Source organism: Chromobacterium sp. HL1 (assembly GCF_057418835.1).
Window position 1 is genome coordinate 1,851,153 of sequence record NZ_CP162399.1, and the last position, 455,145, is coordinate 2,306,297.

General features: G+C 65.5%; 389 protein-coding genes, 4 tRNA genes, 4 pseudogenes and 3 riboswitches (2 of these 400 running past the window's edge). Of the genes and pseudogenes, 222 read left to right on the forward strand and 175 right to left on the reverse strand.

The window, feature by feature from the left end; genetic code table 11:
- On the reverse strand, positions 1–1,581 hold the 5' portion of the coding sequence (gene glnE / locus AB1Z25_RS08490; RefSeq protein ID WP_486637020.1) for a bifunctional [glutamate--ammonia ligase]-adenylyl-L-tyrosine phosphorylase/[glutamate--ammonia-ligase] adenylyltransferase. The gene continues 1,110 nt to the left of window position 1, outside the view; the window shows 1,581 of its 2,691 coding nt (coding positions 1–1,581); the start codon lies at positions 1,579–1,581; its stop codon lies beyond the left edge, outside the window.
- 57 nt (positions 1,582–1,638) lie between these two features.
- Here glnE and AB1Z25_RS08495 point away from each other — a divergent pair, with 57 nt between their 5' ends.
- The 6 genes from AB1Z25_RS08495 to AB1Z25_RS08520 all read left to right on the forward strand — a co-directional run bounded on the left by AB1Z25_RS08495 (position 1,639) and on the right by AB1Z25_RS08520 (position 10,332).
- Entirely contained in the window at positions 1,639–5,511 is a 3,873-nt protein-coding gene (locus AB1Z25_RS08495; RefSeq protein ID WP_486637021.1) for a YhdP family protein, read from the forward strand.
- Complete coding sequence (locus AB1Z25_RS08500; protein ID WP_107798765.1) at positions 5,508–6,317, forward strand: carbon-nitrogen hydrolase family protein; 810 nt, start codon at positions 5,508–5,510, stop codon at positions 6,315–6,317. The genes AB1Z25_RS08495 and AB1Z25_RS08500 overlap by 4 nt, the downstream gene beginning before the upstream one ends.
- Positions 6,318–6,331: 14 nt before the next feature.
- The gene (tldD, locus tag AB1Z25_RS08505) at positions 6,332–7,774 is read left to right on the forward strand and encodes a metalloprotease TldD (RefSeq protein WP_107798766.1); all 1,443 of its coding nucleotides are present in this window, start codon (positions 6,332–6,334) and stop codon (positions 7,772–7,774) included.
- 327 nt (positions 7,775–8,101) lie between these two features.
- Positions 8,102–8,626 carry an ester cyclase gene (locus AB1Z25_RS08510; RefSeq protein ID WP_081544511.1) on the forward strand — a complete coding sequence of 175 codons (525 nt, stop codon included), beginning with the start codon at positions 8,102–8,104 and terminating at the stop codon, positions 8,624–8,626.
- On the forward strand, positions 8,623–9,330 hold the full coding sequence (locus tag AB1Z25_RS08515) for an SDR family oxidoreductase (RefSeq protein ID WP_486637022.1): 708 nt from the start codon (positions 8,623–8,625) through the stop codon (positions 9,328–9,330). The genes AB1Z25_RS08510 and AB1Z25_RS08515 overlap by 4 nt, the downstream gene beginning before the upstream one ends.
- 30 nt (positions 9,331–9,360) lie before the next feature.
- On the forward strand, positions 9,361–10,332 hold the full coding sequence (locus AB1Z25_RS08520) for a polysaccharide deacetylase family protein (protein WP_253314931.1): 972 nt from the start codon (positions 9,361–9,363) through the stop codon (positions 10,330–10,332).
- Between the two features lie 207 nt (positions 10,333–10,539).
- Here the strand turns inward: AB1Z25_RS08520 and AB1Z25_RS08525 are convergent, their stop codons facing one another.
- The 6 genes from AB1Z25_RS08525 to AB1Z25_RS08550 all read right to left on the reverse strand — a co-directional run bounded on the left by AB1Z25_RS08525 (position 10,540) and on the right by AB1Z25_RS08550 (position 19,323).
- Positions 10,540–11,472: a LysR family transcriptional regulator gene (locus AB1Z25_RS08525; protein ID WP_233246659.1), complete on the reverse strand. Its 933-nt coding sequence runs from the start codon at positions 11,470–11,472 to the stop codon at positions 10,540–10,542.
- A gap of 41 nt (positions 11,473–11,513) precedes the next feature.
- Positions 11,514–13,301: an aminopeptidase P family protein gene (locus tag AB1Z25_RS08530; protein ID WP_486637344.1), complete on the reverse strand. Its 1,788-nt coding sequence runs from the start codon at positions 13,299–13,301 to the stop codon at positions 11,514–11,516.
- 151 nt (positions 13,302–13,452) lie between these two features.
- Entirely contained in the window at positions 13,453–14,835 is a 1,383-nt protein-coding gene (locus tag AB1Z25_RS08535; RefSeq protein ID WP_486637023.1) for an APC family permease, read from the reverse strand.
- Positions 14,836–14,956: 121 nt separating this feature from the next.
- Entirely contained in the window at positions 14,957–16,330 is a 1,374-nt protein-coding gene (locus AB1Z25_RS08540; RefSeq protein WP_486637024.1) for an aminotransferase class III-fold pyridoxal phosphate-dependent enzyme, read from the reverse strand.
- Between the two features lie 64 nt (positions 16,331–16,394).
- Complete coding sequence (locus AB1Z25_RS08545) at positions 16,395–17,903, reverse strand: aldehyde dehydrogenase (protein WP_486637025.1); 1,509 nt, start codon at positions 17,901–17,903, stop codon at positions 16,395–16,397.
- Positions 17,893–19,323 carry an amidase family protein gene (locus AB1Z25_RS08550; RefSeq protein ID WP_486637026.1) on the reverse strand — a complete coding sequence of 477 codons (1,431 nt, stop codon included), beginning with the start codon at positions 19,321–19,323 and terminating at the stop codon, positions 17,893–17,895. The genes AB1Z25_RS08545 and AB1Z25_RS08550 overlap by 11 nt, the downstream gene beginning before the upstream one ends.
- Before the next feature lie 303 nt (positions 19,324–19,626).
- Here AB1Z25_RS08550 and AB1Z25_RS08555 point away from each other — a divergent pair, with 303 nt between their 5' ends.
- From AB1Z25_RS08555 to AB1Z25_RS08565, 3 genes are all read left to right on the forward strand, one after another.
- Positions 19,627–20,583, forward strand: coding sequence for a LysR family transcriptional regulator (locus AB1Z25_RS08555; protein WP_235088985.1), 957 nt, complete (start codon positions 19,627–19,629; stop codon positions 20,581–20,583).
- A 7-nt stretch (positions 20,584–20,590) separates the two neighbouring features.
- Positions 20,591–20,857, forward strand: coding sequence for a hypothetical protein (locus AB1Z25_RS08560; protein WP_235088982.1), 267 nt, complete (start codon positions 20,591–20,593; stop codon positions 20,855–20,857).
- Between the two features lie 299 nt (positions 20,858–21,156).
- Positions 21,157–21,522 (forward strand): DOPA 4,5-dioxygenase family protein, encoded by a 366-nt coding sequence (locus AB1Z25_RS08565; protein WP_486637027.1) that lies wholly within the window; start codon positions 21,157–21,159, stop codon positions 21,520–21,522.
- Between the two features lie 72 nt (positions 21,523–21,594).
- Here the strand turns inward: AB1Z25_RS08565 and AB1Z25_RS08570 are convergent, their stop codons facing one another.
- Positions 21,595–22,773: an acetyl-CoA C-acetyltransferase gene (locus AB1Z25_RS08570; RefSeq protein ID WP_235088980.1), complete on the reverse strand. Its 1,179-nt coding sequence runs from the start codon at positions 22,771–22,773 to the stop codon at positions 21,595–21,597.
- Positions 22,774–22,930: 157 nt separating this feature from the next.
- The gene (locus AB1Z25_RS08575) at positions 22,931–24,631 is read right to left on the reverse strand and encodes a PHA/PHB synthase family protein (RefSeq protein WP_486637345.1); all 1,701 of its coding nucleotides are present in this window, start codon (positions 24,629–24,631) and stop codon (positions 22,931–22,933) included.
- A 343-nt stretch (positions 24,632–24,974) separates the two neighbouring features.
- On the opposite strand from AB1Z25_RS08575, the gene AB1Z25_RS08580 reads away from it, so the two are divergent.
- From AB1Z25_RS08580 to AB1Z25_RS08590, 3 genes are all read left to right on the forward strand, one after another.
- A complete protein-coding gene (locus tag AB1Z25_RS08580) occupies positions 24,975–25,631 on the forward strand; it encodes a fumarylacetoacetate hydrolase family protein (protein ID WP_486637028.1) in 657 nt (218 codons plus the stop codon).
- Positions 25,631–26,032 carry an RNA-binding S4 domain-containing protein gene (locus AB1Z25_RS08585; protein WP_486637029.1) on the forward strand — a complete coding sequence of 134 codons (402 nt, stop codon included), beginning with the start codon at positions 25,631–25,633 and terminating at the stop codon, positions 26,030–26,032. The genes AB1Z25_RS08580 and AB1Z25_RS08585 overlap by 1 nt, the downstream gene beginning before the upstream one ends.
- 68 nt (positions 26,033–26,100) lie before the next feature.
- Entirely contained in the window at positions 26,101–27,273 is a 1,173-nt protein-coding gene (locus AB1Z25_RS08590) for an MFS transporter (RefSeq protein ID WP_486637030.1), read from the forward strand.
- Here AB1Z25_RS08590 and AB1Z25_RS08595 read toward each other — a convergent pair.
- From AB1Z25_RS08595 to AB1Z25_RS08605, 3 genes are all read right to left on the reverse strand, one after another.
- On the reverse strand, positions 27,261–27,791 hold the full coding sequence (locus AB1Z25_RS08595) for a GNAT family N-acetyltransferase (RefSeq protein ID WP_486637031.1): 531 nt from the start codon (positions 27,789–27,791) through the stop codon (positions 27,261–27,263). The genes AB1Z25_RS08590 and AB1Z25_RS08595 overlap by 13 nt on opposite strands.
- Positions 27,792–27,876: 85 nt before the next feature.
- Positions 27,877–29,277, reverse strand: coding sequence for an L-serine ammonia-lyase (locus AB1Z25_RS08600; RefSeq protein WP_107799428.1), 1,401 nt, complete (start codon positions 29,275–29,277; stop codon positions 27,877–27,879).
- A 477-nt stretch (positions 29,278–29,754) separates the two neighbouring features.
- Positions 29,755–30,399 carry an NAD(P)-dependent oxidoreductase gene (locus tag AB1Z25_RS08605; protein ID WP_486637032.1) on the reverse strand — a complete coding sequence of 215 codons (645 nt, stop codon included), beginning with the start codon at positions 30,397–30,399 and terminating at the stop codon, positions 29,755–29,757.
- Positions 30,400–30,513: 114 nt separating this feature from the next.
- On the opposite strand from AB1Z25_RS08605, the gene AB1Z25_RS08610 reads away from it, so the two are divergent.
- Positions 30,514–31,398, forward strand: a complete 885-nt coding sequence (locus tag AB1Z25_RS08610; RefSeq protein ID WP_048412147.1) for a LysR family transcriptional regulator — start codon at positions 30,514–30,516, stop codon at positions 31,396–31,398.
- Positions 31,399–31,450: 52 nt separating this feature from the next.
- Here the strand turns inward: AB1Z25_RS08610 and AB1Z25_RS08615 are convergent, their stop codons facing one another.
- From AB1Z25_RS08615 to dinG, 3 genes and pseudogenes are all read right to left on the reverse strand, one after another.
- On the reverse strand, positions 31,451–32,620 hold the full coding sequence (locus AB1Z25_RS08615; protein ID WP_107799426.1) for a porin: 1,170 nt from the start codon (positions 32,618–32,620) through the stop codon (positions 31,451–31,453).
- A 210-nt stretch (positions 32,621–32,830) separates the two neighbouring features.
- Positions 32,831–33,115, reverse strand: a pseudogene (locus tag AB1Z25_RS08620) (DUF3579 domain-containing protein); the annotation flags it as partial.
- 126 nt (positions 33,116–33,241) lie between these two features.
- Positions 33,242–35,368, reverse strand: coding sequence for an ATP-dependent DNA helicase DinG (gene dinG / locus AB1Z25_RS08625; RefSeq protein ID WP_235088972.1), 2,127 nt, complete (start codon positions 35,366–35,368; stop codon positions 33,242–33,244).
- A gap of 215 nt (positions 35,369–35,583) precedes the next feature.
- Here dinG and AB1Z25_RS08630 point away from each other — a divergent pair, with 215 nt between their 5' ends.
- From AB1Z25_RS08630 to AB1Z25_RS08650, 5 genes are all read left to right on the forward strand, one after another.
- Positions 35,584–37,542, forward strand: coding sequence for an aminotransferase class I/II-fold pyridoxal phosphate-dependent enzyme (locus tag AB1Z25_RS08630; RefSeq protein WP_107799424.1), 1,959 nt, complete (start codon positions 35,584–35,586; stop codon positions 37,540–37,542).
- 192 nt (positions 37,543–37,734) lie between these two features.
- Entirely contained in the window at positions 37,735–38,658 is a 924-nt protein-coding gene (argF, locus tag AB1Z25_RS08635; RefSeq protein ID WP_107799423.1) for an ornithine carbamoyltransferase, read from the forward strand.
- Between the two features lie 97 nt (positions 38,659–38,755).
- Complete coding sequence (locus AB1Z25_RS08640) at positions 38,756–39,982, forward strand: argininosuccinate synthase (RefSeq protein ID WP_474456347.1); 1,227 nt, start codon at positions 38,756–38,758, stop codon at positions 39,980–39,982.
- A 57-nt stretch (positions 39,983–40,039) separates the two neighbouring features.
- The gene (locus AB1Z25_RS08645) at positions 40,040–40,924 is read left to right on the forward strand and encodes a DMT family transporter (protein WP_227103550.1); all 885 of its coding nucleotides are present in this window, start codon (positions 40,040–40,042) and stop codon (positions 40,922–40,924) included.
- A gap of 114 nt (positions 40,925–41,038) precedes the next feature.
- The gene (locus AB1Z25_RS08650) at positions 41,039–41,242 is read left to right on the forward strand and encodes a DUF2788 domain-containing protein (RefSeq protein WP_019099892.1); all 204 of its coding nucleotides are present in this window, start codon (positions 41,039–41,041) and stop codon (positions 41,240–41,242) included.
- 75 nt (positions 41,243–41,317) lie between these two features.
- On the opposite strand, the gene AB1Z25_RS08655 is transcribed toward AB1Z25_RS08650, so the two are convergent.
- From AB1Z25_RS08655 to AB1Z25_RS08680, 6 genes are all read right to left on the reverse strand, one after another.
- A complete protein-coding gene (locus tag AB1Z25_RS08655; RefSeq protein WP_486637033.1) occupies positions 41,318–41,956 on the reverse strand; it encodes a LysE family translocator in 639 nt (212 codons plus the stop codon).
- Between the two features lie 99 nt (positions 41,957–42,055).
- The gene (locus AB1Z25_RS08660) at positions 42,056–43,594 is read right to left on the reverse strand and encodes an amino acid permease (protein ID WP_486637034.1); all 1,539 of its coding nucleotides are present in this window, start codon (positions 43,592–43,594) and stop codon (positions 42,056–42,058) included.
- 145 nt (positions 43,595–43,739) lie between these two features.
- Positions 43,740–44,450 carry a gamma-glutamyl-gamma-aminobutyrate hydrolase family protein gene (locus tag AB1Z25_RS08665; RefSeq protein WP_107799420.1) on the reverse strand — a complete coding sequence of 237 codons (711 nt, stop codon included), beginning with the start codon at positions 44,448–44,450 and terminating at the stop codon, positions 43,740–43,742.
- Positions 44,450–45,610 (reverse strand): iron-containing alcohol dehydrogenase, encoded by a 1,161-nt coding sequence (locus AB1Z25_RS08670; protein WP_486637035.1) that lies wholly within the window; start codon positions 45,608–45,610, stop codon positions 44,450–44,452. Before AB1Z25_RS08670 ends, AB1Z25_RS08665 begins: the two co-directional genes overlap by 1 nt.
- A gap of 4 nt (positions 45,611–45,614) precedes the next feature.
- Positions 45,615–47,000 carry an aldehyde dehydrogenase family protein gene (locus tag AB1Z25_RS08675; protein ID WP_486637036.1) on the reverse strand — a complete coding sequence of 462 codons (1,386 nt, stop codon included), beginning with the start codon at positions 46,998–47,000 and terminating at the stop codon, positions 45,615–45,617.
- On the reverse strand, positions 47,001–48,338 hold the full coding sequence (locus AB1Z25_RS08680; RefSeq protein WP_486637037.1) for a glutamine synthetase family protein: 1,338 nt from the start codon (positions 48,336–48,338) through the stop codon (positions 47,001–47,003). It abuts the gene before it with no gap.
- Positions 48,339–48,670: 332 nt separating this feature from the next.
- Between AB1Z25_RS08680 and AB1Z25_RS08685 the strand changes: the two genes are divergently transcribed.
- Together AB1Z25_RS08685 and AB1Z25_RS08690 are read left to right on the forward strand one after the other, a co-directional pair.
- Positions 48,671–49,552, forward strand: coding sequence for a MurR/RpiR family transcriptional regulator (locus AB1Z25_RS08685; protein WP_158274281.1), 882 nt, complete (start codon positions 48,671–48,673; stop codon positions 49,550–49,552).
- 55 nt (positions 49,553–49,607) lie between these two features.
- The gene (locus tag AB1Z25_RS08690; protein WP_019099884.1) at positions 49,608–50,108 is read left to right on the forward strand and encodes a YajQ family cyclic di-GMP-binding protein; all 501 of its coding nucleotides are present in this window, start codon (positions 49,608–49,610) and stop codon (positions 50,106–50,108) included.
- A gap of 76 nt (positions 50,109–50,184) precedes the next feature.
- Here the strand turns inward: AB1Z25_RS08690 and dapA are convergent, their stop codons facing one another.
- Positions 50,185–51,087: a 4-hydroxy-tetrahydrodipicolinate synthase gene (gene dapA / locus AB1Z25_RS08695; protein WP_486637038.1), complete on the reverse strand. Its 903-nt coding sequence runs from the start codon at positions 51,085–51,087 to the stop codon at positions 50,185–50,187.
- A gap of 82 nt (positions 51,088–51,169) precedes the next feature.
- Positions 51,170–51,814, reverse strand: a complete 645-nt coding sequence (locus tag AB1Z25_RS08700) for a TetR family transcriptional regulator (RefSeq protein ID WP_486637039.1) — start codon at positions 51,812–51,814, stop codon at positions 51,170–51,172.
- Between the two features lie 57 nt (positions 51,815–51,871).
- Between AB1Z25_RS08700 and AB1Z25_RS08705 the strand changes: the two genes are divergently transcribed.
- Positions 51,872–53,518 carry an acyl-CoA dehydrogenase family protein gene (locus tag AB1Z25_RS08705; protein ID WP_486637040.1) on the forward strand — a complete coding sequence of 549 codons (1,647 nt, stop codon included), beginning with the start codon at positions 51,872–51,874 and terminating at the stop codon, positions 53,516–53,518.
- 7 nt (positions 53,519–53,525) lie between these two features.
- Here the strand turns inward: AB1Z25_RS08705 and prpF are convergent, their stop codons facing one another.
- From prpF to prpB, 6 genes are all read right to left on the reverse strand, one after another.
- On the reverse strand, positions 53,526–54,716 hold the full coding sequence (prpF, locus tag AB1Z25_RS08710) for a 2-methylaconitate cis-trans isomerase PrpF (protein WP_486637041.1): 1,191 nt from the start codon (positions 54,714–54,716) through the stop codon (positions 53,526–53,528).
- A gap of 52 nt (positions 54,717–54,768) precedes the next feature.
- Complete coding sequence (locus AB1Z25_RS08715) at positions 54,769–55,107, reverse strand: endonuclease domain-containing protein (RefSeq protein ID WP_474456356.1); 339 nt, start codon at positions 55,105–55,107, stop codon at positions 54,769–54,771.
- 262 nt (positions 55,108–55,369) lie between these two features.
- Positions 55,370–57,976 carry a Fe/S-dependent 2-methylisocitrate dehydratase AcnD gene (acnD, locus tag AB1Z25_RS08720; RefSeq protein WP_486637346.1) on the reverse strand — a complete coding sequence of 869 codons (2,607 nt, stop codon included), beginning with the start codon at positions 57,974–57,976 and terminating at the stop codon, positions 55,370–55,372.
- A 55-nt stretch (positions 57,977–58,031) separates the two neighbouring features.
- Positions 58,032–59,180 (reverse strand): bifunctional 2-methylcitrate synthase/citrate synthase, encoded by a 1,149-nt coding sequence (gene prpC, locus AB1Z25_RS08725; RefSeq protein ID WP_253314898.1) that lies wholly within the window; start codon positions 59,178–59,180, stop codon positions 58,032–58,034.
- A gap of 32 nt (positions 59,181–59,212) precedes the next feature.
- Positions 59,213–59,539 carry a cupin domain-containing protein gene (locus AB1Z25_RS08730; protein WP_486637042.1) on the reverse strand — a complete coding sequence of 109 codons (327 nt, stop codon included), beginning with the start codon at positions 59,537–59,539 and terminating at the stop codon, positions 59,213–59,215.
- Positions 59,529–60,416, reverse strand: a complete 888-nt coding sequence (gene prpB / locus AB1Z25_RS08735; protein ID WP_486637043.1) for a methylisocitrate lyase — start codon at positions 60,414–60,416, stop codon at positions 59,529–59,531. Before prpB ends, AB1Z25_RS08730 begins: the two co-directional genes overlap by 11 nt.
- A gap of 293 nt (positions 60,417–60,709) precedes the next feature.
- Between prpB and rpoE the strand changes: the two genes are divergently transcribed.
- From rpoE to nagZ, 17 genes are all read left to right on the forward strand, one after another.
- On the forward strand, positions 60,710–61,309 hold the full coding sequence (gene rpoE / locus AB1Z25_RS08740; RefSeq protein ID WP_043641588.1) for an RNA polymerase sigma factor RpoE: 600 nt from the start codon (positions 60,710–60,712) through the stop codon (positions 61,307–61,309).
- A gap of 2 nt (positions 61,310–61,311) precedes the next feature.
- Positions 61,312–61,836, forward strand: a complete 525-nt coding sequence (locus AB1Z25_RS08745) for a sigma-E factor negative regulatory protein (protein ID WP_107799407.1) — start codon at positions 61,312–61,314, stop codon at positions 61,834–61,836.
- On the forward strand, positions 61,837–62,796 hold the full coding sequence (locus AB1Z25_RS08750; RefSeq protein ID WP_107799406.1) for a MucB/RseB C-terminal domain-containing protein: 960 nt from the start codon (positions 61,837–61,839) through the stop codon (positions 62,794–62,796).
- Positions 62,793–63,044 carry a hypothetical protein gene (locus tag AB1Z25_RS08755; RefSeq protein ID WP_486637044.1) on the forward strand — a complete coding sequence of 84 codons (252 nt, stop codon included), beginning with the start codon at positions 62,793–62,795 and terminating at the stop codon, positions 63,042–63,044. The genes AB1Z25_RS08750 and AB1Z25_RS08755 overlap by 4 nt, the downstream gene beginning before the upstream one ends.
- A complete protein-coding gene (locus tag AB1Z25_RS08760; RefSeq protein WP_486637045.1) occupies positions 63,026–64,444 on the forward strand; it encodes a DegQ family serine endoprotease in 1,419 nt (472 codons plus the stop codon). The genes AB1Z25_RS08755 and AB1Z25_RS08760 overlap by 19 nt, the downstream gene beginning before the upstream one ends.
- A complete protein-coding gene (locus AB1Z25_RS08765; RefSeq protein WP_107799404.1) occupies positions 64,441–64,680 on the forward strand; it encodes a glutaredoxin family protein in 240 nt (79 codons plus the stop codon). The genes AB1Z25_RS08760 and AB1Z25_RS08765 overlap by 4 nt, the downstream gene beginning before the upstream one ends.
- 173 nt (positions 64,681–64,853) lie before the next feature.
- Positions 64,854–66,647 carry a translation elongation factor 4 gene (gene lepA / locus AB1Z25_RS08770; protein ID WP_107799403.1) on the forward strand — a complete coding sequence of 598 codons (1,794 nt, stop codon included), beginning with the start codon at positions 64,854–64,856 and terminating at the stop codon, positions 66,645–66,647.
- Positions 66,648–67,616, forward strand: a complete 969-nt coding sequence (gene lepB / locus AB1Z25_RS08775; RefSeq protein ID WP_199225869.1) for a signal peptidase I — start codon at positions 66,648–66,650, stop codon at positions 67,614–67,616.
- 31 nt (positions 67,617–67,647) lie between these two features.
- Entirely contained in the window at positions 67,648–68,010 is a 363-nt protein-coding gene (locus AB1Z25_RS08780; RefSeq protein WP_486637046.1) for a DUF4845 domain-containing protein, read from the forward strand.
- Positions 68,007–68,726, forward strand: a complete 720-nt coding sequence (gene rnc / locus AB1Z25_RS08785) for a ribonuclease III (RefSeq protein ID WP_370445214.1) — start codon at positions 68,007–68,009, stop codon at positions 68,724–68,726. Before AB1Z25_RS08780 ends, rnc begins: the two co-directional genes overlap by 4 nt.
- On the forward strand, positions 68,723–69,613 hold the full coding sequence (gene era / locus AB1Z25_RS08790) for a GTPase Era (protein WP_048410780.1): 891 nt from the start codon (positions 68,723–68,725) through the stop codon (positions 69,611–69,613). Before rnc ends, era begins: the two co-directional genes overlap by 4 nt.
- Before the next feature lie 7 nt (positions 69,614–69,620).
- A complete protein-coding gene (locus tag AB1Z25_RS08795) occupies positions 69,621–69,944 on the forward strand; it encodes an antibiotic biosynthesis monooxygenase family protein (protein ID WP_486637047.1) in 324 nt (107 codons plus the stop codon).
- On the forward strand, positions 69,941–70,669 hold the full coding sequence (recO, locus tag AB1Z25_RS08800; RefSeq protein WP_486637048.1) for a DNA repair protein RecO: 729 nt from the start codon (positions 69,941–69,943) through the stop codon (positions 70,667–70,669). Before AB1Z25_RS08795 ends, recO begins: the two co-directional genes overlap by 4 nt.
- Positions 70,670–70,691: 22 nt before the next feature.
- Positions 70,692–71,417 carry a pyridoxine 5'-phosphate synthase gene (gene pdxJ / locus AB1Z25_RS08805; RefSeq protein ID WP_107799399.1) on the forward strand — a complete coding sequence of 242 codons (726 nt, stop codon included), beginning with the start codon at positions 70,692–70,694 and terminating at the stop codon, positions 71,415–71,417.
- Between the two features lie 5 nt (positions 71,418–71,422).
- Positions 71,423–71,986, forward strand: a complete 564-nt coding sequence (locus AB1Z25_RS08810; RefSeq protein WP_486637049.1) for a metal-dependent hydrolase — start codon at positions 71,423–71,425, stop codon at positions 71,984–71,986.
- On the forward strand, positions 71,983–72,372 hold the full coding sequence (acpS, locus tag AB1Z25_RS08815) for a holo-ACP synthase (protein ID WP_486637050.1): 390 nt from the start codon (positions 71,983–71,985) through the stop codon (positions 72,370–72,372). The genes AB1Z25_RS08810 and acpS overlap by 4 nt, the downstream gene beginning before the upstream one ends.
- A 161-nt stretch (positions 72,373–72,533) precedes the next feature.
- Complete coding sequence (gene nagZ / locus AB1Z25_RS08820) at positions 72,534–73,622, forward strand: beta-N-acetylhexosaminidase (protein WP_486637051.1); 1,089 nt, start codon at positions 72,534–72,536, stop codon at positions 73,620–73,622.
- A gap of 314 nt (positions 73,623–73,936) precedes the next feature.
- Here nagZ and AB1Z25_RS08825 read toward each other — a convergent pair whose 3' ends face one another.
- From AB1Z25_RS08825 to AB1Z25_RS08845, 5 genes are all read right to left on the reverse strand, one after another.
- On the reverse strand, positions 73,937–74,092 hold the full coding sequence (locus AB1Z25_RS08825) for a hypothetical protein (protein ID WP_167604380.1): 156 nt from the start codon (positions 74,090–74,092) through the stop codon (positions 73,937–73,939).
- Between the two features lie 17 nt (positions 74,093–74,109).
- Positions 74,110–74,688, reverse strand: coding sequence for a LexA family protein (locus AB1Z25_RS08830; protein ID WP_107799396.1), 579 nt, complete (start codon positions 74,686–74,688; stop codon positions 74,110–74,112).
- A 137-nt stretch (positions 74,689–74,825) separates the two neighbouring features.
- The gene (locus tag AB1Z25_RS08835) at positions 74,826–75,380 is read right to left on the reverse strand and encodes a thymidine kinase (RefSeq protein WP_227107985.1); all 555 of its coding nucleotides are present in this window, start codon (positions 75,378–75,380) and stop codon (positions 74,826–74,828) included.
- 167 nt (positions 75,381–75,547) lie between these two features.
- On the reverse strand, positions 75,548–76,396 hold the full coding sequence (locus AB1Z25_RS08840; RefSeq protein ID WP_486637052.1) for a 23S rRNA (adenine(2030)-N(6))-methyltransferase RlmJ: 849 nt from the start codon (positions 76,394–76,396) through the stop codon (positions 75,548–75,550).
- Positions 76,397–76,417: 21 nt separating this feature from the next.
- Positions 76,418–77,185 (reverse strand): tRNA pseudouridine(65) synthase TruC, encoded by a 768-nt coding sequence (locus AB1Z25_RS08845; RefSeq protein WP_486637053.1) that lies wholly within the window; start codon positions 77,183–77,185, stop codon positions 76,418–76,420.
- Positions 77,186–77,677: 492 nt separating this feature from the next.
- Here AB1Z25_RS08845 and AB1Z25_RS08850 point away from each other — a divergent pair, with 492 nt between their 5' ends.
- From AB1Z25_RS08850 to AB1Z25_RS08880, 7 genes are all read left to right on the forward strand, one after another.
- Positions 77,678–78,661, forward strand: coding sequence for a BMP family lipoprotein (locus tag AB1Z25_RS08850; protein ID WP_107799392.1), 984 nt, complete (start codon positions 77,678–77,680; stop codon positions 78,659–78,661).
- Between the two features lie 118 nt (positions 78,662–78,779).
- Positions 78,780–80,309, forward strand: a complete 1,530-nt coding sequence (locus AB1Z25_RS08855; RefSeq protein WP_486637054.1) for an ABC transporter ATP-binding protein — start codon at positions 78,780–78,782, stop codon at positions 80,307–80,309.
- Positions 80,306–81,412 (forward strand): ABC transporter permease, encoded by a 1,107-nt coding sequence (locus AB1Z25_RS08860; RefSeq protein WP_233246676.1) that lies wholly within the window; start codon positions 80,306–80,308, stop codon positions 81,410–81,412. Before AB1Z25_RS08855 ends, AB1Z25_RS08860 begins: the two co-directional genes overlap by 4 nt.
- Positions 81,412–82,377, forward strand: a complete 966-nt coding sequence (locus AB1Z25_RS08865) for an ABC transporter permease (RefSeq protein ID WP_107799390.1) — start codon at positions 81,412–81,414, stop codon at positions 82,375–82,377. The genes AB1Z25_RS08860 and AB1Z25_RS08865 overlap by 1 nt, the downstream gene beginning before the upstream one ends.
- Positions 82,378–82,637: 260 nt before the next feature.
- The gene (locus AB1Z25_RS08870; RefSeq protein ID WP_107799389.1) at positions 82,638–83,201 is read left to right on the forward strand and encodes a cytochrome b; all 564 of its coding nucleotides are present in this window, start codon (positions 82,638–82,640) and stop codon (positions 83,199–83,201) included.
- On the forward strand, positions 83,198–83,755 hold the full coding sequence (locus tag AB1Z25_RS08875; protein ID WP_227107992.1) for a YceI family protein: 558 nt from the start codon (positions 83,198–83,200) through the stop codon (positions 83,753–83,755). Before AB1Z25_RS08870 ends, AB1Z25_RS08875 begins: the two co-directional genes overlap by 4 nt.
- A gap of 32 nt (positions 83,756–83,787) precedes the next feature.
- Positions 83,788–84,369, forward strand: a complete 582-nt coding sequence (locus AB1Z25_RS08880; RefSeq protein ID WP_233246675.1) for a YceI family protein — start codon at positions 83,788–83,790, stop codon at positions 84,367–84,369.
- Between the two features lie 90 nt (positions 84,370–84,459).
- Here the strand turns inward: AB1Z25_RS08880 and AB1Z25_RS08885 are convergent, their stop codons facing one another.
- The 5 genes from AB1Z25_RS08885 to AB1Z25_RS08905 form a co-directional block, all read right to left on the reverse strand.
- Entirely contained in the window at positions 84,460–85,029 is a 570-nt protein-coding gene (locus AB1Z25_RS08885; protein ID WP_107799387.1) for a hypothetical protein, read from the reverse strand.
- Positions 85,026–85,679, reverse strand: coding sequence for a DUF484 family protein (locus tag AB1Z25_RS08890; protein WP_235088928.1), 654 nt, complete (start codon positions 85,677–85,679; stop codon positions 85,026–85,028). The genes AB1Z25_RS08885 and AB1Z25_RS08890 overlap by 4 nt, the downstream gene beginning before the upstream one ends.
- A gap of 67 nt (positions 85,680–85,746) precedes the next feature.
- Positions 85,747–86,577, reverse strand: a complete 831-nt coding sequence (dapF, locus tag AB1Z25_RS08895; RefSeq protein WP_486637055.1) for a diaminopimelate epimerase — start codon at positions 86,575–86,577, stop codon at positions 85,747–85,749.
- A gap of 145 nt (positions 86,578–86,722) precedes the next feature.
- Positions 86,723–87,154, reverse strand: coding sequence for a hypothetical protein (locus AB1Z25_RS08900; RefSeq protein ID WP_486637056.1), 432 nt, complete (start codon positions 87,152–87,154; stop codon positions 86,723–86,725).
- A gap of 62 nt (positions 87,155–87,216) precedes the next feature.
- Positions 87,217–87,870 (reverse strand): hypothetical protein, encoded by a 654-nt coding sequence (locus AB1Z25_RS08905; protein ID WP_107799383.1) that lies wholly within the window; start codon positions 87,868–87,870, stop codon positions 87,217–87,219.
- A gap of 312 nt (positions 87,871–88,182) precedes the next feature.
- On the opposite strand from AB1Z25_RS08905, the gene AB1Z25_RS08910 reads away from it, so the two are divergent.
- The 3 genes from AB1Z25_RS08910 (at position 88,183) to AB1Z25_RS08920 (ending at position 103,789) form a co-directional block, all read left to right on the forward strand.
- Positions 88,183–89,043 (forward strand): methionyl-tRNA formyltransferase, encoded by an 861-nt coding sequence (locus AB1Z25_RS08910; RefSeq protein ID WP_107799382.1) that lies wholly within the window; start codon positions 88,183–88,185, stop codon positions 89,041–89,043.
- Positions 89,044–89,150: 107 nt separating this feature from the next.
- Positions 89,151–103,316 (forward strand): LysM peptidoglycan-binding domain-containing protein, encoded by a 14,166-nt coding sequence (locus AB1Z25_RS08915; RefSeq protein ID WP_486637057.1) that lies wholly within the window; start codon positions 89,151–89,153, stop codon positions 103,314–103,316.
- Positions 103,316–103,789, forward strand: a complete 474-nt coding sequence (locus AB1Z25_RS08920) for a hypothetical protein (protein ID WP_486637058.1) — start codon at positions 103,316–103,318, stop codon at positions 103,787–103,789. Before AB1Z25_RS08915 ends, AB1Z25_RS08920 begins: the two co-directional genes overlap by 1 nt.
- Positions 103,790–104,029: 240 nt before the next feature.
- Here AB1Z25_RS08920 and blaCRH read toward each other — a convergent pair whose 3' ends face one another.
- The gene (gene blaCRH, locus AB1Z25_RS08925) at positions 104,030–104,902 is read right to left on the reverse strand and encodes a CRH family carbapenem-hydrolyzing class A beta-lactamase (protein ID WP_486637059.1); all 873 of its coding nucleotides are present in this window, start codon (positions 104,900–104,902) and stop codon (positions 104,030–104,032) included.
- Positions 104,903–105,175: 273 nt separating this feature from the next.
- Here blaCRH and AB1Z25_RS08930 point away from each other — a divergent pair, with 273 nt between their 5' ends.
- The 3 genes from AB1Z25_RS08930 (at position 105,176) to AB1Z25_RS08940 (ending at position 107,368) form a co-directional block, all read left to right on the forward strand.
- On the forward strand, positions 105,176–105,586 hold the full coding sequence (locus tag AB1Z25_RS08930) for a CesT family type III secretion system chaperone (RefSeq protein WP_081544576.1): 411 nt from the start codon (positions 105,176–105,178) through the stop codon (positions 105,584–105,586).
- 54 nt (positions 105,587–105,640) lie between these two features.
- Positions 105,641–106,612 carry a protein kinase family protein gene (locus tag AB1Z25_RS08935; protein ID WP_253315606.1) on the forward strand — a complete coding sequence of 324 codons (972 nt, stop codon included), beginning with the start codon at positions 105,641–105,643 and terminating at the stop codon, positions 106,610–106,612.
- A 507-nt stretch (positions 106,613–107,119) separates the two neighbouring features.
- Complete coding sequence (locus AB1Z25_RS08940) at positions 107,120–107,368, forward strand: hypothetical protein (protein ID WP_486637060.1); 249 nt, start codon at positions 107,120–107,122, stop codon at positions 107,366–107,368.
- A gap of 66 nt (positions 107,369–107,434) precedes the next feature.
- On the opposite strand, the gene AB1Z25_RS08945 is transcribed toward AB1Z25_RS08940, so the two are convergent.
- The 7 genes from AB1Z25_RS08945 to AB1Z25_RS08975 all read right to left on the reverse strand — a co-directional run bounded on the left by AB1Z25_RS08945 (position 107,435) and on the right by AB1Z25_RS08975 (position 120,773).
- Positions 107,435–108,826, reverse strand: coding sequence for an efflux transporter outer membrane subunit (locus AB1Z25_RS08945; RefSeq protein ID WP_486637061.1), 1,392 nt, complete (start codon positions 108,824–108,826; stop codon positions 107,435–107,437).
- A 5-nt stretch (positions 108,827–108,831) separates the two neighbouring features.
- Positions 108,832–111,930 (reverse strand): multidrug efflux RND transporter permease subunit, encoded by a 3,099-nt coding sequence (locus AB1Z25_RS08950; RefSeq protein ID WP_486637062.1) that lies wholly within the window; start codon positions 111,928–111,930, stop codon positions 108,832–108,834.
- 160 nt (positions 111,931–112,090) lie between these two features.
- Positions 112,091–115,177, reverse strand: coding sequence for an MdtB/MuxB family multidrug efflux RND transporter permease subunit (locus AB1Z25_RS08955; RefSeq protein WP_227108026.1), 3,087 nt, complete (start codon positions 115,175–115,177; stop codon positions 112,091–112,093).
- A 15-nt stretch (positions 115,178–115,192) separates the two neighbouring features.
- On the reverse strand, positions 115,193–116,446 hold the full coding sequence (locus AB1Z25_RS08960) for an MdtA/MuxA family multidrug efflux RND transporter periplasmic adaptor subunit (RefSeq protein ID WP_486637063.1): 1,254 nt from the start codon (positions 116,444–116,446) through the stop codon (positions 115,193–115,195).
- Between the two features lie 116 nt (positions 116,447–116,562).
- A complete protein-coding gene (locus tag AB1Z25_RS08965; RefSeq protein WP_486637064.1) occupies positions 116,563–117,816 on the reverse strand; it encodes a glycosyltransferase in 1,254 nt (417 codons plus the stop codon).
- 204 nt (positions 117,817–118,020) lie between these two features.
- Entirely contained in the window at positions 118,021–119,757 is a 1,737-nt protein-coding gene (locus AB1Z25_RS08970; RefSeq protein WP_486637065.1) for an isocyanide synthase family protein, read from the reverse strand.
- A gap of 35 nt (positions 119,758–119,792) precedes the next feature.
- A complete protein-coding gene (locus AB1Z25_RS08975; protein WP_107799372.1) occupies positions 119,793–120,773 on the reverse strand; it encodes an isocyanide synthase family protein in 981 nt (326 codons plus the stop codon).
- Between AB1Z25_RS08975 and AB1Z25_RS08980 the strand changes: the two genes are divergently transcribed.
- From AB1Z25_RS08980 to AB1Z25_RS09015, 8 genes are all read left to right on the forward strand, one after another.
- Positions 120,772–121,011 (forward strand): hypothetical protein, encoded by a 240-nt coding sequence (locus AB1Z25_RS08980; protein WP_146176642.1) that lies wholly within the window; start codon positions 120,772–120,774, stop codon positions 121,009–121,011. The genes AB1Z25_RS08975 and AB1Z25_RS08980 overlap by 2 nt on opposite strands.
- 701 nt (positions 121,012–121,712) lie before the next feature.
- Complete coding sequence (locus tag AB1Z25_RS08985; RefSeq protein WP_107799371.1) at positions 121,713–123,239, forward strand: amino acid permease; 1,527 nt, start codon at positions 121,713–121,715, stop codon at positions 123,237–123,239.
- A gap of 267 nt (positions 123,240–123,506) precedes the next feature.
- Positions 123,507–124,208, forward strand: coding sequence for a MarC family protein (locus AB1Z25_RS08990; RefSeq protein WP_107801780.1), 702 nt, complete (start codon positions 123,507–123,509; stop codon positions 124,206–124,208).
- A 99-nt stretch (positions 124,209–124,307) separates the two neighbouring features.
- The gene (gene yiaY / locus AB1Z25_RS08995; protein WP_486637066.1) at positions 124,308–125,438 is read left to right on the forward strand and encodes an L-threonine dehydrogenase; all 1,131 of its coding nucleotides are present in this window, start codon (positions 124,308–124,310) and stop codon (positions 125,436–125,438) included.
- 270 nt (positions 125,439–125,708) lie between these two features.
- Complete coding sequence (locus AB1Z25_RS09000; protein ID WP_107799369.1) at positions 125,709–126,128, forward strand: DUF488 domain-containing protein; 420 nt, start codon at positions 125,709–125,711, stop codon at positions 126,126–126,128.
- Positions 126,129–126,132: 4 nt separating this feature from the next.
- Positions 126,133–126,561: a MarR family transcriptional regulator gene (locus tag AB1Z25_RS09005; RefSeq protein WP_107799368.1), complete on the forward strand. Its 429-nt coding sequence runs from the start codon at positions 126,133–126,135 to the stop codon at positions 126,559–126,561.
- A 72-nt stretch (positions 126,562–126,633) separates the two neighbouring features.
- The gene (locus tag AB1Z25_RS09010; RefSeq protein WP_107799367.1) at positions 126,634–127,284 is read left to right on the forward strand and encodes a response regulator; all 651 of its coding nucleotides are present in this window, start codon (positions 126,634–126,636) and stop codon (positions 127,282–127,284) included.
- The gene (locus tag AB1Z25_RS09015; protein WP_227108034.1) at positions 127,281–128,666 is read left to right on the forward strand and encodes an ATP-binding protein; all 1,386 of its coding nucleotides are present in this window, start codon (positions 127,281–127,283) and stop codon (positions 128,664–128,666) included. Before AB1Z25_RS09010 ends, AB1Z25_RS09015 begins: the two co-directional genes overlap by 4 nt.
- A gap of 33 nt (positions 128,667–128,699) precedes the next feature.
- Here AB1Z25_RS09015 and AB1Z25_RS09020 read toward each other — a convergent pair whose 3' ends face one another.
- From AB1Z25_RS09020 to AB1Z25_RS09035, 4 genes and pseudogenes are all read right to left on the reverse strand, one after another.
- Complete coding sequence (locus tag AB1Z25_RS09020; RefSeq protein WP_486637067.1) at positions 128,700–130,100, reverse strand: efflux transporter outer membrane subunit; 1,401 nt, start codon at positions 130,098–130,100, stop codon at positions 128,700–128,702.
- Complete coding sequence (locus AB1Z25_RS09025) at positions 130,097–131,017, reverse strand: HlyD family secretion protein (protein ID WP_227108037.1); 921 nt, start codon at positions 131,015–131,017, stop codon at positions 130,097–130,099. Before AB1Z25_RS09025 ends, AB1Z25_RS09020 begins: the two co-directional genes overlap by 4 nt.
- Positions 131,014–131,646: pseudogene (locus AB1Z25_RS09030) on the reverse strand (ABC transporter ATP-binding protein); the annotation flags it as partial. The pseudogene AB1Z25_RS09030 and the gene AB1Z25_RS09025, both read right to left, overlap by 4 nt.
- A 97-nt stretch (positions 131,647–131,743) precedes the next feature.
- Positions 131,744–132,871, reverse strand: a complete 1,128-nt coding sequence (locus tag AB1Z25_RS09035; RefSeq protein WP_107799362.1) for an ABC transporter permease — start codon at positions 132,869–132,871, stop codon at positions 131,744–131,746.
- Between the two features lie 715 nt (positions 132,872–133,586).
- Here AB1Z25_RS09035 and AB1Z25_RS09040 point away from each other — a divergent pair.
- The 11 genes from AB1Z25_RS09040 (at position 133,587) to AB1Z25_RS09090 (ending at position 157,770) form a co-directional block, all read left to right on the forward strand.
- Positions 133,587–140,306, forward strand: a complete 6,720-nt coding sequence (locus AB1Z25_RS09040; protein WP_486637068.1) for an SDR family NAD(P)-dependent oxidoreductase — start codon at positions 133,587–133,589, stop codon at positions 140,304–140,306.
- A 241-nt stretch (positions 140,307–140,547) separates the two neighbouring features.
- Entirely contained in the window at positions 140,548–144,894 is a 4,347-nt protein-coding gene (locus AB1Z25_RS09045) for a hotdog fold thioesterase (protein WP_486637069.1), read from the forward strand.
- On the forward strand, positions 144,895–147,987 hold the full coding sequence (locus AB1Z25_RS09050) for a PfaD family polyunsaturated fatty acid/polyketide biosynthesis protein (protein WP_486637070.1): 3,093 nt from the start codon (positions 144,895–144,897) through the stop codon (positions 147,985–147,987).
- Positions 147,984–148,748, forward strand: a complete 765-nt coding sequence (locus AB1Z25_RS09055) for an SDR family NAD(P)-dependent oxidoreductase (RefSeq protein ID WP_227108043.1) — start codon at positions 147,984–147,986, stop codon at positions 148,746–148,748. Before AB1Z25_RS09050 ends, AB1Z25_RS09055 begins: the two co-directional genes overlap by 4 nt.
- Before the next feature lie 156 nt (positions 148,749–148,904).
- A complete protein-coding gene (locus AB1Z25_RS09060) occupies positions 148,905–150,161 on the forward strand; it encodes an SDR family oxidoreductase (protein WP_107799357.1) in 1,257 nt (418 codons plus the stop codon).
- Positions 150,162–150,372: 211 nt separating this feature from the next.
- Positions 150,373–151,005, forward strand: a complete 633-nt coding sequence (locus tag AB1Z25_RS09065; protein WP_107799356.1) for a hypothetical protein — start codon at positions 150,373–150,375, stop codon at positions 151,003–151,005.
- A complete protein-coding gene (locus AB1Z25_RS09070) occupies positions 150,987–151,766 on the forward strand; it encodes an amidohydrolase (RefSeq protein ID WP_486637071.1) in 780 nt (259 codons plus the stop codon). Before AB1Z25_RS09065 ends, AB1Z25_RS09070 begins: the two co-directional genes overlap by 19 nt.
- Before the next feature lie 94 nt (positions 151,767–151,860).
- On the forward strand, positions 151,861–152,808 hold the full coding sequence (locus AB1Z25_RS09075) for an ABC transporter ATP-binding protein (protein WP_107799354.1): 948 nt from the start codon (positions 151,861–151,863) through the stop codon (positions 152,806–152,808).
- Positions 152,801–153,910, forward strand: coding sequence for an ABC transporter permease (locus AB1Z25_RS09080; RefSeq protein WP_107799353.1), 1,110 nt, complete (start codon positions 152,801–152,803; stop codon positions 153,908–153,910). Before AB1Z25_RS09075 ends, AB1Z25_RS09080 begins: the two co-directional genes overlap by 8 nt.
- Positions 153,911–154,312: 402 nt before the next feature.
- A complete protein-coding gene (locus AB1Z25_RS09085; protein ID WP_486637072.1) occupies positions 154,313–156,478 on the forward strand; it encodes a penicillin acylase family protein in 2,166 nt (721 codons plus the stop codon).
- Positions 156,479–156,588: 110 nt separating this feature from the next.
- A riboswitch (yybP-ykoY riboswitch) is annotated at positions 156,589–156,733 on the forward strand.
- Positions 156,734–156,789: 56 nt separating this feature from the next.
- Positions 156,790–157,770, forward strand: coding sequence for a sodium:calcium antiporter (locus tag AB1Z25_RS09090; RefSeq protein WP_107799351.1), 981 nt, complete (start codon positions 156,790–156,792; stop codon positions 157,768–157,770).
- Between the two features lie 199 nt (positions 157,771–157,969).
- Here AB1Z25_RS09090 and AB1Z25_RS09095 read toward each other — a convergent pair whose 3' ends face one another.
- Positions 157,970–158,293: a DUF3761 domain-containing protein gene (locus AB1Z25_RS09095; RefSeq protein ID WP_227108053.1), complete on the reverse strand. Its 324-nt coding sequence runs from the start codon at positions 158,291–158,293 to the stop codon at positions 157,970–157,972.
- A gap of 216 nt (positions 158,294–158,509) precedes the next feature.
- Here AB1Z25_RS09095 and blaCHA point away from each other — a divergent pair, with 216 nt between their 5' ends.
- Positions 158,510–159,397 carry a CHA family extended-spectrum class A beta-lactamase gene (gene blaCHA, locus AB1Z25_RS09100; protein WP_107799349.1) on the forward strand — a complete coding sequence of 296 codons (888 nt, stop codon included), beginning with the start codon at positions 158,510–158,512 and terminating at the stop codon, positions 159,395–159,397.
- Between the two features lie 118 nt (positions 159,398–159,515).
- Here blaCHA and astE read toward each other — a convergent pair whose 3' ends face one another.
- The gene (astE, locus tag AB1Z25_RS09105; RefSeq protein ID WP_486637073.1) at positions 159,516–160,514 is read right to left on the reverse strand and encodes a succinylglutamate desuccinylase; all 999 of its coding nucleotides are present in this window, start codon (positions 160,512–160,514) and stop codon (positions 159,516–159,518) included.
- Between the two features lie 655 nt (positions 160,515–161,169).
- Here astE and speA point away from each other — a divergent pair.
- From speA to AB1Z25_RS09120, 3 genes are all read left to right on the forward strand, one after another.
- Positions 161,170–163,050, forward strand: a complete 1,881-nt coding sequence (speA, locus tag AB1Z25_RS09110) for an arginine decarboxylase (RefSeq protein ID WP_107799347.1) — start codon at positions 161,170–161,172, stop codon at positions 163,048–163,050.
- Positions 163,051–163,313: 263 nt separating this feature from the next.
- Positions 163,314–163,769 (forward strand): RICIN domain-containing protein, encoded by a 456-nt coding sequence (locus tag AB1Z25_RS09115; RefSeq protein ID WP_081554645.1) that lies wholly within the window; start codon positions 163,314–163,316, stop codon positions 163,767–163,769.
- Between the two features lie 219 nt (positions 163,770–163,988).
- On the forward strand, positions 163,989–164,423 hold the full coding sequence (locus AB1Z25_RS09120) for a hypothetical protein (RefSeq protein WP_107799345.1): 435 nt from the start codon (positions 163,989–163,991) through the stop codon (positions 164,421–164,423).
- 44 nt (positions 164,424–164,467) lie between these two features.
- Here AB1Z25_RS09120 and AB1Z25_RS09125 read toward each other — a convergent pair whose 3' ends face one another.
- Complete coding sequence (locus tag AB1Z25_RS09125) at positions 164,468–165,328, reverse strand: LysR family transcriptional regulator (RefSeq protein WP_107799344.1); 861 nt, start codon at positions 165,326–165,328, stop codon at positions 164,468–164,470.
- A gap of 136 nt (positions 165,329–165,464) precedes the next feature.
- On the opposite strand from AB1Z25_RS09125, the gene AB1Z25_RS09130 reads away from it, so the two are divergent.
- The 3 genes from AB1Z25_RS09130 to AB1Z25_RS09140 all read left to right on the forward strand — a co-directional run bounded on the left by AB1Z25_RS09130 (position 165,465) and on the right by AB1Z25_RS09140 (position 166,942).
- Complete coding sequence (locus AB1Z25_RS09130) at positions 165,465–165,914, forward strand: multidrug/biocide efflux PACE transporter (RefSeq protein WP_107799343.1); 450 nt, start codon at positions 165,465–165,467, stop codon at positions 165,912–165,914.
- A gap of 242 nt (positions 165,915–166,156) precedes the next feature.
- The gene (locus AB1Z25_RS09135; RefSeq protein ID WP_107799342.1) at positions 166,157–166,609 is read left to right on the forward strand and encodes a multidrug/biocide efflux PACE transporter; all 453 of its coding nucleotides are present in this window, start codon (positions 166,157–166,159) and stop codon (positions 166,607–166,609) included.
- Positions 166,610–166,942: a DMT family transporter gene (locus AB1Z25_RS09140; protein ID WP_081544619.1), complete on the forward strand. Its 333-nt coding sequence runs from the start codon at positions 166,610–166,612 to the stop codon at positions 166,940–166,942.
- A 96-nt stretch (positions 166,943–167,038) separates the two neighbouring features.
- On the opposite strand, the gene AB1Z25_RS09145 is transcribed toward AB1Z25_RS09140, so the two are convergent.
- From AB1Z25_RS09145 to AB1Z25_RS09155, 3 genes are all read right to left on the reverse strand, one after another.
- A complete protein-coding gene (locus tag AB1Z25_RS09145) occupies positions 167,039–168,874 on the reverse strand; it encodes an amidohydrolase (RefSeq protein ID WP_486637074.1) in 1,836 nt (611 codons plus the stop codon).
- 138 nt (positions 168,875–169,012) lie between these two features.
- A complete protein-coding gene (locus tag AB1Z25_RS09150; protein WP_107799340.1) occupies positions 169,013–170,899 on the reverse strand; it encodes an amidohydrolase in 1,887 nt (628 codons plus the stop codon).
- A 179-nt stretch (positions 170,900–171,078) separates the two neighbouring features.
- Positions 171,079–172,305: a diguanylate cyclase gene (locus tag AB1Z25_RS09155; RefSeq protein ID WP_107801778.1), complete on the reverse strand. Its 1,227-nt coding sequence runs from the start codon at positions 172,303–172,305 to the stop codon at positions 171,079–171,081.
- Positions 172,306–172,422: 117 nt separating this feature from the next.
- Here AB1Z25_RS09155 and AB1Z25_RS09160 point away from each other — a divergent pair, with 117 nt between their 5' ends.
- From AB1Z25_RS09160 to AB1Z25_RS09175, 4 genes are all read left to right on the forward strand, one after another.
- Positions 172,423–175,254, forward strand: coding sequence for a valine--tRNA ligase (locus tag AB1Z25_RS09160; RefSeq protein WP_486637075.1), 2,832 nt, complete (start codon positions 172,423–172,425; stop codon positions 175,252–175,254).
- Positions 175,255–175,435: 181 nt separating this feature from the next.
- On the forward strand, positions 175,436–176,356 hold the full coding sequence (locus AB1Z25_RS09165) for a hypothetical protein (RefSeq protein ID WP_486637076.1): 921 nt from the start codon (positions 175,436–175,438) through the stop codon (positions 176,354–176,356).
- A gap of 99 nt (positions 176,357–176,455) precedes the next feature.
- The gene (locus AB1Z25_RS09170) at positions 176,456–177,556 is read left to right on the forward strand and encodes a hypothetical protein (protein ID WP_486637077.1); all 1,101 of its coding nucleotides are present in this window, start codon (positions 176,456–176,458) and stop codon (positions 177,554–177,556) included.
- A 327-nt stretch (positions 177,557–177,883) separates the two neighbouring features.
- On the forward strand, positions 177,884–178,396 hold the full coding sequence (locus AB1Z25_RS09175; RefSeq protein ID WP_486637078.1) for a hypothetical protein: 513 nt from the start codon (positions 177,884–177,886) through the stop codon (positions 178,394–178,396).
- 211 nt (positions 178,397–178,607) lie between these two features.
- On the opposite strand, the gene AB1Z25_RS09180 is transcribed toward AB1Z25_RS09175, so the two are convergent.
- Positions 178,608–179,720, reverse strand: a complete 1,113-nt coding sequence (locus AB1Z25_RS09180; protein ID WP_486637079.1) for a polyamine ABC transporter substrate-binding protein — start codon at positions 179,718–179,720, stop codon at positions 178,608–178,610.
- Positions 179,721–179,735: 15 nt separating this feature from the next.
- On the reverse strand, positions 179,736–181,034 hold the full coding sequence (locus tag AB1Z25_RS09185; RefSeq protein WP_486637080.1) for an NAD(P)/FAD-dependent oxidoreductase: 1,299 nt from the start codon (positions 181,032–181,034) through the stop codon (positions 179,736–179,738).
- A gap of 106 nt (positions 181,035–181,140) precedes the next feature.
- Here AB1Z25_RS09185 and AB1Z25_RS09190 point away from each other — a divergent pair, with 106 nt between their 5' ends.
- A complete protein-coding gene (locus tag AB1Z25_RS09190) occupies positions 181,141–182,028 on the forward strand; it encodes a LysR family transcriptional regulator (protein WP_486637081.1) in 888 nt (295 codons plus the stop codon).
- Positions 182,029–182,262: 234 nt separating this feature from the next.
- Here AB1Z25_RS09190 and AB1Z25_RS09195 read toward each other — a convergent pair whose 3' ends face one another.
- Positions 182,263–183,336, reverse strand: coding sequence for an alkene reductase (locus AB1Z25_RS09195; protein WP_486637082.1), 1,074 nt, complete (start codon positions 183,334–183,336; stop codon positions 182,263–182,265).
- A 102-nt stretch (positions 183,337–183,438) separates the two neighbouring features.
- Here AB1Z25_RS09195 and AB1Z25_RS09200 point away from each other — a divergent pair, with 102 nt between their 5' ends.
- Complete coding sequence (locus AB1Z25_RS09200; protein WP_486637083.1) at positions 183,439–184,308, forward strand: LysR family transcriptional regulator; 870 nt, start codon at positions 183,439–183,441, stop codon at positions 184,306–184,308.
- Here AB1Z25_RS09200 and AB1Z25_RS09205 read toward each other — a convergent pair.
- On the reverse strand, positions 184,277–184,801 hold the full coding sequence (locus AB1Z25_RS09205) for a hypothetical protein (protein ID WP_486637084.1): 525 nt from the start codon (positions 184,799–184,801) through the stop codon (positions 184,277–184,279). The genes AB1Z25_RS09200 and AB1Z25_RS09205 overlap by 32 nt on opposite strands.
- Complete coding sequence (locus AB1Z25_RS09210; RefSeq protein WP_235088857.1) at positions 184,798–185,274, reverse strand: MarR family winged helix-turn-helix transcriptional regulator; 477 nt, start codon at positions 185,272–185,274, stop codon at positions 184,798–184,800. The genes AB1Z25_RS09205 and AB1Z25_RS09210 overlap by 4 nt, the downstream gene beginning before the upstream one ends.
- A gap of 262 nt (positions 185,275–185,536) precedes the next feature.
- On the opposite strand from AB1Z25_RS09210, the gene AB1Z25_RS09215 reads away from it, so the two are divergent.
- On the forward strand, positions 185,537–186,211 hold the full coding sequence (locus tag AB1Z25_RS09215; protein WP_486637085.1) for a hypothetical protein: 675 nt from the start codon (positions 185,537–185,539) through the stop codon (positions 186,209–186,211).
- A gap of 447 nt (positions 186,212–186,658) precedes the next feature.
- A complete protein-coding gene (locus AB1Z25_RS09220; protein ID WP_107801776.1) occupies positions 186,659–186,934 on the forward strand; it encodes a hypothetical protein in 276 nt (91 codons plus the stop codon).
- A gap of 4 nt (positions 186,935–186,938) precedes the next feature.
- On the opposite strand, the gene AB1Z25_RS09225 is transcribed toward AB1Z25_RS09220, so the two are convergent.
- Positions 186,939–187,844, reverse strand: coding sequence for a LysR substrate-binding domain-containing protein (locus AB1Z25_RS09225; protein WP_486637086.1), 906 nt, complete (start codon positions 187,842–187,844; stop codon positions 186,939–186,941).
- Positions 187,845–187,964: 120 nt separating this feature from the next.
- Between AB1Z25_RS09225 and AB1Z25_RS09230 the strand changes: the two genes are divergently transcribed.
- On the forward strand, positions 187,965–188,891 hold the full coding sequence (locus AB1Z25_RS09230; protein WP_486637087.1) for a DMT family transporter: 927 nt from the start codon (positions 187,965–187,967) through the stop codon (positions 188,889–188,891).
- A gap of 18 nt (positions 188,892–188,909) precedes the next feature.
- Here the strand turns inward: AB1Z25_RS09230 and AB1Z25_RS09235 are convergent, their stop codons facing one another.
- Complete coding sequence (locus AB1Z25_RS09235) at positions 188,910–189,458, reverse strand: disulfide bond formation protein B (RefSeq protein ID WP_107799321.1); 549 nt, start codon at positions 189,456–189,458, stop codon at positions 188,910–188,912.
- A gap of 10 nt (positions 189,459–189,468) precedes the next feature.
- Entirely contained in the window at positions 189,469–189,624 is a 156-nt protein-coding gene (locus tag AB1Z25_RS09240; protein WP_158274275.1) for a DUF5993 family protein, read from the reverse strand.
- A gap of 266 nt (positions 189,625–189,890) precedes the next feature.
- On the opposite strand from AB1Z25_RS09240, the gene AB1Z25_RS09245 reads away from it, so the two are divergent.
- The 15 genes from AB1Z25_RS09245 to AB1Z25_RS09315 all read left to right on the forward strand — a co-directional run bounded on the left by AB1Z25_RS09245 (position 189,891) and on the right by AB1Z25_RS09315 (position 205,438).
- On the forward strand, positions 189,891–193,232 hold the full coding sequence (locus tag AB1Z25_RS09245; RefSeq protein WP_486637088.1) for an ATP-binding protein: 3,342 nt from the start codon (positions 189,891–189,893) through the stop codon (positions 193,230–193,232).
- Entirely contained in the window at positions 193,208–194,122 is a 915-nt protein-coding gene (locus AB1Z25_RS09250; protein ID WP_486637089.1) for a response regulator, read from the forward strand. Before AB1Z25_RS09245 ends, AB1Z25_RS09250 begins: the two co-directional genes overlap by 25 nt.
- 130 nt (positions 194,123–194,252) lie before the next feature.
- Positions 194,253–195,518, forward strand: a complete 1,266-nt coding sequence (gene urtA, locus AB1Z25_RS09255) for an urea ABC transporter substrate-binding protein (RefSeq protein WP_486637090.1) — start codon at positions 194,253–194,255, stop codon at positions 195,516–195,518.
- Between the two features lie 18 nt (positions 195,519–195,536).
- The gene (gene urtB / locus AB1Z25_RS09260; protein ID WP_486637091.1) at positions 195,537–197,117 is read left to right on the forward strand and encodes an urea ABC transporter permease subunit UrtB; all 1,581 of its coding nucleotides are present in this window, start codon (positions 195,537–195,539) and stop codon (positions 197,115–197,117) included.
- Positions 197,118–197,125: 8 nt separating this feature from the next.
- On the forward strand, positions 197,126–198,226 hold the full coding sequence (gene urtC, locus AB1Z25_RS09265) for an urea ABC transporter permease subunit UrtC (protein ID WP_486637092.1): 1,101 nt from the start codon (positions 197,126–197,128) through the stop codon (positions 198,224–198,226).
- 37 nt (positions 198,227–198,263) lie between these two features.
- Positions 198,264–199,097 carry an urea ABC transporter ATP-binding protein UrtD gene (gene urtD / locus AB1Z25_RS09270; RefSeq protein WP_486637093.1) on the forward strand — a complete coding sequence of 278 codons (834 nt, stop codon included), beginning with the start codon at positions 198,264–198,266 and terminating at the stop codon, positions 199,095–199,097.
- A gap of 1 nt (position 199,098) precedes the next feature.
- Positions 199,099–199,797, forward strand: a complete 699-nt coding sequence (urtE, locus tag AB1Z25_RS09275; RefSeq protein WP_486637094.1) for an urea ABC transporter ATP-binding subunit UrtE — start codon at positions 199,099–199,101, stop codon at positions 199,795–199,797.
- A 3-nt stretch (positions 199,798–199,800) separates the two neighbouring features.
- Complete coding sequence (locus tag AB1Z25_RS09280; protein ID WP_486637095.1) at positions 199,801–200,643, forward strand: urease accessory protein UreD; 843 nt, start codon at positions 199,801–199,803, stop codon at positions 200,641–200,643.
- Positions 200,644–200,671: 28 nt separating this feature from the next.
- Entirely contained in the window at positions 200,672–200,974 is a 303-nt protein-coding gene (ureA, locus tag AB1Z25_RS09285) for an urease subunit gamma (RefSeq protein WP_107799313.1), read from the forward strand.
- Between the two features lie 10 nt (positions 200,975–200,984).
- Positions 200,985–201,290: an urease subunit beta gene (locus AB1Z25_RS09290; protein ID WP_486637096.1), complete on the forward strand. Its 306-nt coding sequence runs from the start codon at positions 200,985–200,987 to the stop codon at positions 201,288–201,290.
- On the forward strand, positions 201,287–202,987 hold the full coding sequence (gene ureC, locus AB1Z25_RS09295; protein ID WP_107799311.1) for an urease subunit alpha: 1,701 nt from the start codon (positions 201,287–201,289) through the stop codon (positions 202,985–202,987). Before AB1Z25_RS09290 ends, ureC begins: the two co-directional genes overlap by 4 nt.
- Positions 202,988–202,996: 9 nt before the next feature.
- Positions 202,997–203,491, forward strand: a complete 495-nt coding sequence (gene ureE / locus AB1Z25_RS09300; RefSeq protein ID WP_486637097.1) for an urease accessory protein UreE — start codon at positions 202,997–202,999, stop codon at positions 203,489–203,491.
- Positions 203,488–204,168, forward strand: coding sequence for an urease accessory protein UreF (locus AB1Z25_RS09305; protein ID WP_486637098.1), 681 nt, complete (start codon positions 203,488–203,490; stop codon positions 204,166–204,168). The genes ureE and AB1Z25_RS09305 overlap by 4 nt, the downstream gene beginning before the upstream one ends.
- A 30-nt stretch (positions 204,169–204,198) precedes the next feature.
- Positions 204,199–204,864 carry an urease accessory protein UreG gene (gene ureG / locus AB1Z25_RS09310; protein WP_227108112.1) on the forward strand — a complete coding sequence of 222 codons (666 nt, stop codon included), beginning with the start codon at positions 204,199–204,201 and terminating at the stop codon, positions 204,862–204,864.
- Positions 204,848–205,438, forward strand: coding sequence for a HupE/UreJ family protein (locus AB1Z25_RS09315; protein WP_486637099.1), 591 nt, complete (start codon positions 204,848–204,850; stop codon positions 205,436–205,438). Before ureG ends, AB1Z25_RS09315 begins: the two co-directional genes overlap by 17 nt.
- A gap of 143 nt (positions 205,439–205,581) precedes the next feature.
- On the opposite strand, the gene AB1Z25_RS09320 is transcribed toward AB1Z25_RS09315, so the two are convergent.
- The 4 genes from AB1Z25_RS09320 to AB1Z25_RS09335 form a co-directional block, all read right to left on the reverse strand.
- Positions 205,582–205,824, reverse strand: a complete 243-nt coding sequence (locus AB1Z25_RS09320; RefSeq protein WP_235088847.1) for a hypothetical protein — start codon at positions 205,822–205,824, stop codon at positions 205,582–205,584.
- An 8-nt stretch (positions 205,825–205,832) separates the two neighbouring features.
- On the reverse strand, positions 205,833–206,105 hold the full coding sequence (locus tag AB1Z25_RS09325; protein ID WP_107799305.1) for a hypothetical protein: 273 nt from the start codon (positions 206,103–206,105) through the stop codon (positions 205,833–205,835).
- A gap of 120 nt (positions 206,106–206,225) precedes the next feature.
- On the reverse strand, positions 206,226–206,672 hold the full coding sequence (locus AB1Z25_RS09330) for a hypothetical protein (protein ID WP_107799304.1): 447 nt from the start codon (positions 206,670–206,672) through the stop codon (positions 206,226–206,228).
- 166 nt (positions 206,673–206,838) lie between these two features.
- The gene (locus tag AB1Z25_RS09335) at positions 206,839–207,363 is read right to left on the reverse strand and encodes a P-loop nucleotide/nucleoside kinase family protein (RefSeq protein WP_107799303.1); all 525 of its coding nucleotides are present in this window, start codon (positions 207,361–207,363) and stop codon (positions 206,839–206,841) included.
- A 227-nt stretch (positions 207,364–207,590) separates the two neighbouring features.
- Here AB1Z25_RS09335 and AB1Z25_RS09340 point away from each other — a divergent pair, with 227 nt between their 5' ends.
- Positions 207,591–208,280 carry an SOS response-associated peptidase gene (locus AB1Z25_RS09340; protein WP_107799302.1) on the forward strand — a complete coding sequence of 230 codons (690 nt, stop codon included), beginning with the start codon at positions 207,591–207,593 and terminating at the stop codon, positions 208,278–208,280.
- Between the two features lie 194 nt (positions 208,281–208,474).
- On the opposite strand, the gene fumC is transcribed toward AB1Z25_RS09340, so the two are convergent.
- Positions 208,475–209,854: a class II fumarate hydratase gene (fumC, locus tag AB1Z25_RS09345; RefSeq protein ID WP_486637100.1), complete on the reverse strand. Its 1,380-nt coding sequence runs from the start codon at positions 209,852–209,854 to the stop codon at positions 208,475–208,477.
- 323 nt (positions 209,855–210,177) lie between these two features.
- Here fumC and acnA point away from each other — a divergent pair, with 323 nt between their 5' ends.
- Positions 210,178–212,850, forward strand: coding sequence for an aconitate hydratase AcnA (acnA, locus tag AB1Z25_RS09350; protein ID WP_235088844.1), 2,673 nt, complete (start codon positions 210,178–210,180; stop codon positions 212,848–212,850).
- Between the two features lie 77 nt (positions 212,851–212,927).
- Here the strand turns inward: acnA and AB1Z25_RS09355 are convergent, their stop codons facing one another.
- Positions 212,928–214,016: a polyamine ABC transporter substrate-binding protein gene (locus tag AB1Z25_RS09355; protein ID WP_107799299.1), complete on the reverse strand. Its 1,089-nt coding sequence runs from the start codon at positions 214,014–214,016 to the stop codon at positions 212,928–212,930.
- A gap of 378 nt (positions 214,017–214,394) precedes the next feature.
- Here AB1Z25_RS09355 and AB1Z25_RS09360 point away from each other — a divergent pair, with 378 nt between their 5' ends.
- Complete coding sequence (locus tag AB1Z25_RS09360) at positions 214,395–215,945, forward strand: APC family permease (protein WP_107799298.1); 1,551 nt, start codon at positions 214,395–214,397, stop codon at positions 215,943–215,945.
- 114 nt (positions 215,946–216,059) lie between these two features.
- Here AB1Z25_RS09360 and AB1Z25_RS09365 read toward each other — a convergent pair whose 3' ends face one another.
- The 9 genes from AB1Z25_RS09365 to AB1Z25_RS09405 all read right to left on the reverse strand — a co-directional run bounded on the left by AB1Z25_RS09365 (position 216,060) and on the right by AB1Z25_RS09405 (position 222,454).
- Entirely contained in the window at positions 216,060–217,691 is a 1,632-nt protein-coding gene (locus AB1Z25_RS09365) for a methyl-accepting chemotaxis protein (RefSeq protein ID WP_227108124.1), read from the reverse strand.
- 255 nt (positions 217,692–217,946) lie between these two features.
- Positions 217,947–218,729, reverse strand: a complete 783-nt coding sequence (locus AB1Z25_RS09370) for a peptidylprolyl isomerase (protein WP_107799296.1) — start codon at positions 218,727–218,729, stop codon at positions 217,947–217,949.
- 26 nt (positions 218,730–218,755) lie between these two features.
- The gene (locus AB1Z25_RS09375) at positions 218,756–219,544 is read right to left on the reverse strand and encodes a peptidylprolyl isomerase (protein ID WP_107799295.1); all 789 of its coding nucleotides are present in this window, start codon (positions 219,542–219,544) and stop codon (positions 218,756–218,758) included.
- Positions 219,545–219,573: 29 nt separating this feature from the next.
- On the reverse strand, positions 219,574–219,840 hold the full coding sequence (locus tag AB1Z25_RS09380) for a BolA family protein (RefSeq protein ID WP_081544784.1): 267 nt from the start codon (positions 219,838–219,840) through the stop codon (positions 219,574–219,576).
- A complete protein-coding gene (locus tag AB1Z25_RS09385) occupies positions 219,837–220,139 on the reverse strand; it encodes a YciI family protein (RefSeq protein WP_227108128.1) in 303 nt (100 codons plus the stop codon). The genes AB1Z25_RS09380 and AB1Z25_RS09385 overlap by 4 nt, the downstream gene beginning before the upstream one ends.
- Entirely contained in the window at positions 220,139–220,672 is a 534-nt protein-coding gene (locus tag AB1Z25_RS09390) for a septation protein A (RefSeq protein WP_107799293.1), read from the reverse strand. Before AB1Z25_RS09390 ends, AB1Z25_RS09385 begins: the two co-directional genes overlap by 1 nt.
- A 115-nt stretch (positions 220,673–220,787) precedes the next feature.
- Positions 220,788–221,738 (reverse strand): SPFH domain-containing protein, encoded by a 951-nt coding sequence (locus AB1Z25_RS09395; protein WP_107799292.1) that lies wholly within the window; start codon positions 221,736–221,738, stop codon positions 220,788–220,790.
- Positions 221,739–221,743: 5 nt separating this feature from the next.
- Positions 221,744–222,178 carry an NfeD family protein gene (locus tag AB1Z25_RS09400; protein WP_107799291.1) on the reverse strand — a complete coding sequence of 145 codons (435 nt, stop codon included), beginning with the start codon at positions 222,176–222,178 and terminating at the stop codon, positions 221,744–221,746.
- Between the two features lie 147 nt (positions 222,179–222,325).
- A complete protein-coding gene (locus AB1Z25_RS09405) occupies positions 222,326–222,454 on the reverse strand; it encodes a hypothetical protein (protein WP_255411645.1) in 129 nt (42 codons plus the stop codon).
- A gap of 116 nt (positions 222,455–222,570) precedes the next feature.
- Between AB1Z25_RS09405 and AB1Z25_RS09410 the strand changes: the two genes are divergently transcribed.
- Entirely contained in the window at positions 222,571–223,158 is a 588-nt protein-coding gene (locus tag AB1Z25_RS09410; protein WP_227108130.1) for an IMPACT family protein, read from the forward strand.
- Positions 223,159–223,216: 58 nt separating this feature from the next.
- A complete protein-coding gene (locus tag AB1Z25_RS09415) occupies positions 223,217–224,146 on the forward strand; it encodes a DHH family phosphoesterase (protein ID WP_107799289.1) in 930 nt (309 codons plus the stop codon).
- A gap of 85 nt (positions 224,147–224,231) precedes the next feature.
- Here the strand turns inward: AB1Z25_RS09415 and AB1Z25_RS09420 are convergent, their stop codons facing one another.
- On the reverse strand, positions 224,232–224,894 hold the full coding sequence (locus AB1Z25_RS09420; RefSeq protein WP_107799288.1) for an HAD family hydrolase: 663 nt from the start codon (positions 224,892–224,894) through the stop codon (positions 224,232–224,234).
- A 103-nt stretch (positions 224,895–224,997) separates the two neighbouring features.
- Between AB1Z25_RS09420 and AB1Z25_RS09425 the strand changes: the two genes are divergently transcribed.
- The gene (locus AB1Z25_RS09425) at positions 224,998–225,645 is read left to right on the forward strand and encodes a ParA family protein (RefSeq protein WP_227108134.1); all 648 of its coding nucleotides are present in this window, start codon (positions 224,998–225,000) and stop codon (positions 225,643–225,645) included.
- A 187-nt stretch (positions 225,646–225,832) separates the two neighbouring features.
- Positions 225,833–226,783 carry a GMP reductase gene (locus AB1Z25_RS09430; protein ID WP_227108136.1) on the forward strand — a complete coding sequence of 317 codons (951 nt, stop codon included), beginning with the start codon at positions 225,833–225,835 and terminating at the stop codon, positions 226,781–226,783.
- A gap of 15 nt (positions 226,784–226,798) precedes the next feature.
- Here AB1Z25_RS09430 and AB1Z25_RS09435 read toward each other — a convergent pair whose 3' ends face one another.
- The gene (locus AB1Z25_RS09435) at positions 226,799–227,287 is read right to left on the reverse strand and encodes a MaoC family dehydratase (RefSeq protein WP_486637101.1); all 489 of its coding nucleotides are present in this window, start codon (positions 227,285–227,287) and stop codon (positions 226,799–226,801) included.
- A 97-nt stretch (positions 227,288–227,384) separates the two neighbouring features.
- On the opposite strand from AB1Z25_RS09435, the gene AB1Z25_RS09440 reads away from it, so the two are divergent.
- From AB1Z25_RS09440 to AB1Z25_RS09460, 5 genes are all read left to right on the forward strand, one after another.
- Complete coding sequence (locus AB1Z25_RS09440; RefSeq protein ID WP_253314656.1) at positions 227,385–228,137, forward strand: copper homeostasis protein CutC; 753 nt, start codon at positions 227,385–227,387, stop codon at positions 228,135–228,137.
- Positions 228,138–228,314: 177 nt separating this feature from the next.
- Positions 228,315–228,836, forward strand: coding sequence for a cupin domain-containing protein (locus AB1Z25_RS09445; protein ID WP_253314655.1), 522 nt, complete (start codon positions 228,315–228,317; stop codon positions 228,834–228,836).
- A gap of 64 nt (positions 228,837–228,900) precedes the next feature.
- Positions 228,901–229,704 (forward strand): type 2 periplasmic-binding domain-containing protein, encoded by an 804-nt coding sequence (locus AB1Z25_RS09450; protein ID WP_227108141.1) that lies wholly within the window; start codon positions 228,901–228,903, stop codon positions 229,702–229,704.
- Positions 229,705–229,790: 86 nt separating this feature from the next.
- Entirely contained in the window at positions 229,791–230,468 is a 678-nt protein-coding gene (locus AB1Z25_RS09455; RefSeq protein WP_486637102.1) for a hypothetical protein, read from the forward strand.
- Between the two features lie 75 nt (positions 230,469–230,543).
- Entirely contained in the window at positions 230,544–231,320 is a 777-nt protein-coding gene (locus tag AB1Z25_RS09460) for a transporter substrate-binding domain-containing protein (protein WP_486637103.1), read from the forward strand.
- A 7-nt stretch (positions 231,321–231,327) separates the two neighbouring features.
- Here the strand turns inward: AB1Z25_RS09460 and AB1Z25_RS09465 are convergent, their stop codons facing one another.
- Positions 231,328–232,119: a helix-turn-helix transcriptional regulator gene (locus tag AB1Z25_RS09465; RefSeq protein ID WP_107799279.1), complete on the reverse strand. Its 792-nt coding sequence runs from the start codon at positions 232,117–232,119 to the stop codon at positions 231,328–231,330.
- A gap of 114 nt (positions 232,120–232,233) precedes the next feature.
- Here AB1Z25_RS09465 and AB1Z25_RS09470 point away from each other — a divergent pair, with 114 nt between their 5' ends.
- From AB1Z25_RS09470 to AB1Z25_RS09485, 4 genes are all read left to right on the forward strand, one after another.
- Positions 232,234–233,604: an APC family permease gene (locus AB1Z25_RS09470; protein WP_107799278.1), complete on the forward strand. Its 1,371-nt coding sequence runs from the start codon at positions 232,234–232,236 to the stop codon at positions 233,602–233,604.
- Positions 233,605–233,606: 2 nt separating this feature from the next.
- Positions 233,607–234,728, forward strand: a complete 1,122-nt coding sequence (locus AB1Z25_RS09475) for a DmpA family aminopeptidase (RefSeq protein ID WP_107799277.1) — start codon at positions 233,607–233,609, stop codon at positions 234,726–234,728.
- A gap of 102 nt (positions 234,729–234,830) precedes the next feature.
- Positions 234,831–235,790 carry a GGDEF domain-containing protein gene (locus AB1Z25_RS09480; protein WP_107799276.1) on the forward strand — a complete coding sequence of 320 codons (960 nt, stop codon included), beginning with the start codon at positions 234,831–234,833 and terminating at the stop codon, positions 235,788–235,790.
- Between the two features lie 149 nt (positions 235,791–235,939).
- Positions 235,940–237,649, forward strand: coding sequence for a cation:proton antiporter domain-containing protein (locus tag AB1Z25_RS09485; protein ID WP_486637104.1), 1,710 nt, complete (start codon positions 235,940–235,942; stop codon positions 237,647–237,649).
- Here AB1Z25_RS09485 and AB1Z25_RS09490 read toward each other — a convergent pair.
- Positions 237,618–238,058 (reverse strand): hypothetical protein, encoded by a 441-nt coding sequence (locus AB1Z25_RS09490; RefSeq protein WP_486637105.1) that lies wholly within the window; start codon positions 238,056–238,058, stop codon positions 237,618–237,620. The genes AB1Z25_RS09485 and AB1Z25_RS09490 overlap by 32 nt on opposite strands.
- A gap of 328 nt (positions 238,059–238,386) precedes the next feature.
- On the opposite strand from AB1Z25_RS09490, the gene AB1Z25_RS09495 reads away from it, so the two are divergent.
- Both AB1Z25_RS09495 and AB1Z25_RS09500 read left to right on the forward strand, forming a co-directional pair.
- Positions 238,387–238,641, forward strand: a complete 255-nt coding sequence (locus AB1Z25_RS09495) for a hypothetical protein (protein WP_227108147.1) — start codon at positions 238,387–238,389, stop codon at positions 238,639–238,641.
- 314 nt (positions 238,642–238,955) lie between these two features.
- Positions 238,956–239,558: an EcsC family protein gene (locus AB1Z25_RS09500; protein ID WP_486637106.1), complete on the forward strand. Its 603-nt coding sequence runs from the start codon at positions 238,956–238,958 to the stop codon at positions 239,556–239,558.
- A 317-nt stretch (positions 239,559–239,875) separates the two neighbouring features.
- Here the strand turns inward: AB1Z25_RS09500 and AB1Z25_RS09505 are convergent.
- From AB1Z25_RS09505 to AB1Z25_RS09550, 10 genes are all read right to left on the reverse strand, one after another.
- A tRNA-Ser gene (locus AB1Z25_RS09505) sits at positions 239,876–239,965 on the reverse strand.
- Positions 239,966–240,011: 46 nt separating this feature from the next.
- Entirely contained in the window at positions 240,012–241,682 is a 1,671-nt protein-coding gene (gene recN / locus AB1Z25_RS09510) for a DNA repair protein RecN (protein WP_486637107.1), read from the reverse strand.
- Between the two features lie 19 nt (positions 241,683–241,701).
- A complete protein-coding gene (locus tag AB1Z25_RS09515; protein WP_107799251.1) occupies positions 241,702–242,577 on the reverse strand; it encodes an NAD kinase in 876 nt (291 codons plus the stop codon).
- Positions 242,578–242,586: 9 nt separating this feature from the next.
- A complete protein-coding gene (locus tag AB1Z25_RS09520) occupies positions 242,587–243,255 on the reverse strand; it encodes a response regulator transcription factor (RefSeq protein ID WP_019103053.1) in 669 nt (222 codons plus the stop codon).
- A gap of 21 nt (positions 243,256–243,276) precedes the next feature.
- Complete coding sequence (locus AB1Z25_RS09525; RefSeq protein ID WP_227108154.1) at positions 243,277–245,553, reverse strand: ATP-binding protein; 2,277 nt, start codon at positions 245,551–245,553, stop codon at positions 243,277–243,279.
- 127 nt (positions 245,554–245,680) lie between these two features.
- The gene (msrA, locus tag AB1Z25_RS09530) at positions 245,681–246,205 is read right to left on the reverse strand and encodes a peptide-methionine (S)-S-oxide reductase MsrA (protein ID WP_107799249.1); all 525 of its coding nucleotides are present in this window, start codon (positions 246,203–246,205) and stop codon (positions 245,681–245,683) included.
- Entirely contained in the window at positions 246,202–247,155 is a 954-nt protein-coding gene (locus tag AB1Z25_RS09535) for a histone deacetylase family protein (RefSeq protein WP_486637108.1), read from the reverse strand. The genes msrA and AB1Z25_RS09535 overlap by 4 nt, the downstream gene beginning before the upstream one ends.
- Before the next feature lie 8 nt (positions 247,156–247,163).
- A complete protein-coding gene (locus tag AB1Z25_RS09540) occupies positions 247,164–247,379 on the reverse strand; it encodes a DUF1653 domain-containing protein (RefSeq protein WP_043593565.1) in 216 nt (71 codons plus the stop codon).
- A gap of 15 nt (positions 247,380–247,394) precedes the next feature.
- Positions 247,395–248,339, reverse strand: coding sequence for a nucleoside hydrolase (locus AB1Z25_RS09545; protein ID WP_107799247.1), 945 nt, complete (start codon positions 248,337–248,339; stop codon positions 247,395–247,397).
- An 87-nt stretch (positions 248,340–248,426) separates the two neighbouring features.
- Entirely contained in the window at positions 248,427–248,873 is a 447-nt protein-coding gene (locus AB1Z25_RS09550) for a GNAT family N-acetyltransferase (protein ID WP_486637109.1), read from the reverse strand.
- A 58-nt stretch (positions 248,874–248,931) separates the two neighbouring features.
- Here AB1Z25_RS09550 and AB1Z25_RS09555 point away from each other — a divergent pair, with 58 nt between their 5' ends.
- Positions 248,932–249,879 (forward strand): tRNA dihydrouridine synthase, encoded by a 948-nt coding sequence (locus AB1Z25_RS09555; protein WP_486637110.1) that lies wholly within the window; start codon positions 248,932–248,934, stop codon positions 249,877–249,879.
- A gap of 270 nt (positions 249,880–250,149) precedes the next feature.
- Complete coding sequence (locus tag AB1Z25_RS09560; protein ID WP_107799244.1) at positions 250,150–251,685, forward strand: mechanosensitive ion channel family protein; 1,536 nt, start codon at positions 250,150–250,152, stop codon at positions 251,683–251,685.
- A 177-nt stretch (positions 251,686–251,862) separates the two neighbouring features.
- Here AB1Z25_RS09560 and mmsB read toward each other — a convergent pair whose 3' ends face one another.
- The 6 genes from mmsB to AB1Z25_RS09590 all read right to left on the reverse strand — a co-directional run bounded on the left by mmsB (position 251,863) and on the right by AB1Z25_RS09590 (position 258,370).
- Positions 251,863–252,753 (reverse strand): 3-hydroxyisobutyrate dehydrogenase, encoded by an 891-nt coding sequence (gene mmsB, locus AB1Z25_RS09565; protein WP_107799243.1) that lies wholly within the window; start codon positions 252,751–252,753, stop codon positions 251,863–251,865.
- 18 nt (positions 252,754–252,771) lie between these two features.
- Entirely contained in the window at positions 252,772–253,890 is a 1,119-nt protein-coding gene (locus AB1Z25_RS09570; protein WP_107799242.1) for an enoyl-CoA hydratase/isomerase family protein, read from the reverse strand.
- Between the two features lie 24 nt (positions 253,891–253,914).
- Positions 253,915–254,697 carry an enoyl-CoA hydratase gene (locus tag AB1Z25_RS09575; RefSeq protein ID WP_107799241.1) on the reverse strand — a complete coding sequence of 261 codons (783 nt, stop codon included), beginning with the start codon at positions 254,695–254,697 and terminating at the stop codon, positions 253,915–253,917.
- Positions 254,698–254,793: 96 nt separating this feature from the next.
- Complete coding sequence (locus AB1Z25_RS09580; protein WP_107799240.1) at positions 254,794–255,954, reverse strand: acyl-CoA dehydrogenase family protein; 1,161 nt, start codon at positions 255,952–255,954, stop codon at positions 254,794–254,796.
- 13 nt (positions 255,955–255,967) lie between these two features.
- Positions 255,968–257,470 carry a CoA-acylating methylmalonate-semialdehyde dehydrogenase gene (locus tag AB1Z25_RS09585; RefSeq protein WP_486637111.1) on the reverse strand — a complete coding sequence of 501 codons (1,503 nt, stop codon included), beginning with the start codon at positions 257,468–257,470 and terminating at the stop codon, positions 255,968–255,970.
- 51 nt (positions 257,471–257,521) lie between these two features.
- Positions 257,522–258,370 (reverse strand): 3-hydroxybutyryl-CoA dehydrogenase, encoded by an 849-nt coding sequence (locus tag AB1Z25_RS09590; protein WP_166450735.1) that lies wholly within the window; start codon positions 258,368–258,370, stop codon positions 257,522–257,524.
- Positions 258,371–258,506: 136 nt separating this feature from the next.
- Here AB1Z25_RS09590 and AB1Z25_RS09595 point away from each other — a divergent pair, with 136 nt between their 5' ends.
- Positions 258,507–258,908, forward strand: coding sequence for a MerR family transcriptional regulator (locus AB1Z25_RS09595; RefSeq protein WP_019101375.1), 402 nt, complete (start codon positions 258,507–258,509; stop codon positions 258,906–258,908).
- Between the two features lie 10 nt (positions 258,909–258,918).
- Entirely contained in the window at positions 258,919–260,103 is a 1,185-nt protein-coding gene (locus AB1Z25_RS09600; protein WP_486637112.1) for an acetyl-CoA C-acyltransferase, read from the forward strand.
- A 31-nt stretch (positions 260,104–260,134) separates the two neighbouring features.
- On the opposite strand, the gene AB1Z25_RS09605 is transcribed toward AB1Z25_RS09600, so the two are convergent.
- Positions 260,135–261,364, reverse strand: a complete 1,230-nt coding sequence (locus AB1Z25_RS09605) for an amidohydrolase family protein (protein ID WP_486637113.1) — start codon at positions 261,362–261,364, stop codon at positions 260,135–260,137.
- Positions 261,365–261,516: 152 nt separating this feature from the next.
- Between AB1Z25_RS09605 and AB1Z25_RS09610 the strand changes: the two genes are divergently transcribed.
- Positions 261,517–263,052, forward strand: a complete 1,536-nt coding sequence (locus AB1Z25_RS09610; protein ID WP_486637114.1) for a thioredoxin family protein — start codon at positions 261,517–261,519, stop codon at positions 263,050–263,052.
- A 1-nt stretch (position 263,053) separates the two neighbouring features.
- On the opposite strand, the gene AB1Z25_RS09615 is transcribed toward AB1Z25_RS09610, so the two are convergent.
- Complete coding sequence (locus AB1Z25_RS09615; protein ID WP_235088809.1) at positions 263,054–264,235, reverse strand: GGDEF domain-containing protein; 1,182 nt, start codon at positions 264,233–264,235, stop codon at positions 263,054–263,056.
- Positions 264,236–264,402: 167 nt separating this feature from the next.
- Here AB1Z25_RS09615 and arfB point away from each other — a divergent pair, with 167 nt between their 5' ends.
- From arfB to AB1Z25_RS09635, 4 genes are all read left to right on the forward strand, one after another.
- Positions 264,403–264,810 carry an alternative ribosome rescue aminoacyl-tRNA hydrolase ArfB gene (arfB, locus tag AB1Z25_RS09620; RefSeq protein WP_081544746.1) on the forward strand — a complete coding sequence of 136 codons (408 nt, stop codon included), beginning with the start codon at positions 264,403–264,405 and terminating at the stop codon, positions 264,808–264,810.
- A gap of 82 nt (positions 264,811–264,892) precedes the next feature.
- The gene (locus tag AB1Z25_RS09625) at positions 264,893–266,515 is read left to right on the forward strand and encodes a methyl-accepting chemotaxis protein (RefSeq protein WP_107799233.1); all 1,623 of its coding nucleotides are present in this window, start codon (positions 264,893–264,895) and stop codon (positions 266,513–266,515) included.
- A gap of 77 nt (positions 266,516–266,592) precedes the next feature.
- A complete protein-coding gene (locus AB1Z25_RS09630; RefSeq protein ID WP_019101381.1) occupies positions 266,593–266,799 on the forward strand; it encodes a hypothetical protein in 207 nt (68 codons plus the stop codon).
- Positions 266,796–267,407, forward strand: a complete 612-nt coding sequence (locus tag AB1Z25_RS09635) for a 3'-5' exonuclease (RefSeq protein WP_227108178.1) — start codon at positions 266,796–266,798, stop codon at positions 267,405–267,407. The genes AB1Z25_RS09630 and AB1Z25_RS09635 overlap by 4 nt, the downstream gene beginning before the upstream one ends.
- A 35-nt stretch (positions 267,408–267,442) precedes the next feature.
- On the opposite strand, the gene AB1Z25_RS09640 is transcribed toward AB1Z25_RS09635, so the two are convergent.
- Positions 267,443–268,375: a LysR family transcriptional regulator gene (locus AB1Z25_RS09640; RefSeq protein ID WP_486637115.1), complete on the reverse strand. Its 933-nt coding sequence runs from the start codon at positions 268,373–268,375 to the stop codon at positions 267,443–267,445.
- Between the two features lie 119 nt (positions 268,376–268,494).
- Here AB1Z25_RS09640 and AB1Z25_RS09645 point away from each other — a divergent pair, with 119 nt between their 5' ends.
- Positions 268,495–269,304: a phytanoyl-CoA dioxygenase family protein gene (locus tag AB1Z25_RS09645; RefSeq protein WP_486637116.1), complete on the forward strand. Its 810-nt coding sequence runs from the start codon at positions 268,495–268,497 to the stop codon at positions 269,302–269,304.
- Positions 269,305–269,310: 6 nt separating this feature from the next.
- Here AB1Z25_RS09645 and AB1Z25_RS09650 read toward each other — a convergent pair whose 3' ends face one another.
- The 5 genes from AB1Z25_RS09650 to rpe form a co-directional block, all read right to left on the reverse strand.
- A complete protein-coding gene (locus AB1Z25_RS09650; protein WP_107799229.1) occupies positions 269,311–269,730 on the reverse strand; it encodes a GNAT family N-acetyltransferase in 420 nt (139 codons plus the stop codon).
- A gap of 101 nt (positions 269,731–269,831) precedes the next feature.
- Positions 269,832–271,295, reverse strand: a complete 1,464-nt coding sequence (gene trpE / locus AB1Z25_RS09655) for an anthranilate synthase component I (protein ID WP_486637117.1) — start codon at positions 271,293–271,295, stop codon at positions 269,832–269,834.
- Between the two features lie 138 nt (positions 271,296–271,433).
- Positions 271,434–272,102, reverse strand: coding sequence for a phosphoglycolate phosphatase (locus AB1Z25_RS09660; protein WP_227108188.1), 669 nt, complete (start codon positions 272,100–272,102; stop codon positions 271,434–271,436).
- An 81-nt stretch (positions 272,103–272,183) separates the two neighbouring features.
- Complete coding sequence (locus AB1Z25_RS09665; RefSeq protein WP_486637118.1) at positions 272,184–272,939, reverse strand: SDR family oxidoreductase; 756 nt, start codon at positions 272,937–272,939, stop codon at positions 272,184–272,186.
- Positions 272,940–272,968: 29 nt separating this feature from the next.
- Positions 272,969–273,652, reverse strand: coding sequence for a ribulose-phosphate 3-epimerase (gene rpe, locus AB1Z25_RS09670; protein ID WP_227108191.1), 684 nt, complete (start codon positions 273,650–273,652; stop codon positions 272,969–272,971).
- Between the two features lie 107 nt (positions 273,653–273,759).
- Here rpe and apaG point away from each other — a divergent pair, with 107 nt between their 5' ends.
- Together apaG and AB1Z25_RS09680 are read left to right on the forward strand one after the other, a co-directional pair.
- Entirely contained in the window at positions 273,760–274,140 is a 381-nt protein-coding gene (apaG, locus tag AB1Z25_RS09675; protein WP_019101389.1) for a Co2+/Mg2+ efflux protein ApaG, read from the forward strand.
- A gap of 337 nt (positions 274,141–274,477) precedes the next feature.
- Complete coding sequence (locus AB1Z25_RS09680) at positions 274,478–276,271, forward strand: ABCB family ABC transporter ATP-binding protein/permease (RefSeq protein ID WP_486637119.1); 1,794 nt, start codon at positions 274,478–274,480, stop codon at positions 276,269–276,271.
- A gap of 49 nt (positions 276,272–276,320) precedes the next feature.
- Here AB1Z25_RS09680 and AB1Z25_RS09685 read toward each other — a convergent pair whose 3' ends face one another.
- The 6 genes from AB1Z25_RS09685 to AB1Z25_RS09710 all read right to left on the reverse strand — a co-directional run bounded on the left by AB1Z25_RS09685 (position 276,321) and on the right by AB1Z25_RS09710 (position 281,311).
- Positions 276,321–276,716 carry a hypothetical protein gene (locus AB1Z25_RS09685; RefSeq protein ID WP_253314633.1) on the reverse strand — a complete coding sequence of 132 codons (396 nt, stop codon included), beginning with the start codon at positions 276,714–276,716 and terminating at the stop codon, positions 276,321–276,323.
- 69 nt (positions 276,717–276,785) lie between these two features.
- Positions 276,786–277,511 (reverse strand): metallophosphoesterase, encoded by a 726-nt coding sequence (locus AB1Z25_RS09690; RefSeq protein WP_158274272.1) that lies wholly within the window; start codon positions 277,509–277,511, stop codon positions 276,786–276,788.
- Positions 277,512–277,642: 131 nt separating this feature from the next.
- Positions 277,643–278,308 (reverse strand): HD domain-containing protein, encoded by a 666-nt coding sequence (locus AB1Z25_RS09695; RefSeq protein ID WP_486637120.1) that lies wholly within the window; start codon positions 278,306–278,308, stop codon positions 277,643–277,645.
- A 74-nt stretch (positions 278,309–278,382) separates the two neighbouring features.
- The gene (locus AB1Z25_RS09700) at positions 278,383–279,309 is read right to left on the reverse strand and encodes a pseudouridine-5'-phosphate glycosidase (protein WP_235088799.1); all 927 of its coding nucleotides are present in this window, start codon (positions 279,307–279,309) and stop codon (positions 278,383–278,385) included.
- A 26-nt stretch (positions 279,310–279,335) separates the two neighbouring features.
- Positions 279,336–280,418, reverse strand: coding sequence for a PfkB family carbohydrate kinase (locus tag AB1Z25_RS09705; RefSeq protein ID WP_486637121.1), 1,083 nt, complete (start codon positions 280,416–280,418; stop codon positions 279,336–279,338).
- 59 nt (positions 280,419–280,477) lie between these two features.
- Positions 280,478–281,311, reverse strand: coding sequence for a GNAT family N-acetyltransferase (locus AB1Z25_RS09710; RefSeq protein ID WP_486637122.1), 834 nt, complete (start codon positions 281,309–281,311; stop codon positions 280,478–280,480).
- Between the two features lie 169 nt (positions 281,312–281,480).
- Here AB1Z25_RS09710 and AB1Z25_RS09715 point away from each other — a divergent pair, with 169 nt between their 5' ends.
- Positions 281,481–281,669, forward strand: coding sequence for a putative motility protein (locus AB1Z25_RS09715; RefSeq protein ID WP_048411033.1), 189 nt, complete (start codon positions 281,481–281,483; stop codon positions 281,667–281,669).
- Between the two features lie 143 nt (positions 281,670–281,812).
- On the opposite strand, the gene AB1Z25_RS09720 is transcribed toward AB1Z25_RS09715, so the two are convergent.
- From AB1Z25_RS09720 to trxB, 5 genes are all read right to left on the reverse strand, one after another.
- Positions 281,813–282,640 carry an alpha/beta hydrolase gene (locus AB1Z25_RS09720; RefSeq protein ID WP_486637123.1) on the reverse strand — a complete coding sequence of 276 codons (828 nt, stop codon included), beginning with the start codon at positions 282,638–282,640 and terminating at the stop codon, positions 281,813–281,815.
- The gene (locus tag AB1Z25_RS09725) at positions 282,640–284,043 is read right to left on the reverse strand and encodes a PhoH family protein (RefSeq protein WP_107799216.1); all 1,404 of its coding nucleotides are present in this window, start codon (positions 284,041–284,043) and stop codon (positions 282,640–282,642) included. Before AB1Z25_RS09725 ends, AB1Z25_RS09720 begins: the two co-directional genes overlap by 1 nt.
- A gap of 59 nt (positions 284,044–284,102) precedes the next feature.
- The gene (locus AB1Z25_RS09730; RefSeq protein ID WP_048414751.1) at positions 284,103–284,555 is read right to left on the reverse strand and encodes a peroxiredoxin; all 453 of its coding nucleotides are present in this window, start codon (positions 284,553–284,555) and stop codon (positions 284,103–284,105) included.
- A gap of 99 nt (positions 284,556–284,654) precedes the next feature.
- Complete coding sequence (locus AB1Z25_RS09735; RefSeq protein WP_227108205.1) at positions 284,655–285,278, reverse strand: Smr/MutS family protein; 624 nt, start codon at positions 285,276–285,278, stop codon at positions 284,655–284,657.
- A 4-nt stretch (positions 285,279–285,282) separates the two neighbouring features.
- Positions 285,283–286,239: a thioredoxin-disulfide reductase gene (trxB, locus tag AB1Z25_RS09740; protein WP_235088794.1), complete on the reverse strand. Its 957-nt coding sequence runs from the start codon at positions 286,237–286,239 to the stop codon at positions 285,283–285,285.
- A gap of 583 nt (positions 286,240–286,822) precedes the next feature.
- Here trxB and tig point away from each other — a divergent pair.
- The 11 genes from tig to AB1Z25_RS09795 all read left to right on the forward strand — a co-directional run bounded on the left by tig (position 286,823) and on the right by AB1Z25_RS09795 (position 297,864).
- Entirely contained in the window at positions 286,823–288,130 is a 1,308-nt protein-coding gene (gene tig / locus AB1Z25_RS09745) for a trigger factor (RefSeq protein ID WP_107799213.1), read from the forward strand.
- 18 nt (positions 288,131–288,148) lie between these two features.
- A complete protein-coding gene (gene clpP / locus AB1Z25_RS09750) occupies positions 288,149–288,781 on the forward strand; it encodes an ATP-dependent Clp endopeptidase proteolytic subunit ClpP (protein ID WP_107799212.1) in 633 nt (210 codons plus the stop codon).
- A 19-nt stretch (positions 288,782–288,800) separates the two neighbouring features.
- The gene (gene clpX, locus AB1Z25_RS09755) at positions 288,801–290,075 is read left to right on the forward strand and encodes an ATP-dependent Clp protease ATP-binding subunit ClpX (RefSeq protein ID WP_107799211.1); all 1,275 of its coding nucleotides are present in this window, start codon (positions 288,801–288,803) and stop codon (positions 290,073–290,075) included.
- Positions 290,076–290,219: 144 nt separating this feature from the next.
- Positions 290,220–292,637 (forward strand): endopeptidase La, encoded by a 2,418-nt coding sequence (gene lon, locus AB1Z25_RS09760; RefSeq protein ID WP_107799210.1) that lies wholly within the window; start codon positions 290,220–290,222, stop codon positions 292,635–292,637.
- Positions 292,638–292,691: 54 nt separating this feature from the next.
- Positions 292,692–293,081, forward strand: coding sequence for an HU family DNA-binding protein (locus AB1Z25_RS09765; RefSeq protein ID WP_474456863.1), 390 nt, complete (start codon positions 292,692–292,694; stop codon positions 293,079–293,081).
- Positions 293,082–293,125: 44 nt separating this feature from the next.
- Positions 293,126–293,201 (forward strand) — tRNA-Val (locus tag AB1Z25_RS09770).
- Between the two features lie 6 nt (positions 293,202–293,207).
- Positions 293,208–293,284: transfer RNA gene (locus tag AB1Z25_RS09775), tRNA-Asp, on the forward strand.
- Positions 293,285–293,356: 72 nt separating this feature from the next.
- Positions 293,357–295,192 (forward strand): SurA N-terminal domain-containing protein, encoded by a 1,836-nt coding sequence (locus AB1Z25_RS09780; protein WP_107799209.1) that lies wholly within the window; start codon positions 293,357–293,359, stop codon positions 295,190–295,192.
- A 371-nt stretch (positions 295,193–295,563) separates the two neighbouring features.
- Entirely contained in the window at positions 295,564–296,301 is a 738-nt protein-coding gene (locus AB1Z25_RS09785; RefSeq protein WP_486637124.1) for a methionine ABC transporter ATP-binding protein, read from the forward strand.
- A complete protein-coding gene (locus AB1Z25_RS09790) occupies positions 296,301–296,987 on the forward strand; it encodes a methionine ABC transporter permease (RefSeq protein WP_107799207.1) in 687 nt (228 codons plus the stop codon). Before AB1Z25_RS09785 ends, AB1Z25_RS09790 begins: the two co-directional genes overlap by 1 nt.
- Positions 296,988–297,054: 67 nt before the next feature.
- On the forward strand, positions 297,055–297,864 hold the full coding sequence (locus tag AB1Z25_RS09795; RefSeq protein WP_107799206.1) for a MetQ/NlpA family ABC transporter substrate-binding protein: 810 nt from the start codon (positions 297,055–297,057) through the stop codon (positions 297,862–297,864).
- 372 nt (positions 297,865–298,236) lie between these two features.
- On the opposite strand, the gene AB1Z25_RS09800 is transcribed toward AB1Z25_RS09795, so the two are convergent.
- Positions 298,237–298,512 carry a metal/formaldehyde-sensitive transcriptional repressor gene (locus AB1Z25_RS09800; RefSeq protein ID WP_486637125.1) on the reverse strand — a complete coding sequence of 92 codons (276 nt, stop codon included), beginning with the start codon at positions 298,510–298,512 and terminating at the stop codon, positions 298,237–298,239.
- A 125-nt stretch (positions 298,513–298,637) separates the two neighbouring features.
- Here AB1Z25_RS09800 and AB1Z25_RS09805 point away from each other — a divergent pair, with 125 nt between their 5' ends.
- Positions 298,638–299,780 carry a HoxN/HupN/NixA family nickel/cobalt transporter gene (locus AB1Z25_RS09805; protein WP_486637126.1) on the forward strand — a complete coding sequence of 381 codons (1,143 nt, stop codon included), beginning with the start codon at positions 298,638–298,640 and terminating at the stop codon, positions 299,778–299,780.
- Here the strand turns inward: AB1Z25_RS09805 and AB1Z25_RS09810 are convergent.
- The 4 genes from AB1Z25_RS09810 to AB1Z25_RS09825 all read right to left on the reverse strand — a co-directional run bounded on the left by AB1Z25_RS09810 (position 299,777) and on the right by AB1Z25_RS09825 (position 307,167).
- On the reverse strand, positions 299,777–302,236 hold the full coding sequence (locus tag AB1Z25_RS09810; RefSeq protein ID WP_486637127.1) for a S9 family peptidase: 2,460 nt from the start codon (positions 302,234–302,236) through the stop codon (positions 299,777–299,779). The two genes, AB1Z25_RS09805 and AB1Z25_RS09810, sit on opposite strands and share 4 nt — an antisense overlap.
- A gap of 102 nt (positions 302,237–302,338) precedes the next feature.
- Positions 302,339–303,334, reverse strand: a complete 996-nt coding sequence (locus AB1Z25_RS09815) for an LD-carboxypeptidase (protein ID WP_486637128.1) — start codon at positions 303,332–303,334, stop codon at positions 302,339–302,341.
- Positions 303,335–303,543: 209 nt separating this feature from the next.
- Positions 303,544–304,902: a flagellar filament capping protein FliD gene (gene fliD / locus AB1Z25_RS09820; protein WP_107799201.1), complete on the reverse strand. Its 1,359-nt coding sequence runs from the start codon at positions 304,900–304,902 to the stop codon at positions 303,544–303,546.
- A 216-nt stretch (positions 304,903–305,118) separates the two neighbouring features.
- Positions 305,119–307,167 (reverse strand): site-specific recombinase, encoded by a 2,049-nt coding sequence (locus tag AB1Z25_RS09825; RefSeq protein ID WP_486637129.1) that lies wholly within the window; start codon positions 307,165–307,167, stop codon positions 305,119–305,121.
- Between the two features lie 223 nt (positions 307,168–307,390).
- On the opposite strand from AB1Z25_RS09825, the gene AB1Z25_RS09830 reads away from it, so the two are divergent.
- Genes AB1Z25_RS09830 through AB1Z25_RS09840 form a run of 3 tightly spaced genes read left to right on the forward strand, consistent with a single transcriptional unit; the run spans position 307,391 to position 309,338 of the window.
- Complete coding sequence (locus tag AB1Z25_RS09830; RefSeq protein WP_107799199.1) at positions 307,391–307,975, forward strand: TetR/AcrR family transcriptional regulator; 585 nt, start codon at positions 307,391–307,393, stop codon at positions 307,973–307,975.
- 56 nt (positions 307,976–308,031) lie between these two features.
- A complete protein-coding gene (locus tag AB1Z25_RS09835) occupies positions 308,032–308,526 on the forward strand; it encodes a DUF4442 domain-containing protein (RefSeq protein WP_227108215.1) in 495 nt (164 codons plus the stop codon).
- Positions 308,523–309,338, forward strand: a complete 816-nt coding sequence (locus tag AB1Z25_RS09840; protein ID WP_199225860.1) for a crotonase/enoyl-CoA hydratase family protein — start codon at positions 308,523–308,525, stop codon at positions 309,336–309,338. Before AB1Z25_RS09835 ends, AB1Z25_RS09840 begins: the two co-directional genes overlap by 4 nt.
- Before the next feature lie 148 nt (positions 309,339–309,486).
- On the opposite strand, the gene AB1Z25_RS09845 is transcribed toward AB1Z25_RS09840, so the two are convergent.
- From AB1Z25_RS09845 to AB1Z25_RS09865, 5 genes are all read right to left on the reverse strand, one after another.
- Positions 309,487–310,710, reverse strand: a complete 1,224-nt coding sequence (locus AB1Z25_RS09845) for a branched-chain amino acid ABC transporter substrate-binding protein (RefSeq protein WP_486637130.1) — start codon at positions 310,708–310,710, stop codon at positions 309,487–309,489.
- A gap of 279 nt (positions 310,711–310,989) precedes the next feature.
- Entirely contained in the window at positions 310,990–312,078 is a 1,089-nt protein-coding gene (gene hemH, locus AB1Z25_RS09850) for a ferrochelatase (protein ID WP_486637131.1), read from the reverse strand.
- 59 nt (positions 312,079–312,137) lie between these two features.
- Entirely contained in the window at positions 312,138–314,435 is a 2,298-nt protein-coding gene (locus AB1Z25_RS09855) for a DNA translocase FtsK (RefSeq protein ID WP_235088788.1), read from the reverse strand.
- Positions 314,436–314,551: 116 nt separating this feature from the next.
- Positions 314,552–315,649 carry an anhydro-N-acetylmuramic acid kinase gene (locus tag AB1Z25_RS09860; RefSeq protein WP_107799196.1) on the reverse strand — a complete coding sequence of 366 codons (1,098 nt, stop codon included), beginning with the start codon at positions 315,647–315,649 and terminating at the stop codon, positions 314,552–314,554.
- Positions 315,649–316,983 (reverse strand): M23 family metallopeptidase, encoded by a 1,335-nt coding sequence (locus AB1Z25_RS09865; protein WP_107799195.1) that lies wholly within the window; start codon positions 316,981–316,983, stop codon positions 315,649–315,651. The genes AB1Z25_RS09860 and AB1Z25_RS09865 overlap by 1 nt, the downstream gene beginning before the upstream one ends.
- Positions 316,984–317,223: 240 nt before the next feature.
- Between AB1Z25_RS09865 and AB1Z25_RS09870 the strand changes: the two genes are divergently transcribed.
- The 9 genes from AB1Z25_RS09870 (at position 317,224) to AB1Z25_RS09910 (ending at position 327,496) form a co-directional block, all read left to right on the forward strand.
- A complete protein-coding gene (locus AB1Z25_RS09870; protein ID WP_486637132.1) occupies positions 317,224–318,231 on the forward strand; it encodes a hypothetical protein in 1,008 nt (335 codons plus the stop codon).
- A 6-nt stretch (positions 318,232–318,237) separates the two neighbouring features.
- Positions 318,238–319,926: a single-stranded-DNA-specific exonuclease RecJ gene (recJ, locus tag AB1Z25_RS09875; RefSeq protein ID WP_486637133.1), complete on the forward strand. Its 1,689-nt coding sequence runs from the start codon at positions 318,238–318,240 to the stop codon at positions 319,924–319,926.
- Positions 319,923–320,510 carry an AAA family ATPase gene (locus AB1Z25_RS09880; protein ID WP_486637134.1) on the forward strand — a complete coding sequence of 196 codons (588 nt, stop codon included), beginning with the start codon at positions 319,923–319,925 and terminating at the stop codon, positions 320,508–320,510. The genes recJ and AB1Z25_RS09880 overlap by 4 nt, the downstream gene beginning before the upstream one ends.
- Complete coding sequence (locus tag AB1Z25_RS09885) at positions 320,507–322,072, forward strand: DNA recombination protein RmuC (protein WP_486637135.1); 1,566 nt, start codon at positions 320,507–320,509, stop codon at positions 322,070–322,072. Before AB1Z25_RS09880 ends, AB1Z25_RS09885 begins: the two co-directional genes overlap by 4 nt.
- A 134-nt stretch (positions 322,073–322,206) precedes the next feature.
- Positions 322,207–324,918, forward strand: coding sequence for a DNA gyrase subunit A (gene gyrA, locus AB1Z25_RS09890; protein ID WP_486637136.1), 2,712 nt, complete (start codon positions 322,207–322,209; stop codon positions 324,916–324,918).
- Positions 324,915–325,382: a PaaI family thioesterase gene (locus AB1Z25_RS09895; protein WP_107799189.1), complete on the forward strand. Its 468-nt coding sequence runs from the start codon at positions 324,915–324,917 to the stop codon at positions 325,380–325,382. The genes gyrA and AB1Z25_RS09895 overlap by 4 nt, the downstream gene beginning before the upstream one ends.
- A gap of 8 nt (positions 325,383–325,390) precedes the next feature.
- Positions 325,391–325,819: a PaaI family thioesterase gene (locus AB1Z25_RS09900; RefSeq protein ID WP_371926199.1), complete on the forward strand. Its 429-nt coding sequence runs from the start codon at positions 325,391–325,393 to the stop codon at positions 325,817–325,819.
- A gap of 107 nt (positions 325,820–325,926) precedes the next feature.
- Positions 325,927–327,015 (forward strand): 3-phosphoserine/phosphohydroxythreonine transaminase, encoded by a 1,089-nt coding sequence (serC, locus tag AB1Z25_RS09905; RefSeq protein ID WP_107801767.1) that lies wholly within the window; start codon positions 325,927–325,929, stop codon positions 327,013–327,015.
- Between the two features lie 136 nt (positions 327,016–327,151).
- Entirely contained in the window at positions 327,152–327,496 is a 345-nt protein-coding gene (locus AB1Z25_RS09910) for an MliC family protein (RefSeq protein ID WP_486637137.1), read from the forward strand.
- 38 nt (positions 327,497–327,534) lie between these two features.
- Here the strand turns inward: AB1Z25_RS09910 and AB1Z25_RS09915 are convergent, their stop codons facing one another.
- From AB1Z25_RS09915 to AB1Z25_RS09950, 8 genes are all read right to left on the reverse strand, one after another.
- Positions 327,535–329,139 carry an EAL domain-containing protein gene (locus AB1Z25_RS09915; RefSeq protein ID WP_486637138.1) on the reverse strand — a complete coding sequence of 535 codons (1,605 nt, stop codon included), beginning with the start codon at positions 329,137–329,139 and terminating at the stop codon, positions 327,535–327,537.
- Between the two features lie 33 nt (positions 329,140–329,172).
- Positions 329,173–329,697 (reverse strand): DUF2165 family protein, encoded by a 525-nt coding sequence (locus AB1Z25_RS09920; protein ID WP_107799185.1) that lies wholly within the window; start codon positions 329,695–329,697, stop codon positions 329,173–329,175.
- 122 nt (positions 329,698–329,819) lie between these two features.
- Positions 329,820–332,576 carry a magnesium-translocating P-type ATPase gene (gene mgtA / locus AB1Z25_RS09925; RefSeq protein ID WP_107799184.1) on the reverse strand — a complete coding sequence of 919 codons (2,757 nt, stop codon included), beginning with the start codon at positions 332,574–332,576 and terminating at the stop codon, positions 329,820–329,822.
- Positions 332,577–332,818: 242 nt separating this feature from the next.
- Complete coding sequence (locus AB1Z25_RS09930) at positions 332,819–333,178, reverse strand: hypothetical protein (RefSeq protein WP_107799183.1); 360 nt, start codon at positions 333,176–333,178, stop codon at positions 332,819–332,821.
- Positions 333,179–333,409: 231 nt separating this feature from the next.
- Complete coding sequence (locus tag AB1Z25_RS09935; RefSeq protein WP_107799182.1) at positions 333,410–333,775, reverse strand: hypothetical protein; 366 nt, start codon at positions 333,773–333,775, stop codon at positions 333,410–333,412.
- Between the two features lie 293 nt (positions 333,776–334,068).
- Positions 334,069–334,440, reverse strand: coding sequence for a hypothetical protein (locus AB1Z25_RS09940; RefSeq protein WP_048414716.1), 372 nt, complete (start codon positions 334,438–334,440; stop codon positions 334,069–334,071).
- 664 nt (positions 334,441–335,104) lie between these two features.
- Positions 335,105–335,779 carry a glutathione S-transferase family protein gene (locus AB1Z25_RS09945; RefSeq protein ID WP_235088771.1) on the reverse strand — a complete coding sequence of 225 codons (675 nt, stop codon included), beginning with the start codon at positions 335,777–335,779 and terminating at the stop codon, positions 335,105–335,107.
- 30 nt (positions 335,780–335,809) lie between these two features.
- A complete protein-coding gene (locus AB1Z25_RS09950; RefSeq protein WP_486637139.1) occupies positions 335,810–336,283 on the reverse strand; it encodes an Lrp/AsnC family transcriptional regulator in 474 nt (157 codons plus the stop codon).
- Between the two features lie 136 nt (positions 336,284–336,419).
- Between AB1Z25_RS09950 and AB1Z25_RS09955 the strand changes: the two genes are divergently transcribed.
- The gene (locus tag AB1Z25_RS09955) at positions 336,420–337,460 is read left to right on the forward strand and encodes a histone deacetylase family protein (RefSeq protein ID WP_486637140.1); all 1,041 of its coding nucleotides are present in this window, start codon (positions 336,420–336,422) and stop codon (positions 337,458–337,460) included.
- Positions 337,461–337,591: 131 nt separating this feature from the next.
- A complete protein-coding gene (locus tag AB1Z25_RS09960) occupies positions 337,592–337,786 on the forward strand; it encodes a hypothetical protein (RefSeq protein WP_107799178.1) in 195 nt (64 codons plus the stop codon).
- Positions 337,787–338,016: 230 nt separating this feature from the next.
- Here the strand turns inward: AB1Z25_RS09960 and AB1Z25_RS09965 are convergent, their stop codons facing one another.
- On the reverse strand, positions 338,017–339,123 hold the full coding sequence (locus tag AB1Z25_RS09965; RefSeq protein WP_235088768.1) for an acyl-CoA dehydrogenase family protein: 1,107 nt from the start codon (positions 339,121–339,123) through the stop codon (positions 338,017–338,019).
- A 209-nt stretch (positions 339,124–339,332) separates the two neighbouring features.
- On the opposite strand from AB1Z25_RS09965, the gene AB1Z25_RS09970 reads away from it, so the two are divergent.
- The 3 genes from AB1Z25_RS09970 (at position 339,333) to sbcC (ending at position 344,522) form a co-directional block, all read left to right on the forward strand.
- Positions 339,333–339,806, forward strand: coding sequence for a hypothetical protein (locus AB1Z25_RS09970; RefSeq protein ID WP_227108260.1), 474 nt, complete (start codon positions 339,333–339,335; stop codon positions 339,804–339,806).
- A gap of 73 nt (positions 339,807–339,879) precedes the next feature.
- Positions 339,880–341,100: an exonuclease subunit SbcD gene (sbcD, locus tag AB1Z25_RS09975; protein ID WP_486637141.1), complete on the forward strand. Its 1,221-nt coding sequence runs from the start codon at positions 339,880–339,882 to the stop codon at positions 341,098–341,100.
- Complete coding sequence (gene sbcC, locus AB1Z25_RS09980) at positions 341,097–344,522, forward strand: exonuclease subunit SbcC (RefSeq protein ID WP_486637142.1); 3,426 nt, start codon at positions 341,097–341,099, stop codon at positions 344,520–344,522. The genes sbcD and sbcC overlap by 4 nt, the downstream gene beginning before the upstream one ends.
- Positions 344,523–344,663: 141 nt before the next feature.
- Here sbcC and AB1Z25_RS09985 read toward each other — a convergent pair whose 3' ends face one another.
- Positions 344,664–345,143: a GNAT family N-acetyltransferase gene (locus AB1Z25_RS09985; protein ID WP_107799173.1), complete on the reverse strand. Its 480-nt coding sequence runs from the start codon at positions 345,141–345,143 to the stop codon at positions 344,664–344,666.
- 86 nt (positions 345,144–345,229) lie between these two features.
- On the opposite strand from AB1Z25_RS09985, the gene AB1Z25_RS09990 reads away from it, so the two are divergent.
- Positions 345,230–346,165, forward strand: a complete 936-nt coding sequence (locus AB1Z25_RS09990; RefSeq protein WP_107799172.1) for a LysR family transcriptional regulator — start codon at positions 345,230–345,232, stop codon at positions 346,163–346,165.
- A 153-nt stretch (positions 346,166–346,318) separates the two neighbouring features.
- Here the strand turns inward: AB1Z25_RS09990 and AB1Z25_RS09995 are convergent, their stop codons facing one another.
- Positions 346,319–346,987, reverse strand: a complete 669-nt coding sequence (locus AB1Z25_RS09995; RefSeq protein ID WP_253314243.1) for a class I SAM-dependent methyltransferase — start codon at positions 346,985–346,987, stop codon at positions 346,319–346,321.
- 144 nt (positions 346,988–347,131) lie between these two features.
- Here AB1Z25_RS09995 and AB1Z25_RS10000 point away from each other — a divergent pair, with 144 nt between their 5' ends.
- Complete coding sequence (locus AB1Z25_RS10000; protein ID WP_107799170.1) at positions 347,132–347,797, forward strand: O-methyltransferase; 666 nt, start codon at positions 347,132–347,134, stop codon at positions 347,795–347,797.
- A 182-nt stretch (positions 347,798–347,979) separates the two neighbouring features.
- Here the strand turns inward: AB1Z25_RS10000 and AB1Z25_RS10005 are convergent, their stop codons facing one another.
- The gene (locus tag AB1Z25_RS10005; protein ID WP_486637143.1) at positions 347,980–349,533 is read right to left on the reverse strand and encodes an MFS transporter; all 1,554 of its coding nucleotides are present in this window, start codon (positions 349,531–349,533) and stop codon (positions 347,980–347,982) included.
- Between the two features lie 158 nt (positions 349,534–349,691).
- Between AB1Z25_RS10005 and AB1Z25_RS10010 the strand changes: the two genes are divergently transcribed.
- Positions 349,692–350,597 carry a LysR family transcriptional regulator gene (locus tag AB1Z25_RS10010; protein WP_107799169.1) on the forward strand — a complete coding sequence of 302 codons (906 nt, stop codon included), beginning with the start codon at positions 349,692–349,694 and terminating at the stop codon, positions 350,595–350,597.
- Positions 350,598–350,604: 7 nt separating this feature from the next.
- On the opposite strand, the gene AB1Z25_RS10015 is transcribed toward AB1Z25_RS10010, so the two are convergent.
- Positions 350,605–351,624: a transporter gene (locus AB1Z25_RS10015; protein ID WP_107799168.1), complete on the reverse strand. Its 1,020-nt coding sequence runs from the start codon at positions 351,622–351,624 to the stop codon at positions 350,605–350,607.
- Positions 351,625–351,999: 375 nt separating this feature from the next.
- On the opposite strand from AB1Z25_RS10015, the gene yedE reads away from it, so the two are divergent.
- The 3 genes from yedE (at position 352,000) to AB1Z25_RS10030 (ending at position 355,121) form a co-directional block, all read left to right on the forward strand.
- Positions 352,000–353,211, forward strand: a complete 1,212-nt coding sequence (gene yedE, locus AB1Z25_RS10020; RefSeq protein ID WP_227108292.1) for a selenium metabolism membrane protein YedE/FdhT — start codon at positions 352,000–352,002, stop codon at positions 353,209–353,211.
- A complete protein-coding gene (gene yedF / locus AB1Z25_RS10025) occupies positions 353,208–353,447 on the forward strand; it encodes a sulfurtransferase-like selenium metabolism protein YedF (protein ID WP_019100738.1) in 240 nt (79 codons plus the stop codon). Before yedE ends, yedF begins: the two co-directional genes overlap by 4 nt.
- A gap of 138 nt (positions 353,448–353,585) precedes the next feature.
- A complete protein-coding gene (locus AB1Z25_RS10030) occupies positions 353,586–355,121 on the forward strand; it encodes a DUF3472 domain-containing protein (protein ID WP_486637144.1) in 1,536 nt (511 codons plus the stop codon).
- Between the two features lie 164 nt (positions 355,122–355,285).
- On the opposite strand, the gene AB1Z25_RS10035 is transcribed toward AB1Z25_RS10030, so the two are convergent.
- Positions 355,286–356,326, reverse strand: coding sequence for a patatin-like phospholipase family protein (locus AB1Z25_RS10035; RefSeq protein WP_486637145.1), 1,041 nt, complete (start codon positions 356,324–356,326; stop codon positions 355,286–355,288).
- 73 nt (positions 356,327–356,399) lie between these two features.
- Positions 356,400–358,652 (reverse strand): penicillin-binding protein 1C, encoded by a 2,253-nt coding sequence (gene pbpC / locus AB1Z25_RS10040; protein WP_486637146.1) that lies wholly within the window; start codon positions 358,650–358,652, stop codon positions 356,400–356,402.
- Positions 358,653–358,899: 247 nt separating this feature from the next.
- Here pbpC and AB1Z25_RS10045 point away from each other — a divergent pair, with 247 nt between their 5' ends.
- Both AB1Z25_RS10045 and AB1Z25_RS10050 read left to right on the forward strand, forming a co-directional pair.
- Entirely contained in the window at positions 358,900–359,427 is a 528-nt protein-coding gene (locus tag AB1Z25_RS10045; protein WP_486637147.1) for an inclusion body family protein, read from the forward strand.
- A 78-nt stretch (positions 359,428–359,505) separates the two neighbouring features.
- On the forward strand, positions 359,506–360,042 hold the full coding sequence (locus tag AB1Z25_RS10050) for a hypothetical protein (RefSeq protein WP_486637148.1): 537 nt from the start codon (positions 359,506–359,508) through the stop codon (positions 360,040–360,042).
- Positions 360,043–360,161: 119 nt separating this feature from the next.
- Here AB1Z25_RS10050 and AB1Z25_RS10055 read toward each other — a convergent pair whose 3' ends face one another.
- From AB1Z25_RS10055 to AB1Z25_RS10070, 4 genes are all read right to left on the reverse strand, one after another.
- Positions 360,162–365,843: an alpha-2-macroglobulin family protein gene (locus tag AB1Z25_RS10055; RefSeq protein WP_486637149.1), complete on the reverse strand. Its 5,682-nt coding sequence runs from the start codon at positions 365,841–365,843 to the stop codon at positions 360,162–360,164.
- Positions 365,844–366,054: 211 nt separating this feature from the next.
- Positions 366,055–366,921, reverse strand: a complete 867-nt coding sequence (locus AB1Z25_RS10060) for a YopJ/AvrA family T3SS effector serine/threonine acetyltransferase (protein ID WP_486637150.1) — start codon at positions 366,919–366,921, stop codon at positions 366,055–366,057.
- A gap of 214 nt (positions 366,922–367,135) precedes the next feature.
- Entirely contained in the window at positions 367,136–368,128 is a 993-nt protein-coding gene (locus tag AB1Z25_RS10065; protein ID WP_486637151.1) for a DUF2860 family protein, read from the reverse strand.
- A 304-nt stretch (positions 368,129–368,432) separates the two neighbouring features.
- Entirely contained in the window at positions 368,433–368,855 is a 423-nt protein-coding gene (locus tag AB1Z25_RS10070; RefSeq protein ID WP_486637152.1) for a hypothetical protein, read from the reverse strand.
- Positions 368,856–369,223: 368 nt separating this feature from the next.
- Between AB1Z25_RS10070 and AB1Z25_RS10075 the strand changes: the two genes are divergently transcribed.
- A complete protein-coding gene (locus AB1Z25_RS10075; RefSeq protein WP_486637153.1) occupies positions 369,224–369,862 on the forward strand; it encodes a hypothetical protein in 639 nt (212 codons plus the stop codon).
- A 407-nt stretch (positions 369,863–370,269) separates the two neighbouring features.
- Here AB1Z25_RS10075 and AB1Z25_RS10080 read toward each other — a convergent pair whose 3' ends face one another.
- Positions 370,270–371,082: a hypothetical protein gene (locus AB1Z25_RS10080; RefSeq protein ID WP_486637154.1), complete on the reverse strand. Its 813-nt coding sequence runs from the start codon at positions 371,080–371,082 to the stop codon at positions 370,270–370,272.
- Position 371,083: 1 nt separating this feature from the next.
- On the reverse strand, positions 371,084–372,766 hold the full coding sequence (locus tag AB1Z25_RS10085) for an ABC1 kinase family protein (protein ID WP_486637155.1): 1,683 nt from the start codon (positions 372,764–372,766) through the stop codon (positions 371,084–371,086).
- Between the two features lie 229 nt (positions 372,767–372,995).
- Here AB1Z25_RS10085 and AB1Z25_RS10090 point away from each other — a divergent pair, with 229 nt between their 5' ends.
- The 12 genes from AB1Z25_RS10090 (at position 372,996) to AB1Z25_RS10145 (ending at position 384,767) form a co-directional block, all read left to right on the forward strand.
- Positions 372,996–373,775, forward strand: a complete 780-nt coding sequence (locus AB1Z25_RS10090) for a C40 family peptidase (protein WP_107798973.1) — start codon at positions 372,996–372,998, stop codon at positions 373,773–373,775.
- 74 nt (positions 373,776–373,849) lie between these two features.
- Positions 373,850–374,071: a hypothetical protein gene (locus AB1Z25_RS10095; protein ID WP_048415208.1), complete on the forward strand. Its 222-nt coding sequence runs from the start codon at positions 373,850–373,852 to the stop codon at positions 374,069–374,071.
- 72 nt (positions 374,072–374,143) lie between these two features.
- Positions 374,144–375,388 carry a lipoprotein-releasing ABC transporter permease subunit gene (locus tag AB1Z25_RS10100; protein ID WP_107798974.1) on the forward strand — a complete coding sequence of 415 codons (1,245 nt, stop codon included), beginning with the start codon at positions 374,144–374,146 and terminating at the stop codon, positions 375,386–375,388.
- Positions 375,381–376,091, forward strand: coding sequence for a lipoprotein-releasing ABC transporter ATP-binding protein LolD (gene lolD, locus AB1Z25_RS10105; protein WP_486637156.1), 711 nt, complete (start codon positions 375,381–375,383; stop codon positions 376,089–376,091). The genes AB1Z25_RS10100 and lolD overlap by 8 nt, the downstream gene beginning before the upstream one ends.
- 137 nt (positions 376,092–376,228) lie before the next feature.
- Positions 376,229–377,515, forward strand: a complete 1,287-nt coding sequence (locus AB1Z25_RS10110; RefSeq protein WP_474456547.1) for a mechanosensitive ion channel family protein — start codon at positions 376,229–376,231, stop codon at positions 377,513–377,515.
- A gap of 18 nt (positions 377,516–377,533) precedes the next feature.
- Positions 377,534–378,157 (forward strand): response regulator transcription factor, encoded by a 624-nt coding sequence (locus AB1Z25_RS10115; RefSeq protein ID WP_019100757.1) that lies wholly within the window; start codon positions 377,534–377,536, stop codon positions 378,155–378,157.
- On the forward strand, positions 378,157–378,621 hold the full coding sequence (gene nudB / locus AB1Z25_RS10120; protein WP_107798976.1) for a dihydroneopterin triphosphate diphosphatase: 465 nt from the start codon (positions 378,157–378,159) through the stop codon (positions 378,619–378,621). Before AB1Z25_RS10115 ends, nudB begins: the two co-directional genes overlap by 1 nt.
- Positions 378,618–379,298, forward strand: coding sequence for a two-component system response regulator CreB (creB, locus tag AB1Z25_RS10125; RefSeq protein WP_107798977.1), 681 nt, complete (start codon positions 378,618–378,620; stop codon positions 379,296–379,298). Before nudB ends, creB begins: the two co-directional genes overlap by 4 nt.
- A gap of 1 nt (position 379,299) precedes the next feature.
- On the forward strand, positions 379,300–380,718 hold the full coding sequence (gene creC, locus AB1Z25_RS10130; RefSeq protein WP_486637157.1) for a two-component system sensor histidine kinase CreC: 1,419 nt from the start codon (positions 379,300–379,302) through the stop codon (positions 380,716–380,718).
- A 115-nt stretch (positions 380,719–380,833) separates the two neighbouring features.
- A complete protein-coding gene (gene creD / locus AB1Z25_RS10135; RefSeq protein ID WP_107798979.1) occupies positions 380,834–382,189 on the forward strand; it encodes a cell envelope integrity protein CreD in 1,356 nt (451 codons plus the stop codon).
- A 189-nt stretch (positions 382,190–382,378) separates the two neighbouring features.
- The gene (locus AB1Z25_RS10140) at positions 382,379–382,555 is read left to right on the forward strand and encodes a hypothetical protein (RefSeq protein ID WP_158274261.1); all 177 of its coding nucleotides are present in this window, start codon (positions 382,379–382,381) and stop codon (positions 382,553–382,555) included.
- A 16-nt stretch (positions 382,556–382,571) separates the two neighbouring features.
- A complete protein-coding gene (locus AB1Z25_RS10145) occupies positions 382,572–384,767 on the forward strand; it encodes a phosphocholine-specific phospholipase C (protein WP_235088709.1) in 2,196 nt (731 codons plus the stop codon).
- A 51-nt stretch (positions 384,768–384,818) separates the two neighbouring features.
- Here AB1Z25_RS10145 and AB1Z25_RS10150 read toward each other — a convergent pair whose 3' ends face one another.
- The 6 genes and pseudogenes from AB1Z25_RS10150 to AB1Z25_RS10175 form a co-directional block, all read right to left on the reverse strand.
- Positions 384,819–385,481 (reverse strand): class I SAM-dependent methyltransferase, encoded by a 663-nt coding sequence (locus tag AB1Z25_RS10150; protein ID WP_486637158.1) that lies wholly within the window; start codon positions 385,479–385,481, stop codon positions 384,819–384,821.
- A 187-nt stretch (positions 385,482–385,668) separates the two neighbouring features.
- Positions 385,669–387,189 (reverse strand): acetaldehyde dehydrogenase ExaC, encoded by a 1,521-nt coding sequence (gene exaC, locus AB1Z25_RS10155; protein ID WP_107798982.1) that lies wholly within the window; start codon positions 387,187–387,189, stop codon positions 385,669–385,671.
- Positions 387,190–387,430: 241 nt separating this feature from the next.
- Positions 387,431–388,039 (reverse strand): 3'-5' exonuclease, encoded by a 609-nt coding sequence (locus AB1Z25_RS10160; RefSeq protein WP_227108331.1) that lies wholly within the window; start codon positions 388,037–388,039, stop codon positions 387,431–387,433.
- Positions 388,039–389,844, reverse strand: a complete 1,806-nt coding sequence (locus AB1Z25_RS10165; RefSeq protein ID WP_486637159.1) for a putative nucleotidyltransferase substrate binding domain-containing protein — start codon at positions 389,842–389,844, stop codon at positions 388,039–388,041. The genes AB1Z25_RS10160 and AB1Z25_RS10165 overlap by 1 nt, the downstream gene beginning before the upstream one ends.
- Positions 389,845–389,939: 95 nt before the next feature.
- A pseudogene (locus AB1Z25_RS10170) lies at positions 389,940–390,692 on the reverse strand (class II glutamine amidotransferase); the annotation flags it as partial.
- A 142-nt stretch (positions 390,693–390,834) separates the two neighbouring features.
- Positions 390,835–391,725 carry a DMT family transporter gene (locus AB1Z25_RS10175; protein ID WP_107798985.1) on the reverse strand — a complete coding sequence of 297 codons (891 nt, stop codon included), beginning with the start codon at positions 391,723–391,725 and terminating at the stop codon, positions 390,835–390,837.
- A 137-nt stretch (positions 391,726–391,862) separates the two neighbouring features.
- On the opposite strand from AB1Z25_RS10175, the gene AB1Z25_RS10180 reads away from it, so the two are divergent.
- The 3 genes from AB1Z25_RS10180 (at position 391,863) to AB1Z25_RS10190 (ending at position 395,367) form a co-directional block, all read left to right on the forward strand.
- Positions 391,863–392,663 carry an AraC family transcriptional regulator gene (locus tag AB1Z25_RS10180; RefSeq protein WP_486637160.1) on the forward strand — a complete coding sequence of 267 codons (801 nt, stop codon included), beginning with the start codon at positions 391,863–391,865 and terminating at the stop codon, positions 392,661–392,663.
- A 79-nt stretch (positions 392,664–392,742) separates the two neighbouring features.
- Positions 392,743–393,984, forward strand: coding sequence for a GNAT family N-acetyltransferase (locus AB1Z25_RS10185; protein WP_486637161.1), 1,242 nt, complete (start codon positions 392,743–392,745; stop codon positions 393,982–393,984).
- Between the two features lie 66 nt (positions 393,985–394,050).
- Complete coding sequence (locus tag AB1Z25_RS10190; protein WP_486637162.1) at positions 394,051–395,367, forward strand: MFS transporter; 1,317 nt, start codon at positions 394,051–394,053, stop codon at positions 395,365–395,367.
- Between the two features lie 84 nt (positions 395,368–395,451).
- Here the strand turns inward: AB1Z25_RS10190 and hrpA are convergent, their stop codons facing one another.
- Both hrpA and AB1Z25_RS10200 read right to left on the reverse strand, forming a co-directional pair.
- On the reverse strand, positions 395,452–399,387 hold the full coding sequence (gene hrpA / locus AB1Z25_RS10195) for an ATP-dependent RNA helicase HrpA (protein ID WP_107798989.1): 3,936 nt from the start codon (positions 399,385–399,387) through the stop codon (positions 395,452–395,454).
- 97 nt (positions 399,388–399,484) lie between these two features.
- Positions 399,485–399,850 carry a YfeK family protein gene (locus tag AB1Z25_RS10200; protein ID WP_107798990.1) on the reverse strand — a complete coding sequence of 122 codons (366 nt, stop codon included), beginning with the start codon at positions 399,848–399,850 and terminating at the stop codon, positions 399,485–399,487.
- An 83-nt stretch (positions 399,851–399,933) separates the two neighbouring features.
- A riboswitch (FMN riboswitch) is annotated at positions 399,934–400,096 on the forward strand.
- A gap of 235 nt (positions 400,097–400,331) precedes the next feature.
- Between AB1Z25_RS10200 and AB1Z25_RS10205 the strand changes: the two genes are divergently transcribed.
- Together AB1Z25_RS10205 and AB1Z25_RS10210 are read left to right on the forward strand one after the other, a co-directional pair.
- Positions 400,332–401,069: a class I SAM-dependent methyltransferase gene (locus tag AB1Z25_RS10205; protein WP_486637163.1), complete on the forward strand. Its 738-nt coding sequence runs from the start codon at positions 400,332–400,334 to the stop codon at positions 401,067–401,069.
- A gap of 193 nt (positions 401,070–401,262) precedes the next feature.
- Positions 401,263–402,018 carry an N-formylglutamate amidohydrolase gene (locus AB1Z25_RS10210; protein WP_253314270.1) on the forward strand — a complete coding sequence of 252 codons (756 nt, stop codon included), beginning with the start codon at positions 401,263–401,265 and terminating at the stop codon, positions 402,016–402,018.
- A 24-nt stretch (positions 402,019–402,042) separates the two neighbouring features.
- Here AB1Z25_RS10210 and AB1Z25_RS10215 read toward each other — a convergent pair whose 3' ends face one another.
- Complete coding sequence (locus tag AB1Z25_RS10215) at positions 402,043–403,254, reverse strand: SpoIIE family protein phosphatase (protein ID WP_235088698.1); 1,212 nt, start codon at positions 403,252–403,254, stop codon at positions 402,043–402,045.
- 200 nt (positions 403,255–403,454) lie between these two features.
- Here AB1Z25_RS10215 and AB1Z25_RS10220 point away from each other — a divergent pair, with 200 nt between their 5' ends.
- The 3 genes from AB1Z25_RS10220 (at position 403,455) to AB1Z25_RS10230 (ending at position 404,957) form a co-directional block, all read left to right on the forward strand.
- The gene (locus AB1Z25_RS10220) at positions 403,455–404,000 is read left to right on the forward strand and encodes a hypothetical protein (protein WP_486637164.1); all 546 of its coding nucleotides are present in this window, start codon (positions 403,455–403,457) and stop codon (positions 403,998–404,000) included.
- 45 nt (positions 404,001–404,045) lie between these two features.
- Positions 404,046–404,121, forward strand: a tRNA-Thr gene (locus AB1Z25_RS10225).
- A 296-nt stretch (positions 404,122–404,417) separates the two neighbouring features.
- The gene (locus AB1Z25_RS10230; protein WP_486637165.1) at positions 404,418–404,957 is read left to right on the forward strand and encodes a hypothetical protein; all 540 of its coding nucleotides are present in this window, start codon (positions 404,418–404,420) and stop codon (positions 404,955–404,957) included.
- Positions 404,958–405,165: 208 nt separating this feature from the next.
- On the opposite strand, the gene AB1Z25_RS10235 is transcribed toward AB1Z25_RS10230, so the two are convergent.
- From AB1Z25_RS10235 to AB1Z25_RS10270, 8 genes are all read right to left on the reverse strand, one after another.
- On the reverse strand, positions 405,166–405,750 hold the full coding sequence (locus tag AB1Z25_RS10235; protein ID WP_227108348.1) for an HvfX family Cu-binding RiPP maturation protein: 585 nt from the start codon (positions 405,748–405,750) through the stop codon (positions 405,166–405,168).
- Positions 405,751–405,761: 11 nt separating this feature from the next.
- A complete protein-coding gene (locus AB1Z25_RS10240; protein WP_486637166.1) occupies positions 405,762–406,433 on the reverse strand; it encodes an HvfC/BufC family peptide modification chaperone in 672 nt (223 codons plus the stop codon).
- 19 nt (positions 406,434–406,452) lie between these two features.
- Positions 406,453–407,292, reverse strand: coding sequence for an MbnB/TglH/ChrH family RiPP precursor modification enzyme (locus tag AB1Z25_RS10245; RefSeq protein ID WP_486637167.1), 840 nt, complete (start codon positions 407,290–407,292; stop codon positions 406,453–406,455).
- Positions 407,280–407,582: a hypothetical protein gene (locus tag AB1Z25_RS10250; protein ID WP_107800000.1), complete on the reverse strand. Its 303-nt coding sequence runs from the start codon at positions 407,580–407,582 to the stop codon at positions 407,280–407,282. The genes AB1Z25_RS10245 and AB1Z25_RS10250 overlap by 13 nt, the downstream gene beginning before the upstream one ends.
- A gap of 27 nt (positions 407,583–407,609) precedes the next feature.
- Positions 407,610–408,524 carry an MBL fold metallo-hydrolase gene (locus AB1Z25_RS10255; protein WP_486637168.1) on the reverse strand — a complete coding sequence of 305 codons (915 nt, stop codon included), beginning with the start codon at positions 408,522–408,524 and terminating at the stop codon, positions 407,610–407,612.
- Positions 408,525–408,914: 390 nt separating this feature from the next.
- Positions 408,915–409,718, reverse strand: coding sequence for an NAD(+) diphosphatase (gene nudC, locus AB1Z25_RS10260; protein ID WP_227108358.1), 804 nt, complete (start codon positions 409,716–409,718; stop codon positions 408,915–408,917).
- A gap of 26 nt (positions 409,719–409,744) precedes the next feature.
- Positions 409,745–410,878 (reverse strand): YbdK family carboxylate-amine ligase, encoded by a 1,134-nt coding sequence (locus AB1Z25_RS10265; RefSeq protein ID WP_107800002.1) that lies wholly within the window; start codon positions 410,876–410,878, stop codon positions 409,745–409,747.
- Positions 410,879–410,882: 4 nt separating this feature from the next.
- Positions 410,883–412,079 (reverse strand): cation:proton antiporter, encoded by a 1,197-nt coding sequence (locus AB1Z25_RS10270; RefSeq protein ID WP_227108360.1) that lies wholly within the window; start codon positions 412,077–412,079, stop codon positions 410,883–410,885.
- 162 nt (positions 412,080–412,241) lie between these two features.
- Between AB1Z25_RS10270 and AB1Z25_RS10275 the strand changes: the two genes are divergently transcribed.
- Positions 412,242–413,042, forward strand: coding sequence for a M90 family metallopeptidase (locus tag AB1Z25_RS10275; RefSeq protein WP_486637169.1), 801 nt, complete (start codon positions 412,242–412,244; stop codon positions 413,040–413,042).
- Here AB1Z25_RS10275 and hpaR read toward each other — a convergent pair whose 3' ends face one another.
- Positions 413,043–413,492: a homoprotocatechuate degradation operon regulator HpaR gene (hpaR, locus tag AB1Z25_RS10280; protein WP_227108364.1), complete on the reverse strand. Its 450-nt coding sequence runs from the start codon at positions 413,490–413,492 to the stop codon at positions 413,043–413,045.
- Positions 413,493–413,819: 327 nt separating this feature from the next.
- On the opposite strand from hpaR, the gene AB1Z25_RS10285 reads away from it, so the two are divergent.
- Positions 413,820–414,128 (forward strand): hypothetical protein, encoded by a 309-nt coding sequence (locus AB1Z25_RS10285; protein WP_107800004.1) that lies wholly within the window; start codon positions 413,820–413,822, stop codon positions 414,126–414,128.
- A 74-nt stretch (positions 414,129–414,202) separates the two neighbouring features.
- Positions 414,203–414,898 carry a DUF1906 domain-containing protein gene (locus tag AB1Z25_RS10290; protein WP_486637170.1) on the forward strand — a complete coding sequence of 232 codons (696 nt, stop codon included), beginning with the start codon at positions 414,203–414,205 and terminating at the stop codon, positions 414,896–414,898.
- 130 nt (positions 414,899–415,028) lie between these two features.
- Here the strand turns inward: AB1Z25_RS10290 and AB1Z25_RS10295 are convergent, their stop codons facing one another.
- Positions 415,029–416,498: a cobyric acid synthase gene (locus AB1Z25_RS10295; protein WP_486637171.1), complete on the reverse strand. Its 1,470-nt coding sequence runs from the start codon at positions 416,496–416,498 to the stop codon at positions 415,029–415,031.
- Positions 416,499–416,643: 145 nt separating this feature from the next.
- On the opposite strand from AB1Z25_RS10295, the gene cbiB reads away from it, so the two are divergent.
- The 20 genes and pseudogenes from cbiB to AB1Z25_RS10395 all read left to right on the forward strand — a co-directional run bounded on the left by cbiB (position 416,644) and on the right by AB1Z25_RS10395 (position 440,396).
- Positions 416,644–417,570: an adenosylcobinamide-phosphate synthase CbiB gene (gene cbiB / locus AB1Z25_RS10300; protein WP_486637172.1), complete on the forward strand. Its 927-nt coding sequence runs from the start codon at positions 416,644–416,646 to the stop codon at positions 417,568–417,570.
- Positions 417,563–418,549 carry a threonine-phosphate decarboxylase CobD gene (gene cobD / locus AB1Z25_RS10305; protein WP_486637173.1) on the forward strand — a complete coding sequence of 329 codons (987 nt, stop codon included), beginning with the start codon at positions 417,563–417,565 and terminating at the stop codon, positions 418,547–418,549. The genes cbiB and cobD overlap by 8 nt, the downstream gene beginning before the upstream one ends.
- A 107-nt stretch (positions 418,550–418,656) precedes the next feature.
- Positions 418,657–418,838, forward strand: a riboswitch (cobalamin riboswitch).
- A gap of 108 nt (positions 418,839–418,946) precedes the next feature.
- A complete protein-coding gene (locus tag AB1Z25_RS10310; protein ID WP_486637174.1) occupies positions 418,947–419,993 on the forward strand; it encodes a HoxN/HupN/NixA family nickel/cobalt transporter in 1,047 nt (348 codons plus the stop codon).
- Positions 419,990–420,319, forward strand: a complete 330-nt coding sequence (locus AB1Z25_RS10315; RefSeq protein ID WP_107800024.1) for a (2Fe-2S) ferredoxin domain-containing protein — start codon at positions 419,990–419,992, stop codon at positions 420,317–420,319. Before AB1Z25_RS10310 ends, AB1Z25_RS10315 begins: the two co-directional genes overlap by 4 nt.
- Positions 420,316–424,452 (forward strand): cobaltochelatase subunit CobN, encoded by a 4,137-nt coding sequence (locus AB1Z25_RS10320; protein WP_486637175.1) that lies wholly within the window; start codon positions 420,316–420,318, stop codon positions 424,450–424,452. The genes AB1Z25_RS10315 and AB1Z25_RS10320 overlap by 4 nt, the downstream gene beginning before the upstream one ends.
- A 165-nt stretch (positions 424,453–424,617) precedes the next feature.
- Positions 424,618–426,525, forward strand: a complete 1,908-nt coding sequence (locus tag AB1Z25_RS10325; protein WP_486637176.1) for a putative cobaltochelatase — start codon at positions 424,618–424,620, stop codon at positions 426,523–426,525.
- A 1-nt stretch (position 426,526) separates the two neighbouring features.
- The gene (cobA, locus tag AB1Z25_RS10330; RefSeq protein WP_486637177.1) at positions 426,527–427,288 is read left to right on the forward strand and encodes a uroporphyrinogen-III C-methyltransferase; all 762 of its coding nucleotides are present in this window, start codon (positions 426,527–426,529) and stop codon (positions 427,286–427,288) included.
- A complete protein-coding gene (locus tag AB1Z25_RS10335; protein ID WP_107800028.1) occupies positions 427,285–427,986 on the forward strand; it encodes a cobalt-precorrin-7 (C(5))-methyltransferase in 702 nt (233 codons plus the stop codon). The genes cobA and AB1Z25_RS10335 overlap by 4 nt, the downstream gene beginning before the upstream one ends.
- The gene (locus AB1Z25_RS10340) at positions 427,983–429,542 is read left to right on the forward strand and encodes a precorrin-8X methylmutase (protein WP_486637178.1); all 1,560 of its coding nucleotides are present in this window, start codon (positions 427,983–427,985) and stop codon (positions 429,540–429,542) included. Before AB1Z25_RS10335 ends, AB1Z25_RS10340 begins: the two co-directional genes overlap by 4 nt.
- A gap of 5 nt (positions 429,543–429,547) precedes the next feature.
- Entirely contained in the window at positions 429,548–430,672 is a 1,125-nt protein-coding gene (gene cbiD, locus AB1Z25_RS10345; protein ID WP_486637179.1) for a cobalt-precorrin-5B (C(1))-methyltransferase CbiD, read from the forward strand.
- On the forward strand, positions 430,669–431,397 hold the full coding sequence (cobI, locus tag AB1Z25_RS10350; RefSeq protein ID WP_486637180.1) for a precorrin-2 C(20)-methyltransferase: 729 nt from the start codon (positions 430,669–430,671) through the stop codon (positions 431,395–431,397). The genes cbiD and cobI overlap by 4 nt, the downstream gene beginning before the upstream one ends.
- Entirely contained in the window at positions 431,394–432,197 is an 804-nt protein-coding gene (gene cobM, locus AB1Z25_RS10355; RefSeq protein WP_486637181.1) for a precorrin-4 C(11)-methyltransferase, read from the forward strand. The genes cobI and cobM overlap by 4 nt, the downstream gene beginning before the upstream one ends.
- Entirely contained in the window at positions 432,194–432,940 is a 747-nt protein-coding gene (locus AB1Z25_RS10360; RefSeq protein ID WP_486637182.1) for a cobalamin biosynthesis protein, read from the forward strand. The genes cobM and AB1Z25_RS10360 overlap by 4 nt, the downstream gene beginning before the upstream one ends.
- Before the next feature lie 105 nt (positions 432,941–433,045).
- Positions 433,046–434,590, forward strand: coding sequence for a precorrin-3B C(17)-methyltransferase (cobJ, locus tag AB1Z25_RS10365; protein WP_486637183.1), 1,545 nt, complete (start codon positions 433,046–433,048; stop codon positions 434,588–434,590).
- Positions 434,587–435,693 carry a CobW family GTP-binding protein gene (locus tag AB1Z25_RS10370; RefSeq protein ID WP_486637184.1) on the forward strand — a complete coding sequence of 369 codons (1,107 nt, stop codon included), beginning with the start codon at positions 434,587–434,589 and terminating at the stop codon, positions 435,691–435,693. The genes cobJ and AB1Z25_RS10370 overlap by 4 nt, the downstream gene beginning before the upstream one ends.
- 3 nt (positions 435,694–435,696) lie before the next feature.
- Positions 435,697–436,230: pseudogene (locus tag AB1Z25_RS10375) on the forward strand (ABC transporter ATP-binding protein); the annotation flags it as partial.
- Between the two features lie 254 nt (positions 436,231–436,484).
- Positions 436,485–437,453 carry an ABC transporter substrate-binding protein gene (locus tag AB1Z25_RS10380; RefSeq protein WP_486637185.1) on the forward strand — a complete coding sequence of 323 codons (969 nt, stop codon included), beginning with the start codon at positions 436,485–436,487 and terminating at the stop codon, positions 437,451–437,453.
- The gene (locus AB1Z25_RS10385) at positions 437,450–438,472 is read left to right on the forward strand and encodes a FecCD family ABC transporter permease (RefSeq protein ID WP_486637186.1); all 1,023 of its coding nucleotides are present in this window, start codon (positions 437,450–437,452) and stop codon (positions 438,470–438,472) included. Before AB1Z25_RS10380 ends, AB1Z25_RS10385 begins: the two co-directional genes overlap by 4 nt.
- Positions 438,473–438,501: 29 nt before the next feature.
- Positions 438,502–439,104 (forward strand): cob(I)yrinic acid a,c-diamide adenosyltransferase, encoded by a 603-nt coding sequence (gene cobO / locus AB1Z25_RS10390; protein WP_107800035.1) that lies wholly within the window; start codon positions 438,502–438,504, stop codon positions 439,102–439,104.
- Positions 439,104–440,396, forward strand: coding sequence for a cobyrinic acid a,c-diamide synthase CobB (locus tag AB1Z25_RS10395; protein ID WP_486637187.1), 1,293 nt, complete (start codon positions 439,104–439,106; stop codon positions 440,394–440,396). Before cobO ends, AB1Z25_RS10395 begins: the two co-directional genes overlap by 1 nt.
- Before the next feature lie 37 nt (positions 440,397–440,433).
- Here AB1Z25_RS10395 and AB1Z25_RS10400 read toward each other — a convergent pair whose 3' ends face one another.
- The 4 genes from AB1Z25_RS10400 to AB1Z25_RS10415 form a co-directional block, all read right to left on the reverse strand.
- The gene (locus tag AB1Z25_RS10400; RefSeq protein ID WP_486637188.1) at positions 440,434–442,194 is read right to left on the reverse strand and encodes a putative bifunctional diguanylate cyclase/phosphodiesterase; all 1,761 of its coding nucleotides are present in this window, start codon (positions 442,192–442,194) and stop codon (positions 440,434–440,436) included.
- Positions 442,195–442,199: 5 nt separating this feature from the next.
- The gene (locus tag AB1Z25_RS10405; protein ID WP_233246716.1) at positions 442,200–442,646 is read right to left on the reverse strand and encodes a response regulator; all 447 of its coding nucleotides are present in this window, start codon (positions 442,644–442,646) and stop codon (positions 442,200–442,202) included.
- Positions 442,643–444,115 (reverse strand): sensor histidine kinase, encoded by a 1,473-nt coding sequence (locus tag AB1Z25_RS10410; RefSeq protein WP_486637189.1) that lies wholly within the window; start codon positions 444,113–444,115, stop codon positions 442,643–442,645. The genes AB1Z25_RS10405 and AB1Z25_RS10410 overlap by 4 nt, the downstream gene beginning before the upstream one ends.
- A 104-nt stretch (positions 444,116–444,219) precedes the next feature.
- On the reverse strand, positions 444,220–445,029 hold the full coding sequence (locus AB1Z25_RS10415) for an IclR family transcriptional regulator domain-containing protein (protein WP_486637190.1): 810 nt from the start codon (positions 445,027–445,029) through the stop codon (positions 444,220–444,222).
- Between the two features lie 170 nt (positions 445,030–445,199).
- On the opposite strand from AB1Z25_RS10415, the gene AB1Z25_RS10420 reads away from it, so the two are divergent.
- From AB1Z25_RS10420 to pcaD, 5 genes are all read left to right on the forward strand, one after another.
- The gene (locus AB1Z25_RS10420) at positions 445,200–445,892 is read left to right on the forward strand and encodes a 3-oxoacid CoA-transferase subunit A (protein WP_486637191.1); all 693 of its coding nucleotides are present in this window, start codon (positions 445,200–445,202) and stop codon (positions 445,890–445,892) included.
- A complete protein-coding gene (locus AB1Z25_RS10425; RefSeq protein ID WP_253314345.1) occupies positions 445,885–446,544 on the forward strand; it encodes a 3-oxoacid CoA-transferase subunit B in 660 nt (219 codons plus the stop codon). The genes AB1Z25_RS10420 and AB1Z25_RS10425 overlap by 8 nt, the downstream gene beginning before the upstream one ends.
- Positions 446,541–447,743, forward strand: a complete 1,203-nt coding sequence (gene pcaF, locus AB1Z25_RS10430; protein WP_486637192.1) for a 3-oxoadipyl-CoA thiolase — start codon at positions 446,541–446,543, stop codon at positions 447,741–447,743. Before AB1Z25_RS10425 ends, pcaF begins: the two co-directional genes overlap by 4 nt.
- A 207-nt stretch (positions 447,744–447,950) precedes the next feature.
- Positions 447,951–449,291 carry an MFS transporter gene (locus AB1Z25_RS10435; RefSeq protein ID WP_486637193.1) on the forward strand — a complete coding sequence of 447 codons (1,341 nt, stop codon included), beginning with the start codon at positions 447,951–447,953 and terminating at the stop codon, positions 449,289–449,291.
- A gap of 14 nt (positions 449,292–449,305) precedes the next feature.
- Positions 449,306–450,088 (forward strand): 3-oxoadipate enol-lactonase, encoded by a 783-nt coding sequence (pcaD, locus tag AB1Z25_RS10440; protein ID WP_486637194.1) that lies wholly within the window; start codon positions 449,306–449,308, stop codon positions 450,086–450,088.
- A gap of 13 nt (positions 450,089–450,101) precedes the next feature.
- Here the strand turns inward: pcaD and AB1Z25_RS10445 are convergent, their stop codons facing one another.
- A complete protein-coding gene (locus AB1Z25_RS10445) occupies positions 450,102–450,701 on the reverse strand; it encodes a TetR/AcrR family transcriptional regulator (RefSeq protein ID WP_107800045.1) in 600 nt (199 codons plus the stop codon).
- A 136-nt stretch (positions 450,702–450,837) separates the two neighbouring features.
- Between AB1Z25_RS10445 and AB1Z25_RS10450 the strand changes: the two genes are divergently transcribed.
- Positions 450,838–452,034 (forward strand): MFS transporter, encoded by a 1,197-nt coding sequence (locus AB1Z25_RS10450; protein WP_486637195.1) that lies wholly within the window; start codon positions 450,838–450,840, stop codon positions 452,032–452,034.
- Between the two features lie 60 nt (positions 452,035–452,094).
- Here the strand turns inward: AB1Z25_RS10450 and AB1Z25_RS10455 are convergent, their stop codons facing one another.
- The gene (locus AB1Z25_RS10455; RefSeq protein ID WP_227108446.1) at positions 452,095–452,997 is read right to left on the reverse strand and encodes a LysR family transcriptional regulator; all 903 of its coding nucleotides are present in this window, start codon (positions 452,995–452,997) and stop codon (positions 452,095–452,097) included.
- Between the two features lie 93 nt (positions 452,998–453,090).
- Here AB1Z25_RS10455 and AB1Z25_RS10460 point away from each other — a divergent pair, with 93 nt between their 5' ends.
- From AB1Z25_RS10460 to catA, 3 genes are all read left to right on the forward strand, one after another.
- A complete protein-coding gene (locus AB1Z25_RS10460; protein ID WP_486637196.1) occupies positions 453,091–454,242 on the forward strand; it encodes a muconate/chloromuconate family cycloisomerase in 1,152 nt (383 codons plus the stop codon).
- A 25-nt stretch (positions 454,243–454,267) separates the two neighbouring features.
- Positions 454,268–454,558 (forward strand): muconolactone Delta-isomerase, encoded by a 291-nt coding sequence (gene catC / locus AB1Z25_RS10465; protein WP_486637197.1) that lies wholly within the window; start codon positions 454,268–454,270, stop codon positions 454,556–454,558.
- 78 nt (positions 454,559–454,636) lie between these two features.
- On the forward strand, positions 454,637–455,145 hold the 5' portion of the coding sequence (gene catA, locus AB1Z25_RS10470) for a catechol 1,2-dioxygenase (RefSeq protein ID WP_486637198.1). It continues 403 nt past the right edge of the window; only the first 509 of its 912 coding nucleotides appear in the window; the start codon lies at positions 454,637–454,639; the stop codon falls past the right edge of the window.

The window sequence follows — 455,145 nt, forward strand, 5'->3', positions numbered from 1 at the left end:
GAGCGAGGCCAGCCGTTGCAGGGTCTGCGGGTATTCGGTCAGCAGCGCCAGGTAGGAGGCGCGGCGGCTGATCGCTTCCATCAAGGCGATGATGCGGGTCAGCGTGGCGTCGGCGTTGTCGAAACGGGAGGCGACTTCGATCAGCGCCGGCATCAATTGATCGAACTGCTTGCGGCCGTTCAGCGGCATCTGCTGGTAGCGCTGCCCCTGGGCCAGGCTTTGCAGCTGGCGCGCCACTTGTTCCGGCTCGGCGAAGCCCAGCTGGCGCAGCCTCTCCACTGGCAATTCCTCGGCGATGTCGTTCCAGAGTTCGGTGAGCGGATGATCGGCGGCGCCCTCGGTGGGCAGGATGAACACTTGCTCGAAGTGGCGGGTGACTTTGCGGCGCTGCTGGTTGAGCCGGTTCATGAACTGCTCCCAGTCGGTGCAGCCCATGGCGGCGGCGATGCGGGCGCGGTTGTCCGCGGCGGCGGGCAGGGTCTGGGTTTGTTGATCGTCCAGATATTGCAGCCGGTGTTCCAGATTGCGCAGGAAGGCGTAGGCTTCCTGCAGCTCGGCGACGGCGGCGGGTTCCAGCAGCCGCAGTTCGCCCAGCCGGCGCAAGGTTTCGCGGGTGCCGCGCAGTTGCAGGCTGCGGTCGCGGCCGCCGCGTATCAGCTGGAAGACCTGGGCGATGAATTCCACTTCGCGGATGCCGCCGGGGCCCAGCTTGATGTTGTCGGCCATGTCGCGGCGGGCCACTTCGCGGCGGATCTGCGCGTGAAGTTCGCGCATCGCGCCGTAGGCGCTGTAGTCCAGGTATTTGCGGTAGACGAAGGGGCGCGCCGTGTCGGCCAGCGCCGCCGCGTCGCCGCTGAGCGGCCTGGCCTTGATCCAGGCGTAGCGCTCCCATTCCCGGCCCTGGCTCAGCAGATAGTTTTCCAAGGCGGCGAAGCTCATCGCCAGCGGGCCGGAGTCGCCGTAGGGCCGCAGCCGCATGTCGACGCGGAACACCTGGCCGTCGGCGGTGACGTCGTTGAGCAGGGCGATCAGCTTCTTGCCCACCTGGGTGAAGTATTCGTGGTTGCTGATGGCGCGGCCGCCATGGGCGGCGCCGTCGGTGTCGCCGCTTTCCGGGTAGACGAAGATCAGGTCGATGTCGGAACTGACGTTGAGCTCGCCGCCGCCCAGCTTGCCCATGCCGATGACGATCAATTGCTGGACCTCGCCGCTGTCCTCGCCTATCGGCTGGCCGTAGTGGGCGAGGCCGGCGCGGGCGCAGGCCAGCGCCCGTTCGACGGCGAAATCGGCCAGCGCGCTGACGGTGGACACCACCTCGTCCAGATCCGCCAGGCCGTTGAGGTCGCGGCAGATCAGCCGCGCCACCACCGCCTGGCGCAGCCGCCGCAGCGCCGGCGCCAGCCCTTCGGCGTCGCTCAGCGCCCGCCAGTCGGCGAAGGCTTCCATCTCCGCCGCGTCGAAAGGCCGGCCTAGCCTGGCTTGCAGCCGCTCCAATTCTTCGGGGCGGGCGGTCAGCAGACGCTGCAGATAGTGAGAGAACTCGCGGCTGCGGGCAATGGCAGCGGCCGTGTTTGCTGGCATAATAGGCCTCTACGGCATGTCAATTCTTGATGGCCACATTGTAACGGTTTGCCGCATTTGGAAAAGCTCTTCTCCGTTCTGTCCCATATCCATGTGATCAAGGTCCTGAAACGGACCTGTGCGCTGTTGGGAATGGCCGCCGCCGCCGCCTTGACGCTGCTGCTGGCGGCCTTTTGCGCGTTCACTTTCTGGGTGCTGCCCAATCTGAACCAGTTTCGCCAGCCGCTGGAGCGTTATCTGAGCCAGTCGCTGGGGCGGCCGGTGCAGGTGGCGGCCTTGTCCGGCGAATGGCTGACCGTGGGGCCGCGTTTCGAGCTGGGCGGCGTCACCATCGCCAATCCGCAGGACGGCAAGGCGCTGACCTTGCGCCAGGTGTCGCTGGAGCCGTCGTGGCGTTCCTTGCTGGCGCTGGAACCGCGGCTGGCCAGCGTGGTGGTCAAGGGCCCGACGGTGGAGCTGCTGCGCTCGCGCCAGGGCGTGATCTATCTGAACGGCTTCGATCTGAGTTCCGGCTCCGCCGACAGCGGCCTGGGCAATTGGCTGCTGCGCCAGCCCAGCCTGGAGATCAGCGACGCGCGGCTGAGCTGGCAGGACGAATTGCTGGGCCTGCCGCGGCTGGATCTGAGCCAGGGCCAGCTCAAGCTGAGCGCCGGCCTGTTCGGCCACGGCCTGAAGCTGTCCGGCCAGCCGGCGGCGTCCTTGGGCAAGGGCTTCGATCTGACGGCGTCCTGGCGCGGCGACGACATCGCCGCCTGGCAGCAGTGGTCGGGCTCGCTCAAGGTGGCGCTGGACGGCGCCAAGGTGGGGTCGTGGACGCGTTATCTGCAACAACTGGGCATGCTGCGCAGCGGCGAGGGCAGCGGCACGGTGGAGATGTCCTTCTCCGACGGCGCCATCGACGCCTTGAAAGCCAGCGTCAACGTCCACGACGCCGCCTACACGCCGCCGGATTCCCACGAACTGGTGCTGCCGCGGCTGCAGGGCGAGTTGCAGCTGACGCGCCAGCTCAGCGGCAGCTATAAGGTCAAGGCCAGCCGGCTGAGCCTGGCCAGCGCCAGCGGCCTGGCTTTCGACAATTCCAATATCGACGGCGAGTGGCGTTACGGCGAGCAAGGCTTCGGCCAACTGACGCTGGACAATGTGGACCTCAGCCACCTGACCCCCTTCATCCACGCGCTGGGCGCCGACCGCAACCCGCTGTTCGCGCGTTTTTCCCCCAGCGGCGCGCTGCGCGACCTGACCGTCAGCTGGAAGGGCGCGTTGGAAGCGCCCAAGGCCTTCAAACTCAAATCCCGTTTTGAAAAGCTGGCCTGGCAGCCGTTCGGGGAGCTGCCCGGCGTGTCCGGCGTCAGCGGCGCGATCAGCTTCGACGAAAAAGGCGGCCGTCTGCAGCTGGACACCGGCAAGTCCCAGGTCAGCTATCCATCGGTTTTTGTCGCGCCGCTGAATTTCGACAAGCTGACCGCCGACGTGGGCTGGCGGCGGGAAGGGCAGGCGGTGGTCTTGGACTTCCGCCAGGCCGCCTTCTCCAACGCCGATTTGTCCGGCAGCCTGCAAGGCAGTTATCGGCATCAGGGCGACGGGGCCGGCGTAGCCGATCTGCGCGCCAGCATCGCCGGAGTGCCGGCGGCCAGGGTGGCGGAGTATCTGCCGCACGAGGTGGGCGAGCACACTTTGCGCTGGCTGCGCCAGGCCTTGCAGGGCGGGCAGCTGCGCCAGGCGACGATGAAGCTGCGCGGCGATCTGGAGCAGTTCCCCTTTGCCGGCGGCAAGGGCGGCGAGTTTCTGGTGGAGGCCGAGGTGGAGCGCGCGCGTCTCAGCTATCAGTCCGGCTGGCCGCGCATCGACGACATCGACGCTCAATTGCTGTTCCGCAACGAACGGATGGAGGTGAACGCGCGCCGCGCCGTCACCGTGGGCGTGCCGCTGAGCGGCGTCAAGGCGGTGATAGACAATCTGGGCGCCGACGTGCCCATGCTGACGGTGGAGGGCCGCGCGGCCGACCGTCTGCAGCGCATGCTGGCCTTCACCACGCAAAGTCCGGTGGACGGCTGGCTGGACGGTTTCACCGGCCAGATCGAGGCCGGCGGCGACGCCAGCCTGGACTTGAAACTGGGGATACCGCTGGCCGGCGAACAGGGCGTGACGGTGCGCGGCGACATCCGCTTCGCCGACAACGCGCTGCGCTTCAAATCCCTGCCGATTCCGCCGCTGAGCAAGGCGCGCGGCCGGCTGACCTTTACCGAACGCGGCGTGGACAGCCCGGGCCTGCAGTTCGTCGGCTTCGGCGGTCCGTTCCAGTTGAAGGCCAACACCGGCGCAGACAAGCGCATGCGTTTCGAACTGGCGGGCCAGGCCGATTCGCGTCAAGTGCTGAAGCAGTATCTGCCGGCGCTGGCGGAGCAGGTGTCGGGCAAGTCCGGCTACCGCGCGCAGTTCGTCGTCAAGCAGGGCTTGGAAAGCCTGGCGGTGAGTTCGGACTTGCAGGGCACCGCCTTCGATTTGCCGCCGCCGCTGGCCAAGAGCGCCGGCGCGGCCTTGCCGCTGCAACTGCAGCTGCGGCCGCAGCAGATGCGCGGCGTCCAGACCCAGCGGCTGGACTTCAGTCTGGACGGCATGATAGCCGGCCGCCTGCGTTTGAACGAACACGGCGATTTGCAGGCCGGCGCGCTGGGCGTGGGCCGCGCGCCGGGCGAGCCGGCGGCGTCCGGCCTGGCGGTGCGGGTGGCGCAGCCCAAGGTGGTGCTGGACGATTGGCTGAAACTGGCCGACGGCGCCGCGCAGTCCAGCGGCGGCGGAGAGCCTGCGGCCCTGCCGGCCTTGCAGCTGGAACTGGAAACGCCGGAACTGGTGTTGCCGGGCCTGAGCCTGCACAAGGTCAACGCCCGCTTGGGCAACCGCGAGTTGTCCAAGGCCTGGACCGTACAGCTGCGCTCCAACGAGATGAGCGGCGACGCCAGCTATCGGCCGGAAGGCAACGGTCTGCTGCAGGCCAACCTCAGCCGTCTGGCCTTGAGCCTGCCGGCGGAGAAGAAGGAGGGCGCGGCGGAGGCCAAGGCCGCGGCCGGCGGCGAAGCCTCGGTGCTGAACCGCAGGTTGCCGGAGATGAAGGTGCGCGTCGGCGAGCTGGTGTTGCAGGGGCGCTCGGTGGGCCGGCTGGAGCTGGAGGCGCGCCGCGACGGCAGCGTCTGGCAGATGGCGCCCTTGCGGCTGACCACCAACGACGGCACGCTGAAGGCCACGGTGCGTTCGGACGCGCGCGGCGCCGGCAATGTCGACGCCCGCTTCGAATTGCTCGTCGGCGACGCCGGCAAGCTGCTGACGCGGCTGGGTCAGGGCGAGATTTTCCGCAACGGCCAGGGCACGCTCAACGGCCGCTTGAATTGGCCCGGCGGCCTGGGCGATCTGGATTTGGCCAAGGTATCCGGCGAATTGGCGCTAGACTTCAAGGACGGACGCTTCGCCAAGGTGGACCCGGGCGTGGTCAAGCTCCTGGGCGCGCTCAGCCTGCAATCGCTGCCGCGCCGCATTCGTTTGGACTTCACCGACGTGTTCAGCGACGGCTTCGCCTTCGACAGCCTGAAGGGCGAAGCGCAGGCGCGCAACGGCCTGTTCACTTCGCCCAAGGTGGAGATGAAGGGGCCGGGCGCGGACGTGACGATTTCCGGAGAACTGGACCTGGGCAAGGAAAGCCAGGCCTTGAAAGTGCACGTGGTGCCGCGGCTGGCGGAAAGCGTGGCGCTGGCGGCGGGGGCGGCCCTGCTCAATCCGGTGGTGGGCATCGCCACGCTGGCGGCGCAGAAAGTGCTGCGCGATCCGGTGGGCCGCATCCTGTCGGTGGATTACGAAGTGAGCGGCTCCTTGCGCGACCCCAAGGTGGTGCGCACGGCGATCGGTCCGATACAGCAGAACAAAGGGGGGAAACCATGAAGCAAAAATTCCTGGCGGCGGCGGTGCAGATGGTGTCCGGCTCCGACGTGACGGCCAATTTGCAGCGCGCCGCGCATTGGGTGGCGGAAGCCGCCGGCAAGGGCGCGCGGCTGGTGGTCTTGCCCGAGTATTTTTGCCTGATGGGGCGGCAGGAAACCGATAAGGTGGCCGTGTGCGAAGCCTACGGCGACGGCCCCATCCAGAGCGCGCTGGCGCGGATGGCGCAGGAGAACGGCGTGTGGCTGGCGGCCGGCACCGTGCCCTTGCGCAGCCCGGAGCCGCAGCGGGTGTTGAACACCACCTTGCTGTTCGACCCGGACGGCGAGGTGCGCGCCCGCTACGACAAAATCCATCTGTTCGGCTTCTCCGGCCTGGGCGAGACTTATTGCGAATCCAACACCATCCGTCCGGGCGAACAGCCGGTCAAGGCGGATCTGGGCTTCGCCGAGATGGCCTTCGGCATCTGCTACGATCTGCGTTTCCCTGAACTGTTCCGCCAGTTGTCGCCCTATGATCTGATGATTTTGCCGGCGGCCTTCACCGCCACCACCGGCGAGGCGCATTGGGAGCCCTTGCTGCGCGCGCGCGCTATCGAGAACCAGAGCTATGTGCTGGCCTCGGCGCAGGGCGGAGAACACGACAACGGCCGCAAGACCCACGGGCATTCGATGATCATCGATCCCTGGGGCCGCGTGCTGGCCGAAATAGACAAGGGCGAGGGCGTGATCCTCGCCGAAATCGACCCGACATTGATCCAGTCGGTGCGCACCCGCCTGCCGGCGCTGGCGCACCGCGTACTCGCGTGAAAGAACCCGACACTATGCAAGATGCTTTCTCCGCGGCAGACAGCCTGCTGCTCAAGCCTTACGGTCTGGACGAGGCGGCTTTGGAAGCCACGCTGGCGCGCATGCGCCACCACGCCATCGACTACGCCGATCTCTATTTTCAATACACCCGCAGCGAGGCCTGGAGCCTGGAAGAGGGCATCGTCAAGTCCGGCAGCTTCAGCATTGACCAAGGCGTGGGCGTGCGCGCGGTGGCCGGCGACAAGACCGCCTTCGCCTATTCCGACGCCATCAGCCTGGAGGCGCTGAGCCGCTCCGCCGACGCGGTGCGCGCCATCGGCCAGGCGGGCGGGGACGGTTCCGCCGGCGCGCAGACTCGGCGCGCGCCCAAGCCGCTGTACCCGGCGCTGGACCCCTGCCACAGCCTGGAGGCGGCGGCTAAGGTGGCCTTGCTGGAAAAAGTGGAGCGGATGGCGCGGGCGCAGGACCCGCGGGTGATCCAGGTGATGGCCGGCATGGCCAGCGAATACGACGTGGTCTACGTGGCGCGCCACGACGGCGTGCGCGCCGCCGACGTGCGGCCGCTGGTGCGGCTGTCGGTGATGGTGATCGCCGAGCAGAACGGCCGCCGCGAGCAGGGCTCCAGCGGCGGCGGCGGCCGCTTCGACCTGGCCTACTTCGACGACGAGGTGCTGGAGCGCTACGCGCGCCAGGCGGTGCATCAGGCGCTGACCAATCTAGATTCGCGGCCGGCGCCGGCCGGCCAGATGACCGTGGTGCTGGGGCCGGGCTGGCCCGGCGTGCTCTTGCACGAGGCGATAGGCCATGGCCTGGAAGGCGATTTCAACCGCAAGGGCACTTCGGCCTTTTCCGGCAAGATCGGCCAGCGGGTGGCGGCGCCGGGCGTCACGGTGGTGGACGACGGGGTGATGGAAGAGCGCCGCGGCTCGCTGGCGATAGACGACGAGGGCAATCCCACTCAGCGCACCGTGCTGATCGAGGACGGCGTGCTCAAGGGCTATATGCAGGACGCGATGAATTCGCGCCTGATGCAGGTGGGCGCCACCGGCAACGGCCGCCGCGAGTCCTACGCCCACATCCCGATGCCGCGGATGACCAATACCTATATGCTGGCCGGCCAGCACGATCCGCAGGAAATCATCGCCTCGGTCAAGGACGGCCTGTACGCGGTCAATTTCGGCGGCGGCCAGGTGGACATCACCAGCGGCAAGTTCGTATTCTCCGCGTCGGAAGCCTGGCGCATCGAAAACGGCAAGCTCAGCTATCCGGTCAAGGGCGCCACCCTGATAGGCAACGGGCCGGACGTGCTCAACTACGTCAGCATGATAGGCAATGATTTGCAGCTGGATCAGGGCGTCGGCGTCTGCGGCAAGGAGGGCCAGAGCGTGCCGGTGGGCGTGGGCCAGCCTACGCTGCGCATAGACGGAGGGCTGACCGTGGGCGGCACCGGCGGCTAAGAACCTGTTCAAAGTCTGCTGCGCTGCGGCGATACGGCGTTGAAAACGAGCTCAAAATGCTCATGTACCACGTGTACATTCCGCTTTTTCACTCGTTTTCGCCTTGTCTCGCTTTTGCTCGCGAGACTTTGAACAGGCTCAAAGAACCTGTGTAAACAGGTTCTTTGAGAAAGGCGAAGCGCTGACGCTTCGCTTTTTTTACGCCTATTTTCAAATTGAACAAGCAGATCATCCAAATTTAAAGCCAATTATCAAATCCCTTCGGCGGCGACACAATGCGCTGGTCCGGTGTCGCCGTGTTGGCGACGCCGCAATCGGGAGACGATGATGAAAGCTTTGACCTTGGCGCTGGGCTTCGGCCTGGCCTTGACCGCGGCCTTCGCCGGCGCGGCGGAAAACCTGCCGCAACCGGCGCGGGTGTGGGCGGACCGTCCGGCCGGCAGCACGGCGGCGGTGAAGCTGGCCGCGCTGCGCTACGCGGCGTTCTGGAACAGCGGCGATCCGCGCTACGCCGAACTGGCCTTGGACCCCGACTTCATCGACCGCACCCTGCCCGCCGGCCGCCAGCAGGGCGTGGCCGGGCCCTTGCAGGCCTCGCGCCAGTTCCGCGCCGCGGTGCCGGATTTGAAGGTGGACGTCACCGACATGGTGCTGGCCGGCGACCGCGTCGCGCTGCGCCTGCATTTCCAGGGCCATTTCAGCGGCCGCTTCGGCGACGTGCAAGGCCAGGGCCAGCCGGTGGAGTTCCAGGCCTTCGACCTGTACCGCGTCAAGAACGGCCGCATCGCCGAGAACTGGCATCTGGAAGACAATCTGACCCTGATGCAGCAACTGGGCGTGGTGAAGCCATGAGCGCGGGGGATTTTTCTTTCCACGGCCAGACCGTGGCGGTGCTGGGCGGCGGCTCCGGCATCGGCCGGGCGGTGGCGGACGCGGCCGCGGCGGCCGGCGCGCGGGTCTATGTGCTGGGACGCAGCGCCCAATCCGAGGCGGATCGCGAAGGCATCCAGACGGACATGACGGACAGCCGGGCATTGGCCCGGGCCTTCGCCGACATCGGCCGCATCGATCATCTGGTGCTGACCGCCGGCGCCCGGGTCGGCGCGCCGGCCTTGGCCGAGTTGAGCGAGGAGGCCTTGCGGCAGACTTTCGACGTCAAGCTGTTCGGCAGCCTGCTGGCGGTGCGCGAGGCCTTGCCCTATCTGACGGAGCGGGCGTCGGTGACCTTCACCTCCGGCCTGCTGGCGCGCAAGTACTCCAGCGGCGGCCTGCTGAAAAGCACGGTCAACGCCGCGCTGGAGGCGGCGGCCAAGAATCTGGCCAAGGAACTGGCGCCGCGCCGCGTCAACGTGGTCAGCCCCGGCGTGGTGGACACCGAGCTATGGGGCGAGGCCGGCTCGGCCGCGCGCCAGGCGACGCTGGCGCGCATCGGCCAGGGCCTGCCCGTCGGCCGCGTCGGCCAGCCGCGGGAATTGGCGCAAGCCTATCTGCTGGCGATGGCCAACGGCTTCATCAGCGGCGCGGTGCTGGATGTGGAGGGCGGGGCCTTGTTGTAGGCCGCGCCGAAGCGAACAAGAGGACTCGAGATGTCCGATACCCTACCCATTAATCGTCGCCAGTTCCTGGCCGGCGCGGCCGCGGGCGGCACCGCGCTGATGCTGGCGCACGGCGCGGCGCTGGCGGCGACAGGAGCAAGCAAAATGACGGCAATTTCAACAAGCGGCGGCGCCTTCTGGCCGAACGGCGCCCGCCTGGCGATTTCGATTTCCATGCAGTTCGAGGCCGGCGCGCAGCCGGAGCGCGGCGCCAGCGGGCCGTTTCCGCCACTGGACCCCAAGTACGCGGATCTGCCGATGCAAAGCTGGTACGACTACGGCGTGAAGGAGGGCATTCCGCGGCTGCTGGACTTGTGGGACCGCACCGGGGTCAAGGTGACTTCGCACATGGTGGGGCAGGCGGTGGACCGCAGCCCGCGGCTGGCGCGCGAGATCGTGGCGCGCGGCCACGAGGCGGCGGCGCACGGCCAAACCTGGGAGCCGCAATACCCGATGACGCCGGAGCAGGAACTGGCGGCCTACAGCGCCAATATCGCCAGCATCGAGCGCGCCACCGGCACGCGGCCGGTGGGCTTCAACGCCTTCTGGCTGCGCGGCACGCCCAATACCCTGAGCATTCTGCAGCAACTGGGCTTTCTCTATCACATCGACAACGTCAGCCGCGACGAGCCGTTCACGGTGGCGGTCAAGGGCAAGCCGTTCGTGGTGGTGCCTTATACCTTGCGCAACAACGACATCGTGCGTTTCGATTCGCCGGCGCTGAGCAATGAGGCTTATCTGTCGGATCTGAAGGCTGAATTCGACGTGCTCTACGCCGAGGCGGGTTCGCGGCGGCGGATGATGTCGATCAGCACCCACGACCGCATTTCCGGCTCGCCGGCGCGGGTCAAGGCGCTGGAGCAGTTCATCCGCTATGCGCAAAGCCATGCCGGCGTCGCCTTCATGCGCAAGGACGAGATCGCGCGCTACGCCTTGCAGGCGGACAAGGTGCCGGCGGACTGAGAGCCTTGGGTCTTGAGTCGCGTTCCACAACCGCGGGACGGCCATTGGCCGCGCCGCGGTTTTCTTAGAGCCTGTTTACGATCTCGCGAGCTAAGGCGAGACAAGGCGAAAACGGCTGAAGAAGCGGAATGTACATGTTGTACATGAGCATTCTGAAACCGTTTTCAACGCCGTATCGCCGACGCGCAGCAGATCGTAAACAGGTTCTTACAATTGGGCGCCGGCCTCCGGCAGCAGGGCGGTGGCCGGCAGCGTCGACAACCGCTCGCGCAGGAAATCGATCAGCCGACGAATGCGCAGCGGCTGGCCGCGCTGGCCGGGGTAGAGCAGGTGCAGCGGCGCGCTGTCGGTGAAGTATTCGTCCAGCACCGTGAGCAGGCGGCCCTGGCGCAGATCGTCGGCGATGTCCAGCAGCGATTTGTAGGCGAAGCCCTGGCCTTGCAGCGCCCAGCGGCGGATCACCTCGCCGTCGTTGCTCTGCTGCGCGCGCTCCAGCCGCAGCGCGCGGCGCTGGCCGTGCTCGCGGTAAGGCCATTCGTGCATCGGGCCGTCGCCGGTGACCAGGGTCAGCGTCGGCAGCTCGGCCAGCTGCCGCGGATGGCTGGGCATGCCGGTGCGCGCCAGCAGCGCCGGCGCGGCGCAAACCACGCGGCGGCTGGCGGCCAGTTCGCGCGCGATCAGGCCGCTGTCCGCCGGCTGGCCGTAGCGGATGGCGATGTCGATGTCCTCGCCGATCAAATCGGCCGGGGTGTCGTCCAGCTGCAAGGCGAAATGCACTGCAGGGTGCAGGCGACGGAATTCATCCAGGCAGTCCAGTAAGGCGTGGCGGCCCAGATCCGACGGCGCCGACAGCCGGATCAGGCCGCTGAGTTCGCGCTGCTCGCGCTGCAGCCGGTCCTGGCCTTGCTGCAGGGTGTCCAGCGCGCGCTGGCAGTGGTCGCGGAACACTTCGCCGGCCTCGGTCAGCCGCAGCTGGCGGGTGGTGCGCTGGAACAGCCTGCTGTCCAGCGCCGCTTCCAGCCGCTGGATGCAGGCGCTGGCGGCGGCGGGGGACAGGCCTTGCTTGCGGCCGGCGGCGGAGAAGCTGCCCAGTTGGGCGGCGTCGAGGAAGAGGCGTAGGTCGTTGAGTCGATCGAGCATGAGCGTGGCCCGGGCACGGCAGCGCCCGGGCGGGGAGGGGTTTAAATGGTTTCGGTATTGGCCAGCAGCCATTCGCGCGCCGCGCCGTCCACCAGCGGCAGCAAGCGCGCGCGCACTTCCTCGTGGTACTGGTTCAGCCAGTCCACCTCGGCGCGGGACAACAGGTTGAAGTCCAGGCAGCGGGTGTCGATGGGGCACAGGGTCAGGGTTTCGAAGCGCAGGAAGTCGCCGAATTCGTTCTGCGACGAGGCCACGTTCAGCACCAGGTTCTCGATGCGCACGCCCCAGCGGCCCGGGCGGTAGACGCCGGGCTCGATCGAGGTGACCATGCCTTCCTGCATCGCCATATTGGCGTCCGGCACCGCGCGGGAAATGCTTTGCGGGCCTTCGTGCACATTGAGGAAATAGCCGACGCCGTGGCCGGTGCCGTGGCCGAAGTCGATGTCCTGCTGCCACAGCGGCGCGCGCGCCAGCGCGTCCAGCATCGGCGACAGGGTGCCGCGCGGGAAATGGGCCATGGACAGGCCGATGGTGCCTTTCAGCACCAGGGTGAAGTCGCGTTTCTGCTCGGCGGACGGCGCGCCGACCGCCACCACGCGGGTGATGTCGGTGGTGCCGCCCAGGTATTGGCCGCCGGAGTCTATCAGCAGCAGGCCGTCGCCCTTGATCTCGCTGTGGGCGGCGGCGGTGGCATGGTAGTGCGGCAGCGCGCCGTTGGCGTTGAAGCCGGCGATGGTGCCGAAGCTGGGCGACACGAAGCCGGGCCGGCGCGCGCGCGCGGCGGTGATTTCCTCGTCTATGGTCAGCTCGGTGACGCGGCTGCGGTTGACCTCGCCTTCGAACCAGGCGAAGAACTCGCACAGCGCCGCGCCGTCCTGTTCCATCGCGCGGCGGATGTGGGCGGCTTCCTCCTCCGTCTTGCAGGACTTGAACAGGGTGCTGGGATTGATCGCCTCGATCACGCGGGCGGCCGGATTGACCGCCTGGCGCAGGCCCAGGGTCACGCGGCGCGGGTCCAGCAGCAGGCTGGCGCCGGCCGGCAAGGCGGCGAGCGCCGGCTTGGCCTGGGCGTAAGGCCGCACTTCGACGCCGTCGGCCGCCAGTTGGGCGCGCAGCTCGGCGGAAACCTTGCCTTCACCGACGAAGAGGGTGGCCTGCTGACGGCTCAGCAGCGCGTGGCTGATGAAGACCGGATTGTAGTTGACGTCGCTGCCGCGCAGATTGAAGCTCCAGGCGATGTCGTCCAGCGTGGACAGGAAGTGCCAGTCGGCGCCGGCCTCGTCCATGGCGGCGCGCAAGCGCGCCAGCTTGCCGGCGCGGCTTTGCGGCGCGAAGGCCGATTCATGTTGATAGACCGGCGCGTCCGGCAGCGGCGGGCGCTGCGGGTCGATGGCGTCTATCAGGTCCAGATCGGTGCGCAGCCGGGCGCCGGCCTGCTCCAGCGCGGCCTGCAGCGCCTTGGCCGCGGCCAGGCCCAGCGAGTCGCCGTCCACCGCCAGGGTCTGGCCGGCGCTCAGGGTCTTGGCGATCCAGCCGAGGTGGTCGGCGCTGGCGGCGCTGACGATCTTGACCAGCTGGATGCCGCTGCCGGCCAATTCGGCTTCCGCTTGCACCCAGTAACGGCTGTCGGCCCAGACGCCGGCGAAGTCGCGGGTGACGATCAGCGTGCCCATGGAACCGGTGAAGCCGGACAGCCATTGGCGGGCCTGCCAGCGCGCCGGCAGGTATTCCGACAGATGCGGGTCCGAGGAGGGCACCAGACAGGCGTCGACGCCGGCGTTCTTCATGGCGGCGCGCAAGGAGGCGATGCGTTGCGGAATGGTGTCCAATTGCGGGGTTGCGAGGGTGTTCATGCCGGCTCCGGGGGATGTATGCCATGCATTCTGTGGCTAATGAAACCGGGGCGCAAGAGTATGAGCATAGCTGATGATTGCCATGTCATTTTGGGTGGAGGCGCGGGCGCGGGACGCCCGCCCCCGTTCAAGACCCGCTGTCGTCGAATTGAACCGTGGGCACGGCTTTGCGCAGGCCGCGCGTCAGGCACAGCAAATACGCGATGCCCGCGGCGAGCCAGGCCAGGCCGATTTGCAGGGTGAGCGCCGATAGGCTGGTCCATAGCCATAGCGTCAGGGCAAATCCAATCGCCGCCGGCAAGCCATAACGCAGCCAGGCGCTGAACGGATGCGGCTTGCCGTCCAGCAGATAGGTTTTGATCACCGCCAGATTCACCACCGAGAACGCCACCAGCGCGCCGAAACTGATCAGGGAGGCCAGGGTGGCCAAATCCATCACCAGCGCCAGCAGGGAACAAAGGGATACCACCAGTATCGACCAGATCGGGGTGTTGAAGCGTTGCGACAGACTGGCGAAGACCCGGTGCGGCAAGACACGATCCCTGCCCATGCTGTACAGAATGCGCGAGACCGAGGCTTGGGAGGCCAGCGCCGATCCAAAAGCCCCGGCCACATAGCTGGCGGTGAAAAAACTGACGAAATAGGGGCCGGCGATGCGCTGCATCACCTCATTGGCGGCGGAGTCCGCATGCTGGAACCGGCTGCCGGGGAAAGCCAGCTGGCTGATGGCCGCCAGCAGGATGAACAGCAGTCCCGCTGCTATCGTCGTGATGATGATGGCCCGCGGGATGTCGCGGTGCGGTTCCCGCGCCTCTTCCGCCAAAGTGGACACCGCGTCAAAGCCCAGAAAGGACAAACACAGAATGGCCGCGCCGGCCAGCACCGGAGCCATGCCGATGGCGCTGCCGTCCCCCTGCCACGGGGCCAGCAGATCCACTCTGCTCTGAGTCATGATCTGCCGGGCGGCCAGCGCGACAAACACCAGAACAAAGACGAGCTGCGCGGCCACCAGCACATTGCCGAAACGCGACACCGATTGAATACCCAGCACATTAAACACCGTGACCAGCGCGATCATGGTCACGATAAAGCCCCAGGCCGGCACTTGAGGAAAGCTTTGATGCAGGTAGATGCCGATCACCAGATAATTGATCATCGGTAAAAACAGGTAATCGAGCAATAAAGACCAGCCGGCCAGAAAGCCCGCCATCGGACCAAAGCTTTTACGGGCGTAAGAATAGGCCGAGCCTGCAACCGGGTAACGGCCGACCATGCGGCTGTAAGACAGCGCGGTGAAAAAAATGGACAGCAAGGTGAGCAGATAAGCCAAAGCGGTGCGGCCGCCGGTGACTTGAGTGACCACGCCATAGGTGGTGAATACGGTCAAGGGCACCATATAGACCAGGCCAAACAAGGTCAGCGCCGGCAGCGATAAGACTCGGCGCAGCGATCCGGCGTAGGGCAGGGGCTGCGCGGGCGCCGTCATGGGGAAAGGGGGGGATCCTGGCATCATGATGCTCCTCTATTGTCGGCCAGCGCTTTGGCGCCTGTCCAAAGTCCGCTGCGCGTCGTTAACCGTCTCTTGGGACCGGCTATTGTCGTCGATTCAAGCCGCTTGCTATTCATGGCGCTTACCGTAGCAAGGCTTTCTCCGCGGCCTCGATGGCTTGCTCGAAAGTGTCCGCGATGAGATCGGCCTGCTCCAGGCTCAGCGTCAACGGCGGCGAAATGATGAAGGTGTCCGCCAGATTGCGTATCAACACCCCGTGTTGACGGCAGTAGTCGGAGATATAGGCGCCGAAGCCCAGATCCAGATCAAAAGGCTGTTTGCCGGCGGGGTCGGCCACCAGCTCCACGCCTATCATCAGGCCCAGGCCGCGGACATCGCCCATATGGGGATGCGTGCTCTTTATCCTTGTCAGGCGCTGCAATAAATGACCGCCCACCTTGGCCGCGTTTGCCGTCAGCTTGTCCCTTTCGATGATTTCCAGATTGGCCAGCGCCGCCGCGCAGGCCTGCGGATGGCCGGCATAGGTGTTGCCGTGATAGAAGGCGGTTGGGCTGAATTGGCGGGCGTCGCTGGAGTGAAACGCCGACTCCACCCGCTGGTTGATCAAAGTCGCGCCCAGCGGGATGTAGCCGCTGTTAATCCCTTTGGCGAATACCATGATGTCCGGTTTCACTCCCCAATGCCGGCTGCCGAACAGCTTGCCAATGCGGCCGAAACCGGTGACCACTTCGTCCGCGATCAGGAGCACGCGATGGCGGTCGCACACCTCGCGCACCAAGGGCCAGTAATTGGCGGGCGGGACGATGACGCCGCCGGCGCCTTGCACCGGTTCGGCAATGAAGGCCGCCACGCTGCCGGGGCCCTGATGCAGGATTTCCCGCTCCAGCAATTGCGCGCATAAGCGGCCTAGGGTGTCTGAATCGTCGGTGTAGGGGTTGCGGTATAGATGGGGGGTGTCCACTTGGCTGAAGCCCGCCAGCAAGGGCTCGTAAGCCTGGCGATAAGCGGTGCTGCCGTTCGCCGACAAGGCTCCCAGGGTGACGCCGTGGTAAGCCTGCTTCAGCGAGATGATTTTATGGCGCTCCGGCTCGCCGCTTTGCCGCCAGTACTGGCGGGCGAGTTTAAACGCCGCCTCATTGGCTTCCGAGCCGCCGGAGGAGAAAAAGGCGGCGCTCATGCCTTCCGGCTCCGTCATCCGGCATAAGCGTTCGGCCAGCGCCTGGGCCGGCTGCGTGGTGGTGCCGCCAAAAATCGAATAAAAACCCAGCTGGTTCAATTGTTGGGTGATCGCCTCCTTGATTTCCGGATGGTCGTGCCCGACGTTCACATTCCACAAGCCGCCTTGCCCGTCAAGATAGCGTTTCCCGGTTTGATCGAAGACATGGCAACCCGAAGCGCGATCGATCCGCAGCGGCGGATGCGCGGCAATATGGCTGGCATTGGCGAAGGGGTACAAGAGATGGCCGGTGGGATGGCGATTGGCCGTGCTGCTCATGATGTTCTCTCCTCGGTTTTACGATGCGGCGCCGGTTGGTTTCGATGGCCGGCGTTCTGCTGTTCTACCGCTCCTGGTTCAGCGTCATCCACACCCCCTTGGTCTGGGTGTAGGCCAGCAACGCGTCAAAGCATTTGTCGCGGCCATTGCCGGACTCTTTCCAGCCGCCGAACGGCAGCTGCATATCGCCGTCCATATAGCTGTTGACGTAGACCATGCCGGCTTCGACCTCGCGCGCGAAGCGATGCGCGTGGTTGAGGTTTTGGGTCCAGATGCCCGCCGCCAGGCCAAAGCGGCTGTCATTGGCGATGGCCTGGTCCAAGCCGGATACCGGCAGCACGCAGGCCACCGGGCCAAAGATCTCTTCCCGCGCGATGCGCATGCCGTTGTCCACGCCGGCGAACACCGTGGGGTTGACGTAGGCGCCGTGTTCCAGGTGGCGCGGGGCGTCGCCGCCCAACAGGCATTGCGCGCCGGCTTGCCGGCCCAGCGCGATGTAATCCAGCACGCGCCGCTGCTGGCCGCGGCTCACCAGCGGGCCCATGCTGGTGGCCGGGTCCAGCGGGTCTCCCGGGAGGTGATGGCTGCGCGCGGCGCTTAGGAAGGCGTCGAGGAAATCGGGAAGAATGCTTTGCTCCACCAACAGGCGGGAGCCGGCGCAGCATACCTGGCCTTGATTGCCGAATACGCCCATGGCGGCCCAGCGCGCGGCGGCTTCCAGGTCCTGGACATCGGCCAGAATCACATGGGGGGACTTGCCGCCGCACTCCAAGGACAGTTGCTTCATATTGGACTGGCCCGCGTAGCCCAGCATCAGCTTGCCCACTTCCACCGAACCGGTGAAGGCGATCTTGTCGACATCCCGATGCAAGGCCAGCGGCCGGCCGCAGCCAGGCCCATCGCCGGTCAGCACATTGAATACCCCGGGCGGGCCGCCGGCCTCGACGAAGAGCTTGGCCAGCCATAAAGCGCTGAGCGGAGATTCCTCCGCCGGCTTGAGCACCACCGAGTTGCCGGCCGCCAGCGCGGGCGCGATCTTCCAGCAACTCATCAGCAGGGGGTAATTCCAGGGCACCACGCAGGCCACCACGCCCAAGGGCTGACGCAGCACAAAGCTATGGATGTGGTGGGCGGTTGCGCCCACCGTGCCCTGCACCTTGTCGATGGATTCCGCGGTAAAGCGCAGGCATTGCACGCTCAGGGGCAGGTCCACCGTCAGCATCTCGCTGATCGGCTTGCCCATGTCCAGGCAGTCCAGCAAGGCGAAGGTGCGCTGATGTTGTTCGATCAAATCGGCGAGTCGATTGAGCACGGCCATACGCTCCCGCGGTGGCCGTCTGGACCAGGCGCCGGATTGAAACGCGCGCCGCGCGGAATTGACGGCGAGATCCACATCCTGGCCATCGGCGCTGGGCAGCTCGGCCAGGATTTGGTCATTGCTGGGATTGACGCTGGCGAAGCGCCGGCCGGAACGGGCCTGGCGAAAGTCCCCGTCAATGAACAGTCCCAGTTCCAAGGGCGGCTCCTTGGCCAGGGCGCGCCAGTCGGCGGCGGATAGGGGTTCAGCGCTCATCGTCGGCTCCTGAGTCTAATAGATGGGGAAAGGCGCCCAGCGCTTCAAACTGGCCGGCCAGCGACAGCAATTGCCGGTCCGCCCCGCGCGCGCCGATGAATTGCAGCCCAAGCGGTCTGCCGTCCGGAGTCAGGCCGCAGGGGACGACGCAGGCGGGATGCTGGCTCAGATTGAGCGGGAAGCTGAAGCCCGCCCATTCCGTCCAGGCCGCGCCATCGCCGGCCGGCTGTCGCGAGTCGATGGGGAAGGCCGCCAAGGGAGTGGCCGGCGCCAGCAGCAGATCGAACCGGTTCATCGTCTGGTCCATGAAGGCGCCAAACTCGGCGCGCCGGGTCTGAGCCGCGACCAAGTCCGCCGCGCTCAGGGCCAGGCCGCGTTCGGCTATCTCGACAAAGCCCGGGTCCAGTTGTCCGCGCAGGGCCGGCGCCACCCTGGACAGCCGGTTGGCCGCGCCGCTGAACCAGTGCTTTTGGAAAACATCGAGCAGATCGATATCGGGGAGCTCGAATGGCTGGATCTCCACCCCCAAGGAGCGCAGCAGACTCAAGGCCCGTTCCATGACCGCGGCCACTTCCGGCCGCAGCTGGCCGCAGGCCGGGGTGGACCAGTACGCCACCCTGGCCCGGCTGAGCGCCAAGGGCGGGAAGGCGGGCGGGTTGCCGATGGGCTGATGCCAGTCGCGCAGGTCGCGGCCGCTCATCGCGTCCAGCATGGCGCTGACGTCGCCGACGCAGCGCGCGATCGGACCAAGATGCGCCAGGGTGCCGAAGGCGCTGCCGGGATAGGCGGGCACCCGGCCAAAGCTCGGCTTGTGTCCGACCAGGCCGCAGAAGGCCGCCGGGATGCGAATGGAGCCGCCGCCGTCCGTTCCCAGGTGCAATACGCCCGCGCCGGCGGCGGCCGCCACGGCCGCGCCGCCGGAAGAGCCGCCCGGCGTCAGCTCAGGCCGCCAAGGATTGCGCGTAATCCCATGCAGCGGATTATCGGTGACGGCTTTCCAGCCGAATTCCGGCGTTGTCGTCATGCCTAGCAAGACGGCGCCGGCGGCGCGCAAGCGAGCCACCGACGGCGCGTCGCTGTCGCAAACCGCCGCGCTGCTGCTGTGGCTGCCATAGCGCACGCTCCAGCCTTGCACCTGGACGATGTCCTTGATCGTGACCGGCACGCCATCGATGGGCGACAAGGGACGGCCCCGCCGCCAACGCTCATCGGCCGCGGCGGCGGCGGCGAGCGCGCCGGCGCGGTCGATGGAAGCGAAGGCGTTGTATCGGTCTTGGACCGCCGAGGCCCTGGCCAGCGCCGCGTCCGCGACTTCAAGCGGAGAAAGGCTTGCCGCGGCGTAGCGGGCGGTCATGGTTTGCACGTTCAGCCGGCAGAGCGGGGACGCGTCCGCCAGCGGATTTGTAGAAATAGATGACATACTCAGCTCCAAGGTAAGGAGCGGCGTGGCCGCAATGGCATGACTGGGCGGTGGTGTTGCCTGGCGATGATGGTAAGCAAACGGGGCGGCGCGGAAAAACGCATTTTTCGCGGCAAGTTGCGCTGTTTTTATGTGTAAGAGCCTGTTCAAAGTCTTGCGAGCGAGAGCGAGACAAAGCGTTGCGGCTGAAGAAGCGGAATGGTCATACGGTGCATGAGCATTCTGAAGCTGTTTTCAAGGCCGTATCGCTGAAGCGCGGCGGACTTTTAACAAGCTGCTCAATGCCGGCGAGGGGGCGGGGCCATGAATATTTCGATTAGACAAATCCGTTATGTCTATGAGGTGGCGTTGACGGGCAGCATCGCGGCGGCGGCGGAGTCGATACCGATTTCCAAATCCGCCTTGTTGAGCGCCATCATTCATGTGGAACACCAAATCGGATTTCGGATTTTTGAACGCCGCCCGGCGCGAGGCGTAAAAATCACCCCGGCGGGCAAGCAATTCATGCTGGCGGCGCAGGATATGTTGGAGGCGAAGTCGACGTTTAATCGCAGCATCGCCAATCTGACGCGGCCGGGCGCCGTGCAATTGCGGATTGGCTGTTTTGAGCCGTTTGGCGCTTTATTCATGCCGGATGTGCTGAAGCGCTATATACAGGGCCAGGGCGAAGTCGACATCCAACTGCGGGAAGGAGATCAGTCGCAATTGCGCGGCTGGCTGGCGGCCGACGAGGTGGATTTGATCGTGACCTACGATATCGGCTTTCACTTGGACGAGGAGGTCAGCCGTATCTGCAAAGTGCCCTGTCATGCCTTGCTGTCGAGACAAGACCCGCTGGCGGAACAAGAGTCGGTTTCCTTGGCTGATTTAGCGCTGCGGCCGCTGGTATTGTTGGATTTGCCGCAGACGGCGGCGTATTTGCTGGCCTTGTTCGCCATATCGCCTTGTCAGCCTCATGTGCGCTTCAGGACGCGCTCTTATGAAACCGTGCGCGCGGCGGTTTCCGCGGGATTCGGCTGTTCCATCCTGAATATGTGCCCGTCCGGCAGCGCCACTCGGGACGGACCGGCGTTGATACGAAGACCGTTCGCCGATTTCAGTCCCGCGCCCACGCTGATCGTGCAGGATAAACATGGTCGGGAAAAACCCGCTTTCATCCAGGATTTTATTAGCGCGACGCAGCAGCATTTTCGCCAACTGGGGCCGGAGGGTTTCGCCGTGGCGATCCCGGCCTTGGCGGCGACTTTGTTTCAGGTGTAAGTATTGATTGAACCATTTAAAAGGCGATTGGAACCGCCGCTCTGGTCTTGACGCCCGGATGGGTATTTTATCGCCATGGCAAGCCCGGATGAGGTCTATACTGGAGCCGGCATTGGCACCGCCGATGCACGCCAAGGAGCTGATCATGAGTAAATCAAGACACAGCAGCAAGGAAGCCAAAAAACAGCCGTTGATGACGCCCAAGGAGAAGCGGGCGGCCAAACATCAGAAGAAGCATGGGCCGGACGGGGCGCCCATCATTGTCCCTCACTAAGGCGAGCGCCGCGGCGATGCGGCTGCCTTGATGTGCTGAGCGCCTCGCTGGTTTTGATCCGTGCGCTGTTTCCCTTCACGGTCCATCCGACCGTCTACGCCGGCCAGCGGGCCGGCCAATCGCCCAAACCTCCTGCCTTTGCGGCCAGGAGGTTTTTGTTTGGCGCGGATTGCTTGCGGATCAAGGGCTGGCGCGCGCCGTCAAAATATGCTTGTTGATTTTTTTCGGCGGAGACGATAGCTTTACCGGCTTTATTCGGGGCCGGCCGCCGCGAACGCGGCGGGGGCGGGGGACAGGCGATGCAAGAGGCCATCGAGGCGACGGGCTATCACGCCCATGTGTATTTCGACGCGGCGCAGCAAGCCGCGGCGCGGCGGCTGCGCGAGGCGGTGGCGCAGCGCTTCGCCGTGGAATTGGGGCGCTGGCGAGAGCAGGCTTACGGGCCGCATCCGGTGGGCGCGTATCAGATCGCCTTCGCGCCGGCCTTGTTCGGCCAGATCGTGCCGTGGCTGATGCTGAACCGGGAAGGGCTGAGCGTGCTGCTGCATCCGCTGACCGGCGACGATGTCGAGGACCACAGCGACTTCGCCATGTGGCTGGGCGCGCCGCTGGAGTTGAACATGGACTTTCTGCGCCAGCACGGCGACAACGGGCGCTCGGGCTAGCCGCGGAGGGCGCGGCCAAAACAAAACCCACCGGCCGGAGCCGGTGGGTTTTGTGATTGACGGGTACCGGTTTTAGCGCCGTTCCACCGCCAGCGCCACGCCCATGCCGCCGCCTATGCACAGCGTGGCCAGGCCCTTCTTGGCGTCGCGGCGCTGCATTTCATGCAGCAGGGTGACCAGCACGCGGCAGCCGGAAGCGCCGATCGGGTGGCCCAGCGCGATGGCGCCGCCGTTGACGTTGACCTTGTCCGGGCCCCAGCCCAGTTCGCGCGCCACGCCCAGCGCCTGGGCGGCGAAGGCTTCGTTGGCTTCCACCAGATCCAGCTCCTCCACGGTCCAGCCGGCCTTGTCCAGCGCCTTGCGGGTGGCGGCCACCGGGCCTATGCCCATGATTTCCGGCGCGCAGCCGGTCAGCGCATAGCCCTTGATCGCGGCCAGCGGCTTCAGGCCCAGCTGGTCCGCCTTCTGGGCCGACATCAGCAGCACCGCGGCGGCGCCGTCATTGATGCCGGAAGCGTTGCCGGCGGTGACGGTGCCTTCCTTCTTGAAGGCGGCGCGCAGCTTGGCCAGGCCTTCGGCGCTGGCGTCGTGCTTGATGAACTCGTCGCTGTCGAAGGCCAGCGGATCGCCCTTGCGCTGCGGCACCAGCACTGGGGTGATTTCGTCCTTGAACTTGCCGGCTTTCTGAGCGGCGGCGGCGCGTTGCTGCGAGGCCAGCGCCAGCGCGTCCTGCTCTTCGCGGCCGATGCCGTACTTTTCCGCCACGTTTTCAGCGGTGATGCCCATGTGGTAGGCGTTGTAGGCGTCGGTCAGGCCGTCGTTGACCATGGTGTCGATCAGCTGGGCGTTGCCCATGCGGAAGCCGTCGCGCGAGCCGGGCAGGATGTGCGGCGACAGGGACATGCTTTCCTGGCCGCCGGCGATGACGATGTCGGCGTCGCCGTTGGCGATGGCCTGGGCGCCCAGGTGCACGGCGCGCAGGCCGGAGCCGCAGACCACGTTGAGGGTGGTGGCCGGGGTGGTGACCGGCAGGCCGGCCTTGATCAGCGCCTGGCGCGCCGGGTTCTGGCCGCTGCCGGCGGTCAGCACCTGGCCGAGAATGACTTCACTGACGTCTTCCGGTTTCAGGCCGGTTTTGGCCAGCAGGGATTTGATGACGGTGGCGCCCAGTTCCGGGGCCGGGATCTTGGCCAGCGCGCCGCCGAAACTGCCGATGGCGGTGCGGGTTGCTGCGACAATCACGACTTCCATGTTTTTCTCCGTCTCTCTCTTCAATGTGACCGCGAAGGTCGGTGTGTCGGCCAGCGCGCCGGCGGCGGGGCGGAGAGGCCGCTAAAGCGTTGCGAAGCGGCTTTCAACGCCCATGTCTATCCATCCCGCCGACGCGCAGCAGATCGTAAACAGGTTCTTATTGCAGGCTGGCCACCACGCTGGGCATGGCCTTGGCCAGCACATAGCTGCCCGGCGCCGCTTGCAGCGGCGGGAAGTCTTTGCTGCCCAGGCTCTTGGGCGCGGCGACTTTCTTGCCGGATTGAGGGGCCAGCCAGGCGTCCCAGTCCTTCCACCAGCTGCCGGGGCGGCTTTCCGCGGTTTCCAGCCAGGCGTCCGCGTGCTGGGGCAGCTTGTCGTTGACCCAGTAGTTGCGCTTGTCCTTGGTCACCGGATTGATCGAACCGGCGATATGGCCGGAGGCGCCCAGCACGAAGCGCCGCGACGGCGCGCCGGTCAGGTAGTGGATGCCGGAGTAGGCGGAGCTCCACAACACGATGTGATCTTCGCGCGCGGCGAAGATGTAGACAGGGATGTCGATCTTGGAAACGTCGATGGGCACGCCGCACAGGGTGATGGAACCCGGCTTGGTCAGCGCGTTGTTCATGTAGAACTGGCGCAGCATGAAGGTGTGCATCGGCAGCGGCAGGTCCACCGCGTCGTTGTTCCAGTAGAGCAGGTCGAACGGCGCCGGCGTCTTGCCCAGCAGGTAGTTGTTGACCACGTAGTTCCATACCAGATCATTGGCGCGCAGGCTGGCGAAGGTGCGGCCTATCTCCTTGCCGCTGATGATGCCGCCGGCGGCGATCTTGGCTTCGCGGCTGGCCACCAGGTTCTCGTCGATGAAGTAGGAGATCTCGCCCGGCTCGGCGTGATCTATCAGCGAGGTCATGAAGGTGGTGGAGTCGAAGTACTTGAGCCCGCGCGCCTGCAGCACGCACTGGGTGGTGGTCAGGATCACGCCGCCGACACAGAAGCCCAGCGCGTTCATGCTGTCCTGCTTGCTGATCTTGCGCACGGTTTCCGCCGCGGCGATCACGCCTTTCTCGATATAGCTTTCCCAGGTGAAGTGCTTCATCTCCGGTTCCGCCGAGCGCCAGCTGATCAGGAATACGCGGTAACCCTGGGCGACGAAGTGACGGACCATGGAGTTGTCCGGCTGCAAGTCCATCAAGTAGTACTTGTTGATGCAGGGCGGCACGATCAGCAGCGGTTTTTCATAGACCTGGCCGGTGGTGGGGGTGTACTGGATCAGTTCGATCAAGTCGTTGCGGAACACCACTTCGCCGGGAGTGACCACGATGTTCTTGCCGATCTCGAACTGGCTCTCGTCCGACATCGAGATATGGCCCTTCTGGAAGTCTTCCAGCATGTTCTTCATGCCGTCGACCAGGCTTTCGCCCTTGGTCTCTATCGCCCGTTTCATCACATCCGGGTTGGTCAGCATGAAGTTGCTGGGGGAGACCGCGTCCAGGTATTGGCGGGTGGCGAAGGCCAGCTTGTCCTTGGCTTCCTCCTCCAGCTGGGCGTTGTCGACCAGCTCGGTCATCCATTTGCTGGTGAGCAGATAGCCTTGCTTGAGGAAGTGGTAGAACGGGTGTTCGTCCCATTCCGGCGAGGCGAAGCGGCGGTCGCCCTTTTTCGCCGAGGCGTCGCCATTGGCGGCGGGCGCCTGGCCCAGGAATTGCGACCACAGATTCATCTGCTGCTGATACAAGCTGCTTTGCCAGGCGAACAGCTGGCCGGCGTTGCTGAGCATGGCGCCCCAGGCATTGGCCAGCGGCAGTTCAGCATTTCCAGGTTGCGGCGGCAGCGGCAGGTTGTTGACGAACTGCTGCATCCATTGTTGGTTGGCCTCGGATAGGCTGGCGAAGAAACTATCCAGCGGGTTTGTACTTTCTTGGGTCAAAGCTGTCTCCTGAAACGTGCCGAAGCGTTATCGAAGCTTTCCTGCATTGGACCGTGTAACAAAATGTGCGGTCGCAAGGTACGCCATGACTGTAACAGGGTTGCATGACATTTTCACCGGGAGGAGGACGATAAGGCGCGTCGAAAGCCGCATCTTGTTGCCGCGGTGCACAATCTGCCTAGCTGTCCTTTTGGCCTGGCATGCCGAGGGGGTGGAATTTATGGGATAATCGCGGAGATTCGATTGGGGTTGAACAGAACGGGAAAGGATAGTCATGCCGGCATTCAAGGCGCGCTTGGGCGATCAGGAAATCGCGGTGGGCAATGTCTTCTGCATCGGGCGCAATTACGCCGCGCACGCGGCGGAGTTGAGCAACCCGTTGGAGGACGAGCCGCTGGTGTTCCTGAAACCGACGTCGGCGCTGGCCGGCGAGGGCGAGCCGCTGCGGCTGCCCGATTATTCCAGCGACGTTCACCATGAGTGCGAACTGGTGCTGCTGATAGGCAAGGATGGCCGCGATATCGCGGAAGCGGAAGCGCTAGGCCATGTGGCCGGCTACGGCATCGGCCTAGACATGACGGCGCGCGATGTGCAATCGGCGGCCAAGAGCAAGGGCCATCCGTGGACCAAGGCCAAGGGTTTCCCCACCGCCGCCAGCCTGTCGCGCTTGGTTCCCGCGGAACGGGTGGCCGATCCGCAGCGGCTGCGCTTCGAATTACGCGTCAACGGTGAGCTGCGCCAGCAGGGCGACACCGGCCTGATGCTGTTTCCGGTGGCCGCCATCATCGCCTATCTGTCGCGGACCTATGGCCTGCAGGCCGGCGATCTGATTTATACCGGCACGCCGGAGGGCGTGGCGGCGGTGCGTTCCGGCGACCGGCTCAGCCTGAGGCTGGAGGGCCTGGCCGCCGCCGAATGGAGCGTGCTCTGATGGCGGCCTCAGGCGAGGACGACGGCAAGGTCCGTCTCGACAAATGGTTGTGGGCCGCCCGTTTCTTCAAGACCCGGCAGCTGGCGCACGAGGCGCTGGAGCTGGGGCGGGTGCAGGTCAACGGCGACCGGGTCAAGGCGTCGCGGGTGGTCAAGGAGGGCGACCAGCTGGTGATGCGCATCCATCAGCTGGAATACCGCGTCGAGGTGCTGGCGCTGAGCACCCAGCGCCGGCCGGCGCAGGAGGCGCGGCTGCTTTACCGCGAGGACGAGGCTTCTCAGCGCGCGCGCGAAGAGCAGGTGCTGCTATTGAAGGCGGAGCGCGCCAGTTTTCCGCATGGAGACGGCCGTCCCACCAAGAAGGCGCGGCGGGATATCGGCAAGTTCAAAGGGCAGTTCTGAGCGCGCGCTTGCCGCGCGCCGTTTTACGTTTTCAACCAGGAGCCCGTTTAAGGGCCGAGCTTCAGATCATGTCGTCTTCCGTGTCACCCGCCGTATCCCTGCTGCCGTTCAGCCTGTTCTATTTCAGTTATTTCGCCTTCCAGGGCCTGTTCAGTCCGTTCTGGGGGCTCTATCTGCAATCGCTGTCCTTCTCCGCCTGGCAGATCTCGGTGCTGATGGCCTTGTCCACGCTGGCGCGCATCGTGGCGCCCGGCTTCTGGGGCTGGCTGGCGGACCGGCGCGGCCGCCGGCGCGCCATCATCCTGACGACTTCGCTGCTGTCGGCGGCGGCCTTCCTGCTGGTGGGGATGGACCGAGCCTTCTGGTGGGTGTTCGTCAGCCTGGCGGTGTCCCACTTCTTCTGGGCGGCGGCGCTGCCGCTGGTGGAGGCCAGCACCGCCCACCTGACGCGCGCGCAGCCGGGGCGTTACAGCCGGGTACGGGTCTGGGGCTCGATAGGCTTCGTCTGTCTGGCGATGAGCGGCGGCCTGCTGCTGGACGGCATCGGCATAGGCAATCTGCCCTGGGCGCTGTGCGCGCTGCTGGCCCTGGTGGCCGTGGCGGCCTGGCGGGTGCCGGAAGTGGCCGCCGAGCGCAAGAGCGGACCGTCGGCGCCGATAGCAGCCACGCTGCGGCGGCCGGAGGTGATGGCGCTGTTCGGCTGCTGCTTCCTGATGGCCTTCGCCCACGGCCCTTACTACACCTTTTTCTCCATCGGCCTGAAGCAGGCGGGTTATGAGCAAGGCGCGATCGGCATGCTGTGGGGGCTGGGCGTGGTCAGCGAGGTGGCGGTATTCCTGTTGATGCCCAAGATCATGGCGCGCGCGCGTTTGGAAACGCTGATGCTGGCGTCGCTATTGGCGGCGGCGCTGCGTTTCGCCTTGATCGCCGCCGCGGCCGAGCTGGCCTGGGTGGCGATAGGCGCGCAGCTGCTGCACGCGCTGACTTTCGGCCTGCACCACGCCGCCTCGGTGGGCTTGATCCACCGCATGTTCGACCCACATCACCACGGCCGCGCCCAGGGTCTGTACATCATCGCCTCGTTTGGGGTTGGCGGCAGCGCCGGCGGCCTGATCGGCGGGCTGGTGTGGCCGCACGGCGGCATGGCGACGACGTTCGCGATGTCGACGGCCGCCGCCGCGCTGGGCGTGTTGCTGTGCCGGCGCTGGCTGCGGCCGGCGGCGCCTGCTCAGGCGGGCTGATCTTTCAACAGGGCCGGCGGCACGAAGTAACAGCTGTCGCCGTCGATGCCGGGCAGTTCGATACGGCCCTGATAAAGCAGGCCGATTTTCTCCAGCACGCGGATGGACGCCAGGTTGTGCGGCGCGGTGATGCCCACCACCACCGCGTGGCCCAGTTGCTCGCGGCCGTGTTCTATGGCGGCCAGCGCGGCTTCGCTGGCGTAGCCGCAGCCCCAGTATTGCTCCAGGAAGGCGTAGCCGATGTCCGGGTAGTCCAGGCCGTCACGCTTGACCAGGCCGCAGATGCCGACCGGGGCGCCGTCGTCCAGCCGTTCCACCAGCAAGAGGCCGTGGCCGTGCTTGCGATAGCTGGCCTGTGGGCCTTCCTCGATATAGCGCAGCGCGCCGAGCAGATCGTGGGCGTCCTTGTCGCCGATATTGGCGATGAAGGCCGGCTCGTTCAGCAGCTTGAGCATGAAGGGGGCGTCGCTGGCGTGCAGCGGACGCAGTTGCAGTCTGGCGGTGGCGATGTGATGCATGGCTGGTTCGGATTTCGCGGGATGAGGTCGTAAAAAAAGCCGACGGCGCAAGCGCCATCGGCTTTGATGCTAACAGGCCTGCGGCTCAGCACTCAACAATATTCACCGGCACTTCGATGACATTGATGGCCAGGCCGCCGCGCGCGGTTTCCTTGTACTTGGTGCTCATGTCCATGCCGGTGTCGCGCATGGTCTTGATCACCCGGTCCAGCGACACGAAGTGCTGGCCGTCGCCGCGCAGCGCCATGCGCGCCGCGTTGATGGCCTTGACCGAGGCCATGGCGTTGCGTTCGATGCAGGGCACTTGCACCAGACCGCCCACCGGATCGCAGGTCAGGCCCAGATTGTGCTCCATGCCGATCTCGGCGGCGTTTTCCACCTGTTCCGGGGTGCCGCCCAGCACTTCGGCCAAGGCGCCCGCGGCCATCGAGCAGGCCGAGCCCACTTCGCCCTGGCAGCCCACTTCGGCGCCGGAGATGGAGGCGTTGAGCTTGAACAGCACGCCGATGGCGCCGGCGGTGAGCAGGAAGCGCACAATGCCGTCGTCGCTGGCGCCGGGCACGAAGCGGGCGTAATAGTGCATCACCGCTGGGATGATGCCGGCCGCGCCGTTGGTGGGCGCGGTGACCACGCGGCCGCCGCCGGCGTTTTCCTCGTTCACCGCCAGCGCGTACAGATTGACCCAGTCCATCACCGTCAGCGGGTCGCGCAGCGCCGCCTCGGGCGAGGCCAGCAGCTTGCGGTGCATGTCGGCGGCGCGGCGCTTCACCTTCATGCCGCCGGGCAGGATGCCTTCGCGCTCGCAGCCGCGCTTGACGCAGTCCTGCATCACTTGCCAGATCTTCAGCAGCTCGGCGCGCACTTGTTCCTCGCTGCGCCAGGCCAGCTCGTTCTCCAGCATGATCTGGCTGATGGATTTGCCGTGGCGCTGACACAGCGCCAGCAATTCCGCCGCGCTCTTGAACGGGTGCTTGAGCTCGGTGACGCCCGGCGGCACGAAGCCGGCGTCGATGGCGGCCTCGTCGACCACGAAGCCGCCGCCCACCGAGTAATAAGCGCGCTTGGACAGGCTGGCGCCGGCGGCGTCGAAGGCTTCGAAAATCATGCCGTTGGGGTGGTAGGGCAGGGTTTTTTTCTTGTGCAGAATCAGGTGTTCGCCTTCGACGAAGGGCACGGTCTGCTTGCCCAGCAGGGCGACGGACTTGTCGGCGCGGATGGCGGCCAGCATGCCGTCCACCGCGTCGGTGTCCACCAGGTCGGGCTGTTCGCCCTGCAGGCCCAGCAAGACCGCGACGTCGGTGCCGTGGCCCTTGCCGGTGGCGCCCAGCGAGCCGAACATTTCGGCGCGCACGCTGGCGGTCTGAGCCAGCAACTCGTCTTTTTCCAGCCGGGCGATGAATTGGCGCGCGGCGCGCATCGGTCCAACCGTGTGGGAGCTGGACGGGCCGATGCCTATCTTGAACAAATCAAAAACACTGATGGCCATAATGCTTCTCTTTAAGGGCTGTGTCCCGCTAAGCGGGTTGTTGTCCGGACGGCCTGGGCCGTCCTTATTATTGTCGTTGTCATGGTTTCGCACGGCTTTGGCGCGAGGGCCGGCCTGCGCCTCGCCATCTTGCGGCAGCCGGGCAATCTAGACAAGCCGGCGACGGCTGTCAATTTAGAATTATAGAGTCAGGACTAAGTTGCGTCGGGGATTCGACGAGTTGAAACCGCTTCGCATTCGGACGGCATGAACCGGGCGGGCGGAAGGCCCTTGGGGCAGGCCGGAGAGGGGAATGGGGCGTGAAAAAGCCCGGGCGAGCCGGGCTTGGAGCTTAGAACCTGTTTACGATCTGCTGCGCGTCGTGAGACGTGACACGGTGAGTACCCTTTCGAAATGCTCATGCACCACGCGTACATTCCGCGTTCTCAGCCGCTTTCGCCTTGTCTCGCCCTAGCTCGCGAGATCGTAAACACGCTCTTAGACTGCGGCGGCGGTGAAGCGGCGGCGCAGATGTTGCGGTTTTTCCAGTTCGTCGACGATGGCCACGGCCAGGTCTTCCACGCTGATATCGGCCGGCTTGTCGCCGTTGAACAGCAGCTGATCGCCACCCAGGCGGTATTTGCCGCTGCGCTCGCCCGGGTGGAGGAAGGCTGGCGGCGAGACGAAGGTCCAGTCCAGCGTGCTTTCCTCGCGCAGGCGGCGCAGCGCTTCGCGCACGCCCAGCGCGCCTTCTTTCCATTCCGCCGGGAATTCAGGCGTGTCGACCAGTTGCACACCGGGGGCCACTTCCAGGCTGCCGGCGCCGCCCACTTCCAGGAAGCGCTTGACGCCGGCCTGCTTGACGCCGGCGACGATGGCATCGTGGCCCTTGACGGCCAGCGCCTGGATGTCGGCCTTGTCCCAGCCGGGGTTGAAAGCGCTGACCACGGCGTCGTGGCCGGCCACGGCGGCGGCGATCTGGCCGGCCTGGTAGGCGTCGGCGGCCACGCCGCTCAGCTGCGGGTGTTGCGGCAGCTTGGACAGAGTGGTGACGATGGCGCTGACTTGATGTTTGCGGGCCAGCAGTTCTTGCAAGACGGCCGAGCCGACAAAGCCGCTGGCGCCGATCAGAGCGATTTTCATGGGGATTCCTTTTCGCGATAAACGTGATGAAGTTTGATGGCGTTCAGAATAGCAGCTTGATTATAGAGCGATAATCCGGCAAAAATAAGATTGATAGTTTAGATGGACTTAATAATGGATGCGTTGAGACGGATGGCGGTCTTCGCCATGGTGGTGGACAAGGGCTCGATGAACGGCGCGGCGCGCGAACTGGGCATGACGCCGTCGGCGGTCAGCCAGCACATCAGCAAGCTGGAGCAGCAGCACGGCGTCAGCCTGTTGCACCGGACTACCCGCAAGCTGACGCTGACCGAGGCCGGCAGCCTGTTCTATCAGGGCTGCGCCGATATGCTGGCCGCGGCGCAGCTGGCCGAGCAGCGCTTGCTGGAGCTGCGCGACGCGCCGGTGGGCGAGCTGCGCATCGCCGCGCCCACCGGTTTTGCCGGCGCCTTGTTGAGCGAGGCGCTGACGCCGCTGCTGAGCGCGCACTCGGGCCTGAAGCTGCGTTTGTTCTTCCATGATGAAATGATAGATCTGGTGGACAACCGCATCGATCTGGCTTTGCGCGCCGGCGTGCTGAAGGACTCCAGCCTGGTGGCGCGCCACCTCGCGGACTGGCCCAATGTGCTGTGCGCGTCGCCGGCTTATCTCGCGCGTCAGCCGGCGATTACGCGGCCGGAGCAATTGTCCGCGCTGCAGTGGGTGGCTTTGTCTGACCGCAAGCTGGGTTGGCTGGCCTTCGAGCACGCTGACGGCAGCCGCTTCACCGCCGAACCGGACGCGCGCCTGGTCAGCAACAATATCGTCGCCGCGCGCCAGTTCGTGCTGGCCGGCATGGGGGTGGCGGTGCAGCCGGAGCCGGAGATTCGTCAGGAACTGGCCGACGGCCGCTTATTGCGAGTATTGCCGGAGTGGAGCTTGCCGCCGCTGGCGATTTACGCGGTGACGCCGCGCCGCGACATTCAGCCGGCCAAAGTGCGTTACGCGATCGAGGCCTTGCGCGCCAGCCTGAGCAAATGAAAAACGCCGCCGGCAGGGCCGGCGGCGTGATTGGAACGGCAGTCGTTCAGGATCAGAAGGCGATCTTGAAGCCTACGCCGAAGGCTTGCGGGTCGTTGCCGGCGGTCAACGAAGCGTTGCTGGCACCCAGATTGCTATCGTATACCGGGTTGTTGGCGAAGTTGGCCTTGGCCTTGGCGTTGTTGCTGATCTTGGTGTAGTAAGCCAGCACTTGAGTGGTTTTGGACAGGTTGTAAGTGCCGCCCAGAGTCCATTGCTTGGCCTTGAAGTCGTCGCCGTTAACGCCGGCGGAGGTGTTCTTCAGCGTGCCCAGCTGGCCGTAGGACAGCTTGACCGAAGCCGCGCCGAAGTCCTGACCCAGAGCGATCAGCCAGTCGTCTTGCTTAACTTGGCCGCCGCCTACCTGGTCGTAGGTGCCCCACTCGTAGTTGCCGCCGACGAAGGTGCCGGTGTCGAACTTATAGCTGGCGGCCAGGCCGTAGAAGGTGACGTTCTTGCCGGAGTTCAGCGACAGTACCGCCGGGCTGGAGTTGTTGTACGAGTTGCTGTTGGCGATAACGGCCGTATCGTACTGGCGATCCCAGGCGGCGGCCAGGTTCAGGCCTTGCCAGGTGTAGCCCAGGCCCAGGGAGATGCGTTTGGAGTCGTTGCCGGATACGCGGCTCTCGTCCACGCCCCAGGACGCGCCCAGCTTGAAGCCGGCCCAGCTCGGGGAGAAGTAGTGTACGGAGTTGGCCATACGCGCTTCGCCGCGGCTGTTGACCGAGCTGCTGCCGAAGTTGTCGGCGGTGGTGTTGACCATCAGGTCGGTGCCCAGCGCGCTGTTGCTGCTGCCGGTGAACATCTTGTAGGCGGAGTCGTGTTGGCCCAGCAGCACGCGGCCGAAATCGCCGTTGTCGAGGCCGATGAAGGTGTTGCGGGTGGCGAAGGTCGCGCTCTGACCTTTGTCGTTGGTGCCGCCTTGTTCGAAGTTGCGCAGGCTGTTTTCCACCTGCCAGATCGCCTTGGTGCCGCCGCCGATGTCTTCAAAGCCCTTGAAGCCGATGCGGGAGTTGTGGTCGACGATGCGGGTGCGGCTGCTGTATTCGCTGCCGCCGGAACCGGTGGCTTTGCTCGATTCGATGCCGCCGCTGAGGAAACCGTAGATGGTTACGTCAGCGTGGGCGACAACGGGCAAGGCGAACATTGCGGCAAGCAGGGCTGCCAGATTTTTCTTTTGCATCTTGAATGCTCCAAGTCAGTTTTTGCTTTACTAAAGTCAGGTGCCGAAGCTGGCGGACCTGCAATATCTATAGTAGATAAGTGCGGTATCGCCACAACACATGTCTTAGTTTAGCCACAAAATATGACGTGGGTGTTGCAATGTTGTTGCATCAAGACAATTCGGACAGGGGTAGTGTTGCAATTACGCCAAGAATTGATTGGGGTAGACCTCGTCCAGCAGGGTGCGGCAATCGACGATGCGCAGATCGTTGTCCTTGGCGAAGTCCATCAGAAAGCAAAACACCTGCGGGCTGATTTTCTCCAGTTTCTTGTCCACCGCCACGCAGCGCACGCCGTCCAGCATCATCGGGCGGACATGGGCGTGGTAGTGCAGTTTCTGATCGTCGAAGGAGGCTAGGATGCCGGCCAGGCGTTCGGCCCAGTCGCTGGGGCGGAAGGTGCGCCCCTCGGAAGTGATGCCCTGGATGACTATTTCGTATGGATTGCAGATCATGGCGGTGGACCGGAGTGTTTGCTTTTGGTTTAGCCTGTTTTTTATCGTCTGCTAAGCGATTTGCGCTTGGCGTTTTATGTTCAGGCGTTTTGTTTGTTGCTGAATATTTAGCATTTTACCCGAAAATCAGATGCGCTTGAATGGCGGCAGCGAGGCGAGCAGCCGCTTGCCGTAGCTTTGTTTTTGCAAGCGGTTGTCCAGAATGGTGACGCGGCCGTAGTCGCGTTCGGTGCGGATCAGCCGGCCCACGGCCTGCACCAGCTTGATCGAAGCTTCCGGCACCGTGATCTCGATGAAGGGATTGCCGCCGCGTTTCTCTATCCAGCGCGACAGGGTTTTGCCCACTGGATCGTCCGGCATTGCGAACGGCAGTTTGGCAATAATCACGTGCACGCAGCTTTCGCCAGGCAGGTCCAGGCCTTCGGAGAAGGAATCCAGGCCGAAGATCACGCTGGGTTCGCTCTGTTTCAGCCGCTGATGGTGCTGTTCTATCAGCAGGCTCTTGGGGATTTCGCCCTGAATCAGCAGCCGCTCGCGCAGCGCGGCCGGCAGGCCGGCGGCGACCTCCTGCATTTGTTTGCGGGAGGAGAACAGCACCAGGGTGCCGACCGGTTCTTGCACATCGATCAGCTTGGGCAGCCATTCCACGATTTCGCGGGTATGGCCGCCGGCGTCCTTGGGGCTGGCCAGCATCGGCGGCAGATACAGCTCGCCCTGCTCGTCGAAATTGAAAGGGGAATCCAGCGCCACGCAGCTGACTTCCGGCATCCACTTCAGGCCGGTCTGCGACAGCAGCAGGTCGAATTCGCCCAGCGAGCGCAGCGTGGCCGAGGTCAGGATGGCGCCGGCGGCGCGGCGCCACAGCGTGGCGGCCAGGCTGGCGGCGGCGCTGACCGGCGAGGCGGAGAACAGGTAATCGCCCTTGCCCTCGGCGCGGCGGGTGATCCATTTGGCGATGGGCGGGCTGGCGGGCTCGGTTTCTTTTTCAAACAACTCCCACACCGCCAGCAGTTGCTCGGCGCGCGCGGTCAGAAAGCCCAGATCGGAGGCGGTCTTGTCGACTTGCGCCGCTTCGCCGCCCTTATCCTTGCGCGCCTCGCCCAGCGCGTCGGTCAGCAGGCTCAGCTGTTTGAACAGCGAGCGGGCCGAGGTGGCCATATTGGCGGTGGGGCCCTGGAAGCGTTCCGGCAGCACGCCGTCCTCTATCAGCCAGGTGGGCTCCAGATTGTCGCTGGAGGCGGCCAGCGCGTCTTCGCCTTCCAGCAGCCACAGCCACTCGGTCAGCGTTTCGGAGCAGGCGCTGGCGGCTTCTATCGCCTGGCTGACGATGTCCACCTTGTCGGTCAGCGCCTCCACGCGGATGGCGGCGGCGGCCACTTTGTCCAGCCAGGACATGGCCTGAGCCAGCGAATGTTCGGCGGAAAACTGGTTAACCGCCTTTTTGGCCAGGTGGTGCGCCTCGTCGATACAGTAGTAACTTTCTTCCGGCGCCGGCAGGATGACGCCGCCGCCCATGGACACGTCGGCCAGCATCAGGTCGTGGTTGGCCACCACCACGTCCACGTTTTCCAGCACGTCGCGCGCCAGATAGAACGGGCATTCCGGCCGGTTGGGACAGGCGGCTTTCAAACAGCCGTGGCGGTCGTTGGTGACGCGCGACCACAGTCCGTCCTCTATCACGCTTTCCCAGGCGTCGCGGTCGCCGTTCCAGCGGCGGTAATAGAAGGCGTCGGCCAGCTGGCGCAGGGTTTCGATTTCGCCGGCTTCCGGCTTGCGGTCCCATAGCGCCAGCGTCGGGTCCAGGTCCAGCAACTGGCCTTGGGCGTTCTCGGCGGTCAGCGCGTAAATGCGCTGCGGACACAGATAGCGGCCGCGGCCCTTGGCCAGGGCGAAGGTCAGCGGCAGGCCGCTGTTTTCGACGACGAAGGGCAGGTCGCGGTTGACCAGTTGCTCTTGCAGGGCGACGGTGGCGCTGGTGACCACCAGTTTCTTGGCGCGGGATTTGGCCATCACGCCGCCGGCCAGCAGGTAGGCCAGGCTTTTGCCGACCCCGGTGGGGCCTTCGATCACGGCGATGCTTTCGCCGGCGCGCTCCGGCCAGTCGTCGCCTTCCTTGTCCTTGCTGCGCGACAGCGCGTTGGCGATCTCCGCCAGCATGCGGCGTTGCGCGGCGCGCGGGCGGAAGCCCGGCAAGTTGTCGGCTATGGTCCGGTAATGGTCGCGAATCGCGTCTTTTTCAGCAGGGGTCAGCATGGCGGCGATTGTACCGCAAGGGGGCGGCCTTGTCTGGCCGCGCCAAGCCGGGCGTCGAATATGGGGAAATCCTGATGTGCGACTGCAAAATGACGGCGATGCGCGGATGTGGATAGGATAGGCAAATATAAAAACAAGCGAAATTGCGCGAGCGACTTAGGCAGACAAATCCATCAATAACAGCGCAAAGCAATATCAACAGGAGAAACCCGATCATGACACCCGTTAGCCGAGTGCTGGTGGTCAGCGACGACGCCAAATGGCAGGCCGATGTGCTGGCCGGACTGGGCGCCGCCGCGGTCCGGCTGGAAAACCCCTACGGCCTGACTTTCGTCGGCGTCGCGCGCAGTCAGGACGCGCTGGATCAGATCGCCCGAGACGGCGACGTCCAGGTGGTGCTGGTGGACAAGCAGTTGCAGGAGAAGGGCGTCAGTCAGGCGGCGGCGCAGCTGGCCAACCGCATCAGCGCCTTCCGTCCGGAAATTTCGCTGTATGTCTTATTGTTCGACGACGACGAGCGCGCGCTGGTGGAAGACCTGGCCAGCCACGCGGTGGACGGCTATTTCTACCGCGACGAGCTGGATTTCCACGGCTGGTTCCGCATTTTGTCGGCGGAGCTGGCGGAAAAGTCCGCGACGCCGTTCTACGACAAGCTCAAGCAGTACGTGCGCATGGCCAAGGATTCCTGGCATACGCCGGGCCATTCCGGCGGCGATTCCTTGAAAGGCAGTCCCTGGGTCGGCGATTTTCACGACTTCGTCGGCGAGAGCATGCTGCGCGCCGACCTGTCGGTGTCGGTGCCGATGCTGGATTCGCTGCTGCACCCCACCGGGGTGATAGAGGAGGCGCAGATGCTGGCGGCCAAGGCCTTCGGCGCCAAGCGCACCTACTTCGCCACCAACGGCACCTCCACCTCCAACAAGGTGATCTTCCAGACCTTGCTGGCGCCCGGCGACAAGCTGCTGCTGGACCGCAATTGTCACAAATCGGTGCATCACGGCGTGATTCTGTCCGGCGCGCTGCCGGTGTATCTGGATTCCTCGATCAACAAGCAGTTCGGCATTTTCGGACCGGTGCCCAAGGAAACCATCTTCGCCGCGATCGACGCCAACCCCGACGCGCGGGTGCTGATCCTGACCTCCTGCACCTACGACGGGCTGCGTTACGATCTGAAGCCCATCATCGAGGCCGCGCACGAGCAGGGCATCAAGGTCATCGTCGACGAGGCCTGGTACGGCTTCGCCCGTTTCCACCCGGCGTTCCGGCCGACGGCGCTGGAGTCCGGCGCTGACTACGTGACCCAGAGCACGCACAAGGTGCTGTCGGCGTTCTCCCAGGCCAGCATGATCCACGTCAACGACCCCGGCTTCGACGCGCATCTGTTCCGCGAGAACTTCAATATGCACGCGTCGACCAGCCCGCAGTACAACCTGATCGCCAGCCTGGACGTGGCGCGCAAACAGGCGGTGATGGAGGGCTACCGGCTGCTGGACCGCACGCTGAAGCTGGCGCAGGAGTTGCGCGACAAGATCAACTCCACCGGCGCTTTCCGGGTGCTGGAACTGTCGGACCTATTGCCGGAGGAGGTGAGGGAGGACGGCATCCAGCTGGACCCGACCAAGCTGACCGTGGACATCACCCAGTCCGGCTTCACCGCGGACGAATTGCAGCAGGCGCTGTTCGAGCGCTACAACATCCAGGTGGAGAAATCCACGTTCAGCACCATCACCCTGCTGCTGACCCTGGGCACCACCCGCAGCAAGGTGTCGCGGCTTTATGACGCCATGCTGAGGTTGGCCAAGGAAAAGCGTCCGCCGCGACCGCTGGGAAGGATGCCGGAGATTCCGCGTTTCTCCCGTCTGGCCAGCTTGCCGCGCGACGCTTTTTACGAGGCCGGCGAGCGCTTGCCGCTGCTGGACGACGACGGCCGCCCCAACGCAGCCCTGGTCGGACGGGTCTGCTGCGACCAGATCGTGCCGTATCCGCCCGGCATTCCGGTGCTGGTGCCCGGCCAGGTGATAGACGACACCATTCTCGCGTATTTGGCGCGGCTGCAAAAAACCCAGAAATCCATAGAAATGCACGGCTTGGCCGAGGATGGCGGCGAGTTTTTGCTGCGAGTGCTCAAAGAAGGGGAGCTGGCGCAACTGCCTGGACGCGCCTTGTTCAAATGAATGCTTGTCAGACAGGCTGATTTCCGATAAATATAAGTCTTGTCGCAATTATGTAAATCATGCGCTTTGCGTAGGCATGCTTGCGACGCCTGTGAATGACTTGAGACCAGCGTGTAGTAATGTGCCATCGCGCATGAAGGACACTGAAACGGTGTCGAACGCGCGGTGGCTTTTTTTTTGAAATGGAGCACCATGACGTCCCCTAGGCATTACTTGCAATTCAGCGACCTGACCCACGAGGAATACCGCCATCTCTTCGAGCGCAGCAAGGTCCTGAAACGACGACGTAGCGACGGCCAGCTGTACCAGCCGCTCGTCGGCAAGGTGATGTCCATGGTGTTCGAGAAGAACTCCACCCGCACCCGCGTTTCTTTCGAAGCGGGCATGGCGCAACTGGGCGGCCACGCGATGTTCCTGGACTCGCAAAGCTCGCAGATGGGCCGCGGCGAGCCCATCGAGGACACCGCCCGCGTGCTGTCCCGGATGAGCGACATCATCATGATCCGCACCTATGAGCAGGCGCTGGTGCAGCGGCTGGCCGCGCATTCCAAGGTGCCGGTGATCAATGGCCTGACCAACGAATACCACCCGTGCCAGATTCTGGCGGACATCTTCACCTATATCGAGCAGCGCGGCTCGATCAAGGGCAAGACCGTGGCCTGGATAGGCGACGGCAACAATGTCTGCCGCACCTGGCTGCAGGCGGCTCGCATCCTGGGCTTCAAGCTCAAGGTGGCGACGCCGGTGGGCTTCGAGCTCAAGGCCTTGGACGGCCAGCATTACGGCCCCGAGCACTTCGAACCCAGCCACAGCGCCAGCCATGCGGCGACCGGCGCGGACCTGGTGACCACCGATGTGTTCACCAGCATGGGTTTCGAGGCGGAGAAGGAAGCGCGGCTGGAAGCTTTCCGCGACTACCAAGTGACGCCGGAGCTGATGAAGCTGGCCAAGCCGGACGCCTTGTTCATGCACTGTTTGCCGGCGCACCGGGGCGAGGAAGTGGCCGCCGCGGTGATAGACGGGCCGCAGAGCGTGGTCTGGGACGAGGCGGAAAACCGCATGCACGTGCAGAAGGCGCTGATCGAGTTCCTGCTGCTGGGCCAGCGCTACGACTGAACTGACGACGCGGGCGAGCCCGCCGTTTACGCGATTCGGCAAGGCCGCGCCAGGCGCGGGCCGGATCCGGCAATCAATGGATTTGAAAGAATACAAAATGTCTGACATCAAGAAAGTGGTACTGGCTTATTCCGGCGGTCTGGATACTTCGGTAATTCTCAAGTGGCTGCAGGATACCTATCAATGCGAGGTGGTGACCTTCACCGCCGACATCGGCCAGGGCGAAGAAGTGGAACCGGCGCGCAAGAAGGCGGTGTCGCTGGGCATCAAGCCGGAAAACATCTTCATTGACGATCTGCGCGAGGAATTTGTCCGCGACTTCGTGTTTCCGATGTTCCGCGCCAACGCCGTTTATGAAGGCGAGTACCTGCTGGGCACCTCGATCGCGCGGCCGTTGATCGCCAAGCGCCAGATCGAGATCGCCAATCAGGTGGGCGCCGACGCGGTGTCTCACGGCGCCACTGGCAAGGGCAACGATCAGGTGCGCTTCGAGCTGGGCTATTACGCGCTGAAGCCGGACGTCAAGGTGATCGCGCCGTGGAGGGAATGGGATCTGCTGTCGCGGGAAAAACTGCTGAACTACGCGGAAACCCACGGCATCGACATCAGCAAGAAGAAGAACGGCGGCAGCCCGTATTCGATGGACGCCAACCTGCTGCACATCTCCTATGAAGGCACGGTGCTGGAAGACCCGGCGGCGGAGCCGGAAGAGGATATGTGGTTGTGGACGGTGAGCCCGGAGAACGCGCCGGATCAGGCCGAATACCTCGAGCTGAGCTATGAGAAGGGCGACATCACCGCGATCAACGGCGTGGCGATGAGCCCGGCCCAGGTGCTGACCGAGCTGAACCGCCTGGGCGGCAAGCACGGCATCGGCCGGCTGGACATCGTGGAAAACCGCTATGTGGGCATGAAGTCCCGCGGCTGCTACGAAACCCCGGGCGGCTCCATCATGTTGAAGGCGCACCGCGCGATCGAATCCATCACCCTGGATCGCGAAGTGGCCCACCTGAAGGACGAACTGATGCCCAAGTACGCCAAGCTGGTCTACACCGGCTACTGGTGGAGCCCGGAGCGTCTGATGCTGCAAGGCATGATCGACGCCTCCCAGGCCACGGTCAACGGTTGGGTGCGGCTGAAACTGTACAAGGGCAATGTGATCGTGGTGGGCCGCGAATCCAAGACCGACTCGCTGTTCGACCCCGCCATCGCCACCTTCGATGAAGACGGCGGCGCCTACAATCACGCCGACGCGGCCGGTTTCATCCGCCTGAACGCGTTGCGGATGCGGATTGCCGGCAACGCCAAACAGAAACGCGGCTAACGCGCCGCGTTGGACCCCAAAAGCCCCCGCAGGGGGCTTTTTTTAATGACGCAAAATATGGAAACCAATCATCGATCCAATGCCTGGATCCCCTGGGCCTTCGTGCTGCTGTGGAGCACCGGCTTCATCGGCGCCAAGCTGGGCCTGCCTTTCATCGGCCCGTTCACCTTTTTGGCGATACGGATGGGTCTGACCCTGCTGTGCTTCGGCGCGCTGATCGCCTGCTTCCGGCCCGCCTGGCCGGGCCTGGCGGCGGCCAAGCACCAATGGGCTTGCGGCGCGATGCTGCACGGCCTTTATCTGGGCGCCAGCTTCGCCGGCATCAAGCTGGCGGTGCCGGCCGGCATCACCGCGCTGATCGTCGGCCTGCAGCCGATACTGACTGCGATACTGAGCTGGCTGATGGGCGAGCAGCGGCTGAGCCGCATGCAATGGCTGGGCCTGGCGATAGGTTTTGGCGGCGCGCTGCTGGTGGTGCTGGGCGGCAAGGGCTTGCAGTTAGGCGCCAATCCCGGCCTGTGGCTGACCGCGCTGGCCTTGTGCGCGATCACCGCCGGCACCTTGTACCAGAAACGCTTCGGCCAGGGCGTGCATCCGCTGACCGGCGCCTTCCATCAATACCTGGCGGCCTTTCTGATTACCGGCGCGCTGGCGCTGGGGCTGGAGCGCGGCGAGGCCATCCACTGGAACGCGCAACTGGCGCTGGCCCTGGGCTGGAGCGTGCTGGCGCTGTCGGTGCTCGCCATCCTGCTGCTGATGCGCATGCTGAAAGACGGCGATGTCAGCAAGGTGGCCAGCTATTTCTATCTGACGCCGGGCCTGGCCGCGGTGCAGGCCTGGTGGCTGTTCGACGAGCAATTGAGCCTGCTGGCGGTGGGCGGCATGCTGTTGGCCGCGCTGGGCGTCGCCCTGGTGTTGCAGAGGTTGCGCTGGCGCCGATAGGCGCGCGCGGGCATTGAGCCGGAGGGCGATGGCGAGTATCTTATTACGGCCAGGCGGGGCGCATCGCTAAGACCCCGCCGGTCCGTGATCTGCTGTGGACGCAAAGGATAACAAGTGTCGGAAGAACAATTCACCAATATTTCCATGATCGTGTGCCTGGGCGGCCTGATCATTTTCATGGGCTTCATCATCTGGGACCTGGGCAAGAAGGCTCAGGCCGGCAAGATGGGCATGTTCATCTTGTTCCTGGTGCTGGGTTTCGGCGTGTCCGGTTTCCTGTTCAAGAATGTGCTGGTGGAGTTCCTGATCCAGAAATGAAGGCTCGCGAGACAGCGAACGGCCGGCAAGCTTGCTTGCCGGCTTTTTTATGGCCCCTGGAAAACGCGCTAGCCGCTAGTGACCGCGGTCCAGTATCAGCTTCAAGCCCAGCGCGATGAACACGCTGCCGGCGATGCGGTCCAGCCACTGGCTGGCGCGGCGGCTCTTGGACAGCCATTGGCCGATGGTGCCGGAGAAATAGCCGAGGCAGCCGAAGATCAGCGCGCCTTGCAGCGTGAAGATCAGGCCGAGCACGGCGATCTGCAGCCCGGCCGGACCCTGGGCCGGGTTGACGAATTGCGGCAGGAAGGCGAGGAAGAACAGCACCACCTTGGGGTTGATCGCATTGGCGATCAGGCCTTTGCGGAAGGTGGCGGCCAGCGGCGCGGCGTCCCGCCCGGCGGCGCCGGCCTGGAAGCTGGCGCCGGGGCTGCGCAGCGCCTGCCAGCCCAGATAGATCAGATAGCCGCCGCCGGCGAACTTCAGCAGCGTGAAGGCCAGCGGGGAGGCGGCGATCAGCGCGCTGACGCCGAGCGCGGCCAGCACCGTGTGGTTCAGGCAGCCCAAGGCGCAGCCCAGGCCGAAGGCCATGCCCTGGCGGCGGCCGCGGGCGATGCCCTGGCTCAGCACCATCAGATTGTCCGGGCCGGGCGACAGGGTGATCAGCATCGCGGCGGCGGTGAAGGCGAGCAATTGTTCCGGGGTGACGAGCATGGGCTTCTCTGGCGGTGGTTCGTGTCCGGATGATTCCGCATTTGCCGCCGGGAGACAAGCGCTTTGTCCGGCCGCGCCGGTCTCCCTTGGACTGCGCGTTCAGCCTGCCTCGTCCAGCGCGCTTTCGATTTCGCGGATATGCGCTTGATGGCCCTGGATGCGCTGGCCGGTGGGCGGTCCCTTGAATTGCTTGCGCACGCCCAGCGCGAACCAGAACAAGGCCAGCACCAGCAGCAGCGCGACGGTCAGGTACAAGACCTTCTCATTCGGCGGCTGGATGCCGACGAAGACCAGCACCGCGCCGCCCAGGGTGGCCAGCGCGGCGATGGGCTTGGACGCCCGGCCCAGATCGAACGGCCCCTTGTGGGTCCAGCTGCGGCCCTCGGCGAACAGGCCGGCGGCGGACGGCAGGATGTAGGAAATGTACAGGAACACCGCGGCGCCGGTGGACAGCACCAGGAAGGCGTCGCCGTACAAGGTGGCGGCGATGGCGAGCGCGGCGCTGACCCAGATCGCCGGGCCCGGAGTGCGGTGTTGCGGATGCACCTGGCGCAGCCAGCGCGAGGCCGGCAGGCCGCCGTCGCGGGCGAAGGCGTACATCATGCGCGAGGTGGAGGTCAGGCAGGCCAGGCCGCACAGATAGTTGACCAGAAAGATGCCTATGCCCAGCGCCGCCTTCAAGGCCGGCGGCAGCGCGCTCAGCAGCAGATCGAAAAAGCCCATGCCGGCCTTGACCCCGGCGCCCAGGTCCGGCAGCACCAGCACGAAGGCGCAGATCATCAGATAGCCGAACACGCCGGACCACAGCACCGAGCGCAAGATGCCCTTGGGCACATTGCGCGCCGCTTCGCGGGTCTCCTCCGAGGTGTGGGCGGAGGCGTCGTAGCCGGTCAGGGTATAGACGGTGAGCAGCAGGCCGGCCAGGAACACCATCACCGTATTGTCCATCCGCGGCCAGGTGCCGCCGTCGGCGCCGCTGTAATTGTGGAAGGTCCACAGGCGGGAGAAGTCCAGCGGTCCAGGCGCGTAGATCAGCAGCGACACCACCAGGGCCAGGGTGACGACGAAGATCAGATAGCCGGACAGATCGGTCAGCCGGGTGGTGAGCTTGATGCCCAGATGGTTGAGCCAGGCCTGGCTCAGCGCCACCACGGCGAGGAACAAGGTCTGATGGCCCCAGCCCAGCTGTTCCGGATTCAGGCCCAGCAGCGGTGCGACCAGGGTTTTGAAGAAGGGGTCGTAAACGCCGAAATTGACCGCGGCGGTGACGAAGATCAGTCCCAGCAGATTGATCCAGGCGGTGGTCCAGCCCAGGCCCTTGCCGCCCAGAATGGACGCCCAGTGGTAAAGCCCGCCGGCGGTGGGGTAGGCGGAGGCGATCTGGGCCATGGCCACGGCGACGATGGCGGCGAACAGCGCGCCCACCGGCCAGCCTATGCCGATGGCCGCGCCGCCGCCGGCGCTGAGTCCGGCCGGGAAGGCGGTGATGCCGCCGGCCAGCACGCAGATGATGGAAAAGGAGATGGCGAAGTTGGAAAAGCCGCTCATGCGTCGGGACAACTCCTGAGCGTAACCCATGCTGTGCAACAGTTTCTCGTCCTCGCCGACGGGCGCGGACTCATGCCGAACTGGTTCCATGATGTTCCTCTCTCATTGTGCATGTCTGTGGTTTTCCGCCTAGGCGCGCGTACGCGCCGGCGCCCGAACGGCGGCGGAGGCCGGCCGGGCCCTGGCCCGGTGATCCGGGCTTCGTGTCTATTTCAGAAGCGAGGCGCGGCGGCGCTCAGCCGGGCGGCGGCGTTCCGCTCATGGTGACCAGCGCGTCGAACAGCCTTTGCTGGCCGCTGTCGCGCTCGGCGGAGAGCTCGGGGTGCCATTGCACCGCGATCAACTGGGGAAAGTCGGCGATTTCTATCGCCTCGATCACGCCGTCCGGCGCCCAGGCCACCGGCACCACGCCGTGGCCGGGGCGGTCTATCGCCTGGTGGTGCCAGGACTGGGTGAGGACTTCGGTGCCGATCAGGCCCGCCAGGCAGGAATCGGCGGCGACGCGCACCGGGTGCGGCGTCGGCACGCGCGGCGGCGCGCGATGGGGCACTGCCTCGCCCACCACGTCCGGCAGGTGCAGGTGCAGGCTGCCGCCCAGCACGGTGTTGAGGATTTGCAGGCCGCGGCAGATCGCCAGCGTCGGCAGCTTGCGTTGCAGCAGCGCGCGCGCCAGCGCGATTTCGGTGGCGTCGCGCTCCGGGCTGAGGTTGTAAATGGTCGGGTGGCCGTCGCGGTCGAAGCGGGCCGGATCGATGTCGCCGCCGCCGATCAGCACCACGCCGTCCAGCTTGTCCAGCCAGCCGTCCACCATCTCCGGGCCCAGCGCCGGCAATTGCACCGGCGCGCCGCCGGCGCGCACCACCGCCGCCACGTATTCCAGCGGCGTGTGGTAGCCGTGCTCGGGCGTGGCCGGGTAGGTGGTCAGGCCGATCAGCGGGCGCCTCATCACAGCCTGCCTTGCTGCGCGGCGAGGAAGATCGCGCGGTAGTCGTCGGCGGACAGGGGCAAGGGGTTGCCGCCGTCGCTGGGGTCGGCCTTGGCCATGCGGCCGATGTCGGCGGCGGCGTCCGCGCCGATGCCGATCTCCGCCAGGGTGTGCGGAATGCCCAGGCCGGCGCGCAATTGCAGCACCCAGGCCAGGAAACCGTCGAAGCCGGCGTCGGCCAGGCCCAGGTAGCGGGCGGCGGCGCTCAGCCGTTCGGCTATCGCCGGCCGGTTGCGCACCAGCACATAGGGCAGCAGCACGGCGTTGGCCAGGCCGTGGTGGGTGTCGAACACCGCGCCGATGGGATGCGCCAGCGCGTGCACGCCGCCCAGGCCTTTCTGGAAGGCGGTGGCGCCCATGATGGAACAGGACAGCATCTGGGCGCGGGCTTCCAGATTGCCGCCGTCGGCGTGGGCCGCCGGCAGCCAGTCGTGCGCCAGCCGCATGCCTTCCAGCGCCACGCCCTGGGCGATGGGGTGGTAGAACGGGGAGCAGAAGGCTTCCAGATTGTGCACCAGCGCGTCGACGCCGGTGGCGGCGGTCAGCGCCGGCGGCAGGCCGACGGTCAGTTCCGGGTCCGCCAGCACCAGCTTGGGCAGCATGGCCGGATGGAAGATGATGACCTTGCGATGCGCGGCCTCGTCGATGATCAGGGACGCTCGGCCCACCTCGGAGCCGGTGCCGGCGGTGGTGGGCACCGCCAGCGTGGGCGCGACGCCGGCGGGATCGACGCGCAGCCAGTTGTCGCCCACGTCCTCGAAGTCCCACAGCGGGCGCTTTTGTCCGGACATCAAAGCGATGGCCTTGCCTACATCCAGCGCGCTGCCGCCGCCGACGGCGACCACCCCGTCGTGGCGGCCGTCGCGGAAGGCGGCGACCCCGGCGTCGACGTCGCGGCCCACCGGATTGGGGCGCATATCGCTGAACAAGGCCGTCTCCAGGCCGGCGTCGCTCAGCAAGCTCCGCAGCCGGGCCAGCATCGGCAGCCTGGCCAGGCCGGGGTCGGTGACCAGCAGCGGGCGGCGCATGCCCAGTTCGCGGCACAGCGCCGGCAGCTCCACGGCGCGGCCGGCGCCGAAGCGGATGCTGGTCGGATAATTCCAGTTGCCTTGCAGTTGCATCGCCTTACCCCTTGAGATGGAAGGATTTGACCCGGGTCAGCTGCTGATAGCCCAACACGGACAAGGACACGCCGCGGCCGGTGTCCTTGACCCCGGTCCAGGCCAGCGCCGGGTCCAGGTAGTCGCAGCGGTTCATGAACACGGTGCCGGTCTCCAGTTGCTGGCCCAGGCGGACGGCGGCGTCGCGGTCCGCGGTCCAGATCGAGGCAGTCAGGCCGTAGGCGCTGTCGTTCATCAGCCGCAGCGCCTCCTCGTCGGAGTCCACGGCCATGATGCCGATGACCGGGCCGAAGCTCTCCTCGCGCATCACGCTCATGGCGTGGTCCACGTCCACCAGCACTTGCGGCGCCAGATAGGCGCTGCCCGGCGCGTCGGCGGCGAAATGGCCGGCCGGAATCAGCGCGCGTGCGCCGGCGGCCAGCGCCGCCTGGATCTGGCCGCGCACGAAGTCGGCGGCGCCGGCGCGCACCATGGGCCCCAGATTGGTGTCCGGGTCCAGCGGATGGCCGAAGCGATAGGTCCGGGTCAGCTCGACGAAGCCGTCGACGAAGTCGCGGTAGCGCTGGCGCTGCACATAGATGCGTTCGATGCCGCAGCAGGACTGGCCGGAATTGAAGAAAGCGCCGTCCACCAGGTTTTCTATCGCCGCCGGCAGATCGGCGTCGGCGCGCACATAGGCGGGGTCCTTGCCGCCCAACTCCAGGCCGACGCCGATGAAGCGCTCGGCGGCCGCCCTTTGCACCGCGCGGCCGCCGCTGACCGAGCCGGTGAAGGCGACGAAGTCGATCTCCGGCGCGGCCGTCAGTTTCAAGGTGGCGGCATGGTCCAGCTCCAGGGTCTGGAACACGCCGATGGGCAGGCCGGCGGCGGCGCAGGCCTGGCGGAACAGATCGGCGATCAGCGGGGTTTGCGAGGAATGCTTGAGCAGCACGCAGTTGCCGGCGGCCAGCGCCGGCGCGATGGTGTTGATGGCGGTGAGGAAGGGGTAGTTCCACGGCGCCAGCACCAGCACCGTGCCCAGCGGTTCGCGGCGCAGCCAGCGCTCGAAGCCGGGCTTGGGCGCGGGGTGGAGGTCGGCCAGCGCCTCTTCGGCGATGTCCAGCATATGGCGCGCGCGCTCGGCCAGGCCGCCGATCTCGCCGGGGGACTGACGAATGGGCCGGCCTATCTGGCGGGTGACGGCGTCGGCGCAGTCGCTCTTGTGGGCGATCAGCCAGTCCACCGTCCGGCCGATCAAAGCCTTGCGTTCGGCCAGCGGCGTGGCGCGCCAGCCGGCCTGGGCGGCGCGGGCGGCGTCCAGCGCGGCCTGGGTCTGGACCGGGCTGGTGTAGCCGCGCTGCAGCAGGGTGGAACCGTCCAGCGGGGTGATGACGGAGTAGTTTTCGCTCATTTAGATGATCTCGAAGTAGCGTTTCAATTCCCAGTCGGTGACATGGCGCTGGAACTCGCGTTCTTCCCATTCGCGGGTGGCGGCGAAGTGATCGACGAAGTCGTCGCCGAACCAGTCGCGGGCGGCGGCGGAGCCGCGCAGCGCCTGAGCGGCCTCCCACAAGGTGCGGTGAAGTTTCAAATGGGGCGGCGCGTCCAGCAGATAGCCGTTGGCGCTGACCGGTTCTTCCGGCTCGATCCGGTGTTCGATGCCGTAGAGGCCGGCGGCCAGGCCGCTGGCCAGCGCCAGATAGGGGTTGCTGTCGGCGCCGGGCAGGCGGTATTCGACGCGTTGCGATTTGGCGCTGCCGGGAATCGCGCGGATGGCCACGGTGCGGTTGTCCACGCCCCATAGCGAGCTGGTGGGCGCCCAATAGCCGGGCACCAGCCGGCGGAAGCTGTTGACCGTGGGCGCGGCCAGGCTCATGAATTCCGGCATCAGCCGCTGGATGCCGCCGATGAAGTGGCGCATCGCGTCGCTGATCGCGTGTTCGCGGCCCGGCTGGTGGAAGGCGCTGTCGCCGCCGTCGCGGCGGCGCAGCGAGATATGGATGTGGCCGCCCTGGCCGGATTGCTCCTGGTGCCACTTGGCCATATAGCAGAGCATGCGGCCCTGTTTCTCCGCCAGCACCTTGGAGAAGGTCTTGAAACAGACGGCGTTGTCGGCGGCGCGCAAGGCGTTGTCCACGCACAGCGCGGCTTCCAGCGCGCCGGGTCCGGTTTCCTCGTGCAGGCCTTCGATCGGCATCTGCATCCGCTCGCACAGGTCCAGCAGCGCGCGGTAGAAGTCGGTGTTTACCGAGCTGCGCAGAATGGAGTAGCCGAAGGCGCCGCTGCCCAGCGGCTTGGGGTGCTGGTACAGCCGCTGCTGCAGCGCGTCGTTGTCTTCGTCCACCGCCAGAAACTCGTATTCGAAGCCGGCCAGCACGTCGAAGCCCATGTCGCGCGCGCGCTCCAGCACCCGGCGCAGCAGGCCGCGCGGACAGAGGCTTTCCAGCCGGCCCACCACCTCGCCCTGGACGAAGATCATATCGCCTTCCAGCGGCAGGTCGCGGCAGGATTCGGGAATCAGCCTCACCTCGGCGTCGCCGTAGCCGCGGCCCCAACCGGTGAGCAGGGTGTTGTCGTACAACTTGTCGCCCACGTCCCAGCCGAACACCACGTCGCAGAAGCCGAAGCCGCCTTCCAGGGCGCACAGGAATTTGTCGCGCGACATGTATTTGCCGCACATCACCCCGTCCATGTCCACCAGACCCACCTTGATCTGACTCAGGCGGCGTTCTTCGATCAAAACCTTCAAATCCGCGATTGTCTTTACGTCGCGTGCTTCCATCGCTGTCTCTCCCTGATTGCCGCGGTCTGACTTCCCCGATACCGGCCGAGCGTTCATCGTCTGGCTTGCAACTGTCTGTTTTGGCGGTGATTTATCGCTGCCTTGTGGGCTGCTTTTTTGTCGCCGCCATGTTGTTTGGGTAGTATTATTCGTTAAAAAAAAATGAATCAAGCCAAATTTGTAATAAATATTAGAATCTGGGCGGCAGTGTGGGCGCAATGACACAATGCCGTTTTTACACCGGCGCTGTTATGCTGCGCGGCACGAGGGCAGTCGTGCATCGCCAAAGGGGCAACAGAATGAGCCAAAGCCGCTCGATCGCGGAGCAAGTCCGCGCGCTGTTCGAAGCGCTGACCCCCACCGAACGCAAGGTGGGACGGGCGCTGCTGGCCAACTATCCGGTGGCCGGCCTGGAAACCATCGCGCAATGGGCGCAGCGCGCCGACGTCAGCGGCCCGACGGTGCTGCGCTTGATCGGCAAGCTGGGTTTCGACAATTACGCCGCCTTCCAGTCCGCGCTGCGCGCAGAACTGGAATTGCGTTTGCAATCGCCGCTGATGCGCCATGATCCGGGACAGTTGCAGGGAGACCATGATTTTCTGGCCAGCCACGCCGAGCGCATCGCCGAGCTGATGCGCCAGACCGCGGCCCAGGTGCCGCGCGCCGAGTTCGACGGCGCGGTGGACCTGCTGGGCGAGCGCAAGCACCGGATCTGGCTGCTGGGCGGGCGGCTGACCGATCCGCTGGCGGCCTATCTTTGCCACCATCTGAAAGTGGTGCGGCCGGACGTGGTGCATTTGCGCGGGGTGCCGGCAAGCTGGGCGGATTCGCTGGTGGACATGGGCCGGCCGGACGTGCTGGTGATCTTCGACATCCGCCGCTACTGGGACGACGCGCTGCGCATCGCGGAAATGGCGGCGCAGCGCAAGGCCAGCGTGCTGCTGTTCACCGACCAGTGGCTGTCGCCGGTGGCGCGCGTGGCGCGCTATACCTTGGCGGCGCACACCGCCGGTCCGGCCGGCTGGGACAGCAACACGCCGCTGATGATGCTGGTGGACGCGGTGATCGCCGCCTTGAACGCGCGGCATTGGGACCGCATCAGCGGCCGGCTCAAGGAGGTGGAAGCGATGCGGGCGCGTTTGGGCGAAGGCGGCGAGGGCAACCAACGGGCGGCCGAGTGACAAGGGCGGAGCCAGCCTCTAAAATGTCGGCATCAAGCATTATTAGGAATATTTCATGCCGTCTTTCGATATCGTGTCCGAAGTGAACAAGGTGGAAGTGCGCAACGCCGTGGAGCAAGCCAATAAAGAGGTGTCCACCCGTTACGACTTCAAGGGCAGCGACGCCCGCATCGAAACCGGAGACAAGGAACTGACCTTGTACGCCGACGCCGAGTTTCAACTGGACCAGGTCAACGACATTCTGGTGAACAAGCTGTCCAAGCGTGGCGTGGACGTGCGCTGCATGGAGTATGGCAAGCTGGAAAAAGTCAGCGGCAACAAGGTGAAGAAAGTGCTGACGGTGAAGGAAGGCCTGGAATCCGATCTGGCCAAGAAAATCGTCAAGCTGATCAAGGACGCCAAGCTCAAGGTGCAGGCCAGCATCCAGGGCGAAGCGGTGCGCGTGTCCGGCGCCAAGCGCGACGTGCTGCAGGAATGCATCGCGCTGATGCGCAAGGAAATCGCCGACGACAAGGAAAACGGCTTCCCGCTGCAGTTCAACAACTTCCGCGATTGAACGCCGCCGCGCGACATGAACACGCGCGAAATGAAAAAAGGAGCCGACAGGCTCCTTTTTTCATTGCCGTTCCGCTTTAACAGGCGGCGGCGCGGCGCAGCTGCAGCCGCTCCCATACCAGCCGCGCCTGTTCCTCCTCGGCGGCGCCGGTGGGCGGCAGCGGCAGCCGGCATTGGCCCACCGGCAGACCCTGCACCCGCAGCATGGCTTTCACCGACATCGAAAACACCGAAGCGTCGGTGTTGGAGAAGGCGAAGGATTCCTGCAAGCCGGCGTTGACGCGCCGCGCCTGCGCCGTGTCGCCCTGTTCGAAGGCGGCGATCATGCGGGCGAACTCCGGCCCGGTCCAGTGCGTGGAGGTGCCGACCACGCCCACCGCGCCCACCGCCAGCAAGGGCAGGGTCAGCGCGTCGTCGCCGGAGTAGAGCGAGAAATGCTCGCCGGCGGCGGCCAGCAGCGCGGCCGCCGCGGCCGGGTCGCCGGTGGCGTCCTTGAAGGCGACGATATTGTCCACCTCGCGGAACAGCCGCAGCAGCACGTCGGCGGCGATGCGGCGGCCGGTGCGGCCCGGCACGTCGTAGACCATCAGCGGCAGGCGGGTGGCCGCGGCCACCGCGCGGAAATGGGCTTCGATGCCGGCTTGCGGCGGGCGGTTGTAATAGGGGCCGACCACGAAGACGCCGGCGGCGCCCAGGCCGGCGGCCTCGCGCGTCAGCGCGATCGCGTGTTCGGTGTGGCTGCTGCCGGTGCCGGCCAGCACAGGGATGGTGACCGCCTCGCTGACCGCGCGCACCAGATCGCGGCGTTCCTCGTCGCTCAGCGTCGGCGCCTCGCCGGTGGTGGCCGCCACCACCAGGCCGTCGCTGCCGTTGGCCGCCAGATGTCTGGCCAGTTGCCGCGCCGCGTCCAGATTCAGCCGGCCGGCTTTGTCGAAGGGCGTGACCATGGCGGTCAGCACCTTGCCCCAATGTTCTGTCATTTTGCTTCCTTTGTTCTTCTTGGCCGCCTTGGCGGCGGCTGGGGCCGATTCTACTCCTTATTGCGACGCCTTTCCCGCGGTTTCAGCCCAGGCAGGCCTTGAGCGCCGCTTCCAATTCCGGGCGCAGGGCCGTGAGGTCCGCGGTCGGTCCTTGGGTCAGCAAGGTCTGCGAAATGCTTCCGTAGCAAAGACAGTGAGCCATGCGCGCGGCGGCGTCCAGCCGCGGCGGCGGCTCGGCGGCGGCGGCCAATGCGGCGCGCCAGATATCCACGTATTGCTGATAGTGGCGGCGGTAGGCATCCAGCGAAGACACGCGTCGTTCCAGTTGGAACAGAGCGCTCCAGGCCGGCGCCTGGCGCTGGATCGTGTCGAGTTGCAGGGTCAGCAGCGCGGCGGCGATATCGCGACGATCCGCGCCTCGGCGGGCGGCGGCGCATTGGCGCAGCGCGCCGGCCAGCGCGTGCACATGCTGATGGATGCACAGCGCGGCCAGGCCGTCCATATTGCGCACGTACTGATAAAAGGTGCCGACCGCCACGCCGGCGACGGCGGCCACCTCGCGCACCGTGGTTTTGGCGTAGCCGCGCGTGAGCAAAACCTGAACAAAGGCCTGTTGCAGCGCGATCAGGCTGGCGCGCGAACGCGACTGGCGCGGACGCCGGCGCGTGGCCGGCGCGGCCTGTTCGGCTTGCTGCGCCGCGGTGGGGGAAACCCGAACATGTCGCATCGCCGCTTTCCTTATACTTTCGTCATGGCCGCGAACGCGGCGCGAGGAGACGGAACGATGATCTGGCAAACCCATGAAGTGAGCAACCAGTACGAAGAACTGGCGGATTACTCGCTGTACGACAGCGACCCGGCCTTGCGCGAGGCGCTGCGGCGCGCCGACGCGGGCTGGGCCGAGGCCGGGCTCAGCGCCTACGGCGAGCGCCTGGGGCGGGCGGACAGCTTCGAACTGGCCGAGCAAGCCAACCGCCATGCGCCGGAGTTGCGGGCTTTCGATCGCCGCGGCCGTCGCGTCGACCAGGTGGATTCCCACCCGGCCTGGCACCAGTTCTTGGCGCTGTATCGTGAGCAAGGCCTGGTGAGCCTGCCTTTCGACAGTCAGCGGCCGGGCCGCTGGACCGCGGCGATGGCCGGCCTCTATCTGCATGGCCAGGTGGAAGCCGGCAGTTTGTGCCCGGCGACGATGACCCAGGCCGCCATTCCCTTGCTGCGGCGCGAGCCGGCGCTGTGGGCGCCGCTGGGCGACAAGCTGTTCAGCCGCGTTCACGACAGCCGCGATCTGCCGCTGGAACGCAAGACGTCGGCCTGGATAGGCATGGGCATGACCGAGAAGCAGGGCGGCTCCGACGTGCGCGCCAACACCACCCAGGCGACGCCCTTGGGCGCCGGGGGCCGCGGCGGAGAATACCTGCTGCGCGGCCATAAGTGGTTCTGGTCGGCGCCGATGTGCGACGCCCATCTGGTGGTGGCCAAGACCGCCGACGGCGCGCCGTGCTGCTTCTATCTGCCGCGCTGGCGGCCGGACGGCGAGCGCAACGCGGTGCGGATCCAGCGCCTGAAGGACAAGGTGGGTAATCGCAGCAACGCCGGTTGCGAGGTGGAGTTCCAGGACGCCTGGGGCGTGCTGATCGGCGAGGAGGGCCGCGGCATTCCCACCATCATCGAAATGGCCGGCTACACCCGGCTCAACTGCGTGATCGGCAGCGCCGCGCTGCTGCGCCAGGGCGCGGTGCAGGCGCTGGCTTACGCGCGGCGGCGCATGGCCTTCGGCAAGCGGCTGGCCGAGCAGCCGCTGATGCGCGCGGTGTTGGCGGACCTGGCGCTGGAAAGCGAGGCGGCGCTGCAATTGGCGGCGCGCTTGTCCGAGGCCTTTGAACGAGAGGACGCGCCGGCGCAGCGGGGTTGGAAGCGCATCGTCACGCCGGCGGCCAAATTCTGGGTGTGCAAGCGCGCGGTGGAGCTCAGCGGCGAGGCGATGGAAGTGTTCGGCGGCAACGGCTATGTCGACGGACCGATGGCGCGCCTGTATCGCGAAGCGCCGCTGAATTCGATCTGGGAGGGCTCCGGCAATGTGATGTGCCTGGATCTGATCCGCGCGCTGCAGCGCGAGCCCGAAGCCTGGCAGGCGCTGCTGGAGGATTTGGCCGGCCTGTCCGGCGGCGAGCCGGCGCTGGCGGCGGCGCTGGCGCAATTGCGCCAGATGGCCGCCAGGCCGGCCGAACTTGAGCCTTTGGGGCGGCGTTTCGCCCAGTTGCTGGCGCTGACGGCGCAAGCCTGCCTGCTGGCGCGCCATGCGCCGTCGGCTTCGGCCCAAGGTTTTATCGCCAGCCGTTTGGACGACGGGCAATGGGGGCGGGTGGCCGGCGCGCTGAACGGAAGCCGGCTGGATATCGAGGCTATCCTGCAGCGCGCCTTGCTGATCTGAGTCGGACTCAGAGCGAGTCGCCCGGCACCCGCACCCAACCCTCCATCAACACCCGCGCGCTGCGGCTCATCACCGCCTTGGTCACCGTCCAGGCGCCGTTTTCCTGACGGGCTTCGGCGCCGACGCGCAAGGTGCCGGACGGATGGCCGAAGCGCACCATCCGGCGCTTGCCGCCGCCGGCGGCCAGGTTGACCAGGGTGCCGGGAATAGCCGCGGCGGTGCCTATGGCCACCGCGGCGGTGCCCATCATCGCGTGATGCAGTTTGCCCATGGACATGGCCCGCGCCAGGAGGTCGATGTCGGCGGCGCGCACCGGCTTGCCGCTGGAGGCGGTGTAGTCGGCCGGCGGCGCGACGAAGGCGATTTTGGGCGTGTGCTGGCGGCTGGCGATTTCTCCCAGCGTTTCAATCAAACCCATCTTCAGCGCGCCGTGGGCCCGGATGGCCTCGAAGCGCGCCAGCGCCGCCGGGTCGGCGTTGATCGCGTCCTGCGACTCGGCGCCGCTGTAGCCGATGTCGGCGGCCTTGACGAAGATGGTGGGGATGCCGGCGTTGATCAGCGTGGCCGGGAAGACGCCGACGCCGGGCACTTCCAGCGTGTCCACCAACTGGCCGGTGGGGAACATCGCGCCGCCGTCGCCATCGCCTTCATCGGCCGGGTCCAAGAACTCCAGCGCAATCTCGGCGGCGGGGAAGGTGACGCCGTCCAGCTCGAAATCCCCGGTTTCCTGCACCTGGCCTGCGGTGATGGGCACATGGGCGATGATGGTCTTGCCGATATTGGCCTGCCAGATGCGCACGCTGCACACGCCGTTGGCGGGAATGCGCGCCGGATCTATCAGGCCGCCGGCGATGGCGAAGGGGCCGACCGCGGCGGACAGATTGCCGCAGTTGCCGCTCCAGTCGACGAAGGCTTTGTCTATGCCGACCTGGCCGAACAGATAATCGACGTCGTGGCCCGGGCGCGAGGAGGGGGACACGATCACGGTCTTGCTGGTGCTGGAGCTGGCCCCGCCCATGCCGTCTATCTGCTTGCCGTAAGGGTCCGGGCTGCCGATCACGCGCAGCAGCAGCGCGTCGCGCGCCGCGCCCGGCCGGCGCGCGGCCTCCGGCAAGTCCTGCAAACGGAAGAACACGCCCTTGCTGGTGCCGCCGCGCATATAGGTGGCGGGGATGCGGATCTGGGCAGACTGAGTCATATGCTGTTTTTCCTGTGCTTGCGGCGGTTCCGTTGTCGGGACGCCGCTGTGTTCATTGTGTCCGGGCGTTTAGCGCTTGCCAGATCGCTTCTAGGACCGCGTCCTGATTGTGCAGAATATCGTTGTTCCAGAAGCGCATGACTCTGAAGCCCTGCGCCTGCAGCCAAGCGTCGCGAGCGGCGTCGCCGCGGCTTTCATGATGTTGGCCGCCGTCCGCCTCTATGATTAGCCGCGAGCCGAAGTGGACGAAATCGACGATGTAGGGGCCGATCGGCTGTTGGCGGCGGAATTTCTCGCCGTTCAGCCGGTGGGCGCGGAGCTGCTTCCAGAGTCGCTGTTCGGCGTCGGTCATATTGCGCCGTAAGGACTTGGCGAAATCGAGCTGGCGCATACCCCTCTCCCCAACCCCTCTCCCGCAGGGGGAGAGGGGCTTGCTGAGTCGTTAATGCTCTGCCGCTATTTCTGCCGCAACTAAGCTGTCATCTCAACTGCAGGCGGCAAAGCGATTTCGTGGCGTTTTTCTCTCCTGCAAGAGAGGATTGAAGTGTTTGCGCCTTACATTAAACGGCGACATCCCTACAAATACCGATAGTAAAACCGTCTTGTGGTATCTCCCCTCTCCCCTTGAGGGAGAGGGGCCGGGGGAGAGGGGTTCAGCCTCCCGCCCCCTCCAAAAAGTCCTGTGCGAAACGCTGCAGCACGCCGCCGGCCTCGTAGATGGACACTTCTTCCGCGGTGTCCAGCCTACAGGTCACCGGCGCTTGCTCCGTGCGGCCGTCCTTGCGGTGGATCAGCAGCGTCAGCTCGGCGCGAGGCTGGCGCTGGCCGATCACGTCGTAAGTCTCGCTGCCGTCCAGCGCCAGCGTCTTGCGATTGACGCCGGGTTTGAACTCCAGCGGCAGCACGCCCATGCCGATCAGATTGGTGCGGTGGATGCGCTCGAAGCCTTCGGCGACGATGGCCTCGACGCCGGCCAGGCGCACGCCCTTGGCCGCCCAGTCGCGCGAACTGCCCTGGCCGTAGTCGGCGCCGGCGATGATGATCAGCGGCTGCTTGCGCCGCATATAGGTTTCGATCGCCTCCCACATCCGCATCGTCTCGCCTTCCGGCTCCACGCGCGCCAGCGAGCCCTGGCGTACCGAGCCGTCTTCGTTCAACACCATTTCATTGAACAGCTTGGGGTTGGCGAAGGTGGCGCGCTGCGCGGTCAGGTGATCGCCGCGGTGGGTGGCGTAGGAGTTGAAGTCCTCCTCCGGCAGGCCCATTTTCGCCAGGTATTCGCCGGCCGCCGAGTCCAGCAGAATGGCGTTGGAAGGCGACAGGTGGTCGGTGGTGATATTGTCCGGCAGCAGGGCCAGCGGACGCATGCCGCGCAGCGTGCGCTCGCCGGCCAGCGCGCCCTCCCAGTACGGCGGGCGGCGGATATAGGTGGACTGCGGCCGCCAGGCGTACAGCGGGCTGGCCTTGGCGGCGCCGTCGCGCCGGATGGCGAACATCGGCTCGTAGACCTGGCGGAAATGTTCGGGCTTGACCGCCTGGCGCAGCACCGCGTCTATCTCCGCGTCGTCCGGCCAGATGTCCTTGAGCCGGATCTCCTTGCCGTCGGCGACGCCCAACACGTCTTTTTCGATGTCGAAGCGCATGGTGCCGGCGATGGCGTAGGCGATCACCAGCGGCGGCGAGGCCAGGAAGGCCTGTTTGGCGTAGGGGTGGATGCGGCCGTCGAAGTTGCGGTTGCCGGACAGCACCGCCGTCGCGTACAGATCGCGCTCCACGATCTCCTGCTGGATCTTGGGCTCCAGCGCGCCGGACATGCCGTTGCAGGTGGTGCAGGCGAAGGCGACGATGCCGAAACCCAGCTGTTCCAGCTCGGACAGCAGGCCGGCCTCCTTCAAATAAAGCTCAACCGCCTTGGAGCCTGGCGCCAGCGAGGACTTCACCCAGGGTTTGCGGGCGAGGCCCAGCCGGTTGGCGTTGCGCGCCAGCAGGCCGGCGGCGATCACATTGCGCGGGTTGGAGGTATTGGTGCAGCTGGTGATGGCGGCGATGATCACCGCGCCGTCCGGCATCAGGCCTTGGGCCTCCTCCGCGCGCGCCTGCGCCAGATTGACGGCGATGCCGCGTTCGGCCAGCGCCGACACCGGCAGCCGCTTGTGCGGATTGGACGGGCCGGCCAGGTTGCGGCCCACGCTGGACAGGTCGAAGCGCAGCACTCGCTCGTACACGACGTTTTGCAGCGTGTCGGCCCACAGTCCGGCGGTCTTGGCGTAGCTTTCCACCAGCCGGACCTGCTCATCGCTGCGGCCGGTCAGCTTCAGATAGGAGAGGGTCTGCTCGTCGATGAAGAACAAGGCCGCGGTGGCGCCGTACTCCGGCGCCATATTGGAGATGGTGGCGCGGTCGCCCAGGGTCAGCGCCGCCGCGCCCGGGCCGTAGAACTCCAGATAAGCGCCCACCACTTTCTGCTGGCGCAGGAATTCGGTCAGCGCCAGCACCACGTCGGTGGCGGTGATGCCTGGGCCGGGCTTGCCGGACAGTTCCACGCCGACGATGTCCGGCAGCCGCATCCAGGAGGCGCGGCCCAGCATCACGTTTTCCGCTTCCAGACCGCCGACGCCGACGGCGATCACGCCCAGCGCGTCCACGTGCGGGGTGTGGCTGTCGGTGCCGACACAGGTGTCCGGGTAGGCCACGCCGTTGTCGGCGTGGATCACCGGCGACATTTTCTCCAGATTGATCTGGTGCATGATGCCGTTGCCGGCGGGGATCACGTCGACATTGTCGAAGGCGCTCTTGGTCCACTCGATGAAATGGAAGCGGTCTTCGTTGCGCCGGTCTTCGATCGCGCGGTTCTTTTCGAAAGCCTGCGGGTCGAAGCCGCCGCATTCCACCGCCAGCGAATGGTCGACGATCAACTGCACCGGCACCACCGGATTGACCTGGGCCGGGTCGCCGCCCTGATCGGCGATGGCGTCGCGCAGGCCGGCCAGGTCCACCAGGGCGGTCTGGCCCAGGATGTCGTGACAGACCACGCGCGCCGGAAACCAGGGGAAATCGCGCTCGCGCTTGCGATGGGCGATCTGCTCCAGGCAGTCGCCCAGCAGCGCCGGTTCGCAGCGACGCACCAGGTTTTCGGCGTGGACGCGGCCGGTGTAGGGCAGTTGCTCCCAGGCGCCGGGGCGGATGGCGTCGACGGCGGCGCGGGCGTCGAAATAGTCGAGCCCGGTGCCGGGCAGGGGAATGCGGTAAGCGGAATTCATCATGTCTTGGCCAATTTGAAAATCAGGGGCGGGGGCGCGACGGCCCCCGGTCCGGTCAGCGCTGTTCCAGCGGCACGAAGACCTGGTCTTCCGGGCCGACGTAATTGGCGCTGGGGCGGATGATCTTGCCGTCCTGGCGCTGTTCGATCACGTGCGCGCTCCAGCCGCTGGTGCGGGCGATGACGAACAGCGGGGTGAACATGGCGGTGGGCACGCCCATCATGTGGTAACTGACCGCGGAAAACCAGTCCAGATTGGGGAACATCTTCTTGATGTCCCACATCACGGTTTCCAGCCGTTCGGCGATGTCGAACATCTTGCTGTTGCCGGCGGACTTGGACAGTTCGCGCGCCACGTCCTTGATCACCTTGTTGCGCGGATCGGAGATGGTGTAGACCGGGTGGCCGAAGCCGATCACCACTTCCTTGCGCTCCACGCGCTCGCGGATGTCGGCCTCGGCTTCGGCCGGGCTTTCATAGCGTTGCTGAATGTCGAAAGCCACTTCGTTGGCGCCGCCGTGCTTGGGGCCGCGCAAGGCGCCGATGGCGCCGGTGACGGCGCTGTACAAGTCCGAGCCGGTGCCGGCGATGACGCGGGCGGCGAAGGTGGAGGCGTTGAATTCATGCTCGGCGTAAAGATTGAGCGAGGTGTGCATCGCGCGCACCCATTCCTGAGACGGTTTTTCGCCGTGCAGCAGGTGCAGGAAGTGGCCGCCTATGCTGTCGTCGTCGGTTTCCACCTCGATGCGCTTGCCGTTGTGGCTGAAATGATGCCAGTACAGCAGCATCGAGCCCAGGCTGGCCATCAGCCGGTCGGCGATGTCGCGCGCGCCGGCCTGGTTGTGATCGTCCTTCTCCGGCAGCGCGCAGCCCAGCGCGGACACGCCGCTGCGCATCACGTCCATGGGATGGGCGCTGGCCGGCAGCGCCTCCAGCACCGCCTTCACCGCGGCGGGCAGGCCGCGCAGCGATTTCAGCTTTTTCTTGTAGCCGACCAGCTCGGCCTTGTTCGGCAGCTTGCCGTGAACCAGCAGATAGGCCACTTCCTCGAATTCGCAACGGCCGGCGAGATCGAGGATGTCGTAGCCGCGGTAGTGCAGATCGTTGCCGCTGCGGCCCACGGTGCACAGCGCGGTATTGCCGGCGGCGACGCCGGACAGGGCTACGGATTTCTTGGGTTTGATGCCAACAACGGTTTCGCTCATGCTTTTCTCCTGATCGCAGACCTGCGGAATGATTATTTTTCGTAGAAAACGGCCAGCCAGACGCTGTCCCGCTCCGGCTCGGTCCAGGCCACCCGGTGCCGGCGACGCGCGGGGATGGCCACGCAATCGCCCGGTTTCAGCCTGAGACGCCGGGGCGGGTCCTGGTATTCCAGTTCCGCCGCGCCGGACAGCAGCAGAACCCATTCATCTTCGTCCTGTTCGTACCAGAATCCCTCCGGCGAAGCATGGCCGCGCGAGACGATGCGCTCGACGCGGAATCCTTTCGCGCCGCTGAATAAAGTCTGCAGCAACTCTTCCGGCAGCTCGCCCGGGATGTCGGCGAACAGATTATTCAGCACCAGGGCCTTCCCGGCGGAACAGCGCGTCCAGTTTTTGTTCGTAGGCGTGGTAGTCCAGATGGCTGTACAGATCGGCGCGCGTCTGCATGGTGTCCAGCACCGCCTGTTGGCCGCCGTCGCGGCGGATCGCGCCGTAGACGTCGAGCGCGGCCTGGCTCATCGCGCGGAAGGCGGACAAGGGATAGAGCACCAGGCCGACGCCGTGTTCGCCCAGCTCGCGGGTATTGAACAGCGGGGTGGCGCCGAACTCGGTGATATTGGCCAGCACCGGCACTTTCACCGCCTCGGCGAAGCGGCGGTACATGGCCAGATCGGTCATCGCCTCCGGGAAGATCATGTCTGCGCCTGCCTCGACGCAGGCGACGGCGCGCGCGATGGCGGCGTCCAGGCCCTCCACCGCCAGCGCGTCGGTGCGCGCCATGATCACGAAGCCGTCGTCGCGGCGCGCGTCCACCGCCGCCTTGACGCGGTCCGCCATTTCCTCCTGGCTGACGATGGCCTTGTTGGGGCGATGGCCGCAGCGTTTTTGCTGCACCTGGTCCTCGATATGCACCGCGGCGGCGCCGGCCTTCTCCAGGCTGCGGACCGCGCGGGCGATATTGAAGGCGCCGCCCCAGCCGGTGTCGATGTCCACCAGGAGCGGCAGCTCGGTGACGTCGGTGATGCGGCGCACGTCGATCAGCACGTCTTCCAGCGTGGTGATGCCCAGGTCCGGAATGCCGCAGGAGCAGGCGGCCACGCCGCCGCCGGACAGATACAGCGCCTTGAAGCCGGAGTGCTCGGCCAGCCGGGCGGCGTAGGCGTTGACCGCGCCCACCACCTGCAAGGGCTGTTCTTGTGCTACCGCCAGACGGAAGCGTTGGCCGGGAGTGCTCATCGCGTTGGATTCCTAAAAGTTGCGGAGAAACGGCAAAGCCGTGAAGTCGGAAACTATTTGGCTTTGCATTGTTATCTCTATGTCATTCAAGCAAGTGCTTGGTAGGAGTGTAAGGGCTGGTTTGAGCGCTGGCAATACGGTTAAAACAAATGTTCAAGTTTTGTTCGAGGTCTGTTATGTTTCGCTGCTGAATCGCGTGGGGGAACTCATCGCAAGCGCGGTGGTCTAGTCACAGTCCACATACAACGACCACAAACACGACTAGTGGGCAAATCAGGGAGCATAACAACGACATGAGTGATCGGGATCTCGATCAACAGTTGGTGGAGCGTGCCCAGCGAGGTGAAAAAAGAGCTTTCGATCTGCTTGTTGCCAAGTATCAGCGACGTCTCGCCAGGTTGTTGTCGCGGTTTATCCGCGACGGCGCAGACATCGAGGATGTGACGCAAGAGGCGTTTGTCAAAGCGTATCGTGCCTTGCCGTCGTTTCGTGGCGAGAGCGCGTTTTACACATGGCTGTACAGAATCGGCATCAATACTGCCAAGAATTTCCTTAGCGCCTCCGGACGTCGTCCGGTGGTCAACAGCGAGATAGAGGACGAGGACGGCGAGAGCTTCGACATGGCGTCGCAGCTGCCCGACCTGAACACGCCCGAAACCGAGCTGATGAACAAGGAGATTCTGGCAACGGTCAATGCTGCCGTGGAGGCTTTGCCGGAGGAACTAAGAACCGCAATTTCGCTCAGGGAAATGGACGGTCTATCCTACGATGAAATCGCCAAGGTGATGGATTGCCCGATAGGCACCGTGCGCTCGCGGATTTTCCGGGCGCGCGAGGCGATTGCTGCCGAGCTCAGGCCTTTGCTGGATACGGCCAAGAACAGAAGGTGGTAGGTATGAAAGAAACGATATCCGCGATGATGGATGGCGAACTGGACGACTCTGACATAGGCAGAGCCATCGCCTCCATTTCATCTGACAAGCAACTGGATGCCGCCTGGGGCGAGTATCACTTGATTGGCGACGCGATGCGCGCCAACCGCATGGTTGCGCTCAATGTGCGAGAGCAGGTCGCCAGCCGGCTGGCGGACGAGCCCACGGTGCTTGCGCCGCGGCGCTGGTTGCGCCCGGCGCGCGGCCGCGCCGCAGGCGGGGTGGCCTTGGTCGCTAGCGTCCGCACCGCCGGCGCGGTGGCGCTGGCCGCCAGCGTGAGCTTCGCCGCCGTGGTGGGCTGGCAGCAGCTCTCGCACCGCGGCGAGCCGGCCTCGCTGGTGGCGGACAAGGGCGTGCCGGTGCAAGTGGCCCAGCCGGCGCAAGCCAGCCAGCCCGAGCGCGACGACCCCTATCTGCTGGCTCATCAGGAAGTGACCTCCGAACAAGGCAATATGAAAGTATCCTACGGAAACGGAGCTCGCCGTTAAATGCGTGTAATTCCTCTGATCAGTTTGATGGTTGTGGCGGCCGCGCCTGCCGCCCATGCAGAGGATGACTGGCAGCTGCTGCGCAATGTGGCGGCTGCCGGACGCCAGCAGGCGCTGAACGGCACCTATCTGCACCAGATGAACGGCACGCTGGAAACCTTCCACATCGTCAGGGAAGGCCAAGGCGAAGCCATGCGGGAAAAGCGGACGTCCTTGGACGGGCCTTCCCGCGAAATTGTCCGCAAAGGCAATGAGCTGGCCTGTTTCGCGCCGGACAAGAAAGCCTTGAACGCGGCCAAGATCAGCGCGATGCGCCTGTTTCCGGCCTTGCTGCCGGAGGACATGAGCGAGATCAACCAGTCGTATGCGCTCAAGCATGTGGGCAGCGACCGGGTGGCTCAGCGCGATTGCAATCTGCTGGAGCTGCGGCCCAAGGACAGGCAGCGCTACAGCCTGCGCATGTGCGTGGAGCCACTGACCTCACTGCCTTTGAAGATGGTGACCTTGTCGCCCAAGGGCGAAGCGGTGGAGCAGTTCACCTTCACCGACATCGACCTGAACGGCCCCAAGGACAAGCGAGCCTATCGGCCCAAGTTCGCGCAGAAGTTCCTGCTGCGCTCCGGCGGCGCGTCGACGCCGCAGGCCGGCGCGCAAGTGGACAACGATGTGTCCGGGCTGCCCAACGGCTTCCATCTGCTGCGCTCGGTGCAGCGCAGTCTGCCGGGCCAGGCGGGCAAGTCGGTGCGCCACATGGTGTATTCCGACGGCTTGGTGATGCTGTCGCTGTTCGTCGAGACGCAGCCGGAAGGCGCGCGGCTGGAACGCAGCAGCAATCTGCACGGCGCCATCAATATGGCCACCGGTCCGCAAGGCAGCTACCAGTTGACCGCGGTGGGCGATATGCCCGAGCCGGCGATGATGGGGCTGCTGAAAGGGTTGAAAGTCAGCCTCAAGCCATGACGGCCAAGCTCGTGGATGTTCCTGCAAGCCCGTCCGGAGGCCCGGCCTCCGGCGGCGCGCTTGCGCGGAACGGACCGGGCGGCGCCGGCGCCTTGACGCCGGCTTTCCTGTTTTTCTCGGCGGCGAACGCCGCGGCCGGGCGCCTGGCGCGCGGCCGGTTCGACGCTGAAATTCCCCAGCCGGCTTCCGCCGGCGCGTCTCAAACACAACATATCAAGATGGAGCGCTCATGCCGGTTAAAAAACTGATTGTTTCCGCCATGCTGGCGGCCTCTATTATGGCGGGCGCGGTGCCCGCTGCAATGGCCGCGGAACTGCCGGACTTCAGCCAGATTGTCTCTAACGAGGGCAAGGCCGTCGTCAACATCAGCACCAAGTCCACGGTGCGCGAGGTCAGCAACGATCTGCCCGAGGGCATGAGCGGCGACCCCTTCTTTGAATTCTTCCGTCGTTTCGCGCCGCCGCGCGCCCAGGAGCGGCAAGAGTCGTCGCTGGGTTCCGGCTTCATCATTTCCGCCGACGGCTATGTGCTGACCAATGCGCACGTGGTGGCCCGCGCCGATGAAATCACCGTCAAGCTGACGGACAAACGCGAGTACAAGGCCAAGGTGATAGGCTCCGACGCCCGCACCGACGTGGCGTTGTTGAAAATTGAAGCGGACAAGCTGCCGGTGGTGCGCCGCGGCGACGCCAATGCCTTGAAAGTGGGCGAAGGGGTGTTGGCCATCGGCTCGCCGTTCGGTTTCGAGAACACCGCCACTTCCGGCATCGTTTCCGGCAAGAACCGCATGCTGCCGGATGAGACCCTTGTGCCCTTTATTCAGACCGACGCCGCGATCAATCCCGGCAACTCCGGCGGCCCGCTGTTCAACGCCAGGGGCGAAGTGGTGGGCGTCAACTCCCAGATCTTTAGCCGTTCCGGCGGTTTCATGGGTATTTCCTTCGCCATCCCCATTGACGTGGCGATGGACGTGGTGGCTCAGCTGAAGGCCAAGGGCCATGTCAGCCGCGGCAAGATCGGCGTGGTGATCCAGGAGTTGAGCCAGGATCTGGCCGCCTCCTTCGGCCTGGCCAAGCCGGCCGGCGCGCTGATCACAGCGGTAGAGCCGGGCGGTCCGGCGGCCAAGGCCGGCGTCAAACCCGGCGACATCATCCAGCAAGTGGATGGCAAGCCGGTTGAATCCGGTTCTGATCTGCAGCGGCTGATTGGTAGCATTCCGCCCGGCAAGCCGGTGACCTTAGGCCTGTGGCGCGCTCGCGCCGCGGTGTCTGCCAAGGTGGTGCCGGTGGAGCAGCTGGATCAGAATCCGAGGCTGGCGCAGCGCGAATATCGCGGCTCGCAGCAGGAGCGTCCGGCCGAGCAGAGCTTCTCGCAGATCGGCTTGCGGCTGCAGGTGCTGAATCCGGCGCAGTTGCAGCGCGCCGGCATCAAGTACGGCCTGCTGGTGCGCGGCGCCAATAATGTGGCGATGCGCGCCGGCATTCAACCGGGCGACGTGATCGTGGGCATCGGCAGCGAACCGCTGGTCAATGTCGAGCAACTGAAATCCGCACTGTCCGCGGCCAAAAAGGGCTCGTCGATCGCGCTGCAAGTGCTGCGCCAGGGGGCTATCCAGTTCATTCCGTTGCCGGTGGGCGACGGCAAGTGAGGCTGACGCTGTATTTCCGCGAGTACTGCAGCTTGTGCCATCAGATGCTGGCCGAGCTGCAGCCTTGGCGCGAACGCTACGGCTTTGAGCTGGACGTCGTCGATGTCGACGCCGACCCGGAGCTGGAGCGCCGCTTCAACGAACTGGTGCCGGTTCTGATGGCGGATGAGACCGAAATCTGCCATTGGCGCCTGGATCAGGCCGCATTGGCTGCACATTTGGGCGAAATCGGCTAAAATCCGCGCCAGTGTGAGTTTATATCGGGGGCACTTGGGTGCCCCCGCTTGCTGGATGGGCTGTTAACGGCTTTAGAGGTCGCAATCCTGATGATGAGCCGCTTTCATCAGGCCCGCGGCTTCCATCGGCAGTTCCGGGCACGCTAGCGTGCCCTTATCTTTTGCTGGATATCATGAAAAACATTCGAAATTTCTCGATCATTGCCCATATCGACCATGGCAAATCGACCCTGGCCGACCGCTTCATTCAATTCTGTGGCGGCCTGGAAATGCGCGAAATGAGCGCCCAGGTGCTGGACTCGATGGACATCGAGAAAGAGCGCGGCATCACCATCAAGGCGCAGACCGCGGCCTTGAGCTACAAGGCGCGCGACGGTCAGGTCTATAACCTGAACCTGATCGACACCCCCGGACACGTGGACTTCTCCTATGAAGTGTCGCGCTCGCTGTCCGCCTGCGAAGGCGCGCTGCTGGTGGTGGACGCCTCGCAAGGCGTGGAAGCGCAGACCGTGGCCAACTGCTACACCGCTATCGAGCTGGGCGTGGAAGTGGTGCCGGTGCTGAACAAGATCGACCTGCCGGCCGCCGAGCCGGAGCGCGTCAGCCAGGAAATCGAAGACATTATCGGCATCGAGGCGGCGGACGCGGTGCGCGCTTCGGCCAAGTCCGGCATCGGCATCGAGGACATTCTGGAAGAAGTGGTCAGCAAGGTTCCGCCGCCAAAGGGCGATGCGGGCGGCCCTCTGAAGGCTTTGATCGTCGACTCCTGGTTCGACAACTACGTCGGTGTGGTGATGCTGGTGCGCGTGATCGACGGTTCGCTGAAGCCCAAGGACAAGATCAAGTTCATGGCCACCGGCGCCGAGCATCTGTGCGAACAGGTGGGCGTGTTCACGCCCAAATCCGTCCAGCGTCCGAATCTGAACGCGGGCGAGGTGGGTTTCGTCATCGCCGGCATCAAGGAATTGAAATCGGCCAAGGTCGGCGACACCATCACCCTGGTGTCCAAGCCGGCCACCGAGGCGCTGCCGGGCTTCAAGGAAGTGCAGTCCCAGGTATTCGCCGGCCTGTATCCGGTGGAAAGCCATGACTACGAGGCGCTGCGCGACGCGCTGGAAAAACTGCAGCTGAACGACGCTTCGCTGAAGTACGAGCCGGAAGTGTCGCAGGCGCTGGGCTTCGGCTTCCGCTGCGGCTTCCTCGGCCTCCTGCACCTGGAGATCGTGCAGGAGCGCCTGGAGCGCGAGTTCGACATGGACCTGATCACCACCGCGCCCACGGTGAACTACGAAGTGGTGATGAAGGACGGCGTGGTGGAAGTGGTGTCCAACCCGTCGCGGATGCCGGATGCCGGCAAGTACGACGAGTTGCGCGAACCCATCATCACCTCCACCATTCTGGTGCCGCAAGACTATGTCGGCGCGGTGATGACGCTGTGCAACCAGAAGCGCGGCGTACAGCGCAATATGCAGTACATGGGCCGTCAGGTGATGCTCACCTACGATCTGCCGATGAACGAAGTGGTGATGGACTTCTTCGACAAGCTGAAGTCCACCAGCCGCGGCTACGCCTCGCTGGATTACGAATTCAAGGAATTCCAGAGCGCCGATCTGGTCAAGCTGGATGTGCTGGTCAATGGCGAGAAGGTCGACGCGCTGTCGCTGATCGTGCACCGCGCCTCCAGCGTCTACCGCGGCCGCGAACTGGTGTCCAAGATGCGCGAACTGATTCCGCGTCAGATGTTCGATATCGCGGTGCAGGCGGCCATCGGCGGCCACATCATCGCGCGCGAGACGGTCAAGGCCTTGCGCAAGAACGTGTTGGCCAAGTGCTACGGCGGCGACATCACCCGTAAGAAAAAACTGCTGGAGAAGCAGAAGGCGGGCAAGAAGCGCATGAAGCAGGTGGGCAATGTGGAAATTCCGCAGGAAGCATTCCTGGCAATCCTTCAAGTAGGGGACAAATAAGTGGGCGGAAATCTGTTCTGGGTGTTTGTCGTGGCGGTGGCGATCGGCGGCATGCTGATCGCTTTTGGCGGCAAGAAGCAAGAGGGCGCCAAGGATTGGCCGCAGGCGGTGCAGTGGGGCTACCTGGCGGTGCTGATCGGCGGCTTCGGTCTGCTGTCCAACTATATGAGCTTCACCGCGGTGATGCTGGTCTTCGTGCTGATCACCGGCGCGGTATGGCTGGCGGACAAGCTGGTGCTGGCCAAGCGCCGCGCGGCGGAGACCCCGGCCGGCCATTTCGTCGACTATTCTCGCGGCTTCTTCCCGGTGATCCTGGTGGTGTTCCTGCTGCGCTCCTTCATCGCCGAGCCGTTCCAGATTCCCAGCAGCTCGATGCGTCCGGGCCTGGTGGTGGGCGATTTCATCCTGGTGAACAAATTCACCTACGGCCTGCGCGTGCCGGTGCTGAACACCGTGTTCGCGCCGGTGGACAAGGTGGAGCGCGGCGACGTGGTGGTGTTCAACTTCCCGCCCAACCCCAAGGTCAACTACATCAAGCGCGCCATCGGCCTGCCGGGCGACGTGGTCGAGTACCGCGACAAGCGCCTGAGCGTCAACGGCAAGCCGCTGCCGGACGCCGATGACGGCAACTATGAATACCTGGAGCAGGGCTTGATGATGATCAACGCCAAGCGCTACAAGGAAACCATGGGGTCGCGCACGTACTCGGTGCTGAACAACGACGGTTCGCCCACTGTGGCTTTGAGCCAGGTGCAGGACTTCCCGTTCCGCGACAACTGCCGCTATGATGACAATGGTTTTGTCTGCAAGGTGCCGGCCGGCCATTACTTCATGCTGGGCGACAACCGCGACAACAGCCTGGACGGCCGCTACTGGGGCTTCGTCAACGACAAGCTGATGGTGGGCAAGGCCTTCATGATCTGGATGAACTTTGGCGACCTGTCCCGCATCGGCAAAACCATTCACTGATAAACGCAAGATCGCAAGCTCGGAGCGCATTATGCATTTCAGTCGTCAGAAGGGCCTGTCGCTGTTTTCCGTACTGCTGGTGATGATCGTGCTGGGCGCGGTCCTCGTGCTGGGCATGAAGGTGATGCCGGTGTACTCGGAGTACGCCGAGGTGCGCCAGGCGATCACCGCCTTGTCCGCTCAAAGCAATGTCGGCGAGCTATCCGTTCGCCGGGATTTCAACCAGCGGGCCGGCGTGGCCGGCATCGCCTCGATCAAGGGTGAAAACCTGGTGGTGGTGACCGGCGGCAATTACGTGTACATCCGCGCCGCTTATCAGCGCGAAGTGCCCTTGTTCTCCAATGTCAGTCTGCTGTTCAAATTCGATACCCAAGCGGGCCAGCCCCCGCAATAAGCCAAGTGATACCAACCGACAATAGATTCCGGCGCCTGAGTCAGGCGCTGGATTACGCATTTCAGAAGCCGGAGTTGCTGCGTCAAGCCTTGACGCATCGCAGTTACGGCGCCGGCAACAACGAGCGTTTCGAATTCGTGGGCGACAGCATCCTCAATTACACCGTCGCCCGCATGCTGTTCGATCAATTTCCCAAGCTGACCGAGGGCGAGCTGTCGCGGCTGCGCGCCAATCTGGTCAACCAGAACACCCTGGCCGAGATCGCCCACGAGCTGAAGCTGGGCGATTACCTGTACCTGGGCGAGGGCGAGCTGAAAAGCGGCGGTTTCAACCGTCCGTCCATCCTCGCCGACGCGCTGGAAGCCACTTTCGCCGCGGTCAGCTTCGACTCCGATTTTCTGCGCGCCGAGCAAGTGGTGCGCAGGCTCTACGCCGAACGCGTGTCCTCCATCGACACCAGCCGCCAGGCCAAGGACGCCAAGACCCGTTTGCAAGAAGCGCTGCAGGCGCGCAAGCTGGCCTTGCCCAAATACCGGATACTGTCGCAAAGCGGCGAAGCCCATGAGCAATGGTTCCGCGTGGAATGCGACCTGGGCGAGCTGGCGATAGGCTCCACCGGCGAAGGCGGCAGCCGCCGCGCCGCCGAACAGCAGGCCGCCGAAGCGGCGCTGATCCTGCTGGAACAAAAACTCGCTGCGAGCAAGAAACGTATATGACTGACATCCAATATCACTGCGGCTTCGTCGCCATCGTCGGCCGTCCCAACGTCGGCAAGTCCACGCTGATGAACCATCTGATCGGCCAGAAGATCAGCATCACGTCCAAGAAGGCGCAAACCACGCGTCACCGCGTCACCGGCATCCACACCGAGAACAACGCCCAGTTCGTCTTCGTCGACACCCCGGGTTTCCAGACCTTTCACAAGGGCGCGCTCAACGAAACCCTGAACAAGAGCGTCAAGGACTCGCTGGGCAGCGTCGATTGCGTGCTGTTCGTGCTGGAGGCGATGCGCTTCACCGGCGCGGACCGCGAAGTGATGGCCTTGCTGCCCAAGCGCACCCCGGTGATTCTGGTGGTGAACAAACTGGACAAGGCCAAGGACCGCGACGCGCTGCAGGCCTTCATCGCCGAAGTGCAGGCGGAATTCGCCTTCGCCGGCGTGGAAGTGGTCAGCGCCAAGCACGGCCAGCGCCTGAGCGAGCTGCTGGAGCAAGTGCGTCCGCATCTGCCGGAATCGATGCCGCTGTATCCGGAAGACATGGTCACCGACAAGAGCGAACGCTTCCTGGCCGCCGAGATCGTGCGCGAGAAGCTGTTCCGCTACCTGGGCGAAGAGCTGCCGTACGAAATGAACGTGGAAGTGGAAATGTTCGAAATGGACGGCGAGCTGCGCCGCATCCATATCGGCGTGCTGGTGGACAAGGAAAACCAGAAGCCCATCGTCATCGGCCGCGGCGGGGAGAAGCTGAAGAAAATCTCCACCGAGGCGCGGATGGACATGGAAAAATTGTTCGACGGCAAGGTCTTCCTGCAGGTCTGGGTCAAGGTCAAATCCGGCTGGGCCGACGACGTCCGCTTCCTGCGGGAATTCGGCCTGGACTGAAGCCCTCATGCACTATCATTTGGCGCCGTCCTGTTGGACGGTGATTTTTTCTCTGCAGCAAGGGCAGGACTTGCCCGGCAGCCGCGACTTGCTGGAGCGCATCGCCCGGCTGGCGGCCTGCCAGGCCGGTTTCCTGGGCCTGGAGCGCGGAGAGCCGGGACGGGACACGGTGTCCTACTGGGACAGCGTCGAGGCCATCGCCGCCTGGCGTCAGTGCGCGGAGCGCCTGATCGCCCAGCGCTACGGACCGGAAGCCTGGTATCGGGTGTTCGCCTTCAATGTGAGCGCGGCCGCGGTGTGCCCGTGGCCGGCGGCCGGGGGCGCCGGATGAGCCAGCCGGGCAGGGTGGATCGCCAGCCGGCCTATGTGCTGCACGCGCAGCCCTACCGGGAAACCAGTTTGCTGGTGGAGGTGCTCAGCCGCGAGCACGGCCGTTTTTCGGTGGTGGCGCGCGGCGCGCGGCGGCCGCGGGCCGATCTGCGCGGCCTGTTGCTGCCTTTCCAGCCCTTGACCCTGTCCTGGTTCGGCAAGGGCGAACTGCGCACCCTGCACAGCGCGGACTGGGACGGCGGCGTGCCGCAGTTGTCCGGCCTGCCGCTGATCTGCGGTTTTTATCTGAACGAATTGATGATGAAGCTGACCGCGCGCGACGACCCCGAACCGCGCGCCTTCGCCGTTTACGACGCGGCGGTGCGCGGCCTGGCGCGGCAAGGCGGTCTGGCCGCGGTGCTGCGCCGCTACGAATTGCGGCTGATCCAGGTGTTGGGCTACGCGCCCAGCCTGCTGCGCGACGGCGACGGCGCCGACGTGGACGCCGGACTTGATTATTGGTGCCAGGGCAACGCCGCGCCGGAGCGCGACGCCGGCCAGAGCCTGGAGCGCGGGCTGCGGCTCAGCGGCGCCAGCCTGCTGGCGATAGAGGCCGACGATTACGCGGCTGCGGCCACCCGGCTTGAAGCGCGGGCGCTGATGCGAGTATGGTTGACCGCTTTATTGGGCGAGGAGCCGCTGGCTTCGCGCGAACTGTTACAGGCCGTCAATTCGCTGTCGGATTGAGGCCAAGCTATCGGGAGTGAATATGATTCTGTTGGGTGTAAACATCGATCACGTCGCCACCTTGCGCCAGGCGCGCGGCACCCGTTATCCCAGCCCGGTGGAGGCCGCGCTGGTGGCGGAAACCGCCGGCGCCGACCTGATCACCCTGCATCTGCGCGAGGATCGCCGTCACATTCAGGACGCCGACGTGGTGGCGATGCGCCAAGTGGTCAAGACCCGGGTCAACCTGGAAATGGCGATGACAGAGGAAATGCTGGCCAATGCGCTGGCGGTGAAGCCGGAAGACGTGTGCCTGGTGCCGGAAAAGCGCGAGGAAGTCACCACCGAGGGCGGCCTGGACGCCATCGGCCATTTCGCCGATGTCAGCCGCTACACCCGCAGCCTGCTGGACGCCGGCATCCGCGTGTCCATCTTCATCGATCCGGACCGCGCGCAGATCCAGCGCGCCTGGGACGCCGGCGCGCGCGTGGTGGAATTGCACACCGGCGCTTACGCCGACGCCCATGACGCCGCGGCGCGCGACGCCGAGCTGGCGCGCATCCGCGACGCCGCCGCCTTCGCCGCCGAGCTGGGCATGGTGGTCAACGCCGGCCACGGTCTCAACTACCACAATGTGCAGCCGATCGCCGCCATTCCGCAGATCGCGGAACTGAATATCGGCCACGCCATCGTCGCCCAGGCGCTGTTCGTCGGCTTCGCCGAGGCGGTGAAGGAGATGAAGGCGCTGATGGCGGCCGCGCGCGGCTGATTCCGGTGCCCACTGTCGTCACCCACGCCCTGGCCGGCGCGACGCTGGCCGGCCTGTGCGCGCCGCGTCCGCTGCGCGCGCCCGGCATGCCCGGCTGGCTGCTGCTGTGCGGCGCGGCGGCGATGCTGCCGGATCTGGACGTGATCACTTTCAAGCTGGGCATTCCCTACGCCAGCCCCTGGGGGCATCGCGGCATCTCTCATTCGCTGACGCTGGCCTTGATCGCCGGCGGCGTGCTGGCCGCGCTCGGGCGCCGCTGGTGGTCGCGGCTGGGTCTGGGGCCGCTACGCGCCTTTGTCGTGCTGAGCCTGGCGGTGGCCTCCCACGCCTTGCTGGACATGTGGACCGACGCCACCCATGGCCCGGCTTTGGCGATGCCCTGGCATCCGGGGCGCTTCTTGTTTGATTGGCGGCCTATCGAAGGCTCGCCGCTGACGCTCGGCCGCTGGCTGGGTCCCAAGGGGCTGCGGGTGCTGAGTTCGGAGCTGCTTTACGTCTGGCTGCCCTGTCTGCTGCTGTGGCTGTCCCGCGCTTTTTGGCTGCGCGGACGCGGAGAGGGCGGACGATGATTTACGGCATAGGCACCGATCTGGTGGACATCGAGCGCATGCGGGGGATGTTCCAGCGCTGGGGCTTCAAGCTGGGGCGGCACATGCTGGCCCCGGCCGAGCAGCGGGCTTTCGCCGACAGCGCCGATCCGGCGCGCTTTCTGGCCAAGCGCTTCGCGGTCAAGGAGGCTCTGGCCAAGGCGCTGGGCACCGGGGTGCGCGCGCCGGTGTTGCTGACGGCGATCTGGGTCGAGCATGATGAATGGGGTAAGCCGCTATTGGCGCTAAGCCCTGAATTGGAAGAATTTTTAAGCCGGCGCGGCGTGGGCGCGCGTCATCTGTCCATCAGCGACGAACGCGGCCACGCGCTGGCTTTTGTGGTGCTGGAGCGCTCCGCGCCCGGCTAAGAACGTGTTTACGATCTCGCGAGCAAGGGCGAGACAAGGCGTTGCGGCTGAAAAAGCGGAGTGTACACACGGTACATGAGCATTTTGAAGACGTGCTCACCGTGTAACGCTCCACAAGGCGTTGCGGATCGTAAAAAGGTTCTAAGAGAGAAAGCAAACCGATGCAGCAGACTCAACAGAGCGCGGCCTTGCCGCGCGGGCCGGTAATGGCGGGCGTGGCCGGCCTGCGGCTGACGGACGAAGAGAAACAGCGCTTGGCGCATCCGCTGGTGGGCGGGGTGATCCTGTTCCGCCGCAATTTCCAGGACATCGAACAGCTGAAGGCGCTGACCGCGGAAATCCGCGCCTTGCGCAGCCCGCATTTGCTGATTGCGGTGGATCACGAGGGCGGCCGGGTGCAGCGCTTCCTCGACGGCTTCACCCGTCTGCCGCCGATGCAGGTGCTGGGCAGGATGTGGGAGCAGGACCGCGCGGCGGCCTTGGAGCAGGCGGAGAACGTGGGCTATGTGTTGGCCGCCGAGCTGTCAGCCTGCGGCGTCGACCTGTCCTTCACCCCGGTGCTTGACCTGGATTGGGGGCGCTGCGCGGTGATAGGCAACCGCAGCTTCCACCGCGATCCGGCCATTGTGGCCGAGTTGGCCGAGGCGCTGCAGCGCGGCCTGGCGCGCGGCGGCATGTCCACTTGCGGCAAGCACTTCCCCGGCCATGGCTTCGTCGAGGGCGACAGCCATCATCTGATGCCGGAGGACGGCCGCAGCCTGGCCGAGCTGGAGGCGGACGATCTGGTGCCCTTCGGCCGCCTGGCGGCCGCCGGCATGGGCTCGGTGATGCCGGCGCATGTTCTGTACCCGGCGGTGGACGCGCAGCCGGCCGGTTTCTCGCCGGTGTGGCTGCAGCAGGTGCTGCGCGGCCGGCTGGGCTTTGACGGCGTGATCTTCTCCGACGCCTTGGACATGGAGGGCGCGGCCGGCGCCGGCGACTTTGTTCAGCGCGCCGACGCGGCCTTGGCCGCCGGTTGCGATATGGTGCTGGTCTGCAACGATCCCCGGCAGACCGATCTGATCTTGGCCCATCTGCGGCCGCCGGCGCAGCCGGAACTGGCGCGGCGGCTGGAGCGCATGGCCGGCAAGGCGGCGGATTGGGCGGCGGAGCTGGCCGGCCCGGCCTTCGCCGCGGCGCGCGCCCAGGTGGAGCGTTTGAACATGCCGGTGGACGCGATGCGCGGGCCGGACGTGGGCGAGGCCAATTAAGCGTGACGCTTGCTTAGAGCTGCTAACAAACCCCTGATGCTGCGTTGCGCCGACTTGTCGTACTCAAGTACTGCCTGCGTCGGCGCGCCTTGCCTCAGCCGTGAAACTGACAATGTTAGCCGTTCTTAAAGGGGAGCGGAAAACGTCTTTTGCCACGGAAGGCTAGGAAAAAAGGGAAGGTCTGTGGTTTCTTTTGCCACGGAAGCACACGGAAAAACACGGACCAAAGACGGTAGAAGGTTTCGTGGGCCTCCTGGCCGAAGGAGTTGTCTTTTGCCGTGTCTTCCGTGTGTTTCCGTGGCTAATAAAAGTGGCTAAACAAACTGCACCGGCACGTAGAAGTCCCGCCCCGGGCGGCTGACCAGCACTTGCGGCTGGCCCTGGATCACCGCGCGGAAGGCGCGCGGCAGCCGGCGCCAGTCCATGAACTTCATCTTGATGCTGTCGTACTGCGCTTGAGTGTGTTCCATGGTGTTCTCCCGAAGGTTCAGTCCACTTTGTGGATGACGTTGGTGACGACGCCCCAGATATGGAAGGCGGCGTCTTCCGGCACCGGAATCGGCTGAAATTCCGGGTTTTCCGGCAGCAGGCGGATGCCCTTGGCGGTTTTTTCCAGCCGCTTCACCGTCAGTTCGCCATTGAGCGCCGCCACCACAACCTTGCCGTTGCGCGCCTCCGTCGCGCGGTCCACCACCAGCAGGTCGCCGTCGTGGATGCCGGCGCCCAACATGGATTCGCCCTTGACCGTGACGAGGAAGGTGCTGCCCGGCCGCGGCGCCAGCCTGGCGTTGAGGTCCACGTCGTCTTCCTTGAGATCGTCCGCCGCCACCGGCGAGCCGGCCGGCACGCTGTTGGCGAACAGCGGCAGCGACAACTCGCTGAGGTGGCGCGCCAGGGTGCGCACGTCGTCGGCCTGGGCGTTGTGGGCGGTGCGCCAGCTGCGGTAGTCGCGCAGCCAGTCTTCCAGCACCGGTTTCAACGGTTCCGGCACGCGGAGGGCGACGGTCTTGTCTCCGCCGTAGCTGGATTTGCGGCCGGCGCCGCTGCGTTTGCCCCCATGGCTCATTGGCTAATCCTCTGTAATGCAAGCAGATTTGATTGTGTACATTATCAAAGCCCAGGGCAAGTTTTTTTTGAGCGCGCCGGCGGCGGGCGCAAAAAAGCCCGCTGAGGCGGGCGGGTTTCGGCGGGCGGGCGGCGGCTTCAGAGCCGGTAGAAGCAGCGGGCGCAAACCGCGCGGTAGCGGGCGTTGCCGCCGATTTCCACCTGCGGGCCTTCTTTGACGCGGCGGCCGTCGGCGTCGATGCGAATGTGCATGGTGGCTTTTTTGCCACATTCGCAAATGGTCTTGATCTCTTCGATTTCGTCGGCCAGCGCCAGCAGCATGCCGGAGCCGATGAAGGGCTCGCCGCGGAAATCGGTGCGCAGGCCGAAGCAGATCACCGGAATGTTGCGGGTGTGGGCCAGCTCATGCAACTGGTGCACCTGCTCCGGGGTGATGAACTGGGCTTCGTCGATCAGGATGCAGGCGGTCTGGCCGAAATCCTCGGCCAGGAAGTTCAGCTCCGGCGAGAAGGTGCGGGCGTCGCGCTGCAGATTGAGGCGGGAGGTGATCTTGCCGAAGCCGTAGCGGTCGTCCATCGCGCTGGTGAACAGCGCCACGGTCTTGCCCATGGATTCGTAGTTGTTGGCGATTTGCAGCAGCTGGGTGCTCTTGCCGCTGTTCATCGCGGCGTAGCGGAAAAAGAGTTTTGCCATCGATGGGTTCTCGCTGGGGCTTAGGGCCTGTTTACGATCTCGCGAGCTAAGGGGAGACAAGGCGAAAACGGTTGAAGAAGCGGAGTGTACAAGAGGTACATGAGCATTCTGAAGCCGTACTCACCGTGTAACGCTCCACGACGCGCAGTAGATCGTAAATAGGTTCTTTAAAGGTCACCGCCGGTTTCCAGCACATAGCTGGCGCCGGCATCCTGCGCCAGATGCTGGGCGAGGTAGGGCAGCACTTCGCGCAGCGTCTGCGGCAGCGTCCACGGCGCGTTGAGGATGAACATGCCGCTGCCGTGCATGCCGAAGCCGTCGCTGGACGGCTTTTGCACGTGCAGTTCGGCGCGCAGCCAGTTCTTGGCGCCCAGCTTCTTCATTTCCTTGGGCAGTTCCTTCATCTCGGCGCGTTGCAGGCAGGGATACCAGACCGCGTAGACGCCGGTGGCGAAGCGTTTCAGGCTTTCCTTCAGCGTGGTGATCACGTGCTGGTAATCGCGCTTGTCCTCGTAGGGCGGGTCGATCAGCACCAGCGCGCGGCGCGGCGGCGGCGGCAGAATCGCCTTGATCGCCTCGAAGCCGTTGGCCTGCTGGATTTGCACGCGGCGGCCGGCGTCGGCGAAGGTGTCGGCCAGCAGCTGGTGGTCGGTGGGGTGCAGTTCGAACAGGCGCAGCTTGTCGCTGGCCGGCATCACTTCCGCCGCGCACCAGGGCGAGCCGGGGTAGAGCTTGAGTTCGCCGTCGGCGTTCAGGCTGCGCACCACGTCGACGTAGTTGGCGACGGCTTCCGGCAGGTCCTCGCGCCGCCACAGGCGGGCGATGCCGGATTCGAATTCGGCGTTCTTGGTGGCGTAACCTTCCACCAGCGAGTAGGCACCGGCGCCGGCATGGGTGTCGATATACCAGTAGGGCTTGGCTTTCTGGCCCAGGTAGTTCAGGAGTTCGATCTGGATCAGATGCTTGAGCACGTCGGCGTGGTTGCCGGCGTGGAAGGCGTGGCGGTAACTGAGCATGGCTGCGGGGTATGGCGTTCGTCAGCCGCGAATTGTACCGGATTCGGCGTGGCCGCGCAGCGTGTCCTCCAGCGCGGCGCGCCAGCCCAGTTGTTCCGCAAGCTGCATGAAATCGTCGGCCGGCGGCGCTTGCAGCCAGAGCGGCTGCCCGCTGTCAGGGTGGCTCAGCCGCATTGCGACGCAGGCCAGCAGCAGGCGCCGGCTGCCGAAATGCTCGGCGAACATGCGATTGTGGCGGCCCTTGCCGTGGGTGGCGTCGCCGATGATGGGGTGGGCGATGTGCTTCAGATGGCGGCGGAGCTGGTGGCGGCGGCCGGTGTGAGGCGTCAGCTCCAGCAGGCTGTAGCGGCTGCTGGGGTAGCGTTCGACCTCGATCGGCAGCTCGATGCGCGCCAGCGTGCGGTAATCGGTGACGGCGGCCTGCGGCGCGGTGTCCACGGTTTCGCCTATCCATTCCAGATCGTCCGGGCGCCGGCTCAAGGGGTAGTCGATGCGTCCGGCGTCGTCGGCGTGGCCGCGGACCACGGCGATATAGCGCTTGTCCACCTGCTGGCGTTCGAACTGCCAGCTCATTTCGCGGCACATGTCCTTGTCCAGCGCGAACAGCAGCACGCCGGAAGTGCCCTTGTCCAGCCGGTGCACCGGGTAGACCCGCTGGCCGATCTGGTCGCGCAGCAGCTGCACGGCGAAGCGGGTTTCGTTGCGGTCCAGCGCGGTGCGGTGCACCAGCAGGCCGGAGGGCTTGTGAATGGCGATCAGCCGGTCGTCGCGGTAAAGAATGGGCAGCATGGGGCGGCTTGAAGCGGGTGGGGAAGGCCGGCATTGTAGGCGTTGCCGGCCGGCTTTGGAAGGCGCGCGGGCGACGGACGATGCCCTTGTGCTGTAGTTTTATGTCTTACGCTTCCATTACGCGAAAACAACAGCGTTTTGTCATGCTATTGGCGTTTTTGTGCGCGGGCTCGGGCTTTGCCGGTTTTCGTTGCGACATGATATTTCAAAGTAGAGAGGAAGTTGTTTACAGGCCATGGGTGCGTCATTACAATTCGCCGCGCTCAAACAAGAATGACAGGGCGGCGTCTGTGCCGATTGCGATCCCGTTTGCCACGGGATGGCGGCAGGACCGCATCCGCGCAACCAGGCGTGTAGTTGCGACGCTACATGACAAAGGGTTGGCGGGCGCTTTGCTTCGCTGCACGACACGGGAACCACAGGGGGTGATCGACGTGCGGGTTGACCAACAAACTCCATAGAGTCATAGAGATGAAAATCCAGCTGAAACGAATGAGCTTTGCCGTAGCGGCCGCGGTGTTGTCCACTTCCGCCTTCGCCAAAGAATTCTCGCCCGCCGTGGTCTACGACATGGCCGGCAAGTTTGACAAGAGCTTCAACGAGTCCGCGTACAACGGCGCCGAGCGTTTCAAGAAGGAATTCAAGATCAACTACCGCGACGGCCAGATCGCGTCCGAAGCCCAGAAAGAACAGCTGCTGCGCAATATGGCGCGCCGCGACGCCGACATCGTGGTGGCCATCGGCTTCTCCTTCACCCAGGCGGTGGAAACCGTGGCCAAGGAGTTCCCCAAGGTCAAGTTCACTCTGATCGACGCCGTGGCAAAAGGTTCCAACGTTCAGAGCATCGTGTTCAAGGAACAAGAAGGCGCCTTCCTGACCGGCGTGGCCGCGGCGATGGCCTCCAAGAGCGGCAAGGTGGGCTTTGTCGGCGGCATGGACGTGCCGCTGATCCGCGCCTTCGGCTGTGGCTATGTGCAGGGCGTGAAGTTCACCAACAAGAACGCCAGCGTGATCCAGAACATGACCGGCACCACTCCGCAGGCCTTCAACGACCCGGCGCGCGGCACTGAGCTGGCCAAGAGCCAGTTCGACCGCGGCGTGGACGTGGTGTTCGCCGCCGCCGGCGGCACCGGCCTGGGCGTGCTGCAAGCCGCCAAGGCCGCCGGCAAGTACTCCATCGGCGTGGACAGCAACCAGAACCATCTGTACCCGGGTTCGGTGCTGACCTCCATGGTCAAGCGCGTGGACGTGGCGGTGTTCAACACCTTCAAGGACGCCAAGAACGGTTCCTGGAAGCCGGAAGTCAAGGTGCTGGGCCTGAAGGAGGCCGGCGTGGATTGGGCGCTGGACGCCAACAACCGCAAAGTGATCACTCCGGCGATGGAGAAGAAGATCAACGCGGCCAAGGCGGACATTATCGGCGGCAAGATCAAGGTGGTGGATTACCGCGCCAACAACAGTTGCCCGATGCAATAAGCTGAGCTGAGTTTTCCCTGATCCGTTTCGGGGACGCAGGCACGATGCATTCCATCGTGCCTGTTTGTTCATGCCGGAGCGGAATCAGGTTGACCCTAACCAGGGAATATGAATAAGCATGACCGAGTTTGCCATTGAGCTGGCGGGCATCAACAAGAGTTTTGGTGCCGTCAAAGCCAACCGCGACGTCTCGATGAAAATCGCCAAGGGCACCGTCCATGGCGTCATCGGCGAAAACGGGGCCGGTAAATCCACGTTGATGAGCATTCTGTACGGCTATTATCAAGCCGACAGCGGCGCCATCCGGGTGAACGGCAAGGAAGCGCCGATCCGCAACAGCCAGGAAGCCATCGAGCTGGGAATCGGCATGGTGCATCAGCATTTCATGCTGGTGGACACCTTTACCGTGCTGGAGAACATCGTGCTGGGCGCCGAAGGCGGCCTGGTGCTGAAAAAGGGGCTGGACGAGGCCCGCGAGCATCTGAAAGAGCTCAACCGCAATTACTCGCTGGAGGTGGATCCGGACGCGCTGGTGGGCGATCTGGGCGTGGGCCTGCAGCAAAGGGTGGAAATCCTCAAGGCGCTGTACCGCGGCGCCGACGTGCTGATTCTGGACGAGCCCACCGCGGTGCTGACGCCGCAGGAAGCCGATCACCTGTTCCACATCCTGCGTTCGCTGAAGGCGCAGGGCAAGACCGTGATCCTGATCACCCACAAGCTGCGCGAGGTGATGGACATCACCGACGGCGTCAGCGTGATGCGCGCCGGCACCGTGGTGGCCAATGTCGCCACCTGCGACGTGGACAAGGAAAAGCTGGCGGACTTGATGGTGGGCCGCAAGGTCAGCCTGAAAGTGGACAAGGCCGAGCGCGAGCCGGGCGCGGCGGTGCTCAGCGTCAAGAATCTGTGCCTGACCGACGCGCGCGCGGTCAAGCTGCTGGACCAGCTGAATTTCGAAGTGCGCGCCGGCGAGATCGTCGGCATCGCCGGCGTGTCCGGCAACGGCCAGTCGGAACTGTTGGAAGTGCTGGCCGGCATGTTGGAGCCCAGCGCCGGCGAGATGGTCTACAAGGGCGAGGACCTGCTGCGCCGCCGTTGCGGCGGCGAGCCGCGCGCCGCGCTCTACCGCAGGCTGGGCATCGCCCACGTGCCGGAAGACCGCTCGCGCGAGGGCCTGGTCAAGGCCTTCTCCAGCTATGAAAACGCCATTCTCGGCTATCACGGCGAAACCGGCCTGGGCCGCGGCCCGTGGTATTCGCGCAAGCGGCTGTTGGCGCGCACCCGCGACTTCATCCAGCAATTCGACATCCGCCCGGGCAATCCGCTGCTGCGCGTGGGCCTGCTCTCCGGCGGCAATCAGCAGAAAGTGGTGCTGGCGCGTGAAATCCACGCCAATCCGGACCTGCTGCTGATCGGCCAGCCGACGCGCGGCGTCGACATCGGCGCGATTGAATTCATTCACAAGCGGCTGGTGGAACTGCGCGACGAGGGCAAGGCCATTTTGCTGGTCTCGGTTGAATTAGAAGAAATCCTGGCGCTGGCCGACCGCATCCTGGTCATGGCCGGCGGACAGATCTCCGGCGAAGTGGCGGCCAAGGACGCTGACACCATTTCGCTGGGCCTGCTGATGGGGGGGCACAAGCATTGAAATTCGGACAACCTTCCACCTTGCCGCGCTGGGCGCAGCTGACGGTGCTGCCGGCGCTTAATCTGATGGCGGCGCTGCTGGTGACCGGCCTGGTCACCTGGCTGATAGGCGAAGACCCTTGGGAATGCCTGAAGCTGCTGATCAACGGCGCCTTCGGCTACGGCGAGGGCATAGGCTACACCCTGTTCTACACCACCGGCTTCATCTTCACCGGCCTCGCGGTGGCCACCGCCTTCCACGCCGGCCTGTTCAATATCGGCGGCGAAGGCCAGACCTATCTGGCCGGCCTGGGCGTCACCCTGGTGGTGCTGGGCTTCGACCACAGCCTGCCGCCGGCGGTGCTGGTGCCGCTGGCCATTCTGGCGGCGATGGGCTTCGGCGCGGCCTGGGCCTTCGTGCCGGGCTGGTTGCAGGCCAAGCGGGGCAGCCACATCGTGGTGACCACCATCATGTTCAACTTCATCGCTTACTCCTTGATGTTGTACCTGATCAGCCATCACTTGATCGAGGCCGGCTCGCAGAATCCGACCACGCGCGAATTCGGCCAGGCGGCCTGGATTCCCGCCATCCATGAAGTGGCGGCGCGCTTTGGCGTGGAGATTCCCACCTCGCCGCTGAACCTGAGCTTCGTGATGTCCTTGCTGGCCGCCGCGCTGTTCTACCTGGTGGTGTGGCATAGCCGTTGGGGCTTCGAACTGCGCACCGTGGGCACCAGCGAACCGGCCGCCCGCTACGCCGGCATGAGCGTCAGCCGCGTCATCATCCTCGCCATGTGCGTGTCCGGCGCGCTGTCCGGTCTGGCCGCGGTCAACGAGCTGATGGGCTCCGCCCACCGCATGAACGTGATGTTCACCAACGGCGTGGGCTTTGTCGGCATCGCCGTGGCGCTGATGGGGCGCAACCACCCGGTGGGCATCATCCTGTCCGCGCTGTTGTTCGGCGCCTTGACCCAGGGCGGCTCCGACCTGTCCTTCGAGAAGCCGATGATCACCCGCGAGATGATCATCTTCATCCAGGGTCTGATCATCCTGTTCTGCGGCGCGCTGGAAAACCTGTTCGAGCCGTTCATCGCCGGCCTGTTCAAGCGCAAGGACGACAAATAATGGAAATCTTCTTCAGTCTGCTCGATTCCACGCTGCGCGTGGCCACGCCGCTGATCCTGGCCGCGATGGCCGGCATGTTCTCCGAACGTTCCGGCGTGGTGGACATCAGCCTGGAAGGCAAGATGCTGGTGGCGGCCTTTGCCGCGGCCGCCGCGGCCTTCGCCACTCAGAACCCGTGGATAGGCATGGCCTGCGGCATCGCCGCCTCGGTGGCGATGGCGATGATCCACGCCTTCGTGTCCGTCACCTACAACGGCAATCAGCTGATTTCCGGCATGGCGCTCAACACCGTCGCTTCCGGCATCACCCCGGTGCTGGGCCTGGCCTGGTTCCAGCAGGGCGGCAACACCCCGCAGCTGCCGGACGAGGGCCGCTTCCACGAGATCGCGCTGCCGTTCGCCCATGAGCTGCGCGAGGTGCCGCTGCTGGGCCAGCTGTACAGCAAGCTGCTGTCCGGCCACAGCATCCTGGTGTATCTGACTCTGTTCCTGATCGTGCCGCTGGTGGCCTGGGTGTTGTACAAGAGCCGCTTCGGCCTGCGTCTGCGCGCCGTGGGCGAGAACCCGCACGCGGCGGACACCGCCGGCATTTCGGTGGCCAGGGTGCGCTACACCGCCTTGTTCTGGGGCGGCGTGTTGTGCGGCATCGCCGGCACCTATCTGTCCGTGTACCAGACCGGCAGCTTCATCAAGGAAATGACGGCGGGCAAGGGCTTCCTGGCGCTGGCCGCGTTGATTTTCGGCAAATGGAAGCCGCTGCCGGCGGTGCTGGGCTGCCTGGTGTTCGCTTTCGCCGACGCCATCCAGATCCGTCTGGAAGGCGTGGCGCTGCCGGGCATCGGCCAGATCCCGTCCCAGGCCATCGCGGTGATTCCCTATGTGCTGACCGTCTTGCTGCTGGCGGGCTTCGTCGGCCGCGCGGTGGCGCCCAAAGCGATAGGCATTCCCTTCGTCAAGAGCCGTTGACCGGCTTTTGAGCCAAGTCGGAAACCGCCAGCGGGCTTTGCCCCTGGCGGTTTTTTGTTTTATATCGCATACGGGAACCTTGCCGTCGTTTGTTATTCATAGTGATTCCCAATCTCAACTGCCATTGCGTCGCCAGGTGGTTGTTCAGAAAATTTGAATCTTTTGCGCTAATAATTTCGCTATGACGGCAATGGGCGCGCTTTTATGATTAACGGGCATGATAAGTTTTAATCTGCCGCTCATTTGTAATAAGGAATTCGATGCAACGCTACAGTCCGACACAGATAGCCCTGCACTGGCTGATTGCGCTGTTGATCATTGCCGCCCTGATCATGGGCTGGTATTTCAACAGCATGCAAATCACTTCGCCGGCCAGTTTCAAACTGAAAGCCTCTTTGATCGCCTGGCACAAATGGGTGGGCATCAGCGTGCTGGCGCTGGCCGTGCTGCGCCTGGTCTGGCGCGCGCGCCGCGGCGCGCCGGCGCCTTTGCCCGGGCAGCCGGCCTGGCAGCTCAAGGCCGCCGGTCTGATCCACGTGCTGCTGTACGCGCTGATGTTGGCCATGCCCTTGGTGGGCTGGCTGATGAGCTCGGCCAAGGGCTACCCGGTGGTGTGGTTCAACCTGGTGCAACTGCCGGACCTGGTGGACAAGAACGAAGCGCTGGGCCATGTGCTGGGCTGGAGCCACGCGCTGATGGCTTACGCCATCGTCGCCATCGTCGGCCTGCACGCGCTGGCGGCATTGAAACATCACTTTATCGATCGCGACGCCACACTGGCGCGGATGTTGCCGTCCTGTCGCAAAGGAGATCCTCAAGCATGAAATTTCTGACTTCCCTCGCCCTGAGCGCCGCCGTGGCGCTGGCCATGGCGCCGGCCCAGGCCGCGCAAACGCTGAACGCGGCCAAGAGCACGCTGGGCTTTACCTTCAAGCAGATGAACGTGCCCACCGAAGGCCGCTTCAAGAGCTTCGCCGCCAACGTCAGCTTCGACGCCGCCAAGCCGGAGGCCACCAAGGCGGTGTTCACCGTGGACCTGGGCAGCGTGGACGTGGGCAGCGCCGACGGCAACACCACGGTGCGCGGCGCGTCCTTCTTCAATATCGCCAGCCTGCCCAAGGCCACCTTCACCGCCAAATCGGTGAAGGCTCTGGGCGGCGGCAAGTTCGAAACCCGCGGCACCCTGAGCCTGAAGGGCGTCAGCCGCGAGGTGGTGTCCACCTTCACCGCCGCCAGCGCGGGCAATGAAACCACGCTGCAAGGCAGCTTCCCGCTGCAACGCCTGCAGTTCAAGGTGGGCGACGGCGCTTGGGACGACACCGAGGCGATCGCCGATCTGGTGACCGTCAAATACAAATTCGTTCTGACCGGCAAGTAATCTTGCCTTTCTTTACCCTGGAGAAAACCGACGTGACGACCAAAATGAAGACTCTGTTTGCCGCCGTGATGACGCTGGGCGTACTGGGCAGCGCGCAAGCCGCCCCGGTCACTTACGAAGTGGACAGCTCGCACACCCATGCCGGCTACTCGCTGAGCCACCTGGGCTTTTCCACGCTGAGCGGCCGTTTCAACGACACCAAGGGCACCGTGGTGCTGGACCAGGCCAAGAAAACCGGCTCGGTGGACATCGTGATCAAGACCGCCAGCCACGACAGCGGCTGGGCGGCGCGCGACAAGCACATCGCCAGCCCGGACTTCCTGGACGTTGAGAAGTACCCGACCATCACGTTCAAATCCGACAAATTCACCTTCAACGGCGACAAGCTGGCGGCGGTGGACGGCCAACTGAGCCTGCACGGCGTGACCAAGCCGGTGACGCTGACGGTGACTAACTTCAAGTGCGTGGATTCCCATCCGATGGCCAAGAAGCCGTGGTGCGGCGCCGACGCCACCGCCACCATCAAGCGCAGCGAGTTCGGCGTGGGCGCTTACGCGCCGGCGGTGGGCGACGATCTGCAGCTGAACATCACCATCGAAGCCGGCAAGAAGTAAGCGGATTCGATAAAGCGCCGGAGACCTTGCCCGGCGTCAAAAAAACCCGAGTCGAAAGACTCGGGTTTTTTATGGACGCCGTTGAGGGGATCAGGTCAGGCCCAGCACGATGGGGGCCAGCCAATCGGACAGCCACATCACCAGCAGGGGGCTGATCACGGTCATGCCGCCGAACACCGTCCAGGGCAGACGCGCTTCCGGCTGACGGCGCATCACGTACAAGAGCGCGCGGTAACAGGCGTAGCTGACGACCATGATCAGCGGCGGAGCCATCAGGTAGGACAGCAGCGGCCGCCAGTCCAGCAAGCGTGAAAAAGCGACGATGCCCAGATGCAGGCTGAGCTGGCTGGCCATCAGCGCCGCCAGCTGCGGCTGGCGTTCGGGGAAGGCCAGGCCAAGCCGGCTGACCCGCAAGCTGCTGGCGGACCACAGCACGGCGGCGATGCCCAGCCAGGCGTAGGCGTAACAGAAGGGCAGCAACACCGGCGACAGCACGGTGAGGAAGGGGTCCGCGCGGAAGATCAGCGCCAGGATGAAGAAGGACGCCGCGAAGCATAGCTGGGCGATGCCGTCGCGGCTGGCGATCAAGCGCCACAGAATGTGCAAGTAGAACAGCGCGACCAGAACGAGCAGGAACCAACCGGTGGGCGTCGCCGTCATTGAGCCTCCAGTACGCGGACCAGGACGGCGGACACCTGCTCGCCTATCTGGGCCAGGTAGTGGGTGTGCATGTCGAAGGTGAAGCGTTGCGGATCGTCCGACGCCAGCGCCAGCAGGCCGAAGGCCTGGCCCTTGCCGTCGCGCAGCGCCAGTTGGGCGAAGGACTGCAATACCGGCGCGGCCGGGAACCAGGCCAGCACGTCGTCGTTGACGTAGGGGCCGCAATAGGGCGCGGACAGATTGCGCGCCAGCGCGGCCACCTCGCTGCGGGCGTCGTAGGCCGGGCCGGCGGACTCCGCCGCCGGATGCCACAGCCGCAGCGCCACGCGCTTCAGCTTGAAATGCTCGGCGAAGCAGGCGGGCAGCGCGTTCAGCACGTCTTGCAGGCTCAGGCAGGCTTGCAGCGTCAGCGCCAATTGATGGGCGCTGGCGATGATGCGGTCGTTGGCTTCGCTGTGGCGGATCAACTGCTGCAAACGCGATTCCAACTGGCGGTTGCGGTCCTTCAGGTCCAGCATTTGGCGTTCCGCCAGCGAGACCACCACGCGGTCTTGCGGCGCGCCGCCCGGCTTCAGGCCGAGTCTTTCGGCATGGTGGGCGAGAAAGTCCGGGTGTTGGTCCAAAAACGCCAGCACATCATCTGTCTGCATGATTCATAACCCCCTATACGGCTGTGTTGTTGTTGCGAGCCCGCCGCCGTTTGCCGGCGGCGGGCCGTTAAATCTCGATTTCGCCCTGGAACACGGTGACGGCGGGGCCGGTCATGGTGACCGCGGCGTCGTCGGCCGGCCATTCCACCGTCAGTTCGCCGCCGCGGGTGTGCACTCGCACGCGCCGGTCCAGCAGGCCGCGGCGGATGCCGGCCACCACCGCCGCGCAGGCGCCGGTGCCGCAGGCCAGCGTTTCGCCGGCGCCGCGTTCGAACACGCGTAGACGGATTTCATCGCGGGCGAGCACCTGCATGAAGCCGGCGTTGACCCGTTCCGGGAAGCGGGGATGGTTTTCGATGGCCGCGCCGACGCGCGTCACCGGAGCCAAGGCTACATCTGCGACTATCTGCACCGCGTGGGGGTTCCCCATCGACACCACGCTGACCGACAAGGTCGCATCCTCGACTTGCAAATCGTGGCATACCGCCTCGCGCTCGGCCTGGAACGGAATCTCGTCCGGAGCGAAGCGCGGCCGGCCCATGTCCACCCGGGCCTGGCCGTCGCCCAGATACTCCGGCGCGATCACGCCCTTGGCGGTTTCCACCCGGATCCGCGATTTGGCGGTGAGGCCGCGGTCGGACACGAATTTGGCGAAGCAGCGCGCGCCGTTGCCGCATTGCTCCACCTCGCCGCCGTCGTTATTGAAGATGCGGTAGCGGAAATCGTTGTCCGGTGAGCGCGGGGGCTCCACCAGCAGTAATTGATCGAAGCCGATGCCGAAGTGGCGATCCCCCAGCTGACGGATGCGCTCCGCGCTCAGGGGAATGGTTTGACTCACGCCGTCGACAACCATGAAGTCGTTGCCGAGGCCGTGCATTTTGGTGAAGTGCAATTTCATTGGCGCGCCAGATCCTGCGTAAACAAGCGGCCCGCTATCGGGCCGGCGGTCGGGCGGCGGGCCGCGCGCGCGGAAGCGCGGACGGGGCGTCGCCGCCAATAAGGCAGGTTAGCACAGTGGCGTAGATAGAGGTACAGGCGCGCGCTCAGGCGCTGCTCAGCGGCTTGCCGGGCGGGGCGCCCGCGCCGGCGTAGGCCTGCAGGGCGGCGCTGGACGCGGCCGTCTGCGGCATGGCTTCGCCGCCGGCTTGAACTGCGGCGGCTTGCGCGTCGGCGGCGGCGGCCTGGCCGGCGTCGTCGATCAGCGAGCCGGACGAAGACGCCGGCGCGTCTTGTCCGGTGGCGAGCTTGAGCGTGTCCTCGGCGGCGTCGCCGGACTGGCTGAGCTTGAGCTGCATTTGCATCAGCAGCAGCCGGACCAGCGTCGCCATGTCCAGGCGTGGACGGCTGGTTTGAGCGGGCTCCGGCGTCGGCTCCGGGGCGGCCGGCGCAAGCTCGGGGTCGAAGGCGGCGGCGTCCGCGGCGCGGGGCCTTGGGGAGAGGGAGGGCGGCGTTATCGGCGTGGAATGGATTTTCATTTCAACGGTAAAAATAATTAGCCGGACCCGGCTTAAACCGAGGTCCGGCGGGAAAAGGGCGCTCAGCCCGCGGAAGCTTGAGTCTGGCCGGCGTCGCCGCTATTGGCCTGGTAGGCGGCCAGCGCCGCCTGAACCTGGGCGCCGCCATGGTGATGGTGGCGATGGTGAGGCGGCTGGTTTTGCGCCGCCGTCTGCAAGCTTTGCTGCAACTGCTGGTAATCCTGCTGCGCCTGCTTAAGGTTGCCGCTGCCCAGATCCTGGCCCAGGTTGTTGAACAGCGAGTTGGGCGATGAGGCCGAGGAAGCGCCGCTCAGCGCGCTTAAGGCGTCGTCGGCGTCGCTATTGCCCGAACCGCCGAAGCTGGCCGCCTGCAACTGGCTCAGCATCTGCTGGAACAGCACGGCCAGATCGCCGTTGCCGCCGGCATTGCTGGCTGACGCGTCGCCGGCGGCGGCGACGCTGCCGTCGGTCTGCATGGAGTTGATCAGGCTGGCGAAGTCCTGGCCGCCGGCGTTGGCGGCGTTTGAGCCGCTTGTCGCACCGCCGGACGCCGCGGACTGCAGGCTGGCGAGGGCTTGCTGCGCGCCGCCCAGATCGCCTTGCCGCACGTCGTTGATCATGGTCTGGAAATCCTGGCGGCGCTGCTGGTGAACGGCTTTACGTTGTTGCCAGGCGTTGCCGCCGGCATCGATGCCGCTGGTATTGCTGACTGACATGAATGTTCTCCCGCAAAGTCATGATGGAGTTGTCGGTCGTGAGCCTCACGGAGCAGCTCGACTTCCATTGCCGGCCTGGTTCTGACGTTTTGCCGGCGCGGGCGGCAATCCATGCCGCCGTGGCGGAGAGAATTGCCGTCTGGCGGCGAGTTTGGCCTGTTTTCGCGTCAGAACAAGGACTTGACCCGTTGCCAGTTGCAAACGGCGTGCCAGCCTTGCGGGGAGATTCTGTTAATTTCCGTGAGACAAGCAGTCTCGTTCGGATGGTCTTGTTATAAACAAGTCAGCCCTCTGAACCGCCGGGATGCCGTCATGCGTTTTGCCATTACCTTGTCCGATCGCTTCAAGCCGGTGCTGGACGTGTTCCTGCACGCCGGCTGGCAGCCGTTGAAGTTGTTCTGCACCCCGGTGGACCATCGCATGCATCACCACAAGGAGTCGCTGGCGGCGGCGGAGCGCCTGGGCGTGCCGGTGCAGCTGTCGCGGATGCGCGAGCGCGATTTGCTGGAGCTGGCGGAGCAGGATTGTGAAGTCCTGCTGGTGGCCAGCTACAACTGGCGGGTGCCGGACTGGGAGCCTTATCTGAATTACGCGGTCAACTTCCATCCGTCGCCGCTGCCCATCGGCCGCGGGCCTTACCCCATGGTGAAGGCGATCCTGGACGGCCATAGGCAATGGGGCTGCAGCTGTCACCAATTGACCCGGGAAATGGACGCCGGCGATGTGCTGGCGCAGGAGCAGTTCGCCTTGAGGCCGGACGAAACTCATGAATCGCTGGATGCGAAACTGCAACTGGCGTTGTACCGGCTGGCGGGGCGAGTGGCCGGCGACTTCGCCTCCTTATGGGATCAGGCTCAGCCGCAAGGCGAAAACAGCAGCTATTGGCCGCTGTGGCGGGACGAAGAGCGGGTGCTGGATTTCAGCCTGCCGGTGGAGGACGTCATGCGCCGAGTGCGCGCCTTCGGCGATTTCGAATGCCTGGCCGCGGTCAACGGCGTCACCGTGCACGTGCACCGCGCGCAAGGCTGGCGAGAGAGCCACGCTTACCCGCCGGGCTCCTTGATCCTGTCCAATGCGCTGAGCCTCCTGGTGGCCGCCGCCGACGGCATGGTGCTGATCAGCGAATGGAGCCTGAACCCGCCCGGCGGCGTCAGCGGCCGGCTGAGGGGGTGAGGCGCGGCGGTGTTGACCTTCGCTGAAATTTTTTTCATTGGCCACCTAAACTTTTTATCGATCGCCTAGATAAGACTCTCCGAACAGTCCAATTTCCGGGGGTCAGCATGGTTGCAGTGATGGCGGGTGTGGGTTTGGGTTTGCAGAACAGTTCGTTGGCGGCCTTGGGCGGGCAGGGTCAGTTGGGCGAGGCCGCCTTCGGCCGCGGCGGCGAACGGGTCTACGTCAACGCCGGCAACGGCAACCTGGTGCTGCAGCGCCGCGACGAATTCCTCGCCGGCAACGGGCTGCCGATCCAGCTGGTCCGCACCTACAACAGCCAGGGGCAGGGCGGCGACGCCGGCAACTGGCGCCTGGGCTACAGCCGCCAGCTGTTCGACTTCAGCGGCGCTCCGGGCAGCGCCGGCTCGCAACTGCGCCGTCAGGCCGAGGACGGCAGCGACACCCTGTACCGCTACGACGCGGCGCGCGGCCTCTACCTGGCGCAAGGCGGCGCCGGAGCCGAAGACACCGTGCGCTGGGACGGCCAGGCCTGGATCTGGACCGACGGCGACAGCCAGAGCCAGGAGCGCTACGACAGTGCCGGCCGGCTGCAGCAAGTGCAAAGCCGCGACGGCCAGACCGTCGCGCTGGGCTACGACGGCGCCGGCCGCATCGTCAGCCTGCGCAGCGCCGATGGCGAGACGCTGTTCATCGACTACGACGCCCAGGGCCATCTGAGCCAGCTGCGCAGCGTGTACCGCGACGGCGAGCAGAACAAGACCCTGACCCGCACCCGCTACGGCTACGACGAGCAGAACCGGCTGAGCAGCGTCACCACCGACCTCAGCCCCGACGACGACAGCGTCGCCGACGGCCAGGTCTACACCACCCGCTATGTGTACGACGGCGCCAGCCAGCGGCTGGCCAGCTTGCAGCAGAGCGACGGCAGCCGGCTGGACTTCGCCTACGCGCAGGTGGGCGGCGATTACCGCGTGCTCAGCGTCAGCGACGTGCGCGGCGAGCAGATGCTGACCACCTCCTTCGACTACGACGCCGCGGGGCAGCGCACCGTGGTCCGCGACGCCGCCGGACTGCGCACCGAACTGAACTACCGCGACGGCCTGCTGCAACGGGTGGCCGGCGGCGGCGTCGAGCAACGCTTCGACTACGACGGCCACGGCCGGGTCAGCGCGATCACCGACGGCCGCGGCCAAACCGCCCGTTTCGACTACGACGCCGCCGGCAACCGCGTCGGCGTGCGCGACGCGCAGAACCAGCAGACCCGACGCCGTTACAACGCCCAGAACCAGCTGCTGAGCGAAACCGTCGACGGCGCCGGCACCCGGCGCAACGTCTACGACGCCAGCGGCCTGCGGCTGCGCTTCAGCCTCAGCGCCGAAGGCCGGGTGGAAGAGCGCCGTTACGACGCCCAGGGCCGCGAAGTCAGCCGGCTGCTGTACCAGGGCGGCGTGTTCGCCGGCGCCGACGACGCCACCGGCGAAGCCGAACTGCAAGCCTGGGCGGCAAAGCAGGACCTGTCCCGCGTCGAACGCAGCGACACCGGCTACGACCTGCGCGGTCTGGTGGCCAGCACCACCCGCTACGCCACCCTGGACGCCGAGGGCAAGGGCGTGACCGACGGTCGGCACAGCAGCGTGCGCTATGTCTACGACCCGGCGGGCAATCTGCTGCAGAAGCTGGACGGCGTCAGCGGCGCGGTGCTGGCCGACTACCTCTACGACGGCCTGAACCGCGTGGTGCGCAGCCGGGACGGCGCGGGCGTGGCCACCACCACCGTCTACCAGGACGCGCAGCGGCAGACCCGGGTCAGCCTGAGCAACGGCCTGAGCACGGTGAGCAGCTACGACGCGGCCGGCCAGTTGCTGGCCGTGGTGCAGCAAGACGCCGGCGGCCCGCTGGGCACCGCGCGCAGCGAATACAATGCGCGCCACCAGCCGGTCAGGCTGATCGACGCCAACGGCGCCGCCAGCGTCCTGCTCTACGACGAACGCGGCCGCAAGGTCGGCCAGATCGATCCTGCCGGCGACGTCACCGAATGGCGCTACAACGGCAACGACCAGATCATCGCCAGCCTGCGCTACGCGACCCGGATCGACATCGCCCGGCTGAGCGGCGACCCGGCGGCGCTGTCGCTGGCCGCGCTGCGTCCGGCGGCGAATCCGGCGGAAGACCGCATCGAACGCCGGCTATACGACAGCCTGGGCCGCCTGGTCCAGACCGTGGACGCCGAAGGCGGCGTCGAGCGCCACCAATACGACGCCGCCGGCCGGCTGACCCGCAGCACCCGCTACGCCACGCGGCTGAGCGCCGAACAACTGGCGGCGCTGGCGAGCCAGCCCGGCGAACTGGACCCGGCCGACGTCCAACTGCAGCCGGCGGCCGATCCGGCCGGCGACCGCGTCAGCCGCCGCTACTACGACCGCGACGGCCTGCTGCTGGCCAGCCTGGACGGCGAAGGCTATCTGAGCGAAACCCGCTACGACGGCGCCGGCCGCGCGATCGAAACCGTGCGCTACGCGCAGCGCGCCCGCGCCGGCGACACGCTGGAGGCCCTGCGCCCGGCCAGCGACGGCGCCGACCAACGCACGCGCAGCCTGTACGACGGCGCCGGCCGGCTGGTGGGCCGGATCGACGCCGAAGGCTACCTCGACGAAACCGTTTACGACGCCCAAGGCCGCATTGCGCAAACGATACGCTACGCCACCCGCGTCGGCGGCGGCGACACGCTGGCCGCGCTGCGCCCGGCGGCCGACCGCAACGACCGCCAAGTGCAGCGCCAATACGACGCCGCCGACCGGCTGCTGCGCGAAGAACACCGGCCGAGTGGTCTGATCGTCCGCTACCAATACGACGCCCAAGGCCAAGTGATCGCCGTCACCCGCCAGGCCGGCGACGACGCGCGCAGCCAGCTCAAGCGCTACGACAGCCAGGGCCGGGTGACGCAAGAACTGGCCGGCGAAGGCGCCCAGGCGCTGGCCGCGCTCGGCGCCGACGCCGGCGCCCCGCAAATCGACGCCGTCTGGGCGCGCTGGGGCACTCGCCACTACTACAACGCCGGCGGCCAACGCACCGCCAGCCTGGGCCCCGACGGCCAGGGCGGTGCCGGCGCGCGCACCCTGTACTACTACGACGCCGCCGGCCGCCTCAGCCACACCCTCAACAGCCTGGGCGAAATCAGCGAAGTGCGCTACAACGCCTTCGGCGACGTCGTCGCCACCCAGCGTTACGCCACCCGGCTTGGCGCCGGCGCGCTGGCCGCGCTGAACGGCGGCAACCAAAGCGGCCTGCCCGGCGGGCTGAGCAGCGAGGCCGACCGCCTCGAAACCAGCCAATACAACCGCCTGGGCCAACGCCTCGCCGCCGGCGACCGGCTGGAAGCCGAACGCGAACAATGGCGCTACAACGCCTTCGGCGAAGCCGTGGCTTATCGGCAGCGGCTGGACGCCGCGCGCAGCAGCGTGCAGACCAGCGCCTACGACCGGCGCAGCCTGCTGCAAAGCCAGACCCGCGACGCCGAAGGACTGGCGCTGGGATCAAGCTCGAGCTACGACGCCTTCGGCCGGCAGACCGAGCGCGTCGACGCCAACGGCCACCGCAGCCGGATCGACTACGACAAACTGGGCCGCCAGATCAGCGTCCAGGACCCGCAAGGCGGCCGTCAAAGCCACGCCTACGACGCCTTCGGCCGGGTGCTGCGCCAGATCGACGCGCTGGGCCGCGCCACCACCACCGCCTACGACGAAGCCAGCGGCCGCGTCACCGTCACCCAGGCGGACGGCGTCCAGACCATCACCCAGAAGAACGGCCACGGCGACACCGTGCAACTGATCGACGGGCTGGGTCAGGCGACGACCTACCAATACAACCGCGACGGCCAAGTGCTGAGCACCACCACGCCGGCGGGAACCACCCGTAGCGGCTACGACAGCGCCGGTCATCAGATCGAGAGCGTCGACGCCAACGGCGCCCGCACCGTCTACCAATACGACGCGGCGGGCCGGGTGCTGCAACGCACCGTGGACCCGGACGGCCTGAAACTGAGCAGCCGCACCGAATACGACGCGGAGGGCCGCGTACTGCGGCAAACCGAGCCCAACGGCCGGGTGACCGAACAGCGCTACGACGCGGCGGGCCGGCTGCACAGCCTGATCGTCGATCCGGACGGGCTCAAGCTGACGACCACCTACGGCTACGACGCCCAGGGACGGCAGATCCGGGTGACGGAAGCGGCGGGGACGGCGCAGGCGAAGACCACCGAATACGAATACGACGGCGCCGGTCGTCGGGTGCGGGAGACGGTGGACCCGGAGGGGCTGAAGCAGAGCACGGTGTACCAATACGACGGCCAGGGCAATGTGGTGTCCAAGACCGACGCGATGGGCAAAACCGCCTACTACATCTACGACGACAATGACCGCTTGCGTTACAGCCTCAATGTGCAAGGTCTGATGACGGAAACGGTGTACGACGCGGCGGGGCAGGCGGTGCAAAGCCGACGCTACGCGACACCGGTATCGGTGTATGGCCTGAGCTCCACGCTGACGGTGGCTGAACTGGCGGGGCGGTTGATAACCCATGAGAAAGACCAGAGCACGCGCACGGTGTACGACGCGGCGGGCCGTCCGAGCCTGAGCATCGATGAGGCGGGCTATGTGACCGAGCGGCGTTACGACGCGGCGGGGCGGGTGACGGACACCATACGCTATGCCAAGAGCCTGGCGCAGATGGGGCTGTCGGCGGAACGCCTGCAAGACCGCGCCCAGGCCAACCTGCTGCACAACAGCCTGTTCGAAGCCTCGGCGCCGGGCAAGGTGGCGAACTGGGGCTATGGCGCGTGGAACGCTGACGCCGAAGTGGGCGGCAATCTGAACGCCGACTGGCGGATAGCGGAGGGCCTGGCCGGCGAGAACACCGTCTACTTGCACCAGACCGGTCGCCATCCGCAAGACGCTTACCAGGAACTGGTGCAAAGCGTGCCGGTGCAAGCCGGACGTCGCTACGCCTTCTCGGTGTACACCGGCGCGCATCGGGCGAATACGAGCGTGCACATCGTGTGGTTCAACGCGGCGGGTCAGGCGCTGGGCGCCACATCGGAGCAGACGGGCGCGCATCGCAACACCCCGGCGGACAACTTGCCGGGCGGTCCGGCGCTGAAGGGTTACAAACGGACGGTGGCGGACGGCGTGGCGCCGGACGGCGCGGTGCGAGGCGTGGCGACGCTGCGCAAGACCAATACCGCGGTGGGCGAGAACGACTCCTGGCTGTTTGCGAAGCGGGCGCAGTTTGAAGAACTGGCGCTGGACGCCTCGGGACCCAGCGACTGGAAGCCGGCATTGGTGGCCGATGCGGCCGACCAGCACAGCCGCAGTTTCTACGACGCAGCCGGACGACCCAGCCTCAGCGTCGACGCGCAGGGCTATGTGACCGAGCGCCGCTACGACGCGGCGGGCAATGTCACCGACACCCTACGCTATGCCAAGAACCTGGCGCAGATGGGGCTGTCGGCGGAAAGCCTGCAAGGCCGCGCCCAGGCCAACCTGCTGCGCAACAGCCTGTTCGAAGCCTCGGCGCCGGGCAAGGTGGCGAACTGGGGCTATGGCGCGTGGAACGCCGACGCCGAAGTGGGCGGCAATCTGAACGCCGACTGGCGGATAGCGGAGGGCCTGGCCGGCGAGAACACCGTCTACTTGCACCAGACTGGTCGCCACCCGCAAGACGCTTACCAAGAACTGGTGCAAAGCGTGCCGGTGCAAGCCGGACGTCGCTACGCCTTCTCGGTGTACACCGGCGCGCATCGGGCGAATACGAGCGTGCACATCGTGTGGTTCAACGCGGCGGGTCAGGCGCTGGGCGCCACATCGGAGCAGACGGGCGCGCATCGCAACACCCCGGCGGACAACTTGCCGGGCGGTCCGGCGCTGAAGGGTTACAAACGGACGGTGGCGGACGGCGTGGCGCCGGACGGCGCGGTGCGAGGCGTGGCGACGCTGCGCAAAACCAATACCGCGGTGGGTGAGAACAACTCCTGGCTGTTTGCGACGCGGGCGCAGTTTGAAGAACTGGCGCTGGACGCCTCGGGGCCCAGCGACTGGAAGCCGGCATTGGTGACCGACGCGGCCGACCAAGTCTCCCACCAAAGCTACGACGCCGCCGGCCGCCTGATCCAGGAAACCCGCGGCGACGCCGGCAAGCTAGCCGCTACCACCCGCTATCAATTGGATGCCAAAGGCAATCGCATTGCCGAAACCGACGCGGGCGGCCACACCACCCGCCGCGACTACGACCTGCTCGGCCGGCTGATCCGCGAAACCGACGCGCTGGGCGGCGTCACCGTCACCGAATACGACGCGGCAGGCAACGCGGTCAAGATCACCGACCCGCGCGGCTATAGCGGCTACAACTATTACGACGCGCTCGGCCGCCAGACCCTGCACATCGATCCCGAAGGCTATGCCACCGCCACCGAGTACGACGCGCTCGGTCAGACCACCCGCATCACCCGCTACGCCCAACGCGTCGACACCGCCGCGCTCAAACCCGGCCTGACGCCGACCCTGATCGTCGATGCCCAGCGCGACGCGGTGACCCGGATCGAACACGATGCGCTGGGACGGCAGACCCGCATCTTCGACGCCGAAGGCGGCGTCGAGCGGATGGCTTATGATGCTTTTAATAACAAGTTGAAATACTTCAACAAACTGGGCGGTACCTACCACTACATCTACGACGCGCAGGGCCGGGTGCTCAAAGAGACCAGTCCGTCGGGCATCGTCAAACGCTTCGAATACGACGGCTTCGGCAACCGCACGCTGCAAGTGGAAGCCGAAGGCAAGCCGGAGCAGCGCACCACCCGCTACCAATACGACGCCAACAACCGGCTGATCCGCCAGACCGGCGACGCGCTGCCGATCTACACCCTGGACGGCGGCGAAGCCACGGTCAGCCCCAGCCAAAGCTGGCGCTACGACGCCGCCGGCCGGCAGATCGAATTCACCGACGCCAACGGCAAGATCACCCGCAGCCGCTACGACGCGCTGGGGCGCAAGGTGGCGGAGCGCAACGGCGACGGCGTGCTCCGCGAATGGGACTACGACGCGGCGGGCAATGTCCTCGTCCAGCGCGTCTACGCCAGCCCGGTGAGCCTGTCGGCGGACGGCGGCGTGCCGGCGTCGGCGAATGCCGACGTTCGCGAAACCCGCTACGTCTACGACGGCAACAACCGTCTGATCGAAACCCGCCTGCCGGCGCAAAACGTCGGCCAGGGCGATGCGGCCAGCGGCCAGTACACAGTGGCGACCCAAGACCTGATCAGTCGCCAGCGCTACGACGCCAACGGCAACCTGATGGAAAGCATTGACGCCCGCGGCGGCAGCCAGCGTCACTACTACGACCGCGCCGGCCGCAAACTGCTGAGCGTCGACGCCGCCGGCTACGTCACCGCCTGGGACTACGACGCCGCCGGCCGGGCCATCCGCGAAACCCGCTACGCCAGCGCCCTGAGCGGCGCTTACGACAGCGCCACCCCGCTGGACACGCTGCGTCAGCAGCTCAAGCCCCACGCCGACGACCGCGTGCGCGAAACCGACTACGACCGGATGGGCCGCATCAGCGTCGAGCGCAGCCTCGGCGTCCAGATAGCCAGCGCCGACGGCCAAAGCCAGAACGTGGTCACCGCCACCACTCGCTACCAGTACAACGCGCTGGGCAAGGTGACGCAAAAGACCGACGCCGCCGGCCAGGTCACCGACTGGCGCTACGACGCGCAAGGCCGGGAAACCCGACGTCAGGACGCCGCCTATACCGACTACGAAGGCCGCAGCGTGCGGCCGACCAGCGACAGCGAATACAACGGCCTGGACCAGCTCAGCCGCCAGATCCGTCGCGGCCTGGACGAGGCCAGCGAAGCCGATGACCAGATTGTGCGCTACCAATATGGGATTGGCGGCCGGCTGTTGAGCCAGACCGACGCGATGGGCAATGCCATCCGTTACGACTACGACGCCGCCGGTCAACTGACCCGCAGCCAGCGGGCGCGACGCCAGGCCGACGGCAGCGAAGTCAACGACGTGACCGGCTACCGTTACGACGCGGCCGGCCGCCAGACCGAGAGACGGGACCAGGCGACCGGCATGCGTTTTGAAACCCGCTACAACGCCTACGGCGAGATTGACGGCAAACGCACCAGCGCCAACGGCAAGGGCGCGTGGCAGGAGTTCGCCGACTACGACGGCGCCGGCCGGGTGTTCCGGAACAACAGCGGCGGCGTCACCCGCGCCTACCTGTACGACGCCAACGGCAACGCCACGCTGCAGATCGAATCGGACAGCGTGGACCTGCGGCAACAGAGCCGGGATCAGATCCTGGCGGCGATCAACCGGCCGGACAGCGGCCTGCGGTTGACGATCAGCGAATACGACGGCCGCAACCAACGGGTACAGACCAAACAGCCGAAGATGGTGAACGCGCGGGACCAGGCCTTGGTGCAGGCGGAGCGCTGGGTGAGCGCGGTGCCGCAGGAGGGCAGCGGCGGAGTGGTGACGGCGGGATCTTCGAAGGCGCCGGGCGTGGCGGTGGAGAAGAATCCGCTGGCGGGGGGGGCCTCAAATGCTAATTTACCAATGGGGGGAAGTATTTCTTTGACCCCGGATTTTATGTTTGAGCCGCTAGAGTATTCTAACTCGGAGTTTGAGGGGGGGCGTAGTAGTAGGGGAGGATCTGAATATAAAGCTTACCTTACAAGTATTAGTTTGAATGCTAATTTGCCGAATTTGAGCGCGTATGGAGATGGAGCATATGAAATTGAGTTGACTCTAGGAGAGGACTATGGAAAACCACAAACAGATACCATACAGGTAGACGCTAATGGTAAAGGGGTAAGGCAGGCCGGGTTCTGGCTTCAATTCCAGTGGGGGGGGCCATATCCGACTAGAATGCCGAGTTTCAAATTCAGAGTAAATGTCTATAAGCAAGTCGGTGGTACTCGGCAGAAGTTACCGCTATATAGCAGTTCGGGAGTGCTTCCAGCTGTGGATCTGAGAAATCTGGCTCCCGTAGTTGTATCGGGCTCTTTTGGAGGGAGGGACTTACTGTTTAAAGCGCAGCCCACTGACACCACCCAGATGCTGCTCTACACCCGCCCGGCGGGCAGCAATGCCGGCTGGCAGTACGTCTATGTGCCGCAACTCAAGGCCAATGGAGAGAATGTGAAGGGCCAGTTCGCCCTCGACTGGTCCGGCATGGCGCGCCAAGCCTACGAATTCCGCTACGTCGCCATGGACGCCGCCGGCAAGGTGCTCAACACCCGCCAGGGCACGATGAACCTCAACGACAGCGCGCCCACCATCTCTCAGAGCGAGGCCGCCGTCGACAGCGCCTTCATGTACAACACCGGCTGGGTCAATCTGACCAATCTCGGCGAGGCCGCGGTGTCGTCACGGTTGCGCTTCCGTACCCCAGGTGGCGAGTGGGGCGCCAGCCAGGTGCTGGCCGCCACCGGCTTCAAGGGCTGGTTCCAGTTCCTGCCGTCCAACTACGGCCTGGCCGCCGGCCAGACCTGGGAGTATGAGCTCGAGCGCCTCGACGCCAACGGCCAATCGCTGGGCGCGGTGGTCGGCGCCTTCCGTCCGGGCGAAGCGGCTTCCGTCACCCAGCCCGTCGCCTGGCGCGACCAGCCGCAGATCGTTCACATCGGCGGCAATCAGCCGGCGGCGGCTACCCGCGGCCTGATCCGCTATCGTACTGCCGGCGGCGCCTGGGCCGAAGCGCCGCTGAGCCGCGCCGCCAACGGCGAATGGGACTGGGACAGCAGCGCGCTGGCCAAGGGCCTGAGCGCGCCGACGGTCTACGACTTCGAATACCAGTTGTTCGACGCCAACGGCCTGATGCTCAATCGCGCCGGCGGTCAACTGACGCTGGGCGGCGGCGCCGTCAGCGTCAATACCAAGGGCCTGACGCTGCCGCTGATGGTCAGCTTCAATCCGCCGCAGACCCAGGCCGCCCAGCTCTTGCTGTCCTACCGGAGCAAGGGCAGCCAGGGCGCCTGGACCCAGGCGGCGCTGAGCCGCAACGCCCAGGGCCAGTTCGCTTTGAACGCCGACGCGCTGGCCGCCGGCGACTACGAGTACCGCTACCAGCTGGCCGACGCCCAGGGCGCCTTGCTGACCGGCGCCGACGGCGCGGCGCTGGACGTCAGCGGCTATCTGCGCCGCCACAGCGGCGTCGACAGCGCCCGCCTCAACTGGGTGATCACCGGCACCAGCCAGAGCGAGCACAACATCATCCGCCGCCAGCAGTACAACGCCTTCGGCGAAGTGAGCAGCGAAACCGACGGCCGCGGCAACAGCACCACCTTCGAGTACAGCGCCTTCGGCCAACTGCTGGCCAAGCAAGACCCGCAAACCGTGATCGTCGCGGCCGGCGACAAGGCCCCGCCGCCGGTGCGCACCCTGTACCGTTACGACGCGCTGGGTAATCTGGTGGCCACCGTCGACGCCAACGGCCAGCTTAACCGCCAAAGCTGGCTGGCCGGGGGCGAGAGGGGCCAGGGCAAGAGCGGCGGCGAGGCGCACGCCGACGGCGGCGTCAAGCAACTGGGCTACGACGTGTTCGGCAATCTGCGTGTCAGCGTCGACGAAATCGGCCGCCGCAGCGATTACCGCTACAACGCCAACAACCAGCTGATCCGTCAGGACCGCGCCGCGCGCGCCGACGGCCGCCGCGGCTACGACGAATACGACTACGACAGCGCCGGCCAGCGCATCGCCCACCGCAGCACCAGCGACGGCAAGGACAGCCTGGCCGACACCACCCAGTACGACAGCCTGGGCCGGGTGCTGGCCACCGTCAGCGCTGCCGGGCGCCGGGTGAGCTACCGCTACCAGTGGGATGCCGCCATCGCCGGGGCCGGCGGCATCGTCGTCGGCGGCTGGCGCAGCGTCAAGACCGACGCCAACGGCCGCAGCCAGACCGACGACGTCAGCCTGTTCGGCCATAAGGTGGCCCATGTCGACCTGGGCAACCACCGCTTCAGCTACCGCTACAACCACGCCGGCCAGGTGGCCGAACAAAGCGGAAGCACCGGCCAGCGCATCACTTACCAGTACTACGGTAATGGCTATCTGAAGAGCCTGTCCGACCACGCGCTGGACAGCTACACCCTGTATGAATACGACAACGACGGCAATAAGACCTTTGAAGGCTATACCAGCCTCAACAACCAGAGCCGCGAGTTTTACCAGTACGCCAGGATAGAGTACGACGCGCGCAACCGGGTGACTCTGATCGATGATCCCAAATTCCTGATCACCTACCGCTACGACGCCGTCGGCAACCGCATCAACGTCAACAGCGTCTACCACGACGGCGTCGACGGCCAGAAGCGGACCCAGGACTACTGGTACCGCTACGACAGCATGAACCGCTTCCTCACCACCAAGGGCAGCAAGATCGACGGCCAGATCAGCCGCGGCCCCCAGGGCGGCGACGGCGTCGACATCCTGTACAACGCCGCCGGCGAACGGGTGCAGGCCATCAACGCCTCTGATGGAACCACCGAGACCTATACCTACAGCGCCGACGGCTATCTGGAGAGCACCCGCATCAACGGCAAGCTGGCCTCCCAGCGCGACAACGACCTGCTGGGACGCGCCACCGCATACCGCCAATACCGCTGGAACGGCGACGGCGGCGTCAGCAGCCAGACCCAGTCCCGCTACGACGCCGACCACAAACTGCTGCAGCAAACCCGGGACGGCGCCACCACCACCTACACCCTGATGGCGGACGGCACCGTGGCCAGCAGCGCGCAGAGCAGCAGCGGCACCACCACCACCAGCTATTACGGCTATGAATGGTGGGACGAAGCCAAGCAAAGCACCATTACCGCCCAGCCCTACAACAAGGACGCGCCGGGCTGGGAAAAGGGCTACTCCCATCTCAGCTACAACGTCAACGGCCACCTGGCCGAAGCGCGCGACGAAGTGGGCCAGCGCAGCCTCCGCTACGTCAACAACGCCCAGGGCCTGGTGCTCAAGCGCGAGGAAATCGCCAAGGGCAGCACCTACAAACGGCAGGACTACTACTACCTGGACGGCAAGCAGATCGGCTCGGTGGGCAACGATGGCGCCAGCCGCGTCGACTACGCCCAGGCCTTGGCGCAAAGCCAGATCGGCAACCGCAAAGACCAGTACCGCGAAGGTCAGCCGGTGAACAGCGCCGACTTCGACCAGAACTACGAACCGATCGGTCCGAGCTACCCGGGCCAGACGCCGGGCTTCGTCACGGTGAAGGCGGGGGACACCCTGCAAAGCCTGGCGGCGTCGCTGTGGGGCGACCAGGCGATGTGGTATCTGCTGGCGGACGCCAACAGCCTGAGCGGCAGCGAGCCCTTGGCGGCGGGGCAAGTGCTGAAAGTGCCGAACAAAGTGACGAATGTGCACAACAACAGCGGCACTTACCGGGTGTATAGCCCAGGCGAGGCAATTGGCGATGTGACGCCGACGCTGCCGGATCCGCCGCCGCCGCCGCAACAGGGCGGGGGCGGAGGGGGCTGCGGCGGTTTTGGCGCTATCTTCGTTGTTATTGTCGCCGTGGTGGCGGTGGTGACGCTGGGTCCGATCTTCAGCCAGGCGTTGATCCCCCTGCTAGGCGCTGCGCCGGCGGCGGCGGGTGTGGCCGCGACAGCGAGCGCCGCGGCCACTTTTGCCGGCTATGCGGCAGCGGGAGCGGTGGGCTCCATGGCCAGCCAGGGCGTGGCGATGGCGATGGGGATGCAGGATCAGTTCTCGTGGAGCCAGGTGGGCTTGAGCGCCCTTGGCGCGGGGGTGAGCGCCGGCGTGGGCGCTGGGATGTTGGGCGACTCGCTGAAAAACGCGCCGATCGCGCTGCGGGCGGCGGCGGGTAACGCCTTGACCCAGGGGGTGGCGGTGGCTACCGGCTTGCAGAAGCGCTTCAGCTGGACCGCGGTGGCGGCCAGTGGCGCGGCGGCCGGGGCCAGCGGCTGGATGGCGGAGGGCTTGGGGTGGAGCAGCGAGAATCCGGTAGCCAGTGTGGGCTACGGCACGCTGCGCGGCCTGGTGTCGGGTGGTATCCAGTCGCAGCTGACCGGCCAACGTCCTAACTGGAGCGCGATCGCAGCGGAATCGTTTGGCAGCGCGCTGGGCGATCAGGTGGTGAATGGTATCCAAACCCGGGATAAGGAGCAGTCCAAGTCTAAGCTAGAGCAAGAGCGTATGGCTCAAGCGATGGAGGAGATGCTGAGCGAAGCCAAGCAGACCCGCTACGACAGGCGCGGGGTGATGATGGCGGATGGGGGCAAGACCCGGTTGATGTGGCAGGAAGTGATTAGCGATGCTGGGCTGGGCTACTCGGTGAATGGCACCGCCTTGCGACCAGTGAGCAAGCCATTGCAGCCTCTAGCGGTGGAAGAGGTGGACGTTATGGGGCAGCCCCTGAATGGCCGTTCCAACTACACTATTGGCCAAGGTTGGAGCAAGGTGATGTCGGGAGACGCCTCGCTGTGGGACCTCCTGACCTACCAAACCCCGGATGCGGCACAACGCCGGGCGGAGCTCAATGCCCAGTGGTCGCCGAGTAAGTTGGTGCAGCAACTGGATATGCTGAGTAGCAGCCCGGTAGCGACAGCGGCCTATTTGAGCACAATCTGGAGTGGGGCCGGCCAAGCAGTACAAGATACGGCATTGACATTGGGTTACGCTGGCGGCAACGTGCTGGGAGCTTTGGCTGGCACCCGTACTGATGCTACACGGCTGGGTTTGTTGGGCGCATCGAGTCCAGTGAGTGGGTATGGCCTAGAGGGTGCGCGTGCGCTGGTGGCGTCTATTTGGGGTAAGCCAGTCGGGCAGGGCACGAAGGGAGTGTATGGGGCTGTCGGGATGGAGGCTACTTCAGGGTATGCATCTAAAGTGGCCTCTTGGGGGTTAACGATTGCGGAAACAAAAACGGTACTGACAACAGCGCAAGCACCATATAAGGGATCAACGATTATTGGCCATGCATTGTCAAAGCATAGTGGCCGTCCAGCAACGTTTAGTAATCCTGATATGTCTGGAATTGAGGTTTGGGGAAAGGTTCAAGGGAAAATGTCTACTTGGAATGGCCAGGGAATGCGGCAGCTGCGTGATATTATTCGGTCACCAGGAGAGTTTAAGGTGGTCCAAGATGGAAGCCTATCTTTCGTCGAAAAACGCCTGCCAGATGGTCGAGGAGTTCGGCTTAATCAAGATATGACTTTTAAAGGATTTGTGGACTAATGAATGGATTGTTAGAGTTTGTATTTGAAAGCGTACCTGCTTTAAAGGTCGCTCCTTGTGTTTTGAGTTTGATTCGATATGAGGGAAATGTCAAAAACTTTACTCGCGATGGTGATGAATTATTGCCTGTAAGTGAGGCTATTGATGCTGGGTTTTGGGAAGAAATTGCTTCGCAAGAGGAGGACGTGGCTATACTCCTAAATTTGGAGGGGATGGAGGTTGGGGCTAAATTGGTCAAAGGGGTAACTCTTCAAATTATTCATTATGGTGAAGTGAATGACTTGGTGATTGTTTTGTCTTCGGAGGATTGTAGAGAAGGAGGGGTGGTTCGTTCTGAAGACATGTATGAATGGGCGAGGGGTGTTGCTGACTTGTTTGAGGTGGCTAATTTTTTTGGTGGCTTGGAGCCCGCTAATGATGAGCAGACTCAGCTGTTTTTGGCAAGTGGAGTTGGGCCTGTGCAGTGTATATAGTTTGATGAAATAGGGGGCTCGCTCAATACCATTGCTCATGTGCTTTTTGAGTAATAGCGTAGGATAGGCAAGTCATTTGGCTTGCCCACCTCATGCGAATAGTCCTCGAAAACTTCATCAAAATCCGCTCCTTGTAACCGATATCCCTCGGTATTGCATACTCACCAATTAAACAGGGCCATAAACCTACGTCACGGCCCGCTACCAGCAGCGCGGCCCCCCGGCCGCGCCTCATCCGCCTTATTTCTTCACGTTGAACGCTTCCAACGCCGCCCGCGCCGCTGCGGCGATCACCTCGTCGCTGTGCTTGGCTTCTTTCTTGGCGTGCTTGGTGTAGACCGCCAGCACGAGGGGCGCGCGCTTGGGCGGCCAGATCACCGCGAAGTCGTTGGCGGTGCCGTAGACGCCGCAGGTGCCGGTTTTGTCCCCCACATCCCAGCCGGCCGGCACCGCGGCGCGGATTCTGGCGTTGCCGGTGGTGTTGCCTTTCAGCCAGTCCGCCAATTGCCGGCGTTGCGGCTCCGGCAGCGCCTTGCCCAGCGTCAGCTTTTGCATGCTCTCCGCCACTGCCTTGGGGGTGGAGGTGTCGCGCGGGTCGCCGGGGATGGCGGAGTTCAGTTCCGGCTCCCGGCGGTCCAGGCGGAAGCTGGCGTCGCCGATGGAGCGCATGAAGGCGGTCAGGGCGGCGGGGCCGTTGATTTCCTCGAGCAGCAGATTGGCCGCGCCGTTGTCGCTGTATTGCACGGAGGCGGCGTTGAGTTCGGCCACGGTCATGCCGCTTGCCTGATGTTTGGTGGTAATCGGGGACCAATTAGGCAGAGTCGTCTTGCTGTAGCGGATGCGTTTGTCCAGCAGGCCCGGTTTTGCTTGGCTCTGCGCCAGCACCCCCGCCGCCAGAAAGCCTTTGAAAGAGCTGCACATGGGAAAGCGTTCGTTGGGACGATTGGCCACGGTGGCGCCGGAACCGGTGTCGATGGCGTAGACGCCGATGCTGCCGCCAAAATCGCGCTCCAGTTTGGCCAGCTTGTCGGCGGCGACGGCGAGCGGGTCCGCGGCGACGGCCTGGGTCAGCGGCGCGGCTAGCGATGCGAATAAAATCAGATGCTTGAACATGGTTTGGGTCCTTCTGTCTGGTGGGAAAGTGTGGCGCTATCCTGATGGCGAAGGCTTGGGCTGTAAATCGCGCAAACTGTAACGTCTGTAACTTTTTGCGCCGGCGGCAGCGGTGAGGCGGGGTGTCGCCGCCGGGCGTAATCAGGCGCGGGGCCGTCTGAGGAGGGGCTGCGTCATGCCGGCGCAGGCGGCGCGCTTGGGCGAATTCTGGAAGTGCGCCGCGCACCGGCGAAGGTATAAAGCGGCATTCGCCATTTCGCTTGTAGGATTTTCATGCCGGACCTGATCGCTTTTCATCGCTGCGTCGCGGAGCTGTTGCAACACCTGGGTTTTGACGCGCCGGAACTGGCCGCGGATCAGGAGGTGCTCAGTCTGCAGTTGGAGCAGCGCTTCTCCCTCCATTTTGTCTGCCTTGATCAGGATAGCTGGTTCATGCAGGCGGACCTTGGCGACGCCTTGCCGTCGCCCGGTCCCGCCGTGTTGGCGCAGGCCTTGCGCCGCAATCAGCTGGCGATTCAAGCCTGGCAGCCGGTGGTCAGCCTGGATCAGGACGAGCGGTTGGGCTGCTGGTTGCGTTTGCCGTGCCAGGGCTGCGATTTGCCGTCGATGGCGTCCGCTCTGGACGCCGTGATTGTCTGCGCCGAAGAGTTGTTGTCGGCGGTGGACGAACTTGTCGTTTGTTAAACCCTTGTTCCGCCTATAAGCCCTGATGGGCAAACTCCTAAGAAAAGGACACTCATGAGCACGATTTCCACCCATATCCCCATGCGCGGGCTGCACTCCGCCCAGGCTTTGCGCGAGAGCTGCGCCGATGTGAACGCCGACAAGGCGCGCATCGGCATGCGCAAGGACGGCACTTTGGTGCTGTACACCGGCCGTTCTTATTTGCTGCATCCGGATCAGACCCGACGCGCCAGCGAGTTTCTGCGCCAGCTGGACCCGCAGCAGGCGGAGTCGGGGTCGCGCCGTTTCCGCCTGGTCGATCTGATCACCAGCCTGAATACCGTCTCCAATGGCCGTCGCGCCCAGCCGCAGGCGGATGAGCCGGCTGCCGCTAGCCGCACCCGCCGTTTGCGTTTTGCCGACGAGACCGCTCCAGTGGCGGAGAAGCGGCCGGTTCAGTCCGCGCCGCGCGCCGAGGCCGATGGCGCCGGCAAGGGTTTCAGCGCCGCCGGCTCTCGCGGCCGAGTGCAGCAGGCCGGCGATATGGTGGTCAAATCCTTCAAGGCGATGGACAAGGGCGCCGTCGCTCATGAGCTGGCGATGTGCAACAGCCATCTCAAGGCCAGCCAGCGGGCCCTGCCGGAGGCGCGGATGCAGGGCGATACGCTGGCGATGCCCTTTATCGCCGGCTCGACGCCGACCACGGAGGAGGTGAAGGGCGCGGTGGGCGAGTTGTTCCGCCTGGGCTTCATGATGGGGGACCCGTCTTCGGCCAATTTCGTCAAAACCGAGGGCGGCAAGGTGGTGCCGGTGGATTTTGGCCTGATGTTCAAGACGGGCGAGCGCGGCGCGGTATGCCGCAGCGTGATGAGCGAGATCGTGCATGACTACGTCAAGGGCGGCTATCGCTTTGTGCCGGAGCCTTTGAAGGGCGATTATCTGGCGGCGATGCGCGAGTTCGATCAGGTGTTGGGCAAGGACAGCCCGGCGCGCAATGTCAACGTCAAGAAGCTGCAGATGGCGGGCTGGTTCAATAAGACCCGCTAACAAACCCCCTGATCCTGCGTTGCGCCGACTTGCCTAGGTCGTAAAACTGAGTTTTGTTAGCCATGGCCCATCCGTCTGATGGGTGGCTGTGGAAACGGCGTGCTCCTGCTCGGGATGCACGCCGTTTGGCTTTCTTTCCGTCCGCGACGCCGGCGCCTTGACGCTGCTTGCCCGGCTCAGTACCCTGTGGCTCGCGCTGCACCCAATCACGCCGCGCCGGGAGTAGAAGCCCAGAGTCACTTGATCGCAGACAGGAGGTGTCCGCTTTGGCACTTCTACGTCTGCTGCCATGCATGCCCATCCTGGGCGGGCCGTGGCAGGGAGCCTTAACGGGCTACCGGTCTTTGGTCGAGTGAACCGGTCTTCTACCCTTGTCACGAGCCTGCTCAAACCTGCCGCTCGAGCGGGCCTTCTCTCAGGAAACGACTTGGAGGCCGCGATGCGATCCTTCCTTTTTTCTCCCCGTTTTTCTCTTGATCCGCTGTCCTGGCCACAGGAGGCGCGGCTATGAACGCCCTATGCGAGGTAGACGAGCGCCGGCAGTTGCTGGGCCGCGTGCTGGACGCGAGCCAGCTGGGGCTGGAGGCTTTGGACCTGGTGGTCCCCGCCGTGGAGGCGGCGGAGCGCTTGTGCCTGAGTCTGGATGCCGAGGACGGTGTGCCGATTGCCGGGCTGTGCCGGCTGGTGCGTTGGGCGATGGAGAGGACTACCACGGCATGCTGGACAATGTGCGTGAGGAGGCGGCCACGGCTTTGAGCGATGAGGGGTGAGAGGGGGCGCTCCGCGAGTCTTGCAATCTCCCGCCCTAGGCGCCGCCGCTCGCTATGGGGCCGGCGTCGGCACCTGCCAGCCGCCGCCCAGCGCGGCGATCAGCGCCACGCTGCCGGCGTATTGCCGGTTCTTCACGTTCCACAGCGTGGTTTCCGCGTTGATGCGGCCGCTTTGCGCGCTTAAGACATTGAGATAGCTGACGGTGCCGGCGCGGTACTGGTTCAGCGCGATGGTTTCCGCGCGCCGGGCGGCGTCCAGCGCGGCCTGTTGCGAGGCGGCTTCCTCGCCCAGCAGTCTTTGCGCGGCCAGATTGTCTTCCACGCTCTGGAAGGCGGACAGCACGGTCAGGCGGTAGCCGGCGACGCTGGCGTCGTAGGCGGCGACGGCTTGCTCTTTCTGGGCGCTGCGCAGGCCGGCGTCGAACAGGCTGAGCGCCAGCGCCGGGCCCAGCGACCAGACGCGGTTGGGCAGGCTGACCCAGTCGGCGAAGCTGGCACCGCGATAGCCGCCGCTGGCGGACAGGGTGAGGGTGGGGAAGAAGGCGGCCTGGGCGACGCCGATTTCGGCGTTGGCCTGCGCCACCGCGCGTTCGGCGGCGGCGATGTCCGGGCGGCGTTCCAGCAGTTGCGAGGGCAGGCCGGCGGGGATGCTGGGCAAGCGCGGTTCGGCGCCGGGCGCCGGCAGGCTGAAGCTGGCCGGTGTCTGCCCCAGCGCGGCGGCGATGGCGTGTTCCAGCTGGGCGCGGGTTAGCTGTTTGTCCGCCCGCTGCGCCTGGGCGCTTTGCCATTGGCTTTCGGCCTGGGCCACGTTGGCGTCGGAAACAATGCCGGCCTGGTATTGATTGCGGGTCAGCTTCAGCGTTTCCGCCAGCGCTTGTTCATTGGCTTGCAGTTGCCGCAGTTGCAGGTCGGCGACGCTGATTTGCAGATAGGCGGTGGCCAGCTGCGCCTGGGCGCTGAGGCGTATCGCCGCCAGTTGCGCGGCGCTGGCTTGGGCTTTGGCGGAGCCGGCTTCCACGGAGCGGCGCAGGCCGCCCCACAGGTCCAGCTCCCAGCTGGCGTTGGCGCTCAGGTTATAGCTGGTGGACGTGGCCTGGCCGGGGGAACTGACGCCGCGGCTTTGGCCGGCGCTGAGGCCCAGGCTGGGAAAGAGCCCGGCTTCGGCCTGCTTCAGCAAGGCCTGGGCCTGGCGGTATTGGGCTTCGGCCTGGGCGATGCCTGGGCTTTGCCGGTTCAGGGTGTCCATCAACTGGTCCAGCCGCGGGTCTTGGTAGATGCGCCACCAGTCGCCGCGAGGCACTGCATCTTGCGGCTGGGCGCTTTTCCAGCGGCCGTCCTCTTTGTATGCAGCCGGCACGTCCAGCTTGGGCTTGGCGTAGTCCGGGCCCAGCGCGCAGCCGGCCAGCAACAGCGCGCAGGCCAGCGTAAGGCTTTGTGTTTTCATGGGTTTCATTCCTCGGCTCCGCGGTTCAGCGCGGCGCGCGCGGGCCGCCAGCGGCGGCACCACAGCCGGAAGCGGTCCAGATACAGGTAAACGACGGGGGTGGTGTACAGGGTCAGCAGCTGGCTGAGCAGCAGGCCGCCGACGATGGAGATGCCCAGCGGGGTGCGCAGCTCGGCGCCGTCGCCGCGGCCCAGGGCCAGCGGCAGCGCGCCGAACAGCGCGGCCAGCGTGGTCATCATGATGGGGCGGAAGCGCAGCAGGCAGGCCTGGCGTATCGCCTGTTCCGGCGTCATCTGCTGTTCGCGCTCGGCGTTGAGCGCGAAGTCTATCATCATGATGGCGTTCTTTTTGACGATGCCGATCAGCAGCAGCACGCCTATCAGCGCGATGACGTTGAATTCGCCGCCGGTGGCGATGATGGCCAGCAGCGCGCCGACGCCGGCGGAGGGCAGGGTGGAGAGAATGGTGACCGGGTGCACCACGCTTTCGTACAGCATGCCCAGCACGATGTAGACGGCGATCAGCGCGGCCAGGATCAGCAGCGGCTGGCTGTCCAGCGAGGCCTGGAAAGTTTTGGCGCTGCCCTGGAAGCTGCCGTGAATGCTGCTGGGCAGGCCGACGCCGGCCAGCGCCTGGTTGATGGCGTCGGTGGCGTCGGACAGCGCGGCGCCCGGCGGCAGATTGAAGGAGACGGTGGCGGCGGCGAACTGGCTTTGGTGGTTGACCGACAGCGCGGTGTTGCCGGGCGCCCAGCGGGCGACGGCGGACAGCGGGGTGGGCTGGCCGCCCGGCGTTTGCAGGAAGATGCTGTCCAGGCCGTCCGGGCCTTGCCAGTATTGCGGCGCCACTTCCATCACCACGCGGTATTGGTTGAGCGCGTTGTAGATGGTGGATACCTGGCGCTGGCCGAAGGCGTCGTTGAGCGCGGCGTCCACCTGGGCCTGGGTCAGGCCCAGCCGCGCCATGGCGTCGCGGTCGAAAATCAGGGTGGTTTGCAGGCCTTTGACTTCCTGATCGGTGTTGACGTCGGCCAGCATGGGCAGCTTCATCAGCGCTTGCTGCACCTTGGGCGTCCATTCGCGCAGTTCGGCCAGATCATCGCCTTGCAGGGTGTATTGGTACTGGGCGTTGCTGGAACGGCCGCCGATGCGGATGTCCTGCACCGCCTGCAAAAAGAGCTGGGCGCCGGGTTCGCGCGCCAGGGTTTTGCGCAGCCGGGCAATGACTTGGTCCGAGCTTTCTCCGCGTTGGCTCAGCGGCTTGAGGCTGACGAACATATTGGCGCTATTGCGTTGGCCGCCGCCGGTGAAGCCGAGCACGGCGTCCACCGCCGGGTCTTGGCTGACCACGGTGATGAAGCGCTGCAGCTTTTGCTGCATGGCCTGGAAGGAGATGTTCTGGTCCGCGCGTATCATGCCGTTGAGCCGGCCGGTGTCTTGCTGCGGGAAGAAGCCCTTGGGCACCGCCAGATAGAGGTAGACGTTGAGGCCTATGGTGGCGGCCAGGATCAGCATCATCAGCGGGCCGTGGCGCAAGGCCCAGTCCAGGCTGCGGCGGTAGCCGTCCAGCATGGCGTCGAAGACGCGCTCGCTCCATTGAAACAGCCGGCCGGGAGGCCGTTCTTCGCGTGGTTTGAGCCAGCGCGCGCAGAGCATGGGCGTGGTGGTCAGCGAGACCAGCAGCGACACCAGGATGGCCACGGACAGGGTGACGGCGAATTCGCGGAACAGCCGGCCGATCACGCCGCCCATCAGCAGGATGGGAATGAAGACGGCGATCAGCGAGACGCTCATGGACAGCACGGTGAAGCCCACTTCGCGCGCGCCGCGCAAGGCGGCCTGCATCGGTTTCATGCCGTCTTCGATGTGGCGGGCGATGTTTTCCAGCACCACGATGGTGTCGTCGACGACGAAGCCGGTGGCGATGGTCAGCGCCATCAGGCTGAGGTTGTTGAGGGAGAAGCCGGCCAGGTACATCACGGAGAAGGCGCCCACCAGGGACACAGGCACGGTGATGGCGGGGATGGCGGTGGCGCGGCCGTTGCGCAGGAACAGGAAGACCACCAGGATGACCAGGGCCACCGAGATCAGCAGCGAGCGCTCCACTTCCTGCAGCGAGGCGCGGATGGTGGGGCTGCGGTCCATCACCACTTGCATGTTGATGGCGGCGGGGATGGAGGCTTGCAGCTGCGGCAGCAGCGCCTTGACCCGGTCTATGGTTTCGATGATGTTGGCGCCGGGCTGGCGGAACAGCATCAGCATCACCGCCGGCTGCCGGCCCAGAAGGCCGGCGTTGCGCAGGTCCACCACGGAGTCCTTGACCTCGGCCACGTCGGCGATGCGCACCGCGGCGCCGTTTTTGTAGCTGACGATCAGCGGCAGGTAGTCGCTGGCCTTGGTGGCCTGGTCGTTGGCCTGCACCTGCCAGTGGCGCTCGTCGTTTTCCAGAAAGCCCTTGGGCCGGTTGGCGTTGGTGCCGGCGATGGCGCTGCGCACGGTTTCCATGCCGATGCCGTAGTGGTTGAGCTGGCGCGGGTTCAGCTCCACCCGCACCGCCGGCTGCGCGCCGCCGCCCACGTTGACGTCGCCTATGCCGTCCACCTGGGCCAGCTTCTGGCCGAGTATGGTGTCGGCGGCGTCGTACATCTGGCCGCGGCTCAGGCTGTCCGAGGTCAGCGCGATGATCATGATGGGCGCGTCGGCGGGGTTGACCTTGCGGTAGGTGGGGTTGGACGGCATGCCGGTGGGCAGCAGGGAGCGGGCGGCGTTGATGGCCGCCTGCACGTCGCGCGCGGCGCCGTCGATGTCGCGGTCCAGCTCAAACTGCAAGGTGACGCGGGTGGAGCCCAGGGAGCTGGACGAGGTCATTTCGGTGACGCCGGCGATGCGGCCCAGCGCCCGTTCCAGCGGAGTGGCCACGGTGGCGGCCATGGTTTCCGGGCTGGCGCCGGGCAGGCGCGCGCTGACGGAGATGGTGGGGAAATCCACTTGCGGCAGCGGCGACACCGGCAGCAGCTTGAAGGCCAGCAAGCCGGCCAGCAGGATGGCCAGGGTCAGCAAGGTGGTGGCCACCGGCCGGCGGATGAAGGGGGCGGAAGGGATCACGAGAAAATCCTCATCGGCCACGGAAACACACGGAAGGACACGGACAAAAACCAGCCATGCAAGGGTTTGATGGCGGTTAGCGTTGTTTGGCTAAGGGCGATCCTGTCGAAAATGTCACGGAATTCCGTGTTTTTCCGTGTGCTTCCGTGGCGAATAAAAATCATGCTTCCGCCTCCGCCGTCTTGGCGCCAAAGCGTTTGCCCAGCCGGTCAAAGGCCAGGTAGATCACCGGGGTGGTGAACAGGGTCAGCACCTGGCTGAGCAGCAGGCCGCCCACCATGGCCACGCCCAGCGGCTGGCGCAGCTCGGAACCCATGCCGCCGCCCAGCATCAGCGGCAGCGCGCCCAGCAGCGCGGCCAGCGTGGTCATCAGGATGGGGCGGAAGCGCAGCAGGCAGGCCTGGTAGATGGCGTCGCGCGGGCTCATGCCGCGTTCGCGCTCGGCCTCCAGCGCGAAATCTATCATCATGATGGCGTTTTTCTTGACGATGCCGATCAGCAGAATGATGCCGATGATGGCGATGACCGATAGATCGTTGCCGGATAAGAGCAGGGCCAGCAACGCGCCGATGCCGGCGGAGGGCAGGGTGGAGAGAATCGTGATGGGATGAATATAGCTTTCGTAGAGCACGCCCAGCACGATGTACATGGTGACGATGGCGGCCAAGATCAGCCACAGGGTGTTGGACAGGGAGGCCTGGAAGGCCAGCGCCGCGCCTTGGAACTTGGTGTCTATGCTGGCCGGCAGGCCCAGCTCGGCCTCGGCCTGGCGGATGGCGTCCACCGCCGCGCCCAGGGAGGCGCCCGGCGCCAGATTGAAGGACACGGTGGCGGTGGGGAATTGCCCCAGGTGGTTGACGGCGAGCGCGGCGGGGCGCTCCTCTATGCTGGCCACCGCGTCCAGCGGCACCGGCCCGCCGTTGGCGGTGGGCACGTACAGGCTTTTCAGCGACAGCGGGTCTTGCTGGTGCTGCGGGTCCACTTCCAGCACCACGCGGTATTGATTGGTCTGGGTGAAGATGGTGGAGATCAGCCGCTGGCCGAAGGCGTCGTAGAGCGCGTTGTCGATGGCGGCGGTGCTGACGCCTAGGCGCGCGGCGGTGTCGCGGTTGATGTTGACGTAGGCTTGCAGGCCCTGGTCCTGCAAATCGCTGGCCACGTCGGCCAGCTGCGGCAGCCGGCGCAGCGTCTCCACCAGCTTGGGCGTCCAGGCGGACAGGTCCTCGGCGCTGGTGGCTTGCAGGGTGAACTGGTATTGGGTGCGGCTGACGCGGGAATCTATGGTCAGGTCCTGCACCGGCTGCAGGTAGAGCGCCATGCCCGGCAGCGCGTCGGCCTGGCTTTGCAGCCGGGCGAGCACGGTGCGGATGTCGTCGCGCTCCGCTTTGGGCTTGAGGTTGATCAGCAGCCGGCCGTTGTTGAGCGTGGCGTTGTTGCCGTCCACGCCAATGAAGGAGGACAGGCTGTCCACCGCCGGGTCTTTGAGCAGACGCTGGGCCAAGGCTTCCTGCCGGCGCGCCATGGCGCTGAAGGAGATGGATTGCGAGGCCTCGCTGACGCCCTGGATGGCGCCGGTGTCTTGCAGCGGGAAGAAGCCCTTGGGCATGGCCAGGTAGAGCGCGGCGGTCAGCGCCACGGTGGCCAGCGCCACCAGCAGGGTTAGCGTCTGCCGCTCCAGCACCCAGCTGAGCATGCGGCCGTAGCGGGCGATCACCCGGTCGAAGAAGCGGCCGCTGGCGTGGTAGAAGCGGCCTTGCTTGTCTTCCGGCACGTGTTTGAGCAGGCGCGCGCACATCATCGGCGTCAGCGTCAGCGAGATGAAAGCCGAGATCAGGATGGACACCGCCAGGGTGACGGCGAATTCTCGGAACAGCCGGCCCACCACGTCGCCCATGAACAAGAGCGGAATCAGCACGGCGATCAGCGAGATGGTCAGCGAGATGATGGTGAAGCCGATCTGCTTGGAGCCTTTCAGCGCCGCGGCCATCGGCGTTTCGCCGTCTTCGATGTAGCGCGCGATGTTTTCTATCATCACGATGGCGTCGTCCACGACGAAGCCGGTGGCGATGGTCAGCGCCATCAAGGTGAGATTGTTGATGGAGAAGCCGGCCAGGTACATCACGCCGAAGGTGCCCACCAGGGACAGCGGCACCGCCACCGCGGGGATGACGGTGGCCGGCACATTGCGCAGAAACAGGAAGATCACCATCACCACCAGGGCGATGGCCAGCATCAGCTCGAACTCCACGTCCGCCACCGAGGCGCGTATGGTCACGGTGCGGTCGCTCAGCACCTTGACGTCCACCGCGCCGGGCAGGGCGTCGCGCAGCTGCGGCAGCAGGGTCTTGATGCGGTCCGCCACCTGGATCACGTTGGCGCCGGGCTGGCGCTGCACATTGAGAATGATGGCCGGGGTGGCGCCGGCCCAGGCGGCCAGGCGGGTGTTTTCCGCCGAATCCACCACCTGGGCCACGTCGGACAGGCGGATGGGCGCGCCGTTGCGGTAGGCGATGACGACGCCGCGGTATTCGTCGGCGGACTTGAGCTGGTCGTTGCCGTCTATGGTGGAGGCCTGGTGCGGGCCGTCGAAGCTGCCCTTGGCCTGGTTGACGTTGGCGCTGGCGATGGCGGTGCGCACGTCTTCCAGCGTCAGGCCCAGCGAGGCCAGCTGGCGCGGATTGGTCTGGATGCGTACCGCGGGGCGCTGGCCGCCGCTGATGCTGACCAGGCCCACGCCGGGCACTTGCGACAGCTTCTGCGCCAGCCGGGTGTCGACCAGATCCTCCAGCTTGGTCAGCTGCAGCGTGGGCGAGGTGACGGCGATGGTCATGATGGGGGTGTCCGCCGGATTGACCTTGCTGTACACCGGCGGATTGGGCAGATCGGAGGGCAGCAGATTGCCGGCGGCGTTGATCGCCGCCTGCACTTCCTGCTCGGCCACGTCCAGGCCCAGTTCCAGGCCGAACTGCAAGGTAATCACCGAAGCGCCGCCGGAGCTGGTGGACGACATTTGCGACAGGCCGGGCATCTGGCCGAACTGGCGCTCCAAGGGCGCGGTGATGGAAGAGGTGATCACCTCCGGGCTGGCGCCCGGGTATTGGGTGACCACCTGGATGGTGGGATAGTCCACCTCCGGCAAGGCGGACACCGCCAGCATGCGCCAGGCGGCGAGGCCGGTCAGCAGGATGGCGACCATCAGCAAGGTGGTGGCCACCGGCCGCTGGATGAACAGACGCGAGGGATTCATGCCGTCTCTCCGCGCTTACTGCGCCGCCGAGGCGCGGCGTTTGCCGGCCGGGCCGCTGCCGTCGCGCTTGTGGCGCCCGTTTTTGCCCGTGCCCTGGGCGGCCTGGCGGTTTTGCGCGGCGCGGTCCACCACGGTGACCTTGGCGCCGTCGCGCAGCTTGTCCAGGCCGTCCACCACCACGCGCTGGCCGGGCTGCAGGCCTTGCTCGACGATGACGATGTCGCCGACGCGCGCGCCGGCGCTGATCTTGTTCAGGCTGACGCTGCTGTCGGCGTTGACGGTGTAGACGTAGCTGCCCGCCTTGCCCAGCTGCACCGCGGCGGCCGGCACGGTGACGGCGTTTTCCTGCTCGCCCAGGCTCAGGCGCACATTGACGAATTGATTGGGGAACAGGGCCTCGTCGGCGTTGGCGAAGCGGGCTTTGAGGTTGACGGTGCCGGTGCTGGTGTTGAGCTGGTTGTCTATGGCCAGCAGCGCGCCGTCGGCCAGCTTGTTGCGGTTGTCGCGGTCCCAGGCTTCCACCGCGAGGCCGGGCTTGGCGCGGCTGGCCCGCAATACCGGCCCCAGGCTGACTTCCGGTATGGAGAACAGCACGTTGATGGGCTGGGTCTGGGTGATGACCACCAGGCCGTTGGCGTCGCTGGCGTGGACGATGTTGCCCGGGTCCACCTGACGCAGGCCGGCGCGGCCGGACACCGGGGCGGTGACGCGGCTGTAGCTGAGCTGCAGCCGGGCGTTGTCCACCGCGCCCTGGTCCAGCTTGACCGTGCCCTGATACTGGCGCACCAGCGCCGCCTGGGTGTCCACCTGTTGTTTGGCGATGGAGTTCTGCTCCAGCAGCTGGCGGTAGCGGTTCAGGTCCAGCTGGGCGTTTTGCAGCAAGGCCTGGTCGCGCAGCAACTGGCCTTCGGCCTGGGCCAGCGCGGCCTGGAACGGGCGCGGGTCCAGTTCCGCCAGCAGCTGGCCTTGTTTGACCGGCTGGCCTTCCTCGAAATGCAGTTTGTCCAGCTGGCCGTCCACGCGGCTGCGCACGGTGACGGTGTAGGTGGAGTTGACGGTGCCCAGCGCGCTGATCTGCAAGGGCACGTTTTGCCGCTGCGCGGCGGCCATGCCCACGGCCGCCGGCGGCGCGGCGCGGCGTTGGCCGGCGGCGTCCGCGGCCGCGTGCTGCCGCCACCACCAGCCGCCGCCCAGCGCGAGCGCGACGACAAGGCCCCAGCACAGCGGGGAACGGTAAAACGGGCGGCGAGGCGCGGCGGATTGGGTCACGGCGGGGCTCCAGAAAAACGGCCTTGGAGCGGCGAGGGCCGCTCCGGATCATTCGAAGGCGACCGCCGGCGCGGATGGGGCGAGGGATGGCGCCGCAGCAGGCTGAGGGTCGATGCTTACGGCATTATGCGCTCCGTGTTTGAACTGGGCTTTGCTTGCGCCGGCGATTGTATGTCGAATTGTTGCAAGACTTGACGGAATGTAAGGTGAGGCCGGGCTGCGGCGAAATGCCAGGCCAGTTGCTGCGCGCGCTGGCGGTAGGACGGCGTGGCCAGCATGCGCCGCAGCAGCGGCGGCAGCTGGCCGGTTTCGATGTGGCGGCGGCGCAGCGTGGCGCCGGCGCCGTAGGCTTCGATATGCCGCATCGCCAGCAGCTGATCCATATTGGACGGGATGCCGATCACCGGCCGGCCCTGTTCCAGCGCTTGGTAGCTGGTGGGGCTGCCGCCGTTGCAAATGACCAGGTCCGCGCGGGCGGCGGCGGCCTCGCCGGGCAGGAAGTCGGCGCTGAACAGGCCGGAGCGTTGCGGCAGCCGCTGGCGGCGGCCGGTGCTGGCGATCACTTGCAGGCCTTCGCCCAGGAGCTGCTCAATCAGCGTGGGCAGCAGGGCCAGGTTGCCGGAAGAGCCCAGCGACAGGTAGACGGTGGGACGGTCTTGCAATTGCGGCCACCAGTCCGGCAGCGCGCCGCCGGGCGACCAGGTGACCGGGCCCAGATAGCGGTGGTGGGCGGGCAGCGGATCCAGCGGCACCAGTTCCGGGGAATCGTAGTAGAGCACTTGATCGCCGTGGCTCCAGGCCTCGAAGCAGTTGGCGAAGGGCGCCAGGCCGTAATGGGCGCGGGCGCGGTTGAGCGAGCGGGCCAGCAGCCGGGTGGCCAGCGGGGTGATCCAGCGCATCAGCGCGGGCATGACGGGCAGGCGGTGCAGATTGATCTTGGCCAGTTCCGGCACCGGCAGCGGCTGCGGCCGGCGGTAGGGGCTCCAGTAGGCGTTGATCAGATTGATCAAGGGCTTGCCGGAGAGCGCGGCGCTGATGCCCAGCGAGTGGCGGAAGTCGCCGACGATGATGTCCGGGTCCAGGCGTTCGATCAGGCGCAATTCTTCTTCGACGTAGGCGATGATTTCCTCGCGCCGGTACAGCGGCTTGCCGTTGTCCACGGCGTCAAGAAAGTCTTCGCAGCTCTTGGTGATCAGCGGGTGGTATTGGATGTCCTGGCGTTGGTAAATATGATCGAAGCGCGGCGCGGCGGCCAGGTGGATGTCGTAGTCCGCTGCGGGCAGCGCGGCGGCCAGGGTGTAGGGGCGGGCGACATGGGCCAGGGTGACGGCCTCGCCGACGAAGAGGATTTTCTGCTTGCGTGGGTTCATGGCGGTTTTCGGGGGATGGGGGGCGATGCCGCCCGGCGGGGCCGGACGGCGCGGGGCGGGCCTTAGAACGTGTTTACGATCTCGCGAGCTAAGGCGAGACAAGGCGTTGCGGCTGAGAAAGCGGAATGTACGCGTGGTACATGAGCATTTCGAAGCCTTTTTCAACGCTGTATCGCCGACGCGCAGCAGATCGTAAACAGGTGCTTAGCCTTTGTGGACCTGGACACGCCACAGCTCGCGTCCGCGCGAGGCGCGGGTCATCGCGCGGCGGCCGTGCAGGCTGTTGTAGTTGTCTATCAGCGCCAGGTCGCCGTCGTGCCAGTCGTGCTCGATCAGGTTTTCCGGCGCATAGGCCCGTTCCAGCAGTTCCTGCACCAGGTTGGGATAGTCGTCGGCGCGCTCTTCCACGTCGACGAAGAACTTCTGCAGTTCGGAGTTGCTGTTTTCCTGGAAGCGCAGCACGGATTCGCCGGTGTCCGGGTGGGCTTCCACCAGCGGGTAGACGCGGGCGTCGCCGCCGAAATAGGTGAACTTGGTGTGGTAGCGGATTTCCAGCCGCTCCCATTCGGCCAGGGTGGCCACCGGCACCTGGCGCAGGATGTTGCGCGCGTCCACCAGGGTGGTCTGGCCTTCGCCGTGCTGCGGCGCGGTCTTGCAATACAGCGCGAACAGGCTGGCGCTGAAGCGCGGATTCTTGCGCACGAACGCATTGTCGGCCGGCAGCATGCTCAAGTCCCAATGCAGCGGCAGCTCCTCGAAGGAGTGGACGAAGCCGTCGGCGTCTTCCTCCGGCTTGACCTTGTGCACCGCGCCGAACTGCCAGATATACGGGGTGCCGAACTGGGCGCTGAAGTCGATCAGATTGTCCTCGTCGGCCACGGCGAAGCCGCGCAGGGCGACGAAGCCGAACATTTGGGCCAAGCGGGTCAAGGCCGGGCGCGGCAGCGACAGGCAGTTGGCGCCGGGACGGCGGTTTTCTATCAGCAGGCCGAAGCGGCCGGCCCGCATCACCGATAACTCGCAACCTTCCCATTCCGCGCCGGCCTGTTCCAGATAGAGCCAGGGCTGCCCGTCGAAGCTCACCGCCTTGGCGCGGCGCGCGTCCAGCGCCTGGCGCTTGGAGACCAGCTCGCCGTGACCGGCCAGGTTCAGCAGGTAGACGCGGTGCCAGGGCAAGGCCGCCTCGGCCTGGGCCGGAGACAGGCGGATGGGGAATTTGCCGCCGGGCGCGCCGGATTGGTGGATGGTCAGCCGGATGGCTTCCGGGAAGTGCTCGGCCAGCATCGCGTCCAGCGCGATGCCGCGCCAGGCCAGGCGCCGCGCGCGCTGCGGCCAGTCCTCGGCCTCGGCGATGCCGCGCGCCGCATTGTCTTCGCGCAGCAGGCCCAGCCATTGCGGCTGGCGTCCGGCCTGGTTTTCCGGCAGCGGCTGGGAGAAGTCCGCGGCCGCGGCGGGCAGGTAGCGGCGCAGCACGCTTTCCGCGCGGTCGCGCTGGCGGTCGAAGCCGGGCTGGATGCTGGCGTAGTCATGCCAGCGCAGCACCGGGCTGGCGTAGAGCGCGCGCAGCCGGCGGTGGTAGTCGTTGGCGGTGTCGCGCGGGATGTCCAGCAGATCGTGGAAACTCAGGCCGTCGCTGAACAGTTCCAGCGCGCAACCGGCCGGGTAGACGCGGCCGACGGCGCGGCACAGCCGGTCCAGCCGTTCCAGCGCCGCGTATTCGGCGTAGTCGGGGCGGTCGGACGCGGTCTTGTCGCGGGTGTTGGGCGATTTCAGCGGAAAACCCGGCAGCAGCAATTGCAGCGGCTGTTGCCGGCGCACGAAGCCTTCCACCTGGACGCTCAGCGCCTGGCGGTAGGATTCGCGCTGCGGGTGGTCGGCCTCGCCCTGGAAGGCGTCGAGCAGAATGGAAACAATGGAAGCGACAATAGGTTCGTTTTGCATGGCGATACTCGAAATGAACAATGAAAGGCGGGGCTTCAGGCGGCGGTGGCGATGAAGTGGCTGGGCCGGCCGTCGACAAAGACCAGCGCGGACTGGTTCTCGTCGATGTCGCTGCGTTTTTTCAGCATCACGCCGTGCTCGTGCTTGATCGCGGCGGCGTGCCAGGGCGTCAGCCAGGCGTCGGTGCTGTCCACCAGGCGCACGCCGATTTTGGCGGAGACGCGGAATTGCGGATGAATGGACAGGCGCAGGCTGTCCGGAAACGCGCGCTCCAGCAGCCGGCTCCAGGCATTGCTGCGCTGGATCACCCGGTAGGCGTTGGCGCGCGCCATTTTCTGCAAGCTGGTCTTGCTGTGGCCGGCGAAGCGCGGCATGCCTTGCGCGTCTTCGAACAGGAAACGGGTAATGCCCTGGTACATCGCGCGCATCGCCGGTTCGTCCTGGCATTGGCGTTTGATCTGTTCGATGGAGTCGCTGTAAAGAATCAGCAATTCCTCGCGCTGGGAATCCAGATCGCCGATATAGCTGAAGTGGTCTTTCAGATCGTAAAAACGGAAGCTGTCGCCGTGGCGTTGCCGCGCGTAGCGAATCAAGTCGTCCATATAGGCGGCGACTTCCGCGTCCGGGATATACACCACGTCGGAAAAGCAATAGCCGTCCGAGCAAATGGCGACTTGAGCGCCCGGCGGGTAGATGCTCTGAATGTCCCGGCAGAGTTGGTGCAGATTATCCAGCGCGTGGCGTTCGGCCAGATCGGGCATGGCGCCCAGAGTTTTATTGCGGTTGGGCGATTTGCCGGGAAAGGCCGGCAAAATCATTTGCAGCGGCTGACGTCGGCTGACGGCGGCCTGAATCTTGGGCAGGTGAGGGGCCATTTCCGCGGCAAGGTCCTCCGGCGCGGCAAGGTCTTCCGGGTGGACGCGGCGCAGCTTGAAAACCCGTTCCAGTATTTGCCGGGCGAGATCCGAGGCGGAAACTCCAAAAGGGTGAAAAACAGGGTCGACAATGGCGTTCATGGTTTATCTCAAATGGTTGTGGAATCAAAAGCGATTGAATTGCGACTGGCCCGCGTTCATGCGCGGGCGTTTCACTTATCGTTATGTGATAACCAAAATAAAAATGATGGAAAGAACAGGTTTAGCTTCAGTTAGCGCGGCCATTCTATGGCAGATGTCGGGAGCGGGCGAACAAATTAGCCGCTATAGGGTTATGAGCAATCGTTATATTGATATGGCAAAGGGATTGGATGAATAAAGGCGGATGGAAATTTTATTTGTTTTAGGTGGGTTTTTATTCAATGGGGCGGTGTGAAAATTGTAAATGCGATTGTGACGGTTTGTGATGTCTTATTTGTTTTAATTTGGATTAAATTTAAATTTGTCTTTATATGACAAGATCTTATTTGTCATTTTTGCAAATGAGATTCATTCCTATTTGTAAACGACGGGAGACCGTCGGAGACTGTGAGTTTTCCCATGCAACCACGTTGCGGCGCTGCGGTCGCGGCGCCTGTCCTGCGGCGCGCCGGCGCGGGCGGGGCGGGTGAAAACTGTATGATTCACGCGACAGATGCGGCGCGAGATGACGATGAAGCGCGGCGAACAAACCCCGGATGCTGCGTTGCGCCGACTTGTCGTACTCAAGATCCGCCGCGTTTCAGAGCGCCGCGCCGCGGATGGGCAAAGCTGCGTCTTCCGCCGCAGGCCCGGCCCGTGCCGGCCGGCGGGGCTTTGGGCCGGCTTTCGGCTGCAATCCAAGCGGGTGCGGTATTCCTTTGCGAACATGACATTTTCGTTTTTTAAGCTTCAAAGCCATGTTTGACTAGTCAACAGTCGTGGTTGCTGTCATTCTTTTGCGTTTCGATTACGACTGCCTGTCGTAGCGACAGCAGGCCGCCGGCTGGCCGCAGCGAGCCGAAAGCAATGTCGCCGAGCAGGCGCACTTGAGACAAAGAGATGGAAAAAAAGCAAGAAAGCCAAGAGCTTAGGCGCACCTTGCAGGCGCGCCACCTGTCGATGATCGCCATCGGCGGCTCCATTGGCACCGGCCTGTTCCTGGCCTCCGGCGCCACCGTGGCGTCGGCCGGCGCCGGCGGGGCCTTGATCGCCTACGCCCTGATCGGCCTGATGGTTTACTTCCTGATGACCAGCCTGGGCGAAATGGCCGCCTTCATGCCGGAATCCGGCTCTTTCCAGGTATACGGTTCGCGCTTCGTCGATCCGGCCTTCGGCTTCGCCCAAGGGTGGAACTACTGGTACAACTGGGCCATCACCGTGGCGGTGGAGCTGGCCGCGGCCGCCATCATCATGCATTACTGGTATCCGGCGGTGCCCGGCATCGTCTGGAGCGCCGGCTTCCTGTTGATCATCTTCGTGCTCAACTATTTCTCGGTGAAGGGCTTCGGCGAGGCCGAGTTCTGGTGCTCGATGCTCAAGGTGGCCACCATCATCGCCTTCATCGTCATCGGCTTTTTGATGATCTTCGGCATCATGACCGACCCCAATCCGCAGCGCATCGCGCCGGGTTTGTCGGTGATGCAGCAGGGGCAGGGGCCGTTTGTCGGCGGCCTGGCCGCCTTTGTCGGCGTGGCCATGATTGTGGGCTTCTCCTTCCAGGGCACCGAGCTGATCGGCGTCGCCGCCGGCGAATCCGCCAATCCGGGCAAGACCATCCCGCGCGCGGTGCGGCAGATCTTCTGGCGCATCCTGATGTTCTACATGCTGTCCATCCTGATCATCGGCCTGATCCTGCCGTACAACGATCCGCTGCTGCTGAAGAACGATATGAAGGACGTCGGCGCCAGCCCGTTCACCCTGGTGTTCAACCGCGCCGGCTTCGCCATGGCCGCCAGCCTGATGAACGCGGTGATCCTGTCCGCCATCCTGTCCGCCGGCAACTCCGGCATGTACGCGTCCACCCGCATGCTGTACACCATGGCGCGCAACAAGATGGCGCCCAAGCGCTTTGCCGAGCTGTCCAGCAACGGCGTGCCGCGCAATGCCTTGTACGCCACCAGTGTGATCGCCGCGCTGTGCTTCCTGACCTCCTTGTTTGAAACCAACGCGGTCTATCTGTGGCTGCTGAACTCTTCCGGCATGACCGGCTTCATCGCCTGGCTGGGCGTGGCCATCAGCCACTACCGTTTCCGCCGCGGCTACGTCAAGCAGGGCCACGATCTGGCGGACTTGCCCTACCAGGCCAAGTGGTTCCCGCTGGGCCCGCTGTTCGCCTTCGCGCTGTGTCTGCTGATCATGCTGGGCCAGAACTACGAGGCTTTCATCGGCGGCCATATCGACTGGAGCGCGGTGATCGCCACCTATCTGGGCATTCCGCTGTTCCTGGCGCTGTGGCTGGGCTACAAGTACAAGCACAAAACCCGGATGGTGGCGCTGGAAGAGATTGATTTCAGCGAGGCGCTGGTCAAGGCTCGCGCCTTGCGCCAAGAGAATAAGGACGGCAAGCTGGCCGCCGCCACGCGCTGATCCTCTGTGAATTCTGCCAGCCTTAGCGCGGCAGTTCGCCAACAGCCCGGCCATGCCGGGCTGTTTTGCGTAAGGGCTTGATTGTTTTGGATTCGGCGCCGGCCCATGCCGGCGCCGCGGACGCGTGCGGCGCGCCGGAACCGGGGCGGGGCGCCGCAGTCCGAGCGAGAGCCGGCTTGCAATACTGATGAATTGTGTAATATGGCGGCTGGCGCGGCGCCGCCCGCCGGCGTTCCCGATCTGAATTCGATGGCTTCGGAGTCATTCATGCAGTTGCTGACAATATTCATAACAAAGTTTCTGTTTGTGATGGCCGCCTTGCTGCCGATCATGAACCCTCCGGGCCTGGTGCCCATCTTCATCTCGATGACGGCGCGCAATACGCCGCAGCAGCGCCGCTACCTGGCGCGCCGCATCGCCATGTATTGCGCCTTGCTGCTGCTGGGCAGCATGTTCACCGGCGGCTATGTGCTGTCCTTCTTCGGCGTGTCCTTGCCGGTGGTGCAATTGTCCGGCGGCCTGCTGATCACCTTCGCCGCCTGGCGCATGCTCAACGACGCGCCGCCGGAAAGCAGCCCCACTTCCACCGACCAGCCCATCCAGGCGGAAAACCAGGACGCCCTGAAGCAGCGCGCTTTCTATCCGCTGACCTTCCCGCTGACGGTGGGACCGGGTTCCATCTCGGTGGCCATCACCATGGGCGCTTCCTTGACCGATACCGGCAAGGGCATCGTCAAATACGCGATCTCGCCGCTGGCCGGCAGTTTCGCGGTGCTGGTGTGCAGCTTGCTGGTCTATCTGTGCTACCGCCACGCCGACAAGCTGCTGCGCTATCTGGGCCAGACCGGCTCGGTGGTGTTCCTGCGCTTGTCCGCCTTCATCCTGCTATGCCTGGGCGTACAGATCATGTGGGACGGCTTCGGCGCCCTGATCACCCAGCTGGCGCAGGATGTGTTGCCGCATAAGTGAGCGGGGCGATTGGACATCTTTTGATGTGAGGCAAATGCCGCATCGGCCAAATTGAGCATACTGCGATTATGACAAATGTCTTAAGAACAGGAGTTTGCCATGGCCACCAGCGCTTTCTTCATCCCCTGCGTCAATCTGATGGGCGCGGGCTGTCTGCAACAAGCCGTTGAAACCATGCGCGGCTACGGTTACCGCAAGGTCTTGATGGTGACCGACGCCGGCCTGGTGAAAACCGGTCTGGCCGGCCGAGTGACCGAGCTGCTGGGCGGCGTCGGCATCGCCACCGTGCTGTTCGACGGCGTGCATCCCAATCCCACCACCGCCAACGTAGGCGCCGGCCTCGCGCTGTTGCGCGAGCACGGCTGCGACGCCGTGGTGTCCTTGGGCGGCGGCTCGCCGCACGACTGCGCCAAGGGCATCGCCCTGGTGGCAGCCAACGGCGGCAAGATCCAGGATTACGAGGGCGTGGACAAGTCCGCCAAGCCGCAACTGCCCTTGGTGGCGATCAACACCACCGCCGGCACCGCTTCGGAAATGACTCGCTTCTGCATCATCACCGACGAGAGCCGTCACATCAAAATGGCCATCGTCGACAAGCACACCACGCCGGTGCTGTCGGTCAACGATCCGGAAACCATGGCCGGCATGCCGGCCGGGCTGACCGCCGCCACCGGCATGGACGCGCTGACCCACGCGGTGGAAGCCTATGTGTCCACCATCGCCACGCCCATTACCGACGCCTGCGCCTTGAAGGCGGTGACGCTGATCGCCGGCCATCTGCGCCGCGCGGTGCGCAACGGCATGGATATGGAGGCGCGTGAGCAGATGGCTTACGCGCAATTCCTGGCCGGCATGGCCTTCAACAACGCGTCGCTGGGCTATGTGCACGCGATGGCGCACCAGCTGGGCGGGTTTTACGATCTGCCGCACGGCGTGTGCAACGCGGTGCTGCTGCCGCATGTGCAGGCTTACAACGCCAGGGCGGCCGGCCAGCGGCTGGCCGATGTCGGCGCGGCGCTGGGTGTGGAAGCCAGTGCCGAGGCGGCGATCGCCGCCATACGCCAATTGGCGGCCGATGTAGGCATTCCGGCGGGATTGACGCAGCTGGGGGTCAAGGAAGAGGATATTCCTGAACTGGCCGCCAACGCCTTGAAGGACGCTTGCGGTCTGACCAATCCGATCCAGGCCAGCCACGAGGAAATCTGCGCGATTTTCAAGGCCGCGCTGTAGCGGTAAAGGGCCGCGGCGATTCGCCGCGGCCTTCACGATCTGCTGCGCTGCGGCGATACGACGTTAACAACCCGCTCAAAATGCTTATGTGCCACGAGTACATTCCGCTTTTGCGCTCGTTTTCGCCTTGTCTCGCTCTAGCTCGCAAGACTTTGAACACAGCTTCCAATGGCGGCCCAGCCGCCTTTTTTTGACCATTAAATATCGTAATACGATATTTCTGACGACGCCGCACCGCCTCCGCCGCCAGATGAAATAAGGAGTGACGCAATGGACGCAACCATTCGCCTATTGCCGGTGAGCGAATACCGGCCGGGGCTTGATAACGCTTTTCTGATCGAGGAGACCTGGCCGAAGGGCTTGCCGCGGCAGGCGCTGGACGCCGCCCACTGGCTCAAAAGCGTGGCGCCCGCGCCCGGTTTGCTGAAATGGCTGCGCCAGGACGACCGTCATTGGCCCACTTTCTGCGAGGTGTATTGGGCCGACCTGGCGGCGAACCCGCAGCGCTGGTGGCCCTTGTGGAAGGCCAGCCGCCGCGGCGGCCTGGTGTTGCTGCACGCGGGCGGCGGCGACAAGCAGCCGGCGCAGGCCTTGGCGCAATTCCTGGGCGACAAGCTGGACGAGATAGCGCGCATCGAGGCCGGAGAGCTGGCGTCGCCGGTGTGCTACCGCGCCTTGCTGGATCATTGACCGCATGCCCGAGCCATCCAGCTTCTCCAAACAGGATTTCGAACGTCTGGCGGACTTCCGCTATCGTTTGCGCCGCTTCCAGCGTTTCAGCGAGGAGGCGGCCCAGCGCCACGGCATCACCATGCTGCAATACCTGCTATTGCTGCAGATCAAGGGCTTTCCCGGCCGCGACTGGGCCACGGTGGCCGAACTGGCCGAGCGGCTGCAGTCGCACCACCACAGCGTGGTGGGCCTGATCAGCCGCTGCGAGCAACAGCGGCTGGTGGCGCGCAGCCCGGGGCGGGACGACCGCCGCTGCGTGGAAGTGCGGCTGCTGCCCAAGGGCGAGGCGCTGGCGGAATGTCTGGCGCGAGAGCATCGCGAGGAGTTGCAGGCCCTGCGGCGGCTGGGCGATGTGCTGTCGCTGGATCATCTCTTGCAGCCCGAGGATTGACGCCGGCGCGGTAGCTTTTGCCATGGCGCTCTGGCATGATTTTGACATTGTTTTGGCGAGCGGAGATATCCCGTGAACATACTGTTGGTGGAGGACGATCTGGCATTGGGCGAGGCGCTGGGGCAGGCTTTGCGCCAGGCCGGCTTTCGCACCGTCTGGGTGAGGCGCTTGAAGGAGGCGCGCACCTTTCTGGCCGAGGAGCCGCAGGACGCGCTGCTGCTGGATCTGGGCCTGCCGGACGGCGAGGGCCTGCATTTGCTGCAGGAGTTGCGCGGCAACGGATCGACGCTGCCGGTCATCATCCTGACCGCGCGCGACGCGCTGGAGAGCCGGCTGGCCGGCCTGCACAACGGCGCCGACGATTACCTGGTCAAGCCCTTCGCGATTCCCGAGCTGCTGGCCCGGCTGCAGGCGGTGACCCGGCGCAGCAGCGGCTTCGTGTCGGCCAATTGGCAGATCGGCGATTTGTGCATCAACGCCGAAACCCGAGAGCTGTCGATGGGCGGCGCGGCGGTGGCTTTGTCGCCGTCCGAGTTCGCGCTGGTGTTTGAACTGGTGCGCAAGGCCGGCAAGGTGGTCAGCCGCGAGCACCTGGTCGAGCATCTGTGCTGCGAGTCCGACAACGCGCTGGAAGTGCATGTCCACAATCTGCGGCGCAAGCTGGGTTCGGACTGGATCCGCACCATACGCGGCGTCGGCTATCTGCTGCCCAAGCCGGCATGATCATCCCCTCGCTGGCGCGGCGCTCGCTCTACCGGCGGCTGTTATGGACCAGTCTGAGCACCCTATTGGCGGTGTGGCTGGTCCTGTTCGCCTGGTTTTATTGGGAAGTGACCCGGGTCGGTTCCGGCTATCTGGACGGCGATTTGCGCGGGCTGGCGCGCACCCTGGCCACCGTCTATAGCGCCGACATCAAGGAAAGCGAGCGCGCCCGCGTCGTCGATCAGTTGATCGGCCAGTTCGGCCACGGCTATAGCGAAAGGCCGCCGGTCAAGGACGAGCTGGCCTATCGCATCGTCGACAAGCGCCAGCGCCTGCTGGCGGTGTCCAGCGCCTGGCCGGAGCTGGAGCAGCCGCCCAGCGGCGGCGCGCCGGCCAACCAGGGGCGCTGGCGCATGCTGACGGCGAGCGGCGACGAGGTCCGGGTGCAGTTGGCGATCGCGCGCAGCTTCGTGCAGCGGGTGCAGGCCGAAATCCTGATCTTCTTCCTGCTGCCGCTGATCGCCGCGGTGCCCATCATCATGCTGCTGCTGCGCGTCGGTTACGGCCGCGCCCTGCAGCCCTTGGCGACGCTGGCCACCACCATCACCTCGCGCGATGTGCAATCGACGGCGCCGCTGGCCTGCGCCGACCCCGAATACCAGGAATTGCGGCCGGTGTTCAATTCCGTCAACGAGCTGTTGTCGCGGCTGGCGACCTTTCGCGAGGGCGAGCAGCGCTTCTTCGCCGACGCGGCGCACGAGCTGCGCACGCCGCTGGCGGCGATAGGCGCGCAAGTGCATCTGCTGGCGCGCGCGGAGTCCGAACAGGAGAGGGCGGCGCTGGCGGCCTTGCTGGACGCCAGCATAGGCCGCAGCGGCGAACTGGTGGGCAAGCTGTTGACGCTGTCGCGGCTGGACGCGGAATCGGCGCGGGTACTGCCGGTATCCTTCGATCTGGCGGCCTTGGCGCGCGCGGCGCTGGCGCGCCAGGTGCCGCGCGCGATGGAGCGCAACATCACGCTGGCCTACGACGGCGCGCAGACGGCGGCCTGCTGCGGCGACGCCAGCGCGATGGATAGCCTATTGGACAATCTGCTGGACAACGCCATCCGTTACTGCCCGGACGGCGCTTGCATCAATGTGGAAGTCAGCGAGGGGTTTTCCAATGTGAGGCTGGCGGTGCTGGACGACGGGCCGGGCATCGAGCCGCAGTGGCGGGATCAGGTGCTGAAGCGTTTCGTGCGCCTGCCCGACAATACCGTGACCGGCAGCGGCCTGGGGCTGGCCATCGTCAAGCGGGTGGTGGAGCTGCACGGCGGCAGCCTGCTGCTGACCGACGGCCTGCACGGCAACGGCCTGGGCGTGGAAATCCGCCTGCCGCGCTGCGACGCGCGGCCGGCTTGAGGCCGCCGCGCTCCCGCATCGCTTCATCGCTTCTCAGGGCGCGCTCTTGTCCGCGCCCTCCCAGCCGCCGCCCAGCGCGGCGATCAGATTGGCCGCCGTCAGCAATTGCTGGCGGCGCGCGCCTTGCACGCCCTGTTCCGCCTGCAGCTCCGCCAGTTGCGCGCGCCATTCCGCCTGACCGTCGCTGAGGCCCACGCCGCGCGCGTCGCGCTCGGCGCGCAAGCGGCGGCTGGCGTCCACGTATTGGCGCTGCCTGGCCTCCTGATCCGTTTTGGCGAAATGGGCGGAGGCGGCGGCGTCTTCCACCTCGTACACCGCGCGGGTGACGGCGCCGCGCCAGGCCGCGTATTGCTCGGCGGCGGCGGAGCGCGCGCGCTGGGCCTCGGCCTTGCGCTTGCCGGCGTCGAACAGCGGAATGTCCAGCTGCGGCAGCAGCGACCAGTTCAGCACCTTGCTGCCGCGCAGACCGGACCAGCTGCCGGCGCTGATGCCCAGCCCGCCGTTCAGGGTCAGCGACGGCCAGCGGGCGGCCTCGGCTTCGTCGATGCGCGCGCGCGCGGCGTCGTAGCGGGCCTGGGCCGCGCTCAGATCCGGCCTGCGCTGCAGCAGCCGGGCCGGCACGTCGCCGCCCACTTCCGGCAGCCTGAGTTCGCGCAGCGGACGCGCCGGCGGCAGCCCGCAGGCGTCCGGCATCTTGGCGGCCAGCTGGCACAGGCTGCGCTCCACCCGCTTCAGCGCGTCGCCTTGCTGAGCGACCAGGCGGGCGGCTTCGCTGGCCTCGCTGTCCGGTTCCAGCAGTTGCCGGCCGCTGGCCAGGCCGACGCGGCGTTTGGCGGCGACGCCGGCCAGCAGCCGCTGGCGCAGCCGCGCGGCCTCCTGGACCAGTTCGATGTCGGCGGCCAGCTCCGCCCGGGTCAGCCACAGTTCGGCGGTTTGCCGCGCCAGGCTCAGGCCCAGCGCGTCGAGGTCGCCGCCGCTGGCCTTGAGGTCGGCGCGGCCGGCGCGCGTCGCGGCGCTGACCCGGCCGCGCAAGTCCACTTCATAGCCCAGCGCCAGCCGCGTGCTGTAGCGGGTGCTGGGATTGGCGGTGTCTTCGCTCACTTCGCCCAAATCGAATTTGGACAGTTTGCGCCGTTCCACCGATTGTTCGAAGTCCAGCTTGGGATAGCGGTCGGCGTTGAGCACGCCCAGTTCGGCGCGCGCGGCGTCCAGCCGCGCCAGGCTGGCGGCGAGGTCGGTGTTGCCCTCGCGCACCGCGGCTATCCAGCGGCTGAGGCCGGGATCGCCGAAACCGTCCCAGGCCTGGGCGTCCGGGCCGGCGCCGGGCAGGGTCCGGCCGTAGCGTTCCGGCAGCGCCGGCGTCGGGCGCGAAGGCTCCAGCCCGGCGCAGCCGCCAAGCGCCAGGAGCAGCAGCAGAGCGATGGGGCGCATCATGGCTTGCCCGCCTTGTCTTGTCGGGCGATGCGCACCAGCACTCGCTGGCCGATGCGGATTTCCGGCGCGTCCACCAGCGCCAGCACGCATTCGATCACGCGCACGTCCTGTTTTTCATTGGGGTCGTCGTTGTCCGGGCGGTTGCCGAACACCTGGCCCAGCCGCAGCACCTTGGCCTTGTAGACCTTGGTTTCGTCCGCTTCCAGCGTCACCTCGGCCGCCTGTCCCGCCGCCACCAAGCCCACATAGCGTTCTTCCAGGTCGGCGCGGACGATGCGCGGCCCGTTGGGGGCGAACATGAACAGAGGCGTCACGTTCAGCGTGGAGGTGCCGTCGCCGGGGCGGGCCTGGCGGCGGATGATGCGGCCGGCCAGCGGCGCGCGGACCACGTGTTGATCCACTTCCAGCTTGCTGGCCGCCACTTGCGCGTCGGCGGTGGCCACCGCCGCCTGCTGGCGGGCCAGTTCGGACGCGCTGAGCTTGACCTGATCGCGGGCGTTGTCTTTTTCCTGCTTGGACACCACTTCGTCGCCGCTCAGCGCGGACACCCGTTGCAGCTCGCGCTGGGCGATGGCGTGCTTGACCTGCAGCAGCGTCAGCGCCTGCCGCGCCTCGTCGCGCTCCTGCTCGCGGACCTTCATCGCCAGATTGGCCTCGCGGTCGTCGATGCGGGCCAGCACCGCGCCGGGTTTGACCTCGGCGCCTTCTTCCACCGACACCTCGCGAATGATGCCGGCGCGCGGCGCGGCGATATTGATCACCCCGCCTTCTATGCTGACGCGGCCCTTGGCGATGGCGGCCCACGGCGATTGCTGGACCGGCGCGGGAGGCGGCGGTTCGGAGCAGCCGGCCAGCAACAGGCTCAAAGCCAGCAGCGGGCCCAGGCGCAGCGGGGTCTTGGGAATAGGGCTGCTCATGCTACCTCCATCGGCGTGTTATGGACGCGCAGGTCTTTGACCACCTGGCCGTCTTCCAGGGTGATGACGCGGTCGGCGTGTTTGATCAGGCGGTTGTCGTGCGACACGCCCAGCACCGTGGTGCCTTGTTCCTGGGCGATCTGGTGCAAGAGGTCGATCACCACTTGGCCGTTATGGCTGTCCAGCGCGCTGGTGGGCTCGTCGGCGAACATCAGCTTGGGCCGCTTGACCAGCGCGCGGGCGATGGCGACGCGCTGCTTTTCGCCGCCGGACAATTCCATGGGCCGCAGCTTGGCGCGCGGGCCCAGGCCCACCAGTTCCAGCGCCTCCTGGGCGCGCTTCTCGGCTTCCGGCTTGCTGATCTTGGGGCCGTAGTTCAGCGGCAGCAGCACGTTTTCCAGCGCGGTCAGCGAGGCGAACAGATTGAAGCCCTGGAACACGAAACCGCAATGCTCCAGGCGGAAGCGGCTCAACTCCTCGATGGAGCGCCGGGTCAGTTCCAGCCCCAGCGCGGTGACGCGGCCGGAGCTGGGCGGCAGCAGGCCGGAGAGCACGGACAGCAAGGTGCTCTTGCCGGAGCCGGACGGACCGATGATCAGGGTCAGTTCGCCGGGCAGGATGGACAGCGAGATATTGGTGAGCACGGTTTGCTCGGTTTTGCCGTTGCTGAACGAGCGGTTCAGGTTTTCGCCGACGATGGCGGGAGAGGCGGACATGAGAGTCTCCTTATCGCAATAGGGTGGAGGGTTCGGCCTGGTTCAGCGCGCGCAGCGCGGACAGACCGGACAGCAGAGCGATGCCCAGCACCAGGGTGCCGGTGGCCAGGCAGCCCCACACCGGCACTTCCAGCGCGATGTGGGCGTGGCGCGCGGCCATCACCAGCAGCGCGCCGACCACGGCGGTGATCACCAGGCCGGCGAGGCCGACCCAGAAGGACTGCTCCAGAATCACGGCGCGCAAGGAGGAGGAGGACACGCCCAAGGCGCGCAAGGTGGCGTATTCGCGCAGCGCGGCGACGATGGCCGCCATCAGCGTCTGGCTGGTGATGACGATGCCGACCAGCAGGCCCAGCGCGGAGGAGAACAGGAAGCCGGAGCCGGCGCCGGACTCGAACAGCCAATACACCTGCGACTGGATGGAGAACTCCTCGGCGGTCCACACCTGGAAGGGCTTGAAGCTGCCGGCCGGCTGCAGCTGGTCGCGCACCAGTTCGGCGCGGCTGGGGTCGCGCAGCCGGGCCAGGAAGTAGTCGGTGGCGTCGTTGCGCAGATTGGGGTCGATGCGGCGCGCGGTGTTCAGCGAGGTCAGGATGTTGGCCCCGCCCATTGCGCGCATGCCGTTGACGGTGCCGCCGATGCGTACCCGCTTGCCGCTGAGTTCGGCGTAGTCGCCTATCTTGACGCCCAGCTTTTCCAGATCGCTCTCATCCACCAGCACGGTGCTGGGCACCGTCAGCTCCTGGCGCAGCGCCGGGGTCAGCAAGGTGGCGAAGGTCATCGCCTGCGGGCGCGGGTCGATGCCGATCAGCACCGCGCTGAGCTTGCCGCCGCCGGGACGCTGCCAGTCCGCCATGGTCCAGGTGAAGCGTTCCACCGAGGTGACTTCGGGATGCGCCCAAAGGTTGTTCTCGGTCTTGCCGGGAATCGGCCGGGCCAGATCCACGCTCTGAGTGGCCGGGTAGCCCACCCAAAGATCGGCGCTGGAGCGGTCTATGTAAACGCCTACCGAGCTGAACATGCCCAAGAGCAGGCTGAGCTGCACTTGCACCAGCAGGCCGGCGAAAGCCACCGCCAGCACCGCCGGCAGGAAGCGGCGCCACTCGTAGATCAGCGAGGCGCGAGCGAGGGAGACCATGGTCAGGCCTCCGCGCTGCAGCCGGGCCGGCAGGGGGGATGGTTGGGCTGGGGCATGACTGTCTCCGGGGTGAAATGAGGGCAGTATGCCTATTCCTGCTTAGGGTTTTCTGAGCGCGGCCAAGCGTGAATAAGGCGGAGTCGGCGTACGGGATTTCCCTAGTATTAATACCACTGGTATTAGTCTGGATATTGAATTTGAATGCCAATTCAATAAGCCGCTGTTCTTATTGCCTGCTCAGACTCTCCTCAGTTTTCTTTTTCAAGCTTGGTTTTTTTATTTTTCAGTAATGGATTTACTAAAAAATAATGACTTTGGCATTGGTGTGTCAATAAAGATACATCATTAAAATCAATGACTTGCTTTGTTCTGTATATATTTTTCTCCAGATCTGTGGAGGTAAATCAGTCAACTGCAAGAAAGCCCTAAGGAAACACTAAGATTTCAACGTCATAATTTTCCAAAACCGGATTTGACAGTTTCGGTTGTAAAGATTTTGTCAAGTTGAGATCGCGGTTTTGGATGTGGTTTGCGTAATAGGCAGCAGGCGCGTGCGGCGGTTCGCCGGACGCGAATTCGATCCAGGCTTTGCGTGCGGGACCGGATTTAAAGAAAGGCAGTCGACCCTGGCCGTGCGGCCGGCGATTGCGCTTCCCGGTTGGTGCGCGGCGGCAAGCGAATGATGCGAAACAGCAGGTTCACCGCGGGAGGAGCAATGAGCAAGACCGTAGCTAGCAGGATAGGACCGGGCACGGTGGATATCGCGATTGTGGGCATGGCCAGCCACTTTCCCGATGCGGCCACCTTGTACGATTTCTGGACCAATATCGTCGACAAGAAGGATTCCCTGACCGACATCGACCAGAAGAACGGCGATGAATACTGGCGCAAGGAAGACTATTACAGCGCGGACCCGAGCGCCGCCGACAAGACTTACGGCCATCGCGCCGGTTTCGTGCCGGCCATCGATTTCGATCCGGTGGAATTCAAACTGCCGCCGCTGATGCTGGAGTCCATCAGCACCGCGCAGATCTTCGCGCTGCACGTGGCCAAACAGGCGATGCTGGACGCCAGGCTGGTGGGCGAGGACGCCTTGCCGGTGGATAAAGACCGCGTGGGCGTGATCCTGGGCGGCGCCGGCAACGGCAACACTTCCTTCTCGCTGGCCTTCCGCCAGCAGGAGCCGTATCTGCGCAAGGTGCTGAACCACGCCGGCCTGCCCGGCGCGGTGGCCGACGAGGTCATCGACCGCGTCAACCATCTCTATCTGGAATGGAACGAGGACAGCTTCCCGGGCTTCCTCGGCAATGTCGCCTGCGGCCGCATCGCCAGCTACTTCGATTTGGGCGGCACCTCTTATATGGTGGACGCCGCTTGCGCCAGCAGCCTGGCCGCGATCAAGGCGGCGGTGGGCGAGCTGGTGGACGGCAGCTGCGACGTGGTGCTGACCGGCGGCGTCAACCTGGAAAACTCGATCTTCTCCTTCCTGTGCTTCAGCAAGACGCCGGCCCTGTCCAAGAGCAATCTGTCGCGGCCCTTCGACGAATCCTCGGACGGCATGATGCTGGGCGACGGCGTGGGCTTCCTGGTGCTCAAGCGCCTGGAAGACGCCGAGCGCGACGGCGATCGCGTTTACGCGGTGATCAAATCCTTGCAGGCCTCCAGCGACGGCCGCGCCAAGAGCATTTTCGCGCCGCGTCACGAAGGCCAGGTCAAGGCGATGCAACGCGCTTACGCGCGCGCCGGCATTTCTCCGGCCGAGATCCAGCTGGTGGAGGCGCACGGCACCGGCACCCAGTCCGGCGACGAGACCGAGATCAAGAGCTTGCGCGCGGTGTTCGAGGCCGGCGGCGCTCAGCCCGGCTCGGTGGCCATCGGCAGCGTCAAATCGCAGATCGGCCATACCCGTTGCGCCGCCGGCGCGGCGGCGATGATGAAGGCCGCGCTCGGCCTCTATCACAAGGTGTTGCCGCCCACCATCAACGTCAGCCAGCCCAGCCGCGAACTGGCGGACAGCGCCAGCCCCTTCTACGTCAACATCGACAGCCGGCCCTGGCTGAGCCCGGTGGACGGCGCGCCGCGCCGCGCCGCCTTGAGCGCCTACGGCTTCGGCGGCACCAACTACCACGCCATCATGGAAGAGCATCAGGCGCGGCCGCAGGGCGATTTTCGCCTGAACCTGCGCCCGGAAGTGGTGCTGCTGCACGCGGACGGCCCGGAGCAGCTGCTGGCGCTGGCCGAGCACAAGCTGGATGCCTTCCGCGCCGAAGACGCCGGTTATCAGTTCCGTCTGCACCAAGGCGCGGCGGCGCGCGCGCCGGCCGCTTCCGCGCGCCTGGCTTTCGTCGCGGGCTCCGCCGAACAGGCGGCCGGCCTGCTGGACGAGGCGATCAAGCTGCTGCGGGCGCGGCCGGATCAGGACTGGGAACACCCGCTGGGCATTTACTACAAGCGCGAGGCGGCCCCGCTGGCCGGCCGCGTGGTGGCCTTGTTCCCCGGACAGGGCGCGCAGTACGTGAACATGGGCCGCGACATCGCCAACGATTACCCGGCGATGCGGGAAACCCTGGAAGGACTGGACGCCGCGGCGCACGCCGACGGGCTGCCGCTGCCTTCGGCGGCGATTTTCCCGCCGCCGGCCTTCGACGCGGAGACGGCGGACCGTCAGATGGCGGAGCTGACCCAGACCCGCACCGCGCAGCCGGCGATAGGCGCGATCAGCGCCGGCTACTACAAGCTGCTGCGCGGTCTGGGCCTGCGGCCGGACTTCCTGGCCGGCCACAGCTACGGCGAGGTGACCGCTCTATGGGCCGCCGGCGTCTTGAGCGACGAGAACTTCTACCGCGCCTCGCTGGCGCGCGGCGCGGCGGTGGCCAGCCCGGTGCCGGGCGGCGAGCCGGGCGCGATGCTGGCGGCCTCGCTGCCGGAGAGCGAAGCCAGCGCGGTGCTGGAGCGCTTCCCGGAGCTGGTGGTGGCCAATTACAACTCGCAGCAGCAACTGGTGTTCGGCGGCGCCGGCGACATCATCCGCCAGGCCCATGAGTTCCTGAACGAGCGCAAGGTGCGCAGCCAGGTGCTGGCGGTGTCGGCGGCCTTCCACACCGACTTCGTGCGCCACGCTTGCGCGCCGTTCGAGGCCAGCCTGGCCGGCATTCCGTTCCAGGCGCCGCAAGCCGCGGTGTACTCCACCGCCAGCGGCGAGCGCCACGCCGACGACCCGGCCAAGATCAAGCAGTCCTTGATCGGCCAACTGGTCAGCCCGGTGCGCTTCCAGCAAACCATTGAACGCATTCATCAGCAGGGCGGTTATCTCTTCGTCGAGATCGGCCCCAAGGGCATTCTGGGCAAGCTGGTGGCGGACATCCTCAAGGACAAGCCGCACGCGGTGGTGTCGCTGAACCCCAGCGCCAACGGCGAGGAAGCCCTGCAATTCAAGCGCGCGCTGGCTCGGCTGGCGGTGGAGGGGGTGGAGCTGAGCTCCACCGATCCGCAGGCGGCGCTGCCGCTGGCGACGGCGCCCAAGAAAAAGGCGCTGACTTACACAATGAGCGGCGGCTTCTTCTACTCGGAGAAAGCCAAGCAGCGCCGCTCGCACGCCATGCGCAAGGATACGCGCGTCATCGACGCCTTCATCGACGAGCGGCTCGCCGCCAGCTCGCCGCCGCGGGCGCCGGAGACGGAGCGGGATAGTACGGTAGTGGTGGAAACTTTGGTCGACAACAGGGACGACATGGTGTGGCTGGAGCCGGTCCATGTCATAAGCGGAGAGGGAATCATGCAACGCAGTAGCTCGGACAACGAAGTATTGAGCGTATTGGACGCGCAAATCCAGGCGCAGAACATGCTCAGCCAGGTGCACCAGCAGTTCCAGCTGAATCAGAAGGACTACATTCAGCTGCTGGACTCGCTGATGAACAAGCAATACACCTTGCTGGAGAAATTCCAGGGCAGCCAGCAACTGACGGAAGTGGTGGCCAGCCTGGGCCAGAGCCTGCAGCTGTTGGACAAGAACCAGGAGCTCTACCACGTCAACCACGAACATTATTTCGACAACCAGCAAGCTTTGCTGGGCGCCGACGTCGCCGCCCGCGGCGGCCAGGTGGCCGCTCGCCTGCAACAGCGCGCGCCGCTGGAAGTGAGCTTGCCGACGCCGCGCGCCGCGGTGGAATTGCCGGCGGCCGCGCCCCTGGCTCAGCCCGCCGCCGCCCCCGCCGCCCCGGTGGCTCAAGTGAGCGCGGTGCAGGCGCCCAAGCCGACGCTGCAGGAGATTCCGCAAGCAGCCGCTCCGGTCGCGCCGGCCGCCGCGCCGGCCCCGGTAGCCGCGCCCGCTCCGGCAGCCGCCGCGCCCGCCGCCGCGATCAGCGCCGAGGACCAGGCCCTGATCCAGCGCTTCGAAGCCTTGACCGAGGCCGACCTGATCAAGCAGCTGATCGCCATCGTCAGCGACCGCACCGGCTACCCGGCCGACATGATCAATGAAGACATGGATCTGGAAGCCGACCTGGGCATCGATTCGATCAAGCGCCTGGAAATCTTCGGCGCCATGTTCGACCAGCTGTCCGCCGAAGTGCCGCACTTCCAGGACATGGAAAAACAGAAGGACATGGAAACCTTCGACATCGACGCCTTCAGCAACATCCGCAAGATGGGCGGCTTCTTCAAGCAGACCATCTCCGAACTGCTGACCGAGCTGAAGCAGGGCGGCGCCGCCGCGCCGGCCGCGGAAGCCGCTCCGGCGCCGGAGGCCGCGCCGGCCCCGGTCTCCAGCGAGCCCGCCTTGCACGAAACCCCGGCGGCGGAGGCCAAGCCTTTGCGTCAGCTGGGCGTGGTGTCGTCCACCAAGAAACTGGTGTCCGACGTTGCCGTGGAGGACTCCGCAGCAAAAAAATCCCTAGCTGAGCCCCGGGAGACGGCATCTGCCCTCGCTCAGCAATCCCCTGTAAGTGATGCCCATACGGTAGCCGCGTCCATCCATCGTTTTCAGGCGCGGAAACAAGCTTTGCCCAAGCCGGACCTGCTGGAGCTGGCCGCCGGCCGGCTCTGGCTGCTGACCGACGACGGCAAGGGTTTAAGCGAAGAAGTGGCCAAACAGCTGCTGGCCCACGGCCAGCAGGTGGCGCGGCTGGTGTTCAAGTGGCAGCAGGCCAAGGGCCAGCGCAAGGCGATCAAGCACGTCAACGACTACGTGCTGGAACGCGCCGACGAGCTGGCGCTGGAAGACGTGCTGTCGCGGATCGCGGTGGCCGAAGGGCAGGTGGGCGGCTTCATCCACCTGCAAGCGCCGGCCGGCAACGTCAAATCGCTGGCCAACGCTTTCGCCGCGGCCGAGTACGACACCGCTCAGGCCTTGTTCCTGCTGGCCAAGTTGCTGCAGCCCTCGCTGACGCAGCCCGGCCTCGGCCGCGCCTGCTTCTTCGTGGCCAGCCAGCTGGACGGCGAACTGGGCACCGCCCGGCGCGCCGCCTTCCCGGTGGCCGCCGCCGGCGTCAGCGGCCTGAGCAAGGCGTTGAACATCGAGTGGGAAGACGTGTTCTGCCGCACCGTGGATTTCGATCCCAAATGCGGCAAGAGCGCCATCGCCGCGATGTTGCTGGAAGAGCTGCGCGACGTGCAGTCCGACGTGGCCGAAGTGGGCCGCGGCGTCAAGGGCGAGCGGATGACGCTGGGCTTCGAGGCGGCGCCGACCGACCCGCAGGCCGCGGCCGGCATCGACGCCAAGACCGTGTTTCTGGTCACCGGCGGCGCGCGCGGCATCACCGCCGAGTGCGTGATCGCGCTGGCCAAGCGTTATCCGGCCCGCTTCGCGCTGCTGGGCCGCACCCGCATCGACGCGCCGCTGCCGGAATGGGCGGAGGGCGGCGGCGAAGTGGCCGAGCTCAAGGCGCGCGCCATCCGCCATCTGCAACAGCAGGGCGAGACGGTGACGCCGGTCAAGGTAGACGCCTTGCTCAAGGAGCTGCTGCAACTGGCCGAGGTGCGCGACACCATCGCCCGGATCGAGCAGGCCGGCGGCCAGGCCATCTATCTGGCTTGCGACATCGGCGACGCCAAGGACGTGGCGCGGGCGGCGGCGGAAGCGCAGCGGCAGCTGGGCCCCATCCGCGGCATCATCCACGGCGCCGGCAACCTGGCGGACAAGCGCATCGAGAAAAAGACCCCGGCCGATTTCCGCTCGGTGTTCCACACCAAGGTGAAAGGGCTGGAGAACCTGCTGGCGGCGGTCAAGCCGGACGGTTTGCGTCATCTGGTGCTGTTCTCCTCGGTGTCGGGCTTCTTCGGCAACGCCGGCCAGACCGATTACGCGATGGCCAACGACGCGCTGAACAAGTTCGCCTATCTGTACCAGACCCTGTACCCGAAACAGCAGGTACGCAGCATCAACTGGGGTCCGTGGGACAGCGGCATGGTCAACGACGTGCTGAAGAAGGCCTACGCCGACCGCGGCCTGGCCATCATCCCCACCGCCGTGGGCGCGCAGTTCTTCGTCGACGAGTTCGCCGCCGGTCTGGTGCCGCAGGTGATCGTGGGCGGCGGCAGCTACAAGGTGGGGCGCAAGCAGAAGACCCTGCCGGCGCTGACCCGGGTGGAGCGCGAGCTGGACCCGGCCGTCAACGGCTTCCTGGGCGATCACGTGGTGGGCGGACAGCCGGTGCTGCCGGCCACCGCCGCGGCCGGCTGGATGGTGCAGCTGTGCGAAGACCTGCTGCCCGGCTATCGGCTGGAGACGCTGACGGACTTCCGCGTGCTCAAGGGCGTGGTGTTCGACGCCGGCGAACAGCGGCGCTTCATCGCCGAACTGCGGCCGATGGCCGAAGCCGGCGGCAACGGCGACCGCCACACGCTGGAGGTGAGCATCTTCAACCAGGTGGACGGGGCCGCGCTGAACCGCTACCAGGCGCGGGTGACCATGAGCCGGCTGGCGGCGGAAGCGCCGCTGGACGGGCCCAAGGCGCCGGCGGGCGAGCCGCTGGAGCATGCGCCGCTGTACGGCGACATGCGCGACGGCGCCTGGCTGTTCCACGGCCCGGCCTTCCGCGGCGTGCAGTCCTTGTTCCGTCTCGACGGCCAGGGCTTGCAAGCCGGCGGTAGGCTGGCCGCCGCGGGCGGACAGGGGCAGTTCCCGGTGAACTCCTTCAACCCCTACCTGGCGGACGTGGCCTTGCAAACGCCGCTGATCTGGCTGATGTCGCAGTCGGACAAGGCGGGGTTGCCGCTGCAGATCGCCGAGTGGCGGCAGTACGCGCCGCTGGCTTTCGACCAGGCCTTCTATCTGAGCATGGCGGTCACGGCGCAAACCGCGACCACTCTGCTGGCCGACGTCACCGTCCACGGCGCCGACGGCAAGGTGTACAGCACGCTGTCCGGCTTGCAGTTCACCGTGTCGAAGAAGCTGCGGCAGCTGATGTGCGACCCGGAGGCCAGCGTGGCGGTGTGACGCGAGCAAGGCTGCGCCTGCGGGCGCAGCCGGTCCGGAGCGCGGCGACGCGTTCCGGCCATACAGCCGAGGCGCGGCGGCGGAAGGTCCGCCTTGCCGCCGCCGCACTCGAAATCGGCCCGCGCCGGTTCAATCCTGATCCCGCGCCGCCGCCCGCCGCCTCAACAACGGCCGGCGGCGGAGGGGGACGGTTGCGCCCAAGGTTTGGGAATGTTGGCTCTACTTTAGGCATGAATGCACTATGGAAGAAATCGCCATTATCGGATTAGGCTGCCTGTTTCCAGGCGCCGAAACGCCAGAACAGTACTGGCGCAACCTGCTGGAGCGGCGGGATTGCACCTCGGAATTGAGCCGGGAAGAGCTGGGCGTGGACCCGGCGTTGTATCGCCACCCGGTGCCGGGCACCGCGGACAAGATCGCCTACAACAAGAACGGCCATGTGCGCGGCTTCAAGCTGGACGCCGGCCGCTACCGCCTGCCGGCCGCGCAGCTGGAGGCGCTGGACCCGCTGTTCCAATGGACGCTGTACGCGGCGGAACAGGCTTTGATCGACGCCGGCCAGGGCTCCAGTCAGGGTGTGGGCCACAGCGCCGAGGCGCTGGAGCGCTGCGGCCTGATCATCGGCAATATCGGCATGCCCACGCACGCCGGCAAGAAGCTGCTCAACGGTTTCTACCAAGGCATCCTGGAACCCTACGTCCAGGAACTGCTGCAACGCGACGATTTCCATTTCCGCCAGCCCTGGCAGGCGGAAGGCTTGTCCGATCTCAATCTGATGACCGGCAGCCACAACGCCACGCTGGCGGCCCAGGCGCTGGGTCTGGCCGGCCCCAGCTTCGCGCTGGACGCGGCTTGCGCCTCCGCGCTGTACGCCATCCGCGTGGCCAGCTACTACCTGCAAAGCGGCAAGGCCGACCTGATGCTGGCCGGCGCGGTCTGCCACGCCGACCACATCTACATCGACCACGGCTTCAACGTGTTGCAGGCCTTCCCGGCCGACGGCCAGTCGGTGCCGTTCGACCGGAACTCCCAGGGTCTGAAGGCCGGCGAGGGCGCCAGCGTGATCGCGCTCAAGCGCTACGCCGACGCGGTGCGCGACAAGGACCGCATCTACGGCGTGATCGAATCCATCGGCCTGTCCAACGACGGCGGCGCCAAGCACATCCTGGTGCCCGACCTCAACGGCCAGCTGCTGTCGCTGAAACGCGCCTACGACGGCGTGGACAAGAACATCGATTATCTGGAATGCCACGCCACCGGCACCCCGGTGGGCGATCAGGTGGAGCTGGGCTCGGTGGAGACCTTCTTCGCCGACCAGGCGCAGCGGCCGCTGATCGGCGCCAACAAGGGCAATATCGGCCATATGCTGACCGCCTCCGGCATGGCCAGCATCCTCAAGGTGCTGCTGGCGATGCGCAGCGGCGTGATCCCGCCGACGCTGAACGTGGAAGACATGGTCAGCACCCCGGGCGGCCAGCTGGACATCCGCCACGTGGTGCGCGACACCACGCCGTGGCCGCAGCGCGGCCAGGCCAAGCGCGCCGGCATCAACGCCTTCGGCTTCGGCGGCGTCAACGGCCACATGGTGCTGCGCGAACACCGCGCCGACGCGCCGGTGACCGCCTGGCCGCAACTGCCGGCCGAACAACAAAGCCTGGCCATCGTGGGCGTGGGCGTGGCGCTGGCGGACACTGAAACCCCGGACGCCCTGTTGCGGACGGTGGCCGAGGGCCGCCGCCACTTCCGCCCGCTGCCGCGCACCCGCTGGCTGGGCCTGGAGGGGCGCGCCGACGTGCTGGGCGCGCGCGGCTACCGCCAGGCGCCGGCCGGCGCCTATATCGAGCAGTTCGACTTCGACTGCAAGCGCTTCAAGCTGCCGCCCAAGGTGGTGGGCAGCCATCTGCTGTCGCATTTGTTCCTGATGCCCATCGCCGAGCGCGCCTTCTACGACGCCGGCTACCAGCTGGACGGCCACAAGCGCAATATCGCCGTCATCGTCGCCGGCGACGTCGACTACAGCTGCTCGCGCTATCAGGCGCGCAACGAGATGGCCTGGCAGGTGCGCGACAGCCTGGCGCACAGCGGCATCTCGCTGAGCGAGGCGCAGACCGCGGCGCTGGAAACCATCGTCAAGGACAGCCTGTTCCCGGAACCGTATCCGGAAGGCATCACCGGCGGCATCGGCAATGTGGTGGCCAGCCGCATCGCCGCCCATCTGAAGCTGGACGGCCCGGCCTTCTCGCTGTGCGCGCATGAAAACGCCGCCTTCAAGGCGATAGAACTGGCGCAGTTCATGTTGTCCGAGCAATTGGTGGACGCGGTCATCGTCGCCGGCGGCAGCTTCGCCGGCGGTCTGGAAAACGTCTTGTGGGCGCCGCGCCGCGGCGCCGGCCATGTCGACGCGCCGGTGGGCGAGGGCGGCGGCGTGGTGGTGCTCAAGCGCGAGCAGGCGGCCTTGGAAGCCAAGGACCGCGTCTACGCGGTGATGCGCGGCCTGGCCATCGGCCACGCCTGCGGCGATAGCACCGAGTTTCAACCGGCGGCGGACGCGGTGGCGCGCTCGGCGGCGGCGGCCTTGCGCCAGGCCGGCGCGGATCCGGCGTCGGTGGGCTATCTGGAGCTGAGCGGCGGCGCGCTGGCCAGCGACAACCAGGTGGAAGTCGACGGCCTGTCCCGGGTTTACCGCGACAGCGGCGTCGCCGCCGGCTCGGTGGCCGCCAACTACGGCCAGCTGGCCTCGGCCCAGGGCATCGTCAGCGTGATCAAGGCCGCGCTCTGCCTGCATCGCCGGCAGCTGCCCGGCGCGGCGGCGCTGGCCGCCTATCCGGAGGCCGCGCTGCGCGCCGTGTTCCGCGCCGGAGAAACCGGCGCGGCCTGGCCGGCGCCGGCCGGCGGTCTGCGGCTGGCGGCGGTCAACAGCCTGGGCCTGGACCGCGGCTACGCCCATATGATTCTGCAAGAGCCCGGCGAGGCCAATCGTCTGGAAGCCAGAACGCCGACGCCGCCGCAGGCGGGCGGTCCGGCCCTGGTCGCCACCGTGCACACCGGCCGCGAGCACACCATCGCCGAGATGATCGTCAACGAGGCCAACCGCGCGCTGTTCGGCGACGTCAAGCCCTGGCGGCGTCCGCAGCCGGTGGCGGAACCGGCGCAGCCGCAGCCGGCCGCCGCGGCGCCGGCCGACAGCGAAGCGCCGGTCTTGCAAAGGCAGCACAGCCGTCAGGCGCAGACCCAGCTCAGCTATCTGCAGGCCGAGCAGCGTTTCTACCAGCGCATCGCGCAACTGCTGGGCGCCGGCGCGCCGGCCGGCCAGCGCCGCGCGGCCAAGCCCAAGGCCGCGGCGCCGGTGCCGCCGCGCCCGCGTCCGCTGTTCGACGAAGCGCAGCTGGTGGAGCTGACCGACGGCTCCATCGCCAAGGTCTTGGGCCCGGATTACGCCGAGGCCGACAGCTACCCGATCCGCACCCGCATGCCGTCGCCGCCGTATATGTTCGCCTCGCGCATCACCGCGCTGTCGGCGCAGCCGGGCAAGCTGGAGCCGTGCTTCATCGAGTGGGAATACGATCTGCACCCCGACGCCTGGTACGTGTCCGACGGCCTGGTGCCGGCCTTCGTGTCGCTGGAAGCCTCGCACGCGATGATCGTCGCCTTCACCTATATCGGCTGCGACCAGCTGTTCAAGGGCCAGCTGCGCTACCGGGCGGTGGACAGCCAGACCACGGTCTACGGTCCCTTGCCCAAGGCCGGCGAAGTGCTGCGCGGACGGGTCAACATCAAGTCCTTCCTCAAGGTGGGCAAGAACGTGCTGATCGCCTACGAGTATCTGTGCTACGTCGGCGATAGGCTGAGCTTCAAGCTGGAGGCCAATTCCGGCTTCTTCCTGCCCAAGGACATCGAAAAATCCAAGGGGGTCAACACCGCGCCCTATCTGAAGGCCGGCCAGCCGGCCGAGCCGTTCCAGCCGCCGCTGCGCTGCGGGCGCGCGTCCTTCGACAACAGCCATATCGAGGCCTTGCAGCGCGGCGATTTCGTCGCCTGCTTCGGCGACGCCGCCTACGCTGCGTCGCGCGCGCCGCGCTTGTACGCGCCGGCGGCCAAGATGCTGGACCGGGTGGTGTCCATCTCCGCCTCCGGCGGCGCCTTCGGCCTGGGCGAGGCGGTGGCCGAACGCGACATCGACCCCAGCCACTGGGTGTTCCGCGCCCACTTCAAGAACGACCCGGTGATGCCCGGCACCTTCCTGGTGGAAGGCTGCGAGCAACTGGTCAAGTTCTACCTGTGCTACCTGGGGCTGTACTCGCTGCCGGGCATGGTGCCGCACGCGCTCAGCCCGCACAGCTACAGCGCCAAGTTCCGCGGCGAAGTGAAGTGCGAGGCCGACACCCTGCGTTACCGGCTCACCTGCAAATCCATCCACTGCGACTACCAGGCCGACGGCCAGCTGGAGCGGATGGCGCTGGTCTTCCTCGCGGAGATCATCTACCGCGGCAACGTCATCGGTATGTGCGACAACCTAGGCGCCGGCTTCAGCCGAGCGCCGGCAGCGGCGGACGCTTCGGCGCCGGCGCTGACAGCGATAGAGGCATGAATGAACCAAGACAAGCTTTGCGTGGCGCCGCGCTTTGCGGCCCCGGTGTACAAATGGCAGGGCCATGCCGGCAAGTTCCAGCAGACGCCGGAACAGGCTCAGGCCCAGTTGCTGGACCTGGCGCGGCCGCTGCACGTGCTGCGCCAGCAGGACGCGGTGCTGCTGGAGCCGGCCGGCGGCCTGGCCGGCAACGGCCAGGTGGATTGCCTGGGCATGGTGCCGGCGATGTTGCCGGAATATTTCGGCGATCCGTCCTTCCTGCGTGACTACGGCGTGCGCTTCGCCTATTACGCGGGCGCCATGGCCGGCGGCATCAACTCCGAGGACATGGTGATCGCGCTGGGCTCGCGCCGCATCCTCAGCGCCTTCGGCGCCGGCGGCCTGACGCTGGAGCGCATCGGCAGCGCCATCCGCCGCATCAAGCAGGCGCTGCCCAACGGCCCGTACGCGATCAACCTGCTGCACAACCCCAGCCAGCCGGACTGGGAGATGAACTGCGTCAAGCTGTTCATCGAACAGGACGTCAAGGTGGTGGAGGCCTCGGCCTACGTCAATCTGTCCGCCGCCATCGTCTACTACCGGGTCAAGGGCCTGGAAGCCGGCGACAAGGGCGCGGTGATCCGCCGCAACCGCGTGATCGCCAAGGTGTCGCGCCGCGAAGTGGCGCAGCATTTCCTCAGCCCGGCGCCGGAGAAGATCGTGCGCAAGCTGCTGGCCGACGGCCTGATCAGCGAGCGCCAGGCGGAGCTGGCCAAGAAAGTGCCGATGGCCGACGACATCACCGTGGAAGCGGATTCCGGCGGCCACACCGACAACGGCCTGCTCAGCTGCATCTTCCGCTCCATCGCGGAGCTGCGCGACGAAATCTGCGCCGGCCAGGGCTATCCCTTCACCGTGCGCGTCGGCGCCGCCGGCGGCATCGGCAGCCCGCACGCCACGCTGGCGGCGTTCTCGCTGGGCGCCGCCTACGTGGTCACCGGCTCCATCAATCAGGCCTGCGTCGAAGCCGGCACCTCGGACCCGGTCAAGCAATTGCTGGGCAAGGCCAAGATCGCGGACATGGCGATGGCGCCGTCCGCCGATATGTTCGAACTGGGCGCCAAGGTGCAGGTGCTCAAGGGCGGCAGCATGTACGCGGTGCGCGCGCAGAAGCTGCACGGCCTGTACAAGCAGTACCCCGGCCTGGAACAGATCCCGGCCGCCGAAGTGGCCAGCCTGGAACAGCAGGTGTTCCGTCAGCCGCTGGCCCAGGTATGGGCCGACACCGAGGCCTTCTTCGCCGGCCGCGGCAACCAGGCGCTGATAGACGCCGCCAACGCCAACCCCAAGAAAAAGATGGCGCTGCTGTTCCAGTGGTATCTGGGCCAGTCCTCGCGCTGGGCGATCTCCGGCGCGGCCGAGCGCGCGGTCGATTACCAGATCTGGTGCGGCGCGGCGATGGGCGCGGCCAACGAGTGGCTGCAAGGCAGCGAGCTGGCGCCGGTGGCCAAGCGCAAGGTGGCCGACATCGCGGTGGAGCTGATGGCCGGCGCCGCCTACCTGAGCCGCGTGGCGGCCTTGCGCCAGCTGGGCGTCCTGACGCCGCAGCGGCTGGAGCGTTACCGCCCGCTCAGCGCCCGCATGACGGCGCTGGACGAAGACGACATCGGACCCGAACCCGAATTGAATGACATCCCGTCATCAACCGTAGCACCAACCGTAGCATCACAGGGCAAGCAAGAGGAGAGCAGGAATATGGAAGGCAATACCAAGCTGTCGCTGATCAAGTCCAAGGATTTTTACAAGCAATGCTGGGAGCTGCTGCCGGGCGGCACTCATTACAACTTCGGCGACCCGGAACGGCCGCTGGTGGTGCCGTTCAATCGCGGCCGCAACTCCCGGGTCTGGGATCTGGACGGCAATGAACACCTGGACCTGTTCTGCAAATTCGGCGCGCTCTTCGTCGGCCACCACAACGAGGCTTACAACGAAGCGCTGATCCGCTACATGCAGAAAGTGACCTCGGTGGACACTTGCGACCTGGAAGTCGAAGTCTGCGAACTGATGGTCAAGCACATCCCTTGCGCCGAGATGATCCGCTTCTGCCTGAGCGGCACTGAGGCGGTGCAGAACGCGCTGCGCCTGGCGCGCGGCTTCACCGGCAAGCAGCGCTTCATCCGCTTCCACGGCCACTACCACGGCAACGCCGACAACATCATGGGCGGCCGCAAGCGCCAGGACCTGAGCTTCCCGGTGCCGGAAACCTTCAAGGGCGACCTGCTGGACACCCTGGGCCGCGCCGACGGCGCGCTGGAAGACCAGTCCTTCATGCTGCCGTGGAACGACATCCAGGTGCTGGAAGCCACCATCGAGCGCTACCACAATGAAATCGCCGCGGTGCTGATGGAGCCGATCTGCGTCAACGGCGGCGGCATCTTCCCGCGCGAAGGCTATCTGGAGCGCGCCAAGGAAATCTGCGAGAAGTACAACATCGTGCTGATCTTCGACGAGATCATCACCGGCGTGCGTCTGGGCCTGTCCGGCGCCCAGGGCATCCTCGGCGTCACCCCGCACCTGTCCACCTTCGGCAAGGCGCTGGGCGGCGGCTCGATGCCGATCTCCGCCATCGCCGGCCGTCGCGACATCATGGACCTCTACACCCGCGGCAAGGTGATCCACGCCGGCACCTTCAACGGCTACCCGCTGGGCCTGGCCGCGATCAAGAGCACCTTCGAACTGATCGAACAGGACCCGGGCTGCTACGAGCGCATGGGCCGCTTCACCGAGCAGATCTCCGACACCTTCATCAAGGCCGCTCACGCCAACGATCTGCCGCTGGTGGTGCAGGGCATGCCCACCGCGCTGGTCTACCACTCGCAGGACACCATGGTGGACCGCTCCGAGGGCTACAGCGACAAGGTCAAGTTCTGCGACATCATCATCCGCGAGATCTCCAAGCGCTACGGCATCCAGTTCTCGCCGCTGTCGCGGATCTACTCCAACCTGCTGATGAATCAGGACGACGTGCGCTTCTTCGAAGAACGCATCTTCGACGCCATGGCCAACGCCCGCAAAGTGATCGACATCGCCTTCAAGGAAGGAGAGGTGGCGTGACCCGGCAAGTCGCCGTCGTCACCGGCGCGGCCGGCGGCTTCGGCAGCGCCATCGTCAAGTCGCTGCTGGAAGTGGGCTATGCGGTGGCGGCCACCGATGTGGACGCCGCCGCGCTGGAGCAGCTGGGCCGGGAGCTGGATTGCCCGGACAGCCTGCGCGGCTTCGTGATGGACGTGACCGACCCCGACAGCGTGGACGCCGCCAGCGCCGCCATCGTCGAGCGCATGGGCGCCAACATCACGGTGCTGGTCAACAACGCCGGCGTCATCGGCCGCGGCTACTGCATGGCGGAAAAAAGCGGGGAACTGGCGAGACGGGTGTTCGACGTCAACCTCAACGGCGCCTTCAACGCCACCGCGGTGTTCTCCCGCCACATGGCGCGGCTGAAGTACGGCCGCATCATCAACATCGCCTCCGTGGCCGGCATCTGGGGCGCGGCCGGCGGGTCGGCGTACGCGGCGTCCAAGGCCGGCCTGATCAAGGCGTCTGAGTCCTGGGCGCGGGAGCTGGGGCCGCTGAACATCAGCGTCACCGCGATTGCGCCGGGCATCTGCAAGACCAAGATGCTGGGCCAGTTCGTCGACCGTCAGATGGTGGAGCAGTCCGACGATGCCATCGTCAAGTCCATCGTGCCGGTGGGGCGCTGGGGGCTGCCGGAGGACATCGCCGAGGTGGTCACCTTCCTGGCCACCTGCAAGACCAACTATCTGAACGCCACCGTCATTCCGCTGGATGGAGGCATGCGGGTAGGCACCTTGTAAGAATCTGTCCAAGGCCTGCTGCGCTTCGGCGATACGGCGTTGAAACCGGTTTCGCTCTAGCTCGCGAGACTTGGATCAGGTTCTGCCGCATAGCGTGACAGGGGGCCGGCCGCGCCGGCCCCCGACTGGAACCAAACCAAATTCAGAGGTGAAGTCATGGATTACCGAGCCAAGACCAGCGTCAAGAACATCGTGCTGACCGGCCCCACCGGCGTGCTGGGCGGCCGTTTGCTGCAGGAAATACTGGCCACCACCGACGCCAACGTGTATTGCGTGGTGCGGGCCGAGAACAAGGACGCCGCGCGCGCCCGCATCGAAGACGTGCTGTATTGCTACGACGAGGGCCGCAAACTGGCCACCGAAGCCTGGCGCATCATCCCGGTGCTGGGCGACATCAGCCAGCCCATGCTGGGCCTGGACGCCAGCGCCTACCGCGACCTGGCTCATCTGGCGGACCTGGTGCTGCATTGCGCCGCCAACGTCAGCCTGGTGGCCTCCTACAACAAGATCGCCCCGGTCAATGTGGGCGGCACCGCCAACCTGATCGAGCTGTGCCTGGCCGGCAAGGCCCCGCTGGTGTTCACCTCCAGCTTCAGCATGGTGGGCGACAAGCTGTACCAGCCGGACTTCGTGCTGCGCGAAACCGATCTGGACGTGGGCCAGGGCTTCGTCAACATGGACTACGAACGCTCCAAATTCACCGCCGAGCGCATGGTGCACGAGGCCGGCGAGCGCGGCCTGGATTGGGTCATCGTGCGTCCGGGCAATATCTGGGGCGACAGCCGGACCGGCTGCTACCCGCTGAAGCAGACCAAGGTCAAGGGCATCTACTACGAAATGCTCAAATCGCTGGTGGAAACCGGCCTGACCTTCGCCTCGGACGAAGCCTTCGACATCTCCCCGGTGGACTACGTGGCCCAGGCCACGCTGTTCGCGGCGATGAATCTGCAGTCCAGCAATCGTCGCACCTACAACCTGACCAATCCGCGTCCGATCAACTACGACGGCATCGTCGCCCGCCTGCGCGGCTACGGCTACACCCTGCGCGACGTATCGTCCAAGGACTACTTCGAAGCGCTGCAGGAAGGCCGCATGCACCGCGGCGGCACCGGCTACCGCTCCACCTTCACCGATCTGATGGCCATCTTCTACGACGGCAGCGATTGCAAGGAGCACGCCAAGTACGACACCAGCGAGATCCAGGAGCTGCTGGCCAACACCGACATCCGCTGCCCGGACTCGGACCAGGCCTTGTTCGGCCGCTATCTGGACTACGCCTGCAAGGTGGGCTTCCTGAACGCCCCGGCGGAGCAGACCCCGCTGGCGGAAATCAAGCGTCACACCAGCATGGCCGGCGGCTATATGGAGAGCTTGTACGACGCCGACCTGAGCGACGCGGCGGCGGTGCGCTGAGATGCTGGCCGACGAGGAAGCGCTGATCGAAGCGCCGGGGGCGCTCGAAAAACCGTCGCGAGCGGTTCGAGAGCAAGACGCACCGCGCGCAGCGACCGAGATAGTACAAGGAGTACAGCGAGGGAGCGAGCACGGAGCAACGCAGCTATCGGACGGCGCAGCAGGTTTTTCGAGGTCCCCACCGGTCGCGGAACTGCTGCTGGACTACCAGGTGCTGAGCAACGGCGAACCAATAGGCCGGCTGCGGACCGAACGCCGCCGCGGCTGGCTGGACGACATGCCGGTGCTGCAAGTCAGCAACCGGATGGACCTGCGCTGCAGCGGGCTGTGGTTCGACTACTCGCTGCAATCGGACGAGAGCATGGATTTCGGCGCGGACGGCCTGTGCCGCTACGCCGGCGTCTCCGACGAGGACGGCGACAAGACCGTGATCAAGGGCCGGCTGCGTCAGGGCGTGCTGACCCTGCGTCTGCACGACGGCCAGCTGGAGGTGCGCCGCTTCAAGCTGGGGGATTTCGACGCCAGCAGCGAAGACGCCGCCGAGCGCTTTCTCGTCGGCGGCCAGGCCGAGGCCACCTTGCGGGTGCTGGATCTGGAGCACTTCGATATCGACGAGGTCCGCTACCAGCGGCTGCCGGACGAAACCCTGGACCTGCTGGGCCAGCCGCGGCAGGCGAGGGTGGTGGCCTATCAATCAAAGCGGCGCAAGATCAGCGGCACCGGCTGGTATCTGTCCGACGACGGCGGCGAAGTGCTGGTGCGCCAGAGCAGCCGCGAGCGCGGCGACCACAACGAAGTGATATTGACCCATTGGGAAAGCAAACCATGCCAAATCAAGACTTAGCCGTCACCCTGGTGCAAAGCGACATCGCCTGGGAATCGGTGGACCAGAACCTGCAGCGGATGGAGCGCCACCTGAGCGCGGTGAACGACAGCCGGTTGATCGTGCTGCCGGAAATGTTCACCACCGGCTTCAGCATGCGGCCGGAGAAGATCGCCGAAACCATGGACGGCAAGGCGGTGCAATGGCTGCGCGACACCGCGCGCGCCAAGCGCGCCGACCTGGTGGGCAGCGTGGCCATAGAAGAGCAGGACCGCTACTACAACCGCCTGCTGTGGGCCAAGGCCGACGGCAGCCTGTTCAGCTACGACAAGAAGCATCTGTTCAGCTTCGCCGGCGAGCACGAGCACTACACCGCCGGCGACGCGCCGCTGATCGTCAAGGTGGACGGCTGGTCGGTGGCCGCCTTCGTCTGCTACGACCTGCGCTTCCCGGTCTGGTCGCGCAACAACAACAGCCAGTACGACCTGGCGCTCTACATCGCCAGCTGGCCGGAGCGCCGCGCCAAGCACTGGCAAACGCTGCTGCCTGCGCGGGCGATCGAAAACCAGGCCTTCGTCATCGGCGTCAACCGGGTGGGCATGGACGGCAACGACATCCGCTACAGCGGCGACTCCATGCTGATCGATCCGCTGGGCGACACCCTGTACCACGGCCGCCAACTGGAAAGCGTGTATCAGGCCAGGCTGTCGCGCGCGCAGCTGGACGATGTGCGCGCCCAGTTCCCTTTCCTGAAGGATGCGGACCGTTATCAACTCGTTTGACCGCGCGGCGGCAATGAAAAGAGGCGGATAAGCCCTGCGGCTGCGCAGGGTTTTCCGCTGCTTCGGTTCTCCTTCGGCTTCTATGGAAAGTGAAATGCACCAAGCCACAACAAGAGAAAAAGTCATCGAATTCCAGTCGGTGACCAAGCGCTTCAACGACTACACCGCGGTCAACGACGTGTCGCTGGACATCTATCGCGGCGAATTCGTCGCCCTGCTGGGGCCCAACGGCGCCGGCAAGACCACGCTGGTGGAAATGCTGGAGGGACTGAAACAGCCGGAGGCCGGCTCCATCCGCATCCTGGGGCGCAGCTGGCAGAAGGACGAAAGCTATCTGCGCCACCGCCTGGCCGGGGTGCTGCAGGAATCGCTGTTCATCAACAAGCTGCGGGTGGACGAAACCGTCAACCTGTTCGCCAGTTTCTACCGCCGGCCGCGCAGCCGCGCCGACGAGGTATTGGAGCTGGTGGAACTGACCCCCAAGCGCAAGGTGATGGTGGAAGGGCTGTCCGGCGGTCAGCGCCAGCGGCTGGCCCTGGCCATTTCCATCCTCAACCAGCCGGAAATCCTGATCCTGGACGAGCCCACCACCGGCCTGGACCCGCAGGTGCGGCGCGGCACCTGGGACATCCTGCGCAAGCTCAATAAGGAGCTGGGCTCCACCATGTTGCTGACCACCCACTACATGGAAGAAGCCGAATACCTGTGCGACCGCATCTGCATCATGCACCAGGGCCGCATCCTGACCCAGGGCACGCTGGACGAGCTGCTGGCCGCGCACGAACCGGGCGAAGTGGTCGAATACCGGGTCAAGAGCGGCGCCGGCGGCGCCGAGCCCAAGCACAAGGACAACATCATCAGCTACAGCTACGACCAGGCGTCCGCCAAGGCGAGGCTGCTGGTGCGCAACGGCTCGGCCTTCCTGTTCCGCCTGTCCGAGTTCATCCGCGAACAACAAATCGACATCGACGAAATCATCGTGCGCAAAAAAACGCTGGACGATTTATTCCTGTCACTGGCCGGCCGAGGTTTCCATGAATAACGCCTTGCTCAATCTGATCGTCACTCAATTCCGTCAATACCTGCGCGAACCTCAAATCCTGTTCTGGTCCTTCGGCTTCCCGCTGCTGCTGGTGTGGCTGCTGGGCGTGTCCTTCTCCGGCGGCGAAATCAAGGAGCGCACCATAGGCGTGGTGCTGCCGCCCAGCTTGCAGGAGCAGGCCGCGGTCAAGGCCTGGATCAGCAAGGTGGAGGCCCGCAACCAGCCGCTGTCCAGCGTCATCAACGCCGACGAGATCAAGCGCGACCACCTGATACGGATGAAATACCGCTTCCAGTACTACCCGGACCGCGAATCGGTGTTGCGCGGCCTCAAGCGCGGCGACGTGCAGGTGTTCATGGAGCCCAGCGCCGACAGCGGCAAGCGCATCTACTATCTGGACCCGCAGAACAACGAGGCGCTGCTGACCTACTTCTTCCTCGGCGACGACCCGGACGCGCTGAGCCAGGCGGTGGACAAGAATATGTCGGTGCTGGACAGCCCCGGCCTGCGCTACATCGACTTCCTGGTGCCCGGCCTGGTGGCGATGGCGGTGATGGAAACCTGCCTGATCGCCGTCGGCTGGTCGCTGATCGAAAAACGCGCCACCCGCGTCACCCGGCAGATGCGCATCACCCCGATGCGCAAAACCGACTTCCTGCTGGCCCACGTGCTGGCCTGCCTGGTGTTCAGCCTGCTGGAAACCCTGGTGCTGTATTTGTTCGCCAGCAGTTATTTCGACGTGCACGCCCAGGGCGGGGCGCTGCCCTTCATCGTGCTGCTGCTGGCCGGCAACGTCTGCTTCGCCGGCATCGCCATCCTGGCCGCCTCGCGCGCCACCAAGGCGCAGACCGCCAACGGCCTGCTGGAAATGACCATCCTGTTCCTGGTGATCTTTTCCGGCATCTTTTTTAGCTACAAGCACTTCCCGGAGTGGATGGTGGCGGTGATCGAGGTGCTGCCGCTGACCATCCTGGCGGACGGCATGCGCATGATCTTCGTCGAGGGCGCCGGAGTGCTGGAAATCGCGCGTTCGGCGGTGGTGCTCACGCTGATCGGCATTGCCGGCTTCGTCAGCGGCGCGCGGGTGTTTCGCTGGTATTAGGGGCATGAGGCATCCGCTGCGCGGATGATGGTTTTGATTGCCGGGGCGGTCCTGACCGAGCGAGGCAAGCGTAGCGTCGCGAGGGAATAAGGCAGGAAGGGGAACAACTCGGCCAAATTCCCCTATCACTGAGCGAATCAAGGATTCGCTCAGTGATGGCGCGCTAACGTCGCGCTGCTCGAACAGGCAGCCGCTTAAAACGTGCGAAGCGAAGTTTCTGCCTAGCTAAAACCTCGGGCCTGCCACCCGGCGGCAGACTTGAAGGGACTTTGGGCGCGTTGGATACGTGCTTCCTTTCTTGCTGGCCAGTTCCGTCGTTTCAAGAGTGTGAAGAACCGAGCATCGCTGTTGAGCATGCTGGCCGACAGCTCATTGTTAAGTTGTCAAAAAGGAGGAAAGGTAGTGAAACGCTTGATCCTCGCCCTATTGGGCATCGCCATGCTGTCCTTGCTGACGGCCTGCGAACTGGACGAAGACGGCAAGCCGCGCGGCAGCCAAGTGCTGTGGGACCGCAGCGGCGTGCCGCACATCTACGCCGCGCGCGCCGACAGCCTGGCCTACGCCTTCGGCCGCGCCCAGATGCAGGCGCATCCGGAGCTGCTGCTGCGGCTGTACGCCCAGGGCCGCGGCCGCGGCGCGGAATACTACGGCGCGGTGTTCGAGGCCGGCGAGCCCTTCCCCAGCAATATGGCGGAAGTGGACCGCCTGGTGCGCGCGATGGGCTTCCCGGAGCGCTCCAAACAATGGCTGCAACAGCAAAGCCCGCGCATGCGCGCCTACCTGGACGCCTTCGTCGCCGGCGTCAACGACCAGGCCGCCGCCAGCGGCGGTCTGAGCCCGGCGGCGCGCGCGGTGCTGCCGGTGCGCAGCGAGGACGTGCTGGCCCACACCCTGCGCATCTTCTTCGGCTATCTGAGCGGCTCCACCGCCACCGGCGCGGCCAATTGCTCGCTGATCTACCCGGACGCGGTGGCCACCCCCATCAATCTGATCGGCGGCTCCAACGGCTGGGCGCTGGGGCCGGCCAAGAGCCGTTCCGGCAACGCCATGCTGCTGGCCAACCCGCATTTGCTGTGGGGCGGCAGCCACACCTGGTTCGAAGCCCAATTCAAGAGCCCGGAATACGATATCTACGGCGCCACCCTGGTGGGCCTGCCGGTGATGCGCATCGGCTTCAACCAGCGGCTGGGCTGGGTGCACACCGTCAACACCCAGGACGGCTGCGACCTGTACCAACTCAAGCTCAGCGGCCGGCAATACCTGCTGGACGGCGTGGCGCGCGACTTTGAGACCAAGCGCGAAACCCTGTATATCCGTCAGCCGGACGGCAGCCTGCAAGCCGAGCAGCTGACGCTGCGCCGCGCCGAGCAGGGCCCGGTGTTCGACAAGGACGGCCAGAGCTACGCGCTGCGCATCGTCGGCGTCGACCAGCTGCAGACCCCCGGCGTGCTGGAGCAATGGTGGGACATGGCGCAAGCGCCCGACTTCAAGGCCTTCCGCAGCGTCGTGGCGCGGCTGCGCAATCCCTACCACAACATCATCTACGCCGACGCCCAACGCAATATCTGGGCGGCTTTCGGCGGCCTGACCCCGCGCCGCGCCGGCGGCGACGCCGCCTTCTGGGCGCAGCCGGTGGACGGCAGCCGCAGCGATCTGATCTGGCGTCAGGCGCTGCGCCTGGACGAATTGCCGCAGGTGGCCAATCCGTCCAGCGGCTGGGTGCAGAACTCCAATAGCGTGCCCTGGTATATGAGCAAGCCTGCGCTGGACCCGGCCGCCTACGCCGGCTATCTGTCGCCGCGGGCGTCGCCGCTGCTGCGCGAACAGCGCGGCATCGAGCTGATCGAACAGACTTCGGCCTTCACCCTGGACACGCTGCTCAGCGCCAAGCACGACACCCGGCTGCTGCTGGCGGACCGGGTGCTGGACGATTTGATCGGCTATGCGCGCGCCTCCGGCGACGCCGGCCTGATCGCCGCGGCGCAAGTGCTGGCCCAATGGGACCGGCGCAGCGACGCCGCCAGCAAGGGCGCGGTGCTGTTCGCCGCCTGGGTGGCGGCCTCCGGCGGCGAAGAGGCCTTGCGCTACCGCCGGGAAGCGGATCCGGCGCAGCCCTACGACACGCCCGCCGGCCTGCGCGACGCCGGCTTCGCGCTCAGCAAGCTGGGCGCGGCCGCCCAGGGCTTGCAACAGGCCGGCGTGCCGCTGGACATCGCCTTCGGCGAAGTCTACCGGCTGCGGCGCGGCCCCGCCGGCGGCGCGGCGCGCTTGGACCAGCCGGCCAGCGGCGGCGCCGAGGGTTTGGGGGCTTTCCGCACCTTCAGTTATATCGGCGACAGCGACGGCCGCCAGCGCGCCATCTTCGGCGACACCTTCACCGCCCTGGTGGAGTTCGGCCGGCCGCTGCGCGCCAAGGTGATCAACACCTACGGCAACAGCAGCCAGCCGCAATCGCCTTACTACGGCGACCAGATGGAGCTGGCGGCGCGGAACGCCATGCGCGACGCCTTGCTCAATCGCGAGCAGGTGGAGGCGGCGCTGGCCAAGCGCGAGTGGTTCCGCCGCTAGCGCCGAGGCGGCCGCGGCGGCGACGTCGCGGCCCTTCGCCTTCATCCGCAGTGGGCGTCGCATGACGGGCGCCTAGGTTTGCGCCATTGCGCCCAGGCTGGCACAATGGCGCCGTTGTCATTGGGGAGTAGCCATCTTCGGCCCCGCCGAAGAGGCCGCGTCAACAAACTTGAGGAGCTTTCCTCATGGCGCGGTCAGCGGCCGGCATTGCCGGCGCCGCCAAGCGAGACCTTTGGCCACGATGCGTTTGCCGCCGGGCAAGCCGCGTCGTTGCGCCATTGTCCATCCGCTTGCCCGGCCCAAGACTATCCATGCTGTTGACCCTGTCGTTTCTGCTCGGCCTCGCCGTCCTGATCTATCTTTCCTGTCAATACTTCGTCAACGCCATCGAGTGGTGCGGACGCCATCTGAACCTGGGCGCCAGCGCCGTCGGCACCGTGCTCGCCGCTTTCGGCACCGCCTTGCCGGAAAGCGCCGTCACCTTGACCGCGATGGCCTTCGGCGGCACGCCGCAACATAAGGACATCGGCGTCGGCGCCGCCCTGGGCGGGCCGCTGGTGCTGGCCACGCTGGCGTACGCGGTGGTGGGTTTCGCGCTGTGGCGCAACCGCAGCCGGCTGGGGCGCGGCGACTACCTGTTGCGCGTCGATCACCGCCGGCTGGCCGGCGACCAATTGGCGTTTTTGCTGATTTTCGCGTTCAAGGTGGCGTTGGGCCTGCTGGCCTTCGCCATCAAGCCCTGGCTGGGCGTGCTGTTCCTGGCCGCTTACGCCGCCTATGTCTGGCGCGAGATCCGCAGCGCGGACACCGCGCCGGAAGAGGAAGAACTGGACGCCTTGAAACTGCGCGCCGGCGGCGGCCTGGGCTGGGCGGCGACGCAGGCCCTGCTGGCCTTGGCGGTGATCGCGGCGGCGGCGCACGGTTTCGTCGCGCAGCTGGAAGCGCTGGCCGGACACTGGGGCATGGCGCCGCATCTGGTGGCCTTGCTGCTGAGTCCGGTGGCCACGGAATTGCCGGAAATCATGAACGCGCTGATCTGGCTGCGCCAGGGCAAGGAGCGTCTGGCTTTGGCCAATATCTCCGGCGCGATGATGATACAGGCGACGATTCCCAGCGCCTTCGGCCTGTTCTTCACCCCGTGGATGTTCGACGGCGTCCTGCTGTGGTCCGGCCTGGCCACGATGGCGGCGATCGCCGGCTTGTGGCTGTTGTTCCGCCGCGGCAGCGTGGACGGCCGCTGGCTCTTGGGCGCGGGCGCGGTGTATCTGCTGTTTGCCGGCTGTCTGGTGTGAGGCGGGAACCCGTTCAATGCCGCATCACCGATGCGCAGCAGATCGTAAACAGGCTCTCAGAGCCTGTTCAGAGTCTCGCGAGCAAGGGCGAGACAAGGCGAAAACGAGCGAAAAAGCGGAATGTACAAATGGTACATGAGCATTTTGAGCTTGTTTTCAACGCCGTATCGCTGAAGCGCAGCAGACTATGAACGGGTTCTCAGAGCCAGGCCGCCACGCCGCCATGATGCGAACACGTGCCGCGCCGGTGCTGGCTGAAGCTATAGCTGCCGTCGCGGCAGCGCGCGCTGGCGCCGGCCGGCGCTTTGCCGGAGCGGGTATGGGCCGGGCTGTGGACCTCCACGCCGTCGGAGTTGGTGTAGCTGCCGTGTTCCAGCAACTGCTCTTGCGCCGGCGCGCTGGCGTGCCGATGCGTGTGCGGCGTTTTGGCTTCAAGCGGCGCGGCCAGCAGGGCCAGGCTGAGGCCGAGCAGGCCGGCGATGCGCCGCAAAGCGGGGATACGGAACTGTGCAGGCTTTTTCATGTCATTCGATTGTTTAATGTGTCATTAAAAGTGCTTGAACCTGTTCGTGATGTTTTGACGCATCTGTTTTCGTGGTTCAGGCGCAAAAGAATATGTATCGCACTTTAGTTCATTGTCATTGCGGCGGATAGCGGCAATGCGCATCGGGGGAACTAAACCGCGATGGCCGGCCGTTGCGACGGGCCGCGCCGTCATACCGAATCTGGGGATTGATCTATGGATGATTTTGCGCAGCGGCGCGTCTTGCTGGCGGCCTTGGCCGCCACGCCGTTGATCTGGGGTTGCGCGCGCCCGCCGTTGCGGGTGCCGGGCGAAGCCCCGGCCGCGCGTCAATTGGCGGAGCTGGAACGCAATGCCGGCGGCCGCATCGGCGTGTTCGCGCAAGAGGCGGACAGCGGGCGGACGCTGGCTTACCGGGCCGATGAGCGCTTCCCGATGTGCAGCACGTTCACGCTGCTGCTGGTGGGCGCCTTATTGCAACGCAGCGCGACGCAGCCGGATCTGCTCTACCGCCATGTCGGCTACCGGCGCGAGCAATTGATCGACTATTCGCCCATCGCCGAACAATACGTGGAGCAGGGCATGTCGGTGAAAGACTTGTGCGACGCGGCGATGCGCTTCGGCGACAACACCGCCGCCAATCTGCTGCTGGAGCAGTTGGGCGGGCCGCAGGAGGTGACCCGCTTCGCCCGTTCGCTGGGCGACGGCCTGAGCCGGCTTGACCGCGTCGAGCCGGAACTGAACCGCGCCGAGCCGGACGATCCGCGCGACACCACCACGCCGGCGGCGATGACGGCCAATCTGCGCGCGCTGCTGTTTTCCCCGCTATTGCCGGAGCGGCAGCGCGGTTTGCTGAACGATTGGCTGCTGGGCAACACCACCGGCAATCTGCGCATCCGCGCCGGCTTGCCGGCGGAGTGGCGGGTGGGGGATAAGACCGGCAGCGGCGGCCACGGCGCGGCCAACAACGTGGCCGTGGCCTGGCGGCCGGGCAAGTCGCCGTTGTTGCTGTCGGTCTATTACTGGGGCTCGACGGCGATGATGGACGAGCGCAACGCGGTGATCGCCGCGGTGGCGAGGGTGGCGGCCGCCGAGTTCGCTTGAAACGCCGCGCGGGGCGGGCAGGTCCTGCCGGAATGAACGACGCCGCGGCCATGGCCGCGGCGTTGTCGCGCGCGGCTCCCTTGAGCGCTGGGCGTCCGCGCGGAACCTTGAATCGCGTTTAAGGCAGCCGCGCCGGCGCCACCACGATGCCGGCGCGCAGTCCGGGCTTGACCGTGTGATTGGGGAACAGGATGCGCTCATCGCCGCCGACGGCCACATAGCGGTGCTCGCCGTCCTCGGCGATCAGGAAGCCGTCCGGCAACGCGGTGAAGTTTTCCACGTCGTCGGCCAGGTGCAGGCGGAAGGCTTCGCTGTGTTTGACGATGTCGTACTTGGCCTGGAACAGCGGCAGATCGCCGTCGCGGTAGCCGGGCAGTTCTTGCTCCGGCTCCGCCAGCAGCCGGCGCAGCGCCTGGTCTATGCCGGCGAAGCGGGACAGATCGTTTTGGCCGAACGGCCGCGCCTTGCCCAGCTCCAGCGTGAAGGCGTCCGCCTGGCAGTGGCGGCTGGTGAAGTAGCTGAAGGTATTGGCCGGCTGGCTGTGCAGCAGTACGGTTTCCACCTGGCAACTCTTCAGCCAGGCCAGTTGCGCGCGGCTGTGCGGGCGTTCGTGCAGATAGGGGTAGATGGCGAACTTCTCGAACACCGAGCCGCGGATCGCGGTGTGCAGATCGTAATGCCAGCGCCGGCCGCGGGCGGAGGCGAAAAAGTCCGCCGCCGCCTGTTCCAGGCGCGCCGCGCGCGCCGCTTCGCGCGCTTCCGGCTGGCGCGCGTGCGCGCCGTTGAACAGCCGGTTCATATCGTAATCCAGATAACGCTTGCCCAGCCGCATCGCGTCCAGATTGCCGAAGATCACCAGCAGCCGGCAGCGCAGCGCCAGCCTGCCGCCGGCGATGTCGGCCAGGATGGCATTGAGCACCTCGATAGGCGCGGTCTCATTGCCGTGCACGCCGCTGGACAGCAGCAGGGAATCGTCGGCGGCGGCGAGGGGTTCCAGCTCGACGACGCCGTAATCCAGCCAGCGCGCCCGCACGCCGGAGTGGAGCTGCCATTCGGCGGAGGCCGGGGAGGCGGGATTCATGGTCCAGGACAGAAAATCGTGGTGATGCTCGCGCATGGGCTGGCTCGTGCTTGCGGCTAGTGATGACCGGGGCATTGTAACCAGAGCCGGCGCGGCAGGTGGCGGCGCGTGGCGCAGATTTGAAAAAACATGCCGTATTTGGGCTAAAAGCCTTGTTCGGCGCGGCTTGGCGCGCCGGGCCGCGCTGTGGTTTTTTGGCGCGGCGGAGCAAGGGGCCGGGGCGCGCTCTTGTTGAATATTTTGGACAAGTCCATTGCCGGAACCGCGACGTCCCCGGCCGGAGAAACGGCCGCTTGCCGGCGTGAGAAAAATATAGGGGGCTGTTTTTGCTCAAGCCTTGCCCGGCAAGGCTTGCCGGGCCGCCCGGCGCGGGCTTGTCGATTAAATTGGACATGCGGATTTTTATACATTTTTTTACTTGTCAAGCCGCGTGATGTTGTTACAATCCGCGCTCGTTTGCAGCTTTGCAAACCTACAATTCAATTGTTTCGCTCCGACATCCCAGGCCCACATAAAAGCTGTTCAGCCCGAAAGCCGCGCACTAAGGAGCGGGGTTATCCATCATAAGGATGCTCCTGCGGCTGGCTCATCGCTTTTTCGGCGGCGGCCTGGGCGCGTCCTTTGGAAATCCCTGTCCACCCATCATTGCGCGGGGTTCAGGGCTTTCCGTCAGTTCTTGAGGGGAAAACTCATGGCTTGGTCTGTGGCTGATAGCCGGGCGTTGTACGGCATCCGGCATTGGGGAGCGGGGTACTTCGACATGGGCGCCAACGGCAATATCGTCGTGCGTCCGAATGTGCGCCAAAACAAGGAAATCGACCTGCATCGTCTGGTGGGCGAACTGTCCGGCAAGGGCCTGGACCTGCCGTTGCTGGTGCGTTTTCCCGATATTCTGCAAGACCGCGTCACGCGTCTGTGCGCGGCCTTCGACAAGGCCATCGCCGAACAAGGCTACGGCAATCGTTATACCGCCATCTATCCGATCAAGGTCAACCAGCAAGAAGCGGTGGTGAAGAGCATCATCGCCACGCCGGACGTGTCCATCGGCCTGGAAGCCGGCTCCAAGCCGGAACTGATGGCGGTGCTGGCGCTGGCGCCCAAGGGCTGCACCATCGTCTGCAACGGCTACAAGGACCGCGACTACATCCGCCTGGCCCTGATGGGCGAACGTCTGGGCCACCAGGTGTTCATCGTCATCGAGAAAGAGTCCGAAGTGGAGCTGGTGATCGATGAATCCCGCAAGCTGGGCATCCGTCCCAATATCGGCATGCGCGTGCGTCTGTCCTCGCTGGCGTCCAGCAAGTGGGCGGACACCGGCGGCGAGAAGGGCAAGTTCGGCCTGTCCGCCGGCCAGCTGATCTCCGCCGCGGACAAGCTCACCGCCGCCGGCCTGGCCGACTGCGTGCGTCTGATGCACTTCCACATGGGGTCGCAGATCGCCCACATCGGCGATTACCGCAGCGGCTTCGGCGAGGCCATCCGCTACTTCGCGGAACTGCGCGCGCTGGGCCTGCCCATCGACCACGTGGACGTGGGCGGCGGCCTGGGCGTGGATTACGACGGCACCCATTCGCGCAACGACAGCTCCATCAACTACGATATGGACGAGTACGCGCACGTGATCGTGTCCATGCTGTCCGAGTTCTGCGGCGAGAACGGCATTCCGCATCCGCGCATCCTGTCCGAATCCGGCCGCGCGATGACCGCCCACCACGCCGTGCTGATCATGAACGTGACCGATGTGGAGCGCCTGCCGGACGAAGTGCCGCAGGTGGACGACATCGCCGCCTTGTCGCAGCCGGTGCGCAAGCTGTTTGAACTGGTTCAGCTCAACGACGACGACCTGGTCACCGAAATCTACTACCGCGCCAGCCACTACGTGTCGGAAGTCACCGATCTGTACGCCGCCGGCCGCCTGTCGCTGAAGGAAAAAGCGCTGGCCGAAGACGTGCACGCCGCCTTGTGCCGCCGCCTGCACAGCCAGCTGCAAGCCAGCCAGCGTTCGCAGCGCCAGGTGTACGACGAACTGACCGACCGTCTGGCCGACAAGTACTTCTGCAATTTCTCGGTGTTCCAGAGCCTGCCGGACACCTGGGCCATCGACCAGATTTTGCCGATCACCCCGCTGCACCGTCTGAACGAGCAGCCCACCCGCCGCGCGGTGCTGCAGGATCTGACCTGCGACTCCGACGGCAAGCTCAAGCAGTACGTGGACCAGCAGAGCATAGAATCCAGCCTGTCCGTGCACGAGGTGAAGCAGGGCGACGAGTATCTGATCGCCGTCTTCCTGGTGGGCGCTTACCAGGAAATCCTGGGCGATATGCACAATCTGTTCGGCGACACCGACTCGGTCAACGTCTATGTGCGCGACGGCGGCGAGCTGGAGTTCTCCGGCGTGGAAGAGCACGACACCATAGAAGACATGCTGCGTTACGTGCACCTGTCGCCGGAAGACATCCTCAACCGCTACGAAGCCAAGTCGCGCGCCGCCGACCTCAGCAGCGAAGAGCGCAGCCTGTTCTTCGCCGAGTTCTGCCGCGGCCTGAAGCAATCGTCTTATTTGTCGGTCTGATCGACTGCTGGGACGGATCAAAACAGCCGGGCTGACGCCCGGCTGTTTTTGTTGGCGCCGCGTCTGTTGTCGAACAGACCGTTCTGTGCCGGATGACTTTAAGCAATTTCACTTATCGTCGTCTAAGTTCGTGTTTCTGATCGGATTTTTATCTGGATTTTACGCCGGGCGCGGCCGGTTTCGGGCCGACGCTTGCAATACGGGCAAACCTTGCTAGTTTGAGAAAGCCAATAATTGATTGGCATAAACATGGGGGTTGCCATATGTCTTTCTCTAGCGTTCCTTACTTCCTCACCTATAGCCAAAACACCTCGCTGGGCATTACCGCCAAAGATTCGATGAGCGGTTCCCAGCTGTACCTGCAGCCCATCCAAGGCAACTTCCTGTCGCTGTTCAACATCGACTTCGCCAACGGCGTGTTCGCGCTGGCCACCAGCGGCAACCAGCTGGTGATCGACATTTCCGACCTGTCCAGCGGCAAGCCCTTGGTGCTGCGTCCGTACAATCCGTCCTCGCTCAGCCAGCAATGGGACCTGTTCTCCCGTCCGGGCTATATCTCCAGCCGTCAAAACAACAATCTGGTGATAGACAACCAAAGCCGCGGCGGCGTGGGCAGCCTGATCTGGCTGTACGAGTTCAACGCTTCGCCGGCTCAGCAATGGGCGCTCAAGCCGCTGACCTCGGCGCAACGCTCGGAACTGGTGCTGGAAACCGCTTAATCAGCGAAGGGCAAAGATCGCGGCGGCGGGCGCAAAGAGTCTGTTCAAGGTCTTGCGAGCAAGGGCGAAACAAGGCGAAAACGGCTGAGAAAGCGGAATGTACGGTTGGTACATGAGCATTTCGAAGGAGTTTTCAACGCCGTCTCGCCAACGCGCAGCAGATCGTAAACAGGTTCTAAGGCTCGCCGCCGCTTTTTGGGTTCATGCAAGGAGCAAACGATGGGTTTCAGCAGCACTTCGTATTTCATCACCTCGGCCTATTTCCCGGATTACGCCATTGTGGCCGAGGATTCGATCAAGGGCTCCCGGCTCAGCCTGCAGCCGTTCCAGAACAATTTCGCCGCCTTGTTCAATATCGACTTCGACCGCGGGCTGTTCGCGCTGGCCACCAGCGGCAATCAATTGGTGATCGCCGCCAATGAAGTGGCCGACGGCTCGCCCTTGCAACTGGATCTGCTGCCGGAACCCGCGCTGCCCAGCCAGCGCTGGGATGTGTTCTCCCAGCCCGGCAACATCGTCAGCCAGGCCGATCGCACCCTGGCCTTCGGCTTCGGCATGGAAAAAATCTTCCCGCCGGCCTTGCGGCTGCGCAAGCTGCATCCCGGCCGGCCGCCGATGTGGATTCTGCGGCCGATGACCGCGCCCGGCGGCTGAGTCCTCGGCGTCCGCCGCGCCTGGCGTCACGCGCGGCGGCCTTGTCAGGAGCGCAGCAACTGCTCGCGCACCCAGACGGCGGCCAGGCCCAGCGGCCGCCGCCGCGACCACACCAGATCGATGTGGCGCGCCTTGGGCCAGCCCGGCGCATGCAGCTCGCTCAGCCGGCCGGCGCCGAAGGAATCCGCCAGCCAGCGCGGCAACTCGGCCCAGCCGGCGCCCAGGATCGCCATTTCCAGCAGCATCAGATAGCTGGGCGCAAACCAGCAGCGCCGGCTCAGCGTGTCCGGCTTGCTTTCGGTGTAAGTGTTCAGCCGCAACTCCCGGTGGCCGCTCAGCGCCTGCCGGTCCACCTGCTCCAGCGCCGCCAGCGGATGGCTGCGCGCCACGTACAAAGCCACTTCGCTGACCTCGCCCAGCGTGGCGTGGCCGATATCGGCCGGGTACTGCTCCAGCGCCGCCATGCAGCCCAGGTGCGCGCGTCCGGTCTGGATCAAGTCCAGCACGTCGTCCTGTTCGCCCACCAGGCATTCCAGCTCCAAGGCCTCGAAGTGCCGTTCCAACTGCCGGGTCACCTCCTGAAAGCGGGATGACTGGTAGGTGTCGGACAAGACCAGGGTCAGCCGCGGCTCCAGTCCGGCGGTCAGCAATTGCGCCTGCTGGTTCAATTCATCGCCTATGGCCAGCATCTGCCGCGCGTAGCCCAGCAGATGACGGCCGGCCTGGGTCAGCGCCGGCTGGCGGCTGCCGCGGTCGAACAACTGCACCGCCAGATCGATTTCCAGATTGGCGATGGCCTCGCTGATGGTGGACTGGCTCTTGCCCAGCCGCCGCGCCGCGGCGGAGAAGGAACCCAGTTCGGCGGCGTTGGCAAACGCCGCCAGCGCGTCTAGCGACATGCTCATATCGGTTTCTCCGATTTAACCCATCTTTATCCTATCCGAAAAACCAATAAAAATCGCGTCATTGTCTTGCCAATCAAGCCGCGGCGCAGCAGGTCGCACACCGCTTCCAAGCGCCGCGGCGGATCAAGGAGAATCGATGCAAGTAAAGAAATCCTGGCTGGAGCGCGCCTTCTACGCCGTGGCTTACGAACTGTGCGCCGTGATGTTGTTGATGCTCTTGGCCAGCTGGCTATTGAATCAGGACACCGCGCAGATCGGCGCGCTGGCCCTGATGATGACCACGGCGGCGATGTCGTGGAACATCGTCTTCAACGCGCTGTTCGAACGCGTGGAACGGCGGCGCGGCTGGACGCGGACCCCGGCGTTGCGGGCGGCGCACGCGCTCTTGTTCGAGGGCGGCTTGGTGATTCTGCTGGTGCCGCTGGCGGCCTGGTGGCTGGAGATCAGTTACTGGCAGGCCTTCTTGCTGGATATCGGCTTTTTCCTGTTCTTCCTGCCCTATACCTTTGTTTTCAACTGGCTGTACGACGGACTGCGCGCCAGCCTGTTGCGCCGCCTGAGCCGCGCCCGCGCCGGCATGGCTTGATGTATCGGTTTTATCGATGGTTATTATTTTTTAACCATCCGAAAAACCAATCAGAATAGCGACTATCTTGACGTTCGCGATCTTGCGGACCAAGGCGAGACAAGGCTTTGCGGCCGAGACAGCGGAATGCGCGAGCGCTTCATGCGCGTTTCGAAGCGGTCTTCAAGCCTCTGTCCAACAATCCCGCCGCGGCGCAGCGGATCGTGAACGGATTCTTTAAACGGTCATGATTGTGAAATAGTATGGACAAACAAAAATCCTGGCTGGAGCGAGGCTTCCACGCCGTGATGTACGAACTGTGCGCGATGGCCCTGCTGGTGCCCTTGGCTTCCTTGGTGATGGAACAAAGCCTGCTGCACATGGGCGCGCTGGCCTTCATGATGTCCACCGCGGCCATGTTGTGGAACGTGGTGTTCAATATGCTGTTCGACCGCCTGGAAGCGGCGATGGGCTGGAGCCGCACGGTGGGCGTGCGCTGCTTGCACGCGCTGATGTTCGAGGGCGGCCTGGTGTTCATGCTGGTGCCCTTGGCGGCCTGGTGGCTGAACGTCAGCTACTGGCAGGCTTTCTTGCTGGATTTGGGCTTCTTCGCCTTCTTCCTGCCTTACACTTATGTATTCAACTGGCTGTACGACGCCCTGCGCGCCAAGCTGCGCGAGCGCGGCGGCAAGCCTTGCGCCGAACTGGAGTCTTGAATGAAAACCTGGTTGTTCCTGGCCGTCGCCATCGTCAGCGAGGTGATCGCCACCTCCTCGCTGAAGGCCTCCGACGGCTTTACCCGGATCGGCCCATCCTTGCTGACGGCCGCCGGCTATATGCTGGCCTTCTACATGCTGTCGCTGACCCTGCGCCAGATCCCGGTGGGCGTGGCTTACGCGCTGTGGTCCGGCGTCGGCATCGTGCTGGTTTCCATCGTCGGCTGGGTCATGTACGGCCAGAAGCTGGACGCGCCGGCGATGATAGGCATGGGCCTGATCGTGGCCGGGGTTTTGGTGATGAATCTGATGTCCAAGTCCGTGGCGCATTGAGTCGAGGCCCCGCTCTCGGCCCGCGCGGCGGAAGAGGGCGGAACGCAAAAACCGGCCGGGAATCCCGGCCGGTTTTATTTTGCGTGATGGCGCCGCTCAGTGCGTCTTGGGATTGTGGAAGACCGGCTTGCCGGCCAGCCAGGTTTGATGCACCGGGATGTCGCGCAGCGATCCGGCCGGCACCGCCGGGTCCAGCGGGTCCTGTTCCAGGATGGCCAGGTCCGCCAGTTTGCCCGGTTCCAGCGAGCCGACGATGTGGTCCATATGGCACTGCCAGGCGGCGTCCAGCGTCACCGCGCGCAGCGCGGAGAGGCGGTCCAGACACTCCGCCGGATTCAGCGCCTGCCGCTCCGGGTCCGCCTCCATCACCCGCGTTACCGCCTGTTCCATCATCCGCAGCGTGCCCAGCGGCGACACGAAGTGATCCGAATGCAGGCTGATGCGCAGGCCGGCCTTGAGCGCGGACTGACAGCGGTCCAGCATCTGGGCGCGCTCGCGGCCCAGGATGGTGGTCTTGAAAGTGTGGCCCCAGTAACCGACGTGGCCGATCAGGAAGCTGGGCGACAGTTTCAGCCGCGCCATGGTGGCGATGCTGGCGTCGCTCAGCAGCGAGGCGTGTTCGATGCGCGAGCGCAGCGCCAGCTTGGGATTGGGCGCGCCGTCCTTGGCGTTTTCGTCGTACAGCGCCAGTTCGAAGGCGGCCAGCACGTAATCCACCGCCTGATCGCCGTTGGCGTGCACCAGCACCGGCCAGCCGGCGTTCAGCGCGCGCTGCAACTGGGCGGCGAAGGTGATGGGCGGCTCGAAGTTGAACAGGCCGCGCGGAGAGACATTGGGCACGCTGTGCTGGTCCGCGCAGCAATAGTCTTGCGATTGGTAGCCGGTCAGGCCCTGATTGGAGCCGTCGGCGATCAGCTTGAGCGCGCGGATGCTGAAGCGGTCGTCGTCGTGCGGAATGTGATTGGGCTGGAAGGTGTGCAGCCACTGCTCTTGCAGCCAGTCCTGGTTGGAGTACAGCGCCGCGCCGATGCGCACCGGCGCCAGCGGGCTTTGGGCGAAGGCGCGCAGCAGCGTGATTTCCAGCTGGCCCATGGCGGCGCCCAGGCCGGCGTCGAACAGCGTGGTCATGCCTCTGGACGCGGCCTCGTGCAGGATTTCCTGCAGCTTGCTCAGCAAGTGCGGAGCGGCCAGGCCGGGAATCACCGCCAGCACCTTGCCGACGTCGGCCTCGGTGGTGACCCCCTTGGTGTCGGGGTCCAGCCCGGCCAGCTTCATCGCCGGGGAGTTGGCGTAACCCAGGTGGCCGGAGGCGTTGATCAGGAAGATGGGCGTCTCGGTGCTGATCTGGTCCAGAAAGGGCTGATCCGGCTCCAGCCATTCCGTCATCAGCGAAGGGTCCACGCCAAAGCCGGTCAGCCATTGCGGCGCGTCGGCGCGCGCGTGGCCGTGCCGGGCGGTCAGCTCGTTGCGCAGCTTCTCGGCAATCCAGCCCAGATTGTAGCCCGGGCGCAGGATCTGATCCTCGAAGGGGCTCAGATTGACCCAGTTGCGGTACAGCGCGCTGGGCAGGATGTGCATATGCGGGTCCACCATGCCCGGCAGCAGGGTCTTGCCGCGCAGATCGATCCGCTCCGCGCGCGGCTGGGCCTGCATATCGGCCTCCACCTGCCGCAGGCTGCCCACCGACACCACCTTGCCGTGGGCGACGCCCAGCGCCTCCACCCGGCCGGGCTGTCCGCCTTGCAGCGTGTAGATGGGGCCGCCGTGGAAAATGGCCGCGTCCTGATGCAGCGCCAGCTTGGCGCGCTCGGCGGCGACGCGGATCAGGCCGGACAGGCTTTCGGTCCAGTTGTGATGTTGCAAGGCGTCCAGCTGGGTGGACAGCCGGGGCAGCGTGCAGCACGCGCAGCCGGGTTGATGGGGAAGGGACATGGGCGCTCCTGTGCATGGCGTCGGGACGGCGCGGCGGCGCCGCGCACAGGGCGAATTGTATGCCGATGGCAAGAGCGCCAGGCTGACAAAAGCTGAGCAAGGCCCGGCCCGCGCCGGGCCCTTGCGCCGCCGCGCGCCTCAGACCGGCGGCGCCGACTCCGTCGCGCAACCCAGCTTGGCGTTCAGATACACCGGCGCGCCGGAGCGCCAGGTCTGCAGCACCGCGATATCGCGCAGATTGCTCACCGCCGGGTCCAGCGGGTCCTGCTCCAGCACCACCAGATCCGCCAGCTTGCCCGGCTCAAGCGAACCCACGACATGGTCCATATGGCATTGCCAGGCGGCGTCCAGCGTCACCGCGCGCAAGGCGCTGAGCCGGTCCAGCCGTTCCGCCGGGTTCAGCGCCGGCTTGCCGCCGGCCTGTTCCGGCGCCGCCTCCATCACCCGGAAAATCGCCTGCTCCATCATGCGCAAGCCGCCCAGCGGGGTGACGAAGTGGTCCGAATGCAGGCTGATGCGCAGGCCGGCGCGCTTGGCGGACAGACAGCGGTCCAGCAGCTTGGCGCGCGCCTCGCCCAGAATGGTCTGCTGGAAGGCGTGGCCCCAATAGCCGACGTGGCCGATCAAAAAACTGGGCGACAACTGCAGCTGCGCCATCTGGGAAATGTGCTCGTCGGTCAAGAGCGAAGCGTGTTCGATGCGATGACGCAGCCGCGCGCCGGCGCAATCCGGGCGCAGCGGCGCGGACGGGTGATTGAGCGCGTGCTCGTAAGCCTGCAGCACCTCGTCGATGGCGCGGTCGCCGTTGGCGTGCACCATGGCCGGCCAGCCGTGCTCCACCGCCTGCCGCAAATGCGGGGTAAAGGCGCTGGGCGGGCGGAAATTGAACAGGCCGGTGGCCGGCACATTGGGCACCTGGTGCTGCGGATAGCATTTATAGGCCTCGGTCTGATAGCCGGTCAGCCCCTGGTTGGAACCGTCCGACACCAGTTTCAGCGCCTTGATGCTGAAGCGCTTGTCCTCCATGCCGTCCAGGTCCGGGCGGAACAGCCGCGTCCACTCGTCCATCTGCCGCGTCTCGTTGGAAAACAGCGCGGCGGCGATGCGCACCGGGTTCAGCGCGGTCTGGGCCACCAAGTCCAGCAGCAAGACCTCGAACACCCCCTTGCCGGAACCCAGGCCGGCGTCGAACAGCGTGGTGTTGCCCATCTTGGCCGCGCCGTGCAGCACCTGGCTGATGCTGGCGAGCAGCGTGGTGGGGGACGGGGAGGGCAGCGCCGGCATCATCTGCAGCACCTGCTCCTCCACCAGCACGCCCTTGCACTCCGGGCTGATGCCGGCCTTGGCCAGCGCCGGCGCGTTGGCGTAGCCGATATGGCCGGAAGCGTTCATCAGGAAAATGGGGGTCTGATCGCCAAACTGGGCGAACCAGTCCAGATCCGGCTCGGTCCACTCCCGCATCAGCGAGGGATCCAGGCCGAAACCCAGCACCCAGGCCGCGCCGTCCTTGGCCTTTTGCTGTTTCTTGGGGTCGGCCAGCGCCGCGCGCACCGTGTCCACCACCCCGGCGATGTTGTAATCCGGCTTCAGCGTCTGGCCGGAGAACGCGCCCACGTATTGCCAGGACGAGAACAAGGCGCTGGGCAGGATATGCATGTGGGGATCGACGAAGCCGGGCAGCAGGGTGCCGCCTTCCAGCGACATCTCCTCCGGTTTCTTATGGCCGGCGGCGGCCATGGCCTGCCGCACCTCCTCGCGCGAACCCGTCGCCACGATGCGGCCCTTGGCGATGCCGACGGCGTCCACCGTCTGCCTCCCGCTGCTGGCCAGGGTATGGATGGGCCCGCCGTAAATGATCAGCGTCTGCGGCGGCGAGGGCGGCAACAACCGTTTTTCCTGCTGGCGGATCAGCCGTTTGGCCTCGTCCTGCCAGTCCGGCCGCTCAAACAGCTCATCGTGCAGCTGAGCCAACAAGGGAAGAGTGCAGCAGGCGCAGCCTGGACCGTGCGGGTGATGATGACTCATGGCGGATGTCCGGTTGAAACGCCGGCTCCGGGAGAAGCGCGGGGCCGCGCGCGAGGAACGGAAAAAGCGATGTCATTATAGGCGGCGTCCCGGCGCAAAAAAACGCCGAACTGGCCATTCGGGCGGGGGCGGGCCGCCGCGCCCGGCCTCGCGGCGCACAGCGGATTGTGAACCGGCTCTCAGCCGCCGCACACCTGATTGCGGCCGTGCTGCTTGGCGTGATACAGCCGCTCGTCCGCCAGCTTCAGCAGCCGGCTGACCTCGGGCATGTCGGACGCCGCCACGCCTATGCTCACCGTGTAGCGCAGCCCGCCCTTGGCGGTGGTCAGAATGCAGCCCTCTATCGCCAGGCGCAGGCTCTCCAGCCGGCACACCATGTCCAGCTCGATGGGGCTGGGGCTGAGAATCACGAACTCCTCGCCGCCAAAGCGCGCCACGATGCCGTCCGGGAAAAACTGCTCCATCAGCCGCGCGGTGTTGCAGATCACCTGATCGCCGACATCGTGGCCGTATTGATCGTTCACCCGCTTGAAGTGATCGATGTCCAGCACCGCCACCCCGTAGCCGTTCTTCAGCTGCATCACCTGCTCAAAAAAATGCCGGCGGTTGGACAAATTGGTCAGCGGGTCGCGGTCCGCGGTTTCCTTCAGGGATTCCAGGTTCTCCACAAACTCCACATTGCGGGTGACGCGGCAGAAGAACTCCTCAAAGTTAAACGGCTTTTGCAGGAAGTCGTCCGCCCCGGCCTTGATGAAGCGCGTGGTCATGGTGGGGTCCTGGTTGCCGGAAATGCCGATGATGGCCAGGCGGTCGTGATCCAGGAAGCGGCGTATCGTGCTGGTCATCCGTACCCCGTCCATGCCCGGCATGTCGTTGTCGCTCAGCACCAGCTTGATGTGCTTGTCGCGGTGCAAAATCTCCAGCGCCTGCTTGGCGTCCTCCGCCTCCAGCACCTGGTAGCGGTGGCGCTCCAGGTTCTCGCGCAGAAACTGGCGGTAGGACGCGGAATCGTCCACCACCAGCACCTTGATGCCCGGATTCTTGCGGATGCGGGTCAGCATCCGCATCACGTAATCAAAGGCCGCCGGGCTTTCCTTGCTGACGTAATCCACCACCGGCAGCTGCAAGATGCGGTCGCGCACCTCGCCGTCGGTGCGCGAAGTCAGCACGATGGTGGGGATGGCCTCTTGAAACAGCAAAGGCAAATGCTCGCCGCCGGGCGAATCCGGCAAATTGTAATCCGCCACCGCGGCGAGGAAATGCTGGCCGGACGTCAGCGCCTCGCGCACCTCCAGCAGCGAACACACCGGCACCGGCGTAAGGCCGATTTCCTCCACCATGCGGCACAAGGGGCGGATCAACACCATGCTGTCTTCAATCACCAAAACACGCGTTTCTTCGCTCATCGTCCGCATATCCCTTGCCTACCGCCTGATCCGCCCGCGCCGGCTCTCGGAGAACACTCCAAAACCGGGTATAATCGACCCATTTTTTCCATTCTAGAAGAACTACGATTCATCACCATGGAACTTGCCAAAAGCTTTGAACCCGGCGACATCGAACGTCGCTGGTACGATCAGTGGGAACAGGCCGGCTACTTCAAGCCCAGCATGGACACCGCCAAACCGTCCTTCGCCATCCAGCTGCCGCCGCCCAATGTGACCGGCACCCTGCACATGGGCCACGCCTTCAATCAGACTATTATGGACGGTCTGACCCGGTATTACCGGATGAAGGGCGACAACACCTTGTGGGTGCCCGGCACCGACCACGCCGGCATCGCCACCCAGATCGTGGTGGAGCGCCAACTGGCCGAGCAGGGCGTCAACCGCCACGACCTGGGCCGCGACGCCTTCACCTCCAAAGTGTGGGAATGGAAAGAGCAATCCGGCGGCACCATCACCAGCCAGATGCGCCGCGTCGGCTGCTCCGTGGACTGGGACCGTGAATACTTCACCATGGACGACACCCGCGCCGAAGTGGTGACCGAAGTCTTCGTCCGCCTGTTCGAACAAGGCCTGATCTACCGCGGCAAGCGCCTGTCCAACTGGGACTCCAAGCTGGGCACCGCCATCTCCGACCTCGAAGTGGTTTCCGAGGAAGAAGACGGCCACATGTGGCACATCAAATACCCGGTGGTGGGTAGCGACGAGTTCGTCACCGTCGCCACCACCCGCCCGGAAACCCTGCTGGGCGACGTGGCCGTGGCCATCGCCCCGGACGACGAGCGCTATCAGCACCTGCTGGGCAAGCAGCTGGAACTGCCGCTCACCGGCCGCCAGATCCCGGTGATCGCGGACGAATACGTGGACAAAGAGTTCGGCACCGGCTTCGTCAAGATCACCCCGGCGCACGACTTCAACGACTACCAAGTGGGCAAGCGCCACAGCACCCAGCTCATCAACGTGATGAGCCTGGAAGCCAAAATCCTGGCCAAGGCGCAAATCTTCGGCTTCGACGGCAGCGCCCAGGGCGTGATCGAACTGCCGGCCGCCTACGCCGGCCTCAGCACCCAGGACGCGCGCAAAGCCATGCTGGCGGACCTGCAAGCCCAGGGCTACCTGCTGGACGCCAAGCCGCACAAACTGATGGTCCCGCGCGGCGACCGCACGGGCACCGTGATCGAACCGCTGCTGACCGACCAATGGTTCGTCGCCATGGACAAAGTGGCGTTGGACAAAGACGGCAATCCGGACCCCACCGGTCAATCCATCGCCGCCAAGGCCATTGAAGCCGTGGAAAGCGGCGAAGTGCGCTTCATCCCGGAAAACTGGGTCAACACCTACAACCAGTGGATGAAGAACATCCAGGACTGGTGCATCAGCCGCCAACTGTGGTGGGGCCACCAAATCCCGGCCTGGTACGACGAAGACGGCAATATCTACGTGGCCCGCAGCGAGGCCGACGCCCAGGCGCAAGCGCCGGGCAAGACCCTGCGCCGCGAACAAGACGTGCTGGACACCTGGTTCAGCTCCGCCCTGGTGCCGTTCTCCACCCTGGGCTGGCCGCAAGACACCCCCGAACTGCGCGCCTTCCTCACCTCCAACGTGCTGGTGACCGGCTACGAAATCATCTTCTTCTGGGTGGCCCGGATGATCATGATGACCAAGCACTTCACCGGCAAGGTCCCGTTCCGCGACGTCTACATCCACGGCATGGTGCGCGACCACGAAGGCAAGAAGATGTCCAAGTCCGAGGGCAACGTCATCGACCCGGTGGACCTGATCGACGGCATCGCGCTGGAACCGCTGGTGGCCAAGCGCACCACCGGCCTGCGCCGCCCGGAAAAAGCCCCGGCCATCGCCAAGGCCACGGAAAAGCTGTTCCCGGAAGGCATCCCGGCTTACGGCACGGACGCGCTGCGCTTCACCATGGCCAGCTACGCCACCCTGGGCCGCAGCGTCAACTTCGACTTCAAACGCGCCGAAGGCTACCGCAACTTCTGCAACAAGCTGTGGAACGCCACCCGCTTCGTGATGATGAACGTGGAAGGCAAGGACTGCGGCCAGGACGAAAGCCTGCCGCTGGAGTTCTCCTTTGTTGACCAGTGGATCATCGGCCGCCTGCAACAGGCCGAGATCGACGTCACCAACGCGCTGGAAACCTACCGCTTCGACATCGCCGCCCAGACCATCTACGAATTCATCTGGAACGAGTACTGCGACTGGTACGTGGAACTGGCCAAGGTGCAGCTGCAAACCGGCAACGAAGCCCAGCAGCGCGCCACCCGCCGCACCATCGTCCGCGTACTGGAAGTGGCGCTGCGCCTGACCCACCCGCTGATGCCCTTCATCACCGAAGAGCTGTGGCAGACCGTGGCCCCGCTGGCCAACGCCAATACCACCCCGTCCATCATGCTGGCCCCGTGGCCGGTGGCGGACGCCGGCAAGATCAACGCCGCCGCCAACACCCGCATGGACGCGTTCAAGGACATGGTCAACGCGGTGCGCAATCTGCGCGGCGAAATGGGCATCGGACCGGCCGTCAAAGCGCCGCTGTTCATCGAAACCGGCGACGCCACGGTGGCGGACTTCGTGCCCTACCTCAAGCTGCTGGCGCGGTTGACCGAAGGTTCCATCGTCGCCGCGCTGCCGGAAGACGACGCCCCGGTGGCCATCTCCGGCGACGCCCGCCTGATGCTGAAGGTGGAAGTGGACAAGGCCGCGGAAACCGCGCGCCTGAGCAAAGAGCAGGGCAAGGCGGAAGCCGAACTGGCCAAGCTCACCGCCAAGCTGGAAAAGCCGGGCTATGTCGACAAAGCTCCGGCCCACCTGGTGGAACGCGACAAGGCGCAGTTGGCCGAGTTGAACGACAAGCTGGACAAGATCAAGGTGCAGTTGGCCAAGCTGGCTTGATCATTTAAGCGTTATTGGCGATAAACCCCCGTCATCGAAAGATGGCGGGGGTTTTGCGTAACAGGGGTTAAGTTTTGTGAATATTTTGGCTTCAAGAGGTGGCGAATCTTGTTGCGAGTTGATTGGTTTTGTGGTGTTTGAATTGGGTTTTTAGAAAAAGAATTTTAAAAGGATGAATGACATGAAGATGGCAAGAGTGTGGGCACTGGCAGTGCTGATTAGCTTGTCCGGTTGTGCGACACGAATCAATATGGCGGTTGGTTTGGCGCAGCAGCTGCCTGATGCGAGAGTGTCGATTCTAAAAGTGCCAGAGTGTAAAAGGGCGCAACCATGTGGCACGATAAGAGGTGTGTGGGATGTCCGAGGCAAGGAGGTTGTGCCTTCGCCTGGATTTAATCAGAACTATAGCGAATTAAGGTTGCCTCCAGGAGGGTATCGGATATTAATGAGGGTGAATAAAGGGGACTCTTATGGCTTCCCCGTTACTGTTATGCACTTGAAGCCAGGTATGAGCTATGTCTTATTGTCTCAGGTAATAATGGATGACCGCATGGTGCGAGTTACCTATAAGGAAATCCCGAATGATGGTGAATTATCCTCCTTGGGCTCATTTAAGTCCAATCCAGTGGTGCAGCCTAAAGAGGCTATTCGACCTTTGAAAGAAGGTGTTGCGAAAGTACGTTTTATCTCCTCTGTTTACGGTGGGGCTTTGAGATTGTACCCGAATGACCAATGCAACGAAGGTACAGCATTGATTGGTGTTTATGGTTTCGGTGAGGTGTTCGCTTCTTTATTTAAAAAACCGCTGCGAGTGGATATGTTGGACCCTAAGGGTGCAGATGATAATGGTGTGGCGGAACTCGAGTTCAATGATGGTGCTCGTGTTAACTTTGCCTTCGTTCCGGCTCCGATGTATGCGAATTACTGCCGAAAGTCCGCCAGCTTTATCGCCAAGGCTGGCGAGCAATATGAAGTTAATGTGCAGGATGGCATGGGTCAATGCATAATGACGGTGGTAAGTCTTCAAGAAAAAGGTGGTGAAGTCAGTCGAGAGTTAGTGCGAGGCTTGCAACCATTGTATTGTGGTGTGGTTAATTATTGAGGTGGTGATTGCTGTTTTTGATGGGCATAAATTTCGCCAGTTCAGTATCATGATTGTTTGGGTTGGTGATGAGTGTTTTCTAAATAAAAGAGCTATAAAATGAAATTAAATTTCCGTGGTTATATTTGGATTTTGATCTTTTCACAACTACTGTCTGCTTGTGGAGGTGGAGGTGGAGGTGGAGGTAGCCAGCAAAACCCAGGAAAAATAGAGGTAGAAAAGCCAGTTCCTCCTGTTGAGCCCCCTAAGCCTCCAGATGTCCCTCAGCCCCCAGTGACTCCAGAGCCACAAGAGCTATTGGGGGGGAGGGTTGACAAGGAGGTTCAAGCCTATATGGCTTATGAGGTGGGGGGGGTAGCTGGTGTTTATGTGGACACCAGCACCAATGTGGACTTGAAGGTAGTGCCAAATGGATCCGTGGTGGGTTCCTTGGAGATATTAGGTGGGAATTTTCCTTGGCACGGTCTTGATATTCCTTTCTACCCTGGTGTGGTGGCCTTGGGCCGGGTGAGTAAGCTGGTGTATGGATTTCAAGTGGATCAGTATTTATATAACTCAGGGGTGTTTAGATGTTCTATAGGAAATTGTGTTCAAACAATTTCCATGCAAACATTGTCTGAGAGCGGATATGGAAGCTCAGGGATTGGGAGCTGGAAATATGTTAGTCCGAAGGGGAATGGCGGTTATATGCTCCAGAGAGTTGGTCTTGGTTCTTTTGTCTTTGGAGAGCCAACTCCTTCTGAAAAGGTGAGGGTGCTTTCCTCTGCTAAATATTCAGGGTATTTGCAGGGTAATCCGGAGTATTATTGGGCTGCTGATAGCGCATACTTTCAGTTAACTGGGGTTGTGGGTGTGGAGTATAGTAATGCCACCGATACTTTGAATATAAGTTTGGGTGATTTTAGATATTGGCGTGGCTACATGGGCTTGGCCCCAGCGAATTTGGTTTCTGATGAAATAGTAGGTCCAGGGAACTACATGACAGACAAAACTATTACATGTCTTGCATATAGAATTTCCGCTACTGACTTGTATGGGTGCGATATAGCTGTTCCGGGCTTACAGGGGAAGTTGAAAGGGAAATTTTATGGGGGAAAAGGTAGGGAATTTTCTGGAACCTTTACGTTGAGGGGGCTGGTATATGGAAGCTCTTTTCAAGAAGGAGCAGTTGGTGCATTTCTGTCAAAAGTAAATAATTGATTTTGAAAGATTTGTTTTGATGGGGTGGCGGGGTCGTTATGGTACGTTGGTCATTGCCCCGCTTGACTCCCCCCTCCATCTAGCCAACAATGGTCCCCGCGCTGCCACACAAACAGCGCCGGGACTGGTCTCCTGAGTTTGTATCTTGGCGGACACGCCGCGAAAGCGGCTTTTTCGTGTCCGGTTGCTATTGCTTTGCCTAAAATCTGGGCGGGCCATGGCGGGGGCGCCCATGGGCGCGCCGGACCAAGATACCGGTGAGACCAGCCTTGTCATGTGCCCGCCTTGCCGCTTTGCCGGCCAGGCCCTTCATTTAAGGAGGTTGCAATGGCGAAGTCAGTCCGTCCGATGCCCAACATCGAATCCACTCCATCCCATTCCAAGGATCCCGCCGTCCAGCAGGACAGCGTTCCCCCGCAACAGCCGGCGCTGCGGCGCTCGCTATACCGCTGCGCTTCCGTGGAAATCCAGGCAACCCGCCTGCCTTTTGTCCGCTTCATTCCGGGGCGAAATCATCCGCATTACTGGCAGCCGGCCGAACCCGAGGATTACGCCGAGGCCTGCATGCTGGGCCGCCAGTACGCCGCGCACCTGGCGCAGTGGCTGAAAAGCAATGAGCTGGACGCCGGCCGCGGCCTGCTGCTGCGCATTGCCAGGGATATGGATCACAGCGACCGCAGCCACCGCAACGGCTTGCGCCGCGGCTTTTTCAACTATCTGGAGATCTTGCTGGGCGTGGCCGGGCGGCAGTTGAACCTGTACCGCCACGTGGAGGCGATGCACCAGTTGCAGCGCAACCGGGATCTGATGGCGTGGCTGGAGGGCAAGCGCAAGCCCTGAGCCGCCGGAAGCTTGAGTGAAGAAACCCGCCGCGAGGCGGGTTTCTGCTTAGAGCGTGTTTACGATCTCGCGAGCTAAGGTGAGACAAGGCGAAAACCGCTGAGAAAGCGGAGTGTACACACGGTACATGAGCATTTCGAAGGGGTACTCACCGTGTAACGCTCCACAACGCGCAGCAGATCGTAAACAGGTTCTTAGGTCTTTGTCAGGCTTACTTGTTGATCTTAAGCCGTGACCACAGCCGGCTTTGCAAGCTCATGATGGATTGGGGCAGCGGCTTGATCAGGGTCATATTCTTCAGTTCGGCTTCCGGCGGGTAAAGGATGGGGTCGTTGAGCAGGGCCGGGTTCACGTATTTGCGCGCCGTCTTATTGGCCGTCGGGTAGAAGGTTTCATTGGTGATCGCCGCGTTCACCTTGGGGTCCTCAATATAATTGACCCACTTCATCGCCAGCGCGGGATTCTTGGCGTCCTTGGGGATGGCCATCACGTCAAAGGCGAGCAAGCCGCCTTCCTTGACGTTGGCGAAGCGGATCGAATAGGGCTTTTTGGCTTCGCTGGCCCGCTTGCTGGCGATATAGACATCGCCGGAAAACCCCAGGGCCACGCAGATATCGCCGTTGGCGAGGTCATTGATGTAGCCGGAGGTGTTGAAGCGGGAGATATAGGGCCTGACCTTTTTGAGCAGCGCGTAGGCGTCCTCGTAATCCTTGGGGTTGGCGCTGCTCGGGTCTCGGCCCAGGTATTGCAAGGCGGCGGCGAAGACGTTGACCGGCCCGTCGACCACCGACAAGCCGCATTTCGACACCTTGGCCGCCAATTGCGGGTTGAACAGAACCGCCCAGGAGTTCATTTTGACGTCGCTGCCCAGCGCCTGGCTGACTTTCTGCTGGTTATAACCGATGCCGACGGTCACATAAGCCCAGGGCACGCCGTAGAGGTTGCCGGGATCGGCGCCTTCAATCAGCTTCATCAGCACCGGGTCCAGATGCTTCAGATTGCCTATCTTGCTCTTGTCCAGCTTCTGGTAGATGCCGGTCTTGATTTGCCGCGCGAGAAAATTGGAGGTGGGCACCACCACATCGTATCCGGCGTTGCCCAGCAATAATTTGGCTTCCAAGGTGGTATTGCTGTCGTAATTGTCGTAGCGCACCTTGGCGTTCTGCAGTTTTTCAAAATTGGCGATGGTGTCCTTGGCGATGTAGTCCGACCAGTTGTAGACGTTCAGGATTTCGCCTGCATGAACGGGCGCGGCCAGCAAGCCGCTCAGCAGCAGGCCGGCGCGGGCGAGGGCGGTTCTTGATCGTGTTGTCCATTTCTCCATGATGCGTCTCCTTGCTTAGATTTCACTGCTGGACTTAAAGCGTTCGTAAGCGATTTTCAGGCTGGCGCCGATGTCCAGAAACGGCCTGGGCGGCAGCCAGCCCGGCGAACCGTGGGCGAGGACATGGGTCAGCATCTCGCTGGAAACGCCCGAGGCGTATTCGGCCAGCAGCTTGCCCCAGAGCGTGCCGCGCGCCAGGCCGGAGCCATTGCAGCCGGACACGGCGAACAGATTGGGGGCCATTTGTTTGAACAAGGGCCTGCCGCCGCGGGTGCCGCCGAGGTGGCCGGACCAGCTAAAGGCGATGGCCTGGTCGTCCAGCCAGGGAAAGCGCAGCTGCAAGCCGGATAGATGGCGCTGGCGTCGGGTGTGCAAGTCCGCCGCGGCCAGATCCCGGCGACGGAATTCCAGGGTGTTGCGTATCATCAAGCGCTTGTCCCGCGTCAGCCTGACGGTGGCGCCGGTCAGGGCCGCGGACAACATGCCCCAGGGGCGAGGGTTGCCGATGGCGGCCAGTTCCGGCGGGCTCAAGGGCCGGGTCAAGGAGGCGCTGAGCTCCAGCGGCAGCACGTGCGCGCCTTGGAGGCCGGCTCTGCCGGCGAAGGCGCCGGCGCAAACAATGATATGGTCGGCGCGGATGACCCGCCCGTTGCCATGGGCCTCCAGCGCGCCAAGCGGCCCGCTCCGAATTTGGCTGACGTTGAACTGCTCATACACTTCCACTTGGGCGGGCAAGGCGGCCAACAGGCCCTGGACATATTTGGCGGGTTGAATCAGGGCGTTGCCGCCGGCGCAGTGTATGGCCAGCTGGTAAAAGTCCGTGCCCAAGGCATGGGCGAGCGATGCGCCCTGGCATAGCGTGGCTTGCGCGCCCACGGCTTCCAGCGTTTCCAGGAGGCGCGCGGGGCTGGACATTTTTCTGATATCGCTCACGCCAATGTAATAACCGGCGGCGTCGTAATCGCAGTCTATGTGGAATTGTTCAATGTATTGGGCAAGGAGTTGGCTGGCGGCCATGCCGAAGCGGGTTTCATGCCGGTAGTTTTCAAACCCGGCTTGTCGCCAATATTCGCCGTCGTCGGGTTTTTCATGGCAGACGACAAAGCCGGAGTTGCGCGAGGAGGCCCCTTGTCCCAATAATTGACGCTCCACGAGGGTGATGTGGGCGGAGGGGTTTAGCGTGGCCAGATTGATGGCGCAAGAAATGCCCGAAATTCCGCCGCCGATAATCAGGAAATGGGTTTTTAGGTTTTTGTTCAAGCTGGGGAAGGTCTTGCTTGATTCCGTGGTTTCAATCCAGCCGCATTGATTCATTGCTTGCCCTGCTTATGGGGTATTGCCGATTTTTCTAGTGTAAGCAGCGGTTTGCGGCCATGACCAACAATTTGTTTTCATCCTATCATTCCGGGATTTCATGCTCATGATCATTCGTCCGCCCAATATTCAGTCCTTGCAAACCTTTCTGGTGTTGAGCGAATGCAGCTCGTTCACGGCGGCGGCGGAGCGGCTTCATCTGACCCAAAGCGCGGTCAGCCGGCAGATTCAATTGCTTGAAGAACATTATGGCGTGACTTTGTTCAAGCGGAGCGCGCGCAAGATCGAGCTGACCGCGGAGGGCGTGGGGCTGCTGCATTCGGCGGAATTGATTTTTCGCGAGCTGGGTAATGTGGAAAAGCGCTATTCCAAAAAAATCAGACCGTTTCGTTTGAAGATCTACGCTTCATTGGCCATGAGGCTGTTTATCCCGCTGCTGAATCAATTTGCCGCGGATAACCCTGGGATGAGTTTGGCGGTGGAAACGGAAACTGATTTGATTTATGGCGACTTGGCGCAATACGACGCCTTTGTCAGTTATAAGGACGCCGCGGCAATCACGCAGGAGGATTGGCTCTTATTCGCCGAATCCCTGATTCCGGTCTGTCATCCGCAATCCGTGTGCGCCAAGCCCTTGCCGACCCGGCTTGAGCAATTGCCGGACTATACGCTGCTGCACGGTTCGATGAACGGCATGGATTGGGAACGCTGGTCTTTAAGCAAGAATCTGTGGCTGGACCCATCGCAGGCGCAAATCTTTTTCAATCTGGATGAATTGGCGATTGAAGCCGCCTTGCAAGGGGCGGGCATTGCCATGACGGATCAGCGGCTGGTGCAAGGGCTGCTGGAAGACGGTTCGCTCTGCTCCCCGTTTCCGAGCGCTTTGCAAACCGATAACGCCTATGTGTTGACCTTCAAAAAAGGCGGGGACGCCCATCCCAACGCCGCCGTGGTAAAGCGCTGGTTGCAGCGGCACTTGTGCGCGGATCATTAAAGCCATCCGGAGAGCCATCCGGCGTGGAGCGCGAACCGCTTCCATGGCCCGCCGTAACGGAACGCAGAGCGCGCCGACAGGTATCGCCTACGGCGCCTCCCTCCCGGGAAGCGGCCGCTCGTCATGGGTAGGGTGGGAGGAGCGCAGCGATACCCACGCGGAAGGCTGTTGACGGGCCTTGGGGCGCTTTGGATGTGCGGCTTTCAAGGCCGCATCGTCCTATTGAAACAGGCTCTAAGCCGGCTGCGCGTCGCTCAGGGCGGGGTAGTCGGTATAACCCTGCTCGTTCCCGCCGTAGAAGCTGTTTTTGTCGGCCGCGTTCAGCGGCGCATTCCGCTTGAGCCGTTCCACAAAGTCCGGATTGGCCAACACCATGGCGCCATAGGATTCCAGCTCCGCCAGGCCGGCGGCGATATCGGCGCCGATCTGCTCGCGCGGGCGGCCCGGGCGGTTGAGGATCAGCGCGCCTTGCCAGCGTTGGCGCAGATCGGCCAGCAAGGCCTCGTCGCCCAGGTGCATCAGGTGCAGGTAGGCCAGTCCCAGCTTGTTCAGTTCGCTCACCAGATAGCGGTATAGCGCCGGGCCTTGTTCGCCTTCGTCTATGCCCCAGATGCTCAGGCCGGGCGATAGACGGATGGCGGTTTTGTCCGGGCCGATTTCCTCGGCGATGGCGGTGGCCACTTCGATGGCGAAACGGGCGCGGTTTTCCAGGGAGCCGCCGTATTCGTCGTCGCGGGTGTTGGCGCTGGGCGCGAGGAATTGCTGGACCAGGTAGGCGTTGGCGCCATGAATCTCCACGCCGTCGGCGCCGGCTTCAATGGCGCGGCGGGCGGCGTGGCGGAAGTCCTGCACCGTCTGGCGCACTTGTTCGGTGCTCAGCGCGCGCGGGCTGGGAATCGGCTGCATTCCCGTGGCGGTGAACATGCCGGCGCCCGGGGCGATGGCGGAGGGCGCGACGCCCAGCTCATGGCGCGGGGTGTTGTCCGGGTGGCTCATGCGGCCGGCGTGCATCAGCTGGATGAAGATACGCCCGCCCTGGGCATGGACGGCGTCCGTGGTGTGTTTCCAGCCGGCGACGTGGGCGTCGGTGTAGATGCCGGGGGTGGCGAGGTAGCCTTGGCCCGCGTCGGACGGCTGGGTGCCTTCGCTGATGATCAGGCCGAGGCCGGCGCGCTGGGCGTAATAGCGGGCGGCCAGCGGGCTCGGGCTGCCGTCTGCCTGGGCGCGGGAACGGGTCATCGGGGCCATGACCAGGCGGTTGCTCAGGGTGAGGCCGGCGAGGCGGGCGGGGTCGAATACGGTGTTCATTGCGCTTTCTCCTATTGGTGGGGTGCTCTCATCATCGCCGGCTTTATTTGTGAGATAAATAGGGTATTTTGGATAATACTGATCCATTTTTGGAGCAATGATGTGGAATTGCTAAACGATATGGCTTTGTTCGTCGAGGTGGTCAAGGCCAAGGGCTTCCGCAATGCGGCGGAGGCGATCGGGGTGCCGAACTCCACGCTGTCGCGGCGGATTGCCGCGCTGGAGAAGTCGATAGGGCTGCGCTTGCTGCACCGCACGACTCGCCGGATAGAGCTGACCGAGGCCGGGCTGCTTTACTACGAGCGCTGCCGGCGCATCGTCGACGAGGCCCGGCTGGCGCACGAGCAATTGGGCGAGATGCTGGCCCAGCCCAGCGGGGTGTTGCGGGCCTCGCTGCCGGTGGATTTCGCCGTGACCTATCTGGCGCCGATGATCGCCGAGTTTGCGCGGCTCCATCCCGGCATCGATTTCGATTTGGACCTGACTCCCCGGCGCGTCGATCTGGTGAGCGAGCCTTTCGACGTGGCGGTGCGCATGGGGACGCCGGAAAGTTCGCAATTGATCGCGCGGACTTTGGGCGCGCTTACGCCCGGGCTGTACGCCTCGCCCGGCTATCTGGCGCGCGCGGGCGAGCCGGCAAGCCCGGCGGAGCTGGCGGGGCATCAGTGCCTGAGCGTGCTGAAGCCCGACGCCTGGACCTTCCACGGCGAAGGGCGGGAACTCGCCGTTGCGGCGGGCTCCCGCTTCGCCTTGAACAGCATAGGCCTGGCCAAGCGGCTGGCGACGCTGGACATGGGCATTGTGCTGATGCCGGAGGAGATTGTCGCGGACGAGGTGGCCAGCGGCGGCCTGCGCCGGATCATGCCCGGCTGGCACGGCACGCCGGTGCCGGTGTACGCTCTGACGGAAACCCGTTTGCTGCCGGCCAAGACCCAGCGCTTCATCGAGTTTTTACAGCAGCGCCTGCGTTGACGCCATGGCCGTCCGCCGTGAAGCGGCCGCGAGCGCCGGGCCGCCAAACGCCGACGGCGGCGGTGATCACGATCAGCAGGATGTTGAGCCCGCCGCCTATCGCCTCGCGCAGGGTGGCGGCCTGAAAGTCCGCGCCCAGCTCGCCGCCCGCACCCTCAAGCAGCGCGGCTTGGGCCAGTTGATTGGCCATGTCCACCGCCGGCACCACCACGAAGCTGGCGTTGAGCAGGATCAGCAGCGTCAGGCCCAGCTTGAGCTGGAAGAAGCGGTTGCGCGGGCCGTAACGCCGGTAGCCCAGCAGCAGGCCGCTGATCAACATCAGCCACAGGCCGGGCACGGTCAGCGCCCAGGTGCCGATATGGATGTACTGCCGCGTCTGCGCCAGCAGGGCCGGGGCGGCCGGGCCGGTTTCGGACAGCACGATCCAGGCCAGAATGCTGCCCAGGAACAGGGCCAGCGCGATGAAGTGGATGAGTTTGAGGAAGCGGTTCATTTCTCTTCTCCAATGGGCGGGCTGAGCGTCTCCAGCACGCGCAGCAGTTGTTGCAGGGTTTGGCGGGCGGCGTCGAAGTCCGCGTCTGGCAGCTGTTGCGCCAGTTGTGCGGTCCACCGCGCCTGGCAATCTTGGGTGCCGGCCACGGTGCGTTCGCCCTTGGCGCTCAGCCGGTACAGCGGGGAGCGGGCGTGTTGGGGGTTGGGCAGCACGTCGAAATAGCCTTCCTCCACCAGCTTGTGCAGCTGTTTTTGCGCGCCTTGGCGGCTGATGCCCATGCGGGCGGCGATTTGCGGTGCGGTTTGCGGGCCGTCGGCCAGGCCCACCGCGCCGAGCACCTGCCAGCGCGCGCTATTGATGCCCAGGTGGGCCACCAGTTGGTCGCCTCTTTCCAGCAGGGCGCCGTTCAGGCGGAAGATCAGCAACATCAGCTCGGTGATGTCTTGAGGGCGATGGTTTTGTTGGGTGGACATGGGGTTTCTCTGTTTGACAACTGGTTGCCATTATTGACAACTAGTTGTCAGATTGCAAGCTCATTTTGGTCTGGGCATGAATACGGTTGCTTGGAGGCGGCGAGGCAGGGCGGGGGGCTTCAGGCCGGGCGGGCGTTCATTGAGCGGCAATGGATGATGAATGCGTATGTACTTGTAAATACAGTCAAAAATGAAAATGTAATTTCTATGTTAGCATCGTTGGCTTCCTAAAAAGCTCAGTTCAAAGCCAATGAAAAAATGCTTGCCCTTCTTGATGTTGCTCAGCCTGCACGCCCATGCCGATGATGAGGCGCTGCGCCAGATGTTCAATTGCGACGGCAGTTTCTTTCGCTACATCGCCCAGCCCGGCAAGGCCGTTCCCGGCCTGCCGGTGACGGTGGAAAACGGCCGCGCCGCGTTGCGGATGCAGCCTGTCCGCGATCAGGCGCAGGAGATGGAGGAGGACGTCAGCGGCGCGTCCGAAGGCTTGACGTCGCTGCTGCGCCATTCCGCCATCGATCAGCCGGTGGCGTTGACGCCGCAGTGGGCCTTGCGCAATTACGTGGAAGAACACTTCCACAACACCAATGGTCCGATGGACGTCAACGGGGTGTTGGAGTCCTATAACTGGGGTTTCCGCTTGCTGGGGCAGCGGGATATGACGCTCCAGCAATTCGTCGCCCAACGGCCGGATCTGACATTCAGCTGCGACAAGGAAAAGGGCGGCGTCTGCACGTTGTACCGCCAATGGGACAAGGGCGCGTGGAAAACCATCAAGCCCGAGCAGCAGTACGCGGACGTGCCGCGTTTGTTGTTGACGGCCTCCAAGTCCGACCCCCGGCATTTCTCGCTGGAGTGTTCCTTGCTGGTGGAGGGCGAGCGTCTGCCGCCGGGCTTGATCAAGGCCTTGCAACCGGATTGGGCTTTGAATTTCTGAGAACCTGTTTACGATCTGCTGCGCGTCGTGAGGCGTGGCACGGCGAGTAGCGCTTCGAAATGCTCATATGCCGTGTGTACATTCGGCTTTCTCAGCGGTTTTCGCCTTGTCTCGCCTTAGCTCGCGAGATCGTAAACACGTTCTGAGAGCCGCTTTACGCTGCGCGTCTGTCCGTATGCTGACGCGATGCCCATGATGAATCCAGCCCCTACGCGGGGCTTTTTTCATGCGTGCGCGGCTTGGCCGGCGACGCCGAGCGGCTGGCCAAAGTCTGTTTGGCGATATGAAAATGATAAATGGGAATTTTGTTTGAAATATGAATTGCGTAGTAATAACTAAAGCCTTGCTCTGGCGCGGGAGCCCTTGCTATACCGGCATTGGGCGGGGCAAGCGAAGCGGGCTCCGTGTTGTTTCCAGTGTTGGATAATTCATTACGGGAGCATGATCATGTCTGAACAATTGCTGGGTGGTTGGTCCGGTTTCCAGCCGGTGGATGAAAAAGACCGCAAGGTTTTCCATCAGGCCACGGAAGGTTTGCTGGGCGTGAAATACGTGCCGCTGGCGGTGTCCACGCAAGTGGTGGCCGGAGAGAACTATATTTTCCTGGCCAGCGCGGAGGTGGTGTACCCCGGCGCGCAGCCGCATCTGGTGGCGGTGTACATCTACCAGCCGCTGGGCGGCAAGCCGCCGCATGTGACCCGCATCGAGAACGTGCGTCTGTAAGCCCTTAGCCAAGACGCTGTTGCGCAACAAGCCCGCCGCCCGGCGGGCTTTTGTTTTGGGTCGCCGCGGCTTGTTCCAGCAGCCATTGTTTGAAGACGCCCATTTCCGGGTCGCGCATGAGGTCCGGACGGTGTATCAGGTAATAAGCGAGGGCGCTACGCAGCGGCGGCGCCGGCAGTTCCCGCAGCCGGCCGGCGGCCAGTTCGGCTTGCAGCAAGGAGCGCCGCGCCAGCGCGTAGCCGCGGCCGGCCAGCGCGGCCTCTATGGCGGCGTTGGAGTCCACGCAGACCACGCCTTGTTCGCAGTCCAGTTCCAGGCCGGCGGCGCGGCTCCACAGCCGCCAGTCGCCGCGGTGTTCGTCGTGCAGCAGCCGCTCGCCGCCGAGGGCGTCCAGCCGCGCCGGCAGCGCGGGCGCGCATACCGGCGTCAGTTCGTCGTCCAGCAGCTTGCAGGCGCTGAGGCCGGGGTAATCGCCCAGGCCGTGGCGCACGGCGAAGTGGATGTTTTCGGCGGCGAGGTCGACCACGCGGTTGCCGGTGCTGACGTGGACGTCGATCCGCGGGTGCTCGCGCATGAAGCCCTGCAGCCGGGGCAGCAGCCATTGCGCGCCAAACGAGGGGGTGCAGCTGAGCAGGATTACGCGGCGGGCGCCGGTCAGCCGCGCGGTGGCGTGGTCTATCAGGTCCAGCGCTTGCCGGCAGGCGGCCAGGTAGTCGCGGCCGGCGGCGTTGAGCGTCAGGCCGCGCGCGCGGCGCTCGAACAGCGGCTGGCCCAGGCAGTCTTCCAGCTTGCGCAGTTGCTGGGAGACCGCGCCGGGGGTGACGTGCAGTTCTTCGGCGGCCAGCTTGACGCTGAGCCGGCGCGCGGCGGCTTCGAAGAAGCGCAGGGATTCCAGCGGCGGTTTGGGCATATGAGTTTAGATTTTCTAAATCGTCAGGCAGGAAAAATCGTTTGTTTGCGGCATCTATGCGGTTGATGATTTCAGTATCTGGTTTAGCAAAGTTAAATACAAGGCGAAGGGAGAGGCATCATGGGAATGGCGAGCTTGGGTCGTTTGCTGTTGTTGGCGGCCTTGTGGGGCGGCAGCTTTTTGTTCATGCGCATCGCCGCGCCGGCGCTGGGCGCGTTGCCGACGGCGTTTGGCCGGGTGGCGCTGGGGGCGGCGGGCCTGCTGGGGCTGATCGCCTTGTTGCGGGTGGGGCTGTCCTTCAAGGGCAAGCTGGCCGCCACCTTGCTGCTGGGGGTGATCAATTCCGGCTTGCCCTTTCTCTTGTTCGCGCTGGCGGCCCGGGTGTTGCCGGCCGGCTATAGCGCGATCCTGAACGCCAGCACGCCGCTGATGGGGGTGTTGATCGGCGCGGCGGCGTTTGGGGAGCGCATTAGCGCCAACAAGCTGGCCGGCGTGCTGATCGGCCTGGCCGGCGTGGCGGTGCTGACGCAGACGGGCCCGCTGGCGACGGGAACGGCGGCTTTGTGGGGCGTGGCGGCTTGCCTGGCGGCCACCGCCTGTTACGGCCTGGCCGGTTTTCTGACCAAGCGCTGGATTGCGGACCGCGGCGGGCTGGACAGCCGCGTGGTGGCTCTGGGCAGCCAGTTGGGCGCGGTCTTGCTGCTATTGCCCTTGATGGCCTGGCAGGCGAGCGCGCAGCCGCTGGGGTGGCCGGAGGCGGGGGCGGAGGTGTGGCTGGCGATGCTGGCCTTGGGCCTGCTGTGCACGTCGCTGGCCTATGTCTTGTACTTCCGACTGATCGCCGACGTCGGCCCGCTGAAGGCGCTGACGGTGACGTTTCTGATTCCGCCCTTCGGCATTTTCTGGAGCTGGCTGGCGCTGGGAGAGACGGCGACGCTGTCCCAGGCGCTGGGCGGCGCCTTGATCGCGCTGGCGCTGTGGCTGGTGCTGCGGCCGGAAGCGCCGGCGGCGCGCGCCGCCGCGCCGGACGAGGATTGGTCGATCTAGCGGCGGCGCGGCGCGGGCTTAATTGAGCAGCAGATAGCTGATCGGGCTTTCTCCGCAAGCCGCCAGCCCGCATTCCAGGAATACGGACAGGGCGTTGCCCAGCAGCAGGGCCATGGTCAGGGCGACGCCGGCCTTGGCCAGCCGGCCCAGCTGCGCCGGGGGCTGACGGTCGAAGCTGTGTTCGCGCTGGCACTGCATCAGCAGCAGGCCGCAGCCGATGAAGACGGCGAAAAAGGCGATCGCGGCCCAGGTGTAGAAATGCAGGCCCAGGATGGGCGGGCCGAAGCCGGCGTCGCCGGGGGCGATGTGCAGCAGCACTTGACGGCCGGCCACGGCGAAGCCGGCGGCGGCGGCCAGCAGCATCATGCCGTAATGGCCGGGCTTGTCGCCCAGCAGCACATTGGCGGCCAGCGCCACCGCGATGGCGCACAAGGCCACGCGTTGCAGCAGGCAGAGCGGGCAGGGCAGCTCATGCTGGGCGAACTGGAAGTAGAAGGCGACCAGCAGCATCAGGTTGATCAGCAGCAGGCCCAGTTGGTTCAACTTGTCGGTGAGGTTGTGCGTCATGTCGGGTTCCTCACAGCGAAATGGGCAGACTGCTGGTGGCGTGGAACTTGAACCAGTACAGCGTGAGCGCGAAGGCCAGGCCCCAGCAGGCGTAGGCCCATTGGCGCTTGCGCAGGATCAAGGCCAGCAATGAGGCGGCCAATAGCAGAAACAGCAGGGTATCCATCGGGAATTCCTTAATGTGGCGGGCCGGCGGAGCCGGCCTGGGTGGTGGTTGCCAATCAATATTAGCGCTTGCTTAATGTTGTGTGAATAGCTTGTTTGCAGGCAGCGGCGCAAAATTTGCCGCTGAATCAGTACATTCGCCATTCGTCTCGTATAAAACGGCGCGCAGGGCGGCGATGGGAAGCGGCGGCCTTTTGCCGCGCGCGGCGGCGCTTGGCAGGCTTTTTGCATTAAAGCAGTTGTTAGCATCGCCTCAAGGCCGCCGCCATGTCCGCTTCCCATCCCGCGCCGCTTTACGCGGTGAAAGTTCGCCGCGATTACAACAGTTGGGTGGCGCGCGAGTCGCTGGAAGACTATGCCTTGCGCTATACCCCGCAGAGCTTCCGGCGCTGGTCGCCGTGGCGGGTGGCGCACACCGCGCTGGGCGGCGCCGCCGCTTTTCTGGTGTTGGAGGCGGTGGGCGCGGCGATGCTGACGGCGGGCGGCTTCGTCAATGCGGCCTGGGCCATTCTGGCGGTGGGGCTGGTGATTCTGCTGGCCGGCCTGCCTATCAGCGTCTACGCCGCCCGCTACGGCGTGGACATGGATCTGCTGACCCGCGGCGCCGGCTTCGGCTATCTGGGTTCCGCCGTCACCTCTTTGCTGTACGCGGCCTTCACCTTTATTTTCTTCGCGCTGGAAGCGGCCATCATGGCCTATGCGCTGGAGTTGGGCTTTGGCCTGCCGCCGGCCTGGGGCTATGTGCTGTGCACCGTGGCGGTGCTGCCGCTGGTGGCCCACGGCGTCACCGCCATCAGCCGGCTGCAAGTCTGGACCCAGCCGCTGTGGCTGGGCTTGCTGTTGCTGCCCTATGGTTTCGTGCTGGCGCGCCAGCCGGAGGCCTTGAGCGGCTTTTGGCACTACGCCGGGGCGGAAGGCGGTGCGGGCGGCTTCGATCTGCGTCGTTTTGGTGCGGCTTTCGGCATCGGCGTCGCCTTGATCGCGCAGATGGGGGAGCAGGCGGACTATCTGCGCTTCATGCCGCCGCCCGCCGCCGGCCAGCGCCGCCGCTGGTGGCTGGCCTGCCTGGCCGGCGGCCCGGGCTGGATATTGCCCGGCATGCTGAAGATGCTGGGCGGCGCGCTGCTGGCCTGGCTGGTTCTGGACCATGGTCAGGCCGGCGGGCCGGCGCCGGATCCGGCGCGCCTGTATTGGTTCGGCTACGCCCGGATCTGGGGCGACGGCCGGCTGGCGCTGGCGGCGACGGTGCTGTTCGTGCTGCTGTCGCAGCTGAAGATCAATGTCACCAATGCCTACGCCGGTTCGCTGGCCTGGTCCAATTTCTTCGCGCGGCTGACCCATAGCCATCCGGGGCGGGTGGTGTGGGTGGCTTTCAATCTCTTGATCGCGCTCTTGCTGATGGAGCTGGAGATTTTCCAGGCGCTGGCGCACGTGCTGGCGCTGTTCGCCAATCTGGCCATCGCCTGGATGGTGACCGTGGCGGCGGATTTGGCCATCAACAAGCCGCTGGGGCTGAGCCCGCCGGGCATTGAGTTCCGCCGCGGCTATCTTTACGACGTCAACCCGGTGGGGCTGGGTTCGCTGGTCCTGGCCTCGGCGGTTTCGGTGTCGGCGCATCTGGGGGCGCTGGGCGAGCAGATGCAGCCGCTGGCCCCCTTCCTGTCCTTGTTGACTGCCTTGCTGGCCACGCCGGCGCTGGCCTGGCTCAGCGGCGGCCGTTATTACCTGGCGCGACAGCCGGCGTCGCCGCCGGCTCCGCCGCAGCGCTGCGCATTGTGCCGCCGCCTGTACGAGCCGCCGGACATGGTCGGTTGCCCGGCGTATCGCGGTTGGATCTGTTCCTTGTGCTGCACGCTGGACGCGCGTTGCGAGGACCGCTGCAAGCCCAAGGCGCGGCTGGACAAGCAGTGGCGCGCCTGGCTGAGCCGGCTGCTGCCGCGGGGCTGCCGGCCGTATCTGCAACGCGGCCTGGCCGATTATCTGCTGCTGATGACGCCCATGCTGGCGGGGCTGGGCCTGCTTATGGCCGGCTTGTCCTTTTGGGCGCGGAGCCGCCCGGCCTTGGAGGGGCTGGCGGCGCGGCTGCCGCAATTGGGCGCGGGCCTGCTGCTGGGCTGCAGCGTGCTGGCCTGGTGGCTGGTCTTGTTGCGGCAGAGCCGGCAGGTGGCGCGGCAGGAATCCAAGCGGCAGACCCAGCGCTTATTGCGCGAGATCGCTTCCCACCGCCGCACCGACGCCTTGCTGCAAAAGGCGCGCCGCGACGCGGAGCAGGCCAATCAGGCCAAGAGCCGCTACGTGAGCACGCTCAGCCATGAGCTGCGCACGCCGCTGAACAGCATGCTGGGCTATGCGCAGATCCTGGACGGGGACCCGGAGATTCCGCCGTCGAAACGGCCGGCGCTGGCGGTGATCCGCCGCAGCGGGGATCACCTGCTGTCGGTGATCGAGGGCACGCTGGATCTGGCGCGGATAGAAAGCGGCCGGCTCAGCCTGGAGCCGCGGCCGCTGGACTTCGCCGCGCTGATCGGTCAATTGACGGCGATGTTCCAGCTGCAGGCGCGGGACAAGGGCCTAGGCTTCCGCTTCCTGCCGCAAGGCGAGTGGCCGGCGCTAGTGCGCGCCGACGAACGGCGGCTGCGGCAGATTCTGATCAATTTGCTGGGCAACGCGGTCAAGTTCACCGCGCATGGCGAGGTCAGCCTGGGCCTGCGTTATCAGGGCGAGGTGGCGTGTTTTGAAATTGCCGACACCGGACCCGGCATCGCGCCGGAGGAGGCCGAGCGCGTGTTCGAGCCGTTTGAGCGCGGCGGCGGGGCCGCCGGCCAGAGCGGCAGCGGGCTGGGTCTGACCATTGCGGGCATGCTGACCTCGCTGATGGGCGGGGAGCTGAGGCTGGACAGCCGGCCGGGCGGGGGCTGCGTGTTCACGCTGCGCCTGTTCCTGCCGCGGCTGGGCGCCGCGCCGGCGCCGCCCTTGTCGGCGCGCGTCGGCTACCAGGGTCGGCGGCGGCGGGTGTTGTTGGTGGACAACCATGAGCAGGACCGGGAGATGCTGGCCAGCGCCTTGCGGCCTTTGGGTTTCGAGGTGGAGCAGGCGGCCGGCGGCCAGGCTTGTCTGGATCGGCTGGAGCAGGCCGGGATGCTGCCGGATCTGGTGTGCATGGATCTGGCGATGCCGGGCCTGGACGGCTGGGAAACCCTGCGGCGCATCCGTCGCCGGCACGGCGACGCGCCGGCGCTGGCGGTGATTTCCGCCAACGCCTTCGAACGGGGGCAGGACAACGATGCGGGCATCCGCGCCGAGGATTTCTTCGTCAAGCCCATCCGCGTCGAGCAGCTGCTGGACTGGATAGGCCGACGCTTGCAGCTGGAGTGGCTGAGCGGCGAGGAGCCGGCGCTGCGCTGGCCGCCGGAGGAGGCGCTGGACGAGTTGCGGCAGGCTTTGCGGCGCGGCTATCTGCGCGGCGCGCGCGCCGCCCTGCTGCGCTTGGAGGTGGGCGCGCTGGGGGCGGACCCGGCTTACGGACCGTTTCTGGCGCGGGCGCGGAGCCTGCTGGACGGCTGCCGGCTGGACGAGTTGCTGCGATGGCTGCCGGGAGCGCCGGCGTGAGCGCGCCGCGGCCGGAGCGGGCGACGGCGCTGATCGTGGACGATCAGCCGGAAAACCTGGCCTTGCTGCACGATGCGCTGGACCTGGCCGGCTACCGGGTCTTGCTGGCCACGGACGGCGCGGCGGCCTTGGGCCGCGCCGCCGAGTGCCGGCCGGACATCATTCTGCTGGACGCGTTGATGCCGGGCATGGACGGTTTCGAGACGGCGCGGTGCTTGAAGGCGGGGGCGGAAACGCAGGCGATTCCCATCGTGTTCATGACCGGGCTCAGCGACAGCGAGCACGTGCTGGCGGCGTTTGCCGCCGGCGGCGCGGATTACGTGATCAAGCCGCTGCGGCCGGCGGAGGTGCTGGCGCGGCTGGCCGCCCATATCGGCAGCGCGCGCCAGCTGTGCCGGGCGCGGCAGGCGCTGGAGGCGTCGGGCCAGGCCTTGCTGGCGGCGGACCCGGGCAGCGGCCGGCCGCTGTGGCTGACTGAGCGCGCGCGCGGCCTGCTGCAAGCCCACGGCTGGTCCGAGGCGGCGCTGGCGGCGCGTTGGCGGCCCTGGCTGGCCCAGGCCGCGGCGGGGGCCAGCCTGACCTTGGCGGAAGGCGGCGGCGCGGCCTTGCTGGCGCGGCGGCTGGCCGGGGATGAGTGCCTGCTGGCCTTGAGCGAGGCGGGAGACGGCGCGGCGCCGCAGCGCCTGATGCGGGCGCTGGGGCTGACTCCGCGCCAGGCCGAGGTGCTGCATTGGCTGAGCCTGGGCAAGACCAACCGCGATATCGGCGACATCCTCGGCATGAGTCCGCGCACCGTCAACAAGCATCTGGAGCATGTGTTCGCCCGCCTGGGGGTGGAAACCCGCACCTCGGCCGCGGCGCTGGCCTTGCGCAGCGCCGGCGGCGGGTGACGGGGCATACGTCATGTAACGTATTCCGGCCGGGCGGGCCGGGGCTTAGTCTGATCCTGCAGTGCAACAATTCCTCGCCGGGCCGGCCGGACGGCCTCCCGGCGCTTCAGGATCGCCCCAGGAGCTTCCCATGTTGATTCGCCCTCATGTCTTGTCTTCCCTTGCGCTGAGCCTGGCGCTGAGCGGCTTCGGCGCCGCGCCGGCTCTCGCCGCCGACACCATCAAGGTGGGGGTGCTGCACTCCCTGTCCGGCACCATGGCCATTTCCGAAACCTCGCTCAAGAATATGGCGCTGTTCGCCATCGACCAGATCAACGCCGAAGGCGGGGTCTTGGGCAAGAAGCTGGAGCCGGTGGTGGTGGACCCGGCGTCCAACTGGCCGCTGTTCGCGGAGAAAGCGCGCCAATTGCTGAGCCGCGACAAGGTGGCGGCGACCTTCGGCTGTTGGACTTCGGTGTCGCGCAAATCGGTGTTGCCAGTGTTCGAGGAACTGAACGGCCTGCTGTTCTACCCGGTGCAGTACGAGGGCGAGGAAATGTCGCCCAATGTGTTCTACACCGGCGCCGCGCCCAATCAGCAGGCGATCCCGGCGGTGGAGTACCTGATGAGCAAGGAGGGCGGCGGCGCGCGGCGCTTCTTCCTGCTGGGCACGGATTACGTCTATCCGCGCACCACCAACAAGATTCTGCGCGCCTTTCTCAAAACCAAGGGGGTCAAGGACGCGGACATCCAGGAGGCCTACACCCCCTTCGGCCATAACGATTACCAGACCATTGTCGCCAATATCAAGAAGTTCGCCGCCGGCGGCAAGACCGCGGTGGTGTCCACCATCAACGGCGACTCCAATGTGCCGTTCTACAAGGAGCTGGGCAATCAGGGCCTGAAGGCGGCCGAGGTGCCGGTGCTGGCGTTCTCGGTGGGCGAGGAGGAGCTGAAGGGCATCGACGCCAAACCGCTGGCCGGCCATCTGGCGGCCTGGAATTACTTCATGAGCGTGAGAAATCCGGTCAACGCCAAGTGGGTGGCGGACTACCGCGCCTGGGCGCGCAAGAAGGGCGTTGCCGGGGCGGACAAGCTGGTGACCAACGATCCGATGGAGGCGACCTATGTCGGGGTCCGGCTGTGGGCGCAGGCTGTGCGCAAGGCCGGCGGCACCGATACGGCCGCGGTGAGCAAGGCCCTGACCGGGCTGCGGATGGACGCGCCGTCCGGCTTCACGCTGGAAATGGACGCCCGCAACCATCATTTGCGCAAGCCGGTGATGATTGGCGAGATTCAGCCCAACGGGCAGTTCTCGGTGGTGTGGAAGAGCCGGAGCGTGGTGCGCGCCCAGCCGTGGAGCCCGTATCTGCCCGGCAACGACAAGCGGCCGGACACCCCGGTGAAAAGCAAGTGAGCCGGAAAGGAGCCCGCCATGTCCTGGAGTAAAGCCCTGCCTTGGGCGCTGGCGCTGTGGTGCGCCGCGGCCGGCGCCGGCCCCTTGGCCGAGCTGGCCGGCGCCGATCCGGCCGAACGCGCCGGCTTGATTGAAAGCTGGGCGCCGCGCCCGGACGCCGAGCGCCGCGCGGCGGTGGCCGCCTTGGAGCAGGGCCGGCTATTGCAGTCCGCCGACGGTATGCGCGTGCTGTGGCAGCGGCCGGACGGCGCGCTTGGCGACGCGGTGTCCGGCCAGCCGGCGGCGGGCGACGCCGCCAGCCTGGAACCGCTGCCGTTGAACAACCGGCTGCGCGGCGCCCTGGCGGTGTTTCACGCGGTCGACGAACTGGCCGCGGCCGATCCCGGGCGGCGGCTGGCCGCGGTCCGCGCGCTGGGCGACAGCGGGAACCCGGCGCTGCTGCCCTTGCTGAGGGAACGTTTGGCGCGGGAGGGCGACGCCGAGCTGCGGCGCGTGCTGGAACGGGCCGGCGCCCGCCTGTCGCTGAGCAGTCCGGACCCGGCGCAGCGGCGGGCCGCCGCCATGGCGCTGGCGGACAGCGGCGATCCGGCGGCCTTGGCCCTGCTGGCGCCCTTGACCGACGCCGCCGCGGAAAACGATGCCGAAGTGCGCGCCGCCGCGATGAGGGCGCAAGCGGCCATCCGCGCCAGCGTGCGGATAGACAATCTGCTGGGCGCGGCCTTCGCCGGCCTCAGCCTGGGTTCGGTGCTGCTGCTGGCGGCGCTGGGCCTGGCCATCACCTACGGCCTGCTGGGGGTGATCAATATGGCGCACGGCGAGATGCTGATGCTGGGGGCCTATGTCGCCTACGCGGCGCAAAGCCTGTTCCACAGCCGCTGGCCGGCCGCCGCCGACGCCTATCTGGCGCTGGCCCTGCCGGCGGCCTTCCTGCTGACCGCCGCCGTGGGCATGGCGCTGGAACGGCTGGTGATCCGCCACCTCTACGGCCGCCCGCTGGAAACGCTGCTGGCCACCTGGGGCATCAGCCTGGTGTTGATGCAGCTGGTGCGGACCTTGTTCGGCGCGCAAAACGTGGCGGTGGCCAACCCCGGCTGGCTGAACGGCGGCTGGGCCTTGAGCCCGGCGCTGACGCTGCCCTACAACCGCATCGCCGTCATTCTGTTCTCCGCGCTGACGCTGGGCCTGGTCTGGCTGGCGCTGAACCGCAGCCGGCTGGGCCTGTTCGTGCGCGCGGTGACTCAGAACCGGCGCATGGCGGGCAGCCTGGGCGTGGCCACCGGGCGGGTGGATATGTTGGCCTTCGGCCTGGGCAGCGGCATCGCCGGCCTGGGCGGGGTGGCGCTGAGCCAGATCGGCAATGTCGGCCCGGACCTGGGCCAGGGCTATATCGTCGACAGCTTCATGGTGGTGGTGCTGGGCGGCGTGGGCCAGCTGGCCGGCGCGGCATGGGGCGCCTTGGGCCTGGGCGTGGCCAACAAGCTGTTGGAGCCGGCGCTGGGCGCGGTGCTGGGCAAGATTCTGATCCTGGCCGGCATCATTCTGTTCATCCAAAAACGTCCGCAAGGCCTGTTCGCCCTCAAGGGCCGGGCCGTGGATTAGGAGCCGCCATGCATCTTCCTTACTCTTTGCGGCTCTTGTCCGGCCTGGGCCGACGGCGCTGGGGCGCGGCGGCGCTGGTGCTGGTCTGGCTCGGTCTGCTGGCCTTGCCCTTGTTGCATGTGTTCGCGCCGGCGGACAGCGGCTGGCGGGTGTCGGCCTATGTTCTGACCCTGGCGGGCAAGATTCTGTGCTACGCGGTGCTGGCCTTGGCCTTGGACCTGGTCTGGGGCTATGCCGGCTTGCTCAGCCTGGGCCACGGCCTGTTCTTCGCGCTGGGCGGCTACGGCATGGGCATGTATCTGATGCGTCAGATCGGCGGCGACGGCGTCTACCAGAGCGCGCTGCCGGATTTCATGGTGTCGCTGGACTGGCGGACGCTGCCGTGGTTCTGGCAGGGCAGCGAACACCTGGCCTGGGCCCTGTGCCTGGCGGTGGGCGCGCCTGGATTGTTGGCGCTGGGCTTTGGCTGGCTGGCTTTCCGTTCCCGCATCCGCGGCGTGTATTTTTCCATCATCACCCAGGCGCTGACCTATGCGGCGATGCTGCTGTTCTTCCGCAACGAAACCGGCTTTGGCGGCAATAACGGCTTTACCGGCTTCAAGCGCATCCTGGGCTTCGGCATCGCCGAGCCGGCCACCCGCGCCTGGCTGTTCGTCCTCAGCGCGCTCTTGCTGTCGCTGGCTTTGCTGGGGGCGTTCCGGCTGACGCGCGGCAAGTTCGGCCGCGTGCTCACCGGGGTGCGCGACGCCGAGTCGCGGCTGATGTTCTGCGGCTACCGGCCGCAAGACTACAAGCTGGCGGTATGGGTGTTGTCCGCCATGCTCTGCGGCCTGGCCGGGGCCTTGTACGTGCCGCAGGCCGGCATCATCAATCCGGGCGAGATGTCGCCGGGCAATTCGATCGAGGCCGCCGTCTGGGTGGCGGTGGGCGGCCGCGGCACCTTGATCGGACCGGTGCTGGGCGCCGTCTTGGTCAATGCCGCCAAGAGCTGGTTCACCGTGGCCTTTCCGGAGTACTGGCTGTTCTTCCTGGGCGGGCTGTTCATCGCCGGCACCCTGTTGCTGCCGCGCGGCTTGATGGGCTGGCTGGCGCGAGGCCGCGGCGCTTGAGGCGGCCGCGCGTTTATTGATTTCCCGGATATGCTACATGAATACAACAAGCGAAAATCCCGTTCCGCGCGGACAGTGGGAGGGCGAGGCGGTGGGCTTGTCCCGACCATTGACGCCGGGGCTGGACATTCGGCACGGACAGATATTATATCTTGACGATGTCATGGTTGATTTCGACGGTTACCGCGCGCTGAACCGTTTGACGCTGTCGATCGCCGTCGGCGAATTGCGCGTGGTGATCGGCCCCAACGGCGCCGGCAAGACCACGATGATGGATGTGATCACCGGCAAGACCCGGCCGGACGCCGGCAGCGTGTTCTTCGGCCAGACCCTGGACCTGCGCAGATACGACGAGGCCGAGATCGCCCAACTGGGCATAGGGCGCAAATTCCAGAAGCCCACGGTGTTCGAGGCGATGACGGTGGCGGACAACCTGGAGCTGGCGCTGGCCGGAGACCGCTCGGTGCGCGCCAGCCTGCGCGCGCGCCTGGGCGCGGCTCAGCGCCGCCGCGTCGACGAACTGCTGGAACGGGTGCGGCTGCAGGAGCAGCGCGGCCGGCTGGCCGGCCTGCTGTCGCACGGCCAAAAGCAATGGCTGGAGATTGGCATGCTGCTTGCTCAGCAACCCAAGCTGCTCTTGCTGGACGAGCCGGTGGCAGGCATGAGCGACGCCGAAACCGAACAGACCGCGGAGCTGCTGCTGAGCCTGAAGGGCGAGCACTCCCTGATGGTGGTGGAACACGATATGGATTTCGTCGCCAGCCTGGGCGGCCGGGTGACGGTGCTGGCCGAAGGCGCGGTGCTGGCGGAGGGGACGCTGCGGCAGGTGCAGGCGGACGAGCGGGTGATCGAAGTGTATCTGGGGCGCTGACATGCTGGAAATCGACGGACTGGAACAGTATTACGGCGGCAGCCGCATCCTGCGCGGGATCAGCCTGCGCGCCGAGACGGGGCGGATCACCTGCCTGCTGGGGCGCAACGGCGCGGGCAAGAGCACGCTGCTCAAATGCCTGAGCGGGCAATTGCCGGTACGCGGCGGGCGCATGCGCTGGCGCGGCGAGGACATTGCCGCGCTGGCCCCGCATCAGCGCGCGGCGCGCGGCATCGCCTATGTGCCGCAGGGGCGCGAAATCTTTCCGCGGCTGACGGTGGAGGAAAACCTGCGCCTGGGGCTGGCGCGCTTCTCCGGCGCGGCCGGCCGCCGCTTGCCGGACAGCGTGTTCGAGATGTTCCCGGTGCTGTACGAGATGCGCGGCCGCCGCGGCGGCGACCTGTCCGGCGGCCAGCAGCAGCAATTGGCGATTGGCCGCGCCTTGGCTGGGCGGCCGTCGCTGCTGATGCTGGACGAGCCGACCGAAGGCATCCAGCCCTCCGTCATCAAGCAGATCGGCGCGGCGATCCGCCAATTGGCGGCCGGGGGCGAGATGACCATCCTGCTGGTGGAACAGTATTACGACTTCGCCGAGGCGCTGGCGGACCGCTACCTGGTGATGGCGCGCGGCGAAGTGGTGCAAAGCGGCCTGGGCGAGGCCATGCGGGCGGACGGCGTGCGCGGGCTGCTGGCAATCTGAGCGATGCGACGCGATGCCGCCGCCGTCGGCCTGCCGCCGCCCTGGGCCGCCGAACTGGAGCTGAGCTACCGGCGCCGCGACGGACGCACCATTCCGGTGCGGCGGCGGCATTGCGGCCCCTTGCGGGTGCAGCGCCACTTCACCGACGACGCCGGCCAGTGCCAGCACATCATCGTGCATCCGCCGGGGGGCATGGCCGGCGGCGACAGCCTGAGCCTGATGGTGACTTTGGAAGAGGGCGCGGACGCGTTGCTGACCAGCCCCGGCGCCGCCAAGTGGTACGACGGCTTCGGCCGCCCGGCCAGCCAGCGGCTGGAGCTGTCTTTGGCCGCCGGCGCGCGGTTGGAATGGCTGCCGCTGGAAACCATTCTGTTCGCCGGCGCCGAGGTGAGCTTGCAAGGCCGCGTCCAGCTGCTGGGCGACGCCGCGCTGCTGTACGGCGACGTGCTCTGTCTGGGGCGGCCGGCCTGCGGCGAGCGCTTCGACCGCGGGCTTTGGCGTCAAAGCCTGGACATAGAACGCGACGGTCGCTTGATCTGGTGCGAGCGCGCCGCCTTGGCCGGCGGCGACCGCATGCTGGACGCGGCGGTCGGAATGGGCGGCCAGACCGCGGTCGGCCTGCTGTTGTGGGCCGGGCCGGCGCTGCCGGAGGCCTTGCATCAGGCGGTATTGACGCTGCCGCTGGCGGGCCGCGCCGCCGCCAGCCAACTGCCGGACGTCTGGCTGGCGCGCTTCATCGGCGACAGCGCCGAAGCCGCCCATCATTGGCTGCGGCGGGCGCGGCGCTTGCTTTACCCGTTCACCCACGGCCGCGCGGCGCAGGAGCCGCGCATCTGGGCGACTTGACCCTTCTAATGAGAAATGGGACTTCACGATGGAATTGACGCCCAGAGAAAAAGACAAGCTCTTGATCTTCACCGCCGGCCTGCTGGCGGAACGCCGCCGCGCGCGCGGCCTGAAGCTGAATTATCCGGAGGCGGTGGCCTATATCAGCGCCGCCGTCATGGAGGGCGCGCGCGATGGGCGCAGCGTGGCGGAGCTGATGCATTACGGCGCCACCTTGCTGGGCCGCGAGGACGTGATGGACGGCGTGGCCGAGATGATCGCCGACATCCAGGTGGAAGCCACTTTTCCGGACGGCACCAAGCTGGTCACCGTCCACCAGCCCATTGTATGAGGAGGCCGCGATGATTCCCGGACAGATCCAGGCCGCCGAGGGCGAGATCGAGCTCAACGCCGGCCGCCGCACCCTGACGCTGACGGTGGCCAATATCGGCGACAGGCCGATCCAGGTGGGCTCGCATTATCACTTCGCCGAAACCAACGACGCCTTGCGGTTTGACCGCGAGGCCGCCCGCGGCTGCCGGCTGAACATCGCCGCGGGCACCGCGGTGCGCTTCGAGCCCGGGCAGGTCCGCAGCGTGGAGCTGGTGGCGCTGGCCGGCCGGCGCCGGGTGTACGGCTTTCAGGGCAAGGTGATGGGGGCTTTATGAAAATCAGCAGACAGGCGTACGCCGAGATGTTCGGCCCCACCGTCGGCGACCGGGTGCGCTTGGCCGACACCGAATTGTGGGTGGAAGTGGAGCGCGATTACACCGTGTACGGCGAGGAGGTGAAGTTTGGCGGCGGCAAGGTGATACGCGACGGCATGGGCCAGGGCCAGGGCCTGGCGGCGGAAGTGGCCGACACGGTGTTGACCAATGCGCTGATCCTGGACCACTGGGGCATCGTCAAGGCCGACATCGGCCTCAAGGACGGCCGCATCGCCGCCATCGGCAAGGCCGGCAATCCGGACATCCAGCCCGGCGTCGACATCGCCATTGGCGCCGCCACCGAAATCATCGCCGCCGAAGGCATGATCGTCACCGCCGGCGGCATCGACAGCCACATCCACTTCATCTGCCCGCAGCAGATCGAAGACGCCCTGATGTCCGGCGTCACCACGATGATAGGCGGCGGCACCGGGCCGGCCACCGGCAGCAAGGCCACCACCTGCACGCCGGGGCCGTGGCATCTGGCGCGGATGCTGGAAGCGGCAGAAGCCTTTCCGATGAATCTGGGCTTCACCGGCAAGGGCAACGCCAGCCTGCCGGAGCCGCTGCGCGAGCAAGTGCGCGCCGGGGCCATCGGCCTCAAGCTGCACGAAGACTGGGGCAGCACGCCGGCGGCGATAGACAACTGCCTGACGGTGGCGGACGAGATGGACGTGCAAGTGGCCATCCACACCGACACCCTGAACGAATCCGGCTTCGTCGAGGCCACGCTGGCCGCGTTCAAGGGCCGCGCCATCCACACCTATCACACCGAGGGCGCCGGCGGCGGCCACGCGCCGGACATCATCAAGGCCTGCGGCCACGCCAATGTGCTGCCCAGCTCCACCAATCCCACCCGGCCGTTCACGGTCAACACCATAGACGAGCACCTGGACATGTTGATGGTCTGCCATCACCTGGACCCGGGCATCGCCGAGGACGTGGCCTTCGCCGAAAGCCGCATCCGGCGCGAAACCATCGCCGCCGAGGACATCCTGCACGATCTGGGCGCTTTCGCGATGATGTCTTCGGACAGCCAGGCGATGGGGCGGGTGGGGGAAACCATACTGCGCTGCTGGCAGACGGCGGACAAGATGCGGCGCCAGCGCGGCCCCTTGCCGGGCGACGGCCCCGGCCACAGCAATTTCCGGGTCAAGCGCTACCTGGCCAAGTACACCATCAATCCGGCCCTGACCCACGGCATCGCCCATGAGGTGGGCAGCGTCGAAGCCGGCAAGCTGGCCGATCTGGTGCTGTGGCGGCCGGCCTTCTTCGCGGTCAAGCCCAGCCTGATCCTCAAGGGCGGCGTCATCGCCGCTGCCGCGATGGGCGATCCCAACGCCAGCATCCCGACGCCGCAGCCGGTGCACTACCGGCCGATGTTCGGCAGCTGCGGCGCGGCGGTGGCGCGCGGCAGCGTCACCTTCGTGTCGCAGGCGGCGCTGCAGGCCGGCGTCGGCGCGGAACTGGGCCTGCGCAAGCGGCTGGTGGCGGTGCGGGGCTGCCGTCAGCTGAGCAAGGCCGATCTGATCCACAACGATTACCTGCCGCATATCGAGGTGGACCCGCAAAACTACCAGGTGCGCGCCGACGGCGAATTGCTGTGGTGCGAACCGGCCGAGCGCCTGCCGCTGGCGCAGCGCTATTTCTTGTTTTGAGAGGATGCCATGTTGTTGCTGACACGCCGCGCCGACGATGCGAGCGCCTGGGACGATGAGTTGCTGATGAGTTACGAACTGCGCGGCAAGCGCCGGCTGCGCACCCGCAGCGCCGCCGGCGAAGACTGCGGCCTGTTTCTGGAACCGGGGCCGCCGCTGGCCGACGGCGAGGTGTTGCAGGCCGAGGATGGCCGCCGGGTGAGGGTGGCGGCCGCGGCGGAGGCCTTGTTGCATGTCTGTTGCGCCGACGCCGTCGCGCTGACCCGCGCCGCCTACCACCTGGGCAACCGCCATGTGCATCTGCAAGTGGGCGAGGGCTGGCTGCGGCTGTTGGACGACGAGGTGCTGGCGCGGATGCTGGAGCAGATGGGCGCGCAGGTGCGGAAAATCGACGCGCCGTTCCAGCCGGAGTCCGGCGCTTACGGCGGCGGCCACCATCACTCCCACGGTAAGGAGGCGGCCTTCCAGTATCCGCCGCGGCTGCATCAGTACGGCGCGGCATGAGCGCGCTGGCGCGGCTGCAACTGATGCGGCTGGCCAGCCCCGGCCTGCCTATCGGCGCGTATAGCTATTCGCAAGGGCTGGAGAGCGCGCTGGAGCTGGGCCTGGTGCATGACGCCGCCAGCGCCGCCGCCTGGCTGGGCGATGCGCTGCAAGGACCGCTGTCCCGTTTCGAAGCCGCGCTGCTGGCCCAGGCCTGGCGCGCGCTGGCCGCCGACGAGCAGCCGGCGCTGACGCGGATCAATCAGCAATTGCTGGCCAGCCGCGACAGCCGCGAACTGAGGCAGGAGACCGTGCAGATGGGGTATTCGCTGCGCCGCCTGCTGCAAGCGTTGCCGGAATGCGCCGGTTTGCCGTGGCCGGCCGGGCTGGAACAAGCGGAGCTGGCGCTGCCGGCGGTTTGGGCGCAGGCGGCGCGCGCCTTGGGCGTGGACGAGGCCGGCGCGGTGGACGCGTATCTATGGGGCTGGCTGGAGAATCAGGTCACGGTTCTGCTCAAGGCGATGCCGATGGGGCAGACGGCCGGCCAGCAATTGTTGTCGGCCTTGTTGCCGGCGGTGGCGGCCGCCGGCGCCGAGGCGCGGCGGCTGCCGGCGGACCAACTGAGCAATTTCGCCCCCGGCCTCGCCTGGGCGGCGATGAAGCATGAAACCCAGTACAGCAGGCTGTTCCGGTCTTGAGCCGGCGGCCGCTATCTCAAGGAGAAAGCAATGAACACGACAGGACTCGCCCAGGGCCGCGGGCCGTTGCGGGTGGGCATAGGCGGGCCGGTGGGCTCGGGCAAGACCCATCTGACCTGGGCGCTGTGCGCGGCGCTGCGCGACAAATACAATGTCGCCGCCGTCACCAACGACATCTACACCCAGGAAGACGCGCAATTCCTGGTCCAGCACCAGGCGCTGGCGGCGGATCGCATCATCGGCGTCGAGACCGGAGGCTGCCCGCACACCGCCATCCGCGAAGACGCGTCCATCAATCTGGAGGCGGTGGCGCGGCTGAACGCGCGCCATCCAGGCCTGGACCTGATCTTCATTGAAAGCGGCGGCGACAATCTGGCCGCCACCTTCAGCCCGGAGCTGTCCGATCTGACGCTGTACGTGATCGACGTGTCCGCCGGCGACAAGATTCCGCGCAAGGGCGGGCCGGGCATCTGCAAGTCGGACCTGCTGGTGATCAACAAGATCGATCTGGCGCCGCTGGTGGGGGCCTCGCTGGAGGTGATGGCGCGCGACGCCGGCCGCATGCGTGGCGAACGGCCCTTCGTGTTCTCCAACCTCAAGCTTGGCCAGGGGCTGAACGACATCATCGCCTTCATCGAAACCCAGGGCATGCTGCAACTTGACGTCTCGGGAGCTGAAAATGACCTTTCTGCGTAAATTCACGCCGGCCGCGCTGGCGCTATTGCTGGCCAGCGGACTGGCCCAGGCTCACCCCGGCCACGCCGTCGCCGGCTTTTCCAGCGGCCTCGCGCACCCGCTTGGCGGGTTGGACCATTTGCTGGCCATGCTGGCGGTGGGTTTGTGGTCGTGGCGGCTGGGCGGCGCGGCTCGCTGGCAAGGGCCCTTGACCTTCATGGTCATGTTGGCCGCGGGCGGCGTGTTGGGCTGGCTGGGCGTGAGCGTGGCGGCGCTGGAAAGCGGCATCGCCGCCAGCGTGATCGCGCTGGGCCTGCTGCTGGCCTTCGCCTTGCAGCCGCGGCGCGGCCTGGCCTTGGCGGCGATCGCCGGCTTCGCCTTGCTGCACGGCGTCGCCCACGGCCAGGAAATGCCGCACGACGCCTCCGGCCTGGCTTACGCCGCCGGTTTCGTGCTGGCCTCAGGCCTGCTGCACGCGGCCGGCTTGCTGCTGGGACGGACGGAAACGCGCCTTGCCTTGGGCGAGCGGCTGGGGCGCGTCGCCGGCGGCGGCATCGCCGCGTGCGGAGTGTTGATGCTGGGCGGCTGGGTTTAAGCGGCTTCTAAGCCGCTTCTAAGAACGTGTTTACGATCTCGCGAGCAAAAGCGAGACAAGGCGAAAACCGCTGAGAAATGAGCAATTCGAAGTGCTACTCGCCGCGCCCAGTTTCACGAAGCGCAGCAGATCGTAAACAGGTTCTAAGCGCGCGTTGCGGCGTCGCGGCCGGGCTGGGCCGCCCGCTCCCGGATCAGATCCAGCTCATTGTGAGCGTCCTGCGCCATCTCCGCCGCCAGCCGGCAGAGTTGGGCGATGTGCTCGCGCGTTTGAGGGTCAGCCGTTTCGTTCAGGCGTTCGATCGCGCGCATCAGCGAGGCCAGCGATTGCAGCGTGTCCATGGCGCTGGCGGCGACGGCGCGTTCCGCTTGAGTGGATAAGGGCATGGCGGCGTTCAAACGCTGAGCGCTTGCGGGCACACCTGGAGGCGCAGATTGGTGTGGCGCAGGCTGTAGCCGGTTTCCGCGCAGTAAAGCGCGCCGGTGTGGCGGTCCGCCCACAATCTCCGGCGCTGGATGCTGACCGCGCAGACCCGGCGCGGCAGCACGCCCTTGGGGGTGTGCAGCGCGGCCTTGACCACGGGCAGGGGTTTGAGCAGGCGCAGGCTCTCCACGGCGATGCAGCTGCCGTAGTCGGTAAGCCGGGGGCGAAGCGGCGGGAAGGTCATGCCAATCTCCATTCCTCACAAGGCGATCAGCATAGCCTATCAATAAAGATATTAAGCAACAATAACCACTAGGTTATCTACGGCGGAGTGTTGCGTATCGGCCCATGGCCGCGCGCCGGCTCATTCCGCCGCGCCGCCCGCCCAAGCGTCCGCCGGCTGCGGCTGAGGGGGCTCCTGAGTCAGCGCTTCCACCATGCCGCGCAGGCTGATCAGCGCTTTGCGGCTGAGAGTCTGCCCGCGCACGCCGCGATGCAGATCGTCGATCAACAACTGCAGCAAGGCGCGTTCCGACAGCGCGGCCTCGAACTCCGCCACCCGCGCGTGCAGCGGCGGCAGGGCGTCGATGTCGCCTTCCTGATCCAGCCAGTAGCGGGGCAGGTTCAGCCGGTTTTCGATGTGGCGGGCCAGGTGTTCTCCCATGCCGCGGCCGCTGGGAGCGTCCGAGAACAGGCGGTAGATTTGCGGAGGGCGGCGATCGATCAGCTCCGCGAGTCGGGAAACGGTTCCGTCAAAATCGCGTTCGATCAACAGGCCCAGCTTGTGGCGGCGGATTTCGGTGGTGTTCATGTTTGCTATTCAAGCCTAAATATATCCGGCTGGTAAGCTGTCATATGGTTATTGATTTATATATCCGACAGGCCATGCCTGGGGCGGAGGAGCGATCGCCGCCGCTTGCGCGGCCATGAAAAAACGCCGGCAAGCCGGCGTTTTTCGCAGGGACGGCAGGCGCGTTTCAAGCCTCGGCGCTGAGATGGGCCACGACGTTGAAGCCTTCCTGCGGGCTGGGCGGCACGAAGTAGCGGGTGATGTGGTCGAACTCCGCTTCGCTGACGCTGAACGGGTGGGAGCCCTTGGCGTTGCGCTGGCGCAAGCGCGCCTTGCAGGCCTCGTCGCTGACGTCCAGATGGTGCAGCTGGTGGGCGGCGCCGCTGGACTCGATCAGCTCGCGCATCCAGCGACGGCTGTCCAGGGTGTTGGCCGGCATGTCCAGCACCACGGACAGGCCCTGCCGCAGCAGAGCGGAGACATGGGGCGCCAGCGCGTCTTTCAGCGACTGCGAGCGGCGCACATAGTCGGTCAGCGTGCGGATCTCGCCGGGATAGAGCTTGGCCAGCCAGTCGTCTTCGCTGATCAGCACGGTGCGGGGCTGATCGGACAGGCGGCGGGTCAGCGTGGACTTGCCCGCCGCGATTTTGCCGCAAACCAAGTGCAGTGTCGCCTCAGTGGCCGTATCTTTGAATTGTTCATTGCTTGGCATGACAGTCTCCTTGGGAGAGGGGCATATATGAAAAAACCCGCCGGTTGGGGCGGGTTGCCGGGCTTCGTCTGGCCGCGCGCCAACCCGCCTCAAAAAAAGGCGTCAATCCAATCTTGGCTGGAGAAGGGGGCGAAACGGCGCATAGTGGCCTTATGGTGGCCGCTTGGGCCGGCCTTGTCAAACCGCTGAGGCGGGCCGGTCGGCGCGATATCCGGTAGACTGGACCGATGTGCGTCAATTATCTATGTCCCCATCCGGATCAACTGCCGTTGTTCGGCGTGGAGGCCGGCGAACTGCTTTGGCAAGAAGAGGCCTGGCAGGATTACGCCGCGCCCTTCATCGTGGCCGGCCGCCGGGGCCTGGAGCCGCGGCTGGGCAATTACGGCCTGGTGCCCAAGCGTCATCAGCCGGACGGCATGCGGCTGTCCACCACCAACGCGCGTTCGGAAACCGTGGCCGAACTGAAAAACTTCCGCTACCCGTGGCGGGCCGGTCAGCGTTGCCTGGTGCCGATGCGGGCCTTTTTCGAACCCTCGTATGAAAGCGGCCGCGCGGTGCGCTGGCGCATCGGCCTGGCCGACGACGCTCCGTTCGCGGTGGCCGGGCTGTGGCGGGCCTGGTCGGAGCCGGACGGTTCGATCAGCCACGCCTTCACCCAATTGACGGTCAACGCCGAGGCGCACGCGCTGATGCGCCGCACCCACAAGCCGGAGGACGAGAAGCGTTCGCTGGTGATTGTGCGGCCGGAGGATTACCAGGCCTGGCTGACGGCGCGGAGGCCGGAGGACGCGCAGCGCTTGCTGCGGCTGTATCCGGCGGAGGAGATGCGTGCCGAGGACGCGCCGCTGGCGCCGCGCCAGGGCGCGCCCAAGCCGGCGCCTCAGCCGCTGCCGCGAACCTTGGGTTTGTTCGACTGAACGCCGTATGAGCAAAGCCGCGAATGCTGGCGGGTATCGCTTATGGCTCCTCCCTCCCTACGCGCGGCGGTTTGCCATGGGTAGGGTGGGTGGAGCGTAGCGATCCCGCGCGGAGGTCTGTCGCAGAGGCCTGGGGCAGCCAGGATGCGCGGTTTTCTGTGCGCCAAGCCAGGTTCAGCGCACTGAAAAAGAGCTTAGATCATCGCCTTCGGATCCACCCACTGATCAAACTGCTCCGCCGTCACATAGCCCAGCTCCAGCGCCGCCTGCTTGAGGGTGCCGCCGTTGGCGTGGGCCAGCTTGGCGATGGCGGCGGCCTTGTCGTAGCCGATGTGCGGGTTGAGCGCGGTGACCAGCATCAGCGATTGCTCCAGCAATTGCTCGATGCGCGGGCGGTTGGCCTGCATGCCGCGCACGCAATGATGGTTGAGGCTGTCCATGCCGTCTGACAGCAGGCGCGCGCTTTGCAGGAAGTTGTGGACAATCAGCGGCTTGAACACGTTCAATTCGAAATTGCCGGAGGCGGCGCCGATGGACAGCGCCACGTCGTTGCCCAGCACCTGGCAGCACAACATGGTCATCGCCTCGCACTGAGTGGGGTTGACCTTGCCCGGCATGATGGAGCTGCCCGGCTCGTTTTCCGGGATCAGCAATTCGCCCAGGCCGCTGCGCGGGCCGGAGGCCAGCCAGCGGATGTCGTTGGCGATCTTGATCAGCGCCGTGGCCAGTTGCTTGAGCGCGCCGTGGGAGTGAACCAGCGCGTCGTGGCCGGCCAGCGCGGCGAACTTGTTGCCGGCGCTGGCGAAGGGCAGGCCGCAAGCGCGATTGAGCTCCGTGGCCACGCGCGGACCGAACTCCGGATGGGTGTTGAGGCCGGTGCCGACGGCGGTGCCGCCCACGGCCAACTGGTAGAGGCCGGGCAGCGCGGCGCGGACGGCGTGTTCGGCTTGCTCCAGCTGGTCCACCCAGCCGGACAGCTCCTGGCCCAGGGTCAGCGGAGTGGCGTCCTGCAAATGGGTGCGGCCTATCTTGACGATGTCGGCGAAGGCGGCCGCCTTGTCCGTCAGCGCGGCGCGCAGCCGGCCCAGCGCCGGCAGCAGCCTGTCGTGCACCGCGCGCGCGGCGGCCACGTGCATGGCGGTGGGGTAGATGTCGTTGGAGGACTGGCCGCGGTTGACGTCGTCGTTGGGGTGGACGAGCCGGCCCGGGCCGCGCTCGCCGCCCAGCAGTTCGGACGCGCGGTTGGCCAGCACCTCGTTCATATTCATATTGCTCTGAGTGCCGGAGCCGGTTTGCCATACCGACAGCGGGAAGGCGTCCGGATGTTTGCCGGCCAGGACTTCGTCGGCGGCGGCGACGACGGCGTCGGCCTTGTCCGCGGGCAGTTTGCCCAATTCGCGGTTGGCCAGCGCGGCGGCGCGTTTGACCTGGGCCAGCGCCAGGATCAGTTCCGGCGGCATGGTTTCGCTGGAGATGGCGAAGTGGCCGAGCGAGCGCTGGGTCTGCGCGCCCCACAGCGCGTTGGCGGGGACTTCGATGTCGCCGAAGGAATCGTGTTCTATTCTGTGTGTCATGGCATGCCTTTCGCACGGGAATGAGGTTTCGATTGTATGCTAAATGCAAGTTAAGGGCTGAACCATTGACCCTTTTCCCGGTCTGAACATGAGGCGGAGCGCCTCGGACAGACCGCTTGTCGAGGCGCTCCCATGGTTTTCGCCCTTGAGTGCGTGTTTACGATCCCGCGAGACCAGGCGAAAACCGCCGAGAAAGCAAATGCGCAGGTGGCGCATGAGCGTTTCGAAGCGGGTTTCAAGGCCTTTGTCTAACATCCCGCCGCGGCGCGGCGGGTCGTAAACAGGTTCTTGGCTTGCATCTTGGCTTTCAACAGGAGTCCTTCATGTCGCTTCGTTCCGAATCCACTTTGCGTTCCTTTACCCTGGCCTCGGGCCAGTCCTGTCAATTCCATTCGCTGCCGGCGCTGGCGGAGCTGGGCGTCGGCGATGTCGGCCGGCTGCCGGTGTCGCTGCGCATCGTGCTGGAGTCTTTGCTGCGCCACCTGGACGGCCAGCGCGTAGCCGAGGAGCATGTGCGGCAGTTGGCCGGCTGGCGGCCGCAGGCGCCGCGCAGCGAGGAGATCCCCTTTGTGGTGGCGCGCATCGTGCTGCAGGATTTCACCGGCGTGCCGCTGCTGTGCGATCTGGCGGCGATGCGTTCGGTGGCCGAGCGCTTCGGCAAGCCGCCCAAGCGCATCGAACCGCTGGTGCCGGTGGACCTGGTGGTGGACCACTCGGTGCAGATCGACCACTTCCGCGAGAACAACGCCTTGGACCTTAACATGAAACTGGAATTCCGCCGCAACGCGGAACGCTACCGTTTCATCAAATGGGGGATGCAGGCCTTCGACACCTTCAAGGTGGTGCCGCCTGGCATCGGCATCGTCCACCAGGTGAACCTGGAGTATCTGGCGCGCGGAGTGTTGAGCAAGGGCGGGGTCTATTACCCGGACAGCCTGGTGGGCACGGATTCGCACACCACCATGATCAACGGTCTGGGCGTGGTGGGCTGGGGCGTGGGCGGCATCGAGGCGGAGGCCGGCATGTTGGGCCAGCCGGTGTATTTCCTGACGCCGGACGTGGTGGGCGTGCATTTGAAGGGCAGGCTGCGCGAGGGCGTGACCGCCACCGATCTGGTGCTGACCGTGACCGAGATGCTGCGCAAGGCGCAGGTGGTGGGCAAGTTCGTGGAGTTCTACGGCGCCGGCGCGGCCTCGCTGACTCTGCAGGATCGCGCCACGCTGGCGAACATGGCGCCGGAGTACGGCGCCACCATGGGCTTCTTCCCGCCGGACGAGCAGACCGCCGCCTATCTGACCGCCACCGGCCGCAGCGAGGCGGAAGTGGACGCGTTCCGCCGCTATTTCCAGGCGCAGCAAATGTTCGGCATGCCGCAGGAGGGCGAAATCGATTACAGCAGCGTGCTGGAGCTGGATCTGGCCACGGTCGCGCCCAGCGTGGCCGGCCCGCGCCGGCCGCAGGACCGCATCGCCCTGCCGGACTTGAAGACGCGTTTCAACGAACTCTTGCACCAGCCGGCCAAAACCGGCGGTTACGGCAAGGAGGGCGCCGGCGGCTTCAGCGGCAAGCTGCGTCACGGTTCGGTGCTGATCGCGGCGATTACCTCTTGCACCAACACCTCCAACCCCGGGGTGATGCTGGCCGCCGGCCTGCTGGCGCAGAAGGCGGTGGCCAGCGGCCTGAGCGTGGCCGGCCACATCAAGACCTCGCTGGCCCCCGGCTCGCGGGTGGTGACCGACTACCTGGGCAAGGCGCATTTGCTGGCGCCGCTGGAGCAGCTGGGTTTCCGCGTGGCCGCCTACGGCTGCACCACCTGCATCGGCAACGCCGGCCCGCTGGAGCCGCAGCTGGAGAGCGAGGTCAGCGGGCAGGACCTGATCTGCGCGTCGGTGCTGTCTGGCAACCGCAACTTCGAGGCGCGCATTCATCCGGCGATCAAGGCCAACTTCCTGATGAGTCCGCCGCTGGTGGTGGCCTTCGCCATCGCCGGCCGGGTGGACATCGATCTGGAGCATGAGCCCTTGGGCGTCGGCGTGGACGGCAAGCCGGTGTATCTGCGCGATGTCTGGCCCAGCCAGCAGGAGGTGGGCGCCGCCTTGCTGCAAGCGACGGATGCGACCACGTATCGCCGCTTGTACCAGGATTTCGCCAGCGGCAACCCGCTGTGGAACGATATCGCCGCCAGCGCGGGCGAGGTCTATGGCTGGGAGGCGTCCAGCTATATCGCCGAACCGCCGTTCTTCCAGGATTTCGCGATGCAGCCGGCGCCGCAGCCGCCGATCCGCGGCGCGCGTGCCTTGGCGATCTTCGGGGACTCGGTGACCACCGACCACATCAGCCCGGCCGGTTCGATCAAGCCGAGCTCGCCGGCGGGCCTGTATCTGCAGGGGCAGGGCATCTCGCCCGGCGATTTCAACAGCTACGGCTCGCGGCGCGGCCATCACGAGGTGATGATGCGCGGCACTTTCGCCAATGTGCGCATCCGCAACCTGATGCTGGCGCCGGACGCCGACGGCAAGCCGGTGGAGGGCGGCCTGACCCTGCTGCAGCCGGACGGCGAGCAAATGGCCATCTACGACGCGGCGATGAGCTATGTGCGCGCCGGCACGCCCACGCTGATCTTCGCCGGCGAGGAGTACGGCACCGGCTCCAGCCGGGACTGGGCGGCCAAGGGCACGCGCCTGCTGGGCGTGCGCGCGGTGGTGGCCAAGAGCTTCGAGCGCATTCACCGTTCCAATCTGGTGGGCATGGGGGTGTTGCCGCTGCAGTTCCTGGACGGGGACAGCGCCGCCGGCCTCAAGGGCGACGAAACCTTCGAGCTGCGCGGGCTGGAGGACGGCATCGCGCCGCAGCAGCGGGTGCATTTGCTGATCCGCGACGCCGCCGGCGGCGAACGCGAACTGCCCTTGCTGCTGCGCATCGACACGCCGGTGGAGGTGGATTACTACCGGCACGGCGGCATCCTGCCCTATGTATTGCGCCAGTTGCTGGCTTGAGCGCCGACATCTGACCGCGTTTTAAAGCACAACAGCCGCTTTGAGCGGCTGTTGTGCTTTGGCGGAGCCGCGCGGCTTCAGCTGCGGCCCAGCTTGAAGTTTTGCCAGAAACGGCCGTAGATGCGCAGGGTTTCCTGGCCCACGCTCTTCTGAATGAAGCTGTTTTTCAGGTCTTCGGAATTGGGGAAGATGGAGCGGTCGTTCAGGTACTGTTTGTTGACGAACTGCCGCGCCGGCAGGCTGCCCGGGGCGAAGGTCACGGTATTGGCGTTGTCCGCGGCGATCTTGGGTTCCAGGCTGTAGTTGATGAAGGACAGCGCGTTGGCCACGTTTTTGGCGTCCTTGGGGATGGCCATGCTGTCCACCCAGATGGCCACGCCCTGTTTGGGCATCAGCGGAACCACCTTGACGCCGTTCTTGGCGTCCGCGGCGCGGCGTTTGGCGATGTTGAGGTCGCCGCCGTAGCCCATGGCCAGGCAGACTTCGCCGCTGGCCATGTCGTTGATGTAGCCGGAGGAGGAGATGCGGGTGACGCTGGCGCGCATGGCGTTGAGCTGCGGCATGATGGCACGGTAGTCGGCTTCCTTGGTGCTGCCCGGGTCCTTGCCGAAGTAGTGCAGCGCCATCGGGAAGAATTCGGACGGGGAGTCCAGAATGCTGACACCGCAGGATTTGAGCTTGGATACGTATTCCGGCTTGAACAGCAGATCCCATTCATTGGCCGGCAGCTTGCCGCCCAGCGCTTTTTTGACCTTTTCCTCATTGATGCCCAGGGTGATCACGCCCCAGAAATACGGCACCGCGTATTTATTGCCCGGATCGGACACTTCCATCATTTTCAGTAGCGCCGGGTCTATGTTCTTGTAGTTGGGGATCTTGCTCTTGTCCAGCGGCTGAAACAGCCCGGCCTTGATGCCGAGGCCCAGTACATTATTGGACGGCACCACCAGATCGAAGCCGGAGCGGCCGGTCATCAGCTTGGCGTTCAGGGTTTCCATGCTGTCATAGACGCTGTAATTGACCTTGACGCCGGTTTGCTTGCTGAAGGCCGGCACGGTGGTGGGAGCGATGTAGTCGGACCAGTTGTAGACGTTGACGGTATTGGCTTGGGCGTGGGCGGCGCCGGCGAGGCCGAGCGCGAGCAGACAGTGCTTCCAGGTATTCATGTTCTCTTCCTTCTCTCTCTTTGCATGGTTCTTTCCTGCGCCGTATCGCCAACGCGCGGCAGATCGTAAGCAGGTTCTTATGCGGCGGCCGGTAGGCCCGGCTCTGGCGCAAGGCGCCGGCGCGGGGCCGGATCTTGCCGAGCCAGCATATCGCCCCGCGCTGGTGGCGTCTATTATTTTTGCCATTTGATGTTTTTGTGTTAATTATCTGCATACTCCATGCAACCACGCCTGACGCGCGCGGTCCTGCCATAAGCGGGACCGGCCGGCGGACACGGCGGGACGCGCGCATTCGCGACGGCGCTTGAGCGCCGACGCGGGCACATAACAAGGCGAGGGCCGACGTTGCGACGCGGTCCCGGACAAAGGAGATGCACCATGCGTAATGTTGACAACGCGCTGCCGGCCCCGGACGGGGGAGGCTTGAGCGCCAAGGGTTTGCCCGCCGGCTCCATCGGCATTCTCGGGCTGGTGGTGATCGGCATTTCCGTATGCGCGCCGGCGTACACGCTGACCGCCTCGCTGGGGCCGGCGGCCTCCCAGGTGGGCAAGCAGATGCCGGCGGTGTTTTTCGTCAGTTTCATTCCCATGCTGTTGGTGGCGATAGGCTACCGCGAGCTGAACCGCGAGATGCCGGACGCCGGGACGTCCTTCACCTGGGCCACGCGCGCCTTCGGACCGTGGATAGGCTGGATCGCCGGCTGGGGGCTGGTGGTGTCCACGGTGCTGGTGCTATCCAACACCGCCGCGGTGGCGATGGATTTCATGTATCTGGCCTTGGGCCAGGCGCTGGGGCGGCCGGACATTGCGGCCCTGCCTGACAACACGGCGGTGAACATCGTCTCCTGCCTTGGTTTCATGGCGGTGGCCACCTGGATTTCCTGTCGCGGCCTGCAATCCACCAAACGGGTGCAGTATGTGTTGGTGTCGTTCCAGGTGCTGGTGCTGGCCTGGTTCGCATGGGCGGCGTTCAGCGCCGCCGCCGACGGCGGCCATCCGTATTCCATTCCTGTGGAGTGGAGCTGGTTCAATCCCTTCGCCGTGGAAAGCTTTTCCCAATTCGCCGCCGGGGTGGCGGTGTCCATCTTCGCCTATTGGGGCTGGGACACGGTGGTGACCATCAGCGAGGAGACCACCGGCGACAAGCGCGCCAATTTGTCCGGCAAGGCCGCCACGCTGGTGATGGTGCTGCTGGTGGGCTCTTATGTGTTGATCAGCGCGGCGGTGGTGTCCTTCGCCGGCGTGGGCACGGATGCCACCGGCCTCGCCAACCCGGCCATCGCCGCCAATGTGTTCACCGCGCTGGCCGGGCCGGTGATGGGGCCGGCGGCCATTCTGCTGTCGCTGGCGGTGATGTCCAGTTCCGCGGCCTCCCTGCAGTCCACCTTTATGTCGCCGGCGCGCACCATGCTGGCGATGGGCCATTACCAGGCCTTGCCGGCCAGATACGCGGTGGTGGAGTCTCGCTTCAAGGCGCCGGCTTACGCCACCGTGGTGTCCGCGCTGGTGGCTTCGGCGTTTTACGCGGTGATGCGGGTCTTGAGCGAAAACGTGCTGTCCGACACCATTACCGCGCTGGGCATGATGGTGTGTTTCTATTACGGCCTGACGGCCTTTGCCTGCGTCTGGTATTTCCGCAAGCAGGCGCTGACTTCGGCGCGCCATTTCCTGTTGCGCGGCCTGTGTCCGGGGCTGGGCGGCGTCCTGCTGTTCGTCGCCCTGATCCGCACCACGCTGGACAGCATGGATCCGGCTTTCGGCAGCGGCTCGCATATCGGCGGCCTGGGTCTGGTGTTCATCCTGGGCGTGACGGTGGCCTTGGTCGGCCTGCTGCTCATGCTGTACATGTACCGCAAGCATCCGGCCTTCTTCCGCGGCGAGGTGCTGAAGAAGGGCACGCCGGTGTTCAGCTTCGACGAAAAAATCTGAGCATCTGTTTGCGATCTGCTGCGCGTCGGCGGGGTGGCGTTGAAACCCGCTGAGCGCGCGCAAATGAAAAGCCGCCCGGGAGGGCGGCTTTGATGTTTGACTCGCGGCGGCGGCTCAGATGCGGAAGAAACGCACCGCCTGATGCAGGTTCTGGGCGATGTCGGACATCGAGCGCGAGCTGTCCGCCACATTGCTGACGATGGCGGTGTTTTCCTCGGCCATCTGCGCCACTTTCTCCATGTTCTGGGCAATCTCGGTGCTGGCCAGCTTCTGCTCCTGCACCGCGCTGACGATGGTGCCGGTGCTGTCGGTGGATTTGGCCACCGCCTGTTCGCCCTCTTGCAAGGCGGCTTCAACGGTCGAGACAAAGGATTGGCTGCTGCTCAGGGAGGCGAGGCTGCTGGTGATGGCGTCTTCCAGTTCCACCGACTGGGTGCCCAGCACATGGGTGACCTGATCGATTTCCTTGGCGGATTCCGCCGAGCGTTCCGCCAGCACGCGCACTTCGTCGGCCACCACGGCGAAGCCGCGGCCCAGTTCGCCGGCGCGCGCGGCTTCGATGGCGGCGTTCAGCGCCAGCAGATTGGTCTGATCGGCGATGTCGCGCACCTGGCTGGTCATGCTGGTGATCTTGCGGGTGTTGGCGACGAAGTTCTTCACCGCTTCGGCGATGCCGTTGACCGCTTTCTCGACATTGTCGACTTCCTTGATCAGCAGGCTGAGCTGGGCGGTGCCGTTCTTGGCGGTGACCAGGCTGGTCTGCGCGTGTTCGCGCACTTCCTGGGCGGCTTCGGCTACGTGGCTGATGCTGACGGTGAGCTCTTCCACCGCGGCGGCGGAGCTGGCGGCGGCCTGGCTTTGCTGATGGGAGGCGGTCAGCACCTGGTCGGCGGATTCGGACAGCTGGCCGGCCACGCTATTGGCTTCTTCCGCGCCTTGCTGGACGTTGCCGATGGCTTTCACCAGTTGTTCGCGCATATCGGCCAGCGCGGCGATAACCTGGGCCGGCTCGTCCTTGCCGTCCGGCTGCAGCTCGATGCGCAGATTGCCGGCGGCCACTTCGCGCGCGGCTTCCACCGCGCTGTTCAGCGGGCGGGTGATGGAGCGGGTCAGCAGCCAGCCTATCAGCACGGCCGCGCCCAGGCAGATGGCGGTGATGGTCAGCGAGGTGGCGCGCACGGCGGTGGCGCTGGTTTCCGCGTCCTTGCGGCTGTCCTGGGCGCGGTCGGCCAGCGCCTTGCTGAGGGCTTCCACCTTTTGTTCCAGCTGGTGGATCAGCGGGCGGTGCTCCCCGACCATGAAGGCTTCCGCCTCCTTGTTCTGGTTGGCCATCGCCAGCGCCATCAGCTTTTTAGTGGGGGCGTCCAGCGCCTCCTGGGCCTGGCCCACGTCTTTGAGCAGGGCGGCGGTGGCCGGTATCGGCGGGAACTTGGTGAAGTGGTCTTCCAGCGCCTTTTCGGCGTTGTTGAAGGCCTTGATGGTCTGGTCGGTCTGCGCCTTGATCTCGGCCATCTTGGCCGGATCGGTTTCAATGATCAGATCGCGCGCGCCGATGCGCTGCTGCTGCAGGTGGTGATCCAGCTGAGCGACTATCAGCAAGGATTCCAGCCGGTTGTCGGTGATGTCCTCCATGCTGTCGCTGATGGAGGAGAGCCCGTTGAGCATGACCACACTCATGATCAGCACCAGGGCGATCAGCGCGCCGAAGGCGAGGGCGAGTCTTTGTCCAATGCGCAGGTTTTTCATCAGTTTGTCCCGTGGTGACTTTATTGTGGTGCTTCCAATTTAATATATTTATGAAGTGATCAAAAAGTGAATAATTACTTATAGGACAGCGGATAAATTTTTGGAGACGTTTTTGCGTCTTCGCGCAAAAACCATGGGCATGAGGCGGCGCGCCGGCGAGGCGGGCCGGGGCGCGGCGCGGCGGCGGCGCTTATGCGACGGGTATGAAAAAAGCGGACCGGGGTCCGCTTGCTCTGGCTTGCCGCGTTTTGCGGCTTACTTCTGGATTTGCGCCTTGGCTTTCAGCTCGGCGATCAGCTTTTCCACGCGGCCGCCCATGATGCGCTGGGTCAGCTGCGGGCGGATGTCGTCCAGCGCCGGCACATTACGTTGCACGCGGGCGTCGTCCAGCTTGATCACGTGCCAGCCGAACTCGGTCTTCACCGGCTTGGCGGTCACTTCGCCCTTGGACAGCTTGGTCATGGCTTCGGAGAACGGCGCCACGAAGGTGCCGGCTTCCTGCCAGTCCAGATCGCCGCCCTTGTCCTTGCTGCCCGGATCCTGGGACTTCTCCTTGGCCAGCTTGTCGAAAGACTTGCCTTTCTTCAGCGCGTCGATCACCGCCTTGGCTTCGGCCTCGGTCTTCACCAGGATGTGGCGAGCGTGGTATTGCTTGGTTTCCGGCACGCTGGCCACCAGCTTGTCGTATTCGGCTTTCAGATCGGCGTCGCTGACCGGATTGGACTTTTCATAATCCTTGATCAGGCGGTTGGCCAGCGCCATCGCTTGCATATTGGCCAGTTCGGCGGCGAATTCCGGCGACTTGTCCAGACCCTTCTTCACGGCTTCCTGGCGCAGCACTTCGGCGGTGACCAGTTGATCCTTGACCATGTCGCGCGCTTGCGGGTTGGCCGGCTGGCCCTGGGCTTCCATCATCTTGACCACGGCGTCGATGCGGGCGTCGGTGATGGCCTGGCCGTTGACGACCGGGCCGGCAACCACGATGGCGCTGCCGGCGAAGGCGGCGACGAGGGCGCTGGTCAGCAAGATTTTACGCATATTCTTAGATGTCCTGATGGGTTGGTTTATTGGATCTTGGCCTTGGCGCGCAGGTCTTCCACTGCCTTGGCGATGGCTTCTTCTTGCAGTTGGCGGCCGATTTGCGGCTTGGCCTCATCCAGCGACGGAAGCTTGGCGTCACGAATGTCTTCCACCTTGAACACATGCCAGCCCAACGGGGACTGGTAGGGCTTGCCGCTGGTCTGGCCTTTGCGGATGTCTTTCAGCGCGGCGGCCAGCGGCGGGTCCATGCGGTTGAGGTTGCCCCAGCCCATTTCGCCGTTGCTTTGCTTGGCGTTGGGGTCAATGGAGCGGGTCTTCACCAGTTCGTCGAACTTGGCGCCTTTTTTCAGATCGGCGATCGCCTTCTGCGCGTCGGCCTCGCTCTTCAGCGTGATCTGGCGCGCGTGGACTTCCTTGCTGCCGGTCTGCTGGGCGGCGAGCTTGTCGTAGACGCCCTTGATCTGAGCGTCGGTCACCGGCGCCTGTTTGGCGATGTCGGCGAACAGCGCTTCGCGCAGCATTTCATTGCGGATGTCGTCCAGGCGCTGGGTGAACAGCGGTTGCTTGTCCAGCTGGCGCTTGCGCGCTTCCTGCAGGATCACTTCGCGGGTGATCAGCGAGGTTTTCAATTGCTCGCGCAGCTCAGGGTTGTCCTGGGCCTTGCCGCCGCTGCTTTGCACGATGTTGGCGACGGCCGCGTCCAGTTCCTTCTTGTCGATGGCGGCGCCGTTGACCACGGCGATGGATTCCGCGGCGGCGGGCAGGGCGACGGAGGCGGCCAGCGCGAGGGCGGCGATGCGGGAAAGCTTCATGGGGTATCTATCCTTCTTATGGAATCAAGTCAGATTTCTTCTGGCGTGAACGCTCTGATGGCCAGAGCGTGCACCTTGGTTTGCATCAAGTCGCCCAGCGTTTCGTAGATCAGCCGGTGGCGATGCACGCGGCTCAATCCCTGAAAGCGGGCGCTGACGATGGTTAGCGTGTAATGTCCGCCGCCGTCGCGCGCGCCGGCGTGTCCGGCGTGCAAGGCGCTGTCGTCCTGGATGTCCAGGTGTTCCGGCGTCAAGGCCTGCAAGGCGGCGCTGAGCAGTTCAACCGTGGCGCTCATTGCGGAAACACCTTGAGGAAGGGTTTGACGCTGACGTCGGCGTAGACGCCGGCCGCCACGTAGGGATCGGCGTCGGCCCAGGCCTGGGCGGCGTCCAGCGATTCGAATTCCGCGACGATCAGGCTGCCGCTGAAACCGGCCGGGCCGGGGCTGGCGCTGTCGATGGCGGGACAGGGGCCGGCCAGCACCAGGCGGCCGGCGTCCTGCAGCGCCTGCAAGCGCGCCAGGTGGGCCGGGCGGGCCTCCAGCCGGCGCGGCAGCGAATCTTCATGATCTTGGCCGATGATGGCGTAAAGCATTATTTCTTTTCCTCAATGTATTTGGCGAGGAACAGGCTTTGGGCGATGACGAAGGCCAGCATCAGGCCCAGGCCGCCAAACAGTTTGAAATTGACCCAGACGTCTTCGCTGAAGCGATAGGCGACAAAGAGGTTGAGCGCGCCCATGAAGGCGAAGAAGCCCACCCAGGCCCAGGTCAGCTTGCGCCAGACCGGGGCCGGCAATTGCAGCTGCTGGCCCATCATCAGCTTCAGGCCGTTCTTGCCCAGGAAGTCGCTGATCAGCAGGCCGGCGCCCATCACCCAGTACAGCACGGTGGGCTTCCACATGATGAAGTGCTTGTCGTGCAGCAGCAGGGTGGCGCCGCCCAGCACCACGATCAGGCCCAGGCTGACCCACTGCATGGTGTCCACCTTGCGGTGGCGCAGCCAGGTCCAGCCCACCAGCAAGGTGGTGGCGGCGATGGCGACGCCGGTGGCGATGAACATGTCGCGGCTCAGCCAGTAAGTGGCGAAGAACAGGACGACGGGAAACAGGTCGGTGAAGAATTTCATGCGCACGATTATGGGGGCGGCCCGGCGGATATTCAAGCCGGGCAAGGGTTGAAGAGTGAGGTGCGGGTTCTTGATCCGGCCGGCGCCCGCGCACGGGGCGCCGCCGGAGCGGCCTTTAGCGCGGGGCCTGGGTCTGCTTGACCACGCTCATCGCGCTGGCCACCAGCGAACCGACGTCGGCGACGTTGGCCGGCAGGATGATGGTGTTGTTTTCCTTGGCCAGTTTGCCGAAGGCGGCCACGTATTGTTCGGCCACTTTCAGGTTGACCGCTTCCAGGCCGCCCTCGGTGTGGATGGAGCTGGCCACGCGCTTGATCGCGTCGGCGGTGGCGTCCGCCACCAGACGCAGCGCTTCGGCCTCGCCCAGCGCCTTGTTGATGGCGGCTTGCTTGTCGCCCTCGGAGTTGTTGATGGTGGCCTGCATCTCGCCCTGGGATTTCTGGATCGCCGCTTCGCGCGAGCCGTTGGCCAGGTTGATCTGCTCCATCTTCAAGCCTTCGGACTGGGCGATGCGCGCGCGCTTCTCCCGTTCCGCGGTGATCTGCGCCTGCATCGCGTGCAGGATGTCCTGCGGCGGCACCAGGTCCTTGATCTCGTAGCGCAGCACTTTCACGCCCCAGTTGACCGCGGCCTCGTCCAGCGCCGCCACCACGGTCTGGTTGATCTCGTCGCGTTCCTCAAAGGTCTTGTCCAGCTCCATCTTGCCGATCACCGAGCGCAGCGTGGTTTGCGACAGCTGGGTGATGGCGATGATGAAGTTGCTGGTGCCGTAGGAGGCGCGCTGGGCGTCGGTCACCTGGAAGTAGAGGATGCCGTCCACTTTCAGCTGAGTGTTGTCGCGGGTGATGCAGACCTGGCTGGGCACGTCCAGCGGCACTTCCTTCAAGCTGTGCTTGTAGGCGATGCGGTCGATGAAGGGAATGATGATGTTGAGGCCGGGCGCCAGGGTGCCGTGATAGCGGCCGAGGCGTTCGACGATGTAGGCGTTCTGCTGCGGCACCACGGCCAGCGATTTGAACACGAAGACGATGACGGCGGCGAGCAGGATCAGGGGCAGGAGTTCCATGGGTCTTATTGTTCCGGTTGGGTTGAACTGATTTTGAGCAGATTGCCGTCGCGGCCGACGATGTAGGCGGTGGCGCCGGCCTCCAGCGCGGCGCCGTCGACGGGCGACGCGTCCCAGGCCGCGCCGCGGTATTGCACGCGGACGTGGCCGGCGGGGGAGGCGTGGAGGATTTGCACCGGCTGGCCCAGATCGGGATCGTCGGCGCGCGGCTGGGCGGCGGCGGACGGATGACGGCGCTTGTAAGCGTAAACCAGCGCCACGCCGATCACGCCGGCAAGGCTGGCGATCACGTATTGGCTGGCCTCGGCCGCGCCCAGCCAAGCGGCAGCGCCGCCGCACAGCATGGCGACGGCGACGACCAGCAGGTAAAAGGTGCCGGAGAAGAACTCGGCGATCAGCGCGATCAGCGCGCTGGCAATCCAGATGGCAGTTAGCGGCAAAACAATGCCCTTGTCAAATTGAAGCGCTCATTTTCATGCCATCGCCGCGGAATGACAAGCGAGCGGGCGTCGACCGTCAAAAAAACAGGCGGACGCCTAGAACCGGTTTACGGTCCCGCTCTTGCTCGCGAGACCCTGAACCGGTTCTCAGACATGATCCTTGTCCGGCAGATAATGAGACAGGCGAGCCTCTTCCTCCTCATCCAGCCAGAATTTGTCCAGCATGAACCAGACCACGGCAAGCAGCGAAGCGAGCACGACAAGCAGGATGATCATGGCTTTGGCTCCTCTAAGGTGAACAAGGCGCATTCCCGTTTTCATTGTAGTGCTTGCCCGGGCGCTTTGCCGGCGCTGGGGTACAATCCACTCCTTCGGACAGTCAGAGGGGCGGAATGTTCCATTTGCAAGCGTCGGCCCAGGCCGAGATCGAAATCAAGAAGAGCCGTTTCATCGGCATCGTGCAGCCGGTGAGCAGCCGGGAAGAGGCGTTGGCGCGGCTGGCGGAGATCCGCGCGCAATGGCCGGACGCGCGCCATTATTGCGCGGTGCTGCTGTGCGGCGCGGATTCCATGCTGGACGACGACGGCGAGCCTTCCGGCACCGCGGCGCGGCCGATGTACAACGTGTTGCGGCACAAGGACGTTTGCGATGTGCTGGCGGTGGTGGTCCGTTATTTCGGCGGAATTAAATTGGGTGCGGGCGGCTTGGTCAGAGCCTACACTCAAGCTGTCAACGCCGCGATGGACGCGGCCAGCCTGACGGCGGTGGTGCCGCGCGGCGATTACGCGGCGACGGTGGATTTCGCCGGCGAGGCGCGGCTGCGCCATTTGTGCCAAGAACTGGGCGTGCCGGTATCGGCGCCCGTTTACGGCGAGCGGGTGAGCTTGACGCTGAGCCTGCCGCTCGCGGAGGCGGAGGCCTTGCTGGCGGCGTTGACGGACGGGATGGCCGGCGCGCTGGAGGTGTCGCCGGCCGACTGAAGCGCCGTACGGCGCGGGCGGGGCCGCGCCGGCCCTTCAAGAGGGAGAGAGGGAACTCATGTCGCAACAGCAATATCGCCTGGTGACGCGCAGCGATTTCGACGGACTGGTGTGCGCGGTGCTGCTCAACGAACTGAATATGATCAACGAGATCAAGTTCGCCCACCCCAAGGATATGCAGGACGGCAAGGTGGAGATCACCGAGAACGACATCACCACCAACCTGCCTTACGTGGCGGCGGCGCATCTGGTCATCGACCACCATCTTTCCGAAACCCTGCGCAATTCCAGCGCGGACAATTACGTGATCGACCCCAAGGCGCCGTCGGCGGCGCGGGTGGTGTACAAGCACTTTGGCGGCAAGCAGGTGTTTCCCAATATCAGCGACGAGATGATGGAGGCGGTGGACAAGGCGGATTCCGCGCAGTACACCTTGCAGGAAGTGCTGCATCCGTCCGGCTGGGTGCTGCTCAACTATCTGATGGACGCGCGCACCGGCCTGGGGCGCTTCAAGGAGTTCCGCATCAGCAATTACCAGCTGATGCTGGACTTGATCCGTTATTGCCGCGACCACAGCATCGATCAAATCCTGGCCTTGCCGGACGTGCAGGAGCGGGTGGAGCTGTACGCCAAGCACGAGGCGCTGGCCAAGGAGCAGATCCGGCGCTGTTCCCGCGTCTACGGCAATCTGGTGGTGCTGAATCTGCTGCATGAGGACGTGATCCATCCCACCAACCGCTTCATGATTTACGCGCTGTTCCCGGACTGCAATATCTCCATCCACCAGCTATGGGGCGTCAATCGGCAGAACACGGTGTTCGCGGTGGGCAAGTCCATCATCAACCGCAGCTCGCGCACCAATGTGGGCGCGCTGATGCTGCAGTACGGCGGCGGCGGCCATGAAGCGGCCGGCACCTGCCAGGTGGGCAACGACCAGGCCGAAGATGTGCGCGACGAGCTGGTCGCGCGCATCCGCGGCCACGGCTGAAAGCCCGTTGACGATGGTGCGCGTTAAGGCGTGGCGAGGCGGCTGAACTCGCCGTGCCGCGCCTCATTACGCGCAGCCGCTCGTATCAGGCCAGCTGTTGCAGCACTTCCAGCGCCTGATGCAGATCCTGGCATACCGCCAGCGCGTGATGGGTCTGGTCCGCCGGCGGCGTGACCAGGTCCGGCACCAGAATCACCCGCATGCCGGCGGCGACGCCGGCGTGCAGGCCGTAGATCGAGTCTTCCAGCACCACGCAGCGCAGCGGATCGACGCCCAGCTTGCGCGCGGCGGCCAGGTAGACGTCCGGCGCCGGCTTGGTGTGGGCGACTTCGTCGCCGGCCACCACGGTGTCGAAATAACGCGATAGCCCGGTGCGGCCCAGTTTGATGTCCGCCAGCTGACGCTGGGTGGACGTGGCCACCGCGCGCGGCAGGTTTTGTCCGCGCGCCCAGTCCAGCAGCGCCTCGATGCCGCGCTTCAGCGGAATCTCCTCATGTTCCAGCATCTGCCAGTAATGCCGGCGGCCCACATTCTGCAGCGCGACGGCGTCGTCCTGGCTGCCCAGCCTTTCACTGAGGAATTCGGTGCAGCGGCGCATGGACAGGCCCACCATGTCCAGCAGCAGCTGATCGCTGAGCGTCATGTCCAGTTCGTCGGCGGCGCGGCGCCAGGACTCCATGGAAATTCTTTCGGTGTCTATCATCAAACCATCCATGTCGAACAGGATGGCGTCATAGTTTTGCGGCATGCGGACTCCTTTTCCGGGCTTCGACCTTAACCCGATCGCCCGGCTGCGGCAAGCGCTTCCCCTCTGGTATAGTGGGCCATCGCAAACGGCAGAGGAGGCGGATGTGCAATCGGTATTGGTGGCCAACCCCAAGGGCGGCAGCGGCAAATCGACCTTGGCGACCAATCTGGCCGGCTATTACGCCGCGCGCGGCAAGCGCGTGATGCTGGGCGATGTGGACCGGCAGCAATCCTCGCTGGGCTGGCTGGCGCAACGCGACGCGGCGCTGCCTTCCATCGCCGGCTGGGAGGTCAAGGCCGGAGAAGCGGCGCGGCCGCCCAAGGGCACGGAGGTAGTGGTGTTGGACAGCGCCGCGGGCCTGCACGGCAAAAAGCTGGCGGCCCTGGTGTCCCGGGTGGAGCGCATCCTGGTGCCCATCCAGCCGTCGCCGTTCGACATGTGGGCGAGCGAGGCTTTTTTCGAACAGCTGCTGGAAGAGAAGGCCATCCGCAAGAACAAGGCCTTCATGGCGGTGGTGGGCATGCGGGTGGACCCGCGCACCCGCTCCGCGCGCGAACTGGAGAAATTCCTGGCGGAGCATCAGGTGCCGGTGCTGACCTGGCTGCGCGACACTCAGCTTTACGTGCAGGCGGCGTCCAGCGGCTTGTCTCTGTTCGACCTGCCGCCGTCGCGCGCGCAGCGCGACCGCGAGGCCTGGCAGCCTCTGCTCAACTGGCTGGGCGAGGAGGACGGCAGCTGGTGCGACAAATGAAATGTTTTGTCTTGATCTGAAATAAAATAGCTTGACGTGAAGAAACCTGCGGCGTAAGGTGTGCCGGTAAGTGCGTGCGAGCCAAACGAGAGCGTCGCAGGGGACACTGTAAACGGGAGCCGTCGGGCTCCCGTTTATGTTTGGGGCCCCTTGTTTTTTGACTCTTTTCCGCTTTGGGAGCACACGCATGATCAAGACAGAACTCAATTACGGCGACGTTTACCTGGTGCCGAAAAAAACCGTGGTGGACAGCCGCAAGGAGTGCGACACCTCGGTGCAATTCGGCCCGCGCCGTTTCGACATGCCGGTTTACGCGTCGAACATGAAGTCGGTGGTCTGCGCCGAAACCAGCGAGCTCTTCGCCGCTCGGAACTGGTTCTACACCATGCACCGCTTCAATGTGGACGCGGTGGCCTTTACCCGCGCCATGCAGGACAAGGGCCTGTTCGCCTCCATCAGCGTCGGCGTCAACGACGACACGCTGGAACAGCTGGCCGCGCTCAAGCAGGCCGGCCTCACTCCTGAATACATGACGCTGGACATCGCCAACGCCTGGTGCGTGAAGGCGGAGCGCATGATCAAGCACATCAAGCAGACCTTCCCCGAGACCTTTCTGATCGGCGGCAACATCGCCACCGGCGAAGCCGCGCGCGATCTGGAAAGCTGGGGCTGCGACGCGATCAAGGCCGGCATCGCCGGCGGCCGCGTCTGCATCACCAAGAACAAGACCGGTTTCCACCGCCCGATGATTTCCACGGTGCAGGACTGCGTGGCCGCGGTGTCCGTGCCGGTGATCGCCGACGGCGGCATCGTCGAGCACGGCGATATCGCCAAGGCGCTGGCCTGCGGCGCCAGCATGGTCATGGCGGGCTCGCTGTTCGCCGGCTACGACGAATCCGCCGGCGAGATCGTCGAGATCAACGGCAAGCACTACAAGGAATACTTCGGCAGCGCCTCTCAGTTCAACAAGGGCGCCTACGTCAACGTGGAAGGCAAGAAGATTCTTGTTGAGTACAAGGGCAGCATCGGCAAGCTGCTGCGCGAACTGCAGGAAGACCTGCAGTCTTCGATCAGCTACGCCGGCGGCAACACCCTGCAGGCCTTGCGCGGGGCGGAACTGATCCAGGTTCGCCGCTGATCCGGGCGGCGCGGCTCAGGCGTGCTGCGCCGCCGGGTGCGGCGCTTCTTCTGCTTGCGGCTGGGCGCGGCATTGCGCCCAGATCGAGCACTCCAGCTGCATTGCCACCTCGTCGCGCTGATTGACGGTGGTCCAGCGCACCTTCACCACGCCGAAGCCGGGCTGGCTGTTGGAGCGGCGCTTGTCCAGCACCTCCACGGTGACGCGCAAGGCGTCGCCGGCGCGGGTGGGCTGGGGCCAACGCATCTTGTCGATCTGCATGCCGATCAAGCCGTTGGCCATCTTGCCCAGCTCGGTCTGGGTCACCAGCCGCATGCTCAGGCTGCTGGTCTGCCAGCCGCTGGCGGCCAGGCCGCCGAACAGGCTGTCCGCCGCGCGCTGCGGATCAGTGTGGAAGTATTGCGGATCATACTGCCGGGCGAAGCCGATCAACTCGTCCTCGCTCAATACATGGGTGGGGCTGTGGAACCGCTGTCCGGCTTTCAAATCTTCAAAATAGAGCATATCGACTTACGTTTGCGTCATCTCGAGCGCGCAGCTTAACGCGGCCGGCGAAACGGGTCAAAATCCCTGGTGCGTTCAGCCCAGCAAGGGGGATATTTTGTCGCAAGATAGACAGTTGGAAGTGTGCGCCGGCTCGCTGGCGTCTTGCCTGGCCGCCGCTCAGGGCGGCGCGGCCCGGGTGGAATTGTGCGCCAGCCTGGAAACCGGCGGGCTCACGCCGTCGCCTGGCATGATTGCGCTGGCGAGGCAGAGGCTGGACATTGGCCTGCATGTGATCGTGCGTCCGCGCGGCGGCGATTTTCTGTATTCGGACGAGGAGTTCGACGTGATGCGCCGCGACGTGCTGGCCTGCCGCGAACTGGGGGCGGACGGCGTGGTGTTGGGCCTGCTGACCGCGGACGGCGAGGTGGACGTGGAACGCAGCCGAGAACTGGTCCAGCTGGCCGGGCCGATGACGACCACCTTCCATCGCGCCTTCGACATGGCGCGGGATCCCGAGCGGGCGCTGGAACAGATCATCGCCAGCGGCTGCCGGCGCTTGCTGAGCTCCGGCCAGGCGCCGGACGCGCTGGCGGGCGCGGCCCTGATCCGCCGGCTGAGCCGCCAGGCGGGCGAGCGGCTAATCCTGATGCCGGGCGGCGGCGTGCGGCCGGACAATCTGGCCGAACTCGCGCGCGCCACCGGCTGCCGCGAATTCCACGCCTCGGCCCGGGTCAAGGTGGCCAGCGCGATGCGCTACCGCCAGACCGGGATCAGCATGGGCGCGGCGGGTCAGGACGAGTACGACAGACGGGAAAGCTGCGCCGAAACCATACGGACCATGACGGATTTGCTGCGCGGCCTGGATTGACGCTTGTCGGACGGCACGCATTTGCAGGATGATGCTGACATTTCCCGGCCGCGGACCATTCAAGAGCCGCGGACCAAAACCTGAACCAAGGCGCGCCGACGCAGGCAGCGCAAGCCGTACGATCAGGAAGCGCAATGCAGGATCAGGGGTTTTGTCAGCGGTTTTAAGGAGCGCAAGATGAGCAAGCCGTCGCATGTGGTCAATATCGACCAAGTGGAAGCCGTGGACTACCGGGAGGGCGAAGGGTGGGGCGGCAGCTATCATCCGCTGACGCCGGCGCTGGACGCCTTGCCCGGCCGGCTGGGCGCCAATCTGACCCGTCTGCCGCCGGGGCATGCGGGCTGCCCCTTTCATTCCCACGCCCGCGAGGACGAGATTTTCTATGTGCTGTCCGGGCGCGGCGTGCTGCGACTGGGCGACAGCCTGCAGGAAATCGGGCCCGGCGACTGCATTTCCTGTCCGGCCGGCACCGGCGTCGCGCATCAAATCGCCAACCCCTTCGATCAGGACCTGGTCTACCTCGGCATCGGCGTCAACGACCCGCACGAGGTCTGCGTCTATCCGGACAGCGGCAAGGTGCTGGTCCGCCATCTGAAGCAGGTGGGGCGGCTGGAAAGCGCGCCGTACTACGACGGCGAGCCGGCGCGCCCCGGCATCTTCGACATGCTGGAGCGGGAACAGGCGCTGGTCCGGAAATAGCCGGCTTGGCATGCGGCCGCGGCATGAGCGATAACGGAACCATCGTTCCTCCATGGATAAGGCAATGAAGAGGCGGGCATTGAGCCGCGCGGCGGCGGTGTTGGCGCTGGCGTGGCCGCTGGGCGCGGCGGCGGAGCCCTTGTCGTTCTGCTATGAGGATCAGGCTTCCTATCCCTGGCTGGACGGCCGCGGCGGCGGGCTGGACATTCAGCTGATCAAGCATGTGCAGAGCGCCTTGAAGCTGGAGCTGTATTTGCATCCGATGCCGTGGCGGCGCTGCATCAATATGCTGCGCCAAGGCAAGATGGACGGCGCTTTCGCCGCCAGCTTCGTGCCGGAGCGTTCGCAATGGGGGCTGTACCCCATGCTGCCGGACGGCGGACCGGACGCCGGCCAACGGCTGCACAGCGCCAGTTATTCCTTGTATCGGCTCAAGGGCACCACGGTGGATTGGGACGGCGCGCGCCTGTCCAGCGGCATGGCGCCGATAGGCATGCAGACCGATTTCTCCATCGGCCTCTTTTTGCGCAAGCAGCAGGTGGAGATAGACGACAGCAACCGCGATCCGCTGGCCATTCTGCAAAAGCTGCGCCTGCGGCGCTTGAGCGGAGCGGCCTTGCAGACGCCGCGCGCGGAGCAGATCCTGCGCGAGCATCCCGAGCTGACGGAGACGATAGAGCGCTGCCGGCTGCCCTTGGAAGAAAAGCCTTATTTCCTGATGTTGTCGCGCCAATTGGCGCACCGCGAACCCAGCCTGCCGGGCAGGATCTGGGCGGAGCTGGAGCGGCAACGCGAGTCGCCGGCCTTTCTCGCCCAGCTGCGGGCGCTGGGCGCGCACCGCGACGCCGGCGGCGCGGCGCACAAATGATGATGGATTGTTCAGCGACTGCTTGCTATCAAAGTTAAAGCTTTTGCTTTATTATTTTCCGCTCCTTGATTTCCTTAGGAATCCCCATGCATAAGAAAACGCTTTTGGCCGCCGGCTGTCTATGGCTGGCCGCCGGTCCGGCCTTGGCGGAGGCCTGGTCCTATCCCGGTTGGCAGGACGGCCGAGACACCCGCGTCAAGGCGCTGGCCCTGCTGCAGACCTTGAACGCCACCTTGCTGAGCAATAGCAGCGCCACCCGCACCTTGCAGCAATGGTGCGCGGATCACCGGATGGCGTCTCCGGCGCAGATTCGCGCCTTGCGCAATCCGGCGGACCACAAGGAAGCCAGCCCGGAAGTGCGCGCCCAGTTGCAGGCGCGGCCGGACGAGCGCATCGCCTACCGCCGGGTGCGGCTGGCTTGCGGCGAGCATGTGTTGTCCGAGGCCGACAACTGGTATTTGCCGTCCAAGCTGAGCGCGGAGATGAACCGCCAACTGGACGGCAGCGACGTACCGTTTGGCCGCGCGGTGGCGGCGCTGAACTTCCGCCGGCAAACCGAGGAAGTCAAATTGCTGTGGTCGCCGTTGCCGGCGGGCTGGGAAATGAAGCCCGCCGCCCAGGGCGTCGCCGCCGGCGGCCTGGATATCGCGCCGGAAGTGTTGCAACACCGCGCCGTGCTCTACCGCGGCAGCGATAACGCGCCGTTCAGCGTGGTGGTGGAAACCTATCAGCGCGAAGTCTTCGCCTTCCCGCTGGCCTATTGAGGCCGCGTCGAACAAGTCTTGCGAGCAGGGCGCTGGCAGCGTCCGCTGCGCAAACAACAGAAGAAGAAAGCAAGCATGATGAAGAAATCACAGAAACTGGGCGGCCTGCTCTTGGCCGGCCTGATCGCCGGCCAGCCGGCGCTGGCGGACCGCCTGGACGATATCCTGCAACGCGGCAGCGTGCGGGTGGGCACCACCGGCGATTACCGTCCGTTCAGCGAGCGGGACGCGGCCAGCGGCGCCTATCGCGGCCTGGACATCGAGATGGCCGAGAGCCTGGCGCGGGCGCTGGGCGTCAAGCTGGAACTGGTGGCCACCAGCTGGCCGACGCTGATGCGCGACCACGAGGCCGGCAAGTTCGACATCGCGATGAGCGGGGTGTCGATCAATCTGGAGCGGCAGAAGCGGGCGCTGTATTCGCAGCCCTATCTGAACGACGGCAAGACACCGATCACCCGCTGCGAAAACGTCCAGCGTTTTCAGACCATCGCCCAGATCAACCAGCCCCGGGTCAAGCTGATCGTCAATCCGGGCGGCACCAATGAAAAGTTCGCGCGCGCCCGCTTGCCGGCGGCCACGCTGACCGTGCATCCGGACAACGTCACCATTTTCCGGCAGATCATAGACGGCAAGGCCGATCTGATGGTGACGGACGCGGTGGAAACCCGTTATCAGCAGAAGCTGCATCCGGAGCTGTGCGCGGTGCACCCGGAGAAGCCGTTCGACTTTTCGCAAAAAGCCTATCTGCTGCCCAACGACTGGCGCTGGAAAGCCTGGGTGGATCAATGGCTGAGCCAGAGCCTGCAAAACGGCGAATTCGCCGGCCTGTCGGCCAAGTGGCTGGGGAAGTGAGTCTGACCTAAGCTTCGCTGCCTCGCAGTTGCTCGATATAGCAATTGAACAGCTCGGCGTGGCTGGCCACGCCGAGCTTCAGATACAGATTGCGGCGGTGAACCTTGACCGTTTCCGGCGAAATGGCCAGCTGTTGGGCGATGGCCTTGCTGGACAGGCCGCACAGCGTCAGCCGCGCCACCTCCGCCTCGCGCTCGGACAGCCTGCCGTGGCCAAAATGACTCAGCGTCTGCGTCAGTTGATCGGCCAGGCGCTGCGATGGCGGCGTGGGCGCGGAGCTCAGCTGCCAGTGACGCCGCATCGCGGACAGCAGCCAGGGCTGCATCACGCGCAGCTTGCCGATGTCGGCCGGTTCGAACGCGCTGGCCTTGCCCAGCGACAGGGTCAACACCTGGTCCGGAGCCAGGCGCAGCAGCAGCTGGACCTCGTCCACGCCCACCTCGCCGCTCATATAACGCTGAAAATACTCGCTTTGGCGGAAGTGGTCCGGCGCGATGTCGGGCAAGTGGTGGAGGCCGTCGGGAAAAGGCCGCTGCGCGTATTGATAGAAGGGGTCCAGCAGATACAGGCCCTGGCAGTAAAGCGCCATCGGCGACGGCGCGGCCAAGTGCTGAAAATCGCATTCCTCCAGAATCTGCGGCGGCGCGTTCGCGTGGAAGCAGGCGGCCAGCGCATTGTCCAGCGGCACGCTGCCGCGCAACAGCAAGACCAGCTGACGCCAAAACCCGGGCAGACCGATGTGCGCCATCAGCTGCGCCAGATGATGGTGCAGCGGCAGTTCCTTCAACAAAGCTTCCATCCGGCAATCCCCGCTCGGGGTAACCCATCACGGTGATTGGGCGCCCTCCCGCGTCAAAATACACTGTCTCCCGCAAGTCTGACTACAAGACCATAGCGACAAGAGGAGAACACTATGAGCCAAGCCGCAAGCCGCCCCGGATTGCGCCGTTCATTGAGCGTGACGGACGTCGTGTTGATAACCGTGTCCGGCGTGACGCCGGCCAGTTCCATTTTCGTGATCGCGCCGTTTGCGCTGCAAGGCGCCGGCAGCGGGGCCTTTCTGGCCTTCGCGCTGGCGGCGGCGCTGGCCGTCGCGTTCGCGCTGTGCTACGCCGAGCTGGGCGCGGCCCACCCCAACGCCGGCGGCGAGTACGTGATCATCGAGCGGGTGTTCGGCCGCGCGCTCAGCCTGCAAATGTATCTGCTGATTCTATGCCTGCTGCTGTTCATTCCGGCGGTGCTGGCCACCGGGGCCGCGCCCTATCTGAATTCCGCGCTGGGCACCCGGCTGGACGGCGCCGAAGTGGCGCTGACCATGATCGTGCTGTGTTTCGGCATCGCGGTGCTGGACATCAAGCTGAACGCCTGGCTGACCGGCTCCTTCCTGCTGCTGGAGCTGGCCGCGCTGGCCTTGATCGCCTGGCTGGGCTTCAGCGAAGCGCAGCAGCCGGCGACGGTGCTGTGGCAGCCGGTGAAGGCGGCGGCGGACGGCGGCCTCGCCGCGGTGCCTGCCGCGGCGATCATCGCCATGGTGGGGACGGCGGTGTTCGCCTACAACGGCTTCGGCGGGGCGGTGTACTTTGCCGAGGACATGCGCGAAAGCGGCCGGCCGGTGGCGAAGGCGGTGCTGGCGGCGCTGTCCATCGTGGTGCTGGTGGAACTGATACCGGTGACCGCCCTGATCCTGGGCGCGCCCTCGCTGGCGGAAATGAGCCGGCAGGCCGATCCGATCAACTACGTGCTCAGTCATTTGAGCAGCCCGGGGCTGGCGCGGGTGATCAGCGGCGGCATCTTTCTATCGGTGTTCAACGCCATCATCGCCATCGTGGTGCAAAGCGGCCGCTTCTTGTACTCCAGCGGCCGGGACGGCTTGTGGCCGGCGCCGGCGAGCCGGGCGCTGCAACGCATCCATCCGCGCTTCGGCACGCCCTGGGTGGCCACGCTGGCGCTGGCCGTCCCGTCCGCCTTGCTGACCTTTCATTCCAGCCTGGGCGATCTGGCGTCCTTCACCGTGATCATCCTGATGCTGAACTATCTATTGCTAGCGCTGGCGGCCCTGCGCAGCCGCCTGGGCCGGCATCCGCACCCTTACCGCATGCCCGGCTGGCCGTGGCCGCCCTTGTTGGCGGCGGCGGGCAGCCTCTCCCTATTATGGGCGGTGCTGCGAGACGCGCCCGCGCGGGACTGGTGGATTATCGGCGGCATCGCGCTGACCGGGCTTTTGCTGGCGGGCCGTAAGCAGCCCGCCGCCGTATTGATCGTTGAAGAACAGAAAGAGAGGTGAGTATGTTGAAACGAGCCAGAGCATTGGGCATTCGCATCGGCCAGGGCGAACCCGGCCCCCTGAACGCGATTACGGACGTGCCCGGCGTGAGGGTGGGGCACGCGGCCGCCTGGGCGGATTTCGACGACGGCCGCCGCGCGCGCACCGGGGTCACGGTGATCGAACCGCGGCCGGGTCTGGCGCGGCGCATGCCGTGCTTTGCCGGCGTGCATGTGTTGAACGGCAACGGCGACGCCAGCGGCCTGGAGTGGCTGCGCGAGGCCGGCGTGCTGAGCACGCCGATCGCGCTGACCAATACCCATAGCGTGGGCGTGGTGCGGGACGCCTTGATCGCCGGCGAGCGCGAGGCGGTGGCCGGCGAGCCGCAGCTGTATTGGACCATGCCGGTGGTGCTGGAAACCTTCGACGGCCTGCTCAACGACATCAACGGCTTCCACGTGAAGGCGGAACACGCGCGCGCCGCGCAAGCGGCGGCCAGCGGCGGCCTGCCGGCCGAGGGCAGCGTGGGCGGCGGCAGCGGCATGATCTGCCATGAGTTCAAGGGCGGCATCGGCACCGCTTCGCGACGGCTGCCGGCGGAGGCGGGCGGCTGGACGGTGGGGGCGCTGGTGCAGGCCAATCACGGCAAGCGCGGCTCCTTGCTGGTGGAGGGCTACCCGGTGGGCCGCCATCTGAGCTGCGCGGAGATTCCCTCGCCGTTTGACGCTGGACGGCTGCCGCAGCCGGGCATGGGCTCCATCGTGGCGGTGCTGGCCACCGACGCGCCCTTGCTGCCGGATCAATGCCGGCGGCTGGCGCAGCGCGCCGGCATCGGCATCGCCCGCACCGGCGGCGGCACCGAGGATTCCAGCGGCGACATCTTCGTGGCCTTCGCCACCGGCAACCAAGGCCTGCCGATGACCGATTACGCCGGCAAGGGCGCTTTGACCTGCGCGGTGGAAATGGTGAACGCGGACCATCTCTCGCCCTTGTTCGAGGCGGCGGCGGAAGCGGTGGAAGAAGCCATCGTCAACGCCTTGCTGGCGGCGGGCGATCTGAGCGGCCACCACGGCCACGCGGCGCATGGCCTCAAGGCCGAGCGCTTGCTGGCCGCTTTGCGGGAAAGCGGCTGGCGTCCGCGCTGACCGGCGCGTCGGCGCGCGGCCCCGGTGTTTTGTTTGCGTCATGAAATGCTATTATCATGGCATGGGGCCGCATCGGCGGCGGACACACAGCAGGAGGCGGAGATGAAGACACCGGACAGCCCGGCCGACGAACCGCAGCGCTTGGCGACCCTGCGCGCGCTGGGCGTGCTGGACACGGCGGCGGAGGAACGTTTCGACCGCCTGACCCGCATGGCCAAGCGTTTGTTTCGGGTGCCCATCGCCCTGGTCAGCCTGGTGGACGAGAACCGTCAGTGGTTCAAGTCCTGCGTCGGGCTGTCGGCGGCGGAAACCGGACGCGATATTTCTTTTTGCGGCCACGCCATACTGGGCGACGACATCTTCTACATCCCGGACGCGCTGGCGGACGAGCGCTTCGCCGACAACCCGCTGGTGACGGACGCGCCGTATATTCGCTTCTACGCCGGCTGCCCGCTGCACGCGGCCAACGGCGCCAAGGTGGGCACCCTGTGCGTGATCGACGTCCAGCCGCGCGAGTTCGATCACGACGACGCGCAGGCGCTGCACGATCTCGCGCGCATGGTGGAGGCGGAGCTGATCGCCTTCCAGGCCGCCACCACCGATGAGCTGACCGGTCTCTCCAACCGGCGCGGCTTCCGGCTGCTGGCGCAGTACAGCCTCAATTTCTGCGCGCGGCAAAACCTGCCGGTCAGTCTGGCCTTCATGGACCTGGACAAGTTCAAGGCGATCAACGACAGCTTCGGCCACGCCGCCGGGGACCATGCGCTGGCGGCTTTCGCCGAACAGATGCGCGCCTCCTTCCGCTCCGCGGACCTGCTGGCGCGGCTGGGCGGGGACGAGTTCGTGGTCTTGCTGTCCGATGTCGAGCATGAGCGGGCGCAGGCGGCGATGGCCAAATTCGCGCGTCACCTGGAGGCTTACAACGCCGGCGCCGGCCAGCCTTATCGGCTGGCGTTTTCCGACGGCATCGTGGAGCTGGACGCGGAGCGCCACTTCTCCATCGAGGCGCTGCTGGCGGAGGGCGACGAGCTGATGTATTCGATCAAGGCCGCCAAACGCTAGCCGCGGGCGGCTTCCCGGAGCGGCGCGCCCGCTTGTCCACGTGATTTTTACAGCGGAACTTTCACTTTTCATACCCCTCTAGTCTGAAAACAAACTGCGCAGCATCCTGTGCGCCTAAATAAAAAATCCACACTAGGGAGGCGGCCGCCATGGTCCATGATGTGTCCTTGATTTCCACCATTGCGGCGGGCCTCGGCCTGTCTCTGATTCTGGGCCTGCTCTGCGAGCGGATGCGCATCCCGGCCCTGGTCGGCTATCTGCTGGCCGGCATCGTCATCGGCCCGGCCACGCCGGGCTTCGTCGCCGATATGAAGATCGCCGCGCAGCTGTCCGAAATCGGCGTGATGCTGCTGATGTTCGGCGTCGGCTTGCACTTTTCGATGAAGGACCTGCTGTCGGTCCGGCGCATCGCCGTGCCGGGCGCCATCGTGCAAATGAGCGCCGCCACCGGGCTGGCGCTGTTCATCGCCTGGTGCTGGGGCTGGAGCTGGTCCAGCGGCCTGATCTTCGGCCTGTCGCTGTCCTGCGCCAGCACCGTGGTGCTGCTCAAGGCGCTGGAAGTGCGCGGCATCCTGGATACCATCAACGGCCGCATCGCCGTGGGCTGGCTGGTGGTGGAGGACCTGGCCTGCGTGCTGGTGCTGGTGCTGATGCCGCCGATGGCGGCGTTGTTGAGCGGCGCGCCCGTAGCCGCCAACGCCGCGCCGTTGTGGCAGACCATCATGCTGACCTTGCTGCAAGTGGCCGCCTTCATCGCCCTGATGCTGATCGCCGGCCGGCGCGCCTTGCCGTGGCTGCTGTGGCGGGTGGCCAAGACCGGATCGCGCGAGCTGTTCACGCTGGCCGTGACGGCGGCGGCCATCGGCATCGCCTTCGGCGCCGCCCATCTGTTCAACGTCTCCTTCGCGCTGGGCGCTTTCTTCGCCGGCATGATGATGCGGGAGTCCGAATTCAGCCACCGCGCCGCCCGCGAATCGCTGCCGCTGCGCGACGCCTTCTCCGTATTGTTCTTCGTGTCCGTGGGCATGCTGTTCGATCCGGCGATTCTGCTGGAACAGCCGCTGATGGTGCTGAGCGCGGTAGCCGTCATCATGCTGGGCAAAACCCTGGCGGCGCTGGCCCTGGTCATTCTGTACCGCTATCCCCTGAGCACGGCGCTGACCATTGCCGCCAGCCTGGCGCAGATCGGGGAATTCTCCTTCATCCTGGCCGGGCTGGGCGTGTCCTTGGGCCTGCTGTCGGCGCAGGGCATGAGCCTGGTGCTGGCCAGCGCCCTGATCTCCATTGGCCTCAACCCGCTGTTGTTCGCCTTGCTGGAGCCCTTGCGCGGCTGGCTGCTGGCGCGCTCGGAATGGGCGCGCAGCCTGGAGCGCCGGGCGGACCCCTACGCCGAGCTGCCGATGAGCACCGAACGCAAATATCTGGAAGGCCAGGTGGTGCTGGTGGGCTACGGCCGCATCGGCCGCGGCGTGGCGGCGGAGCTGGAGCGCAATCGGGTGCCCTTTGTGGTGGTGGACCATAATCGCGAGCTGGTGGAAACGCTGCGCAATCAGGGCCGGGCGGCGGTGACCGGCGACGCCGCCGAGGCGGCCGTGTTGATCCAGGCGCATATCGTCAACGCCTCGGTGTTGGCGGTGACCACGGCGGACGCGCTCAATCTGCGACAGATGGTGGAGGTGGCGCGCACCTTGAACCCGGAGTTGCGCATCGCGCTGCGCGCGCGCAACGGGGAGGAAGCCGAACTATTGCGCGGAGAAGGGCTGGGCGCGGTGTTCCTGGCCGATGAGGAGCTGGCCGGCAGCATCGGCCGCCATGTGCTGCACTGCTTCACCGCGGAGTCGCCGCGGGCGGCGCACTGAGCCCCGCGGATTCATCCCGCTCCAGCCAGGCTTTGGCCGCGGCCAGGTCGCGCGCCACCCAGTCGGCGTCGGCCTCGAATTGCGCGTCGTCGACGCCTGCTTGGCGAAACAGGGTCAATAGCAGCTCGCAACCCTCGTCGCGCGCCAGCAGGCGCAAGGGGACGTAGACCTCCGCCTGACCGGGCGGCGACACCCAGTGATCCAGCACGCCGTAGTCGTTGGCCGGCGAAAAGCGCAAGGGCATCACGCCTTGCGGCGTGTCCGCCAGCCAGCCGTCGCCGTCGCGGCGCAAGGCCCCGGCCAGGCCGGACGCCCAGCGCGGGAAGTTTTCCGGCGGCGCCAGCAAGGCGTAGGCGCGGGCGAAAGGGCAGGCAATACTGATGCTGAGATGGCGCGGCGGCGTGGACATGGGATTCTCCAATACGGCGATGCTACTTGAGTGTAGACGACAGCGGACCATGTGCCGTTGACATGCTTCGCGCCAACGGGCTATGGTCATTCCCGGTGCTCAAAACACCATACAAACAGCGGCTACCGCACCCGTAAGATTCGCGGTTTTTTTGCGTCCATGGTTTTGGCAAACTCCCACTTGTGGGACAATGCGCGTCCATGGCCGGGTGTGCGGCTAATACAATACCCGCAAGGGGAATACGCCCGCCGTCTGTTTGCGGTTTTGAGCACCCGGCCGCCCTCTCAAAAGGGGCGAAACCCTCAAAAGGTCCAAACAGGAGGCCGCCATGGCCAAGATCGACACCCTCCGCGAGGCGCGTCGCGCCCTCAGGCATATTCGTGCCGCCCAATCCCATTTCAAACAATTGCCCGAGGCGCTGCGCCGGGAGATGTCCCGTCAACCGCCGCGTCAAACGCCGTTCATCGTAGAACTGTCCCCGGAGGTTTTGTGGAGCCTGCTGGAGGCGAGGTATGGCGTGGAATGCGCGTATGAGCGACTACGCCTGCTGCTGGCTGCGGCGCAGACAGAAACCGTCAAATAGATTGCCGCCGGTGAGAGGGCGGGAATGAGAAAAGCCCGGACGATGCGTCCGGGCTTTTGATATGGGCGGAGGCGGTGAAGAAATAAATTTCAGGTTCAAATTTTTGAAATTCATTCATTTTGTCGGTTGTGGTTTTTTTGTAGATGGATGATGTTGGGGGTGAGGGGGTATGGTGTGAATTTGGATGCTATGTAAGTGGATTTTCTTTTTGGATACTGCTTTCTATGTGGTGAAAAAAATATGTCCATGGTATTGTTTGTTGATGGGTGTAAGTAAGTGGGGGCGACGTGGCATTGATTAGTCAAGAGTCAATAATGAATGCTCTGGATTGGGCATATGAGAAGTCGGTGAATGGGTTTTCCGGTTTGGATTCTGCTGTTGAGCTGGCTGAGAGCTATATGAGGGAGACTGAAAAAACCGCTTACGAACAGGCAAATTCCTTGATTCGTTGGCAAAGTACTAAGGCGGCTACTTCAGGTTTCGTTACTGGTTTGGGTGGCCTGCTTACTTTGCCGGTAGCAATTCCTGCCAATATTGCCAGTGTCATCTATGTGCAAGTGAGAATGATTGTCGCTATTGCTCATATTGGGGGGTATGACGTAAGAAATGATAAGGTAAGAGCCTTGGTCTACTTATGTTTAGTTGCCAATAGTGCCAAAGACGTTTTGAAGGACGTTGGGGTGGTGGCAGGGAGAAGGTTGGTATTAAATTCTATCAAATCAATCTCTGGAAAAACTTTATTTGAAATTAATAAACGAGTAGGTTTTAAGCTTTTTACAAAATTCGGAGAGAAAGGAGTCGTCAATTTAGGGAAGGCAGTTCCTCTGCTGGGTGGGGTTGTTGGTGGAGCATTTGATGCTTACGTTACCAATGCAGTTGGAAATGTTGCAAGAGATACCTTTGTTCTAAAGAGATAGTGGTGGTTGTTTTAAAGTTTATTGAGCAATGAAAACTTTAGCAGGCCAACAGAGGGAGAAGTGAAAATGATTGAGTCAATAGTTTATGCTGTTCATTATATATCTATAATTGTTGGGGTGGTTTGTTTTGGATTGTGGTTTGAGAAGAAATCGAATAAGGTGCTGTTTTGGATAATGTTGGTCGCTTTTGCTATCTTCCTTATTTCATTTCGCTAAATAAAGAGGTAAGGAGTTAGCCTTCGGAAGGTGCAGTCAAGTAGACTATCCTAGTGGCGAGAATGAGAAAAGCCCAGACGATATGTCTGGGCTTTTGATATTGGCGGAAGCGGTGAGATTCGAACTCACGGTGGGCTCGCACCCACGACGGTTTTCAAGACCGTTGCATTAAACCACTCTGCCACGCTTCCCGATTCGGTAAGAGGGCGCAATTTTAGCGGGTCTTAGGCGCTTTGCCTAGAGGGCCGGCGCATTTGACGCCAGCATTTCTGCCGCGTGCTCGCGCGTGGTCTGGGTCAGCTCCACGCCGCCCAGCATGCGGGCGATTTCCAGCACCCGTTGTTCGCTGTTCAGCGGCTCGATGCGGCTCTTGACCCGGCCCTTGTGCTCGCTCTTGCTGACTTGCCAGTGATGGCTGCCGCAGGAGGCCACTTGGGGCAGGTGGGTGATGCACAGCACCTGGTAGCGCTGGCCCAGCTGGCGCAGCATGTGGCCGATGACTTCGGCGACGCGGCCGCCGATGCCGACGTCCACTTCGTCGAAGATCAGCGTGGGCACGCTGGCCACCTGGCTGATCACTACTTGCATGGCCAGGCTGATGCGGGACAGTTCGCCGCCGGAGGCCACTTTGGCCAGCGGGCGCAGGCTGGTGCCGGCGTTGGCGGCCACCAGGTATTCGATGGACTCCAGGCCGTGGGCGCCGGGTTCGGACAGGGCGGCCAGTTCGATGGCGAAGCGCGCGCCGCTCATCGCCAGGTGCTGCATTTCCGCGCCGATGCGGGCGGACAGCTCGCTGGCGGCCTGGCGGCGCTTGCCGGACAGCGCCTCGGCCTGCGCACGGTAGCGCGCCAGCGCGGAGGCTTCGGCCAGCGCCAGCGCTTCGATGTCGGCGGAGGCTTCCAGCGCTTGCAGCTGTTGCTGCCAGTCGTCCAGTTTTTCCTGCAGGTCTTGCGGCTGCACCCGGTATTTGCGCGCGGTGCTCATCAGCGCTTCCAGCCGGCCTTCCACTTCGGCCAGCTGGCCGGGGTTTTCGTCGATGTCGCTGGCGTAGTCGCGCAGGCTGTAGACCACTTCGCGCAACTCAGCGTCCACGGAGTCGAGCAGCGACAGGGTGTCCGCCAGTCGCGGGTCCAGATTGGCCAGCTTGCTGAGCCGGGTTTGCACCTGGGACAGCATGGTCAGGCAGCTATTGTCCATCTCGGACAGGGTGTCCACCGCCAGCTGGGCGCTTTGCGCCAGTTCGGCGGCGTTGGCCAGCCGGGAGTGGCTCTGGTTCAGCGCGCTCCATTCGTCCGGCTGCAGCTTGAGCTCGCTCAGTTCGTTGATCTGCCAGTTCAGCCGTTCGCGCTCGACTTCGGATTCGCGCGACAGCCGTTCGGCGTCGGCGCGGGCGCGGCGGGCGGTCTGCCAGTCTTGCCAGGCCTTGTTCACGTCGCGGGCCAGCGCGACGGAGCCGGCGTAGGCGTCCAGCAGCTGGCGCTGGGCGTCCGCCTTCATCAGCGATTGGTGGGCGTGTTGGCCGTGGATGTCGACCAGGAATTCGCCCAGCTGCTTGAGCTGGCTGAGGGTGGCGGCCTGGCCGTTGACGAAGCTGCGCGAGCGGCCGGATTTGTCCAGCAGCCGGCGCAGCAGGAGCACGTCGTCGTCGCCGTTGAGGCCGTTTTCGTCCAGCCAGGCGTCGATTTCAGGGCGGCCGTGGGTGTCGAATTCGGCGGTGATCTCGGCGCGCTCCGCGCCTTCGCGCACTTGCGCGCCTTCGGCGCGGTCGCCCAGCAGCAGGCTCAGGGCGTCCAGCAGAATGGATTTGCCGGCGCCGGTTTCGCCGGTGAGCACGGTGAAGCCGGCTTGGAAGTCCAGCGAGATGCTGTCGACGATGACGAAGTCTTTAACGGTCAGCGATAGGAGCATGGGGTGTTCGCGTCAGGTGTCAGAGCAGGCGCTCGCCCCAGTGGAGCTTGTGGCGCAGCATGTCGTAGTAGTTGTAACCCACCGGGTGCAGGATGCGCAGCGGGTTGCGGTAGCGGCGGATCAGCACGCGGTCCATTTCCATCAGGTCGCAATGGGATTGGCCGTCGAAGTGCACGCGCGCGTCCAGGCCGCGGGTGAGCATGAATTCCACTTCGCAGGAGTCGTTGACCGCGATCGGGCGGTTGCTCAGCGATTGCGGGCAGATGGGCACCAGGGCGATGGCCTGCAGCGTGGGGTGCAGGATGGGGCCGCCGGAGGCCAGCGAGTAGGCGGTGGAGCCGGTGGGGGTGGAGACGATCAGGCCGTCCGAACGTTGGCTGTAGACGAACTGGTTATCGATGAAGACTTCGAACTCTATCATCGAGCCCATCGCGCCGCGGCTGAACACCACGTCGTTGAAGGCCAGCGCGTTGGCCACTTCGGCGTCTTCGCGTATCACCGCGGCCTGCAGCAGGATGCGGTCTTCCGGCACGAAATCGCCGCGCAGGATGGCGTCCACGGAGTCCAGCATCTCGTGCAGCGGGATGTCGGTCATGAAGCCCAGCCGGCCCTGGTTGATGCCGATCAGCGGCACGCGGTAGGGGGCCAGCAGCCGGGCGATGGACAGCATGGTGCCGTCGCCGCCCAGCACGATGACGATGTCGGCCAGTTTGCCCATGTCGTTGCGGTCTATCAGCGCGTGCGGGCCGGCTTCCTGCTGGGTGGCGCTGTCCTTGTCGATCAGCACGGTGGCGCCGGAGGCGGACAGGTGGTCGGCCAGCTGGCGCAGGGATTCAACGATGGCGGGCTTGCTGTGCCGCGCCACCAGGCAGACGTGTTTGAACAGTCGTTCCATGGCGTTGTTTCAGTAAGGGGTGGGCGTATCGTTCAAAAAACTGTCGTCGTTGGGTTTCTTGCCGGTGGCTTCCAGCGCTTTCAGGTAGAAGCGCACCAGGTCCGCCAGAGAGTCTACACCGAGTTTGTTGAACAGGTTGGCCCTATGTACTTCTATGGTGCGCGGGGACAGGTCCAGCACCCGGGCGATTTCCTTGCTGGACATGCCGTCCGCCACCAGTTCCAGCACTTCGCGCTCGCGGCCGCTGATGCGGGCGAGCAGGCCCATCACTTCCTGGGTTTCCTCTTCCTTGCGGTGTTGCAGAATGCTCAGCCGTATGCCTTTGCGCAGGCTTTCTATCAGCCGCGCCTGGTCTATGGGCTTGGTCAGAAAGTCGATGGCGCCGGTCTGGAAGGCGCGGCGGCATTGTTCGATGTCGCCGTGGCCGGTGATGAAGACGATGGGCAGGGTCACGTTTTTGTCGATCAGCTGTTCTTGCAGCGCCAGGCCGGTGATTTGCGGCATGCGGATGTCCAGCACCAGGCAGGCGATGTCGTTGCCGCCGTAGTGGGCGAGAAACTCCATCGCGTTGGGAAAGGTGACGGTGCGCATGCCTTGCGCGGCGATCAGCATGGCCAGCGAGTCCAGCACGGCTGGGTCGTCGTCGACGATGTAGACGGTTGGCGTGGTGTTTTGCATTGTGTTTTTGACTCCTGCCGGTTACCCCGTTGACGGCGGCGCGTCCCGTTGCGGCAGTTCAATGATGAATTCCGCGCCGCCGGTTGATTTATTGCGCGCGCTCAGCTTGCCGCCGAACGCTTCTATGGCGGTCTGGCAGATGGCCAGGCCCAATCCCATGCCGCTGGCCTTGGTGCTGAAGAAGGGCGCGAAGATGCGGTCCAGCAATTCCGGCGCGATGCCGGCGCCGTTGTCGCCTATGCTCAGCCGGATCCAGCGGCCGTTCAGGCTGGTGGCGATGCTGAGCCGCCCCCAGGGGGCGACGGTTTCCATGGCGTCCAGCGCGTTGCGCATCAGGTTCAGCACCACTTGTTCCAGTTGTATGTTGTCAGCGTAGACCAATGGCAGGTCGTGGCAAATATTCTGCTCAATATGAATATCGTGGGTTTTCAGTTCGTATTCCAGCAGGTTGAGCGCATTGCCCACCACCTGGTTCAGGTCTATGGGGTTGAATTGCTGGGTTTTCTTGATCACGAACTCGCGCAGGCGCTGGATGATCTGGCCGGCGCGGCTGGCCTGGGTGACGGAGGAGTCCAGCGCGCGGCGCAGCATGGCCATGTCCGGTTCTTCGTCTTCCAGCAGGCTGAGCCCGGCCTGGCAGTAACTCATGATGGCGGACAGCGGCTGGTTGATCTCGTGGGCGATGCCGGAGGCCATTTCGCCCATGGTGTTGATGCGGGCGACGCGGGCCAGCTCCATTTCGTGCTGGCGCAGCCGGGTTTCGCTGGCTTCCAGCGCCGCCAGCATGCGGCGGCGGATGGGGGCGGTGTCGCGGAAGGTCAGCACCGCGCCCATCAGCCGGCCGTCGCGGCCGGGCAGCGGGGACACTGAGCCTTCGATCAGCAGTTTTTCGCCGTCGCTGCGTATCAGGTAGCAGTTTTGCGCCAGCAGCACGGTTTCGCGGCGCTGGATGGCCTTGTGCACCGGGTCTTCTTCCACCTGGCGCGCAAATTCGTAGTTGAGCCTCACCACTTGGTGCAGCTTGCGTTGCGCGGCGTCGAGCGCCTTCAGGCCGAGCAGGGTTTCCGCCGCCGGGTTGAGGTAGCGGATGCTCAGGTCGATGTCGATGCTGATCACCGCGTCGCTGATGCCGCTGAGCGCCACCATCGCGTATTCGCGCTCGCGGTGCAGCCGGTCTTGCGCCTGTTCCTGCGCCTGGCGGTTTTGCGCCAGCAGCGCCAGGATGATCAGCAGCAGGTAGGCCGGCACCATGGAGAAGAGGGCGCTGAGCAAGAGCTCCAGCGGCGCGGTGCGGTCGAAGCTGAGCTGGCGGCGCACCGTCAGCTCGTAGGGCAGATAGGGGGTGTCCAGGCTTTTGCGGATTTCCAGCGCCGGCAGCAGCCATTGCGCCAGCCAGCCGGGCCGGTCCTGCTGTTGGTGGCGGTAGATCAGCGGGTCGTAGCCGCTGGGCGCGCTGTCCTTGCGTTGCAGCGCCACGCTGTAGCGCGTCGCCATATTGGGGGTCAGGCTGACCAGTCTGTCCAGGGACAGCACCTGCACCACCATGCCGGCGGTCTGTTCGCTGCGCACCAGCGGCACCGGGGACGGCGCTTCGGTGTTGTAGACGGCGGAGAAGAAGGCCAGGCCCTGTTTGCCGTTGTTGAGGCGCAGCACCGGGGACACCGCTTCGCCCTGGCCCATCGCGCGGTGGACGGTGGGCGCCAGCACGCTGTCGGCCAGCAGGTCCAGGCCCATTTCGCGCCAATCGTCCGAGGCGAGGCCGGGTTCGGCCATGCTCAGCGGCAGGTAGCGCGGCCGTTTGGCCGCCAACCGCCAGGCTTGCTGCTGGTCCCAGGCGTTGTCCTGCTGGTGCTGGTAGTCGCGGATGCGATAGGGCTGGCCTTGCAGCTGGCTGCGCATGCGCTCGAATTCGCGGCGGTAGGCGTGGCTGACCAGCGGCTGGTAGCCGATGAAGTAGAGCTGCGGCTGTTCGCGTGCCAGCGATTCCACCAAGAGGCGGATGCGTTGTTCGCGCAGGCTGTTTTCCTGATCGACGATGTCGACCACGCTTTGTTGCAGCATCTCGCTTTCCTGCAGCCGGGTTTGCAGGCTGGAGAGAATCAGGCCGTGCACCTGCTGGTGCTCCTGATGCTGCTGGTTGAGGTCCAGCGCCACCGATTGGCCCAGCAAGAGGGCGAAGGTGAGCAGCCACAACACGGCGCAGGCCAGGCGTCCGCGCGGGGAGGCGGTGCGCAACAGGTCCAGGTGACGGGTGAGGGCGGTGCGGAATGCAGTGATGATGCTGTGCTTGTCTGCCATGGGGAGATTGGGTTCGTCCGGCGCGCAGCCAATCTGGGCATCGCCGCTACTGAGCCGGATTATAGCGGCGATGCCCGGGGCACGCGAACCAAGCCGGGAGCTGGGCTCGCCCCTGGCAGGGTGTGGCTTATTTCTTCAAGTAAACAGAAAAATATTGCTGAAACTTGGCCAATTTTGGCGCAACCACCATTTGACAATAGGGTTCGTGGCCATGTTGATCAAAGTATTGCTGGTGATAGTCTTCGGCCGGATAAAAGGGCGCGGCGGCCTCCAGCCGGGTGACGATGGGGGCCGGGTAATCGCCGGCCCGCTCCGCCATCATGCGCTCCGCCGCCTGGCGTTGTTCCTCGTCGTGATAGAACAGCACCGACGCGTATTGCGGGCCGACGTCGTTGCCCTGGCGGTTGAGGGTGGTGGGGTCGTGCAGGGCGAAGAAGGCGCGCAGCAGGGTGTCGTAGTCTATCTGGGCGGGATCGTAACGAATTTGCACGGCTTCCACGTGACCGCTGCGGCCGGCGCAGACTTCCTTGTAACTGGGGTGGGCGCCGGGGCCGCCGGTATAGCCGGATACGGCGCTGTGGACGCCGGCCAGGCGGTTGTAGGCGCTTTCTATGCACCAGAAGCAGCCGCCGGCGAAGGTTGCGGTTTTCATGTCGGACTCCATTGACGGGGTGGGTGTGTATGAGTCGCGCCGGGGCGGGCGATCTGTCCCTCGGCGCCGAAGATTTGCCAGGCCAGGCGCACGGTTTCGGTCTGGATCGCCACGGTGTCTTCTATGGGCACCGCGTAGCCGCCGCCCATGACCACGGCGACGGCGGCCTTGGACTGGCGACAGGCTTCCAGCACCATGCGGTCGCGCGCGGCCAGGCCGTCCCGGCTCAGCGCCAGCTTGCCCAGGTGGTCGCCGGCGTAGGGATCGGCGCCGGCCAGGTAGAAGACCAGGTCCGGATCGGCGGCGAACAGGCGCGGCAGGTGTTCGGCCAGGGCGGCGAGATAGGTCTGGTCGCCGGTTCCGTCCGGCAGTTCGATGTCCAGATCGCCGGCTTCGCGGCGGAAGGGGAAATTGCCGGCGCCGTGCATGGAGAAGGTGAAGATGCGCGCGTCGCCGCGGGTGATGGCGGCGGTGCCGTCGCCCTGGTGTACGTCCAGGTCCAGCACCAGCGCGCGGCGGGCTAGGCCCTCGTCCAGCATCAGCCGCGCGGCCACGGCGATATCGTTGAACACGCAAAACCCGCTGCCCATCGCGCGGCCGGCGTGGTGGGTGCCGCCGGCCAGGTTGACGCCGCAGCCGCGCGTCAGCGCCCAGCGGGCGGCGGCGATGGTGGCACCCACCGAGCGGCGGCTGCGTTCCAGCAGTTGCGGGCTCCAGGGCAGGCCGATCTCGCGCTGCTCGGCGGCGCTGAGCGCGCCGTTGAACACCTTGTCCAGGTAGGCGTCGTCGTGGGCCAGCGCCAGCTCGTAGCGGCTGGCCGCCGGCGCGGCGTCCATCGCCTCGGCGGCGAAGCCGGCCACCGCCTGCGCCAGCAAGGCGTACTTCTGCGCCGGGAAACGGTGTCCGGGCGGCAGCGGCAGCGGGAACTGATCGGTGCGGAAAATGCGCATCGCGGCGCTCAGAACGCCTTGACCAGGGCGAAGCGCGGCAGGGTCTGGCCCTCGTGCGCGACGCTTTCCTCGAACATGCCGGCCGGGCGCGCCCACAGGCCGAATTCGCCGTAGAGCGCGCGGTACATCACCAGCAACTCGCCGGTTTCGGAGTGGGTGGCGGTGCCCAGCACTTCATAGAGCGGGCCTTTGTAATGGCGATAAATGCCGGGAGCGATTTTCATGGGGCCTCCTTGGGTTTACGGCAGATGGGAGAGGGCGTCGGCCATCAGCTGGAACAGGCCGTCGGCGTCCACCTCGGTCAGGTAGAGCGCGTTGGGCGCGCGGCCGGATTCGCCGTGCCAGTCCACCACGGTGGCGCCGGTGGTGTAGTGGCCGGCCAGTTCCACCACCACGTTGACTTCGCGGCCGCGGAACAGCTCGGGGCGCAGCAGATAGGCGATCACGCAGGGGTCGTGCACCGGCGCGCCGTCCTGGCCCAGCTTTTGCACATCGTAGCGCTCCAGCGAAGTCAGCAGCGCGGCCGCCAGCGGGCCGCAGCGATTGGGCAGGCCGCGCAGCCATTCCACGCGCGCCGGCGTGGTCGTGGCCTGGTGGGTGACGTCCAGCGGCAAGATCACGATGGGCGCGCCGCAGCGCAGCACGATGTCGGCCGCGTGCGGGTCGGTGTGGATGTTGAACTCCGCCGCCGGAGTCATATTGCCGCCGGCGAAATAGCCGCCGCCCATCAGCACGATGCGGCCGATGCGCGCGGCGATGTCCGGCGCGCGGCGCAAGGCCAGCGCGATATTGCTCAGCGGGCCCACCGGGCACAGGGTGACGCTGCCGGCCGGTTCGCGGCGCAGGGTGTCCACGATGAAGTCCACCGCGTGTTCGGCGCGCACCGGCATGGCGGGCTCGTGCAGCGGCGCGCCGTCCAGGCCGCTGGCGCCGTGCACGTGCTCGGCGCCCTGATAGGGCTGGACCAGCGGCCGGTCGGCGCCGGCGTAGACGGGCACGTCGCCGCGGCCGGCCCATTCGCAGACGATGCGGGCGTTGCGGGTGGTCAGTTCCACGCCCACGTTGCCGGCCACTGTGGTCAGGCCGAGCAGCTCGATGTCGGCGCTCGCGCCCAGCAGGAACAGGATGGCGACCGCGTCGTCGAGGCCAGGGTCCGTGTCGAAGATGACGCGATGCTGTTTCATGTCGGCTCCATTGGGCAATGTCATCAAGGGGGCGAAGGATGCCGCAGCGCTTGGCGGCGCGTCAAGGCGAGCTCCGGCGCGCCCGGCTTATCCGGGGCTCCATTCATAGACCCGGAATTCGCTATCCAGTTTAAATCCGGATTGTTCGTACAGCCGCTGCGCGTTCAGATTGCCGTGCGCGGTTTGCAGCGTGAGGCCGCCGCCCAGCGCGGCGACATGGGCCTGGCAACGCTCCAGCAATACGCGGCCGACGCCGCCGCCGCGGCAGGCCGGCGATACGAACAAGTCGTGCAGCAGCCAGTGCGGGCGCAGGGCGAGCGAGGAGAAGCCGGGATAGAGCAGGGCGAAGCCTTGGACGCCGGCGGCGTCTTCCGCCAGGAAGACCACCGCTTCGCCCGTGCTCAGCCGCTGTTCCAGGAAGGTGGCGCAGGCTTCCGCCGGCTGCGCCGTACGATAAAAATCGAGATAAGCCAGAAACAAGGGTAGCCAGCAGCGAACGGATTCCGCGCCGGCCTGGCGGATGGCGATTTGCATTGAATGCCTTTCCCCGCTTTGCGGTACAATATTCGCCTTTTTTCCGGCGATGTTTGCAATGAAATTGGTTCTTGCCCCGATGGAGGGCCTGGTGGACGAGGCGATGCGCGATGTGCTGACCCGGGTGGGCGGCATTGATCTGTGCGTGACCGAGTTCGTCCGCGTCACCTCGGCGCTCCTGCCCACCCGCACTTTCATGCGCCTGGCCCCGGAGCTGGCGCGCGGCGGCAAGACCCGCGCCGGCGTCACGGTGCGGGTGCAGTTGCTGGGTTCGGACCCGGCCTGTCTGGCCGAGAACGCCGCCAAGGCCGCCAGCCTGGGCGCACCGGGCATAGACCTGAATTTCGGCTGTCCGGCGCCCACTGTCAACCGCCATCGCGGCGGCGCCGTCCTGCTCAACGATCCCGAGCTGCTGTTCCAGATCGTCCAGGCGGTGCGCGCGGCGGTGCCGGCCGAAATACCGGTCACCGCCAAAATGCGGCTGGGCTATGAAGACAAAAGCCGGGCCTTGGAATGCGCGCGGGCGCTGGAAGCCGGCGGCGCGCAGGAACTGGCGGTGCACGGCCGCACCAAGGTGGAGGGCTACCGGCCGCCGGCGCATTGGGACTGGATCGCCCGCATCCGCGAGAGCGTGGCGGTGCCGGTGGTGGCCAACGGCGAGGTGTGGACGCTGGACGATTACCGCGCCATCCGCGAGCAAAGCGGCTGCGACACGGTGATGATAGGCCGCGGCCTGGTGGCCTGTCCGGACCTGGCGCTGCGCATCAAGCGCGGGGACGGCGCCGAAGCCATGCTCTGGAGCGAGATGCAGCCCTGGGTGCTGGACCTGTTTCTGCAGTGCCGCGTCCAGTCCGAAGACGGACGCTACCCGGTGGCGCGCACCAAGCAATGGCTGGGGCAGCTCAAGCGCACCTGGCCCGAGGCCGGCGCCTTGTTCGAGCGCATCCGCAGGCTGACCACGCCGGACGATGTGGAACCTGTACTGCGAGACATGCTTGCTAAGTAAATGTACTCATATCTAAATGCTATGGGAATGTGTAGCATTCAATTGCGCGCTGCACTGGTATAGCAGGGCGCTGTGATTCCGGCGGCTCCCCAGCTCCGGCGATTACACTTCCCCGATACCTTGCAGCCCTCCCTACACGGGAGGGATTTTTTTTATCCGCCGCGATGGACTATCAATGAAAAGCGGCCGGCCTGTTGTTTCCCCCTCTTCCCTGCCGCAGCGGCGCCGCCATCGGCGGTTTCCCATCAAAGATTTCATCGCGGAGGCGGCATGGATACGGCCCCGACGGTTAGCTGGCTGGAAAAGCTGATCCCTCAGGCGTGGCACGACAGTCTGACGCTGTTCGTGGCGCTGACGGCCGCCTGCGCCGCCTTGCTCTATCTGCTGCGGCCGGAAGCCCGCAAGTCGACGCTGCGTTCGCTGCTGGCCGCCGCCGTTGCGCTGGTGGTGATCAATCTGGGCCCGCAGGGCGATCAGGCGGTGGCGGAGTGGATCAAGCAGGTGGCCATCATCGTGCTGGGCCTGGCGCTGATCCGGCTATGGGCGATGATGTTGATGCGCTTGTTCCTGCCCTTGCTGCGCCTGCATCCGCCGCGCATTCTGGAAGACATCCTGCTGGTGCTGGGCTGCGTGGGCTGGGGCCTGGTGCTCTTGCGCCTGGCCGGCCTGGACCTGAGCCACATCGTTACTACCTCGGCGGTGATCACCGGCGTGCTGGCGTTTTCCATGCAGGACACGCTGGGCAATATCCTGGCCGGTCTGTCGCTGCAACTGGACAATTCGGTGGAGGTGGGGGACTGGATCAAGTCCGGCGAGCTGTCCGGCCGGGTGGTGGAAATCAATTGGCGCGCCACCCTGGTGGAAACCCGCAACTGGGAAACGGTGGTGATTCCCAACAGCCAGCTGATGAAGGGTCAGTTCGCCATCCTGGGCAAGCACCAGGGCGGCCCGCTGCAATGGCGGCGCTGGGTGTGGTTCAACATCAACTGGGACACGCTGCCCAATCAGATCATCACCGTGGTGGAGCGCTCCTTGCGCGAGGCGCAACTGCCCGGCGTGGCCTTGTCGCCGGAGCCCAACTGTATTTTGATGGGTTTCGAGAACGGCTACAGCAAGTACGCGGTGCGTTACTGGCTGACGGATCTCGCCGCCGACGATCTGACCGATTCCGTGGTGCGCACCCATATCGACGCCGCCTTGCGCCGCCATAATCTGAAAATGTCCTCGCCGCACTACAATGTGCTGACCATCAAGGACAATGAAAAGTATATGGAAGCGCGGATGAAGAAGCACCTGGAAGAGAGGGTGCAGGCGCTGCGCAAGGTGGAGCTGCTGACCAGCCTCAACGACGAGGAGATGGTGGTGTTGGCCGATCAGCTCAAGTTCACGCCCTTCGTCACCGGCGACATCATCATGCATCAGGGCGCGGTCGCGCATTGGCTCTACATCATGCTCAGCGGCGAGGTGGAGGTGTGGGTGAACCTGCCGGACGGCAGCCGCAAGCTGGTGGACGTGCTGGAGGGCGGCAACTTCTTCGGCGAAATGGGCTTGATGACCGGCGAGGCGCGCAGCGGCACCGTGATCGCGCGTTCCAATGTGGAGTGCCTGCGGCTGGACAAGGAGTCCTTCCAGTCCATTCTGAGTTCGCGCAAGGAGTTGGCCGAGGCGATCTCGTCGATTCTGGCGGAACGCCTGGCCGAGCGCACCCGCAAGCTGCCGCAGGATTGGCAGGAGGGCCACGGCTCGCCGCAGCGGGCGGAGCTGGTGGACAAGATCCGGCGTTTCTTCGGCCTGGCCAAGCACTGATCCATTACGGGCTTGGGCCAGGTTTTCCTCAAAACCTGTTTACGATCTGCTGCGCGTCGTGGGACGTCACACGGTGAGTACGGCTTCGAAATGCTCATGTAGCACTTGTACACTCCGCTTTCTCAGCCGCAACGCCTTGTCTCGCCTTAGCTCGCGAGATCGTAAACACGTTCTGACTCAATCCAGCGGGTGGAAGTGCTTGAGGATGCTGGAGAAGTCCAGTTTGCCGAAGCCGGCCTGCGCGTGTTCCTCGTACAGATTGCGGGCCAGCGATCCCAGCGGATTGGCCGCGTGGCTGTGCAGCGCGGTTTCCTCGGCCAGGCCCAGGTCTTTCAGCATCAGTTCAGTCATGAAGCCGCCGCTGTAGCCGCGGCTGGCCGGCGCGTTCTCCATCACCCCGGGCCAGGGGTTGTACAGCTCGGTGGCCCAGTTGCGGCCGGAGCTCTGGCTGATGATGTCGGACAGCACCTTGGGGTCCAGCCCGTTCTTCACGCCCAGCGCCAGCGCCTCCGCGGTACCGGCCATCAGGATGCCCAGCAGCATATTGTTGCAGATCTTGGCGGTCTGGCCGGCGCCGGCGGCGCCGGCGTGGAAAATGTTCTTGCCCATGGCTTGCAGCAGAGGCCGCGCCCGTTCCAGCTCGGCGGCGGCGCCGCCGACGATGAAGGTCAAGGTGCCGGCGGCGGCGCCGGCGGTGCCGCCGGACACCGGCGCGTCCAGCATCTTGAGGCCGGCGGCGTCGGCCGCGGCGGCCACCTTGCGCGCGGTGGCGGCGTCTATGGTGCTGCAATCGATGACCAGGGCGCCGGCCGGCAGTTGCGCGAACAGGCCGGACTCGCCCAGGTACAGGCCTTCCACGTGGCGGCCGGCCGGCAGCATGGAAATCACCGCGTCGGCGCCGCGGACGGCGTCGGCGGCGCTGGCGGCCGCGCGCGCGCCGGCGGCGACCAGCTTGGCCAGCGCGTCGGCGGACAGGTCGAACACGTTCAGCTGATAACCCTGCTTCAGCAGGTTGGCGGCCATGGGGCCGCCCATATTGCCCAGGCCGATGAAGGCGATGGTTTGCATCTTCTCTCTCCTCGATTGTTATTGGAGCGCGGCCAGCGGGTGGTCGGCCTCCGTCCACGGCGAATCGAAATGGCTGTCCACCCAGCCCGGCGGAATATCGCCCAGCTCGCGGCAATGCCATTGCGGCGCGCGATCCTTGTCCACCAGCAGCGCGCGCACGCCTTCGCGGAAGTCCGGCTTGGCGCAGAAGTTGACCGACAGCGCCAGCTCCATGCGCAGGACCTCGGCCAGGGACAGGTGTTTGGCGCGCTGGAAGATTTCCCAGCAGACGGCGGCGGACGTCGGGCAGCCGTGAGCGAAGCTCTTGGCGGCGGCGGCCAGCCACGGGTCTTCAAAGGCGGTGTCGCGCAGCGCGGCGGCCACCGCTTCCAGGCTGCCGCGGTTCATCAACTGATGCACCGCCAGCAGATTGCGGCCGGCGTTGGCCTCCGGCAGCGCCACGTCGCGCTCCATCTCGTTGAGCAGGGCGCTGACCAGGCCGTGGTGGCGTTCCGCCGGCTGCTCCCAGGCCAGATCGCGCAGCGCGGTCAGCAGCGGGGTCTGGCCGTCGGCCGGCAGCACATGGTCGGCCAGATTGCACAGCAAGGCGTCGCCGGCGTTCAGCGGCGCGCCGGTCAGGCCCAGGAACAGGCCGAGCTTGGCCGGCATCCGTTGCAGGAACCAGCTGCCGGCCACGTCCGGGTACAGGCCTATGGTGATTTCCGGCATCGCGATGCGGGTGGCCGGGGTGGCCACGCGGTGGCTGGCGCCGGCCATCAGGCCCAGGCCGCCGCCCATGACGATGCCGCCGCCCCATACGATCAGCGGCTTGCGGTAGCGGTGGATGCGGTAGTCGAGCCGGTATTCCTCGCTGAAGAAGGCGACGGCGTGCGGGTTGGGATAGACCTCGCCGTCTTCCAGCAGCGCGGCGCGCAGCGAGCGCACGTCGCCGCCGGCGCAGAAGGCCTTGTCGCCGGCGCCGCGCAGCAGCACGGCCACCACGGCGTCGTCGTTCTCCCAGGCGCTCAAGCGCGCGTCCAGCAGCCGTATCATATCCAGCGTCAGCGCGTTCAGCGATTTTTCCGCGTTCAGCGTGGCGATGGCGATGCGCTGGCCGCCTCGGACCGGCAGTTCTTCAAACAGTACCAGGTTGGACATGGCGGATTCGTCCTTGGGTGAGGGTCAGGCGTTCTTCCATTGCGGCGCGCGTTTTTCCAGGAAGGCGCGGGTGCCTTCGCCCTGGTCCTGGGTGTCGAACAGCTTGATGAAGCCTTCGCGCTCGTGGATCAGATTGTGAGCCGGCGGCTGCAGCCGCGCGCGCTGCACCAGTTGCTTGCACACCGCCACCGAGGACGGCGACTGGCGCGCGGCTTGTTCCGCCAGCTTGAGCGCGGCGTCCAGCGCCTGGCCCTTGGCCACCACTTCTTCCACCAGGCCGATGCGCTCGGCGGTGCGCGCGTCGATGCGCTCGCCGCACAGAATCATGCGCTTGGCCCAGCCTTCGCCCACCAGCCAGGGCAGGTTCTGGGTGCCGCCGGCGCAGGGCAGCAGGCCGACGCCGGCTTCCGGCAGCGCCATTTGCGCCTGTTCTTCGGCGATGCGGATGTCGCAGGCCAGCGCGCACTCCAGGCCGCCGCCCATCGCATAGCCGTTGACGGCGGCGATGCTGACGCCGCGGAAGGCGGACAAGGCCTCGAAGGCCTCGCCGAACAGCATGGTCATCTCGGTGGCCACCTTTTTGTCGCCGTCGGCGAACAGCTTGAGGTCGGCGCCGGCGGAGAAGAACTTTTCTCCCTGGCCGGTGATCACCAGCGCGTAGATGTCGCGGTCGGCGTTCAGGTCCGCCACCAGCCGCTTCAGCGCGCTCAGGCTGTCGCGGTTCCAGGTGTTGGCCGGCGGATTGTCTATGGTGATCACGGCGGTGTGGCCGCGTTTTTCCACGTTCAGGTGGGCGTAGTGATTCATAGCGTATGCCTTTATGGATTCGGTGTGGATGAGGGAGGCCGGAAAACCCCGCGGCGAGCCGGCGCAACGCAGCATCAGGGATATTCCCGGCTTCGCTCAGCGCAGGGTTTCCAGCGCGCCGTCCTGCAACAGCTTGCGCGCCACGATCATCCGCATCACTTCATTGGTGCCTTCCAGAATCTGGTGCACACGCAGGTCGCGCACATGGCGCTCCAGCGGGAAGTCCTTCAGATAGCCGTAGCCGCCGAACAGTTGCAGCGCGTTGTTGGCCACATTGAAACTCAAATCGGTGGCCAGCCGCTTTGCCATGGCGCAATAAGCACCGGCGTCCGGGCTGGCCTGGTCCAGTTTCCACGCCGCCAGCCGCACCATCTGCCGCGCGGCCACCAGCTCGGTCAGCATGTCCGCCAGCCGGAACTGCACGCTTTGCAGCTCGGCCAGCGGCTGGCCGAATTGCTGGCGTTCCTGCACATAGCGCTGGGCGGCGGCCAGCGCGGCCTGGGCGGTGCCCACCGCGCAGGTGGCGATATTGATGCGGCCGCCGTCTAGGCCCTTCATCGCGAAGGCGAAGCCCTGGCCTTCCTCGCCCAGCCGGTTGGCGGCCGGGATTTCCACATTGTCGAAGGTGATGGCGCGGGTGGGCTGGCTGTTCCAGCCCATTTTTTTCTCTTTCTTGCCGTATTGCACGCCGGGCGCGTCCGCCGGCACCACGAAGGCGGACACGCCCTTGGGGCCGGGGCCGCCGGTGCGCGCCATCACCACCAGCACCTGGGTGCTGCCGGCGCCGGAGATGAACATCTTGGAGCCGTTGAGCACGTAGTGCTCGCCCTTGCGCTCGGCGCGGGTCTTCAGCGAGGCGGCGTCGGAGCCGGCGCCGGGCTCGGTCAGGCAGTAGCTGCCCAGCAACTCGCCGCTGACCATGCGCGGCACCCAGCGCTCGGCCAGTTCCGGGCTGCCGAAGCTGGCTATCATCCAGGCCACCATATTGTGGATGGTCAGATAGGCGGCGGTGGAGGTGCAGCCGGCGGCCAGTTCTTCGAAGACGATGGCGGAGTCCTGCCGCGACAGGCCCAGGCCGCCGTAGGCTTCCGGCGTGTACAGGCCGAGAAAGCCCATCTCGCCGCTGCGGCGGATCACTTCCAGCGGGAAGGTTTCCTCTTCGTCCCATTCGGCGGCGCGCGGCGCGAGCTCGCTGGCGGCGAAGTCGCGGGCGCTGTCCTGAAAGGCGATTTGTTCTTCGGTCAGTGCGAAATCCATGGCGGGCTCCCGGTCAGCGCAGCGAAATGGTGGTGTTGACCTTGCCGCCGCTGGCGGCGTCGTCGAACCAGCGGCTGGTGACGGTCTTGGTCTGGGTGTAGAACAGCACCACCTGCTTGCCGTAAGGGCCGAGGTCGCCCAGCTTGGAGCCGCGCGAACCGGTGAAGCTGAACAGCGGCACCGGCACCGGGATGGGTACGTTGATGCCCACCTGGCCGACGTCGATTTCTTCCTGGAATTTGCGCGCCGCCGCGCCGCTCTGGGTGAACACCGCGGTGCCGTTGCCGTTGGGGTTGGCGTTGACGATGGCGATGGCGTCGTCCAGCGAATCCGCCGCCATCAGACACAGCACCGGGCCGAAGACTTCCTGGTGGTAGACGCTCATTTCCGGTTTGACGCCGGAGAAGATGGTGGGGCCGACGAAGTTGCCGCGCTCGTAGCCGGCCACCTGGATGTCGCGGCCGTCCAGCTCCAGGCGCGCGCCTTCTTCCACGCCGCGGGCGATCAGGCTGGCCACGCGTTCGCGGGCGGCGCAGGAGATCAGCGGGCCCAGGTCCGGGTTGTCCTTGCCGGCGCCCACGCTCAGGCCGCGCGCCTTGGCCACCAGCTCCGGAATCCACTGCTGGGCCTCGCCCACCAGCACCGCCACCGACAGCGCCATGCAGCGCTGGCCGGCGGCGCCGAAAGCGGCCCCGGCCAGTTGGTTCAGCGCCTGTTCCTTATTGGCGTCCGGCAGCACGATGGCGTGGTTCTTGGCGCCCATCATGCACTGGGTGCGCTTGCCGTTGAGGCTGGCGCGCTGGTGCACATGGGTGCCCACCTTGGTGGAGCCGACGAAGGACACCGCCTTGATGTCGCGGTGGTCGCACAGCGCGTTGACCACCTGTTCGCCGCCGTGCACCACATTGAGCACGCCGGGCGGGATGCCGGCTTCCAGCGCCAGCTCCACCAGGCGCATGGTCACCATCGGGTCTTGTTCCGACGGTTTGAGGACAAAGGTGTTGCCGGTGGCGATGGCCATCGGGAACATCCACAGCGGAATCATCGCCGGGAAGTTGAACGGAGTGATGCCGGCGCAGACGCCCAGCGGCTGCAGCACGGTATAGGTGTCGACGCCGCCGGCGACGTTCTCCGCGTATTCGCCCAGTTGCAGATTGCCGATGGCGGATGCGTGCTCCACCACTTCCAGGCCGCGGAAGATGTCGCCCTCGGCGTCGGCCAGGGTCTTGCCTTGCTCGGCGGTCAGCAGCGCCGCCAGTTCCTTCATGTGCTCGCGGATCAACTGCTGGTATTTCAGGAAAATGCGCGCGCGCGCGCCGATGGCGGTTTTCTTCCAACTGGCGAAGGCGGTCTTGGCGGCGCTGACGGCGGCGTCGACTTCGTCCTGAGTGGCCATCGGCACCCGCGCCAGCACCTCCTGGGTGGCCGGATTGACGATGTCGCGCCATTCGGCGCTGCGGGATTCGACGAATTCGCCGCCTATCAGCAATTTGATGGTGGGGACTGCCTGGGTCATGGTGCTGCCTCCGTCTGATCTTGAGTAAAGCCCGTTGCCGGCGGCGCCGGCTCAGGCGTAGCTGTAAAAACCCTTGCCGCTCTTGCGGCCCAAGTGGCCGGCCTGCACCAGTTGGGCCAGCAGCGGGCAGGCGCGGTATTTGCTGTCGCGGAATTCGGTGTAGAGGATGTCCATGATGGATAAGCAGGTGTCCAGGCCGATCAGGTCCGCCAAGGCCAGCGGGCCGATGGGATGGTTCATGCCCAGCTTCATCACGGTGTCGATGTCCTCGGCGCTGGCCAGGTTTTCGTGCAGCGTGAAGGCGGCCTCGTTGATCATCGGCATCAGCACGCGGTTGGAAACGAAGCCGGCGGCGTCCTTGACCGTGACCGGGGTTTTGCCCAGCGCCTGGCTCAATTCGTAGACCAGCCGGTAGGCGGCGTCGCCGGTTTGCAGCGCGCGGATGATTTCCACCAGCTGCATCACCGGCACCGGGTTCATGAAGTGCATGCCCACCACGCGCTCCGGCTGGCTGACCCAGCTGGCGATGCGGGTCAGCGAAATCGACGAGGTGTTGGACGCCAGCACCGCGTCCGGGCGCACCACGGCGGCCAGTTCGCGGAAGATGCTTTCCTTGACCGCGGCGTTCTCGGTGGCGGCTTCCACCACCAGGTCGCGGTCGGCCAGATCGGCCAGGCGGGTGGTGGTCTGGATGCGGGCGAGAATGGCGGGGACGTCGGCCTCGGCCAACTGATCCTTCTTCACCAGGCGCGCCAGGCTGGAGGCGACGGCGGCCAGGCCCTTGTCCAGCGCGGCCTGGCTGACGTCGGCCAGGCGCACTTCGTAACCGTGGCTGGCGAAGACCTGGGCGATGCCGTTGCCCATGGTGCCGGCGCCCACCACTGCGATTTTGGCTTGCATGTTGTTTCCTCGACTATTTGCTCTATGCTGTATTCAAGATAGCTTGACGTTTACGTTAACGTCAATCAACAATGACAAGCGCAACGGCGAATGTTGCGCGAATGGTCCGGCGGCGCCGGGGAGGCGGGAGAGGAAGATGGCGGAGCAGACCTACAGCATTACCGAATTGGCGCAGGAGTTCGACGTGACCACGCGCACCATCCGCTTTTACGAAGACCAGCAATTGCTGGAGCCGCTGCGGGCGGGACAGCGCCGCATTTACAGCCGGCGCGACCGGGTGCGGCTGATGCTGATTCTGCGCGGCAAGCGCATCGGCCTGTCCCTGCAGGAAATCCGCGAGCTGTTCGCGCTCTACGACGCGGCCAGCGACGACGCGCCGCAGCTGCACGAATTCATCCGCATCCTGCAACGCAAGGAACAGCAGCTGCTGGAGCAGATGGAAGACATCAAGGTGGTATTGAGCGAAATTTCCCAATTGCGGCATCAGTGCGAGAAAACGCTGGACAAGCGCGGCGCGGATGCCCGGCAATCGACTTGAGGAGTGAGCAATGCAACAGCAAGACATCGTGATCGTGGGCATGGCGCGCACCGCCATGGGCGGCTTCCAGGGCGCTTTGGCGGCCAAGACGGCGGCGGAGTTGGGCGCGGCGGCGATCCAGGCCGCGGTGGAGCGCGCCGGCGTGCCGGCGGCCGACATCGACGAAGCCATCGTCGGCTGCGTGCTGCCGGCCGGCCAGGGCCAGGCGCCGGCGCGCCAGGCGGCGCTGGGCGCAGGCCTGCCGCTGGCGGTGAACTGCACCACGGTCAACAAAATGTGCGGCTCCGGCATGAAGGCGGCGATGCTGGCCCATGATCTCTTGCGCGCCGGCAGCGCGCGGGTGATGGTGGCCGGCGGCATGGAGAGCATGAGCAACGCGCCCTATCTGATGACCAAGGCGCGGGCCGGCCTGCGCCTGGGCCATGGCGAAATCAAGGACCATATGTTCCTGGACGGCCTGGAGGACGCTTACGACAAGGGCAAGCTGATGGGGGTGTTCGCCGAATGGTGCGCGGAGAAGTACGGCTTCAGCCGCGAGGCCCAGGACGCCTTCGCCATCGCCTCGCTGAACCGCGCCCAGGCAGCCATCCGCGATGGACTGTTCCGCGACGAGATCGCGCCGGTGACGGTCAGCGGCCGCGGCGGCGAGCAGGTGGTGGACACCGACGAGCAGCCCTTGAAGGCCAATGTCGACAAGATTCCGACGCTGAAACCGGCGTTCAAGAAGGACGGCACGGTGACGCCGGCCAACGCCAGCTCCATTTCCGACGGCGCCGCCGCGCTGGTGTTGATGACGGCGGAGGAGGCGGCGCGCCGCGGCCTGCGCCCGCTGGCCCGCATCGTCGGCCACGCCACCCACGCCCAGGAGCCGGGCTGGTTCACCACCGCGCCGGTGGAGGCGATCCGCAAGCTGCTGGCCCGGGCGGGCTGGAGCGCCGGCGACGTCGATCTCTACGAGATCAACGAAGCCTTCGCCGTGGTGACCATGGCGGCGATGCAGGACTTGGGCCTGCCGCACGACAAGGTCAACGTCCACGGCGGCGCCTGCGCGCTGGGCCACCCCATCGGCGCCTCCGGCGCGCGCATCATCATCACCTTGCTGTCGGCGCTGCGTCAGCGCGGCGGCAAGCGCGGCGTGGCCAGCCTGTGCATAGGCGGCGGCGAGGCGACGGCGATGGCGCTGGAGTTGCTGTAAGCGCTTTTCAGGCGGCGAAGCTTGGCTGGGCCTAGCCCTCGGCCCACCAGCCTGGCCGGCTGCCGCGCAGCACGCCGCGCACCGGCTTGCGGCGGGCGATCAGCTCGGCGGAGCAACAGGCGTCCACCAGGGTCAGATCGGCGGCGTCGCCGACTTGCGGCCACACGCGGCGGCCGGCGTCGTCCAGCGGCGTCAGGCCGCGGCTGATGTGGCGCAAGGCGCGGCTCAGCGAGTATTCATCGTTCCAGCCGTGGCGCTCGCCCAGACGGCTGGCGCGCTCGACGATGCTGCCGCTGTTGTAGGGCGTCCAGTGGTCGTTGATGTTGTCGTTGCCCAGGCTCAGCGGAATGCCGTGCGCGGCCAGGACGCGCGGCGGCGGCATCGGCACGTCGATGGGCGCCGCCGACACGATGGCGATGCCGCTGGCGGCCAGCGCCGCGCACACCTGGTCCAGCCGGGCCGGTTCCAGTTCCCCCAGGCAGTAAGCGTGGCTGACGCTGACCCGGCCGGCCAGGCCGGCCGATTCGCTCAGCCGCGCCAGCCGTTCCAGCGTATAGGCGCCCAGCTCGCCGCGCTCGTGCAGATGCAGGTCCACCGGTGCGCCGTGCTTAACCGCCAGCTCCAGCGTGGCGTGGAGCGAGCGTTCGATGTCGCCGTCCACGCTGGCCGGGTCCAGCCCGCCCACCACATTGAAACCGGAAGCCAGAGCCTGGTCCATCAGCTTGAGGGTGCCGCCGGACAGCAGGTCGTGCTGCGGGAAGGCGACCAGCTCGTAATCCAGCCAATGCTTGCGGCTGTCCAGCGCCAGACGCACTTGCTCCATGGTGGCGAGACCGGCCACCGGGTCCACATTGCAATGCACGCGGGCGAAGGCGACGCCGTCGGCGGCGATCAGGTCCAGCAGCGCTTCGGCGCGGCGCCGGGTGTCCGGCAGGAAATCCAGCAGGAAACCTTGTTCCTCGCGGATGCGCTCCGCCACGCTGACGAAGGGAGTGGCGGCGCGCCAAGGCCCGCCGTAATGGCCTTTGTCCAGGTGGATGTGCATGTCGGCGAAGGCCGGCAGCGCCAGCCAGCCGCGCGCGTCCCGGCGCGGCCGCCCGTCTTCCGGGACCGCGTCGAAGCGCAGTTCGGCGATGTGGCCGTCGGCGATCAGCAAATGGGCGCGGCGAGTAGCGGTGGCGACGATCTGGCCGGCGGCGTCGCGTTCGAAGCCGTCTTCCAGCAATAAGGGGCCAAGCCAGTAGGCGGGTAGGGCGGTCATGCGCGGTGTCCTTGCAGCGGGAGTGGCGGCGTCGCGCGGCGCGCGCGCGACAATGGATTTTTTATCGCTAAGCACAGAAGGGATTGCACTTTATTACGTTCGAATAATTGCGTTAGCATGGTTCGACAAACCAACTCTAAGAGAATTCTGCGATGAAGCTTACCTTGATCTCGCTGGCTTTTGTCGCCGCCAGCCTGGCCTTGCCGGCGCAGGCGGCCTCCGCGCCGGTTGACGGCCACGCCTTGCCGCCCGGCATCGCCTGGCTGCAGGGCGATGTGCCGGCGGCCTTCGCCAAGGCCAAATCGGAAAACAAGCCGCTGTTCCTGTACTGGGGCGCGGTATGGTGCCCGCCGTGCAATCAGGTCAAGGCCACCATTTTCAACCGCCAGGACTTCATCGCCCGCACCCGCCAGTTCGTGCCGGTCTACCTGGACGGGGACAGCCCGGACGCGCAAAAACTGGGCAGCGAGTTCAAGGTGCGTGGCTATCCGACCATGATTCTGTTCCGGCCGGACGGCGCCGAGATCACTCGCCTGCCGGGCGAGGTGGACCCGGAGCGCTATCTGCGCACGCTGGAGCTGGGGCTGGCGGCGGCGCGGCCGGTGAAGGCGCTGCTGCAGGCGGCCTTGGCCGGGGACAAGCTGGCGGACGGCGATTGGCAATTGCTGGCGGATTATTCCTGGGACACCGATCAGGCGCAGATCGTGCCGGAGAAACAGGTGGCGGCGACGCTGGCGGGTTTGGCGGACAAGGCGCCGGCGCAGCCGGCGGCCACCGCGCTGCGGCTGAAGCTGAAAGCGCTGGCCGCGGCTGCCGGCGAGGACGTTCCGGTGGCGGACCGCGCGCAAGGCTTGAGCGTCGCGCGCGCCGCCTTGGCGCAGCCGCGCGCCAACGCCGACATCCTGATCAATAGCGCCGCCGACATCGTCAAGGCGCTGAGCGCGGACGGGGCGGAGCGCCAGGCTTTGGCGGCGCAATGGGACGCCGCGCTGGAAAAACTGGCCGCGGACGCGGGCTTGTCCACCGCGGACCGCCTGGGCGCCTTGTCGTCGCGGCTGGCGCTGGCGCGTCTGAACCAGCCCAAGGGCGAGCTGCCGCGATCCTTGCGCGAGGAAGTCAAACAGCGGGTGGCGGCCGTGGACAAGGCCACCGCCAATCCTTACGAACGCCAGGCGGTGATCACCGCCGGCGCCGACCTGCTGACGCAAGCCGGCTGGCTGGACGAATCCGACGCGCTGCTGAAGGCGGAACTGAGCCGCTCCCACGCGCCGTACTACCACATGCTGATCCTGGCCTCCAACGCCAAGCAGCGCGGCGACAAGGCCGCGGCGCTGGACTGGTACCGGCAGGCTTACGAAGCGGCCAACGGCCCGGCCACGCGGCTGCAATGGGGCGTCAGCTATCTGAGCGGGGCGATTGAGCTGGCGCCGGCGGACGAGAAGCGGATAGAGAGTACCGCCAGCGCCATTTTCAAGGAGGCGGGCGGCACGCCCAGCGCCTTCTACGAGCGCAATCGGCGCTCGCTGGAAAAAGCGGTGAACCGGCTCAAGTCCTGGGGCCGGCAGCAACAGCAGGCGGCGGCGCTGGCGCGGCTGGCCGGACAGCTGGACGAGGTGTGCGCCAAGTTGCCGGCCGGCGATCCGCAAAAGCCGGTGTGCGAGGGCCTGGCGCAGTCCGCTCGCTCTTGAGTCAACCGGCGGCGGGCAGCGCCGACAGCATCACCTTGTCGCGGCCGTGATGCTTGGCCTGGTAGAGCATGGCGTCTGCCTCGCAGAACAGGCTTTCCAGCGAGGCGTGGCTGCTGTTCAGACAGGCCACGCCCAGGCTGGCGGTGAAACGCAGCCGCGCGCCGGCGTCCGGCAGCGGCAGTTCGATGCGGGCGATGGCGGCGCGCAAGCGCTCCGCCACCTGCGCCGCCTGTTCGCGGCCGGTGTCCGGCAGCAGGATGCAGAATTCCTCGCCGCCGTGGCGGCCGATCAGATCGGTCTGCCGCGCCTGCCGGCGCAGACAGTCCGCCAGCGCGGTCAGCGCCTGGTCGCCGGCCAGGTGGCCGTGGCGGTCGTTGATGCTTTTGAAATGGTCCAGATCCAGCACGATCAGCGACAAGGCGCGCCGCTCGCGCTGAGCCAGGCGGAAGGCCGTCACCGCCTCCTCGTCGAAGCTGCGCCGGTTCAGCAAGCGGGTCAGGCTGTCGCTGCGCGATTGCTGCAACAACTGATCCATCGCCCGTTCGTACACCAGGTAGAGCTGGCACACCACCACGCCGTAGCCGGACCACTGCGTCATCAGCAGCAAGAGGTTCTGTCTTTGGCTGGCCACTTCCATTTCCGGCTGTCCGGAAGACAGGGCCAGCGCCAACTGCGTCAGCTCCAGCAGCAGGGTCAGCACCGCCAGCGCCGAGGCCAGGGATTTGCCGGCGCGCGGGCTGTCTTGTTCCGCCTGCCACAGCCGCCAGGCAATCAGCCCCCACAGCAGGCAGCCGCCCAGCGAGAAGATGGCGTGGCGGGCCAGCGCCGAATGCGCCAGTCCGTCGTGGGCGAACAGCAGCAGCGGAATGAAGATCAAGGCCAGTCCCAAGGGCAGGCTGTATTGGCTGGAATGATTGTAAAAACGCTCGATGCTGATCAGCACCTGCAAGGCGGCCAGCTGGATCAACAGCTTGGCGCCGATGGAGATCAAGGCGGGGTCCAGATCCAGCGGGGCCAGGTAGAGCAGGCCGGCCGCCGCGTCCAGCAGGCCGCCGATGGCGAGCGCCAATACGGCGGGCTGGCGCTGGCTGCGTCGCCAGAACAGGAAGGTGACCAGGGAGATGACCAGGCTGTAGCCGGCGGTGCAAGCCAGCGTTGTCCGTGGGTCGAGGAAAAATGACATCGTGTTCTATGGGCAAGGAGCGTCTGGCAGGGTATCGGCCAGGCAAGCGCACGACAATAGCAGTCTATTGATATTCATACAATTTCACTCTGAAATAAAACGCCGCCCCATGCCATGGGATGCGGCGGGTGCGCTACAATTATCTCTTTTGATTGTTGGTCTGCATCATGGACAAGCCGCGGTATCCGATCAGCGAGCGCGAAGTGGAATTCAGCGCGATGCGCGCGCAAGGCGCGGGCGGGCAAAACGTCAACAAAGTGTCGTCGGCGGTGCACCTGCGCTTCGACGTGCGCGCCTCCTCCTTGCCGGAATGGCTGCGCGAGCGGCTGCTGGCTCAGCCGGACCAACGCTTGAACAAGGACGGGGTGCTGGTGATCAAGGCGCAGCAGCACCGTACCCAGGAATTGAACCGCGCCGACGCGCTGCAGCGCCTGCAGGCCTGGGTCGACGCCGCCAGCCACATCCCCAAGGCGCGCCGCGCCACCAAACCCACTTACGGCTCCAAGCAGCGGCGGCTGGCCGGCAAGACGCGGCGCGGCGAGGTCAAGTCCCTGCGCGGCAAAGTGGATCTATAGCCGGCCCAATTGCTTCGGCGGAATCGCGGGAATGTATTAGTGTTAATGCTGTGGGCATTAATATTGAGGCAAAGGGGCCGCGATGAAAGGCTTGACGATTAGGGCGCAGCTGCAGCTGCTGGCTTTCGGCATAGTGGTGTCCTGCCTGCTGATCGGCGCGGTCGGCTACCAAAGCACGGCGCACCTGGCGCGCAGCATTAATGAATTGTTGGACAGCCAGGGCGCGGTGCGCCGGCAGATGGACGCCGACATGATGCACGACGCGGTGCACGGCGACGTTCTGGCGCTGATGCTGGCGCAGAAGAACGGAGATCGCGCCGCGCTGACGGAAATCCGCAAGGACGTGGACGAGCACCGCAAGCGCTTTCTCGGGGCAATGAAGGAAAACCAGGACAAGATCAACGATCCCGACGCCCGCGCCTTGCTGCAGCAGATCCTGCCGGTGGTGGAGCGCTACACCGCCGCCGCCGCCGCCATCGTCGCGGTCGGCTTCGACCAGCCGGAACAGGCGACGGCCAAGCTGAAGGATTTCCAGCAGGACTTCGCGCTGCTGGAAGACAAGATGGAAAAACTGGCCGACGCCATCGACAACGGTTCGCGGCGGCAGAACGACAGCACGGTGGCGCAGGTGGGCGTGGCCGCCGTGCTCATCATCGTCGCGGCGCTGGCCGCGGCCTTGCTGATGGCCTTGCTGTGCTGGTGGGTGGCGCGTTCGGTGCTGCCGCCGATCGAGCGTTTCAAGGACGCGGCGCAACGCATAGAGCGCAGCGGCGATCTGTCCATCCGCGCGCAGGCGGGGCGGCGCGACGAGCTGGGCGCCGCCATCGGCGAATTCAACACCTTGATGGACACCTTGCAAGGCATTGTCGGCAAGGTGGGCCAGACTTCCGGCGCGCTGGGAGACTCCGTCGACGAGATTTCCCAGCTTACCCAGAGCGTGGAGCAGGCCAGCCGGCTGCAAACCGATTCGGCGCAGTCCATGGCCGGCGCCATCCAGCAATTGGCCGACCACCTGGCCAGCGTGGCCGAGCACGCCGACAGCACCTTGCGGATCGCCGGCGAAGTGGGTCAATGCTCGAGCGAGGGCAGCAAGGCGGTGCAGCAGACCGTGGGCAATATCGGCAACCTGGCCCAGACCATTCATCACAGCGCCAACAGCGTGCAATTGCTGGAGGGCGACATCCGCAAGATAGGCGGCATGGTGGATTCGATCCGCGGCATTGCCGAGCAAACCAATCTCCTGGCCTTGAACGCCGCCATCGAAGCCGCGCGCGCCGGCGAGTCCGGCCGCGGTTTCGCCGTGGTGGCCGACGAGGTGCGCGCGCTGGCGGAGCGCACTTCGCAGGCGACGGCGGACATCGTCAACGTCATTTCCCAGCTGCAAGCCACCTCGGAGCAAGTGGTCAGCGGCATGGAAAACGGCGTAGGCCAGGTGGAGCAGGGTGTGGAGCTGGTGAAGCAGCTGGGCGGCATGGTGGACCAGATCGGCCGCCAGGCCGGGGTGGCGGAGGAGCGCATCCGCAACATTTCCCGGCTGCTGGACAATCAAAAAGAGGCCGGCGCGCAAATCCTGGTCAACGTCGACGCGGTGACCCAGCATGCCGGGACCACCAGCCGTTCGGTGGAGCAGGTGCAGGACGAATTGCTGCAGCTGCGCGGCCATTTTGGCGAACTGAGCGAGTCCATCCGCCATATGCGGGTCTGATCCGGTTTGGCCGTCACGGCCGGCGCGGGTAGAATGCACGGTTTTTCGACACGCGAAAGCGATGTGAGGATTCGGCCATGGCCAAGAAACAAAAACAAGACGAGTTGGACGAGGAAACCCGCGCGTTGCTGGAATGGTGCGCCGAGGTGGAAACCCATCTGGTGGCGGCCGGCGCCACGGTGGCGGAGGCGCAGGAGCATATCGAGGAACAGGCGGAGTGGTACACCGACCAGTACTACGACGGCCTGAGCCCGGAAGAGGCGGCGCGGGCGGCGCTGAAATGAGTCGACGCATCGCCGTCATCGATTTCGAAACCAACGGCGCGTCCCCGGGACGCGACTGTCGCGCCACCGAAATCGGCGTGGCGCTGCTGGAGGACGGCCGCATCGTCGGCCGTTACCAAAGCCTGATCAACGCCGGGGTGTGGATTCCGCCGATGATTGAGCGGCTAACCGGCATCAGCAACGCGATGCTGCGCGACGCGCCGCCGCCGGCGGTGGCGATGGCCGAAGCGGCGCGCTTCGTCGGCGACACGCCGCTGGCCGCTCACAACGCCAGCTTCGACCGCAAGTTCTGGGATTACGAGCTGGCCCAGCTGGGCCTGTCGCGCAGCCAGGACTTCGCCTGCACCCTGCTGCTGTCGCGCCGGGTGCTGCCGCAGGCGCCGGACCACAAGCTGGGCACTTTGGCGCGCTGGCTGAGCCTGCCGGACACCGGCCGCGCCCACCGCGCGCTGGCCGACGCGGAAATGGCCGCGCATTTGCTATCGCATTTGCAGGGCGAACTGAGCAGCCGCTATGGCGCGCATCTGTGTGAGCACGGCCAGCTGTGCGGCATGCAGAAAGTCAGCGCGGCCAAGATAGGCCAGTATCTGCAAGCCCAGGCCGGCTGAACCGCGGTTCGCGTCGTGATGAGGCGGAGCAAATCTCAGCCGCCTTCGTCTGGCGCGCCGACGCCAAACTCCGGTCTGGCCTCGAACCAGGCCAGCGCCCGTTCGCGAAAGGCGGCGACGGCCGGCGTCTCCGCGCGCTCCCGCAGGCAGGCCAGCACGATGCGTTGCGCCGGCAGCGGATCGGCGATGGGGCGCAGCGCCAGCGGCCGGCCGTCATAGCTGTGGTCGCCGCTGGGCCGGGTGTAGGCGATGGCCACGCCCAGGCCGTGAGCCACCATGCCGCGTTGCAGCTCAAGGCTGCGGACCGATTCCAGCCGGGCCGGCCGCAGGCCGTGCATGCGCAGCAAGTCCAGAAAATGCGGGCCGCTGTGCGCCTGCTCGGTCAGCAAGAGCGGCCATTCGCATAATTCCCTCAAGCCCACCTGTTCGTTTCGCGCCAGCGGATGATCGGCCGCCAGCAGCGCGTGGGGCGCCAGCGTGCGCAGTTCGGTCAGCGCCAGCGCGGGCGGCAGCGCCAGATCGTAGCTGATGGCGACGTCCAGCCCGCCTTGCAGCAATTGCGGGCCGATCAGGTCGAAGCCGCACTCCCGCGGCTCCACGCGCAAGGACGGATGCCGCTCGCGCAGCGCGCGCAGCAAGGGCGGCAGACAGTAGGGCGCCAGATCCTCGAAGCAACCTAAGGCCAATTCCCCGGCCAAGGCGTCCGCGCCGTCGGCCAGCCCCTCCAACGCCATCGCGGCTTCCACGGTCCGCCGCGCCTGCGCCAGCGCTTGCCGGCCAAACGGCGTCGTCGCCATGCCGGAGCCGCGGGTGCGCACGAACAAGGCCTGTCCCAGGATGCCTTCCAGCTCTCCGACGGCGGCGGATACCGCCGGCTGGGAGACGTTCAGCCGTTCGGCCGCGGCGCTGATGCCGCCGTGACGGGCCACGGCCAGCGCGTAGCGCAATTGACGCAAGGTCAGCTTCATCGCTTTTTCCGAGGAGAATGATCAAAACATATTATTTTATTTTGGCATGGACTTGCGCTGATAGTGAGGGCAGTCGCCCGCAGTGGCGGCGTGTATCCATACAAGAGGAGGAGAAGCCCATGTCAGCCTGTCCCGAAACGTCCATTGCCGACATCGCCGCCTTTCAGCGCGACGGCGCCGTCTGCCTGCGCGGCCTGTTCCGCGATTGGGTGGATGTCATCGCCGCCGGCATCGAGCGTAATCTGCATGCGCCAGGCCCCTATGCCGGCAATGTGGTCGCCGCCGGCGAGCCGGGCTCCTTCTTCGAGGATTATTGCAACTGGCGGCGTATTCCCGAGTTCGAGGCGGTGGTGACGGAGTCGCCGGCCGCGGCGGCCGCGGCTACCCTGATGCGCTCGACCCGCGCGCAATTCTTCCACGAGCATGTGCTGGTCAAGGAGCCCGGCACTCACAAGCCCACGCCCTGGCATCAGGACATCCCGTATTACTTCGTCGACGGCGAACAGACCGCCAGTTTCTGGATTCCGGTGGACCCGGTGCGCGAAGCCACTTTGCGGCTGGTCGCCGGTTCGCATCGCTGGGAGGAATGGGTGCGGCCGGTGCGCTGGAAAGACGATTCCGGCTTCTACGAGGGCGACGCGCGCCGCTACCGCGACGCGCCGGATCCGGACAGCGAGCCGGGCATGCGGGTGCTGGAGTGGGCTTTGGAGCCGGGCGACGCGGTGCTGTTCGATTTCCGCACCGTGCACGGCGCGCGCGGCAATCCCGGCGGCGGACGGCGGCGCGCGCTGTCCTTGCGCTGGCTGGGCGACGACGCGCGTTACGCCGAGCGTCCGGGACGCACCTCGCCGCCGTATCCGGAGCACGGCATGAGGCCGGGCCAGCGCCTGCGCGAGGATTGGTTTCCGGTGCTGTGGCCGGCGGCCTGAGGTCTGTCAGGCGGTCCAGCGCATCAGGAATTCGCCGTCGGCGTATTGGATATCGACAAAGCCTAGGCGCAGGTAGAGCCGTCGCGCCGGATTACGCTCCAGCACGCTGAGTTCCAAGGCGGCTCCGGCGTGTTCGGCCTCGCGTTGCAGACTGCGGATCAGCTTGCCGCCCAGGCCGCGGCCATGGCAGTCCGGCAGCAGTTGCAACTGGATCAACCGCCAGGCGGGGAGCCGGCGCGCGACTTTGAGCAGACCGATGTCCCGTTCGCCTTCGAGGATGATGGAGGCGTGTTCGAAACCATCGTGGACTCGGCTCAGGAGTGCATCTTCATCACAGGGGCGGCCCGCCGTTTGCAGATGGGGACCCATGCTGGCGCGGCGCAGCGCCAGTAGGAAGGCGAGGTCGCCGCGGACGGCCGGGCGCAAGGTGATGGGTTGGCTCAGCGTTTTTCTCCTGAAGTCGAGCTCGGAGACGCGGTGCTTTGCACCATAGAGAACGGCCCGCCTAGGCGGGCCGTTTGTTCGGATCAGGCGTCCAGTCCTTGCTGGGCCAGCGCCGCGGCGCGCAGAACGGCGCGCGCCTTGTTCTGGGTTTCCTGCCATTCCATGTCCGGCGAGGAGTCGGCGACGATGCCGGCGCCGGCCTGCACATAGAGCATGCGGTTCTTCAACACCGCGGTGCGGATGGCGATGCACAGGTCCATATCGCCGTTGAAGCCCAGATAGCCGACCGCGCCGCCGTAGATGCCGCGCTTGCTGGGTTCGAACTGGTCGATGATCTCCATCGCCCGCACCTTGGGCGCGCCGGACAGGGTGCCGGCCGGAAAAGTGGCCTTGAGCACGTCGATGTTCGACACCTCGGGGCCGACCTTGCCTTCCACGCTGGACACGATGTGCATCACATGGGAATAGCGCTCGATCGCCATATTGTCGGTGACGCGCACGCTGCCGGTGGCGGCGACGCGGCCCACGTCGTTGCGGCCCAGATCCATCAGCATCACGTGTTCGGCGATTTCCTTGGGGTCGGCCAGCAATTCGGCCGCCAGCGCCTCGTCCTGCTCGCGGGTCTGGCCGCGCGGGCGGGTGCCGGCGATGGGGCGCACGGTGACGGTGTCCTGTTCGCGGCGCACCAGGATTTCCGGCGAGGCGCCCACCACGTGGAAGTCGTCGAAGTGATAGAGGAACATATAGGGCGACGGGTTCAGGCTGCGCAGCGCGCGGTAGAGGCTGAGCGGAGACTCCGAGAACGGCATCTGCATGCGCTGCGACAGCACCACCTGCATGATGTCGCCGTCGTGGATGTAGCGCTTGCAGGCGGACACCGCGTCCTTGAACGCCTGTTCGCCGTATTCCGACGCCGATTGCGTGCCTTGGGCCGGCAAGGACAAGGGCGCTTCCAGCGGCTCGCGCAGGCGGGCGCGCAGTTGCGCCAGCCGCGCCTCGGCTTTGAGCAGCGCGTTGGGCACTTCCGGATCGGCGTAGACGATCAGATAAAGCTTGCCGGACAGATTGTCCACCACGGCCAATTCCTCGGACACCATCAGCAGCATGTCCGGCGTGCCTATGGTGTCGGGCTTGCTGGTTTCGGACAGCCGCTTTTCGATGTGGCGTATGGTGTCGTAGCCGAAATAGCCGACCAGGCCGCCGGCGAAGCGCGGCAGGCCGGGTTGCGGCGGGGTGCGGAAGCGCTGTTGGAAGGCTTCGATGAAGGCCAGCGGATCGCCGCTGTGACGCTCGATCACCTTGTCGCCGTATTCCACCTGCACCTGCTGGCCGTTGACCCGCAAGCGGGTGGTGGACGGCAGGCCGATGAAGGAGTAGCGGCCAAAGCGCTCGCCGCCGACGACGGACTCCAAAAGATAGGAATAGGGCTGGTTGGCCAGCTTCAGGTAGACCGACATCGGAGTGTCGAGATCGGCGAACAGCTCCAGGCTGACCGGGATGCGGTTGTAGCCGGCGGCGGCCAGGCGGTTGAATTCTTCATGGGTCATGGCGGGTCCTGCGCTCTTGTGGTCGTGGTGAGGTCGAATGCAGCTTGTCAAACAGGCATTGAGCGGCGCCATCGGCATCCAAGCCGGTATCCTTGCTTCATCATGAAGTCGTCATCCGTAAAAGAAGTTATCAGCTGATCAGCTATTCTTCATCAAATCGTATAGTTCGGCAATATTGGACACCGTGAGATCGGCGCCCAGCGCGGCGGCGTCGGCATAGCCGTAGCTGACGGCCACGGCGGCGCAGCCGGCATTGCGGGCGGCCAGCACGTCGTTGGCGGAGTCGCCGACCATGGCCATCTGTTCAGGCTGTATGCCCAAAACCTGGCAAACGTGCAGCAAGGGCAGCGCCGACGGTTTCTTTTCCGCCAGGGTGTCGCCGCCGATGATCAGGCTGAAGCAATCGCGCAGCCCCAGTTGTTCCAGCAGCGGCAGCGCCAGCCGTTCTGATTTATTGGTGATCACCGCCAGCGGCAGCTGCAGCGCGCGCAGCAGGCCCAGGCCGTCGGTCACGCCCGGATAGATGGTGGTGTTGTCGCTCAGGTGCTCGCGGTAGTACTGGATGAAGAAGACGTAGCCGCGCTCCCACAGCGCCGGATCGGCCTGGCCGTCGCGCTCATTGGTCAGCGCGCGGTGCACCAGGCTGGCGATGCCGTCGCCGACGTGTTCTTGAATGCGCAGCGCCGGCAGCGGCGGCAGGTCCAGATGTTCGCGCATGGCGTTGGCGGCGGCGGCCAGATCCGGGATGGAATCGACCAGGGTGCCGTCCAGATCGAAGGCGACGGCTTTGATGTGTTTCAGGTTCATAAGCGTTTCAGCGCGGCGGCCTTGGCCGCCACTTGTGACGTGTCGCGCGCGTCCGCGCGCGACAGATTTCGTAAACAGGCGTCAGCCCAGGTTGCGGATGTCCACCACGGTTTGCAGGCCAAAAGCCGGCGACAGCAGATGGTCGACGATGCGGCGCGCGGCGGCGGCCGGGGTGCTCAGTTCGCCGTCCGCCTTCAGCGCGTCGAAACGGGCTTTCTGCGGGAACTGCTCGGCGTCGCTGCCGCGGATGCTGGCCTGCATGTCGGTGTCCACCACGCCGGGGTAGAGCGCGACGATGTGCGCGGCGTTGTCCTGGCCGGCCTGTTCCGCGGCCACGCTGCGGCTGAAGTGGTCCAGCCCGGCCTTGGTGGTGCAGTACACGCTCCAGCCCGGGTAGGGTTTGGCGGCGGCGCCTGAGGAAATGTTCAGGATGCGGCGGCGGGCCTTGAGGCCGGCGCTGGCGCGCAGCAGCGCGTCCGTGGCCAGCATCGGCGCCGCCAGATTGATCGCCAGCGCGCGGACCAGGTCTTCGGCCGGGTAATGGGCGGCCTGGGCGATGGGCGTCACCACGCCGGCGTTGTTGATCAGGTTGAGGCTGGCGCAGTCGGCCGGCTTCAGCTGTTCCAGCGCGGCGGCGATGGCCGGCGCCACCGCGGCGGCGTCGGAGAGGTCGGCGTCTATGGCGCTCAGGCGTTCCGGGTAACGGCGCGTCAGCGCGGCCAGCGCGTCCACGGCGCCGCGCGCCAGGCCGGCGACGCGGTAGCCGTCGGCGAGCAGGGCTTCGGTCAGCGCCAGGCCAAGGCCGCGGGAGGCGCCGGTCACGATGAAGGCGTGCATAGTCTGTGCTCCTGGGGTGAGGGCCGGTTTCAGCGGAGTTGGGCCAGCTCGGCGCGCATCTCGTCGATCACGGTCTTGTAATCGGCCTGGCCGTAGATGGCGGAACCGGCGACGAAGGTGTCGGCGCCGGCTTCGGCCACCGCGCGGATATTGTCGGTCTTGATGCCGCCGTCCACTTCCAGCCAGATTTCGCCGCCATGCCTGGCGGTGTATTCATCGATGCGGCGGCGCGCCTCGCGCACCTTGTCCAGCGCGTGCGGGATGAACTTCTGGCCGCCGAAGCCCGGGTTCACCGACATGATCAGCACCATGTCTATCTTGTCCATCACATGGTCCAGATAGGACAAGGAGGTGGCCGGGTTGAACACCAGGCCGGCCTTGCAGCCGGCGTCCTTGATCAGGCCCAGCGTGCGGTCGACGTGCTCGGAGGCTTCCGGATGGAAGGTGATGATGTTCGCGCCGGCCTTGGCGAAGGCGGCGGCCAGGCTGTCCACCGGCTTCACCATCAGATGCACGTCGATGGGCGTGCCCTCGCAGTGCGGGCGGATGGCTTCGCACACCATAGGCCCTATGGTCAGGTTGGGCACGTAGTGATTGTCCATCACGTCGAAATGGATGATGTCGGCGCCGGCGGAGATCACGTCGCGAACCTCTTGGCCAAGACAGGAAAAATCGGCGGAAAGAATGCTGGGAGCGATACGGAAAGTGCGCATAGGGCGTTGCTTTGGGCAAGGATGAACACGGGATGGCCACATTCTACCGCGCCAAAAGCGTTCCGGCGGGATAAAATGAAGCACAAACAACAAAAGGAGCGCTGAACATGGCGGAAAAAACCTACCGTGTCGAAGTGGAAGCCGAACCGCATTACATCGAAGAACAATCCAATATGGCCAACGATATTTATGTGTTCGGCTACCGCATCCGCATCACCAATACCGGCAGCGAGCCGGCGCAGCTGGTCAGCCGCCACTGGATCATCGCCGACGCCAACGAGCAGGTTCAGGAAGTGCGCGGCATGGGGGTGGTGGGCGAGCAGCCGCGCATCGAGCCGGGCCAGTCTTTCGACTATTCCAGCGCCACCCATCTGAAAACGCCTTACGGCTCAATGAAGGGCAGCTATCAGTTTCTGGCCGACGACGGCAAGCGTTTCGAGGCGGAAATCCCCGAGATGAATCTGGTGGCGCCGCGCGTGCTGCATTGAGAACCCGTTCAAAGTCCGCCGAGCTCTGGCGATACGGCGTTGAAACCGGCTTAGGAATGCTCAATGCGCCGCTTGGCCATTGCGCATTTTCGGCCGCAACGCCTTGTCTCGCCCCCGCTCGCTGGACTTTGAACAGGCTCTGAGACTTCGCAAAGCCGGCGGCGCTATTTTTCCCTGGGCCAGGTCCACCACACGATGAAGGTGGCCAATCCGCCGGCAATCGCCGCTTCCAGCAATAATATCCACATGTCCGCGCCCCCTGGCGAGCGTTGATGATGTTCGCAAGACAACTCAACTCTCACTTTGGAACAGCTTGACGCAACAGGCAATCCCAAATATGCGTTTTACCCATTCCGGCCCGGCTCCGGACCGCCGCAACGATATCGCCACCCTCAAGACGCTTGTGCCCTATTTATGGGTGTTCAAGTGGCGGGTGCTGCTGGCGCTGTCCTGTATGATTTTGGCCAAGGTGGCCGCGGTCAGCACGCCCTTGTACCTGAAAGACATCGTCGATCAACTCTCGGTGCCGGCCACCCTGTTGGCCTTGCCGGTGCTGGCGCTGGCCGGCTACGGCTGCGCCCGCCTGCTGTCCAGCGTGCTGGGCGAGCTGCGCGACGCGGTGTTCGCGCGGGTGATACAGGGCGCGGTGCGCAGCGTGGCCGGCGGCGTGTTCCAGCATCTGCTGCGGCTGTCGCTGCGCTTTCACCTGGAGCGTCAGACCGGGGGCATGAGCCGCGACATCGAGCGCGGCACCAAGGGCATAGGCTTTTTGCTGAACTTCACCGTGTTCAACATCCTGCCCACCTTGCTGGAAATCGGCATGGTCACCGCCATTCTGCTGCACCGCTACGCCTGGCCGTTCGCGCTGGTGACCTTCGGCACCATCGCCGTCTACATCGCCTTCACCCTGGTGGTGACCGAGTGGCGCACCGTCTACCGCCGCAGCATGAACGATCTGGACTCCAAGGCCAACGCCAAGGCGATAGACGCGCTGCTCAATTACGAGACGGTCAAATATTTCAACAACGAAGGCTACGAGGCGGCGCGCTACGACAAGAATCTGGCGGCCTGGGAAGCGTCGGCGATCAAGAACCAGGTGTCGCTGTCCATGCTCAACGCCGGCCAGGGCCTGATCATCGCCAGCGGCGTCACCCTGATCATGGTCTTGTCCGCGCGCGAGGTGGTGGCCGGGCGGATGACGGTGGGCGACGTGGTGCTGGTGGCCACCTTCATTACCCAGTTGTACGCGCCCTTGAACTTCCTCGGCTTCGTCTACCGCGAGATCAAGCATTCGCTGGCCGACATCGAGCGCATGTTCGCGCTGCTGGGCGCCAACGAGGAAGTGGCGGACGCGCCGGGAGCGACGGTGCTGGCCGCGCCGGCGGCCGCGGTGCGCTTTGAACAGGTGGGCTTCGCTTACGAGAGCAAGCGGCGGATTCTGAACGAGGTCAGCTTCGACATCCCGGCCGGCAAGGCGCTGGCGGTGGTCGGCGCCAGCGGCGCGGGCAAATCCACGCTGTCGCGGCTGCTGTTTCGCTATTACGACGTCGGCGAGGGCCGCATCCTGGTCAACGGCCGCGATATCCGCGAGCTGAGCCAGGACAGTCTGCGCGCCCATATCGGCATCGTGCCGCAGGACACGGTGCTGTTCAACGACACGGTGTATTACAACATCGCCTACGGCCGGCCCGGCGCCAGCCGCGAGGAAGTGATGGAAGCGGCCAAGTCCGCGCACATCCACGATTTCGTCAGCAGTCTGCCGGACGGTTACGACACGATGGTGGGCGAGCGCGGCCTCAAGCTGTCCGGCGGGGAAAAACAGCGGGTGGCGATTGCGCGCACCATTCTGAAGAATCCGCCCATCCTGATCTTCGACGAGGCCACCAGCGCGCTGGATTCGCGCACCGAGAAGGCGATCCAGCGCGAATTGGCGGAGATCTCAGCCAATCGCACCACGCTGATCATCGCCCACCGGCTGTCCACCATCGTCGACGCCGACCAGATCCTGGTGATGGAGGCCGGGCGCGTGCTGGAGCAGGGCAGCCACCGCGAGCTGTTGGAGCGCGGCGGCCGCTACGCCGAGATGTGGCGTTTGCAGCAGACGGAGCGGTCGGCGACCGACGACGTCTGAGAACCTGTTCCAAGTCTGCCGCGCGGGAGCGCCGCGGTCTTGAACCGGCTCAGGGCTGGCGTCGGCCGGCGGCCTTGAGTTCGCTCATCGCCGCCAGTACGGCGTCGGCCAGCGTCAGCATGCGCTGGCAGTCCGCGCTTTGAGGGTGGCCGGCGAAGTCCAGCGCGGGGGACAGCGCCTGTAAGGCGCGGCGGGCGCTGGCGGCCACGTCGGCGGCCAGATTGAAATCGCCGGGCGACAGCACCCGGCCGTTGCGGATTTTCTTGTAGTACACGGCCGCCATCTGCGCGTACTGCTCCGAGGTTTGCTGAGCGGCCAGGCTGGGCTGCAAAGCCTCCAGCAAGCTCATGATTTCGCGGCAGGCCTGCTCCGCGGCGTTCCAGCGCTTATCCTGTTGCTGGCGTTGCTGCGCCTGGGGCTTGGTCGCGGCTTTCTTGCTCGCCATCTTGGGCTCCTGGGAAAAAGTCAGAGCGCCGCATTCTAGCCATCCCGGCCGCGGCGCGCCACCGTCGCGCTAATCGTGCAGGTGGAAACCGAGCAGGGCGTCGTCTTCGCTGGGCAGCGACAGTTCGACGAAGTCGTTCAGGCAGAACAGGGTCAGTTTGCCGCCGTAGACGGCGCCGGTGTCCAGGTTCAACACATTGTCGAAGCGGGTGGCGCTGGTTTGCGGGGTATGGCCCACCAGCAGCAGGTCCACGCCGCGCACAACGCCGCCGCGGCCGTGGCGCGCGCGTTCCCGCGACCACAGCGCGACGTTGCGGCCGCTTTCCGGCAGCGTGCCGTTGGCGAGGCCGGCGGCCAGCGCGTCCCAGTCGTTGCCGGGGCAATCCGCGTGCACCACGCCGATCTTGCCGCCGTCCGCGTCGCTGACTTCTATCGCGTAGGGCAGGCGCTGAAAAGCGGCCAGGCAGGCTTGTCGCTGAGGCGCGGGCAGGGTCAGCAGCCAGGAGCCGCCGTTGTTGACGTGGCGGATTTCGGCTTGCTTGTCGCCCAGTATCGAATCGATCGCCAATTGTTCGTGATTGCCGCGCACCGCGTAGAACCACGGTTGCGCCAGCCACTCCAGCACCGCCGCGCTGTCGGCGCCGCGGTCTATCATGTCGCCGACTGACAACAGACGGTCGCACTCGGGATTGAAGGCGGCCATTTTCAGCAAACGCGACAATTGGCGGAAGCAGCCGTGAATGTCGCCGACCGCCCAATCGCGGCCTTGGGTATTGCGTTGCAGCTTCAGAATCATGCTCGAACTCGGGGGTGGGGTGCGGCTATTTTGCGCCATGCCAATGGTTTTGTCATTGTGTTGATAGTTTCACAATTAGAATTGTTTTGATTTGACTATCAAAGGCTTACCGAGTTCGATGTCATCCGGGGCTAGGCGGTTCGCCATTCCTGGCAGAATTGCCGGCGGAAGTCCCGCAGCCACTGCAGCCGTTGCTCCGCCATCTTTCGGCCGGCCTCGGTTTGCATCATGGCCGGCAATTTGGCGAGCTTGACCTCGATGTGGTCCAGCGCCCAGCGGCGGTCGTCCAGCTGGCGGGCCTCGCCCAACGGATCTTGCGGATGAGCCAGCGCCGAGTCCATGCGCCCGGCGGTGTAGAACAGCCGCGCCAGGCCGACGGCGCCCAGCGCGTCCATGCGGTCGGCGTCCTGCACGATGCGGGCTTCCAGGCTCTGCGGCGGGATGGCCGCGCTGAAACTGTGCGCCTCGATGGCGTGGGCCACGCCGTCCAGCCGTTCCGCCGGAAAATCGCCGGCGGCCAGCAGCGCGCGGGCGCGGGCTGCGGCCTGGCGCGAGGCCAGATGGCGTTCCGGATGGTTTTTCGGCAGGTTGACCAGGTCGTGCAGATAACAGGCGGCCAGCACGGTCAATGCGTCGGCGTCGGGATGGGCGTCCAGCAACTGCCGGGCGCAGGCCCAGACGCGATGGAAATGATTGAGATCGTGGGCGCCGTCGTCGTCGCCCGGCTGTTGTTGCAGCAGGCCGATCAGGCGGACGCGCCAGTCGTCTAGCGTCGCATCGGAAAGAATGGAGTTCATGGCGGCGGCAAGGATTGGGGCAGGGGATTACAGCCCCAATCCGCGTCGCCGTCAAGCCGGCGATTTAACAGTTCTCAGCCTGCGTTCAGCTCGCAGTAGCGCGCCGCGATCGCCGAGGCCAGGCGGGCGTTGTTCAGCACCAGCTGGATGTTGGCGGCCAGGCTGTTGCCGCCGGTCAGCTCGCAGACGCGAGCCAGCAGGAAGGGCGTGGATTCCTTGCCGGCCACGCCTTGTTCCTCGGCCTCGCCCAGCGCCTGCTCGATGGCGGCGTCGATCTTGTCGCGCGGCATCGCGTATTGCTCCGGAATCGGATTGGCCACCACTACGCCGCCGCGCAGTTGCAGGTTCCACTTGGCCTGCATCGTGGCGGCGATGTCGACGGCCTCGTCCAGACGGTGGTCCAGCTTGAAGGCGCTGTCGCGGGTGAAGAAGGCCGGCAGGTGGTCGCAGCGGTGGCCGATGACCGGCACGCCGTGGGTTTCCAGGTATTCCAGCGTCAGGCCCAGATCCAGGATGGACTTGGCGCCGGCGCAGACCACGGCCACCGGGGTTTGCGCCAGTTCCTGCAGGTCGGCGGACACGTCGAAGCTGCGCTCGGCGCCGCGGTGCACGCCGCCGATGCCGCCGGTGGCGAACACGCGGATGCCGGCCATCGCGGCGATGATCATGGTGGTGGCCACGGTGGTGGCGCCGCTGCGTTTGCCGGCGACGATGAAGGGCAGGTCGCGGCGGCTGACCTTGGCGATGTCGCGGCCGCCCTTGCCCAGGTATTCGATCTCGTCCGCGCTCAGACCGGCCTTCAGACGTCCGTCGATGATGGCGATGGTGGCCGGCACCGCGCCGTGGGCGCGGATCTCCGCTTCCACCTGCAGCGCGGTTTCCACGTTCTGCGGATAAGGCATGCCGTGGGAAATGATGGTGGATTCCAACGCCACCACTGGGCGGTTGGCGGCCAGGGCGGCGGCGACTTCGGGATGAATGTCGAGATGGGCGTTGTGCATTGCGTGCTCCTTAGTTGATGACGAGATCAGGCGTTCAGATAGGCTTCCACCGCCGCGCGGGACAGGGAAGGGTTGTTGGTGGCGGCGGAGGACAACGTCAGCGCGGCGCAGCCGCGAGCAAAGCGCACGCTGTCCGCCAGCGACAGCTCATTGAGCCAACCCCAGGTCAGGCCGGCCATCAGCGCGTCGCCGGAGCCGGTGGTGTTGACGATGGCGCAGTCCGGCGCGTCCAGCCAGCCGTCGCCGGCTTCGCCGCTGTAATAGATGCCGGTGCCGGCCATGCTCAGCACTACGCGGCGCACGCCCTGGCCATGGAACCAGCGCGCCGCCTCCGGCGCGTGCTCCGCCCGTTCCAACGGCAGGCCGGACAAGGCGGCGGCTTCCAGGCGGTTGGGTTTCAGCGTGTGGATGCGCGACAGCCAGGGGCGGACGCGCTCGGCCTTGAACGCGGATACCGGATCGACGAACAGCGGCTTGTCGCCGCTTTCGGCGATCAGCCAGGCCAGCGCGTCGGCGCTCAGATTGGTGTCGGCCACCACCGCGCCGGCGTGGCGCACCAGCTCGCTCTGCGCTTGCAGGCGCTCAGGCGTCAGCCGGTTGAGGATGTCCATGTCGTTGATGGCCAGCGCCATGTCGCCGTCGGCCTGCTGGATGGACAGATAGGTGGAGGTGGCGGCGTCCGGCAGCGTCAGACAGCCGCGCACGTCGACGCCGGCGCGCTGGGTGGCTTCCAGCAGCGAGCGGCCGTGGATGTCGTCGCCCACCACCGAGACCAGCCGGCAGTCGGCGCCCAGCCGCGCCAGGTTTTCCGCGACGTTGCGCGCCACGCCGCCGGGCGAGCAGCGCACCTGGCCGGGATTGGAGTCGCCGTGACGCAGCGCGGCGGCGGCGCTGCCGACGATGTCCATATTGGCGCCGCCGACGGCGGCGACATAGCGCTGTTCGGCCAGGATGTAGCCTTTGCCGCGGATATGCCCCTTTTGCACCAGATTCATGATGTGCCCGGCCACCGCCGAGCGGCTGATGCCCAGTTGATCCGCCAGCTCTTGCTGCGGGATCAGCGGATCCAGGCGCAGCAGAGAGAGGATTTGTTGTTCCCGCTCAGTCATCAAACATTTGTCCGTTTTGCAAACATTTGTTTGATATTACGGCATTGGCATGCCGGAGGTCAAGGGCGGCGCATTTCCCATTGCGACAGCCACAGACGAGCGCCGCAAGACCGCAGCAGGCCGGCGCCGGCATCGTCGTCGGCGTCTAGATTGCTGATGGCCAGCGCGGGCGCGGCGGTGTCCCGCTGAACGGCGGCCAGCAGCGAGCGGGCGACGCCGCGGCGCCGATGCGGCGGCGCAACCGCCAGTTCCGCGACGTCGCCGGCGGCGGAATAAAGCGCGTAGCCCAGCAAATCGCCGTTCTGTTTCGCCGTCATCAAGAGCAGCGGCGGCCGCGCGCGCTCCAGGCTGTCGCGGCTATTGGGCACGGCGGGCTCGCTGTGCAGCGGCCAACGCGGCCATTGCGAGCGGTCAGCGGCTTCGCAGCGCCAGCCGGGCGCGGCGTCCACGGCCAGCGCGTGTTCAATGCGGTAACAGTCCAGCCGGCGGCGAGGGCGGAAGCCCAGCTTCAGATAGGCGGCCATGGCCGCGGCGTTGTCGCTGATCACCTCCAGCTGTTGACGCTGTATGCCCCGGCTGGCCAGCCGCCGGCTGACCGCGGCGGCCATGGCCTGCAGCAGGCCTTGGCGGCGCGCGTCGGGCGTGACGCCGGTGGCGATGCAATAGCCGATCGGGCCGGCCTCGTCGCAGTGCACGCCGGCCAGCCACAGACCGACGAGCGCGCCGTCGCGCCAGGCGCCGATGCTCAACTCCGGGCGCCAGCCGCGCCGATGCAGCATGGCGGCCAGCTGTTCTTCGTCCATTTGCATGGGCAGCAGGTAGTCGCTGAATGCCAGCCTGAAGGCTTGATGGATGAGGGGGAAATCGATCAGGGACAGGCTGTGCAGGCGCATGGACGGGCTCGGGTCAATAGGGATGGGCTGATTATGCGCGGCGACGGCGCGGCGCGGTCGGCGCTGTCGTGAATTGGATACAAAAGACTAAATTCAGCGATGACAGCCGACGACGATGCGTCTAGACTATAGCCATGCGCATTGTGCGTGTTTCAGAGGGAGGCGAAGTATGGATGGATTGAGTCAGATCAGCGGGCAGGGCGTGTCCAACAGCATCCAGATCTACGCATTGAAAAAAGCCATGTCGGCGCAGTCGCAGTCGGCTTTGAGCTTGGTGCAAGGCGCGTCCGACAATATGGCGCAGGCCCAGGCCAGCAATCCGGCCCATCTGGGGCAGAATATCGATACCCGCGCCTGAGACGGCGGGGTGACTGGAAAAGCGGCTTAGGCCGCTTTTTTTATTGCCGGGTTCAGAACCTGTTCACGATGCGCATATGAGCATTTCGAAGCGGTGCTCGCCGCGCCACGTCTCATGACGCGCAGCAGATCGTAAGCAGGTTATCAGGCGCTGAGCGCCTGATCCCAGTCTTCCGGAAATTGCCGTTCCAGCCAGTTCGCCAGCCATTCCGCCGCGCTCTCCCAGCGCGTGTCCAGCATCATCATATGGCCAAGATGGGGCAGGATGTCCGCCGCCACGTCCAGACGCCGCGCGGTGGCCACCACGTCTTCCGGCCCCACCAGCCGGTCTTCGGCCGCGCCCAGCACCAGCGCCGGCAGCCGCGCCAGCGGCCGGTTGGCCAGCGGGTTGACCAGGGTCATGTCCATCAGCGCGCGCTGGCTTTCCTGCTGGCAACGGCTGATCAGCAGCTCCACCGCCGATTCCGGCGCGTCCGGCGACAGCAGCATGTCCTTCAGTTCGATGAACTCCGGATCGTACAGGCCGTGCTGGTACATATTGAGCTTGAGAAACAGCGCCGGCGCCTGCGTCAGCAAGCGCAGACTGGACGAGGCGAGCCCCCCGGGCGGGACCGAGGCCAGCAAGGCCGCGCCGGGCAGCTTGTGGCGGCTCAGGTATTGCTGCACCACGTAGCCGCCCATGGAGTGGCCCACCATCACCGGCGCGGCCGGCAATTGCTTGAGCGCTGCGTCGAGATTGCGCACATAGTCGTCGACGCCGATCGCGGCCAGGTAATCCCGGCCCTCGCTGCCGCCGTGTCCCTCCAGGCTCAGCGCCCAGCAATCGTAGCCTTGCCGGGCGAACCAGGGCATGAAGTATTCCCGCCAGCACCAGGCGCCGCAAAAGGCGCCGTGCACGAACAACAACGGCGGCGCGAGACGCGCCGCCGTTGGCGCCGGGGCTTGATGCAGCAGCTCCAGGCGCGGGGACATCACAGCACTTCGGCGGCGTGGTCCGCCAGCCGCGAGCGCTCGCCGCGCTGCAGCGTGATGTGGCCGGAATGGCCCCAGCCCTTGAAGCGGTCCACCACATAGGTCAGGCCGGAACTGCCCTCGGTCAGGTAGGGGGTGTCGATCTGCGAGATATTGCCCAGGCAGACCACCTTGGTGCCGGGGCCGGCGCGGGTGATCAGGGTCTTCATCTGCTTGGGCGTTAGGTTTTGCGCCTCGTCGATGATCAGGTATTTGTTGAGGAAGGTGCGGCCGCGCATGAAGTTCAGCGATTTGACCTTGATGCGGGAGCGGATCAGGTCGCGGGTGGCGGCGCGGCCCCAGTCGCCGCCATCGTCGTCGCTCTTGTTGAGCACGTCCAGATTGTCCTCCAGCGCGCCCATCCACGGCGCCATCTTTTCCTCTTCGGTGCCGGGCAGGAAGCCGATGTCCTCGCCCACCGGCACGGTGACCCGGGTCATGATGATTTCGGAGTACAGCTTCTGTTCCAGCGTCATCGCCAGGCCGGCGGCCAGCGTCAGCAGTGTCTTGCCGGTGCCGGCCTGGCCCAGCAGGGTGATGAAGTCCACCTCCGGGTCCATCAGCAGATTGAGGGCGAAGTTCTGCTCGCGGTTGCGCGCGGTGATGCCCCAGACATTGTTCTTGTGGTGGCTGTAGTCCTTCAGCGTCTGCAGCACCGCGGTCTTGCCCTCCACCTGGGTCACGCGCGCCTGCAGCGGCTGGGCGCCTTCCTGCCACAGCATCTGGTTAACGTAGAGGTTCTGGCCGTCCGGGCCCTTGACCTGGTAGTAGCTGCGGCCCTGTTCCTGCCAGGACTTCATGTCCTTGCCGTTGCGCTCCCAGAAGCTTTCGTCGATTTCCCGGGTGCCGGTGTAGAGCAGGTCGGTGTCTTCCAGCACCTTGTCGTTGAAATAGTCTTCCGCGTCCAGGCCCAGCGCGCGGGCCTTGATGCGCATATTGATGTCTTTGGACACCAGGATCACCGAGCGGCCTTGCTGCAACTCCTTCAAGGCCATCACGATGCCGAGGATCTGGTTGTCGGCCTTGCCCACCGGCAGAGACGGCGGCAGCACGCTGTGTATCGCCTGGGTCTGCAGGATCAGCTTGCCGGCGGCGGCGTCGCGGCTGGCGCTCTTCAGCGGAATGCCGGATTCGATCTTGGCTTCGGCCCCGCTGACGATCTCATCTAGGAAACGGCTGGCCTGGCGCGCGTTGCGCGCCACTTCGGACATCCCCTTCTTGTGGGTGTCCAGTTCTTCCAGCGTGATGATGGGGATGAACACATCGTGTTCTTCGAAGCGATACAAGCAGGTGGGGTCGTGCAGCAGCACGTTGGTGTCGAGAACAAACAGCTTGCTGGCGCTGATTTTTTTGCGGCTGGCCATGATGATCCCCTGGTTTTATCGCGGGGCGGGCCGGAAATCGGCCGACCCCGTCGCGGTTTTTAGAGCGTCTTGACGAAGTCCAGCACCGCCGCGGCGTGGCCTGGCACTTTGACGCCGCGCCATTCGCGCGCGATGTCGCCGTTCCGGCCAATCACGAAGGTGCTGCGTTCAATCCCTCTGACCTGTTTGCCATACATATTCTTCATCTTGATGACGCCAAACAGATTGCAAACAACCTCCTCTGCATCGGACAACAATTCGAATGGCAGCTCCAGCTTGGCTTTGAAGTTCTCGTGAGACTTCAGGCTGTCGCGGGAAATGCCGACAACGGCGGCGCCGGCGGCGGCGAATTCGGCGTGCAGATCGCGGAAATCCATGGTTTCGTTGGTGCAGCCGGGGGTGTTGTCTTTGGGGTAGAAGTAGATCACCAGCGGCTTGGGGCTGCTGGACAGCTGAAACGAGACGCCGGCGGTGCCGGGCAGGGTGAAGTCGGGGCAAGCAATGCCGGACATGCAGTAACTCCTGTGGTGGAACTGGGTTGGTGCGTCCGCCTTGTTTTGAGATTAGCGGATTCCCGCCCGGTTAGACAATGGGAATGGGTAACGAAATTTTCACGGCGCGTGTTCCCGCCGCAGCAGCACCAAGAGCGCGCCGGCGCCGCCCATGGATTCGCCGGCCTCGCAAAAGGCCAGCACATCGGGGTGGTGCTTGAGCCAGGCGCGCACCATGCGCTTGAGCACGGGCTGGCCGTTGGAGCCGAAGCCCTTGCCGTGTATCACCCGCACGCAGGGGCCGTGGCGCCGCGCCTGGTGCAGGAACAGCGCCAAGGCGTCCTGGGCCTGGTAGCGGTCGCAGCCGTGCAGGTCGAGCTGGCGGCAGACCGGCCAGAAGCCTGCGCGCAGCTTTTTCAGCGTGGCGGAGGGCATGCCGGGGCGGGCGAAATGGGCGTCGATCTCTGCCGGTTCGAACCACCCCACCATCTGCTGCAGCAAGGCCTGTTGCACCGCTTCCGACGTCTGGCCGTGCTGATGGCGGCGGCGCGGATGCGGGCTGGGCTTGGGGCGAGGGCTGGCGTGGCGGTTGTCCGGCTTCAGCGGCTTGACGTCGCGGAACAGCTGGCGGAAATCCGGTTCCGGTTCGGCCGGCGGCGCGGCGGAAACGGAAACGCCAGCCGGCGCGCGGGAGTCGCGCACCTGCTGGCGCAGGCCTTGCAAGGCTTTCTTGAAGGCTTTCAAGTGTTTACTTCAGGCTGTCCAGGTAACGTTCCGCGTCCAGGGCGGCCTGGCAGCCGGAGGCCGCGCTGGTCACCGCCTGGCGGTAGATGTGGTCCTGCACGTCGCCGGCGGCGAACACGCCTGCCGCGCTGGTGGCGGTGGCGTTGCCCTCGCGGCCGCTCTTGGTGATCAGGTAGCCGGTGCCGTCCATTTCCAGCTGGCCTTTGAAGATCTCGGTGTTCGGCTGGTGGCCGATGGCGACGAAGAGGCCCATTACCTTGATTTCTTCGGTGGAGGCGTCCTGCATGGACTTCAGGCGCAGGCCGGTGACGCCGGAAGCGTCGCCCAGCACTTCGTCCAGGGTGGCGTTCAGCTTCAGGCTGATCTTGCCTTCCTTGACGCGGTCCATCAGCTTGTCGATCAGAATCTTCTCGGCGCGGAAGGTTTCGCGGCGGTGGATCAGGGTCACGTGCTTGGCGATGTTGGCCAGATACAGCGCTTCTTCCACCGCGGTGTTGCCGCCGCCGATCACCGCCACGTCCTGGTTGCGGTAGAAGAAGCCGTCGCAGGTGGCGCAGGCGGACACGCCCTTGCCCTTGAACGCTTCTTCGGAGGCCAGGCCCAGGTATTTGGCCGAGGCGCCGGTGGCGATGATCAGCGCGTCGCAGGTGTATTCGCCGGCGTCGCCCACCAAGCGGATCGGTTTTTCATGCAGATGGGTGGTGTGGATGTGGTCGAACAGGATTTCGGTGCCGAAGCGCTCGGCATGCTGCTGAAAGCGCTGCATCAGTTCCGGGCCCATCACGCCGGCGGCGTCCGCGGGCCAGTTGTCCACGTCGGTGGTGGTCATCAACTGGCCGCCTTGCGCCAGGCCGGTGACCAGCACCGGCTTCAGGTTGGCGCGCGCCGCGTAAACGGCGGCGGTGTAGCCGGCGGGGCCGGAGCCAAGAATCAGCAGGGGGCTGTGGCGAGTCGTGGTCATGATGTTTTCCTGTGTGAGAAGCGGGTAATGAAACCGATTGCGTCAAACCGGGGCGGCCGGTTGGGCGCCGAGGTCGAGTCGTTCAGTTCTGAAGTATGGTGTCTGTCCGTCGGAATCCAAGAGCAAGAGCGGACTATTCAGCCAGCGGGCCCGCGCGCGGGCGCCGGCGTTTCGGCTGACAATATACAAGAGCGGCGGGGCAAGGTTAAGCGTTGGCTTGATTGGAATATTCAACATTGCTGATTGAATTCCTTTATCGCCGTTCCCGGCCGTCCTATCGGCCGGGCTTGGTTCTGGCTGAAATCATTTGCGCATTCACGCGTCGATTCAAAAGCTTGCCGTTTTTCGGGGCGCCGTCATGCCGGAATCCGCGGCGGGGCTAGGCCCGCTTGGCCTGCCGCGGCCGCGCGGCGGCTACTTGCCAGCACCGGCCGCGTGCTATACTGTCCGTTTTCGCGTTGGGTGCGTGGTGTAACTCCGCGCAGCGCCACTTCTGAGGTGAGGCAATGTCCTTCGTGTCTGCCGATCCGTGGCGTCGTACCGTCCCAGATGACTAAACCTGTCACACACTTAAGGATTTAACATGCAAGTACAGCTGGAAACATTGAGCAATCTTGAGCGCCGCATGAATATCGCCCTGCCGATGGCGGCCATCGACACGCAAGTGGCCGAGCGCCTGAAGCGCGTGGCCCGCAACGCCAAGATTCAAGGTTTCCGCCCGGGCAAGGCTCCGCTGAAGATCGTGGAAATGAACTACGGCGCCCAGGTGCGTGAAGAAGTGATGGGTGAACAGGTTCAACAGGGTTTCTACTCCGCCGTGAGCGAGCAGAAGCTGCGCGTTGCCGGCTACCCGCGCTTCGAGCCGGTAGCCGCCGGCGACGACAAGGAAAACTTCAAGTTCGCCGCCACTTTCGAGGTTTACCCGGAAGTGAAGGTTGGCGAGCTGGCCGGCAAGGAAGTGGAAAAGCCGCTGACCCCGGTGACCGACGCCGAAATCGAGAAAACCATCGATATCCTGCGCAAGCAGCGCACCCGCTACAACCGCGTTGAGCGCGAAGCCGCCACCGGCGACCGCGTGATCATCGACTTCAAAGGCGCCATCGACGGCGTGCTCTTCGAAGGCGGTTCTTCCGAGAACTTCCCCTTCGTGCTGGGCCAAGGCCAGATGCTGGCCGAGTTTGAAGCGGGCGTCGCCGGCATGAAGGAAGGCGACATCAAGAGTGTGGAAGTGAGCTTCCCCGAGGATTACCACGGCAAGGACGTGGCCGGCAAAACCGCCGTGTTCGAAATCCTGCTGAAGAACGTGGCTGAAGCCGTGCTGCCGGAAGTGAACGAAGAGTTCGCCAAGCTGCTGGGCATCGCCGATGGCGACGTTGAGAAAATGCGCGCTGAAATCCGCAAGAACGTGGAGCGCGAAGTGAAGCGCCGTCTGCAGGCCCGCACCAAGGAAAACGTGATGCAGGCGCTGTTGGACGCCACCGAGATCGAACTGCCGAAAGCCCTGGTCAGCCTGGAAATCGGCCGTCTGGTCGAGCAAGCCCGTCGCGACATGCAGCAACGCGGCATGAACGTCAAAGACATGCCGTTCCCGCCGGAACTGTTCGCTCAGCAAGCCGAGCGCCGCGTGGCTCTGGGCCTGATCCTGTCCGAAGTGGTGGAATCCAACAAGCTGGAAGCCAAGCAGGACCAAGTCAAGGCCATGATCACCGAGTTCGCCGACAGCTACGAAGATCCGGCTGAAGTGCTGACCTGGTATTACGCCAGCCCGGACCGCCTGGAAGGCCCGACTTCCATGGTACTGGAAGACAATGTGGTTGAATTTGTGCTGTCCAAGGCCAATGTTGTAGAGAAAGAACTGTCCTTCGACGCCCTGATGGGCAACAACGCCTGATAACAGCTGGAGTGGCCGATGAAATCGATGATGGAACCTCAAGGTCTGGGCCTGGTGCCCATGGTGGTGGAACAGAGCGGCCGCGGCGAGCGCGCGTATGACATCTACTCGCGTCTGCTGAAGGAACGCATCGTGTTCCTGGTGGGCCCTGTCACGGATGAGTCGGCCAACCTGGTTGTGGCGCAGATGTTGTTCCTTGAATCGGAAAATCCGGACAAGGACATCCACTTCTACATCAACTCGCCGGGTGGGTCGATTACCGCGGGCATGTCCATTTACGACACGATGAACTTCATCAAGCCGGATGTTTCCACCTTGTGCATTGGCCAGGCCGCCAGCATGGGCGCCTTCCTGCTCGCCGCCGGCGCGCAGGGCAAGCGCTTCGCGCTGGCCAATAGCCGGGTGATGATTCACCAGCCGCTGCTGTACGGCGGCGGCCTGTCCGGCCAGGTCACCGATATCGAGATCCATGCTCGCGAACTGGTCAAAGTCAAGGCCAAGATGAACGAGCTGCTGGCCAAACATAGCGGCCAGCAACTGGAGCGGGTGATCGCCGACACCGAGCGCGACAACTTCATGTCCGCCGACGAGGCACAGGCCTACGGCTTGATCGACAAAGTGCTGACGTCCCACAAGGACGTGAAAGCTTAAGGAGCGATGGAATCCGCCAATGGCTGATAAGAACAGCAATGAAAAGCTTCTCTACTGCTCTTTCTGCGGCAAGAGCCAGCATGAAGTCCAACGCCTGATCGCCGGGCCGCAGGTCTTCATCTGCAACGAATGCGTCGAGCTGTGCAACGACATCATTCGCGAGGAGCTGGAGAAGGGCGTCGGCGACGCCGCGTCCTCCTCCGAAGACAGTCCGCTGCCTACGCCTCAGGAAATCCGCGCGGATCTCGACCAATACATCATTGGTCAGGATTTCGCCAAGAAGACCCTGTCGGTGGCGGTGTACAACCACTACAAGCGTCTGAGCAGCCCGGCAAGCAAGAGCGAGGTCGAGCTGGCCAAGAGCAATATCCTGCTGATCGGTCCGACCGGTTCCGGCAAGACCTTGCTCGCCCAGTCTCTGGCCCGCTTGCTGGACGTGCCCTTCGTCATCGCCGACGCCACCACGCTGACCGAAGCGGGTTACGTGGGCGAGGATGTCGAGCACATCATCCAGAAGCTGCTGCAAAAATGCGACTACGACGTGGACAAGGCCCAGCGCGGCATCGTCTACATCGACGAGATCGACAAGATCTCGCGCAAGTCGGAAAACCCGTCCATCACCCGCGACGTATCGGGCGAGGGCGTGCAGCAGGCTTTGCTGAAGCTGATCGAGGGCACCGTGGCCTCGATTCCGCCGCAGGGCGGCCGCAAGCATCCGAATCAGGAATTCATCCAGGTGGACACCACCAATATCCTGTTCATTTGCGGCGGCGCTTTCGACGGGCTGGAGAAGATCATTCGCCAGCGCTCGGAAAAGGGCGGCATCGGCTTCGGCGCCGACATCAGCTCCAAGGACGACGGCAAGAGCTTGTCCATGTTGTTCCAGGAAGTGGAGCCGCAGGATCTGATCCGTTTCGGTCTTATTCCCGAGCTGATCGGCCGGCTGCCGGTGGCGGCCACGCTGGAGGAGCTGGACGAAGAGGCGCTGGTCACCATCCTGACCCAGCCGAAGAACGCGCTGATCAAGCAGTATCAGAAGCTGTTCTCGATGGAGTCGGTGGAGCTGGAAGTCCGTCCGTCCGCCTTGCGCGTGATCGCCAAGCAGGCGCTGAGCCGCAAGACCGGCGCGCGCGGTTTGCGCTCCATCCTGGAACGGGCGCTGCTCGACACCATGTACGAGCTGCCGTCCATGGCCGACGTGGAAAAAGTCGTGGTGGATGAAAAGGTTATCGACAAGGGCGACAAACCGCTGTTCATTTATCGCGACAAGGACGACAAGGCGCAATCGGCCTGATTGTCCGCCGCGACTCCGGAGACCGCCCAAACCGGGCGGTTTTTTATTTGTAGAGCCGGAAATCTGATTTAGTATGGGGGTGTTGAATTTTACTGTCCGCCCCCCCATCTCCCAAGCATTGTTTCATAAGCAAGGTTAGGTGATATGCCGCAACCCGCAGAACTCAAAGAAGAAGCCACGCTGCCATTGCTGCCGCTGCGCGACGTGGTGGTCTTCCCCCATATGGTGATCCCGTTGTTCGTCGGCCGCGCCAAGTCCATCCGCGCGCTGGAGCTGGCGATGGACGAGGGCAAGCAAATCCTCTTGGTGGCGCAGCGTTCCGCCTCCAAGGACGAACCGTCCGCCGACGACCTGTATCAAGTCGGCACCATCGCTTCGGTATTGCAGATGCTCAAGCTGCCGGACGGCACCGTCAAGGTGCTGGTCGAAGGCCGTCAGCGCGCGATGATCGAATCGGTGGGCGAAGAAAACGAATGCTTCGTCGGCGCCTTCAAGCCGCTGAGCCCGGAGGCCGAGGAATCGACCGAAACCGAGGCGATGCGCCGCGCGCTGCTCGCGCAGTTCGAGCAGTACGTCAAGCTGAACAAGAAGATTCCGCCGGAAGTGCTGAATTCGCTGGCCGGCATCGACCGCGCCGGCCGCATGGCCGACACCATCATCGCCCACCTGCCGCTGAAGCTGGAGCAGAAGCAGGAAGTGCTGGAGATGTTCGACGTGCAGCAGCGCCTCGAGCACCTGATGTCGCAGCTGGAAGGCGAAATCGACATCCTGCAGGTGGAAAAACGCATCCGCGGCCGCGTCAAGCGGCAGATGGAAAAGAGCCAGCGCGAGTACTATCTGAACGAGCAGGTCAAGGCGATTCAGAAAGAGCTGGGCGAGATGGACGAGGTCAGCGACCTCGACGAGCTGGAAAACAAGATCAAGGTCGCCGGCATGAGCAAGGAGGGTCGCGAGAAGGCGATGTCCGAGCTCAAGAAGCTGCGCATGATGTCGCCGATGTCGGCGGAAGCCACCGTGGTGCGCAACTACATCGACACCCTGCTCGAACTGCCGTGGAAGAAGAAGACCAAGATCAGCAAGGACGTGGCCAAGGCCGAGGAAGTGCTGGACGAGGATCACTTCGGCCTGGAGAAGGTCAAGGAGCGGATTCTGGAGTACCTGGCGGTGCAACAGCGAGTCGACAAGCTCAAGGCGCCGATTCTGTGCCTGGTGGGGCCGCCGGGCGTGGGCAAGACCTCGCTGGGCCAGTCCCTGGCGCGCGCCACCAACCGCAAGTTCGTGCGCATGGCGCTGGGCGGGGTGCGCGACGAGTCCGAGATCCGCGGCCATCGCCGCACCTATATCGGCTCCATGCCGGGCAAGGTGCTGCAGAACATGAGCAAGGCGGCGGTGAAGAACCCGCTGTTCCTGCTGGACGAAGTGGACAAGATGGGCGCGGATTTCCGCGGCGATCCGTCGTCGGCCTTGCTGGAGGTCTTGGACCCGGAGCAGAACCACTCCTTCATCGATCATTACGCCGAAGTCGAATTCGACTTGTCCGACGTGATGTTCGTGGCCACCGCCAACTCGCTGAACATTCCGCCGGCGCTGCTGGACCGGATGGAAATCATTCGTCTCGCTGGCTACACCGAGGACGAAAAGGTCAATATCGCCACCAAATACCTGCTGCCCAAGCAAATGAAGGCCAACGGCGTGCAGGAGGGCGAGCTGGCGGTGCAGGAGACCGCGCTGCGCGACATCGTGCGCTACTACACCCGTGAAGCCGGCGTGCGCAGCCTGGACCGCGAAATCGCCAAGATCTGCCGCAAGGTGGTGACCAGCGCCTCGCTGAAGGCCGGCAAGGCGAGCAAGGTGACCGTCAGCGGCCGCAACCTGGACAAATTCCTGGGCGTGCGCCGTTTCGATTACGGCATCGCCGAGGACGAGAACCGCATCGGCCAGGTCACCGGCTTGGCGTGGACCGAGGTGGGCGGCGAACTGCTGACCATCGAGGCGGTGTCGCTGCCGGGCAAGGGCAACATCATCCGCACCGGCCAGCTGGGCGAGGTGATGCAGGAGTCCATCACCGCGGCGATGAGCGTGGTGCGCAGCCGCGCGCGTTCGCTGGGCATCAAGCCGGACTTCTACGAGAAGAGCGATATGCACATCCACGTGCCGGAAGGCGCGACGCCCAAAGACGGGCCCAGCGCCGGCATTGCGATGACCACGGCCCTGGTGTCCATCCTGACAGGCATTCCGGTGCGCGCCGACGTGGCGATGACCGGCGAGATCACGCTGCGCGGCGAGGTATTGCCCATCGGCGGCCTGAAAGAGAAGCTGCTGGCGGCGCATCGCGGCGGGATCAAGCACGTGTTGATCCCCAAAGGCAACGAAAAAGATTTGGTTGAAATTCCCGCCAATATCAAGCATAAAATCGAAATCCATGCCGTTAAGTGGATAGACGAAGTCTTGGCTTTGGCCTTGGAGCGGCAACCGGAGCCTTTGTCGGAAGAAGAAAAGCCGGCGGAGGAGTTGCGAGGGACGCAGGAGGCAGCGCAAGGCGTGTCCGTGATGAAGCATTAAGAATCATGGCCTTAGCCGAACGCTGAATAACTTGTGTTCAAGCGGCTTTCCAGTGTGTTTGCGAAATGGCAAAATGCCCGTCAAAGCCGCTTGACACAAGGATTTCGCCCTTGCTATAAAGCAAGCGGTTTTTATCCGAATTACGTAGACCGAGAACGACGAAAGGGGACTTACGTGAACAAGTCTGAACTGATTGACGCTATTGCCGCTGAGGCCGATATCTCCAAAGCCGCCGCCGCCAAGGCGCTGGACGGCATGGTGGCCGCTGTAACCGACGCTCTGAAAAAGGGCGATACCGTGACCCTGGTGGGCTTCGGCACCTTCTACGTTGGCGAACGCGCTGAACGCAGCGGCCGCAACCCGAAGACCGGCGCCACCATCAAGATCCCGGCAGCTCGTTCGCCGAAGTTCCGTGCTGGCAAGGCACTGAAAGACGCGCTATAATTAGCGGCCTTGGCAGCCCCTAGCGGCTGGCAAGGTGTTTCGAGGGGCGTTTAGCTCAGTTGGTAGAGCGTCTGCCTTACAAGCAGAATGTCGGCGGTTCGACTCCGTCAACGCCCACCACAGTCCGGAGCGGTAGTTCAGTTGGTTAGAATACCGGCCTGTCACGCCGGGGGTCGCGGGTTCGAGTCCCGTCCGCTCCGCCAGAACTCACAAAAAGGTGAACGAAATACAGCGTTCACCTTTTTTTTTGACAAGGGTGGCTCAAGCCAATCGCCATGTTCGAGTTTGTCCAGAACAATAAAGTCTTCATTCAGGTTGTATTGGGAGCTGTTGCGTTGACCTTCGTGGGCTTCGGCGTGGGCAGCTATGAAGCAGCTTCCGACGACCCTTATCTCGCCAAGGTAGGTTCCGCCAAGATTTACAAGCGCGATCTGGATCGAGCCTTGGAGGGCCAGCCCACCGATCCGGCCAGCCGCCAGGCCGCGCTGGAAAACCTGATCCGCCAGGAACTGCTGCTGTCCGACGCGCATGACCGCGGCGTCACCGTCAGCCCCGAGCAGTTGCGCAAAGTCATCGCCTCCATTCCCGCCTTCCAGGACAACGGCAAGTTCAGCCCGGAACGCTATCGCGAATTCCTGCAAAACCGCTACCCGTCTCCGGAAGCCTTCGAAACCCAGGTCAAGCGCGACATCGTGCTGCAAAGCCAGCTGACCGGCATCGCCGGCACCGAGTTCGTCGCCGGCACCGTGGTCAATCGTCTGGCCGGCCTGTTGGGCGAGGGCCGCGAAGTGCGCTCTTTGCTGTTGAAGCCGGCGGATTTCGCCGCCGAGGTCAAGACCGACGACGCCGCGCTCAAGGCCTTCTACGACGCCAACCTGAAGCGTTTCCGCGTACCGGAGCGGGTCAAGCTCGACTACGTGCTGCTGTCCCAGGACGCCTTGGCTCAAGGCCTTAAGCCCAGCGACGCCGAGCTGCAGAAATACTACGAAGAACACAAGGCCGAGTTCAGCAATGAACAGCGCCGCGCCTCCCATATCTTGCTGACGGTGGCCAAGGACGCCAAGCCGGAGCAGAAGGCCAAGATCAAGGCCGAAGCCGAGGCCTTGCTGAAGGACGTGCGCGCCAATCCGGCCCGTTTCGCCGAACTGGCCAAGGCCAAGTCGCAAGATCCGGGCTCCGCGGCCAATGGCGGCGATCTGGGTTTCTTCGGTCACGGCATGATGGTCAAGCCTTTCGACGACGCGGTGTTCCGCATGAAGCCGGGCCAGATCAGCGAAGTGATCGAAACCGAGTTCGGTTATCACATCATCAAGTTGGACGAAGTGAAGGCTCAGGACTTCGCCGAAGTGAAGGCGGCTATCGCCGAGAAGCTGCAGCGTCAGCAGGCGGGCAGCCTGTTCCGCAGCCAGGCCGACAAGCTGACCGAACTGGCCTACCAGCAGGGCGATTCGCTGAAGGCGCTGCAAGAGCAGTTGAAGCTGCAGCCGCAGCATTCCGATTGGCTGAGCCGCGGCAAGCCGGCGGCGGACCCGCTGCTCAATAGCCCCAAGGTGCTTGAGGCGGCGTTCAGCGAAGACGTGCTGAAGAAGAAGCACAATAGCGAGCCGGTGGACATCGGCAACAGCCGCCTGTTGGTGGTGCGCGTGGCCGAACATCAGCCGGAGCGTCAGCAGACGATGGACGAGGTGCGCGAGGTGATCAAGGCCGAGCTGGTGGCCAAGGAAGGCGCCAAGCTGGCCGAGAAGAAGGGTCAGGCGCTGTTGGCCGAGCTGAAGGCGGGCAAGGGCGAGGGCAAGGCTTGGAGCGAAGCCAAGACCCTGCTGCGCCGCGATCCGGCCGGTCTGCCCATCGCCGACGCGCGGGCGGTGTTCGCCGCTCAAGCGGGCAAGCTGCCGGCCTTCGCCGGCGCCAAGCGCGACAACGGCGAATACGCGCTCTATCGCATCGACAAGGTGATTCCGGCGCCGGCGGCCAGCGAGGCCGAACGCGGCCAGCTGAGCGCGATCCTGGGCGAGATGAACGCCAACGCCCAGCTGTCCAGCTATTTGGACACCTTGCGTCAGAAGTACAGCGTGACGATGGGCAAGCAGGGTTTGTCCGACGCGCAATAAGTCCGGTTTGAACGATGTCCGATCGCCGCCGTCAGCGTTTGCTGGCGGCGGTTTTTCATATGCCGCGCGCTGATTTGCTTATAATTTTGAGCGCTAAACGGACGATTTTTTTTGCGCGGGATGAGATAATTTCAATCTTTTTTAGTCGGAACTATTGACTGGAAACGAAAATAGATGTTCAATCATAAACAAATTTAGTCGCCGATTTGAACACAGCTTGCGGGCGTAAAACAGCTAAAGCGTGGGTAAGCAGCCCCAGGACGTGATCCAGCATCTGCTTACAGTAATCTCGATTCCGTAGTGATTCCGAAGATTCCCATGCAAGGCCCGCCAAGTTCATTGGCGGGCCTTGTGTTTTTGGAGTATTTGGAATGATTCATCTGCAAAATGTTCGTAAGCGTTTCCGTCACCCCGAGGGGGGCTGGTTCGATGCGGTCACGGACACCTTTCTCACGATTCGTCCGGGCGAAGTCTTCGGACTGATCGGCTTTTCCGGCGCCGGCAAATCCACCTTGCTGCGCCTGATCAATCTGCTGGAGCGTCCGGACCACGGCGCCGTCATCGTCGACGGCGAAGACCTGACCAGCCTGTCCGCCAAGGCCTTGCGCCGCGCGCGCCAGAATATCGGCATGGTGTTCCAGCAATTCAATTTGATGGCCAACCGCACCGTGGCCGGCAACGTCGCCTTCCCGCTGGAAGTGGCGGGCTGGGCCAAGGCGGATATCGACAAGCGCGTCCATGAGTGCCTGGAAGTGGTGGGCCTCTTGGACCGCGCCAATCACTATCCGGCGCAATTGTCCGGCGGCCAGAAGCAGCGCGTCGGCATCGCCCGCGCGCTGGCGCCCAATCCCAAGGTGATCCTGGCCGACGAGCCCACCTCGGCGCTGGACCCGAAAACCACTCAAGCCGTGCTGGATTGTCTGAAGGACATCAATCAACGCTTTGGCGTCACCATTGTCATCGTCACCCACGAGATGGGCGTGGTGAGGGCGATCTGCCATCGCGCGGCGGCCCTGGACGCCGGCCGGGTGGTGGAAGTGGTGGATGTGTCGAATAACGAGGTGGCGGCGGATTCCGATCTGGCGCGCTCGCTGCTGGAGGCCGCGTAATGGATGCCGCAACCCTGAACGAAGCATTGCAAAACCTGGTGAGCATGGGGCCGGAAATCTGGCAGGCCTTCCAGGAAACGCTGGTGATGCTGGGCATAGGCCTGAGCGCGGCCGTCTTGCTGGGCGGTCCGCTCGGCATCGTGCTCTACCTGACCCAGCCGGGCCAGCAGTTCGCCAACCGCGCGCTGAACGGCGTGCTGGGCTGGGTGGTGAACCTGGTGCGTTCCTTCCCCTTCATCATCCTGATGGTGTCGCTGGTGCCGCTGACGCGAGCGCTGGTGGGCAGCACCATCGGTCCGGTGGCGGCTTCGGTGCCGTTGGCCTTTGCCGCGATTCCGTATTTCGGCCGTCTGGTCGAGCAGACGCTGCGCGAGATTCCGCGCGGCGTGGTGGAGGCGGCCGAGGCGATGGGCGCCAGCCCGCTGCAGATCATCTGCAAGGTCTTGCTCAACGAGGCGCGCTCCGGCCTGATTTCCAGTCTGACCATTCTGACCATCAGCTTCCTGAGCTATACCGCGGTGGCGGGGGTCGTGGGCGGCGGCGGCATCGGCGATCTGGCCATCCGTTACGGCTACTACCGTTATCAAACCGATGTGATGGTGGCCATGGTGCTGATGCTGGTGGCGCTGGTGCAAGTCATCCAGCTGCTGGGCAACCGGCTGGCCGCCAAGCTGGACAAACGTTGACATCCGCCGGCGTCAGGCGCCGGCAGGGCTAAGCTTTTACCTATCAATGGACAAGCAGGAGAAACAAATGCGTAGATTCGTGATCAAGGCAGTGGCGGCGTCGGTATTGGGTTTGGCGACGGCGGGCGCGGCGCTGGCGGCGGACCCGGCCAAGAAGGACATCGTGATCGGCACCACCGTCGGCGATTTCGGCGATATGGTCAAGCAATCGATCAAGCCCATCCTGGAAAAGCAGGGTTACAAGGTCAAGCTGGTGGAGTTCACCGATTACGTGCGTCCTAACCTGGCCTTGCAGGAAGGCGCGCTGGACGTGAATGTGTTCCAGCACAAGCCCTATCTGGACAACTTCGTCAAAGAGCACAAGCTGAACCTGAAAGAAGCGTTCCAGGTACCGACCGCGCCGCTGGGCATCTACGCCGGCAAGATCAAGGCGCTGAAAGACGTCAAAGTGGGTTCCACCGTGGCCGCCCCCAACGATCCGTCCAATTTCGCCCGCGCGCTGGTGATGCTGGCCGATCTGGGCTGGGTCAAGCTGAAGCCGGGCATCAACCCGCTGACCGCTTCCGAGCGCGACATCGCCGTCAATGTGAAGAAGATCAAGATCATTCCGCTGGAAGCCGCGCAACTGCCGCGTTCGCGCAGCGATGTGGACTTCTCGGTGATCAACGGCAATTACGCCACCAGTTCCGGCATCAAGCTGACCGAGGCGATCTATCAGGAAAAGAGCTACGCCTACGTCAACTGGGGCGCGGTGCGCACGGCGGACCTGGCCAAGCCCTGGGCCAAGGACGTGGTGGCGGCTTACAACTCGCCGGCGTTCAAGGCTTTCGCCAAGCAGAAGTACGCGGGCTACAAGCTGCCGCAGAATTGGAACTAAGCGAGATCGCTTACTCGCGCGCCGGCAGACGGCCGGCGGCGCAGGATTTCTTGTAACACTCCTGGCTACAAGACTTGATGGGAGGGCTTAGCCCTCCCAATTTTTTTTGCGCGCTTAGAACGTGTTTACGATCTCGCGAGCGAAGGTGAGACAAGGCGAAAACCGCTGAGAAAGCGGAGTGTACACACGGTACATGAGCCTTTCGAAGCGGCACTCACCGTGTAACGCTCCACAACGCGCAGCAGATCGTAAACAGGTTTCTCAGGCCCGCTGACAAAACCTCTGATCCTGCATTGCGCCTCCTTGTCGTATTGGTACTGTCTGTGTCGGCGCGCCTTGGCTCAGGTGCGCAGCGCGGTTTTGTTAGGGCTCTTATTTCAGATAGGAGCGCAAGACGCCCACCACCTGTTCCAGGTCCCGGCTGCGCTGCAGCGGGTCGTCGGTCTCTGGGCCCAGATGTTCGCGCAGATGGCCCTCCATCACTTCCATCATCAGCCCATTGACGGCGCCGCGCACCGCGGCGATCTGTTGCAGCACGGCCGAGCAATCGACTTCCTGTTCCAGCGCGCGTTCCAGCGCTTCCGCCTGGCCCTTGATGCGGCGGACGCGGGTCAATAATTTCTTCTTGTCTTTCACGGTATGCGGCATGCGCGCGGCTTCCTTCTATTGATAATATACTGGGGTATAGTATATTGACGACAATCCGCCGCCGGACGCGTTGATTCCAATCGTCCACGGCGGCCAAACGGAACTCATTGTAAAGAAGGTCAAAGATGCCGCCAATCGCCGAGCTGATCCAACAGGGCAACATCAATCTCTGGCTGTTCATTCCGTCCGCCATCCTGTTGGGCGCGCTGCACGGGCTGGAGCCCGGGCACTCCAAGACCATGATGGCGTCTTTCATCATCGCCATCCGCGGCAGCATAGGCCAGGCGGTGCTGCTGGGCTTGTGCGCGGCCTTGTCGCATTCGCTGATCGTCTGGCTGCTGGCGGCGCTGGCGCTCCAATACGGCAATCAGTTGATCGCCGAACAGGCGGAGCCGTATCTGATGCTGTTTTCCGCCGTAGTGGTTTTGGCGGTGGCGGCCTGGATGTTGTGGCGCACCCGGCGGGACAATCTGGCGGCGCGGGCCATGCGGCGGCCGCCAAACGGCGGCAGCATGATAGACACCGGTCATGGTCTGGTCGAGGCCTTGCTTCTGCGCGAGGACGGTCTGCGCGTGGCCTTGTACCTGTACGGCGCCGGCCTGCGACGGCTGAAACCCGATGGGCGCGGCTTGGCGCTGGCGTGGCAAGGCGAGGGGAAGGCCGGGGAACTGGCTTTTGAAACTGAGGGGGAGTATCTGCTCAGCCCGCGCTTGCCGGCCGGGGCGATGGCGAAGGCCTTGCTCCTAAGCCATGGCGGCCACGTTCATCGCTATCCCGTGCGTTTCGCGCCGGCGGCGGCCGGCGCCGAGGGAGCGGGGACGTATCGCCGGGCGGTGAGCGCGGGGCCGGCCAAGCCGGCGCGAAGAGCGACGGCGACGCTGCCCGCCTATCAGGACGCGCATGAACGCGCGCACGCCGAGCACATCCAGCGGCGCTTTGCCGGCAGGAAGGTGGGTAATGCGCAGATCGCCTTGTTCGGCCTGACCGGCGGGCTGATACCGTGTCCGGCCTCGGTGACCATTTTGCTGCTATGCCTGCATCTGAAGCGCTTCTCCCTGGGCGCCACCATGGTGGCGTCGTTCAGCCTGGGGCTGGCCTTGGCGCTGGTCAGCGTCGGCGTGCTGGCGGCCTGGGGCGTGCGCCAGGCGGGCGCTCGTTTCGGCGGCCTGGGCGAGTGGGCGCGGCGCGCGCCCTATCTGTCCGCCGGCCTGATGTTCCTGGTGGGCTTGGCGATGGCCGCACAGGCCGCGCGCGGCCTCGCCGCTTAGCGCTTGTTCAAGGTCTGCCGCGCTTCGTGGGGCGCGGCGCGGCCCAGGTAACGTCCCAGCCAGCGGTCTTGTTCCCACAGCATGTGCAATATCGATTCGCGAGCGCGGTAGCCGTGGCTTTCCGCCGGCAGGGTCACCAGCCGCGCGACCGCGCCCAGGCCTTGCAGCGCCTGGTATAGACGCTCGCTTTGCAGCGGGAAGGTGCCCGGGTTGTTGTCCATTTCGCCGTGGATCAGCAAGAGCGGGTCCTTGATCTGATTGGCGTAGTTGAACGGCGACATGGCTTGATAAACCTCTTTGGCCTGCCAGAAATTGCGTTCCTCCGATTGGAAGCCGAAGGGCGTCAGCGTGCGGTTGTAGGCGCCGGAGCGGGCGATGCCGGCATGGAACAGCCGGGTGTGTGCCAGCAGATTGGCGCTCATGAAGGCGCCGTAGGAATGGCCGCCGACGGCGATGCGGGCCGGGTCGGCCACGCCCAGGCGCACCACTTCGTCCACCGCGGCCTGGGCGTTCATTTTCAGCTGCGGCAGATAGCTGTCGTTCGGCTCTTTCTCGCCTTCGCCGACGATGGGCATGCCCGGATCGTCCAGCACCGCGTAGCCGCGCGCCAGCATGGCCAGCGGTCCCCAATAGCTGATCCGATTGAAGCGGTAGGGCGATTCCGTCACCTGGCTCGCCGCGGCGGCGGTTTTGAACTCGGTGGGATAGGCCCACATCAGCACCGGCAGCGGGCCGTCGCGCTTGGCCTCGTAGCCGGGCGGCAAATAGAGGGTGGCGGTCAGCGCCACGCCGTCGGCGCGCCGGTAGCGCAGCAGTGTCTTGGCGACGTCCTTCAATTGCGGCGTCGGGTGCGGCACATGGGTCAGCGCCAGCGGTCCGGACGCTTGCCCCAGCGTCAGACGGTAGAGATTGGGCGGCTGGCTGACGGATTCGCGGCTGAGCAGCAGGTCCCGGCCTGCGTCGTCCAGCAGCGCGGCCGGCCGTTCGAACCAGGGCGCTTGCGATTGCCACAGCCGCGTGGCGCGTTTGTCGTCCAGCGCGTAGCGGTCGACGAAGGGACGGTCGCCTTCGGGGCCGGCGCCTTCGCCCAGCAGATAGATGGCCTTGCCGTCCGGCGTGGTTTGCAGCACGGATTGTCCGTTGACGTTGCTGATCATGGCCGCCTCGCCGGGGTCGCTGTAGCGGTCTTCCGATTTGCGGCTGCTCAGCAGTTCCGGCGGACGGTCCTGGTCGGGGCGCGCGCGCCAGACTTTCAGTTCACGGCTTTTCCACCAGTGTTCGCGCACCAGGGCCAGGTCGCCGCGGCCCCAGCGGACGTCGGCGAAGCGGCTGGCCAGCCGCTGCAGCTGCCGCGGCGCTTGCTGGAAGGGCGCGGCTTGCAGATAGAGCGCGTCGCGTTCGGCGGCGTTTTGTCCGGGGTCGCCGCCGTCCAGCGCTTCGACCCAAAACAGGCTGGCCGGCGCGTCGGCGCGCCAGGCGATTTCGCGCGGGCCGGTTTCCACCGCGTCGTTGCCGGAAGGCATGCGTTCCAGCAGCGGCCGCTGGGTCACGGTATGCGCGATGCGGCCTTGCCGGTCCAATACGTCGACGCGCTTGGGGAAGCGGGAGATCGGCACCAGGCCGGAGTAGGGGCGTTGCAGGCGGGTGGCCAGCAGGTATTGGCGATTGGGCGAAGCGCTGACGCCGAGATAGCGGTCGGGCTGGCCGATGGGGCTGAGCTTGCCGTCCAGGCTGAGCAAGGCCAATTGGCTTTGCAGCTGGTAGTCCAGTAGGTCGGCGTCGTAGGGGGTCTTGAGCAGGTCGGGATAGGTCCGGGTCTGGGACGGCGCGCCGCCTTCGCTTTGCTGGATATTGGGGCCGCTCGGAGCCTGGGGCGGCCGCGGCGCCGGGCCTTGCTTCGCCGGCACGCGCTTGATCAGCAGCTGTTCGCCGAACCAGGCGAAGCCGGGGCCGGTGGCGGCGTTGAGGTGGACCTCGCCCAGCCGGCGCGCGCGGGCGTCGGCCACGTCCAACAGCCACAGCTCCACGCCCTTGGCGCCCCATAGGCTGAAAGCCACGCGGCTTTCGTCGGCGGACCAGGCGCTGTCGGCGATGCGGGCCCCGGCGGGCAGGCCGCGCACCGCGCGGCTGCGGCCCTGTTTCACGTCCAGCAGGCTTAGCGCGTTGCCGAAGTCGAAACGGCTGGCGGCGCGCATGGCGGGATTCAGGCGCAAGCCGGCCAGCTTGAGTTCGGGCTGGGCGACGTCGGCGATGCCGGGCAGACCGGGGCGATGGATTTGCAGCAGGGTCCGGCGCTTGGGGCCCAGGCTTTGCAAGGGCGGGCGCGGCGCGTCCACCAGGGCGCGCAATTCGGCGGGCGGGGTCTGATAGCCCTGTTCGGTGGCGCTTGACGGCGCCGCGGCCAGCAGGCCGGCGATCAGCGGCGCGCCGGCCAGCAGCGGAATACGAGGGGGCATGCGGGGCTCCTGTGAGGGATGGCGGGCAAGCGGAAAAACTTGCCCTAGTCTCGCAGGAGCGTCAAGGCGCGCCGCGCGCGGGCGGCGGGAGGCTCGAGCGCCTTAGAGCGGCGCGGAAACGCTAAGTAGTTCTTTTTGTTGCGGATTGGCCGGCGTCACCGGGTAGTCGAAGAACTGCAGCGTCAGGCCGCCGCCGTCCGCGCTGAAGCGGGCCGGGAAGCCTATCGGCAGCGTGGTCTTGTCGTGGACATGACCAAAAGGAATGCCTGTCAGCACCGGAACGCCGGTCAGACGGCGGATTTCCGCCAGCACCGCGTCCAGGGTGTAGCCGGGGTCGTAGAGGTCGACCTGGCGGCTCATATTGAAATCGCCGATGAAAATGGCGCGCTGTTTGGCCAGCACGCCGGCCAGATGCAGCTGCTGCAGCATGCGTTCGATGCGGTAGGGCTGTTCGGCGACGTCCTCCAGGAACAGCAGGCCGCCCTTGATGTCCGGCAGATAGGGCGTGCCGACCAGGCTGCTGAGCACGCTGAGGTTGCCGCCCCAGAACACGCCTTCGCCGCTGGCGTTGTGGCGCTGCGGCGCGTCGACGCGCAGCTGGCGGTTGGTCGTGGTGGTGGTGGTCAGGAATTCGTTGAGGGTGAAGGCGCTGGGTTGTTTGGCGCCGAAGTCGCTGACCATGGGGCCGGCGAAGCTGCCCAGCCCGCCCTTGGCCAGCAAGGCCAGCTGAATGGCGGTGAAGTCGCTGTAGCCGATCAGCTGGCTGCCGGATTCGCGCAGCAGCGGGCAGAGCCGGCCGTAGTCGATGTGGGGCAGCAGTCGCGTGGCGCCGTAGCCGCCGCGGCCGGCCACCAGCAGCTGCGGCGCGCTGCGGCGCGAGATCAGCTGATTGAGGTCGGCCAGCCTTTGCGCGTCGCTGCCGGCGAAACGCTGATGGCGGCGGTCCAGCGCCTGGACGTTTTCCAGCTGATAGCCGGCCAGGCGCAGCCGCTCCACGGCTTGCTGCTTTTGGCGCGCGTCCGGCAAGGGGCCGGAGCAGGCGGTGAAATAGAGGCTGCTGCCGACGGCTGCCGGCGCGGGAAGGGATTGGTCAACCATGGTGCGACATCCTTGCAAGAGGCCAAGGCCGGCGCTGAGCGCGCCCATCTGGAGTAGTTGGCGACGAGAGTATTGAATGCGGGCAGTCATTGAATCCGGGGCCGAAGGGCCGGTGCAAACGGGGTTCGACAGCGCGAGGCTGCGTGAGTTGCGTCAGTATACGGCAAACGCCGCGACGGCGCAGAGCGCCGCCGCCGGCGTCGCCGCGCTCAAGCCAGCAGATTGGCCAGGCTGGAGGTGGATTGCTGCATGGCCGACAGCTCGCTGTTGAGCGCGGTGTATTCGTTCAGCAGCGAGCTTTTCTCGTTGGCCAACTGGTTGTTGAGCTGAGCCTGCAGATTGGTTTCGTCGTTGATCTTGACGTTGATGTCGCCCTGATCGGCGGTGATCATGCCGTTGGGGCCCAGCAGATTGTTGATGGCGGTGTTGAAGGCGTTGGCGTAGCCGTTGTTCTGGGCGTTGCCGAACAGATTGGCCACCGCGCCGGGATCGGCGTTCAGCGCGGTGGTGAAGGCGCTGGAATCCAGTTTCAGCGTGCCGTCCGCCTGCTGGGTGATGCCGACCTGGGCCAGATAGGCGTAAGAGGAGGAGGCGTTGACGCCCGGCACCGGCGTGCTGAGCAGGCCGGACAGCTGCTCTTGCAGGCCGATGACGTCGCTATTGTTCTTCATGCTGCCGTTGAGGGCGGCGTTGCTGGCGCTGATGACCTGGTTGTAGGCGCTGACGAAGGTTTGCAGCGTGGAGGTGACGTTGGCGGTGTTCTGGCTCATGTTCAGCGTCACCTGGCCCAGCTTGTTGAGGTTGACCGTGGCGCCGTTGATCACATTGCTCAGGGTGTTGCTGCTGCTGGACACATTGACGCCGTTGACGGTGAGCAAGGCGTCCTGGGCCGCCGCGGATTCGCCGGCGGCCGCGCTGCTCTGGCTCAGGCCGGCCAGAGTGTTGCCGGACGCGGCGCCGCTGTCGCTGCCGCCGGCGGCGATGCTGAAGGCGTTGGCGGGGCCGGATTGCGCGGAGGCCAGTACCAGCGAGAACTTGCTGTTGTACTCCACCACCGAGGCGTTGACGCCGATGCCGGCGCTATTGATGCTGTCGGCGATGGAGGACAGCGAGACGGCGGAGCCGTTCTGGCCCAGTTGCACGGTGCTGGTGGTCCCGTTGACGGTGAAGCTCAGCGCGCCGGGCGCGCCGGCCAGCGCGGCGTTCTGGTCGGTGATGGCTTGCCCGCCCGAGGTTTGGTCGAACACCAGTTGTCTCGGCTGGGCCAACTGGGTGACGTTGAGCGCGTAGTTGCCGGCCACGCCGCCGCTGGTGGCGCTGGCGCTGGCGATGGTGTTGTCGGTGGAGGCGATCTGGAATTGCTGCAGAAAGCTGCCGGAGGCCATGGCGGTGGAGGCGGTCTGCAGGCTGGACAGCGCGGAGCTGATCTGGCCGATGGAGCTGAGCTGGGACTGATAATTGCTGACCCGGCTCTGGCTTTGGGTCAGCGGTTGCGAGTCCACTGCGATCAGCTGGCTGACAATGCTTTGCACGTCCAGCGGCCCTACGCTGGTGGTGATGGATGCCATGACGACGCCTCCCTGGCGCGCCGCTGCCGCTGGCGCGCTTGTCTTGCGAGAAAATCAAGCGTTGTGGTCGTTGCGTGTTCCATCACGGGGCCGCCGGCTGCCAGCCGGCGGGGGAATACTGTCATGTTATCGGCCGTTTGGCCGTCAACTTTAATCCCCGGCCCGACACTCGCAATAACGCGGGCCGGGCCGGGCGGTTGACGGCCCTGCGGCGGCTCAAGAGTGGTTTTTGAGCTCGGCGGCGGGGTCCGCGGCGGCGTCTTCCTGCGCGACGGTCTTGGGCGGCAGGAAGAAGGACAGCGGCGCGCTGAGGAAGCGCTTGAGCAGCATCGGCACCAGCGGCCACAGCAGGCTGCCGGACAGCTTGCGCGAGCGCAAGGCCACCCACAAAGCCAGCGAGAAGCTGACCGCCAGATTGGTCAGGCCGATCAGCGCCACGCCGGCGCAGCCGAGCAGCACGGTGGCCAGGGGCAGCTGGAAGTCCTGCGCCACGGTGGCGAAGGCCAGATTGGCGGCGGAGAAGGTGATGTGGCGGATATCGATGGGCAGGCCGAGGATGAAGCCTATGGTGCCGGTCAGGCCCAGGAACATGCCGAAGTAGAAGTTGCCGGCCAGCGCGCCCAGATTGTGTTCGATATAGTTGCCCAGTCTCCAGGCGCGGTTTTCGCCCAATAGCCGCTTCAGCCCGGCGTGGGAGGCGATGCGCTCAGGAATACGGCGGTAGATCGCCTTGTTGTCGTAATAACCGGCGATCAGGCCGGACAGGAACAGAAACACCCCGGCGATGGCGGCGTGAGGCAGCGCCAGGCTGTGGATGGGGTCGATGTCGTGCAGCAGGCTTTGCGCCTTGGCCACGTCCACCACCGGCGCGCCGAAGGCGGCCTGCCAGGCGAAGGCGATCAGGCCGGCGGTGGGGATGGCCAGCAGCACATTGCCGAGGATGGCGACGAACTGGGTGCGCATCACTTTGACCACCAGGTCGGCCAGGTCCTCCAGCTGCTTCTTTTGTCCGTTGTTTTCGTGCAGCACCGCGGCGATGCGCGCGGCGGTCATCGCCGGCTGCTTGGTGGCGATGGTCAGGTGCAGGATTTGCACGATGATGAAGCCGATCGCGTAGTTGAGGCCGAAGGCGATGCCTTCCCACAGCGGCGGCAGGTGGCCGCGGCTGAGCATCAGCTTGATCAGCGCCATGAAGCCGACGATGAGGCCGGCGCCCATCGCCGCCTTGGCCATGGCGGACCACTCCTTGCGGCTTTCCGCGATGTAGTGCTCGCCGTGGCGGCCGGCGTGCTCGGTGACTTGCAGCGCCAGCAGCTCCACATTGGATTTGAACAGATCGCGCAGGCTGTATTTGCGGTTTTCCGCGTGCGCGAAGGTGACGATGAGCTGGAACAAGTGCGGTTCCGCGGCCGGGTCGTGTTCCGGGTCCAGGATGGCCAGCAAGGCGCGGATGCGGGCGATGCTCTGCGCCAGCCGCAGACCGTGGTAGGTGAGGTTGACCGAAATGCCGAAGCGGCGCGCGTTCTTGCGCACCTTGTTGAGTATGCTTTCGCACTGGTCCAGCAGCACCAGCACGTGCTTGTCGTCCTCGGCGCGCGGCAGGCCCTCGATCAGATCGCGGCGGTAGCCGTCGACGTAGCGCTGCACTTCGGCGTTCAGATTGAGAAACGGCGATTCGAAGCGTTCGATGTCCGGATTGATGCGCACCAGCTCCGGCTCCAGGCCGATGGCGGTGATCTGGGCTGACAGCACTTGCACCGATTCCAGCAACTGCAGGCGGGTCTGCTGCCAGCCGTCGGCGTTGTCGTTCTCCTGCCAGGCCATCGCCCGCCACAGCGCGTGCCAGGTGGCGTCGGGGATGGCCGCCAGCCAGATGTAGTCCTGCTTCCAGCTGAACAGCCGGCTGAAGCGGTCCTGCAGCGAATCCGCCTTATAGGGCATGGGCAGAATGCGTTCGCCGACGCGTCGCAGCAAGGTGGAGCCGAAGCCTTCGTTGGCCAGGATGCCGCATTCGGTGTACAGCGGAATCTGCCGGGTTTCGGTCAGCAATTGCAGCAGCGCCTTGCGCAGGGCCGCGCGGTATTCGGCATGGTGTTCCAGCAGATAGGACAGCGCCTGCAGATTGACGACGGCTTGTTGCGGCTTGCCGGCGTCGTCGGGGCGCAGGCACTGCAGCAGCGCGGACAGGGCGTCGAGCTGGGCCGGCGCTTGGCTGATCTGGCGCAAGGCCTGCTCCAGGCTGGGGGACTGATTGTTTTCGCTCATCTAGGGTGCTGGTTAGGGGGCTAGTGGGTGATGGGGGCGCGATTCCGGCCCATGACCTTAATGGTAGGCGCAAGCGGGCTGATTTTCCGACGCGGCGCGGACGGCCGGCGGCGCGTGGAATCGGCATCGGGGTTTAGAGATGGGGACGATTGATTCAGTTTCCAGCTTTGCTTGCAAAATCGCGCAATTGACACCTTACTGACCAGTAAGTAGAGTGCTTCGCATGACTCAAGGCCCAGATCCCAAGACCGACACCCGCAAGCGCATCCTGGACATCGCCGAGCAATTGCTGCTCAGCCGGGGCTTCAACGCTTTCAGCTACCAGCACATCAGCTCGGAGCTGGGCGTGCGCAACGCCGCCATTCATTATCACTTCCCCAAGAAAAGCGATCTGGGCGTGGCCTTGATCCAGCGTTACCGCCGGCGTTTCCAGCGCTTCATCGACCAGCAGGCGGCGCTGGATCCCCAGGCGCAGCTGGAGGCGTATTTCGGTCTGAGCGACAGCTATTACCGGCAGCACCGGCAGATCTGTCCCAGCGGCATTCTCAGCACCGAATTCCTGACACTGCCGGAGGAGATGCAGCGGGAAGCGGCGGCCTTCATCGACGAGATGCGGCTGTGGGCGGTGGACATCACCAGGCGCGGCGCGGCCAGCGGCCAGATGCGTTACGCCGGCACGCCGGAGGCCATCGGCATGATGCTGTTCTCCGCCTTGCAAGGGGCGCTGCAGCTGGCGCGCATAGACCAGCACGCGCTGGAGACCATCAAGCAGCAAGTGCGCGCGGTGCTGGGCCTGGGCGGGCATTGAGTGCCGGAATCACGACAACAACAGAGGGGCGCTACATGGAGTACAAGAAAAACAGCATGAGCCGCATTGCCGACAAAGTGGGCAAGTTGCCGGCGGGAATGCGCAGTACGGTATTGAGCATGATGTTCGGCAAGATCGTGCCGTTTCTGTCCACCGCGGGCCTGCGTTTCGAGGAGGTGGGCCATCAGCGTTTGACGGTGTCCATCCGCAACCGCAAGAAGGTGCAGAACCACATCCGCGGCGTGCACGCCGCGGCGATGGCCCTGCTGGCGGAGACCTCGACCGGCTTCGTCGTCGGCATGAATATGCCGGACGACAAACTGATGCTGCTCAAATCGATGAAGGTCAACTACGTGCGCCGCTCGCAAGGCGATATGCGCGCGGTGGCCAGCCTGAACGCGGAGCAGATCCAGCTGATGCACGACACGGAAAAGGGCGAGGTGCTGGTGCCGGTGCTGGTCACCGACGAGTCCGGCGAATCGCCGATCGAATGCGAAATGCTGTGGGCGTGGATTCCCAAGAAACGTCCGGAACAAGGAGCGGCGGCATGATCAATCTGGAAACGATACGGATCGAGCTGAACGAACACGTGGCCTTGATCCGCCTCAATCGCGCGGACAAGGCCAATGCGCTGAACCAGCGGATGTGGCAGGACTTGCGGGCCGCCTTCGAGTGGCTGGACGACACCCCGGCCGCGCGCGTGGGCGTGCTGGCCGGCGAGGGCCGTCATTTCTGTTCCGGCATCGACCTGGGCATGCTGATGGGCGTCCAGGCGGAGATCGCCGACGATTGCGAGGCGCGCAAGCGCGAGAAATTGCGCCGTCTGATCCTGGATCTGCAGGGCTGCGTCAACAGCCTGGAGCGTTGCCGCAAGCCGGTGATCGCCGCGGTGCACGGTGCCTGCGTCGGCGGCGGCCTCGACATCGCCCTGGCGGCGGATTTCCGCTTTGCGGCCGCGGACGCGGTGTTTTCGGTGCGCGAGATCGACGTCGGCATGGTGGCGGACGTGGGCTCGCTGCAACGGCTGCCGCGGGTGGTGGGCGAAGGCCTGGCGCGCGAGCTGGCCTTGACCGGCCGCGACGCGACGGCGGAAGAAGCGTTGGCCATCCGCCTGGTCAACCGCGTGCTGCCGGATGCGGACGCGGTGCTGGCGGCGGCGCTGGAATCGGCGCGGCTGATCGCCGGCAAGTCGCCGCTGGCGATGCGCGGCTGCAAGGAGGTGCTCAATTACAGCCGGGACCACTCGGTGGCGGACGGCCTTGAATATGTGGCGAACTGGAACGCGGCGATGCTGATCTCCGAAGACATCCAGAAGGCCGGTATGGCCATCCTGACCGGGCACGCGGCGCAGTTCCGCGACTGAGCGAGGCTTGTCTCGCGGGTTTCCAATGGCGCCTTAGGGCGCCATTGTTCGTTCTTGGCCCCGTTCACCCGCCGCCGCGCTTCGTGAGCGGCGGGGCGCAAAAAAAGAGGCGCGGAGCGCCTCTTCGGTTCAAGCGGTAGGACTGGGCTTACTGGGCGGCGCTGGCGGCCGGCGCGTCGGCGGCTTCGCCGCCGACGGTGGACACCACTTCCCACTTGCCGCCCTTGACCTGGTACACGGTCACCGCGCCGTTCTTGATGTCGCCCTTGTCGTCAAAGGCGATCTTGCCTGTCACGCCGGTGTAGCCGGTCTTGCCCACTTCGGCCAGATAGGTTTTGGGGTCGGTGGATTTGGCGCGTTTCATCGCGTCCACCAACACCATCACCGCGTCGTACTCATACGGCGCGTAGATCTGCACCTCGGTGTTGAACTGCTTCTTGAACTTGTCGTTGAACGCCGCGAAACCCGGCATCTTGTCGCGCGGCACGCCGCAGCTGGACGCGTACTGGCCGTCGGAAGCCTCGCCGGCCAGCTTGATGAATTCCGGCGTCTGCCAGCCGTCGCCGCCCATCAGCTTGGCCTTGAGGCCCAGGCGCTGCATCTGCTTGGCCAGCGGGCCGGCTTGCGCGTCCATGCCGCCGTAGAAGATCAGGTCCGGCTTGCTGGCCTTGATCGAGGTCAGAATGGCGTTGAAGTCGGTGGCGGTGTTGGTGGTGAACTCGCGTTTCACCACTTCGGCGCCCTTGCCCTTGACCGCGGCCTCGAACTGATCGGCCAGGCCCTGGCCGTAGGCGGTGCGGTCGTCGATGATGGCGATCTTCTTGGCTTTCAGACCGGTGGCGGCGAATTCGCCCAGCGCGCGGCCTTGCTGCACGTCGTTGGCGATCACGCGGAAAGTGGTCTTGAAGCCTTGCTTGGTGTAGTCCGGGTTGGTGGCGGACGGAGAGATCTGCGGAATGCCGGCGTCGGAGTAAATCTTGGACGCGGGGATGGTGGTGCCGGAGTTCAGGTGGCCCACCACGCCGGCCACGCCGGCGTCAACCAGGCGCTGCGCCACTTGGGTGCCGATCTTCGGGTCGCCCTGGTCGTCTTCCGACACCAGTTCGAATTTGAGCTTCTTGCCGCCGATCTCCACGCCGGCGGCGTTCAGGTCGGCGATGGCCAGCTTGGCGCCGTATTCATTGTCCTTGCCCAGATGGGAAATCGGACCGGACATCGGCGATACCTGGCCGATCTTGACGACGGCGCCGTCGCCTGCGGCTTGAGCCGGGGCCGAAGCCGCCTGGTTGGCGGCCGGTTGCTCTTGCTTGCCGCAGGCGGCCAGGGTCATGGCGGCAGCGGCAATGACGCTGAGGCGGACATATTTGTTCATGTGATGTATCCCCTGATTCTCTATTCTGTAGACTCTAGTCATCTCTTTGTGGCCAACGGTATTTGGTGAAAATGACCATTGGTTGCGTTTGATTATGGGTAGCTGTTTGCGCGAGTGTCAATGTCAAAACCGGGGAGGGGTGCAACTATTTGTAAACTTCTTGGGTAATGGTGTGTCTAAAGCGCAAACGCCACCTGGAATAACTGCCAGGTGGCGTTTCTTGTTTTTCAAGTTTTTGAATTTAAACGACTTGTTCGGATTTTTGCCGGCAGTCCGGTTTCAGGTTTTGGCGCCCAAGGCCTTGGCCCGTTCCTGGCGCAGCGGGGCGTTTTCCTCCGGGGCCTCGCACCATCCCGCCAGATTCTGTTTGATCATAGTCGAGATTGCGTGAATCCATTGCGGGTTTTCATTCAAACACGAAATGTATCGATATTCGCCGCCGCCATGGCTGAGAAAGGTCTCCTTGCCTTCCATCGCGATTTCTTCCAGCGTTTCCAGACAATCGGCGATAAAGCCGGGACAGAGAATATCCAGCTTGCCGGTCTTGTCTTTGCCCAACTGAGCCAATACTTCGCTGGTATAAGGCTGCAGCCATTCCGCGCGGCCGAAACGGCTTTGGAAACAGACTTGGTACTCCTGTTGCGTCAAGCCCAGCGCTTCCGCCAATAAGCGTCCGGTTTTCTGACATTCGCAGTGATAGGGGTCGCCCTTGTCGCGGGTGAAGCGCGGCACGCCGTGGAAGCTCATCACCAATTTGTCGCCGCGGCCGTGTTCGCGCCAATGCGCGCGCACTTGTTCCGCCAGCGCGCGGATATAGCCGGGGTCGTCGTGGAAATGGCGAACGGTGCGCAGTTCCGGCATATTGCGCAGCTTCATCAGCGCGCGGAAGACCTGATCCAAGGCGGTGGCGCTGGAGGAGGCCGCGTATTGCGGATACAAGGGCAGCACCAGCAGCCGTTCCACGCCTTGTTCGCGCATGCGGGCGATCACATTTTCCACCGAAGGCTCGCCGTAGCGCATGGCGAAGTCCACCACCAGATTGCGCAAGCCCATCTCGCCCAACTGGCCCTTGATCAGCGCCGCCTGTTTGCGGGTGTGGGTGTAGAGCGGCGAACCGTCCTTTTCCCAGATCGCCGCGTATTTCCTGGCGGATTGGGCCGGGCGGGTGTTCAGGATCACGCCATTGAGGATCAGCCACCAGAGCGCGCGCGGGATTTCGATCACGCGGCGGTCGGACAGGAATTCTTTCAGGTAGGGGCGCAGCGCCTTGGCGGTGGGCGCTTGCGGCGTGCCCAGATTCATCAGCAGCACGCCGGTCTTGGGCGCGTAGTCGTGACGAAACGGGGGTTCGGGCTTGAAATTCGCCATGCGGGACCTCTTGGTTGAGGCCGGGCGGCATGGCGCCCGGCCGGGTTTGGTGGCTTGTCTTAGTCTTCGCGGGACGGCGCCAGCACTGCGCGGTTGCCGTTGCTTTCCATCGCCGAAACCAGGCCGGCGGACTCCATTTGCTCGATCAGCCTCGCGGCGCGGTTGTAGCCTATGCGCAGATGACGCTGCACCGAGGAGATGGACGCCTTGCGCGTCTTGAGCACGATGGCGACGGCTTCATCGTAAAGCGGGTCGGCTTCGCCGTCGGATTCGCCGTCGAGGCCGGAGGACGCGCCGTCGTCGCCCTCGCTTTGGCCGGTGAGAATGCCTTCCACGTAATCCGGTCCGCCGGTGCTTTTCAGGAACTCCACCACATGGTGGACTTCCTCGTCGGCGACGAAGGCGCCGTGCACCCGCACCGGGTAGCCGGTGCCCGGCGGCAGATAGAGCATGTCGCCCTGGCCCAGCAGGGTTTCCGCGCCCATCTGGTCCAGAATGGTGCGGCTGTCTATTTTGCTGGACACCTGGAAGGCGATCCGCGTCGGGATATTGGCCTTGATCAGGCCGGTGATCACGTCCACCGACGGCCGCTGGGTGGCCAGGATCAGATGGATGCCGGCGGCGCGCGCCTTCTGCGCCAGCCGCGCGATCAATTCCTCGATCTTCTTGCCGGCCACCATCATCAGGTCGGCCAGCTCGTCGATCACCACCACGATCAGCGGCAGGGTGTCCAGCGGTTCAGGCGTTTCCGGCGACAGGCTGAAGGGGTTGGGGATCTTCTCGCCGGCCTTGTCCGCGTCCTTGATCTTCTGATTGAAGCCGGCCAGATTGCGCACGCCCAGCTTGGACATCAGCTTGTAGCGGCGCTCCATTTCCGCCACGCACCAGTTCAGCGCGTTGGCGGCCTGTTTCATATCGGTGACCACCGGGGCCAGCAGATGCGGAATGCCTTCGTAGATCGACAATTCCAGCATCTTGGGGTCGACCATGATCAGCCGCACTTCCTTGGGCGTGGACTTGTAGAGCAGGGACAAGATCATCGCGTTGATGGCCACGGATTTGCCGGAGCCGGTGGTGCCGGCCACCAGCACGTGCGGCATCTTGGCGAGGTCGGCGGACACGGGCTGGCCGGCGATGTCCTTGCCCAGCGCCATGGTCAGCCGGGAGGCCATGTTCTGGTAGCCGTCGGAGCCGACGATTTCCGACAGACGCACGATCTGGCGTTTGGGATTGGGCAGCTCCAGGCCCATATAGGTTTTGCCGGGAATGGTCTCCACCACGCGGATGGACACCAGGGACAGCGCGCGCGCCAGGTCCTTCATCAGGTTGACCACCTGAGCGCCCTTGACGCCCACCGCGGGCTCCACCTCGTAGCGGGTGATCACCGGGCCGGGATAGGCGGCCACCACTTTGACGTCGACGCCGAAGTCGGCCAGCTTGCGTTCGATCAGCCGCGAGGTGTATTCCACCGTGTCCTGCGATACCGGCTCCTGCTGCTCCTTGGGCGCTTCCAGCAGCGTCAGGCCGGGCAACGCGCCGTCCTTGGGATCGGCGAACAAGGAGTGCTGCACCGGTTTTTGCGCCTTGGTGGACAGCGGCACGTCCAGCACCGGCGGTTCGATGCGCAGAGGGATTTTCTCTTCGTTCTTCTTTTTCTCGGTGGTGATCTTGGCTTCGCGCTTCTGCGCGGTTTCCTTGCCGATTTCCCTGTCCTTGCGCGCCTGCCAGCTGTGCCACAGCTTCAAGGCGCCGTCTTCCAGCGCGCCGCCCAGGCGTTCCATGATGTCCAGCCAGGACAGGCCGGTGAACAGGGAGAAGCCGATGGCGGCCAGCACGCTGAGCAAGAGATAGGCGCCGGACAGGCCCAGGCCGTGGGCGATGCCTAGGCCGATGAAATGCCCCAGCATGCCGCCGGCGGACAGCGGCAGATTCAGCGCTTTTTCGGCCAGGATGATGGCTTCAATGCTGGCGCTGGAAAACAGCAGCAGCAGAAAGCCGCCGATGGCGGCGACGGTGATGGGATTGAGCTTGAAGCCCAGGGTTTCCATCCGCTGATAGCCCCAGGCGATGGCCACCAGGCAGAACACCACCAGCCACCAGGCGGACAGGCCGAACACATAGAGCAGCATATCGGACAGCCAGGCGCCGAAAGCGCCGCCGTAGTTGCGCACCGTGGGATCGGAAGAGCTGTGGGACCAGGAGGGGTCGAGCGGGGAGTAGCTGGCCAGCACCAGCACCAGATAGACGGCCAGCACGGCCATCAGCAGCCACCACGCCTCGCGCAGCAGCGAGGCCAGCTGCGGCGGCAGCGGCGTCTGGCTGTTTTTGACTACGGCTTTGCGCTTGAAAAGTCGCATTTTTCTCTTGTTCGGCTATGACTGTCGCTGATTATAGCCTGACACGCCCGGTTTAAGCGTGTCGGAATGTATTCAGCTCCGCTGACAAGACTTGATGGCGTTCCCTATTGAAACGCTTAGCGGGGATACAGCGCGCCGAGCACGCGTCCGCCGGCGGCGCCGGTCACTTCCGGCAGGTTGCCGGCCAGGCGGCGCAAGAAGCGCCAGCCCAGCCAGGCGAAGGCGGCGGCCTCCACTTGGTGCTCGGGCAGGCCCAGCGCGGCGGTGCCGGCGATGGCTTGCTCCGGCAGCAGCGCGGCCAGCCGGCGCATCAGCGCGCCGTTGCGCGCGCCGCCGCCGCAGACGAAGACCGTCTGATTGCCGGGGCAGTGCAGGGCGATGGCCTGGGCGATGCCGCGCGCGCTCAGTTCCAGCAGCGTGGCTTGCACGTCCGCGGCGGGCACATGGCGGCCCAGCAGCTTTTGCTCCAGCCAGGGCAGGTCGAACAGATCGCGTCCGGTGCTCTTGGGCGGCGGCAGACGGAAGAAGGGTTCGTCCAGCAAGGCCTGCAGCAGCGAGTTCTCCACCGCGCCCTGGGCCGCCCACTGGCCGTCGGCGTCGTAAGGCCGGCCCTGGTGGCGCAGGCACCAGGCGTCCATCAGCATATTGCCGGGGCCGCAGTCGAAGCCGACCACCGCCTGGCCCGGATGCAGCCGGGTCAGATTGCTGATGCCGCCGATGTTCAGGATCACGCGGTTTTGTTCCGGCGCGCCGAACACCGCCTGGTGGAAGGCCGGCACCAAGGGCGCGCCTTGGCCGCCGGCGGCCAGGTCGCGGCTGCGGAAGTCGGCGATCACGTCGATGCCGCTCAGTTCGGCGAGGCGGGCCATATTGCCGATTTGCCAGGTGTAGCCGGCGTCCGGCGCGTGACGTATGGTCTGGCCGTGGCTGGCGACGGCGGCGATGTCGGCCGGCTTCAGCCCCTCGGCTGCCAGCAGGCCGTTGACGGCCTGAGCGTAGAGTTCGGCCAGTTCATTGGCCAGCCGGGCGGCGCGGTCCAGTTCGTTGTCGCCGATCGCCTGCAGCGCCAGCGCCTGTTCGCGCAGCCGCGGCGGATAGGCGACGAAGTGGTCGGCTTCCACGCTGGGCGCGCCCTGTTCGTCGAAGCGCACCAGCACGGCGTCGACGCCGTCCAGGCTGGTGCCGGACATCAGTCCGATCAAGCGTTCATTCATCAGTCTAGCAATGCGATATTGGTGGGCAGTTCGCGCAGCAGTTTCAGGTGCGCGGTCAGCGATTGGTTGCCGGATTTGAATTCGGCCAGCTGGGTGGCGCTCAGGCCCGGGGTCGGCAGCGCGTTGGTGGCCGGGTCCACCGCCTGGCCGTTGATCCGCACTTCAAAGTGCAGATGCGGGCCGGTGGAGCGGCCGGTGCTGCCGACATAGCCTATCACCTCGCCGGCCTTGACGCTCTTGCCGGAGCGGGCGCCTTGGGCGAAGCGGCTCATGTGCGCGTACAGCGTGGTCATTTTCTGATTGTGGCGGATTTCCACCATATTGCCATAGCCGTTTTGACGCTCCACCTTGACCATGGTGCCGTCTGCCGGGGCGATGATGGGGGTGCCGGTGACGGCGGCGTAGTCCACGCCGGAATGCAGGCGCAGCGAGCGCAGGATCGGGTGTTTGCGGAAGCCGAAGCCGGAGCTGATGCGGGCGTTGGCCACCGGCTGGTGGCTGAAGCCCTGTTTGATCGGCTTGCCTTGCGCGTCGTAATAGGCGCCGGATTCGCTGTCGTGGGCGAAGTAGAACGCCTGGTGCAGCTTGCCGGAGCGCTGGATTTCCACCGCCAGCAGGTTGCCGGCGGCGATGGGCGCGCCGTTGTAGAGCAGGGTTTCGTATACCAGATTGATGCGGTCGCCCTTGCCCAGGGAGTTGATGTTGAACTGATCGGCGAAGATTTCCGTCAGCTGGGCGCGGATGTCGCGCGGCACCTGGGCCTTGGCCAGCGCGGCGCCGACCGAGCGGGTGATCAGCAGCGAGCGCACTGTCTGCACCGCCTCGGTGGCGATCGGGTCGGCGCTGGCCTGCCATTCGCCTTTGACCTTTTCGATGGCCACCAGCACCTGTTCGCCGTTCTCGTCGTCATTGAGGAAGCGCAGACCGAAGAGTTCGCCCAGATCGTTGGTTTGCACCGACAGCGTGGCGCCGGTCTTCAGCTTGAGCAGGTCCTTGGACAAGGGGCTGGAGTGCAGGAAACGGTTGGCTTCGCTGTCGCGGATGCCCAGCCGGTTCAACACGCGGGCGATGGTGTCGCCTCGCTGTATCGCCTCGTCCCGCCAATAACGGGTGCCGCTCTCGCTGAAGCTGAAGGCGGGCAGGCTGAGTTGTTCGGTCACTTCTTTTTGCTGGATGTCCGCGGCGGCGGGTTGGGCGCCGTTCTGAGCCACGGCGAAAGCGGTGGCCATGCCGAACAAGGGCAGGGAGGCGGCCGCGCCGATCAAGCTCAGATGGTGGTTCATCAGCTTGTGGAAGCATTTTTGCGGGATATGTAGCAGTTTGCGATAATCCATCGTTCACTATAAAAGGCTGGCCATGAGCCAACCTTATGTAAATTCCGTATTTGCCAATCACAGGCCTTGCGGCCGCGTCTCAACATTTGGGGAGCTTGTGCGGCATAAGTTCCTGTGCAAACTGTAAATTATAGCCGCGATTCCGGATGCTATCCGCCTGATTTCGCCGGGCGCCCATGCCAGGGCGTTTTTGCAAGGCTTTGATATTACTTCGATCTTGTCATCCATGTGTAGCGATAAATGAAATTGACATTGTTGTTGCCCGGTCTGCTCTGGCTGGACGGCCACGACGGCGCCGATGTGTGCAAGGGCCTGGATTTGCCCGCCTTGCAGCGTCTGCTGGGCCAGGGCGAACGCGTCGCCAGGCCGGCGGCGCTGAGCGAACTGTTGACCGCGCCGTGGCGCGGCTCCGCGGCGGGTCTGGCGCGGCTGCGGGCGCGCGGCGCCGGCCTGCCGGCGGAGCGGGGGGACTGGTTGCTGGCCGATCCGGTGCATGTGCGCGTGGACCGCGACCGCGCCTTGCTGGCCGATATCGGCGTGATGAGCTTGAGCCAGGCCGAGGCCGAAACCCTGGCCGACGCGGCGAACCGTCATTTCGCCGACGACGGCTGGCGCATCCACCCGCTGGAGCCGGGCCGCTGGCTGCTGCAGCTGGACGCGCCGGCCGCCGCGAGCTTCAGCCCGCTGCCGGACGTGGTGGGCGAGGACATCAACGCGCATTTGCCGCAGGGCGAGCGCGGCCTGGACTGGAGCCGGCTGCTGAATGAATTGCAGATGCTGTTGTACGCCCATCCATTGAACGACGAGCGCGAGGCGCGCGGCGAACTCGGCGTCAACAGCCTGTGGCTGTGGGGCGGCGGCGCGGAGCCGGGCTGGCGCGCGCCGGCCGAGCAGGTGTTCGCCGACGAGGACTGGCTGGGCTGGATCGCCGCCGAGGCCGGCGAGCCCTGCTTGCCGGCGCCTTACGATTTTTCCGGCTTCGTCGACCAGGCCGGCGGCCGCGATAGTCTGCTGGTGCTGGACGCGCTGCAGGCGGCGGCGCAGTACCGCGACGCCTGGGGCTGGCGCGAAGCGCTGCAGCGCCTGGAGCGCGACTGGTTCGCGCCCTTGCTGCAGGCGCTGCGCCAGGGTCGGATCGACAGCCTGGTCTTGCGCGCGCACGGCCCCGAGGGGCTGGAGCTGAGGGCGCGCCGCAACGACCTGTGGAAATTCTGGAAGCGGCCGCTGCCGCTGTCCGCCTTGTATTGAGAAAACATGTCCCAAATCGTTTCCCGAACCATTCCCGCCGACACGCATGAGCAATTGCTGCGCCAGGGCCTGAGCCCGCTGATGGCGCGGCTGTACGCCGCGCGCGGCATCTGCGACTGCGCCGAGCTGGATTACGGCCTCAAGGCCTTGCTGCCCTATCAGAGCCTGAAAAACATCTTGCCGATGGCGCGCCGCCTGGCCGACGCCATCGCCGGCCGGCAACGGCTGCTGGTGGTGGCCGATTACGACGCCGACGGCGCCACCGCCTGCGCGGTGGCGGTCAAGGGCCTGTCCATGCTGGGCGCGCGGGTCGACTTCATCGTGCCCAACCGCTTCGAATACGGCTACGGCCTGACGCCGGAGATCGTTGAGCTGGCCGCGCGCCAAAGCCCGGACATCATCGTCACCGTGGACAACGGCATCGCCAGCGTGGACGGCGTGCTCGCCGCCAAGGCGCGAGGCATCGAGGTGCTGGTCACCGATCACCACCTGCCGGGCGACACCTTGCCGGAGGCGCTGATCGTCAACCCCAATCAGCCGGGCTGCGAATTCCCGTCCAAGAACCTGGCCGGCGTCGGCGTGATGTTCTACGTGCTGATGGCCTTGCGCGCCGAAATGCGCCAGCGCGGCGTCTTCGACGAGCGCGGTCAGCCCAATCTGGGCGAACTGCTGGATTACGTGGCGCTGGGCACGGTGGCCGACGTGGTGCGGCTGGACCAGAACAACCGCACCCTGGTGGAAAACGGCCTCAAGCGCATGCGCGCCGGCCGCATGGCGCCGGGCATCGCCGCCTTGTTCCGCGTCGCCGGCCGCGCCCATTACAAGGCCAACACCTTCGATCTGGGGTTCACGTTGGGCCCGCGCTTGAACGCCGCCGGCCGTTTGGACGACATGAGCCTGGGCATCGCCTGCCTGCTGTCCGGCAACGAGGAGCAGGCGCAGCGGCTGGCGCAGCAGCTGGATCAGCTCAACCGCGAGCGGCGCAGCATAGAACACGGCATGCAGGACGAGGCGCTGGCGGCGCTGTCCGGCATCGACGCCGACAACCGCTATACGCTGACCCTGTTCCGCGACGACTGGCATCAGGGCGTGGTGGGCATCGTCGCCTCCCGGCTCAAGGAGCGCTTCCACCGGCCGGCCATCGTGTTCGCGCCCGGCGACAACGGCGAGATCAAGGGCTCGGGCCGCTCGATTCCCGGCTTCCATCTGCGCGACGCGCTGGACCTGGTGTTCAAGCGCCATCCCGGTCTGATCCTCAAGTTCGGCGGCCATGCGATGGCGGCCGGCCTTAGCCTGCGTCAATCGCGCTTTGACGAATTCCAGCGCGCCTTCGAGGCGGTGGCGCGCGAACTGCTGGAAGAACGCCACCTGACCCGCACCATAGAAACCGACGGCAGCCTGGCGCCGCGCGAATTGAACCTGGCGTTCGCCGAGCAATTGGCGGCCGAAGTGTGGGGCCAGGGCTTCCCGGTGCCGTATTTTCACGACCGTTTCGCGGTGATGAGCCAGCGCGTGGTCGGCGACAAGCACCTGAAGCTGCGGCTGGCGCGCGATGGCGAGGAGTTCGACGCCATGCTGTTCAATCAGGTGGAGTGGCTGCCGGACAATGTCGACGCGGTCTACCAGTTGATCGCCAACGAGTGGCAGGGCCGCAAGGAACTGCAAGTGTATTTGCAGTACTGGGCGGCGACGTGAGTCGGCCGGCGGATTCGCGGCGGCTGGTGCTGACCGGCGGTCCGGGCGCCGGCAAGACCGCCTTGTTGGAAGCCTTGCGCGACGCCGGGTTTTCGGTAATGGACGAGGCCGGCCGCGCCGTTATCCAGGATCAGGCGTTGATCGGCGGACGCGCCTTGCCCTGGGTGGACCCCGGCGCTTTCGCCGAGGCGATGCTGGCCTGGGAGTTGCGCAGCCTGCGGCTGGCCGAGGGTTTGCCCGGGCCGGTGTTTTTCGATCGCGCCCTGCCCGATGTCTTGGGCTATCTCGATTTGCAGGGCTTGCCGATACCTGCGCATATGCAAGCCGCCGCCGAGCGGTTTCCCTACCATCGCCAAGTGTTTTTGCTGCCGCCGTGGCGCGAAATCTTCATTCAGGATCAGGAGCGCAAGCAAAGCTTTGCCGAGGCGGAGCGCACTTGCGCCGCGATGGAGCGGACGTATCGGCGTCTGGCTTATCAAATCATCGAAGTGCCGCCGGCGCCCTTGGCCCAGCGACTCCGCTTCGTCATCGAACAATCGCGGCTTGGCCATGGAGAGCCGGCCGGCCAATTTAAGGCTTCATGATGGAAATGTTGGTGATCGGTCTGTTGCTGGGCTTGCTGGCCGCCGGCGCGGCCGCGGCCTTGCTGCGCGGGCGCTTCGCGCGGGAGGGGGCGGATCTGCGGGCGCAGCAGGAGATGTCGCGCCTGCAATTGGAAGAGTGTAGGCAGCGGGAACGGGCCGCGCTGGCGCAGGTGCAGCAACAGGGGCAGCAACTGGGCGATGTTCAGACCCAGTTGGGCGCCTATGTGGCGCGCGCGCAGCGCGTGCCGGAGCTGGAGCGGCAGGCGCAGGAGCGGGAGAGGCAGCTGGAGCTGCTGCAGGCGGAACTGCGTCGCCTTGGCGCGCAGCTGGCCGCCAGCGAGGAGCAGGGCAAGATGCTGGCCGTTTTGCAGGCGCGCGCGCAGACGCAGGGCGAGGAAATCACCCGGCTCACCGCGCGCGAGCAGGAGCTGGCGACCTTGCTGGAGCAGGAGCGCGGCCAGAACGCCGAAAAGCTGGCCTTGTTGACCGAGGCGCGCGAAAGCATGGCGGGGCAGTTCAAGGCCCTGGCCGGCGACATCCTGGAAGAGAAGGCCAAGCGCTTCACCGAGCAGAACCAGCAGAACCTCGGCCATCTGCTCGGGCCCTTGCAGCAGCGGCTGCAGGATTTCGGCAAGCTGGTGCAGGACAGTTATGAAAAAGACAGCCAGGGGCGCTTGTCGCTGGAGGCGGAGCTCAAGCGCCTGCAAGAACTCAACAGCCGGCTGGGCGACGACGCCATCGCGCTGACCAGGGCCTTGACCGGCGCCAGCAGCAAGGCGCAGGGCTCCTGGGGCGAGATGGTGCTGGAACGGGTGCTGGAAACCTCCGGTCTGCACAAGGACCGCGAATACCGGGTGCAAGTGTCCGACGTGGTGGCCGGCGAGGACGGCAACCGCCGCTACCAGCCCGACGTGGTGATAGACCTGCCGGAAGGCAAGCAGCTGGTGGTGGATTCCAAGGTGTCCTTGAACGCCTATGTGCGCTACACCGCCGCCGAGGACGAGGCCGAGCGCGCGGCGGAAATGAAGGCGCATGTCGCGGCCATCCGCAACCACATCCGCACCTTGTCGGAGAAGCGCTACCAGGACCTGTACCGCTTGAACACCCTGGACTTCGTGTTCATGTTCATCCCGGTGGAGCCGGCCTATCTGCTGGCGGTGCAGCAGGACATGAGCTTGTTCAACGAGGCCTTCGAGCGCCGCATCATGATCGTCGGCCCCAGCACCCTGCTGGCGACGCTGCGCACCGTGGCCAGCATCTGGCGCTACGAATACCAGAACCAGAACGCCCAGGAGATCGCGCGCCAGGGCGGGGCGATGTACGACAAATTCGTCGGCTTCGCCGCCAATCTGGAAAAGCTGGGCAAGCAGCTGGACGTGGCGCGGGACAGCTTCGGCGACGCGATGAAGCAGTTGTCCAGCGGCCGCGGCAACCTGGTCGCCAGCGCTGAGCGCCTGCGCAAGCTGGGGGTGCGCAATAACAAGCAATTACAGCAGCATCTTAAACTGGGCGCGGCGGAAGACGAGGGCGCGGAAGGGGCGGAAGAGCCCGGTCCGGACTGACGGAAGTCCGTTGGAGATGACCGTTTCGTGATAGAATACGAGCTGTCATTACCTATGCTGGCCGCCCTGCGGCGGGCGCGTGAATGCACCCGCAATCGCAGCGCGGCCTGTTCATCCTTACGAATCAAGAAACTATGACCGATAACCAGTTCGCCAAGGAAACCATCCCCATCAGCCTCGAAGAGGAGATGCGCCGCTCTTATCTGGATTACGCGATGAGCGTGATCGTGGGCCGCGCCTTGCCTGATGTGCGCGATGGCCTGAAGCCGGTGCACCGTCGGGTGCTGTACGCCATGCACGAGCTGTCCAACGACTGGAACCGCGCGTACAAGAAATCGGCGCGTATCGTTGGCGACGTGATCGGTAAATACCACCCGCACGGCGATAGCGCGGTATACGACACCATCGTGCGTCTGGCGCAGGATTTCTCGCTGCGCTACCCCTTGGTGGATGGTCAGGGCAACTTCGGTTCGGTGGACGGCGACAACGCCGCCGCGATGCGGTACACCGAGATCCGCATGGCGCGCATCGCCCATGAGCTGCTGGCCGACATCGAGAAGGAAACCGTGGACTTCGGTCCCAACTACGACGGTTCCGAGCACGAGCCGCTGATTCTGCCGGCCAAGATCCCCAATCTGCTGATCAACGGTTCCTCCGGCATCGCCGTGGGCATGGCCACCAATATTCCGCCTCACAATCTGAACGAGGTGGTGGACGCCTGCCTGGCCTTGCTGGCCAACAGCGAGCTGACCATTGACGAGCTGATCGACATCATTCCGGCGCCGGACTTCCCCACCGCGGGCATCATCTACGGCACCGCCGGCGTCAAGGAAGGTTACCGCACCGGCCGCGGCCGCGTGATCATGCGCGCGCGCGTCCATTTCGAAGACATCGGCAAGGGCGACCGCCAGGCCATCATCGTCGACGAGATCCCGTACCAGGTGAACAAGGCGCGGCTGCTGGAACGCATCGGCGAGCTGGTGCGCGACAAGCAGATTGAAGGCATTTCCGACCTGCGCGACGAATCCGACAAGTCCGGCATGCGCGTGGTGATCGAGCTCAAGCGCGGCGAAATGCCGGAAGTGGTGCTCAACCACCTGTACAAGCTGACCCAGCTGCAAGACAGCTTCGGCATCAATATGGTGGCGCTGGTGGACGGCCAGCCGCGCTTGCTGAACCTGAAGCAGATCCTGGTGGAATTCCTGCGTCACCGCCGCGAAGTGGTGACCCGTCGCACCATCTTCGAACTGCGCAAGGCGCGCGAACGCGGCCACATCCTGGAAGGCCTGGCCGTCGCGCTGTCCAACGTCGACGAAATCATCGTGCTGATCAAGGCGTCTGAAACCCCGCCGCAAGCCAAGATCGCGCTGATGGAGCGCGAATGGCGTTCGCCGCTGGTGGAGGAAATGCTGTCCCGCGTGGATCAGGACAAGGCGCGCCCGGACGGGCTGGCGGAAGAGTTCGGCCTCAAGGCCAGCGGCTACCGCCTGTCCGACGCCCAGGCCCAGGCCATCCTGGAGATGCGCCTGCAGCGCCTGACCGGTCTGGAGCAGGACAAGATCGTCGCCGAATACCGCGACATCATGGCGGTGATCCTGGACCTCCTGGACATCCTGGCCAAGCCGGAGCGCATCAACCAGATCATCAGCGAAGAACTGACCGCCATCCGCGCCCAGTTCGGCGACGCGCGCCGTTCCGAGATCGAGCCTTTCGGCGGCGACATCAATATCGAGGACCTGATCACCCCGCAGGACATGGTGGTGACCATTTCCCATACCGGCTACATCAAGGCCCAGCCTATCGACGACTACAGCGCCCAGCGGCGCGGCGGCCGCGGCAAGCAGGCGGCGGCCACCAAGGACGACGATTTCATCGACACCTTGTTCGTGGCGAATACTCACGACTTCGTGCTGTGCTTCTCCAGCCGCGGCCGTTGCTACTGGCGCAAGGTTTACGATCTGCCGCAGGGCGGCCGTCAGAGCCGCGGCAAGCCCATGGTCAACGTGCTGCCGCTGGAAGAGGGCGAGAAGATCAACGCGCTGCTGCCGGTCAAGGAATTCCGCGACGACCAGTACGTGTTCATGGCCACCGCCGACGGCACCGTGAAGAAGACGCCGCTGCGCGCCTTCTCCAAGCCGCGCGCGGCCGGCATCATCGCCATCAATCTGGACGAGGGCAATTATCTGATCGGCGTGGCGCTGACCTGCGGCAAGAGCGTGGCCGGCCAGGGCGACGAGGATGACGAGGCCATCGTAGAAGAAGACATCGCGGTTGAAGGAGAGCTGATCGAAGACGGCCTGCCGGTCGAGGGCGATCAAGTGATGTTGTTCTCCGACGCCGGCAAATCGGTGCGCTTCAGCGAAAGCCAGGTGCGGCCGATGGGACGCACTTCCAGAGGCGTGCGCGGCATGAAGCTGGGCGAAGGCCAGAAGCTGATCTCCCTGCTGGTGACCAACTCCGAAGACCAGATGGTGTTGACCGCCAGCAACGGCGGCTACGGCAAACGCACCCGCACCGGCGACTTCCGCCTGACCAGCCGCGGCACCCAGGGCGTGATCGCCATGGACCTGACCGACAAGACCGGCTTCAAGCTGGTGGCCGCCAGCCTGGTGGAGGAAACCGACGACGTGATGCTGATCACCACCGGCGGCGTGCTGATCCGCACCAAGGTGGCCGAAGTGCGCGAAACCGGCCGTTCCGCCCAGGGCGTGCGCCTGATCAATCTGGACGAAGGCGAGCAGCTGATCGGCCTGGAGAAAGTGGCCGAGGGCGATAGCGACGACGAGGCGGACGCGCTGGAAGGCGAAGACGGCGTCGAAGCCGCCGACGAGGGCGGCGAGGCATGATTCCGACGCCGGCCAATCCCGAAGTGCTGGAGGCGATGAGCCAGCTTTTCGTCTCCTTTCCGCACTGTCGCGCCCTGGGTTTCCAGTACATCGGCACCGAGGGGCGCCGGCCCACTCTGAAAGTGGACTGGCGCGAGGACTTGGTCGGCAATCCGGTCACCGGCATCCTGCACGGCGGGGTGATCACTTCGCTGGTGGACACCTGCAGCGCGGTGGCGGTGACGGCGCATCTGCCGGAGATGGAAACCATCGCCACGCTGGATCTGCGCATCGATTACCTGAAGGCGGCCACGCCGGGCAAGCCCATCTTCTGCCGGGCGGAATGTTATCGCCTGGCCAGCCAGATCGCCTTTACCCGCGCCGTGTGCTATCACGAATCGCCCAGCGATCCGATCGCCCACGGTGTGGCCACCTTCATGCGCGAATCCAGCCGCACGCCGATGTTGCCGGAGGCCGCCGCATGAGCCGCTTCATGGAACGTTTCAACGCGCTGCGCGATCAAAAAGCCTATGCGCTCATCGTGGAAGAGCTGCCCTACATCAAGCTGATGGGGGTGGAGCTGGGCGAGGACGAGGCCGGCGAGCTGTTGTTTCAGCTGCCCTTTTCCGAGCGCAACGTCGGCAACACCGCCTTGCCGGCGCTGCACGGCGGGCTGATCGGCGGCTTTCTGGAAAGCTCGGCGATGCTGCACCTGATGTGGAACCGGGAATCGCTGGAAACGCCGAAAATCGTCGATTTCTCGCTGGACTATCTGCGTCCGGGCCGGCCGCAAACCCTGTACGCCAAGTGCGAGATCACCAAGCAGGGCAAGCGGGTGGCCAATGTGCTGATCGAAGCCTGGCAAGAAGACCGGCGAAAGCCGGTTGCCGTGGCGAGAGCCCACTTCCTGCTCAGTCAGTAAGCTATAACAAAGGCCCGGCGCTTAGCGATCGGGCCTTGTCGCATACCAAGGCCCGAAAGTTCGCCGGTGCGGGCGCCAAGGGCCGTCAACGCAAATAGAGGATGAACATGGCCAAAGTGTACAACTTCTCCGCCGGCCCCGCCGTGCTGCCGCACCAGGTGCTGGCCGAAGCGCAAAGCGAAATGCTGGACTGGCACGGCTCCGGCATGTGCGTGATGGAAATGAGCCATCGCGGCAAGGAGTTCATGGAAATCATCCATGACGCCGAGCACGATCTGCGCGAGCTGATGGGCATTCCCGCCAACTACAAAGTGCTGTTCCTGCAAGGTGGCGCCTCGCTGCAGTTTTCCCAGGTGCCGCTGAACCTGCTGGGCGAGCGCGACAGCGTGGACATCGTCAACACCGGCCACTGGTCCAAGCTGGCGATCAAGGAAACGCGCCGCTACGCCAAGGTGAACGTGGCGGCCAGCAGCGAAGACCGCAATTTCGCCTACGTGCCGGACGAAGCCGGCTGGCAGCGCGATCCCAAGGCGGCCTATCTGCATTACACTTCCAACGAGACCATAGGCGGCCTGCAATTCCCCTTCGTGCCGCAAAGCCTGCCGGACGTGCCGCTGGTCTGCGACATGTCCTCGGACTTTCTGTCGCGGGAAGTGGACGTCAGCCAGTTCGGCCTGATCTACGCCGGCGCGCAGAAAAACATCGGCCCGTCCGGCCTGGTGGTGCTGATCGTGCGCGAAGACCTGCTGGGCAAGGCGCGGGCCGATTTGCCCACCATGCTCAACTACCAGGTGCACGCCGACGCCGATTCCATGTACAACACGCCGCCCACCTTCCCGATCTACATCTCCGGCCTGGTCTTCAAATGGCTGAAGGAGCAGGGTGGCGTCAAATCCATCGCCACCCGCAACGAGGAAAAGGCCGGCTTGCTCAATCATGTGATCGAGTCCAGCGGCGGCTTCTACCACACTCATATCGATGCGCCGTTCCGCTCGCGGATGAACGTGGTGTTCCGCTTGAAGGAAGAAGCGCTGGAGGAGACCTTTTTGCTGGAAGCGCGCAAGAACGGCCTGATTCAGCTGAAAGGACACCGCGCGGTGGGTGGCATCCGCGCCTCCATCTACAACGCGATGCCGATCGAGGGCGTCAAATCGCTGGCCAACTTCATGCAAGACTTCGCCCGCATGCACGGCTGAGCCGTCGCGCACGCCTTCCAGCCCGCCGTCAGGCGGGCTTTTTCATGGCGGAGGCGAACGAAGCCGCCGCACCGCGGTCTATCCCCGGTCGCCGCCGAATGGCCGGCGGCCGGCAGCCAAGAACAGGAGTGAAATGATGAAATCCGCCGTATTCGCCGTACTGGCCGTGAGCAGCGCGGCCGCGCTGGCCAAACCGCTGACCTTGCCGGAGATCCCGGCCGGACAGCGCCAGATCGTCAACTACGTCTGCGCCGACGGCGCCAAGCTGACGGTCAGGTATTACAACGTCAAGAACGGCCAGAGCTTCGCCGTATTGCCGATCAAGGGCAAGACCATGCTGCTGAGCAATGTGCTGTCCGGTTCCGGCGCCAAATACGCGGCCGAGCAATACAGCTGGTGGACCAAGGGGCCGGAAGGCTCGTTGCGCGACGAAATCGCCGACAAGGCCTTGCTGGACGACTGCAAGGAAAGCCGGCGCTAAGAGCCGGGCTCAGACGCGCGGCAGATCGTAAACAGGTTCTAAGGCGCCGCGTCGGCGTCGGACGCCGCCGCCCGCGCGGCGTCCAGTTCCGGGCGCAGCAGAAACTCGCGCAGCGGCATCGGTCGCGCAAACAGATAGCCTTGCAGCCAGCCCACGTCCAGGCGGGTCAGGTAGGCGCGCTGGGCCTCGGTTTCCACCCCTTCCGCCACGATTTCCAGTTTCAATTTGTGCGCAAGCTCCGCCACGCTGTCGACAATGTGGCTGGACGGCGCGTCCGCGCCTATGCTGGCGGTGAAGCTCTTGTCTATCTTGATGCCGTCCAGCGGCAGCTGTTGCAGATAGACCAGGCTGGAATGGCCGGTGCCGAAATCGTCTATCGCGATCTTCACCCCCAGCTCGCGCAGCCGCGCCAGCCGCGCGCAGGCCTCCGGCGTGGGCTCCACCATCTCTCTTTCCGTCAGCTCCAGCACCAGATTCAGCCCCCCGGGCGGGAAGTGGGCGAGAAATTGCCGGCAGTCCCCCAGCAAGACGTCGTCGCGCAGATGAGCGGCGGTGATGTTGATGCCCAGGTGAAATTGAGGCGGCAGCCGGCTCCGTCCCAGAGTCCGCGCCAGTTGGCGCATCATCTGCCGCGTCATCGGCACGATCATGCCGCAATCCTCGGCGCGCGGAATGAACAGGTCCGGCCGGATCAGGCCGTCGCGCGGATGGCGCCAGCGCATCAGCGCCTCCGCGCCTTGCCAGCCGAGCCCGTCCGAGCGCACCACCGGTTGCAAAAAGGGCTCGAACTCGCCGTTGTCCAGCGCGCGCTGCAATTCCACGGTGGGCGAGGCCGGCCGGTTCAGCTGCCAGCGCAGCGCGGCGGCCAGCACCAGGCCCAGGGCCGCCATGCTGAGAAACACCAGCTCGTAGCTGTTGGCCATCTGGCGGTACAGGTCGCGGTGGTTGAAGCCGCTGATCACGGCATAGGGGTGGCGGGGGGAGGCGCGTTCTATGGTGAGCAGATCGAAGGACGGGGTGGGGTTGAGGTGCACCGCGTGGTCCGGCCCTATCCAGTGCGGACCTACGCGCATATAGACCGGACTGTAGTCGCTGGCCATGTCCAGGCTGAACTGCAGATGCACGCCGTCGATGGCGATGTAGATGGCCGTCGGACCCGCTTGCTTGCGGTAGATGATCAAGGGCCGGTCCGGCGTCAGCTCGTTGCCGGACATCAGGCGCAGTTCGGTGGCCGACCGCGGCGTGTCCGGCGGCGAAATCTGCCGGTGGTAGACGCCGAACAGCGAGGAGCAATAGAGAATGCCGTCGCGTTCCAGGGTGACGCTGCGGATGAAGGGCACGATGGTGACTTGTTTGCGCAGCGCCTGTTCAATCCGCGAACACGGCTGGCCGGTCAGCGGGGCGACGGTGACGGTGGCCTGCTCCGCGTAGTCCAGCATCAGATCCAGCATGTTTTCCGCCTGGCTCGTTTGCAGGGTGGCCTGCTGCCGCAGCCGGTTGCTCTCCTGCCAGTAAACGATGGGGGTGATCACGGCCAGCGGCAGGAGCGCGGCGACGCCGATCAACAGCCAGCGGCTGATGCGGGCGGGCAGGGTGAGGCGGCGGGACATCATGGCGCGGATGCGGAAGTCGGCATGGTTCATGATATACGAGGGCCGCCGCCGTTGCCGGGCCGGCTAGCGCTCCGCCGCTTCCGGCTGCGACAGGTAGACCAGGCTGAGCAGGATGAAGCCGATGAAGGCGTAGGCCTTCATCTGGCCGTTCCACTGGCTGGCCCACATCGCGAAGTATTCTCCGCCTATCACCGCGAAGCCGGTGTACCAGACCAGCAGCGCCGGAACGCAGCCCAGCGTGAACAGCGTCTTGCCGCGCAGATAGGCGTCCTCGCGTCCGCATAGCGCGCCGCGCAGCATGGCGCCGCCGCCCCAGGCGCAGATCAGGCCGAACAGCAGCTCGCCGGCGATGATGGCCAGATAGGCGGCCTGCTGCAAGCCGGGATCGGTGATGGCCCGGCTTTTCAGCGCGTGGCCGTTAAACCAGGGTTCCATGCCGTCCATGGCCAGCACATGGCGGACGAACTGCCAATTGCTGTCGTAGTCCAGCATATTGCCGCTGGCCGCCAGCAGGCCGAACAGGGCGATGGAGAGCGCGAGCAGGCTTTTCAGGCCTTGCTGGGCGCGGCGCAAAGAGGGCAGATGCATGGGATTTCCTTATCGTGAGGGATGGGGCGATTGTGCCAGCGCGGCAAGATGCTGGGAATGGCCGGCGCCGGCGTAAAAAAACCCCGCGCAAGCGGGGTTGGGACGGCTTTGGACGCACTGGCTTAGAACCAGCGGCCGTAGCGTTTGATGTAAAGGGTTTTGACGATCTGGGTCAGCGTCATATAGCCCAGCATGGTCGCCAGCAGCCACCAGAAGTAGCTGGGGTCCAGCTTGACGAAGCCGATGCTGTCCGCCAGCGGCGAGAACGGCAGGTAGCAGCCGATGGCGATGGCCACCGAGGTGGACAGCAGGACCGGCAGCGAGGCGGTGCTTTGCAGGAAGGGGATCTTGCGCGTGCGCAGCATGTGCACCACCAGGGTCTGCGACACCAGGCCTTCGATGAACCAGCCGGAGTGCATGATGCTGGCGCCGCCGTCGCTGACGCCGTGGGCCAGGCCGGCGTAGTAGGCCGCGCCGGCGCCGAACACCGTCCACATCAGCGTGTAGGTGGTGATGTCGAACACCGAGGAGGTGGGGCCCAGCCACAGCATGAAGCGCTTGATGTTGTTGGCTTCCCACTTGCGCGGCTTCTTCAGAAACTCCGGATCCATCTTGTCCCAGGGCAATACCATCTGCGATACGTCGTAGACCAGGTTCTGGATCAAGAGGTGCATCGCCAGCATCGGCTCCCAAGGCAGCCAGGCCGAGGCCACCAGCACCGAGAACACATTGCCGAAATTGGAGCTGGCGGTCATGTTCAGGTACTTGAGGATGTTGCCGAAGGTTTCCCGGCCCTTGATCACGCCTTCTTCCAGCACCATCAGGCTCTTTTCCAGCAGGATGATGTCGGCGGTTTCCTTGGCGATGTCCGCGCCGCTGTCCACCGAGATGCCGACGTCGGCGTCGCGCAGCGCCGGCGCGTCGTTGATGCCGTCGCCCAGGAAGCCCACGGTGTGGCCGTTGGCCTGCAGGGCCTTGACCACGCGGGACTTCTGCAGCGGAGTCAGCTTGGCGAAGATGGTGGTGTGTTTGACCGCGCTGCACAGCGCCACGTCGTCCATCGCCTCGATGTCCTTGCCGATCAAGGGCACGCCGGGGCTGAGGCCGACGTCGCGGCACACTTTGGCGGTGATGATGGGATTGTCGCCGGTCAGCACCTTGACCGCCACGCCGTATTCCTTCAGCGCGCGGATGGCCGGCGCCGCGGAGTCCTTGGGCGGATCCAGGAAGGTCAGGAAGCCGCGCACCACCAGCTGGGCCTCGTCATTGGTCTTGTAGTTGCGCTTGGCTTCTTCGGCGGGGATGTCGCGGGTGGCGACCAGCAGCACGCGGTAACCTTCGGCGTTGTAGTCCTGGCTGCGCTTGAGCAGGGCGGCGCGCTCCTCGGCGGTCAGCGGCTTGATCTGCGAACCGTCCTGAACATGGCTGGAGACGGCCAGCATTTCCTCCACCGCGCCTTTGGAGATCATCAACTGGCGGCCGCGCTGGTTTTCCACGATCACGGACAGGCGGCGGCGCACGAAATCGAACGGCATTTCGTCCACCTTGTTATAGCCGTCCGGCTTGACCCGGCTGCCCAGTTCGTCCGCGTGCTCCACCACGGCAATATCCATCAGGTTCTTCATGCCGCTCTGGTGGAAGCTGTTCAGCCAAGCCAGTTGCAGCACGCCTTCGTCTTTGAGCCCATGGATATTGTAATGGTGTTCCAGGATGATCTTGTCCTGGGTCAGGGTGCCGGTCTTGTCGGTGCACAGCACGTCCATCGCGCCGAAGTTCTGCACCGAGTTCAGCCGCTTGACCACCACCTTGCGCCGCGCCATCGCCACCGCGCCCTTGGCCAGGTTGGCGGACACGATCATCGGCAGCATTTCCGGGGTCAGGCCCACGGCCACCGCCAGCGCGAAGGTGAGGGCGGACATCCAGTCGCCCTTGGTCAGGCCGTTGATCATGAACACCACCGGCACCATCACCAGCATGAAGCGGATCAGCAGCCAGGATACGCTGTTGACGCCGCGGTCAAAGCTGGTTTCCACGCGCTTGTGGCTGACCACGCTGCGCGCCAGCGAACCGAAATAGGTGTCGGTGCCGGTGGCCACCACGATGGCGGACGCCTTGCCGCTGACCACATTGGTGCCCATGAAGCAGACATTGGGCAGGTCCAGCAGATCGGCGTCGCCCTTGGCCTGGCCGTTGGCGGATTTCTCGGCCACCGCGCCCAGGGTGTCGTACTTCTCCACCGGCAGCGCTTCGCCGGTCAACACCGCCTGGCTGATGAACAGATCGCGGGATTCGATCAGCTTGATGTCGGCCGGAATCATGTCGCCGGCCTGCAGATGGACGATGTCGCCCACCACCAGCTCGCTCATCGCGATTTCCTGGCGGATCGGGCTGCTGCCGTTGGCCGGGCGCCGCTGCGCGGTGGCGGTGTTGCGCACCAGCGATTTCAGCTTTTCCGCCGCCTTGGCGGAGCGGAATTCCTGCCAGAAACGCAGCAGGCCGCTGATGCCGACCATGGTCAGCAGAATGATGATGCCGGTCCATTCCTCGTCGCCGGGGCTGGCGAAATAGACATCGGTGAAATAGCTGATGGCGGCCAGCACCATCAGCACCACGACAAAGGGGTTCTTGAACGCTTGCGCCAGCTGGATCAGCGGGTGCGGAGCCTTGTCGTGGGCCACCTCGTTGGGTCCGAACTGGGCGTAGCGCTGATGCGCCTCCGCCATGGTCAGACCGTCCTGGTGGCCGCGCACGCGTTGCAAGGTTTCTTCCACGGAGCTTTCGGCTTCCTGTACCGCGCGGATAACCGGTTTTTCCTGTTTTGCGCCTGGGGTGGCGACATAGCCTTTCAGCTTGTGTCGGCTGCTAGTGTGTTTCGTCATTGTTTCGTCTCCTGCGCGCCTGTTTCGCGCAGAGCGGCCGGGCCTGTTCAGGCCGGCCTGGTGTCTGGCGGACGCAGCACGGCGGGTGTTGCGGATGTTCCGGGTTGTTGTTTTGCGCCCGCCTGCGTTGTTGTCGGTGTGTGCAGGGCGGGCGGTAGCGGGTAACTGTCGTCGGTCATGGTGTTTCCTTCATGTGGGCTTGAGGCCCGCGCCGCCGTGGCTGGGCGGCGCGGGAGGGTGAATCAGGATTGGGCCAGCGGACGGACTCCGGCGGACCACTCGGGCCGGACCTGGCCGGGCAGGATGTCCAGCCGGACCCGGGCCAGCGGCAGATTGCCGAGCCGCTGCATGACGGCTTCCAGGAAATGCATGGAGGCGTCGCCGCGGGAACGGAACTCGGTGGCCAGCATCCAGTTGGCCGGCGCGCCGGAGGCGTGGCATTCGCCGGCCAGCAGGGTTTCGTTCCAGCTGGACACTTTCAGCCCGTGGCCTTGGGCGGCGGCGCGGATTTCCCGGCGCGCGGCCTTGACCGCTTGCGTGGGGCAGATGACCGACAGTTGATAGCGCTGCGGCCGGATGTTGTGGCGGATGATGTCGTTCATGGCGATCTCCTTGCGATCCGGCTTCCGTCGCGTGCGGACGTGCCGGCCCCTGCCTGGCGGCATGCGATGACAGGGTTGTTTTTGACGGTGGCGAGGCGCGCGGGCCTATCCCGCCGCCGTCAGGCGGAGGAGATCAGGCGGTGCGGGCGGCCTCGGGTCTGCAAGATCGGGGTTCCGGTTCTTCAGACATGGCTGGCCTTTCTTGGCGGTGGGGTTGAACTCAATGGACGCTCAGGCGCTGGCCGCCCAGCGACGGGGCGTGGCCCGCGTCTCCGGCTTGCGGCGTCCCCAGCGGACGCGGTGAATCTCCGGCATCTTGCTCAGGCGCAGCGCCATTTCATTGAAGGCGCGGCGCAGGGCGACCGGGCAATCCAGGCGCACGCTCAGGCAGGCTTGTCCGGAGGCGGCGGCCGGGGTGATGGCGACGTGGGTCGCCGCCAGGCCCAGGGTGTGCATTTCCCAGAAGAGTTGTTTGCGCAGCGCGGTAATGACCGGGATGTCGCAAATCACATTCAGGTGGCAGCTGGTTTCGTCTTGGCGTTTGCTTGGATTGCGCGCGAGATAATTGAATAACCAAGCCAGTTTATTGTGGCGCATATTTCACTCCCTCATTTTCATTTTGAAAATGCGACGGACAGCATTATTCCCTTTCTGTGTTTTATAGACGCAGAAATAAAAATAATTTAATGGTCGATTGCGATGGTCGGCGGCGGCTAATTGGCCGGTCCCGTTGTCGCAATAAGGGAGGGGCTCAGATCAGCAATTCGCCAAGGGCCGGCGCGGTCGCGGTTCAGGGTCTTCTATCAACATCGGAACCTCCTGCTGGCTGGCAGCGTTTGCGTTTAGTAGGATCGCGCGGACATGGCCGCGCGCGGGAAGTCGGGGTGGGTTCAGTGCGCCAAATGAGCCCGTTGGGCCAGCAAAAAGGCGCGGTTGGGCACGCGCGGACGCTGCGCGTGGCGCGCCCAGTGAACCCGGTTGACCTGAGGCAGCTGGCAAAAATGCGCGGCTAGCTGGTTCAGGCAACGGCTGGCCACGTCCGGACAGGCGAAGAGCACGCTCAGACAGGCCAGGTCGTTGTCGCCGGCGGTCAGGGCGATGCGTTCCACCTCCAGGCCGCGGGCGTGCAATTGCTTGGCCGCTTGCACGCGCAGCATGGTCAGGTCCGCATGGACGCAAAAAATGTTCAACTGGTAAACGGCGGCCGGGGCGGTGGTTTTGCCTGGGCGCAGCAGGGCTGCCAGTTTAGTGATCAAGCGCATGATGATTCCTCCCATTGGCGATGCAAGGAGGACGCGACGAAATCCGAAGGCAAACGCCGTCAAAGGGAATCCGTGCGCAATCAGGCGGCAAGCCGCCTGCGCGGCGCGAATCTGGGGATGTCTGAAAAGCTTGGCCGTTCGGCCTGGGGTCCGGCTCGCACTGGGCCGCGCGCTAGGCGGGTCGCTGATGTGCGTTGTTGCCGAATTTTAGACACCACACCCTGTCATTGCAGGATGTGGCAGAGAAAAGGTTCTGCTAAATCCTGCAAGACGGCGTTGCGATACAAGATCGACTACTTCCGTCGTTGTCCACGATGAACCTTTGCAGTATTTGAGATGCCCGGATTATAGGGGGCTTTACGAGGATAGGCAATCCTGAATCAAACTTTTTTACATTTTTGTGTGCGGCGCAACACTAAATAAGCCATGGGCATGGGATGGAATGAAAAACGGCGTCGCAATGCCTGAAGCCGGGTCTTCAATGCGGCGGATATTCGCCGTTTATTAATATAAGAAACGGTTCAAAGTCTCGCGAGCCAGAACAAGACAAGGCGAAAACGAGCGTAAGAGCGGAATTGCTCGTGGCGCATGAGCCTGTTGAGCTCGCATTCACCCTGCAAGGCTTCACGAAGCGCTGCGGACTTTGAGCCGGTTTCAGCAGGAATCAATCGTCGCCGTAAGCGTAGGGCCCGCCTTTTTCCAGCGCGGCCCGATAGGCCGGCCGCGCATGGACGCGGCGCAGGAAGTCCAGCGCATGCGGATGTTCCCGATTCAGATAGCCGCGCGCGCGCGCGGCTTCCAGCGGAAAACTCATCTGGATGTCGGCGGCGCTGAAGACGGGGCCGGCGAACCAGCCGTGGCGGGCCAGGCAGCGGTCGGCATGGCTGAGCAGCGCGTCCAGCTGCGGTTGCAGATAGGCGCGGCGGACGCCGGCGGCCAGTTTGCGCGCCAGCGGCCGCAGCAGCCAAGGGACCGGCGGCCGGTCCAGCCGCGAGAACACCAGGCTCATCACCAAGGGCGGCATCAGCGAGCCTTCGGCGTGGTGCAGCCAGAACAGGTAATCGCTGTGCTCCGGCGCGCCGGCGGCGGGCTTGAGCCGGCCTGAGCCGTAGGTGTCCACCAGGTAGTCGACGATGGCGCCGGATTCGGCCAGGGTCAGCTCGCCGTCGCTGATCACCGGGGACTTGCCCAGAGGGTGCACCGCCTTGAGTTCCGGCGGGGCGAGCAGGGTGAGCGGATCGCGCTGGTAGTGCTGAATGCGGTAGTGCAGGTTCAGCTCCTCCAGCAGCCAGAGCACGCGTTGCGAGCGGGAATTGTTCAAGTGGTGGACGGTGATCATGGGCGGGTTCTTCCATTGCGCCGGAGCGCGCTAGATGGGGAGCCGGCTGCCGGCCTTGACTTCGCGCAGCGCCAGGCTGGAGTGGATGGAGTGCAGGCCCGGGGTGCGGCGCAGCACGGTTTCGATGAAGTCGCTGTACGCGTCCAGATTGGGCGCGACCACTTGCAGCAGATAGTCGGCGTCGCCGGTGATCTTGTGGCAGGACAGCACCTCCGGGCGCTCCCGCATCCGGTCTTCAAAACGATTGGGCGCGTCGTCGGCGTGCTGGCCGAAGCTGAGCCGGACAAAGGCCAGCACATCATAGCCCAGCTTGCGGCGGTCCAGATTGGCCTGGTAGTCCTTGATGTAGCCGGCTTCCTCCAGCCGCTTCAGCCGCCGCCAGCAGGGGGTGACGCTGAGGGACAGCCGTTCGGCCAACTTGGGATTGGACATCGCTCCGTCCTGCTGCAGCAAGCGCAACAGAGTCAGATCCGTATCATCCAGCAGAGTTTTGAGTCTATTCATGCTCAATAATCGCTTTCAATATTGCTTTCTTGCTCCAGATTAGCGCCGAAGGCGGGGCAAAAGCAAAACTATTCCAGCGGCCGCGGCGCATACTGGGGCCTTGCCTTATTCAAGCGAGAAACGAGGAGGGACGGCGATGTTGACGATTTACAGCGACGCGCACCATCTGCACCATGGTTGCGAGTTGAAAGACGGGGTCTTGATGCCCTGTTTCGAGCAGCCGGGGCGCGCCGACACCATCTTGGCGCGAGTGAGGGCGACGGGGCTGGGCCCGGTGGCCGCGCCGAGCGAATACGACAGCGAACGTTACGCCCGCGTGCACAGCCGGCGCTATGTTCGTTTTCTGGAACGGGCCTGGGACGAATGGACCGCCGCCGGCCGCAGCCACGACGCCTTGCCGCTGATCTGGCCGGTGCGGGATCTGCGCGGCGACATCGAACCCGAATTCATCGACGGCAAGCTGGGTTTTTACGCGATGGACGCCGGGGTGGCGATCACCGCCGGCACCTGGAGGGCGGCGCGTGCCAGCGCCGACGTGGCCTTGACCGGCATGGACGCCTTGCTGGCGGGAGAGAAAAGCGCCTTCGCGCTGTGCCGCCCGCCCGGCCACCACGCGGCCGCCGAGTATATGGGCGGCTACTGCTATCTGAACAACGCGGCGATCGCGGCGCAGTCCTGCCTGGACGGCGGCGCGGCCAAGGTGGCCTTGCTGGACGTGGACTACCATCACGGCAACGGCGGGCAGAGCATTTTTTACGAGCGCGACGATGTGATGTTTCTGTCCTTGCACGGCGATCCCAAATCCTCCTACCCGTATTTTTCCGGCCATCGCGACGAGCGGGGGCGGGGCGCCGGCCTGGGCTTCAATCACAATTACCCGCTGCCGCACGGTACCGGCTGGCCGGCCTACGGCGCAGCCTTGCGCCACGCTTGCGGGCAAATAGCCGCTTATGCGCCGGACGCGCTGGTGGTGTCGCTGGGCGTGGACACCTTCAAGGATGACCCGATCAGCCAGTTCCGCCTGGAGAGCGAAGACTTCCTGCGCCTGGGCGCATGCATCGCCGGGCTGGGTTTGCCGACGCTGTTCGTGATGGAGGGCGGTTATATGGTGGACGATATCGGCGTCAACGCGGTGAATGTGTTGACGGGCTTCCAGGCGGGCGGCGTAGGCGTTTGACCTGGGTCAGCCCGGCGGCGAATAAATCGCCGGGCCGCCAGCCGGCAAGCCGAACTTGTGAAAAAAATGTAAAAAGCATAGAGTGGCGGGTGTAAAATTGCTTACACCCGACAACTTCAGAGTTATTTCTCATGAAAAGCGGCCATCCCGACTCCGCAGATCGAAGTCCCAGCGCGTTTTATCAGCATTTTTCGCCCAACCTGCCCCTGGCGGGCAAACGCCATGTCAAATGGCGGCTCAGCGCCCGACAGGAGGAAGTCTTGCTGCATGCGGCGTTGATCGCCTGTATCGCGCTGGTGGGGCTGTTCGCCTATCTACGCCACTAAGCGCCCGTTCCAAGGAATCCATTCAAAGTCCGCCGCGCTTCGTGAGGCGTGGCGTGGCGCGGCGAGCGCCGGCGTTCGGCATGCTCGCGCGCCCCTCGTACATTCCGCTTTCTCAGCCGCAACGCCTTGTCTCGCCTTAGCTCGCGAGATCGTAAACACGTTCCAAGACCCGCCGGCAAAGCCTTATCCTGCGTTGCGCAGCGCGAGGCGGGGCGGATTTTGAACGGCTTCTAAGCCGGCTGCGCCTGTTCCGCGAGATCGATTTCGCGTCGCAGCTGTTTCAGCGTCGGCGTCACGATGGCGATGAAGCTGGCCTCGCGCAGCCGGCGCTGCGCCGAATGCGACAGCAGAAAGCCGGCCGCGCCGGCGTGCAGCTGAGCCGACATCGCCGCGCGCAGACACAATTCGCCCACCGCGGCGCGCAAGCGCAGCACGCTCAAGGGTTGAACCTGGCCCGCCTCGGCCTGAGGCGCCAGCGTTTTCGCCTCGCGCCACAAACCGGCCAGTTCGGCCGCCAGATCCTGATACGAGTGGTCCAGCCAGCGATTCTGCTCGCCGTCGCGCAGATTGGCTTCCTGGATGTCGTCCAGGCAGCCTTGCACAATGCCCAGGCCCGCCGCCGCCTGCGCCAGCACGAAGCCGGGGCGGACGCGCCGTATGAAGGCGGCGAAGTCGGCTGGTTCCGCCGCCACCCGCTCGGCGGGCACCAACACCTTGTCCAGCCTCACGCTCAATGTGCGGGTGCCGGCCATGCCGGCGGTGGGCGGCCCGTCGCAGAGCCGTACCCCCGGCGCGTCGCAATCGGCGACGAAGACCAGCTTGCCGCCGTCCGAAGCGGCCGCCGCCGCGGCGAACACATGGCCGCCGCCGATATTGGACACCCAGGGCAGATCGCCGGATATCCGATACCCGCTGGGGCAAGGTTCGGCATGCAGCCGCAGCGGCTCAAGGCCGGCCAGGTGCTTGATGGCGTTGGACAGGCCAGGGCCGCCCAGGCGCCGGCCCGCGGCCAGTTCCGTCATCAGCGATCTCAGCTCCGCCCGCGGCGCCGCGTGGCGCAGCAGCCAGACGCTGGCGCTCTGGCACCAGGCCAGAAAGGCGGTGCTGCCGCAAACCGCGCCGACTTCGGCGATGGCCGCCATCGCCGCGGCCAGGCCCGGCCCATCGCCGGCTTCCGTCGGCAATAAGGCCGCGTAGGCGCCGTCTTCGCCCAGGCCGCGCAATATCTCCTCCGGATAATGTCCTTGCTGATCGATGGCGGCGGCCAGCGGCGACAGTTGCAGGCGGACGCGTTGGTCTACGCGGCGGAGCAGGGCGAGGGATTCGGCTTGGTGCATGGCGCGGGGAGGGGCGTGGTTGATTTCAGCGGCATTCTGGGCGGGATAGACGGCGCTGTCTATGTGTACAGCATGACATCTGTCCTTGCCGATTGAGCGCGCGGCGGAACTTGTCCGCACCATCGCGGCTCTATCTTTTTTTCATTGACACCGTTCCCGCCGCGCTTTGGCGCGGGTAGTTCATAAGCGCGGAACGGGGAAAGGTTCCGATGAGCGCATCTCCCACTCTATCCCTTGGCCTGCTGCTGGCCGCGCTAGGCCTGGCAGGCCCCAGCCTGGCGCTGGACCTGGATCTCAAGCCGACGCCGCCCGAAACGGCGAGCCCCGCGGCCAAGCCGCCGCCGGGCTGGAGCCTGGGCTACGACAGCAAACGCTTCAGCTATCCGCCGTCCGAGCGCACCCGCCTGCTGGCGGACCAGGCGCTGCGCAGCAAGCAAGAGCCCAAGACGCCGGTGGACTGCCAAAGCCATCCCGGCTATGCCTATTGCCAGCCCAAGGGCGCCGAGCGCGCCTACGCCTCCGCGCCGCCCCAGCCCATGGGCAGCGCCAAGCTTTGCGATCAGGACCCCTATTCGCCGCAATGCGCGGACAGCGCCTTGCAGCTGCATACCCGCAACAGCAATTGCGCGCCGGACGACAGAAACTGCCAGGGGCTGGGTCTCAGCCTCAAGTGGGGCGACTGAGCCGAGGTCCGGGACTGGACGGGACGCGGCAAGCCGGTAAACTGCCGGGCATTGAACCCACACAGCGGCCGGCATGCGCATCCTCCACACCTCGGACTGGCACTTGGGCCAGCATTTCATCGGCAAAACCCGCCTGGCGGAGCACCAGGCCTTCATCCACTGGCTGCTGGAGCAGGCCGACGTCCACCGGGCCGACGTCGTGCTGGTGGCCGGCGACATTTTCGACACCGGCGCGCCGCCCAGCTACGCGCGCGAACTCTACAACGGCCTGATCGCCGCCGCTCATCGCTCCGGCGTGCAACTGGTGCTGCTGGGCGGCAATCACGACTCCGTGGCCACGCTGGCGGAAAGCCGCGCGCTGCTGTCCTATCTGTCAGCCAGCGTGGTGCCGGCCCTGAGCGAGGACCCGGCCGATCAGGTCCTGATGCTCAAGCGCCGCGACGGCGAGCCGGGCGCGCTGCTGTGCGCTTTGCCCTATATCCGCCCGCGCGACGTGCTGCGCAGCCAGGCCGGCCAGAGCGCCGAGCAAAAGCAGCAATCCTTGCAGGACGCCATACGCGAACGCTACCGGCAGGTGTACGAGCAAGCGCTCCGCCGCCGCGAACAATTGGATCTGCCCCTGCCCATCGTCGCCAGCGGCCATCTGACCACGGTGGGCGCCAGCGCCAGCGAATCCGTGCGCGAAATCTACGTCGGCGCGCTGGAAGCCTTTCCCAGCAACGCCTTCCCGCCGGCCGACTACATCGCCCTGGGCCACATCCACCGGCCGCAGAAAGTGGGCGGCCACGAGCACATCCGCTACAGCGGCTCGCCCATCCCGCTGAGCTTCGACGAAGCCGGCCAGGGCAAGGAAGTGTTGTTGGCGGAGCTGGACGAGCAGGGCCTAGGCTCCGTCCGGCCGCTGGCGGTGCCTTGCTTCCAGCCCTTGCGTTCGGTGCGCGGCAGCCTGGCGCAGTTGCCGGCGCTGTTGGCGCAGGCGGCGGAGGCCGGCAGCGCGGAACGGCCGGTCTGGCTGGAAATCGTGGTCAGCGCCGACGACTACCTGAGCGATCTGTCCGCCCGCGCGCAGGCGTTGTGCGCCGATCTGCCGCTGGAGCTCTTGCGCGTGCGGCGCGACCGCGGGCAGGCCGCCTCAGGGCTGGCCTCGGCCGCTGGCGAAACCCTGGACGAACTGACGCCGCTGGACGTGTTCGAGCGCCGGCTGGCGCTGGAAACCCTTGATCCGCCGCTGCAGGAGCAACTGCGGCTGCGCTATCGCGAAACCCTGGCCGCCTTGCGGGAGGAACAGGCATGAAGATACTGAGCCTGCGCCTGAAAAACCTCAACTCGCTGCAAGGCGAATGGAAGCTGGATTTCAGCGCCGAGCCCTTCGCCGGCAGCGGCTTGTTCGCCATCACCGGCCCCACCGGCGCCGGCAAATCCACCTTGCTGGACGCCATCTGCCTGGCGCTCTACCACAAGACGCCAAGGCTGGACGCGGTGACCCAGGGCAGCAACGACATCATGAGCCGACACACCGCGGACTGCCTGGCGGAGGTGGAGTTCGAAGTCAAAGGCCGGCGTTACCGCGCCTTCTGGAGCCAGCGCCGCGCCCGCGACAAGCCGGACGGCGCGCTGCAAGCGCCCAAGGTGGAGCTGGCCGACGCTGACGGCGAGATCCTCAGCAGCCAGGTGGCGGACAAGCTCAAGCGCGTCGAAGCCATCACCGGGCTGGATTACGAACGCTTCACCAAGTCCATGCTGCTGGCGCAAGGCGGTTTCGCCGCCTTCCTCAACGCCGACGCCAACGCGCGCGCGGAACTGCTGGAAGAACTGACCGGCAGCGAAATCTACGGCCTGATCTCGCAACAGGTGTTCGAGCGCGCCCGCGACGCGCGCCAGACCCTGGAGCAATGGCAGGCGCGCGCCGACGGCGTGGAGTTGCTGGAACCGGAGCGGCGCGCGGACATGGAGGCCAGGCTGGCCGCGCTGGGCGCGGCCTCGCGCCAGGCGCAGGCGGACTGGGAGCTGGCGCGCAAGCAATGGCAGTGGCGCGAAGCCCTTGAACAGGCGCGGCGTCAGAGCGCGGACGCCGACGAGGCGTGGCGGCGGGCCAGCGAGCAGGAGGCGCGGGCGGAGCCGGAACTGGCGTGTTTGCGCCGCGACGAGCCGGCGCGGCGCATCCTGCCGCAATGGCGGGAAGCGGAGCAGGCGCGGGCGGAGCTGCTGCGTCTGAGCGCGGAAAGCCAGGCGCTTGGCCATGCGCAAGCGGCGCGGAACGCGGACTGGCAGGCCGGCCATTGGCGGGCCTTGAGCCAGGCCCGCCGGCTGGAGCGGACCCAAGGAGCGCGTCTGGACGCGCTCAAGGCCGCGGCGGAGGAGCAAGAGGCCGCCGCCCGGCGGCTGAGCCATCGCGCGCGCCTGGGCGAGTTGCTGGAACGTTGGCGCGCCGGTTTCGATCAGCAGCAGCGCTTGCGGCAACAGCGCGACGGCTGCGCCGCGCGCGTCGCGGAGCTGGACGCCCGGACGCTGAACCAGCGCCAGGGCTTGGCGGCCTTGAACGCGGAGACCGAGGCGGCGGAAGGGCGCGGCCTGGAGACCGCCGCCGCGCTGCGGCGGGCGGAAGAGAGCGGCCGGGCGGCGCTGGACGGCCGCAGCCTGGCCGAATGGCGCGAGCAATGGCAGCGCGCGCTGCGCCAAAACACGGCCTTGCGCGGCCTGGCGACGCTGGCCGCCGAACTGAAGCCGCTGGAAGAGCGGCTGGCCGGACGGCGCGAGGAAAGAGCGGCGCAGGAGGCCGAGCGAGCGCGCCGCGACGCCGACTTGCAGCGGCTGCGCGCCGATTACCGGCTGGCGCAGGAACAAACGGCGGACAAGCGGCGGCTGCTGGAGCAGGAGCGGCGCATTCTCAGCCTGGAACAGCACCGCGCCGCCTTGCGGCCGGGCGAACCCTGCCCCTTATGCGGCGCTTGCGAGCACCCGGCGGTGGCCGCCTATCAGGCGCTGGACATCGGCGCCGCCGAAGCGGCCCTGAACGCCAAGGAGGCCGCGCTGGAGACGCTGCGAGAACAAGGCCAGCAGGCGGCGGCGCAGCTGGCGCGCGACGAAGCGCAGCTGCGCCAGCTGGACGCGGCGACGGAACAGGAACAAGCGCGCCGCGAAACCCTGGCCGCGCAATGGCTGAGCGAGGGCGCGCCCTGGGGACTGGCGGACGGGGATTGGCGCGGACCGCGGCTGGAACAGGCTTGCCGGGACGCGGAAGGGCTGCAGCTGCGGCAGGAAAGCGCGCTGCGCGCCGCCGAACAGGCGGAAGCGGCGCTGGAACGGGCGCGCGCGGACGCGCGGCGGCAAAGCGAGGCCGTTCAGGCGCTGGGCCAGAAACGGGCCTTGCAAGAACACGGCCTGCATAGCCTGGAGCAGAGCCTGCAAACGCTGCGGGACGAGCTCGCGCAGCGCGAGGCCGAGCTGAGGGAACTGGCCGGCGGCCGCGACGCCGACATCGCCGCCGCGGGCTTCGACGCCCCGGAAGCGGGGCAGGAGGCCGGCTGGCTGGAACAGCGCGCCGCCGATTGGCGGGACTGGAAAGATTTGGAACAGGCTCGCCGGCAAGCGGAAACCGACGCGGAGGCCCAGGCCGCCGCGCACCGGCTCGCCGGAGAACGCGTCGCGGATTGGGACGCGCGCTGGCGGGCGCTGCGGTTGCCGGACGGGGCGCCGCCGCAGGAGGACGGCGACGCCGAGGCCGCCTGGCTGGCCGCGGTCGCGGATTGCGAGGAATCCGCGCGGACCCTGGCCCAGATCCAGGGCGCGCTGGAACGGGCGGAGAGCGATGCCGTGCGCCAGCGGCGGCGCGCCGAGGACGCGGAACAGGCTTGGGCCCAAGCTTTGGCCGCCAGCCCGTTTGCGGACGCCGCCGCCTTTCTGGCGGCGGCCTTGCCGGAGGCCGAGCGCGAGCGCTTGAGCGCGCTCGGCCGGCAACTGGAGCGGGAAAGGCTGAGCGCTGCGGCGCTGCGGCAACAGGCCGCGGAACGGCTGGCGGCGCTGGAGCGGGACAACGCCTCGCCGCAGCCGGAACCGGAATTGCGCCAGCGCATGGAAGCGCTGGACGCCGAGCGGCAAAGCCTGGCCGGCGAGGACGGCGCCTTGCGCGCCTTGCTCGACAACGACGCCGCGCGCCGCGACGGCCAGCGCGAGCTGTTCGCCCGCATCGACGGCCTGCGCGAGGAGGCCGACGTCTGGCAGCGCTTGAACGGCCTGATCGGCTCCGCCGGCGGCGACAAATACCGCCGTTTCGCCCAGGGTCTGACGCTGGAGCATCTGGTGGCGCTGGCCAACCGCCACCTGAGCCGGCTGCACGGCCGCTATTGGCTGCGCCGCCGCGCCGACGGCGAGCTGGAGCTGGAAATCGTCGACAGCTGGCAGGCCGACGCCGCGCGCGACACCCGCACCCTGTCCGGCGGCGAAAGCTTCCTGGTCAGCCTGGCGCTGGCGCTGGCCTTGTCCGACCTGGCCAGTCACAAAACCTCGATCGATTCGCTGTTCCTGGACGAGGGCTTCGGCACTCTGGACGGCGACACGCTGGAACTGGCGCTGGACGCCCTGGACGCGCTCAACGCCGGCGGCAAGACCATAGGCGTGATCAGCCATGTGGAAGCCTTGAAGGAGCGCATCCCGGTGCAGATCCGGGTGGGCCGGGCCGGCGCCGCCGGTTGCTCCGCGCTGACGGTGAGCGGCTAAGAAGCTGTTCACGATCGGCTGCGCGTCGTTGAGAGGCGGCCGGGTGAGCGCCGCTTCGAAATGCTGATGCGCCGCGTGTGCATTCGGCTTTCTCAGCGGTTTTCGCCTCGCTCTGGCTTGGAGACCATGAACAGGCCCGCCTCAGCCGGCGGCGAAGTCGGCGAGCGCGGCGCCGTCCATCCGGTAACGCACCCATTCCGCCTGCGGCTTGGCGCCGATGGACAGGTAAAAGTCTATGGCCGGCTGGTTCCAGTCCAGCACGCTCCATTCGAAGCGGCCGCAGCCGTGTTCCACCGCCAGCTGGGCCAGGCGGCGCAGCATCAGCTTGCCGGCGCCGCCGCCGCGTTGCCGCGGCGAAATATACAGGTCTTCCAGATACAGGCCCTGCTTGGCTTGCCAGGTGGAATAGCTGAAGAAGTAGACGGCGTAGCCGGCCGGTTCGCCGTCCACCTCGCAAATCAGCGCCCGCGCCGGGCTGTCCGCGCCAAACAGGCTGGAGACGATGCTGTCCTCGGTGGCGGCCACTTGATCGCCGGCGCGTTCGTAGACGGCCAGCTCCTTGATGAGGCGCAGGATCAGCGCGGCGTCTTGGGCTTGGGCGGGGCGGATATGGATGGACATGGACGGAACCTGAATAGTGGTGAATGGATTAAGCGCTATACTACGGCCAAGACAAACTGCATGCGCTGCATTGTTTTCAAGTCATGATGAACATCCTGCATTCCGACCTGCGCCGCTTGGACCTCAATCTACTGCTGGTCTTCGACGCCTTGCTGCGCCAGCGCTCGGTCAGCGCCGCCGCCGACGAACTGGCGATGAGCCCGTCGGCGTTCAGCCACGCGCTGGCGCGGCTGCGCGCCGCCCTGGGCGACGATCTCTTTGTGCGCATCGGCAATGCGATGCAGCCCACCGCCTACGCGGAAAGACTGGCCGGCGCGGTGAGCGCCGCGCTGGAAACGCTGTCGCAGGGGCTGGCCGAGGCCGGCGGTTTCCAGCCGGAGCGCAGCGAACGGGCTTTTGTGATCGCGGTGACCGACTACACCGCCTTCGCGGTGATGCCGCGCCTGCTGGCGGGCTTGCAGCGGGCTGCGCCGCGGCTGCGTTTCAAGCTGGTGCATTCCCGCGGCCGCGAGTCCGCCGAGGACCTGGCTGCCGGCCGCATAGACTTCGCGCTGGGTTATGTCGAGGAGATTGCGGAGCCGGCGGCCGGGATTGAAAGCTTCGACTGGCTGGAAGACCGCTACGTGGCCATCGTCAGCCGCGCCCATCCGCGCATCCGGGACGGTCTCAGCCTGGATCAATACCTGGCGGCGCGCCACGTGGTGGTGACGCCCTGGGGAGAAAGCCGCGGCGGCATCGATCGCGCGCTGGAGCGCCGGGGCCTGCGCCGCGACGTGGCGCTGCAACTGCCGTCGGTGCTGGCCGCGCCCTTCATCATCGCGGAGTCCGAATGGATCATGACGCTGCCGCGGCTGGCGGCGCAGGCCTTGAGCCAGGCCGCGCCCATCGCCGTCCACGCCGCCCCGTTCGATATCCCGTCCTACACCCTCAAGGTGTACAGCCACGCCCGCCACGGCCGCAGCGCCGCCCATGATTGGCTGCGCGCGCAATTGCGCGCCTGCGCGCCATCGCTTCAGGCTTAGAAGGTGTTCACGCTCTTGCGAGCGAGAGCGAGACAAGGCGTTGCGGCCGAAGAAGCGGAGTGTTCCAGTGGCGGACGAGCATTCTGACGCCGTACTCGCCGCGTAAGGCGTCCACGACGCGCAGCAGATCGTAAACAGGCTCTTAGCGCCGGCTCAGCCCAGCCGTCGCGTCCAATGCCCCTGGATGCGCAGGGCCTGGAAATAGCGCTCCGGCGCGGCGAAACCGGCGTTTTGCAGCAAGGCCCGCTGTTCGGCCTCGGTCAAGGGGTGGAAATCGCGCTCCAGCTTGAGCCGCATCTGGGCGGCGTCCTCCGCGCTCATGCCCAGGCTTTGAGAAGCGTGGCCGCCGGCGGCGGCCAGCGCGGCGGATGGGGCCGCGGCAAGGTCGGCCAGCAGCAGCGGGGCCTCCGGCCGCAGCCTGGAACGGGCGGCGCTCAGCAGCGCCCGCTTGGCCGGAGAAGGCAGGAAATGCAGCACCAGCAGGCAGAGCGCCGCGTCGAACTCCGTTTCCGGCAAGGCGTCCAGCGCGCAGGGACGGAAATCCACGCGGCCGGCGACATCCGCTTGCTCCAGGCGCCGCCGCGCAATGGCCAGCATGTCGGCGGACGGGTCTTGCGCGCAAAAGCGCCAGCCGGGATGCCGCCGCGCCAGCGCGAGGGTGTCGCTGCCGGTGCCGGCGCCGACGACCAGCACGCGCGCATCGGCGGGCAACAGGCCGGCGAGCAAGGCCTCGCTCAATTGGTGCAGCAGGGCGTAGCCCGGAATCAGCCTGGCGATGCGCTCGTCGTAGCCGTCGGACCCGCCGCCTTGAAATCTGTCCATACCTTTTCCCCTTAAAAACGAGGCGCCCTGGGCGCAATGACAGGCGTGGCGGCGGCTGGGCCTGAAATGCGTTTATCATGGTGGCTTCAAGCATGCGCGGTCAAGCCGGGCCGTTGTTCGGGGCGGCCGCGCCAGGAGAAGCCGATGCAAGCAGAATGGAGCGGTCTGGACCGCTATTACACCGCGGCGCTGCGGGTGGAGGACGGCGTCTTGAACGGCGCGCTGGCGGCCAATGCCGCCGCCGGCCTGCCGGCGCAGGACGTGTCGCCGCTGCAAGGGCGCTTTCTGCATATTCTGGCGCGTTTGATGCAGGCGCGGCGGGTGCTGGAGATCGGCACCCTGGGCGGCTACAGCACCATCTGGCTGGCGCGGGCGCTGCCGGCAGACGGCCGGGTGGTGACCTTGGAAGCCAATCCGGCGCACGCGGACACGGCGCGGGCCAATCTGGCCGCCGCCGGCGTGGCGGACAAGGTGGAACTGCGGGAAGGCCCGGCGCTGGACAGCCTGCCGCTGCTGGCCGGGGGCGAGCCCTTCGATCTGATCTTCATCGACGCCGACAAACCCAACAATCCGGCTTATCTGGAATGGGCGCTGAAGCTGGCGCGCCCCGGCGCCGCCATCGTCGGCGACAATGTGGCGCGCGGCGGGGCGGTGGCCAATGTGGTCAGCCAAGACCCCGGCGTGCGCGGCGTGCGCCGCTTCATAGAAGACATGGGCGCCGAGCCGCGGCTGACCGCCACCGCGCTGCAAACCGTGGGCGTCAAGGGTTGGGACGGGTTTTCCATCGCCATCGTCAATGAAACGGCCTGAGAAGCTGTTTACGATCTGCTGCGCGTCGTGAGACGTGACACGGTGAGTACCGCTTCGAAATGCTGATGTCCCGTGTGTACACTCCGCTTTCTCAGCGGTTTTCGCCTTGTCTCGCCTGAGCTCGCAAGATCGTAAACACGTTCCGAGCGCCGGCTCGCGGGAAGGCAAGCCGGCGCCCGCGCTCAAGAGCAGGCGGAGTCCAGCGCCGGATTCGCGTCCGTTTCCTCCGTCTGCGTCTGAGCGACGCCGCGCAGGAACAGCGCCACCACCAGCGCGCTGAGCACGGTCAGGGCGGACAGCACCGTCAGCAGCCGTTGGAAGGCGGCGGCGTAAGCCTGGGACAGCGCCTCCGGCGCGAGGCCGGGCAAGAACTCGCCGACGGCGGCCAGCTTGCCCAGCGCCCCCTGGCTGGCGGCCGCGGCCAGCGCCTGGGGCGCCGCCGCGGACAAGGGGGCGAGGCGTTGTTGCAGCAGGGCCGCCAGCAGCGCGCCCACCAAGGCCAGCGCAATGCCTTCGCCCGCCACCCGCGTGGTGCTGAATATGCCGGCGGCCATGCCAGCGCGCTCCTTGGGCACCACGCTGACCGCCAGACCGTCCATCAGGCCCCAGGGCAGGCTGATGCCCACGCCTATCAGCAGCAAGGGCCACAAGGTCTGTTGCAGCGCGGACAGCTGCGGATAGCGGCTAAGCCACCACAGCCCCAGCGCGCACAGCAGCAGGCCGCCGGCGGACAGAACCGCGGCGGACAGCCAGCGCGTCAGCCAGGCCGCGCACAGCGGCAGCGCCAGCATGGGCGCGGACAAGGCCAGCATCACCTGGCCGGCCTCCGCCTCGCTGACGCCTTCCGCCCCCACCAGGCGCAGTGGCAGCAGCACCAGCAAGACCACGAAGGCGTAAGCCGGCGCGGCGGCCAGACATTGCACGCCGACAAAGCGCGGATAGCGGAACAGGCTCAGGTCCAGCATGGGACGCGCCGCGCGGCGCTCCAGCGCCACAAACAGCCAGAACGCCGCCGCGGACCCCAAGAGCAGGGCAATCACCCGCGGACTGCTCCAGCCCAGCTCCGGCGCCGCCAGCGCGCCGTAAGTCAGCAGACTCAGCGCCAGCGTGAAGCTGAGCGCGCCCGGCCAATCCAGGCCGGCGGCCTGAGGGTCGCGCGATTCGCGCATGCAATAGACGGCCAGGCCCAAGGCGAGCAGGCCCACCAGGCCGGCCAGCGCGAAGATGGAACGCCAACCCAGCGCCTGAATCAGATAGCCGCACAGCAAGGGGCCAAAAGCCAGGCCGATGCCGAAGGTGGTGCCTATCAGGCTGAAGGCCCGCGTGCGCGCCGCGCCGGCGAAGCTTTGCGCCAGCGCCGCCAGGCCGCTGGCGAAGGACAGTGCCGCGCCCAGGCCCTGGGCCGCGCGCAGCAAGTCCAGCCACAGCAGGCTGCCGACCAGGAACAAGCCCAGCGAGGACAGGGAGAACAGGCCAATGCCGAGCAGAAACACCCGTTTGCGGCCGTATTGATCGGCCAGCGCGCCGGCCGCCATCAGGCAGCCGCCGAAAGTGAGCATGAAAGCGTTGGTGACCCAGGTCAGGGCCAGCGCGTCGCCGCCCAGCTCGCGGCCTATCGCGGTCAAGGCCAGCGCCGGGCCGGTGAAGCTGAGCGGCGTGGTCAGCGCGGCCAGGCAGACCGCGGCCAGGGTCAGTAAAGGAGCGCGTTGGGAGGGCGCCGGTTTGGAGGGATGCATGATTTCGCCTTTCAAAGAGTGGGACAAGCGCCCGCGCGGCGCGGCGGGCGGATGCGGATGGTCATTGGGCGAACACATGATAATTTGACGGCAATTGACGAAAAACAGGCGATGTGTCCAAATTAAGCGGACAAAAAATCCTCAATAAGGACATGGGCATGGATAGTTTGAGCAGTTTGGCCGCTTTTGTACGCGCCGCGGAGGCGCAAAGCTTTGTCGGCGCCGGCCGCGCGCTGGGCGTGTCCTCGTCCGCCGTGGGCAAGAGCGTGGCGCGGCTGGAAGAAAAACTGGGCGTGCGGCTGTTCCAGCGCAGCACCCGTCATGTGCGGCTGACGGCGGAGGGCGAATTGTTCTACGAACGCTGCCGCCGCATCCTGGACGATATCGACGACGCCGAGGCCGAACTGGCGCAGAGCCGCGCCGCGCCGCGCGGCAAGCTGCGGGTCAGCCTGCCGGTGGTGGGTTATCGCATGCTGCTGCCCATCCTGCCGGACTTCATGCAGCGTTACCCGGAAGTGGAGCTGGACCTGGATTTTTCCGACCGCATGGTGGACGTGATAGAAGAGGGCCTGGACGCGGTGGTGCGCAGCGGGCCATTGGCGGATTCCCGGCTGATGGCGCGGCCCTTGGGGCCCTTCCGTCTGCTGGTGGTGGGCTCGCCGGGCTATCTGCGCGAGCGCGGCGCGCCGCAAAGCCCGGAGGACCTGGCCCATCACGCCTGCCTGCGCTATCGCTTCCCCAGCACCGGCAAGCTGCAGACCTGGGCGCTGGACGGCGCGCCGGCCGGCCAGGACTGGCCGCCGAGCAGCGCCTTGAGCTGCAACAATATCGAGGCGCTGATCTGCGCCGCCAGCCAGAATCAGGGCCTGGCGTACTTGCCGGACTTCATCGTGCGCGACGCGCTGGCCGCCGGCCGGCTGCAAATCGTGCTGGAGCCCTATCTGGGCCAGACCGGCATGTTCCATGTGCTGTGGCCGTCCAGCCGCCAGTTGTCGCCCAAGCTGCGCGTCTTCGTGGACTTCCTATGCCAGCGCATGTTCGCGCCGGCGGGCGGGGCGGCGTGAGCGCCGCCTACGCGCCGCGCTGACGGCGGAAAGCCCACCAGGCGGCCAAGAGGCTGAAGCCGGCCACCAGCAGCACCAGCACCCAAAAGCCGTGCGGATGATTGGCCAGCGGCACGCCGCCCACGTTCATGCCGAAGAAACCGGCGACGATATTGATGGGCAGCGCCAGCACCGTCACCAGGGTCAGCGTGAACAGGGTGCGGTTGCTCTGCTCGTTCAGGCGCGCCGCCAGTTCTTCCTGCAAAAGCTTGATCCGTTCCACCAAGGCGGCCAGATCGTTCAGCGTCAGCGCAAACTCCTCGGAAGACTGACGCAGCGCCTGCGCGTCGGCCGCGTCCAGCCAGGCCGGCGGCCGGTTCAGCAGGCGGAACAGCGCGCTGGGCTCGGGCGCCAGCAGGCGCTGCAAGCGCACCAGGGAACGCCGCATCGCCGCCAGCTGCGCGCGCTGATCGTCCAGCCTTTGCGCCAGCAGCCGGTCTTCCAGCACATCCACCTGCGCGCCGCTGGCGCGCACAATGCCGGCCAGCGCGTCCGCCTGGTTCTGCAGCAAATGAACCAGCAAGGCCGCCGGCGAGCGGAAGGCCGCGCCGGCGCGCACCGCCGCGCGCAGCCGGTCCACCGAATGCAGCGGCTTGACGCGCGCGGTGATCAGCACCCGCGGCTGAGCATGCGCCCACAGGGTGGCGATGTCCGACGAGGCCAGGCCAAAGCTGAAAGCCACGTCGTTGATCACCGCCAGCAAGGCCTGATCCAGCAATTCGATGCGGGTGGAGTTGGAGCCGCCGCGCAAGGCCTCGAAAAAATCCTCCTGCAAGGGCAAGGCCGCGCGCAGCCAGCGTTCGCTGGCGGCATTGGCCAGATTGAAATGCAGCCATAGAAAGGCGTCGCCGTCCGGCGGCGCGCGCAGCCAGGCTTGCGCCTGAGCGGAATCGATCTCTTCGCCGGCGCAATCCGGATGAAAACGAAAGCCGCAGATCAGCCCGGCCTGGTCCGAGCCGTATTGCTGCTGGGTAATGACGTGGTTCATGGCGCACGGCCGACATGGTGGAATACAGCTCAGCTTAGGCGCGGCGGATGACGAAATGGTGACGATGAGATGAAGGGGAGGGGGCTGAAGTTTTTTGGGGGGGGCTTTGATATCTGGGTGCTTAATATGTTTTTCTGGCCTGTGCGAAGGCTTTGATGCCAAAGGGATTTGGTTTTAATCAGTACCAGCCGGCAAGCCCGACGCGCGTCCGCCGTGCCGCGTCAGATCAAGTCCGGCCGGCTTTGGGTTTGCCTGCGATAGGCGGCGGGTGAGACAATCCGGCGCTGACATGGTTCACGCACTGTTCTACAATGCCAACCGTATATTTTTGACCCTGCCCGCGGGCAGGTTTTTTTATTGGGAGACGTCTGAGCCATGACTTGGCAGGATTTCAAGACGCAATACCTGGTGCGCTTCTGGGCGCCGGTGCCGGCGGTGATCGCCGCCGGGGTGTTGTCCGCATATTATTTCGGCATTACCGGCACTTTCTGGGCGGTGACCGGGGAGTTCACGCGCTGGGGCGGCCACGCCTTGCAGCTGTTTGGCTTCCATCCGGAAACCTGGGGCTATTTCAAGGTGATCCATCTTGAGGGCACGCCGCTGGACCGCGTGGACGGCATGATGATCATAGGCATGTTCGCCGGCTGTCTGTCCGCGGCCTTGTGGGCCAACAACGTCAAGCTGCGCATGCCGCATCATCGCGTCCGCATTGCGCAGGCGGTGCTGGGCGGCCTGATCGCCGGTTTTGGCGCGCGGCTGGCCATGGGCTGCAATCTGGCGGCCTTCTTCACCGGCATTCCGCAGTTTTCCCTGCATGCCTGGTTGTTTGCGCTGGCCACCGCGGCCGGTTCCTGGTTGGGCGCGCGCGTGACCATGCTGCCGGTGTTCCGCATTCCGGTGAAGCTGCAGAAGGTGAGCGCGCCGCAGCCCTTGCAGCAGCGCGAGGACCAGGCGCGGCGTCGTTTCCGCCTGGGCATGCTGATTTTCGTCGCCTTCACGCTGTGGGCGCTGGCCCGCACCTTCTCCATGCCCAAGCTGGGGCTGGCGGCCTTGTTCGGCCTGGCTTTCGGTCTGATCATCGAACGCGCGCAGGTGTGCTTCACCTCAGCCTTCCGCGATTTGTGGCTGACCGGCCGCACCCAGATGGCCAAGGCCATCATCGCCGGCATGGCGGTGAGCGTGATCGGCGTGTACAGCTATGTGCAGCTGGGCGTGCCGCCCAAGATTCTGTGGGCCGGCCCCAATGCGGTGATAGGCGGGGTCTTGTTCGGCTTCGGCATCGTGCTGGCCGGCGGCTGCGAAACCGGCTGGATGTATCGCGCGGTGGAGGGCCAGGTGCATTACTGGTGGGTGGGGCTGGGCAATATCGTCGGCGCCACCTTGCTGGCGGCATGGTGGGACGATATCGCGCCGGCGGTGGCCACTGATTACGCCAAGGTCAACCTGCTGGCGGTGTTTGGCCCGCAAGGCGGCCTGGTGCTCACTTACGCGATGTTGGCGCTGGCGATGCTGGCGGTGATGTGGTGGGAAAAACGCTTTTTCGCCAATAAGGCGCAGGCGGCTAGATTCAGCAAGGAGGCGGCATGAGCAAGCAGAGTTATACCCCAAATTACCGTTTGGACATGATGGGCGAGCCCTGCCCGTATCCGGCGGTGGCCACGCTGGAGGCGATGCCGCAGCTTCAGCCGGGCGAAATCCTGGAGGTGGTGACCGATTGCCCGCAGTCGATCAACAACATCCCGCTGGACGCCAAGAACCATGGCTACACCGTGCTGGAAATCCAGCAGGACGGCCCGACGATACGTTATCTGATCCAGCGTTGAGCCTGTGTAAATAGTGCCATTCCGCCGCTGGGGCGGAACCCGACGGCCTGTCGTTCACTCACTTATTAAGTGTTTTGGCGGCAGGCCGTTGTCGTATGCGGCCGGCCTTGGTTTCCCTTATTGAATAAAGGTGTTGCCATGTACTCATTCAGCCGCGGTCTCGCCCGCTTGGCTCTTGTCTGTGTTCCCATTGCGCCGGCGCTGGCCGGCACCGGGTCCGCCCATCTCAACTATCCCAATGTGTCCGCCGACATCCTGATGATGACGGTGAAGGTGTTGAACACGCATCAGCACACTTATTACGAGACCCTGGGTTGGAACGGCGGCCGCGATGCCGGCGGCTATACCGGCATTCAGAGCCACAACAACGGCGCGCCGGCCTATATCTTTTCAATCTGGGACCCGGTGTCGGTGCACGGCGTGCCGATACGCGCGGTGTACGCCAAGCCCGGCGCCAAGGTGGAGCGCTTTGGCGGCGAGGGCGAGGGGCTGAAGTATTTCGATTTGCAGACCAAGTGGACGCTGGGCCAGCCGGTAACGTCCCTGGTGCGCAATTGGCAGCAAAACGGCCACACTTACTTTGGCATGTGGACGCGGGACGCGGCCACGCGGATTTGGACCCATCACGCCACTTTCGATTTCCCGGCGGCCAATATCGACTTCGCCGCCCAGTCCGCCAACAGCTTCATCGAGAACTGGAGCGGCCAGGCCAAGGAGGTGACCCGCAGCGCCGAGTATTACGATGTCTGGGCGCGCGGCGCTCAGGGCTGGCAGGCGATCAATCGCGCCACGCCCACCGTCACGGAACTGACGCCGGCTCAGGCCAAGCAACACGCGGTGTCCGCACAGGGCCGCTTTGTGATGCAGCAGGGCGCGCCGCTGGCCGGCTTCCAATCGCCGTTGATTTCCACCGCCCGGCGTCCGGCGGCGCCGGAAGCGGATCCGGCCAAGATCGATCAGTTGAACGCCGCTTACGACGCCGCCGCGCGCGCGGTGACGGCGAGCTGGCAAACCAGCCCCTATGGCGCGCCGCAGTTTAAATACCAGCTCAGCGTCAGCGACGCGGCCAGCGGCAAGATCCTGGCGCAGGGCGGCGAAATCGCCGGCGAGCGCCGCGCGGCCAGCTTGAAGCTGCCGGCGGGAACGCCGACGCCGGCCAAGCTGCAAGTGAATCTGACCGTGACCGACGTGCTGGACCGCAGCGACGCGCGCGCCGGCAAGCTGATAGACAGCAGCGCCGTCGGGCCGCAGGCGGGCAAGTCTTACCGGCTGCAGTCCCTGAGCAGCGGGCTGTGGCTGACGGTCAAGGACAATAGCGCGTCCGCCGGCGCGGCCGTCGTTCAGCAGGCCGCCGCCGGGCAAAACCAGGTGTGGCAGCTGGCCGCCAGCGGCGACGGCTATCAATTGATCGCCGCGCATTCCCGGCAGTGTCTGGACGTGGAGGGCGGCGCCAAGCAGGACGGCGGCAAGCTGATTCAGTGGCCGTGCAGCGGCCAGGCCAATCAGCGCTTCAGCCTGAAGGCGGACGGAGCCGGCGCGTACAGCCTGGCGGGCGCGCAGGCCGGCAAATGCCTGGACGTGGCCAATGCCTCGTCCCAAGCCGGCCAGCAACTGATTCAATGGAGCTGCCACGGCGGCGCGAATCAGCGCTGGCGTTTGCTGGCCGCGGAGTGAGCGTAGCCCGCGCCGTCAGGCGCGGGCGGCTGTTACGATCTGCTGCGCTGCGGCGATACGGCGTTGAAAACACCTTCGAAACGCTCATGTACCGCTTGACCATTCCGCTTTCTCAGCCGTTTTCGCCTTGTCTCGCGCTTGCTCGCGAGTCTTTGAGCCGCTTCTTAGCTTTCGCAGCTGGCGAGGAAGGCGCGGGTGGCGGCGGCGCCGGCCTGGAATAGCCGCTGATACTTGTCGTCGCCGGTCTTGATATTGAAGTCCGTGGCCAAGACGCCTTCGGTGGGGATATTGATGCTGCGCGCCTGATCCCGCGGCGAATACTGATAGTTCAGGTTTTGCGCTTGCCAGGCGCTCTGGGCGATGTTCTGGATGTGCTGGATCAGGTTGGCGTCCGAAGACGGCTTGCCCGGCGGCGCGTCGAAACGGGCGCCGAAGGTTTTCTCCTCCTCCTCATCATCTTCTCCCTGCTTGGGCTTTGCTGGGTACTTGTCGTCGAAGAAGTTGATCGGGTAGTTCCAGATGGTGCCGCCGTCGACGAATACGCCGGCTGGCTGGCCGGGGTAGCTGAAGTTTTGCGCTTCGAAGAAGAAGGGGATGGACATGGAGATGCGCACCGCCTCGGCCACTTCCACGTCCGGCGTCAGCTCGGCGGAGAATATTCTGGCCTGATGGGCGTTGGCGTCGCAGCCTATCACGTGGAGCTGGCGGAAGGGCTGGTCGTTTTTGTGCAGCGCCGGCTTGGCGAAGTCGGCGAAGGTGTATTTTTTGTCCGGCCGGCCGTCCTTGAACTGGCTGGCGACCACGCCTTTCAGCCAGTGGTAGAAGTAGTCGCTGGAATACCAGCCTTTCTTGTTGAACAGGCGCAACAGGCAGATGAAGTCTTCGAGCGAGATGTTTTTGGCGTGCGGCTGCAGGGCCAGCTGGGCCTGGAAGGCCTTGTGCGCGGCCTGCAGTTGCGGCGTGGCCGGCTCAGCCGCTTTTTGCGGGATCTTGCTGTAGTCGAGGGAGTCGGACAGTTCCTGGGTCTTGGCCGCGCTGAGGCGGAAACTGATCAGCATGGAGGAGATGGCGCCGGCGGAGGCGCCGACCACGCGCTGGATCTGCGCCAGCGCGCCGGCCCGCTCCAGTTCCTCCAGCATGCCCAGGTAGGCGATGCCCCAGACGCCGCCGCCGGACAGCGCCAGGTTTTCGAATGAATATTTCATATGCCGCTCCTTGTCGTTGAAATGGGAATGACTCGCCATTTATGTGTACGGCATGGCGCGGCGTTTGCCGCTATTAGTTGACGCGGGGCCCGGGCTTGCCGGCCTTTCGGCCAGGCGTGGCCACCGCGCCGCGCACTTCGAAACGGATCTTTTCCACCACCAGGCCCTTGGCGTCGCGCAGTTCCAAGGCGTGGCGGCCGGGCCAGGGGAACCAGGCCAGACTGGCGCCGGCGCCCAGGCGCTTGCCGTTCAGCCACCATTGCGGGCGGGCCACGCCGCGCGCGCGCAATAACAGGCGCTGATTGGCCGGCGGAATATCCGGGTCCAGCGCGTAGACGCTGCCGTCCACCGGCGCGGCGATGCCCGGCGCCTGGCTGGCGGCGCTGCCGCGCTCCGGCACGATCAGCGCGCGTTCGGTGCCGGCCAGGAACCATTCGCGGCGGCTGGCTTCCACATCCCCTTCATAACGCACGTTCTGGCTCACCACGCCGGCCGGCGGGGATGGCGGCAGCGAGGCCGGCGCGCCTTGCTGCGCGCGGTCCAGCACCGCCTGCCACACAGGGGCCGCGCCGTGCATGCCGGACACGTCCCACATCGGCTCGCCGGCGGCGTTGCCCACCCATACCGCCACCGTGCGCTGGCGCGAGAAGCCCACCGCCCAGTTGTCGCGCATGTCCTTGCTGGTGCCGGTCTTGACCGCGCTCCAGTAACGGGTGGACAGCGCGCTTTCCAGGCCGAAGGCGCGCGCGCGCGCGGTGCGGTCGGATAGGATGTCGGCGATGATGAAGCTGCTGGCGGCGTCCAGCTGCCGCTGCGGCTTGGGCTTGGGGTCCGCCAGCGTCCAGCGGGTCGGGCTGGCCAGGCCCTGATTGGCCAGGGTGCGGTAGGCGTTGGCCAGCTCCAGCAGGCGGATGTCGGCGGCGCCCAGCGCCAGGCTGAAGCCGTAATAGTCGCCGTCCTGCTGCAGGCTGCTCAGGCCCAGCCGGTACAGGCGGTCGCGCAGCGCGTTGGGGCCCACCATTTCGATGGCGCGCACCGCCGGCACATTGAGGGAGGAGGCCAGCGCGGTGCGCGCCGACACCAGGCCCTTGAAGTCCTTGGCGTAGTTTTGCGGCGCGTACAAGCCGGCGCCGGTTTGCAGGCTTAGCGGGCTGTCGTCGAGCAGGGAGGCGGCGCTCAGGTAGCGTCGCTCCAGCGCCAGCTGATAGAGGAAGGGCTTGAGGGTGGAGCCGGCCTGGCGCAGCGAGGTGACGCCGTCCACTTCGGCGGCGTTGGACAGGCCGCGGCCGCTGGAGCCCACCCAGGCCAGGATGTCGCCGCTGGCGTTGTCCAAGACCACCAGCGCGCCGTCCTGCACATTGCGCTGAGCCAGCGCGGCCAGATGGCGGCGCAATACCGAGGCGGCGTAGCGCTGTAGGCCCAGGTCCAGCGTGGAGGCGATGCGGCTGCCGGCCGTCAAGGGCTGGCGCTGCAGCAGCTTTTGGGCGAAGTGGGGCGCGTCCTGCTCCGCCAGCGGATTGGCGGCGCGGCTCTGCGCCAGCGCCTGGCGGGTGCGCACCGCCAGCGCCGCGCAATTGGGCTGGCGGCGCATGTCCTGCAGGATGCGGCAGGCGCGGGCGGCCACTTTGTCCGGCGCGGCGTTGGGCGCGCGGATCAGCGCCACCGCGATGGCGGATTCTTCCAGATTGAGGCCGGCCGGCAGTTTGCCGAACAAGGTGGCGGACAAGGCGGACAGGCCCACCAGCTCGCCGCGGAAGCCGACCAGATTGAGGTAGGCCTCCAGGATCTGCGCCTTGCTCCAGTGGGTTTCCAGCCAGGCGGCGGACCAGCCCTGGCCCATTTTCTGCCACAGGCTGCGGCCGTTGCGGCCCACCTTGAGATCGTTATCCAGCAGGCCGGCCAGCTGCATGGTCAGCGTGGACGCGCCGCGGGTGCGGGTGTTCCACAGATTGCCCCAGGCCGCGGCGGCCACGCCGGACCAGTCCACGCCGCTGTGCTGATAGAAGCGCCGGTCTTCCGACACCACCAGCGCGTGGCGGAAGGCCGGCGAGGTATCGGCCAGGCCCGCCCAATCCAGCCGCCGGCCTTGCTTGTCCACCCGCAGCCGCTGCAGCGGCTGGCCGTTGCGGTCCAGCACCACCACGTCCGACGGCCGCCATTCGGCCTTGACCTGCTGAAAACTGGGCTGGGCCAGCGCCGGCGCGGCGGCGCCGCACAGAATCAGCGCGGCCAGCCACTGCCCCCTCTTTATGGAGGTTTGCTCCCAAAGGCAGGCTTGGCGTGAAGGTTTAGAGCGCAGCAGTCGAAGAGGGAGGATGCGCGTCATGTGCGAGACCGAGTTTGTGGCTGAGTGGATGGCATGAAAGTGGAGCATGCATTGCATGTGGTCTTTACGGTAATTGATTGTGGTTGCGATATTACGTAATAAAACATTTTAATCTGCAATTAAATATTTTGCATGCTGTTAATTAGGTATTTGCACTAGGTTCTATTCTCTTGATCCTGTTGTATCAATAAAAGACCTTGGGGCGAAGCGGCCTCTCCTAATTAATGATCTACATGTGGAGGAAGGAATGAGTAATATTGTCAACATTGAAATGGTGTTCGATACGCAAACCATTCTCAACAAGTATCCTGGCCCAAGCCAAAACTCTGGCCAGCCAACCGGCATCGCCCATCAGGACGTTTACATGGTGGCGGAGAGCCGCTTTGTAACAGGCGGACAAGCTTCCGCTGATTTGGCGGTGAAGGCCGAGGTGGATGACGTGATCCGGTGGCGCGCACTGTCTTTGTCTTCAAACGTCAGCCAAAGCGTTATCGTTTACAAAATTCAAAAATTCTCCGGCAGTCAGGTGACCTCCATCCCGGTTCCGACCGAGTCCAGACCTTGGGTGCCCATTCCCAATCAGAATGCGGACAAAGTGGTGGACCCGCTGAATTATACGGCGCAACAAATTCCGAACTACTATCTTGGCTGCAACGTAACGGATACGGGCACTGAAAATTATCAGGTTTGGTTCTATATCACCGAGCAAGTAAGCGGCAATCAAGTTAAAACGCTTGGTTATTTCTATTGGGATCCCGTTATTCAGGTTTCTTGAACTATCAGATTTCATTGAAACCGAAGTGCCGGCAAACTGTTCAGCTTGCCGGCACTTCACCTATTGTAAGGATGAATTATGAATCCGGTTATCGACTTGACCCTGGCGCTGCAACCGGACGTGCCGCAAAACGTCTTGGGTCTGCAGGAGGATTCGCCCGCAGCGGTCAATGAAGGCGCGGTACGGGTTTTTTCCAGTCATACCCTAGTCGAGGAGCGTTTACAGAATGGTCTGCTCCTATTGTCTCTGCCCGATGCCAGGGTGGGGAATACGATACGCTGGTATGGCGCGAGCGCCTCTCCAAGTCAGGGAATGGGCATCATCCCCTATGCCGTTGACCGTGTCGGAGGGCAAGCAGCCACCTCGATCACCGCTCCATGCCTCTGCAAAAGAGGGCAGTTGCTGCCCGAGCAGGATGCCGCCACTTCCGAAATCAATATGGAGCGGCTCCATGCTGAAAAAGCATCGTTTTTTTACTGGGCTCATGATGTGACGGACTCTGGCCGAGAAGATTTCCGCATCACGCTCCATCTCTACGGCCGCCCCAAGTCTGACGGCTCTCATGGAGAAAGGCTGGGAACGCGCGTGCTCAGCGTGTCCATCGTCATTCCGTAAGCGCCTGCTGCCGGAGGCGGCGACCTCTGCCTTGAACGCAAGCCGTCGACGCGCGGGCATGAGGCATTGCCCGCTTGCGGCGCCCCCTCTTTGACATTGGCCAAAGAGGGGGCGCCGGCTTAATTTTCCCCTTTTCCTACCTTGAACACCGGGTTGGGCAACATGCCGAACACATCCGGCGCGTACAGCGCTTCCACCCGCGTCGGCGGCAGCTTGAAGGCGCCGGGGTTGTTCAGACGCATGGTGTAGCTGGCTTTCAGGCCGCCGCGCGGCACGTAGCCGTAGTAGGCGCGGTAGCCGGAGAAGCGGCGCTCCACGTAATCGGCGGGGTCGCCGTCGTTGTCCGCCTTGGCGTTGATCGCGGAATCCCGACCCAGGCCGGAGCCCAGGATGGTGGCGCCGGCCGGGATCGGGTCGTTGACCACCACCCAGGTCATATCGCTTTGCGCCTGGATCTCCAGCGTGACCTTGACCACGTCGCCGGGCTGGTACTGGCCGCTGGTTTTCTGGCTGACCGGGCTCAGCGTTTTCTTGATGCTGTAGCCGGCGTAGCGCGGGGCTTTGAGCGCGATGGCGGCCTCGGCCTGCACCGTGGCCCACGGCGCGCCGCCGCCGGCGTGCTTGAGCTGCAGGCTGCCGCCGCCCGCGGGCCAGGGCAGCAGGCCCAGCGCCTTGACGCCTTCCTGCGGCCAGCCCAGGTTCAGCTTGGCGCCGCCCAGCGCGGCGCTGGTCTGGCCGCTGACCGGCGTGGTTTCGAACTGACGCGAGAATTGCGCGACGGCCAGGCTGCCCCACAGATTGGAAGTGGTGGTGCCCCAATGGCCTTTTTGCTGACGCCCCAGCAGGCCGGTGAGCAGGCGCGGCATGTCCGCCTGCCAGCCCGGCAGCTTGCGCACCGTCAGCAGCAGCTTGGCGGCGTTGACGTCGGCGCTGCCCATCAGCCACCAGGCGTTGTCGTTGGCCTCGGTGCTGAAGCCCATGCGCGTGCCCTGGTAGGTGAGCCGCGCGCGCAGCAGGTTTTCCACCTCGCTCAGCCGCGCGGCGCGCTGCGGGATGTCCGCTGCGCGGTTCAGCAGGGCCAGCCAGTCCACCAGCATGGCGGTGCTCATCTTCTGCGGGTTGAGGTCCAGCACGTCCAGCATGGCCGGGCGGAAGCGGCCGTAGCGCGCCAGCGCTTCCATTGCGCTCAGGCGGCGGGCGTCTGCGTCCTGGCGGCCCAGCGGCAGATCGCGCTTGATCCGGCCCTCGACAAAGGCGGACAGGCCGTCCAGCAGCCGCGCGCGCTGGGCTTCGGGGATGGCGACGCCGGCTTCGTGGGCGGCGGCCAGCAGATAGCCGCTGAGGATGTCGCTGCCGCGATCCGGCGCGCCTTCGGCCAGCGGGAAGTAGGCGGCGAGGCCGCTGCCGTCCAGATACAGCGGCAGTTCGCTCATCAGCTGATCCCAGCGCTTGGCGTCGGCCAGACCCAGCGCCACCGAGCTGCGCTGTTCCAGGCAGACATAGGGGTAGTCCTGGAACCAGCGGCGTACGCCGGGCAGTTCATTGCCCAGTTTGGCCTGCAGGCTGACGCGGACGCCGCCGCGGCCGGGCAGGGCGCCCGGCGGCAAGGCGACGGGGATGCTCAGTTCCGGCTCCACGCGTTGCAGCGTGGCCTGCTCCACGGTGATGGGCACCGCCGGCTCGATTTCCTGGCGCACCGCCAGCTTGTCGGCGGCCTTGCCGTCCACTTGCTGAGCGCTGAAGCTCCATTTCAGTTCCTTGACGTCGTTGGGCACCGTCACCGGCCAGCTCAAGAGCCGCGCCTCGCCCACCGGCAGGCTGATCTCCTGCGGCGGCAAGTCCGGCAGGCCGGGCGCGCCGGCCTGGACCTTGACCTTGAGCGGTTTGTCGCCGCCGTTGCGCACGGTGACGCCAGCGCTGAACTGGTCGCCTTCGCGCGCCAGCGGCGGGATGCCGGAGCTCAGTTGCAGGTCCTGGGTGACGTTGAAGCCGGCTTCGCCGGTGCCGAACAGATCATTGCCCGCGTCGGCCACCGCCACCAGGCGGAAGCGGGTCAGCGCATCGTTGATCGGCACTTTGACGCGGGCGCTGCCGTTGGCGTCCAGCACCACGCGCGGCTGCCACAGCAGCAGGGTGTCCAGCAGTTCACGGGTGGGCGCCTTGCCGCCGCCGCCGCCCGGCGGCAGCGATTTGCGGCCGTAATGGCGCTTGCCCACCACTTCCAGTTGGGCGGTGGCGGTTTCCACGCCGTAGCTGTGGCGCTGGTACATGGCCTGCATCAGCTCCCAGCTGCGGTTGGGCTGCAATTCCAGCAGCGCCTCGTCCACCGCGGCGAAGGCCACTTCGGTGCCGGCCGGCGCCGGCTTGCCGCCGGGCAGTTTGACCTGGATGGTCACGTCGGCGGTTTCGCGGATGCCGTAGCTCTTGCGCGCCGGGCTCACCGTCACGCCCAGCCGCTTGGCGGCGTCGCCCACCTGGATTTCGGCGATGCCGTATTTAAAGGCCGGCCGCGACAGGTCCACCATGCTGGTGGGCGGGGTGTAATCGCCGCCTTCGTTCCAATAAGCGTCCCACCATTCGCTCGGGGTTTTCCAGCCCCAGGTGAAGAAGGAGTACCACGGCACTTCGCGTACGCGGCCGCGCACCGCCAGCACCGAGACGTAGACGTTAGGGGTCCAGCCCGGCTCGACCTTGAGCTCGATCACCGGGTTCTTGCCTTCCAGCTCCACCACTCGGGTTTCGATCACGCCTTCGCGCTCTATCGCCAGCCAGGCGGTGGCTTTGCGGAAGGGCATGCGCACCTGGAAGCGGGCGGTTTCGCCGGGGGCGTAGCTGATTTTTTCCGGTAGGATGTCGATGCGGTCGTTGTTGTCCACGTCGAACCACAGCTCGTCGTGCTTGCTGACCCAGACCGATTGCGCGCTTTGCGCCAGATTGCCGTTGTCGTCGGCGGCTTCGGCGATCAGCTCCATGTCGCCGGCGTCCTTGAGATTGATTTCGCAGAACATCAGGCCGCGGCCGTCGGTGCCGCCGCTGCACACCTTGCCCTTGTCGTCGGTTTCCTCGTTGTGGTCCCAGGCGTAGAAGCCGCCCACCAGCCGCTTGCGGCTGGACAGGTAGCGGTGTTCGCGCAGGCTGATCTTGACGTTCTTGCCGGCCAGAGGCTTGCCGGCGGTGTCCAGCACCACGGCCTTGAGCTGCAGCGCGCGGCCGGCGGTGATCCAACTGTCCACGCTGATGCCCACTTGCAGGCCGGCAGGCCACAGCGGAATGCGGCGGGTCAGGGTTTGCACTTCGCCGTTGGGATCGCGGTAGGCGGCTTCGGTGACCAGGTCGTAGCGGCGGTCCAGCTTGGGCAGCTTGTCCAGCGTGGCCTTGCCGTTGCCGTTGGCGTCCAGTTGCAGCGCGGACTTGTCCAGCAGCACCTTGCCGTCCAGCGAGGATTCGGCCTGATCGCGCTGACGCTGCGGCGGCGAGAAGCTGTAAGCCTCATAGCCCTTGATGCGCTGATAGGCGTCGGCCAGCATGGCGCTGACTTCCACCGGCCAGCCCTTGGCCGGGCCGCCGTTGCCCCAGGACAGGGACACATTGAGCGGCAGCTGCTTGGGGGCGATGCCGGCGTTCTTCACCGTGGAGATGCGGCCGGTCATGGTGGGCAGGCGGAATTCCTCCACCCGGAAACCACCGCTGCGCAGCGAGTAGCCGTCCAGCTCCGGGCTGGACGGTTTGTCCTTGTCGTCCGGACCGCGCGCGCCCTTGCGTTCCAGGTAGAGCGTGTATTCGCCCAGCTTGGCTTCCTTGGGCAGCGCGTAGCTGCTCTCCGCGTAGCGGCCGTTGCGCCAGCTCAGCGGCAGGCTGATTTCGTCGCCGCTGCCGTCGTGGACGATGCGCAGTTGCTGAGGCAGCTGGCCGGGCTTGAGCTGGGCCAGACCGCGGCTGACCTGGGTGCGCAGCAGATGCTTCATCGACACGGTTTCGCCGGCGCGGAACAGGGCGCGGTCCAGAATGCTGTGGGCCAGGATGTTGGGGCTGTCGCTCCACTGGGTGGGGAAGGGGAAACGCCAGGATTCGATGCCGCGGTTCCAGCTGGAACGCACGAAGGACACGTCGTCGTTGCCCTTGGCGTCCTTGGCGGCGGCGGTGATGAAGAGGCCGGACAGCTCCTCGTTGTCGCACTCGCCGGCCGGCAGCACGGATTTGACCGCGGCCACGCCTTTGGCGTCGGTCTTGCCGGACCACAGCGCATTGCCCTTGCAATCGTAGATGTTGACGCGGGCGGCCGGCACCGGCTTGCCCTTGTCCAGCGTGGTCACCCACACCGCGGCGTTTTCCTTGGAACTCTTGAAGTGCACCGCCATATTGGTGACCAGCGCGGCGGTGCGCACATACATGGGCTTGGTGCTGGCCAGCAGGGATTTGCCCAGCAGCCGCGACGACACTTCCACCACGTAGAGGCCGGGTTTGGGCAGGGGGATGCCCACCACTTCGAACGGCCATTTGCCTTGCTTGTCCGGCTGGCTGGGCAGCTTCAGCGGCTGGGCGGCTTTCTCCTTGGCCAGCAGCGACAGGCGACGGCTTTCTATGGTCTTGTCCTTGCCGGCGGGCAGGGCGCTCTCGTGATAGCGCAGCACCTTGGCCAGCCAGGCCATCATGTCCTGGTCCTTGTTCAGCCGCAGCGCCTGGCCGCCCAATTGCACGGATTTGATGTTGAGATCGCCTTCCACCCCGCGCAGGGTGATGGGCAGCGCCGCGTCCGCGCCGGATTCTATGATGCCGAACGGCGCGGCGGCGAATTTGGCCAGCGGCGGATAGTCGGCCAGCTTGATGGCCAGCGGGAAGCGCTCGGCGTTGACCAGCGGCCGGCCCACCTCGTCGCCAAAGTCCTTGGGCAGCTTCAGCGTCAGCGTTTCCAAGGGCGGGAACGGCGGCGCGAAGCTGATGCTGTCCACCGGCTCGCCCTTGCCGCGTGCTTCCGCCTGGGGCGCGCGTTCGGCGCCGGCGCCGCTCAGGCGCACCGCCATCGCCAGTTTTTCCGGCACCGGCGAGCTGAAGTTGAGGGTGATGGGCTTGAACGGGATGCAAGCGCCTTTAGCGTTCTCGCGCAGGCAGCTCATGCTGGCGGTGAACGGCGGCCGCACCTGGTAGTTGAGCCGGTCCGGCGCGGCCGCGCCACGCAGATGCACCAGGGTGAGCTTGCTGTCCGGCGCCAGGCGCTGGCCGCAGCGCAGCGTCAGCACCTTGGCGGATTGTTGTTCCAGTTTCAGATGCTTGAGCAGCGCCGCGCGCTCGCCGGCCGGCAGGGGCTGGACCGGGATGCGTTCCGGCAGGCTGGAGGATTGGCAATACAAGGACGAGGCCGGCACGCCGACGCCGTTGAATTGGAGCACGAAGGCCTGGTCTTCCTCGATGCGGCCGTTGCGCGGCCAGCGTTCCACCACTACCGGCGCGCCGGTGTAGAAACGGAAGCTCAGGCCGGCGTCCACGGCCTTGCCCTGCAGGTCCTTGAGGCCGGGCTTGGGCGTGAAGCGGCAGTCGGTATTGGCGGCCGGGGTTTCCGACACGTCCAGCACCCAGCTCTTGTCGTCCACCCAATGGCCCTTGGCTTTCAGGCCGCAGCTCCAGGCGAACGGCGCCGGCGCGGCGCTATTGCCCAGCGGAATCATGCTGCTGTTGAAAGTGACGCGCACCTGCTGCACTTCTTTGACTTCGCCCTGGGGGCTGAAGGTGGTGACGCCGGCGGCAAGAGCGGCGGCGCCGACGAAACCCAAAAGCGCGGGCGCAAGGCGGAATGGCAAAGACATGGACGAGGCTCCGGAAAATACCATCGCAATTATACGCGGCTGGAGCGGCGGCAAGGAAAGAGATGTAAAAAAGACCGGCCCATAGGCGCTCGCCGCACTTATGCGCCCCAATGCTCATGCGCCGTTGCTAGCGCCCAAGCGAGCTCAACGGAGGTGGCGCTTGGGGCCGTGAAGCTTAGCGCTGTTGCGCGGGCATATGGGCCAGGCTTGACTAGCCGCTGATGGACTGCATCAGCTGCTTCAGCTCTTCCAGTCTCTTTTGATGAATGGAGTTAACCAGTTCTTTCCCGCCGATATTTTCCAGGTGCTGTTTTTGCCGTTCAAGCAAGGTTTCTCCTTTCTTGTTAATCTCCTGCGCCTCTCTGCCCGGCCGGGCGGTAACGTATTTCTCCAGCCTGCCGCGGCCTTGGGTGTGCTTGTAAAAAGAGGGGGGGATCAATTGGTCGGACTCCACGGATGAGGAGAAGAATCCATTGCTGGAAGGGATGGCGCCCGAAGCATTCATTTGGTGCAGTTCTGATACGGCCTGATGCTCTTTGAACAGCTTCTTGGCCAAAGCCAGGCTGAAAATAGCGCATTCGCTCCCACTTCTTTGAATGTCCATTTCCATCATGGAAAAGCAGATGTTGTGGGAGCTTAGCTGATCCAGCGCGGATTTTGCTCTGAAAGCCAGGAACATTGGGCCAGTTGAGTTGAAGTTGGCGGGTTCAAACATCAGAACGGAGGGTTTGCCTTCTACCAGCCTATAGTCAAACACGGCAAAATGAATGCCGTCGCTGCCCATGTTTACGATATATCTTCCCGATTCGCTCCCCTTGTGAAATATCTCCAATATTTTGTCAGACAGGTCCCTCGCGTCGCTTGCGTAAGTCAGATTAAGTCCAGGCTTGGAGGCGTTGGCGGATGCGATTAGGCCGGGTATGAATTCTTTATCCAGTTTGGCAAAACTGGATGTTGTCCAAGCGCCGGAGTCCAAGCTTTTTTCCACGTCGCGGATGTAACGACCGAGATCGGTTCGATAACTATCGCTCCTATCAAAGTGAGAAGAGTGTGTCGCGCTAGAGATTGATCCCGGCATGGCCTTGTTCCGATGAGTATTTGAAGTGGCGATTGTAGATGGCGCTTAATAAAGCTCTTTCAAAATTCGATCACGACATAGCCTGGCATAGCATCGAAAAACAGGCGGAGATTGCCTTTCATGGTCTTGAGGCGTAGAAAAACCCGCATCAGCGGGTTCCAGGCATGGGGTGGAGCGCTTGTCGTCAAGCGGCTCGCGTGTCGTCGCAGCAATTTTAGAACGAGTAAATCAGCCCTACGCCCAGCGAGCGGATTTCAGCGTCGTAGAAGCTGATGTCGGCGTTGGATTTGCCGTAGGCGGCGCTGACGAAGGCGGACAGCGCTTTCTCGCCGAACAGCTGATGGCGCAGGTAGTTGAGATCGACGGCGTAGGCGTTGCTATCGGCTTTTTTATTGCCGAACAGCGGGTTGCTTTGGTCGAAGCGCTGTTTGCGGAATTGCAGGCCGGCGCTGAAGGTGTTGAGGTCGCTGCTGTAGGCGTAGTCCAGGCTCAGACCGTAGCTCTTGTTGCTCATCGCGCCGCCGTCCAGCTTGTCCTTGCCCCAGCTCAGGCCGGGGGTCAGCGTTTGATTGGGGGCGAAGGCCCATTCATAGCCCGCCTTCAGCAAGGTGGCGTCGCCGTTGCGGTTCAGCGTGGCGCGGTCCGCCGCGCTGAGGCCGGCCACGCTCTGGCCGCTGCGCTCGTCGTCTATCTTGATGTTGCGCTGGGTCAGCTGGGCCTTGAAGCCGGTGCCCATGATGTTTTCCCAGCCCAGCAACAGGCCGGTGGATTTGCGCTTGGTGCCGTTGCGGTCCACGCCCACGGCGTAGGGATCGGTCCAGGTGTTCTTGCTGAGGCCGCCATAGAGCAGGCCGGCGGAGACGATGCCGTTGTTGCCCACTTGCTGGCGCACGCCCAGTTCCAGGGTGTCGTCCATGCCCAGCGGGTCGTGAATCTGGCTGTCGAACACGATCTGGGTGCGGCTGGCGGCGAAGGTGTAGCTGAGATCCAGCACCGGCAGCGCGAAGGAGTCGTTATGGGACTCCGGCGCGCTGTTCAGGCTGTTGGTTCTTTGGTTTTTGTCCCCCTTGAAGAGGTTGGATTTGACGCGGTTGCCGCCCACGCCCAGGCCGATGCTGCCGGAGAAACCGTTTTCTTCCGGTATCGGGTCCGCCACTGCGAGTTGAGCCGCCAACAAAGCCGTCAAGCCTACGCATATAGTGCGCATATTCATCATCCTCAAAATAAAAGAGCTGCCATGGTTTCCGCCAACGCCGCGCCAAGCCGCATGGCGGGCATCGCTTGTTTATGCAAAATGAATTGACTGTCCATATTAAGCCGGGGACCGGTCGAAATGTCGCTTCCCCCGCAAATTAAGCCTGAGATTGCTTTGTTTTAGCCGCGGCTTGTTGCGGAATTGCCATCGGCGGGCCTGCCGCCCGCAAGCCGGAAAGACTGTCGCTTTGCGGACTAAGCGAGCCCGCGGCTAGGCCGCCGATGCGATGGGGAAAGCGGTTGTTTTTATGCATATATTAAGTTTGTGGCGGAGTTTGATGCAAGAGGCGCTGCAACGCCGCCTCGTAGGTGTTGAGCCGGTCGATGTACTCGAACACGTCCAGCGGCGCGATGCTTTGCGTCAGCACTTGCTCGATCAGATGGAAGAAGCCGGTCCAGCAAGCGCTGGCCGCGTCCGGGGCGCTGAAGTCGACGTCTTCGGCAATGCGCGCCAGCAGGAAGCGATCCGCGCTGCCGGGGTTGTCTTGCAGGAAAACGAGGTAATGGCCCGCATACTCCCGTCCCAGCAGATAGGCTTGGCGGCGATCGGCCAGCGGCGGCACTGTCCAGCAGTGGGGCCGCACCTGGCCGGGCAGCTGCGCGGCGAAGGGCAGCGCATGGTAAGGCAGGGGTTGGGGATCGGGCTGATAACGGCGGCGAAGGGGGTGATTGCGTTTCATGAAGAGGCTCCTTTGCGAGGTTCATGCCCGCGACTCCGCTCTCATTCGGGATGGCGAGCACGTGACAGGGTTGAGAGACCGGCGCAAAGGACCCGGCAGACCATGAAGGCCTCCCCGCCACGGCTTGCCGAAAAATGGGCGCAGCAATGGCGCCGGTTGCGCTGAACAACCGGGAATCTTTGCAGAACGGGCTCTCAATCCCGGTGCCTGTAATCTCAAGCACGGGCGCATTATTGCCGGCTCGCGGCGTGCTAGGCAAGCGCGGCGTTTCGCCCGGACCGAGGTGCGCGGACCCGGGGTGGCGGGCGGGGCTGGAAATATTGGTGGTAGTATTGAACGATCAGCAACCATGCCGCGAAAGGGCTGGCATGACGAGGATTCGCCGCTTCGCCTGGGTCTTGCCGTTGTTGCTGGTCTTGTCCGCCTGTTCGCAGCAGCGTTCCGCCGATGGTTCGCTCCAACGCCGGCTGGATCTGCAGGAAGCGCTGGCTTTCGTGCATCAGGATGTGCCGCTGGCCGGCAACCATCTGGTGCTGCGCTCTTCGCTGGGCGGGCGCTTCGAGCTGAAATTCTATGATCGCCAACTGGTGGCGCCGCTGGACGCGCAATGGCGCCGGGTGCGCATCGCGGACGCCCGCGTCGTCGGCGAGGACGCGCTGGTGCTGTTGCGCGCGGACGATGCGGAATGCGCGCCGGCTTACCGCCTGCTGCAAGTGCGCGACTACCGGGTGCGCAGCTGGACGCTGGTGGCCAGTTGCAATCAGGAGGGGGCGATGACGGTGGACGAGGACGGCGGCGCGTGGCGGGCGCGTCAGGCGCGCAATCGCTTGAACGCGATGCTGTGGACCTGGCGCGGCGGCGAGCTGGAGGCCAGGCTGGAGCGCCCGGCCTCGGTCTATGATTCGCCGCGGACGCTTTCCCGCGGCGGCGGGCGGGTCGCGCGCGGTCCGCGCGGCGGCCGCGGAGAGATGCCGGACAGCGAGCGAGGGCTGCCTCCGGCGGAGTAGGCGCTTAGAACCTGTTCAAAGTCTGCTGCGCTTCAGCGATACGGCGTTGAAAACGACTTCAGAATGCTCATGTACCACCTGTACATTCCGCTTCTTCTGCCGTTTCCGCCTTGTCTCGCCCTTGCTCGCGAGACTTTGAACAGGCTCTAAGATCCGCTAACAAAACCCCTGATCCTGCGTTGCACCTCCTTGTCGTACCACTTGTACTGCCTGCGTCGGCGCGCCTTGGCTCAGGTTCTCTGCGCGGTTTTGTTAGCGGCTCTTAGAACGTGTTTACGATCTCGCGAGCCAAGGCGAGACAAGGCGTTGCGGCTGAGAAAGCGGAATGTAAAAGCGGTACATGAGTATTTCGAAGGCGTACTCACCGTGCCACGTCTCACGACGCGCAGCAGATCGTAAACAGGTTCTTATTGCGCCGGCGTCACTCGCACCTTGATGCTGCGCTCCAGCTGCACATTGCTGCGGCTGACGCCGATGAGCACGGTTTCCTGGCCGCCTTGGTCGCGGCCTATGCCGCCCACGGTCAGCCATTCGCCCACCGCGCCTTCCACGGTGGTGGCCAATTTGGCGCTGTCCAGGTTCTGGCCGTTGAAGGCTTGCTGGCTGGCGGCCAGTTCCAGCGTCACCCGCTGGCCGTGCAGCCGCGGCCGGGCGTAGAAGCCGGTGACGGCGTCCTGGTAGCGCACGCCCACCACTGGCCGGCCGTCAGGGCCGAACATCAGCCAGGGCAGCGGCCGGCTGCTGCCTATCTCGATGAAGCCGGTTTTGCCGTCCAGCATGCGCAGCGCCTGACTGGCTTGCAGCCGGATGTTGGACTGGCTGGCGCCGCCGGCGATCACCACCTGGCTGCCGGGGCGCACCGTCATCGGCTTGCCGGTGCTGATGCTGTAGCCGCCGCCCTGTACCTGGCCGCCCAATTGCACCGCGGATTTGCTTTCTCGGCTGACGCCGTCCTGGGCCACTTCCACCAGCAGGGACGAGGATTTGACGTCCAGCTGGCGGATCAGCCGGCGCAGCTCGGCGCTGCGGCCGGGCGGGGCGTCCAGGATCAGCTGGTTGCCCAGCGCGCCCAGTTTTTCGCCGTCGCGCAGTTGCGGCCGCAAGGCGGCGGCCACTTCGTCGCCGTCGCGCCAGTTGAGGGTGATCACGTCGGCGGCGTTGGCCGCGGCGGCGAGGCCGAGCAAAGCGGCCGCGATCAGGGTTGTCTTGCTAGATTTCATGTCACAAATCCTTGCCGGAGCGCCAGATGGCCCAGACCAGCCACACGCTGTTGAACATGGCCAGCATGAAGCCGACGAAGCCGAAGAAGGGCAGGCCGAACAATTTGGGCCCGGCGTTGACGGTCATCACGATGGAGGAGCCGATGATCAGACAGCCGGTGACGATGCCCATGGTCAGCCGGTTGGTGCTGCGGTCCAGTTGACGGCCGAAGCTGTCCAGCCGCTGCAGGTCCAGATTGACGCGGAACTTGCCGTGGCGCATGTCCTTGCCCATGCGCATCAGGTCTCGCGGCAGGCTGGAGAGCATGGCCAGCGCTTCGCCCAGCGAGTGGCGGCCGCGTTTGAGCAGGGCCGCCGGGTGGTAGCGGGCGATGGAGAGCTCGCGCACAAAGGGGGTGATGTGGGCGATGAGCTGGAAATCCGGGTCCAGCTGGCGGCCCAGGCCTTCCAGGGTGATCAGCGCCTTGAACAACATGGCCATGTCCGGCGGCAGCAGGATGGAGTGGTCGCGGATCAGCGCCATGATGTCGGCGATCAGCTGGCTGATGTTGATGCCCTTGAGCGGCACGTGTTCGTACTGGAACAGGAATTCGCCCACGTCGTGGGCGAACTGGCGTTCGTTGACCGGGGTGTTGCCGGTCCATTCGATCAGCACATCAATGATGCCGGCTTCGTCGCGGTTGGCCACGGCGGCGAGCAGATCGACGATTTCATCGCGGCGGCCGTGGCTGATGCGGCCCACCATGCCGAAGTCGATGAAGGCGATGCGGTGTTCCGGCAGGAAGAAGACGTTGCCCGGATGCGGGTCCGCGTGGAAGAAGCCGTGGATCAGGATCATCTTCAACACCGCGTCCGCGCCGCGCTGGGCCAGCAGCACCGGGTCCAGGCCGCTGTCGGCCAGTTGTTCCAGCCGGGCGGCCGGCACGCCGGCGATGTAGTCCTGCACGTTGACGGCGGCGTTGGTGTAGTCCCAATAGACCTTGGGCACCTGGACTTCCGGATCGTCGGCGAAGTCGCGGGCGAAGCGTTCTGAATTGCGGGCTTCCACCGCCAGGTCCATTTCCCGCTTCAGCGAGCGGGCGAACTGGCCGACGATTTCCACCGGCTGAAAGCGGCGCACGTCGGGAAATTCCAGTTCCAGCAGGCCGGCCAGGTGGTTGAGGATGCGCAGGTCCGCTTCCACCTTGTCCACAATGCCGGGGCGGCGCAGTTTCACCGCCACGTCGCTGCCGTCGTGCAGGGTGGCGCGGTGCACCTGGGCGATGGAGGCGGAGCCTATGGGGTTGAAGTCGAAGTGGGCGAACACGTTTTCAGGCTCGTCGCCCAGCGCGGCCTTGACCAGGCGGCGCACCGCTTCCGGACGCACCGGCGGCACCCTGTTCTGCAGTTTTTCAAATTCGGCGATCCAGTCGGGCGGGAACACGTCCACGCGGGTGGAGAGAATCTGGCCCAGCTTGATGAAGGTGGGGCCCAGTTCTTCAAAGGCCAGGCGCACGCGCACCGGGGTGGGCGGGCGGTTTTCCGCCTCCGGCAGGTTGAGGTTCAGCCATTGGCCGGCCTTTTCCACCGCGCGCGGTAATTTTAGCCTTTGGGCGAATTCGCCCAGGCCGTGACGGATCAGAATGCCGCTGATTTCCTTCAGTCGCGGCAGGTCGCGCATGGCGATCAGGGTTTCTCTCAGCATCGGTTCTGCCTTGTGGGCATTGGGTTTTCGCTCAAAAACAAAGGCTTGCCGTCCGGGCGCGCCGGCGCCGTCCCGTCGCGCGGTTTCGCCGCCGGCCATGCCAGTGCGATGGATTGTACGCCATTAGTGCCGGCTGTCTCGTCCAAGGTTCAAGCGGGCCGGCCCAAAGCGCTGGAAACGGCCTGCCTGCGGCTTTACACTACCGCCCCCGTCCGATAGAGTTCGGCCTATGAAATTGCAACTCCGCTTAATGACTCTGGTGCTGGCGGGCTTTATGGTATTCGCTGAAGCGGCGCCGGAAAAGGCCCCTCCGGAAGGGCGCCCCGCGGCGGAAGCTAGCGCGCAGTCTGGCCAGGACGACCCCATCTCGAAATTCTCCTCCCCCGCGGAAGACGCGGTGGGGGATTTGTTGTTGCAAGCCATGAGCCTATTGGGCGTGGCCTATCGTTTCGGCGGCAACTCGCCGGAAAACGGCCTGGATTGCAGCGGCTTCATCCGCTATGTGTTTCAAAAGTCCTTGAAAGTGAATCTGCCGCGCACTTCCGCTGAAATGGCCCGCGTTGGGAAATCCATCAACCGCAGCGAACTCGTGCCCGGCGATCTGGTCTTTTTCAATACCCGCGGCTTCAGTTATTCCCATGTCGGCATGTATATGGGCAACGGCAAATTCATCCACGCGCCGCGCACCGGCAAGAATATCGAAGTGGCCAATATCAACCAGAGTTACTGGAACGGCCGCTTCAACGGCGCGCGACGGGTGAACCGCAGCACGGCGGCGCAGGCGGCGGACACTTCCGACGATCTGACCGTGGCGACGCCGACGCGCAAGGCCGCGGCGGTAAGCGCTCCGGCGGCGAAGTGCCGCAAGGGCAAGAAGTGCAAGCCGGAGGTCTCCGCCAAGAAGGGCGGCAAGGCCGAAGCCAAGAAGTCCGGCAAGAGCGGCGGCAAAGCCGCGGCCAAGAAGGGCGGCAAGGCGGCCGGCGGCGCCAAGAAAAAAGCCAAGCGTTGATTGGCGGCTTAAGCTGATAAGGATGCAGGAACAACATTGCCCGCGTTGCGGGCAATGTGCTTTGGAGCGAAACGATGGCATTGAAAGTGGACATACCGGTGTGGAAAGACCCGCAAGGCAATGTGGTGGCCTGCGTGGAGAAGCTGAAAGTGATGCAGGAAAACCTGGAGGAGCTGGCCCAATTGGCGCAGGACGCCTTGGAGGACGCGGTGCTGATGGGCTGCGACGAAGGCCAGGTCAAGGATTTCCTGGTGCAGGTGATGCAAAGCCTGCACAACCCTTATCAAGGGCGCTGAGCGCCGTTTTCATCCACCCCCTCGGGCTACGCGCGGCGAGCCCGCGACTCGCTCCGGAAAGGAGCTTTTTTGATGCAGTGGCCTTTTGAAGCCTTTATCGGCCTGCGTTATCTGCGGGCCAAGCGCCGCAACGGTTTCATTTCCTTCATTTCCCTGATTTCCATCGTCGGCATCGCCCTGGGCGTGGCCGCGCTGATCATCGTGCTGTCGGTGATGAACGGCTTCCAGAAGGAAATCCGCGGCCGCATTCTGAGCGTGGCCTCGCATCTGGAGGTGAGCACTTACGACGGCCGGCTGGATCATTGGCGGCAGGTGGCCCAGCTGGGCGGCGCGCAGCCGCATGTGCTGGCCGGCGCGCCCTTCGTCAACAGCCAGGGCCTGTTTACCGCTTACGGCAATGTGCGCGGCGGCCTGGTGCGCGGCATCGAGCCGGCGCTGGAGGACAAGGTGGTGGACGTGGGCCAGCACATGGTGACCGGCAAGCTGGAGAATTTGCGCCCCGGCGAGTTCGGCGTGGCGCTGGGCGCGGAGCTGGCGCGCCAGCTCAATGTGGGCCTGGGCGACAAGGTGATGCTCTTCGTGCCGCAGGGCATGATCACGCCGGCGGGCATGTTGCCGCGCTCCAAGCAGTTCACCGTGGTGGGCATCTTCAAGGTGGACATGTTCGAGTTCGACTCCTCCTTGGCGATGGTGAACCTGCGCGACGCCCAGGTGTTGTCGCGGATGGGGGACAGCGTCAGCGGCGTGCGCTTCAAGCTGGACGATCCGATGTTGGCGCCCACGGTGAAGCAGGCGCTGCGCGCCAAGCTGCCGCAAAACCTGGTGACGGACTGGACCGACACCAATTCCAATTACTTCCGCGCGGTGCAGATCGAAAAAAGGATGATGACCATCATCCTGACGCTGATCGTGGCGGTGGCGGCGTTCAATCTGGTGTCCACGCTGGTGATGGTGGTGACGGACAAGCAGGCGGATATCGCCATTTTGCGCACCCTGGGCGCGTCGCCGGCCAGCATCATGAAAGTCTTCATGATTCAGGGTTCGGTGGCCGGGGTGCTGGGCACCTTGTCCGGCGTGGCCTCGGGCGTGTTGATCGCCTTGAACCTGGACGTGATCGTGCCGCTGATCGAACGCGTCATCGGCAGCAAGATTTTGTCCAGCGAGGTGTATATGATCGACTACCTGCCGTCCGACGTGCAGTGGGGCGATGTGTCCACCATCACCCTGATTTCCCTGCTGCTGGCCTTGTTCGCCACGCTGTACCCCAGCTGGCGCGCGGCGCGCACGCAACCGGCGGAGGCCTTGCGCTATGAGTAATGTGTTGTCGTGCCAAGGGCTGGGCAAGTCCTATAACGAAGGCAAGCTGCAGCTGACGGTGTTGTCCGATGTCAGCCTGACGGTGGAGAAGGGCGCCAGCCTGGCCATCGTCGGTGCGTCCGGCTCCGGCAAGAGCACGCTGCTGCACCTCTTGGGCGGGCTGGACACGCCCAGCCAGGGCCGCGTGGAGGTGTTGGGGCGGGATCTGGTGACGATGTCCGAGTCGGAGCGCGGCCGGATGCGCAACGCCTCCTTGGGCTTTGTCTATCAGTTCCATCATCTGCTGCCGGAATTCAGCGCGCTGGAAAACGCGATGATGCCGCTGCTGATCCGCCGCATGCCGCGCAAGCAGGCCGAGCGGGAGGCCGGCGAGATGCTGGCCCGCGTGGGCCTGGGCCAGCGCTTGCAGCACAAACCGGGCGAACTGTCCGGCGGCGAGCGTCAGCGGGCGGCGATTGCGCGCGCGCTGGTGACCCGGCCCGCCTGCCTGCTGGCGGACGAGCCCACCGGCAATCTGGACGTGCACACCGCCAAGCAGGTCTTCGATCTGATGCTGGAGCTGAACCGCACGCTGGGCACCAGCCTGATCATCGTCACCCACGATCTGGAGCTGGCGGCGCGCACTCAGCGCACGCTGCGGCTGAACGAGGGCCGGCTGATGGATATGGAGCAGGAGCGCGCGGCCGCCGGCCAGGCGCTTTGATGTTTAGAAACCGGTTCACGCTCCGTCGCAAGGCGAGCGGCGCGTCGGTCCGCCCTTGGCGGCGGCCCCGCTTCTGCTCGCTAGACTTTGAGCCGGTGCTTTGAAAACCGAGCAAACCAACTCTGGGAGAAACCACATTGCTGTTCAAGCGTGAAGAAATCGACTTCGATGCCTTGCTGGATATTTTGCAAACCCCGTCCGGCCTGATGGAGTCGGCGATAGGCGTCTTGTGCGTGTTCATCGCTTTCTATCTGGCCCGTTTCGCCTTCAAACAGTTTTTCGATCACAATCCGGAGCGCTATGAGCGCTTCTTGCCCTATGTGGGCTTCCGTCTGGTGCTGCCGGTGGCGGCGCAGGCGCTGGTGATGCTGTCCCGCTCCGCCTGGGTGCATCTGCTGCACGAGCGCGCGATGGTGCTGCACTTGCTGAGCGCGATGCTGTTCTGGCTGACCCTGATCCGGCTGTGCTGCGCGGTGGTGCGTCAGGCGCTGCCCAAGGGGCGTTTCGAACGCCATACCGAGCACTTCCTGGCCACGGTGCTGTGGCTGGGCTTTGTCAGCTGGGCCATCGGCTTCGACATGGTGGTGATCGAGTGGCTGGAGTCGATGTCGTTCTCGGTGGGCAAGACTCGTTTGAATATGCTGACCATACTCAACGGCCTGTTGTGGGTGTCCATCATCGTGATGGTGGCCTTGTGGGTCAGCCGTCTGATCGAGTCCCGCTTGCTGAATCTAAAGCAGTTGGACCCCAGCCTGCGCATCGTCATGGCCAAACTGACCCGCACGATATTGCTGGTTTTGGTGGTGCTGATCGCGCTGCCGGTGGTGGGCATCGATCTGACCGTACTGTCGATGTTCGCCAGTGCGATGGTGTTCGGCTTGAGCTTCGGCATGCAGAAGATCGCCAGCAACTTCGTGTCCGGCTTCATCATTCTGCTGGACCACTCCATCCGCATCGGCGACCGGCTGATGGTGGAGAACCGCGTCGGCTACGTGACCAAGATGACTTCCCGCTACGTGGTGCTCAAGGGCGCGGACGGCACCGAGGCGCTGATTCCCAATGATGTACTGATGACCAACACCGTGGTCAACCAGTCCTATTCCGACAAGAGCATGTGGACCAGCTTGCCGGTGTCCGTGGCTTACGGCACGGATCTGGACAAGGCGCTGTCCCTGCTGCAACAGGCGGCGAGCACACAGCAGCGGATTGTGCAGGACCCGGCGCCGCGCGGCTTCGTCACCTTGTTTGCCGACAGCAGCATCAATCTGGAGCTGGGCTTTTGGGTGGCGGACCCGGAAAACGGTTTCATGGGCTTGAAATCCGATCTGAATATGGCAATCTGGCGGCTGTTCCAGCAACATGGCATACAAATGCCGTTCCCGCAGCGGGAAATCCGCATTCTCAACGATAAGCCGCAAGACTAAGGCAGGGGAGACGCCGCCATGGCAGGCAAACGCTTGGCAATCATAGACGACGACGCCGCGGTGCGGGAGTCGCTGGTATGGCTGCTGGACGGCCAGGGTTATCTGGCCAGCGGCTTCGACAGCGCGGAGGAGTTTCTGGCCTGCCCGGACGGCGGCGACTTCAACGGCATCATCCTGGACCTGCGCTTGTCCGGCATGAGCGGCATCATGCTGCTGGAAAAACTGGCCGGCTGGCCTTACTGTCCGCCGGTGATCATGCTCACCGCCCACGGCGACGTGCCGCACGCGGTGGCGGCGCTGAAGCTGGGCGCGCTGGATTTCATGGAAAAGCCTTTCGACGACGAGCGCTTGCTGGAGCGCGCCGAGGCCGCGGTGCTGCGCGACGAGCAGAACCGCCTGCTGCACGGCCGCCGCAGCAAGGTGTCCGCCGCGCTGTCCTTGTTGACGGACCGCGAACGCGAAGTGATGCAGCTGATCCTCACCGGCAAGCTCAACAAGCAGATCGCCGAGGAACTGACCATCAGCATGAAAACGGTGGAAGTGCACCGCGCCCGCGTGTTCGACAAGATGGGCGTCAAATCCGCGGTGGAGCTGGCCGGCCTGCTGGCCAGCCAGAGCCCGGCCAACGGGGGCAAGCGCTGATGGGCGACAAACAACCGGTGTCGGTGCTGGTGGTGATTCACACCGCGGACGGCCAGGCGCTGTTGATCGAACGCGCCGACAAGCCCGGCTACTGGCAATCCGTGACCGGCAGCCGCGAAGGCGAGGAAGCCTTGCGCGACACCGCGCTGCGCGAACTGGCCGAGGAGACCGGCCTGATCCTGGCGCGCGACGACGCCCGGCTCAGCGACTGGGGCCTGGTCAACCGCTACGAAATCTATCCGCACTGGCGCCACCGTTATCCGGACGGCGTCACCCACAACGACGAGCATGTGTTCGGCCTGTGCCTGGAGCGGCCGCAGACGGTGACGCTGGCCCCGCGCGAGCATCTGGCCCAGCTCTGGCTGCCGTGGGACGCGGCCGCCGACAAGGTGTTTTCGCCGTCCAACGCCGAGGCGCTGCGGCTGTTGCCGCACAGGCTGGCGCCGGCGACGGCGCGGCCATGAAGCCGCTGATCTGGCTGGCCGAGGACGAGGCCGGCATCGCCGACACCCTGATTTACACGCTGGAGACGGACGGCTTCGACGTCGAGTGGTTCGAGCGCGGCCTGCCGCTGCTGGAGCGGCTGGAGCGGGCTGTCCCGGCGCTGTGCATCCTGGACGTGGGCCTGCCGGACATCAACGGCTTCGATCTATGCCGCCGCTTGCGCGAGCGCGCCGATGTGCCGCTGATGTTCCTGACCGCCCGCAGCGAGGAAATGGACCGCATCATCGGCCTGGAGATCGGCGCCGACGACTATGTGGCCAAGCCGTTTTCGCCGCGCGAGGTCAGCGCCCGCGCGCGCACCATCCTGCGGCGCTACGCCAAGGGCCAGGCGCCGGCCGCCGCGCCGGCACCCGCCGGTTTCGAACTGGACGAGGCGCGCGCCTGCGTCCATTTCGCCGGCCGCAAGCTGAACCTGACCCGCTACGAATACCTGCTGCTGAAAACCCTGCTGGCGGAGCCGGGCCGGGTGTTTTCGCGCCAGCAGCTGATGGAGAGGGTGTGGCGCGACGCCGAGGACAGCTTCGACCGCACCGTGGACACCCACGTCAAGACCCTGCGCGCCAAGCTGCGCGACATCGACCCCGACGCCCAGCCCATCCAGACCCACCGCGGCCTGGGTTACAGCCTGGGCGAGTGAGATGCGCTTCGGCCTGCGGCTGTTCCTCGGCTATTTCCTGATCGTGGCGGTGGCCGGCTGGTTCGTGCTGGCCATTTTCACCCAGGAAGTGAAGCCGGGCGTGCGGCGCGCCACCGAGGGCACGCTGGTGGACAGCGCCAATGTGCTGGCCGGCATCGCCGCCGCCGACCTAGCCGACGGCGACATCGCCAAGGGACGGCTGGCCCGCGCCTTCCTCGATAAGGCGCGGCCGCCCATCGCCGCCAATATTTCCGGCATCGTCAAAAACAATATGGAGTTCCGCGTCTACGTCACCGACGCGCGCGGCGTGGTGATTTTCGACTCCAGCGGCCGCGATCTGGGGCGGGACTACTCGCGCTGGAACGACGTCTACCGCACGCTGCGCGGCGAATACGGCGCGCGCAGCACCCGCAGCAGGCCGGACGACGAAAACAGCAGCGTGATGCACGTGGCCGCCCCGGTGCGGCTGGACGGTCGCATCGTCGGCTCGCTGACCGTGTCCAAGCCCAATGTGACGATGGAGCCGGTGATCCGCCGCAGCGAGCGCAAGATCATGCTGGCCGGCGGCGCGCTGCTGGGCGCGGCCTTGCTGATAGGCGCGGTGATGGTGTGGTGGATCAACCGCTCCATCCGCCGGCTGGTGGGCTACGCCGAGGCGGTGGCGGCCGGCCAGCCGGCCAATGTGCCGCGGCTGGGCAGCCCGGAACTGGACAGCCTGGGCCTGGCGGTGGAGGCGATGCGGCGCAAGCTGGAGGGCAAGGCCTATGTGGAAGGCTATGTGCACACGCTGAGCCATGAATTGAAAAGCCCGCTGGCGGCGATACGGGGCGCCGGCGAACTGCTGCGGGAAGACCCGCCGCCGGACACGCGCCGCCGCTTCGTCGACAACATCCTGGCGCAGAGCCTGCGCATGCAGCAGTTGATCGAAAGGCTGCTGTGGCAGGCGCGGGTGGAGTCGCGGCTGCGGCCGGACGCCCAGCCGATGGACTGGCCGGCCTTGATCGCGGAAACCGTGGACGGCAAGGCGCTGGCCGCCGCCGGGCGCGACGTGAGCTTGGTTTGCCGGCTGACGCCGGCCCGGCTGAACGCGGACCGCCTGCTGCTGGCGCAGGCGCTGTCCAATCTATTGGACAACGCGCTGGAGTTCAGCCCGCCGGGCGGCGTCATCGAATTGAGCGGCGCGCCGGAAGAGGGCGGCTATCTGCTCCGCGTGCGCGACCACGGGCCGGGCGTGCCGGATTACGCGCTGGAACGGGTGTTCGAGCGCTTTTATTCGCTGCCGCGGCCGGACAGCGGCAAGAGCACCGGCCTGGGCCTGAGCCTGGTGCGCGAAGTGGCCCAGCTGCACGGCGGCCGCGCCGAACTGGCCAACCACGCCGACGGCGGCGCCGAGGCGCGGCTGTGGCTGCCGGCGGGCTGAGCCCGCTTCGATAGCGAGCGGCTTCGGCCAACTTCACCGAGACTTCACACGGGCTCATTCCCGCTTCATCGCCTGGATTTAGGCTGTCTCCCGTCATGCAACCAGGAGACAAGCGATGAAGAAAAACCCCTTATTGACCAAGATACTGATTCTGCTGGCGCTGTCCTTGGCGCTGCTGGTGCCGGTGAGCGCGATCAGCAATCTGATTTCCGAGCGCAAGCACTACCAGGAAGAGGCGGTGGAAAAAGTGGTGGCCAGCACCAGCGGCGAGCAAACCGTGATCGGCCCGGTGCTGGTGATCCCCTATGTGGAAACCGTGGAGGAAAAACAGAACGGCAAGACGCAAAGCGTCAAGCACGAACTGGAACGCTATGTGCTGCCGCGCCAGCTGGCGGTGGACGGCAAGCTCAAGGTCAGCCCGCGTTCGCTGGGCATTTATCAGGCGCTGATCTTCGGCAGCGAGGCCGGTTTCAGCGGCCATTTCGAGATCCCGCCGCAGCCTGAGCTGCTCAAGCCCTCGATTCAGCTGAAAACCCCCTATCTGGCGGTGGGCATCAGCGATCCGCGCGGCATCGGCAAAGTGCCGCAGCTGAGCGCCGGCGGCAAGCCGCATCCGTTCGCGGCCGGCGCCGGCCTGCCGCGGATGAGCGAGGGCATACACGCGCCGCTGCCGCAGTTGCTGGACTTCGCCAAGCCGCAGACGCTGCCGTTCGCCTTCCAGCTCAATTTGCAGGGCACGCGCAGCATCAGCTATGTGCCGGTGGGCGAGAGCAGCACGCTGAGCCTGACGTCCAACTGGCCGCACCCCAGCTTCATCGGCAACTTCCTGCCGGTGCAACGCAGCGTGGACGCCAAGGGCTTCAAGGCGCAATGGGAGAGCAGCTGGTTCGCCAATAATCTGAACGACCGTTTCCAGCAGGCCGCCTTCAGCGACGGCAAATCCGGCCTGAGCGCCTTGCCGTCCTTCAGCACCGGCCTGGTGCAGCCGGTGGACCAGTACCAGCAGAACGAACGCTCGGTCAAATACGCGGTGCTGTTCATCGGTCTGACCTTCTTGTCCTTCTTCCTGCTGGAAACGCTGCGCAGCCTGCGCGTGCATCCCATCCAGTACGTGCTGGTGGGCATGGCGCTGGTGATGTTCTTCCTGATTCTGCTGGCCTTGTCCGAACACCTGGGCTTCGGGCCGGCCTATCTGCTGGCGGCGACGGCCTGCGTCGGACAGATAGGCTTCTACGTCAGCCACATCCTGGGCGGCTGGAAACGAGGCCTGGGTTTCGCCGGACTGATCAGCCTGTTGTACGCGGTGCTGTACGGCCTCTTGCAGTCCGAAGACAACGCTTTGCTGCTGGGCAGCCTGCTGCTCTTCGCCGCGCTGACCGCCATCATGACGCTGACCCGGCGGCTGGATTGGTATCGTTTCTCCGCGCGGAGCGAGGAGGCCGCCGCGCCGCTGGAGCCGCCCCAGCCTTGAGCGCGCCAACGCATTGACAAAAGCATTTTTTGGCTAATTCACAAAACCGACATCATTAGGTAACGCGTTCTCGCTATCGTTTTCCCGCCCGGCCTCATCGCCGGGCTGGGCAAGGGCCTGGGATTCCGCCCCCGGGCCCTTGGTTTTTCACTGCGGCGCGCCGCGCCGCCACAAGACGATTGCATCCCGATGACGCTCACCACTCTTTCGCCCAGCTCCGCCCTTTGGGCGCGCCGGCTGGCCGCCTGTCTGCTGGCGGCCGCGCTCGCCGGCTGCCTGGGCGACAATCAGGACCAAGCCGGCCAACCGGGCAACGGCAATTCCAATCAAACCAAGCCGCCGGCCACGCTGCGCTGCGCGCCCTGAACCCGGATAGCCCGCCATGACCGACACTCCCGTTTCCGCTTCCCGCCGCCAGTTCATCAAGCGCGGCAGCGCGCTGGCCGCCAGTTCCTTGACCTTGTCCCTGCTGCCGGCCTCCATCCAGCGCGCGCTGGCCATTCCCGCGAACAACCGCACCGGCACCCTTCAGGATGTCGAGCACATCGTGATCCTGACCCAGGAAAACCGCGCCTTCGACCATTACTTCGGCAGCCTGGCCGGGGTGCGCGGCTTTGGCGACCGCTTCCCGCTGCCGCTGGCCGACAGCGCCTTGCTCAAGCGCAAGACCGTCTGGTATCAGACCAATCAGGGGAACAGCGCCACGCCGCCGCGAGTGGTGGCGCCGTTCCACCTCAACACCGCCCAGACTTTCGCCTATATGCGGGTGGAAGGCACGCCGCATGTGTGGTCGGACGCGCAATACGCCTGGGGCAAGGGCGTGATGAACGCCTGGCCCACCTATAAGCAGAACCACGCCATGGGCTACTTCAAGGAGACGGACCTGCCGTTCCAGTACGCGCTGGCCAACGCCTTCACCCTGTGCGACGCCTATCACTGCGCGTTTCAGGGCGGCACCAACCCCAATCGCGTCTTCCTGTGGTGCGGCGGCAACGATCCCTTGCAGAAGGGCAAGGGCCCGGTGATCGCCAACGCCTACGACTCCGTCGATTACAACCCCAAGGGCGGCTACACCTTCAGCACCTACGCCGAGCGGCTGGAAGCGGCCGGCGTGAGCTGGAAGATTTATCAGGACATGGCCGACAACTTCACCGACAACCCGGTGGCCGGCTTCCGCAGCTTCCGCGCCGCCTACTTCGGCGAGGCCGGCGCCAAGCCCGCGCTCAAGAGCAAGGGCTTGTCCACCTGGACGCTGGACGATCTGCGTCAGGACGTGTTGGCCAACCGGCTACCCCAGGTCAGCTACATCGTCGCCACCGCCGACGGTTCCGAGCATCCCGGCCCGTCCAGCCCGGCGCAGGGCGCCGATTACACCGCCCGCGTGCTGGACGCGCTGACCGCCAATCCCGAGGTGTGGAGCAAGACGGTTTTCCTGGTCAATTTCGACGAAAACGACGGCTTTTTCGACCATCTGCCGCCGCCGGCCGCGCCCAGTTATCTGAGCTGGGACGCGGACCCGGCCAAAGCGGTGCTGGCCGGCGCTTCCACCGTGGCCACCGATGGCGAATATCATCATCTGCGCAGCAGCGAAACCGGCAATGAGCGCGCCGACCTGATCCACGTGCCTTACGGGCCGGGGCCGCGGGTGCCGATGTACGTGATCTCGCCGTGGAGCCGCGGCGGCTGGGTCAACTCCCAGGTGTTCGACCACACCTCGGTGATCCGCTTCATCGAACAGCGTTTCGGCGTCAAGGAGCCCAATATCACCGCCTGGCGGCGCGCGGTGTGCGGCGATCTGCTGTCCTGTTTCGACTTCGTCAATCCCAACGCCGAGCTGCCCAAGCTGCCGGCCACCGCCGCGTTGGCGGCGCGGGCGCGCGCCTTGCCCGGCCGCACCAAGCCCAACGCGCCGGCCTTGCCGGAACTGCCGGTCCAGGCCGTCGGCCTGCGCCGCTCGCGCGCCTTGCCTTACGAGCTGCACGCCAGCGCGCGGGTGGACGGCAACGCCGGCGCCGTGGAATTGATCTTCGCCAACAGCGGCAAGGCGGCGGCGGTGTTCCACGTGTATGACCGTCGCCATCTGGACGCGCCGCCGCGCCGCTACGCGGTGGAGGCCGGCAAGCAGCTGTCCGGGCTGTGGCGAGTCAATTACGACGCCAATCTTTACGATTTGTGGGTGCTGGGCCCCAACGGCTTTCATCGCCACTTCAGCGGCGACGCCGGCCAACTGGGCCGCGTGAGCAAGGCGCAGCCGGAGATTCAGGTCTGTTACGATCCGGCCGCCGGCGACGTTTATCTGAAGCTGCACAATAGCGGCCGCGAAAACTGCGAGTTCCTGGTGCGCGCCAACGCCTATGCCAAGACCGACCCGCAGCGCGTCACCGTGGGGCCGCAGGGCGAGGCGGTATTGAACTGGCCGTTGAAAGACAGTCACGGCTGGTACGACGTCAGCGTCAGCGCGCCGGTGTTCCCCGGCTTCAGCCGCCGTTTCGCCGGCCGGGTGGAAACCGGCCGCGACGGTTATAGCGATCCGGCGATGGGCGGCGCGGCGCAGGGCGAGCAGTGGGCCACGTCCTGAGCCGGCCGGTCTTGCCGGTTTAAAACGGGCGGCGCCGACGGCGCCGCTTTTTTAATGGCCCGGCGTGTCCAGGCGCTCGAACCGCATTACCCTGGCCGGCGGCAGATTGCGCCAGATCAGTTGGCTGTCGCGCAGCGCAAAGCCCGTGCCCAGCCAGTCCGCCGACGCCTGCAAGGCGTAGCTGAATTGCAGCAGCGCGCCGCCGGCCGGCAATACGCGACGCCATTGTTCGACGATGGCCAAGGCTTCCGCCCGCGGCAGGGAGCGCAGCGGCAGGCTGGAGACGACGGCGTCTATCGCCGCGTGCTCCGGCAATAAGGCCGCCAGCCGCGCGGCGTCGCCCTGTATCACCTGGACCGAGGGAAAACGCTGCCGCAGATGCCGGGCAAAGGCCGGAGAGCGTTCGACCACCCGCAAGCGCTCGCGGCCCAGTCCTTGCGCCAGCAAGGCTTGGGTAATGGCGCCGGTGCCGCCGCCCAGCTCGATCACCAAACCGGTGCCGGACATCGGCGTCTGGGCGGCCATGCACTGCGCCAGGCGCTTGGAACTGGGCCAGACCGCGCCCACCCGGCCGGGCCGGTTTATCCATTCGCGGAGAAACAGGCGGGGAGCGCGGGCGGTCAAATGGGCCCGGCAGACGGCGGGCGCGTGCAGCGCTTTGGCGCAAATGGGGTAAAAGGCGGGGGAGGCTTCGAGTGGATCAGGGCTGCGCATGGGACTTTCTCCGGTTTGACATGCTGGTTTGTCCTGGAGAAGCCATGCTAGAAAACAATGCTTAAGCGCAGCTGAAGCGCCGCGATGATTGTCGCATCGCGGCGCTTTGGGGTTTAGAAACAGCTCACGATCTGCGGAGTGGGGCGCTTAGAGCCTGTTCACGAGCTCGCGAGCCGTGTACAGCTTTCTAGAAGAAGCCCAGCGGCTTGCCGTCAAAGCTCACCAACAGATTCTTGGTCTGCTGATAGTGATCCAGCGCGCGCTTGTGGGTTTCGCGGCCGATGCCGGACTTCTTGTAACCGCCGAAGGCCGCGTGCGCCGGGTAGAGATGGTAGCAGTTGGTCCACACCCGGCCGGCCTTGATCGCGCGGCCGACGCGGTAAGCGCGGTTGATGTCGCGGGTCCACACCCCGGCGCCCAGGCCGAACTCGGTGTCGTTGGCGATGGCGACGGCTTCGGCCTCGTCCTTGAAGGTGGCGATGCTGACCACCGGCCCGAAGATCTCCTCCTGGAACACCCGCATCTTGTTATTGCCCTTCAACAAGGTGGGCTGGATGTAATAACCCTGCGCCAGGCCGCCCTCCAGCGGTTCCAGCTTGCCGCCGCTCAGCACCTCGGCGCCTTCCTGGCGCGCGATGTCCAGATAGGACAGGATTTTGTCGAACTGCTGCTGCGAGGCCTGGGCGCCCACCATGGTGTCGGTGTCCAGCGGATCGCCGCGCTTGATCGCCTTCACCTTCTTCAGCACCTCGGCCATGAAGGCCGGATAGATGGATTCCTGCACCAAGGCGCGGGACGGGCAGGTGCAGACTTCGCCCTGATTGAAGAAGGCGAGCACCAGGCCTTCGGCGGCCTTCTCGATGAAGGACGGTTCCGCCTGCATGATGTCTTCAAAGAAGATATTGGGCGATTTGCCGCCCAGCTCCACGGTGGACGGGATGATGTTCTCCGCCGCGCATTGCAGGATGTGACGGCCCACCGGGGTGGAGCCGGTGAAGGCGATCTTGGCGATGCGCTTGCTGGTGGCCAGCGCCTGACCGGCCTCCTTGCCGAAGCCGTGGACCACGTTGATCACGCCCGGCGGCAGCAGATCGCCTATCACTTCCATCAGCACGGAAATGCCCAGCGGCGTTTGTTCCGCCGGTTTCAGCACCACGCAGTTGCCGGCGGCCAGCGCCGGCGCCAGCTTCCACGCCGCCATCAGGATGGGAAAGTTCCACGGGATGATCTGGCCCACCACGCCCAGCGGCTCGTGGATGTGATAGGCCATGGTGTTGTGATCGATTTCCGCCGCCGTGCCTTCCTGGGCGCGGATGCAGCCGGCGAAATAGCGGAAATGGTCGGCCGCCAGCGGGATGTCGGCGTTCAGCGTCTCGCGCACCGGCTTGCCGTTGTCCCAGGTTTCGGTGACGGCCAGCACCTCCAGATTGGCTTCGATGCGGTCGGCGATCTGCAGCAGCAGATAGGAACGTTGTTGCGCCGAGGTCTGGCCCCAGGCGTCGGCGGCCGCATGGGCGGCGTCCAGCGCTTTGTCGATGTCGGCGGCGTCGGAGCGCGGAAATTCGGCGATGGGCTGGCCGTTCACCGGCGAGGTGGTGGTGAAATGCTGGCCGTTGACCGGGGGCGTGAACTCGCCGCCGATATAGTTGCCGTAGCGGGGCTTGAAGGCGATCAACGCGCCGGGCGTGCCGGGGTGAGCGTAACGCATGGTGTTTCTCCTGTTGTGGATAGACCGCTTGCCGCGCAAGCTTGGGCGCGCAGCAGGGCATTGTAGAATGCGATGCGTCGGTTCGGGCGTGTCACCTGTCCTATTGGCCGTGTCGTTCAAAGGCGGCGGCGCCATCGCCGCCGGCCCGTCTTGACGGGCCGGATCTGGCGATGGCGGGTTGGGAAACGATTCAGTCCTCCGCGCGTCGTGAAGCGTGGCGCGCAGAGTTGAAGGCAAGGCATCAGCCGTAGCCGCGCTGTTTCAGCGCCAGATAGAGCATGGCCGCGTTGATGGCGTCGTTGAGCGCGTCGTGGCGCGGCGGGGCGGGCATGTCCAGATCCCGGCAGATGCTGGCCAGCCGCAAATCGATGTGGGCGTCCGGGTTCTGTCTCAGCTTGTAGTCGTAATAGCGGCCGGAAATCTCGATGCGCCGCTGAGGCAGCGGCACGCCCAGCCAGGGACGGACGTAGCGGTTGAGCACGGCCAGGTCGTATTCCAGGTAATAGCCGAGCAGCGGCCGGCCGCCGATGAAGTCCAGCAGCAGACGCACGGCGTCCCGGGCCGCCAGGCCCTGGCTGACGTCGATGGGCCGCAGGCCGTGAATGCGCACATTGTCCGCCTGCGGCGCGCGCTCCGGCCGCACCAAGAGATAGAGCGCCTCGCTGGCGAGGATGCGGTTGCCGCGCAGCTTGACCGCGCCGATGGACAGCAGCTCGGCTTCCGCCGGATTCAGGCTGGTGGTTTCGCAGTCCAGGCTGACCAGTTCGTCCGGGTGTTCGCTATACATGCCGGCGTAGGCCGGGTCGCGCAGCCGGCGGCGTTGCCATTGGCGCAGCAGGGCGGACAGCATCAGAAACTGCCCAGCCGGTAATGGTGGCGCAACTGCGTCTTGAATCGTTTGACCACGCCCAGCGCGTCTTTGAGTAGGTCCCGTTCCAGCGAGGACAATTTGTCAGGCTCCAGCAGATTGTCGGCCGCCTTGCCGGCGCTCATCCGTTCCAGCCCTTGTTCCAGTCTCAGTTGCATCAGATAGGACAGCGCCTCGCCCGCGTCCTCGGCCAGGCCTCGCTCCAGCCGGCCCTGGGCCGCCAGCGCCTGCAGTCTTTGCTGTGAATTGTTCTCGCTCACCCCGTACTCCAGCGCCAACGCGCGGATGCCGTGCACCAGCGGAAAGATGCCGCCTTTTTTCAGGTCCAGCGCCGCGCGGCCGTCGCGTTCGCGGGTTTGCAGATGGGAGAACAGGCCCAAGGGGGTGTCGAATTGTTCGATGGCGCGAGCGAAGCGGGAGAAGAAGCCGGCGTCGTCGCGCAAGGTGGCGCGCAGATAGTTTTGCGCGTCTTCCAGCAGCGCGGCGTCGCCGCAGACGGCTTCCGCGTCCACGAAGATGGCCAGCCGCATCAAGGCGTCTCCGTCCGGGCTGTGCACCCAGCGGTGCAGGCGGTCGCGCAGCTCGGCGCCGCTGAAGCGCCAATCCGGGTGGCTGAGCATGATGTTGCCGGGACAGGGCGGATAGCCGAAGCGGGACAGCGCGGCGGAAAAGGCCTGGCAGCTGGCTTCCAGTTGCGGCCAGGGCGCGCCGTCGCGCAGCAGCAGCGCGTTGTCCTGGTCGGTTTTGAGTATCTGTTCGCCGCGGCCTTCCGAACCCAGCACCAGCAGGCAGCTGTTGGCCGCCAGCTCCGGCGGCGCGATCAGCCGCCAGGCGCGGGCGAACAGGCGGGTGTTGAGGCTTTGCACCAGCCGGCCCAGTTGCAGCGCCTTGACGCCGTGGCCGGACAGAATGCGCACCAGCCGCGGGATCTGCTCCGCCACTTCCGTCAGTTCGTCCAGCGTGGCCGCGCGCTCCAGCCGCTGCGCGATCAAGTGGGAGTGATTGGAAAAGTAGGACAGCACGTCCACCTGGGCCAGCATGGTCACCGGCTCGCCGCGCTCGGTCACCACCAGGCGCCGCAAATTGCGCCGCGTCATCAGCAATAGGGCGTTGAACAGGAAGTCGTCTATGTCTATGGTCAGCAGCTCGTACTGGCAGTATTCCGCCGCCGGCGCGTCCGAAGGCACGCCGTTCAGCACGATGTCGCGAAAGTCCGTGGTGGTGAGGATGCCCAGCCGCCCGGCGCCGCGCAGCAGCACGGACTTGGATTTGTGTTCCTTCATCGCCGCCGCCGCGTCGCGCAGGCTGGCGCCGGCGTCCACGAACACCGGCTGGCGTCCGCCGGCGTCGCGCACGGTGGCCGCCAGCAGGGTTTGCAGTTCTCGCTGGCCGGCGCCTTGCGCCAGCCGGCCCAGCTTTTCCGACACGCTGGCGTAAAAGTAGGCGCCGAAGCGCGGGTTGCTCTCGGTCAGCGCCAGCACTTCGGCGCGCGGCAGGCTGTAGAGCAGCGCTTCCTCCTGGACGATGAAGCGGTGGCGGGTCTGGCCGGCGGCGGTGGCGCGGGCGTCGAAGCCATCCTGCGCCCGGTACAGCGCGACGACCTCGTCGCCGGCCATTTCCCTGACCACGCCTTTGATCACCACGTACAGGGCGGTGACCGGCGCGTCCGGTGCCAGCACGGTTTGCTCGTCGGCGTAGAACAGGATGTCGGCGCAAGCCTCCAGCCTCAGGCGTTCGTCCGGGCTCAGGGCGTCGAATGGGGCGTGGCTGAAGTCGAATCGCTGCATGGCGGGCCTCGCGGAACAAGACATTGCCGCCAGCATAACACCGGCGGCAAGGGCTTGTCGGCGGGCGCTCAGCCCGGCAGGTGTTGCAGCAGCGGAGAGCCGTCGCGGAACAGCAGCAGCTCGCCGGGGACGAGCGGCGTCCAGCTTTCGTTGTCCGTCAGCGGCTGGGTGGCGATCACCGCCACGCGGTCATGCGGGGTGGTGACCGAGGCGAAATCCACGCTGACGTCGTCGTCCACCAGGTGAGCGGTGTTGAACGGCGCCTGGCGGATGATGTAGTGCAGATGGGTGGAGCAGTGGGCGAACAGCGCCTCGCCGTTGCTCAGCATGAAGTTGAACACGCCGTGGCTGGAGATCTCCGCCGCCAGCTGCGCCACTTCGGCGAACAAATCGTCCAGCTGAGGTTGCTGGCACCATTTGGCGCGCAGCCGTTCCATCAGGTGGCAGAAGGCCCGCTCGGAGTCGGTGCTGCCCACCGGGTTGTAATGGCAGCCGGCCTCGGGCTGGAAGTTTTCCAGGTTGCCGTTGTGGGCGAAGATCCAGTAACGGCCCCACATCTCGCGCATGAAGGGGTGGGTGTTGGCCAGATTGACTTCGCCCTGGGTGGCCTTGCGGATGTGGGCGATCACGTTTTCCGATTTGATCGGATAGTTGCGCACCAGATTGGCCACCGGCGATTCCACCGACGGTTTGTCGTCCAGGAAGATGCGGCAGCCCTTGCTCTCGAAAAAGGCGATGCCCCAGCCGTCGGCGTGGTGGTCGGTCTGGCCGCCGCGGCGGTGAAAGCCTTCAAAGGAGAACAGGATATCGGTTGGGGTATTGCAATTCATGCCCAATAACTGGCACATGGGTTTGGATTCCACGGTAAAGAGGTTGTCATGGCCGGCCCGCGCCGGCTGCGGTTTTGTTACAGAGCTTAGGCGATAAGCGGGGCCGCGGCAATCCCGCCGCGCCGGCCGTGGAGCCCGGGGGCGGCGGGAAAAGCGAAGCTCAGGCCGTCGAACGGACGAGACCGCGCAGCTTGGCCCAGCCGCCCTGGCTCAGGCTGACGCCGAGCAAGATCAGGCCGCCGCCCAGCCAGTGGTAATCGTGAATGGTTTCGCCCAGCAGCGCGCTGGCGATCACGGCGGTGAACAAGGGCAGCAAATTCATGAAGATGGCGGTGCGCTCGCTGCCCAGGCCCTGAATGCCGCGCATCCACAGATAGGGCGCCAGCACCGAGGAGGCGATGCCGGCGAAGGCGACCAGGCCCACGCCTTGCGGCGGCACCGCCAGGCTGTCCGCGCTCAGCGCCACCGGCACCAGCATCAACACCGCCAGCAGCACCTGGATGTAAAGATTGGTCCAGCTGCCGAAGGGCGGCGCCCAGCGGCGCAGCAGAATGCCGTACAGCGCGTAGGAGAGCGAACCCACCAGCATCAGCGCGTCGCCGCGGTTGACGCCGCCGCTGAGCAGATCCAGCGGCCGCCCCTGGCCCAGCAGATAGAGCACGCCCAGCAAGGACACAGCCACGCCGAACAGCGCGTGAGCGCCCACCGGCTGGCGGAAGGCGACGGCGTTCAGCGCCAGCCCCAGCAAGGGAATCAAGGCGCAGATCACGCCCATATTGGTGGCGCTGGTGCTGTGCGCGGCGTAATAAGCCAGGCATTGGTACATCACCATGCCGAGCGCGGCCAACACGGCGAAGCGGCCCAGCCAGGGACGGATGGCGCGCCATTGGCGCAGCGCCGGCCGCAGGCTCAAGGGGGTGAGAATCAGCGCGGCCAGCAACCAGCGGTAGAAGGAGATGGCGGCGGGGTCCAGCGCCTGGGCCGCGGCCTTGGACACCACGGTGTTGGCGGACCAGATCAGCACGGCCAGCATGGGAAACAATGAATACATGGGATGGCTCCGGATGCGGCTTTCGTCCGATCGGGCGGGCGAGAGCACAGAAAAGCATTGACAGTGCGCAGTGTAGCGCTGTCTGATTCAATGTATATAACGCAAACCAGACAAGACGATAGCGGGAAACCGACAAATTGGACTATTCCGAACTGGACCAGGGCTTGCCGGCGCCGGCGCCCATCCATCTGCGCTACGACCAGCTGACGCCGCAGACCGAGTTCTCGCCGCACAGCCACCCTTGGGGGCAGTTGAACTGCATCAGCCTGGGGGTGATCGAGTTGAGCCTGATCGAAGCCGGTCAGGTCGAACGCGCGCTGGCGGCGCCGGCGGAGTTTCTGATCTGGGTGCCGGCCGGGGTGCGTCATTCCGCCTCGGTGCGCCAGGCGATGCGCTACACCTCGGTCTACGTCGGCGCGGAGGAAGCCGCCGGGCTGCCCGCCCACCCCTGCCTGATTCCGCAAACGCCCTTGCTGCGCGCGCTGCTGGATGACTTCTGCCAGCGCGGCGTCACCGCGATCCGGGACCCGTGGGACCGGCGTCAGGCCGAGCTGCTGCTGGCGCGGCTGGCCCAGGCCGGCCACCAGGACAGCTATCTGCCGGATAGCCGGCATCGTCAGCTGGCGCCCATTCTGGCCGCCATCCGCGACAATCCGGCCGACGCGGCCACGCTGGCGCAGTGGGCGCGGCGCGTGCACGGCACCGAGCGCACGCTGGCGCGCCATTTTCAACGCGAGCTGGGCATGAGCTTTGTCCAGTGGCGCAACCGGATGCGACTGCTGCGGGCCCTGGCCTGGCTGCGCGAGGGGCGGCCGGTGCAGGACATCGCCGCCGATCTGGGCTACGGCACCGCTTCCGCCTTTATCGCCATGTTCAACAAGCAGTTGGGCTATTCCCCGGAGCGTTACCGGCGCTTGCTGACCGACGGCGCGCCTTGAGGGAGCTTGTTGCCCGTTTGGCATTGCGGCACACTGGAATGATTGTCAATCATAGAACCAGCCTTCTACGCCCCAAGCCATGAGCAAGAAAATCAAACAACTGGCCCGCCAATTGGGCGACGGCTGGAAGCTGCGCCGCCGCTTGCGGCAGGCCAGCGCGCTGAATTTCGCCTTCTCCGAGCGCATAGACTTTTTGAACGGACAACACTGGGATCAGCTGGCGGCCCGGCACGGGCTGCTGATGTCCCGCGATTACTGGCGCGCGCTGGAGCGGTCCGGGCTCGCCCATTTCGAAGTGCGCTACGCGCTGGCCTATCGCGACGGCGAGCCGGTGGCGGCGGTGGCGATGCAGCTGTTGGAAGTCAGCCTGGAAACCCTGCACGCCCATCCCGGGCCGCGGCCGGAAGGCTCGCTGCGCGCGGCGCTGGCGCAAAACCTCAAGCCCAAGCTGCGGCAACGGCTGCTGGTCTGCGGCAATATGCTCAGCTACGGCCTGGACGGCGCGGCCTTCGCCGCCGATCTGGACCCGCAGACCCGCTGGCAGGCGGTGGCGGAGATTCTCTACCGCATCCGCCGCGCGGAGAAGCTGAACGGCCAGATCCACTTCGTGCTGGTCAAGGACATGGACGAAACGGCGCGGGAAGACAGCCGGGCGCTGGGCAAGCTCAGCTACAGCACCCTGGAGACGGAGCCCAATATGGTGTTGCCGCTGGCCGAGGACTGGCGCGTTTACGACGACTACCTGGCCGGCATGACCTCCAAATACCGCAGCGCCATCCGCCAGCAGATCTTCAAGCCCGTAGAAGCCGCCGGCTGCGAGATCGGCGTGATGACGCCGGAACAGGTGGACGCGCAGGCGGAGCGGATGCAAGCGCTTTACCTGGCGGTGCAAGACAATGCCACGCTGCGGCCGGTGACGGTGAGCGCCGACTACTGGCGGCGGATGGCGGCGCTGGGGCCGGAGCGGGCGGAACTGCGCGGCTTGTGGCGGAGCGGCGCGCTGCTGGGCTTCCTGCTGGTCTTGAAAGACGGCGCGGAAGTCACCGCCGCGCAGATAGGCTTCGACCGCGCCGCGGCCAAGGAGCTGCCGCTTTACCTGCGCCTGCTGCACACGGCGATCGAGTCGGCCTTGGCCGCCGGCGGACGGCGGGTGATCTTCGGCCGCACCGCGCTGGAGCCCAAGGCGAGGATGGGCTGCCAGCCAGTGCCCACCTCGCTGTGGATACGCCATCGCCAGCCTGTGCTCAATTCGCTGATCCGCAGCAGCTTCGGCATCGTCCAGCACGAAGACGCGCCGACGATCAATCCCTTCAAAAAATAATGGCCCAGCCCTTCGCGCCGCGCGGCGGGGAGGGCGTGTGCATCTTGGTCGCGGAAAGGACCTGATATGACTCAAACGGCGAGCGCCGCCGCGGCACCCGCGCGCAAACTGAACCGGAACGATTGCAAGACGCTGGGCCTGGCTTCGCTGGGCGGCGCGCTGGAATTTTACGATTTCATCATTTACGTGTTCTTCGCCCTGGTCTTGGGCAAGCTGTTCTTCCCCCACGACATTCCGGGCTGGCTGCGCCAGTTGCAGGTGTTCGGCATTTTCGCCGCCGGCTACCTGGCGCGGCCGCTGGGCGGCATCGTCATGGCTCACTTCGGCGATTTGTTCGGCCGCAAGCGCATGTTCACGCTCAGCATTGTGCTGATGGCCTTGCCGACGCTGGCGATGGGCCTGCTGCCCACCTACCAGAGCATAGGGATATGGGCGCCGATCTTGCTGCTCCTGCTGCGCGTATTGCAGGGCGCGGCCATCGGCGGCGAGGTGCCGGGCGCCTGGGTGTTTGTCGCCGAGCACGCGCCGCCGCGCCGCACCGGCCTGGCTTGCGGCATCATCACCTCGGGGCTGACCATAGGCATTCTGTTCGGCTCCCTGATCGCGATGGCGATGAATCTGTTCTTCACACCGCAGCAGCTGGAGGACGGCGCCTGGCGGATTCCCTTCTTGATCGGCGGCGTCTTCGGCCTGGTGGCGATGTATCTGCGCCGCTGGCTGCATGAGACGCCGGTGTTCAACGAAATGCAGGCGCGCAAGGCGCTGTCCGCCGAGCTGCCGCTGAAGGCGGCCTTGCGCGGCCATCGTCTGGGCATGGCCGTGTCGATGGCGGCCACCGCGATGCTGTCGGTCACCATCGTGGTGGTGATTCTGATGACGCCCACTTTTTTGCAAAAGCAGTTCGGCGTGCCGCCGGTGGAGGCCTTGTCCGCCAACAGCCTGGCTATCATCGCGCTGAGCGTGGGCTGCATCGTCGCCGGCCTGGCGGTGGACCGCTTCGGCGGCGGGCCGGTGTTCACCGCGGGCAGCCTGCTGCTGGGCGTCAGCAGCTGGTGTTTTTACCAGACCATGGGGCATGACGTGAGCTGGTTGCGCCCGCTGTACACGCTGACCGGCTTTTTCGCCGGCATTGTCGGCGCGGTGCCTTTTCTGATGGTGCGCGCCTTCCCGGCGCCCATCCGCTTCAGCGGCTTGTCGTTTTCCTACAATGTGGCTTACGCGGTGGTGGGCGGCTTCACACCGGTCTTGCTGTCGGTGTGGATGGAGGCCAGCTCGCTGGCGCTGGCCGGCTATCTGATGATTTTCTGCCTGGTGGGGCTGGCGATGGGCTTGTTCCTGCTGGCCAGGGGGGATAGGCCGGGCTTGTCCCATCCGGTGCATTGAAGCGCGCATAGAAAAACGGCGGCGTCGATAAAGACGCCGCCGTTTTCTCATGCCAGGGCGAGCCAGTTCAAGGTCTGGCGAGCATTAGCGCGGCAGCTCGCTCCACAGCTTCAACAGCCGCTTGGCGGACACCGGATACGGCGTTTTCAGCTCCTGGGCGAACAGGCTGACGCGCAGTTCCTCGATCTGCCAGCGGAAATCCAGCAGCGCCTGGGACGCGCCTTCGGCTTCATTGTCCTCGGCCACCCGGGTTTCCCATTTCTGCCATAGGTCGCGGATTTCCGCGCCGCGCTGGCCGTCCCGCTGCGGGTTGGCCGGCTGCTTGTCCATGCGCAAGCCCATCGCGCGCATATAGCGCGGCAGGTGAGGCAGCTGGCTCCACGGCGTGGCGGCCAGGAAGCCCTTGTAAACCAGCTTGGCCAATTGCTGCTGCAACTCGTAGCCCAGCTTGTGCTTCTGCATCTTGACGCTGAGCGGGCCGTATTCGGACGCCACCTGGCCCAGGTACTGGGTCACCGCCTGGTTGACGGCCGGCAGCCGGGTGCGGGCGCGGGTTTTCTGCTCGTTGAAGGCTTTCTCATTGCGCGGCAGCGCGTCGTCGCCGATGAAGGCGCGGTCGCAGATGCAGGCGATGGCGTCGGCCAGCAATTCGTCGACATTGGCCACCGCGCGCAGTTGCAAGCCCAGCTGGGTCATGCCGGGCAGGCCCTTGGACAGCTGCTTCATCTGTTCCTTGAGCTGCAGCTGCAGCAGCCGGATCACGCCCTGACGGTGATGGCGCTCGGCCATCAACTGGGTGTCGAACAGGCGGATCGCCACCTTGTCCTGCTCCAGCGTCAGCGCCGGGTAGCCGGTCAGCTGCTGGCGGCCGCGGGCGAACTGAATGCTTTCCGGCAGTTCGCCGAAGTCCCAGCTGCTGACTTCGTCGCGCTCGAACTCCGCGCTGGTGTCGCGGAAGGTCAGCTGGGCGGCCTGGCCGAACTGCTTTTGCAGCGCCAGCAGGTCGCGGCCCAGGCCGATTTCCTGCTTGCCGTCGTCGATGACGCGGAAGTTGAACAGCAGATGGGCCGGCAGCTCCTGGGCGCGGAAATCGTCGATGTCCACCTTGACGCCGCCGGTTTCGCGCAGGATGAAGCGCGCCAGCTGCGGCGCGATCGGCTGCTGTTGATCCGGATTGACGCTGAGGAAGCGGGTGACGAAGTCCGGCACCGGCACGCAGCAGCGGCGGATCTGCTTGGGCAGGCCCTTGATCAGCTGTTGCAGCTTCTCGCGCACCATGCCGGGCACCAGCCATTCGAAGGCGGCCGGCTGCAGGCGGTTGAGGATGGCCAGCGGCACATCCAGAGTGACGCCATCCAGCGGGTGGTTGGGTTCGAAGCGGTAGCGCAGCTTGAGGCGGCCGTCTTCCAGCTCCAGCCATTCCGGGAACTGGTTTTCGGTGACATGTTGCGCGGCGTGGCGCATCAGTTCTTCGCGCGTCAGGTGCAAGAGCTTGGCTTCGGTCTTTTCCGCCTCCTTGCGCCAGGCCTCGAAGCTGGCGGCGTCCACCACCTCGGCCGGAATCCGTTCGCTGTAGAAGGCGAACAGCGCCTCTTCGTCCACCAGCACGTCCTGACGCCGCGCCTTGTGCTCCAGTTGCTCCACTTCGCGGATCAATTGCTGATTGCGCTGGAAGAAGGGCGCGTTGCTGACGTAGTCCATATTCACCAGCGCGCCGCGGATGAACAGCTCGCGCGCCTCTTCCGGCGCGATGCGGCCGTAGCTGACCGGCCGGCGCGGCACCAGGGTCAGGCCGTACAGGGTGACGCGTTCGCTGGCCACCACTTCGCCGCGGCTCTTTTCCCAGTGCGGGTCGAAGTAATGGTATTTGACCAGGTGCGGCGCCAGCTTTTCCACCCATTCCGGCTCGATCTTGGCCACGCAGCGGGCGTAGAGGCGGGTGGTTTCCACCAGTTCCGCCGCCACCAGCCATTTGGGCTTGGCCTTTTTCAGGCCGGAGCCGGGGAAGACGTGGAAGTTGACGCCGCGGGTGCCTTGGTAATCGTCGCCTTCCTGGTTTTTCATGCCCAGATTGCCGATCAGGCCGGTCACCAGCGCCTTGTGCAGGTTTTCATAAGCGACGGCGTCCAGCTGCTGGCGCTTTTTCTGCGTCATCTGCGCGTCCGGCTGCTCGGCGTCGGCGTGCGCCTGTTCGCGCTTGATCAGGCCCAGCTCGCCGGCGATGTCCGCCAGCTGCGCGTGCAGTTCGCGCCATTCGCGCAAGCGCAGATGGGACAGGAAGTGCTCGTGGCAGGTGTTGATCAGCAGACGGTTGGATTTCTTGTGCTTGAGCGCGTCGGAGAAGAAGTCCCACAGGTGCAGGAAGGACAGGAAGTCGGACTTCTCGTCGTTGAAGCGCGCCTGCGCGCGTTCGGCCGCCTCGCGCGCCTCGAACGGGCGTTCGCGCGGGTCTTGCACGCTCAAGGCGGCGGCGATGATCAGCACTTCGCGTACGCAGCCGAAGTCGCGGCCGGCCAGCAGCAGGCGGCCCACTTTCGGGTCCACCGGAATCCGCGCCAGCTCCTTGCCCACGCCGGTGAGTTCGCCCTTGTCGTCCACCGCGCCCAGTTCGGTCAGCACCTGGTAACCGTCGGCGATCAGCCGGCTGCTGGGCGCTTCGATGAAGGGGAAGGCGTCCACCTTGCCCAGCCGCAGCGCGGCCATGCGCAGGATGACCGCGGCCAGGTTGGAGCGGACGATTTCCGGATCGGTGAAGGCCGGACGCTGATTGAAGTCGTCCTCGCCGTACAGGCGCACGCAGATGCCGGCCTCGACGCGGCCGCAACGGCCGGCGCGCTGCCGCGCCGCCGCCTGGGAGATCTTCTCCACTTGCAGCTGTTCCACCTTGGCGCGCGGGCTGTAGCGGTTGATGCGCGCCTGCCCGGTGTCGATCACGTATTTGATGCCCGGCACCGTCAGCGAGGTTTCGGCCACATTGGTGGCCAGCACGATGCGGCGGCCGCCGGAGGGCTTGAAGATCTTTTGCTGGTCCTCGTTGGACAGGCGGGCGAACAAGGGCAGGATTTCGTAGCCGCGGATGCCGGATTTGCGCAGTTTTTCCGCGGTTTCGCGGATTTCGCGCTCGCCGGGCAGGAAGACCAGCATATCGCCCGGACCCTGGCGCGACAGCTCGTCGACGGCGTCGACGATGGCGCCTTCCATCTCCACTTCGCGCTCGTCTTCATCGCGCTGCGCCAGCGGCCGGTAGCGCACTTCCACCGGATAGGTGCGGCCGGAGACTTCGATCACCGGCGCGCCGTCGAAATGGCGGGAGAAGCGGTCGGCGTCGATGGTGGCCGAGGTGATGATCACTTTCAGGTCCGGCCGGCGCGGCAGCAGCTGTTTCAGATAACCCAGCAGGAAGTCGATGTTGAGGCTGCGTTCATGCGCCTCGTCGATGATGATGGTGTCGTAGTTTTCCAGATAACGGTCGGTCTGGGTTTCCGCCAGCATGATGCCGTCGGTCATCAGCTTGATCACCGACTTGTCCGACAGCTTGTCGGTGAAGCGCACCTTGAAGCCGACATGCTCGCCCAGCGTGGATTTCAGCTCCTGGGCGATGCGGCTGGCCACCGAGCGCGCGGCCAGCCGGCGCGGCTGGGTGTGGCCGATCAGGCCGTGCACGCCGCGGCCCAGTTCCAGGCAGATCTTGGGCAGCTGGGTGGTTTTGCCGGAGCCGGTTTCGCCGCAGATGATCACCACCTGATGGCCGTCGATGGCGGCTTTGATGTCGGCCAGTTTCTGGTTGACCGGCAGGGCGTCGTCGAAATCGGGCTTGGGCAGATGGGCGCGGCGCGCGGCCACCTTGGCGGCTGAGCGCTCGATCTGCGTCTGGATATCGGCCAGCTGCCTGTCCGCGGGCTGGTTTTTCTTCAGCCGCTCGGCGGCGTCGCTCAGTTTGCGGCGCAAGGCGTGGCGGTCGCGGATCAGGCAGGAGGGGAGGTCGGCCTTGAGTTGGGCCAGCAGCTGGGCAGCAGTCATCGGGAAAAGAACACTGGATTACAGGAAAGCGGCGATTATAACAGCTGCGTGGCGGTCCGGCAGGCCTGGATTGCCGGCCGGACGCCGGCGGAACGGCTTATTTGCGCTGGCGGTAGCGGCCCAGCTCCGCTTTCAGCCAGCCGGCGCTGGCCACCGGCTGCGCCGAGCCGCAACGCACCTGATAGGCCTTGCCGCTGATGCTGCTCTGGGTGGCCGCGCGCTCGATGAAGCTTTCCGCGTTGCTGACCCAGTCTTTTTTCAGCAGATACTGGTATTTGTCGTTTAGATGATCGCGGGCCTCTTTAGAGCCGTACCAACTGCCGTTGCGATTGAATTCGCAGCCGGATTGGGCCAGATAGTCCAATAGATGGTTGATCTCGTTCTTGGCGGCCGGGGTGGGCGCGGCGACAGCCGCGCCGGCGCTCAAACAAAAAAACAGCCAGATCGGCAGCTTCGGGGTCATGCTTCGCTCCATTGCAATTGGAATGCGCAGACTATGCGCGATGGGGCGGGGCTTGTCCAACTTCCGCGCCGCCTTTATGCTGTGCCGGTCTTCAGGGCGGGGTGAAATTCCCCACCGGCGGTATGTCGCGGCGAATGCCGGCGACGAGCCCGCGAGCGCCGCGCAGCCGTTTCCACGATGCGCGGGTCAGCAGATTCGGTGAGAGGCCGAAGCCGACGGTGAGAGTCCGGATGAGAGAAGACGCGCGCCAGGCCGTGAGAACCTGTTCAAAGTCTGCTGCGCTTCAGCGATACGGCGTTAAAAACGAGCTCAAAATGCTCATGTACCACTTGTACATTCCGCTTTTTCACTCGTTTTCGCCTTGTCTCGCCCTTGCTCGCGAGACTTTGAACAGGCTCAGAGAGCCCGGCGCGCTTTTGCGCGTCGGCATGGCCGTGCGCCGCCCTGGGGCGCTTTCCTTAAGTATTTACGGAGCCTCCACATGCAGCAAAACATCTACGACCATCCAGTCTTTTTCTCCCAATACCAAGCCTTGCGCGACAGCGACACCGGGCTGAACGGCGTGCTGGAGCAGCCCGCCTTGCGCGACGCGCTGCCGCCGCTGGCCGGCATCGACATCCTGGACCTGGGGTGCGGTTTCGGCGATTTCGCCCGCTGGGCGCGCGGCGAGGGCGCGGCCAGCGTCACCGCGGTGGATTTGTCCGAGCGCATGCTGGAACAGGCGCGAGCGCGCACTCAGGATCCCGCCATTCAATACCGCTGCGCGGGCATCGAGGATTTTCAGCCTCCGGCCGCCGCCTATGATCTGGCCGTGTCCTCGCTGGCCCTGCACTATGTGGAGGATTACGCGGCGGCGGCGGCGCGCGTGTTCGCCGCGCTGCGGCCCGGCGGCGTGTTCGCGCTGACGGTGGAGCACCCGATTTGCACGGCCAGCCCTCAGGGTTGGGCGCTGGACGCGGCGGGCGAGCCATCGCACTGGACGCTGGACGCCTACTTTCAGCAAGATGCACGCGCAAGCCGCTGGTTCGTCGACGGCGTGATCAAACATCACCGCACGGTGGAAAGCTATGTGAAAGGCTTGCTGGACGCCGGCTTCCAACTGCTTCACCTGGGCGAGCCCGCGCCGGACCCGCAGACCCTGGCGCATCGGGACGGTTTGCGGCCGCACGCGCGCCGTCCGGCCCTGCTGCTGCTCTCCGCGCGAAAGCCGGCGCGTTAGCGCGGCCTTGCCGGACTGGCCCGAACCTGTTCAAAGTCTCGCGCAAGTCGCGGCAAGGCGAAAACGGCTGAAAAACGGCATGGCTGTTTTCAACGCCGTATCGCCGGCGCGTAGCAGATCGCAAACAGGTTCTTAGAACCAAGCCGCGCATGCCCGGTCCAGCAATGATCGGGCAAGAATCAGGAGGAGGGCGATGAGAAGCGGATGGGTAGCGGGGATTCTGATTCTGGCCTTATCGACGGCGCCCGCCGTCGGCAAGACCCCGCCGGAACGTGCCGTCATTGAACCGGCCCACATCGTCGAGGCCATCAAGCTGCAGCAGGAGGCGGATGCCGCCAAGGACAGGCCGCCGCAAAACGGCGAGCCGTGGTTTACCGTATTGGAGGGCAAGCGTCCCATCATCGTTACCGCGCCGCACGCCACCAGCCCGTTCCGCGACGGGCAATACCGTTTCTCCGACGGCGGCGGCACCGCGGCCTTGGCGGCGATGCTGCACCAACTGGCCGGCGCCACCGCGATCTACACCACCCGCGCCTCGCCGTCCGACCCCAATTACGAAGACGACAACGCCTTCAAACGCAAGCTGGCGGCTTTGATCGCCGATCAACGCCCCTTGCTGGTGCTGGACCTGCACGGCAGCCATCCCTACCGGCCTTACGATGTGGACTTCGGCACCTTGAACGGGGCTTCGCTCCTGGGCAAGCCCTGGCTGCAACAGCGGCTGGAGCAGCGTTTGCGAGGGCAGGGCGTGCTCAATGTCTCCGACAACTACTTCGCCGCGTCCAAGCATCAGACCATCGCCAAATTCGCTTCGCGGCTGGGCGTGCCCGCCATTCAGCTGGAAATCAGCAGCACCTGGCTCACGCCCTCGGACGGGAATCTGGCCGCGCATCGTTTCTCCCAGCTCTTGCAGGCGCTGGTGCGCTATGTGAGAGAGGTGGAGGGCTAGGCAGCCGCGACACCGGCGCGGCGCTCAGGCGTCGTGCCAGCGGGAGCGGTTTGGCACGGCGCAGCCGATATCGGCCTCAGGCTGGTTTGGGACCGATGGCGAATGCACCACCAGCAAGGACGCGTCGTCCAAGATGGCTTCGTTCTGGCGGTGGCGCTGCAGCGCCTGCAATACGGTATTGCCGATCCGTCCGGGCCAGCCGGCTTCCACCGCCTTGATCACGCCGTCCAGGCCAAACATCTGGCCATTGTCCGCCTGGGCCTCGGTAATGCCATCCGAGCAGACGACCAGCGCATGCTCCGGCTTCAACATGCTGGTTTCCAGCGAACGGTCGAACTGTCTAGCCGCCAAAATGCCCAGGGGCGGGTGCTCGGAACGGAATTGCTTGACCTTGCGCCCTTGCGGATCAAACATCAGCGCGCAGGGAATGCCGCCGTTCCAGACCTGCACAGACTGCGCGGCCGCGTCGATTCCGATGAGGATGCCGGCGACGAAGCGCCCGGAGGGCAGCAGGCGGTGCAGTTTGTCGTTGATGGCCGCCGCGATGTCGCCCAAGGCCGCTTGCGCCTGAGCCAGCTCGTAAAAGCACTCCACCGCCGGGATGGCGCTGATGGCCGCGGTCAGGCCGTGTCCGGTGCAATCGGCCAGCATCAGGTATTCCCGATCTGCCGCGCGGGCATAGCAGACCAGATCGCCGTTGAACTGGGAAGCCGGCCGCAAATGACGCCAGACATGGGCCGGCAGTTCCAGTTGTTGCCGATTCAGCCGCTCGATCAGCTCCAAGGCGTAGCTTTGTTCGCGCTCATTGTTCTGGAAGTAGCGCTCCAGGCGCACCGCGTCCTGGTTGATCTGCCGCTGCATTTGGGCGATGCGCAAAAATACCTGGATCTTGGCCGTCAGCAGGTCCGGGCTGACCGGTTTGGTCAGATAGTCGTCGCCGCCGGCCTTGAGGCCTTCGATCAGATCTTGCTGCTGGCTCAGGCCGGTCAGGAAGATGATGGGCACCCAGTGTTCTCCGAACAGGGTCCGCAGCTCCATCGTGGCCTGCAGCCCGTTCATCACCGGCATGATGATGTCCATCAGGATCAAGTCGTAGCCGACTGTCTTACACATGGCGACGGCCTCCCGGCCATTGCCGGCGAGATCGCATTGATAGCCCAGGTCTTCAACGAAGGTGCGGACCATCAGGCTATTGGTGGCGCTGTCGTCCACCAGCAAAATTTTGGGCTGGGGCATGCTGTTTCCATTACGTGTCAGGAAAGGGAAGCGAGCGGCGCAAACGAGCGCAAAGGCAATTACATTGGCATTGCACTGTGGGTATAGCATATGTGAGGCGGCGATGGCGCACTGCGGCAATAAAAATCAGTCCGCGCGGCGGATTGGACTTTGCCCGCCGTCGTCAATTTCCGCCAGGGCGCGGGAAACCCCGTGCTAGTATGCGGGTTTTGGCGGCGCAAAGCGCGGCCCGTTTCATCCCAGAGAGCATTAGACCCCCGATCATGAAATTCGCGACGCACACCATTGCGCTGGCCTTGAGCCTGGCGTTGATCAGCCCGGCCAGCCTGGCCGAACCCGAAGACATGCCTTTGCCCGGCGACGTGCAGATGGCGCCGGCGAGCAAGCCCGCGCGCAAGGCCGCGCCGGCCAAAACCGTTCAGGCGGCGGAACCGGCGCGCACCAAAGAGCAAGCCAAGCCGGCGCGCCAGGCCAAAGGCAAGGCCAAGGCGAAATCCGCGAAGCAGGGCAAGCGTCAGACCAAGGCCATTAGCGCCAAGCAGACGCGTCACGGCAAGGCGGCGGCCAAGCCGGCGACAAAAAAATCGACCGTCAAAAAATCGACGGCCAAAAAGCCGCGTCACGCAGCCAAAACCGCAAAGCGCGCGCCGCAGGCCAAGGCGCCCGCTAAAAAAATCAGCAAAAACAAAAAGGTAGGAAAAAGCGTGAAGAAGGCGCATAAAAAGGCGCCGAAAAAGACGCGCTGACGGCTTGCCAAAGCCATTGAGGCAAGACATAATACGCCTCTCTTCGCCGGTGTAGCTCAGTTGGTAGAGCACCTGACTTGTAATCAGGGGGTCGCGAGTTCGATTCCTGCCGCCGGCACCAATAAAATCAAGGGCTTATAGAGTTTTCTCTATAAGCCCTTGGTGCGTTTCAGGGGAGTGCCGGCCACGTTGGCTGATATTTCCCACTGCGCCAAAATATCGCCGCCCCGCCGCTTCGCGCATTGTTACGCTTTTCCCCATACTTCTTTAGCCAAGAATCGTCATCATCCCTATAAACCGTCATAAAGCATTGTTTCTGTAGAAAAAATACTTTAGTCGGCTACTTATTGATGTAACGGCGACATTAATCGGCACGCCAATCGTTAATTTGACTCACCCCTTATGGGAGACTGACAAATGACTGGAGATGGCAATTTTCTCACTCCGGAAGGGATGAGAGTCGATATCGAAACAAGCGCGGCCGAAACGCTGAGAATTCTGAATCAGAACTTTCCATGGGCGCCGAACTTGCAGTTCGACCTTATGGCTTTTAGAGAGTGCTGGAATTTTGCAACGGCAAGAATTGGCTGGCTGTGGTTACAGACCCAAAGGGAACTGCAGTTTCATTTCAATTGGAAAGCCGGGCGAGCAGGTTTCTTGCAAGCCACACTGTGCGCGCTGAACAGCCTCGCGATCTACGAGGCCCGCACCTCTTCCAGTTGGACGGTATACGGGACCGCCTTCACCAGCGCTTTGGCCAATTTTTTCGCTTACTACGATAAGGGCCCAAGCAAAAGAAGCAAGAAAAAATTCTTTGGGATGCTCTTGGTTTCTGCCGGATACGCCTTTCTTTCGTATGCCGGTAGCAATGCCTATCAATTCTTGCTTGCCTATGACTCGATCGCATTTTCAATTTGCGTCATTTTAGTCGGCCACCATCTTGCCATCAGGGGATAGGCCCCTTTTTTCGAGGGCATAAAAAGACCCCAGCCAAATCAGGCTGGGGCTCATGGTCATAACAGGAGGCCGACATGAGGATGCCAGCTACTGCCTGTTATAGGCGGCCGGCATGCTTGTTCGAACTGACCAAAAGACGGGCGGCCATCATTGGCCGCTCATTCCGAGAACGCTCTCGGCTTGACGCGCAGCGGATTTTGAAACGCTTTTAAGCGGCAAAGCGCTTGCGCAGCCAGTAATCCGCGCTGACGTAGCGGCCGCCGCCGTAAAAGAACAGCACCAACAGCATGACGAAGTAGGTGGCGGCGAACTCCATCCCGTTGTTCAGGATGACCGGGTCGCCCAGTTCAGTAATGTAGTTGTAACGGCCGGGGAAGTTCTCCGCCAGCCAGGACAGGAAGCCGGCCAAGCGTTGGCTGGACTCCATGTCCTTGGCGGCAATGGCCAGCCAGCCGCGCGGCAGGTGCACCATAGCGCTGGCCGCGCTCATCAGCACCATCATGGGGATGGCCATCACCCGGGTGAACAAGCCGAGCGCGATGCAGACCAGGCCCAGCACCTCGGTGGCCGCGGCCAGAAAGGCGAACAGCACGGGGAAGGGCAGGCCCAGGCCGCCTTCGCTGGCCGGAGCGCCGAACCAGCTCACCGCCGCGCTGAAGCCGACCACCTTGGAGTGGGCGCCGACATAGATCACCGGCAGCAGATAGAGGCGGACGCCCAGCAGGGCGATGAAGTCGTATTGCTTGCAAGCCGCAAGCGCCCGGTCGAAACCATTCATTATCTTGGCAATCATTTTCGTATTCCTCATATTGGGCGGCCGGCGTCGGACGCCGGCGCGCGCATGTCGCGCATCTGTATCAAGCCGGTGGCGAGCGCTTCCTTGAGCCAGGTCCAGAGCGCGTCGGGCGGAACTTCGGCCGACAGCGCCGGATAGGCGCAAGGCGTCCGCAAGGCCTCCAGCAGCCAGCGATCTAAGGCGCCCAGCGGTTTCCGGATCACCTGATGTCGGGCGTCGCGAAAGATGGCGTAAGGGCCGGCAAGCCCGGCGAAGTCCAGCTGCAGTTCAAGGCAGGCCAGCGTGGGATTGAGCGAGAAAACGGAGCTTTCCGTCGCCAGCCCGGCGGAGGGCGGCGTCACGACGGCCTCGTCTATTTCCACGCTGAACAGCAGCCACTCGTATTCCAGGCATTGCCGCAGATCCGCGGGCAGGCCGGCTTGGGAGAAACAGAGAAACTCGGTGGCGATGTGGTGGAACTCTGGGCTGGACGAGGCGTGACCCGCCAAAAAGTCGTCGATGCGGCCGCGCAGCTGCTCAGCCGACAGCCTGGCGCAGAACAAGGGGAAGACATGGCTCAGCACTTCCTCGATATTGCCGCGCAGAAACTGGCGGTAAAGCTCGACGGAACGCTCGCCCAAGGCCTCCGGGCCGCCCCGCAGCCGCCGGCTGAAGGTTTCGATGTCCGATATCGCGTTCATGATGTCTCCTTTGCCGCGCTCAGGCGGCCTGGGCCGCCGGCAGGTGGATGCGGCGCCGCAGCGCGGCCGCTTCTTCGCATAGTTCCCGCCACGGCGGCAACTGGTTGTCGCGCTCCAGCAGCAGCGGACGGGAGCCGTGCAAAGCCACGGCGTGCCGGGCCAGTTCCAGCACCTCCTCGCATACGGCCGCGCCGTGGGTGTCGATCAAGATGCCGTCGTCGCGGCGCCAGTGGCCGGCGATGTGGAAGTAGCGGATGGCCTGGGACGGCAGATCGGCGATGAAGCGCCGCGGGTCGTAGCCGTGGTTGCAGGCGTTGACGTAGACGTTGTTGATGTCCAGCAGCAATTGGCAGCCGCTTTGTTCGACAACGGCGCGGATGAAGTCCGCTTCCTCCATCTGGCCGGCGTGGGCGTGGTAGTAGCTGATGTTTTCCAGGATCAACGGTCGATCCAGGAGGTCTTGAACCTGGCGTATCTTGGCGGCGACGCGCGCCGCGGCCGCTTCGCCGCGGGGGATCGGCAGCAGTTCGTACAAATAACCTTGCCGATCGCGGGAGTAACTGAGGTGGTCGCCGTGCAGGCGGATGCGATAGCGGTCGAGAAAGCGCTTGGCGCGCTGGAGATAGTCCGCGTCCAGCGGCAGCTCGTCGCCTATCGACAGGCTGAGCCCATGCGAGATCAACGGGTATTTCTCCGCCAGACGGTCCAACTGCTCGCGTTTGCGGCCGCCGATGTCCATCCAGTTTTCCAGCGTGATTTCCAGGAAGTCGATTTCAGGCTGCGGGGGGTGATCGGCCAGCCATTGGGCATGTTCGGCGCGCAGCCCCACGCCGACAGCCTGTTGATTTATTGTCCGCATACGCCCTCCACCATTTTTCCCTTGCCGGTTTGGTCGGAGTGGACGCCTTGGCCGGTCTTGCCGCACTTGCCGTCGCGGGCGCGCACCAATTGATCTTGCGGATCGTGCCGGAGAGGGGCTTTCTCATACATCTTCACCGTGCCGCACTTGCCGCTGGCGCATTTGCCGCCATGGCCGCTTTGGCTTTTCACCGCTTGCGCCGGCTGGCTGGCTTCCGCCGCCAATGCGGCTTCGGCGCTCAGGCCGAGCAAGGATGTCATGGCGATGGAAAGAATGATCTGTTTTTTCATGTCGGTTCTCCTTTGGGATGGCGGCGCTCAATGCGCCGGGAAGCATGAAAGGTCGCGGCTGGCGTGGATCGGGCCTGGGTAATAACGGCGGACGATGGAGATCGATTGCTCCTTGAGCCGCAGGCCCTTGCCCATGAAATGGTTGAGCACCAGCTGCTTGGGCTTCGCCGCGGCGGCGATGCGGCCGACGACGGACGGCTTGGCGTGCAGGAAGGCGGAGGCGGGGTCCGCCTGCTCGTCGATGGCGAGCGGCATCACCAGAATGTCCGCGTTCTTGGCGAAATCGATAAAGCGAGGGTTGCCGCCGTTCTGATCGGCGGAGACGACGATGCTGCCGTCCTTGGTGTCGATCCGATAAGCGAGGCAGGGCACCTCGCCGTGCGGAATGCCGAGCGCGCTGATGCGGACGCCGTCTTTTTCATACACCGTGGTCGGCGTGGTCTTGCGGTAGTCCACATTGGACAGCGAGACCTTGAGCGGGATGTCGCCCTGGCCGGAGTAGAGGCCGGACAGATAGGCGTAAGCGCCGCTTTTGGCGTTGAACTGGGCGTTCATGAAGCCGCTCAGGCTGGGAAAGCCGGCGCCGCCCGTTGGGCCGGACATCTGAATGGCGCGGGGCGAGCTGAAAAAGTAGCTGCCCTTAAGCAGCGCGGGCAAGTCCGATACATGGTCGGTGTGAAAGTGGCTGAGGCCGATAAAGCCGACGTCTTCCAGCCGCGCGCCGGATTGGCCGAAGCGCAGAAAGGCGCCGCCGCCGGCGTCTATCAGCGCCACCGGCTTGCCCTTCCACCAGATCAGCGAGGCGGACGAAGCGCGGCCGTCATCGGAGATCGGCCCGCCCGAGCCCAGCAATTGCAAGGCGTAGTCTTTGTTTTCGCATTGAGTTGGGCTGGCCAGGGAAGCGTTGGCGGCGCAGGCCAGCAAGAGGGATAAGGCAAGCATGCGGATTTTCATTTTGCGCTCCTTGTGCGGCGCGGTGATTTGGCCTGAGGAGGGAGGCCGGCCTGCGTCATCGCCGCCGTGTTTCATTGAATTCGACGAGATTTCCCCTTGCAGGCGGGAGTCGCGTCGCTTTGGCTATGACTAAAGCTTATCACCGCGCTTATATCAGCATTACTTTTTGTATTTATAGATATGAGTAGAAAAACTTATATGCAGAGGTGAAGATCCCTTGAATATTCGGCGATGGGCGGCGACGGGAGAGCGCGGAGGAAGTAGACGGGGACAGCGTCAAAACGATGTGGAGGATCAAGCAGGCGCGCCGGCCTGCTTGTGATGGAAAGATGGATAGGGGTGTAGCGCGGGGGCGAGACGGGGCCCTCCGCCATGCGGCTAGGCCCGCCCCTCGTCCCGAGCGCGCAGCCACGCCACGGTGTGATTCAGCAATTGATAGGCGATGGAGATGGGCGTCGGCGTTTGCGGCAGGGCGTCGATGTCGAACCAGCCGGCGTCTTCGATCTCGCCCTCCTGAGGCTGGATGTCGCCGCTGTCGTACTCCGCGGTAAAGCCCAGCATCAGCGAGTGGGGAAAGGGCCAGGATTGAGAGCAGACGTAGCGCAGATTCTTGATGCGCACGCCCACCTCTTCAAACGCCTCGCGGTGCACGCATTCCTCCAGGGTTTCGCCGGGCTCGACAAAACCGGCCAGCGCGCTGTAGACGCCGGGGACGAAATGAGGGCTGCGCGCCAGCAACAATTGCCGGCCGCGATGGATTACCACCATCATCGCCGGCGACAGCTTGGGATAGTAGAGCTGGCCGCAGCTGGAACAGCGTTTGCCGCTATCGTCCGGCCGCTGAAGCAGCGGCCCGGCGCAACGGCCGCAATAACGATGAGTGCGCTGGAACTGGCGGATTTGCGCGGCGCGGGCGATGGCCGGCGTCAGCCCGGAGGGCAGGCTGAGCAAGGCCGGGCGCAGGGCCAGCCACTCGCAGCCAGCCGGCGGAGCGCCCACCAGTTCCGCCAGAAACAGATTGTGTTCCTCATGCACGCCGATGAACAGGATCTGGGCCAGCGGCCAGGCGCGCGCGCGGTCATCCGGCAGGGCCTGGTCCAGCAACAGGATCTTGGGCCCTTCGAAAATGCAGTAGCGGGCAGGCAGCGCGGGATCGGGCAGGGCGGGCAGGTCGAATGGCATGGCGGCTTGGTTAAGGTTTGAGCCCCTCAGTTTACGCCCACTCCCGGCGCCGCGTACATCCAGTGTTCGCTTTGCCGGCGCACCACCTCGGACAAAGAACCGCTGTCGTCGAACACCTGCCGCAGCCAGGCGCTGTCGGACTGCCGCTTCAACACCCGCTGGCGCAAGGCGGTCAACTGCGCCTGATTGCCCAGCGCCTCGGCCTGCGGCTCCAGCTGATTCAAGGTGTTGAGCAAATCCTCCTGCAGTCCGATCTGGCTATTGTTGCCGGCATCCACCAGCATGCCGTCAAAGCCGAAGCGGCAGGCCTGGAAACGGTTGTAGCTATACGTCAGATAATGTTCCTGACACACCTCGTCCTGGCGTTCGCTCAGACAGCGGTGCGCCAGCATCTGCGCGTAAGCCGCCAGCAGCACCGGCGTCTCCACCGACAGCGGCGTGTCGCAGATGCGGATTTCCACCGTGCCGTACTCCGGCTTGGGCCGGATGTCCCAGTAAAAGTCCTTCATGCTGGCGACAATGCCGAGGTTGGCCATGCGCCGGAAATAGTCGTTGAACTGCGCCCAGTTGTTGACGCAAGGCATGCAGCCGGACAGCGGGAAGGCGTTGACGCTGGTCAGCCGCGAGGTCTGGAACAGCGTGTCCACCCCCTGGTAAAACGGAGAAGACGCGGACAGCGCGATGAAGTGCGGAATGTAGCGCGCCAGATAATGAGTCAGGCGCACCGCGCTGTCGCCGTCCGGGCAGCCGATATGGATGTGCTGGCCGTAAACGGTGAACTGCTTGGCCAGATAGCCGTACAGCTCGGACACCAGGTGATAGCGCTCCTTGGGGTAGATGCGTTGCTCGTCCCAATGCTGGAACGGGTGCGAGCCGCCGCCGGCTAGGCCCAGATTCAGTTTGCGCGCGCTGCTGACCAGCAGCTCGCGGATGGCCAGAATCTCCTCCAGCATCTTGTTGACATCGCTGTGCACGGCGGTACCGATCTCAATCATGCCCTGGGTGATTTCCGGCTTGATGTCGAAACCGTGCTGCAGGCGATTCACCTGCAACAGCAAATCGTCCGAGCCGCGGGTCAGATCGTAATCGCGCCGATTGAGAATCATCAGCTCCAGCTCCACCCCCAGGGTCAGCGGCTGACTGCGGTTGAATTCCAGCATCGTCTCACTCCTGCGGCCGGGTTTCGCCGGCCAGCTTCAAGGCCAGGCGGGTCAGCACCGGCGCGCACAATTCATTGATCACCAGGATGGCCATCATCACTCCGCTGAAGTTTCCCGCGGCGGCGCCCAGGGAAATCGCGCCCAAGCTCATCAACAGCGAAGTGCCGCCGGACCAGGAGTTCAGCGCCAGGCCCAGGCAGGCGCCGTGGCGCTTGGGCAGGCCATTGGCGCCGGCCGCCAGCCACCAGATCAACACGGCGAAGCCGGTGCGCAGCAGCAGGCAGGCCAGGGCCACCGGCCAGAATTGCGCCAGCGACTGCGGCGCCAGTTGCGCGCCGGCGGCCACGAAGAACGCCACGGTAAAGATATGGGCGGACGACATGATGCCGCGTTCGGTCACGGTATGGCCGTGCTTGAGGTTGCGCGTGGCCAGGCCGGCCGTGAGCAAGGCCAGGGACGGCAAGACCTGCAGCATGTCCGCCACGCCGACCACCAGCGCGATCAAACCGAACAGCATGACTTTCTGCGATTCCCGCTGCCGGCCGCCCAGCCAGCGATTAAGCTGGATCGCCGCGAGACCGGCCAACAGGCCCAGCGCACAGGAGGCCAAGGTCAGCCAGCCCGGCAGCAGAATGCCGCTTTCCACGCCGTTGTTGCCGGACAGATGGCCATAGGACAAGGCCAGCGCGAAGCAGGGCAGGGCCAGCAGATTGGACAATGCCGTGGCCACCAGCAGGCGTTCGCTGACCTGGCCGTCCGCGTTAGACTCCCGCACAATCTCCAGCGTGACCACCGGCGAAGTGGCCACGCCCAGCGCCGCCAGCATCAGGCTGGCCGCCAGACCCAGGCCGAACAGCTGCAAGGCGGCGAACAGGCCAAGCAAGGTCAGCAGGCAATAGAACAAGGTGGTCAGCAACAAGGTGCGTTCCACTCGCAGCCAGCGCAAATCCACGCGGCGCCCGGCCTCAAACAGCGCAATGCCCAAGGCCAGGTGCACGAAGATGGACGCTTGCTGCAATAGTTGCTCGTCCAGTAGCCGCAGGCTGTGCGGACCAATCAGCAAGCCGGTCAGCACATAACCGACGATGGCGGGCAGACGCGCCACCCGCACGGCGATCTGGCCGCCAATCACGCCCAGCGACAAGAGCACGCCGAATGCCGCCAAAGGATTGAGCGCCAGCGTTTGCCAAGGCAGGCTCATGATAATTCCCCCGTTTATTTTTGATTTTGACTGACGCGCCAGCCTGAGCCGACGCAGCGAAAGCGGAATGTTGACGTCTTGCGACGGATCGGATGGGACGCGCATTGAAATGCGCGAAATCGCCCTCAGAGTATGAGAGACGATAAAACGGGACGAGAGTTCATGGTGATTGAGTGGATTCGCCGCGCGCTATCCGGCAAAACCGCTCCGGAAACGATGGCCGCGCTGCGAGAGCAGGCTGCGCGCATGCCGCTGCTGGCGGGGCTGAACGAGGCGGAGCTATCGCGCCTGATCGAACTGGCGGCCTGGGTTTTGCGCAGCAAAAGCTTCTCCGGCCAAGACGGGGTGCGCTTAAGCGCCCGCTCATGCGCCAGCGTGGCCCTGCAAATGGCGCTGCCCGCCATGAATCTGGGCAAAGCCGCCCTGAGCGGCTGGAACGACGTGGTGCTGTACCCGTCGCCGTTTGTCGCGCGCGACATCTGGATGGACGGCATAGGCCTGCAGCATGAAAGCGAGAGCGTGCTGATAGGCCAGGCCCGTCAGGACGGCCCGGTGGTGTTGTCGCTGCCGGACGCGCGCGCTTCCGAGCAGCTGGACGGCTGGAACGTGGTGATTCACGAAGTGGCGCACAAGCTGGACATGCTCAACGGCCCGGCCAACGGTTCGCCGCCCTTGCACAAGGGCATGCAACAGGCGCAATGGAGCCGCGTCTGGTCCCGGGGCTATCGCTTGTTGTGCCGCATGCTGGACCGCGGCATCGATCCCGGCTGGCTGGACCCGTACGCGGCGGAGAACCCGGCCGAGTTCTTCGCCGTGTTGAGCGAAGCCTTTTTCGAGCTGCCGCACCATCTCAAGTTGGACTGTCCGGAGCTGTACGAGCAGCTTGTCTTGTTCTACCGCCAAGATCCGGCGGCGAGGTTGCCCGAGCCCGAGGCGGACCCCGCCCCGGGCCCGGAGTTCTGATCAACCGGCGCGCGGCGCCGGCAGCTTCTCCAGGTCATCCAGCAAGCCCAGCAACTGGCTCAGCTTTTCCTGACCCAAATGGCTTTCTATCTGGCGATAACAGTCTTCCGCCAGCGGGGAGATCTGTTGAATCAGGTCACGGCCGTCCCGCGACATTGAAATGATCAGACGTCGGCTGTCCACATGGTCGCGCTGACGATGGATCAGCCCCGCCTTTTCCATGCGGACCAGGATGCCGGTCAGGCTTGGCGGCAGGATGCAAGCCCGGTCCGCGATAACGCCGGCCTCCTGATCGCCAAAGTCCTCCAGCACTCGCAGAATGCGCCACTGTTGCTCTGTCACCCCGTAACGGTTGAGGATCGGGCGGAAGTAAGCCATCACCGATTCCCTGGCCCGCAGCAGGTGCTGGGGCAGCCGTTGATTATGTAGTTTTATGTTTTTGTTGGTCATTTAGATCGTTGCTTCCGGCTGCGCGCAGCCAGTGTTGCTGGTTATCGCCCGAGAGGGCGAACTCGACAAATAAAATGCCATGCAAATACCTGTCACATATTTACTTTATTCCAAATTTTAATCCAAAAACAAAAAAAATAGCATCTCAATACCATATATTCATTGAATTAATTATGCATACCGGGCGAAGTAACGGGCAAAAGCGCCAAGCGACATAGCCTCCAAGAGCATAATTTGCGTTACGGTGACGATAATTTTGAATTTACGTCACAGTGACGCATAATTAACTTGGACCAACAGGCAGAAACGGGCAGAGGAGGGCGGGCAATGAAGGAAGAACAGCGACAAGGCGAAGCCGCCGCTGGCAGGAAGCGCGGCCGTCCTAGTACCGGCCTTGCAATGTCCGGGGCGGAACGGCAACGAAAGTACCGGGCAAATACCGTCACCGTAACGTTAAATGATAAGGAATGGGCCCACCTGACCAATATGTTGGAGCAGGCGCTGAAAGCTGACCCATCGCGTTACGGCGAGTCCGATTTCGCGCTGGCCAGAAAAATCTACAGCGCCGCCATCAAGGGCAACCCGCCGCCGGATTGTTTTCACAAGCCCGCGACCAAGCGTCAAAACGAAACATAGTCATTCCAGGACGCAACCATCCCAATGGCCACTGCGCAAGACGCCGCCTGGCTTATGCTGATGAGTGTTGTTTTTTGCGTGAGACCAAGAAGATGAACGCCTCTTACAGTCCAAGCGGAGTCTGCGTTGAAGCCGCTCCGGCCGGCGCGCATGGCTTTGACGCCGATACGCCGCTGTCCCTGGAGCTTGCCCGGCAGTTCGCCGCTTCCGGCTACCAGTTTTGCGTTCGTTATCTCTCGCTAGGGTCCGATGAGGACGCCTCAGACCTGTCCGCAAGCGAAGCGCAGGATATTCTTGAAGCAGGCCTGGCCTTGATGACCGTGCAACATGTGAGAGAGCCCGGCTGGTCGCCGAATGCGGCCATGGGCAAAAGCGACGGCCAGAACACCGCCGCGCATGCGAAAACGGTCGGATTATTGCCCGGCGTGAACATCTGGTGCGATCTGGAAGGCGTGGCGAACGGGACGGCGGCGCAGGATGTGGCCGACTATTGTTCGCAATGGTTTGAAGCGGTTTCCGCCGCGGGCTACGCGCCAGGCTTGTATGTAGGGTCCGACGCGGGATTGAGCGGAGCGCAGTTGTATGAATTGCCTTTCCAGCATTACTGGCAATCTTGCAGCAGCGTGCCGGAGATCCCGCAACGGGGCTACCAAATGGTGCAGACCCTGGTGCCTCAGCCGGTGAACGGGATCGGCATCGACGCCGATCAGACGCAAACCGACCAGTTGGGCGGCACGGTGAGATGGCAGGTTCTGACGGAGAGGGCTTGATAAAGCGGCGAAGAACTTGGAGCGCTTTTCCTAGCCTCCTTTATTTGACATAATATACATTATGCGAACATAAGGATAAACCAAGGTAGCGCCAGAACCCGCCTGAAGCCCACCCCTGGGCTTCAATGACTCAATCGCCTTTAGGCAAGCCGCTGATGATAGGCCCAAGGTCCAAAAACTGTTCCAGCATGTCCGCCAGCTTGTCGATATTGGTTTCTCGCAGCGCCGGGTAATCCAGCGCCACGGGGTCTTGCAATCCGGCCCAGCGCAGGATGGCCTGGCAGGCGGCCGGCTCGTCGAAGACGCCGTGTAGATAAGTGGCCAGGATCTGATCATCTTCCGAGCGCGCGCCGTCCGCGCCGCCGTCCTTGAAATGCAGCGCTGGCCGCTGCAGCGCCGGGCCGGAGCTGACTCCCATGTGGATTTCGTAGCCGGCGGCCTCGGCGTGGTCCAAGGTCAGCCGGCCGCACATCCGCGTCAGTCGCTTTTCCCGCGCCAGCGTGGTTTCCATGTCCAGCCAGCCCAGTCCGTCGCCGCTACCCGGTTCGCCTTCCAGTCCGTCTGGATCGTGGAGCTTGCGGCCCAGCATTTGCAAGCCGCCGCAAATGCCCAGCACCTTGCCGCCGTAGCGCAGATGGCGGCGTATCGCTTCTTCCCAGCCCTGCGCCCGCAGCCAGGCCAGGTCCGCCAGCACGCTCTTGCTGCCGGGTAGCACGATCAGATCGGCCGGTGGGATGGGCGCGCCGGCGCGCACCAGGGTGAATTCCACTTGTGGATGCAGGCGCAGCGGATCGAAATCGGTGTGGTTGCTGACGCGCGGCGCGGCCGGGGCGATGACGCGCAGCTTGTCGCCGGCGCCGCTCGCGCCGCCCGGCTTGTCCAGGCCCATGCTGTCCTCTGCTTCCAGGTGCAAATCGTGCAAATACGGCAGCACACCCAGCACGGGCTTGCCGGTATGTTGTTCCAGCCAATCGATGCCGCTCTTGAGCAGGCTGGGGTCGCCGCGGAAGCGGTTGATCACCAGGCCGATCACCCTGGCGTGCTCGGATTCCGACAGCAAGGCCAAGGTGCCGGCCAGGTGGGCGAATACGCCGCCGCGCTCGATGTCGGCCACCAGGATCACCGGGCAATCCACCGCCTCGGCGAAGCCCATATTGGCGATGTCGCCGTCGCGCAGATTGATCTCGGCCGGGCTGCCGGCGCCCTCGGCGATGATGCACTGGTATTGCCCCGCCAGCCTGGCGTGGGACGCCAGCACCGCCTTCATCGCCACCGGTTTGTAGTCGTGATAGCCGCGAGCCTCCATATTTCCTATCGCCCGCCCGTGGATGATGACCTGAGAGCCGGTATGGCTGTTGGGCTTCAACAGCACCGGGTTCATATCGGTATGCGGCTCCAGCCCGCAGGCCTGCGCTTGCACCGCCTGCGAGCGGCCGATCTCGCCGCCGTCCACCGTCACCGCGCTGTTCAGCGCCATGTTCTGCGGCTTGAACGGCGCCACCCTCACGCCACGGCGCGCCAACAGCCGGCACAAGCCGGTGGCCAGCGCGCTCTTGCCGGCATCGGATGTGGTGCCCTGAATCATGATGGTCTTGGCCATGGCATTCCCCCTGCACATAGATGGCGAACAAGGCTTAGAATGGCGGCTTGATTCATTCCGGCCATCCCAAACCCTAAAAATTTGCGCATTGGATACCTCCAAGCGGCGGTCGGCCATTATATAAGGTTGTGTGTTGAATTCCGCATTGTTTCTACCGCTAGCGCTGTTGCTGGACCGCCTGTTGGGCGAGCCGCGGCGCTGGCATCCATTGGTCGGCTTCGGTCGGCTGACCCGGGCCGTTGAGCGCTTTGCCTACCCCTCCTCGCCCGATGCCGAGCCCCGCTGGCGCATGCGTCTGCGCGGCGCCCTCTCCGTTTCACTCTTGATCCTGCCTCTGACGCTGGCGGCCTGGCTGCTAGCCCGGCTGCCGCTGCTGTCAGCCATTGTCCCGCTTGTTCTGCTCTACCTGGCGGTGGGCGCCAGGAGCTTGGCTCAGCATGCGGAGGCGGTCGGACAGGCGCTGGCCGACGGCGATCTCGCCTTGGCCCGTGAACGGGTGGGTTGGATCGTCAGCCGCGACACGAGCGAGCTGGATGAGGCCGGGATTGCCCGCGCCACCATTGAGTCGGTGCTGGAAAATGGCTGCGACGCGGTCTTTGCCGCGCTGTTCTGGTTTCTGCTGCTGGGCGCGCCCGGGGCGGTACTGTACCGGCTGTCCAACACGCTGGATGCGATGTGGGGCTATAAGAACGCCCGCTATTTGCATTTTGGCTGGGCCGCCGCCCGCCTCGACGATGTGTTGAACTATGTCCCGGCGCGGCTGACCGCCCTCACCTATCTGCTGCTGGGCCACGCGGCAAGCGGCTGGCGCTGCTGGAGAACGCAGGCGCCCACTTGGTACAGCCCCAACGCCGGCCCCGTGATGGCGGCCGGCGCCGGCGCGCTGGGCGTCTCCCTTGGCGGCGGCGCGCGCTACCATGGCCAGTGGAAGGAGCGCCCGCCCTTGGGCTGCGGCCCCGCGCCCACGCATCAGGACATCGGCCGCGCGGTGCGCTTGGTCAGCCGCGGCGCATGGCTGTGGGCCGGTCTTTCCCTATTGTGGGCTGTTTTGATTGGAGTCATGCATGCTTGAACACGGAGGCGGCCTGCTGCGCGCGGCCGCTGAATACGGTATTCCTCCTGGGGGTTGGCTGGACCTGTCCACCGGCGTCAATCCCAATGGCTGGCCAGTGCCGCCGCTGTCCGCCGACGGCTGGCTGCGGCTGCCGCAGGACCACGACGGGCTGGAAGCGGCGGCAGCGGAATATTACGGTTGCGAGCAACTGCTGCCGGTGGCCGGTTCTCAACCCGCCATCCAGGTGCTGCCTCGGCTGCGAGCGCCCTGCCGCGTCGGCATGTTGACCTTGTGCTACGCCGAACACCCCTACCAGTGGCAAAGGCGCGGACACAGCGTGGAACGGTTCACGCCGGACGGGCTGGCCGCGAATATTGATCAGCTGGACGTGGTTCAAATCTGCAACCCCAACAACCCCACCGGAGACCGTTTTGAACCGGCTTTGCTGGAAGACTGGCGGCAAAGGCTGGCGGAACGCGGCGGCTGGCTGCTGGTCGACGAAGCGTTTCTGGATGCGTCGCCGCGGGACAGCATGCTCCCCCATATCGGCAAGCCGGGCCTGATCGTGCTGCGCTCGGTCGGCAAATTCTTCGGCCTGGCCGGCGCCCGCGCCGGTTTCGTGTTCGCCCAGGCCGCGCTGCTTCAAGCGCTGGCCGAGGAACTGGGGCCTTGGGCCATGGCGGGTCCGGCGCGCGAAGCGGTGACGCTGGCGCTTGGCGACACCGCGTGGCAGCAATCCATGAGGAGCAAGCTGCTGCGCGATAGCGCGCGGCTGCGGAACTGTCTGGAGCGGCACGAACTCGCCCCGGCCGGCGGCTGCGAACTGTTCCAGTGGGTTCCCGGCGCGGCCAGCCTGCCCTTGCATCGACATCTGGCGGGGCGCGGCATCTTGAGCCGTTATTTCGAGTCCCTGCCCAGCTTGCGCTTTGGCCTGCCTAGCGGCGAACAGGACTGGGCGCGGCTGGAACAGGCCTTGGCGGATTGGCGGCGATTGTAATTAAAATCAAAACGCCAGCTGTTCACAGCCTGGTTTTTGTCACGTATCATCCGACCCCATCATGACGGTGCCCCAAAAACCTGTGTGCGAGCTCGCCAGCCAAGACGCGCGGCAGCTCGTAAACAGGTTCTCAGAGGGTGAAACGGGAACGCGGTGCAAGACCGCGGCTGCCCCCGCAACTGTAAGCGCAGAGTCCACGCCTAACGCCACTGGTCCCTAAACGGGCCGGGAAGGCGGCGCCGGACGGCGACGCGCGAGCCAGGAGACCGGCCGTCATACGTGTCGACGCAAGCAGAAACCGGGCGGGGTGTACCGGGGGATACGCACATGCGCCGCTCATGAACACTCGGCGACCTGTGCCCTCGTTTGCGCGACGGAAATCGTCTCCGAGGGCACCATGCATTCATCCACCGCGCCGTCCACCGGCCGCCGTCTGGCGCAGCACGCGCCGATACTCGCCGGGCTGATCCTGGCCAATCTATTGGCCTGGGCCTGGGCTTTCGCCGCCTTCGCCGACCATCCGGCCCAACTCGCCACCGCCCTGCTCGCCTATCTGTTCGGCCTGCGCCACGCGGTGGACGCCGATCACATCGCCGCCATCGACAACACCGTGCGCAAGCTGATGCAGGAAGGCCGCCGTCCGTCGGCGGTGGGCCTGTTCTTCTCCGCCGGCCACTCCGCGGTGGTGGTCATCGCCGTCGCCCTGATCGTGTTCGCCGCCAGCGCGCTGCAAAGCCGCGTCGCCGGCTTCAAGGAGATAGGCGGCGTTATCGGCACCAGCGTGTCGGCCTTCTTTCTGCTGACGCTGGCGCTGATCAATCTGTCTTCCTTGCGCGCGGTATGGGGCGCTTTCCGCCGCGCCCGCGCCGGCGAGGCCATTTGCGACGAGCAGCTGAATCTGCTGCTGAACAACCGCGGCCTGATCGCGCGCCTGCTCAAGCCGCTGTTTCGCATGGTGACCAAGAGCTGGCATATGTTGCCCATCGGCTTTTTGTTCGGCCTGGGTTTCGACACCGCCACTGAAATCGGCCTGTTCGCCATCGCCACCTCGCAAAGCGCCAACGGCGTGGCGCTGTGGCACATCATGGTGTTCCCGGCGTTGTTCGCCGCCGGCATGGCGCTGGTGGACACGCTGGACAGCATGATGATGGTGGAAGTCTACGGCTGGGCCTTCGTCAATCCGGTGCGCAAGCTCTGGTACAACCTGACCATCACCTTCGTTTCCGTCCTCGTCGCCGTCGGCATTGGCGGGCTGGAGGGCCTGGGCCTGCTGGCGGACAAGCTGCAGCTCACCGGCGGCTTCTGGGATCTGATCTCAGCGCTCAACAACGATCTGGCTCATTTCGGCTACTTCGTCATCGGCGTGTTCCTGCTGACGTGGCTTGCCTCCGCCGCCATTTATAAATGGAAGCGTTTTGACCAACTGACGCCGGAGGCGCGATGAGAACCCACGACAAACACGTGCTGATGTGCACCGGCCCGCGCTGCACGCCGGACGGCCAGGGTTCGGAAGCGATGTTCCTGCACCTGGGCCGCAGCATAGACGCTTGCGAAGGCCTGCGCGCCAAGCGCACCCGCAGCCACTGCTTCGCCGTGTGCAAGGAAGGCCCGGTGATGGTGGTGTATCCGGACGGGGTCTGGTACCGCAAGGTGAATGAAAGCGATATCGAACGCATCGTCTGCCAGCATCTGAAGGGCGGCGTTCCGGTCGAGGAATTGGTGTTCCATAAAACCGGCGTCGGCGACATCGAAACGGAGGCGCAGGCATGAGCGCCGCACTCGCCCTGTTGAGCCACGCCGGCACCGATCTCGCCGCGCTGGCGCGCGCGCGCTGGCCGGAAGATTTTCCCCTTGTCGCCGGCATCTCGCTGCAAGGCATTGCCGACGAGGCCGCGATGCAAGCGCTGCTGGACGGCCAACTGGCCCAGGCCCGCGCCATCGTGCTGCGCGTGCTGGGCCGCGCCGACGCGATACCCGGCCTGGAGCGGTTGCTGGCCCACGCGCGCCGGCTGCAGGCCGCGGTCATCGTGCTCAGCGGCACCGGCGAGCCGGACCCGGAGCTGCAAGCGCTATGCAGCGCGCCGGTATCGCTGCAGCAGGACGTCCACGCCTATCTGCAGGCCGGCGGCAGCGCCAATCTGGGCGAGCTGATGCGCTGCCTGGCGGACAGGCTGCTGCTGACCGGCTTCGGCTACCAGCCGCCGCTGCCGCTGCCCGAGCACGGCGTTTACCACCCGGAACTGAGCGCGCCCTGCTCGCTCGCCGACTGGCTGGAAATCCGCAACCCGGACTGGCCCACCGTGGGCCTGTGCTTCTACCGCGCCCACTGGCTGTCCGGCAACACCCGCTTCATTGATCTATTGGTCGATTGCCTGGCCGAGCGCGGCGTCAACGCGCTGCCGGTGTTCACCTCGTCCTTGCGCACGATTCAAGACGGCGGCCTGCCGGCGGCGCTGGCGCTGCTGGCCGATCCGCGCGCCCAGGTGTCCTTGCTGATCAACACCACCTCGTTCGCGATGGGCGACATCAACAACGACGGCCCCACCCAGCCCGGCTGGGCGGTGGAGGCTTCGGACCGGCTGAACCTGCCGGTGCTGCAGGCCATCACCAGCAGCATGACGCGCGAGCAATGGGAAGCCTCGGACCGCGGCTTCAACCCGCTGGACACCGCGATGAACGTGGCGCTGCCGGAATTCGACGGCCGCATCATCGGCGTGCCGCTGAGCTTCAAGCAGCCGGCCATGATGGACCAGCCCGGCCAGGCCGAACAATACGCGCCGCTGCCGGACCGCGCCCGCCGCCTGGCCGGCATCGCCGCCCGCCTGGCGCGGCTGCGCCATGTGGAAAACGCCGACAAACGCATCGCCTTCATCTTCACCAACTCCAATAGCAAGGCCTCGCAGATAGGCAATGCGGTGGGGCTGGATTCCCCGGCCTCCTTGTACGCGATGCTGCGCGGCATGCAGACACGCGGCTACCAGATGGACCCGCTGCCGCCGGACAGCGACGCGCTGATGCACGAGCTGATAGACCGCGGCGCCTACGATCAGGACTACCTGAGCGCCGAGCAGATGCGAAACGCCGCCGCCCGCGTGCCGGCCCAGCGCTACCAGGCCTGGTTCGACGAGCTGCCGGACAGTCTGCGCGACAAAATGCTGCAGCGCTGGGGCCAGCCGCCGGGCGGCGCTTACGTCGACGGCGACGAACTGGTGTTTTCCGGCCTCGATTACGGCAATGTCTTCGTCGCGCTGCAGCCGCCGCGCGGCTACGGCATGGACCCGGACGCCATCTACCACACGCCGGACCTGCCGCCCACCCACCACTACTACGCGCTGTACCGCTGGCTGCGCGACGACTGGCGGGCCGACGCCATCGTCCACGTCGGCAAGCACGGCACGCTGGAATGGCTGCCGGGCAAGGGCGTGGGTCTGTCGCAGAACTGCTTCCCGGATGCGCTCTTGGGCGACATGCCGCTGTTTTACCCCTTCATCGTCAACGATCCGGGCGAAGGCTCGCAGGCCAAGCGCCGCGGCCACGCGGTGATCATCGACCATCTGACGCCGACGATGACCACCGCCGACAGCTACGGCCCGCTGGCGCAGCTGACCCAGTTGGTGGACGAGTACTACCAGGTGGAGCTGCTGGACCCGAACAAGCTGCCGCTGTTGCAGCAACAGATCTGGGACCTGATCAAGGAGGCCAAGCTCGACACCGACCTGGCGGCGATGCTGAAACATGATCACGAGCATGAGCACGACCATGATCACGAGCCTCGCCACGATCATGAGCACCCGCACCCGCATGGCGGACATCATCACGCGCCCGCCGCCATCCACGGCAAATACCGGCCGCAGGCGGCCAAACCGGCTGCCGCGATGAAACCGGCGGCGGCCGCGGCGGCGAAGTATCGCCCGGCCAAGGCCGCCCACGGCCACGATCATGGGCACCACCATCACGATCATGAACACCATGGCCATCACCACGACCATCATCATCATGATCATCACGGCCACAGCCACAGCCACGACCACCACGATCATGACCACGACTGGGACGACACGCTGAACGAAGACGGCGTGCCCTTGAGCCTGGCCAAGATGGACGGCGTCGACGTCGCCCACCTGATCGAGGACATTGACGGCTATCTGTGCGAGCTGGGCGCGGCGCAGATCCGCGACGGCCTGCACGTGCTGGGCAACGCGCCGCAGGGCGAGGCGCTGGTCGACATGCTGCTGGCGCTGACCCGGCTGCCCAATCTGGGCATCCCCGGCCTGCCCGCCAGCGTGGCGGCGGCCTGCGGCGGCGACTGGACGCTGTGGCAGCAGGATCAGGGCAAACGGCTGAGCGACACCCCCGCGGCCTTGCAAGCGCTGGCCGGCCTGCCCCTGGTCACCCGCGCCGACGCCCACGACGCGGTGCTGAAGCTGTCGCGCGCGCTGATCGCCGAGCTGGCCGCGCGCGGCTACGACAGCGCCGCCGTGCCGGCCGCCGTCGCCGCCATGCTGCCCGGCATCGAACCCAAGGCCGATCTGGAACGAGTGCTGAACTTCGTCTGCGCCGAGCTGTGCCTGAAGCTGGCCCGCACCGCGGAGGAGATAGACAATCTCTTGCGCGGTCTGGAGGGCGGCTACGTGCCGGCCGGCCCCAGCGGCGCGCCCACGCGCGGCATGGCCCACATTCTGCCCACCGGCCGCAATTTCTACTCGGTGGACCCGCGCAGCCTGCCCTCCAACGCCGCCTGGCGCATAGGCGACGGCCTGGCGCGCGAGATGCTGGCCCGCCATCTGAAGGAAACCGGCCAGTATCCGGAATCGGTGGCCATCAGCGTGTGGGGCACCAGCGCGATGCGCACCCATGGCGACGACATCGCCGAAATCCTGTCCCTGCTCGGCGTCAAGCCGCGCTGGCAACAGGAAAGCCGCCGGGTGCAGGGTCTGGAAGTGATTCCCCTGGCCGAACTGGGCCGGCCGCGCATCGACGTCACCGTGCGCATCAGCGGCTTCTTCCGCGACGCCTTCCCGCATCTGATTGCGCTGATCGACGAGGCGGTGCACACCGTGGCGCGGCTGGACGAGCCGCTGGAGCAGAACTTCCTGCGCAAGCACTACCTGGCCGACCTGAAAAACGAGCTGCTGGGCGCCCTGCCCGACGCCGACGCGCAGTCGCTGTACCGCGTGTTCGGGGCGAAACCGGGCAGCTACGGCGCCGGCATTCTGCCGCTGATCAACGAGCAGAACTGGCAGAACGACGCCGACTTCGCCACCGCCTACGTCAACTGGGGCGGCTACGCCTACGGCCGCGAGGCCAACGGCGCCGACGCCCGCGACGCGCTGCGCCACCGGCTGGCCGGCGTGGAAGTGGCGCTGCACAACCAGGACAACCGCGAACACGACATCTTCGACAGCGACGACTACCTGCAATACCACGGCGGCATGATCGCGACGATACGCAGCCTCAGCGGCCGCCAGCCGCGCGCCTTCTTCGGCGACAGCCACAATCCGGAAGCGCCGGCGGTGCGCGGGCTGAAGGAGGAAGTGCTGCGCGTGTTCCGTTCGCGGGTGGCCAACCCCAAGTGGATAGCCGGCATCCAGAAGCACGGCTACAAGGGCGCGCTGGAGCTGACCGCCACCGTCGATTATCTGTTCGGCTACGACGCCACCGCCCAGGTGGTGGACGACTGGGTCTATGAACAACTGGCGCAAAGCTACGCGCTGGACCCGGCGATGCAGCAGTTCTTCGCCGACAGCAACCCCTGGGCGCTGAACGCCATCACCGACCGTCTGCTGGAAGCCGCGCAGCGCCAGTTGTGGGCGGAGCCGGACCCGGAGACGCTGGCCGCCCTGCGCCAGCTGCACCTGGATAGCGAGGCGCTGCTGGAAGCGCGCGGAGAGAGCAAAGCATGAACCCCCAAAACAGAATGAGCCAGGGCAACACTGGGAAGGCAGGAAAATGAAAACCGGAAAAATCCCATCGTTTCCCGGAGCATGGGAGCAGAAGCATCCACATCGCCCCGCTGCGCCCAATTCCGTGTCTTTCCGTGTGCTTCCGTGGCAAATAAGGGTTTCAGCATGAGCCCGATTTACCCCTTCGCCGCCGTCGTCGGCCAGCAACAACTGAAGCAGGCGCTGCTGATCTGCGCGGTGGACCCCACCGTCGGCGGCGTGCTGGTGCGCGGCGACAAGGGCAGCGCCAAGAGCACCGCCGCGCGCGGCCTGGCCGCCGTGCTGCCGCCCATCCGCCGCGCCGCCGGCTGCGGCTACAACTGCGAGCCTGACCACCCGCTGCCGCTGTGCCCGGTGTGCTCCGGCGACGCGCGCGCGCTGCATGACGGCCCGGTGCCCTTCATCAACCTGCCGCTGGGCGCCACCGAGGACCGGGTGCTGGGCAGCCTGGACTTCGAAAAGGCGCTGCAAGGCGGCAAGCAGGCCTTCAAGCCCGGCCTGTTGGCCGCAGCCCACCGCGGCATGCTCTACATCGACGAAGTCAACCTCTTGGCCGACCATCTGGTGGACGTGCTGCTGGACGCCGCCGCGATGGGCGTCAACACCGTGGAGCGCGAGGGCCTGGCGGTCAGCCACCCGGCGCGGGTGACGTTGCTTGGCACCATGAACCAGGAAGAAGGCGATCTGCGGCCGCAGCTGCTGGACCGCTTCGGCCTGATGGTGGACGTGGCCGCGCCGCGCGAGCCTCTTCAGCGCGCCGAGGTGGTGCGCCGCCGCCTGGCCTTCGAGGCCGATCCGGCCGGCTTCGCCGCGCAGTGGCAGGCCGACAGCGAGGCGCTGCGCGCCAAGATCGCCGCCGCCCGCGCCTTGCTGCCGCAAACCCGGCTCAGCGATAGCTTGTTCCACTTCGTCAGCGAGCTGTGCTGCGAATTCGAAGTCAGCAGCTTGCGCGCCGACATCGTGCTGAACAAGGCCGCCCGCGCGCTGGCGGCGCTGGACGGCCGCGTCGACGCCTCCGCCGAGGATGTCCGCGACGCCGCCCGGCTGGTGCTGCCGCACCGCCGCCGCAGCAAGCCGTTCGAACAGAGCGGGCTGGATCAGGACAAGCTGGAACAGATGACGCGGCAAGCGTCGAATCCGCCGCCACCCCCGCAGGAGCGGAACGGCGCCGACCAGCCGCCGCCGGATGGCGACGGCGAACAGCAAGCGGACACGTCCGGCCATGGCGCCGAGCAAATCTTCGCCGCGGCGCCGGCCGGCGACATCGCCCGCATCCGCGTCCAGGCTCCCTCCTCCGGCGACGCCGCCGGCCGCCGCAGCGACGGCGCCAGCCGTCAGCGCGGCCACTATGTGCGCGCCGAAGCCAACCCGCAGCCGGCCCAGCTGGCGGTGGACGCCACCCTGCGCCACGCGCTGCTGCGCGACCCCAACAACTTCGCGGTCACCCGCGCCGACCTGCACGACAAGGTCCGCGTCGCCAAACAGGGCAATCTGATCCTGCTGGTCGTCGACGCGTCGGGATCGATGGCGGCCCGCCAGCGCATGGAGCAGGTCAAGGGCACGGTGCTGAGCCTGCTGGAAGACGCTTACCGCCGCCGCGATCAGGTGGCGCTGATCGCCTTCCGCGGCCAGCAGGCGGAACTGCTGCTGCCGCCGTGCAACCGCGTGGAGCAGGCCGAACGGGCGCTGCGCGAGCTGCCCACCGGCGGCCGCACCCCGCTGGCGCACGCGCTGGCGCTGGCCGCCGACACGCTGTCCCGCCAGCTGGGCGGCCCGGCGCCGCTGCTGGTCATCCTGAGCGACGGCCGCGCCAATGTGGCGCTGGACGGAGACGGCGACCCGTGGCGGCAAGCGCTGGACCTGGCCGGCCAGCTGGCCGGCACGCCGACGCTGGTGCTGGACACCGAGCAGGACTTCGTCCGCCTGGGCCGCGCCCGCGAACTGGCCGAGGCGCTGGGCGCGGAATACCTGGCTTGCGACACCCTGACCGGCGAGCAACTGACATTGACGATTCGACAAAGACTGGGCCGCTGAGATGACGGGCAAGGTTTATCTGATAGGCGCCGGTCCCGGCGACCTGGACATGCTGACGCTGAAGGCCGCGCGCTGCCTGCGGCTGGCCGATGTGGCGCTGGTGGACGATCTGGTGCATCCGGATATTCACACCATGCTGCGGCCGGACGCTGAAATCGTGCCGGTGGGCAAGCGCGGCGGCCGGCCGTCTACGCCGCAGGCCGCCATCGAGCAAAGAATGATGGACGAGGCCCGCGCCGGCAGGACAGTGGCGCGCCTCAAGGGCGGCGACCCCTTCGTCTTCGGCCGCGGCGGCGAGGAAATGCTGAAGCTGCAAGCAGCCGGCATCGAGGTGGAAATCGTCAACGGCCTCAGCGCCGGCCTGGCGGTGCCGGCCACGCTGGGCATTCCGCTGACCCACCGCCATTTCGTCCACGGCGTCACTTTTGTCTCCGGCCACCCGCATCAGGACGGCGACGAGCCCAACTGGCGGGCGCTGGCGCAAAGCGGCATGACGCTGGTGATCTATATGGGCGTCAAGCGGCTGCCCTTGATCCGCGCCGAACTGCTGCGCCACGGCCTGAAACCCGACACCCCGGCCGCGGCGATAGAAAACGGCACCCTGCCGCAGCAGCGCCAGGTGCTGAGCACCCTGGACACGCTGGAACAAGACATGAGCGCGGCCGGCATCCACAGCCCGGCGCTGATCGTCATCGGACCGACGGTGGCGCTGGCGTCCTGTAGCCCGTCCGCCGCCAACGAAACAAGGAAAGAACTCGCATGATCATCTGCATAGGCGCCGGCCCTGGCGACATCGGCTACCTGCCGCAACGCTCCGCCCAACTGATACGCGAGGCCGACGTGGTGGCCGGCTTCAACGCGGTGGTGGACGTGGTGCGCCCGCTGATCCCGGACACGGCCGAAGTGATCCAGATGGGCTACCGCGATCAGGTGGCGCAGCTGGACATCGTCGCCGAGCGCCACCGCGCCGGCAAAAACTGCGTGGTGGTGTTCATGGGCGACATCCACTTCAGCGGCTTCCAGTATCTGGAGCGAGTGGAGCGCGCCTGCGGCCACCCGGTGGACACCATACCCGGCATCTCGTCGGCGCAGATCCTAGCCTCGCGCGGCAAGGTGTGCTTCGACGAAACCAGCTTCATCACCTTCCACCGCCGCGGCGACCTGACCCCGTTCAAGCGCCACCTGGTGCATGTGCTGCAGGACGGCCGCAACGCCATCGTGATCCCCTGCCCCTGGGACGAGGCGCGTTCCTTCATGCCCTGGCACATCGCCGCCTATCTGCTGGAAAACGGCATCCCGGCCGGCCAGCAGGTGGAAGTGTGGGAAAACCTGACCCGCAACGAGGCGGAATGGCGCGGCACGCTGGCCGAGTGCGCGGAGCAGCGCTTCTCCGACATGAGCATCATGCTGATCCGCACGCTCGCGCCGATGGACAGCCAGATCGAGCCGACCCACAAATGAGCCAGCAAGACTACGCCATCGTGCTGGCCGGCCACGGCAGCCGCGACCCGGACGGGGTGAACGAATTCATGCAGCTGGTGGACGCGTTGAAGGCGCGCGCCGGCGAGCGCCAGGTGGCTCACGGCTTTCTGGAGTTCGCCCGCCCCACCATAGACGAGGCGGTGGACCAGGTGCTGGCCGCCGGCGCCAAGACCGTGGTGATGGTGCCCGGCGTGCTGTTGGCCGCCACCCACGCCAAGAACGACATGCCCAGCGAGCTGCTGGCGCTGCGGCAGGCGCATCCGGGCATAGCCTTTCACTTCGGCGCGGCGCTGGACCTGCATCCGCGGCTGTTGGCGCTGTGTCGTCAACGCATCGTCGAGGCCGAGGCGGCGTCGCCGCACACGGTGTCGCGCAACGACACCTGTCTGGTCGTCGTCGGCCGCGGCACCTCGGACCCGGACGCCAACTCCGAAATCTCCAAGCTCACGCGCATGCTGGAAGAAGGCCTGGGCTTCGCCGCGTCTTTCGTCTGCTATTCCGGCACCGCCAAACCCTTGGTGGCCGACGGCCTGCGCGCCGCCGCCATGCTGGGCTACCGCCGCATCGTGATGCTGCCCTACTTTCTGTTCGACGGCGTGCTGGTCAAGCGCATCTACGGCGCGGCGGCGGACCTGGCGGCGCGCCATCCGGAGGTCGAGGTGCTGAGCGCCGGCTATCTGGGCCCGGACGAGCAAGTGGCCGAGGTGTTTCTGGAACGCGCGCAGGAGGGCGTGGAAGGCCGCGCGGCGATGAACTGCGCGCTGTGCAAGTACCGGGTGCAGATCGTCGGCTTCGAACAACAAGTGGGCGAGCCGCAGCGCGGCCACCACGGCAAGGTGCGCGGCCTGCTGGAGCGCGAGCCCAGCTCCAGCCAGCCGCCGGCCTGGAAACGCTACACCCCGCACCCGATAGAAGCGGAAAGCATGCGCATCATCAATGAGGGCCGCGACTGGTCGGCCTTCCCCGCCGAGCAGCGCACCGCGCTGATGCGGCTGGTGCACACCACCGGCGACTTCAACAGCGTGGACGAGCTGTTTTTCTCGCCCGGCGCCTGCGAAACCGGCATGCGCGCGCTGCTGCGCTGCCGCCGCGTGGTCACCGACGTCACCATGGTGGAAACCGGCCTCAAGCGCGAAGTGCTGCGCCAGCTGGAAGTGGAAACCTGGTGCGGCGTGCACGACGAGGAAACCCGGCTGCTGGCCGAAGCCAACGGCATCACCCGCTCCGCCGCCGGCATCCGCCGCGCCTGGCAGAAGTTCGGCAACGACTGCGTGGTGGCGATAGGCGACGCGCCCACCGCCATCCGCGAGGTGGTGCGCCTGGTGCGCGATCACGGCTGGCGGCCGCAGCTGGTGGTGGGCCTGCCGGTGGGCTTCGTCGGCACCCGCGAATGCAAGGACGAGCTGCGCGCGCTGCTGCAAGTGCCGCGCATCACCAATCGCGGCACCCGCGGCGGCTCGCCGTGGGCGGCCACCGTGGTCAACGCGCTGATGATAGACGCGATCGAACACGTGCATCAGCAGCAGGAAGCCTGAGCCCGGTGCGCCAGCCCTACGACCTCGCCGCCCTCGCCCCCAACGGCATGCGCCGCGGCCGCACCACCGGCAGCTGCGCCACCGCCGCCGTCAAGGCGGCGCTGATGCTGCTGCTGGACGGCGTGGACGCCGACGAGGTCTTCATCAGCCTGCCGGACCCGGATTTCTACCTGGCGGTGCCGATACAGCGCGTGGCCTGGCTGGACGAAAACACCGTGCGCGCCGAAGTGCTGAAGTACGCCGGCGACGACCCGGACAACACCGACGGCGCGACGATCTTCGCCGAGGTGAGAGCAAACCACAGCGGCGCGCTGCGCTTCCTGGCCGCGGCCGGCGTCGGCATGGTCACCCAGCCCGGCCTGCGCATCCCTCCCGGCGAGCCGGCGATCAACCCGGTGCCGCGGCAGATGATGCGGCTGGCGCTGGCCGAGACGCTGGCCGGCCGGCCCGATCCGGGCTTCGATCTGGCGATAGGCTGCGTCGACGGCGACAAGATCGCCAAGCGCACCTTCAATCCGATGCTGGGCATCGTCGGCGGCATCTCGATCCTGGGCACCAGCGGCATCGTCGAGCCAATGTCGCAGGCGGCCTGGATCGCGTCGATCGAAGTCTATGTGCGGGTGGCGCTGGGCGAGTTGCCGGCCGCCATCGCCTTCACCCCCGGCAAGATAGGCCGCGGCTACGCCGCCGACACGCTGGGGCTGGAGAAAAAGCAGGTGGTGCAGATCGCCAACTTCGTCGGCGACTCGCTGGACTTCGCCGAATCGGTGCTGCTCGAACAGGGCCGCATCCTAGACACGCTGTGGGTGCTGGGCCACCCGGGCAAGATCGCCAAGCTGCTGGACGGGGTGTGGAACACCCACTCCGGCAAGAGCGGCATGGCGATGGACGCCGTCGCCGCCGTCGCCGCCGAGCTGGGCCATGCGCCCGAGCTGGTGGAAACAATCAAACAAGCGAATACCGTGGAGAATGTAGTGCAGATCATGAGCAGCCAGCCGGACGCGCGCGGCTACTGGATGGAAATAGAACGCCGCACCGCGGCGCTGATGGCCACGAAAGTGCCCAGCGCACGGCGGGTGGCGGTGCGGCTGTTCAGCATGGACGGCACCCCGCTGGGAGAAGCGGCATGAAACTGGGGCGATTGATAGGCATAGGCGTCGGCCCCGGACCGGCCGGCTTGATTCCGGTGGCGGCGCTGGCCGCCTTGCGCGAGGCCGACATCGTCTACCTGCCACGCGCCACCTCCAGCGAAGTATCCGTCGCCCGGCAATGCCTGGCCGGGCTGGCGCTGGACGAAAGCCGCTTTTGCGAAATCGAATTCGAGATGAATCCGGACCGTGGCGCGCTGTCGCGCCATTACGGCGCGCTGGCCGAGCGGCTGGCCGCCGAACTGAAAACCGGCCGGAACGTCGCCTACCTGACCATAGGCGACTCGATGACCTACTCCACTTACGGCTACCTGTTGGCGGCGCTGCGCGAAATGCTGCCGGCGCTGGAAACCCAGACCTTCCCCGGCGTCACCAGCTTCGCCGCCACCGCGTCGGCGCTGTCCTGGCCGCTGGGCGAAGGCAAGGAGCGCATCCTGATCCTGCCCTGCCCGGACGAGATGGCCGCGCTGCGGGCCGATATCGACAGCCATGACCTCATCGTGCTGATGAAGATAGGCAAGCGGCTGCCGGATGTGCTGGCGCTGCTGAACGAGATGGGCATCGCCCAACTGTGCGCCTTCGCCCGCCGCATCGGCCTGCCCGGCGAAGTGCTGTGCGCCGACGTCTCGCAACTGAGCGCAGACGCCAGCGGCTACCTCGCCACCATGCTGATCCGCAAGACAGCCAGAGAAAGACGCCATTCATGAAAGTGTATTTCATCGGCGCCGGCCCCGGCGCCGCCGACCTGATCACGCTGCGCGGCAGCCGCCTGTTGGGCGCGGCGCCCATGGTGCTGTACGCCGGCTCGCTGGTGCCGGCGGAGATGCTGAGCCACTGCCGCCCGGACGCGGAAATCCACGACACCGCCGAACTGAACCTGGACCAGCAGGAAGCGCTGTACCGCCGCGCCCAGGCCGAGGACAAGGACGTGGCGCGGCTGCATTCCGGGGACCCGGCCATCTACGGCGCCACCAACGAGCAGATGCGCCGGCTGGAAGCGCTGGGCATCGCCTACGAAGTGGTGCCCGGGGTGTCCTCCTTCACCGCCGCCGCCGCCGCATTGGGCAGCGAACTGACCCGGCCCGAGGTGTCCCAGTCCATCATTCTGACCCGCACCAGCGGCCGCGCCAGCGCGGTGCCGGAGTCGGAGTCCATCGCTAGCTTCGCCGCCCACCGCGCGACGATGTGCATCTTCCTGTCCGGCCAGCGGCTGAAGCAGACCGTCGCCGACCTGTCGCTGCATTACCCGCCGGATACCCCGGTGGCGCTGGTGCGCCGCGCCAGCTGGCCGGACCAGTCCGTCCACCGCTCCACGCTGGGCCAGATGCTGTCCGAGGTGAAGCAGAAAGACTGGCTGCTGACCACGCTGCTCTTGGTCGGCGCAGCGCTGTCGCGCGAAGGCGGCGTTGAATCCAGCCTGTACGCGGCCGGCTTCACCCACATCTTCCGCGACGGCGACGCGCGCAAGACCAAGCGGGCCAGCCTTCAGAAAGAAAAGCAGGCATGAGCCGCGCCGTGTGGCTGGTGCGCGCCGAGGCGCTGCCGCTGGGGCAAAAGCTGGCGGCGGCGCTGGACGCCAAGCTGTACCAGCCGTGGCTGCAAGCCGAGACCGGCGCGCGCGAGCAATTCCGCGCCGCCTTCCATGCGCACAGCCACTGGGTGCTGGTGATGGCCAGCGGCATCGCCGTCCGCTACCTGGACGGCCTGCCGCAAAGCAAATACAGCGACCCGGCGGTGGTGGTGATGGACGAAGCCGCCCGTTTCGCCATCCCGCTCTTGTCCGGCCATGAAGGCGGCGCCAATCAACTGGCCTACGAGGCGGCGCGGCTGACCGGCGCCATCCCGGCCATCACCACCGCCACCGAAGCGATGAAACCGCTGACGCTGGGCATAGGCTGCCGCCGCGGCAAAAGCGCCGAGGCCATCGAACAAGCGGTACTGCAGGCCTTGGCCGGCCGGCCGCTGTCCGCCGTGCGCGAAGTGGCGACGATAGACCTGAAGGCCGACGAAGCCGGCCTGCTGGCGTTCTGCGCGCGCCACGCGCTGCCCTTGCGCGTCATCGCCCGCGCCGACGTCGCCGCCCGCGGCTGGACCGGCGCGCCCTCGGACTGGGTGCGGCGGAACGTCGGCGTGGACGGCGTGTGCGAACCCTGCGCGCTGATCGCCAGCCCCAGGGGCGGGCTGATCGTGCCCAAGACCGCGCGCGACGGGGTGACGGTGGCGGTGGTGGAGGATGGGCCGATTGTTTGAGTTCAAAAAACAGGATGTGCCTGCTACGCGGGCACGAGCCCATGACAAAAATGACTTTCGGCGGAACGCCTTGGACTTCCGCCCTACGCAACAATGGATGACAGAATGACCGGCAAACTCTACCTCGTCTCGGTCGGCCCCGGCCGCGCCGAACTGATTCCCGATCTCGCCCGCCAGGCGCTGGCGGCGAGCGAGGTGATCGTGTCCTACGATCTCTACCTGACCTGGGTGCAACCGTGGATAACCGGCAAGGACATCCGCACCCTGCCGCTGACCCAGGAGCGCGAGCGCGCCCAGCTGGCGCTGGCGGAAGCCCGCGCCGGCAAAACGGTCGCTCTGCTGTCCAGCGGCGACATCGGCGTCTACGCGATGGCCACGCTGGCTTACGAGGACATGCGCGAGGACGACGGCTTCGACGTGCAGCTGATCCCCGGCATCACCTCGGCCAACTCCTGCGCGTCCCTGCTCGGCGCGCCGCTGTCGCACGACTTCGCCACCCTGAGCCTGTCCGACCTGCTGTGCCCGTGGGAATGGGTTGAAACCCGCGCCCGCCACATCGCCCAGGCGGATCTGGCGGTGGTGTTCTACAACGTGCAAAGCCGCCAGCGCCAGGAAGGCGTCTACCGCATCCTGGACATCATGCTGGAGCACAAGAAGCCGGAAACGCTGTGCGGCATCGTCCGCAACGCCTACCGCGAGGACCAGGCGGTGGAAATCGTCACCCTGGCCGAGCTGCGCACCCGCCGCTTCGACATGCTGACCAGCATCGTCATCGGCAACCGCTTCACCCGCCGCAAACGGAACTGGATGTTCACCCCGCGCGGCTACTTCAACTGGGACGACACTCAGGACACGGTGAAGGCCGACGCGCTGCCCGCCGGCGCGGCCTGGGTGTTCTCCGGCACCAGCGACGGCAACGCGCTGTCCCGCGCCATCGCGGAAACCGGCCGCCCGGTGGTGATCAGCAGCGCCAGCGATTACGGCAGCGAGCAGGCGCAGCAGGCGGCGCCCGGCGTCGCCACCGTCAGCGGCCGGCTGGGCGTGGAGCGCCGCCGCGAACTGCTGTCCGGCAGCCGGGCCAGCGCCATCGTCGACGCCACCCACCCCTACGCCAGCGAGATGTCGCAGCAACTGATGGCGCTGGCCAAGGAACTGGCCCTGCCCTATCTGCGTTATGAGCGGCCGGCCAGCGCCAGCGCGCATCCACTCATTCGCTGCGCCGACAGCGATGCGGCCGCCAAACTGGCGATGGCGCGCGGCCGGCGCGTGTTCCTGGCCACCGGCAGCAAGGAGCTGCACCGCTTCGTCGCCGCCGACGCCGGCCGCAAGCATGAATGGTTCGTCCGGCTGGCGCCGGACCCGCAGCACCTGCAACGGGCGCTGGAGCTGGGCATCCCGCGTTCACGCGTCTGCGCGATGCAAGGCCCGTTCTCGCAGGCGGCCAACGAGGCGCTGTGGCGCGACTGGGGCATAGACTGCGTGATCAGCAAGGACGGCGGCGCGGCCGGCGGCTTTGACGCCAAGGCCGCCGCCGCGGCCGCGCTGGGCATCCCCTTCATCGTGATCGACCGGCCCCGCTTGGATTATCCGCAGGCCTTCGACGACTTCGCCGGCGTGCTGGCGGCCTTGCCCGCGGGAGAACCCGCATGAGCGCGCCGCGCCTGCCCGTTACCGTGCTGACCGGCTTCCTCGGCGCCGGCAAGACCACGCTGTTGAGCAAGCTGCTGGAAAACAATAAGCAGCGCCGGCTGGCCATCCTGGTCAATGAATTCGGCGAAGTGTCGATAGACGGCGGCCTGCTGCGCGGCGGCGACGCCGGCGGCGTGGAAATCCACGATCTCGCCCAGGGCCTGGTGGCTTACGACGACGACGCCGACTTCCTGCCCACCATGCTGGCGCTGTGGCAGCGCCGCCAGCAGATCGACCACGTGCTGATCGAAACCTCGGGTCTGGCGCTGCCCAGCGCGGTGATGGCCCAGTTGCAAAGCGAGGCGCTGGCGCCCTATTTCGTGCTGGACGCCACGCTGGCGGTGGTCGACACCCCCTTGCTGCTGGCCGGGCATTTCGCGCCGGCCGGCGACGGCGGCAAGGCCGACGCGGTGGCGGGTTTGTTCGAGCAACAACTGGGGCACGCCGACATCGTGGTGCTGAACAAGATAGACGCGCTGTCCGCCGACGCGCTGCTGGCGGCGGAAGACGCCGTGCGCCGGCAAGCGCCGTCGATACGCTTCATCGAACTGGCCTATGGCGCCAAGCTGGACACCCGGCTGACGCTGGGCCTGCACCTGCACGAAGCCGCGCCGGCCGCGCACCGCCATTACGGCCCGGTGGCCAGCATGCCGGGGCTGGCGATGCGGCCGCTGGCCAACCAGGCCTTGCTGGACGGTCACAGCCACGGCGGCCAGGCCGCGCACAGTCATGGCCTGTCCACCCACAAGCATTTCCACGAGCAAGATCCGGGCTGGCAATCGTTCATGATACGCAGCAAGGAGCCGCAAAACCCCGACAAGCTGGCCGCGGCGCTGGAGGCCATCGCCGGCGAGGAGCCGCTGCTCAGAATCAAGGGCTTCGCCGCTTGCGCGGAAGGCCCCGGCCGCTTGCTGGCCCAGGGCGTGCGCAGCCGCATCGAACTCAGCCGCGACGAGACGCTGGCCGCGCCGCGCCAGGCGCAGCTGGTCTTCATCGGCTACCACCCCAGCCGCCCACGGGTGCTGGCGCTGCTGCGCGACATCACCGGCGCGCACTGGAGCTAGCCGATGAGCGCCTTGGAACTATGCGGCCTGGACTGGTCGCCGGACCCCGCCGTAGCGCCCGAGACCCGGCTGCTGCGCGACATCGCGCTGACGGTGCGGCCCGGCGAATTCGTCGGCGTCATCGGTCCCAACGGCAGCGGCAAGACCAGCACCTTGCGCTGCGCCTTCCGCTTCAACAAGCCGCTGGCCGGCGAGGCCAGGCTGGACGGCGCCGACATCTGGTCTCAGTCCGCCGCCGCCTTCGCCCGCCGCGTGGCGGTGGTGCTGCAGGAATTTCCGGAAGACTTCGGCCTGACCGTGCGCGAGGTGGCGGACATGGGCCGCATTCCGCACCAGTCGCTGCTGCGCGGCGGATCGCCGGCCGATCACGCCATCGTCGACGAGGCGCTGGCCCAGGTGGGACTGACGGCGCAGCAATACCAGCCTTTCGCCACCCTGTCCGGCGGCGAGAAGCAGCGCGCGCTGCTGGCGCGGGCGCTGGCGCAGCAGCCCGAGCTGCTGATCCTGGACGAACCCACCAACCACCTGGACCTGCGCCACCAGCTATCGCTGCTGCGCCTGGTGCGCCGGCTGGGCATCGCCGCCGTCGCCACCCTGCACGACCTGAACCTGGCGGCCGCCTTCTGCCACCGCCTGTACGCGCTGAAAGACGGCCGCATCGTCGCCAGCGGCGCGCCGGAAACCGTCTTGACGCCCCGGCTCCTGGCCGAGGTGTTCGGCGTGCGCGCGCTGGTGGACCGCCACCCGCAGGCCGGCCACCCCCGCATCACTCTGTTGGAAGAAGAAAACCTATGAAACTGAATCCGCCTTCGCTCATCGCCTGCGGCCTGGCCGCGCTGCTGGCCTCCCAGGCCCACGCCAGCGCCTACCCGCTGACCGTGGACAGCTGCAACCGCAAGGTCGTCTTTCAGCGCGCGCCGCAGCGCGCGGTCAGCCACGACATCAACCTGACCGAGATGATGGTGGCGCTGGGCCTGCAAAACCGCATGGTCGGCTATACCGGCATCAGCGCCTGGAACAAGCTGAACGCGCCGTTGAAACAGGCGCTGGGCAAGCTGCCGGAACTGGCCGGCGACTACCCCTCGTCGGAAGCGCTGCTGGCCCGCAACGCCGACTTTTTCTTCGCCGGCTGGAACTACGGCCTGCGCGTGGGCGGCCCGGTGACGCCGGCCTCGCTGGCGCCCTTGGGCATCAATGTCTACGAGCTCAGCGAATCCTGCGCCCATGTGATGAAACGCCCGGCGGCGAGCCTGGACGACGTTTATCGCGACATCCATAATCTGGGCCGCATCTTCGACGTGGAGCCGCGCGCGCAAAAAGTGGTGGCCGAGATGCGCGCCAAGGTGGACGCCGTCGCCGCCCGCGTCGCCAAACGCAAGGCCACGCCGTCGGTCTTCGTCTACGACAGCGGCGAGGATCGCCCCTTCAGCGCCGGCCGGCTGGCGATGCCCGACGCGCTGATCCAGGCCGCCGGCGGCCGCAACATCCTGAACGACGTCAACGCCAGCTGGACCCGCGTCGACTGGGAAACCGTGGTGGCGCGCAATCCGCAAGTGGTCGTGATCATCGACTACGGCAAGGTCACCGCCCAGCAAAAGATCGCCTTCCTGCAGAAACACCCGGCGCTGAACAAGATGGCGGCGGTGCGCGACAAGCGCTTCATCGTGCTGCCCTACGACAGCGCCACGCCGGGCATCGCCAACGCCGACGCCATCAGCGCGCTGGCGCGCGGCCTGCACCCGGAAGTCTTCGCCAAGTGATCCGCGCCATCGCCAACCGTCCGCCGGCCTGGCCCTTGCTGAGCCTCTTGCTGGCCCTGCTGGCGCTGTCGCTGCCGCTGGCCTCCGGCCTGGGCGCCGCGCCGGTTGAATTCGCCGTCAGTTCCAATGTGCTGCTACACCAGCTGGGCCTGCCGGTGGAACCGGCCTGGCAGCCGGGCCAGGATCTGATCATCTGGCAGCTGCGGCTGCCGCGCGTGCTGCTGGGCGGCATGGTCGGCGCCGGCCTGGCCTTGGTGGGCGCGGCCTTGCAGGCCGCCACCCGCAACCAGCTGGCCGATCCCCACCTGTTGGGCGTCAGCTCCGGCGCCACCCTGGGCGCGGTGACGGTGCTGCTGTTCAGCGGCAATGTGCTGGGCGGCGCCACCCTGCCGCTGGCCGCCTTCACCGGCGCCTTGCTGGCCACCCTGCTGGTCACCGGCATCGCCGTGCGCCAGCGCCGTTTGCAGGCCGAGCGTCTGCTGCTGGCCGGCGTGGCGGTGTCCTTCCTGCTGATGGCCCTGGCCAATCTGATGCTGTATCTGGGCGACCACCGCTCGGCCTCGGCGGTGCTGTTCTGGATGCTGGGCGGCCTGGGCCAGGCGCGCTGGGAGCTGCTGCCGGCGCCGCTGGCCGCGCTGTGCCTGGGCCTCGCCGCCTTGCTGACCGTGGCGCGGCCGCTGAACGCCCTGATGGCCGGCGAGCAGACCGCGGTCACCCTGGGCATACGCGTGACCCGGCTGCGGCTGGCGGTGTTCGCCGCCTCCTCGCTGCTGACCGGCACCATGGTCGCGGTCAGCGGCGCGATAGGCTTTGTCGGCCTGATGATCCCGCATATCGCCCGCCGTTGCGTCGGCGCCGACCACCGCCGCCTGCTGCCGGCCTGCGCGCTATTGGGCGCGTTGTTCCTGATCTGGGTGGACGCCGCCGCGCGCACCCTGATCGCGCCGGAAGACATCCCGGTGGGCGTCGGCACCGCCGCCGTCGGCGGCGCCTTCTTTATCTGGCTGCTGCGCCGCTGACGGCGCCGGCCCCACACAAGGACGACACGATGAAAACCGATCCGGCTTCCCACCAGCGCATGACCGAGAAGCGCAAGGCGGGCTTTGAAAAGAAAAAGGCCGCCGCCACCGGCGAAAAAGGCCTGCTCATCGTCAACACCGGCACCGGCAAGGGCAAGAGCAGCGCCGCCTTCGGCATGGGCTTGCGCGCCGTCGGCCACGGCATGCGCCTGGGCGTGGTGCAGTTCATCAAGGGCGCGCTGCATACCGCCGAGCGCGATCTGCTGGGCGGCTTCGACAACTGCGACTTCCATACCATGGGCGAAGGCTATACCTGGAACACTCAGGACCGCGAGGCCGACATCGCCACCGCGCGCAAGGGCTGGGCGCAGGCGCTGGCGATGCTGGAGAGCGAGGATTACGACATGGTGATCCTCGACGAATTGAACGTGGTGCTGAAGTACGAATACCTGTCGCTGGACGAAGTGCTGGCCGCCTTCGCCGCCCGGCCGGCGATGCAGCATGTGGTGGTCACCGGCCGCCATGCGCCGGAAGCCTTGCTTGAAGCCGCTGACCTGGTCACCGAAATGCGTTTGGTCAAACACCCCTACCGCGAGCAAGGCATCAAGGCGCAACGCGGAGTGGAGTTCTGATGACGTCCTTGCGCTGCCCGGCGTTGTTCCTGACCGCCCCCGCCTCGCACCAGGGCAAGACCACGCTGACGGCGGCGCTGGCCCGCCATCACCGTAATCAGGGCCGCCGGGTCCGCGTCTTTAAGACCGGGCCGGACTTCCTGGACCCCTATGTGCTGGAGCGGGCCAGCGGCCATACCGTCTATGGCCTGGACTTGTGGATGAACGGCGAGGACGATTGCCGCGCCCGCCTGTACAAGGCCGCCGCCGAGGCCGACCTGATCCTGATCGAAGGCAGCATGGGCTTGTTCGACGGCACGCCCAGCAGCGCCGATCTGGCCGCCTTGCTCGGCGTGCCGCTGGCGGCGGTGATAGACGCCGCCGGCATGGCGCAGAGCTTCGCCGCCGTCGCCCACGGTCTGGCCAGCTTCCGCCCCGGCCTGGCCTTTCACGGTTTTATCGCCAACCATGTCGCCAGCGATCGCCACGCCGAAATGCTGGCCCAACAACTGCCTGAGCACCTGCCGCTGCTGGCTGCGCTGCGCCGCGACGAGGCGGCGCGGCTGCCGGAGCGTCATCTGGGCCTGGTGCAGGCCCAGGAGATCGCCGACCTCGACGTCCGTCTCGAACGCATGGCGGGCCAGATCGCCGCCACCGCCTTGGCCGCGCTGCCGCCGGCGGTGGCCTTCCCCCCCGCCGCGCCCGCCGAGCCGCCGAAACTGCTGGCCGGCCGGCGCATCGCCATCGCCCGCGACGCCGCCTTCGCCTTTGTCTACCCGGCCAACCTCGAAACGCTGCTCCAGCTGGGCGCGGAGCTGAGCTTCTTCTCGCCGCTGGCCGACACGGCACTGCCAGACTGCGACGCCGTCTACCTGCCCGGCGGCTACCCGGAACTGCATCTGGACACGCTGGCCGCCAACACCGCGCTGAAAGCGGAGCTGCATGGACATATAGCGGCCGGCAAGCCGCTCTACGCCGAGTGCGGCGGCATGCTCTATCTGCTGGACCGGCTGACCCGCCGCGACGGCGACAGCGCGGCGATGCTGGGCCTGCTGCCCGGCCACGCGGTCCTTCAAGACAGGCTATGCGGGCTGGGACTTCAAAAAATGACCTTCCCCGGCGGCGCGCTGCGCGGCCACACCTTCCACTACACCCGGCTGGAAACGGCGCTGGAGCCGATCGCCCGCGCCACGCGCGCCAGCGGCGCCGGAACCGGCGAGGCCTTGTACCGCAGCGGCAGCCTGTTGGCCAGCTATTTCCACGCCTATTTCCCGTCCAACCCCCGCGCCGCGGCAAGCCTGTTTCTGCCCTGAGCCCTTGCCCGCGATCCGAAACGCGGCCGGCTCGCCTTCATGACTTGCCATGTTCCCAGGCATCCCACCAGGACAAGACCTTGGCGGCCGGCATTGGTTTGGCGATGCTGAAACCCTGGCCCAAATGGCAACCCAGCCGCATCAGCACCGGCCAGTATTCCTTGCGTTCGACGCCTTCCACGATAAAGTCGATGGCGCGGCTCTGGCAGAATACCGCCATGCACTGAATCAAGGAGGCGTTGAAGGAGCCCGGCTCCAGCTCTTGCGCAAACGCCTTGTCCAGCTTGATCTCGGTGATGGGGCAGCTTTTCAGATAAGTAAAGGAAGTGAAGCCCGCGCCGAAGTCGTCTATCGACAAGGACACGCCCTGGGCGTGCAGTTGTTCTATCACCGCCTTGGCCTTGACCGGGTTGATGACCAGCGCGGTTTCCGTCAACTCCAGCACCAGCAGGCTGGGCGGAATCTTGTAGGCCGCCAGCCTCGCCATCACTTCCTCGACAAATCGTTCGTCTTCCAGCATCCGCGCGGAGATATTCACCGCCACCTTGAACGGTTTTCGCAGCTGGCCGAGCCAGCTTTGTTGCTGGGACAGCACCAGGTCCAGCGTCAGATAGGTGAAACGGCTCAAGAGATTGCATGACTCCAGCGTGGGCATGAAGTCGTCTGGGTTTACCCGGCCTTGCGCCGGGCTATTCCATCTGACCAGGGCTTCGAAGCCCACCACCTCCTCGGTATCCAGTCTGACCTTGGGCTGGTAATGCATTTCCAGCTCGCCTTGCTGGATCGCCCGGGTCAATTGCGTGATCAGGGCCTGGGTGGTTTGCCCCGCCTTGGGCCAGGGCTTGTCGTTTTCTCCCGCGTACAAGGCGACGGCGCCTAGATTGCTCTTGGCCTGATACATCGCGATATCGGCGCGGGACAGCAATTGGGCGGGATCGCAGCCGTGCTGAGGACACATCGCCACGCCGAAGGACGCGCCTATCGACAAGGCGTGCTCGCCCACCAGGATGGGCGCGTCCAGCGTGTGCCCCACTTTTTCCGCCATCGCCAGCGCGCACTCCGGGCTATCCACTTCCAGCAGCAAGGCGGCGAATTCGTCGCCGCCCAGGCGCGCGATGGTGTCCGAGCCGCGCAGCAGGGTGGAAAAGCGCGCCCCCACCTCCCGCAGCACCAAATCCCCGGCCTGATGGCCCAGCTTGTCGTTGACCTCCTTGAAGCGGTCCAGGTCTATCATCAGCACGGCGAACGGCAGTTGATTGCGAGCGTGCAAGGCGCACAGCTGATCCAGACGGTCGAGAAACAGATTGCGGTTGGGCAGATCGGTCAGCGAGTCGTAAAGGCTGCGGTGTTGCAGCAGTTGTTCGGTTTCCCGCAGCTTGGCTTGCATGGCCGCCACCCGCACGCCGTCGCTGATGGTCTGGCGCAGGCGGTCCTCGGTCAGTTCGAACTTGGGCAGGTATTCGTAGACACCCAGCTTGATCGCCTCGGCGGCGATGCGCTCATTGCCGGTGCCGGTGACCGCCACGATCAGACAGGATTGGTTGCGTTGCTGGATGGACGGCACCAGTTCGCGGCCGTCGCCGTCGTCCAGCTTGAAGTCCAGAAACACAAAGTCGAACAACTCCCGGCCCAGCAGCTTCAAGGCGCTGGCCTTGGAGTCCGCTTCTAGAATCTGGGAACACAGGGCGTTTCGGTGCAGCAGGCGGATGATGCGCTCGCGGTCGACGTCGTCGTCGTCCACCACCAGCACGCTGACTTGCGGCGGCGTTTCCAACAGGCATTCGACCTCGTCGATCATCGCGATTACCGAGCGGGCAAAACCACGGACTGGGCGTAGGAATGCAGCAGCTCCATCAATTTCACGAACTGCGGGCCCACGGCGGACTTCATCATATAACCCGCCACGTTTTCCTCGTAGGCGCGCATGCGGTCCGCGTCCCGCGAGGAGGTGGTCAGCACGAAGATCACCGAATTGCGCAACTGACTGTCCGCGCGGATGGTTTCAAGGAATTGAAAACCATCCATGCGCGGCATATTGAGATCCAGCAAGATCAGAAAGGGGCTGGTGATCCGCTTGCTGTCGTGCGTGCCGCGCAGAATTTGCAAGGCCTCCAGGCCATCGCAGGCGGTGACCATCTTGCATTCAAGCCCTTGTCGGCGCACGCCGCGCAAGACGCCTTCAATGGCCACGTCGTCGTCGTCCACCAGCAGAACCGTGATATCGCTCGCTACCGCCACGCTTGCCATCATCCCACCTCCTTGAGCGGAAACCGCGGCCAGCGGATGCGGAAACAGGCGCCGCCCAGCGTGCCGTTTCTATCCAGCACCACCGTGCCGCCATTGCTATTAACCATGCGACGCGTCACCGCCAGGCCGACTCCATGCCCCTCCGCCTGGCTGCTGGCGCGGTGAAACAGCTTGAAAATGCGTTCTTCCGAGCCTGGCGGCACGCCTACGCCGTCGTCTTCCACCGTGAACAGATTGAAGCGCCCGTCCTCCTCCACCGCGATACGGATCACGCCCTTGCCGCCGCCGTGATGCTTGCAGGCGTTGGACAGCAGATTGCGGATCGCCAGCGACAGCGGCGTGCGCGCGGCGGGAAACGGCCGGGCCTTGATTTCCACTTCCACTTGAAAGCCAGGGGGGATATCGAGCAGCTCCAGGGTCTCGCGCACCAGCAGGCCGGGATCGACTTCCTCGACGCGCTCATCCTGGCGCCCGGCCCGCGCGTATTCCAGCAAGTCTTCTATCATGCGTTCGGCGCGGGCGATGCGTTCCTCCGCGCGGACAAAGTTTCTCTCGATGTCCGCGCTCAACTGGGACGGGTCCAGGTCTTCGCGTATCCAGGAGATCAGGTCGGCAATGCCGCGCAAAGGCGAGCGCAAATCATGGGAGGCCACATAGGTGAACTCCTCCAGCTGGGCGTTGGCCTGCTGCAGCGTCTCCTCAAATTTCTTGCGCAGGGAGATGTCGGTGATCGCGGCCAGCACCAGCCGCTCTCCTTCCGTTTCCAGCGGGGTCAAGCCCACTTCCACCGGGAATTCGCTGCCGTTCTTATGCTGGGCCAACAGATCGCGCCCCGAGCCCATCGCCCGGACTTCCGGCGCCTTGGCGAAGGCGGCCCGCAAAGCCGGGTGGCCCTGCCGCACGCGTTGCGGCAGCAGCACCTCCACCGGCTGGCCGGCCAGCTCTCCCGGCGAGTAGCCGAACAGGGCGTCCAGCGCCTGGTTGGTCATTGAGATCTTGCCGTCCGCGCCCGCCATCAGCAGGCCGATGGGCAGCGAGGACACCACTTTGGAGAAGCGATGCTCCAGCCGGCGCCGCGGCGTGATGTCGCTGACAAAGGCCACCGCGCAGATTTCATCTTCGTGCGGCATGGAGCCGAGGCCGATTTCAATGGGAAACTGGCGGCCATCCGCATGCTGGGCGAACAGCTCGCGGCCGCTGCCCATGGTTCTGGGCGTGGGATGGGAGAAAAACAGCTGGCGAAAATCGAGATGGCGTTCGCGGATATCGGCCGGCAGCAGCATTTCCACCGGCTGGCCCAGCAACTGGGCCTTGCTGTAGCCAAACATATTCTCCAGCGCGCTGTTGACGTAGAGCATGCGGCCGTCGGCCGCCACCACCAGCACGCCCACCGGAGCGGCCTCCACCACGGAGGCCAGCCCGGCACTGCCGGAAGCGCCGGCGGGCGCCCTTTCCGGAAATTTGAACGACATGACAGCCTGCTTTCGCCTATGTCTTATTGCTGTAGGTTTAGCATAGGGTTTTCCGCCGCGCAGTTAATTCTGATGTCCTATCCGCGTCGTTCTCGCCGCGCTGCTCACACCGCCAGCAGCGCCAGTTCCGCCGCGGCCTCGCGCAGCACCGGCAAGATGCGCAACAGCAAATCCTCTCGGCTGACGCGCGCCGCCTGCACCCCCACATTGATGGCCGCCGCGGCGCGGCCGTCGGCGCCGATGATGGGCACGGCGATGGAGCGCAGGCCGATTTCCAGCTCCTGATCGATGATGGCGTAACCCTGCTCCGCCACCCGCGCCAGTTCCGCCTCCAGCGCCGGCCGCTCAATCAGGGTGTGCTGCGTGTGCCGGACCAGCCGCGCCCGGTCCAGCAAGAGGGCGAGTTCCGCGGCGGGTAGCCGGCTCAGCATCGCCCGGCCCATCGAGGTGCAGACCGCCGGCAGGCGGCTGCCGATGTCCAGATCCACCGTCATGATGCGGCTGGTGAAGGCCCGCGCGATGTAAAGGATGTCGTCGCCGTCCAGAATGGCGATGGAGCTGGATTCGTTGACGCTGCTGCTGACGTGGCGCAACACCGGCTGGCCGGCGCGCGCCAGCGGCGTGGAGCCCAGATAGGCGTGGCCCAGCGCCAGGATGCGCGGCCGCAAGGCGAAATGCCGGCCGTCCTCACTGTCCACGAAGCCCAGCTTGGCCAGGGTGTACAGGCAGCGTCGCACCGCCGCGCGCGGAATGCCGGTGCGCTGGCTGATCTGCGAGGTGGACAGCAGGCGGCGCTGCGCCGAGAACGCCTGAATCACCGCCAGGCCGCGCGCCAGCGAGGCCATGTAGTTGGGATCGCCGCTGAAGTTCTCTTCCACGCCCTCCTCGGCCGCCGCCTCTTGCCACTGTTGCATCTTGTCACCTTTTATCGTCGTTGAGCGATCACCGCACACTATTGCGATCATCGTATTGACCCTGCGGCAGGCCGGCAAGCATGCTGAATGCGCGATTAAAAACATATAGTTCGATAATCGCACAAACTCCTTTCCATTCATGGCTGCTCGCAGCCCGCAAAGGACAGTCGATGATAGATAAAACGGTAAGCTCGGCCGCAGCCGCCATTGCCGACATCCACGACGACGCCACGGTGATGATCGGCGGCTTCGGCGTCGCCGGCCAGCCGGCGGAGTTGATAGACGCGCTGATAGACCACGGCGCGCGCAATCTCACCATCGTCAACAACAACGCCGGCAACGGCGAGGCCGGCCTGGCCGCGCTGCTGCGCGCGCGCCGGGTGCGCAAGATCGTCTGCTCGTTTCCGCGCCAGGCGGACTCCCAGGTCTTCGACGCGCTCTACCGCGCCGGCGACATCGAACTGGAACTGGTGCCGCAGGGCAATCTGGCCGCCCGCATCCAGGCCGCCGGCGCCGGCCTGGGCGCCATCTTCACCCCCACCGGCTACGGCACCCTGCTGGCGGAAGGCAAGGAAACCCGCCGCATCGCAGGCCGCGACTATGTGCTGGAATACCCGATCCACGCCGACTTCGCGCTGATCAAGGCCTGGCGCGGCGACCGCTGGGGCAATCTGCAATACCGCAAGGCGGCGCGCAACTTCAGCCCCATCATGGCCGCCGCCGCGCGCCAGACCATCGTCCAGGTGGGGCAATTGCTGCCGCTGGGCGAAATGGACCCGGAAACCGTGGTGACGCCGGGCATCTTCGTTCACAAGCTGGTCTGCGTCGCCGGCCAGCCCATGCAAGGAGGCCGGCATGCATAAGCGACTGGACCGCGAACAGATGGCGGCGCGGGTGGCGCGCGACATCCCCGAAGGCGCTTACGTCAACCTGGGCATAGGCCTGCCCACCCGGGTGGCCAACTATCTGCCGCCGGAACTGGACATCTTCCTGCACAGCGAGAACGGCCTGCTGGGCATGGGCCCGGCGCCGGAACCCGGCCAGGAGGATCCGGACCTGATCAACGCCGGCAAGGAGCCGGTCACCCTATTGCCCGGCGGCTGTTTCTTCCATCACGGCGACTCCTTCGCCATGATGCGCGGCGGCCATCTGGACATCTGCGTGCTGGGCGCCTTCCAGGTGTCGCGGCGCGGCGATCTGGCCAACTGGCACACCGGCGCGGCGGACGCCATCCCGGCGGTGGGCGGCGCGATGGACCTGGCCATCGGCGCCAAGCGGGTCTTCGTGATGATGGAGCATCTGAACAAGCAGGGAGACTGCAAGCTGGTGGAAGCCTGCAGCTACCCGCTGACCGGCGTAGGCTGCGTGCATCGCGTGTATACCGATCTGGCGGTGATCGACCTCCGCGACGGCGAGCTCTTGGTGCGCGAATGCGTGCCCGGCCTGGATTTCGCAGAACTAGAGCGGCTGACGCCGCTGCCCCTGACCGACGCCCGCCAAGGAGAGACGCCATGAGCCAGGCCTATATCTGCGACGCCATCCGCACCCCCTTCGGCCGCTACGGCGGCAGCCTGTCCGCCCTGCGCGCCGACGATCTGGCCGCCCTGCCGCTGAGCGCGCTGCGACAACGTAACCCGGGCGTGGACTGGGACTTGCTGGACGATGTGCTCTACGGCTGCGCCAACCAGGCCGGCGAGGACAACCGCAACGTGGCGCGCATGGCCGCGCTGCTGGCCGGCCTGCCGCCGTCCACGCCGGCCAGCACCGTCAACCGCCTCTGCGGCTCCAGCCTGGACGCCATCGGTCAGGCCGCGCGCGCGCTCAAGAGCGGCGAGGCCGAGCTGATGATAGCCGGCGGCGTGGAAAGCATGAGCCGCGCGCCCTATGTGATGGGCAAGGCGGACAGCGCCTTCGCCCGCAATCTGCGCATCGAGGACAGCACCATGGGCTGGCGTTTCGTCAACCCGCTGCTGCGCGAGCGCTACGGCGTGGACTCGATGCCGGAAACCGCGGAAAACGTGGCCGAACAATTCCGCATCTCGCGCGCGGATCAGGACGCCTTCGCGCTGCGCAGCCAGCTGCGCGCCGCCGCGGCGCAGGAAGCCGGCCGGCTGGACGAGGAGTTGATGGAAGTGACGATTCCACGGCCCAAGGGCGAGCCGCTGCGCTTTGCCCGCGACGAACATCCGCGCGCCACCTCGCTGGAGGCGCTGGCCCGGCTCAAGGGCGTGGTGCGGCCCGAGGGCAGCGTCACCGCCGGCAACGCCTCCGGCATCAACGACGGCGCGGCGGCGCTGCTGCTGGCCAATGAGGCCGCGCTGAAACGCCATGGACTGACGCCGCGCGCGCGGGTGCTGGCCATGGCCTGCGCCGGCGTGGAGCCGCGCATCATGGGCTTCGGCCCGGCGCCGGCGATACGCAAGGTCTTGGCCCTGGCCGGGCTGCGCCTGGAGCAGATGGACGTGATCGAGCTGAACGAGGCCTTCGCCGCCCAGGCGCTGGCGGTGCTGCGCGAACTGGGCCTGCCGGACGACGCCGAACACGTCAATCCCAACGGCGGCGCCATCGCCCTGGGCCATCCGCTGGGCGCCAGCGGCGCGCGGCTGGCGGCCACCGCGCTCTACCAATTGCAACGCGGCGGCGGCCGCTACGCCTTGTGCAGCATGTGCATAGGCGTGGGGCAAGGCATCGCGCTGATCATGGAGCGCGTCTGAGCACCTGTTCAATGTCTGCTGCGCTTCGGCGATACGGCGTTAAAAACCAGCTCAAAATGCTCATGTACCACCTGTACATTCCAATTTTTCGCTCGTTTTCGCCTTGTCTCGCCCTTGCTCGCAAGCCTTTGAACAAGCGCTGATAGCTTGTTCCAAGGCTGTTGCGCGTCGGCGCTCCCGACGCGCCCTCTTTCATAGGAGCTTCCCATGCAGGACAAGCCCATAGACATCAGCGAGTTCATCGACAACAGCCCGCTGTCCCGCTACCAGATCATGGTGTTGACGCTGTGTTTTCTCATTGTGCTGCTGGATGGCTTCGACACCGCCGCCATCGGCTATATCGCGCCGGAACTGATCAGCGAGTGGGGCATTTCCCGCGGCCAGCTGGCGCCGGCTTTCGGCGCCGGCCTGTTCGGCATGCTGATAGGCAATTTCGCCTTCGGCCCGGTGGCGGACCGCCTGGGCCGCAAACGGGTGTTGCTGCTGTGCACGCTGATTTTCGGCCTGGGCACGCTGGTCTCGGCGCGCTCGGAGTCGATAACAGAGTTGGCGCTGCTGCGTTTCGCCACCGGCATCGGCCTGGGCGGCGTGCTGCCCAATTGCATCACGCTAAGCTCGGAATACTCGCCGGCGCGCCACCGCATGTTGCTGGTCACGCTCAGCTACGCCGGTTTCACCGCCGGCCTAGCGCTGGGCGGCGGCGTCGCCAGCCAGATCATTCCGCTGTGGGGCTGGCAAGGCGTGCTGGCGGCCGGCGGCCTGGCGCCCTTGCTCCTGCTGCCCTTCATCGCCTGGCTGCTGCCGGAATCGGTGTGCTATCTCGCCGGCAGGCCGGACAAGGCCGCCGCGCTGCGCCGCATCGTCGCCCGCATCAATCCGGACCCGCGCTGGCGGGGCAGGGTCTTCCGCCACGAAAACGCCGTCCCGGCCGGCCGCTCGCCGGCGGGCCTGCTCTTCATTGCCGGAACGCGCGCCCGCACCCTGTTGCTGTGGCTGACCTTCTTCTGCTGTCTGTTCGTGTTTTACCTGCTCACCAACTGGATGCCCACCATTCTGCGGGATCACGGCTACAGCACGGCGCAGGCGGCGCGCATCAGCGCCATGGTGCCGCTGGGCGGCGCGGTGGGCGGTGTGCTCATGGCCATGCTGATGGATAGGATCGGCGCGCGCCGGGTACTGCCCTGGCTGTGCCTGCTGGCGGCGCTGGCGCTGTCCGCCGTGGGCGCGGCGCTGGGCGACGGCGGCTGGTTGTTCGCCACCGTGTTCCTGGTGGGCTTCAGCCTGACCGGGGCCTTGAACAATCTGAGCATACTCGCCGCCACGCTCTACCCCACCCAGGCCCGCGCCACCGGGGTAAGCTGGGCACTGGCCGCCGGCCGCGCCGGCTCCATCATCGGCTCGATGACTGGCGCCCTGTTGTTCGCCGCCGCCGGTTCGGCGCAGGGCTTCTTCGCCTGGGCCGCCGCGCCGGTATTGGCCGGCGCCTTGGCCTTGTTCGCGATGTCGCGGCTGGACGCCGCCCCAGCGGCTTTGAAACCCCAGGTATAGAAAGGAGATCCGTCATGCCCATGCTGAAACTCGGCACGCACGCGCTGCACTACCAAGTGGACGGGCCGGCCGGCGCGCCGGCGCTGCTGCTGTCCAACTCGCTTGGCACCACGCTGGAAATGTGGCGGCCGCAACTGGCGGCGCTGAGCCGCCGCTACCGCGTGCTGCGCTACGACGCGCGCGGCCACGGCGGCAGCGGCGTCGGGGCCGTTCCGCCCCGGCTGGCCGACCTCGCCGGCGACGCGCTGTCCTTGCTGGACGCGCTGGACATCGAACGCGCTCATTTCTGCGGCATCTCGATGGGCGGCCTCACCGGCCTGTGGCTGGGCGCCCACGCGCCGGAGCGCCTGCAATGCCTGGTGGTCAGCAATAGCGCCGCCAAGATAGGCGCAAGCGAAGCCTGGCGGCAACGCGCCGCCCAGGTTCGCGGCGGCGGCCTGGCCGAACTGGCCGCCAGCGCGCATCAGCGCTGGTTCAGCGCCGACTTTTGCGCCCAGGCGCCGGACATCGTCGAGCAGGCGCGCGCCTGGCTGGCGGCCACCGCGCCGGACGGCTACGCTGGCTGCTGCGAGGCGCTGGCCGACGCCGACCTGCGCGCGGACTTGCCGCGCATCGCCGCGCCCACGCTGCTGATCGCCGGACTGCTCGATCCGGTGACCTCCGTGGCGGAGGCGGAAGCCATGGCCGCGGCGATGCCTGACGCCCGCCTGGCGCGGCTGCCCGCCTCCCATCTGTCCAATCTGGAAGCCCCGCTCGCCTTTGAGCGGGCCTTGCTGGACTTTCTGGACGCGGCCTGAGCCGTCCAATTGTTCAGCCGGCCGCGCCTAGCCGCAGGCCTTCCAGCAAGGGCTCCAGCGCGTCCAGCGTCTGGGCCAGCGCCTCCGCCGGCCGCTCGGCGCCGGACGCCCAGCCGGCGCCTTCCACCAGCGCGCCGTTGATCAGCCGCGCCAGCGCCTGCGGGTCGGCGCGGCGGATCAGGCCGGCGTCCATCAAGGCGCGCAAACGCTCGGCGATATTGCTCACGCACTGCCGCTGGCCGGCCTGCGCGTACTCCGCGCCCAGCGCCGCCGGCGCGTCGCGCAACAGAATGCGCTGCGCCTCCGGCTGGGTGGCGGCTTGCAGATAAGCGCGGCAGCGGCGCTTGAAGCCCTGCCACGGGTCCGCCGCCTCGCGCTCCGCCAGAGCGAGGCCGGCCTCGATCTCGGCGTCCAATTCTTGGGCCACCGCCAGCAACAAGCCTTTCTTGTCGCCAAAGTGGTGGTAGAGCGCGCCGCGGGTCACGCCGGCCGCGGCGGTCAGCTCATCCATCACCGTCGCCGCATAGCCGTCGGCGCCAAAGCTGCGGCGCGCGGACAGCAACAGCCTGCGCCGGGTTTCCTCCATGGCTTCGCTGCGTGTTTTGCTCATCATCCCGCTCCCCTGTTTCCGCATTGACCGTCGCGCCGCTGTTGACATACGGCGCGTATGTCAATTAGTTTAGCATACGTCGCGTATATTAAAACAGCGGACCAGGCGGGATCAGCGTCGTCCGCCACAAGGAAACCCGATGGCCAACCCCTACCTCAGCCTGTTCTCCCATCCCGGCAGCCTGGCCTTCTCCGCCGCCGCCTGGGTGGCACGCATGCCCATTTCCATGACCGGCATCGGCATCATCACCATGTTGTCGCAAACCTCCGGCTCCTACTGGCTGGCCGGCGCCGTCGCCGCCACCTTCACCTTTTCGATGGCGCTGCTGGCGCCGCAAGTGTCGCGGGCGGTGGACCGCTACGGCCAGCGCCGGGTCTTGCCCGCGGCCACCGCGCTCAGCGTGGCGGCGATGCTGTCGCTCCTGTTCTGCAGCTGGGCGCAATGGCCGGCCTGGACGCTGTTCGTCTCCGCCGCCTTCGCCGGCTGCATGCCCAGCATGTCGGCGATGGCGCGCGCGCGCTGGACCGAGATTTACCGCGGCACGCCGCGCCTGCACACCGCGTTTTCGCTGGAATCGGTGCTGGACGAGGTCTGCTTCATCGTCGGCCCGCCCATCGCCGTGGGCCTGAGCGTGGCCGCGTTTCCGCAGGCCGGCCCGCTGCTCGCCGCCGCCTTGCTGGCCGTCGGCGTCGCCGCCTTCTGCGCGCAAACCGGCACCGAACCGCCGGTGCACCCCGAAACCCAAGAACGGCGCGGCTCCGTCGCCGCCCTGGCCGGCATGCGGGTGCTGATCTTCGCCCTGGTGGCGCTGGGCGCCATCGCCGGCGCCGTGGACGTGATCAGCGTCGCCTTCGCCCAGCAGCAGGGACAGCCGGCGGCGGCCAGCATCGTCTTGTCGGTGTACGCGATAGGCTCTTGCCTGGCCGGCCTGCTGTTCGGCGCGCGCAAGGCCAGCATGCCGCTGGCGCGGCTCTTCGTCTGGGCGGCCGCCGCCACGGCGCTGGCCACCCTGCCCTTGCTGCTGGTCTCCAATCTATGGATGTTGAGCGCCGGCGTCTTGCTGGCCGGCGTGTTCTTCGCGCCCACCATGATCGTGGCCATGGGTTTGGTGGAGGAAATGGCGCCGCCGGCGCAACTGACCGAGGGCCTGACCTGGCTGATCACCGGCCTCGCCAGCGGCGTGGCGCTGGGCGCGGCGGCGACGGGATGGGTGGTGGACCATGTCGGCGTGCGCGCCGGTTTCGGCGTGACCCTGGCCGCCGGCGCGCTGATGGCCGTGATCGCGCTGGCCGGGCAGCGCCGGATAGCCCGCTCTTTGCAAGAGAAAATGGCCTAGGCCGCGGCATCGAACGGCAAGGGCCGCCTCAACCCGCCCCTGCGGCGATGGCGGCCTGCCCTACTCCTCCAGCGCCTCCTCGCGCGGCAGCAGCTCGCGCAATAAGCGCCGGATCAGGGCCAGCTCCTCGGAGCGGTCCCCGCGCCGCGCGCTCATGATCAGCGGCGAGGCCAGGCCTTCGTCCGTCAGCGGCCGGTACACCACGTCGTCGCGGCGCAGCCTCAGCACGCTGGCCGGCACCACGCACACCCCCATGCCGGCGGCCACCAGGCCCAGCGCGGTTTGCAGTTCTCGCACTTCCAGCGCGTAAGCCGGCTCCAGCGCGCGCTGGCGGAAAGCGGCCAGCACCTGGTCGGCGTAGCTGGGCCGCGGCTGGCGCGGATAGATCAGCACGGTTTCCTCCGCCGCGTCGCGCAGGCGCAAGGGCCCTTCGCGCCGCGCCAGCGGGTGCTCCAGCGGCAAGGCCAGCCACAAGGGCTCCTCGGCCAGCACTTCGCGCTCCACCGCCGGGTCGTCGAACAAAAGTCGGCCGAAGCCCACGTCGATGCGGCCGGCCTTCAGGGCCTCCACCTGCTCCAAGGACGTCATTTCCAGCAAGGACAGCTCGGTGTCGACATGGATGGCGCGGAAGCGGCGTATCACTTCCGGCAAGGGCCGGTACAAGGTGGAGCCGACATACCCTATCACCAGCTGCCGGCGCGCCAGCGCGATCTTGCGCGTCATCGCGCGCATGCCCTGGGCCTGGGCCAGCAGATTGCGCGCCTGGGCGTAGAAGAAGCGGCCGGCCTCGGTCAGTTGCAAGGGCCGCGCGCCGCGGTCCAGCAGCAACAGGCCCAGTTCCTCCTCCAGTTGCTGGATCTGCCGGCTTAGCGGCGGCTGGGCGATGTGCAGCCGTTCCGCCGCGCGGGTGAAGTTGAGCTCTTCGGCGACGGCGACGAAGTAGCGCAGATGGCGCAATTCCATTCAATACCTCACAGGTATGGAAGCAGACGAAAACGGTGTTGGACCCGCGGTTCCACAGGCTTGCATGATATCCGAAACCACGGGAGCGCAATCTTGATACCTGATACCGCGATAGACACGGTGGAGACCATTCTGGTCGATCTGCCCACCATCCGCCCGCACCAGTTGTCGGTGGCCACCCTGCGCGGCCAGACGCTGGCCCTGGTCCGCATCCGCTGCCGCGACGGACAAGAAGGCTGGGGCGAGGCCACCACCATAGGCGGGCTGCAATACGGCGAAGAAAGCCCGGAAAGCGTCAAGACCAATATCGACTGCTACCTGGCGCCGCTGCTGCTGGGCGAGGACGCCCGCGACTTCGGCCGCCTGCTGGGCAAGCTGCGCCGCGGCGCCCGCGGCAACCGCTTCGCCAAGTGCGCGCTGGAAACCGCCTTGCTGGACATCCAGGCGCGGCGGCTGGAAGTGCCGCTGAGCGAGTTGCTGGGCGGCCGGGTGCGCGACAGCCTGCCGGTGGCCTGGACCCTGGCCAGCGGCGACACCGGCCGCGACATCGCCGAGGCCGAGGCCATGCTGGAGCGGCGCCGCCACCGCGCGTTCAAGCTGAAGATAGGCTTGCGCGCGCCGGAAGACGACGTGGCCCATGTGCTGGCGATACGCCGCGCGCTGGACGGCCGCGCCGGCGTGCGCGTCGACGTCAACCAGGCCTGGAGCGAGATGCAGGCCGAGCGCGCCATCGCCCGGCTGCAGGACGGCGGCGTGGAGCTGATCGAACAGCCGGTGCCGCGCGAACACCCGGCGGCGCTGGCCCGGCTGGCGCGACGCTTCGAGGTGCCCATCATGGCGGACGAATCCCTGCACGGCCCGGCGGACGCCAATCAGCTGGCGCGCCAGGACGCCGCCGACGTGTTCGCGGTGAAGATAGCGCAGTCCGGCGGCCTGTTCGCCGCGCGCCAGGTGGCCGAGATCGCCGCCGTCAACGGCCTGGGCCTCTACGGCGGCACCATGCTGGAAGGCGGCATCGGCACCATCGCCTCGGCCCAGTTGTTCTCCACCTTCGAGCGGCTGGACTGGGGCAGCGAGCTGTTCGGCCCGCTGCTGCTGACCGAGGAATTACTGAGCGAGCCGCTCTGCTACCGCGATTTCGAACTGCAATTGCCGTCCGGCCCCGGCCTGGGCGTGCGTCCGGACCCGGACAAGCTGGCCGCCCTGCGCCGCGACCGGACCGCGCCGCGCCTGCACGCGGTCTGAAACCCGACACCCCAAGGAGACCACCATGCTGTTTCATGTGGAAATGCAAGTACAACTGCCGCACGACCTGGACCCGGAACGGGCGGCGGCCTTGAAGCTGGACGAGCGCGAACGCGCGCAAGCGCTGCAACGCAGCGGCCAATGGCGCCATCTATGGAGGCTCAGCGGCCAGTACGCCAACATCAGCGTGTTCGACGTCGCCGACGCCGAAGAACTGCACCAATTGCTGTCCAGCCTGCCGCTCTTCCCCTTCATGCGCATCCAGGTGCGGCCCTTGAACCGGCATCCGTCCAGCATCCACGCCGACGACCGCTAGGCGCCCGCTTTAACGGTCCACTGCGGCGGAATCAAAACACAAGACCCCCGCCCCGCCCGTCAACAAAGGAGAAACACCATGGAACGCGCCGAAATCGACGCCCTGCTGCAACGCTTCGACCAGCCCGCCAGCGAGCAGGCCAACCCGCGCACCCGCGCCATCGTCAACCGCTTGATGCGCGATCTGTGCTACGCGATCGAGGATTTCGACATCCAGCCGTCGGAGTTCTGGAGCGCGGTGGGGCTGCTGGCCGACGCCGGCCGCAGCGGCGAGCTAGGCCTGATCGTGCCCGGGCTCGGGCTGGAACACTTCCTGGACCTGCGCGCCGACGAGGCCGAACGCAAGGCCGGCTTGCTCGGCGGCACGCCGCGCACCATAGAGGGGCCGCTCTACGTGGCCGGCGCGCCGCTGTGCGAATGCGAGGCGCGGCTGGACGACGGCAAGGACGACGGCGAGCCCTTGTTCATGCGCGGCCAGGTGCTGGACAGCGCCGGCCAGCCGGTGCCGCACGCGCTGGTGGAGGTGTGGCACGCCAACAGCCTGGGCAATTACTCCTACTTCGACCAGACCCAGAGCGATTTCAACCT

Excerpts from the sequence above, each read along its gene's own strand:
- AB1Z25_RS09280 (WP_486637095.1), top strand. The coding sequence starts at position 199,801 with ATGCGACGCGATGCCGCCGCCGTCGGCCTGCCGCCGCCCTGGGCCGCC.
- cobD (WP_486637173.1), top strand. The coding sequence starts at position 417,563 with ATGCTTGAACACGGAGGCGGCCTGCTGCGCGCGGCCGCTGAATACGGT.
- AB1Z25_RS10030 (WP_486637144.1), top strand. The coding sequence starts at position 353,586 with ATGTACTCATTCAGCCGCGGTCTCGCCCGCTTGGCTCTTGTCTGTGTT.
- rpoE (WP_043641588.1), top strand. The coding sequence starts at position 60,710 with ATGAGTGATCGGGATCTCGATCAACAGTTGGTGGAGCGTGCCCAGCGA.
- AB1Z25_RS09190 (WP_486637081.1), top strand. The coding sequence starts at position 181,141 with ATGATCATTCGTCCGCCCAATATTCAGTCCTTGCAAACCTTTCTGGTG.
- AB1Z25_RS09460 (WP_486637103.1), top strand. The coding sequence starts at position 230,544 with ATGATGAAGAAATCACAGAAACTGGGCGGCCTGCTCTTGGCCGGCCTG.
- AB1Z25_RS09160 (WP_486637075.1), top strand. The coding sequence starts at position 172,423 with ATGGAACTTGCCAAAAGCTTTGAACCCGGCGACATCGAACGTCGCTGG.
- AB1Z25_RS08850 (WP_107799392.1), top strand. The coding sequence starts at position 77,678 with ATGAGCTTTGCCGTAGCGGCCGCGGTGTTGTCCACTTCCGCCTTCGCC.
- AB1Z25_RS08585 (WP_486637029.1), top strand. The coding sequence starts at position 25,631 with ATGGCGGCCTCAGGCGAGGACGACGGCAAGGTCCGTCTCGACAAATGG.
- AB1Z25_RS08565 (WP_486637027.1), top strand. The coding sequence starts at position 21,157 with ATGCAAGAGGCCATCGAGGCGACGGGCTATCACGCCCATGTGTATTTC.
- AB1Z25_RS09915 (WP_486637138.1), bottom strand. The coding sequence starts at position 329,139 with ATGAACCATGCCGACTTCCGCATCCGCGCCATGATGTCCCGCCGCCTC.
- blaCRH (WP_486637059.1), bottom strand. The coding sequence starts at position 104,902 with ATGTTCAAGCATCTGATTTTATTCGCATCGCTAGCCGCGCCGCTGACC.
- AB1Z25_RS10080 (WP_486637154.1), bottom strand. The coding sequence starts at position 371,082 with ATGAAATCTAGCAAGACAACCCTGATCGCGGCCGCTTTGCTCGGCCTC.
- AB1Z25_RS09860 (WP_107799196.1), bottom strand. The coding sequence starts at position 315,649 with ATGAATGAACGCTTGATCGGACTGATGTCCGGCACCAGCCTGGACGGC.
- AB1Z25_RS08670 (WP_486637035.1), bottom strand. The coding sequence starts at position 45,610 with ATGCAACTGCAAGGCAACTGGAATTATCCGACCAGCATCCGCTTCGGC.
- AB1Z25_RS10315 (WP_107800024.1), top strand. The coding sequence starts at position 419,990 with ATGAGAACCCACGACAAACACGTGCTGATGTGCACCGGCCCGCGCTGC.
- hemH (WP_486637131.1), bottom strand. The coding sequence starts at position 312,078 with ATGGCGAATTTCAAGCCCGAACCCCCGTTTCGTCACGACTACGCGCCC.
- AB1Z25_RS10210 (WP_253314270.1), top strand. The coding sequence starts at position 401,263 with ATGAGAAGCGGATGGGTAGCGGGGATTCTGATTCTGGCCTTATCGACG.
- AB1Z25_RS09955 (WP_486637140.1), top strand. The coding sequence starts at position 336,420 with ATGTTGACGATTTACAGCGACGCGCACCATCTGCACCATGGTTGCGAG.
- AB1Z25_RS08500 (WP_107798765.1), top strand. The coding sequence starts at position 5,508 with ATGAAGCAAAAATTCCTGGCGGCGGCGGTGCAGATGGTGTCCGGCTCC.
- AB1Z25_RS08975 (WP_107799372.1), bottom strand. The coding sequence starts at position 120,773 with ATGAACGCCATTGTCGACCCTGTTTTTCACCCTTTTGGAGTTTCCGCC.
- AB1Z25_RS09785 (WP_486637124.1), top strand. The coding sequence starts at position 295,564 with ATGATTCATCTGCAAAATGTTCGTAAGCGTTTCCGTCACCCCGAGGGG.
- AB1Z25_RS08945 (WP_486637061.1), bottom strand. The coding sequence starts at position 108,826 with ATGAAAACACAAAGCCTTACGCTGGCCTGCGCGCTGTTGCTGGCCGGC.
- AB1Z25_RS10200 (WP_107798990.1), bottom strand. The coding sequence starts at position 399,850 with ATGACCCCGAAGCTGCCGATCTGGCTGTTTTTTTGTTTGAGCGCCGGC.
- AB1Z25_RS08575 (WP_486637345.1), bottom strand. The coding sequence starts at position 24,631 with ATGCAGCAGTTCGTCAACAACCTGCCGCTGCCGCCGCAACCTGGAAAT.
- AB1Z25_RS10070 (WP_486637152.1), bottom strand. The coding sequence starts at position 368,855 with ATGAAACGCAATCACCCCCTTCGCCGCCGTTATCAGCCCGATCCCCAA.
- AB1Z25_RS09405 (WP_255411645.1), bottom strand. The coding sequence starts at position 222,454 with ATGATCATCCTGCTTGTCGTGCTCGCTTCGCTGCTTGCCGTGGTCTGG.
- AB1Z25_RS08715 (WP_474456356.1), bottom strand. The coding sequence starts at position 55,107 with ATGCGCCAGCTCGATTTCGCCAAGTCCTTACGGCGCAATATGACCGAC.
- sbcC (WP_486637142.1), top strand. The coding sequence starts at position 341,097 with ATGAAGATACTGAGCCTGCGCCTGAAAAACCTCAACTCGCTGCAAGGC.
- AB1Z25_RS09020 (WP_486637067.1), bottom strand. The coding sequence starts at position 130,100 with ATGATGCGCCCCATCGCTCTGCTGCTGCTCCTGGCGCTTGGCGGCTGC.
- AB1Z25_RS08745 (WP_107799407.1), top strand. The coding sequence starts at position 61,312 with ATGAAAGAAACGATATCCGCGATGATGGATGGCGAACTGGACGACTCT.
- sbcD (WP_486637141.1), top strand. The coding sequence starts at position 339,880 with ATGCGCATCCTCCACACCTCGGACTGGCACTTGGGCCAGCATTTCATC.
- AB1Z25_RS10175 (WP_107798985.1), bottom strand. The coding sequence starts at position 391,725 with ATGTATTCATTGTTTCCCATGCTGGCCGTGCTGATCTGGTCCGCCAAC.
- AB1Z25_RS10060 (WP_486637150.1), bottom strand. The coding sequence starts at position 366,921 with ATGCCGGGATCAATCTCTAGCGCGACACACTCTTCTCACTTTGATAGG.
- AB1Z25_RS09520 (WP_019103053.1), bottom strand. The coding sequence starts at position 243,255 with ATGCAAAACACCACGCCAACCGTCTACATCGTCGACGACGACCCAGCC.
- mmsB (WP_107799243.1), bottom strand. The coding sequence starts at position 252,753 with ATGCAAACCATCGCCTTCATCGGCCTGGGCAATATGGGCGGCCCCATG.
- AB1Z25_RS09060 (WP_107799357.1), top strand. The coding sequence starts at position 148,905 with ATGGATTACCGAGCCAAGACCAGCGTCAAGAACATCGTGCTGACCGGC.
- AB1Z25_RS09225 (WP_486637086.1), bottom strand. The coding sequence starts at position 187,844 with ATGCCCAAACCGCCGCTGGAATCCCTGCGCTTCTTCGAAGCCGCCGCG.
- cobJ (WP_486637183.1), top strand. The coding sequence starts at position 433,046 with ATGACCGGCAAACTCTACCTCGTCTCGGTCGGCCCCGGCCGCGCCGAA.
- AB1Z25_RS08835 (WP_227107985.1), bottom strand. The coding sequence starts at position 75,380 with ATGGCAAAACTCTTTTTCCGCTACGCCGCGATGAACAGCGGCAAGAGC.
- AB1Z25_RS09790 (WP_107799207.1), top strand. The coding sequence starts at position 296,301 with ATGGATGCCGCAACCCTGAACGAAGCATTGCAAAACCTGGTGAGCATG.
- clpX (WP_107799211.1), top strand. The coding sequence starts at position 288,801 with ATGGCTGATAAGAACAGCAATGAAAAGCTTCTCTACTGCTCTTTCTGC.
- urtB (WP_486637091.1), top strand. The coding sequence starts at position 195,537 with ATGTCCTGGAGTAAAGCCCTGCCTTGGGCGCTGGCGCTGTGGTGCGCC.
- AB1Z25_RS09245 (WP_486637088.1), top strand. The coding sequence starts at position 189,891 with ATGTCCGCTTCCCATCCCGCGCCGCTTTACGCGGTGAAAGTTCGCCGC.
- AB1Z25_RS10145 (WP_235088709.1), top strand. The coding sequence starts at position 382,572 with ATGACCGACACTCCCGTTTCCGCTTCCCGCCGCCAGTTCATCAAGCGC.
- AB1Z25_RS10425 (WP_253314345.1), top strand. The coding sequence starts at position 445,885 with ATGCATAAGCGACTGGACCGCGAACAGATGGCGGCGCGGGTGGCGCGC.
- gyrA (WP_486637136.1), top strand. The coding sequence starts at position 322,207 with ATGACCGATAACCAGTTCGCCAAGGAAACCATCCCCATCAGCCTCGAA.
- lepA (WP_107799403.1), top strand. The coding sequence starts at position 64,854 with ATGAAAAACATTCGAAATTTCTCGATCATTGCCCATATCGACCATGGC.
- AB1Z25_RS09390 (WP_107799293.1), bottom strand. The coding sequence starts at position 220,672 with ATGAAATTCTTCACCGACCTGTTTCCCGTCGTCCTGTTCTTCGCCACT.
- AB1Z25_RS09900 (WP_371926199.1), top strand. The coding sequence starts at position 325,391 with ATGGAACGTTTCAACGCGCTGCGCGATCAAAAAGCCTATGCGCTCATC.
- AB1Z25_RS08645 (WP_227103550.1), top strand. The coding sequence starts at position 40,040 with ATGGAAACCAATCATCGATCCAATGCCTGGATCCCCTGGGCCTTCGTG.
- exaC (WP_107798982.1), bottom strand. The coding sequence starts at position 387,189 with ATGCGTTACGCTCACCCCGGCACGCCCGGCGCGTTGATCGCCTTCAAG.
- AB1Z25_RS09250 (WP_486637089.1), top strand. The coding sequence starts at position 193,208 with ATGGCTGCCGGGAGCGCCGGCGTGAGCGCGCCGCGGCCGGAGCGGGCG.
- AB1Z25_RS08980 (WP_146176642.1), top strand. The coding sequence starts at position 120,772 with ATGGTTTATCTCAAATGGTTGTGGAATCAAAAGCGATTGAATTGCGAC.
- AB1Z25_RS09140 (WP_081544619.1), top strand. The coding sequence starts at position 166,610 with ATGAAAACCTGGTTGTTCCTGGCCGTCGCCATCGTCAGCGAGGTGATC.
- AB1Z25_RS08655 (WP_486637033.1), bottom strand. The coding sequence starts at position 41,956 with ATGCTCGTCACCCCGGAACAATTGCTCGCCTTCACCGCCGCCGCGATG.
- ureA (WP_107799313.1), top strand. The coding sequence starts at position 200,672 with ATGGAATTGACGCCCAGAGAAAAAGACAAGCTCTTGATCTTCACCGCC.
- AB1Z25_RS08985 (WP_107799371.1), top strand. The coding sequence starts at position 121,713 with ATGGAAAAAAAGCAAGAAAGCCAAGAGCTTAGGCGCACCTTGCAGGCG.
- AB1Z25_RS10240 (WP_486637166.1), bottom strand. The coding sequence starts at position 406,433 with ATGAACGCGATATCGGACATCGAAACCTTCAGCCGGCGGCTGCGGGGC.
- AB1Z25_RS08675 (WP_486637036.1), bottom strand. The coding sequence starts at position 47,000 with ATGAGCGAAAACTACTCCGTCATCACCCCGCTGGACGGTTCCACCCTG.
- AB1Z25_RS09210 (WP_235088857.1), bottom strand. The coding sequence starts at position 185,274 with ATGTCCACCCAACAAAACCATCGCCCTCAAGACATCACCGAGCTGATG.
- AB1Z25_RS09830 (WP_107799199.1), top strand. The coding sequence starts at position 307,391 with ATGACTCAAGGCCCAGATCCCAAGACCGACACCCGCAAGCGCATCCTG.
- AB1Z25_RS09870 (WP_486637132.1), top strand. The coding sequence starts at position 317,224 with ATGAAATTGACATTGTTGTTGCCCGGTCTGCTCTGGCTGGACGGCCAC.
- AB1Z25_RS08550 (WP_486637026.1), bottom strand. The coding sequence starts at position 19,323 with ATGTCATCTATTTCTACAAATCCGCTGGCGGACGCGTCCCCGCTCTGC.
- AB1Z25_RS09570 (WP_107799242.1), bottom strand. The coding sequence starts at position 253,890 with ATGTCCAACCTGGTACTGTTTGAAGAACTGCCGGTCCGAGGCGGCCAG.
- AB1Z25_RS08705 (WP_486637040.1), top strand. The coding sequence starts at position 51,872 with ATGATCTGGCAAACCCATGAAGTGAGCAACCAGTACGAAGAACTGGCG.
- speA (WP_107799347.1), top strand. The coding sequence starts at position 161,170 with ATGGCTTGGTCTGTGGCTGATAGCCGGGCGTTGTACGGCATCCGGCAT.
- AB1Z25_RS09445 (WP_253314655.1), top strand. The coding sequence starts at position 228,315 with ATGAGCAAGCCGTCGCATGTGGTCAATATCGACCAAGTGGAAGCCGTG.
- AB1Z25_RS09385 (WP_227108128.1), bottom strand. The coding sequence starts at position 220,139 with ATGCTTTACGCCATCATCGGCCAAGATCATGAAGATTCGCTGCCGCGC.
- yedF (WP_019100738.1), top strand. The coding sequence starts at position 353,208 with ATGAGCAAGCAGAGTTATACCCCAAATTACCGTTTGGACATGATGGGC.
- AB1Z25_RS08580 (WP_486637028.1), top strand. The coding sequence starts at position 24,975 with ATGCCGGCATTCAAGGCGCGCTTGGGCGATCAGGAAATCGCGGTGGGC.
- AB1Z25_RS09170 (WP_486637077.1), top strand. The coding sequence starts at position 176,456 with ATGAAATTAAATTTCCGTGGTTATATTTGGATTTTGATCTTTTCACAA.
- AB1Z25_RS09395 (WP_107799292.1), bottom strand. The coding sequence starts at position 221,738 with ATGGAACTCCTGCCCCTGATCCTGCTCGCCGCCGTCATCGTCTTCGTG.
- AB1Z25_RS09515 (WP_107799251.1), bottom strand. The coding sequence starts at position 242,577 with ATGGAACGACTGTTCAAACACGTCTGCCTGGTGGCGCGGCACAGCAAG.
- AB1Z25_RS09645 (WP_486637116.1), top strand. The coding sequence starts at position 268,495 with ATGTCAGCCTGTCCCGAAACGTCCATTGCCGACATCGCCGCCTTTCAG.
- AB1Z25_RS09945 (WP_235088771.1), bottom strand. The coding sequence starts at position 335,779 with ATGATCACCGTCCACCACTTGAACAATTCCCGCTCGCAACGCGTGCTC.
- AB1Z25_RS08690 (WP_019099884.1), top strand. The coding sequence starts at position 49,608 with ATGCCGTCTTTCGATATCGTGTCCGAAGTGAACAAGGTGGAAGTGCGC.
- AB1Z25_RS10325 (WP_486637176.1), top strand. The coding sequence starts at position 424,618 with ATGAGCCCGATTTACCCCTTCGCCGCCGTCGTCGGCCAGCAACAACTG.
- AB1Z25_RS10215 (WP_235088698.1), bottom strand. The coding sequence starts at position 403,254 with ATGCCCCAGCCCAAAATTTTGCTGGTGGACGACAGCGCCACCAATAGC.
- AB1Z25_RS09320 (WP_235088847.1), bottom strand. The coding sequence starts at position 205,824 with ATGCCCTTATCCACTCAAGCGGAACGCGCCGTCGCCGCCAGCGCCATG.
- AB1Z25_RS10000 (WP_107799170.1), top strand. The coding sequence starts at position 347,132 with ATGCAAGCAGAATGGAGCGGTCTGGACCGCTATTACACCGCGGCGCTG.
- AB1Z25_RS10115 (WP_019100757.1), top strand. The coding sequence starts at position 377,534 with ATGGCAGGCAAACGCTTGGCAATCATAGACGACGACGCCGCGGTGCGG.
- AB1Z25_RS10255 (WP_486637168.1), bottom strand. The coding sequence starts at position 408,524 with ATGCTTGCCTTATCCCTCTTGCTGGCCTGCGCCGCCAACGCTTCCCTG.
- AB1Z25_RS09555 (WP_486637110.1), top strand. The coding sequence starts at position 248,932 with ATGAAATTGGTTCTTGCCCCGATGGAGGGCCTGGTGGACGAGGCGATG.
- AB1Z25_RS09720 (WP_486637123.1), bottom strand. The coding sequence starts at position 282,640 with ATGTCCCCGCGCCTGGAGCTGCTGCATCAAGCCCCGGCGCCAACGGCG.
- AB1Z25_RS09910 (WP_486637137.1), top strand. The coding sequence starts at position 327,152 with ATGAAATCCGCCGTATTCGCCGTACTGGCCGTGAGCAGCGCGGCCGCG.
- AB1Z25_RS09470 (WP_107799278.1), top strand. The coding sequence starts at position 232,234 with ATGAGCCAAGCCGCAAGCCGCCCCGGATTGCGCCGTTCATTGAGCGTG.
- AB1Z25_RS09290 (WP_486637096.1), top strand. The coding sequence starts at position 200,985 with ATGATTCCCGGACAGATCCAGGCCGCCGAGGGCGAGATCGAGCTCAAC.
- creD (WP_107798979.1), top strand. The coding sequence starts at position 380,834 with ATGAAGAAAAACCCCTTATTGACCAAGATACTGATTCTGCTGGCGCTG.
- AB1Z25_RS09985 (WP_107799173.1), bottom strand. The coding sequence starts at position 345,143 with ATGTCCATCCATATCCGCCCCGCCCAAGCCCAAGACGCCGCGCTGATC.
- AB1Z25_RS09610 (WP_486637114.1), top strand. The coding sequence starts at position 261,517 with ATGAAGCTTACCTTGATCTCGCTGGCTTTTGTCGCCGCCAGCCTGGCC.
- AB1Z25_RS08540 (WP_486637024.1), bottom strand. The coding sequence starts at position 16,330 with ATGAGCAGCACGGCCAATCGCCATCCCACCGGCCATCTCTTGTACCCC.
- AB1Z25_RS10065 (WP_486637151.1), bottom strand. The coding sequence starts at position 368,128 with ATGCGCACTATATGCGTAGGCTTGACGGCTTTGTTGGCGGCTCAACTC.
- AB1Z25_RS10005 (WP_486637143.1), bottom strand. The coding sequence starts at position 349,533 with ATGCATCCCTCCAAACCGGCGCCCTCCCAACGCGCTCCTTTACTGACC.
- AB1Z25_RS09340 (WP_107799302.1), top strand. The coding sequence starts at position 207,591 with ATGTGCGTCAATTATCTATGTCCCCATCCGGATCAACTGCCGTTGTTC.
- urtD (WP_486637093.1), top strand. The coding sequence starts at position 198,264 with ATGAATACAACAAGCGAAAATCCCGTTCCGCGCGGACAGTGGGAGGGC.
- AB1Z25_RS09710 (WP_486637122.1), bottom strand. The coding sequence starts at position 281,311 with ATGCGCCTGCACAGCCTGTCCCTGATCGATTTCCCCCTCATCCATCAA.
- AB1Z25_RS09035 (WP_107799362.1), bottom strand. The coding sequence starts at position 132,871 with ATGGTCTCCCTCGCTCGCGCCTCGCTGATCTACGAGTGGCGCCGCTTC.
- AB1Z25_RS10310 (WP_486637174.1), top strand. The coding sequence starts at position 418,947 with ATGCATTCATCCACCGCGCCGTCCACCGGCCGCCGTCTGGCGCAGCAC.
- pcaD (WP_486637194.1), top strand. The coding sequence starts at position 449,306 with ATGCCCATGCTGAAACTCGGCACGCACGCGCTGCACTACCAAGTGGAC.
- AB1Z25_RS10160 (WP_227108331.1), bottom strand. The coding sequence starts at position 388,039 with ATGCTGTCCGCCCTGCTGCGCCAATGGCAACGCCGCCGGCTGCGCGAC.
- AB1Z25_RS08615 (WP_107799426.1), bottom strand. The coding sequence starts at position 32,620 with ATGCAAAAGAAAAATCTGGCAGCCCTGCTTGCCGCAATGTTCGCCTTG.
- hpaR (WP_227108364.1), bottom strand. The coding sequence starts at position 413,492 with ATGACCAACAAAAACATAAAACTACATAATCAACGGCTGCCCCAGCAC.
- AB1Z25_RS09835 (WP_227108215.1), top strand. The coding sequence starts at position 308,032 with ATGAGCCGCATTGCCGACAAAGTGGGCAAGTTGCCGGCGGGAATGCGC.
- AB1Z25_RS09070 (WP_486637071.1), top strand. The coding sequence starts at position 150,987 with ATGCCAAATCAAGACTTAGCCGTCACCCTGGTGCAAAGCGACATCGCC.
- AB1Z25_RS09355 (WP_107799299.1), bottom strand. The coding sequence starts at position 214,016 with ATGAATACCTGGAAGCACTGTCTGCTCGCGCTCGGCCTCGCCGGCGCC.
- AB1Z25_RS10055 (WP_486637149.1), bottom strand. The coding sequence starts at position 365,843 with ATGTCTTTGCCATTCCGCCTTGCGCCCGCGCTTTTGGGTTTCGTCGGC.
- AB1Z25_RS08885 (WP_107799387.1), bottom strand. The coding sequence starts at position 85,029 with ATGACGGCGACGCCCACCGGTTGGTTCCTGCTCGTTCTGGTCGCGCTG.
- AB1Z25_RS08990 (WP_107801780.1), top strand. The coding sequence starts at position 123,507 with ATGCAGTTGCTGACAATATTCATAACAAAGTTTCTGTTTGTGATGGCC.
- AB1Z25_RS08535 (WP_486637023.1), bottom strand. The coding sequence starts at position 14,835 with ATGCCAGGATCCCCCCCTTTCCCCATGACGGCGCCCGCGCAGCCCCTG.
- dapA (WP_486637038.1), bottom strand. The coding sequence starts at position 51,087 with ATGACAGAACATTGGGGCAAGGTGCTGACCGCCATGGTCACGCCCTTC.
- AB1Z25_RS08750 (WP_107799406.1), top strand. The coding sequence starts at position 61,837 with ATGCGTGTAATTCCTCTGATCAGTTTGATGGTTGTGGCGGCCGCGCCT.
- AB1Z25_RS10185 (WP_486637161.1), top strand. The coding sequence starts at position 392,743 with ATGAGCAAGAAAATCAAACAACTGGCCCGCCAATTGGGCGACGGCTGG.
- AB1Z25_RS10250 (WP_107800000.1), bottom strand. The coding sequence starts at position 407,582 with ATGAAAAAACAGATCATTCTTTCCATCGCCATGACATCCTTGCTCGGC.
- apaG (WP_019101389.1), top strand. The coding sequence starts at position 273,760 with ATGGCGGAAAAAACCTACCGTGTCGAAGTGGAAGCCGAACCGCATTAC.
- AB1Z25_RS09335 (WP_107799303.1), bottom strand. The coding sequence starts at position 207,363 with ATGCCAAGCAATGAACAATTCAAAGATACGGCCACTGAGGCGACACTG.
- AB1Z25_RS08665 (WP_107799420.1), bottom strand. The coding sequence starts at position 44,450 with ATGAGGCGCCCGCTGATCGGCCTGACCACCTACCCGGCCACGCCCGAG.
- trxB (WP_235088794.1), bottom strand. The coding sequence starts at position 286,239 with ATGACCACGACTCGCCACAGCCCCCTGCTGATTCTTGGCTCCGGCCCC.
- AB1Z25_RS08900 (WP_486637056.1), bottom strand. The coding sequence starts at position 87,154 with ATGAAAATCCATTCCACGCCGATAACGCCGCCCTCCCTCTCCCCAAGG.
- AB1Z25_RS10230 (WP_486637165.1), top strand. The coding sequence starts at position 404,418 with ATGACTGGAGATGGCAATTTTCTCACTCCGGAAGGGATGAGAGTCGAT.
- creC (WP_486637157.1), top strand. The coding sequence starts at position 379,300 with ATGCGCTTCGGCCTGCGGCTGTTCCTCGGCTATTTCCTGATCGTGGCG.
- AB1Z25_RS08590 (WP_486637030.1), top strand. The coding sequence starts at position 26,101 with ATGTCGTCTTCCGTGTCACCCGCCGTATCCCTGCTGCCGTTCAGCCTG.
- AB1Z25_RS08870 (WP_107799389.1), top strand. The coding sequence starts at position 82,638 with ATGCAACGCTACAGTCCGACACAGATAGCCCTGCACTGGCTGATTGCG.
- astE (WP_486637073.1), bottom strand. The coding sequence starts at position 160,514 with ATGCGCGAGCATCACCACGATTTTCTGTCCTGGACCATGAATCCCGCC.
- AB1Z25_RS09970 (WP_227108260.1), top strand. The coding sequence starts at position 339,333 with ATGAGCGCATCTCCCACTCTATCCCTTGGCCTGCTGCTGGCCGCGCTA.
- AB1Z25_RS09795 (WP_107799206.1), top strand. The coding sequence starts at position 297,055 with ATGCGTAGATTCGTGATCAAGGCAGTGGCGGCGTCGGTATTGGGTTTG.
- ureG (WP_227108112.1), top strand. The coding sequence starts at position 204,199 with ATGAACACGACAGGACTCGCCCAGGGCCGCGGGCCGTTGCGGGTGGGC.
- AB1Z25_RS09235 (WP_107799321.1), bottom strand. The coding sequence starts at position 189,458 with ATGACGCACAACCTCACCGACAAGTTGAACCAACTGGGCCTGCTGCTG.
- AB1Z25_RS09580 (WP_107799240.1), bottom strand. The coding sequence starts at position 255,954 with ATGGATTTCGCACTGACCGAAGAACAAATCGCCTTTCAGGACAGCGCC.
- AB1Z25_RS09995 (WP_253314243.1), bottom strand. The coding sequence starts at position 346,987 with ATGGACAGATTTCAAGGCGGCGGGTCCGACGGCTACGACGAGCGCATC.
- AB1Z25_RS09780 (WP_107799209.1), top strand. The coding sequence starts at position 293,357 with ATGTTCGAGTTTGTCCAGAACAATAAAGTCTTCATTCAGGTTGTATTG.
- AB1Z25_RS09180 (WP_486637079.1), bottom strand. The coding sequence starts at position 179,720 with ATGGAGAAATGGACAACACGATCAAGAACCGCCCTCGCCCGCGCCGGC.
- cobO (WP_107800035.1), top strand. The coding sequence starts at position 438,502 with ATGAAAACCGATCCGGCTTCCCACCAGCGCATGACCGAGAAGCGCAAG.
- ureC (WP_107799311.1), top strand. The coding sequence starts at position 201,287 with ATGAAAATCAGCAGACAGGCGTACGCCGAGATGTTCGGCCCCACCGTC.
- AB1Z25_RS10265 (WP_107800002.1), bottom strand. The coding sequence starts at position 410,878 with ATGCTGGAATTCAACCGCAGTCAGCCGCTGACCCTGGGGGTGGAGCTG.
- AB1Z25_RS08910 (WP_107799382.1), top strand. The coding sequence starts at position 88,183 with ATGCGTTTTGCCATTACCTTGTCCGATCGCTTCAAGCCGGTGCTGGAC.
- AB1Z25_RS10150 (WP_486637158.1), bottom strand. The coding sequence starts at position 385,481 with ATGCGCAGCCCTGATCCACTCGAAGCCTCCCCCGCCTTTTACCCCATT.
- AB1Z25_RS09315 (WP_486637099.1), top strand. The coding sequence starts at position 204,848 with ATGACCTTTCTGCGTAAATTCACGCCGGCCGCGCTGGCGCTATTGCTG.
- era (WP_048410780.1), top strand. The coding sequence starts at position 68,723 with ATGACTGACATCCAATATCACTGCGGCTTCGTCGCCATCGTCGGCCGT.
- AB1Z25_RS10450 (WP_486637195.1), top strand. The coding sequence starts at position 450,838 with ATGGCCAACCCCTACCTCAGCCTGTTCTCCCATCCCGGCAGCCTGGCC.
- AB1Z25_RS10245 (WP_486637167.1), bottom strand. The coding sequence starts at position 407,292 with ATGCGGACAATAAATCAACAGGCTGTCGGCGTGGGGCTGCGCGCCGAA.
- urtA (WP_486637090.1), top strand. The coding sequence starts at position 194,253 with ATGTTGATTCGCCCTCATGTCTTGTCTTCCCTTGCGCTGAGCCTGGCG.
- AB1Z25_RS09920 (WP_107799185.1), bottom strand. The coding sequence starts at position 329,697 with ATGCATCTGCCCTCTTTGCGCCGCGCCCAGCAAGGCCTGAAAAGCCTG.
- AB1Z25_RS10395 (WP_486637187.1), top strand. The coding sequence starts at position 439,104 with ATGACGTCCTTGCGCTGCCCGGCGTTGTTCCTGACCGCCCCCGCCTCG.
- prpC (WP_253314898.1), bottom strand. The coding sequence starts at position 59,180 with ATGAGCGAAACCGTTGTTGGCATCAAACCCAAGAAATCCGTAGCCCTG.
- AB1Z25_RS08915 (WP_486637057.1), top strand. The coding sequence starts at position 89,151 with ATGGTTGCAGTGATGGCGGGTGTGGGTTTGGGTTTGCAGAACAGTTCG.
- prpF (WP_486637041.1), bottom strand. The coding sequence starts at position 54,716 with ATGACTCAGTCTGCCCAGATCCGCATCCCCGCCACCTATATGCGCGGC.
- AB1Z25_RS09855 (WP_235088788.1), bottom strand. The coding sequence starts at position 314,435 with ATGCGACTTTTCAAGCGCAAAGCCGTAGTCAAAAACAGCCAGACGCCG.
- lolD (WP_486637156.1), top strand. The coding sequence starts at position 375,381 with ATGAGTAATGTGTTGTCGTGCCAAGGGCTGGGCAAGTCCTATAACGAA.
- AB1Z25_RS08890 (WP_235088928.1), bottom strand. The coding sequence starts at position 85,679 with ATGCAGACAGATGATGTGCTGGCGTTTTTGGACCAACACCCGGACTTT.
- AB1Z25_RS09040 (WP_486637068.1), top strand. The coding sequence starts at position 133,587 with ATGAGCAAGACCGTAGCTAGCAGGATAGGACCGGGCACGGTGGATATC.
- AB1Z25_RS09805 (WP_486637126.1), top strand. The coding sequence starts at position 298,638 with ATGCCGCCAATCGCCGAGCTGATCCAACAGGGCAACATCAATCTCTGG.
- recN (WP_486637107.1), bottom strand. The coding sequence starts at position 241,682 with ATGCTCCTATCGCTGACCGTTAAAGACTTCGTCATCGTCGACAGCATC.
- AB1Z25_RS10270 (WP_227108360.1), bottom strand. The coding sequence starts at position 412,079 with ATGAGCCTGCCTTGGCAAACGCTGGCGCTCAATCCTTTGGCGGCATTC.
- AB1Z25_RS09960 (WP_107799178.1), top strand. The coding sequence starts at position 337,592 with ATGAAAAGCGGCCATCCCGACTCCGCAGATCGAAGTCCCAGCGCGTTT.
- AB1Z25_RS09145 (WP_486637074.1), bottom strand. The coding sequence starts at position 168,874 with ATGTCCCTTCCCCATCAACCCGGCTGCGCGTGCTGCACGCTGCCCCGG.
- pcaF (WP_486637192.1), top strand. The coding sequence starts at position 446,541 with ATGAGCCAGGCCTATATCTGCGACGCCATCCGCACCCCCTTCGGCCGC.
- AB1Z25_RS08935 (WP_253315606.1), top strand. The coding sequence starts at position 105,641 with ATGAGCACGATTTCCACCCATATCCCCATGCGCGGGCTGCACTCCGCC.
- AB1Z25_RS10050 (WP_486637148.1), top strand. The coding sequence starts at position 359,506 with ATGAATCCGGTTATCGACTTGACCCTGGCGCTGCAACCGGACGTGCCG.
- AB1Z25_RS09845 (WP_486637130.1), bottom strand. The coding sequence starts at position 310,710 with ATGAACAAATATGTCCGCCTCAGCGTCATTGCCGCTGCCGCCATGACC.
- AB1Z25_RS08510 (WP_081544511.1), top strand. The coding sequence starts at position 8,102 with ATGAAAGCTTTGACCTTGGCGCTGGGCTTCGGCCTGGCCTTGACCGCG.
- AB1Z25_RS10010 (WP_107799169.1), top strand. The coding sequence starts at position 349,692 with ATGGATAGTTTGAGCAGTTTGGCCGCTTTTGTACGCGCCGCGGAGGCG.
- AB1Z25_RS08630 (WP_107799424.1), top strand. The coding sequence starts at position 35,584 with ATGACACCCGTTAGCCGAGTGCTGGTGGTCAGCGACGACGCCAAATGG.
- acnA (WP_235088844.1), top strand. The coding sequence starts at position 210,178 with ATGTCGCTTCGTTCCGAATCCACTTTGCGTTCCTTTACCCTGGCCTCG.
- AB1Z25_RS10165 (WP_486637159.1), bottom strand. The coding sequence starts at position 389,844 with ATGCAGCGATTCGACTTCAGCCACGCCCCATTCGACGCCCTGAGCCCG.
- AB1Z25_RS08760 (WP_486637045.1), top strand. The coding sequence starts at position 63,026 with ATGCCGGTTAAAAAACTGATTGTTTCCGCCATGCTGGCGGCCTCTATT.
- AB1Z25_RS08570 (WP_235088980.1), bottom strand. The coding sequence starts at position 22,773 with ATGGAAGTCGTGATTGTCGCAGCAACCCGCACCGCCATCGGCAGTTTC.
- AB1Z25_RS10370 (WP_486637184.1), top strand. The coding sequence starts at position 434,587 with ATGAGCGCGCCGCGCCTGCCCGTTACCGTGCTGACCGGCTTCCTCGGC.
- AB1Z25_RS09045 (WP_486637069.1), top strand. The coding sequence starts at position 140,548 with ATGGAAGAAATCGCCATTATCGGATTAGGCTGCCTGTTTCCAGGCGCC.
- AB1Z25_RS09080 (WP_107799353.1), top strand. The coding sequence starts at position 152,801 with ATGAATAACGCCTTGCTCAATCTGATCGTCACTCAATTCCGTCAATAC.
- AB1Z25_RS09475 (WP_107799277.1), top strand. The coding sequence starts at position 233,607 with ATGTTGAAACGAGCCAGAGCATTGGGCATTCGCATCGGCCAGGGCGAA.
- AB1Z25_RS08940 (WP_486637060.1), top strand. The coding sequence starts at position 107,120 with ATGAACGCCCTATGCGAGGTAGACGAGCGCCGGCAGTTGCTGGGCCGC.
- AB1Z25_RS10405 (WP_233246716.1), bottom strand. The coding sequence starts at position 442,646 with ATGATGGCAAGCGTGGCGGTAGCGAGCGATATCACGGTTCTGCTGGTG.
- AB1Z25_RS09810 (WP_486637127.1), bottom strand. The coding sequence starts at position 302,236 with ATGCCCCCTCGTATTCCGCTGCTGGCCGGCGCGCCGCTGATCGCCGGC.
- AB1Z25_RS09690 (WP_158274272.1), bottom strand. The coding sequence starts at position 277,511 with ATGATTCTGAAGCTGCAACGCAATACCCAAGGCCGCGATTGGGCGGTC.
- AB1Z25_RS09815 (WP_486637128.1), bottom strand. The coding sequence starts at position 303,334 with ATGGTTGACCAATCCCTTCCCGCGCCGGCAGCCGTCGGCAGCAGCCTC.
- AB1Z25_RS09575 (WP_107799241.1), bottom strand. The coding sequence starts at position 254,697 with ATGAATCACTACGCCCACCTGAACGTGGAAAAACGCGGCCACACCGCC.
- AB1Z25_RS10140 (WP_158274261.1), top strand. The coding sequence starts at position 382,379 with ATGACGCTCACCACTCTTTCGCCCAGCTCCGCCCTTTGGGCGCGCCGG.
- AB1Z25_RS09025 (WP_227108037.1), bottom strand. The coding sequence starts at position 131,017 with ATGAGCAGCCCTATTCCCAAGACCCCGCTGCGCCTGGGCCCGCTGCTG.
- AB1Z25_RS09660 (WP_227108188.1), bottom strand. The coding sequence starts at position 272,102 with ATGAACCTGAAACACATCAAAGCCGTCGCCTTCGATCTGGACGGCACC.
- AB1Z25_RS08545 (WP_486637025.1), bottom strand. The coding sequence starts at position 17,903 with ATGAGCGCTGAACCCCTATCCGCCGCCGACTGGCGCGCCCTGGCCAAG.
- AB1Z25_RS09435 (WP_486637101.1), bottom strand. The coding sequence starts at position 227,287 with ATGCTCTATTTTGAAGATTTGAAAGCCGGACAGCGGTTCCACAGCCCC.
- AB1Z25_RS08595 (WP_486637031.1), bottom strand. The coding sequence starts at position 27,791 with ATGCATCACATCGCCACCGCCAGACTGCAACTGCGTCCGCTGCACGCC.
- AB1Z25_RS09380 (WP_081544784.1), bottom strand. The coding sequence starts at position 219,840 with ATGAGCGCCACGGTTGAACTGCTCAGCGCCGCCTTGCAGGCCTTGACG.
- AB1Z25_RS08605 (WP_486637032.1), bottom strand. The coding sequence starts at position 30,399 with ATGAAAATCGCTCTGATCGGCGCCAGCGGCTTTGTCGGCTCGGCCGTC.
- AB1Z25_RS10100 (WP_107798974.1), top strand. The coding sequence starts at position 374,144 with ATGCAGTGGCCTTTTGAAGCCTTTATCGGCCTGCGTTATCTGCGGGCC.
- AB1Z25_RS10435 (WP_486637193.1), top strand. The coding sequence starts at position 447,951 with ATGCAGGACAAGCCCATAGACATCAGCGAGTTCATCGACAACAGCCCG.
- AB1Z25_RS08965 (WP_486637064.1), bottom strand. The coding sequence starts at position 117,816 with ATGAACCCACGCAAGCAGAAAATCCTCTTCGTCGGCGAGGCCGTCACC.
- AB1Z25_RS09005 (WP_107799368.1), top strand. The coding sequence starts at position 126,133 with ATGCCCGAGCCATCCAGCTTCTCCAAACAGGATTTCGAACGTCTGGCG.
- AB1Z25_RS08755 (WP_486637044.1), top strand. The coding sequence starts at position 62,793 with ATGACGGCCAAGCTCGTGGATGTTCCTGCAAGCCCGTCCGGAGGCCCG.
- AB1Z25_RS08905 (WP_107799383.1), bottom strand. The coding sequence starts at position 87,870 with ATGTCAGTCAGCAATACCAGCGGCATCGATGCCGGCGGCAACGCCTGG.
- AB1Z25_RS09705 (WP_486637121.1), bottom strand. The coding sequence starts at position 280,418 with ATGACTGAGCGGGAACAACAAATCCTCTCTCTGCTGCGCCTGGATCCG.
- AB1Z25_RS09370 (WP_107799296.1), bottom strand. The coding sequence starts at position 218,729 with ATGCGTAAAATCTTGCTGACCAGCGCCCTCGTCGCCGCCTTCGCCGGC.
- cobI (WP_486637180.1), top strand. The coding sequence starts at position 430,669 with ATGAAACTGGGGCGATTGATAGGCATAGGCGTCGGCCCCGGACCGGCC.
- recJ (WP_486637133.1), top strand. The coding sequence starts at position 318,238 with ATGTCCCAAATCGTTTCCCGAACCATTCCCGCCGACACGCATGAGCAA.
- AB1Z25_RS08525 (WP_233246659.1), bottom strand. The coding sequence starts at position 11,472 with ATGCTCGATCGACTCAACGACCTACGCCTCTTCCTCGACGCCGCCCAA.
- cobA (WP_486637177.1), top strand. The coding sequence starts at position 426,527 with ATGACGGGCAAGGTTTATCTGATAGGCGCCGGTCCCGGCGACCTGGAC.
- AB1Z25_RS10285 (WP_107800004.1), top strand. The coding sequence starts at position 413,820 with ATGAAGGAAGAACAGCGACAAGGCGAAGCCGCCGCTGGCAGGAAGCGC.
- AB1Z25_RS09465 (WP_107799279.1), bottom strand. The coding sequence starts at position 232,119 with ATGGAAGCTTTGTTGAAGGAACTGCCGCTGCACCATCATCTGGCGCAG.
- AB1Z25_RS09095 (WP_227108053.1), bottom strand. The coding sequence starts at position 158,293 with ATGAAAAAGCCTGCACAGTTCCGTATCCCCGCTTTGCGGCGCATCGCC.
- pbpC (WP_486637146.1), bottom strand. The coding sequence starts at position 358,652 with ATGACGCGCATCCTCCCTCTTCGACTGCTGCGCTCTAAACCTTCACGC.
- cobM (WP_486637181.1), top strand. The coding sequence starts at position 431,394 with ATGAAAGTGTATTTCATCGGCGCCGGCCCCGGCGCCGCCGACCTGATC.
- trpE (WP_486637117.1), bottom strand. The coding sequence starts at position 271,295 with ATGACCCATGAAGAATTCAACCGCCTGGCCGCCGCCGGCTACAACCGC.
- hrpA (WP_107798989.1), bottom strand. The coding sequence starts at position 399,387 with ATGACTGCTGCCCAGCTGCTGGCCCAACTCAAGGCCGACCTCCCCTCC.
- AB1Z25_RS10320 (WP_486637175.1), top strand. The coding sequence starts at position 420,316 with ATGAGCGCCGCACTCGCCCTGTTGAGCCACGCCGGCACCGATCTCGCC.
- AB1Z25_RS09155 (WP_107801778.1), bottom strand. The coding sequence starts at position 172,305 with ATGAGCGAAGAAACGCGTGTTTTGGTGATTGAAGACAGCATGGTGTTG.
- AB1Z25_RS10075 (WP_486637153.1), top strand. The coding sequence starts at position 369,224 with ATGACGAGGATTCGCCGCTTCGCCTGGGTCTTGCCGTTGTTGCTGGTC.
- rpe (WP_227108191.1), bottom strand. The coding sequence starts at position 273,652 with ATGCGCACTTTCCGTATCGCTCCCAGCATTCTTTCCGCCGATTTTTCC.
- AB1Z25_RS09185 (WP_486637080.1), bottom strand. The coding sequence starts at position 181,034 with ATGAATCAATGCGGCTGGATTGAAACCACGGAATCAAGCAAGACCTTC.
- AB1Z25_RS09630 (WP_019101381.1), top strand. The coding sequence starts at position 266,593 with ATGGCCAAGAAACAAAAACAAGACGAGTTGGACGAGGAAACCCGCGCG.
- AB1Z25_RS09800 (WP_486637125.1), bottom strand. The coding sequence starts at position 298,512 with ATGCCGCATACCGTGAAAGACAAGAAGAAATTATTGACCCGCGTCCGC.
- AB1Z25_RS09685 (WP_253314633.1), bottom strand. The coding sequence starts at position 276,716 with ATGGCGAGCAAGAAAGCCGCGACCAAGCCCCAGGCGCAGCAACGCCAG.
- AB1Z25_RS09680 (WP_486637119.1), top strand. The coding sequence starts at position 274,478 with ATGCGTTTTACCCATTCCGGCCCGGCTCCGGACCGCCGCAACGATATC.
- AB1Z25_RS09930 (WP_107799183.1), bottom strand. The coding sequence starts at position 333,178 with ATGAACGACATCATCCGCCACAACATCCGGCCGCAGCGCTATCAACTG.
- AB1Z25_RS09535 (WP_486637108.1), bottom strand. The coding sequence starts at position 247,155 with ATGCGCATTTTCCGCACCGATCAGTTCCCGCTGCCGCTGCCGCCCGGA.
- AB1Z25_RS08930 (WP_081544576.1), top strand. The coding sequence starts at position 105,176 with ATGCCGGACCTGATCGCTTTTCATCGCTGCGTCGCGGAGCTGTTGCAA.
- AB1Z25_RS09090 (WP_107799351.1), top strand. The coding sequence starts at position 156,790 with ATGCTGTTGACCCTGTCGTTTCTGCTCGGCCTCGCCGTCCTGATCTAT.
- AB1Z25_RS10085 (WP_486637155.1), bottom strand. The coding sequence starts at position 372,766 with ATGCTGAGAGAAACCCTGATCGCCATGCGCGACCTGCCGCGACTGAAG.
- AB1Z25_RS09605 (WP_486637113.1), bottom strand. The coding sequence starts at position 261,364 with ATGACCGCCCTACCCGCCTACTGGCTTGGCCCCTTATTGCTGGAAGAC.
- argF (WP_107799423.1), top strand. The coding sequence starts at position 37,735 with ATGACGTCCCCTAGGCATTACTTGCAATTCAGCGACCTGACCCACGAG.
- AB1Z25_RS09415 (WP_107799289.1), top strand. The coding sequence starts at position 223,217 with ATGTCGCAACAGCAATATCGCCTGGTGACGCGCAGCGATTTCGACGGA.
- mgtA (WP_107799184.1), bottom strand. The coding sequence starts at position 332,576 with ATGACGAAACACACTAGCAGCCGACACAAGCTGAAAGGCTATGTCGCC.
- AB1Z25_RS10340 (WP_486637178.1), top strand. The coding sequence starts at position 427,983 with ATGAGCCAGCAAGACTACGCCATCGTGCTGGCCGGCCACGGCAGCCGC.
- AB1Z25_RS08825 (WP_167604380.1), bottom strand. The coding sequence starts at position 74,092 with ATGGAACACACTCAAGCGCAGTACGACAGCATCAAGATGAAGTTCATG.
- prpB (WP_486637043.1), bottom strand. The coding sequence starts at position 60,416 with ATGAGCACTCCCGGCCAACGCTTCCGTCTGGCGGTAGCACAAGAACAG.
- AB1Z25_RS10380 (WP_486637185.1), top strand. The coding sequence starts at position 436,485 with ATGAAACTGAATCCGCCTTCGCTCATCGCCTGCGGCCTGGCCGCGCTG.
- AB1Z25_RS09050 (WP_486637070.1), top strand. The coding sequence starts at position 144,895 with ATGAACCAAGACAAGCTTTGCGTGGCGCCGCGCTTTGCGGCCCCGGTG.
- AB1Z25_RS09120 (WP_107799345.1), top strand. The coding sequence starts at position 163,989 with ATGGGTTTCAGCAGCACTTCGTATTTCATCACCTCGGCCTATTTCCCG.
- nagZ (WP_486637051.1), top strand. The coding sequence starts at position 72,534 with ATGCAGCAGACTCAACAGAGCGCGGCCTTGCCGCGCGGGCCGGTAATG.
- AB1Z25_RS10095 (WP_048415208.1), top strand. The coding sequence starts at position 373,850 with ATGGCATTGAAAGTGGACATACCGGTGTGGAAAGACCCGCAAGGCAAT.
- AB1Z25_RS09635 (WP_227108178.1), top strand. The coding sequence starts at position 266,796 with ATGAGTCGACGCATCGCCGTCATCGATTTCGAAACCAACGGCGCGTCC.
- AB1Z25_RS09585 (WP_486637111.1), bottom strand. The coding sequence starts at position 257,470 with ATGACCCAGGCAGTCCCCACCATCAAATTGCTGATAGGCGGCGAATTC.
- AB1Z25_RS09165 (WP_486637076.1), top strand. The coding sequence starts at position 175,436 with ATGAAGATGGCAAGAGTGTGGGCACTGGCAGTGCTGATTAGCTTGTCC.
- AB1Z25_RS09525 (WP_227108154.1), bottom strand. The coding sequence starts at position 245,553 with ATGGCAGACAAGCACAGCATCATCACTGCATTCCGCACCGCCCTCACC.
- AB1Z25_RS09695 (WP_486637120.1), bottom strand. The coding sequence starts at position 278,308 with ATGAACTCCATTCTTTCCGATGCGACGCTAGACGACTGGCGCGTCCGC.
- AB1Z25_RS09175 (WP_486637078.1), top strand. The coding sequence starts at position 177,884 with ATGGCGAAGTCAGTCCGTCCGATGCCCAACATCGAATCCACTCCATCC.
- AB1Z25_RS09590 (WP_166450735.1), bottom strand. The coding sequence starts at position 258,370 with ATGCAAGCCAAAATCGCAGTGGTGGGCGCCGGCACCATGGGCAACGGC.
- acnD (WP_486637346.1), bottom strand. The coding sequence starts at position 57,976 with ATGAATTCCGCTTACCGCATTCCCCTGCCCGGCACCGGGCTCGACTAT.
- AB1Z25_RS10295 (WP_486637171.1), bottom strand. The coding sequence starts at position 416,498 with ATGGCCAAGACCATCATGATTCAGGGCACCACATCCGATGCCGGCAAG.
- AB1Z25_RS09545 (WP_107799247.1), bottom strand. The coding sequence starts at position 248,339 with ATGAAACAGCATCGCGTCATCTTCGACACGGACCCTGGCCTCGACGAC.
- blaCHA (WP_107799349.1), top strand. The coding sequence starts at position 158,510 with ATGGATGATTTTGCGCAGCGGCGCGTCTTGCTGGCGGCCTTGGCCGCC.
- AB1Z25_RS09365 (WP_227108124.1), bottom strand. The coding sequence starts at position 217,691 with ATGAAAAACCTGCGCATTGGACAAAGACTCGCCCTCGCCTTCGGCGCG.
- AB1Z25_RS09965 (WP_235088768.1), bottom strand. The coding sequence starts at position 339,123 with ATGCACCAAGCCGAATCCCTCGCCCTGCTCCGCCGCGTAGACCAACGC.
- AB1Z25_RS09360 (WP_107799298.1), top strand. The coding sequence starts at position 214,395 with ATGCGTAATGTTGACAACGCGCTGCCGGCCCCGGACGGGGGAGGCTTG.
- serC (WP_107801767.1), top strand. The coding sequence starts at position 325,927 with ATGGCCAAAGTGTACAACTTCTCCGCCGGCCCCGCCGTGCTGCCGCAC.
- AB1Z25_RS09075 (WP_107799354.1), top strand. The coding sequence starts at position 151,861 with ATGCACCAAGCCACAACAAGAGAAAAAGTCATCGAATTCCAGTCGGTG.
- AB1Z25_RS09230 (WP_486637087.1), top strand. The coding sequence starts at position 187,965 with ATGGGAATGGCGAGCTTGGGTCGTTTGCTGTTGTTGGCGGCCTTGTGG.
- AB1Z25_RS08610 (WP_048412147.1), top strand. The coding sequence starts at position 30,514 with ATGGATGCGTTGAGACGGATGGCGGTCTTCGCCATGGTGGTGGACAAG.
- AB1Z25_RS09000 (WP_107799369.1), top strand. The coding sequence starts at position 125,709 with ATGGACGCAACCATTCGCCTATTGCCGGTGAGCGAATACCGGCCGGGG.
- urtC (WP_486637092.1), top strand. The coding sequence starts at position 197,126 with ATGCATCTTCCTTACTCTTTGCGGCTCTTGTCCGGCCTGGGCCGACGG.
- pdxJ (WP_107799399.1), top strand. The coding sequence starts at position 70,692 with ATGATTCTGTTGGGTGTAAACATCGATCACGTCGCCACCTTGCGCCAG.
- AB1Z25_RS09715 (WP_048411033.1), top strand. The coding sequence starts at position 281,481 with ATGGATGGATTGAGTCAGATCAGCGGGCAGGGCGTGTCCAACAGCATC.
- AB1Z25_RS09990 (WP_107799172.1), top strand. The coding sequence starts at position 345,230 with ATGAACATCCTGCATTCCGACCTGCGCCGCTTGGACCTCAATCTACTG.
- AB1Z25_RS09940 (WP_048414716.1), bottom strand. The coding sequence starts at position 334,440 with ATGCGCTTGATCACTAAACTGGCAGCCCTGCTGCGCCCAGGCAAAACC.
- AB1Z25_RS08515 (WP_486637022.1), top strand. The coding sequence starts at position 8,623 with ATGAGCGCGGGGGATTTTTCTTTCCACGGCCAGACCGTGGCGGTGCTG.
- AB1Z25_RS08640 (WP_474456347.1), top strand. The coding sequence starts at position 38,756 with ATGTCTGACATCAAGAAAGTGGTACTGGCTTATTCCGGCGGTCTGGAT.
- AB1Z25_RS10205 (WP_486637163.1), top strand. The coding sequence starts at position 400,332 with ATGCAGCAAAACATCTACGACCATCCAGTCTTTTTCTCCCAATACCAA.
- lon (WP_107799210.1), top strand. The coding sequence starts at position 290,220 with ATGCCGCAACCCGCAGAACTCAAAGAAGAAGCCACGCTGCCATTGCTG.
- AB1Z25_RS08970 (WP_486637065.1), bottom strand. The coding sequence starts at position 119,757 with ATGCAAAACGAACCTATTGTCGCTTCCATTGTTTCCATTCTGCTCGAC.
- AB1Z25_RS08555 (WP_235088985.1), top strand. The coding sequence starts at position 19,627 with ATGAATATTTCGATTAGACAAATCCGTTATGTCTATGAGGTGGCGTTG.
- AB1Z25_RS09615 (WP_235088809.1), bottom strand. The coding sequence starts at position 264,235 with ATGTCATTTTTCCTCGACCCACGGACAACGCTGGCTTGCACCGCCGGC.
- AB1Z25_RS09125 (WP_107799344.1), bottom strand. The coding sequence starts at position 165,328 with ATGAGCATGTCGCTAGACGCGCTGGCGGCGTTTGCCAACGCCGCCGAA.
- AB1Z25_RS08520 (WP_253314931.1), top strand. The coding sequence starts at position 9,361 with ATGTCCGATACCCTACCCATTAATCGTCGCCAGTTCCTGGCCGGCGCG.
- AB1Z25_RS09130 (WP_107799343.1), top strand. The coding sequence starts at position 165,465 with ATGCAAGTAAAGAAATCCTGGCTGGAGCGCGCCTTCTACGCCGTGGCT.
- AB1Z25_RS08920 (WP_486637058.1), top strand. The coding sequence starts at position 103,316 with ATGAATGGATTGTTAGAGTTTGTATTTGAAAGCGTACCTGCTTTAAAG.
- AB1Z25_RS10045 (WP_486637147.1), top strand. The coding sequence starts at position 358,900 with ATGAGTAATATTGTCAACATTGAAATGGTGTTCGATACGCAAACCATT.
- tig (WP_107799213.1), top strand. The coding sequence starts at position 286,823 with ATGCAAGTACAGCTGGAAACATTGAGCAATCTTGAGCGCCGCATGAAT.
- AB1Z25_RS08795 (WP_486637047.1), top strand. The coding sequence starts at position 69,621 with ATGCACTATCATTTGGCGCCGTCCTGTTGGACGGTGATTTTTTCTCTG.
- AB1Z25_RS08855 (WP_486637054.1), top strand. The coding sequence starts at position 78,780 with ATGACCGAGTTTGCCATTGAGCTGGCGGGCATCAACAAGAGTTTTGGT.
- AB1Z25_RS10360 (WP_486637182.1), top strand. The coding sequence starts at position 432,194 with ATGAGCCGCGCCGTGTGGCTGGTGCGCGCCGAGGCGCTGCCGCTGGGG.
- AB1Z25_RS09640 (WP_486637115.1), bottom strand. The coding sequence starts at position 268,375 with ATGAAGCTGACCTTGCGTCAATTGCGCTACGCGCTGGCCGTGGCCCGT.
- AB1Z25_RS08600 (WP_107799428.1), bottom strand. The coding sequence starts at position 29,277 with ATGGCCATCAGTGTTTTTGATTTGTTCAAGATAGGCATCGGCCCGTCC.
- AB1Z25_RS09480 (WP_107799276.1), top strand. The coding sequence starts at position 234,831 with ATGAAGACACCGGACAGCCCGGCCGACGAACCGCAGCGCTTGGCGACC.
- AB1Z25_RS10335 (WP_107800028.1), top strand. The coding sequence starts at position 427,285 with ATGATCATCTGCATAGGCGCCGGCCCTGGCGACATCGGCTACCTGCCG.
- AB1Z25_RS09150 (WP_107799340.1), bottom strand. The coding sequence starts at position 170,899 with ATGAGTCATCATCACCCGCACGGTCCAGGCTGCGCCTGCTGCACTCTT.
- AB1Z25_RS09730 (WP_048414751.1), bottom strand. The coding sequence starts at position 284,555 with ATGTCCGGCATTGCTTGCCCCGACTTCACCCTGCCCGGCACCGCCGGC.
- AB1Z25_RS08840 (WP_486637052.1), bottom strand. The coding sequence starts at position 76,396 with ATGCTCAGTTACCGCCACGCCTTCCACGCCGGCAACCACGCCGACGTG.
- AB1Z25_RS09935 (WP_107799182.1), bottom strand. The coding sequence starts at position 333,775 with ATGCGCCACAATAAACTGGCTTGGTTATTCAATTATCTCGCGCGCAAT.
- AB1Z25_RS09540 (WP_043593565.1), bottom strand. The coding sequence starts at position 247,379 with ATGAAAATCGCTCCCGGCATTTATCGCCATTACAAAGGCCCGCTCTAT.
- ureE (WP_486637097.1), top strand. The coding sequence starts at position 202,997 with ATGTTGTTGCTGACACGCCGCGCCGACGATGCGAGCGCCTGGGACGAT.
- AB1Z25_RS09490 (WP_486637105.1), bottom strand. The coding sequence starts at position 238,058 with ATGTCCACGCCGCCGCGCCATCTCAGCATCAGTATTGCCTGCCCTTTC.
- AB1Z25_RS09825 (WP_486637129.1), bottom strand. The coding sequence starts at position 307,167 with ATGAGCGAAAACAATCAGTCCCCCAGCCTGGAGCAGGCCTTGCGCCAG.
- catC (WP_486637197.1), top strand. The coding sequence starts at position 454,268 with ATGCTGTTTCATGTGGAAATGCAAGTACAACTGCCGCACGACCTGGAC.
- nudB (WP_107798976.1), top strand. The coding sequence starts at position 378,157 with ATGGGCGACAAACAACCGGTGTCGGTGCTGGTGGTGATTCACACCGCG.
- tldD (WP_107798766.1), top strand. The coding sequence starts at position 6,332 with ATGCAAGATGCTTTCTCCGCGGCAGACAGCCTGCTGCTCAAGCCTTAC.
- AB1Z25_RS10400 (WP_486637188.1), bottom strand. The coding sequence starts at position 442,194 with ATGATCGACGAGGTCGAATGCCTGTTGGAAACGCCGCCGCAAGTCAGC.
- clpP (WP_107799212.1), top strand. The coding sequence starts at position 288,149 with ATGAAATCGATGATGGAACCTCAAGGTCTGGGCCTGGTGCCCATGGTG.
- AB1Z25_RS09330 (WP_107799304.1), bottom strand. The coding sequence starts at position 206,672 with ATGAACACCACCGAAATCCGCCGCCACAAGCTGGGCCTGTTGATCGAA.
- AB1Z25_RS08780 (WP_486637046.1), top strand. The coding sequence starts at position 67,648 with ATGCATTTCAGTCGTCAGAAGGGCCTGTCGCTGTTTTCCGTACTGCTG.
- AB1Z25_RS08955 (WP_227108026.1), bottom strand. The coding sequence starts at position 115,177 with ATGAATCCCTCGCGTCTGTTCATCCAGCGGCCGGTGGCCACCACCTTG.
- AB1Z25_RS09560 (WP_107799244.1), top strand. The coding sequence starts at position 250,150 with ATGGATACGGCCCCGACGGTTAGCTGGCTGGAAAAGCTGATCCCTCAG.
- AB1Z25_RS08830 (WP_107799396.1), bottom strand. The coding sequence starts at position 74,688 with ATGAGCCATGGGGGCAAACGCAGCGGCGCCGGCCGCAAATCCAGCTAC.
- AB1Z25_RS10410 (WP_486637189.1), bottom strand. The coding sequence starts at position 444,115 with ATGTCGTTCAAATTTCCGGAAAGGGCGCCCGCCGGCGCTTCCGGCAGT.
- AB1Z25_RS09840 (WP_199225860.1), top strand. The coding sequence starts at position 308,523 with ATGATCAATCTGGAAACGATACGGATCGAGCTGAACGAACACGTGGCC.
- msrA (WP_107799249.1), bottom strand. The coding sequence starts at position 246,205 with ATGAAAACCGCAACCTTCGCCGGCGGCTGCTTCTGGTGCATAGAAAGC.
- AB1Z25_RS09135 (WP_107799342.1), top strand. The coding sequence starts at position 166,157 with ATGGACAAACAAAAATCCTGGCTGGAGCGAGGCTTCCACGCCGTGATG.
- AB1Z25_RS09305 (WP_486637098.1), top strand. The coding sequence starts at position 203,488 with ATGAGCGCGCTGGCGCGGCTGCAACTGATGCGGCTGGCCAGCCCCGGC.
- AB1Z25_RS09410 (WP_227108130.1), top strand. The coding sequence starts at position 222,571 with ATGTTCCATTTGCAAGCGTCGGCCCAGGCCGAGATCGAAATCAAGAAG.
- AB1Z25_RS09325 (WP_107799305.1), bottom strand. The coding sequence starts at position 206,105 with ATGACCTTCCCGCCGCTTCGCCCCCGGCTTACCGACTACGGCAGCTGC.
- AB1Z25_RS09220 (WP_107801776.1), top strand. The coding sequence starts at position 186,659 with ATGTCTGAACAATTGCTGGGTGGTTGGTCCGGTTTCCAGCCGGTGGAT.
- dinG (WP_235088972.1), bottom strand. The coding sequence starts at position 35,368 with ATGCTGACCCCTGCTGAAAAAGACGCGATTCGCGACCATTACCGGACC.
- AB1Z25_RS10415 (WP_486637190.1), bottom strand. The coding sequence starts at position 445,029 with ATGCAACAGTGGCAAGAGGCGGCGGCCGAGGAGGGCGTGGAAGAGAAC.
- AB1Z25_RS10235 (WP_227108348.1), bottom strand. The coding sequence starts at position 405,750 with ATGATTGCCAAGATAATGAATGGTTTCGACCGGGCGCTTGCGGCTTGC.
- AB1Z25_RS10090 (WP_107798973.1), top strand. The coding sequence starts at position 372,996 with ATGAAATTGCAACTCCGCTTAATGACTCTGGTGCTGGCGGGCTTTATG.
- AB1Z25_RS10275 (WP_486637169.1), top strand. The coding sequence starts at position 412,242 with ATGGTGATTGAGTGGATTCGCCGCGCGCTATCCGGCAAAACCGCTCCG.
- AB1Z25_RS10220 (WP_486637164.1), top strand. The coding sequence starts at position 403,455 with ATGCGGGTTTTGGCGGCGCAAAGCGCGGCCCGTTTCATCCCAGAGAGC.
- AB1Z25_RS10015 (WP_107799168.1), bottom strand. The coding sequence starts at position 351,624 with ATGAACCACGTCATTACCCAGCAGCAATACGGCTCGGACCAGGCCGGG.
- dapF (WP_486637055.1), bottom strand. The coding sequence starts at position 86,577 with ATGAAATTGCACTTCACCAAAATGCACGGCCTCGGCAACGACTTCATG.
- AB1Z25_RS09550 (WP_486637109.1), bottom strand. The coding sequence starts at position 248,873 with ATGCAAATCGCCATCCGCCAGGCCGGCGCGGAATCCGTTCGCTGCTGG.
- AB1Z25_RS10455 (WP_227108446.1), bottom strand. The coding sequence starts at position 452,997 with ATGGAATTGCGCCATCTGCGCTACTTCGTCGCCGTCGCCGAAGAGCTC.
- yiaY (WP_486637066.1), top strand. The coding sequence starts at position 124,308 with ATGGCCACCAGCGCTTTCTTCATCCCCTGCGTCAATCTGATGGGCGCG.
- fliD (WP_107799201.1), bottom strand. The coding sequence starts at position 304,902 with ATGGCATCCATCACCACCAGCGTAGGGCCGCTGGACGTGCAAAGCATT.
- AB1Z25_RS09500 (WP_486637106.1), top strand. The coding sequence starts at position 238,956 with ATGAATGCTCTGGATTGGGCATATGAGAAGTCGGTGAATGGGTTTTCC.
- AB1Z25_RS09420 (WP_107799288.1), bottom strand. The coding sequence starts at position 224,894 with ATGCCGCAAAACTATGACGCCATCCTGTTCGACATGGATGGTTTGATG.
- AB1Z25_RS09725 (WP_107799216.1), bottom strand. The coding sequence starts at position 284,043 with ATGGCCAGCCGCAAAAAAATCAGCGCCAGCAAGCTGTTTGTTCTCGAC.
- AB1Z25_RS09595 (WP_019101375.1), top strand. The coding sequence starts at position 258,507 with ATGGCGGAGCAGACCTACAGCATTACCGAATTGGCGCAGGAGTTCGAC.
- AB1Z25_RS09115 (WP_081554645.1), top strand. The coding sequence starts at position 163,314 with ATGTCTTTCTCTAGCGTTCCTTACTTCCTCACCTATAGCCAAAACACC.
- AB1Z25_RS08660 (WP_486637034.1), bottom strand. The coding sequence starts at position 43,594 with ATGGAACCAGTTCGGCATGAGTCCGCGCCCGTCGGCGAGGACGAGAAA.
- AB1Z25_RS10190 (WP_486637162.1), top strand. The coding sequence starts at position 394,051 with ATGACTCAAACGGCGAGCGCCGCCGCGGCACCCGCGCGCAAACTGAAC.
- urtE (WP_486637094.1), top strand. The coding sequence starts at position 199,099 with ATGCTGGAAATCGACGGACTGGAACAGTATTACGGCGGCAGCCGCATC.
- acpS (WP_486637050.1), top strand. The coding sequence starts at position 71,983 with ATGATTTACGGCATAGGCACCGATCTGGTGGACATCGAGCGCATGCGG.
- AB1Z25_RS09485 (WP_486637104.1), top strand. The coding sequence starts at position 235,940 with ATGGTCCATGATGTGTCCTTGATTTCCACCATTGCGGCGGGCCTCGGC.
- AB1Z25_RS10420 (WP_486637191.1), top strand. The coding sequence starts at position 445,200 with ATGATAGATAAAACGGTAAGCTCGGCCGCAGCCGCCATTGCCGACATC.
- AB1Z25_RS08685 (WP_158274281.1), top strand. The coding sequence starts at position 48,671 with ATGAGCCAAAGCCGCTCGATCGCGGAGCAAGTCCGCGCGCTGTTCGAA.
- AB1Z25_RS09375 (WP_107799295.1), bottom strand. The coding sequence starts at position 219,544 with ATGAAGCTTTCCCGCATCGCCGCCCTCGCGCTGGCCGCCTCCGTCGCC.
- AB1Z25_RS09600 (WP_486637112.1), top strand. The coding sequence starts at position 258,919 with ATGCAACAGCAAGACATCGTGATCGTGGGCATGGCGCGCACCGCCATG.
- AB1Z25_RS10035 (WP_486637145.1), bottom strand. The coding sequence starts at position 356,326 with ATGAAATATTCATTCGAAAACCTGGCGCTGTCCGGCGGCGGCGTCTGG.
- AB1Z25_RS09450 (WP_227108141.1), top strand. The coding sequence starts at position 228,901 with ATGAAGAGGCGGGCATTGAGCCGCGCGGCGGCGGTGTTGGCGCTGGCG.
- fumC (WP_486637100.1), bottom strand. The coding sequence starts at position 209,854 with ATGACACACAGAATAGAACACGATTCCTTCGGCGACATCGAAGTCCCC.
- AB1Z25_RS09195 (WP_486637082.1), bottom strand. The coding sequence starts at position 183,336 with ATGAACACCGTATTCGACCCCGCCCGCCTCGCCGGCCTCACCCTGAGC.
- AB1Z25_RS09455 (WP_486637102.1), top strand. The coding sequence starts at position 229,791 with ATGCATAAGAAAACGCTTTTGGCCGCCGGCTGTCTATGGCTGGCCGCC.
- AB1Z25_RS09885 (WP_486637135.1), top strand. The coding sequence starts at position 320,507 with ATGATGGAAATGTTGGTGATCGGTCTGTTGCTGGGCTTGCTGGCCGCC.
- AB1Z25_RS09495 (WP_227108147.1), top strand. The coding sequence starts at position 238,387 with ATGGCCAAGATCGACACCCTCCGCGAGGCGCGTCGCGCCCTCAGGCAT.
- AB1Z25_RS09895 (WP_107799189.1), top strand. The coding sequence starts at position 324,915 with ATGATTCCGACGCCGGCCAATCCCGAAGTGCTGGAGGCGATGAGCCAG.
- AB1Z25_RS08700 (WP_486637039.1), bottom strand. The coding sequence starts at position 51,814 with ATGCGACATGTTCGGGTTTCCCCCACCGCGGCGCAGCAAGCCGAACAG.
- AB1Z25_RS09430 (WP_227108136.1), top strand. The coding sequence starts at position 225,833 with ATGATCAAGACAGAACTCAATTACGGCGACGTTTACCTGGTGCCGAAA.
- AB1Z25_RS10445 (WP_107800045.1), bottom strand. The coding sequence starts at position 450,701 with ATGATGAGCAAAACACGCAGCGAAGCCATGGAGGAAACCCGGCGCAGG.
- nudC (WP_227108358.1), bottom strand. The coding sequence starts at position 409,718 with ATGCCATTCGACCTGCCCGCCCTGCCCGATCCCGCGCTGCCTGCCCGC.
- AB1Z25_RS09240 (WP_158274275.1), bottom strand. The coding sequence starts at position 189,624 with ATGGATACCCTGCTGTTTCTGCTATTGGCCGCCTCATTGCTGGCCTTG.
- AB1Z25_RS09015 (WP_227108034.1), top strand. The coding sequence starts at position 127,281 with ATGATCATCCCCTCGCTGGCGCGGCGCTCGCTCTACCGGCGGCTGTTA.
- AB1Z25_RS09625 (WP_107799233.1), top strand. The coding sequence starts at position 264,893 with ATGAAAGGCTTGACGATTAGGGCGCAGCTGCAGCTGCTGGCTTTCGGC.
- yedE (WP_227108292.1), top strand. The coding sequence starts at position 352,000 with ATGACTTGGCAGGATTTCAAGACGCAATACCTGGTGCGCTTCTGGGCG.
- recO (WP_486637048.1), top strand. The coding sequence starts at position 69,941 with ATGAGCCAGCCGGGCAGGGTGGATCGCCAGCCGGCCTATGTGCTGCAC.
- AB1Z25_RS08845 (WP_486637053.1), bottom strand. The coding sequence starts at position 77,185 with ATGCTGCCCATTCTTTACCGCGACGACCGGCTGATCGCCATTCACAAG.
- AB1Z25_RS08875 (WP_227107992.1), top strand. The coding sequence starts at position 83,198 with ATGAAATTTCTGACTTCCCTCGCCCTGAGCGCCGCCGTGGCGCTGGCC.
- AB1Z25_RS09665 (WP_486637118.1), bottom strand. The coding sequence starts at position 272,939 with ATGCACGCCTTCATCGTGACCGGCGCCTCCCGCGGCCTTGGCCTGGCG.
- creB (WP_107798977.1), top strand. The coding sequence starts at position 378,618 with ATGAAGCCGCTGATCTGGCTGGCCGAGGACGAGGCCGGCATCGCCGAC.
- AB1Z25_RS09700 (WP_235088799.1), bottom strand. The coding sequence starts at position 279,309 with ATGCACAACGCCCATCTCGACATTCATCCCGAAGTCGCCGCCGCCCTG.
- AB1Z25_RS09205 (WP_486637084.1), bottom strand. The coding sequence starts at position 184,801 with ATGAACCGCTTCCTCAAACTCATCCACTTCATCGCGCTGGCCCTGTTC.
- AB1Z25_RS09950 (WP_486637139.1), bottom strand. The coding sequence starts at position 336,283 with ATGAATAGACTCAAAACTCTGCTGGATGATACGGATCTGACTCTGTTG.
- AB1Z25_RS08865 (WP_107799390.1), top strand. The coding sequence starts at position 81,412 with ATGGAAATCTTCTTCAGTCTGCTCGATTCCACGCTGCGCGTGGCCACG.
- AB1Z25_RS09865 (WP_107799195.1), bottom strand. The coding sequence starts at position 316,983 with ATGGATTATCGCAAACTGCTACATATCCCGCAAAAATGCTTCCACAAG.
- arfB (WP_081544746.1), top strand. The coding sequence starts at position 264,403 with ATGGACAAGCCGCGGTATCCGATCAGCGAGCGCGAAGTGGAATTCAGC.